We start from the raw sequence: 458,519 nt of genomic DNA on the forward strand, positions 1-458,519 counted from the left end.
GACCACGGGCGGCAGGCCGACGGCCAGCAGGAGGGGGAAGGTCACCAGGGAGCCCGCCCCGATGGCGGTGACGACCAGGCCTCCCACGAGCCCGGCCGCCAGGATGGCGAGCGCCGTCAGCAGCTCCACCGGCGCCTCCCCTCCGGCCGCGTCAGCAGCCCAGTCGGTGGAATCGGGCGGCCCTCAAGCCGAGCCGGTCGGCGTCGGGAAGGCAGACCGCCCGTGACAGCTCGTACTCTATGGCCGAAGCCATGGCCGCGCAGAAGCCGCGCGGGTCGAGCTCGGCGGCCGGCTCCTCCGGCACCACGTGGTCCACGAGCCCGATCCGGTGCAACGCGGCGACGTTGACGTCCTGCGCCGCCGCCAGCTCGGGGGCGTGCAGGGTGTCCCGGTGCACGATCGCGCTGGCACCCTCCGGGGGCAGGGGTGAGAGCCACGCATGCTCGGCGGCGATGACCCGGTCGGCCGGCACCAGGGCCAGCGCTCCGCCGCCCGCGCCCTGCCCCCAGAGGACGGACACGCTGGGCACCGGCGTCCCGATCAGGTCGGCAAGGGTCCGGGCGATCTCGCCGGCCAGCCCGCCCTCCTCGGCCTCGCGGGACAGCTCCGCTCCGGACGTGTCGATGATGGTGAGCAGGGGCAGCCGCAGTTCCTGGGCCACCTGGACGCCCCGCCGGGCCTGCCGGAGGGAGGCCGGGCCCATCTCCCGTTCCCCGGGGCCCGGCCGCTGGTGCCCGACGACGACGCACGGCTGGGTGCCGAAGCGCGCCAAGGCGAGGGTCAGCCCGGGGTCGGCCTCGCCCTGCCCCGTGCCGTGCAGGACCACGGCGTCGTCCGCGCCCTCGGCCAGCAGCCGCTGCAGGTCGGGCCGTCTGCGGTCGCGGGACCGCTCGATGGAATGCCAGGCGGAGGCGGTGCCGGGGCCCGCCGCGGCACTGGCCGGGGCCGGCGTTGGGCAGGCCGGTCCGGACTGGCTGGACTGGCCGGATCGGGGTGCCGGTGCGGTGATGCGCAGCACCCGGTCGAGCAGGTCCGGGAGGTCCTCGGGGGCGGCGACGCCGTCGATGATCCCCCGGCGGTGGAGGTTCTCGGCCGTCTGCACCCCGCTGGGGAACGGCTCACCGTTGAGGGCCTCGAAGACCCGGGGCCCCAGGAATCCGAGCAGCGCGCCGGGCTCGGCGAGGGTCACGTGGCCCAGTGACCCCCAGGAGGCCATCACGCCGCCGGTGGTGGGGTGCCGGAGGTAGACCAGGTAGGGCAGGCCCCGGTCCTTGTGCCGGTGGATGGCCTGGGTGATGTCCACCATGGACAGGAAGGCGGGAGTCCCCTCCTGCATCCTGGTGCCGCCGGAGGCCGGGCAGGCGAGCAGGGGCAGACCCTCCTCAGTGGCGCGGCGGACGGCGTCGGTGATGCGGCGGGAGGCGGCGCGGCCGATGGAGCCCGCCAGGAAACCGAATTCGGAGACGATCACGGCCACCGGTCGGCCGCGGACCAGCCCCCGGCCGGTGGTGACGGACTCGTCGGCACCGGTGACGCGGCGGGCTTCCTCCAGCTCGGCGGTATACCGGAGGCCGGTGGGGGGGTGCTGGGCCGGGCGATCCCACGGTGTGAAGGTCCCCCCATCCAGCACCAGGTCCAGCAGCTGCGCCGCAGAGCGCCGCAGCCTCACCTCGGTGCCGCTCATGCCAGCCACGACCGGATGGCCTCGGCGTCCCCGTCCAGCAGGGGAGGGGCGGTGTGGGCCCGCTTCGTGGTCTCCTGTCCCGAGGCCGCGTCGAAGAACCGCAGCGGGGGGCCGGGGAGGTCGATGCCACCGAGGAGGGGGTGGTCCACCGTGAGGCGCAGGCCCTGGGACTCGACCTGGTCCCAGGCGTAGACCTCGTCCAGGGACCGCACTTTCCCGGCGGGGATGCCGGCGGCGTCCAGCCGGTCCAGCAGTTCGGCGGGCGGGTGGGTGCTGAAGGCCTGTTCGATCACCTGGATGAGCCGGTCCCGGTGCTCCACCCGCAGCGCGTTCGTGGCGAAGTCCGGTTCCTCGGGATCGAGACCGACGGTGGCGCAGAACGTCCTCCAGAGCCGCTCGTTGCCGACGCTGATCTGGACGCTGCCGCCCTGGCAGTGGAAGAGGCCGTACGGGGCGATCGAGGGATGGTGGTTGCCCTGGGCCTGCGGGGTCTGCCCGGCCACGGTCTGGCGGGTCCCCTGGAAGGCGTGGACGCCGACCACCGCGGCCAGCAGGGAGGTCCTCACGACCTGCCCCTTCCCGGTCCGCTCGCGGTCCAGGAGTGCCGCGAGCAGGCCGTAGGCCCCGTACATCCCCGAGAGCAGGTCGGCGATCGGGACGCCCACGCGCTGGGGGTCGTCCGGTCCGGAACCGGTGAGGGACATCAGCCCGGCCTCGCCCTGCACGATCTGGTCGTAGCCGCTGCGGGTGGCCTCGGGGCCGTCATGGCCGAACCCGGTGATGGAGAGGATGACCAGCCGCGGGTTGATCTCGTGCAGGGTCTCCACCGTGAATCCGAGCCGGTCCAGCACGCCGGTGCGAAAGTTCTCCAGCAGGGCGTCGGATCGCCGGACGAGTTCGACCAGGGTGGCCCGGCCTTCCTCGCTCTTGAGGTCCAGGGCGATGGACTCCTTGTTGCGGTTGCAGGAGAGGTAGTACGTGGCCTGGGGATCCTCCTCCGGGCCGACGAATGGCGGGCCCCAAGACCGGGTGTCGTCGCCGGTGCCAGGGGTCTCGACCTTGATCACCCGGGCACCGAGGTCGCCGAGCATCATCCCGGCGTGGGGGCCGGCCAGGGCCCGGGTGAGGTCGAGGACGGTGTACCCGCTGAGCGGTCCTGTGGTGGTGGTCATGGTGTCCTCTCGTGGTCGGTCTGCTGGTCGGTCCGCTGGCCGTTCTGCCGATCCGCGCGTCGCTCGGGCCGGTGCCGGATCACATCCATCCGGGGACCACCATGGTCAGCCAGGCCAGCGGCGGGGCGACGACCACCACGATCGCGCCGTAGGTGAGGATCTGCTTGTAGAAGCGGTCGGAGTCCGTCCCCTCCGGCGCATTCGCCAGGACCAGGGCGCCGTTCGTGGAGAACGGGGACACGTCCACCACCGTGGAGGCGACGGCCAGGGCGCAGACGACGCCGATGGCGCTGACCGACCCGGAGTCGAGGAAGGGGACGGCCAGGGGGATCAGGGCCGCGAGGATGGCGGTGGAGGAAGCAAAGGCGGACACCACGGCGCCGATGTAGCAGATCATCAGTGCGGCGAGCAGCGGCATGCCCATCTGGGCGACGGCGTCGGAGACGTACGTGATCGTCCCGGCTTCCTGGAGCGTGCCGACGAAGGTCAGCATGCCGCAGATCAGCAGGACCGTCGGCCAGCTGATCTTGTTGACCGCTCCCTTCTGAGCCTTCGGCGAGAGCAGCGCCAGGATCACCGCGATGGTGATGGACACGAAGCCGATGTCCACCTGGAAGCCGAGGGCCACCACGGCCAGGGCCACCAGGCCGAGCATGGTGGCAATCTGGGGGAACGAGACCGTCTGCGAGGGGGAGGCGGACGGGCCATCGCCGGCCGGGTCCCGGGGACCGTAGGTGCCGCTGCCCGAACCCTTGAAGTCGACGCCGGCCGCACGGGCGCCCACCGAGGCGTTGAGGCGGGCGTCCGAGACGGACTCGGCGAACTGTGTCACCCGGGTTCCCACGAGGGACCGGCCGCCGAGCACCAGGAACAGGATGACGGCGATGACCGCGTTGAAGATCAGGGAGCTGAGGAACAGGGCCGTCGGGCTGAACGCGAAGCCCGCGTCGTCGATCAGGCCGTTGACGATCACGCCGTAGACGGCGATGGGGGAGAAGCCCCCGGCCTGGGCGCCGTGGACGATCAGCATGCCCATCATCAGCGGGTTGATCTTGTACTTGGCGGCGAAGTTGAGGCCGATGGGGGCCATGATGGCCACCGCTGCCGGGCCGAGTGCGCCCACGGCTGTGATGATCGCAGTGAGGGTGAACATGACCCAGGGGATGAGGGCGACCCGGTTGTCCACGAGCCTCACAGCCCGTCTGACCAGGAGGTCGATCGTGCCGTTGTTCTGGGCGATGGCGAAGAGATAGGTGACGCCGACGAGGGTGAGGAAGAGGCCACCGGGGAAGTTGGCCAGGATGTCATCGGCCTCCATCCCCAGGAAGAGGGCCCCCAGGACGAAGGCGCCCACGAAAGCCAAGGCGCCCATGTTGATGGGCAGCACGGTGGCGAGGATGAACATGGCGGCCAGGATGACGATCGCGATGAGGGGTTCTGACATAGGAATGCCTTCCAGAGGCGTGTGAAGTGGATCACTCTGCTAGTGGCCTAGCCTCCTAGACTCATGAACGGGTTGTCAATATGCTGTGACGAACTCACGGACGAGGGCGCGGGAGGCCGCAGATGGTGGAACAGGACAGGAGCCATGGGGCGCGCCGGATCACGCGTGCCCGGCTGTACGAGCAGTTGATGGAGCGGATCCTCGAGTTCATCGGCGAGGAGGGCCTGGCGCCCGGCGACCGGCTCCCCTCGGAACGTGACCTCGCCGACCAGTTCGGCGTCTCCCGGGCGACCCTGGCGCAGGCCCTGGTGGCGCTGGAGGTGCTCGGCGTCATCGACGTCCGCCACGGCACCGGTGCCGTCCTGGTCTACCGCCCCAATGCGACGACGCTGCTGCGGCAGTTGAGTGACCATCGGAGTCTGCTGCCGGAGATCGTGGAGGCCAGGAGCACCATCGAGGTCAAGCTCGCGGCCCTGGCGGCCGAGCGCCGGACGGATCAGGATCTGGCGGCGATTGACGCGGCCATCGAGGTGATGGCCGGCGAGATCGAGCAGGGTGGCCGCGGCGTGGGGGGAGACGAGAGGTTTCACGGGGCCATCACCCAGGCTGCGCATTCCGGGGTCCTGGCGCAGATGATGGACTTCCTGAGTGAGAGGATCCGGGAGACCCGCATCGAGTCCTTGGGGCAGCCCGGGCGTCCGGAAGTCTCCCTCCAGGCCCACCGGGCCATCGCGGAGGGCATTCGCCGGGGCGATCCGGACGAGGCGGCCCGGGCGATGCAGCGGCATATCGACGTCGTCTCCGACGTCCTGCTGCTCCGTGATACCGAGGGCTGATCGCCACCGGATCAGTAACTCAGCGGATCAGCGGCTCAGCGCAGGAATCGCCGCACCGGTGGGGACCACAGCAGGGCGGCGCCCGCCAGGAGCACCAGGGCGAGGACCAGGAGCAGGGGGTGGCCGCGGACGATCAGGGGGATTCCGACGATCACGGCCACGCCGGTCAGCAGGCCGATCGCGCTGCGGCGGGACCGGAGTAGCTGGACGGCGCCGGTGCCGGTGGCGAGGGCCAGGACGCCGGCCAGCCCCGCCAGGACGAACTGGCCGGTGGTGGTGGCCTCCGGGGCGGCGAGGTCGAGTCCCCCGGCGGTGCCGGTCGGGGCGTTGAGCCCGGACAGGAGGAAGGCCGTGGCCACCAGGGCGAAGACCGCGGTGGCCACGGTCCACCACCAGCGGGCCACCTTCAGGGTGGTCGGTGTCGCGGCGCGGCGCTCGGCCGCGGCGTGCTCCTCGGCCGCTCGGCGGTCGTCCTGGTCCTGACGCTGTGCACGGGCGCGTTCGGCGTCGTCCCGGGAGGCGTCGAGGAAGGAACGCGTGGCCTTGCCGGCGGCACGGGCGAAACGATGGTGGGGCTGGGGGCCAGGGGATTGCTGTCCAGGGGTCTGCTCGGGCACGTGACGAGCCTAACGGTTCGGCCCGGTCTCTCCGCCGTCGGGATGCGTTAGACTGGGGGGACCATTCCGGTCAAATCCCCTGTGTATGCCCGCTGTTGAATACTGCAGCAAGGCATCAAGTTGTGTGGCTCGCTTTCGGCAACGTGTCGGCTGCGCGGGCGGCCGGTCCCGAACCCCCTTCCGTTCCTCCGCTGTTGATCTGTGCCGCCCCTGCGGCCCGGGACGCCAACGGAACCGGCAGGGCGGGGACCGCCAGGAGAAATGGAACGGGCGTGATGTTGGACCACGCCACGGGGAGCACCGGAGAGAACCAATCCGATGCGTTGCGGCACCCAACCGGCCGCAATCACCGATCCCCGTGAGGAAATACTGTGTCCGAACACGCCCAAAACGAAACCATCCAGAATGCCGAGAACTCGGAAAACACCGAGAACGCGGAAAGTGCCGCGAACACGGAGAGCACCGAGTCGGGAGTCCCCGCATTCGCTGATCTCGGCATCGACGGCCGAGTCCTCGCCGCCATCTCCGACCTCGGCTATGAGAACCCCTCGCCGATCCAGGCCCAGACCATCCCGCTGCTGCTCAGCGGCCGTGACGTGGTGGGCCTGGCCCAGACCGGCACGGGCAAGACCGCCGCGTTCGCCGTGCCGGCCCTGTCCCGCCTGGCCGAGACCGCTGACGTCAACGGCCCCGCCAACACCCCGCAGATCCTCGTGCTCGCCCCGACTCGCGAACTGGCCCTGCAGGTCGCCGAAGCCTTCACCACCTACGCCAAGCACATCAAGGGTGTGACCGTGCTTCCCGTGTACGGCGGCGCCCCCTACGGCCCCCAGCTCTCCGGCCTGCGCCGTGGCGCCCAGGTGGTCGTCGGCACCCCGGGTCGCGTGATCGACCACCTGTCCAAGGGTTCCCTGGACCTGTCCAACCTGCAGTACATGGTCCTGGACGAGGCCGACGAGATGCTGCGCATGGGCTTTGCCGAGGAAGTGGACCAGATCCTGTCCGCCACCCCGGACCAGAAGCAGACCGCGCTGTTCTCCGCCACCATGCCGCGCGCCATCCAGCGGATCTCCGGCAAGTACCTCAACAACCCCGTCGAGGTCTCGGTCGCCGCGAAGAACACCACGGCCGGCAACATCCGCCAGCGCTTCATGCAGGTCACCGGCTCCTGGAAGCTCGAGGCCATGACGCGCATCCTCGAGACCGAGGAGCATGACGGCGTCATCGCCTTCGTCCGCACCCGCAACGCCACCGAGGAGCTCACCACCAAGCTCAACGCCCGTGGCTTCCGCGCCGCGGCGATCTCCGGCGACGTCGCCCAGAACCAGCGCGAGAAGACCGTGGACAACCTGCGCTCCGGCCGCATCGACATCCTGGTGGCCACCGACGTGGCGGCCCGCGGCCTCGACGTCGAGCGGATCAGCCACGTCATCAACTACGACATCCCGCATGACACCGAGGGCTACGTCCACCGCATCGGCCGCACCGGCCGTGCCGGGCGCTCCGGCGATGCCGTCCTGTTCATGACCCCGCGCGAGAAGTACCTGCTGCGGGCCATCGAGAAGGCCACCCGCCAGACCGTGGAGCAGATGAACATGCCCTCCGTGGCGGACGTCAACAACTCCCGCCTGGGCCGTTTCAGCACCCAGATCACCGAGACCCTCTCGGCGGGCGACCTGGACGTGTTCCGCGGTCTCATCGACTCGTACGTGGCGGAGAACGACGTCAACGCCGAGGATGTCGCCGCCGCGCTCGCCAAGATGGCCCAGGGCGGCCGTCCGCTGCTGGCCGAGGAGCAGGACATGCCCCCGGCCAGGATGGAACGCGGTGGCCGGGAGGACCGTGGCGATCGTGACGGACGCGGCTCCCGCGGCCCGCAGCGTGGCCCGGCAGAGGGCAACGCCACGTACCGGATCGCGCTGGGCCGCCAGGACCGTGTGCAGCCGGGCAACATCGTGGGTGCCCTCGCCAACGAGGCCGGGCTGCGCTCCAACCAGATCGGTCACATCGACATCCGCTCCAACCACGCCCTCGTGGAGTTGCCGGCGGACCTGACCAGCCAGCAGTGGGATGCCCTCGGCAACACCACCATCAACGGCCGTCCGATCGAGATCCAGAAGGACACCGGCCGTCCGACGAACTCCGAGCGCGAGGCCAAGCCCTTCCGCTCCGGTGGCGGCGGCTACAAGGGTGGCGGCCACAAGGGCGGCTACGGCGGTCACAAGGGTGGCGGCAAGGGTGGATTCAAGGGCGGTCGGAAGTCCTTCGAGAAGCCCTCACGTGACCGGTACTGACGGATACTGACCGGTCAGCCGCCGGTGGAAACTGGCTGAACGAGCGTGGAACCGCCTCGATTTCATTCGTACGGAAATCGCTGGTAGAGTTTCACGTCGTTGCCCCGATAGCTCAGTGGTAGAGCGCAGTCTTGGTAAGACTGAGGTCCCGGGATCGATTCCCGGTCGGGGCTCTGAATGAGAGCCCGTGCGTTGCGAGATGTCGCGGCCACGGGCTGACTCATTCCATGGCGGCGTAGCTCAGCTGGTTAGAGCGCACGACTCATAATCGTGAGGTCGGGGGATCGAGTCCCCCCGCCGCTACGGAACAGGACCTGGACCCTCGGCGAGGATCCGGGTCCTCTTTCGTCTCACCCGTTTTCTCACCCCGTTCCCGGCACCGGGTGAGATACCTTTTCCCTCGCGGAAACCTCCCGGCGATGCTGACGGAAACACCCTCTTGGCAGGGTGGCGTCATGGCCACCACCAGCACAGCAGCCAGCACGGACACCACGACGAACAACACCACCACCAGCACCGCCGAGGCGCCGCCCACCGACCGGCTCGTCCTGGGGCCGGGCCGCTGGGTCAGCAACTGGCAGCCGGAGCACCCGGAGTTCTGGAATGGCCCCGGCCGGGCCGCCGCCCGGCGCAACCTGCACTGGTCTGTGTTCTGTGAGTTTCTCGGGTTCGCCGTCTGGCAACTCTGGTCCGTCACCGTCGTCTTCCTGCCGGCCGCCGGATTCGACCTGAGCACCTCCCAGCAGTTCTGGCTCGTCTCCCTGCCGCCGCTCGTCGGGGCGGTGCTGCGGGTGCCCTACAGCTTCACGGTGGCGCTGTTCGGCGGCCGCAACTGGACCGTCATCTCCGCACTGTTGCTCCTGATCCCGACGACGGCCCTCGCCCTCGCGCTCTCCACCCCCGAGACCCCGGTCTGGGTGCTGTACCTCGTGGCCGCCCTGGCCGGCTTCGGCGGCGGCAACTTCGCCAGCTCCATGGCCAACATCACCTTCTTCTTCCCGGCCCGCGAGAAGGGGGCCGCCCTCGGGCTCAACGCGGCCGGCGGCAACATCGGGGTGGCGGTGGCCCAGTTCCTCGTCCCCCTCGCCGTCACCCTGCTGGCCTTCGGGACCTTCGGCCCGAACCTGCCCCTGGCCGGGCTGATCTGGATCCCGTTCATCCTGCTCGCCGCCTGGGGCGCGCACCGCTACATGCACAACCTCTCCCACGCCCGCAACGATCTCAAAGGATCCCTGTCCACCCTGCGCGAGCCGCACCTGTGGCTGATCGCCGTGATCTACATCGGGACCTTCGGTTCGTTCATGGGTTTCGGCTCCGTGTTCCCCACCCTGATCTCCCTCATGTTCCCGGCGTTCACGAGCCTGGACCTGTGGGGCGCGGCCATCTCGATGGCGTTTCTGGGGCCGCTCGTCGGGTCCCTGGCCCGGCCCTTCGGCGGCCGGCTGGCCGACCGCCGCGGCGGGGCCCGCGTCACCCTGAGCTGTTTCATCGCGATGTCCGCCGTGACCGCCGCCGTGGTGCTCACCCTGCCGTGGCAGAACTTCTGGCTCTACCTGGGCCTGTTCCTGGCGCTGTTCACCCTCACCGGCATCGCCAACGGCTCCAGCTACCGGATGATCCCGCTGGTCTTCCGCCTGACCGTCCCCGCGGGGGATCCGGTCGGCCATGAACGCAAGGCCTCCGCCGCCCTGGGCCTGATCGGGGCCGTCGGGGGGTTCGGCGGCTTCCTGATCCCGCAGGTGCTCCGGGCCTCGCACAGCGCGAACGGCTCCTTCGACGCCGCCTTCTGGGTTCTCGCCGCCCTGTACCTGGGCCTGGCCGTCTTCACCTACCTCGTCTACCGCCGCCCCGGCACGGCACTGGCCCGCGCCAATGTCTGAATCGGCCACCCGCACCTCGCCCCCCACCACCCGCACCTCGTCCCCCGCCACCCGCACCCACTGCCCCTACTGCGCACTCCAGTGCTCGATGACCCTGACCGTCGAGCCCACCACCAGCCCCACCACCAGCCCCACCACCGTCACCGGCGCCGAGTTCCCGACCAACCGCGGCCGGCTCTGCCGGAAGGGCGCCACCTCCGCCGTGCTGCTGGGGGACCGGCCGGACCGGCTCACCACCCCACTGATCCGGGACGGCGCGGGTCGAGACGGCGCGGACCGGGACGCGGCACCCCTGCGCGAAGCCACCTGGGACGAGGCCCTGGACCTGGTGGCCTCCCGGATCACGGCCCTCCAGCAGAGGCACGGCCGGGACGCCATCGGGGTCTTCGGCTCCGGGTCCCTGACCAACGAGAAGGCCTACACGCTGGGCAAGTTCGCCCGGACTGCGCTGCGCACCTCCCGGATCGACTACAACGGGCGGTTCTGCATGGCCTCCGCCGCCAAGGCGGCCACCGAGGTCCTCGGCCTGGACCGGGGCCTGCCGTTCCCGCTGACCGACCTGGACGCGGCCTGCACCGTGCTGCTCCTGGGCTCCAACGTGGCGGACACCATGCCGCCCTTCGTCCAGCACCTGGAGAAGGCCCGCAGTCATGGCGGCCTGATCGTGGTGGATCCGCGCCGCTCGGCCACCGCGCAGCTCACCGGGGACGACGCCGGGCACCAACTGGCCCCGGCTCCCGGCGGGGATCTGCCACTGTTGCTGTCCGTCGCCCACGTCCTCCTCGCCGAGGGGCTCGCCGACGAGGACTATCTCTCCCGCCGGACCACGGGACTGTCCTCCTTCCGCCGGTCCGTCGCCGACTGGTGGCCGGAACGGGGCCAGACCCTCTCCGGGATCTCGGCCGCGCGCATTCGCTGGCTGGCGCGGTCCCTGGCGGCGGCTGCCCGCGCGTCGAAGTCCGGCGGGGACCCGGTCTTCATCCTCACCGGCCGCGGTGTGGAGCAGCACCGGGACGGGACGGACACCGCCAAGGCGGCCATCAGCCTGGCTCTGCTCCTGGGTCTGCCGGGAACCCGGCACGGCGGCTACGGGACCCTCACAGGTCAGGGCAATGGCCAGGGCGGGCGGGAGATGGGCCAGAAGGCGGACCAGCTGCCCGGCCTGCGCTCCATCACCGACCCGGCGGACCGCGAGGTCACGGCCCGGCACTGGGGCATCCCCGCGGACGACCTGCCCGGACCCGGCCTGCCCGCCACCCAACTGCTCCACACCCTGGGGACGGAGCAGGGCGTGAAGGCCCTGCTGGTGCACGGGGCCAACGTGGTGGTCTCGGCCCCGGACGTCCAGCGCGTCCAGGAGGGGATCCGGGCCCTGGACCTGCTGGTGGTCTGTGACTTCTTCCGGTCCGAGACGGCCGAGTTCGCGGACGTCGTCCTGCCGGTCCTGCAGTGGGCGGAGGAGGACGGCACCCTGACCAACCTCGAGGGCCGCCTGCTGCGCCGCACCCGGGCCGTGGACGGACCGGAGGGGGCCCGTTCGGAGCTCTGGATCCTCGCAGAACTCGCCCGCCGCCTGGGCAGTGCCGCGCCGCTGGCCTCGGAGCCCGCCGAGGTCTTCGACGAGATCCGCCGGGTCACGGCCGGCGCCCGGGCCGACTACTCCGGCGTGGCCTGGGACCGTCTCGACGAGGTCGCCGCCTACTGGCCCCTGCCCCTGGACGAACATGCCCCCGGCCCACAGGAGGTCACCGTCAGCGGCGAACCGGTGGTCGGCACCCCCCGGGTCTTCACCAAGGCCTTCGGGCACCCAGACGGCAGAGCCCACCTCGGGCCGATCCACGTCCGGGACCCCCAGCCTCCCTCGGCCCAGGGGCTCACCCTGACCACCGGACGGCTGATGGAACACTACCAATCCGGGACCCAGACCCGCCGTGTGCCCGAGCTGCTCGGCGTGCACCCCGTGGCCACCGTCAGCGTCCACCCCGCCACGGCCGGCGGGCTCCGGCTCATCGAGGGCGCCCACGCCGAGCTGCGCAGTACGTCGGGGAGCATGCAGGCCCGCGTGGTGTTCGATTCCGGCCTGCGCACCGACACGGTGTTCGTCCCGTTCCACTTCGCCGGCCGGGGCGCCGCCAACCGGCTGACGGCCGGCCTGCTGGATCCACAGAGCCAGATGCCGGAGTTCAAGAACACCCCCGTGACCCTGCACCCGGCACCATCCCTGGACGGAGGCCGGTCATGAGCCGCGGGCCCCTGCGGATCGTGGTCGTGGGTGGCGGCCCGGTGGCGGCCCGGCTCGTCCAGGAGTTGGGACCGGCCCTGGAGGCGGGCGCGGCCCACGTGACCATCCTGGGGGAGGAGCCCGTCCCGGCCTACCAGCGGATCCGCCTGGGGGATGTGGCCAGCGGCCGGATCGACGGCGCCGCCCTGTCCCTCCTCGACGCGCAGGGCGACGCGCAGGATCCGGCGCCGGCCGGCGTCGTGATCCGGTGCGGGGTCACGGTGGTGGCCCTCGATCGGGAGCGCAAGACGGTGATGTTCGATGGCGCCTCGGTTCCCTATGACCGGCTCGTGCTGGCGACCGGCGCCCAGGCCGTCATCCCGGACTTCCCGGTTTCCGGCACCGTGGGCCGGGGCATCTCGGTCCCAGCCCGCGGCGCCGGAGACCGCCCGGTCGGCGTGATGGCGCTGCGGGACCTGGCCGAGGCCCGGCGCCTGCACCAGGCGGTGCGGGACGCCGAGCCGGTGGTGGTGCTCGGCGGCGGCGTCCTCGGCGTGGAGGCGGCGCTGACGCTCGCCGAGGTCGGTGCCGCGGTCACCCTGTTGCACCGGGGCCACGTGCCCCTGGGGCGTCAGCTCGATCCCGATTCCGGCCGGCTGCTGCTGCGCCAGCTCCGCGCCACCGGCATCCAGGTCCGGCCGGACTGCGGCGTACAGGAACTCGTGGTCGCCGCCCGCGCCCAGGACCGGGCCACAGCGCACGACGGCGTCCCCCACCTCACCGCGATCCGCACCACCCAGGGGCGGCGGATCCCGGCCACCCTGCTCGTGGCCTGCACCGGGGTGCGCCCCCGTGACGAGCTCGCCGCGGCCGCGGGACTGGACACCCTGCCCCGCGGCGGAATCGTGGTGGACCGGGACGGACGCTGTCCGGACGATCCGTCCGTCTTCGCGGTGGGTGACTGCGCCGCCGTCCTGGGCTCCCGGCCGAGCGGGCTCATCGGGCCGGGCTGGGACCAGGCACGTGCCACCGCCGGCGCCCTGCTGATGGAGGCCGGCGTCCCGGTGGCGGTGGATCGCGATGCCGCCGGCCGTCCCGTGGCCACGCCCACTCCAACCCCCACCCCGACCGGCCGCCTGGACCCCATCGTGGTGAAGTCCCACACGCTGTCCGTGGCCTGCGCGGGTGATCTCACCGCAGACCCGTGGGACCCGAACGGCCCCAGCGTGACCACCTGGGCGGACCCGGGAGCCGGGCAGTACCTGCGCCTCGTCACGCAGGGGTCCCGGTTGCTGGGGTTCGTGGCCATCGGCCTGCCCCGCTCCGCGGCGGAACTGTCCCGGCACGCCCTGACCGGCACCCTGCCCGTGGCGGAACGCTCCGCGTTGCTGGCGATGGAGCATGCCGCCGCGGACCGGGAGCTGGGACCGGAGGACGTCCTGTGCCGGTGTTCGGGGGCCACCGCCGGACAGGTCCACGAGGCGGCCCAGGAGTGCACCACCGTGGACGAGGTCGGTGGCCGGTGTGGCGCGGGGACCGGCTGCGGGACGTGCCGGGACCGGATCGAGCAGCTGCTGGCGGGGCCGCCCGCTAGACAGCCAGCCGGTAGCCCCGCTTGACCACCGTGGCCACCAACTCGGGCACCGGGAGCAACTGACGCAGCCGCCACACCAGCATCTCCAGGGCGTGCTCGGATTCGCACTGGCGCAGGGTCTCCAGCAGGTGCCCGCGGGACAGCACGGCTCCCTGGGCGTCCACCAGTTCACGCAGCAGCGCCAGCGGCCCCGGGGGCAGCCGCACAGGATCGGCCGCGTGATCCACCAGCTGCACCTGCGCACCGCGGATCTCCACGGGCCCCCACCGGGTCCGGATGCGCAGGACCTGCTGCTGCTCGAGGTGTTCGCAGACCAACCGGATCATCGCGCCGAGGCGCCAACGCGAGGGAATGAGCGGTTGCAGCCCCGCCTCATGCAGCGGCCCGGCGGTGACCTTCCCGACGACGGCCGTCGCCACCTCCGTCCGCAGCGCCTCGAGGAGGGGGTCCAGCCGGCCGTATTGCTGGGCCACGGCGAGGAAGGCCTCCACCGCCGGGGCCGCCGTGAAGGTGAGCACGTCGAGCTGGCGGTCGATGGCGGCATCGATCATCCGCAGCAGCGCCGAGTCCTCCGCGGGCCGGGCCCACGTGTAGGGCATCACCGTCAGCACCCGGGCGCCGGCCCTCTCCAGCCGCCCGATCTGCCGGTGGTCCAGCATCCCGTGCAGCTGGAACGCCACCGTGCGCCCGGACAGGTTCCGGGCCAGAAGCAGGTCCACCACGGACGCCGTCCGCTCGTCCTCGGGTGAGCCGACGTCGTCCAGGCCGGCGGCCCGGACGGCGCCGCGGGCCTTGGACCCCCGGACGAGGATGGCAGCCGCTGCGAGGACCCCGTGCAGGTCCGGGCCGAGCCCGTAGGCGTCCGCGGCCTCCATCCATCGGCGCATCCCGTAGGCCGTGGTGATGACGGCGAAGTCCGGCAGGGCCCCGATGACACGGCGGGTGTCCCGGTGCAGGGTCACGGACTCGGTCAGCGGGGCGATCCGCAGGGCCGGGGCGTGCATCACCTCGGCGCCGCGGCGTTCGAAGGCGCTGATGAGTTCCTCGCTGCGCCGGTCCGAGGTGACGCCGATCCGGAAACCGGCGAGCGTCTGGGGCAGGACCTGCGCCACGGAGGTCACGGAGGTCACGGTGGCCGGCCCGCTCATGCGTTGTCCACGAGATCGGTGAGCTGATTTCCTGCCGGCCCCGTCAGCCCCGTCAGTCCCGTCAGCCCGGACCAAGGCAGTTCGGCGCCGGGGGCCAGGCGCACCACCTCGCCGATGACCAGCACGGCCGGTGAGGCGATGCCCTGCACCGCGGAGGCCAGCAGGATCGTCTCGAGCGGAGCCAGGCAGACCCGCTGCTCAGGGGTGCAGCCACGTTCCACCAGACCTGTCGGCGTCCGGGCGTCCAACCCGTGCCGCATCAGGCCGGCGGCGGTGTGGCCCAGGGTGCCGATGCCCATGAGCACCACCACCGTGCCGCCCTGCCCGCCCAGCTGGGCCAGCCCGGCCAGCTCCTCCTCGCTGAGGGGATCGTGGCCGGAGACGACCGTGAATGACTTGCTGATCCCGCGGGCGGTGACGGGGATCCCGGCCGCGGCCGGGACGGACACGGCCGAGGTGATGCCGGGGACCACGGTCACGGGCACGCCGGCGTCCTCGCAGGCGGCGGCCTCCTCACTGCCGCGGCCGAACACGAAGGGGTCCCCGCCCTTGAGGCGGACCACGCGCAGTCCGGCCAGCGCGGAGGCCACGAGCAGTCGGTTGATCTCGGATTGCGGCACCTTGTGGTGCCCGGGCCGCTTGCCGACGTCCTCCAGCCGGGCGCGGGGGGCCCACACGGCCAGGTCCTCGGTCGGGGCCAGCCGGTCGAAGTACACGACGTCGGCCTGCCGCAGCAGGCGCATCGCCCGCACCGTCAGCAGGTCGGCCGCACCCGGGCCGCCGCCGACGAGGGCCACGCTGCCGGGGGCGAACTCTGCGTCGGTCGTCCGGTCCGTGGCCGGGCTCATCGCTGGCCTCCCCGCACCGGGATCCGCGGGCCGGCGACCACGGGAAGACCGCCGTCCGGCGCGTTGACGAAGCCGCGGAACCGGCGCAGCCGCTCGGGGTCCTCGAGGGTCGCCGCCCACTCGTCCCGGTAGGTCTCCAGGTGCTCGGCCACGACCTGTTCCAGATCGGCCGCGATCCCGAGGGTGTCCTTGACCACCACGTCGTGGACATGGTCGAGGCCGCCCTCCAGCTCCTCCATCCACCGGGCGGTGCGCTGGAGCCGTTCGGCGGTGCGGATGTAGTAGACCACGTACCTGTCGATGTACCGCAGCAGCGTCTCGTCGTCGAGGTCCTTGGCCAGCAGCTGGGCGTGGGCCGGGGTGGCACCGCCGTTGCCGCCCACGTACATGTTCCAGCCCTCACTCGTGGCGATGACGCCGACGTCCTTGCCGCGGGCCTCGGCACACTCGCGGGCGCAGCCGGAGACCCCGAACTTCATCTTGTGCGGGGAGCGCAGGCCCCGGTACCGCTCCTCGAGGGTGATGGCCATGGCCACGGAATCCTGCACGCCGAAGCGGCACCACGTGGAGCCCACGCAGGACTTCACGTTGCGCAGCGCCTTGCCGTAGGCCTGGCCGGACTCGAAACCGGCCGCCACCAGTCGCTCCCAGATGCCCGGTAACTGATCCAGGCGAGCCCCGAACAGGTCGATCCGCTGTGCCCCGGTGATCTTGGTATAGAGCCCATAGGCCTCGGCGACCTCGGCGATCACGGCGAGCTTGGCGGGAGTGATCTCACCGGCCGGGATGCGGGGCACCACCGAATAGGTGCCGTCCTTCTGCATGTTCGCCAGCGCGCGGTCGTTGGTGTCCTGCAGGCCGCCGCGGTCCGCACCGAGGATGTACTCCCCGTGGAGCGTGGCCAGCACCGAGGCCGCCACGGGCTTGCAGAGATCGCAGCCGAGGTTCACGGACGGGTCCGCCGGGGTGCCGAAACGGGCCACGATCTCGCTGAACGTGGTCAGCCGCGTGGTGCGGACGGCCTCGAACATCTCGGACCGGGACAGGGCGAAGTGCTCACACAGCGCCGTGGAGACCTCCATCCCCAGCTCGGCCATCTGCTGCTCCATGACTTTCTGGGCCGCCGGCAGGCAGGAACCGCACTGGGTCCCGACGCCGGTGCACGCCTTGAGTGCGCCGAGGTCCGGGCATCCGCCACACACGGCGGCCCGCAGGTCACCGGCACTGACGTCCCGGCAGGAGCAGATCTGGGCATCGTCCGGCATCTGCAGGTCCACGGGTGCCCCGTGGCCGGCGGCGGACAGGAACGCCCCGGCCTCCCCGGGCAGCTCCCGGCCCAGCAGCGGCCGCAGGGACGCGTAGGGGGCGGCGTCGCCCACGAAGATCCCGCCGAGCAGTGTGCGGGCATCCTCGGACACCACGAGCTTCTGGTAGAGACCGCCGGTGGGGTCCGCGTAGACGACCTCGAGGGCGCCGGGGGCTGAGGCGAAGCCGTCGCCGAAGCTGGCCACGTCCAGCCCGGAGAGCTTGAGCTTGGCCGCGGTGTCGAAACCGGGGAACGTGCCGGTCCCGCCGCACAGCCGGTCGGCGACCACCTCGGCCATCGTGTTGGCCGGGGCCACCAGGCCCATGCACTCGCCCTCGAAGCTGGCGGCCTCGCCGATGGCCCACACGTGCGGTGCCGAGGTGGCGCACCGCTCGTCGATGGCGAACCCGCCCCGGGGGCCGAGCTCAAGGATCCCCGCCCCGAGCTCGTCCCGCGCCGTGATGCCGGTGGCCGCCACCACCAGGTCCACCTCGAGGTCCTCACCGGAGGGAAAACAGAGCCTCCCACCCCGCAGGGCGCTGGGCCGCTCCCCGAGCCTCAGGACGTATCCCTGACCGCGCAGCAGCCGGTTCAGCGTCCGTCCGCCGAACTCGTCCAGCTGGGCGTTCATGACCCAGGGCCGGGAGTGGACCACGGTGACGTCCGTGCCCAGCCCCCGCAGCCCGCCGGCGGCCTCCAGACCCAACAGGCCGCCGCCGATCACGGCCGCGCGCGGCGTGCGCCCGAGCCGTTGGGACAGGGCCGTCACGTGCTCCCGCAACCGGTCCACATCATCGATGGTCCGGTAGACGGTCATGTCCCCGGCACCGGGGATCGCCGGCCGGGCGGCGTCGCTGCCGGTGGCCAGGACCGCCTCATCCCAGGTGACGGTGGAACCGTTCCCGGTGCTGTCCTCCACGGTGAGGGACCGCGCGTCGGGATCCAGGACGGTGACCCGGCAGCCGGTGTGCAGGCGGACCCGGGAGTCCTCCCAGAGCGGGGGGACCGAGCCGCCGGAACCACCAGAAGTCAGCGGCAGGTCGTCGGCGGGGTCTGTGAACCGGCGGGACAGCGCCACCCGGTCGTAGGGGGCCCAGGGCTCCTCGGCGAAGACATCGATCCGGAGGTCGTCGCCGCTGCGGGCCAGCAGGGCCTCGACCAGCCGATGTGCGGCCGGGCCACCGCCGACGACGGCGATCGTCCTGACGTCCGGCCGGTCGGTGGTGCGCCCTGCGGGCTGCTGGTCGGGTTGCACGGTCATGAGTCCATCCCCTTGCGTCGTAGGCCACTCACGCTAGGAGGCGGCGGTTTCCCGGCCGTGTCCCTCGTGTAACGGCTGCATGACGTGGGCCTCACACGCACGACCGGAGGGCGGGAGAGCACAACGTTGCACGCTCGAAACATCCCGCGAGACTGACGGAAACAACGGGTTCCTACGGTGGGTGCATGACACTCACCGCTGTGCACCCCGCAACCCACCCCGCCACCCACCCCGCCACCCACCCCGCCACCGACTGGCAGCCGGTCTGCCCGCTCGAGGCCCTCGAGCCCCTGTGGGCGGAGGCGGCCCTCGTGGACCGCGAACAGGTCGCCGTGGTGCGGTTGCCCTCGGACGAGGTGGTCGCCGTCTCACATTGGGACCCGTACGCGAAGGCGCACGTGATGGCCCGCGGGATCGTCGGCTCCCGGGGCGGGCGCCCCACCCTGACCTCGCCCCTGCACAAGCAGGTCTATGACTTGGCCACGGGGAAGTGCCTCACCGATCCGGCGCTGAGCCTGGCCACCTTCCCGGTGCGGGTGCGGGACGGGATCGTCGCCGTCGGACGGCATGAGCGGGCCGCATGATGAAAAAACCCCGCACCCTCGTCGCCGTCTCGCACGGCACCGCGGACCCGGTGGGGCAGGCGCGGATCACCGCCCTCGCCCGGGTCGTGGAGCAGCGGGCCACACCCGAGGTCGAGGTCCTGCTGACGCACGTGGACGTCCAGACGCCGCAGGTGGGGCAGGTCCTGGCGGGCCTGCCGGCGGACCGGAGCGCCGTCGTCGTGCCCGTGCTGTTGTCCGGTGGCTACCACGTCAAGGTGGACCTCCGGGAGGCCGCCCAGGGCATCCCCGTGGCCCCCGCGCTGGGTCCGGACGAGCTCCTCGTCGACCTGCTCGCGCGCCGGGCCATGGCCGCCGGCTTCGTGCGCGGGCACCACCAGGTGGTCCTCGGCGCGGCGGGATCCACCGACGCCGGCGCCGTCGCCGACTGCCGCGCCGTCGCGTACCGCTTGGCCGAACGGCTCGGCACGCCCGTGGCCGAGGCCTACCTCTCGGCCGCACAGCCCCGGGTCGCGGCCGCCGTCGAGAACCTGTGTGCTCGGGATCCCCGACGGCCGGTCCTGGTGCTCAGCTATCTCCTGGCGCCCGGATACTTCCAGTCGCTGCTCGTCTCCGAGGCTACGGCGGCTGGGGCCGGGACCATCACGCTCCCACTGCTGGGGCAGGCCGGCCCGGTGCCCCGGGAGCTCGTCGATCTCGTGCTGCGGCGATTCCGGGATACGGTAGAGCGGTGTTCAACCCCTGGGACAACGGCTCGAAGGCCTATCGCATCACCCTGCTGACCGGCACGGGTCTCCTTCTGCTCGGCATCGTGGTCGCGCTGATCGGCGGCGGCGTGCAGATCCGGCCCCTCCAGTGGGCCGCGATCGGACTCATCGGCCTCGGACTCGTCACCTACCTCGTGGCGCAGGTGCTGCGGGCGCGGGACGCCCAGCGCCGTCACCGGCAGTCGCGGCAGGCCGGACGCTAGGCCCGGCACCGTCCGCTGGCCCAGCGTTCACCCGGTGGACTCCTGGTGGCCACGGAAGGAGGGGGTGCGGGGGCTTGGATGGTGAGGTCCCCTCCCGTCCCCCGAAAGGGTATCCCCGACATGAGTACTCACCCTCGCCTGTCCGGTGCCGTGGCACTCGGCCTCTCCGCCGTGCTGACCGGCGCCTTTGCCGCCCCGACCTTCGCCGCGCCTGCCGTGGCACCGGCTGCCCCCGCGGACGCCCCCGTTCCCGCCGAGACTGCTGCGGAAACCGCAGTGCCCGTGGGTGAAGCCGCCGAGGGCCAGTCCTTCCACCGCTTGGCCACCCTGCCGGCCTTCGAGAACCAGTTGGCCGCGGACCCCGAGGCGGACCCGTCCGCCCCTACGGTCGCCGAGATCTCCACCGTCACCGCGGATGGCAACACCGTGATCCACACCGACGCCGAGGCCGGGGGCATCGGCTTCGTGGATATCACCGACCCGGAGAACCCGCAGGCGGCCGGGTTCAAGGCCACCGATGGTTCCCCGACCTCCGTGTACGCCACCGAGGCCTTCATCATCGTGGTCACGGACACTTCCGAGGACTTCACCCACCCGACCGGCAAGGTCGAGTTCTGGGACCCGGAGACCCTCGAGCTGATCCACGGGGTGGACCTGAAGGGCCAGCCTGACTCGATCGACGTCTCGCCCGACGGCACCACCGCGATGATCGCCATGGAGAACCAGCGCGACGAGGACCGCGAGGACGTGGACGGAGGTCTGCCGCAGCTGCCCGCCGGCGAACTGGCCGTGATCGATCTGTCCGCCGAGGACATCACCGCGCTGACCGCCGAGTCGATCCGGTACACGGACCTGACCGGGTTGGCCGGCCTGGACACCCCCGAGGATCCGGAGCCGGAGTACATCAAGTTCTCCCCGGACGGCACCAAGGCCGCCCTGACGCTGCAGGAGAACAACGGCGTCGTCATCCTCGATGCGGCCACGGGCAAGGTCATCGACCACTTCAGTGCCGGCGCCGTCTCCGTGGAGGGCATCGACACCGCCGAGGACGGCAACCTGTCCCTGGACGGCTCGATCACCGACGCCGTGCGCGAGCCGGATGCCATCGGCTGGATCGGCAACGACCACGTGGCCACCGCCAACGAGGGCGACTGGAAGGGCGGCAGCCGTGGCTGGACCGTCTTCAACGCCGATCCGGAGTCCGCGGAGTTCGGCAACGTGGTCTGGGACGCCGGCAACTCCTTCGAGAACCTCGCCCACCGCTACGGCCAGTTCCCCGAGCATCGGTCTGAGAACAAGGGCGCGGAGCCCGAGGGCCTGACCGTGGAGACGTACGGCGACACCACCTACGCGTTCGTCGGCTCCGAGCGCGGCAACTTCGTGGCCGTGTACAACGTCGACGATCCGGCCAATCCGGTCTTCACCCAGCTGATGCCGTCCACCAACGGCCCCGAGGGCCTGCTGGCCATCCCGGAGCGCAACCTCATGGTGGTCTCCTCCGAGGAGGACGACGCCGAGGTGGGCGTCCGCGCCACCGTCCAGGTCTTCGAACTCGGAGACGGGCCCGCGGCGGTACCGACCCTGAAGTCCGCGGACGCGGCCGGACCGGCTTCAACGGAGGGCCAGCCCATCACCTGGTCCGCCCTGGGCGCCCTGTCCGCCGTGCCGGGCGAAGACGACAAGCTCTATGCGGCGCCGGACGACTTCCTGTCCCCGTCCCGGATCTACACGGTGGACACCACCACCGCTGACGACGGCGGCCCGGCCACCATCGAGTCCGAGCTCGCCCTGGAGCACGGGTACGACATCGAAGGCCTGTGGGCCGATGCGGACGGCACCTTCTGGCTGGCCGTCGAGGGCACCGCGATCACCGACGGTGAGATCGGCTCCGAGGGCAACCGGCTGGTCCACGTGGATGCCGAGGGCCAGGAGCTCGCCTCGGTCGACCTGCCCGCCGAAGTGGCCGCAGGATTGAAGGGCCAGGGCCTCGAGGGTGTCACCGGCGCGGGCTCCGGCCAGGATGCGGTGCTCTACACCGCTGTGCAACGCGAGGCCGCCGGCGAGGACTTCGCCCGTATCGGCCGCTTCACGGTGGCCACCGGTGAGTGGGAGTGGTTCGGCTACGCGCTGGAGTCCACCGACGTCGAGGGCGACTGGATCGGCCTGAGCGAGATCACCGCCGTGGACGCGGACACCCTCGCGGTCATCGAGCGGGACAAGCTCAACGGCCCGGACGCAGCCCTGAAGAAGGTCTTCACGGTCGAGGTTCCGGAGGCCGGAGCCACCACCGGCGCCGGTGGCGGAGCGGCGGCCGAGGAGGTTCCGGTGCTCGAGAAGACCGAGGCCATCGACGTGCTGCCCCAACTGCAGGACCTCAACGGCTGGACCCAGGAGAAGCTGGAAGGGCTGGCGATCGCCGGCAACGGGAACGTCTACGCCGTCACGGACAATGACGGGGTGGAAGACGCGACCGGCGAGACGGTGTTCCTGAACCTCGGCCCGGCCGCCGAGCACTTCCCGAGCGATCCGACTGATCCGGAGCCGGTGGAGGACTTCTCGGACAATCAGCCCGGTTCGGTGTACTACGCGCCGGTGCGGTGGATGCAGACCGCCGGGGTGACCACCGGCTACACCGATGGCACCTACCGCAAGGCGGCCGAGATCACCCGTGGCGAGTCCGTGGCGTTCCTGCAGCGCTATCTGGCCCCGGACTACACCACCGACCCGGCCGACCCGACGGACCCTGACGCCCCAGTGTTCCCGGACGTGCCAGCAGGGGCCCCGCACTTCACCCCGATCGCCTGGGCCGCCGAGGGTCCCGAGGGTCCCGAGGGCTCCGACGGCGCTACCCCCGTCTCCGAGGGCTACGCCGACGGCACGTTCCGGCCCGGCCAGGACGTGACCCGTGCGGAGTTCGTGACCTTCCTCTACCGGGCCGTGGATCCTGAAGGCTTCACCGCCCCCGAGGTCTCGGTGTTCCCGGACGTGCCGTCCTCCGGCTCGTACTACGAGGCGATCTCCTGGGCCGCCGCCGAGGGCCTGGTCAACGGCTACCACGGCGGCGAGTACCGCCCGTACGACCCGATCAGCCGCGGCGAGGTCGCCAAGGTCATGTACCAGTACGGCGTCGCGCAGGAGGGCTGAGGGGTCGGAGTGGGGGCCAGGGTGAGGGGCGCCGGGCGGTAGGCTGTAAGCCGATGTCACCGGACCTGAGGAGTACCGCAGTGGGCGTGAACCCGGACCTGCAGGGGCGAACCTATCCGCCCACCGAGCCCTACGTCGTCGGGCGGGAGAAGATCCGCGAGTTCGCCGCGGCCGTGCAGGCCACGCACCCCGCGCACACGGACCTCGCCGCCGCCCGGGGTCTCGGCTACGCCGACCTGGTGGCCCCGCCCACCTTCCTGGTGACCCTCGCGCAGCGGGCCGAGGCCGCCGTCGTCGCCGATCCGGACGCCGGCATCGACTTCTCGCGGGTGGTCCACGCGGACGAGCGCTTCACCCACCGGCGCCCGGCCGTGGCCGGCGACGAGCTCATCGGGGCCACCACGGTCGAATCCGTCAAGACGCTCGGCGGCCACACCATGGTCACCACCGCCACCGAGATCACCACCACCGGCGGCGAGGCCGTCTCCACCGTGCGGTCCACCCTGCTGGTCCGCGGAGAGGAAGCATGATGCAGAAGGGCGACTCGATCGGCTCCACCACCGTCACCCTCACCCGTGCCGACCTCGTGCGCTACGCGGGCGCCTCGGGCGACTTCAACCCGATCCACTGGTCCGAGTCCACGGCCCGCTCCGTGCAGCTGCCCGGGGTGATCGCCCACGGCATGCTGACCATGGGCGCCGCCGTCCAGCTCGTCACCGACTGGTGCGGGGACCCCGGGGCCGTCCTGGACTACCAGACCCGCTTCTCCGCCACGGTCCCCGTGGACGAGGTGGCGGGCGCCACCCTCGAGGTGTCCGGCAAGGTCGCGAAAATTGATGACGACGCCGGCACGGTCCGGATCGACCTGACCGTCACCGACCCGGGGCACGGGGACGCGAAGATCCTGACCAAGGCGCAGGCGGTCGTGCGCCTGGGCCACTGACGGCTGAGCCCCTGACATCCGCTGACACGCCACGTTCGAGGAGGTCCCATGCCGAAGAAGAAGAGAAAGTCCACGAAGCGTCACCTGCACGCCGTGGACTCACCACCCCGGCCGTCCTTGGCGGCGCTCCGGAACGGGAAGATGCTCGATTCCCTGACCCCGGACTTCGTGGAGTGGTTCGGGGAACCGGAGGGCGATCCCACGGAAGCCCTGGCCTGCCTCAACCTGGTCCGTAGCCAGCTGATCGCCTGTGCTGACGTGGATCCCGAGACGACCGCTACGAGTTTCCCACCGTGGGCAGTCGAGGACACGCTCCAGATCCTCGAGATCGCCGCCGCACAGGAGGGTGGGGACCCGACGTCCGTCATCGAGGCCTGGCACGAGTACCTGCACTACCTCGGCGAACGGGGCCGCTGGACGGGCACGGAGGCGGCCTTCGCCGAATGCCACGAGATCCTCTCCAGCCTCGATGGTCTCGATGAGGCGGTCCTGCCGGAGATCGAGGTCCCCGGACTCAGTGTGGCGGAACAGGCCCGCGGTTTCGCTGACATCGTTCTGGTCCGGCACGCGAGGAGCCTGCTGGAATGGATCGGTGACGGGAGACAGGCGACCGGGACAGGTGCCCTGCGCCTGAAGGACGTGCCGGCCGCGGCCGCGGTGGTGGGCGTGACGGTCCGTGTACCGGCGTCGCGGAAACGCGCCTCCGAGGCACTCCCAGGGCTCGCGGAACCGGACACCGCCGATGCGCAGGCCCCGCTCGTCAGGTCGATGCACGATGTCCCGCTGCTCAGCCCCCTGTGGAGGGTGCTCGAGGATGCGGAGTTGATCTCCGTGATGGCGGGCTCCGTGCGCAGGACAGAGCGCGCCGAGTTGCTGATCCAGGGCGTCACCGCCGAACAGGTCGGCGTCTCCAGGGACCTCGTTCTGGACTTCCTGCGCGCGCAGATGCAGCTGGAGCCCACGTTCATGGGCTTCGAGGAGGAGATCGCCACCGTGGTGCTGACCGTCCTGGTGGCCGGGACCACGCAACAGGCCGTTCAGAAGGCACAACTGGCCGAGGTGGCCACCGCCCCGCCGGCCGGTGAGCTATTCGGTGACCACTATCCGGATCTCTACCGGGCCGCGATCGGCCAGTCCGTGCAGACTACCCTGGACCGCCTTGTCGGGCTCGGGCTGCTGGTGCCGGGTCCGGACTATGTGGTGGCGCCGGTCGCCGTCCAGTGCGTCGCCGCTTTGGCGGAGGAGATCTTGGGCGCCGCCGACGACGACGAGGGACAGGACGGGGAGGGCGGACTGCTGGAGATCGCCCCACGGGGTGCGGCTGTGCCGACGAGGGCGCCGGAGGGCACCACGGACCGGCGCATCTACCAGCTGAAGATCGGTCTGCAGGGTGCCCAGCCGCCCATCTGGCGCCGTGTCCTGGTGCCGTCGACCCTCCGTCTGGACGAGCTCCACCAGGTGATCCAACAGTGTTTCGACTGGCGGGATGCGCACCTTCACGCCTTCGAGGTCGTGCGCGGCCGAAACTCCATGTTCTATGAGCCGGCCGGCCCGTTCGGTCCGGTGGAGGGCTTCGGGGAGGATCCAGAGGGGCCGGACGAGGCCGGTGCGGTGCTTGGAGAGGTTCTGAGGGGGTCCGGGACGAAGCTGAACTACACCTATGACTTCGGCGATTCCTGGGAACACCGGATCGAACTGGAGAAGATCCTGGACGACGACGGCCGGAACCTGCCGGTCTGCACCGGCGGCCGGCGTGCCGCCCCCGTGGAGGACTCCGGCGGGGTGTGGGGATGGGCGCAGCTCCTCCAGACCGTCGCAGACCCCGCGGACGAGGACTACGAACAGATGCGGGAGTGGCTGGCTCTGGAACCGGGGGAGGTCCTCGACGGGCAGACCTTCGACCAGGCATCGGTGAACCGGCGTCTGGCCGATCTGCGCCGGTAAGCTGGACGAGCCCATCCGCGACCACCCAGGAGGACTGTCCGTGAGTGAACCCGTGAGGCTGGCGGAGTACACCACCAGCCGCGTCGGCGGGCCGGCCGCCGACTGGATCGAGGCCACCTCGGCCACCGAGGCCGTCGAGGCCATCCGGGCGCTGGACTCCTCCGGGACCCCCCTGCTGGTCCTCGGCGGCGGGTCGAACACCCTGATGGCCGACGTCGGCTTCCCCGGCACCGTGGTCCGGCTCGCCTTCTCCGGGGCGCAGGTGGTCCAGGAGGAGGCCGGCGGGACCACGCTGGTGCGCCTGGCCGCCGGGCAGGACTGGGACGAGGCCGTGGCCTGGACGGTGCAGCAGGGCCTGACCGGCCTCGAGGCGCTCTCCGGCATCCCGGGCTCCGCGGGGGCGACCCCGGTGCAGAACGTCGGCGCCTACGGGGCGGACGTCTCCCAGTCGCTGGTCTCCGTGCAGGCCTGGGATCGGGTGGCGGGAGAGCTTGTGACCCTGACGAACGAGGACCTGCGGTTCGGCTACCGCGACTCCGTGATCAAGCGCAGCCTGCTGGCCTCCGATGACACCACCCCGCGCTGGGTGGTGTTGTCCGTGGACTTCCGCCTGCACCACACCGGCCGGACCGCGCCCGTGCGCTTCGCCCAGCTGGCCCGCGCCCTGGGCGTGGAGGAGGGGGAGTGGGCCCCTTTGGAGACGGTCCGCCACCACGTGCTGCACCTGCGCGCGGCAAAGGGCATGGTCCTGGACGCCCAGGACCAGGACACCTGGTCCACGGGCTCCTTCTTCACCAATCCCATCCTCCCCGCGTCCGTCCGGGCGCACCTGCCCGCGGATACCCCGGCTTATGGCGCCGGACAGGACGAGGACGGCGAGAAGCTGGTCAAGCTCTCCGCCGCGTGGCTCATCGACCGCGCCGGCTTCGGCAAGGGCTTCGGGCTGGGACCGGACGAGCAGGCCATCGCCGGCGCCCGCGCGTCGTTGTCCACGAAGCACACGCTCGCCGTGACCAACCGGGGCAATGCGAGCACGGCGGACCTGCTGGCGATCGCCCGCACGGTGCGGGACGGCGTCGAGGCTCAATGGGGTGTGCGCCTGCACCCCGAGCCGGTGCTCGTGGGGTGCTTGCTCTGACGGATTCCATTAGGCCAGGCTTTGCGTGGCCGTCACCGGCCGGACACCGTCCTGAACGGTGGCTCCTCTAGCGTCGTCCCCCATGGGCGGATTGTTTGTGGCCATCGGAGACTCCTTCACCGAGGGGGTGGGGGACTGGGACACCCGGCACCCCAACGGGGTACGCGGCTGGGCGGACCGGGTGGCCAAACAGCTCTCCAAGGCGGACCCGGACAGCCGCTACGCCAATCTGGCGATCCGCAGCCGGCGCCTCGCGGGGGTCGTGGCGGAGCAGATCGAGCCAGCCCTGGACCTGAAGCCGGACCTCATCAGCTTCTATGCGGGCGGCAACGACCTGCTCGAGCTGCGCAAGGACCTGGGTCCCGTCCTTCAGACGTACACCCAGGCTGTGGAACGCCTCGTGTCCTCCGGGGCGCGCGTGCTCCTCTTCACGGGGTTCGACATCCCGCTGCACCCCGTGCTGGAACCGTTCAAGCGCCGGAACTGGGCGTTCAACGACCACGTGCGCACCCTCGCCCGACGGCACCCGGACACCGTGACCCTGGTGGATTACTGGACGTGGGACGCCTACCGCGACCGCCGCATGTGGGACATCGACAAGCTCCACATGAACCGCGCCGGACACCGCTACATGGCCATCCAGATCCTCAACATCCTGGGGGTCCGGCACCAGCTGGAGTTCGAGCCTTTCGGGCCCACCGAGCGGGTCGGACCAGTCCAATCCGTCAGCCGGGACGTGGAATGGCTGCGCCAGTGGGTGCTGCCCATGTTCGGCCGCCGGTTCCGGGGGATCACGCTGGGCGATGAGCTGCAGCCCAAATGGCCCGAGCCCATCCTGCCCGCCGACGGCATGAAGAAGATGTACCGTAAGCGGCGCCGGCTGCTCGGCGCCGACTGACCGGCGTCCCGAGGACAATTTTGCTGTTCGGCAAGAAGGTTTGCCAATTGAAGGTCTTGCCTGCACGATGAGTGGCATGATCTCAACACACGACACCTCAGCAGCCCCTGAACTCGACGTCCTCGTGGCCGGCGGTGGCGCCGCCGGACTCGCCGCGGCGGTGACCCTCGCGCGGTCGCGGCGCACCGTCACCGTGGTGGATTCCGGCAGTCCCCGCAACGCCACGGCCGAGGGCGTCCACGCCCTGTTGGGCCGCGAGGGCATCAGCCCCGCCGAACTGCTCGCCGCCGGCCGCCGCGAGGTCGCCGGCTACGGGGGAGAGATCCTGGACGGCGAGATCACGGCGGTCCGCCGCCTGGAGGACGGACGTTTCGAGGCGACGCTGGCGGGTTCAGCGGGGGCGGTCCTCACGGCCAAGAACCTGCTCATCGCCACGGGCCTGACGGACGAGCTGCCGGAGATCCCCGGCCTGGCCGAGCACTGGGGCCGGGACGTGATCCACTGCCCCTACTGCCACGGCTGGGAGGTCCGGGACCGTTCGATTCTGGTGCTGGGGACCTCCCCGAACTCCGTGCACCAGGCCATGCTGTTCAGCCAGCTCAGTGACGACGTGACGTTCCTGGCCCACTCCGGCCCCGTGGACGCGGAGGGCGCTCGGACGCTGCAGACCCTGGGCATCGAGGTCGTGGAGGGACAGGCCGCCGGAGTCGAGGCCGGGTCCGGTGCCGACGTCGAAGCCCAGGAGGGACGGGTGGCCGGGATCCGGCTGACGGATGGCACTGTGGTCCCGGCCGAGGTGATCGTGGTGGCACCGCGGATGCTGGCCCGGGCCGAGGTCTTCGAGGACCTGGGGCTTCAGATGGAGGAGAACCCGATGGGCCGCTTCATCGCGGTGGACGCCGCTGGCGGGACGGGTGTTCCCGGCGTCTGGGCCGCCGGCAACGTCGCGGACCTCTCGGCCCAGGTCGGCGCCGCGGCGGCCGCCGGGACCATGGCCGCCGCCCGGCTCAACGCGGAACTGGTGATGGAACGGCTCTAGTGTCCCGCTTGACCCGCTTGACCCGCTTGACCCGCATGTCCCGTCAGGGTCCGGGCCGTCGACTCCGACGGTGACGTGCCGTTGAGCAGGTAGTCGCCGACCACACGCTGCCGGAGGATCGCCGGATTGTGGGAGCTGATGGTGCGGGCATTGCGCCAATGGCGGTCCAGGGCTCGCGAGGTGGAGGTGGCCGAGGCTCCGCCGACCTCGAAGACGCGGCTCACGGTGTGCAGGGCCAGCTCGATGACGGTACCCTGCACGGCGAACAGGTGGGCGTCACCCGCGGCATGGTCGGCCTGCTCACCGGAGGCCAGGGCGCGGTCCAGGGAGGCGGCCGCAGCGAGTACGGAGGCCTCGATGGTCTTCGCCGCGCCGTAGGTCTCCCCGACGACCTGCTGCACCATGGTGTCCTCGGTGAGGACGACCGTGGGGTTGAACAGGTTGCGGGTCCGCGAGGTGATGAAGGCCGTGATGTCCCGGTGCGCGGCCTGGACGATGCCGGCCAGCGCAGACAGGTGGGTGAGCTGGTAGACGGCGTGCTGGACGGAAGGCCCTGCGGATTCGTCCACTCGCGGGTTGATCAGCTGTGGGTCGGCCGGCACGGCGGTGAACGTGGCCGTCCCCGAACCGGTCAGGCGCTGGCCGAAGCCGTCCCAGTCGTCCTGGATGTCCACGCCGGGTGGTCGCGGCGGACCTGGGCGGAGACCAGCGGCGGCTGCGCGGCGTCGGTTCCCGGGCCGGTTCCGGAACCGCAGCCCCGCCGGTCGGCGGCGCTGACGAAGATCCAGTCCGCGTAGATGGACCCGGTGGAATAGTACTTGGTGCCGGTGAGCTCCGCCCCGTCCGGAACCTCCTGGGCATCGTGGATATGGGTGGCCGGCGTCGCGAAATGGCCGGTTCGCTCACTCTCGGCATTGCCGACCATGACTCCGGTGGCCAGCTCGGCGAGCCAGAACGTCCGGTAGTCCTCGTTGGCGTGGCTCAGCACGAACTCCACGAAGCCGATGTGGCCGCGCCAGGCCTGCACGAGGTTGGAGTCCGCGGCGCCCAGGTCGATCAGCAGCACGGCCAACTGCTCCAGGGAGGCACCGAAGCCGCCGTGTTCGCGGGGAATCCGCACTCGGCCGAAGCCGGCCTCCTTCAGCCAGCCGACCTGCTCGTACGGCAGCACTCGCTGCTCCTCACGCGCCAGCACCCCCTCGGAGATGCGGTCGAACACCCGTGCGAAGTGGCTGCGGAGTTCGGCGGTCGGGGGGTCGGTGTGGCCCAGGGTGGACAGGATGGTGGTGCTCATGCGGTGGCCTCTTCCCAGGTGCGTGGTCCGTTGCTGAAGGCCCCGCGGTACGCCGCGGCCGGGTGCCGATCGTTGAGGCGGTCCTCGCCGAACAGTTTCCTGCGGTAGGTCCCCTCCCCGTACGCGGTCTTGGCCAGGCCGCGCTCGCGGAGCACGGGGATGACCTTGTCGGCGAACTCAGCGTAGTCGCCTAGCACGTAGCTCATGACATTGATCCCGTCGACGCCGGCGTCGTGCCATTCCTCGAGGGCGTCGGCGATCTGCTCCGGCGTGCCGACCAGCGGATTGCTGCGCAATTCGTGGGCCAGGTCCTCGACGATGGGCTCGCGATCGGTGATCCGTGATCGGGCGCCTTCCACGGCGCCCTGCATGGCCTGGGTCCGTACCTGGGACAGCGGGGTGTCCAGGGGGTAGGCCTGGCCGTCGTCGTCGACCACGGCCATGTGGGCCAGCAGGCCGGCCACGCTGACATAGGAGTGCACGAGCTCGGCCTTGTCCTGCGCCTCCTCCTCGGTGTCCCCGACGATGAAGGACAGGCCGGGGAAGAACTTCAGGTCCTCGGGACGGCGGCCGGCCTCGACGGCCAGGGCCCGGGTCTGGGAGATCTGCTCCGCGGCGCTGGCCGGGGAGTCAGCCAGCAGGAAGACCCCCTCGGCATGTCGGGCCGCGAAGGCCCGCCCGGCCGCCGAGGATCCGGCCTGGTAGAGCAGGGGCGTGCGCTGGGGGCTGGGGGAGGGCAGGTGCGGGCCCTCGACCCGGTAGCGCGGCCCCTCGTGGAAGATCTTGTGGACCTTTGCCGGGTCCGAGAACCGGCTGTTCGCCTTGTCCTTGAGCAGTGCCCCCTCGTCCCAGGAACCCTCCCACAGCTTGTAGGCGACCTCCACATACTCCTCGGCCCACTGGTAGCGGCTGTCATGCTCGGGCAGGGATCTCAGCCCGAAGTTGCGGGCACCGTTATTCTGCCAGCCGGTGACGATGTTCCAGGAGGCCCGGCCGCCGGAGAGGTGGTCGAGCGTGGAGACTTGGCGCGCGAAGGTGAACGGGTGGGACTGCAGGATGTTCGAGGTGAAGGCCAGGCCGATGTGCTCGGTGTGGGTGGCCAGGGCCGCCAACAGCAGCAGCGGATCGTTGGAGGGCAGTTGGAGGCCTTCCTCCACGATCGTGTCGAAGGGGACGTCCACGGGGCCGTGGTGACCGGAGACGTCCGGGAAGAAGATCCCGTCGAAGGTGGCCTCCTCCAGCTTCTGCGCCAGCTCGATCCAGAGCCGCACGTCGTTGAACTCCGAGTCGATGGCGTCCGGTCGGCGCCACTGCCCGTGGTGGGCGTGGGAGGCCGTGAACATCGGGGCGGCGTTGAATAGCAGTGGCTTCGTCGGTGAGGTCATGGCGGCCAGTGAAGCAGCGCGGCTACCGTCGCCGGCCATCGGGCGTCATCCGCCGACCACTGATCGACATCCGGCGCAACAGTCTCCGGGTAGGACGGGCGACAGGGCCCGGCCCCGTCGCAGATGACGGAACCGGGCCCTGTGAGGGGTCTGTGTGATAGGCGGGCGGTCGGTGAGCCCTTAGAGGTTGCCGGTGGCGATGGCCAGCATGCGGCGCACCGGCTCGGCGGCGCCCCAGAGCAGCTGGTCGCCCACGGTGAAGGCGGAGAGGTACTCGGGGCCCATCTCCATCTTGCGCAAACGGCCCACCGGGATGGTCATGGCGCCGGAGGCGGCGATCGGGGTCAAACCCGCCATCGAGGCCTCCTTGGTGTTCGGCACCAGGGAGACCCACTCGTTGTCCGCGGCGATGATCTGCTCGATCTCGTCCAGCGGCACGTCCCGCGTCAGTTTCAGGGTCAGCGCCTGGGAGTGTGAGCGCAAGGTCCCGATCCGCACGCACAGGGAGTCGAACGGCACCCGCTGGGCTGCCGAGTGACCGAGGATCTTGTTCGTCTCGTCCCCGGCCTTCTTCTCCTCCTTGGACATGCCGTTGCCGAGGTCCGCGTCGATCCAGGGGATGAGCGATCCGGCCAGCGGCATGCCGAACTGGGAGGCGTCCAGGGAGCCATCGCGCTGGGCGGCGGTGACCCGGCGGTCGATCTCGAGGATGGCGGAGGCGGGGTCGGCCAGCTCGTTCGCCACCACGCCGTGGAGGTCGCCGAACTGGGTGAGCAGCTCGCGCATATGGCGGGCGCCGCCGCCGGAGGCCGCCTGGTAGGTCATGGCGGTGCCCCACTCCACAAGCCCCGCCTTGAACAGCCCGCCCAGGCCCATGAGCATGCAGGAGACGGTGCAGTTGCCGCCCACGAAGTCCTTGACGCCCGCGGCCAGGCCGGCGTCGATGACGTTCCGGTTCACCGGGTCGAGCACGATGATGGAGGAGTCGTCCATGCGCAGGGTGGAGGCGGCGTCGATCCAGATCCCGTTCCAGCCGGCGGCACGCAGCTTCGGGTAGACCTCCGAGGTGTAGCCACCGCCCTGGGTGGTGAGGATGACGGGTAGCTTGGCCAGCGTCTCGATGTCATAGGCGTCCTGCAGGGTGCCCGCGTCTCCCGTCAGCCCTTCGATGGCAGGCGCCGGCTGGCCCGCAGCGGAGGTGGAGAAGAACACCGGGTTCAGGCGGTCGAAGTCCCCCTCCTCGGCCATCCGCTGCAGGAGCACGGAACCAACCATGCCGCGCCAGCCGATGAGGCCGACCGTGGGGTGGGCGGCGGGGTCGGAAGCGGTCTGGAGTGCTGAATCTGGGGAAAGCATGCCCCCCAGTCTACTGGCCGGAGCTGTCCTCGGTCAGTGACTTGCGTTTCAGGGTGGCCCACAGCCCGCCGAAGATGAACACCTGGGTGAGCACCACGAGGAAGACGACGCCGGCCACCACGTTGTCCGTGAAGATCATGACCAGGCCCATCACGGCGGTCACCAGGCCGAGGATCGGGCACGCCACGAAGGCGATGAACGTCAGGGTGGTCTTGTTCAGCAGCTCGCTCATGCGTGGTCCTCATGGTCGTCGTGGGCGCGTTCCCAGCGTTCGAAGCGATACCCGGTGCCAGAGCCGGAACGGTGCGCCTCGAGAGAGGTCCGCGTCCATTGACCGTCCAGGGCGGGGGCGTGCGTGTCACCGGCTGCGTCGCTCTCGATCACGGTGATCTCGGCCAGGGTCGCCACATCGAGCGCCTGCTCGTACAGCGTGGCCCCGCCGATCACCCAGATCAGGTCCAGTCCGTCCGCCTCGCTCGCGGCCTCGAGGGCCTCCTGGAACCCGGGGACGACGACGGCGCCCGCGGCCCGCATGGCGTCCGCCGACTGCTGGCGCCGGGAGACGACGATGTTCGTCCGTCCCGGCAGGGGCCGGAATTTCTCGGGGAACGAGTCCCAGGTGCGCCGGCCCATGATGACCGGGTGGCCGTGGGTGAGGTCCTTGAAGTGGGCGAGGTCCTCGGGCAGGTGCCACGGCATGGAGCCGTCGGCGCCGATGACGCGATCCGGGGTCTGGGCCCAGATCATGCCGATGCGGGTGGGGGTACTGTCAGACGGCAATGGGGGCCTTGATCGTCGGGTGGTGCTGGTAGTCGACCAGCTCGAAGTCCTCGAGGGCGTAGCTGAAGATGTCCTCCGGGGTCCGGCGGAGCCTCAGCTGCGGGTAGGGGAACGGCTCCCGGGCGAGCTGCTCGGTGACCTGGTCCACGTGGTTGTCATAGATGTGGCAGTCGCCGCCGGTCCAGACGAACTCGCCCGGTTCCAGCCCGGTCTGCTGCGCCATCATGACGGTGAGCAGGGCGTAGGAGGCGATGTTGAACGGCACGCCGAGGAACAGGTCCGCCGAGCGCTGGTACAGCTGGCAGGAGAGCTTGCCCGGGCCGTTGTCCTGCGGGGCCACGTAGAACTGGAACATCGCGTGGCAGGGGGGCAGGGCCATCTGGTCCACCTCGGCCGGATTCCACGCGGTGACCAGGTGGCGGCGCGAGTCCGGGGTGGTCTTGAGGGAGTCCACGACCTTCGCGATCTGGTCGATCTGCCCGCCGTCCGGGGTGGGCCAGGAGCGCCACTGGACGCCGTAGACCGGGCCGAGCTCGCCGTCCTCGTCCGCCCACTCGTCCCAGATGCGGACTCCGCGCTCCTGCAGCCAGCGGACGTTGGAGTCGCCGCGGAGGAACCACAGCAGCTCCAGCGCCACGGACTTGAAGTGCACGCGCTTGGTGGTGATCAGCGGGAACGATGCGCCGAGGTCGTACCGCAGCTGCCGGCCGAACACGCTGCGCGTCCCCGTGCCGGTGCGGTCTGACTTGGCGGTGCCGGTGGCCATGACTTCGGCCAGCAGGTCCTCATACGGGGTGGAAATGCTCACCCGTGCATTCTACGGGCGACTGCCGTCAGCAGTTCCACGGTCTCCTCAGGGCTGAAACCCGCCGCCTCCGACCGGCGCGCGAGGTCCTCGGCGGCCTGCACGACGCCGGCCGGCCAGTCCCGCGCGGGTCCTGCCTCCCTGACGTCCCTTCGCGGCGTCGGCCCCGGGGGTGATGCCGCCACGGTCGTGCCGTGCCGGCGCCGGGACACCACGTACCCGGCCGCCTCCAGCTCCCGGTAGGCCCGGGCCACCGTTCCGACGGCGATCCCCAGGTCCGCGGCCAGTGCCCGGACGGAGGGAAGTCGGGAGCCGGGTGTCCGGGAGCCGTCGTCGACCAGGGTGGTGATGCGCGCCCGCAGCTGCTCGAACGGCGGCACCGGCGAGGACAGATCGAGAACGATCTCGGCGCTCATGAGACGGACGTCTCCCGTTGACGTTCGGCGTCCCGTTCTGCCTGGCGGGGACGGAGCCGGACCCCGGGCACGCCGGGGGCCGGGGCGATCACGCAGACCACGATGAGGCCGAACACGGCGAAGACCGTCAGGGTTCGGATCAGGAGCAGGCCGTCCGGCAGGTCATGGATGGCGAGGTTGACGATGCTGGTGCTGATGAAGCCGTGCCAGACCTGAACGCCGGCGAGAAGGGCGGCGCCGGTGACGGACAGGACGCCCGCGGCGCCGACAGCCAGGAGGCGGTTGGCCCCACCGGCACGGATCGCGGCATCCTGCTCGGCGGTGGCGTGGCCGAGGGGCGGGCGGTGCAGGGCCAGGCGGGCGAGGGCGAGGGCGGCCAGCGTGAAAACGGCGGTCGTCATGGCCAGGGCGATGGCCAGTTCGGTCTGCTGCCACGTGGTGGTCAGGCAGAGCACGCACCACACCGCGGCCAGCAGTACGGACACACTGAGGGCGTAGACCGGCCAGCGGGACGGCCGGCCGGCGGTGTTCGGCTCCCCGGCCGGGCTGTGCCCCCGGCGGACGCCGAACTCGGTGAAGCCCAGGATGACCAGGGCCGCGGCGCAGGGCAGCGCCGACCACAGCAGTGCAATCCATGGAGAGAAGACCGGGCCGCCTTCGCCCATGGCATTCGTGGTGGGAAGTGTCCATTGGAAGAACGCGACCAGTACTCCGATCGGCACCGCGACCATCCACGCCAGGGTCGCCCCATCCAGGCGCAGGCGCAGCACGGCGCGGGCGGTACCCGGAGGGGACGGTGCGCGAGCGGACCGAGGCGCCGGGCCGGCGTCGTACGCCTCCGGATGCTGCACCGTGTGGGAGCCGAGCTCGGCGAGGTGCGGGGACCGCCAGAAGAGCAGGACCAGCCACACGAGAATCCCGGTGATGCCGAGCCAGGGCATGAGGGGGGTCGAGTAGGGATCCGCAGAACGGAGGGCCAGCGCTGCATCGGCATTCGCCCAGGCATTGAACCCCGCGGCGCCGATGCCCAGCATCATGACCGCCACCGTGCGCAGGGCGCGGTTGACGGCGATGCGCCGCACGAGGTCATCATCCCGGGGGTGCAGGCCGGTCAGCGTGGGGCGCCGGGCGATGATCCGCAGCACGATCACGAAGCCGACGGCGGCCAGGACCAGTGCCAGCAGCAGCCAGGGCGCGATGTCCTCACCGCCGCGGGATCCCGGCTCGAACCAACTGCTCTCCGAGCCGCCGTTCTCATCACTCCACGACTCCGTGATCTCACGCGCCTGAATCGCCGGGGTCTGCCAGGCCAGCACGACCAGCCCAGCGGCGGCCAGCATGATGGCGCCGGTGGCGCCGGTCAGGTAGCGGGGGAGGAGTCCGGTGGCGCGGCGATCGCTCAGGCGGGCCATGCGCACGGCTCCGGTCTGCCGGGGCCACGTGTACTGTGCCACGGCGTACACCAGGACGAAGGCCATGACGGGGCCCAGGGCGATCCCGACCGCCTCGTACCACGGCAGGGGCGGGATCGGTGCGCTGCTGATGCTCCGGACAAGGTCCCCATCGGTCTCGGTGGTGACCGGGAAGAAGCCGGTGCTGAAGCCGGTGCTGAAGACATCGGCCTGTTCCGGAGTGGCCAGGGCAGCCAACCCGGAGGTGCCGGAGGCGAAGAGGGCGATCAATGCCGCGATCATCGCGTGGGTGCGCACGGCCCGCACGGGATCGCCGCGGCGGGGACTCCAGGCGGTGCCGCGCAGAACGAGGTACAACAGTCCCAGCCCGAGCGCCAGTCCGAGCGCGGCGGAACCGGCCCATCCGGCCAGGCTGACCCACTGGCCGTCGTCGCTCGTGTATCCCATGTGCCCCCCGGTCTTTGTGTCAATGTATCAAGTCATTGACACATTGACCAGAGGTGGCGCTGGGAGAGGTTGCTACTCCGGCAGCTCGCCCTCGAACACCAACGGCTCGTACTCGGGGTAACGCCGCAGGTAGTCCTGGACGTAGGAGCACTCCGGGACGATCAGGAACCCCTCGGCCTTCAGCCGCTCGAGCACGATCGTCACCAGCGCCCGGGCGTAGCCGCGGCGTCCGAAGGCCTCATCGATGATGGTGTGCTGGAGGACTACCACGGTCTCCTCGCCCACGGTCCGCTCCGTGTAGCCGAGGAAGCCGATGAACTGCTTCTTCTGCCACAGTTCGATCCGGCCGCGGTCCGGGTCGCGCTCCACATGCAGGTCGTCATGGACGATCTTGGGGGTCTCGGTGTTGCTGCCCTGGGTGCTCATGCGATGAGGCTACTTCAGTCGTCCCAGACGTCGTAGACCTCGATCGACACGATCTTCCCACCGGCGTCCAGGGCCTGGTGCGCCACGATGACCGCACCGGGCTTGAGGTAGGGATCCTTGCGTGGCAGGGCGGCCAGGACGGCGTCCCGGGTTTCCGGTGTCCCGTCCGCCAGCACCTCGTCCTTGAGCACCTCAAGGATCTCCGGCAACACCGGTCGATGGGTGCACAGCAGGGTCGAGCGCTGCTTGCCCAAGCGGGCTGCCATCTCCTTGCGCGACTTCTTGGGCTTGTTCTTCGCCGTCTTCTCGGTGAAGGCCCCGACCTCCTTGAACCCGCGCTTGGTGTCCTTCACGTAGGGCGTCACGGTCTCCACGCAGCGCAGGTACGGGGACGTGATGACCTTGTCCGGGTTCCAGGCCCCTAACAGGCGACGCACGGACATCGCCTGCCGCTGTCCCGTGGCCGCGAGCGGCCGCTGGTCCTCCGCGCGGGACCAGGAGGAGCGCGGCTTCGCCTTCGCATGACGCAGGATGATGAACGGGGCGGTGCGCAGGGTCTTGGTGCGGTGCGCTGCGACCAGGGCCTCCAGCGGTTCCCGGTCGGTGGCGTTGGTCAGGGCGGCGCGGGCCTTCTTGACACTCATCCACTCGGTGCGGTCCACCTCCCGGCCGTCCGGGACCGGGGCGGTCCGGGAGGCCTCGGCGGCCCAGTACCAGACCTCCTTGGGGGTCTTGGCGGCACCGATGGTGTACCGGGTCGTCGGCAGCGGCAGCCCCAGGTCGACCACCAGCCCGATCTCCTCGCGGACTTCCCGCACGGCGCACTCCGGCAGGGTCTCGCCGTCGTCCAGCTTGCCCTTGGGCCAGGACCAGTCGTCGTACTGGGGGCGGTGTATCACCAGCACCTCGAGCTCCTGGCCTGACGCGCGCCAGGGCACCACGCCGGCAGCGAGCACCGGGGCGGTGGGTGCGTCGTCGTGGAAGCCGGCGGTCGAGCGGGCTGCAGTCTGGGGCATGCGGGATCCACTTTCCGAAAAAGGGGCGTGACGCCCCATCGTATCGGGCGCTGAAGGGCCGGTGGCCTAGCGGTGGCCTAGCGGTGGACTACCCGCGCGGGGTGTACATCACATCGGTGTCCCAGCGGACGAAGCCGAGCTTGCGGTAGAGCTCCACGGCCGCGGTGTTGTCCGCATCCACGTAAAGCATCACCGCCTCCACGCCCTGCTGTTGCAGGTAACGGATGCCCGCCACCGTCAGCACCCGGCCCAGGCCGCGGCCCTGGGCCTGCGGGCCGACGCCGACCACGTACACCTCGCCGAGCGGGGGATGCCCGTCCGCACCGGGGTGGATCTTCGTCCAGTGGAAGCCCAGCAGCGTTCCATCGGCATCCTCGGCCAGGATGAACCCGGCCGGATCGAACCACGGCTCGGCCTTCCGGGCATCTAGGTCGGTCTGGTCCAGCGACCCCTGCTCGGGGTGGTCGGCGAAGGCCGCGGCGTTCGTCTCCAGGAACGCGGCGTCGTCCGCGCCGGGAACGTAGGAGCGCAGGGTGATGCCCTCGGGCGCCGTGCCGTCCCACACGCTGGTGCGGTGGGATCCGTTCTCCGCGTCGTCCTGGGCGACCTGGTGGGTCAGGCGCAACCGCAGCAGCTCGCGGACCGGCGTGTAGCCGAACTGCTCGGCCAGCCGGGCCGCCGCGGCATGGTTGCCGTGCGCCCACGCGTTGTACTTCTCGGTCAGGCCGGCATCCAGCTCCCGGGCCAGGGCGGTTGCCACACCCTGGGAGCGGCAGCTGGGGTGCACCACCAGTTCGAGGGTGCCGGGCCCGGCGCCCGGGCCCGCGGAGACGGCGACGGCGGCGCCCGCCAGCTCGCCGTCACGGCCGTCCTGGTGGTCCAGCCACGCCGTGACGGTCCGGACCCGGTCCGGGTCGTCCGTGGTGCGCAGCTCGACCCAGGTCTGGTCGGAGAACGGGGGGTTGCCGTCGGCGGACTCGGCCGCCTCGGCCAGGGCCGTCAGGTCGCGCAGCAGCCCGGAATCCAGGCGGCCGGCACTGGTGGACAAGGACGGGGATTCGTGCGGGTGGTCCATGAGGCAACCCTAGTCGTTGCGCGGGTTATTCTCCCGGGGCGTCGCGCGGGACAAAGCGGTACCCGACGTTCCGCACGGTGCCGATCAGCTGCTCCTGGTCCGGGCCCAGCTTGGCGCGCAGTCGGCGCACGTGGACGTCCACCGTGCGCGTGCCGCCGAAGTAGTCGTAGCCCCAGACCTCGTGGAGCAGCTGCTCGCGCGTGAAGACTCGGCCCGGGTGCTGCACGAGGTGCTTGAGCAGCTCGAACTCCTTGAAGGTGAGGTTCATCGGCACGCCGTTGACCTGGGCCGTGTACGTGGTGGCATCCACGAAGATCCCGGAGGCGCGGATCGGCTGGTCGGAACCCGGGCCCTCCCCGGGCGCGGGGAGCGTGGCCAACCGCAGCCGGGCCGTCACCTCGGCCGGTCCCGCCGTGTCCAACAGGAAATCACGGGCGCCCCACGCGGGGGAGAAACCGGCCAGGCCGCCCTCGGTCAGCACCGGGAGCAGCGGCAGCCCGGGGGAGGCGGTCGAGAGCGCCCGGCATAGGTTGCGGGCACCGGTCAGGTCGCGGCGGGCGTCGACCAGGACGACGTCGGCTTCGGGGTGGCGGAGCAACACCTCGGCCCGCGGTGGGCCAGCCACGGTGCGGTGGTCCAGGAAGGCGAGAGCCTCGAGAATCGATTCGGGTTCGGCGGACGCTCCGGAGAGCAACAGCAACAGGGCCAAGGTGGACTCCTCTCCGGGTCAGGACGATTATACGGACCTGGACAATGGCAGGATGGACGCGTGAAGCATCCACTGTTGGCCGCCGCGGCCGCGATCACCGCCGTGCTCGTGGGAGCAGCCTGCCTCGGCGGCCCGTGGTTCTCGGTCGCGATCGCCGCGGTTCTGGTCATCGCGGCCGCCCTGGGCTGGCCCCAACTGCTCGGGGCGCCGGCCCGGAAATCCCTCACGGCCGTCCTCGGCGTGTCCGGGTTGGCAGCCGTCGGGGCCGTGTCGCTGTGGCCCGGCCAGAGCTCCGGGGAGGGCCCCACCGCCTTCGGCGCGTCGTTGATCGAACCCATCGCCGTCTGTGTGGCGCTGGGCGTGGTGGCGGCCTTCATGGTCCAGCTCTTCCGCGGCTCCGGCAGCCCCCAACGGCTGGAGTCCACGGCCGGCACCATCACCGGTGTGGCCGTGGTCTGTGCCGGCGCCGGGTGGGTCGCCCTCGCCCGGTACGACGCCGGCCCGCTCGCCGTCTCCGTCGGTCTCTCGCTGGCGCTCGCGGCCCTCGCCGGACTGGTCCCGTTCCCCGGCCGTAGCGGCCGCGGCCTGGCCGCTGGGCTCTCCCTGGTGCTGGCCGGCGTCGTCCCCGTGGTGTTGGAGCCGCTGTGGCCGGCACCCTGGGGTGCGCTGCCCCTGCCCACTGCCGTGGTGGCCGGGCTGTTGGGCGGGCTGGTGCTCGTCCTGACCGGACGTACCGCCCCGGACCGCGGGCTCGGCCGGCCGCTGGGGCGCCGTGCCGCGGTGGCCCTGGGGGTGGCGCCCGTGGCGGTCGTGGGACTGCTGACTTATTTTGTGTTCAGGATCATGCCGGTCTGACCGGCGGGAGGAGAAATCATGTCTGAGGAAATGGCAGCCGCAAACTACACGGTGGCTCTGGAAGAGGGCGGTGACGACGCCTTCGAACGGGTCTTCCGCTTCGTCGGCGGCGTGCTGACCCAGGTCCTGGGAGGCTCCGGGGCCGACGTCGTCGGAGTCTCCGTGGTGGTGCGCCGGCGCAGCGACGAGGAGGAGGTCCTGCGGATCGACGCCGTGGACCAGCAGGACGGGGATCAGATTCTGCAGGCGATCCAGCGGGACCTGGACACCTATCCCTCGGACGAGTTCGTCACCTTCTGGCTCGAGCAGGTCCAGCACGGACGCCATGTGGCAGGCCGGGACGCGGACGGCACGCGGCTCGAGTAATCCCGCACGGGGGACCTGCGGTCTGGAGTAGGATCAGGGCATGTCCCTTCTTGCACTCGAGGTCTTCTTCACCGTTCTTCTCGTCATCGCCGGTCTGGCCATGGCCGCGTTTGCCGTGCTCGTGGTCTCCGGCCTGTACAAGGGCCAGCGCTGAGCCTTCGTGCCCACTGAACTGCCTTTTGACCTGACCCCGGAGCTCGCTCCGCTGTCCTGGCTCATCGGCGCGTGGGAGGGGCAGGGCCGTCTCGGTTCCGGCGAGGACGGGACCGAGATCTTCTACCAGCGGGTCGATTTCACCGACCACCGCCTGCCGTTCATCGAATACCGTGCCGAGTCCTGGCTGAGCGAGGCGGACGGCACCCTGATCCGCCCGCTGACCGTGGAGAACGGCTTCTGGTCCCTGGACCGAGACCGCCGCGACGGTGACGTCGGGCCCGGAATGAGCCCCGGGGACGTGGTTCCGGTCCTCCGGTCCGCAGAGGACGTGGAGACCTTCCGCCGTGAGGACGGGTCCTACCCGATCACCGCGCAGATCTCCCATCCGGGTTCCCTGACTGAGCTGTACTACGGCGTCATCAAGGGGCCGCAACTGCAGTTGAAGACCGACTCCGTGTTGCGTGGTTCGGCGGCCGGTCCCTACGAAGGTGGCTCCCGGATCATGGGCCTGGTCAACGGCCAGATGTTCTGGCGCTGGGACGCCACCCATCACGCTGGTGCCGGTGAAGAGCCGCACGCCTCGGCCATCCTGGACCGGATGCCCGATCCCACCCAGGGGCGCCTGGCCCCCGGTGCGCCCCGCACCTCGAACTGAGATTGAGGCACCGCATGTTGTCTGTTCCTGGAGCAGTGGCCGGCAACGGCCCTGACGCCCCCGTGGCCGCCCACTACGGCCAGCCCACCGCTGAGCAGCGGGCCCTGGAGGCCGGCACCGCCGTCGTCGATCTCTCCCACCGTGGCGTCGTGACCGTCTCCGGGCCGGACCGTCTGACCTGGTTGCACGTGCTGACCAGCCAGAAGCTCGACCGGCTGGCGCCCGGCGTCTCCACCGAGACCCTCTTCCTGGACGTCCAGGGCCGCATCGAGTTCGACTGCCACCTGGTGGATGACGGCGCGACCACCTGGCTCACCGTCGAGCCCGAGGAGAATGCCGGTCTGGCCGACTGGCTGCAGAAGATGAAGTTCGCCTCCCGCGTGGAGATCGCGGACCGCACCGGCGAGATCGCCGTGGTGGGGTCCACGGCCGCGGTCCCCGGGTGGGACGAGCGCGAGGACATCGCCCGCTGGGAGGATCCGTGGCCGCAGATCGGCGAGGGCGGCTTCCCCTATACCGATGACCCGGACCCTGCCCAGCATCCCGCCGCGGACTGGTCCTGGAACGAGTACCTGATGCCGATCGCGGTGCTGGAGCACCTGGCTGATCCATCGAGTCGTGCAACGCCGAGCGAGGACAGTGCACTGCCCGAGGATACTGCCCTGCCCGAGGGCTGGACTCTCGCCGGGACGATGGCCTCCGAGGCGTTGCGCATCGCCGCTCTGCGGCCGCGTCACGGCATGGACACCGATGAACGCACGATTCCCCATGAGATCGACCTGGTCCGTACCGCCGTGCACCTGGAGAAGGGGTGCTACAAGGGTCAGGAGACCATTGCCCGCGTCCACAACCTGGGGCGCCCTCCCCGTCGGCTGACCTTCCTGCAACTCGATGGGTCCGGTCATACGCTGCCCGTCCCCGGGGCCGACGTCATCGTGCGTCCCGAGTCCGAGGCGGAGGCGGCCACCGCCCGCTCGGTCGGCACCGTCACCTCGGTGGCCCAGCACCATGAGATGGGCCCTATCGCTTTGGCCATCCTCAAGCGCAACACCGACCCCGCCGCCGAGCTGCTGCTCCGCGACGGTAATGCCGAGGACGGATGGTCCTTCACCGCGGCGACCCAGGAGACCGTGGTCTCCCCGCAGGCCGGCCAGGTCGTCGGGCGGCAGTCCGGGTTCATCCGCAAGGGTGCCCGCTGAGCCGGTCCAGCCCCGGCATGTCCACTTAGGCAGGCCTGGCATACTCCACCCGTGTTCCGGTCCGGATCCGCGGCCTCATGTGGTCAACGGTTCTGGTTTGCTCATGGGTTCTGAGGCCGTCACCGGTTCTGACGAAGGCACGGGTTCTGACGAAGGCACGGGTTCTGAAGCCCTCGAGATCGCTGTGTCGGCCCCCTGCGAGGAGCGGCCTGAATGCCGTCAATCTCACCGTCACGGGGGAATCTGTGGCGCAAGCCGGATCCCTGGAGCGCCGCGGACGTTCAGCCATGCCGGCGCCAGTGCTCGCGCCAATGTCAAGGACGGGGCTGGGCGCCGGGTTGGGGGCTGGGTTGGGTTTTGGGATGGGTTCTGGGATGGGGACCGCGGTGGAGGCAGATGCGGATGCGTCGAGTGGTGCGGGCGAATCGCATGCCGACGCAGGGGGCAGTGCGGGCGAATCACGTTCGGCGGCATGGGACGGTGCGGAGAGCGGCCGGGACCGACTGGAATAGCGGTGTCCCGTCGGGGTCGTGACCTCCAGTTCGTCCGGTGTAGCCCGATGAGACCAGCCGGGGTGTTCCTTGGTGTAATTGCAGCGGGCACAGAGGCCAGAACCGTTGCTGAAGCTGGTGGGACCGCCCTGGCGATGAGGTGTCGCGTGGTCGATATGGCGGATGGGCGCCCCGCAGTACGGGGTGCGGCAGATATTGTCCCGCAGAACAATCATGCGACGTAGTTGTCCGGAGAACTCACGGCGCTGCGAGTCCATGGCCACGAGTTGTCCGGTCTCGGGAGACGTGTAGAGCCGGCGCAGGAACACCCGGGCCTCAGCGGCCTCAGCGGTCTCAGCGGTCTCGTGGATCTCAGCGGTCTCAGCGACCTCGGGATATCCGGATGACGGGGCGGCTTGACCGACCTCAGGCGAGCCCTCGGTCGCCGTCTCGACTGAAGCCCGGTCTGAAGCCCTGTCTGTGGCGCTGTCTGTAGCCCCGCCTGTAGCCCCGGGTGAAGGTATGTCTGAAGAACCGACCTGAGACCCGCTAGAAGCGGCAGTGCCGGCGAGGAGCTTCCGGGCGACGGCGGCCGGGAGAGGACCGTGGCCGGGGATCCAGGCGGGTTCGTTGTCACCGGCGAACAGCGCGGCGTCCGTCATGATGAGCTGGACTTCCACCGGGGAGGGCTCGTGCCTGCTGCGGCCGGTGAGCCGTTCGACCATGACGTCGGTGAGGACCTGTTGCGGACTGCGCCCCTGGGCTTCGCCAAAGGCCACCGCCGTCCCCGCCTCGTCGGTCAGGGCCTGGTAGCAGGCAGCAGCTTCCAGAGCGGGCAGCAAGGCCGTCAAGTACGCCATGCCGTTCTCAGCGGGCTTGAGGTTCACATGCCGGGTAGCTACGGCCTGGTCGTACTGCTCCGCTGCCGCCTCGGGATCCGCGCGATGGGCCACGGCCTGGGTCTCCAGAAGGAGGTCGCGGATCCCCAGCTCGGGGAGTCGGCCCGCCAGCGTGGAATCGACGCTCCGGCGGGCCTGTTCGGGGAGCCAATGGGTGTGCCGTTCCACCGTAGCGGCATGTTCCTCGCTGATCTGGCCGCGTTGGAGAGCGGAGAGGGTGTTCGGCAGGTCGTTGGTGAGGTGGAGGGCCTGTCGCAGCTGGACACTGCCGCGCTGTTGACTCACGCGGCGGGCCAGCGCAATCTCAGAACCCAGTCCCCGTCCGCGCTGGGACGCCGGGATACCGCGAGCCGCTTCATCACGGTGCCGGTGCTGGTGGAGGGCCGCCGTCTCGCGGGCTTGGGCCGCAGCGCAGGCGGCCTTGAGGTCCTCCAACGCGCGGATCCGGGTGATGGCCTCGGCCTCGCGTGCCACGGCAGCCAGGTCCTCCTCGCTCGGGCCGAAGCGAGGGACGAGAGTCCGTGCTGCATTCCGGGGCGCAGGGGCGGCGGGAATGGTGGCGTTGGATCCGTGCGCGAAGGAGCCAGGACTGCCGACGTCACGACTGCCGACCGCAGGGTTGGCGATGTTGGGGCTGGTGGATATCGTCGCGGCCGGAATCATGTCCGCGAGGGATGCTCGAAGGGTGATCAGTGCCCGGGCGTCCTCCAGGGTGGGAACCGCCGGCATCCCGGCTGACCGGAGGGCATCGGCGCGCCCGGAGGTGTCTCCTGGGATGGGTGCGCGCTTCGCCGATTCGAACATGTGTACTACTCTACGAGTGGGGGCGGACACGGTAAAGACCTGCTGGCCCGGCTGGGGAAAACTCGGCCCCTGGCCTCCTGGCCCCTGGCCTCCGGCCCCTGGCCCCCCGGCCCTCGGCACCCAGCCCCGGCACCTATGGACGGACGGGCTCTGCTCATCGCGGAGGGTCTGTTGCCGCGGGTCAGCTACTCCTCCCGGGCGGACAGCACGCAGAACTCATTGCCGTCCGGATCAGCGAGGACGGTCCAGGTGGCGTCCTCCGGTTCGCCGACGTCGATGAGGGTGGCCCCCAGCACCACCAGGCGGCGGATCTCCGCGTCCCGGTCGTCCGAGGTGTGGGGCGCAAAATCCCAGTGCAGGCGGTTCTTGCCGGACTTCCGGTGCTCCACCGGAACGAAGACCATGCCGGGCGGAACGCGGTGAAACGGCAACGAGTTCGAGAGCTCGGCCGACCAGCGGGGGATCACCACGGACTCGAGATCGGATTCATAGACGATCTCCCAGTCGAGTGCGGTCGTCCACCAGCGCGCCAGGGCCCGGTGATCCGTGGATTCCACCACTGTTGAATACCATCTCAGTGACATGCCAACAGGGTAGGGCGGACGTCGACTGAGTGGACAGCACCGGACGGCCGGCTAGCACCGGACGGCTGGCCAGTACCGACGGCTGGCCAGCACCGACGGCCCTGTGAGCCGCTACTGGTTGAACAGCACCGTGGTCTGTGAGCCCGCGAGTTCGAATCCCAGCGACGCCGCCACCCGCTGTGCGCCGGTGTTGCCCAGGGCGGCCCGCCACTGGGGGATGAGCCCCTCGGTGAAGGCCTCCTCCATGGCGATCGCCCCCGCGTAGGCGCCGAGGCCGTTGAGACGGACGTCGGGCCGGACCAACACGCCGAGGTGGCCGATGAGGCCCTGCCATTCCTCGTACCCGGCACCCGCCACCGGCTGACCGGTCGGGGTGCCCGCGCCGTCGTCGGGAATGAGGGTGAAGGTGGAGTCCAAGCCGGACAGGCCCACCTCGGTGACGTCGTCCGCGGGGCATTGGGCCTCGAGTTCCCGGGCATCGGAGGCCTCGTAGGACACGGAGACGGAGGAGGAGCGGGCGATGTCCGGGATGTCCTCCGCGTAGTAGAGCACCCACTCGCCGAGGGAACGGGCGGAGTGACCGGCACCCAAGCGGATCATGGTGGACTCGAGGGCGAGTTCCTCGTCGTGCAGGCCACGGGCGGCGTCCAAGAGCCAGGCCGGACCGTACAGCACGGAGGACCCGTACAGGCGGACGAAGGTGGCGATCTGGTCGTCCTCGCCCGACTGCGAGTCGGCATCGGTCGGCACCTCGATCCGGCGACCGCCGGAGGAAGAAGTAGCAGCGAAGGCACCGTCGTCCAGCCCCAGGATCCGGGACCAGGCCAACTCGATAATCTGGCGGGTGTGGGCGTTGACGGGCATGCCCTCCACGCTACCCCGGGCACGACGCCGGCCCACCGGCTACCGGCCGAACAGCACCTTGGCCTCGTCGTAGCGGTGCGCGGGGACCTCCTTGAGGCCGTCCAGGGCGGCGCCCAGGGACACCTGGACGATCTCGGTCCCGTTGAGGGCCACCATCTGGCCGAACCGGCCCTGGGCCACCAGGTCGATGGCCCCCATCCCGAAGCGGGTGGCCAGGACGCGGTCGAAGCCGGTGGGGGCCCCGCCGCGCTGGATGTGGCCGAGGACGGTGCTGCGGGTCTCGATGCCGGACATCTCCTCGATCTGCTGCGTCACCCACTCGCCGATCCCGCCCAGCCGGGCGCGCCCCGAGGCGTCCGCGCCGGCCTCGGCCAGGGGATCGTCGTGGCCCTCGGGGATGAAGCCCTCGGCCACCACCACGAGCGGCGACCGCCCCCGGTCGTGCACCTGCTTCACCCACTCGCACACCTGCTCCATGGAGGTGCGCTGCTCCGGGATGAGGATCGCGTGCGCGCCGGCGGACATGCCCGAGTGCAGGGCGATCCAGCCGACGTGGCGGCCCATGACCTCGGCGACCATGCAGCGGTGATGGGACTCGCCCGTGGTGCGCAACCGGTCCATGGCATCGGTGGCGATGGAGACCGCGGTGTCGAAACCGAAGGTGTAGTCCGTGGCCTTGAGGTCGTTGTCGATGGTCTTCGGCACGCCGACCAGGGGCACGCCGTCGTCGGACAACCGCTTCGCGCCGGCCAGCGTGCCCTCGCCGCCGATGGCGACCACGGCGTCCAGGCCCAGCTCTGCCATCCGCGCCTTGATGTTCTCCGGCCCGCCGCCCGGATGGTCGTACGGGTGGGTGCGGGAGGTTCCGAGGATGGTGCCGCCTGTCCGGGCCAGGCCGCGGACCCGCTGGCGGGGCAGGTCCTCCACATTCCCCTCGATCAGACCGCGCCAGCCGTCCCGGATGCCGATCAGTTCGTAGTCATAGGACTTGATCCCGTGCAGGACCGCGGAACGGATGACGGCGTTGAGACCGGGGCAGTCCCCGCCGCTGGTGAGGAGGCCGACGCGCATGTGGTGCCTTTCTGGAGAGGACGCTGGAGGGGACGAGAGCGAGCTACAGGGGGCGCTGCGTTCCGGGGAACACGCGCTCCAGCGGAATCGTGTTGTCCTGCCACGGCAGCAGCAGCCATGCCACCAGGTACGTGGCAACGCCGATGAACGGCAGGATGAAGCTGAGCAGAATAACAATCCTGACCAGCGTAGGGTCCCAGCCGAATTTTGCCGAGAGTCCGCCGGCAATGCCGCCGACCCACCGCTTCGGTCCGCGGCGGAACGGAATGCTCCTCAGGGAACGGTAGAAGGTGTCCATGATGCTCCTCGGTGTTGGTTCGGGTCAGTTCGGGTCAGGAGGACTTGCTGCGGGCGGCACCGGCGATGCCGCCGGCCACCAGGGCCACGCCGCCGACCACGGCCAGGCCGATCATCACCAGAACCGGGTCGAGGTTCCAGTCAAGCACGGTCACGGACAGGGACCACAGGGCCAGCAGCAGGGCCAGCACACCCCAGACCAGGGTTCCGGTGCGGAGGGCGGATTTCTCCGGTCCGACGTCGGCCGGCTGGGTCTCGCTGTCCGTGCGGTGGGCGGCGTGGTCCCGGTCGTAGACCGTGCCGCGCGTGATCTCGTCCTCGAGGGCCTGATCCTCGTCGTGGGTGGGATGGTGGGAGTAGTCGTGGGGTTGGGTGCTCATGTTCATTCACTCCTGGGCAGTCTTGGCTCATCGAGGTCAGTTCTGGGTGGTGCTCGTCGTGGTCGGGGCCTCGGCGCGCACGTTCAGGGTGGAGAAGGAGACGTCCGCCTCCACCACGATCTGCTCGTCACCGGGGGCGTCCACCACCTGGAGGCGGCCGGCGTCGTCGGTCCCGACGGAGGGGGAGTTGACGCTGCCGAAGGAACTGTCCGCCTCCAGGAAGACGTCCACATTGTTCGGGACCACGAGGTCGGCCGTGGAGAAGCTCAGGTTCAGTTCCACCGGGGTGGCCTCGGCGGCGCTGGATCCCGTGAGCTGCCGCAGGTCGATGGTGCCCTCGCCGAAGCTCAGCTCGTATCCCTCGGAGACGTTGCCGGTGACCACGCCGCCGTCCCAGTTGCCGGTGTCCGTCCAGTTCGAGCCCCAGGGGCCGTCCTGGACGTAGGCGCTGGCGGTCGCGCCCACCACGGGGATCGCGAGGATCGCGGTGGTGACGGTCAGGCCACCACCGCCGCGGCCGGCGATGGCCCCGGCGATGACGCCGATCGCCATGACGGCCAGCACCGTGGCCAGGCTGGCAGCCCAGATGACGGGCCAGGACGCCGTGAAGACGTCGAGATAGCGCAGCAGCGAGACCGCTGCGCCGGCCAGCACCGCCAGCCCGACGACGACCAGCTGGGTCGCGCCGGACAGTGAGGGCGGGGTGCGGTCGACCGGGGGCGTGCTGGGAGCACGCTCGGCACGTCGGTAGTCGGGCTGGTGGGGGTACGAGGCGGTGGCGCTCATGGGTTCGGGTCCTTCCGCGGACTGGTGGGTTGTGCTGGCAGGGGTTGAGTACCAACCGGTATCCGTGGGAGCCACGTAGAGGGGCTGGGTGGCCTGGGCACCGGGCTGGCTTTCGGGCTGGGCGGGGTCCGTGCCTGCGGCCGAGTCCGTGCCGGACGGAAGTTCCCGGGGCCGGCCGCGACCGCCGTTCTGGGACAGGACCAGCCAGACGAAGAAGCCGATGATGCCCAGGCCGATCACGCTGCCGAAGCTCCAGAAGCCGTCGCTGCCGCCGAGGAAGCCGGGCCAGTTGAAGAGGTTGCCAACCCCGAGCACGGTGAAGACGAGCGCGCCGCTCATGCCGGCGGTCCACCGTCCTCGGCCCGCCTCCCGGGAGTGGACCCGGCCGTCCGGCTCGGGCAGGAACATCCAGGCCAGCCCGTAAACCAACACAGTCAGTCCGGAGGTGAGCAGGGTCAGGACCACGAACAGGGCGCGGCCCAGGGTGCGGTCCATGCCGATACGGTCGGCCAGGCCGGCGACGACGCCACCCATCCAGCGGTGGGGGGAGCGCACGGTGTGCAGCGAGTCGATCCAGGTGTAGAAGCCGCTGGTGCTGCCGGGGGCGGGGTTCTCGTTCATGTCTCCATCGTCCCGTCTGCAGGTCCCGAGCGGTATCCGGGGAGCCCCTGATTGGACCCGGAGAACCCCCGGATCCGAGTCCGTAGCGACCCCCGGACGCCGCCGACTGAGGCAGGATGGAGCCATGACCACCGTCCTCACCCGCCCCCGGGAGCACCGGGCCATCGCCGGCGTCTGCGCCGGCCTGGCCCGTCATCTCGGCCTGCCCGTGGCCTGGGTGCGGTTCGGCGTCGTGGCCCTGGCGCTACTCAGCGGGGTCGGTGTGGTGTTCTACGCCTGGTTGTGGATCTTCGTCCCGGATGAGCAGGAGGCGGTCGTCGGGGCCGCAGAACCCGTGCGCGGGGCCGCAGAGCAGACCCGGACGTGGGCCATCGGAGATCGGCTGAGCAGTTCCGCCGGCCGCGGCTGGCAGGTCATCGTCGGCATCGTGCTCCTCGTGCTGGCCGCGGCCCTCGCCCTGCAGATGACCGGGATCCGGCTGAACTGGGGCCTGATCGGACCGGCCGCCGTCGTGCTCCTCGGGGTGGCGCTGGCCTGGCTGCAACTCGACTCCCTCCGGGGCGATGCCACCGACCGGGCCGGGAAGACCCACCGCGTCACCTCCCTCGTGCTCGGCCTGTTGCTGGTCATGGCCGGCATCCTGGCGCTCGCCGCCGGGGTCGTCGGTGCCCAGGACATGTGGCTGGGTCTCGTCGTCGCCATCGTCATCCTGGCCGGCGTCGTGCTCGTGGCCGCACCGTGGGTGATCAAGCTGTGGCGGGACGCCGCCGCGAAGTCGTCCGCGCTCGCCGTCCAGACCGAACGCGCGGAGATCGCCGCGCACCTGCACGATTCCGTGCTCCAGACCTTGGCGCTGATCCAGAAGAACGCGGACAACTCCGCCATGGTCGCCCGCCTGGCCCGTGCCCAGGAGCGCGACCTGCGCCAGTACCTCTACGCCGACCCGACCCGCCCCGACGGCAGCCTGACGGACCGGCTGCAGGACCTGGCGGCCGCCATCGAGGACAACCACGGCCAGCCGATCGAGGTCGTGACGGTCGGCGTGGCCACCGGGCCCTGGCTCGACCCGCTGCTGCAGGCCTCCCGTGAGGCCATGCTCAACGCCGTGCGCCATGCGGGGCCGGCGCGCGTCTACGCCGAAGCCGGCCCGGCCGCCGTCGAGGTCTTCGTCAAGGACCGGGGCGACGGCTTCGACCTGGACACCATCCCGCAGGACCGGCTCGGCATCCGCGAATCCGTGATCGGCCGCATGGAGCGTGCCGGCGGGACGGCCAGCATCTCCACCGGCACGGGCGGCACGGAGGTCCGACTGCACCTGCCGGTACCCGAGCACGCAGCAGAGGCCACAGAAGGGGCAACACCATGACCACACGCGTTGTCATCGTCGACGACCACGCCATCTTCCGCACCGGTCTGAAGGCCGATCTGGATCCGGCGGACATCGCGGTGGTGGGGGAGGCTGGTGACGTCGACTCGGCCATCCGGATCATCCACGAGCTCGAGCCGGAGGTGGTGCTGCTGGACGTGCACCTGCCCGGCGGCAAGGGCGGCGGCGGGGCCGAGGTCGCGGCGTCCTGCCAGGATCTGGCCCCCGAGGTCAGATTCCTGGCGATCTCCGTGTCCGATTCCGCCGAGGACGTGGTCTCCGTCATCCGTGCCGGCGCCCGCGGCTACGTCACCAAGACCATCTCCGGGGCCGAGGTCTCCGAGGCCGTGCAGCGGGTGGCCGGCGGCGACGCCGTGTTCTCGCCCCGGCTGGCCGGCTTCGTCCTGGACGCCTTCGGCACCGCGGACGTGGCCGTGCGGGACGAAGAGCTCGATTTGCTCTCCGCCCGCGAACTCGAGGTCATGCGGCTGATCGCCCGCGGCTACACCTACCGCGAGGCCGCGAAGGACCTGTTCATCTCCGTGCGCACCATCGAGACCCATGTGTCCAACGTGCTGCGCAAGCTCCAGCTCTCCAACCGCCACGAGCTCACGCGCTGGGCGGGGGAGCGGGGACTGCTTTAGATCCGGCTCTTGATCTGGAATTCCGCATCCGCCAGCGCCACCACATCCGCCTCGTGGTGCGTGACGAGCACCGTGGTGCGCCCGGTCAGGACCTCGGCCAGCAGCTCGCGGATCTGCGGGACCACCTGGGCGTCCAGGGCGGCGAGCGGTTCGTCGAGCAGCACCAGCTCCGGCCCGGAGGCCAGCACTCGCGCGATCGCGGTGCGCTGGGCCTGGCCGCCGGACATCTCCCCGGGCCGGCGAGAGGCCAGGTGCCCCACGCCCACCCGCCCGAGCCAGTCCCGGGCCGTCTCCCGCCGCTCCCTCCGGCCCACGACGCCGGCCCGGGCCAGTCCGAACGCGACGTTCGCCTCGGCCGTGAGGTGGGGGAAGAGCAGCGGGTCCTGCGTCAGGTAGCCGACGTTCCGGCGTCGTGCCGGAAGCCAGGTGTGCTCGTCGAAAAGGGTGCGGTCCCCGAGGCGGGCGTGCCCGGACTCCGGCCGGAGCCAGCCGGCCACGGCGGAGAGCGCCGTCGACTTGCCGGAACCGTTGGGCCCGGTCAGGGCCAGGGTCTGTCCCGGCGCCACGGTGAAGGACACGTCCACGCCGCGTTCGGGCACGACGACTCGGCAGTCCAGGCTCGTCATGCGTGGCTCCTGTCCCGGCGACCGTAGGCCACGGTGATGACCACGAGGGCCACCACCACGAGGACGAGGGAGAGCGCGACGGCGGCCTCGGGATCGGTCTCGCGCTCGAGGTAGACCTGCAGCGGCAGGGTGCGCGTGGTGCCCTGCAGGGAGCCGGCGAACGTGATCGTCGCGCCGAACTCGCCGAGAGCCCGGGCGAAGGTCAGCACCAGTCCGGCGACGAGTCCGGGCACCAGGAGCGGCAGCGTCACGGTCAGGAAGGTGCGCAGGGGGGAGGCTCCCAGGGACAGCGCGGTGCGCTCATGGGCCTCACCGCGGGTCAGCAGGGCACCCTCCAGGGCCACCACGAGGAACGGCAGGGACACGAAGGCCTGCGCCATGACCACGGCCGCTGACGTGAAGGCGACCTCGATCCCCAGCAGCTGCAGGTGCTCGCCGATCAGGCCGCGCCGCCCGAAGGCCTCCGTCAGCGCGATCCCGCCGACCACGGGCGGGACCACCAGCGGCAGCAGCACCAGGGACCGGGCCAGGCTGCGGCCCGGGAAGTCCAGGCGGGTCAGCACGAGCGCCAGCGGGGTGCCGATCACCAGGCAGATCGCGGTGGCCGTCAAGGCGGTCCGCAGGGAGAGCCCGAGGGCGTCCAGGGCGGAGGGAGTCGTGAGCAGTTCGGGCAGCCGGGTGAGGTCCACGCCGGCCACCAGGGCGACGAACGGCACCAAGAGCGCGGCGCCGCCCAGGATCCCGACGACGGCCAGCCCGGCCGGCGGACGGACCCGCACCTCTCTGCCCCGCACCTCTCTGCCCCGTGCCGCGCGCCTCGGGCGAGCCGTCACGGGGCGCCGAATCCGTCGTCCCTCAGGACGGATTGGCCGTCCTCGGAAAGCACGTAGTCGACGAAGCGCTGGGCCAGGTCCTGGTGCTGGGAGCTGTTCTCTGCGGCAGCGGCCAGCACGATGATGGGGTAGGTGTTCACGGCGGAGTCGGCGTTGCCGAGCTCGATGGCGTTCACGGAGTCACTCGCTGCAACACCGACTGCATCAGCGGTACCGGCACCGGCGCCCGCACCGATCGCATCCGTGACGTAGACCAAACCGGCGTCGGCCTCGCCCGAGGCCACCTTGCCGAGCACGTCGGTGACGCTGGCTTCCTCGCTGACGGGGGAGAGTTCCACGCCGGCGTCCTCTGCCAGCGCGAGGGCGGCGCGGCCGCACGGGACCTGGGGAGCGCAGACCACGAGCTTCACGCCCTCGGCCGCCGCGTCCTTGAGGGACCTGATGTCGGCTGAGTTGTCAGCTGAGTTGTCGGTGGGATCGTCGGCCGGGGTGACGAGGGTCAGGACGTTGGTGGCGAACGGCGCGGGCTCCCCGGAGTTCTCCCCTGCCGCCACGATCAGGTCCATGGTCGACTCGTCGGCTGAGGCGAACACGTCGGCGGGGGCGCCGGCCAGGATCTGCTCCGCGAGGGAGGACGAGCCGGCAATGTTATAGACGACCTCGACCCCCGGATTCTCCTGTTCGAAGCCGTCCGCCAGCTCCTCGAAGGAGTCACTCAGGGAGGCTGCCGCAAAGACGGTGAGGGTGGTGCCGGGGCCATCGCCACGGGAGGGCCCGCTGCAGCCGGTCAGGACAACACCGGAAACCAGGATCAGGCCGAGCGCGGCCCCCGCGACTGCCCGGTGGCGTCCGGCACGACGCCGCCTCAACCGACGCCCTGTTCAGTGCGTTCAGCTCGTTCAGTGCGTTCCACGATGACGGTCGTGGCCTTCACGACGGCCGTGGCGGGCATCCCGGGCTCCAAGCCGAGGTCCCGGGCCGCCTCTGCGCTCATGAGGGAGACCACCCGGAACGGGCCGCACTGCAGCTCTACCTGCGCCATGACGGTGTCCATGACCACATCCGTCACCAGCCCGCGGAAGCGGTTGCGCGCCGATGAGGGGACGCCGTCCTCCCCGGAGCCCTGGAGGGTGCTGGTGCCGTCCTTGACCAGTTGCGCCACCTCCACGCCGTCCACGGCCGCGCGCCCGGCGCCGTCCGTGTGGGCGTTCAGCCGGCCCGAGGCGACCCAGCGGCGGACGGAGTCGTCACTCACGCCGAGGAAGCGGGCGGCCTCAGAGATTCGCAGAAGCGTCATGAAGACCACCCTAGGCGACGCAACTGCGGATCAGTACCCCGAATCGGCCCGCATTTGCGCGGTCCGGTGGGGCTGGGGTGTCAGCGGGCGAGGAGCTGCTGGATCCGGCCGATGCCCTCGGCGAGGTCGTCGTCGCCCAGGGCGTAAGACAGGCGCAGGAAGCCAGAGGGGCCGAAGGCCTCACCGGGCACGACGGCGACCTCGGCCTTCTCGAGGATGTAGCCGGCCAGCTCGGCGGAGGTCTGGTGCTTCTCGCCCAGCGCGCCGCGGACGTCCACGTACGCGTAGAAGGCCCCGGCCGGCGTCGGGCAGGAGAATCCGGGTACCGCGTTGAGGCCTTCGACGATGGCCTTGCGGCGGCGGTTGAAGGCCGTCTTCATCTCCTCGACGGCGTCCAGCGGACCGGCGACGGCAGCGAGGGCCGCGCGCTGGGAGACGTTCGCGACGTTCGAGGTGGCATGCGACTGCAGGTTGGTGGCCGCCTTGATGATGTCCACCGGGCCGGCCATCCACCCCACGCGCCAGCCGGTCATGGCGTAGGTCTTGGCCACGCCGTTGAGGATGATGACCTGATCGGCCATCTCCGGCACGGCGGCGGCGATCGACGTGAAGGGGACGCCGTCATAGGTGAGATGTTCGTAGATCTCGTCCGTGACCACCCAGAGGCCCCGGGACACGGCCCACTGGCCGATCGAGGCGGTCTCCTCCGGGTCGTACACGGCCCCGGTGGGGTTGGAGGGCGAGTTGAACAACAGCACCTTGGTCCGCTCGGTGACCGCGGCCTCCAGCTGGTCCACGGTGACCTTGTAGCCGGTCTCCGGGCCGGCGAACACCTCGACCGGCACGCCGCCGGCCAGGCGGATGGACTCGGGGTAGGTGGTCCAGAACGGGGTGGGGACGATGACCTCGTCGCCCGGATCCAGCAGGGTCGCGAAGGTGTTGTAGACGGCCTGCTTGCCGCCGTTGGTCACCAGGACCTGCTGGGGCTCGATCTCGAAGCCGGAGTCACGCAGCGTCTTCTCCGCGATGGCCTGCTTCAGCTCGGGCAGGCCGCCGGCGGGGGAGTAGCGGTGGTTCTTGGGGTCCTGGGCTGCGTTCACGGCGGCCTCGACGATGTACCCCGGGGTGGGGAAATCGGGTTCACCGGCGCCGAAGCCGATCACCGGTCGCCCGGCGGCCTTGAGGGCCTTGGCCTTGGCATCGACGGCGAGGGTGGCGGATTCGGCGATCGAGCCGATGCGCTCGGAGACGCGGCTGCGGGGCGGGGTGGGCTGCGAGGTGGACAGCGAGCTAGACATGGGGTCCTTCCGGCGGGCGGTTTCCGGGGGTCGTCGCGATCCAGCCTAGTGGTACGCGGCACAGCTGTGGCTGTGTGTGCTCATGTGTGCCCATATGTGCCCGACCGAGCACCCTGGAGAAGCGGCCGGTTCGACTCACTGCCCCCGATGGCGTAAAGTTGATCCCCGGTGTTGAAAAGCACCAGGCTGGGCCGTGCCGTGGGAAACCACATCCGGCACCTAGGGTAGTGGCGCAATTGGTAGCGCAGCGGTCTCCAAAACCGCAGGTTGCAGGTTCGAGTCCTGTCTACCCTGCGCAGGGTGGTCTTTCGGTGATCCGAAAAGCCCCCGGCAGGACAGTTTCAGTGTCGACCTAGCAAGTGAGGCCACGTGACCGAGGCAGTTGCGAATAGCACCGGGGACCAGAACCCCGGCACGCCGCGGAAGCGAGGCCTCTTCGGCAGAATCGCCCTGTTCCTGCGGCAGGTGGTGGACGAGCTCAAGAAGGTCGTCACCCCCACCCGTGAGGAGCTGGTGAAGCTCACCGGAGTCGTGCTCGCCTTCGTGATCTTCATGATCTTGCTGGTGACCTTGTTGGACTTCTTGTTCGGCATGGGCGCCTCCTTCGTCTTCGGCGACGGCAGCGTCTGACGCTTCCCGCCGGTGGACGCATGCCCTGCCGGAAGTACGTTGAACGCGTGAAGAAAGCAGGAACCAGTGTCCGAGCAGGAACTCGAACCGCAGGCCGACGCCCTCGCTGAGGCTGACGCCCTCGAAGAGGAGCAGTCCCAGCCGTCTCAGGACCCCCAGACTGCTGAGGATGCCGCCGTCGCCGGTGAACCCGTCGTGCCGGCTGAGCCGGCCGAATCCGGGGAGCCGGAGGCCGACGTCGACCCGCAGGCCGCCGTGGACCCGGCGATCGAGGCCGACGGCATCGACGAGAGCTACGACGAGGCCGCCGAGCCGGAGGTCGATCCCCAGGCCGAGACCCGCGAGGTCGCCGCTGAGGAATCCGCTGAGGACCAGGGTCAGATGACCCTGCAGGAGGAAGACCTGGCACAGAGCGGCGCTGAGTCCGCCGACCGGCCCGACGCCGACCTGGTGGGCGAGGATTCCCTGGACGTGGAGCCGGTCGAAGCCCAGCCGGCAGCCGCCGTGGTCAACGAGGTGGATCCCTCCGAGGAGCTCCGCACCCGCCTGCGCCGCCAGCCGGGCGACTGGTACGTCATCCACACCTACGCGGGCTACGAGAAGCGTGTGAAGACCAACCTGGAGACGCGCGTCCAGACCCAGGAGATGGAGGACTACGTCTATGAGATCGAAGTCCCCATGGAAGAGGTCGTGGAGATCCGCAACACCACGCGCAAGCTCGTCAACCGGGTGCGCATCCCCGGTTACGTGCTGGTCCGCATGGACCTGACGGACGCCTCGTGGGGCGTGGTCCGCCACACTCCGGGCGTCACCGGATTCGTGGGCAACGCCCATGACCCGTTCCCGCTCTCCCTCGACGAGATCCACTCCATGCTGGCCCCCTCGGTCATGCAGGAGGCCACCAAGGCCGCTCAGGCCGAGGGCCGTCCCGCCCCGGCCGGCGCCGAGTCGTCCGCCCCGGCCATCGAGGTCGACTTCGAGGTCGGCGAGTCCGTCACCGTCAACGACGGCCCGTTCGAGACGCTCCCGGCCACGATCTCCGAGGTCAAGGTCGAGTCCCAGCAGCTCGTGGTCCTCGTGACCATCTTCGAGCGCGAGACGCCGGTCACCCTGTCCTTCAACCAGGTCACCAAGATCCGGTAGGAGGCACCACCAGACTTCGCCCCTCCGGTTGCTTCGGCTGCTTTGGCCGGACGGTGGCGGACCGGTCACCGCGCCACGGTGGCCACCAGCTCCGGAACACGCTCCTGTGCTTCGGGGAACACGCAAGAAGTTACAGAAGAAGGACCCGATTATGGCCCCCAAGAAGAAGGTCGCAGGCCTGATCAAGCTGCAGATCCAGGCAGGAGCCGCCAACCCGGCCCCTCCGATCGGCCCTGCGCTCGGTCAGCACGGCGTGAACATCATGGAGTTCTGCAAGGCGTACAACGCCGCGACGGAATCACAGCGTGGCAACGTCGTCCCCGTCGAGATCACCGTGTACGAAGACCGTTCGTTCACCTTCGTCACCAAGACCCCGCCGGCCGCCGAGCTGATCAAGAAGGCTGCCAAGGTCGCCAAGGGCTCCTCCACCCCGCACACGGACAAGGTCGGCAAGCTGACCCAGGCCCAGTGCGAGGAGATCGCCCAGACCAAGATGGAAGACCTCAACGCCAACGATGTCCAGGCCGCGGCCAAGATCATCGCCGGCACCGCCCGCTCCATGGGCATCACCGTCGAAGGCTGACGGAAGCAACACTTTTCAGCACTTCAGCAACACAGCTCATTCCAGTGGCAGGGTCGCGCGCGACCCGCAGACCACGACTGCATAAGGAGAACAAGCAGATGGCACAGCGCAGCAAAGCATACAAGGCGGCTCAGGAGAAGATCGGCGAGGACATCTACGGTCCCGTCGAGGCCATCGCCTTGGCCAAGGAGACCAACCCGTCCAAGTCGGACGCCACCGTGGAGGTCGCCTTCCGCCTGAGCGTCGATCCCCGCAAGGCCGATCAGATGGTGCGCGGCACCGTCAACCTGCCGAACGGCACCGGCAAGACCGCCCGCGTGGTCGTCTTCGCCACCGGTGACAAGGCCGCAGCGGCCGAGGCCGCCGGCGCCGACTTCGTGGGCTCTGACGATCTGATCGCCAAGGTCCAGGGCGGCTGGACCGACTTCGACGCCGCCGTGGCGTCCCCGGACATGATGGGCAAGGTCGGCCGTCTCGGCAAGGTCCTCGGCCCGCGCAACCTGATGCCGAACCCGAAGACCGGCACGGTGACGCCGGACGTGGCCAAGGCCGTGACCGACATCAAGGGCGGCAAGATCGACTTCCGCGTCGACAAGCACTCGAATCTGCACTTCATCATCGGCAAGACCAGCTTCGATGCTGACAAGCTGACCGAGAACTACGCCGCTGCCCTGGAGGAGGTGCTGCGCCTGAAGCCGTCCGCGTCCAAGGGCCGGTACATCTCCAAGGCCACCATCTCGACGACCTTCGGCCCCGGCATCCGGGTGGACCCGAACGTGGTCAAGATCGAGACTGCGGCGACCGCCCAGGCCTGATCACCAGCTTCACCATCAGGGCCGGAACCAGCGAGAGATCGCGGTTCCGGCCCTGATGCGTTAAGCACACGGTCACCCAGCCGGGTGCGGCATCATGAACACCATGAGGATCGAATGGCTGGACCTTCCCGACGCACTGGACCAGACGCGGTTGCCGATGCCGCCCACCACGGCGGACTTCTTGCAGGTGACCCAATTGGCCAACCTGGTGACGTCCCTGTTCTGGGGCAACAACGACTTCTACGTCTCCCCGGAGAACCACTTGGCCGACGCCACGGCCCGCGAGGACGTGCGCACCTCCTACGCCGTCGCCCGCGAGCCCCTGACCGGGGACCGGCCCGACCGCATCATCGGGTATGCCGCGTTGAGCCTGCCCTCGGAGCCGGGCGCCTCGGCGGATGATCAGCCCACCATCGCGGAAGCCTCCGTCTCCGTGCACCCCGACTTCCGGCGCCGTGGGGTGGGGTCCGCCCTGCTGCGGGAGGCCGAGGCCGAGGCAGCGCGGCGGGGACGCACCGTGCTGCAGTCCTGGACGGACAACGCCCTGGTGGAACCGGCCGCCGTCGGGTCCGGCCCGGTGTTCGTCTCCGGCACGTCGCTGGAGACCGGCCTGACCCCGGTGGTCCGGACGCCCTCGGCATCGGTGCCCGACGCCGGCCGGGACCGGATTCGCTGGCAGGCGCCGGATGCGGCGTTCGCCGCCGCCCACGGCTACGAACTGGCCCAAGTGGAGTGGACATCCGTGCTGGACCTGCGGGAGGCGGCCGGTGCCGCCCTGGTGGCTGAATCCGGCTCCGGGGCCGCCGAGGAGCACGGCTACGAGCTGCTCAGCTGGGAGGGGGACTGCCCGGAGCAGCACGCGGCATCGATGGCCGGGTTGCTCGGCCGGATGGCGGCCGAGGCGCCGGCCGGTGCCCTGGAGCGGGTGGCCGAGCACTGGGATGTGCCCCGGCTGCGGGCCGAGGAGCGGGCCCGCCGGGAGATCGGCCTGTCCATCGTCACGACGGCGGTACGGGACCGGTCGACCGGTCAGCTCGTCGGGCATTCGGACATCGAGACCTTCGCCGACCTGCCCCAGGCGGCCTACCAGGGCAACACCCTGGTCCGGCCGGAGCACCGGGGCCGGGGTCTCGCCGTGCTCCTGAAGGCCGTCAACGTCTCGCAATTGCTGCGGTTGAAGCCCGCGACCGAACGTCTCTACACCTGGAACGCCGCCGAGAACGGGGCGATCCTGCGCGCGAACAAGGAGTTGGGGTTCGTGCCGGTGGCCACGCACCCCGCCTGGCAGAAGAGGGTCTGACTGATCCTCCCAATTTTCCTATTGAATGGGAACCGGCCTCCCGGCCGCGGTGCACGTGAGTGACGATGGAGCGTGAGCCGGGTCACGGGCTGCGGTGCCCTGTCCCGGGGCGACGCAGCCCTCGCCGGGCCCAGCAGACTCCAGCAGACCCCAGCAGAACAAGGCAGGCCGATGACCGAGAACCCTCCCACATCGACGCTTCCGACGCTTCCGACACTCGCCCCGTGGGACCGCGAGGTGGACCTTCTGGTGCTGGGCACCGGTGCCGCCGGTCTCGCCGCCGCCCTGACGGGCGCCCAGGAGGGGCTGTCGGTGCTGGTTCTGGAGAAGACCGACTACATCGGAGGCACGACGGCCTACTCGGCCGGGACCTGCTGGATCCCCAACAACCACTTCCAGCGTGAGGACGGCATCACGGACGACGCCGAGAAGGCCGAGCGCTACCTCGACCGGTTGGTGGGGGACGCATCGGACAAGGCGCTGCGCCAGGCGTACCTGGACAACGGTCCCGCGATGCTGCGCTACATGGAGGACCTGGGGGTGACATTCCGGCGGTCGCCCGCCGTGGTGGACTACCACTCGGAGCTGCCGGAGACGGGCCAGACGGGACGCGCGCTGGAGCCGGAGCCCTTCGACGGCCGGACGCTGGGCCGGAACCGCTTCCGCCACATCCGGCCCCCGGTGCCCGAGTTCGCCCTCATGGGCGGGACCATGATGCTGCGCCGGGCCGAGGTCGGCACCCTGCTGGGCCTGTTCTCCCGGAAGGCCGGCACGATGGCGAAGGCCGGAGCCACGGCTCTGGGCCTGGGCGCACGCTGGGCCGTGGACATGGTCCGGAATCCGCGCGGCACCCGGTTGGTAATGGGCAATGCCCTCGTGGCCCGCATGTACGCCGAGGTGCTCGCGCGGGGAGGGGAAGTGTGGCGCAACGCCTCCACCACGGAGCTGCTGCGGGACCAGGATCGCGTGACGGGCGCCGTCGTCGGCTATCAGGGCCGCGAGCTGCGGATCCGGGCGCGGCGTGGCGTGGTGCTGGCCGCCGGCGGATTCGCCCAGAGCCCCGAACTGCGGAAGAAGTTCCTCCCGGAGCCCACGCCCCAGTTCTCCCGTGCCGGGGAGGGCTCCACGGGTGACACCCTGCGCCTGAGCGAGGCCGTCGGCGCCGCGGCCGGGACGGACAACGGTGAGAACGCCCTGTGGTTCCCGTCCTCGATCGGGACCCGGGCGGACGGCTCCACCGTGGTGTTCCCGCACATCTGGGACCGGGCGAAGCCGGGGCTGATCGCCGTCAACTCCGCCGGCCGGCGTTTCGTGGACGAATCGCACTCCTACCACCGCTTCGTCCGGGCCATGTATGCCTCGCACCAGACGGTGCCGACCATCCCCGCCTGGCTGGTGGTGGACGCGCGCACCCTGGCGAAGTATGGGCTGGGCATGATCACCATGCCGCACCTGCCCGCCGCGATGCTGCAGAAGTACATCGACGACGGCTACCTCCACCGCGGGTCCACCCTGCGGGAGCTGGCCGAGGGGATCGGCGTGGACCCTTCCGGCCTCGAGGAGACCGTCCGCCGGTACAACGGCTTCGCCGAGACCGGGGTGGACGAGGACTTCCGGAAGGGCGAGCTGATGTTCGGGCGGGTGGCCGGGGACCCGGACCACACACCGAACCCGAACATCGGGCCGATCCGGCAGGGGCCGTTCTACGCCGTGGCGGTGGTGCCGACCCCCCTGGCCACCGCCTATGGGATCCAGATCAATGCCCACGCCCAAGTGGTGGGCCGGGACGGCGAGGTGCTCGGCGGCCTGTACGCTGCCGGCAATGACGCCGCCTCCGTCATGGGCAGCGAGTATCCCGGGGCCGGCTCCCAGGTCGGTGCCGGGATGACCTTCGGCTGGGTGGCGGCTCGCCACGCGGCCGGAATCGCCTGAACTCCTGACGCACTGAACGACTGCTGGACCGACGCCGAAGGAGACACACGCATGGGAAGGACCCTGTCGCTGCTCCTGGCGTTGGCCGGCGGCGTGGCGATCGCGGTCCAGGCCCGGATCACCGGCGCCCTCAGGACCGAGCTCGGGGACGCGTCCCTGGCCGCCACGGTGACCTTCGGCTCCGGACTGGTGCTGATGCTGCTCGTCAACGGCCTGGTGCGCGCCAACCGTCGCGGCGTGGTCCGGCTGGTCCGGGGTGCGGTCACGGGACGATTTCCGTGGGTCTTCGCCTTCTCCGGGCTCCTCGGCGCCTTCGCCGTGTACGGGCAGGCCGTCACCGTGGACCTCGTGGGCGTCGCGCTGTTCTCCCTCGTCTTCATCTCCGGCCAGATGCTCTCCTCGACGGTGATGGACACCGTCGGGTGGGTGCCCTCGGGGCGCCATCGCCTCAGCCTGCGGAGGTCGGTGGGGGTGCTCGCGGGACTGGCCGGCGTCGGGCTGGCGCTCTCCCCGCGCCTGCTCGGGGGCGGGTTCGGGAGTGGGTTCGGGAGCGGGTTGGGTGGCGGGAGCGGAAGCGGGTCCGGCGGAGATGCCGCAGGTCCGGAGATGTTCCTGGCCCTGGGACTGCCCCTGTTGCTCGTTCTGGCCGGCGGGCTGCTCCAGCCGCCCCAGATGGCGATGAACGCGGTGATGGGTGCGGCCGTGAGCCGTGTGGAGCCGCTCGTGCTGTTCAACTACCTGGTCGGGACGCTGGCCCTGCTGGTGGTGGCCGCACCGCAGATCGCGGCCGGTGGCCTGGCGCGGCTGCCGTGGGGCCCGGGGGACTGGTGGTACTACACCGGTGGCCTGCTGGGTTCCGTGGTGGTGATCGGCGGGGCCCTGCTGACGCGGACCATCGGCTCGTTGCTGTTCACCCTCGGGCTCGTCGCCGGCCAGTTGGCCGGGTCGCTGGTGGTGGACGCGGTGTGGCCCACCCGCGGCGCGGAGGTGACCTGGCAGGTCATGACCGGGGCGATCGTCACGCTGCTGGCCCTCGTGCTCGCCTCGTCCAGCACACTGCGGTCGTCTCTCCAGAACACGCGGCAGGACCCGCCGCAGAACACGCGGCAGGACCCGGTGCAGCCCACCCGGAGCGAGACGACACCCTAATGGCCAATTCACGGTCCGGCGAATCACTGATCCAGCGCCTGGTGCGGGTCCTGCACGCCTTCGACGCCGACCACCCGGAACTCACGGCCTCCGAACTGGCCCTGCGCGCTGGCCTGTCCACCTCCACCGCCCACCGCCTGGCGGGGGACATGGCCGAGGAGGGCTTGCTGCGGCGCACCCCGGACGGCCGCTTCCGGATCGGCCTGGTGCTGTGGGAACTGGGCCAGCGCAGCTCCACCTATCAGGAGTTCGGCCAGGCAGCACTGCCGTTCATGGAGGCCGTGCACGTGACGCAACGGCAGAACACCTCGCTGGCCATCATGGACCACGACGACGGCACGATCATCTACCTGGAGCGGCTGATCAGCAAGGACGTGCCCACGGACCTGACCAAGGTCGCCGGTCGGCTGCCGGTGCTCTCCACGGCTCCGGGACTGGCCATCCTGGCGCACTCACCGCGCCGGCTCCAGGAGCGGTACCTCACCTCGACCTGGGATCCGGCCACGCGCGATTCCGGCATCACGGAGGTGGGACTGCGCCGCCGCCTCGCGCAGGCCCGCGCCGACGGCTATGCCCACCTGCGCGGGGTCACCGTGGCCGGTTCCTCGGGGACGGCCGCACCCGTCTTCGGACCGGGAGGCCGGGTGCTGGGCGCCATCTCGATCGTGGCCGAGGTGGACCAGATCAACCTCCAGATCCAGGCCCCGGTTCTGTTGGCCGCGGCGCGCGGACTGTCCCGGCAGATGGGGTCGCGGGGAAAATCCGGGGGATGGGAGCACACCTGAGGGCCGAGCTGGCGACCCCTTCTCGTGACCATTCAATGGGAACGTGGACGCGGAGTGCGGCCACCTCCCGGCACGATGGCTGTAACGCCGGTCACCAGGCCGGCGTGTGCCCATCTGAGGAGTTCTACCCATGACCGCCTATGCCGTCACCTACGCCTACGTCCCCGAGACCGAGGCGATGGTCGCCACCCGACCGTCCCACGTGGAGTTCCTCAAGGGCCTGAACGAGCAGGGCACCCTGCTGGTCTCCGGCCGCCTGACCGAGGCGGATCCGCTGGGCGCCCTGCTGATCATCAAGGGCGGGTCCGTGGACGAGGTCACCGAGATCATGAACGGGGACCCCTTCCACCAGGGCGGCTTCATCGCCGAACGCACGGTGCGCCGCTGGAACATCGCCTTCGGCTCGATCGAGGGCGCCGAGTAATCAGATGACCTCGACAACCTCCGCCCCGACCACCGCCGCCGGCTCGGACCGCACAGCCACCGCCGCCGTCACCTCGAGCCGGCGCACGATCGACTTCCGCAGCGTTCCCGCTCCGGTCCCGGCACCCGGCACTGCGGTGATCCGGATGGCCTCCGTGACCCTCTGCGGCACGGATGCCCACATCTGGGATGACGACTACGCCACCGAGCTGCCGATCATCCAGGGCCATGAGGCCGCCGGAACCATCCTCGCGCTGGACGCCGCTGACACGACGGGCGCCGCCGGTGGCTGGGCCGTGGGCGACCGGGTGGCGATCTCCCCGATGTTCTACTGCGGCACGTGCCACGCCTGCTCGATCGGGCGCGTCAACGCCTGTCGGCACATGAGCGTCTACGGCTGCTACGAGGATGGCTCGCTCGTCACTGAGCAGGCCGTCCCGCTGGAGAAGCTCTACCGCGTTCCGGAGTCGGTGTCCCTGGACCTGGCCCCGATGTCCGAGCCGATCTCCATCGCTATGCAGGCCGTGAACCGCGGCCGCGCCACGGCGGGGGAGAAGGTCCTGGTCTCCGGCGCCGGCCCGATCGGTCTGCTGGCCACGGTCTACCTCAAGGACCTGGGCTGCGATGTCACGGTCTCGGACATGAACCCGGACCGTCTCGAGCTGGCCCGGGCCATGGGCGCGGACCGCACCCTCACCGTGGGGCGCGAGGAGTTCCCGACGCCGGCCCAGAAGGCCGAGCTGGACGAGCTCACCGACGGCGACGGACCCTCGCTGGTCATCGACGCCACCGGCGCCCCGTCCTCCGTGGCCACCGGGGTGGACCTGGTGGCCACCGCCGGCCGAGTGGTGTGCGTGGGCATCTCCGACCAGGAGCTGCGACTGACCCTGCGCACCCTGCCGGTCAAGGAGATCGACCTGCTCGGTTCGCGCAATTCCCAGAATCTCAGCGGTGAGGCCCTGGACCTGCTGGACCGCCACCAGGACACCATCGGGCGGTTGCTGACCCACCGGTTCGCGTTCGAGGACCTGGACGCCGCCTTCGAGACCCTCGTGGACCCCTCGGCCGGCGTCGGCAAAATCGCGATCGATTTCACCGCGGAAGACCCCGCTGAAGGAGACACCAGGCCATGACCGAGACCCGCCCCGCCGCAGACCGCCTGCTCCAGACCCCCCTTCTGACCCCCCCTTCTGACCCCCGTCCCGGAACTCGCCGACCGCTACGACCTCTTGGTCATCGGCTCCGGCTGTGCCGGGCTGACCTCGGCCCTGGTGGCCCGCCAGGCCGGAGCGTCCGTCCTGGTGCTGGAGAAGGCGGACCGGTTGGGCGGGACCACGGCGGCCGGCGGCGGGGTGATGTGGGCGCCGAACAACCATCTGATGGGCGCCCGTGACTTCTCGGACAGCGATGAGGACGCCGCCTCCTACGTGCGGGCGGCCACGGCCGGGAAGCTCTCCGAGGAGGAGATCTCCTGGTACGTCTCCACCGCCGCCGAGGCCGTCCGCTTTCTGGACGAGAACACCAGGGTGGACTATTCGCCCCTGTCCCGTCCCGATTACCACATGGAGTGGCCGGGAGCCACGCCGGGTGGGCGAGGCCTGGACCACCGGGAGTTCGACCCCGCGGTGGTGCCCGGACTGGCCGAGGCCCTGCGCCCGCCCACGTACCTGCCGCTGATCACCATGGACGAGCGCGACCAACTGCACGGCGCCGCCCCTGACCCATCGCTGCTCGCCGAGCGAGCGGAGCGCGGGGTGCGCACCATGGGCGGGGCGCTGGCCGGTGCCCTGACCGCCTCGGCCTGGGAGGCCGGCGTCGTCATGGCGGCCTCCGCCCCGGCCACGGGGCTCCGTCGTGATGGTGCTGCTGATGTGGGCACTGACAGCGCGACTCGCACTGGCGACTGGCACGTCACCGTGGCTGGCGAGAAGGACATCACGGCCGCGTCCGTGGTCCTCGCCTCCGGCGGCTTCGAATGGTCGCCCGAGCTGACCGGCACCCTGCTGAAATTCCCCGTCACCCCGATCTCCGCACCGTCCAACGCCGGCGACGGGCTGAAGCTGGGGATGGCCGTGGGCGGCTCCTTCACAGAGACCACGGACATCTGGGGCGTGCCGGTGATCACCGCCCACGGTGCCAGCTACGACGGCAGGCCCTCCGGACGGATGGGCAACGTGGAGGCCACCCTGCCCGGCGGGATCGTGGTCAACTCCGCCGGCCGCCGCTTCGTCAACGAGGCCCTGAACTACCACGACTTCTCCCGGGTCTTCGCGAACATCGACCCCGCGACCTCCCAGTACGCCAACATCCCGGCCTACCTGGTGATGGACTCGCGGTTCGTGTCCCGGTACCCGGTCGCCGGCAGCCCGGTGTTCTCCGGGCCGGACGAGGCGCCGGACTGGATGGACCGGGCGGACTCGCTGGCTGAGCTGGCACGGATCATCGGCGTGGATGCGGCGGGCCTCGAGGAGACCGTGGCCCGCTTCAACCCGGCGGCGGAGCGCGGTGAGGATCCTGAGTTCGGCCGGGGAGCCTCCGCGCAGGACCGGCACCTGGGGGATCCGCAGAACCTGCCCAACCCCTGCCTGGCACCGCTCACGGCCCCACCGTTCTACGCCGTGCAGCTGCATCCCGGCGTGCTGGGGACCTCGGGCGGCCTGCGTGCCGACCTGGACGGACGGGTCCTGGACTGGGACGGGGTTCCCCTGCCCGGACTGTATGCCGCCGGCAACTGCTCGGCGACCGTCTTCAAGGACGCCTACCCCGGAGGTGGTGCCACGATCGGCTCCGCCATCACGCGCGCCTACGCCGCGGGCCGGCATCTCTCCCGGGTCCAGCCCCCACACACCGCCACGGAGGACGTCCACGCATGAGCACCACCGGACCTGAAGCCCCGGGCCACGCCCCGAACCGAACACTCCGCGTCGGCATCGCCGGAGGTGGGGCGATCTTCCGCAACCACCTGGAGGCCTACCGGGCCCTGCAGGACGTCGAGGTGGTGGCCCTGTGTGACATCGACGCCGAGCGGGCCGGTGCGGTCGCCGCGGCTCACGGGATCCAGCAAGCCTTCGGCTCCGTCACGGACCTGCTGGCCTGGCGGGGTGCCGATGGACGCGGGATCGATCTGATCTCGGTGTGCACCCCGCACCCCACGCACGAGGCCGTGGTGACGGAGGCCGCCGCCGCCGGCGTGCACGTGCTGTGCGAGAAGCCGATCGCGATCGACCTCGCGGCCGCCGAGCGGATGGTGGCCGTTTGCCGTGAGGCCGCCGTGACCTTCGGCGTGCTCTTCCAGCGCCGATTCTGGCCCGCGGCCCAACGGATCCGTGCCGCCATCGACGACGGGACGCTGGGCACCCCGATCCTCGGCCACTGCTCCGTGCTGCTGCACCGTGAACCCGAGTACTACTCCGCCACCGACTGGAGGGGCACCTGGTCCTCGGACGGCGGCGGGGTGCTGATGACCCAGGGCATCCACTACATCGACCTGCTCCAGTGGTTCATGGGTGAGGTGGTCGAGGTGCACGGACACATCGGAACCTTCGTGCATGGCGAGCACATCGAGGTCGAGGACTCGGCCGTGGCGACCCTGAGATTCGCCTCCGGGGCCATCGCGACGGTGCAGGCCTCGACCGCCGTCACCCCGTCACTCGGCGTCCAGGTCCGGGTCACCGGGTCCACGGGCGCCACCGCGCAGGTCACCGAGTTCCCGGAGGGGACCGACGGCCGGGTGGACATCTGGGCGGCGGGAAACAGCGTGGGTGCCGAGGAGACCTGGCCGTCTGCGCTGCAGCCCAACGTGGACCTGGCCACCATCAACGGCGCCCTGATCCCGTGGCATCGGGCCCAGGTGGCCGACTTCGTGGACGCCGTCCGCACCGGCGGAACCCCCGCCGTCACGGGTGAGGAGGCCACCCAGTCCCTGCGCATCCTACTGGCGGTATACGAGTCCTCCCGCACCGGCCAGCCGGTGGTGTTCTGAGCCGTTCGGCTCACTGAGCCGACGACAGGCAACGGCGCCCCCTTCCATCCGGAAGGGGGCGCCGTCGTCGTTGGTGGTGATGTTGGTGGGAAAGCCTGATCAGGGGATCAGGACGGACAGCCCCTCGTCCTTGCCCTTCAGGGCCTGCTTGCGGCGCAGCCGCATCTGGCGCAGCGGGGGCAGCAGGAGTGCTGCGGCCGAGATGGCGAAGAGCACCAGGGCGATGGGGCTGGTGAGGAATCCGGTCCAACCGTCACCGATCAGGGTGCGCCGCAGGTTGGATTCCGCGAGGGGACCGAGGATCAGACCGAGAACGGCGGGGCCGGCGGGGAAGCCGAAGCGGAGCATGAACAGCCCGATCACTCCCATGATCAGCATGACGAAGACGTCGAAGACCGAGTTGCTGATGGAGTAGGTGCCGACCATGCAGAACACCAGGATGATGATCCAGAGGTACTGGTTCTTCAGCTCCAGCAGTTTCACCATCGACTTCATGCGGACCAGGGAGAGGCCCAGGGAGAGCACGGTGGCCACCAGCAGGATCGTTGCCAGGGTGTAGACCAGCGACGGGTCGTTGGTGAACAGTGCCGGGCCCGGCTGGATGCCCCAGATCATCATGGAGCCGATCAGGACGGCCATCACGGAGTCGCCGGGCACACCCAGGGCCATGGTGGTGGTGACGGAGCCGCCGAGCGTGGCGGTGGACGAGGTGTCGGCGGAGGTGAGGCCCTCGATGGAGCCCTTGCCGAACTCCTCCTTGCGGCGGGAGAAGCGCTTGGCGTTGTCCCAGGCGATGATGCCGGCGATGTCCCCGCCGACGGCCGGGACCAGGCCGACCACGGATCCGGTGCCGGCGCCGATGCCCATGGGCTTGATCAGCCGACGAAACATCGCGCGGTCCGGCATCCACTGGCCCAGTTGGCTGATGGGCTTGTCCTGGATCGCAGTGCGCCGGTGGGTGACCATCTGGTTGAGGACCTCGGCCACACCGAACAGGCCGATGATCACGGGGATGAAGGGCACGCCGCCGTTGAGCTCCAGAATGCCCAGGGTGAAGCGCTGGTCACCGGTGATCGGATCACGGCCGACCGTGGCCAGCAGCAGGCCGAAGGCGCCGGCGACCAGACCCTTGAAGATGCGGCCGGAGGAGACTCCGATCATCATCGTCAGTCCGAAGACCACGAGGGCGAACAGCTCCGGTGGCCCGAACTGGCGGGCGAGGCCGGCCAGGGGGATGGCGAACAGCGAGAGCACGATGATGCCGATGACCATGCCGAACGCGGAGCCGAAGGCGGAGGCGGTCATCGCCAGGCCGGCCTTGCCCTGCTTGGCCAGGGGGTAGCCGTCGAAGGTGGTCGCGATGGAGGCCGGGGTGCCGGGGGTGTTGATGAGGATGGCCGGCACCCGGTCCCCGAACTGCGCTGCCACGTAGATCGTCAGCAGCACGGCCAGGCCCTGGATGGGGTCCATGGTCAGGGTGAAGCCGGAGGCCAGGGCCACGGCCATGGTGGCCGTGACGCCGGGGAACGCGCCGACCAGCATGCCCACGAGCATGCCCAGACCGATGTACAGCAGGGTGTCCCACTGCAGGACCACGCCGATGCCGTCGGTGACGGCATTCGCCGCGATGGGCAGGGGCAGCTGGAGAAGGAGTTCGGGGATCACAGGGGCACCTTCAAGAGGACGATGAACAACAGGTGCAGCAGGGCACCGATGATGATCGGGAGGAAGACGAGGACCTTCCAGTTCCGGATGCCGTAGAGCAAGAGCAGCACCACGGTGACGACCATGGTGATCAGCCAGAACTGCAGGACGTTGAACAGCAGCAGGTAGCCGATCAGCACGGCGAAGGTGGCGACCATCTGGCCGATCCCGGCCCAGTTCATGTCCTCGGGGATGTCTGAGGGGCGGACCCCGCGCAGGACGTTCGTGAACACCAGCAGTACACCGAGCCCGATCAGGGCCCAGGCGAGCATGGTCGGCCAGAACCGTGGGCCCAGGGCGTCCCCGCCCCGGTCGGTGATGCCACCGACCAGGACGAGGACCGTAATCCCCAGGCCCACCGACGCGGCAACGGGAATCAATTCCCGCAGTCGGTAGGGCAGGTTCGTCAGCAGGACCAGGTCCTCCGGATGGTCACCGGGACGCTCCGCGGTCCCGGCGGAAGTGCCGGTCGTGGAGCCGGTCGTCGAACCTGTCGTGGAACCAGACGTGTCAGGCGAGGACACGATTAGCCCTGCTTGGACTTCGCGAGCTCGATCCACGGGCCGTAGCGCTCTTCCTCGGCCTGGATGAACTCGGTGAACTCGCCGGCCGGAACGGAGACGGGAACCAAGTTGGACTGCTCGATGACGGACTGGTAGTCCTCGTCCTCCGTGGCCGCCACGATGGCGTCCGAGAGGGTCTGGACGACGTCGTCCGGGGTTCCGGCAGGAGCCATCAGGCCCGTGAAGGAGGCGTTCTGCAGGTCGACGCCCTGTTCGGCTGCGGTGGGCACGTCCGGGAAGTCCTCCACGCGATCCTCCGCCAAGACGGCCAGGTAGCGCAGCTCGCCGCCGTCCACCTGCGCCTTCTGGGATCCCATGGCGTCGATGGAGAAGTCCACGTCACCGGCCGCCGCGGCGGCGATCGAGGGGGCGGAGCCGTCATAGGGGACGTTGGTCAGCTCGATGCCGGCCATCTCCTGGAAGCCCTGGGCGGGGTTGTCCCACACGGATCCGACGCCGGGGGACGAGTAGGTGATCTCGCCCGGAGCCGCCTTCGCGGCATCGATCAGGTCCTGCAGGGTCTCGTAGGGGCTGTCCGCCTTGACGGCGATCGCGCCGGGGCCCTCGAGGATCTTGCCGAGGAAGGCGAAGTCAGCCGGCTTGATGTCGTAGTCCATGAACTGGAGGGTGGCCACCTCGGCGCCCAGCATGGAGAGGTTGTAGCCATCCGGCTCCTGCTCCTTGAGCCAGTTGTAGCCCACGGAGCCGTTGGCGCCGGGGCGGTTCTCCACGATGACGCTGACGCCGAGCTCGTCCTCGAGCAGCGGGGCCAGGGTGCGGGCGGAGAGGTCGCCGGAGCCGCCGGCGGCCCAGGGGACGACGAGGCGGACGTCCTCGGTCGGGAACTCCTCGCCGTCGCCTCCGCCTTCGGAGTTCGAGGCGCAACCGGACAGCAGCAGTCCGGCGGCGGCCAGGGTGGCCGCGGAAGTCATCAGGGTGCGTTGTTTCATGTCCGGCTCCTTGGGGGATAACTCGGGATCAGTCGAGATAAGACGGGTGCGGTGATGCGCCGTCGGCGTGGGCGGTGATGACGCTCACACCGGTGAAGGTGGACAGAACAATGGCATGAACCGAAAGTGATTGCCAGTCCATTGCCAAAAATTGCGGAAATGAGACGACAACGACGTGGCTAGGACGCCATGGCGCCCGTCATTTTGCGGATCGTCGAAAAACTCGTGCTGGACGAACCACGGCAAAGAGTGGAAAGATCCTGCATGTCCAGTCGGTGGCCTCCGCCCCGGGTGGGACGATGCCGGCACCCTCCACCTCACGCGAAAAGTTGACAACACCATGGATGTTGAACGGGACGACGCCGTTGCGGCGAGGGTTCGCCTGGAAGACGTGGCCCGGGCGGCCGGGGTGGCCGCGTCCACGGCGTCCCGCGCGTTCACACGGCCGGATCGGGTGAACTTCCAGACCGTGGAGCGGGTCATGGACGCGGCCGCCCGGCTGGGATACCGCCGTGAGCCACCGCGTGCGGCGGCCGTGGCCCCGACCCCTGCCTCGCGTGCGGTGAACCTCCTGGTGCAGGACCTGGCCAACCCCTTCTTCGCCGACCTGCTCAAGGGCGCCGTCAGTCAGGCGCGCTCGGCGGGTTTTCTGGTGACCCTGGGCGATGCCGAGGAGTCCGCCACCATGGAGCGGACGCACCTGGAGCGGTTGACCGGGGACGCGAACGGTGTGGTTGCCGCGGCCCGCTGGACCTCTGATGCCGAGCTGCGGGAGATGGCTCGGCGCCGGCCCCTGGTGCTGTTCAACCGGGAGGTGGCGGGCATCAGCTCCGTCGTGGCCGGGGATGCCGATTCCAGCCGGCATCTGATTGAACACCTGCATGCCCTGGGGCACCGGAAGATCGTGTACTGCGCGGGGCCGCACAATGCGTGGAGCAACGTCCTGCGCCAGACGGCCCAGGACGACGTGGCCCAGGCGCTGGGAATCGAGTTGATCACCACGGGCCCGTTCAAGCCGCTGATCGGCCAGGGCGCCGCCGCGGCCGCCCTGGCCTGGGCGCGGAGGCCGACCGCCATCATCGGCTACAACGACCAGCTGGCCGTCGGCATCCTCCGGCACCTGATCTCCAACGGCGTGGACGTCCCGGGGGATGTCTCCGTGGTCGGCTACGACAACACCTATGGTTCCGACTTCGTGCATTCTGGGCTGACGTGTGTGGACGCCCCGGTGGAGCAGGCCGGCCGCGCGGCCGTGGACCTGTTGCTCGCCCGCATGGCGGGCGAGCGGGCGGTGCACCAGCTTCGGCTGGCTTCGGGGCTGCAGGTCCGTGGTTCGACCGGCCCGGCGTCCACATCCTCCTCGGCCCCCGTCCTGTCGGCGGTGCCCCGGTGAGGGGCTGACCATCGGGGAACTGACCGCGCCCGATTTGGTGAATGGCCGGCGTCGGGTCTAGGATCTGTTGCACCAAAGACCGCCGGTCGGCAGGTACCCGGATGTTCCCTGAACCTCTGGATGCCCGTCCGTAAAGCTCTCCCGATGGAGGCGACCTGCGCAGGTGAACCGAGCAACGCTTGAAGGATGGTCGGACCCCGGTCCGCCGCGACGTCAACGCCACGCCCTGTGCACCTGCACGGGGCGTTTTTCATTGTCAGGGGGTACCGGCCCCACAGCAATGGAAGGAGTGCCATGGCGACGTCTGAAAAGAACGCTGTTGTGGCGGAGCTGGCGGAACTGTTCCGCTCCTCCACCGCAGCAGTATTGACGGAGTACCGTGGTCTCACCGTGGCCGAGCTCAAGCAGCTCCGCCGTGCACTCGGTGAGAATGCGACCTACGCCGTGGTGAAGAACACGCTGACCGAGATCGCGGCCGACCAGGCCGGCGTCGATGCCTTCAAGGGCAAGATGTCCGGCCCGTCCGCAATCGCCTTCGTCTCCGGTGATCCGGTGGACGCGGCCAAGGCCATGCGCGACTTCGCCAAGAATCATGAGGCCCTGGTTGTCAAGGGCGGCTACATGGAGGGCCAGTTCCTCGATGAGGCCGGCATGAAGAAGCTGGCGGACCTTGAGTCCCGCGAGGTTCTGCTGGCCAAGCTGGCAGGTGCCATGAAGGGCAACCTGCACAAGGCCGCTTACCTGTTCCAGGCCCCGCTCTCGCAGGCAGTCCGCACCGTGGATGCCCTGCGCGCGAAGGTCGAGGAGCAGGGTGGCGCTGCTGCGCCGGCCGCCGAGTAACACCACCCCGGTCGCTCTCGCGGCCACCCCACACCATCACATCCGTGAAAACTCATCCGTGATCACACGGAAGTAAAGGAGCCCACCATGGCTAAGCTGTCCACCGAAGAGCTGCTCGAGGCCTTCTCCGAGCTGTCCCTCATCGAGCTGTCCGAGTTCGTCAAGGCCTTCGAAGAGAAGTTCGAGGTGACCGCTGCCGCTCCGGTCGCCGCTGCCGGCGCCGCTCCGGCCGCCGCTGCCGCTGAGGCCGAGGAAGAGCAGACCGAGTTCGACGTGGTCCTCGAGGCCGCCGGCGACAAGAAGATCGGCGTCATCAAGGAGGTCCGCGCACTGACCTCGCTGGGTCTGAAGGAAGCCAAGGACCTCGTTGACTCCGCTCCGAAGGCCGTCCTGGAGGGCGTCAACAAGGAGACTGCCGACAAGGCCAAGGAGACCCTCGAGGGCGCCGGCGCCACCGTCACCCTCAAGTGATGACGGCGGCGTAGAGCCGCTGTTCGTCTCTTTCAGCCCGGCCCCATCCGACCCGCTTCTGCGGGGAGGATGGGGCCGTTCTGCTTTGACTCTGCTCAAACTCTGCTCTAACTCTGCTTTCACGGCGGTCTTCCGCCCGCTCTCATCGGATTCCCAGCGACCACCCAGACGGGCTTCGTAAGGTAACGAAATCATCAAGACGGGATGCAAGCACAGCCCGACGCGCGGGGGACGGGAACCAGAGCGCGGCGCGGCTCGGAACCTGAGGGAGGGCGCCGGCCCATGGTCGCGACGACGGAGCTGCCGCGGATCGAGGTAGATCAGCGGGTAGATCAGCAGGTAGATCAGCAGAGGGATCAGCAGGCAGATCAACTGGTTGGTCAGCCGACGGCAGATCGGCCACGGCCCCGCCTGGCCCTGCTCGACGGACTACGCCTGGTAGCCGCCCTGGCCGTGGTGCTCTTCCACTGGACCGCTTGGCACCACGGATACTGGGGCCGCCACGGGGAACCCGCCGCCGAGGCGTGGCCGTGGTTGAGCCAGTTCAGCTCCGTCGGGGCGCTCGGCGTCCAGCTCTTCTTCATCATCTCCGGCTTCGTGATCCTGCTCTCCTCCTACGGGAAGTCGCCGGCGCGATTCATCGGCTCCCGGGTGGGCCGGTTGTATCCGGCCTACTGGGTCGCCGTGCTGGCCGCCGCCACGCTGACCTTCGTCGTCTGGCCGGAGATGGGATCTCAGCGGTCGCCGATGGACATCCTGGCGAACTTGACGATGTTCCAGGGCGGCCTCGGCGTCGGGCATATCGACGGCGTCTACTGGACCTTGTGGGTGGAGATGAAGTTCTACCTCTGGATCCTCGCCTTCACCCTCATCGGCATGACGGTGGGCCGGGTGCTCGTGTTCGCCTTCGCGTGGCCGCTCGTCGGCAATGCGCTGTACTTCGGCCTGCATGCGGCCGGCCAGCCCATCGGCTGGGTGGAGCACGTGTTCTTCCCTCAGTACTCGGCCCTGTTCGCCGGTGGGATGGCCCTGTTCCTGCTGTTCAAGTTCGGCCACACGCCGCTGCGGTGGGCGGCCCTCGTGCTGAACGCGGGCGTCGGCAGCCTATGGTCCGCGCGTGTCCAGCAGGCCGAGACGGTCAAGCTCACCGGCTACGACTACCCCTTCTGGGTCTTCGCGGCCGTCGTCGCGGGGCTGTTCGTCCTGGTCGCCCTCATGGTGCTGACCCCCTTGGCCTCCCTCCGGGTGCCGGGCATGACCCTCGCCGGACAGCTGACCTATCCCGTCTACCTCCTGCACCAGCTGTGGGGGTGGTGGCTGATCTATCTGCTCTCGCCGTACCTGCCGCGTGAAGTGGTGCTGGTCCTCACCCTGGCGGCGATCCTGGGCGCCGCGTGGCTGCTGCACCGGTGGGTCGAACGCCCGCTGGGACCTGGCCTGCAGCGCGCGGTGACGGCCGGCGTCGGGACGTGGCCGGTGGTGGGAGCGCGGTTGGGGCGAGCCCGCGTGCCCGTTTCCTCAACTTCCTCAACGCCCGGTTCCTAGCATATTCACAGCCACGGGAACAGGACCGGCTGGACTTCGGGCGTGCCGAAAGTTAGTATGGTTCCTTACGTCTCCCCTGAAGTCCACTTTGTCATGCCACCGGTCGCGTCCGGGGGCATATCGGTGTGGCATTCGGTCTGGCCTTCAAATAGCGGTGGGCCCCGGTGCTGTGGACCTGCGGGGGAGTGCACGGAAGTAAAGACGGTCTGTGGAAGGATCCCTCTTGGTCGCCTCGAGCACCTCAAATACCGAAACCGCTAATTTCCCCGGGGGCGTCTCGCCCCGCTCCGGCGCCAGTGCCGGCCGAATCTCGTTCGCGAAGATTCATGAGCCGCTGGAGGTCCCGGACCTGCTGGCCCTGCAGACCGAGTCGTTCGATCGGCTCGTGGGCAACGAACGCTGGGCCGAACGGGTGGCCCACGCTCGCGAGATCAACGACGACTCCGTGGCGGTCACGTCCGGCTTCGCCGACATCTTCGAGGAGATCTCCCCGATCGAGGACTTCCAGGGCACCATGTCCCTGTCCTTCACCGATCCGGAGTTCTCGGACCCGAAGATGCCGGTCGACGAGTGCAAGGAGCGCGACACCACGTACGCCGCTCCGCTGTACGTCAAGGCCGAGTTCATGAACAACAACACCGGCGAGATCAAGCAGCAGACGGTGTTCATGGGCGACTTCCCGCTCATGACGGACAAGGGCACCTTCGTGATCAACGGCACCGAGCGTGTCGTCGTGTCCCAGCTCGTCCGCTCGCCCGGTGCGTACTTCGAGCGCACCCCGGACAAGACCAGTGACAAGGACATCTTCACCGCGAAGATCATCCCGTCCCGTGGTGCCTGGTTCGAGCTCGAGGTTGACAAGCGCGATCAGGTCGGCGTCCGCCTCGACCGCAAGCGCAAGCAGCCGGTCACCGTGCTGCTCAAGGCCATGGGCTGGTCCGAGTCCCGCATCCTCGAGGAGTTCGGCCAGTACGATTCCATCCGCGCCACCCTCGAGAAGGACCCCACCGAGGGCCAGAACGAGGCGTTGCTGGACATCTACCGCAAGCTCCGCCCGGGCGAGCCCGCCGCCGTGGACGCCGCGCAGAACCTGCTGAACAACCTGTACTTCACCCCGAAGCGCTATGACCTGGCGAAGGTGGGCCGTTACAAGCTCAACCGCAAGCTGGGCGTGGACATGCCGCTGTCCGATCCGCACGCCTCCGTGCTGACCCAGGACGACATCGTCCAGATGGTGCACTTCATCGTGGCCCTGCACGCCAACGAGAAGACGATCACCGGCAAGCGCGCCGGCGAGGACGTCGAGGTGCGCGTGGAGGTCGACGACATCGACCACTTCGGCAACCGTCGCATCCGCGCCGTGGGCGAGCTGATCGAGAACCAGATCCGCACCGGCCTGTCCCGCATGGAGCGCGTCGTGCGTGAGCGCATGACCACCCAGGACGTCGAGGCGATCACCCCGCAGACCCTGATCAACATCCGCCCCGTGGTGGCCTCGATCAAGGAGTTTTTCGGAACCTCCCAGCTGTCCCAGTTCATGGACCAGAACAACCCGCTGGCGGGCCTGACTCACAAGCGGCGCCTGTCCGCGCTGGGCCCGGGCGGCCTGTCCCGTGACCGTGCCGGCATGGAAGTCCGTGACGTGCACCCGTCCCACTACGGCCGCATGTGCCCCATCGAGACCCCCGAAGGCCCGAACATCGGCCTCATCGGCTCGCTGGCCACGTTCGGGCGCATCAACCCGTTCGGCTTCATCGAGACCCCGTACCGCAAGGTCGTGGACGGGATCGTCACCAAGCAGGTGGACTACCTCACCGCCGATGACGAGCTGGAAGCCCAGATCGCCCAGGCCAACGCCCCGCTGAACGACGACGGCTCCTTCGCCGAGGACCTCGTGCTCTGCCGCCAGCGCGGCGGCGGCGGCGAGCCGGTGCTGTCCACCGTGGACGACATCGACTACATGGACGTCTCCCCGCGCCAGATGGTCTCCGCCGCCACGGCGCTGATCCCGTTCCTCGAGCACGACGACGCCAACCGCGCCCTCATGGGTGCGAACATGCAGCGCCAGGCTGTGCCGCTGCTCCAGGCCGAGGCGCCCCTGGTGGGCACCGGCATGGAGAAGTACATCGCCGTCGACGCCGGCGACTCCATCACGGCCGACGCCCCCGGTGTCGTGACCGAGGTGGCTGCGGACATGGTGACCGTCATGAACGACGACGGCACGATGCGCCACTACCCGATCATGAAGTTCGCCCGCTCCAACCAGGGCAACGCGTACAACCAGCGTGTCCGGGTCACCGAGGGCGACCGCGTGGAGAAGCTGTCCATCATCGCCGACGGTCCCGCCACGGACCACGGCGAGCTGGCGCTCGGCAAGAACCTCCTCGTCGCGTTCATGCCCTGGGAGGGCCTGAACTACGAGGATGCCATCATCCTGTCCCAGCGCATGGTCTCCGACGACGTGCTGACCTCGATCCACATCGAGGAGCACGAGGTCGACGCCCGTGACACCAAGCTGGGCGCGGAAGAGGTCACCCGGGACATCCCGAACGTCTCCGACGAGGTCCTGGCGCAGCTCGACGAGCGCGGCATCATCCACATCGGTGCCGAGGTCGAGGCCGGGGACATCCTGGTCGGCCGCGTGACCCCGAAGGGCGAGACCGAGCTGACCCCGGAGGAGCGCCTGCTGCGCGCCATCTTCGGCGAGAAGTCCCGCGAAGTGCGTGACACCTCCCTGAAGGTGCCCCACGGCGAGTCCGGCACCGTCATCGGCGTGCGCATCTTCGACCGCGACGAGGACGACGATCTGCCCCCGGGCGTGAACCAGCTGGTCCGCGTGTACGTGGCCCAGAAGCGCAAGATCACCGACGGTGACAAGATGGCCGGCCGTCACGGCAACAAGGGCGTCATCTCCAAGATCCTGCCGATGGAGGACATGCCGTTCCTCGAGGACGGCACCCCGGTGGACATCATCCTGAACCCGCTGGGCGTTCCGGGCCGTATGAACCTGGGCCAGGTCATGGAGCTGCACCTGGGCTGGGCCGCCTCCCGCGGCTGGGACATCCAGGGCGAGCCGGAGTGGATCAAGGACCTGCCGAACTTCCCGCGGTCCTCCGGTCCGGTCAACGTCGCCACCCCGGTGTTCGACGGTGCCGAGGCCCACGAGATCGAGGGGCTGCTCGGCCACGTCAACGTCACCCGTGACGGCGACCGGCTGATGGGCACCAACGGCAAGGCCACCCTGTTCGACGGCCGCTCCGGCGAGCCGTTCCCGGACGCGGTCTCCGTGGGCTACATGTACATGCTGAAGCTGCACCACCTGGTGGACGACAAGATCCACGCACGCTCCACCGGTCCGTACTCCATGATCACGCAGCAGCCGCTGGGTGGTAAGGCGCAGTTCGGTGGCCAGCGCTTCGGTGAGATGGAGGTCTGGGCCCTGGAGGCGTACGGCGCCGCCTACACCCTGCAGGAACTGCTGACCATCAAGTCGGATGACATCCACGGTCGTGTGAAGGTCTACGAGGCCATCGTGAAGGGCGAGAACATCCCGGAGCCGGGCGTTCCCGAGTCCTTCAAGGTCCTCATCAAGGAAATGCAGTCGCTGTGCCTGAACGTGGAGGTTCTCTCCGCCGACGGCACCGCGATCGAAATGCGTGACTCGGAGGATGAAGTCTTCCGGGCCGCCGAGGAACTGGGCATCGACCTGTCCCACAACGAGCCCAGCTCGGTTGAAGAGGTCTGAGCAACACCCCGTTCCCCGTCCCACCCCAGACTTCATCCACGATTCGAAAACGCAAGGAATCAGGAGTTCAACGGACCATGTCCAACGACAACTCATCATTTGGCCTCATGCGCATTGGCCTCGCGACCGCGGACGAGATCCGCAATTGGTCTTACGGCGAGGTCAGGAAGCCCGAAACCATCAACTACCGCACCCTGAAGCCCGAGAAGGACGGACTCTTCTGCGAGAAGATCTTCGGCCCCACCCGGGACTGGGAGTGCTACTGCGGCAAGTACAAGCGCGTGCGCTTCAAGGGCATCATCTGTGAGCGCTGCGGCGTCGAGGTGACCCGTTCCAAGGTGCGCCGCGACCGGATGGGCCACATCGAGCTGGCCGCTCCGGTCACCCACATCTGGTACTTCAAGGGTGTGCCCTCCCGTCTGGGCTACCTGCTGGACCTGGCCCCGAAGGATCTCGAGAAGATCATCTACTTCGCGGCCTACATGATCACCTCGGTGGACGACGAGGCACGCCACGCCGACCTGCCGAACCTGCAGGCCGAGCATGACCAGGAGACTCGTCACCTGACTGACACCCGCGATGCCGATATCGCCGCCGTCGCCGGTGACCTGGAGAAGGACCTCGCCAAGCTCGAGTCCGAGGGGGCCAAGGCCGCCGAGAAGAAGAAGGCCCGTGACTCCGCGGACAAGACCATGGCGCAGATCCGCAAGCGGGCCGACGCCGAGCTGGACCGGATGGAGAAGATCTGGGACCGCTTCAAGAACCTCAAGGTCGCCGACCTCGAGGGCGACGAGGGCCTGTTCCGTGCGATGCGTGACAAGTACGGTCAGTACTTCGAGGGCTCCATGGGCGCCGAGTCCATCAAGAAGCGCCTGGAGACCTTCGACCTCGACGCCGAGGCCGAGTTCCTGCGCGAGGTCATCAAGACCGGCAAGGGCCAGCGCAAGACCCGTGCCCTGAAGCGGCTGAAGGTCGTCAACGCGTTCCTCACCACGGACAACTCCCCGCTGGGCATGGTCCTGGACGCCGTCCCGGTGATCCCGCCGGAGCTGCGCCCGATGGTGCAGCTGGACGGTGGCCGCTTCGCGACCTCCGACCTGAACGACCTGTACCGCCGCGTGATCAACCGCAACAACCGCCTGAAGCGCCTGCTGGACCTCGGTGCCCCCGAGATCATCGTGAACAACGAGAAGCGCATGCTCCAGGAAGCGGTGGACTCGCTGTTCGACAACGGCCGTCGCGGCCGTCCGGTCACCGGACCGGGCAACCGTCCGCTGAAGTCGCTCTCCGACATGCTCAAGGGCAAGCAGGGACGCTTCCGTCAGAACCTGCTCGGCAAGCGCGTGGACTACTCCGGCCGTTCCGTGATCGTGGTGGGCCCGCAGCTCAAGCTGCACCAGTGCGGCCTGCCGAAGCAGATGGCCCTGGAGCTCTTCAAGCCCTTCGTGATGAAGCGCCTGGTGGACCTCAACCACGCCCAGAACATCAAGTCGGCCAAGCGGATGGTGGAGCGTTTCCGCCCGCAGGTCTGGGACGTGCTGGAAGAGGTCATCACCGAGCACCCGGTGCTGCTGAACCGTGCACCCACCCTGCACCGCCTCGGCATCCAGGCTTTCGAGCCGATGCTGGTGGAGGGCAAGGCACTGCAGCTGCACCCGCTGGTCTGTGGCGCCTTCAACGCCGACTTCGACGGTGACCAGATGGCAGTGCACCTGCCGCTGAGCCCCGAGGCGCAGGCCGAGTCGCGACTGCTGATGCTGTCCTCCCACAACATCCTGAAGCCCTCCGACGGTCGCGCCGTGGCCGTTCCGGCCCAGGACATGATCATCGGCCTCAACCACCTCACCACCGTGCGTGAGGACGAGGTCGGCGCCGGGACGGAGTACTCGTCGGTCGCCGAGGCCATCATGGCCTTCGACGCCGGCCAGCTGCACCTGAACGCACCGGTCAAGATCACCGTGGACGGCTTCATCCCGTCCGCCCAGAGCCCGGCCCCCGAAGGCTGGGAAGAGGGCACCTCGGTCGTGCTGGACACGACCCTGGGCGTGGTGCTGTTCAACGAGCTGCTCCCGGCCGACTACCCGTGGCTGTCCACGCAGGCGACCAAGGGCACCCTCGGCGCGCTGGTCAACGACCTGGCCGAGCGGTACCCGATGGTGCAGACCGCCGCGACGCTGGACAACCTCAAGGATGCCGGCTTCCACTGGGGCACCTGGTCGGGCGTCACCGTGGCGATCTCGGACATCACCTCGGACTTCGACAAGGCGTCCATCATGACCGGGTACGAGGACCAGGCCCTCAAGGTCCAGGCCCAGTACGAGAAGGGTCTGATCGCTGACGAGGAGCGCCGTTCCGAGCTGATCGACATCTGGAACAAGGCCACCGACGAGGTTGCCGCCGCCATGCAGGCGGGTCTGCCGAAGCTCAACACCATCAACCGCATGGTGACCTCCGGTGCCCGTGGTAACTGGCTGCAGGTCCGGCAGATCGCCGGCATCCGTGGCCTCGTGGCCAACCCGCAGGGTGAGATCATCCCGCGTCCGATCAAGTCCTCCTACCGTGAGGGCCTGTCCGTGCTCGAGTACTTCATCGCCACCCACGGTGCCCGTAAGGGCCTCGCGGATACGGCGCTGAAGACCGCCAACTCGGGTTACCTGACCCGTCGATTGGTGGACGTGTCCCAGGACGTCATCGTCCGCGAGGAGGACTGCGGCACCGAGCGCGGCCTGACCGAGATCATCGGTGTGCCGAACGCCGACGGCGAGCTGGTGCGCCACGAGACCGTGGAGAACTCCTCGTTCGCCCGGACCCTCGCGGTCGACGTCACCTCCGAGGACGGCACGGTGCTGGGCCAGTCGGGCGAGGCCATCGGCGACGTGGCGATCGACGCCTACATCGCCGCCGGTGTCACCGAGATCAAGGTGCGCTCCGTGCTCACCTGCGAGTCCGCCGTCGGGACCTGCGCGAAGTGCTACGGCCGCTCCATGGCCACGGGTCAGCTCGTGGACATCGGCGAGGCCGTGGGCATCATCGCCGCACAGTCCATCGGTGAGCCGGGAACCCAGCTCACCATGCGTACCTTCCACACCGGTGGTGTCGCCTCCGCAGACGACATCACCCAGGGTCTGCCCCGTATTCAAGAGCTCTTCGAGGCCCGTACCCCGAAGGGTGTGGCCCCGATCTCCGAGGTCGCCGGCCGCGTGGTCATCGAGGATGGCGAGAAGCAGCTGCGGCTGGTGCTCACCCCGGACGACGGCTCCGAGGAGATCGCGTACCCGGTGCTGCGCCGTGCGCGTCTGCTGGTGTCCGATGGCGAGCATGTGGCCGTCGGTACCCAGTTGGTCGCCGGTGCCGTGGATCCGAAGCAGGTGCTGCGTGTGCTCGGTCCCCGGGCCGCCCAGAAGTTCTTGGTCCAGGAAGTCCAGGACGTGTACCAGTCCCAGGGTGTGGGCATCCACGACAAGCACGTGGAGGTCATCGTCCGCCAGATGCTGCGCCGCATCACCGTCATCGAGTCGGGCGAGACCGACCTGCTGCCGGGCGAGCTGACGGACCGCGCCCGCTTCACCGCCGCGAACCGCAAGGCCGTGGCGGAGGGTCGTCAGCCGGCCTCCGGTCGTGACGAGCTCATGGGCATCACCAAGGCCTCGCTCGCCACCGACTCGTGGCTGTCCGCCGCGTCCTTCCAGGAGACCACCCGCGTGCTGACGCAGGCGGCCATGGAGGGCAAGTCGGATCCGCTGCTGGGCCTGAAGGAGAACGTGATCATCGGCAAGCTGATCCCGGCCGGCACCGGCCTGGATCGCTACACCAAGGTCAATGTCGAGCCCACCGAGGAGGCCAAGGCCAACCTGTTCACCGGCCCGGCCGGCTTCGCGGACTTCGACTACCCGGGCCTGGATTCCTCGGCCACGCCGGAGTTCCACGCGATCTCGCTGGACGACTACGGCATGGGCGGCGACTTCCGCGGCTGATCGCTGAAACAGCGCATCGCTGATCCAGCACATTGCTGAGCTAGCGCATCGCTGAACCAGCACCACACAGAGTGGCCTGGCCCCGACTCATCAGTCGGGGCCAGGCCACTCTGTGCTTGAAGTGGGGTCTTCTGGAGTGCCCCCGGGGGCGCTTGACGAGACGGAGTGCTCACACTCGGTGGATCTTCCCGACGCCGGCGTGACAGGCTGGGTGCCATGGTCACCCAGAGATATGCTCCGCTGTCCGGCACCAATACCAACACCAACAGCAACACCAATACCGGCACCGGCACCGACTCGGCAGTCCAGATTCCCCTGATCGGGCTCGGCACCTGGCCGATGACCGGCGTCGAGTGCACCGAGGCCGTCACGAGGGCGCTCGAGGCAGGGTACCGGCACGTGGACACGGCGGAGAACTACCGGAACGAGGACGCGGTCGGGCGTGCCGTCGTCGGCTCCGGGACCAGCCGGGACGAGGTCTTCGTGACGTCCAAATTCAACCGGGAGTGGCATGGGCCCGTGGACACGGTGCGGGCCGGCCTCGAGGCGGGGCTGGAACGAGCCGGACTGGAGTACTTCGACTTGTACCTGGTGCATTGGCCGAACCCGCACCTGGACCGGTACGTGCAGGCGTGCGAGTCGCTGGCCGCGCTGACGGAGGCCGGACTCATCCGTTCCTGGGGGGTCTCCAACTTCAAGCCCGCACACCTGCAGCGCGTGCTGGAGGCGGGGCTGGTGCCGAGCGTCAACCAGATCCACTGCCAGCCGACCGATGCCCAGTGGGACGTGCAGGAGGCCAACACCGCGGCCGGCGTCCTGACGGCGGCCTACACGCCGATCGGGAGGGGCAGTGAGCTGCTCGACCGCCCGGAGATCACCTCAATCGCCGCGCGGCTGGGGCGGACGCCGGCCCAGGTGGTGCTGCGCTGGCACGTGCAGCAGGGGAGAATCGCCATCCCGAAGTCGGCGGACCCGCAGCGGCAGCGAGAGAACCTGGAGGTGTTCTCCTTCGAACTGACCCCGGAGGAGATGGCGGCGCTCGGCGGGCTCGACGCCGGCGTCCCGTCCGAGACCCGCCAGGACGCGGACGAGTTCGGGCACTGACCGGGGCGCGGCGAGGGTTCAGCCGTAGCGCCCGGCCGTGGCGACCGGCCGTTCCGTCGTGACCCTCAGCCCCGGCGGGACATGTACAGGTTGAAGCCCCGGGCCAGCCACCGATTCACGGGGTAATCCCACTCACCGAGGGTCTGGACCACATCGGCCCCCATGGTCGTCTTGAACCGGGTCAGCCCCGCCAGCTCGTACTCCGGATCCAGGGAGGGGCTCATCCCGCCGAGGTCGTACCAGGTGCACCCGGCGGCGAGAGAGTCCTGGATCTGGCGGAGCTGCAGGGCACGGGGGGCGTAGCGCTTCCGTTCCTCCGAGGACGAGGCTCCGTAGACGTACCACCCGAACTGGCCCTGGCGGACGTAGATGGCGGCGGCCAGCAGCTGGTCACCGAAGTGGGCCAGGTACAGGGTGCACTCGGTATCCACGGCCGCGTTCGCTGCTGTGGTGGGTGCGGTGTTGGGTGCGGTGTTGGGTGCTGGGTTGGGTGATGTGTTCGGTGCTGTGTCCCCGGCTGTGTTCGCTGCGGCGTCCCTGGAACCCGCCGAGTTCAACTCGGTGAACATGCGCTGGAAGTAGGCGAGGGGTCGCCCCGTGAATCCATCGCGCACCGCGGTCTCCTCGTAGAGGGCCTGCCACGCCGGCAGGTCCTCCACCGTGCCCACGGTCACCGTGAGCTCGGACCGTGTCGACTTGCGCGTCTGGCGGCGGGACGTCGAGTCCATCCGGTTCAGGGCCGCCTCCAAGGCGGGCGACTCACCGTTCTTGTTGGGCTCTGCGCGGGTGCCATCGGGGGCGGTGTCCAGTTCCGGGTGCAGCGGGATACGTGCCTGGAACTGGGGCTGCCCGGCTTCGAACTCCTCCGACGCGGACGGGGCCTGCCAGCCCAGGGTCCGGAGGCGGGCACGGACGTCCTCGGCGGCGGGGTCGGTGTGGAGGGGGGCGAGGTCGGTGACCGAGCGGTGCGTGCCGGCGGCCAGGGCCTTGCGGACCTCGGACCCGTCCCAGCGGTTCGCGACGCCCGGCAGGCCCACCCGGACGAGGAACGCGCCCCGGGACTTGAGGTACTGCACCAGCGGGACGAGGACGGATTCCAGCTGCACGGCCGAGGGGTCGAACACCGGTCCCTCGGCGATGTAGGCGAGGGAGCGTTTCTTCAGCACCGGCAGCGGGACGGGCAGCCGGCGGAACAGCACGAGGGCCGTGGCCTTGAGGGTCTGGCCGTCGAAAAAGCCCAGGGAATCCCCACGCCAGTCGATCTTCACTCCGGGCCACTGCGGGTTCTGGAGGAAGGAGGCCCCGGGGTGGTCCGCCAGGAACCGCCCATGGTCTGCGGGAGTGATCCGCCGGACGGTCAGGGGCCGAGAGTTCTGGCCGGAAGGAGAAGGGGAACCGAACGGGGAAGCTAGATCTGGCACGACCCCCACCCTAGCCGCCGGTAGCATCGAAGCCATGGAAGACCCCGCTGCCTCCTCCAGCTCCGCTGTGCCCACGCCCGCTGTGACTGGCTCCTCCGACACCGCTTCTGACACCGCTTCTGGCAAGCCTTCAGCCACCGCTGCTACCCACCCGTCAGCCATTCCCGCTGGGCAGGCCTTCGTGCCGGTGATCACCGGGGGCGACGTGGGTGCGTACTCCCTCGCCCGCGAGTTCCACGAGGCGTACGGCGTGATCTCCGCGGTGGTCCCGACGTCGCTGAACCGCAACCTGAAGCACTCCGGCATTCTGCAGGCATTCCCGGCCGGGCCCATGACGGAGGAGCAGCCCGTCATCGACGCCCTCGTGCGGGTCGCCGAACGCTTGCGCGGGGAGCCCCGCCGCCCGCTGTTGCTGCTGGCCAGCTATGACCACCTCGTGCGCTTCGCCGTCCGCCATCGCGAGGCCCTCGAGGCCGCCGGCTACACCGTTCCCTATCCGGATGAGGACGCCCTGGACGCAGCCGCCCTCAAGGAGAACTTCTACGCGCTGTGCGAGCGGCACGGGGTGCCGTACCCGAAGACCGCCACCTACGACGCCGGCTCCCACACCCCCGAAGCCGCGCGCCGGTTCGCTGCCGGGCTGGGCCTGACCTACCCCGTGATCCTCAAGGCCGGCGACGGCGGCGCGTGGGCGGACATCCGCTTCGAGGGCCGACGCAAGGTCCACATCATCGAGGAGGCCCTCAGCACCCACCCCGGGGCAGGGGGAGCCGCCGAGGTGGAGGCGCTTCTGGGCAAGGCCAGTGCCGCCGGCTATCGAGGAGCCCTGATCGTCCAGGAGATGGTGCCCGGGCCGGACTCTCAGCTGGGGATCGCCACGTTCTTCCGTGACCGCACCGGTTCCACCCGGCTCGTGTCCTACGGAGAGGTCATCGTCGAGGACCATGCCCCGGGACTGGAGGGCAATGCGCGAGCGGTGCTGGCCTCCGTGCACCCGGTGATCGCTGACCAGGGGATCACCCTGATGGAGGCGCTCGACTGGCACGGTTTCGCGATGTTCGACACCAAGATCGACCCCCGCACGGGCGTGGCCCAGTTCCTGGAGATGAACCCACGGCTGGGCCGGAACCACTACTACCTCACGGCCGCCGGGGCGAATCCGGCCCCGTACCTGGTGGAGGAGTACCTGAACCTGGACCTCAAGACGGACCTGCGGCCGGATGACGGACGGGTGTCCACCACCGGCCCCGCCCTCATCACCACCATCCCGCTCTCCTTGGTGGACCAGTACGCCACGGACACGCAACGGCAACGCATCCGTCAGGCGAAGCGGGCCGGCCGGGTCGTGCGCCCCTTCTCCTACCCCGCCGACCGTGACCTGCCGCGTGAGCTCTATCTTCGCGCCGTCGAGGTGAAGTCACGGCGGGTCTTCCGGAACCACCCGGCGCCCCGGGCCTAGCTGGCCCTCACCCTCGGTTTCACCGCCGCCCCCAGGGGGTGGTAGGCTGATCTCAATTGTTTTTGTGTGGCAATAGGGACACAGTCCGGGTTGCGGGGTTCTTGCGCAACGAATGCCACACTTTTGCACGCCTGCGGTCGTTCTCGCCGAACCCCCTCGGGTGCGAAGAAACGACCATCAGCAGTCCAGGTTGACGCGGGCCCGTCCTGTGCGCCCGCCGGGCTGGAAGCAGGACAGCTGTGAGAGCAGCCAACCTGGAACCGAACAACGGAGAGACCAAGAGTGCCTACGATTCAGCAGCTGGTCCGCAAGGGCCGCTCACCGAAGGTCGTCAAGACCAAGGCTCCTGCACTGCAGGGGAACCCCATGCGCCGTGGCGTGTGCACCCGTGTGTACACCACCACCCCGAAGAAGCCGAACTCCGCACTGCGCAAGGTGGCCCGTGTCCGCCTCAACGGCGGCATCGAAGTCACCGCGTACATTCCGGGCGAGGGCCACAACCTGCAGGAGCACTCGATCGTGCTCGTGCGCGGCGGTCGTGTGAAGGACCTCCCGGGCGTCCGCTACAAGATCGTCCGCGGCGCCTTGGACACCCAGGGTGTCAAGGGCCGCGGCCAGGCCCGCAGCCGCTACGGCGCGAAGAAGGAGAAGAAGTAATGCCACGTAAGGGTCCTGCGCCGAAGCGCCCCCTCGTCGTCGACCCGGTCTACGGGTCCCCGCTGGTCACCCAGCTGATCAACAAGGTGCTGGTGGACGGCAAGAAGTCCACCGCCGAGCACATCGTCTACGGGGCCCTCGAGGGTACTCGTGACAAGGGCGGCGACGATCCGGTGGCCACCCTCAAGAAGGCCATGGACAACGTCCGCCCGGCCCTCGAGGTCCGCTCCCGTCGCGTCGGCGGCGCCACCTACCAGGTGCCCGTCGAGGTCAAGCCGGGTCGTTCCACCGCGCTGGCCCTGCGCTGGCTCGTGGGCTACTCCAAGGCCCGCCGTGAGAAGACGATGACCGAGCGCCTCATGAACGAGATCCTCGACGCATCGAACGGTCTCGGTGCCGCGGTCAAGCGCCGCGAGGACACCCACAAGATGGCCGAGTCCAACAAGGCATTCGCCCACTACCGCTGGTGATTCTCGTGCGCCCGGAAACCGCTTCGGTGGTTTCCGGGCGCCGTGCCGCCTGCACTCGCTGCCGGCACCGGCTACCGGCATCACTACAGGACCCACCCACCAACCTTAGGGAGACACCGTGGCACAGGACGTGCTGACCGACCTCAAAAAGGTCCGCAACATCGGCATCATGGCGCATATCGATGCCGGCAAGACCACCACCACCGAGCGCATCCTCTTCTACACGGGCGTCAACCACAAGTTGGGCGAGACCCACGACGGCGCCTCCACCACGGACTGGATGGAGCAGGAAAAGGAACGCGGCATCACCATCACCTCCGCCGCGGTGACCTGCTTCTGGGACGACAACCAGATCAACATCATCGACACCCCGGGCCACGTCGACTTCACCGTCGAGGTGGAGCGCTCCCTGCGCGTGCTCGATGGCGCCGTTGCCGTGTTCGACGGCAAGGAAGGCGTGGAGCCGCAGTCCGAGACCGTGTGGCGCCAGGCTGACAAGTACAACGTGCCCCGTATCTGCTTCGTCAACAAGATGGACAAGCTGGGCGCTGACTTCTACTACACCGTCGACACCATCGTGTCCCGCCTCGGCGCCAAGCCGCTCGTGATGCAGCTGCCGATCGGCTCCGAGAACGACTTCGTCGGCGTGGTGGACCTGCTGACCATGAAGGCGCTCGTCTGGGAGGGCGACTCGAAGGGTGACGTCACCATGGGCGCCGCCTACGAGACCCGCGAGATCCCGGCCGACCTCCAGGAGAAGGCCGAGCAGTACCGCGCCCAGCTCATCGAGGCCGTCGCCGACACCTCCGAAGAGCTCATGATGAAGTACCTCGAGGGTGAGGAGATCTCCAATGAGGAGATCCAGGCCGGCGTGCGCCACCTGACCATCAACGCCGAGGCCTACCCGGTCTTCTGTGGTTCCGCCTTCAAGAACCGTGGTGTGCAGCCGATGCTGGACGCCGTGGTCTCCTACCTGCCGAACCCCATGGATGCCGGGGCCATCACCGGCCTCGACGTGAAGGACGAGGAGAAGGAGCTGACCCGCGAGCCCTCGAAGGACGGACCGTTCTCGGCGCTGGCCTTCAAGATCGCCGCGCACCCGTTCTTCGGTCAGCTGACCTTCATCCGCGTGTACTCCGGCCGTCTGAATCCCGGTGACCAGATCCTGAACTCCACCAAGGGGAAGAAGGAGCGCATCGGCAAGCTGTTCCAGATGCACGCGAACAAGGAGAACCCGGTCGAGGAGGTCGTGGCGGGCCACATCTACGCCGTGATCGGCCTCAAGGACACCACCACTGGTGACACCCTGTGCTCCATCAGCGACCCGATCATCCTCGAGTCCATGTCCTTCCCGGAGCCCGTGATCTCGGTGGCCATCGAGCCGAAGACCAAGGGCGACCAGGAGAAGCTCTCCACCGCCATCCAGAAGCTCGTCGCCGAGGACCCCACGTTCACCGTGAACCTCGACGATGAGACCGGCCAGACCGTCATCGGCGGCATGGGCGAGCTGCACCTGGACGTCTTCGTGGACCGCATGCGCCGCGAGTTCCGAGTCGAAGCCAACGTGGGCAAGCCCCAGGTGGCCTACCGCGAGACCATCAAGAAGAAGGTCGACAAGGTCGACTACACGCACAAGAAGCAGACCGGTGGTTCCGGCCAGTTCGCCAAGGTGCAGATGGCCTTCGAACCGATGGACACCTCCGAGGGCGAGTTCTACGAGTTCGTCAACGCCGTCACCGGTGGTCGCATCCCGCGCGAGTACATTCCCTCCGTGGACGCCGGCATCCAGGACGCCATGCAGTTCGGCATCCTGGCCGGCTACCCGATGGTCGGCGTGAAGGCCACCCTTCTCGACGGCGCCTACCACGATGTGGACTCCTCGGAAATGGCGTTCAAGCTCGCCGGCTCCATGGTCTACAAGGAGGGCATGCGCCGGGCGAACCCGGTCATCCTCGAGCCGCTGATGGCCGTGGAAGTCCGGACCCCCGAGGAGTACATGGGCGATGTCATCGGCGACTTGAACTCCCGCCGTGGCCAGATCCAGTCCATGGAGGACGCGCAGGGTGTCAAGGTCGTCAAGGCCAACGTCCCGCTGTCCGAGATGTTCGGCTACATCGGCGACCTGCGGTCCAAGACCCAGGGCCGTGCCGTGTACTCGATGACGTTCGACTCCTACGCCGAGGTCCCCAAGGCCGTGGCCGACGAGATCATCCAGAAGAACAGCGGCGAATAGTCAGCTGTCACAGAACGTGTTCGGAAGGGTGGCGGAACCCCTGGTACTCCCAGGGGATCCGCCACCGGACCGGACAGGTGGCCCGTCCGCACTCCGGAGGATGGAACCACCACAGGACGGAAGGTCGGTCCGCGGAAAAGGCGGTCCGAGTGGCCTGATCCAGGACCGGTCCTGACGCAATCCGGAGAATTATCACCAGCAGACAGATCGAAGTAGACTTTCCCAAGTTGTCAGCACGCCACCCGTGTCTGAGAAGTCTCTTCAGATGAACAGTTCTAGGAGGAACCTGTGTCGAAGGCAAAGTTCGAGCGGTCGAAGCCGCACGTTAACGTCGGTACCATCGGCCACGTTGACCACGGTAAGACCACGCTGACCGCCGCTATCTCGAAGGTCCTGTACGACAAGTACCCGGACCTCAACGAGGCACGCGACTTCGCGACGATTGACTCGGCGCCGGAAGAGCGTCAGCGCGGCATTACCATCAACATCTCCCACGTGGAGTACCAGACCGAGAAGCGCCACTACGCCCACGTGGACGCCCCGGGCCACGCGGACTACATCAAGAACATGATCACCGGCGCTGCCCAGATGGACGGTGCCATCCTCGTGGTCGCCGCCACTGACGGCCCGATGGCCCAGACCCGCGAGCACGTCCTCCTGGCCCGCCAGGTTGGCGTTCCCGCTCTGCTGGTCGCCTTGAACAAGTCCGACATGGTCGAGGACGAGGAGCTCCTGGAGCTCGTCGAGATGGAGGTCCGCGAACTGCTGTCCTCGCAGGAGTTCGACGGCGACGACGCCCCGGTCATCCGCACCTCTGGCCTGAAGGCTCTCGAGGGCGATGAGAAGTGGGTCAAGTCCATCGAGGAACTGATGGACGCCGTGGACAGCTTCATCCCGGATCCGGTCCGCGACAAGGACAAGCCGTTCCTGATGCCGATCGAGGACGTCTTCACCATCACCGGCCGCGGCACCGTCGTGACCGGCCGCGCCGAGCGTGGCACGCTGAAGATCAACTCCGAGGTCGAGATCGTGGGCATCCGCGACATGCAGAAGACCACGGTCACCGGCATCGAGATGTTCCACAAGCAGCTCGACGAGGCCTGGGCCGGCGAGAACTGTGGCCTGCTGCTTCGCGGTCTGAAGCGCGAGGACGTCGAGCGTGGCCAGGTTGTTGTGGCTCCGGGTTCCATCACCCCCCACACCAACTTCGAGGGCAACGTCTACATCCTGTCCAAGGACGAGGGCGGGCGTCACAACCCGTTCTACTCGAACTACCGCCCGCAGTTCTACTTCCGCACCACCGACGTCACCGGCGTCATCACCTTGCCGGAAGGCACCGAGATGGTCATGCCGGGCGACACCACCGAAATGTCGGTCGAGCTGATCCAGCCGATCGCCATGGAGGACGGCCTCGGCTTCGCCATCCGTGAGGGTGGCCGCACCGTGGGCTCCGGTCGCGTCACCAAGATCCTCAAGTGATCTAAGGCGTCAGCCCAGCAACAGTGAGAACCCCTTCGGCTTCGGCCGGAGGGGTTTTCACGTTTAACTCCGTGGCGATGTCACCCGGCGCATCAGACCAGCGTCCTGGGGATCGTCGCGGCTGTGGACAACTCCGGCCGACCTACGGGGGCACCGTACGCTGTCGGTGTGGGGATCTTCATAGGGTTGGTAGTCGGGCTGGTCATCGGTCTGCTCGCCGGCGCGGCCGTGGCCCGGTTCGTGGGCAGCCGTAGGCCCACCACGGCGCCGGGCGAGGTGATGGGCACGTACTCGCGTGCGGACCTCGCCCGCGCCTGGCAGCAGGGGTACGACGCCGGCTCGGCCACCTCGGCCACCTCGGTCACCTTCACCGCGTCTGGTTCTGCGGTGCGCCCTGCGGCGCAGTGGTCTGCGCCCACTCAGAGGCCACCGGCTGCTCACGTTCCGCTGCCCACTGGATTCTCTCCCGCCGAGCGCGCCGCCGCTTCTTCCCACGTCGCTCCTGGTTTCCTTCAGCTTGCTCCGCCCTGGGGATCATCACCCGTGGCATCCTCGGCCCCGGTGCAGACCCCCGAGGAGCAGGCCGCGGAGAAGGAGCGGCGAGACCGGCGCAACGTCAACATCACCCTGTACACCGCATGCCTCCTGCTGGTGGCCGCGGCCTCGCTGTTCATCGGGGCCGCACTGCCGGTGACGGCCAGGGTCGCGGGACTGGCCGTCCTCGTGGGCCTGTTCTATGGCGCGGGACTGGTGGTGCACACGATGAGCCGCACCCTGCAGCCGGCTGCCACCGCCTTCACCGGGACGGGACTGGCACTGGTGCCCGTGGCCGGAGTGGCCTTCGATGTGCTCGTCCTGCACGATCCGACCCTCTCCTGGCTGCTCACCTCGGCGGTGGGGACCGTCATGATGGTGTTCGCGGCACTGCGCCTGGACAGCCGGATCGTGGCCTACCTGTCCGTGCCGTTCCTGCTCAGCACCGTCATGGCCTCCGGCGCCGCAGTGCAGCAGGGCCTGGTGTGGGCCCTCATCGCCTCGATCGGTCTGGCCGTCCTGATGGCGTGGATCTCGGTGGAGGGGCCCGGCCGGAACCGCTGGTTGCCGGCCGCCTTCCGGGCGGCGGTCGCACAGACCCATCAGTGGATCGTGCCCGGCATGGTGGTCCTGGGGCTGGTCGTCGGCGTCTGGATCCAGCCGGTGCAGATGTTCCTGCTTCTGTTGTCCGCGTGTGCCTACTACGCCACCGTGGCGGTGATCGGCCCCGAGCGATACCGACTGGCGGCCACCTATGCCGTGCGGTGCGGAATCCTGGTGGCCCTCGTCCCATGGGCACTCATGCTGGACTGGTCGGCGGACCACATGCTGACCTCACTGGTCGTGTACCTCTGCCTGCAGGTCCCGCTGGTGTGGCGCGGGGACGGCGCCCAGGGCTACCTGCCAGTCGGGACGATGGCGCTGGTGGACCACGCGGTGTGCTGGCTGGTGGCCGTGGCCCTGGCGGCTTCGTCCCAGTTCGTCGCGCTGGCCGGCCCCGTGCTCGGCACGGAGGGTCTGTTGCGGTTGACGCCAGGCATCGGCGTGGCCGCGGCCGTCGTGGCGGTCACCACGGCGGTGTTCTCACTGGTGTTCCTCCACAAAAACCGCCTGGGCCAGGTGGGGGCACCGGGAGCCGCGAACCTGCTCTGGCAGGTGACGACGCCGGTGGCCCTGACACCGCTGCTGATCCACCCCCTGGTTCGCGCGGAGAACTACCCCGGAAACGGCGACGGCAGCGGCTGGAATCTCGAGATCATCCTCCTGGCCACCATGGCCGTCGAGGTGGCGGCCCTGTTCCTGCTCCGGCGCCACGGCCAGCGCCGCCGGATCGACACCCGCCTCATTCCCCACGTCATCGCCGCCTGCGGTGTCGCCCTCGTGTACCTGGCCGTCTCGCGTGGGGCGAATCCGGCCGAGGGCGCCGAGCTGACCCTGACCGCCCTCGCCGCGGTGCTCTGGGCCACGGTCACCGCCCTGCGCCAGGGGCCGCTGTCGATGCCCGGCGCCACAGGGCAACGAGACGCGAGGCTGGCGGTGGCGGTCTGGTCAGGGGCCAGCCTGCTGGCCGTGCTCCTCCTGTTCACGCCACCCCTGTCCCAGGGAGGTGTGCTGCTGGGCTGGTACGTCGTCGCCGGGATCACGGCTGCGGTGGCACTTCGGTGGCTGGGCACCGGTGCGCGGTGGACGGCGACGGCGGGGCCCCTCAGCGGCCAGTCCCATGACGTGCCAGGGGACCGGCTACTCGTCCTCCGCATCATCGTGCTGGTCGTGGGCGGCCTGACGCTGCTCACAGCAACCCTCCGGTTCGCCCTCGCAGCCGAGACGACGGGCCCCTCCCGCAGCGCGTCGGAGTCCATCACGGGGATCTCATCCTGGCACGTGGTGATCGGGCTGGCGCTGCTGACGGGATGGTTGGTGACGGTCGCCGTCGTCACCCAAGGCAGGTTGTCGCAGGTCACCCGCACGGTGGTCCTGCTGGCCGGCCAGGGCTCCGCCGCCGTGCTGGTCTCCACGGTGGTGGATCGGCTTGGTGGCAACGAGTCCGCGGCCCGCGCGGCCGCCGTCGTGGCCTTGGTGGTCGGCTTGGCCCTCCGCTCCCGTGCGGCGCGGCGCTTGCCTGACGCGGACCACGGCGGGGGATCGGCGGGGTTCCTCACGACTCCCGCCACCTCCTGGCTGGTGACGGGAGCGGTGATGGTCCTGGGGTTCGTGGAACTCGCAGCAGGCGAGGGCGACCGCGCCGTGCTCATGGTCATGGCGCTGGCCCTGATGGGGGCCGGGCTGGTGCTGCGGGTCTCCGCCGGCGGACAGTGGGCGGTGCTCGCCGGATCGGTGGGACTCGTGGTGGTGGCCAGCGCCTGGTTCGACTTGACGGGCGGCTGGCTGCCGGACGCCCTGTTCCCGACGTCGGCCGCCGCGGCCCTGATCCTGCTGCTCACCTTGTCCGTGACTGCTGGGGAGATCGCGGTCTCGACGGGACGGCTGGTGCCGAGAGCAGGCACCGAACCGGCCTCCGCGCCGTCCTCCTCTTCCCGGTCCGGGTTGCACTGGATGACCGACCTGGACCTTTTCCGTCCCGTGGCGGTGATGACCGGGTGGGCCGTGGCCCTCGTGTTGGCCCTGACCGGCGATGTGGATCGGGATCCGCACGTCGGCGTCCTGGGGATGACGGCGGCCGTCGGGGCCCTGGTGTTGTACGTCTTCGCCCGGACGCGGGGGAGGGTGGCGCTGCTCGCCGGGACGGTCATCGGTGTGCCCGCGTCCGGCTGGCTGCTCTCGCTGTGGTGGAGGGACCGCGGGTGGTGGTTCCCGGCCGAGGTATGGACCGCCATCATCGTCGGCGTGATGGCAATGGCGGTCCTGGGACTGTGGGCGCTGGTGGATGCACGCCAAGGCCAGCGGCCTCCGGTGGCTCCGGCGACTCCGGCGGCTCCGGCGGCTCCGGTGGCTCGGGAGGCTCCGGTGGCTCGGGAGGCGGGTTCCCGGGCGCGGTCGGCGATGCTCTGGCAGGGTGGTCTGGCCGTGGGGATCCTACTGGCGCTGGGCACCGTCGTGGGCCTGTCGCCGCGTGCCGGCCTGCCCGAGGACGCCGTGGTCTGGACCGCCTTGGCCACGGCCGTGGCAGGACTGTGGCTCACCGTCGATGCCTGGGGGCGGACGCTGCTGTGGTCCGAGGCCCTGGGCAGGCAGACTCAGTGGGTCCTCGTGGGCCGGGACGTGGGGGTCCTGCTGACGTTCGCGGCCGCGTCGCGTGCGTGGTGGCAGACCGCCGTCCCCGACGACCCGGGCCGCGCCGGCTGGTGGAACGTCCAGCTGTTGGTGCTCGTGCTGGTCGGGCTCGGATTCCGGCACGTGCTGCGCGACCGGTCCCGGCCGGAGCAAGGATCGGCGCAGGAGCCGGCGCAGGAGCCGGCGCAGGAGTCAGGACAGGAGCTGGCGCAGGAGTCGGGACAAGAGTCGGGGCAAGAGCTGGCGCACGAGTCGGGACAGGAGCCGGGACAGGAGCCGGCGCAGGTGGGAGGCGGATGGCTGGCAGGCGGTTCGAAGGCAGATCGCCGTCCCCTGGCCTACTTCGGTGCGGCCGCGGGCGTCTTCAGTCTCGCGGCCCTCTATGTCCTGGCGAATGGCACGGCCCTCATGCAGTTGACCGTGCTGGGTGGCTTCGCCCTGCTGGTGGTGCTCGGCCTGACCCGGCGCGAACAGCTCCTCACGTGGTGGGGCGCGGTCGGGGTCGCGGTGTCGGTGCTGTGGTACCTGCGCGGTTACACCTACGTCTACCTCGCGTTACTCGGGTTGGTCCTGATCGTGCTGGCCGTCCGGCAGTTGCGGCGGCATCAGGCGCGGCAGATTGCAGGGGACCAGAACCAGGACCGGGGCCAGGACCAGGACCGGGGCCAGGACTAGGACCGGGGGCAGGACTAGGACCAGGACCAGGACCAGGGCCAGGACTAGGACCAGGGCCAGGACTAGGACCAGGACCAGACTGAAGGCACGAGAGGCCGGTAGGCTGGACCCATGGAATTCCTCATTGCCCTGGTGATCATCGCCGCGGTGGTCTTCGCGATCGTCCGGTTGCGCAAGACCTTTGGCCGCGAGATCGACCGCGCGAAGCGCATCAAGCGAGCGAACGACCACTAGTGGAACCGAACGCAGACACCAGCACCGCCGGGGCTCTCTCCGGCCCAAGGCCCGGTTCACAGTCCGGATCGCAGTCCAGATCGCAGCCCGGTTCGCAGTCCGGGTCCAGTCAGGACGCGCCAGCGCCGAAGGGCACCCTCTTGCCGGGCCCCAGGGCGCTCTACCGGGTCTTCGCGACGGCGGAGATGTTCACCTGGGCCCTCCTGATCCTGGCCATGGTGCTGAAGTACTCGGGCGCCACCGAGGTCTTGATGTCCGCAGCCGGGGGAGCGCACGGTTTCGTGTTCCTCTGCTACTGCGTCGTGACCGTCGGCGTGTGGATCAACCAGCGGTGGAGCGCCGGCCGGGGAGCCGCAGCCGTCCTGTTGGCAGCGGTACCGTTCGCGACCCTGCCGTTCGAACGGTCGCTGGCCCGGCGCGGGGAACCCGATGCCACCTGGCGGCTGGTGGACGGGCGCACGGGGGACCTCGGGCCCCGGGGCTTCTGGGAATCGCTCGAGGCCTGGGTCCTGCGGAACGTGGTCCTGGCCGCGGTCGTGACGGCCGCCGTCGTGGTGGTGGTGTTCTCGCTGCTGCTGATGGCGGGCCCGCCGGGTGAGTGGTTCGACTAACGCCTGAGGCCGTTGCGAGCGTGAATTAGCGCCTCGGGCACTGATCTGTCATACTGGATCAGTTGCTCAAGTGCTGGGGCGTGTGTGGAGTCGTGACCATCAGGTTCGGATTCCGCCGCTCGAGACCAAATCAACACACAATCCCCATCAGGATCTGGCGGTCCTGTGATCAGCTGTGTCTCTGGCATGCTCACGCATGTCTGCGGAGCAGATCACGACACGCCCGACCGCGTGGGTCGAAGCCCCGGCAGGGCGAGGAACCCGGTTCTCCGGATTCGGTCTGCGCGGGTGGATAGAAGAAGCGCGGGACCGGTTCGCCGGGCCCGTTGCACACAGGGACAGGTACGTGTAACGCGTACGAAGCACAGGACGAAAGAGGCATGACGCCATGGCGGGACAGAAAATCCGCATCCGGCTGAAGTCGTATGACCACGAGGTCATCGACACTTCGGCTCGGAAGATCGTCGACACGGTCACGCGCGCAGGCGCAACGGTGGTGGGCCCGGTGCCGCTGCCGACGGAAAAGAACGTGTACGTCGTGATCCGCTCTCCCCACAAGTACAAGGACAGCCGCGAGCACTTCGAGATGCGCACGCACAAGCGGCTGATCGACATCATCGACCCGACGCCGAAGGCTGTCGACTCGCTCATGCGCCTCGACCTTCCGGCCGACGTCAACATCGAAATCAAGCTCTGAGAGGGAGGTGCTGAGAAACTATGACCATCACGCGAAACGTTAAGGGCCTGCTGGGCACGAAGCTCGGCATGACCCAGGTCTGGGATGCAGACAACAAGCTCATCCCCGTCACTGTCGTCCAAGCTGAACCCAACGTTGTGACCCAGCTGCGCAATGCGGAGGCCGACGGCTACGCCGCCGTCCAGATCGCCTACGGGCAGATCGACCCGCGCAAGGTCACCAAGCCGCTCGCCGGCCACTTCGAGAAGGCCGGGGTCACCCCGCGCCGTCACGTGGTCGAGCTGCGCACCGGTGACACCGCCGACTACACCCTGGGCCAGGACGTCACCGTCGAGGTCTTCGAGGCCGGCCAGAAGGTCGACGTCGTCGGTACCACCAAGGGCAAGGGCTTTGCCGGTGTCATGAAGCGTCACGGCTTCTCCGGCGTCGGCGCCTCCCACGGTGCCCACAAGAACCACCGCAAGCCCGGTTCCGTCGGTGGCGCGTCCACCCCGGGCCGTGTCTTCAAGGGCCAGCGCCTTCCGGGCCGCATGGGCGCCGTCCGCCAGACCACCCAGAACCTCACCCTCCACGGCATCGACGTGGAGAAGAACCTGCTGCTGATCAAGGGTGCCGTCCCGGGTCCCCGCGGCCGGGTCGTCCTGGTTCGCACTGCAGTGAAGGGAGCATGAGCAGATGGCTACCAACGCAACTAACGCAGAAGCCAAGACCGTCAAGGTCGACCTGCCCGCCGAGATCTTCGATGTCCAGGCCAACGTGCCGCTGATGCACCAGGTCGTGGTGGCCCAGCTGGCCGCCGCTCGCCAGGGCACCCACAAGGTCAAGCGTCGGGGCGAGGTCTCCGGTGCCGGCCGCAAGCCGTTCAAGCAGAAGGGCACCGGCCGCGCCCGTCAGGGTTCGATCCGCGCCCCGCAGATGGTGGGTGGCGGTGTGGTCCACGGCCCCGAGCCGCGTGACTACTCGCAGCGCACCCCCAAGAAGATGAAGGCCGCCGCCCTGCGTGGCGCCCTCTCTGACCGCGCTCGTAACGGTCGCATCCACGTGATCGAGGAACTGGTCTCCACCGGTGCCCCGACCACCAAGGGTGCCAAGGCTGCCCTGTCCTCGCTGACCACCGGACGCAAGAACGTCCTGCTGGTCATCGAGCGTGCTGACGACACTGCGGCGCTGAGTGCCCGCAACCTGCAGTCGGTGCACACCCTGTACTTCGATCAGCTGAACACGTATGACGTGCTGGTCAGCGATGACGTGGTCTTCACCCAGGCTGCCTACGAGGCGTTTGTGGCCAAGGCCAGCGCACAGAAGGAGGATGCCAAGTGAGCGGCTCCATCAACAAGAATCCCCGCGACGTGGTCATTGCCCCGGTCGTGTCGGAAAAGAGCTACGGCCTGATCGACGAGGGTAAGTACACCTTCCTGGTCGACCCGCGCTCCAACAAGACCGAGATCAAGCAGGCGGTTGAGGCAATCTTCTCCGTCAAGGTTGACTCGATCAATACCCTGAATCGTGCCGGCAAGCGTAAGCGCACCAAGTTCGGTTGGGGCTCCCGCAAGAGCACCAAGCGCGCGGTCGTGACGCTCAAAGAGGGCACGATTGACATCTTCGGAGGTCCGCTCGCCTGAGGCGTAGCGGAGACCACTTAATCGAGGAACTGACACATGGCTATCCGTAAATACAAGCCGACCACCCCGGGCCTTCGCGGCTCGTCCGTGGCCGACTTCGCAGAAATCACCCGGACCACCCCGGAGAAGTCGCTGCTTCGCCCGCTCACCAAGAGCGGCGGACGTAACAACTCCGGCAAGATCACCACCCGCCACAAGGGCGGCGGCCACAAGCGCCAGTACCGCGTCATCGACTTCCGTCGTCATGACAAGGACGGCGTGCCGGCGAAGGTCGCTCACATCGAGTACGACCCGAACCGCACCGCCCGCATCGCCCTGCTCCACTACGTGGACGGCACCAAGCGCTACATCCTGGCCCCGGCCAAGCTGAACCAGGGTGACACCATCGAGGCTGGCGCCACCGCGGATATCAAGCCCGGCAACAACCTGCCGCTGCGCAACATCCCGCTCGGCACCGTCATCCACGCGGTGGAACTGCGTCCGGGCGGCGGCGCCAAGCTGGCCCGCTCGGCCGGTTCGTCCATCCAGCTGGTCGCCCGTGAAGGCAAGTACGCCCAGTTGCGTCTGCCCTCCGGCGAGATCCGCAATGTGGACGTGCGCTGCCGCGCCAGCATCGGCGAGGTCGGCAACGCCGAGCAGTCGAACATCAACTGGGGCAAGGCCGGCCGCATGCGGTGGAAGGGCGTTCGCCCGACCGTCCGCGGTGTGGTCATGAACCCCGTCGACCACCCGCACGGCGGTGGCGAGGGCAAGACCTCCGGTGGTCGTCACCCGGTCAACCCCAATGGCAAGCCAGAGGGCCGCACCCGCCGCCCGAACAAGGAAAGCGACAAGCTCATCGTGCGCCGTCGCCGTACCGGCAAGAACAAGCGATAGGAGCCTGGAGACATGCCACGTAGCCTGAAGAAGGGCCCCTTCGTTGATCAGCACCTCTACCTCAAGGTGGACGCTGAGAACGAAAAGGGCACCAAGAACGTCATCAAGACCTGGTCCCGCCGGTCCATGATCATCCCCGACATGCTCGGGCACACGATCGCGGTGCACGACGGACGCAAGCACATCCCGGTGTTCATCACCGAGTCGATGGTCGGGCACAAGCTCGGCGAGTTTGCACTCACGCGGACTTTCCGCGGTCACGTGAAAGACGACCGGAAGGGCAAGCGCCGCTGACGCGGGGCTTGACCGTCCGAGACACTCGAAAGAAGGAAAGCAATGGAAGCCAAGGCAATTGCGCGCCACCTGCGTGTAACGCCGATGAAGGCCCGGCGCGTCGTCAACCTTGTCCGTGGCAAGCAGGCGAACGAAGCACTGGCCATTCTGCAGTTTGCCCAGCAGGGCGCTTCGGAGCCGGTGTACAAGCTGGTCGCCTCTGCGGTGGCCAACGCCCGGGTCAAGGCCGACCGCGAGGGCTTGGCGTTCAATGAGGACGCCCTGTTCATCACCGAGGCCTTTGTCGACGAAGGACCGACCATGAAGCGTTTCCAGCCGCGTGCCCAGGGCCGCGCCGGACGCATCAACAAGCGCACCAGCCACGTCACCGTGGTCGTTGCGACCGAGGAAGAGGAGGGGAAGTAACCCATGGGTCAGAAGATCAACCCGAACGGTTTCCGCCTCGGCATCACCACCGACCACGTCTCGCACTGGTTCGCTGACTCCAGCAAGGAAGGCCAGCGGTACAAGGACTTCCTGAAGGAAGACATCAAGATCCGCGAGCTGATGACCATCGGCATGGAGCGCGCCGGCATCTCGAAGGTGGAGATCGAGCGGACCCGTGACCGTGTGCGTGTGGACATCCACACCGCTCGTCCCGGCATCGTCATCGGTCGCCGCGGCGCCGAGGCCGATCGCATCCGCACCGAGCTCGAGAAGCTCACCGGCAAGCAGATCCAGCTGAACATCCTCGAGGTCAAGAACCCCGAGGTGGACGCCCAGCTGGTCGCCCAGGGTGTGGCCGAGCAGCTCGCTTCGCGCGTGGCATTCCGCCGTGCGATGAAGAAGGCCATCCAGTCCGCCACGCGTGCAGGTGCCAAGGGCATCCGCATCCAGTGTGCCGGCCGTCTGGGTGGCGCCGAGATGTCGCGCTCGGAGTTCTACCGCGAAGGCCGTGTGCCGCTGCACACCCTGCGCGCGAACATCGATTTCGGCAAGTTCGAAGCCAAGACCACCTTCGGCCGCATCGGCGTGAAGGTCTGGATCTACAAGGGCGACCTGACGGCCAAGGAACTGGCCGCCAAGGAAGCTGCTGCACCGTCCGGCCGTGGGGCCCGCGGCGGCGACCGTCGTGGACCCGGTGGTCCCGGTGGTGGCGATCGCCGCCGCCGCAACGACCGCGCCCCGCGTCAGGACTCGGCTGCTGCAGGCTCTTCGCCCGCTGAAGGAGGCAACGCCTGATGTTGATTCCGCGTCGAGTCAAGCACCGCAAGCAGCACCACCCGAAGCGCTCGGGCATGGCCAAGGGCGGCACCGCCGTCACGTTCGGCGAGTGGGGCATCCAGGCCCTGACCCCCGCCTACGTGACCAACCGCCAGATCGAGTCCGCTCGTATCGCCATGACGCGCTACATCAAGCGCGGCGGCACCGTGTGGATCAACATCTACCCGGACCGTCCGCTCACCAAGAAGCCGGCCGAAACCCGCATGGGTTCCGGCAAGGGTTCGCCCGAGTGGTGGGTCGCCAACGTCAAGCCGGGTCGCGTGCTCTTCGAGCTCTCCGGCGTCAGCGAGGATGTGGCCCGCGAGGCGCTGCGCCTGGCTATGCACAAGCTGCCTTTGAAGGCACGTATCGTCCGCCGAGAGGGTGGTGAGTGATCATGGCTACCGGTTCGAAGGAACTGAACGTCGAGGCCCTGGACGGCCTGGACAACGCCCGTTTGGCCGAGGAGCTCAAGCGCTCCAAGGAGGAACTGTTCAACCTGCGTTTCCAGTCGGCCACCGGCCAGCTGGACAACCACGGCCGTCTGAAGACCGTCAAGCGCGACATCGCCCGGATCTACACGATCCTGCGTGAGCGCGAGCTGGGCATCCGCGAGGACGTCCAGGCTCCGGCCGAGGACGTCGCGGACGCCAAGGCTGACAAGGCTTCCAAGAAGGCCGCCAAGAAGAGCACCAAGGCCACTCCGGCCGAGGAGACCGAGAAGACCGAGGAGGAGGCCAAGTGACCGAAAACGCGAACGCATCTGCAGCCAACGAGGCCTCGGAGCGTGGCAGCCGCAGGTCGCTCCGCGGCATCGTCGTGTCCGACAAGATGGACAAGACGATCGTCGTGCAGGTCCAGGACCTGAAGAAGCACGCCCTGTACGGCAAGGTGCTGCGCACCTCCAAGAAGCTGAAGGTCCACGACGAGGAGAACACCGCCGGCGTCGGCGACCGTGTCATCCTCACCGAGACCCGTCCGTACTCCGCCACCAAGCGGTGGCGCCTGGTCGAGGTCACCGAGCGCGCCAAGTAAGCGCGAGGTCACCACAACCTCAGGATCAGCCCAGCCCGACGCCGGCCGGCACCGCACGCTCGCGGTGACGGCCGGCGTCGTGCGTGGTGGTGTTGTGGTGTTGTGGTGTTAGTCCCGGGGGAGTGCACGGACTACCACAGCAGGTCAATTCGTCCGCTGGGTCCCCGGTGGGCTAAGATGGACCATCTGTGCGCCCTTGTTGGCGGGACTATCCACCCCGCGCGCCAAGGGTTTCGCAAAACTTCTCGATCAGCCGCCTCGGCCTTGCCCTGCGGATGGACGGTTGTTGCAGCGCTGGTACCCGTCTGACAGGGGTACCGGAAGGCTCTGCAGCCGGCCCATACGCCACTGGGGCAGGGGTAAGTGGCCCGAGAACATCAAAATATCCGTTCCGCAAGGCTCGCCCGGCTTCGGGGGAGAACCAGCGCGACGACAGGAGTAGCGAGTGATTCAGCAGGAGTCGCGGCTTAAGATCGCCGACAACACTGGTGCCAAGGAAATCTTGACCATCCGTGTTCTCGGTGGATCCGGACGCCGCTACGCAGGTATCGGCGACACCATTGTCGCCACCGTGAAGGACGCCATCCCGGGCGGCAACGTCAAGAAGGGCGACGTCGTCAAGGCCGTCATCGTTCGGACCAAGAAGGAACGCCGTCGTCCCGACGGCTCCTACATCAAGTTCGACGAGAACGCCGCCGTCATCCTCAAGACCGACGGCGAGCCCCGCGGCACGCGCATCTTCGGCCCCGTGGGCCGCGAGCTGCGTGACAAGAAGTTCATGAAGATCGTGTCGCTGGCACCGGAGGTGATCTGACACATGTCGAAGATCAAGAAGGACGATCTCGTCCAGATCATCGCCGGCAAGGACAAGGGCAAGCAGGGCAAGGTCCTGCGCGTCTTCCCGTCCCGTGACCGGGTGCTGGTGGAGGGCGTCAACCGCGTCACCAAGCACCTGCGTGCCGGCCAGAACAACAACGGTTCCACCGAGGGCGGCCTGCAGGTCGTTGAGGCCCCCGTTCACGTGTCGAACGTGGCCGTCGTGGATCCCGAGACCCAGAAGCCGACCCGCGTGGGTTACCGCTTCGAGACCGTGGAGAAGAACGGCGAGTCCAAGACCGTCAAGGTCCGCTTCGCCAAGGCCTCCGGAAAGGAGCTGTGATGACTGAGGTGCAGACTGCAGACACCACCGCCCCGAAGGTGGCCCCGCGCCTGAAGAACAAGTACCGCGAAGAGATCCGCGGCACCCTTCAGGAGGAGTTCTCCTACGCCAACCTCATGCAGATCCCCGGCCTCGTGAAGGTCGTTGTGAACATGGGTGTCGGCGAGGCCGCCAAGGACTCGAAGATCATCGACGGCGCCATCCGCGACCTGACCCAGATCACGGGCCAGAAGCCGCAGGTGACCAAGGCCCGCAAGTCCATCGCGCAGTTCAAGCTGCGTGAGGGCATGCCGATCGGCACCCACGCGACCCTGCGTGGCGACCGCATGTGGGAGTTCCTGGACCGCCTGGTTACCTTTGCGCTGCCGCGCATCCGTGACTTCCGCGGCCTGTCGCCGAAGCAGTTCGACGGCAACGGCAACTACACCTTCGGTCTGGCCGAGCAGTCGGTCTTCCACGAGATCGACCAGGACAAGATCGACCGCGTGCGCGGCATGGACATCACTGTGGTGACCACCGCCAAGACGGACGACGAGGGACGCGCGCTGCTCAAGGCGCTCGGCTTCCCGTTCCAGCCGTTTGATCAGCCCACGAAGTCCACTCAGAAGTAATTATCTACGTTGCAGGTCCCCACCGGTGTACCGGGAAGGGAAACCGCAACGAGGAAGGGCACGAAGCCCACATGACCATGACAGATCCTGTCGCAGACATGCTGACGCGTCTGCGCAACGCCAACTCGGCCTTCCACGATTCCGTGGAAATGCCGTCGTCCAAGCTGAAGATTCGCGTGGCCGACATCCTCAAGTCCGAGGGCTACATCGCTGATTACACGGAAGAGGACGCCCAGGTGGGCAAGAAGCTCGTCATCGAGCTGAAGTTCGGTCCTCAGCGCGAGCGGGCCATCGCCGGCCTGCGCCGCATCTCCAAGCCCGGTCTGCGCGTGTACGCCAAGTCCACCAACCTGCCGCACGTGCTGGGCGGCCTGGGTATCGCCATCCTGTCCACCTCCTCCGGTCTGCTCACCGACCGCCAGGCAGCCAAGAAGGGCGTAGGTGGGGAAATCCTCGCTTACGTCTGGTAACGGCTAAGACGGAAGAAAGGTAGAACAGACATGTCACGTATTGGACGTCTTCCGATTACCGTGCCGTCCGGCGTCGAGATCAAGATCGACGGATCGAACGTTGCCGTGAAGGGCCCCAAGGGCGAGCTGAGCCACGCTGTGGCCAGCCCGATCGAGGTCTCGTTCGAGGAGGGCACCATCACGGTGACCCGCCCGAACGACGAGCGCGAATCGCGTTCGCTGCACGGCCTGACCCGTACCCTCATCTCGAACATGATCGTCGGTGTCACCGACGGTTACGAGAAGCAGCTCGAGGTCATCGGCACCGGTTACCGCGTGCTCGCCAAGGGCTCGGACCTCGAATTCGCCCTCGGCTACTCGCACCCCGTTCCCGTCAAGGCCCCGGAGGGAATCTCCTTCAAGGTCGAGGGCAACAAGGTGACCGTGGTCGGCATCGACAAGCAGCGCGTCGGCGAGACCGCTGCGAACATCCGCAAGCTGCGCCGTCCTGACCCGTACAAGGGCAAGGGTGTGCGTTACGCAGGCGAGGTTATTCGCCGCAAGGCCGGAAAGGCAGGTAAGTAATGTCCACGCTGAAAGTGAAGGGCAAGGGGAAGTTCGTTTCCCGCACCCGCCGCCACTTGCGCGTCCGCAAGCGGATCTCCGGCACTGCCGTCCGTCCCCGTCTGGTGGTCAACCGCTCTGCACGTCACATCTTCGTGCAGGTCGTGGACGACACCCGCGGTGTCACCCTGGCCTCGGCCTCCACCATGGAAGCCGACCTGCGCGCCTTCGAGGGCGACAAGTCCGCCAAGGCGAAGAAGGTCGGCGAGCTGGTGGCCGAGCGTTCCAAGGCCGCCGGCATTGAGGCCGTGGTCTTCGACCGCGGCGGCAACAAGTACCACGGTCGCGTGGCCGCCGTCGCTGACGGTGCCCGGGAAGGTGGGCTGCAGCTGTGAGCGAGTCGAACACCGAGAGCAACAAGAAGGACACTCAGGTGACCGAAAACACCGAGAACACTGCCGTGGGCGGCGCGTCTGAGACCGCTGCCGGCTCGGCCAGCCAGTCCACTGAAGGCCAGGGCAACCGTGGCGGCCGTGGCGGCAACGACCGCGGCCGCGGCAACGCCGGTGGTAACGACCGTGGCAACGCGGGCGGCAACGACCGCGGTGGCCGTGGCGGACGCCGCGACGACCGTGGTGGCCGTGGCGGTCGCGATGACGACAAGGACAAGTTCCTGGAGCGCGTCGTGGCCATCAACCGTGTGTCCAAGGTCGTCAAGGGTGGTCGTCGGTTCTCCTTCACCGCCCTGGTGATCGTGGGCGACGGCGACGGCCTGGTGGGCGTCGGCTACGGCAAGGCCAAGGAAGTTCCGGCAGCCATCCAGAAGGGCGTTGAAGAGGCCAAGAAGTCCTTCTTCCGCGTCCCGCGCGTCGGCTCCACCATCCCGCACCTCGTGCAGGGTGAGGACGCCGCCGGTGTGGTGCTCCTGCGTCCGGCTTCCCCGGGTACCGGCGTGATCGCCGGTGGTCCGGTCCGCGCCGTGCTGGAGTGCGCAGGTATTCACGACGTGCTGTCGAAGTCGATGGGGTCCGCCAACGTGATCAACATCGTGCGCGGCACCGTGGATGCCCTCAAGCAGCTGGAGGAGCCCCAGTCCGTGGCTGCCCGTCGTGGCAAGACCCTGGACGAGGTCGCTCCTCACGCGATGCTCCGCACCATGGAGCAGGATCGCGCGAAGAAGAGCGAGAAGGCAGGTGCCGCCAATGGCTAATTTCAGCACGCGTAAGAACGTCGCCGTGAGTGACGCCACGCTGGAAATCACCCAGATCAAGTCCGCCATCGGCGGTAAGCAGAACCAGCGCGACACCCTGCGGTCCCTCGGGCTCAAGCGGATCGGCCACACGGTCAACCGCAAGGCCGATGAGGTCACCGTGGGCATGGTCAACACCGTGCCGCACCTGGTGAAGGTTGAGGAGGTCAACCATGGCTGATGAACGCTCAGTTGACAGCACTGTCGAAGGCGCCAACGCGATCAAGGTCCACGACCTGCGTCCGGCCCCCGGCGCCAAGAAGTCCAAGACCCGTGTGGGTCGCGGCGAGGCGTCCAAGGGCAAGACCGCTGGTCGCGGTACCAAGGGCACCAAGGCGCGCTACCAGGTGAAGGCCGGCTTCGAAGGCGGCCAGGTGCCGCTGCAGATGCGTCTGCCGAAGCTGCGTGGCTTCAAGAACCCGTTCAAGGTCGAGTTCCAGGTCGTGAACCTGGACAAGCTGTCGGAGCATTTCCCGGCCGGCGGCGACGTGACCGTGGACGATCTGATCGCCAAGGGCCTGGTCCGCAAGAACCAGCCGGTGAAGGTCCTCGGGACCGGCGAGATCACCGTGGCGGTGAACGTGAAGGCCAACGCCTTCTCGTCCTCCGCAGCGGAGAAGATCTCCGCAGCCGGCGGGTCCACCGAGACCCTCTGAACTGGTCATAGACCGGTTTTGAACCGGTTTTGATTCGGTTTTGAACCGGCTCTGAACCGGCTCTGAACCGGTTGGGTGCGGGCTCCGCGGAGCCTCGCGTTCACCGAAAGTTGGCCCCCGGGCCGCCGTCCATGTGCGATTCACGTGGATAGCGGCACGGGGGCCTTCTTCTTTCCGTTAGACTCGGTCAGTGGTTCCGGCAACGGTTCTGCCGAAGGCAACCCTTCGTCGGTTCCGCGTTCCGCGTCCCATCACAGCACCATCCACCTCCAGGAGGACGCTTGTTCAGCGCGATTGCCCGGGTTTTCCGGACGCCCGACCTGCGGCGAAAGATCTGGTTCACCCTAGGGATCGTCGTCATCTACCGGCTCGGGGCGTTCGTTCCCGCCCCCGGTGTTGACTACGGGACCGTGCAGGTCTGCCTGGACCAGGGCAACACCACGGGCGGCCTGTACTCGTTCGTGAACATGTTCTCCGGTGGCGCGATGCTGCAGGTCTCCGTCTTCGCCCTCGGCATCATGCCGTACATCACGGCGGCCATCATCGTGCAGCTGCTGCGGGTGGTCATTCCCCGCTTCGAGGAGCTGCAGAAGGAAGGCGCCCAGGGCCAGTCCAAGCTGACCCAGTACACGCGCTACCTCACCGTGGCCCTGGCCCTGCTGAACGCCACCACGATCGTCTCGCTGGCCCGCACCGGCGCCCTGCTCGGCTGCAACCTGCCGATCGTGCCCGATGACAGCCTTCCGGTGATCCTGCTGATGATCGCCACCCTGACCTCGGGCACCGTCCTGATCATGTGGCTCGGCGAACTCATCACCGAGCGGGGTGTCGGCAACGGCATGTCCCTGCTGATCTTCCTGTCCATCGCCGCCGGCTTCCCCGCGGGCCTGGGCCAGATCTGGTCCACCCAGGGCTGGCGCGTGTTCGGCATCGTGATGATCGTCGGCCTGCTGACCATCATGGCCGTGGTGTTCGTGGAGGAGTCCCAGCGCCGCATCCCCGTGCAGTACGCCAAGCGTCAGATCGGCCGCCGCACCGTGGGCGGGACATCCACGTACATCCCGATCAAGGTGAACATGGCCGGCGTGATCCCGGTGATCTTCGCGTCCTCGATCATGATGCTCCCGGGCATCCTCATCCAGTTCAACACCCCGCAGGACGGCACCACGCCGCCGCAGTGGGTCATCTTCCTCTCCGAGTACTTCGGCACCGGCTCGCACCCGGTCTACATGATCCTGTTCTTCTTGTTGACGATCGGCTTCACGTACTTCTACGTGACGATCACGTTCAACCCGGTCGAGATCAGCGACAACATGAAGAAATACGGCGGCTTCATCCCCGGTGTCCGTGCGGGCCGACCGACCGAGAAGTACCTCGAATACGTCATCAGCAGGATCACCTTCCCGGGAGCGTTGTACCTTGGTGTCCTGGCGATGATCCCGATGATCGCCTTCGTGCTGATCAACGCCGACCAGAATTTCCCGTTCGGCGGCATCTCGATCCTCATCATGGTGGGCGTTGCGTTGCAGACCATCAAGCAGATCAATGCGCAGATGGAGCAGCACAACTACGAGGGACTGCTGCGGTAGCGCACCTCCACCGCCGCGGTGACGCCGGGTCCAGCGTTGGGCCGGGCGCCTCCGTACAGCCGTCATCCGAGGGCCGGCACCACAGACGTAACCCCCAGACGTACTCCTGAAAACCGAATATTCACGCTGATCGACAGTAAGGAATACCTATGACCCGCATGCTGATGATGGGCCCTCCCGGGTCCGGCAAGGGCACCCAGGCTTCCCGTATTGCGGACAAGCTCGGCATCGTGGCCATTTCCACGGGCGACATCTTCCGGTACAACGTCAAGGAAATGACGGAGCTCGGCAAGGAAGCCAAGAAGTACATGGACAATGGCGACTTCGTCCCGGACGAGGTCACCAACCGCATGGTCGCCGACCGCATCCGCCAGTCCGACGCCGAGCACGGCTTCCTGCTGGACGGTTACCCGCGCACCGCCGGCCAGGTGGAGGCCCTTGACGGCTTCCTGACGGAGGACGGCCAGGCCCTGACCGTCGTCATCGAGCTGACGGTCCCGGATGAGGAGCTCGTCGCACGACTGCTCAACCGTGCGGAGACCGATGGGCGGGCCGACGACACCGCCGAGGTCATCCAGCACCGCCTGGATCTCTACCACGAGCAGACCGAAGCCGTGATCGAGTCCTACGTGTCCCGTGGCATCGTGGCCCGCGTGGACGGCACCGGTCAGATCGACGACATCACCGAGCGTCTGCTCCAGTCGGTGTACTCCGTCCGTACGCGCACCGGCAGCCTTCCCGTGGTCCAGCCGATCGGCCAGGGCGACGGCGAGAACCCCGAGTAGTCGCGGACCCGTCAGCAAGCACCCGCACCACGAAGGATCCGAGAAACCGCAGTGATGAACCGCCGCCAGATCGAACTGAAGTCCGTCCCGCAGATGCAGACCATGCATCGTGCCGGACTGGTCCTTCACCGCGCCCTGGACGCGGCCGTGGCGGCGGCAGTCCCGGGAACGACGACGGCCGCCGTCGACGCCGTGTTCGCTGCGGTTCTCGAGGAGGCCGGCGCCACGCCGAACTTCCTGCGCTACTACGGCTACCCGGCCACCATCTGCGCCTCGGTCAACGAGGAAGTGGTGCACGGGATCCCGGGGGAGCGGGTCCTCCAGTCCGGGGACGTGCTCAAGATCGACGGTGGCTGCATCATCGACGGGTGGCACTCCGACTCGGCCCGGACCGTGGTGCTGGGTTCCTCAGCCGCCGGAACGGCGGACCCCGAGGACGAGCGGCTGTCCGAGATCACCCGGCAGGCCCTGTGGCACGGCATCGCGGCGTTCGCCACGGCCAAGTACATCGGTGACATCGGTGACGCCATCGACGACTTCGTCACCTCGCAGCCGGGAGCTCCGCTGGGCATCCTGCAGGACTACGTGGGCCACGGCATCGGCACCGCCATGCACCAGGCACCGGATGTGCTGAACTACCGGTCCCGACACCGCGGCCCCAAGGTCAAGCCGGGGCTGTGCCTGGCGATCGAGCCGATGCTCGTGCGCGGCGGCCTGGCCACGGACGTCCTCGCCGACGACTGGACCGTGGTGACCCGTGACGGGGCCCGTGCCAGCCAGTGGGAGCACTCGGTCGCGCGGCATCGCGGCGGCATCTGGGTGCTGACCATGCCCGACGGCGGCGCGGCCGATCTCGCGCCGCTCGGCGTGGTGCCCGTCCCGATCGGCGAGTAAAGCACGGCTGTCGGGCGCAGCGGTTGAGCGCAACTGAAGCCGAGCCTGCTTGAGCTCAACGGCACCCACGGCCGCATCCCTTTCCCCATGGCTGCTGCCCCTTTCCCCACGGCTGTGACCCCTTCCCCCCATGGCTGCTACCCCTTTCTGGAGGACCGGTCAACTCCGACGCGGGTGAATTTCACTTCTGTGCCCGAAACCAGTAGTATTGCTTGCTGGTTGTCTCTGCGGTGCGCCGTGTCCTGGGGAGTCCTTTCGGAATTCACCAGGTACCTCTGGAATGCGCCCTGGTGGTCAGCCGGAAACATCCCCGCCTGGTTTCATCCGTCCAACGGACGTGGGGTATTCGAGTCGCCTGCGATCCGGATGCACCACCCGCGCCGACGCCTGGAGTCTGGCACAACGTAAGTGGAGGACATGGCTAAGAAGGAAGGTGTCATCGAGGTCGAGGGCACGGTCAGTGAAGCATTGCCGAACGCAATGTTCCGCGTCCGTCTCCAGAACGAGCATGTTGTTCTGGCCACGATCTCGGGAAAGATGCGTCAGCACTACATCCGAATCCTCCCCGAGGACCGGGTCGTCGTGGAACTTAGCCCGTACGACCTTAACCGGGGTCGTATCGTGTACCGCTACAAGTAAACCCATCCACCACTAAACAGCAAGCGCTGGAGGAGGAACCATGAAGGTTCAGCCGAGCGTGAAGCGGATCTGTGACAAGTGCCAGGTGGTGCGCCGTAAGGGCCGCGTCCTGGTGATCTGCGAGAACCCACGCCACAAGCAGCGCCAGGGCTGACCTCGTCTTTCGACGGGATCGTCCACGCGCAGCACCTTTAGGTCGGCCGGAGCACAACCGGATGACCAGGTCCAACCGGACCAAACAGCAGCACAGCCGGAATCCGCGGATTCCCCTCTGAGTCCCTCCGGGATCCAGCAGGGGCCGAGGTGAACGGCAACCCCTGGACGCAAGGGCCGGGGACCCGAACCGCGGCAACGCCGGTCGGCGGAATGAAACTCCGGAACTTCGCCGGAACCGTCACCAGGGCACCGCAGGGAAGAGATTCCCGGGGGAGGGGACGTGCTGGTGCAGACCTTTGCTTCTGAAGAACAAGGAGGACGGCCATATGGCACGTCTAGCAGGCGTCGACATCCCGCGCGAAAAGCGCGTCGTCATCGCTCTCACGTACATCTTCGGTGTGGGCCAGACCCGCTCCGAGCAGGCCATCGAGGCGACGGGTATCGACCCGAACACCCGCGTCAAGGACCTGGCAGACGAACAGCTGGTTGCACTGCGCGACTACATCGAGGCCAACTTCAAGGTGGAGGGTGACCTGCGCCGCGAGGTGGCAGCCGACATCCGCCGCAAGGTCGAGATCGGCTCCTACCAGGGCATCCGCCACCGCCGCGGCATGCCCGTCCACGGCCAGCGCACGAAGACCAACGCCCGTACCCGCAAGGGCCCGAAGAAGACTGTCGCCGGCAAGAAGAAGTAGTCACCCGGAACGGGACGGCCTCCGCGCCGCCTCCCCGCTTCACGGTTGCCTCCGGCTTCTCCCCAGCAAGACAGTCACTTCCGCACAACACCAGCTTTCGTAGGAGAGACACATGCCCCCCAAGACACGTGCTGCGGTCACCCGCAAGCCTCGTCGCAAGGACAAGAAGAACATCACCGTGGGCCAGGCCCACATCAAGAGCACCTTCAACAACACCATCGTGTCCATCACGGACACCACCGGTGCTGTCATCTCGTGGGCCTCGGCCGGCGATGTGGGATTCAAGGGCTCGCGCAAGTCCACCCCCTATGCTGCACAGATGGCTGCCGAGAAGGCTGCCAAGGCCGCTCAGGAGCACGGACTGCGCAAGGTTGACGTTTTCGTGAAGGGTCCCGGCTCCGGCCGCGAGACCGCGATCCGCTCGCTCCAGGCCGCTGGCCTCGAGGTCGGCTCCATCTCGGACGTCACCCCTTCTGCCCACAACGGTTGCCGCCCGGCCAAGCGCCGCCGCGTCTGACCTCGTACCGAGCGCACGCCCCTCGGCTGGTTCCCGGCTTGTCCGGGCAGCCGGGGCGTGCGCATCGGTGCACTCCCGCCCACCCCATTCGTTTCCACCCATCGTGTGCGTCATATGGCGGACGCTCGCCGAAAGGAAATGTCAGTGCTCATTGCACAGCGCCCCACGCTGACTGAAGAAGTCGTTGCCGACAATCGTTCCCGGTTCATCATCGAACCGCTGGAGCCCGGTTTCGGCTACACCCTCGGAAACTCCCTTCGCCGGACCCTGTTGTCCTCCATCCCGGGCGCTGCTGTCACCAGCATCCGCGTGGATGGGGTGCTGCACGAGTTCAGCACCGTCGCCGGTGTGAAGGAAGATGTCACCGAGGTCATCCTGAACATCAAGAAGCTCTCGGTCTCCTCCGAGCACGATGAGCCCGTGGTCGCCTACCTGCGCAAGCAGGGTCCCGGCGTCGTCACCGCTGCGGACATCACGTCCCCGGCCGGTGTCGAGGTCCACAACCCGGATCTGCACATCGCCACCCTGAACGGCAAGGGCAAGTTCGACATGGAGCTCATCGTCGAGCGTGGCCGCGGCTACGTCACGGCGGCTCAGAACAAGACCGGTGACGCGGAGATCGGCCGGATCCCGGTTGACTCCATCTACTCGCCGGTCCTGAAGGTCACCTTCAAGGTCGAGGCCACCCGCGTGGAGCAGCGCACCGACTTCGATCGCCTCATCCTCGACGTCGAGACCAAGGAGTCCATGCTTCCGCGTGACGCCGTGGCCTCTGCCGGCACCACCCTGGTGGAGCTCTTCGGCCTGGCCCGCGAGCTGAACCTGGAAGCCGAAGGCATCGAGATCGGCCCGAGCCCGACGGACACCACGGTGGCCGCCGATATGGCACTGCCGATCGAGGACCTGGAAATGACCGTGCGCTCCTACAACTGCCTGAAGCGCGAGGGCATCCACACCGTCGGCGAGCTCGTTGCTCGCTCCGAGGCCGATCTCATGGACATCCGGAACTTCGGTGCCAAGTCCATCGACGAGGTCAAGGAAAAGCTGACCGAACTGGGTCTGTCCCTGAAGGACTCCCCGGCTGGCTATGACCCCTCGCTGCACTCCCAGGAGTCCGAGGAGTCCTACGGCGAGTACTGAGCCGTGAACCAGGATCGGGCTTCGGCCAGGTCTTGAGTCACTCTCTTCTCTCGCTGTACCACCACCAATAGTGTCCTGATGGCCGGCAGCCGTCAGGGTCCATCTGAGGAGAAACACCAATGCCTACCCCCACTAAGGGACCGCGCCTGGGCGGCGGCCCTGCCCACGAGCGGATCATGCTGGCCAACCTGTCGGCCAACCTGTTCGAGCACAAGAAGATCACCACGACGGTCACCAAGGCCAAGCGCCTGCGTCCCTTCGCCGAGCGTTTGATCACCTTCGCCAAGAAGGGTGATCTGGCTTCGCGTCGCAAGGTCCAGGGCATCATCTCGGCCAAGAACCGCACCAACAAGACCATCGTGCACGAGCTGTTCACGGTGATCGGCCCGGCCATGGCCGAGCGCGAGGGTGGCTACACCCGGATCACCAAGATCGGCAACCGTCACGGTGACAACGCCCCGATGGCAGTCATTGAGCTCGTCATGGAGCCGGTGTCCCCGAAGCAGGCCGTGGTCAAGGAAGCCGAGAAGGCTGCGGAGACCGCTGCTCCGGCTGAGGCTCCCGTGGCCGAGGCTGAGGTTGCCGAGACCGAGTCTGCCGACGCTCCGGCTGCTGAGGCTCCGGCTGCTGAAGCCGAAGCCGCTGAGGCTCCGGCTGCTGAGGTTGAAGCCGCTGAGGCTCCTGCCGCAGAGGAGAAGACCGAAGAGAAGTGATTTTCTCGGTCTGATCCGGCTGTCTGCAGAGGATTCTTCAGACACCATCCGAACGACCCGTTCCGATGCACATCACGTGCGGAGGGACGGGTCGTTGGGTTTAACGGCCGCAACGGCAGTCTCCTCCGGTAGCGGCTCGCCGACGGTCCTTGTGGTGCTTCTGGTTGCGGCGGTCGTCGCGATTGTTCCGGTCCCGTCATGGGGCCCGGCTCGTTCGCGGCAGGCCAGTATGGGCCAGCGGGCCAGCGGGCCAGCGGGCCAGCGGGTCAGCGGGTCACCGCGTCGGTGGGGCCGGTGGGGCCGGGGGCCCAGTCCAGCGAGTCAGCGGGTCAGAGGATGTGAGCCGACGGTGGAGGACGTCAGAGGAATTAGACGAGCCCAGACGTGAGGAGGAAGATGGCGCCGCCGTGGGCCACGGTCGCCCCGAGGACGCCGTGACGCATTGCGATGACGGCACAGACGAGTCCTTCGAACAAGGTGAAAGCGAGCAGCGGCCAACCCAGGCCGGTCAGATTGTAGGCGAGGAATAGGTGCCCCGCGGCAAAGATGAGTGCCGAGAGCAGTGCTGCACGCCATCGGCCGGACCGTCCCGGCAAGTGGTCCTCCAGATGGGCCTGGAGGAATCCACGGAACAGGACCTCCTCCACCAGATTCCCGCAGAGGGCGAAGACGGCCAGGAGGACCACCACACCGGCGGCTACCGACCCGCCGCGCTGCTCAACGGGAATCACGGGACGGGCGAAGGGCGTCTCCTCCAGGAGGGGGAACCACTCGACCAGGGTGCCGTGAAGGTATAGGAAGGGCAGCGTGATCACCACGACGCCCACCAGGCCCACGAGTGCTGAGATCCACCATCGTCGCCCCGTCCACAGCACGATCCACCGGAGGTCCCGGCACGCGAAGACGATCGCCGCGGCGAGGGCCAGCGATGCCAGGGCCATCACCAGGAGGGCGATGGGATCGTCAGTGAAGCGCAACCACAAGACGGGTGGCTCGAACGCGTCGGCGGCCGTCGAGGCGCTGGACTGAGCTACCACGCCGAAGGTCCACAACCCGTGGGGACTCATCGCATCGCGGACGAAGATGAACCCGAGGACCAGCATCAGGATACGCACGCCGTGCGCCTGCCGCGGCAGCAGGGCCACGATGATGCCGACCAGCAGCACGCCGGGCAGCACGGTCAACAGATAGGCCACCCACGGCTCAAGGTTCTCCATTCTGTCCATTCTGGCCCGGGATTTAGAATGATCCCCATGCCCACGCCGTCTGATCCCGCCCTCGTCCGTGTCCGGATGGATTTGGCCTATGACGGCACCGACTACAAGGGCTGGGCCGCTCAACCGGGGCTGCGGACCGTTCAGGGCGCGCTCGAGGAGGGCCTGGCCACGATCATCCGCCGCCCCGTCCGCACCGTGGTCGCCGGCCGCACTGATGCAGGGGTGCACGCCCGTGGTCAGGTCGTGCACTTTGACCTGACCGAGGCTGAATGGAACGCGGTGACACGAAATCCGGACGCGGCCGGGCCGGCGTCGACCTTGGTGCGGCGTCTCAGCGGCGTTTTGAGCCGCGAACGGGGTGCGTTGGTGGTGATGGGAGCTTCCTTGGCGCCCGAGGGGTTTGATGCGCGGTTCTCGGCGTTGTGGCGCTCGTACCGATATGCCATCAGCGATTCCTCCGAGACGCGGGACCCGCTGAACCGTCGCTCCACGTATTGGCACAAGGAACCGTTGGATGCCGAGGTGATGGACGCCGAGGCGAAGGCCGTGCTCGGTCTCCACGACTTCTTGACGTTCTGCAAGCCGCGGGAGGGCGCCACGACCATCCGTGAACTGCAGGACTTCGGCTTCACCCGTGACCGGCAGTCGGGGTTGATCACCGCCCAACTCCAGGCGGACGCGTTCTGTCACAACATGGTTCGGGCCCTCGTAGCAGCCGTCGTGCAGGTGGGGGAGGGGCGCCATCCTGCTGGCTGGGTCAGCGAACGTTTGGAAGCCATGGTCCGTGACTCGCAGACCCGGCTCGCTCCGCCGCACGCCTTGGTCCTGGAGCACGTCGAATACCCGGACGCTGGATCCGATCCTCGTGCTTTGGCTTCCCGCGCAGCTGGCACACGGGCGCGGCGGACGGTCGGATAACGCCTGCCCGTCATCCACGGGCCTATCTCCGCCAGAACCGATTGCGCTGTGGTTGTCGCCGTGGATCCAGATAGGGGGCCGGTATGAACCAGGGCCGGCCGGAGTCCATGTCGATGTCCCACGCGCCGGCGTGGATAGCGTGATGGTGGTGATTGCAGAGCAGGACCCCGTTGTCGACTGAGGTGGGTCCGCCGTGTTCCCAGTGTTCGACATGGTGCACGTCGCACCACGGTGCCGGGATCCAGCAACCGGGTGCGGCGCACCCTCCATCGCGTGCGGCGACGGCCTGACGGAGACGGGCGGGGAAAAGGCGCTGCGCGCGGCCGAGGTCGAGCACCTCGCCGCTCGATCCGAGCACCACCGGCACGATATCCGCATCACAGGCCATGGTGCGGATCGTGGTGGGGTGGATCGGCCCGGTGAAGGTTGCCGAAGACTCGAACTGCAGGAGATCGTCAGCGGTGACCGCGCCGGTCTTCTCCAGGTCGCCCAGCAACGTGTGGAAGTCGATCAGGACTGAGACCTGGGGACGAGTGCCACCCGTCGAGGGAAGTTGGTCCGTTTCGATCATGGCCAGACCGCCGGCGATGCACGCCATCAGCCCATCGAGTTGCTTCTGCTGGGTTGAGCGTGGATCGATCGCCGTGACCGCCGTCAAGGAACCGTCCTGCTCGGAATGGACCTCCGCCGTCAACAGCGGATTCACACTGTCGCTCCCAGCGACGTCGCCGTCGCCACCCTCATAGCCGGATACATCTAGTGACTGGCCGCGGTAGGACGCACGTGGATTGGTCGCGGCGTTCGCCACTGTCAGCAGGTACTCGTTCTGTTCATCGTTGACGGCGAGCAGCCACTGATGCAGGCCATTGCGTTCACCCTTGCGGATCAGGCCCTGTAACTGGGGCAGCGTGGCGTCGTTCGGCTCGGAGCCATCGGGATCCACGGCCGCTTCGGCCCATTTCAGCCAGTGGGCCGCGACTTTGCGCAGTGTGCCCGGGTCCACGGATTCGGCTTGCGTCACCAGGCGATCCTCGCCGTCCTCGACGAGTTCGGAGACAGCCTGCGGGTCGGCCCCCACGCGACGAGCCATCTGCCGGACGTTGTCCAAGGCCGTGGTGATGATGTCCACGGCCGCACGGTCCACTTTCCCCTCATGGACGACGGCGGACAGCCGAGGGAGGGCGGGAGCCAACGACTCGCCAGACAGCGTGCGGGTCGGACGCAGGGTGGCCGCCCAGCGCGTCCGCCGCCGAGCTTCGGTGCCGTCGATGCGCAGGGCGAGCTTGAGGTAGTCGGTTGCATCGCGGAATGCGGTCTTCCCTTCAGGGAGTCCCAGGAGCCGGCGACGCTCTGGCGGATTGTCGAAGGCGTCCACCGTGTGACCTGTCAAGGTCATCTGGGCCGCCGCGACGGAGCGCCCGACCGTCTCCAGGACCTGGTGCAGCAGCGGAAGGGTGACGGTGACTGGTTGAGCGGGGGGCTGCCCGGTCTGGTCAGTGGCGGAGACAGTGGCTGGGACAGGGACAGGTACAGAGGAATGGGTGGCGACAGTGGCAGATGAGAAGTCCGGCTCCGCTGCGTCGTCTGAATCCTGCTCAGCTGGAGCGGGGGACAGCATGGCTCCCCAGTCTCTGCCGCCGGTGGCGTCGGGTGAGGCCATGGACGCCAGTTCACTGAAGGCCTCGGGGCCGGATAGCCGATGCACCATGGCTCGAGTGGTCTCTTGCAACAAGGCCGTCAGCTGGCCGAGAGGAAGTTCGTGCAGGGCAGCGGCAGGGTGGGGCGTAGAGCTTTGCTCATCGTCGGCCCTGAACGCGCCTCCGTCCTCGCCCCGATGTTCGAGTCCGTGGGTTCGCTCGTCTTCGTGTGAGTACTCGTGTTCCTCGGTCATGCCGCCTCCTTCCCCTTCCTCGTAGGCCAATGGTTGGACGCGGGCGGGTGCCTTCCGCTGTTTCGTGCCGGTTTTCCGTTGGCAGTATGGGAACATGTGTTCGAATACGTCCATTCGATCACATCCGACAGGCGCCGGAAAGGCTTTCTCAAAATCTGTGGATGACACGCCGTGATCAGTCATCTGTGGAGTAGTACGTCGAGGGTGAGGTCGAGGTCGAGGGTGAGGTCGAGGGCGAGGGCGAGGGCGAGGTCGACGTGGAGGTCGAGGTTAACGTGGAGGTCGACGCGGAGGGCGAGGTCGACGTGGAGGTGGAGATCGACGTCGACGTCGAGGTCGAGTCGAAGTTGAGCTCATCCCGTCCCGTCCCGTCCCGTCCCGCCGCCCGTCCGCCGGCCTCCCTTCGTGCGCCGTTTCCCCTGAATTCCAGCTGCTTTGCCCCTGCTGCGCGGACACGGTAGTATTGACCTTCGTTGTGCGTGTCCTTTCCCGGATTCGCTGTACCCTCGGGTGGCCTGGTTGCATGGTCGCGATAGCCCAGGGCGCCGCCGGGAAGCTTTCGGACCCGGCCTCACTCCAGTCCTCACCTGGCGTACCGGCTGCGCACCGATGAACTCAGTGACTGGCCCACGGACTCACCGCCGCGGGCCGGAAATCTGTAACCGACACCGAACACGAAGGCAAACAACGTGCGTACGTACACCCCGAAGCCCGGCGATGCCGACCGCCAGTGGCACGTCATTGACGCCACTGATGTCGTGCTGGGTCGTCTTGCCAGCCAGACCGCAACACTGCTGCGCGGAAAGCACAAGCCGACCTTCGCCCCCCACATGGACATGGGCGATTTCGTCATCATCATCAATGCCGAGAAGGTGGCCCTGACCGGCGCCAAGCTCGAGAAGAAGCGCGCCTACCGACACTCCGGTTTCCCGGGTGGTCTCTCCTCTGTCTCCTACGCGGAGCTGCTGGAGAAGAACCCGGTGCGCGCCGTGGAGAAGGCCGTCCGCGGCATGCTCCCGAAGAACTCCCTGGCCGCTGAGCAGCTGCACAAGCTCAAGGTGTACCGCGGTGCCGAGCACCCCCACACCGCCCAGCAGCCCAAGACATACGAAATCGGCCAGGTCGCCCAGTAACGGGTCAGCACCACCACAATCTTTCAAGGAGAACCATGACTCTCAACGAGAATGAGTCCACCGAGGAAGTGGAGCTGACCAGCTACACCTCCGAGTCCACCAATGCCCCCGAGGCTGTTGCTGTCGCTGAGCGCCCCGCGCTGACCGTCGGCGGCGGCGCCGTGGGTCGCCGCAAGCAGGCCATCGCTCGCGTGCGTCTGGTCCCGGGCTCCGGCGCCTGGACCATCAACGGCCGCAGCCTCGAGAACTACTTCCCGAACAAGCTGCACCAGCAGGAAGTCAACGACCCGTTCAAGCTCCTCGAGCTGGAGGGCGCCTATGACGTCATCGTCCGCATCACCGGCGGCGGCCCCTCGGGTCAGTCCGGTGCCGTGCGCCTCGGTGTCGCCCGTGCCCTGAACGAGATCGACCGCGAGAACAACCGCGCCGCTCTCAAGAAGGCCGGATTCCTGACCCGCGACGCCCGCGTCGTCGAGCGCAAGAAGGCCGGCCTCAAGAAGGCCCGCAAGGCCTCGCAGTTCTCGAAGCGCTGATCTTCACGCTGCCCCTGCTGGGCGGGACCACTTCGGCGGTCTCGCCCAGCACGCAGTAGCGCAGGAGCAATCCCGCGCACGACGCCGGCCGGTCACCCGGCGCGCGTCGACCCACGGAACCCCGTGGTCCCGTTCCCTTCGTGGAACCGGGACCACGGGGTTTTGTCTTGCCCCAGAGACGACCGCCGGGCTACTGCCCGTGCTTCAGGGCGGCCCACGTCTCGGCGCCGGCCACGCCGTCCACGGCCAGTCCGCGGGCCTTCTGGTAGGCGGAGACGGCGGCCTCGGTCTGGTCCCCGAAGTGGCCGTCGGTGGCCAGGTCAACGCCGCTGGAGGCCTTCAGGCCCCGCTGCAGGTACTCGACCTCGGTGCCGCTGTCCCCGGAGCTCACGGTCGAGCCCGCGGCGTGGTGCGTCGCGAGGGCGCCCCAGGTCCGCGGACCGGCGATGCCGTCCACACCGGTGCCGAGCGAAGACTGGTACTCGCGCAGGGCCTTCTCGGTGGCGGGACCGAACACGCCATCGGCGGCGCCGGGATCGTGACCGATGACGTCGAGGGTGACCTGAACCCGGCGCACGGCGTCGCCTTCGTCACCCAGACGCACGGTGGGGTAGTCGCCGGACGGTCCCGAGCCGCCGTCGACCCCGTTGGCCAGCGCCGAGGCCACCTCACCACGCAGGGCGGACAGCTTGCCGTAGAAGGCGTCACCGCAGCACAGCGTCTGGGCGCCGGGCACGTCCCGGTGCGCGATGATCCGGTCCACGTCCAACCCGTAGCGCTGGCAGATGAAGGCACTGAGATGCACGAGGGAGCTCCACTGCGCGTCCGTGGGGACGTCGTGCGTGTACATCCCGTCGACCTCGATGCCCACCGACTGGTCATTGAAACCGTAGGCGTGCGCGCCCTCGATGAAGCGGGTCCCGTCCACCACGGCGTCGAGCGAGCCGTGCCGGCCCTCGAGCATCTGGCCGCCGCGGGCGATGGTGAACTGCTGGCCCGTGTCCGCCCAGCCGTTGGTCATGTGGTTCCGCTGGATCAGCCGGGCCACCTCCATGGCGGCGGCATCGGAGAAGTCGTCCGAGTTCACGTGCGTGGTGTGGTGGATGACCAGGTGCGTCGGCCGACGCGTGAGGGTCGGGAGTGGCCCCTTGGCGGCTGAGGCACCCCAGTCGTTCGTGGAGAGGATGTCCGGCCGGCTCACCGTGGCGGCGAATGCCGGGGTGGTGGAGGCGGAGATCGCGGTCCCGAAGGCGATGACGCCGCCCAGGGCGGCGGTGCCCTGCAGCAGCCGTCGTCGGGACAGGCGGGCCGGTCGGGAGGCCACGGGCACAGATGCGACTGCCGCGGTGGGTGCGGGGGCGAACGCCGGTGCAGGGGAGGGGACTGGTGCGGTGATGTGGTCTGTCACGTCAGGCTCCATTCAGGACGGCTCGCCATCTCGCGGGGGACTGCCGGGGAAGCACGCGAGGGGACGGAGACCGCTGGTGGTGGTCGACTTGAGACGGTGTCCCCACCGTACGCACGTGACCTGCATCAATGCCGGTAGAAACGCCGACGCCGGCCCGGTCCTGCCGGTCGGTGCGATCCCCGGCCCGCACTGGCTGACGGCTGGCCCCTGCGATGTCACCGCCGGGCCCACTCCATACGACAATGGACAGATTGGCCATCACCCCGAGGAGTCCGAGCATGCCGACATCGCCTGATCCGCAGGCTCCGCAAGCTCTCCAGGGCGCAGAGACTCCGCGGGCTGCGCGGGCTCCGCGGGATTCCCGGTCTGGTCCGCAAGCTCCGCAGCCACCCAGCACCGCCGGCCGGTTGCTGTGGCGCGCGATCCGCCGTCGTCGGGGCCGCGTGGCGGGGAGCCTGGCCCTGATGACGCTGTGGCAGGTGTGCGAGGCCTTCGTGCCGATCGCCATCGGGATCATCGTGAACGTGGCCATCGTCCCCCTGGACGGGCGCGCCATGCTCCTGTCACTGCTCGGGATTGCGGCGCTGTTCACCGTGCTCTCCCTGGGTTACCGCTTCGGAGCCCGGCTTGCCAACACCGCCCTGCATCAGGAGGCCCACGCCCTGCGGGTGGAGGTCGCCGAGGTGCCGCTCGCCTCCGGCGCTGTCGCCGCCCGGTCCAATGCTGGAGAGATCCTGTCGCTGTCCTCGGCGGACGCGGACGTCACCTCCCAGGTGTTCCGGCAGATCGCCGGGGGCGGTTCCGCGATCATCGGGCTCGTGGCGGTCTCGGTATACCTGCTGGTCACGGACCTGAGGGTGGGCCTCGTGGTGCTGGTGGGCGTGCCGCTCAGCCTGCTGCTCGTGGCCCTGGCCTCCCGCTCCATCTCGCGGCACTCCACCGCTCAGCAGGAGGCGATCGGCCTGGCCAGTCGCAGGGCCGGTGACATACTCGCCGGCCTGCGGGTCCTCAGCGCCGGAGGCGGTGAGCGCTGGGCGAGCGCGCACTACCGGGAGGCGTCGCAGCGGGCCGGGCGGGCCGGCGTCGTGACGGCCGAGCGCAGCGGACGCTTGGAGTCGATCGGCGCCCTCGGCACCGCCCTGGTACTGGCGCTGGTCCTGGTGGTGGCCGGCCAGAGCGTGCTGTCCGGGGATCTGGCGATCGGCACGCTGGTCTCGGTGGTCGGGGTCGCGGTGTTCTTCCAGGAGCCGGTGCGCACCATCACGGACATGATCGGCGCGTTCGCCCGCTCCCATGGCGCGGCCCGGCGGATCGCGGACTTCCTCACCGCGGTCCCGGCCGAGGACACCGGTGACGAGGTCCCGGAGACGGCGGGACTGCGCATCACCGGTCTGGCGCTGGTCACGCCTCCCGAGCACGACGCCGGCGCCCCGGCCGAGCGCGACGGTCCGGTTCCGCTGGATGCAGGTGTCCGGCGCGGTGGTGCACCCCAACTGGACCCGGCACCTGGGCTGGACCTGGCACCCCGGCTGGACCGGTCAGCCCGGCTGGACCTGGAGGTGCCGCCAGGCCGGTTCCTGGGGCTGGTGGTGGATGATCCGACCCAGGCTGAGACCATCCTCCAAGCCGTGGACGGCCTGGGGGACCAGGCCGGAGTGGTGCTGATCGGTGGCCATCCGCGCAGCCGCCTGGTGCCACGGCTGGCGGACCACCTGGTGGTGGCGCCGCACCGGGTGGACCTGTTCGCCGGCACCGTGCGTTCGAACATCACCCTGCACCACGAGGGGCCGGGTCGCTCACACCCGGCCGCGCACCGTGCCCAGTCCATCCACGAGGCCCCGGCCCGCAGGGTCTTCGAGATCGATCCGGAGGTGCTGGCGGCGGCGGGCGTCACCGAGATCATCGGCCATTTCGCGGACGGACTGGAGCACCGGGTGGACGAGGGCGGCCGCAACCTCTCCGGCGGCCAGCGTCAGCGACTGGCCCTGGCCCGCGCCCTGCACGCCGATCCGGAGGTGCTCGTCCTGCACGAACCGACCAGTGCGGTGGATGCCGTCACCGAGTTCCAGATCGCCCAGGACGTGAAGTCGCTGCGCTCCGGGGGTGGCGCCGGGAGTCGCGCTGAGAACGGTTCCGGATCCGCCACCGCACGCACCGCCCCGCGCGCCGGCCCGCGCACCACCGTGGTGGTGACCTCATCGCCGGCCTTCCTGGCCGTCGCGGACACCGTGGTGCAGGTGCACGGGGACGGTACCACCTCCACTGGAACGCACCACTCCCTGCTGGAGACGTCGGATGCCTACCAGACGGCGGTGTCCCGATGAGCGATCAGCGAGTGGACACCGCCCTGCCGTTGGTCCTTCCTCTGGCCCGGCCGGCGGAGTCTTTCCGGCTGCTCTGGCGGCATACCGGGGGCCACCGCGCGTTCGTGTGGCTGGTGGGGATCGCGGGCCTGCTGGCCGCCGTCGCCGGCCTGGTGGCACCGTGGATGATCGGCTGGCTCGTGGACGTCCTGCTGGCCGCCGGAGTCGGCGGGGCCGGAGGAATGGACCAGGCACCGGCTGCTGCTGACGCTGCCACGGCTGCAGGTACTGCCGGAGCTGCCGGTGGCCCCAGTGCAAACGACCCTGCCGCGGCCGTGTGGTGGGCCGCGGCCGCCGTGGCTGGAGCGGGCCTTGTGGCCGCCGCCTGCGCCTGGGCGGGACAGGCCTGGCTGGCTCGTGCCGCCGAACCCACGGTGGCGGGGCTGCGCGAGGCCGTGATGGATCGGGCCCTGCGGATCGGTTCGGCGCGGCTGGACGGCACCGAGACCGGCGATCTGGTGTCCCGGGTGGCGGAGGATGCCCGCGAGGTCAGTCAGGCGGCCACCACGGTGGTGCCGCTGGTGGTGCAGTCGCTGTTCACGGTGGTGGTCTCGGCCGCGGGCCTGGTCGCGGTCGACTGGAGGCTGGGGCTCGTGGGACTGCTGGCCGTCCCGATGTACTGGACCACCCTGCGTTGGTATCTGCCCCGGTCCGGGCCGATCTACCGTGAGGAGCGGGCTGCCTTCGGCACCCGTGCCTCTCGGTTGCTGGGCGGGATCACCGGTGCCCGGACCCTGCGCGCCTACGGTGCCCAGGGCCCGGAACTCGAGCGCATCCACGCCGCCTCCGCCCAGGCCCGCGACCTCTCCATCGGGGTGTTCGGCTTCCTCACCCGCGCGTTCAGCCGGAACAACCGGGCTGAGGCCGTGGTGCTCGGGGCCATCCTGGGTGCCGGGTTCCTGCTCGTGTCCGCCGGATACATCACCGCCGGGGCCGTGACCACGGCGGCTCTGCTGTTCCACCGGCTGTTCAACCCGATCGGGGCGCTGGTCGGCATGTTCGACCAGGTTCAGTCCGCAGGCGCCTCGCTGGCCCGGATGGCCGGCGTCGTCTCCCTCCCGCTGCCCGAGCGCACCGCGCGGCTGCCCGGCGGCACGCTGGAACTGGCCGGCGTCACCCACATCTACGACGACGGCACCCCCGCCCTGCACGACGTCCACCTGAGGATCGGGCCGGGGGAGGTGGTGGCCGTCGTCGGGACCACCGGCGCGGGCAAGTCCACGCTGGCGCAGATCGCGGCGGGACTGGTGGCGCCGACGTCCGGGACGGCGCGACTGGGCGGGGTCGAGCTGGTCGAGGCCGATCCGGGCAGTCTGCGCGAACACATCACCATGGTCTCCCAGGAGGTGCACGGCTTCGCCACCACGGTGGCGGAGAACCTGCGTGTGGCCCGGCCGGAGGCCGACCGCGCGGCCCTGGAAGCGGCATTGGAGTCCGTGGGGGCCGGCTGGGTGGCGCACCTGCCGCAGGGCCTGGACACCGACGTCGGGGAGGGCGGCTACCGGCTGGATCCCATGCAGTTGCAGATGCTCGCCCTGGCCCGGGTGGCGCTCGCGGACCCGCAGCTGGTGGTGCTGGACGAGGCCACGGCGGAGGCGAGCTCGGCCGGAGCCCGCCGGTTGGACGTCGCGGCGGCCCGGGTGCTGCAGGGTCGCAGCGGGCTGGTGGTGGCGCATCGGCTCAGTCAGGCCGTGGCCGCGGACCGGATACTGGTGATGTCAGCCGGGCGGATCGTAGAATCCGGGACCCACGAGGAGTTGCGGGCGGCCGGCGGGCACTACGCCGAACTCTCCCGCGCCTGGTTCGGCGACTGAAAGCGAGGGGTGTCAGGAGCCCTCGGCGCGGCCGATCTTCCAGTACCCCATGAAGGAGACGCACTTCCGGTCGATGCCCAGGCCCTTGACCAGGTGGCGGCGCAGCCCGGTGATGGTGCCGGCCTCGCCCGCCAGCCAGGCGTACCAATGGCCATGCGGGGTTTCCGGGGGAACCTCCCACAGGGTCGCCTCCGCATCGGCTGCCTCTGCATCAGTCTCGCCCACGACGCCGGCTGCGCCAGTAGCACTGTCAGTTCCGGTCCCAGCGGCACCAGCACCGGCCACCTCCGCGCCAAACTCGCGGCCCCAGGCCTGCACGGCCTCGGTCAGGGCCTCGCCGTGCGGACGATCACCACGGGCCAGCCAGTTCAATTGCACCCCCGGGGGTGTGGCGACGGGCAGGATGTCCCCGGCGTCCGGCACCTCGATGAACACGTGCCCGCCGAAGCTCTCGTCGAGGGTTTCCAGGATGGCGCAGATCGCGGGGGCGGCGGTCTCGTCGCCCACCAACAGCACCGTGCGGGCCGAGCCTGGCTCCCACTCGATGCCCCCGCTGCGGCCACGGCCGCGCGTCTCGGAGCGCTCGTCCGGTCCGAGGATCACCATCTCGTCCCCGACGGCGGCCCCCAGCGCCCATGCGGACGCTGGCCCCGCGGTGCCGTGCAGCACGAAGTCCACGTCGATCTCGCGGACCTCCGGGCGGACCGCGCGCACGGTGTAGGTGCGCATCGCGTTGCGTTCGGCCTCCGGCAGCTCACGCCAGCGGGTGTACCACTCCATCATCGCGGGGGCGGGGTCGGCGAACAGTCCCACGTCCGGCAGGGTGCCGTCCGCGCGGGGCAGCATGAGCTTGATGCGCTGATCGAGGCCGCCGGTGCCGAAGTACTGCAGGTCGTCGTCGGCGAAGGTGAACCGGACGAAGCGCTCGCCGAGCCGGCTGATCCGCGCCACCCGGGTCTGGTAGGCACGGGTCGAGGGATACGTCTGCGTCGCGGTCGCGGTCATGGTCTGCTTTCCGTAGGGATCGAGGCGGGTGCCTCCGCGTGCCTGACGACAATAGGTAAGGCACACCTAATTAATCTACGGAATCATGCCGTATTGTGCAATGAGCGCCAGGGCTGCCGCCCGTTCCTTCACTGCCCGTTCAGGGTCAGGGCGGCCACCAGCAGGGCCAGATGGCTCAAGGCCTGCGGCATGTTGCCCAGGAACGAATCGTCCGCCGGGTCGATCATCTCGGTGTACAGGCCGACGTCGTTGGCCAGGGCCAGCATCGCGTCCATCTGCTCCCGGGCCTCGGCACGCCGGCCGACCAGGGCGAGGGCCGCCGCGCACCAGAAGCCGCACGCCGTGAAGGTCCCCTCCTCCGCGTCCATCCCGCTGTACCGGAACAGCAGCGGACCGCGGCCCAGCTCCTCGCGCAGGGCATCGATGGTGGAGGACATCCGGGGACCGGTGTCGAACCCGCTGATCGTGTGCAACAGCACGGAGGCATCCAGTTCCTCGCTCCCGCGGTACCAGACGTAGGCGCCGCGCTCCTCGGACCAGCCGTACTCCTCGATCCAGGCCCGGATCCGGTCGCGTTCGTCCCGCCACCGGTCGTCAGTCCCGGGCAGGTGGCCGCGCTCGGCGAGGGCGATGGCCCGGTCCAGCGCGACCCAGCAGCCCATCTTCGAGCTGGTGTAGTGCCGGTGCTCGGGCAGTTCCCACATGCCGGCATCGGGCCGGATCCAGAGATCGCACACGGCATCCGCCAGCCCGGACAGCATCCGGGCCGTATCGGCGTCCAGCACGTTGCCGCCGTCCACGTACAGGGTCGCCATGTCGAAGATGTCCCCGTAGACGCCGAGCTGCAACTGGTCGGCGGCGTCATTGCCGGACACCACGGGGCCGATGCCGCGCCAGCCGGGTACCTCCAGTTCCGTGGTGCCCGCCTCCGGGACGTGCCCGTTGAGCCGGTTCAGCACGTGCAGCCGGGGCTGCTGCTCCCGCGCCAGCCGCAGCAGCCAGGACACGGCGGCGTGCACGTCCTCCTGCTCGTCCAGCCGCAGGAGCGCGTGCAGCGTGTAGGTCGCATCACGGATCCAAGCGAAGCGGTAGTCGTAGTTCTTGGTGCCCTCGCGGTTCTCCGGCAGGGAGGTGGTGGCGGCCGCCGCGATCGACCCGGACGGGCTGTGCCCGAGCAGCTTCAGCACCAGCGCGCTGCGGCGCACCTCGTCCTCGTAGGGCCCGTCGTACTCCAGCAGGTCGGTCCAGCGCCGCCACAGGTCCACGCTCAGGTCCACGTTGCGCCGGATCGCGTGGGTCTGTGGCAGCCGCAGCGGCTCCGCCGCGGTCCCGACGACGGCCAGCAGGTGCTCGGTCCCCTCGCCGGAGGTGAACCGGCCGGAGATGGCCTGCGGGCCGGCGTCGTGCGCTCCGATGTCCTCGCCGCGCACGGCGAGGGAGACCTCGCCGACGCGGATCACCGGACCCTGGTCCGTCTGCTGCACCCACGGGGAGGCGGTGTTCAGCATGGTCCCCGGGACCACGCGCCACCGCATCGGCACCTGGCCGTCGAGGCCCTCCACGCAGCGTGCGAGCTCCGTCCAGGGCAGGGCGCCGGTGGAGCCCATGTTCACGGAATCGGTGACCCGCACGGCGCCCACCGGGGTGCGGTAGGTCGTGCTGAGCACGTTGGTACCCGGGACGTACTGTCGGTGGACTCCGAGATCCGTGGTGACGTCCACGCCTGCGGCGGAGAGGGCCTCACGGTCCGGGTGCAGCTCGATGCAGCCGCCATGGTCCGCGTCCAGCAGCCGGGCGAAGACCGGGGCGGAGTCCAGATCCGGCACGGGGAACCAGTCCACGGAACCGTCATGCGCCACCAGGGCCACGGTCCGGCCGTTGCCGATCGCGGCATAGGAGCGCAGGTCGACATAGCCGTCGCGGCGGTCCTCGAGATTCATGCGCCCGCTCACGGCATCCCCGCTCACGGCATCCCCACTCACAGCATCGGCGAGCCGCCCGTGACGGCCACCCGCGCCCCGGAGACGTAGCTGCCGTCGTCGCTGGCCAGCATCACGTAGACAGGGGCGAGCTCGGCCGGCTGGCCCGTGCGGCCGAGCGGCACCTGCTGGCCGAAGTCCTCCACCTGTTCCTCCGGCAGGGTGGACGGGATCAGCGGGGTCCAGATCGGGCCGGGCGCCACCGAGTTCACGCGGATGCCCTTCGGGCCGAGCAGCTGCGCCAGGGAGGCGGAGAAGTTGGCGATGGCCGACTTGGTCGCCGCGTAGGGCGCGAGGGTCGGGCTGGGGGAGTCCGCGTTCACCGAGGAGGTGCCGATGATGGAGGCCCCGGGCTTCAGGTGCGGAAGCGCGGCCTTGGCCAGGTAGAAGTAGTGGCCCACGTTGAGCCGGAACGTGTGGTCGAACTCCTCGTCCGAGATGTCCTCGAGGTTCTCGTGGCTCATCTGGAACGCGGCGTTGGCCACCAGCACGTCCAGCCGGCCGAACTCGTCGATGGCCCGCTGCACCACACTGCGGCAGTGGGCCGGATCCGAGAGGTCGCCGGGGACCAGCACGGCGCGGCGTCCGGCTTCCTCGACATACCGGGCGGTGTCCTGCGCATCCTCGTCCTCATTGAGGTAGGCGATTAACACGTCCGCCCCCTCCCGGGCGAAGGCGATGGCCACGGCGCGGCCGATCCCGCTGTCCCCGCCGGTGATGATGGCGGCCCTGCCCTCCAGCTTGCCGGAACCCCGGTAGCTGGTCTCCCCGCAGTCCGGCAGAGGAGTCATCTGCGACTGCACGCCCGGTGGCTGCTGTTGCTGGGCGGGAATGTGCTCCGGGAAGCGGTCGGTGTTCGTTTCGGGTGCTGGAGTCATGGTCGTCTCCTGTCGTCGATCACGTGCCGCCCACTGTAGCGAGCACTCCGGACGTGAACCACCGGTGGCGGTGACGGCCGTACTACCGACGTACTATCGTCACCGCCGAGTCCTGGGGGTCCGAGGGAGTGGACACGCCGGATGCCGATGCAACCGGGGAATACAACGAGGTTGACGTGGCCGGGGAGCGAGAGGCTCGGCGCAGCGAGCCCGGCAGCCGCCGCAGGAACGCCGGTGTCTCCAGCAGCCAGGTGCCCCGGGCAGCCCGGCCCAACAGCAGGCCCAGGCCGATCGCGGTGAGGGCCACGGCCACCACCGTCCACGCCGCCCACGGTGCCGCGAGCAGGGGTGACCCGGCCAGGTAGAGCAGGCAGGTCAGGGCCACCACGATCGTGGTGTGGGAGAGATACACCTCCAGTGTGTGCCGGCCCAGGAACGCCAGCGCGCGGGCCGCCGGGCGAATCCGCTGCAGGGACACCGCGAGGGCGATCCCGCCGAGTACGCCGCAGACCTGGCCCAGGAACACCACGCCCGGCTGGTCCCGCTGGTCCTCAAGCAGCCCGAGCCAGGCGAAGGCCACGAGCCAGCCGACCGCGACGGCAGCCCACACGGTCTGGGGGACCCGGGCGACGCCGTCGCGCACCCAGGAGCTGCCGCGCGCGGCGGCGATGAAGAAGAGGAAATAGGCCGGGGCCTGGAACAGGCCGGTGCCCACCAGGTGCCGCAGTTCGCCGCCCTCCAGCCCGGTGGAACCCGGCCAGACCAGGCCGGACCACACCACGGACAGGACCGCCGCCGAGCCGATCACCCACCCGGTGGGGACTCGCTGCAGCAGGCGTCCGGCGAGGAGGAACAGCACCAGGGCCCACAGGAACCACAGTTCGGCGTTGGCCCGCAGCGGTGACCACGCCCAGGTCTCCAGCTGCGTCCCGAGGTCCGTGTGCACCATGCCCGGCAGCAGGGATCCGCCGATGATCCGGTAGGCGATCACGGGGATCTGCCACAGCAGGAACACCCAGACCAGCAGTGAGGCCTTGGTGCGGAGGAAGTCGCCCCAGCCCGCGGCCAGCCATTTCGCGGCGAACAACCCGGACATGGCGAAGAAGAGCGGCATGCGCAGGTCCTCGAATGCGGTGTTGAGGGCGCTGAACGCGGGGATCCGGTCCATGTCCGCCTGGCGCAGCCAGAGGCTGGTGTGCAGCAGGACGACCAGCAGGATCGAGATCCCCTTGGCGGTGTCCACCCACTGGGCGCGGGGGCGGGAGGGCGGACGGGCACGGGGGTGCGCGTGGGGCCGGGGCAGGGACATGAGGACTTTTCGGCTGGGGACAGCAAGCTGGGGTAGCAAACTGGGGATAGCAACAGCTGCCGGACGGGCAACAGTCCACGGTACCCCGTGTCAGGTCCTTTGAGCCTGATCAGGCCCCGTCAGTCGACAGCAAGGTGGTGCCGGCCCACCGGGACCACCAGGGGGCCGCCGGACACCGGGTCGTCGATGATCCGGCTGCGCAGCCCGAACACATCCTGCACGCACTGCTCGGTGAGGACCGTGGAGGCCGGCCCGGCGGCGTAGACACTGCCGCCCGCCAGCGCCACGAGCCGGTCGGAGTAACGGGCGGCGAGGTTGAGGTCGTGCAGCACCATGACGATGGTGGTGCCGCGGTCCCGGTTGAGGTCCGCGAGCAGGTCCAGCACCTCGATCTGGTGGCTGACGTCGAGGAAGGTGGTGGGCTCGTCGAGCAGGAGCAGATCCGTCTGCTGCGCCAGCACCATGGCGATCCACACCCGCTGGCGCTGGCCGCCGGAGAGCTCGTCCACGGGTCGGTCGGCCAGGTCCGCGGTGGCGGTGGCGTCGAGGGCGTGGGCCACGGCGGCGTCGTCAGAGGCACTCCAGGCGCGGAACATCCGCTGGTGCGGGTGCCGGCCGCGGCCCACCAGGTCCGCCACGGTGATCCCGTCCGGGGAGACCGGGGACTGGGGCAGCAGGCCGAGCACCCGGGCCAGTTCCTTCGAGGGCATCGAGTGGACCGAGCGGCCGTCGAGCAGCACCCGGCCGCCGGCGGGGGAGAGCAGCCGGGACAGGGTCCGCAGCAGGGTGGACTTGCCGGAGGCGTTGGCCCCCACGATCGAGGTCACGGTGCCCGGCTCGATCTCCAGGTCGAGGCCGGAGAGCACGTGCTGCTCGCCGTAGCCGACGGCCAACCCCTCGGCCCGGAGTTCGTGCCGCCCTGCTTCCGGTTCGTGCCGCCCCGCACTCTCGCTTTGCGGGCGGAAATTAGTACCAATTTCTGCCCGCAAAACGCTGGGAGTGTAGGGGGTGCGAGGGCTCGCCGTGAGGTTCAGGTGGGACGTCATGAGGTGGCTCCGGTGCGGTGTTGGCGGACGATCAGGTACAGCAGGAAGGGCGCCCCGAGCACGCCGGTCACCACGCCCACGGGGTAGCGGGTGCCGATGGCGTACTGGCCCACCAGGTCGGCCACGAGCACCAGCAGGGCCCCCACCAGGGCGGAGGGCACCAGCAGGGAGCCATTCGGGCCGAGCAGCCGGGCCGCGATGGGACCGGACAGGAAGGCGACGAACGCGATGGGACCGCAGGCCGCCGTCGCGAAGGCCACGAGGCCCACGGCGGCGATCACCGCCACCAACCGCGTGCGGTTGACCCGGACGCCGAGCCCGGCCGCGGTGTCATCGCCCAGGGTGAGGGACTCCAGGTTCGCGGACTGGCCCAGCAGCACGGGGGCGAGGACCAGCAGGGCCACCAGCGTGGGCAGCACCTGCTCCCATCCCACCCCGTTGAGCGAGCCCGTCAGCCACCGCAGCGCCTCCTGCAAGTCCCAGGAACCGGCGCGGGAGAGCAGGTAGTTGGTGAGGGAGGTGAGGATCGCCGCGATCCCGATGCCCACCAGGATCAGCCGGGTACCGGCCACCCCGCCCTTCGAGGAGAGCAGGTAGATCAGCAGGGCCACGCCCAGGCCGGCCGCGATGGCGAACGCGGAGCGGGCCGGGCCGTCGATCCCGAGCACGATGATCGCGAACGCCGCCGCGGCGGAGGCGCCCGAGGAGATGCCGATGATGTCCGGGCTGGCCAGCGGGTTGCGCAGCATGGTCTGGAACGTCACGCCGCCGAGCCCGAAGCAGGCGCCGGCCACCACGGCGAGCACCGCGCGTGGCAGCCGCAGCGTGCCCACGGTGAACGTGGCCCCGTCCACGTCCTGCCCAAACACCACGCCGAGCACCTCGGCGGGGCCGTAGAAGGTCCGCCCGACCATCAGGGACGCGGCGAAGACCGCCACCACAAGCACGGTCAGGATGCCGATCACCAGCGCTCGACGCCGGCGCCGCCCCTGCCGTGCGCCCGTCACCTTCGCACGGGTGCCGGTGGGAGAACCGGAGGAAGAACCGGTGGGACGGGCGCCGGGAACGGTGCCGCGAGCGGCGGGCGAGCTGGCCCCGGGGGACGCGCGGACGGCGTCGTGGGCCGGAGCGGGAGCGGAGCGCGTGGAAGGGGCCATCACAGTTCGCGGACCTTCCGCTGGCGGACGATGTGGATGAAGAACGGGGCGCCGATCAGGGCGGTGAGGATGCCGACGTCGATCTCGGAGGGGCGGGCGATGATGCGGCCGAGGACGTCCGAGGCCAGCAGCAGCCCTGCGCCGGCCACGGCGGAGTACGGCAGGAGCCAGCGGTGGTCCGGCCCGGCCAGCAGGCGGCAGGCGTGCGGGACCACGAGGCCGACGAAGCCGATGGGTCCGGCCACGGCGGTGGCGGCGCCGGCCAGCAGCACGGAGGACAGGGCGGCCAGCCCGCGGGCGAGCATGACGCGTTCGCCCAGGCCGGCGGCGAGGTCGTCGCCCAGGGCCAGGGAGTTCAGGCTGCGGGCGCTCACCAGGGCCAGCACCAGTCCGACTCCCAGGAACGGGGCGACGAGCGCGATCGCGTCCCAGGCGGCCCCGCCGACCCCGCCGATCTGCCAGGAGCGGATGTTCGCGGAGATGTCCCCGCGGGGCAGGGCCACGGCGGTGATGAAGGAGGTCGCCACCGCGGTCAGGGCCGCCCCGGCGAGGGCCAGCTTGAGGGGGGAGGCCCCGCTGCGGCCCGCCGAGGCGATGGCGTAGACCAGCACGGCGGTCACCGCGGCGCCGAGGATGGCCATCCAGATCATCTGGTGCGCCGCGAACATCCCGAACCAGGCCATGCCGACCACCACGGCCAGCGAGGCGCCCATGTTGATCCCGAGGATGCCCGGATCGGCCAGCGGGTTCCGGGTCACGCCCTGCATCACGGCTCCGGCCACGCCCAGCGCGGCGCCCACCGCCAGGGCCAGCACGGTGCGCGGGATGCGCTTCACGACGGCGGCCTGGTCCAGTCCCTCGACCGGCTCGCCGAGCGAGCCCAGCGCCTCGACGATGGCGGGCAGGCCCACGGTGCGGGAGCCGATGGCGACGGAGGCCGCGCAGAGCAGGGCCAGCACCACGAGCCCGGCCCCGAGCCAGGCCAGGCGGTGCCGCTGCCCCCTGCGCAGGGCAGGGGCCAGGCCGGCGGGTGCGGCGGGTGCGGAGGTGGCGGAGGTGGCGGTGAGGGTCACTCGGGCACGATCACTCGGACGCGGCGGCGGCCTCGGCCAGCAGGTCTGCGTAGTCCTCGAGGACGTAGGGCAGGGCCAGCGGCGTCGGGTTGGCGGCGGTGCCGAGCGGGCCGGTGCCGTCCAGGGCCACGATGGCGCCGTTCTCGACGGCTGGCATCTGGGACAGCAGCGGATCCGCCTCGAGGGTGTCCACCAGGGACTGGTCGCCGTAGGTCACGATCACCTCGACGTCGTCGAACTGGTCCACCTGCTCGGCGGAGACGGTGCCGGAGAACTGGTCGGTCTCGTCGGTGACCTGCTGGACGGACTTGGCCACGGTCATGCCGAGGTCCTCGAAGAACATGGTCCGCGTGTCATGGCCGGTGTAGAAGTTCACCGTGGACAGATCGGCGGTGTCCACGTGGGTGAGGAACATGGCGGAGGTGCCCTCGAGTTCGGGGTGCTCGGCGGCGGTCTCGGCGATCTGACCCTCGAGGTCCTCGATCAGCGCGTCCCCCTCGGCCTCCATCCCCATGCCCTGCGAGTTCAGCCGGATCATGTCCCGCCAGTCGGTGCCCCAGGCGGTCTCCGGGAAGGCGACCACGGGGGCGATCTCGGACAGGGTGTCATAGTCCTGCTGCGTCAGGCCGGAGTAGGCCGCCAGGATGACATCCGGATCGGTGTCCGCCACGGCCTCGAAGTCGATGCTGTCCGTCTCGTCGAAGAGCACCGGGGTCTCGGCGCCGAGCTCGGCGAGCTCGTCCTCGACCCAGGGCAGCACGCCGTTGCCGTCGTCGTCACCGAAGTTGGCGGCGGCCATGCCGACGGGGACCACGCCGAGGGCCAGCGGCACCTCGTGGTTGGCCCAGTTGACGGTGGCGACCCGCTCGGGCTTGGACTCGATGGTGGTGGTGCCGAAGGCGTGCTCCACCTCGATCGGGAACTGCTGGCCGGAGTCGGCGGCCTCGGCGGAACCGGCCGGAGCCCCGGAGTCCGCAGCGGGGTCGGCGGTGCCGGACCCGCAGGCGGACAGGGCGAGGACGAGGCCGACGGCGGCGACCGAGAAGGCGAAGGGGCGGGAGGTGCGCACGATGATGACTCCACTCTAATGACACTGGGGATGCAGGATGGCCTGACTGACGTGGCTCCATGGTTGGGCTTCAATCAGGTAAGGCTTGCCTAAATAATGTAGACAGGTGTGCGCTAATGAGCAATCGCGATGAACCGCAGCGTCCTGTCGCATTTCGGACAGTGAAGATGTCCGTCGTGGACACCCGCGCGGCGGAACGACCTGCCATCACCGAGCACGTCGTCACTGAACGGACAATTCGTCGCTGAAACTGACGACGAGATGACCGATGAGTGACGAGTCTTCGTGGATCAGCGGAGCGAACTCGGCGTGGTCCCCGTCAGCTTGCGGAACGCCGCCCCGAACGCGCTGGCGCTGCGGTAGCCCATGGCCTCGGCGATGTCCTCGAGGGGTTCACCGTCGGCCAGCAGGGTGGTGGCCCGCTGGACCCGCACCGATCCGACCCAGCGGGCGAAACCCAACCCGGTCTCCGCCCGGAACGCCCGCGTGATGGTGCGCTCGCTGACCCCGAGCTGCCGCGACCAGTCGCCCAGGGTCCGGGCATCGGCCGGGTCGGCCAGGACGGCCGCCACGATCGGCTGCAGGAGTCCGGCGGTGGGCTCGTGGACGAGGAACTGGTGCGGGGCCGGGGTCAGCACGTCCAGCACCATGGTCTCGGTCAGGCGGCGTGAGTGCTCGTTCAGGCCCTCCTCGCCGAGCCGCAGCAGCAGTTCCCGCAGCAGCCCGGTGACGCGCAGGGAAACCGGCTCGGCGGGCAGGGGCCGGGCGGCCTCCCGGGCGACGTCGAGGGAGAAGTACGTGGCCCGGTACACCGTGCCCGCCGGGGCCTGCGCGGAGTGCACCGTCCCGGCCGGCATCCAGAGCCCGATCGCCGGGGTGACCGTCCAGGTCCGCGGGCCGGCGCGCAGGGTGGAGGGGCCGGCGTCGTTCCAGAGCAGTTCATGCACCGTGTGGGAGTGGTCCGGCCAGCGGGTGGCGGTGTCCAGGGACTCGGCGATGCCCACGCTGGTGAAGTCCACCGGCACGGAGCCGGCCGGCTGCAGGGGCATCCGCCGGTAGGGGCCGGTGGGCGTGCTGGATGCCGGGAGCGCGGGGCGGGCAGGGAGGGCGTCAGTGCTGGACACATCGACGAGCCTACGCCGGGCCGGCCTCCTCTCCTCACCCGCGCTTAACGCTTTGCGGGCAGAAATCAGTACTGATTTCTGCCCGCAAAGCGTGGTGTTCGGTCAGCCGTCAGAGGACCTTGGAGAGGAACTCCTGCAGTCGCGGCTGCTGGGGGTGGTCGAAGATCTCGGACGGGGTGCCGGCCTCCACGATCGTCCCGCCGTCCATGAACAGCACCCGGTCGGCGACCTCGCGGGCGAAGCCCATCTCGTGCGTCACGAGCACCATGGTCATGCCCTCATCGGCCAGGTCCCGGATGACCTGCAGCACCTCGCCCACCATCTCGGGGTCCAGGGCGGAGGTGGCCTCGTCGAACAGCATGATCTTCGGGCTCATCGCCAGCGCGCGGGCGATCGCCACGCGCTGCTTCTGACCGCCGGACAACGACGCCGGCCGGGCCTGAGCCTTGTCCGCCAGACCCACGCGGTTCAACAGTTCCTCGGCGCGCTTCCGGGCTTCCGCCTTGGACAGGTTCCCGAGCTCGACGGGGGCCAGCATGATGTTCTCGGCCACGGTCATGTGCGGGAACAGGTTGAACTGCTGGAACACCATGCCGATGTGCCGGCGGACCTGGTTGATGTCCACCTTCGGGTCCGTCAGGTCGTAGTCACCGACCTGCACGGTGCCGCTGGTCGCCTCCTCGAGCCGGTTCAGGCAGCGCAGGAAGGTGGACTTGCCGGAACCGGAGGGGCCGATCACGCACACCACCTGACGCTCACGGATCTGACCGGTGATGCCCGTGAGGACATGGTTGTCCCCGAAGGACTTGTGCAGGTCCGTCACGTCCACCATGACGCGCTCGCCGATGGTGCGGCCGCCCGCCACCGGCGTGGCAGCGGGCGTGCTGGCAGGCGTGACGTCAGCGGGCGCGGCGCCAGCCGGGGAATCCGGAGCGCCGGGGGTCGGGGACTCGGGTGCCGGGGTGCTCATTTGTTGACCTTCCTATCCACGAAGTTGGCCAGCTGCGTCAGCAGGGTGATGGCCACGAAGTAGATGATGCCGACGATCAGCAACACCTCGGTGACGCGGAAGTTCGCCGCGTAGATCTGCTGCGCCTGGTAGAGGAGCTCGCCGAAGCCGATGGCCAGCAGCAGGGAGGAGTCCTTGAGCATGATGACCAGCTGGTTGATCAGCGAGGGCGTCATGATCTTGAAGGCCTGCGGCAGCACCACACGCTGCATGGACTTGCCGTAGCCCAGGCCCAGGGAACGGGAGGCCTCCATCTGGCCGGGGTCCACGGACTGGACGGCGCCGCGGACGATCTCCGCGATGTAGGCCGCGCCGTTCAGCGTCAGGGTCAGCACGCCGGCCACCCAGATGTCCACCTCGGTGCCGATCAGCTGCGGCAGGCCGAAGTAGAAGAAGAACGCCCAGACGAGGATCGGGGTGCCACGGAAGACGCTGACGAAGACGGTGGCGATGCCCCGCAGCACGGGGTTGGTGGAGACCTTGAGGAAGCCGAACATCAGGCCCAGGGCCATGGCCAGGGCGAAGGAGATGCCGGTGACCAGCAGGGTGTTGCCGAGGCCGACCATCAGGGCGGGGAACGTGGTGGTGATCAGCCCCCAGAAGGAGGAGGCGTCCGGACCGGTCTCCGCGTCCTCGGCGAGGTAGGTGTCCAGGATCTCCTGGTACTCGCCGCTCTCCTTCAGCTCGGCCAGGCCGGTGTTGAACATCTGCAGCAGCTCAGCGTTCTGGCCCTTGTTCACGGCGAAGCCGTAGTCGCCCACGGGAACCGGATCGGTGACGGTCTTCAGCCCGGAGCCCTGCGTGATGCCGTAGGCCAGCACGGGGTAGTCGTCCATCAGGGCGGTGGCGGAGCCGGCCTTGACGGATTCGACCATGGTGGTGGTCTGGTCCAGGGCGGTGATCTCGAAGCCGTATTCGTCCTGGACGGACTTGGCGTACTCCTCGGACTGGGAGCCGGTCTTCACGGCCACGGTCTCGCCCTCGAGGTCCTCCCAGCCCTGCACCTCCTCGTTGGTGCCGTTGACGGCCAACTGCAGTTCGGCGGTGAAGTAGGGGTCGGAGAAGTCGTAGATCTCCTGGCGTTCCTCGGTGATGCCCATGCCGGCGATCACGCCGTCCACCTGGTCGGAGGAGAGGGCCTGCAGGGCGGCGTTGAAGCCGAGGGAGCGAAACTCCACCTCGAAGCCCTGATCCTCGGCGATGGCCTTGACCAGGTCGATGTCGATGCCGACGAGCTCGCCGCCGTCCCGGAACTCGAACGGTGCGAAGGTGGTGTCCGTGCCGATGACGTACGTCTCGCCGGTGCCGCCGGCTTCGGCCTCTGCGGCTACGGCGGTCCCGGCCACCGCGGCTCCGGCGGCCGTGGGCGGCGCCGCGGACGAACCTTCCGTCCCGGATGCGGTGGCTGCGGGAGCCAGGCCGAGCAGCAGCACCCCCAACGTGGCGAACGCCGCGAGGAGGGTCCTCACGGCGGCTCTGAATCGGGTCTCTCTCACGAGGATGTCCCTTCGAATGGTGGAGTGGTGACTGTGGGGTAGCCTACCCGCGCCGTGACGGCCCTCACTGGTCACGGGCGGCCGCTCAGGGACAACGCCGTGTTAGCTGTGCCATCCTTGGACCCTCTGTCCGCCCGCACCTGTCCGCAACGAGGCCCCCGCACTTATGGCCCTGCTGTCTTTGCCCGAACCCGATGCCCTGCCCCACCCTGCCCTGCCGCGCTTCCTCGCCTCTCCCGACGCCGGCGAGCGGCTCCTCGTGGTGCGCACCCCGGCCGGGACGGAGGCCCAGCGGTTCGCCCACGGCTGGGCGGGCGGGCCGGACCGGGTCCTGCCGTGGCCCGTCCTGAACGGTCAGGCGGTGGACACGGACGAGATCATCCGCCGGGTGGGCGCGCTCCTGTATGATCCCGACGCCGGCCGGGTCGCCGTCGTCGCCGATCAGGGGGCGCCCGTGGGGCGCCTCGCCGCCGCCTTTCCGGCGCGCATCGCCGGCCCGCGCGACCTGCTCCTGACGGAGGGGGAGATTCTCTCGCTCGCCTCGCGCCTCGCGGCACACCGCGCGCGGGAGGCTGCGCTCGCCGGTGATCACCCCGGCCGGCCACCGCTGCCGCTGACCCCGCGCCGGATCCACCTGAAGACCGGTGGCTGGTTCCTGCCGGCCGCCATCCTCATCGCGGACCCGCTGGGAGTGCAGACAGCCCGGCAGTCACTGTTCTCCGCCCTGATGCGGTGGCTGCACCCGCAGGATGTGGACGGCAGCATCTCCCAGGCCGGGTTCCTGCCGCAATTCACCGAGGAGGTCATCGACGCCTTCCGCCCGGAGGGTTTCGGGGCGATGCCGAGCGCACGCGGCCTGGAGTCCCTGGGCCTCTTGGTCCGGGACGGCACCGGTGGCTGGTTCATGCCGTGGCTGGTCCGGGACTGTCTGCGGGACGCGATCCAGGAGAGCCACCCCCATCGTGTCGACGAGCTGAACCGGGCCGTGGACCGGGCGCTCGCGGCAACGGGCCACATCGGGGCCGTCGTCGAGCGAACCGTGGATGCGCGGGACTGGAACCGCCTGGAGGACCTGCTGCTGGAGCATTGGGCCGACCTCTTCGTGTGGAACGAGCCGGCACTGGCCTCAGCGGTCAGCAGCCTTCCGCGTGCACGGGTGGGAGGGGTGGACGTCACCGGATTCATGCCCGGCCTCTTGAGTGTCACCGACCCGGATACCGTGCCGTTCACGTTGCCCGCCCACCGGCCGGACTATGACCGCGATGAGGGGTTGCAAGGCCTGCGCGCCGGGACCACACGCCTGTATCGCACACCGGACCGGCCGGCCCTGGCCCTCGGCACCATCGAGGTCGCCTACCTGCGCCGAGTGGGTCTGTTCACGGAGTCAGCCGATGCCGCCGTGCGACTGAACGTGGCCCTGTCCGCCGCCCTGTCCTCCGCGCCCGTGCGCCCGGTGATGGCCGGCTTCGTGGGACTGCAGGCCGGGATCTCCCTGCACCTGGCGGACCGGCTGGCCGAGGCGAAGACAACCTATGAGAAGGCCTTTCACTGGGCCATGCGGGGGTCTGCCGAGCCCCTCATCGCCGAGGTGGCCGGCAAGCTTGCCCTCCTGTCCATCCAGCAGGGGAACACGGACCGGGCACGCTTCTGGGTCGCCAAAGTCGATGAACCGCTGGCCAAGGTGCGGGTGGCGCGGAACGTCGCCGCATTCGCGGCTGACGTGGCCCGCGCACATCTGGCCTTGACTGATCTGGACATCGTGGCGGCCCATGCAGTCCTGGACCGGATGCCACCAGACCTGGACACGGATGAGTTCTGGGCCAGCCATGCGGCGCTGTTGGTGCGGACCGCGAGCTATGAAGGCCGTGGTGCGGACGGCGCTCGGTGGGTTCTCGGTTGGCGTCATGAACGGCCGGCCGCAGCCCAATCACCCCTGGGCAAGCGGATCCTCAGCGAGGCGTTTCACGCGGCGCGGATCAGCACCGGGGACCTCACCGTGGTGCCCGGCTGGGACCGTAGCCAGGAGCTGGCGGACCTGGAGGCACTGCGGTGCCTGTTGAAGGGTGACCCGGATGCTGCCCTACGGGCCTTGCGCGTGCCCGAGCGGACCGGTCAGCGGCACCGGAACCTGTCCGCGCTGATCGGGGTGCTGGCCCGGACCCGGAGCACCCCTGACACGGTGCCGGAGACAGTGGTGCGCCATTTGGTGTCCATCCACCACTATGGCGGTGAGCTGGCGGATCTCTCCGGCTTCCACACGTTGGGCTGGACGCCCGTCTTCCGGCGCGCCGGTCTGGTGGACGACGCCGGCGTGGCCCGGCTCCAGCAGCTGGCCCGCCCGTCGCTGGTGGAACGTGAGGCCCCGGCACTGACCGCTCGCGAGCGCGAGGTGCTCCAGTCCCTGCAGGCCGGGATGACGCGCCGGGAGATCGCCGCGTCCACCTACCGCTCCGAGAACACCATCAAGGGTCAGATCCGCAGCCTGTACGCCAAGCTCGGTGCCTCCAGCGCGGCGGAGGCCGTGGAACAGGCTCGCCACTTCGGACTCTGACGGTTGTCCCCACGGGTCCCGTCCCCACACAATGAGGCATGACCGCCCTGCTCAGATCGCTGCACACCGCCGTTCCCCCCACCGTGCTGCATCAGGAGGAGGTGCGTGACGTGCTGGCTGCGCAGCCCGGCCTGAGCCGGCTCGGCACCCGGCTGGTCACCGCGGCGTTCAATGCCTCGGGCATCGAGCGCCGGCACACGGTCGTGGAGGAATGGCAGGACGGCGGCCGCGGCACCGGCAACGGTGAGGGCATCTTCTTCGACCCGGAGACCGGCCACATCCTCAACCCCAGCACGGGGGTCCGCAACACGGTCTTCACCGACCACGCCAACGATCTCTATGAGCGGGCCGCCCGGGGCGCGCTCGACGGCTGCCCCGACCTCGGCCCCGAGGACGTCACCCACGTCATCACCGTCTCCTGCACGGGGTTCTTCTCCCCGGGCCCGGACTACCAGCTGGTCCGCCGCCTCGGCCTGGCCGCCACCACCAAGCGCATCCACCTGGGATTCATGGGCTGCTATGCCGCCATCCCGGCCCTCCGCGAGGCCGCGGCGTTGTGCGAGGCGGACCCGGCCGCCGTCGTGCTGGTGGTCAGCGCCGAGCTGTGCACCGTGCACGTGCGCGTGGCCAATGACCAGGACACCATCGTGGGGGCCTCGCTGTTCTCGGATGGGGCGGGCGCCGCGATCGTGACGGGGGAGACCGGGAAGGCCGGAAAGACCGGGAACGCCGGGGTTGCGACGACGGCGGGAGGCGGCGCCGGCACCGGCCGGGCGCCGGCCCTGCGGCTGGACGGCTTCGCCACGGTGCTGACCCCGGTGGGGGAGGAGGCCATGGCGTGGAACATCGGCGATCACGGCTTCGAGATGATCCTGGGCACCTACGTCCCGCACATCATCGACGAGCACATCACCGGCGCGCTGGAGCCCCTGCTGGCCGCCGAGCCGGAGCTGGCCGCCCGCCCCTATGCGGAGCTGGAGCACTGGGCTATCCACCCGGGCGGGCGCAGCATCCTGGACAAGGTGCAGGCCCGGCTGGAGCTGACCGACGCCCAGCTCGAGCCGGCCCGGGACACCCTGCGGGACTACGGCAACATGTCCAGCGCCACGGTCCTGTTCGTCCTGCAACGCATCCTGGAACGCGCGGGTGAGCCCGTTGGGGCCGGAACGGACGGCGAGCGGGTCTGCGCCATGGCGTTCGGGCCGGGCCTGACGGTGGAGTCGGCCCTGATGACGTTGGTGCGGTGAGGCTGCCGGTGACGGGCCGGCCCGCACTCGGCCTGAGCGAGCGCCGGCCGTCCACCGTGGAGCAGATGGACCGTCCCGATTGCGATCTGGACGCCCTGCACCGCACCTACCGTGGGTTCGGCGTGGTCAACCCGGTGGTCGCCGGCTGGCAGCTGACCTACCGGCGCTGGATCCGTCCGCTGCTGGCGACGGACCACACCGTCACGCTCCTGGACATCGGCTCCGGCGGCGGGGACCGGCCCCGTGCGCTGGCACGGCAGGCCCGGCGGGACGGCTTCCGCGTGAGCATCACCGCCATCGATCCCGACGCGCGGGCCCACGCGTGGGCGACCGCGCGCCCCTCCGTGCCCGGGCTGGCCTTCCGCCAGGCCACCAGCGGAGACCTGGTGGCCGCCGGCGAACGCTATGACGTGGTGGTGTCCAACCACCTGCTCCACCATCTGGAGCCGGCGGAGCTGGACGGGCTGCTGGCCGACTCCGAGCGGCTGTCCGCGCGCCGGGCCGTCCACAGTGACATCCGGCGCAGCCCCGCCGCCTACGCCCTGTTCTCGGCCGGCGCCGGGCTGGCGACCCCCCTGTTCCCGGGCTCGTTCATCCGCCCCGACGGGCTCGCCTCGATTCGCCGCAGCTACACCCCGGGGGAGCTCGCCGCCGTGCTGCGTCCCGGCTGGCGGGCGCACACGCAGCTGCCCTGGCGGAACCTCGCGGTGTGGGATGCACGCTGAGGTCCTCATCGTCGGCGCCGGTCCTGCCGGCCTGTTCCTGGCCGGGTTGTTGGCCGCCCGGGGCCAGGACGTGACCGTCCTGGAACGCCGCGAGCACCCGCGGGAGCACTCGCGTGCCATCGGCCTGCACCCACCGGCCCTGGAGGCGCTCGCCGTCCTGGGCCTGGAGCGGGCCGCCGTGACCGAGGGCCTGGCGGTGCGCCGCGGGATCGGTGAGGGGGACGGCCGCCTGCTCGGTGAGATGACCTTCGAGCGCGCCCACCCCCGGCACCCCTTCGTCCTGACCCTTCCGCAGTCCCGGACCGAGCGGCTGCTCGCCGAGCATCTGGAGCGGCTGGCCCCCGGTGCGCTGCACCGCGGGGTGGAGGTGGTGGGCCTGGACCAGCCCGGCCACGACGACGGCGGCCCGGTCCGGGTGTCCGTCCGGCCGGCGGGGGAGACTGACGCTGACGTTGACGTTGACGCTGACGCTGACGCTGACGCTGACGCTGACGCTGACGCTGACTCTGAGGTCTGGACGGCCGACGTGGTCGTGGCCGCCGATGGCGCCCACAGCACGGTGCGCCGCCTGGCGGGCATCGGCACGGACCGGAAGGACTGGGGGGACAGTTACCTGATGGGCGACTTCACCGACCGAGAGGACCCCGGCGGACGTGGGACCGAGCCGACCGCCGTCATCCAGCTGCACCGGGACGGCGTGGTCGAGTCCTTCCCGCTGCCCGGCGGTCAGCGCCGCTGGGTGGTGCACACCGGCCGGCAGCAATGGCCCGAGCGGGCGGAGGACCTGGTCGCGCTGCTCCGCGAACGCCAGGGAGAGCGCCAGACAGCGCACACGGTGACGACGGGAGAGGCGCCGCTGGACGCGCCGGAACGGTCAGCCCTACCGGGCCTGCCCGATCCCGCGACGGCCACCATGGTCCGGTCCTTCTCCGTGTACCGGCAACTGGCCCGGCGCATGGTGGCCGGACGGACGGTGCTGATCGGGGACGCGGCTCATGCCATCAGCCCGATCGGCGGCCAGGGGATGACCCTGGGCTGGCTGGACGCACTGGAGTTGGCACCGTTGCTGGCTGACATCCCCTCCCTGTGCGGGCCCACGGCCACCCCGTCACTTTGCGGGCAAGAAAAAGTACTCTTTTCTGCCCGCAAAGTTGAATCGGCCGGTGGCGACGGAGGGGACGGGGTGGCCGGGGGAGCTGGCCGTGGGGCGCCGGCGTCGGGACCGTTAGAGGACCGGCCGGAGTTCGCCGCCTGGGAACGGAGACGGCAACGCACCGCGGTCCGCGCCGCCCGCCAGGCCGAGGCCAACATGCTGCTGGGGCGCCCCCTTCCCTCGGGCGTCTGCCGCGCCAGGGACGGGCTGGCGCGCGGGGTCATGGCGACACCCCTGCGGCACCGGCTGGCGCGGCTGTACACCATGGGATGGGCGACGAACCGGGCGGGACTGCCGTGACCGTCGGCATCGTGATCGCCACGGTCGCCGCCATCCTGGTCGGCTCGGCCCTGCAACGGCTCTCCGGCACCGGGGTGGGACTGGTGGTGGCCCCCGTGCTGGCCCTGCTGATGGGCCCGGCGCTGGGGGTCTTCGTGACGAACTCGACCACGGTGGTCTCCGGCTTCCTCATCATGCTGGCCGTAATCCGGGACGTGGACTGGAAGCGCTACCTGCTGTTCTTGCCCATGGCCCTGCTGGGTGCGACCCCGGCGGCCTTCATGGTGCGGGAACTCGATGCCGCGTGGCTGAACATCGTCATCGGAGCGGTCGTGCTGGTGGCCCTGGCCCTGACCTTCGGGACACCAGCCGTGCCCCGGATCCGCTCGCCGTTCCTGACGGCCGCCGCCGGAACGGTGGGAGGGTTCCTCAACACCAGCGCCGGGGTGGCCGCACCGGCCATGGTGATGTACTCCCGGTTCGCGCGCTGGGACCAGCGCTCCTTCGCCGCCACCATGCAGCCCACGTTCATGACCATGGGGATCTTCTCCGTGGGGACGAAGCTGGCCGTCGGTGCCACCACGGTCAGTCAGCTGCCGCCGTGGTGGCTGTTCCCGATCATCGTGGTCACCGTGGTGGTCGGCATCCGGCTCGGCGCGTGGTTGGCAGCGAGGGTCTCCGTGGACGTCGCACGCACGGTCGCCATCGCCCTGGCCGGACTGGGCGGCGCCGCGGCGATCATCCGTGGTGTGCTGCTGCTGGGGTGAGCGGCGGCCACGAACAACATCCCCCTCCGGTCACGGGAAGCACGACGCCGGCGCGTCCCGTTGTTTGACCATGTCACGTCCCGGTCGCCGCGCCGCGGCGCGGAAACCCGGCCGTGGGGGCATAGAATCCACGATGATGAGCAGATTATTCGGAACCGACGGCGTCCGTGGCCTGGCCAATGGGATCCTGACCGTCGAACTGTCGATCCAGCTGGCCCAGTCCGCCGCCGTGGTGCTGGGGCACCAGGAGACCCACGGGCGCCGCCCGGTCGCCGTGGTGGCCCGTGACCCCCGCATCAGCGGTGAGTTCATCATCTCCGCGGTCTCGGCCGGCCTGGCCAGTGCGGGCGTGGACGTCTACGACGCCGGCGTGCTCCCCACCCCGGCCGCCGCCTTCCTGGTGGACGACCTGGACGCGGACTTCGGCGTGATGATCTCCGCCTCCCACAACCCGGCCCCGGACAACGGCATCAAGTTCCTGGCGCGCGGTGGCGAAAAGCTCACCGATGAGCAGGAGGACGCCATCCAGCGGCAGATGGACGAGGCACCGCACCGGCCGACCGGTGCCGACGTCGGGCGCATCCAGCGCTTCGCGGACGCCGAGGACCGCTACATCCTGCACCTGCTCAAGACCCTGCCGCACCGCCTCGACGGACTGAAGGTCGTGCTTGACTGCGCCCACGGCGCCGCCGCCGGGTGCTCGCCGGAGGTCTTCAAGGCAGCCGGCGCCGACGTCGTGGTGATCGGCGCGGACCCGGACGGCCTCAATATCAATGACGGCTACGGCTCCACCCACCTGGAGAAGCTCCAGGCCAAGGTGGTGGAGACCGGTGCGGACTTCGGGATCGCCCATGACGGCGACGCCGACCGGTGCCTGGCCGTGGACGCCACCGGCACGGTGGTGGACGGGGACCAGATCATGGGCATCCTCGCGGTGGCCCTCAAGGAGGGCGGCCGCCTCCAGGAGGACACCCTCGTGGTGACCGTGATGAGCAACCTCGGGCTGAAGCTGGCCATGCAGCGCGAGGGCGTCCGCCTGGTGGAGACCAAGGTGGGGGACCGGTACGTGCTGGCCGGCATGAAGCACGGCAACTACTCCCTGGGCGGCGAGCAGTCCGGCCACGTGATCTTCTCCGACTACGCCACCACCGGCGACGGTGTGCTGACCGGCCTGCAGCTGGGTGCCCGGATGGCCGCCAGCGGCCAGACCCTGGCCGAGCTGGCCGGGGTGATGGAACGCCTCCCGCAGGTGCTCATCAATGTCAAGGACGTGGACCGGGAGCGCGCAGCCGTGGATGCCGAGGTCCAGGCCGCCGTGGCTGACGCCGAGGCCCGCCTGGGTGAGACTGGCCGGGTGCTGCTGCGCCCCTCCGGGACCGAGCCCGTGGTCCGCGTGATGGTGGAGGCCTCCGACGAGGAGCAGGCCCGCCGCGAGGCCGAGGACTTGGCCACGGTGGTCGAGCGCGAGCTCGCGCTCTCCGCTGACCCGGTCTGAGCGTGACCGAGGAACGCCCGGCTGAGGAGGGTCCGGCGGAGCCAGATCCGGCCGAGCTTGACCTGGCCGAGATCGATCCGGCAGAGACGGACCCCGCCGAGGAAGTGTCCCCGATCGGCAAGTGGATGGTCTTCCTCGTGTGTGCGGCCGCCACCGTGGTGCTCGTGGCACTGGTCTGTTTCGCCATCAGCCTGCCGGACTGTGAGGATCCGCCGAACTCCTGGGCGCCGTGCATCGGGCCTTGACCTGAGGACGGGATGCGGGGATTGTGGCGGCGGTGCTAAAGGTGTCCTTGGCCCCTCGTAGTCTTGATCTTCCAGGAATATGCTGGCGTACAGGAGGAAATCACCGTGGCAACTGTTGAAATGGTCAGCCTTGAAGACGCGCGTCGACGCTACGCGCAGCTTCGTCATGAGATCGAAGTCGAGTACGGAAACATCGGAGAGTTTCGTCGTCGCGCTCATCGATTTGACGTCGAGGCTCCTGCTTTGATCAAGTACGACGAGTTGAAAGAGTGGGAGTACTTGCTCGGTGAGCAGTGACGAACCGTCGCTCGTGGAGCTTGCCCAGGTGTTCGCAGATGATCTGACGACGACGGTGCAAACTGTGGTTCCCGGGAGTGTTCCGTTCACTGCGAAGGTTGTGCCTGAAAGGTCCGTGGTCTCTGTCAAGCAGGAACCCGGCGACGGTATCGTCCTCACCGTGGATGGCAAGCCCCACCTGTTGCTCAAGGTGAGTTTCAGATGCAGTTTCGATGGACACAGTCGCTTTCTGGCAGTTGATTCCTCAAGGGTCCACGTCTTCGCATCGGTCTCACCGGGGGCAGCCCCTGTTTCGCTATGAATATGAACGTCGAGCCTCCCAGGTGCCAGCGGCGCATATCCAGATCCATGCGCATCGTGACGCCCTGACCTACGTCATGACGAAGTCGGGGGCAGGGACAAGGCGCGGCCGTCGCCGTTCGGACTCTGAGCAAGTACCGCTCATGCAGGACCTTCATTTTCCGGTGGGAGGACACCGATTTCGTCCGGCGCTCGAAGATGTCCTGGAAATGTTGATCGACGAGTTTGGCATTGACGACGCAAAGGACGCTCGGGAAGCTCTACACGTTGGACGGCAGGCTTGGCGTCAAACTCAAACGAAGAGCGCCGTCAGAGATGATCCGCAATCGGCGGTGGAAGTTCTCCGACAGCTGGGCTATGAGGTCGAGTGGCGGGGAGGCGGGGAGGAGCCACAATCGAGACTGGACCGACTTCAAGCGCTGTAGGCCACCCGAGGTTGACGTCGTCCCTCAGATCACGGCCGCGCTGGCTGTCGAGTCGCTCGGCGAGTCTCGACCTCTAGCGTGGCCGTGCTCCGAGGGGGCAGGGGTCAGGACTTCGGCATGCCTTCGCTGTTGACGTAGACCTGGTCCAGCGAGAGGTCCTCCTAGTTCCATTCCGCCATGACGTCCTCGTACACCCCGTCGTCCATGAGCGCCTGCACGGAGTCGCGCAGCAGGTCGACCTCCTCCTGCTCGCCCTTCTTCACGCCGAAGGCAATGGGAGCCAGCAGCTCCGGCTCGCCCACCATCCGGAACTGGTCGGCCTGGTGATTGGCGGCGTACAGCATGTAGGAGACGCTGTCATAGGCGATATCGATGCGGTCCGCCTCGAGCGGCACGGTGATCGGACCAGGCCTACGTCAACAGCCAAGACCTCTCTCCGGAGACCGCCGAGGTGATCCGCCCCCCGAAGTAACCCGCCCACAGCCCACAACGCACACGGTGCGGCTCCCCGGGAGGGGAACCGCACCGTGTGTTCGGTGGCGAAGGGCAAGGGCGGAGACGGGTGTGTCAGACTTCCGTGCGCGGCGGCACGGTGCCACCGCTGCGGTTCGAGGCCAGCAGGTCGCGGATCTCGGTGAGGAGGACGACGTCGTCGGAGATCTCCACGGCGTCCGGGTCGATGCCGAGCTTGCGGTTGCGACGCTCGATCATCTTGTTCATGGGCATCACGACGACGAAGTAGATGGCGGCGGCGATGAGCAGGAAGTTGACGACGGCGGTCAGCAGCACCCCGAACCGGATGTCATTGCCGTTGAGGGTGACCACGGCGAATGAGTCGAAGTTCGGTGATCCCACCAAGCCGGAGATGAATGGCATCAACACCGAATCGACCATGGCGGTGATGACGGCGCCGAAAGCGGAGCCGATGACGACGGCAACGGCGAGATCGACGACGTTGCCCTTCATGATGAAATCTTTGAATCCCTGGAGCATGGTTTCAAGGTAGACCGACCCGGCCCCGGCGGTCGCCAAATGGGGGATGACACGCCGGGGACGTCGGCCTTCTTGCTACAGAGGCGTGCAGGTCAGGGGCATCACCACCGGTGCGCCACGTCGACGACGAGGCGTGATCCGGTGCCCGGGCCGTCAAGAATCATCACCCGGTACGGCAACTGGGCGCGGTTGCCGATGCCGAAGACGGTGTGGCCCTCGAAGCTGCCGCCGTAGGCAACCTGCCGGAAGGTGGAGTACCCGGCCACGTTGGCCACGCTGTCCCAGTTGGACGGGTTGTAGGTGGGCCGGCCGGCGGAGGTGTAGGCGTTGGCGTAGACGGTGATGCTCAGATCCCGTCCGATCATCGGGATATGGGTTCCGGTGCCGACCTCCTGGATGGATCCGTAGCGCGTCGCATAGCCCTTGACCTTGTAGTTCAGGTCCACGACCAACCGGTCATAGCACTCGTGCCGACCGGTACGGACCCGGGTGACTTGGGCGCTGGACATGGTGGAGACGGACTTGGCGGTGGAGCCCCACGTGATGCCGCAGTACGGGGCCGCGGCGGCCGGTGGTGGGGCGGCCGCACTCATGCCCGTGGCGAGTCCCACGGCGAGGACGAAGGTCCCGAGGGTTGCAAGTGGTTTCTTCATGGCCGTGCCTTCTTCCCGGGGCACCGCAATTGCAGCGCCAAGTGGAAGAATTGTGCGCCGGGCGGCGGTGGAGGGACAGCCCGGCCGGGCTCCCAATGCATTGCGATTCGGCGCCCAAATCCGCCGACGTGCCGGCCGTTGGCTACGGTTCGGTCAAGGGGCGGAATCGGGTCCGTAGTCCGGCGCCGGATCGAATCCCCAGGCGGTCTCCAGCACCCCGCCGGATTGCACGACGCCGGCCGCGGCCTCGGTGCCCACGTACCGCAGGTGCCATGGCTCGGGGGAGTAGCCGGTCACGTCCTCGGCGCCGTCCGGGTAGCGGATGATCCACCCGTGCTCGGCCGCGTGCTCGGCCACCCAGGCGCCTTCCGGGGTGTCCCCGAAACACTGCTCGAGCGTGCAGGCGCCATCCGCAGCTCCGACGTCCATCGCCAGGCCGGTCTGGTGTTCCGAGAAGCCGGGGCGTGCGGAGATCCGGTCTGCCTCGGCCTGGCCGTACCGTTCCACCCAGCCCCCGTAGGTGCCCTGCTGGTAGCCGTAGGAGCGGTAGGCGCTGACCAGGGTCAGGTCCACGCCGTCGGCAGCTGCGGCGGCGAACAGGTCCTCGGCCGCCCCCGCCGCCTCCTCCCGGAGTTCCATGCCCGCCTTCGACGCCGGAACGTCCGGACCGCGCAGATCCTGCGGCGCATAGTCGGCTGGGTCCAGGGGATTCAACTTGTTGACCAGGACGTGGAGCGAGTCGGGGGAGTCGTGGTCCAGCTCCGGCTCGTCGGGCACCGCGCTGGCCGTGGGCGTCTCCGGCGAGGCGGACACCGTTGGGGGAGCTGTGGCGCTGTCCGTAGCGGCGACTGTGGCGCTGTTTGTGGCGGAGCCGCTCGGCTGCTCGTCCGCCGTTGAACACCCGGTCAGCAGCAGAGCCAGGACACCGAGAGTCAGGAGAGGGCGGGCGCCGCGCACGTTCAGACCTTCCGGAGGAGCACGCGGGTGACGGTGTGGCCCACGTCCTTGGTCATCACGAGCTTGGCGCGGCCGCGGGTGGGCAGCACGTTCTGGGTGAGGTTCGGCCCGTTGATGCGGTCCCAGATGTCCGAGGAGGTGGCGATCGCCTCGGCGTCGGACAGGGTGGAGTAGCGGTGGAAGTAGCTCATCGGGTCCGCGAAGGCCCCGGAGCGCAGGCGCATGAACCGTTCCGTGTACCACTGGCGGATGGCGGTGGTCTTGGCGTCCACGTAGATGGAGTAATCGAAGAAGTCGGAGACGCTCAGCCCCGCGGTGCCGTCGGAGCGCACCCGGGGCGGGGCGAGGACGTTGAGCCCCTCGATGATGAGCACGTCCGGGCGGTGCACCACCACTTCCTCGTGCGGAAGGATGTCATAGGTGAGGTGGGAGTACATGGGAGCCCGGACCTCCGGGGCACCCGACTTGATGTCCGCCACGAAGCGCATCAGCCGGCGTCGGTCATAGGACTCCGGGAATCCCTTGCGCTGCATGAGGCCGCGGCGTTCCAGCTCGGCGTTGGGGTAGAGGAAGCCGTCCGTGGTGAGCAGTTCCACGCGGGGGGTGTTGGGCCAGCGGCGCAGCATCTCCTGGAGCACGCGGGCCGTGGTGGATTTCCCGACGGCGACCGAACCGGCCACGCCGATCACGAAGGGCGTGCGCCGGGTGGATTCACCGAGGAACTCGTTGGAGGCCCGCCGCAGATGGGCGGCCGCATCCACCTGGATGCTCAGCAGCCGGGAGAGCGGCAGATACACCTCGGCGACCTCACGCAGGGAGAGGTGCTCGCCGATGCCCCGCAGCCGGTCGATGTCCGACTGGTCGAAGGGCTGTTCCATCTCATTGGCCAGCCGAGCCCACGTGTCCCGCTCCAGCTCAATGAAGGGGGAGTAGTGGTTCTCGGAGTCGGCGGGCTCCGGTGGGGAGCCTGCCCACGTGGCGGGGCCGGCGGGGGTGACAGGCGTGGCCTGCGGAAGTCCGGAGCCGGCGGCGTCGGGTGGATTCACCCACCCATTATCCATCCTGAGCGGGGCGGACCGTGTCCTGGGTCATGGCGCGCCCCTGCGGAGGCCTCGACGAGCGAGCCGGACAGAACCGAGCAGGAGCACTACCGGTCATTGGCCAATAGCGCCAAGTCGATGGCCCGGTCCAATTCCTCACGGCTGAGGAGACCGCTCTCCAGGGCCACGTCAAGGATGCTCCGGTGCTCCAGCAGGGCAGCTTGGGCCAATTCAGCCGCTCTCCCGTACCCCAGGTGAGGCGCCAGGCCGGTCACCAAGCTGACCGACTCGTGCATGCGTGCGGCCAAGGCCGGCCTGTTCGGTTCGATGCCCTCAACGCACCGCATCCGCAACTGGCGGCAGGCGCTGGTCAGGAGCCCGATGCATTCGAACAACTCGTGGACCATGAGCGGCTCGAAGGCGTTGAGTTGCAGTTGCCCCGCCTCCACGGCCATGGTCACGGCTGCGTCGGCGCCCACCACGCGGAAAGCGACTTGGTTGACCACCTCCGGAATCACCGGGTTGACTTTGCCGGGCATGATCGAGGACCCGGCCTGCACGGCTGGCAGCGTGATCTCACCGAAGCCGCTCTGGGGCCCGGAGGACAGTAGCCGAAGGTCGTTGCAGATCTTGGAGAGTTTGACCGCAGCGCGCTTGAGCATCCCGGAGATCAGGACGAAGACGCCCGCGTCGGACGTGGCTTCCATCAAATTCTCTGCGGAGACCAGAGGAAGTCCACTGACCCGGCGCAGCTCACTGACCACGAGCTGGCGGTAGTCCGCCGAGGCGGTGATGCCCGTGCCGATGGCGGTCGCCCCGAGGTTGGTCTCGAGCAGGTACTCCCGGAACTCCCCGAGCCAAGCGTGATCTTCCCGCAAAGTGGCCGCAAAGGCCCGGAACTCCTGGCCGAGCGTCATCGGCACGGCATCCTGCAGCTGGGTGCGCCCGACCTTGTAGATGCCCTTGAACTCACCGGCTTTGCGGTCGAAGGCCTCACTGAGGACCCGGTGCTCGGCGAGAAGCCCCTGGATTTCCACCGCCAAGGCCATCTTCGCCGCCGTCGGATACACATCGTTGGTGGACTGGCTGCGGTTGACGTGGTCGATCGGATGAACCACGGCGTAGTCGCCCTTGGTGCGGCCGAGAGTCTCCAACGCCCTGTTGGCAATGACCTCGTTCGCGTTCATGTTGGTGCTGGTGCCGGCACCGCCCTGGATGAGGTCGACGACGAACTGGTCATCATGCAGACCCTCCATCACCTCCCCTGCGGCCGCCCGGATCGCCCGTGCCACCGAGGCGGGGAGTAGACCCAGCTCCTCGTTTGCGGTGGCCGCCGCGTGCTTGATCGTTCCCAACGCCCAGACCATGGAGCGCAGTGTGCCGACGCCTCGCCCGGTCATGGGGAAGTTCTCCGCGGCCCGCAGGGTGGAGATCCCCCAGTAGGCGTCCTGGGGCACGTCCCGGACGCCGAGGCTGTCGCTTTCGGTCCGGGTGGTCCGCTCTGAGTCGTCGGTCATCGGATGCTCCATGCTCAGGACCGTCCCGACTCGGCGATGTAGTCGATCGCGGTGAGGGCCAAGGCGGTGGCACCATCGGTGATGGCGCGGTTGGCGGCCGCGCCCACGCAGTGCGCGGCGAACTCGGGCTGGTGGTTGGAGGCCGGGAAGCAGCCCAGGCCGATGTAGGGGTGGATGGCCGGCACCACCTGGGACACGTTGCCCATGTCCGTGGAGGCGCGGTTCATGGTCGCCTGCTCCGGCGGGGCGTCGAAGGTCCGGCCGAGGGCACGAGCGTGTTTCACGTACAGCTCGAGCGCGCGCTCGTCAGTACGGAACTCCGAATAAGGTTCGGATTCCGGCGAGATGTTCAGCTCGGCGCCCGTGGCCAGGGCCCCGGCCTCGAAGCAGCGCTCCACTCGCTCCTGCAGATCCTGCAGCTCGTCCAGAGTCTCCGCGCGGACATACCAGCGGCCCTCGGTGGTCTCGGGGATCGCGTTGGGGGCCTCTCCACCGCGCGTCTGCAGCCCGTGCACCCGGGTTCCGGCCGGCAATTGCTGCCGGAGCAGACCGATCGAGACCTGCGCGATCACGAAGGCGTCGTTGGCGTTGACGCCTCGGTGCGGGTAGGCCGCCGCATGGGCCGACTTCCCGTGATAGCTGACGTGGGAATGAGCCACCGCGTAGGGGCGGGCCTCGGCGGAGTCGACGGGGCTGGGGTGGGCCATCATGGCCAGATCCAGGCCGGCAAAGGCTCCCTTCTTGAGCAGCTCGATCTTGCCCCCGCCGCCCTCTTCGGCCGGAGTGCCATAGACCTCGATGGTCAGGTCGCGTTCCGCGGCCACCTCGGCCAGCGCGATGGCCGCGCCGACCGAGGTCGCGGTGATGATGTTGTGTCCGCAGGCATGCCCCAGACCGGGCAGTGCGTCATATTCGGCCATCAGACCGATGCGATGGCGCCCCGTCCCCACCACGGCGCGGATCGCCGTCGGGAAGCCGAGGTAATTCCGGGTGACCTCGAAGCCGTGTGCGGCCAGGATGTCCGCGGTCCACTCGGCCGCCTGATGCTCCTGCCATCCGAGCTCGGGATGGGCGTGCAGCCGCTCAGACAGGGCGATCAGCTGCGGCGCTACCTCGGAGACCCGGTCATGGACACGGGCGTCCGCAGGCTCGGTGGTCTCGGCAGTGTCAGCGGTCGTCACCGGGCACCCCGTATCCAATCGAGGCGGCCGGGTCCAGGCCGCGGACCACATAGTCTTCCCGTTGTGGCAGCCAGATCTGGAGCAGTCGACCGAGTTCGCCGATCGGAGCCTCGTGCCAGTCCACCCGCAGGTCAGTGTCCCGCCAGCCGTGGCCAGAGACCACAGAGAGGCCAGCCGAACGGACGGGGCCCTCTTCGCCGCCGGCTGCCGCTCCTGCCACGAGGCCGGCCATCAACCGCGTCTCCAGCTCCCCGCTGGTGCGTGCGAAGGCGTCGCAGGCGGCCTGCGGGATGTCCTCGTTCGCCAGCATGTTGCCGGCACTGACACAGCCAGCTCCGGAGGCGTCGGCATGGGTACCCAGGGTGTGGGAGCCGCTGTGCACGGCGGAGCGGCCAGCGGTATCCAGCACCACGATCTGGCGGTACTCCCGCGTGGATTCGCCGGCCACCAGCGCGTCCAGTGCCTCCTGGGCTTCTTCGCCCTTCTCGAGCAGGGTGAGCAGGGCGTCACCGAGCCGGGGATCGGTGATGTTCTGCGAGCTCACGGCACCCACCCCGTCACGCAGGTGCACGCACCGCGCTGCCACGGCGGGAGAGGACGAGGAGACGGCCATGCCGAACCGGCCGGACCCGTCAGTGCCGGCGATGGAGAAGGTCACTTGGAGCCCTCCTCGGACAGGACGGCGGTGGCGTCGATCTCCACGAGCCACTCGGGCCGGGCCAGCGCCTGAACCACGATCCCGGTGGACACGGGGAAGACGCCCTTGAGGTAGGTGCCCATGGTCCGGTAGACAGTCTCGCGGTAGCGGACATCCGTGAGGTACACGGTCACTTTGACGATGTCCTCCATCTCGCCACCGGCCTCCTCCAGGAGCATCTGGATGTTGTCCATGGCCTTGACCGTCTGGGCTTCGACATCGCCGATCCCCACGGACTCGCGGGTGTCCAGGTCCTGACCGATCTGGCCCCGCAGGTAGACCACGCCACCGGCCACCACGGCCTGACAGAGGTCATTGTCGAGGTTCTGCTCTGGGTAGGTGTCCTTGGTGTTGAACGGACGGATGCGCGTGTACTTCATGGGTGTGCTCTCCTGATGGGCTCAAACGGTGGTGGGGTGCGGACGGTAGGGTCAGGCGCCGACGCCGGCCGAGACCGGCCGCGCGTCAGCCTCACCCGCGGCGGGCGATACAGACGGGCGGTAGGCGCTGTAGTCACGCTGGATGGCGATGTGGTCCGCGAGGTACTTGGCGTCGTGCCAGACGCCCCAGATGAAGCTGGAGCCGCGGCGGGACTGCCAGGGCAACCCCAGGAAGTACACCCCGGGCTCTGCCGAGACGCCGCGCTGATGCACCGGCTTGCCGTGCTGATCGAAGGCGTCCGCGTGCAACCAGCCGTAGTCCACGGAGAACCCCGTGGCCCAGACGATCGAGGTGACGCCGGCGGCTTCGAGGTCCAGTTCTCGCAAGGGATGTTCGATGCAGTCAGGGCTGGACCCGAGGTGGTGAGCCTCCGGCTCCTCGGGCAGGTCCAGGCCGTTGCGTTCGATATATTCGTCGGCCTCGTCGAGCAGGGCCAGGTAGTTCGCATCGCCACGGGCGATGTTCTCCGCGAGGTCTGCACCGAAATGCATGACGCCGTCCTGGTACGAGGTGGCCCGGCCCACGAGGGTGATGCCGCTGTGGGCGAGGTCGCGGAAGTCGACGGTGTGCCCGCCGTTGGCGCCGCTGACGGCGATCGTGACGTGTTCGGCACCCTGCGGCGGGGCCGAGGCCTCCCACTTGTTCAGCACGCCCAGCCACCACACGAAGTCGCGGCCGCGGTAGCTCCGCGGGGGCCGGTCGTGGGGGCCCACGGCCAGGTAGGTCTGCCGTCCGGAGGATCGGAGTTCGGCCGCGATCTGCACGCCGGAGGAACCCGCGCCGACCACCAGCACGCCACCCTCCGGCAACTGCTCGGCGTTGCGGTAGGAACTCGAATGGATCTGCGTGAGTCCGGAACTCTCCGGGACCACGGCGGGGATGACGGGCTTCTGGAAGGGGCCGGTGGCCGCCACCACGTAGCGGGCCCGCACGGACCCCATGGACGTCTCTGCCGTGAACCCCGGCCGGCCCTCGTTCTTGCGAACCGCCGTGACCTCCACGCCGGTGCGGATCGGCGCGTCGAAGTGCTCCGCGTAGGCGGCCAGATAGTCAGCCACCTGGTCCTTGGTGGCGAAACCGTCCGGTCCGACCTCGGTGAACTCCAAACCTGGGAAACGATCGTGCCAGGCCGGCCCGTTCGCGACCAGGGAGTCCCACCGTTCCGTCCGCCACCGCTCGGCGATGCGATGGCGCTCCAGGACGAGGTGGGGGACTCCCTGCCGGCTGAGGTGTTCGCTCATGGCCACGCCGGCCTGGCCGGCCCCCACGATGAGTACCTCGGTGTCTTGGGTCGACATGCATACCTCCGGTTGACTGACCCCACCGAGTGATGAGGACCACGGTTTTCGCTCTTGAGTGGTATTCAGTCTCCGAAGGGCGCAGGTCGATAGCAAATACCCGTAAGTGAGGATCTGCATCGGTTAAACAGATTCGGTGGCGTGCACTGCATCGATCACGAGGATCTGGAGGGAAGTGTTAGCTGAGAACCGAGCGGCAGGCGTCGATGAAGACCTGGCCCTTACGGGACAGGGACTCGTCGGCGCGATGCGCCACCCCGATCTGCAAGTACGAGCGCACGCCGTCGATGGGCAGCCGGACGATGCGGCCGCCGTCGTTGGTGAGATCGTGAGCAGGGCGCTGGTTCAGGATGGTGTATCCGTGGCCGCGGGCCACCATGGACCGCACCACCTCGAAGCTCTCGAACCTCTCGTGGACACGGGGCTGCAGGTGCGCGTCCTGGAAGATCGACAGGAAGTAGTTGGCACTCTTGCCCATGTTCAGCAGGATGAGTGGTTCGTCGGCGAGCTCTTCGAGCGACACCGTGGAGCGGTTGGCGAGGTGACTGCCTTCCCCCACCGCCGCGTACACCGGCGCTTCGCTGAGCCGTTCGAAGTCGATGCTGTGGCCGTAGTCGAAGCTGTAGGTCAAGGCCACTTCCAGTTCCCGGCGGAGCAGGAGTTGCTCCACCTGGTCGCCCGTGACTTCACGGAGCCGAACGTCGAGTGCCGGGTGGGCTGAGGTCAGGTCCTCGTAGACCGTGGGCAGCCAGAAGGGCGCCAGGGTGGTGAAGCATCCGGCGGCCAGCTGTCCCGTGAGTCGCTCCGGGCTGAGGGAGTGGACCGCATCATCGACCGATCGAAGGATGGTCTGGGCGGCCGCATAGAACGTCGTGCCCTGCTCGGTCAAGACCACCCCGCGCGAACGCTGGCGCACGAACAGCTTGTGGCCGAGGGTGGCCTCCAGGTGCGCGATGGCGGTGGAGATCGCTGACTGAGCAACGAACAGCTCGGCGGCCGTTTCCGTCATGGAGCCGAGCTCCGCAACGCGCACGAAATACCTCACTTGGTTGAGTGTGAGGTCGGACGGTGCATTCGCCATGGCCACGAGCATAGCCACCCCAGCCTTCGGTTTTAGTGAGGTACCTCTCGAAAGATATCGATGGTAGTGACACCCTTCACAGACTTAGCCTGATTCCCAAGCTTCCGGGCAGTACCCACCCGATCAAGGGAGAACACCATGTCCCGCACTTCCGACGCAGACCGCCAGGTCGCCAAGACAGGACTCAAACGCAACGTGGTTGCCGGCGCCATCGGCGTCCTGGTCCACTGGTTCGACTGGGCGATCTACGCCTATCTGGCGACCACGATCGCCGTAATCTTCTTCCCCTCCCAGGACGGGGCGGCGGGTCTGCTGTCGGTCTTCGCGGTCTTCGCCGTCGCGTTCTTCGTGAGGCCCATCGGGTCCCTCATCTTCGGCCACCTCGGGGACCGGTACGGGCGCAAGAAGACCCTGTCGATCGTGATCGTCACCATGGCCGCCGGCACGCTGCTGCTGGGCCTGATCCCCTCGTATGACTCGATCGGCATTCTCGCCCCGATCCTGCTGGTGGTGGCCCGTATCATCCAGGGGATCGCGGCCGGTGGCGAGTTCGGCTCGGCGGCGGCCTTCCTGGCTGAGTACGCACCCACCAAACGGCGTGGGCTGGGCGTCTCCTGGCTGGAGTTCGGCTCCGTCCTCGGATTCCTGCTGGCTTCCCTGGTGGTCGCCGGCCTGCACTTCTGGTTGGACCCGGCCGAGGTTCTCGCCTGGGGCTGGCGCATTCCGTTCCTGCTGACGGTGCCGCTCGCCCTGGTGGGCCTGTACATCCGCCTGAAGATCGAGGACACCCCGGAGTACCAGGCCTTGCAGGAGTTGGACACCGTGTCCTCCGCTCCCATCCGGGAGGTCTTCACCCACAACAGCAAGCAGTTCTTCCAGACCATTGGCATCGAGATCTTCATGAACTGCACCTTCTACGTGGTGCTGGTCTACCTGATCACCTACCAGGAACAATTGGTGGGGATGCCAAACGATCAGGCGGCTGTCCTGTCCGCCGTCGCCTCGTTGACGGCCATCGCCATCATCCCGCTGTCCGGCATCGTCTCCGACCGCGTGGGCCGCAAGCCAGTCCTCGTGACCGCTGGCATCCTGCTCATCCTGGGCTCCTACCCGCTCTTCATGCTGATGAACCAGGGTTCGGTGCTGGCCGGATTCTTCTCCACCTTCGGACTGGCCGCCATCCTGGCGCTCATCCTGGGCACCCATGCGGTGACGGTCGCCGAGCTCTTCCCCACGCGAACGCGGCAGAGCGGTCTGTCCATGGCCTACAGCATCGCCGGAGCATTCTTCGCCGGCACGCTGCCCTACATCAACACCTGGCTGATCGACCTCACGGGGAACAACATGGTGCCGGCGTTCACCCTGATGGTCGTCGGGTTGATCGGCCTGGTGACTCTGTACACCATGCCCGAGACCCGCGGGGTGGACTTGCTGCACGATTCCGACCGGGCTCCGGCGGGCACCTTCTCGAAGAATTCGGAAGAGGTAGCGCAGAACACCGCCCGGGCCTAGCCGGCCGCCCTGCGGCCCTACGCTAGGGGCGTGACTGTGAACCCGGCCGTCGACGTCATCGTCGACGGCCGGGTCGGTCCGTGTCCAGCTGTCCATCTCCTGACCGAGGAGCCGGAATGACCATCACCTTCAGGCAACTGGAGCACTTCGCGGCGGTCGCTGAACTCGGTACGGTGACTGCCGCCGCCCAGTACCTGCACCTCTCTCAGTCAGCGGTGTCCACGGCCGTCTCTGATCTGGAGAAGGCGCTGAAGGTCCAACTGTTCATCCGGCAGGCGCGGGGGCTGGTGCTGACCCGGGACGGTCAGTCGGTCCTGGCGCACGCCAGGAGGCTGCTGCGAGACGTGGACAATCTGGAACGCAATGCCGAGCGCCTGGGCCACGAACTCACGGGGACCCTGCACATCGGCTGCTATGCCACCATCGCCCCCGTCCTCCTGCCCCGCCTCGTGGCCGAGTTTGCCGAATCCCACCCTGGAATCGAGATCCGGTTCTCCGAAGGGTCCCGCAGCGAGCTGCTACACCAGCTGATGAAGGGCGAATGCGACGTGGCGGTGATGTACGACTATCGGTTCGGGGACCAGCTAACCGAGGTGGGCGATGTGGTGCCCCTGGGGTCGGTTCGGCCCTATGCTCTCCTGCCGGCAGAACACCACAGGGCGCCGGCAGGGGTCGTCTCCCTGGCCGATCTCGCCCAGGAGCCGTTTATCCTCTTCGATCTGGAACCCGCCGGCGAGTATTTTCTGTCCTTGTTCTCGGCAGCAGGACTGACCCCCAACGTTCGTTTCCGCACCGCCAGCTTCGAGGTGCTGCGGGGACTGGTGGCTCAAGGCCTGGGCTGCTCGTTGCTCAGCCAGAGGGCCAGTCACATGGCCAGTCTCGAAGGACTCGACTATGCCGCCGTGGAATTGGACGGCAATCCCGAGGCGCTGGATATCGTGGCGGTCACTCCGGGAAATCGGAATCATACCCAACGGGTCCAACTTTTCCTGAGGCAGGCCGCTGAAGTCCTCTCGACCAGCCCGAAGTACTATCCTGCGGGCGAACGATAGCCACAGGCCCGAGCTGCCAGGCCCTCTGACTCGATCGAAGGTCGCGCTGAGGGCCGTTCCTGACGGTAGGATCGGCCCTTGTGAGACAAAAATTGGGCGAAACATCAAAGCTTCAATGGGCGGCACTGGTATTCCTGGTCATGGCCATTGTGGCCCTGCTGGTGGTCCTGTTCACCCAGCAGCAGGACTACCGCACCGACGCTGAGGCGGCGCGCGAGAGCAAGGTGTCCGCGCCCGCTCAGGAGTCTCCGGCGGAGGCAGCAGAGCCCTCGGCCAGCGCCTCTGCCAGCCCCTCCGCATCGGATGCGTCCGAGGAGGCCCCTGAGGATGGAGCCGACGCCGTCACCACAGCGGCCCAGGCCGTGGTCAACCGGGGTGACGACTCCGTCATCAACGTGCTCGGGGACTCCACGTCCAACACCAGCAGCGAATGGGTGTACCGCTGGGCGGAGGAGCTCGGCGGGGACGCCGCCGTGACGGTCCATACCTGGAACCCCGAGGCAGGCACCTGGTACCTGGAGCCCCGCACCTATGGCGGGGGCGACCGTGCCATCACCATCTGGAACGGCTCCGCTGCCGAGGGCACCCCCGGCTTCCCGCTGGAACTGGACGGCATGATCGAACCCGAGGCTGACCTGACGATCCTGAACTACGGGCACTGGGGTGACCCGGAGTTCGTGGCCTCCTCGCTGGAGGAGCTGCTCACCACCCTGGACGCCGGTGCCGAGGATGCCGCGCCGGTGGTCCTCACCGCCCAGAACCCGGCACAGCCCACCTGGGTGGGATACGCGGACACGAACCGGGACGCCATGCGCGCCGCTGCCGAGGAGCGTGGCCTGCCGGTGATCAACATCGAGGGTGCCTTCGAGGATTCCGGTGACTGGGAGTCCCTGCTGGCGGACGAGGTCAACCCGAACGAGGACGGCCACCAGCTGTGGGCGGAAACCGTCAGTACCTTCTTCGCCGACTGAGCCTCACGTCCGGCCACCCTTGCCAGCGCAGTGTCCGGGCGCGTAGGTAAGAAGTATGGAAACTCCCCACGGCACCCTCAACCGCGACGAACTGCAGGACTACCTCAACCACCACCTGCTCGGCTCCAAGAGCGGTGTCCGTCTCTTCCAGGCCGCCGCGAGCACCTGGAATGGCACCGAGTACGAGGAGGAGTTCCTGGACCTCTCCCGGCAGGTCAGTGAGGAACAGGACGAGCTCAGGGAACTGATCGACCGGCTGGACCTGCGTCAGTCGGTGGTGGAGAACGCGTTGGGCCTCGCCGCTGAGACGGCCGGCCGGCTCAACCCGGTGAACATCACCCGGTCGAAGTCGGAGGGCATGACCCAGGTGGAGATGGACATCCTCCAGAGCGCCTTGCAGGGTAAAGCCGGCATGTACGCCGTGCTGGCCAAGCTGGCGGAGCGCTTTCCCAGCGCCGGCCTGGATGGGAAGCGGATGCAGGAGCTCTACCAGCAGGCGCAGGACCAACAGGCCAGGGTGCGCCGCATCAGTGACGAGACGATGGACACCCGTTTCGTAGCCCACTGAGCGCGAAGCCATTTCCCGACGGGATACGGGCCAGCGGACGGGCAGGGAGGCCAGATGGTGAGCGACTACTTCAGCTCGACGAACAGCACGTGCGTATCCGTGGTCCCCACATTGTGGCCCACGTGGTCCTGGGCCGGCAGCCACTGCACCTGGTGCGCCGCGAGCTCCACTGGACGGGTGGTTCCGGCCACGGTGATCTCCCGCTGGAAGTCGCTCAGCGTGACCATGAGGCTGTCCCCGTGGTGGTGTTCGTGGGTCCGGGTTCCCGGGGTGTCCCGGTACTCGAGGACCCGCACTCGCTCGTTCTCAAAGATGGTGGCGTAGAGGTCACCGTCGGTCTCGGTCGGATCGTGGCTCATGGCTCTCCCCGTGGGGCTCTGATGTGGTGGGAGAACCGTACGCCCGGCACCAGGTGCAGGCAATGACTCCGTGGCGCTCAGTCCGGACGAATCGAGAGGTGTCGCGGCCGTGACGAGCGCTCAGGCACCCTTGTGCCCTCCGTGAGACGGGCGTAGCAATGGGTGGGTGACTACTACAGATCGCATCGCCGAGCCCTGGGGCACCCGCACCCCCTACGCCGCCGGGGAGGCCTGGCCGGTGCGGGTGGACACCCACCTGGAGGAGGGGCTGGACCCGGACGCCGTGGACCGGTGGGTCCAGACCGCCTCCATCCTGCACTCCAACGGGGACGCCCTGGACATCGCCGTCAAGGACGGGCGGATCGCCGGGGTCCGCGGCCGGGCCGAGGACCGGGTCAACCACGGCCGGCTGGGCGTGAAGGACCTCTACGGCTGGCAGGCCAATTCTTCCCCGGACCGGCTGACCCGGCCGCTGGTGCGGGTGGACGGTGAACTGGTGGAGACGGACTGGGACACCGCCATGGACCGGATCGTGGCCCGCACCCGGGAACTGCTGGCCGAACAGGGCGCCAGTGCCCTGGGTTTCTACACCACCGGGCAGTTGTTCGCCGAGGAGTACTACACCCTCGGACTGATCGCCCACGGCGGGCTGGGCACCAACCACGTGGACGGGAACACACGGCTGTGCACGGCCACGGCCGCCGCCGCCCTCAAGGAGTCCTTCGCCTGTGACGGGCAGCCGGGCAGCTACACGGACATCGACCACGCGGACGTCATCGCCCTCTACGGGCACAACATGGCCGAGACCCAGTCCGTGCTGTGGATGCGGATCCTGGACCGCCTCGCCGGCCCGAACCCGCCGCAGCTGATCTGCGTGGATCCGCGCCCCACGGAGGTCGCCCGCCACGCCGCCGTGCACCTGGCACCGAAGCCCGGCACCAACGTGGCCATGATGAACGGGCTACTGCACGAGCTCATCGCCCACGGCCACATCGACCAGCAGTACATCGACGCCCACACGGTCGGCTACGCCGAGCTCGAGCAACGCGTGCAGGAGTACACGCCCGAGCACGCCGGACAGATCTGTGACGTCCCGGCCGAGCAGATCCGCGAGGCCGCCCGCATCATCGGCGGTGCCGAGCGCCTGCTCTCCACCGTGCTGCAGGGCTTCTACCAGTCCCACCAGGCCACCGCGGCATCCGTGCAGGTCAACAACGTGCACCTCATCCGCGGCATGCTGGGCCGCCCCGGCTGCGGGATCCTGCAGATGAACGGCCAGCCCACTGCCCAGAACACCCGCGAGTGCGGCGGTGACGGTGACCTGCCGGGCTTCCGCAACTGGTCCAATGACGAGCACGTGGCGGACCTGGCCCGGGTGTGGAACGTGGAGCCGTCCCGCATCCCGCACTACGGGCCGCCCACCCACGTGATGCAGATGATGCGCTACGCCGAGGACGGCTCCATCCGCCTGATGTGGGTGAGCGGCACCAACCCGGCCGTGTCCTTGCCGGAGCTCGCGCGCATCCGCGCGATCTTCGAGCAGGACCGGCTGGTCCTGGTGGTGCAGGACCTGTACCTGACCGAGACGGCGCAGCTGGCCGACGTCGTGCTTCCGGCGGCTACGTGGGGTGAGAAGACCGGGACGTTCACGAATGTGGACCGCACGGTGCACCTGTCCGAGAAGGCCGTGGATCCGCCCGGCGATGCGAAGCCGGACCTGGACATCTTCCTGGACTACGCACGCCGCCTGGACCTGCGGGACAAGGATGGCGAGCCCCTGGTGACGTGGCACGATCCGGAGTCCGCGTTCGAGGCCTGGAAGGAGTGCACGCGGGGGCGTCCCTGCGACTACACGGGCCTGAGCTATGACAAGCTCCGCGGGGCGTCGGGCATCCAGTGGCCCTGCAACGAGGACCATCCCGAGGGCACGGAACGGCTCTACGAGGGCGGCGCCTTCTGGAGTGACGCCGCGTACTGCGAGAGCTACGGCAAGGACCTGGTCACCGGCGCCCCACTGGAGCCGAGTGAGTACAAGGCCCTGAATCCGGAGGCCAAGGCCGTCATCAAGGCCGCGGCGTACCTGCCCCCGCATGAGGTCACCAGTGAGGACTTTCCCTTCCAGCTCATCACCGGCAGGACGCTCTACCATTTCCACACCCGCACCAAGACGGCCCGCGCCCCGCAGCTGCAGCGGGCCGCCCCGGAGGTCTGGGTGGAACTTTGCGCGCGGGACGCCGCCGCGTGGGGGATCGGCGAGGGCGACCTCACCGAGGTCACCACGCCCCGGGGCAGCGTGAAGGCGCAGGCGAGGATCACTGGCATCCGTCCCGGTGTCCTCTTCCTGCCCTTCCACTACGGCTATTGGGACACGGGTGGCGGCTATGGCCCGGGCGACGGCGGCCGGGCCGCCAATGAGCTGACCATCACCGATTGGGACCCGGCGTCCAAGCAGCCCATCTTCAAGACGGCTGCCGCTCAGATCCGCCGCGTCTCGGCCGACAAGGGCCCGGCTCCCGCACCCACGACGACGGCGTCCGCCCCGGTGGGCGACGTCGGGTTCCGCACGGCGGGGGACCACACCGCACTGGCCGACGAAAAGGTGTCCGTGGGCGGCGGAACCGTTACTGACGGGGGACCACGATGAAGCTCGGACTTGTCCTGCACGAATTGCACCATTCTGAGAACGATCTGGCCCAGGAGTTGCTGCATGCCTCCGAACGCCACAAGGTCGACCACTCGATCTACCACCTGGGCCGGGACCTGGCCGAATGGTCCCGGCAGCACGTGCGGGAGATCGCCGAGATCGCAGGCGACTACGGCCAGAAGCTGGACCGAGAACCGAAGTCCGAGCTGGCGACTGCCCGGCGGCTGCGGGAGCGTGGCAGCGAACTGCTGGGCCGCAAGGGTTTCCCGGAACTAGCCCTGCTGCACGACCTGCGGGAGATCTACACCAAGGCCTGCGGCGTCTCCGCTGACTGGGAGATGTTGGCGCAGGCGGCCCAGGGCATCCAGCACCTGGACCTCCTGGCCGTGGTCCAGCGCTGCCACCCGGACACCCTGCGGCAGATGAAGTGGGCCAACGCGGCCATCAAGGAGAACTCCACCCAGATCTTGGTGAGCTGACCGGGTGGCTACATCAGGGCCGGCCTTAGAGTGCGTCGGCGAAGTCTTTCAGCCAGGGCCGTAGTCCCGGACCCAGGTCATCCCGGTCGCACGCCAGTTCAATGACGGCCTGAAGATAACTGAGCTTGTCACCGGTGTCGTACCGCTTACCGTTGAACACCACGGCATGGACGCCGAAGCCTTCACCCTCGCTCTCAGCCAGGACCTGGAGGGCATCCGTCAACTGGATCTCGTTCCCGCGCCCCGGCTCGGTGCGTTCGAGGACGTCGAACACGGCTGGATGAAGGACATATCGACCGATCACGGCGAGGTTCGACGGTGCCAGATCAACGTCTGGCTTCTCGACCAGACCCGTCACGCGGACCACATCCTCTTGGCTACCATCCAGAGCCGACACCTCCGCTACTCCATAGGCAGAAATGTTCTCCCTGGGGACCTCCATGAGGGCGATGACGGAGCCGCCTTTCTCCTGCTGGACATCGATCATGCGCTCGAGGAGGTCGTCCCTTTCGTCGATCAGGTCGTCGCCCAGCAACACGGCGAAGGGGTCGCCACCGACGTGCTGCTGGGCGCACAGAACCGCATGGCCCAGCCCCAGGGCATCGTTCTGGCGCACGAAGTGGATGTTACCCAGGTTGGTGGCCTCCTGAATCTTGTCCAACTTGCCGAAATCGCCCTTGAGCTCGAGGGTGCGCTCCAGCGCAGGCACCCGGTCGAAATGATCCTCGAGTGACCGCTTATTGCGGCCGGTGATCATGAGCACGTCGTCCAGCCCCGCCGCTTTCGCTTCGGCCACCACATACTGGATGGCCGGCATGTCCACCACCGGAAGCATCTCCTTGGGCATGGCCTTGGTGGCGGGCAAGAAGCGCGTCCCCAGTCCGGCGGCGGGGACGACGGCTTTCTTGGCGCGAGGGTTCTGCGAGCTTAGGGTCATAAAGGAAGCCTAGCTTTCGCAGTTTCCTTGAGACCGAAAAAGCAATAATGCGACATCGAAACAGGCGCGTCCAACTATTCCAACGGCGAGCTCGACCGGTGGCCGGCGTTGCCAAGGCCCTCAGCGCCCTCGAAGCCATCCAGCAGAGCTCGGAGGGCTTGCTGTGAACTGACGCTCTCGCTCCAGCCGGTCGTCTCCCGCAGCTTCGTGGTGTCCATGATCGGGACGGTTTCGGCCATATCCACCCAACCGGGGTCCGTCGGCTGCAGCCGGGCCGCGTAGGTGGCGGCGGCCAGCGCCTTGAACACCGGCACCGGTAACTCCAGGTAACGGCGAGAACCGAGCAGCTGGCCCATCGACTGGGCGTCCAGCACCGGTTCGGCGGCCACGTTGAAGGCGCCGCCGGCCTGTTGCCGGACCACCTGCCAGTACGCCTCCGCGATGTCCACGGCCGCCACGGCCTGGAAGCGGATGCCGGCCGGGAACGGCAGCACCGGCAGCCGTCCCACAGCCAGTAGCCACGTCAGCAGGCGCGCCGGGACCAGGTCGCCGATGAAGTAGTCCTTGATCTCCGGTGCCGGCACCGCCCCGAAGATCAGCCCCGGCCGCAGCCGCGTGACCAGCACTCCGGGGTTCTCCGCCTCGAAGGCATCCAGCAGGTCCTCCACCTCGGCCTTCTGAGCGCCGTAATGCGAAGTCGGGGTGCCGGTGGTGGGGTGGGATTCGTCCACGGGGTCGGTCTTGGAGCCCTTGCCGTAGGCGCCGATCGATGAGGCGTACACGAGGTGCGGGACGCCGGCGTGGGCCACCGCCTGGAACACCGTCCGGTTGCCCTCCACGTTTACCGCCTGCAGGAAGTCGCGGTCGCGGTTGGGCCGAATCACCCACACCAGGTCGACTACCGCGTCTGCGCCGCGCATTGCCGTCTCCAGCCGCGGGCCGGCGTCAGGATCCGTGACGTCGATCTTCAGCCATTCGACATCCTCGAAGGGCGGGCCGGCACGGTCCGGGCCGCGCCGGGAGACCCCGACGATGGAGTCCACCTCGCCGGCGGTCTTCGCGGCCTGGAGTCGGTGCAGCAGAGCGGTGCCCACGTTGCCGGTGGCACCGAGGACGACGACGCGCATCAGCGATCTCCGTCCGCTTCGTGGGATCCGACGTCCGCGGGGAACCTGGTGGTCGCGCCCTCCGTGCCACCTGTTGCGTTGGTGCTGAGCTCCGGCTTGAGGACCACCTTGATGCAGCCGTCCTGCTTCTTCTGGAACGTCTCATACATCTCCGGAGCGCGATCCAGCGGCACCTGGTGAGTGGCCAAGTCCAGGACGCCGAGCGGGTCAGCGGGGTCGTCCACCAAGGGCATCAGGTCGTCGATCCAGTGCTTCACGTTGCACTGGCCCATGGTGAGGGCGATCTGCTTGTCGAACAGAGTCAGCATCGGCATGGGGTCGGCCATGCCGCCGTAGACACCGGACAGGGAGATGGTGCCGCCACGCCGCACGGCATCGATGGCGGTCTGGAGGGCGTTGAGTCGATCCGCACCGGCGGTCTTCATAGCCAGCCGGCCGATGGCGTCCGGCAGCATGCCGACGGCCTGGTGCGCGAAGCCGGCGACCGGGGAACCGTGCGCCTCCATCCCGACGGCGTCCACGACCGCGTCCGGACCGCGCCCGTCCGTGGCGAGCCGCAGGCGATCACCCACGTGCTTGTCCTGGTCGATGGTCTCGATCCCGTGGCGTTCGGCCATGCCCCGGCGTTCGGCCACCGGATCTACAGCGATGACCCGGTAGCCCAGGTGCTTGCCGATGCGGGCGGCGAACTGGCCGACCGGTCCCAGTCCCAGAACCGCCAGGGTGCCGCCCTCGGGGACATGGGCGTACTGCACGGCCTGCCAGGCGGTGGGAAGGATGTCCGAGAGGTAGAGCCACTGCTCGTCCTGGCCGGTGTGCGGGACCTTGATCGGGCCGTAGTCCGCGTTCGGGACGCGCAGGTACTCCGCTTGGCCGCCGGGCACGGAGCCGTAGAGCCGGGAGTATCCGAACAGGGTGGTGCCGGAGCCCTGCTCGCGGACCTGGTTGGTCTCGCACTGGGACTGCAGCCCGCGCTCGCACATCCAGCAGTGTCCGCAGGAGATGGTGAAGGGGATGACCACGCGGTCGCCGGGGGAGAGGTTGGTCACTCCCGAGCCGACCTCCTCGACGATGCCCATGGGCTCGTGGCCGATGACATCGTCCTTGTCCATGAACGGGCCGAGGACCTCATAGAGGTGCAGGTCCGAGCCGCAGATGGCCGTGGAGGTGATCTTGATGATCGCGTCCGTGGGCGCCTCGATGACCGGATCCGGGACGTTCTCGATGCTGACGTGTCGCTTACCTTGCCAAGTGAGTGCCTTCATGATCGTCACGCTATGGGTGGTGGGGAGGGTGTGTGAACCCCCTGGGCGTGGTCGACTTACCGACGGACACGGTGCCGCCCAAATTGATCACCAAGGGTGTGCCCGGGTGGATTCGCTGAGGAACTTGTTGGGGGACCGACCGGTGCAGGCAGCCAGCAACCCACGAATTTACCTCTGGAGCTGGAGGACATGATCGAGCCCGATCTTGATCTGACGATTTTGAACTATGGGAACTTCGGCGATCCGACTTCATGGCTTCTCCCTGGATGAGCTGCTTGGAGCCCTGGACGCTGGAGGCGAGGACGCACCCGGTGATGCTGACCGCCCAAAACCCGGCGCAGGCCACGTGGACCGGCTACGCGGACCTACCGCGATTCCATGCGCGCGGCGGCCGAGGAGTGCGAGTTGCCCGTGAGCGACGTGGTCGTTGATACCGAGGAGGCTGGCGACTGAGAGTCCCTGCTGGTGGACCATGTAAACCGGAACGACGACGGCCAGCAGCTCTGGACGGACACAGTCACCATCCTCTGAGCGGCCTCATCAGTTTGCCCCTACTGCACTTAGTACGTACGCGCTTAGAGTCACGTACCAATAGTTCCTGCGATTTAGACTTGGGCAGCGCGGAGATTGCCGCTGTACACGCGCGGATATTCGTTCACCTCCCGGTCGAGGCCAAGCGTGTTGACAGTCCGAAACTTCCCGAAATTGGCGCGTACAGTCCTAGTCGGTCGTCACTTCCCAGTGCCATCTGAGGGACTGGATGGTCATTTCAATGTTGATCCGCCTCCATGAGAGGATGACCGTGTGTCCACGGGAGACTGAGGACTTTCTTGGAGACCATACAAAGGTGCTTTAGAAGGCATGGTAAAACTTGACTGCCAGGTGATAACCCGGCATTGACCCATGACCCTTCCGTTGTAACAAGCGCGCGGGTTAAGCGACTGTAATTTCATGCGAAGGTGCCGATCGGTGATCAACGTACTTATCTTAAGCGCGGGACGTCGCGTCGAATTGGTTCAGGCATTCCAGAAGGCGCTGCTGCAACATGCCCCTGGTTCTAAGGTCGTCGCTGGAGACGCCCAGGGCTTGGCCCCGGCTCTTTACCACGCAGATGACGCCGTTCTATTGCCGAGGGTGAGCGATCCTTCTTACCTCGATTCCCTCTGTTCGGTAATCAAAGATCACCAAATCTCCCTAGTCGTCCCGACGATTGACCCTGAACTACCGGTGCTCGCGGACCTTCGTACCGAGATCGAGTCACGGACCGGCACCCGCGTTATGGTCGCCGAGCCGTGGGTGACGCGCATCTGCAATGACAAGATCCTTACTCAGGACCACATCAGCGAGAACGGGCTGATGGCTCCCATGCTGTACGCAATGCCTGAGAACATTAGCGACAAGGACTTCCCGGTCATCATCAAGCCGAAAGCCGGAAGTTCGAGTATTGGTGTCCACGTTGTCACTACCCGGGACGAACTGGACTACCTCCTTCCTCGCACTACAGAGCCGATGATTCAAAGGCTGATTGTTGGTGACGAGCACACCGTTGATTGTTTTAGCGACTTCGAAGGCAATGTCGTGACTGTAGTACCGCGGTTGAGGATCGCTACTCGGGGTGGAGAGATCCTAAAGGGTCGAATTGTCAAAGACCCGGAGATCATCACCGCGGTGAAAAGTCTCCTTGCTACTTTGCCCATGCCGGGGCACAGCACGGTCCAGTGCTTCAAAACTGACCGGGGAGTCGAGTTCATCGAGGTGAATCCACGCTTCGGGGGTGGTGCACCGATGAGCATCGCGGCCGGCGCCGACAGCTGTTCCCATTTGGTCAGGATCCTCCAGGGGGAACGACTGTCTTACAACGAGGACTACGAAGATGGGCTGACTTTCATGCGTTTCGACCAAGCGGTCATGGTGCGGGACAGCGAAGTGGTAGGCCTGTGACCGCATCCCCGATTCGCGCCGCCGTCTTTGATTTAGACGACACTCTGATCTCGGAGATTGAATACCAGCGAAGCGCCCGCGAGGCTGTATTGCAGTATCTGAGTGTGAAGACAGGCATCGGTATTGACGAGGTGGTTGAACACTCGGATGTTGCGTCGCGCAAGCCGAGGACGGAATACTTCCAGACTCTCCTGCCTCGCCTCGGGCTACCCGCCGATGATCGGTTTGTGGCAGAACTCATCGCCGTGCACCGCGAACACCTTCCGGATGTTTCCTGGTACCCGGACGTGTTGGCCTCCCTGGAGGCACTGAGCGCTGCGGGAGTGAAACTCGGAATCATCACGGACGGCTATGCGGTGGCTCAGCGGCAAAAATTGATGGCAGTCAAAGCCGACCAGTTCTTCGAAGCTATCGTCGTCAGCGATGAGTTGGGTCGGCAGTATTGGAAACCGCACGAACGACCCTTCCGTCTGGTCGCCCAGATGCTGGATGTGCCGCTAAACGAGATGGCATATGTGGGAGATAATCCCCAGAAGGATTTTTATGTCTCGACCTCCCTTCCTATCACCACTGTGAAGATGACCAGGCCTGATTCACTTAAGGGACAGTTGGACTACCTGGACGGCGTGGTGGAACACCATGCCGTGTCGACGATGGGCGAGATCGAGACGCTAATCGGCCAACGGAATGGAGCTGTCAAGCATGCAGGGACATAAGCGGATCGGGTTTACCGGGCCCTTCGCAGACGCCAACCTTGGCGATTACGGGATGATCGTCAACAACGTCCTCGACCTGTCCCCGGACCTAGCGTCCATAGAGCTGTTCACTTACGACCACGGCTTCGTTGAACAGATCGCTCGTGAATACTTCCCCGGGATCAAATACGGCCTGAAGTTAGTGGAACTGAACGACCAGCTGGAGGAAGCCGCGAAGAACGGTGCGAACCTCACCCCTCTCGAAATCCTGGGGGGAATCACGAACCGCCGGGAAATCGAAGAAGCCGTGAGCAGCCTCGACGTCTTGGTGGTCAACGGGGGTGGCTACTTCAACGAACTTTGGTGCCAACCGCATCGGGTCACCAAGTTGGTCAAGCTGATCGCACCGGTCTTGATTGCGGAAGACTTGGGCGTCAGGGTGGTCTTCACCGGAAACAGCTATGGTCCGTTCGGGCCGAGGTCCGCCTTTCTCGCGAACATCTTGGCCGCATTGCGCGAAGCAACCTTCTATGCCAGAGACCGCGTCGGCTCTATGGCTGAGCTGCGAAGCATCGGTATCGCCGATTCACGCGTGAACTTTGTTCCGGACGACCTGTTTATTCTGAATGAGAGCCTGATTAGGACGAAGCCTATCTTGGAGCTCCCGCAGTCTTACATGGCGTTCGAGACATACCAACCAGTCGGAGTTCTCGAAGAGCACCGGAAAGAACTTGAACTTTTCAGCTCCCGGATGCAGGAACGGGGCCACCAGGTCGTCACGGTGCCCATGTATGCCGGCCGAGGAGGTCAGGACCAGGCGGAGTGGCTGCTCCAAGAGCTCGGGTGGACTTCTGCAAACTTGGACAACGGATACCTGTCCCTTGAAGACGCCCGAGAAGTGATCGAAGGAGCACACATCCTGGTTTCTGAGAGATATCACGGTTTAGTGCTTGCACTGGCTAGTGGGACGCCTGCAGTCCATGCTCTGCGAAGCGTGATGGGTGACAAATGGTACTACTACCGTAAGAGCCTCGGGATCGTCGATACTGCATTGCGCGGAGTGTCTTTCCGGCAGCAGGACTTCATGGCGACCGATCCCTTCCAAGCGCTCGACCGGGTAGGAACGGATCTCGAAGAGATCCAGCGAGTGCAACGAGAATGGTTTGACATGGGTTTGCAAGGCAATCTGGACGTGGCCCGAGGCGCGCGGCGGCGAATGCTCGACAACATCATCGGAGGGGAGAGTCCACTTGGCTGAATTTTCGAACTACCGCCTTTTCATCAAGCGGGTCCTGGACGTTGCTGGGGCAGGGGCAGGACTGCTTGTCTCCACGCCATTGTCTGTTGCTGCGGCAGCGGCCATCAGGGTGGAGAGTAAGGGGCCTGTCTTCTATCGCCAGGAACGAGTTGGCCGAGATGGGGAGTCTTTCGAGATGCTGAAGTTTCGGAGCATGCTTCGGCTGGAAGACAGTTTCGACGCTGATGGCCGACCGCTGGAAAACTATGACAGGGTTACCAAAGTCGGGCGGATCCTCAGGGCGACCAGCCTCGATGAATTGCCGCAACTAGTGAATGTCATTAAGGGCGACATGTCGCTCGTCGGACCACGGCCGACGTTGCGTTACCAAGTCGAACGGTACGACGACCGGCAACGAGGACGCCTCGGGGTCCGTCCTGGACTAACCGGGCTGGCCCAGGTCAATGGACGGAACTCCCTGTCTTGGGATGAGAAGATTGATTTCGACCTTGAGTATGTGACAAAACTCTCGTGGAAGCTCGACCTCTCTATCATCGTAAAGACATTCGGCGTGATTCTCCGTCAGGAGTCTGTGGCCTTTCAGAGCCACGACGCGCTGAGCCAGCACCAGGGCGACTACCGGGCCAACATCTAGCCTGCCTCAGCCACTCGATGTCGGTGGCCGCAATGGTAACCAACGCCTTCTTGGCGAGACGGTCGCCGCGACCTGACCGACACAGTCCCAGAATGGATATACCGTAGAACTTATGTGTGGAATCGTCGGCTACATTGGCCTGCCCAGTCAGTTGGACCAGCACTCCGCGTTGGATGTGCTCATGGAAGGCCTCAGGCGCCTGGAATACCGCGGTTACGACTCGGCCGGTGTGGCCGTTGTCAGTAACGGCGTGGTGAACCACCGCAAGAAGGCCGGCAAGCTCGGGAACCTTACCGCGGAGCTCGTGGAACACCCGATTCCGGTCTCCTCGGTGGGCATTGGCCACACCCGTTGGGCCACCCACGGTGGTCCGACGGACCTGAACGCACACCCCCACCTGGCGGACAACGACCAACTTTCCGTGATCCACAACGGCATCATCGAGAACTTCGCCGAGCTGAAGAAGGAACTGCTGGCCAACGGCATCTCCTTCCGTTCGGACACCGACACCGAAGTGGCCGCAGCACTGTTGGGACACATCTACCGCCACGAAGGCAAACAGGATCTGACCAAGTCCATGCAGTTGGTCAGTCAGCGCCTCGAAGGTGCGTTCACGCTGTTGGCCGTTCACGCCGATCATCCCGACCGCGTTGTTGCCTCCCGCAAGAACTCACCGCTGGTCGTCGGCCTGGGGGAGGGAGAGAACTTCCTCGGTTCGGACGTCTCCGGCTTCATCGACTTCACCCGCCGCGCGGTGGAACTGGAGCAGGACCAGGTGGTCACGATCACCGCCGACTCCGTCGAGATCACCGACTTCCTGGGCAATCCGGCCCGGGGTAAGGAATTCACCGTCGATTGGGACGCCTCCGCTGCCGAGAAGGGTGGCTTCGCCTCCTTCATGGAGAAGGAAATCCACGATCAGCCGGCCGCCGTGGCAGACACGCTGCTGGGCCGCAGCGACGTTAACGGAAACTTGATCCTCGACGAATTGCGGATTGAAGAGGACGAGCTCAAGAACATTCGGAAGATCATCGTCCTGGCCTGCGGCACGTCCTCGTACGCAGGCATGGTCGCCAAGTACGCCATCGAACGGTGGTGCCGTATTCCCGTGGAGGTGGAACTCTCCCATGAGTTCCGCTACCGCGATCCTATTATCGACGCGAACACCCTGATCGTCTCCATCTCCCAGTCCGGCGAGACCATGGACACCCTGATGGCCGTGCGCTACGCCAAGGAGCAAGGCGCCCGCACGGTGTCCATCTGCAACACCAACGGCTCCACGATCCCTCGTGAATCCGATGCCGTGCTGTACACCCACGCTGGCCCCGAGATCGCGGTGGCTTCCACCAAGGCCTTCCTGGCCCAGATCACCGCGGCCTATCTGCTGGGCCTCTACCTGGCCCAGCTGACCAAGAAGCTCTACCGCGAAGAGATCAAGGACATCCTGTCCGACCTCGCGGATATCCCCGCCAAGGTCCAGCAGATCCTGGACAACGCGGACGGCATCAAGGAACTCGCCCGGTCCATGGCCGAGGCTTCCTCCGTCCTGTTCCTCGGCCGCAACGTCGGTTACCCGGTGGCCCTTGAGGGAGCCCTGAAGCTCAAGGAGTTGGCCTACATCCATGCTGAGGGCTTCGCTGCTGGCGAGCTCAAGCACGGCCCGATTGCACTCATCGATGAGGGCCAGCCGGTATTCGTGGTGGTGCCCTCGCCGATGGACCGTCACTCCCTCCACGCCAAGGTGGTCTCCAACATCCAGGAAGTCCGCGCCCGCGGCGCTAAGACCATCGTGGTGGCCGAAGCTGGCGATGAGACTGTCAGGGACTACGCGGAGCAAGTCTTCTACGTCCCGGAGACTCAGCCCATGCTCATGCCGCTGTTGACTACTGTTCCCTTGCAGATCTTTGCCTGCGAATTGGCTACGGCCAAAGGCTACGACGTGGACCAGCCGCGTAACCTGGCTAAGTCTGTGACGGTGGAGTGAGACAAAACACAAAGCGGTTCTGACAAGGAGTTTTTACCTGGTGTTTAGGAAAGTGTAACTTCCACATCGGTGAACCTGCCGTTGAATCACTTCCAGCAAGCGCCGTAGCCCGATTTTGATGTTTCAGGTTGTAGCCCGTGACGTAGTATTTATCTGTCACGCTGTCACCCGCCTGAGGGGGCTGGGTAGAGCACGGCACAGCTGGAACGCGCATGGCGTGCCAGGACTCGCACACCTTGGAGGACCATGAACCGGCGGACTCGAACGCGCGTGGCTAGAACGACTTTCTTCGCGGTTGATGTGGTGAGCTGGATCGCCATGATCATGGTTTCCGCCTGGCTGAGGTATGAGTTCGATTTCACCCAGATGGAGTGGGGCCGGTTGCTCCTCTTCGGTTTGGTCGCCGCATTCCTTCAGGCGGTTCTCGGCTTCGTCAGTGGCATCTACCGCGGTCGGCATGTCTACGGCACCTTTGACGAGGTCAAGACACTGACCTACATCGTCGTCCTCGTGGGACTGATCACCACGGTGCTCATGCTGGCAGTGGGCAATGTGTTCGACACGCCTCGGAGCACCGGCATCATCGCCACTCCCATGGCCCTGATCTGTATGTTGGGCGTCCGGTACATCTACAGGCTTTCCGCGGAACGCCGGCGTCAGCCCGGGAGCAAGGCCAAGGCGACCATCGTCTACGGCGCCGGCTATCTAGGCGAGACAGTTGTCCGACGCATGCAGACGGACGCGGACTCCGAGTACCGTCCCGTGGCGCTTCTCGACGATGATCCGCAGCTGTCCAACCTGGAGATCCGGGGCGTTAAGGTCATGGGCGGCTTCAACGAGTTGAACGACGTGGCAGAGAAAACCGGTGCGAAAGAACTCGTTCTGGCCATCGGGCGAGCTGACTCCGAGTTAGTTAGAGAGATCTCCGACGCCGCGGGGGAAGCTGGATTGCACGTTCGGGTGCTGCCGCTCATGGACCAGATCATGGCTGGCCGCACCAAACTCTCGGACCTCCGTGATATTTCGATCGAGGACTTGATCGGCCGAAATCCAGTTGATACTCAAGTTGAGTCCATCGTCGATTACATCGCCGGAAAGCGGGTTCTGGTTACCGGGGCTGGTGGATCTATCGGCTCAGAGCTTTGTCGGCAGATCTCTAAATGGGCTCCTTCGGAGCTCATTATGGTGGACCGTGACGAAACCGGTCTGCAAGAAGCGCAACTTGGTGTCGTGGGGCACGGTCTTCTACATACCCGAGACGTGGTGTTGGCAGACATTCGAGAATCGGATGCCCTGGAACGAATATTCCAAGACCGGAAGCCTCAGGTCGTCTATCACGCAGCCGCGCTCAAGCACTTGCCGATGTTGGAGCAGTACCCGGAGGAAGCGTGGAAAACCAATGTTCTCGGAACTCTCAACGTCCTCGAAGCGGCCCGGAACGCGGATGTCGAAACTTTTATTAACATCAGCACCGACAAGGCTGCGAACCCAACGAGCGTATTGGGACATTCGAAGCGTGTCGCTGAGAAGCTGACTGCCTGGATGGCCCAAGAAACGAGTCGACCGTACTTGTCGGTCCGGTTTGGCAACGTCATCGGTAGCAGGGGCTCCATGTTGCCGACTTTCCGCTCACTCATTGAAAGAGGCGGGCCAGTGACCGTCACTCATCCAGATGTCACTCGCTACTTCATGACTATCCCCGAGGCTTGCCAGTTGGTGGTTCAGGCCGGGGCCATCGGCGCTCCGGCCGAGGTACTCATTCTCGACATGGGTGAGCCGGTCAGGATCCTCGACATCGCAGAGCGCATGATCGAGATGTCCGGCAAGGACATCGAGATCACGTTTACCGGACTCCGAGAGGGGGAGAAGCTACATGAGGAATTGGTCGGTCTGGGGGAGGGCAATGAACGCCCATTCCATCCCAAGATCTCGCACGCCAGGGTGCACACGCTGTCTCCGACGGACATGGACAGGGATATCTGGCTCAAACGTTGCGGAAAGCTCGACGAGGAAGTAGGACCCCATCGTGTCAGCTGAACGAATTCTCATGTCAAAGCCTGATGTTGGAGCACTCGAGGAAGAGTATGTGGTCCGGGCCATTCGATCCGGGTGGATCGCCCCGCTGGGTCCGGACGTGGATGCCTTTGAGGCGGAAATAAAGGACAAGTCCGGCGTCGAATACGCTGTCGCTCTCGCCTCCGGGACCGCAGCCCTTCATTTGGGGTTATTGAGCCTGAAAGTCGGCCACGGGGATATTGTACTGACCTCGTCTATGACTTTCGCCGCTACCGCGAACGCCATAGCGTATACCGGTGCTACACCGTACTTTGTCGACTCTGATCCGTTGACAGGAAATATGGACCCGAACCTCCTCGACCAGGCGCTGACCAACCTAGAGCGAGCCGGCACCCGCGCGGCGGCAGTCGTTCCTGTCGACCTTCTGGGCAAATCCGCCGACTACGAACGCATCGAACCCATTTGTGACGCACATGGTGTAGCGCTTTTCTGCGATGCCGCTGAATCTCTCGGAGCCACACTCAATGGGCGATCAGCTGGAGCCTTTGGGAGAGCAGGCGTATTCTCCTTCAACGGCAACAAGATCATGACCACCTCCGGCGGCGGGATGTTTGTCACCGATGACGGAGAGCTGGCGCAGCGCGTGCGCTACTTGTCGACACAGGCCCGGCAGCCCGTTGTCCACTATGAACACACCGAAATCGGATACAACTACCGAATGAGCAACCTCCTAGCGGCTCTCGGGCGTGCCCAACTGACCCGGTTGGAAGAGATGATCGCACGCCGCCGTCACTGGCGCACCACATACCGCGACTTTTTCTCTACGGTGCCAGGAATCGAGATCTTCGGTGGAGCCGATGATGGTGAGGACAATTGCTGGCTGTCTTCCATCGTGGTGGATCCGGAGACGTCTCCGGTCACAGCTTCGCAACTGCAGGAACTGCTCAATAGCGAGGACATTGAATCGCGGCCACTGTGGAAGCCCATGCACCTGCAGCCCGTATTCGCGGGTGCCCCGCGCCTAGAGAACGGCACGTCCCAGTTGTTGTTCGAGAACGGCTTGACCCTCCCCAGCGGATCGGCAATGACGCCGGAGCAGTTCGAGCGGGTGCTGGGTGCGCTCGAGCGCAGCCTGACGCGTGTCCGCCCGTCATGAGCCGTCAGCCGAGTAAGAAGAGAGGCCATGTGGTGGTCCTCTCACAGTTCTATCGTCCAGAACCCTTCCTTTTCGCCCCTGCAATCGCGGAGGACCTTGCAGCTCAAGGGTTCCAGGTCAGCGTTGTGACTGGATATCCCAACCGCCCCGGGGGAACCATCTACTCCGGGTACCGGCAACGCCTGGGATTCAACGAAGAGATCGAGGGGATCGAGGTCCACCGAGCTCCGCTAGTCATCAACCATTCGCAGAAGGCCGTCGAGCGGATCGCCAACTTCCTGACATTCAGCATTGGCGCACTCACGGTCTCTCACAAGATCCGTGATGCTGACGCCGTGTACGTATACGCGACTCCCGCAACGGCCGGGATCCCTGCACAGGTATGGAAGCTGCTGTTCGGCATTCCCTATGTCCTGCATGTCCAAGATCTTTGGCCGGAGTCCGTGACGGACTCCGGGATGATGGGTGGCGGCAGGATCAGCCGTGCAGCATCAGCTGTCATGAAGCCGTGGCTCGAACGCTTGTACGGTGGGGCCGCCACACTGATCGCCATCTCACCTGGAATGCGTCAGCTACTGATTGACCGTGGAAATTCTCCGGATGCCTGTGACGTTGTGTTTAACTGGGCAGACGAGTCCACCATCGCCCCCAAGAAAAGCAGTTCTTTCTCCGAGGATGACGTTCACTTGATATATGCGGGGAATCTAGGGCCCATGCAGGATCTGGAGACGGTGATCCAGGCCGCGGGGTATCTGGATGATGAGGAGGGCTTTAATCTGATCATGGCAGGGGGCGGCATTCTTGAAGATCGGCTTAGAGACCAAGCCGCGTCCCTCACGAAGACGAGCCTGGTCGGTCGGCTTCCACGGTCAAAAGTTGGCGAGCTCTACCTGAAATCGGACTTCCAGCTGGTTACGCTAAAAGACCTGCCCATCTTCCGCACCACGGTGCCGTCGAAGCTGCAAGCCAGCCTCGCTTCAGGAGTCCCGGTAATAACCACCGTTAAGGGTGACGTGGCACAGCTAATTCGCGAGCATGACGCCGGCCTCGTGGCGGAGCCCGGCGACGCGAGGTCCCTAGCGGAGGCCTTCCGCCGCGCGTTGTCCATGACAGCAGAAGAGCGCGCCAGGATGGGACGCAACGCCAGGATGCTATACGAGGAACACATGTCCAAGAGGACGGGTCTGGATGCGATTGTGTCCATCTTAGACACCGCGGTCCGGAGTCGTTCCGAAGGGTCTCTCCGGGATCGATCGGTCGCTCATACCGAGATGAAGAACTACTAGGAAAGGTGGCGTCGGTTCGTGCTGGAAGACTCCATAGATAACGGCAAGACAGTTCTGATCACGGGCGGTACCGGGTCATTCGGGCATACGGTCACCCGGCAGCTTCTCGAACGGCATGACATCAGTGAGATCCGCATCCTTAGTCGGGATGAGGCCAAGCAGGACCAGATGCGTCATGATGTAGGTGATGATCGACTCCGCTTCTACGTCGGTGACATTAGAGAATTCAACAGCGTAGAGCGTGCAATGAGAGATGTGGACTACGTCTTCCACGCGGCAGCGCTTAAACAGGTGCCGTCTTGTGAGTTCTTCCCCATGGAGGCCGTCCGCACCAATGTCGTTGGCTCGGAAAACGTTGTCAGGGCCGCGGACCAGGCTGGCGTTTCTTCAGTGGTATGTCTATCCACGGACAAGGCCGTATATCCGGTGAACGCGATGGGAATGAGCAAGGCCATGATGGAGAAGGTAGCCATGTCCTACGGCCTGAACAATCGGACGGCGGAGACCATTGTGTCCTGCGTCCGCTACGGCAACGTAATGTACTCCCGGGGATCGGTGATCCCATTGTTCGTTCGTCAACTGAAGGCCGGTAAGAACCTCACGGTAACAAACCCGGAAATGACCCGGTTCATGATGTCCTTAGCAAATTCTGTCTCCCTCGTGGAGTTCGCGTTTGAGAATGCCAATCAAGGTGACCTGTTCATACGCAAGGCCGAGTCGTGCACCATTGGAGACTTAGCCCAGGCGGTGGTGAACCTGTTCCAGGTGGATGCACAGGTGGACGTCATCGGCACCCGGCATGCGGAGAAGGTCTCTGAGGCGCTGGCCAGCCGCGAGGAACTGGCCCGGGCCGAGGACATGGGGGAGTACTTCCGTATCCCCGCAGACAACAGGGACCTGAACTACAAGATCTACGTGGACGAGGGTGACCGGACTCAGCAGTTCTTTGAGGATTACGACTCTCACACTGTGGACCGGATGACTATCCCGCAGATCGAGAACTTACTCCTGACCTTGCCGGAAGTCCGCGCGGAACTCGCGCTGGCCGGCCTCGCCGTCGGAAGTCGGTGACCTGATGACGAAGATCGCTGTGACCGGTGCGAGAGGTTTCCTCGGCCAGCACCTGCGGGCGGCGGCACTGGAGCTCGGCATTGATGTGGTCGGTGTCCCAGTGGGGGACGAGTTTGATCTGGACCAGGCTAAAGCGGCCGTCTCCGGCGCCACGCGGGTCGTCCACCTAGCTGGGGTGAACCGTGGAACGAAGGAGGAGATCACGGTGGAGAACGCCCTTTTCGCGTCCCAGGTTGCCTCGGCGATGGTTGCCGCCGAAGAGCGCCCGGCCACCGTGGTCTACGCCAACACCATCCAGGCTGGGAACGGGACAATCTACGGGACTGCCAAGGAGAGGGCGTCGGGAACTCTCGCTGCCGCGGCAGAACGTATTAGTGCGAGCTTCGAGGATGTATTGCTTCCCAACCTCTTCGGGGAGTATGGCCGGCCCTTCTATAACTCAGTCGTGGCTACCTTCTCCCATCTTATTGCCCGCTCAGAGACGCCTGAGGTTCAACAGGACAAGGAACTCAATTTGCTGCATGCGCAGAACGCGGCCGATGTACTGCTCGGAGCGGTTCCGGTGAATGCTATGGGCGCGCTCTGTCAGAAGGAGACGGTCCAGGGCCTCAAGTCGTTGCTAGAAGAGTTCGCCACGGACTACTCCGCCGGCGAGTTCCCTGATCTTTCGACGCCGTTTCGCCGGGACCTCTTCAATACCTACCGCGCATCCACGTTCCCGGGCAGCGCGCCGACGAGGATCACCCGTCACGCGGACCAGCGTGGATCGTTCTTTGAGATCGTCCGATCCCGTGGGGGTACCGGCCAGACGTCCTTCTCGACCACGGAACCCGGCATAACACGCGGTGATCACTTCCACCGCAGGAAGGTGGAGCGTTTCACGGTTCTTGCCGGGGAGGCCGAGATCAATTTGCGCCACGTCTTTGACGAAGCGGTGCACAGTTTCCGCGTCACAGGGGCCGAACCGTTGAGCGTGGACATGCCCACGCTCTACGCCCACAACATCCGCAACGTCGGCAAATCCACGCTCTATACGGCGTTCTGGACCAACGACATCTTCGACCCGACCAACCCCGACACGATTCCGGAGACCGTATAAGTGAGCAAGCGATTGAAAGTGATGACGGTCGTGGGGACCCGGCCGGAGATCATCCGCCTGGCCTGCGTGATCCGCCGTCTCGAAGAGTCTATGGATCACGTGCTCGTGCACACGGGGCAGAACTACGATTACACGCTCAACGGGGTCTTCTTCGATGACCTCGGCCTCCGGGCTCCCGACCACTTCTTGAACGCAGACACCTCCTCGCTCGGCGCCGTCCTGGGGGACGTACTACGGGGCACCGAGCGGGTCCTACTCGAGGAGAAGCCGGACGCCATGGTCGTCCTGGGAGACACTAATAGTTGCGTCTCAGCGATCATGGGCAAGCGTCTGAAGGTCCCCGTCTTCCATCTAGAGGCTGGCAATCGGTCGTTCGATCCCAACGTACCTGAGGAGATCAATCGTCACCTGGTGGACCACGTCAGCGACTACAACCTAGTTTACACCGAGCACTCGCGCCGGAACCTGCTTGCGGAGGGCATCAAGCCGCAGGACATCATGGTCATGGGGTCCCCAATGCGTGAGGTGCTGGACTCCTACCGGTCCCGCATCGAAGCCTCGGATGTCCTCTCCCGCCTTGACCTGGACGAGGGGGGGTTCCTTCTCGCCAGTGTGCACCGTGAAGAGAACGTGGATCGCAAGGACCGGCTGGAACAGGTGGTGGCTTCGTTGCAGGCCGTTGCCGAAGACCAGGGCATTCCGCTCCTGGTCTCCACTCACCCACGGACGCGCAAGCGACTGGAGCAGTTCGACCTGGTCAGCGATTCGTCCATCCGCCTGCATGAGCCGCTGGGATTCCACGACTACAATCGTTTGCAGTTGAGCGCGCGCTGTGTGATCTCCGATTCGGGCACGATCGCAGAGGAATCGTCCATGCTGGATTTCCCGGCTGTCACCCTGCGGGACGCCATCGAACGTCCCGAGGCGCTCGACACCGGGGCGGTCATCACCACGGGCCTCGGCCCAGAAGACGTGGTCGACGCCGTGAGGATAACGATCCAGCAGCACCAAACCGACGGACCAACGACAGTGCCGAATGATTACCAGATCGTCGATTCGTCTCGTAGGGTGGTCAACTTCATTCGTTCCATGGCGGCGACTCATGATCGCCGAAAGGGGATCCGGCGCTAGCAATGCGTGGCAACGGAGAGCGGGGAATGGTCCTCGAAGTCGTCGGCGGGGTGACATTGGCCGTTTTGGCTTTTTCTGGTGGGCTCAAAGGGAATGCCTTCATGTCTTGGCTTCCCCTGGACCTCACCATTGCCTCCGTGTTAATCGTGGTATTGTGCGTGTTCTTCCGGGCCGTCCGTGACGTCATGAACAGTGACATCTCGCTGAATTCGATCCTTCCGTTGAGTCTGTGGATCGTCTTCCTTTTTCCGGTCATGGGAATGATGGATACCGACTTCTCCAACGAGAAGGTCAGAATTCTCTTCTCCGTGACACTGCTGTGTGCTGTGGCGCCCACAGGCATCTTCAGATCGAGGGTCGCTCAGATCGCTTTCCTGGCAGGGTTGTTTTTAATCTCTCTACTTTCTGCTGGGGGAACGGCGTTCGGGTCGGATAACTACGCTGACGACTACTCGAACCGACTCACGTTGGAAGGGTCGACCACCATCATGACGGCTCAGATGGTCAGCGCCGGGGGATTGTTGGCGTTCCTGGGGGCCTTTTCACCCCTGCCGAAAAAGTGGCGTATTGCGTCGCTGCTCCTGGCCCCCGTCCTGTTGTACGTCAGCATCCTGACAGGAAGTCGCGGTCCGGTGGTGTCAGTCGTGATCTCCATCGTCGCCATTGTTTTGGTGGCCAAGAGCCTACGCAAATACCGGGTCCAGGGAATTCTCGGGGCCGTCGCCGTCATTGGATTAGGCGTGTACCAAGCCATGCAAAGTGGCAGTGATGGTGTGGGGCGCATCCTGACTTTCGTCTCGGGAGATGATGCGGCAGGAGGATCGGGTCGAAGCTACATCTACTCGCTGGCATTGGAGACGAGCCTTGAGAACCCCTTCGGTATTGGTTGGGGGAGCTTCCTGAAATTCGGTCACGGATATCCGCACAACATTCTCTTGGAGATTCTGGTTGAAGGCGGTGTTCTAGTCTTCATCATCGTGGTAATCCTACTGATGACGGCCGTGTTGCGCTTGTACCGGAGGTCTGAGGGAATGCTCGCCACAGCTTTCCTGAGTATCCTGTTCGTTGCCTTCATCAACGCCATGTTTTCCAGCGACATCAATGGGAATAAACTCCTATGGATCGCTCTCTTCGCCGCATTCGTGATTGCCAGGGATGAAGACAGTTCAATATCCGGGCCCGACCGGGACACAAGCGGGGACATGAGAGCGCCCGTGGGGATGACCTCTACAAGCCCAACACCGCACTGGAGCCCCGGACCAGCGCACTGAGTGAATACAAGTACAGGTCATGACGGCGCAATTTGCGCGGAGCAAGAACGAAGAGAGGTGACTCGGATGTCCATGATGTCGAGATCAGGTCCTGTATATAGGCGATTAAGAGAGATCCGCAATCGGGTAAATCGCTTAATGCTGGGGTTGCCGCAGGTGCACCCCACTTCGTACGTCCACCGTTCGGCAACCACGAACAAGGATCTGACTGCCGAACCATACGTCTTCGTCGGGCGAAATTGTGAGATCGGTCCCATGGTGTCCATTGGGCGTTACAGCATGCTTGCCGTTGGTTGCTCCGTGGTCGGTGGTGACCACGTCACAGATGACCCCGGCGTTCCGGTTCAATTCTCCGGTCGACCAGAACAGCGGACAACCACCATTGGTCGAGATGTCTGGGTCGGTGCGCACTCGATCATCATGCGAGGTGTGGATATCGGTGAAGGTGCGATCATCGGAGCCGGTGCGGTTGTCACCCGGGATGTCCAACCCTATGAGATCGTAGGGGGCGTTCCGGCCCGGAAACTCGGCGAACGCTTTCCCAATCCTAAGGACCGCGACGACCACAGCCAGCGTGTGAACGGCGACTTGATGAGCCCGACCTTCGTGGAGCGCCGCATCTGATCATGCTCTTGTCCACGCGGGTGCTACTTCACCGCCATATCTGCCCGAGGTGGGTAGCTCCTTCGGCCACTGCATGCCCATAGACCACCACGCTGTCCAAGGACTTAGGAATGGAAATGACGAGTATTACGGAGCTGAATCCCCCTGAATCACAGGACGGGGCTAGCCGCTGTCTGAAACCGACTCAGGAGGAACGGCTACGGATCGGCGTCGTCATCCCCAAAGGTGTAGGCAAGGGATATAGCGGTCCCACGGTATTCCTCAAGCGGTTGGTGCGCCCGCTCCTGGACCGCAGCGATGTCACGATCTACGCCGGGGTGCAGGAAGGCCACCAGCCAGACCCAAACTTCATCCCACCGGCGCGGTCTATGGATATAGGTGGCACCAGGGGAGCGGACCAGCTCCTATGGGCGCTGCGAAGCGCGGTTTGGATCGTCCGCGACTCGGCGGAACTGGACATCGTGCACTTCCACGGCGCGTCCTTCTTCAACCTCCTTCCGGCTCTTGCCTGCTTGGGCCAGGGAATCCCTTATGTCCTGGTTCCCCTCGCCTCGCGTTCAGAGGTCGTCGAGACGGGCAAGCTCTCGAAACTGCCGTTCGTTAGGCCACTACGACGTTTAATTGTCAGGCGTGCCGCAGGCGCATTTGCCCTCGGGCGGGAGATCGAGGAGGAGTTGACAACGCTGGGCCTTGCCACTGAACGCATCCACCAGATCGCCAATCCCGTGACGGCCGGTTTCTTCAAGTCGGACACACATCAGTCTGATGAGGATCGAGCCCTGAGAGTCGTCTTCGTCGGTGCCATGATCGAACGGAAACGCCCTGAGCTGATTCTCGAGGCACTTGCCATTCTCCGGAAGGAACACGGTGTGACCCTGTATGCGGATTTCATCGGTCCGTTCCCGAGTGAGACACACTGCGACCGCTTTCTGGAATTGGCGCGAACGTTCGGGCTCTCGGACCACGTGACCCTCGTCGACTACGTGGAGGACGTCGCCCCACTGCTGACCTCCAGGCGTGGAATCTTCGTCCTCCCCTCGAAAGGGGAAGGACTGCCGGGTGCTCTGACCGAGTCGATGGCGGCAGGATTCCCCAGCGTCGTGACCGATGTCGGCGCCATGGGGGATACGGTACGGGCCGCAGGTAGTGGAGAGGTGGTTGCGGCTTCGGCAACAGCGATCGCGGATTCCGTTTGGAGCATGGTGGCCGATGCAGAAGTCTGGGAGTCCTACGCGCAGAATGCCCGTAGCTATGCCCGTGAAAACTTTCACGAGGATGCCGTGGCGACAAAATACCTACACCGACTCGAGGAATTCATGGCCGGTCGATCTGGGAAGGGCATCAAGAAATGACAGGTCAGGACGATCCGTTCCCGGACGATAGCAGTCTCCGAGCGCTGTTGGAGGACTACCAGGACGAGAAGGTCTTCGTCATAGATATCACCGATGCGGGTGGCCGTTCATTGGGCAACAATGGAGACCAGCTCATGTACGCCGTCTTCCGGAAGTTGTTAGGGGCGTTCGGCATGTCGCCGGTGGAGTCGGCCGATGAGGCGACGCTCTTGATCGTTCCGCCTAATGGCGCGCTTCTGGAACAATACCGGTTTCCGACGTTGTTGGCGGAGCGGTTGGCAAACCTTCCGGATCTTCCGCTGGTCATCTTCCCATCGTCGGCCTTCTTCCGACAGGTGGATCCGAGCTTCATCTTCGGAAAGCGTGATGCACGGACATTGTGGATCCTTCGCGAGAAGCCGTCATACGAGCAGTTGTCTGGACGATGGGGCGAGCAACTGGCGCATGCAGGTGTGGAACTCGCGCTCGATCACGACGTCGTCGTCAGCGGGCACCGCTTTGTGCCCGAGGTAATCGGAGAACATGCAACACAGGACACGGCACTGGTGGCGGCACGCGTGGACCTGGAACGTCGCGGAAACTTCGGCGTGTCGGGCGTGCACGCCCCACAATCGCTCACCGCGCTGGGCAGCCTCGCCTCAGCGATCCGCAAGGTCAGGTCCCGCGCGTTCGACATTCTGCCCGAGTCGGGTCTGAAGACCAGGGCGGCGCGCAGTCTTCACCAGTCGACGATTCGGTCCGCAAGCGCAGAGATGGTCGAGTCCCTGTCCCGAGAACATCAGGGACAGATCGAGGCTGCCGCGTCGCGTGTGTTCACCGACCTAAGCTCGACCAGATATGCGACCTTCGACGAGTACCGCCGAAGCATCGGCCGCTCATCACTGGTCGTGACGAATCGACTGCACGTCGGTCTGCCTGCTGCGATCTTGGGCAAGCACGTGGTCCTGGTCGAGGCGGGGTACCACAAGCTCGGCGGTGTCTATGATCGTTCGCTCAGCGCCGCGCTGAACGTTGAGCTCGTGCGGGCCTCATGACGCAAGACGTCCCGAGCAAGGCCGGCTCCGCCGTAAAGTCCATCCTGAGCTTGGCAACGGGGACGGCCATGGTACGCGTCGTGTCGTCCCTGAGTTCTCTGGTCCTCGTTGCCTGGCTCAGTCCCGAGGAGTTCGGCCTGTGGGCCTCGGCAGTCTCTGCATGCGCGGTGCTCGTGAGCCTCAAGAATTTTGGGGCGTCCCAGGCGTACCTGGCGGGTGTCACGGGAAGCTTGCGACGGACCCGGAAGAGGGCAGCCCTCCACAACCTCTGCCTGGCATTGATCGCGCTCGTCATCGCTGGGGTGTACTTCTCCTTCGGGCGAGCGGACATAGCCCTTCTTGTTGCCCTCGTGGGGTTGACCATCCCCTTGCAGGGTGATGCCGATCTTCTCTACAGCGAGACGGTACGACAGCGGAAGAACGCTACGGCCGTTCGAGCTCAGGGGATCGCGGCCCTATTGAAGGGGGGGGTCGGCATCGCAATTGCGATCCTTACGGGCTCTGTTGCAGCTTTGGCGGTGTCGACCATTGCTTACCACTTCATTGTCGAAGTGCTCCTGCTGTCGGTGGCCAAGAAGGAACGCAACTCTGTGGAGAAGACAGCCACGGATTCTGTGATTCGTTCGTCGGCTCGTGTGAGTTGGGCGATCAATGCCATGCTGCTGTCCTTGCCACTTCAGATTCCCTTTCTAGTCGCACAGTTCGTTGCCTCCGCTGAGCAGGTGGGAATCCTGTACATCGCGTTCCAGGTCTCTTTGGGAATCAGCGGCATGGTTGCCGTACCGCTGAACCGGGTCGCGTTATCGACGCTCGCCTCTGTCAAGGATCACCTTCGTGCGCGTTTGGCAGTCGACCTGGGCGGAGTATTCGTCGCAGGAACGACCTTGCTGTGCGCCGTCATCTCCATCACCGGGATCCTGTTACAAGACGTGCTTCCGGATCAGTGGCAGACTGCCGTGCTTCCTTCGGTGATGCTCTTGGCAAGCCTTCCGGTACGCATCCTTACCCCCATCGTGGATGGACTGCAGCAAGCTCAGGGCAAGTGGTGGCAGGGAAGTACCTATAGTGGGATCGATCTGCTGGGCACGGGACTGGCGACACTTGTCGCCGCCACCGGCGACCTGGTCTTGACAGCCCTGGCACTCAGCGTCTGGAAGATCCTGCTCGGCCTGACCCGGAGTTCACTGTTGTTGCGGAATGCGGGGGGAGTCAGGCTGGCAGCGCTTCAGACAGTGACCGTAATCGGTGGGGTGCTGCTCATACTCTCCCCGAGTGGCGTCGCTTGGTCGGTCGCTACAGTGGTCTTCGGCGCGGTGGCTTTCGGAACTTCGCTGCGACTCGTCTCGAAGGACGGCTGATTAACGTCGGATCTTCTGATTGCCAACAACACAGCGTACGACGGTATGTCGTCAGATATGGAGCACACAGATGAAAGTAGCGATCGTCACGCCCATCCTTGCGCATTACCGTCGCAACCTGTTCTTGAACCTTGATCAGAGCGATGGGATGTCTTTCGTCCATTTCTCTGCAGTGGAGAACTCCACCAAGATAGCCGCCATGAACCCACAGGATCTCCAGGAGTTCAATCGCCTGGACAACGTGGAAATCGGTCCGTTTCTGTGGCAGAAGGGACTGTTGGGAATGGCGTTTGATAAGAGCATCGATGCGTGTGTTTTCACGGGTGACGCCAAGTACCTGTCCACGTGGGTCACCTCGGCCACGGCGCGGTTGATGGGCAAGCGGGTCTACTTCTGGACTATTGGATGGCATCGTCCGGAGCGTGGGCTGAAGCGGCTGGCCCGTCTGGGGTTCTATCGAATGGCGCACAAGCTGATGGTCTACGGTGACCCGGAGAAGGCGAGTGCAGCGGCGCATGGATATCCGGAGGACCGGATTGACGTGGTGTACAACAGCGTCACGGGACTGGCTGACGTTGAGACGAGCTCGTTCGGCACGGACCAGAAGGAAATGGCGGTTGGGGCAGTGGTCCGGTTGAAGCCGGCCAAGAACCTTGGGCTGCTCATTGAGGCCGTCTCCGCCTTAGGTAAGAGGGGACGAAAGCTCAAGATCATCCTTGGCGGAGACGGACCGGAGCGCCCCGGCTTGGAAAGGAAGGCTCGCGATCTGGGTGTTGATTGCGAGTTCCTCGGTGCGATTCACGGTTCCGACGAGATCGAGGATTTCTACCACAGGGTCATGATCACCGTGGTGCCCTCGGCGGCAGGCCTCACGACGATCCAAAGCTTGGCGCATGGCGTCCCGGTCATTACCGACGACGACGACTCGACCCAGATGCCAGAGTCCAGCGCCGTCGTTGATGGAGTGACCGGTTCGCGATATGCCGCGGGAAGTGCTATTGACCTCGCCGACACCATCGCCGCCTGGATCGACACCCTCGTGGAGGACAGATCCACCGCCGCCCTTGCATGTCATCGCGAAGTCAAGACGCGTTGGAATCCGGAAGTCCAGGCGGAGCGAATGTTGGATTCGCTCGCTCACTGACGCGAAGGGAATGGACCAGGCTGTCCGAGCGTGCATTGCAGCACAACCGGACAGCCTGTGCCATTCCTCAGCGAGATCCTATGAGACCGACGCGTCGGGGGCGAAGCGGTGTCCGAGGGCGGCGTGGGTGAAGCCGGCCGCTTGCCAGGCGGTGGGGTCCAGGACGTTGCGGGCGTCGATGAGGGTGCGGCGGTCCATGAGCCGGCCGATGTCCTCGGGGTCCATCTGGCGGAACTCGTCCCATTCGGTGAGCAGGATGAGCAGGTCGGCACCGATGACGGCCTTGGCGAGGGTGTTGACGTAGCCCAGGCGGGGGAACCGTTGGGCGGCGTTGGCGTTGCCCTTCGGGTCGTAGACGGCCACGTCTGCCCCTGCGGTGTAGAGTCGGTTGGCCACATCCAGGGCGGGGGAGTCGCGCACATCGTCCGAGTTCGGTTTGAAGGTGACTCCGAGGATGGCGATCTTCGCTCCGTTCAGGATCTCGACGGCGGCCGGAGACGGGACGCTGCCTGCTCCGTCGGCGCCGGTGGTACGGATCGCGCCGTTGCGGCTGTGGGAGAGGACCTGGACGGCGAGGTCGACCACGCGGTCGCGGCGGCGCAGGTTGATGTCGTCCATCTCGGCGAGGAAGCGCATGGTGCGGTCCAGCCCGAGTTCGGAGACCCGGGCCTGCAGCGCCCGGATGTCCTTGGGCAGGCAGCCGCCGCCGAAGCCGACGCCGGCGTTGAGGAACTTCCGCCCGATCCGGGGGTCGTGGCCGATCGCGTCGGCCAGGGTGCCGATGTCCCCGCCGGCGGCCTCGGTGATCTCGGAGAAGGCGTTGATGAACGAGATCTTCGTGGCCAGGAACGCGTTGGCGGCGACCTTGACCAGTTCGGCGGTGGCGAAGTCCGTGGTGATCCACGGGGTGCCCTCGGCCAGGGACTTGGCATAGACCTGGCGCAGGATGTCCTCGGCGTGGGCCGATTGCACGCCGACGACCAGGCGGTCCGGGCTCAGGGTGTCCCTGACGGCATAGCCCTCGCGCAGGAACTCCGGATTCCAGGCCAGCTCGACCATGCCCGGCAGGCCGGCGTCGGCGCGGGCGTTCCCCAGCAGGGTGCCCAGGCGCTCGGCGGTGCCGACCGGGACGGTGGACTTGCCCACGATCAGGGCGTCCCGGGTGATGTGCTCGGCCAGGGAGGTCACGGCGGCGTCCACGAAGCGCAGGTCCGCAGCGGACTCACCGGGCTTCTGCGGGGTGCCGACCCCTATGAAGTGCACATCGGCCCAGGCGCCGACCTCCTCGTAGGAGGTGGTGAACCGCAGCCGGCCGGACTGGACGTGCTTGAGGAGCAGTTCCGGCAGGCCGGGCTCGTGGAAGGGCAGCTCCCCGCGGGTCAACGCGTCGATCTTCGCCTGGTCGATGTCCAGGCCCAGGACCTCGAAGCCCAGCTCCGCCATGCACGCCGCATGCGTCGCCCCCAAATAGCCCGTCCCGATCACCGAGATCCGTAAGCTCACTATCGATGCCCTTCCTAGTTGCTGCGTCATGACAGTCCGCACCATTGCGAATTGCACCATAGTCATTAATACCAGCTAACTATTCACCGACAGACTTCACGACTTTCCCAGATTCCGGGTGAATCGCACGTATCGATGGGGTGTCAATTACGGTGGCGCTACCGAGATTCCCATTTCTATGGTGTGGTTGTGAGCACCTTCCTCGTCACCGGTGGCGCCGGCTTCATCGGGTCCAACTTTGTCCACTATGTCCTGGAGTCCACGGAACACCGCGTCATGGTGCTGGACAAGCTGACGTATGCCGGCAACCGCGCCTCCCTGAAGGGCCTTCCTGCGAATCGGATGACGTTCATGCAGGGGGACATCGCGGACGTCGACCTCCTGGACGAGCTCATGCCCCAGGTGGACGCAGTAGTGCACTACGCGGCCGAGTCCCACAATGACAACTCGCTCAACGATCCGCGGCCCTTCGTGGACACCAACATCCTGGGGACCTACACGCTCATTGAGGCCGCCCGCCGCCATGACGTCCGCTTCCACCACATCTCCACGGACGAGGTCTACGGAGACCTGGAACTGGATTGTCCGGAACGGTTCACCGAGAGCACTCCGTACAACCCCTCCAGCCCGTACTCCTCCTCCAAGGCCGGCTCGGATCTGCTGGTGCGGGCCTGGGCGCGTTCCTTCGGCCTGCGGGCTACCATCTCCAACTGCTCCAACAACTATGGCCCCTACCAGCACGTGGAGAAGTTCGTCCCGCGGCAGATCACGAACGTGATGGACGGCGTGCGGCCCCGGCTCTACGGCGAGGGACGCAATGTCCGGGACTGGATCCACGCGAACGACCACTCCTCGGCCGTGCTGACCATCCTCGAGCGCGGCCGGCTGGGGGAGACCTACCTCATCGGTGCGGACGGGGAGCAGAACAACAAGGCCGTGATCGAGTCGATCCTCGAGATCATGGGCGAGCCCGCCGGCGCCTACGACCACGTGGTGGACCGCCCGGGGCACGACCTGCGCTACGCCATCGACTCCACCAAGCTGCGCACTGAGCTGGGCTGGTTCCCGCAATACTCCGACTTCCACGCGGGTCTGGAGGCCACCGTGCAGTGGTACCGGGATAATGAACCGTGGTGGCGGCCCCAGAAAGCCGCCGCGGAGGCAAAGTACCAGTTGACGGGACAGTAATGGACGCAGGTCAGACGGCGGGCTCGGCACGGGCGACGACGGCCGTGCAGTTCTCGAAGTCCCTCGCGGCCCAGCCCACCACCATCCCCGGCCTCACCCTCTTCGACCTGCCCGTCCACGGAGACAACCGCGGCTGGTTCAAGGAGAACTGGCAGCGGCAGAGGATGACCGAGCTCGGCCTGCCCGATTTCGGGCCGGTGCAGAATAACATCTCCTTCAACGCCAGCCGCGGCACCACCCGCGGCATCCACGCCGAACCCTGGGACAAGTACATTTCCGTGGCCACCGGCTCCGTGTTCGGCGCCTGGGTGGACCTGCGCCAGGGCAGCACCTTTGGCCGGGTGTTCACCGCCGTGATCGGCCCGTCCACGGCTATCTTCGTACCCCGCGGAGTCGGCAATGCCTTCCAGTCCCTCGAGGACAACACCGCCTACACCTACCTGGTCAACGACCACTGGTCTGCAGAGGCTCAGGCGCAGTACACCTTCCTCAACCTCGCCGACCCCATGGCGGCCATCGACTGGCCCATCCCCTTGGAGCGGGCCGAGCTCTCGGACAAAGACCGCGCCCACCCGCCACTGGCCGAGGTGGAGCCCATGGGCCCGGCGACCACGCTGGTGCTCGGGGCCACCGGCCAACTCGGCCGGGAACTGGTCCGCCAGCTGGCCGACCGTCCCGGCGTGGAGTTTTTGGGACGGGACCGGTTCGACCTGGCTGACCCGGCCGCAGTCGGGCGCATCGACTGGCGCCGCGTGGGCACGGTGGTGAACGCCGCCGCCTACACCGCGGTGGACGAGGGTGAGACCGAGGCCGGCGGCCGAGACGCCTGGGCGGCCAACGCCGAGGGCGTGGCGAGGCTGGCACAGGCGTGCGCGCAGTACCAGGTGACGCTCATCCACGTCTCCACGGACTACGTGTTCGACGGGACCAAGGACGGCGCCTACACCGAGTCCGACCCGCTTCGACCGGTGAGCGCCTACGGCACCTCCAAGGCCGCGGGGGACCTGGCCGTCGGTGTGGTGCCGCGGCATTACCTGCTGCGGACCTCGTGGGTGATCGGGGACGGGGAGAACTTCGTGCGCACCATGCAGCAACTGGCCGAGCGCGGCATCGCCCCGTCTGTGGTCTCTGACCAGGTCGGCCGGCTGACATTCACCCGGGACCTGGCCGAGGCCATCATTCACCTCCGCAACGGCAACGCTCCCTATGGGACGTACAACGTGACGAACGGCGGGGAGTCGGGGAGTTGGGCGGAGGTTGCCCGGCGCGTCTACACGCACGCAGATCGGCCTTCGCGGGACGTCACCGAGGTGACCACGGAACAGTACTTCGCAGGGAAGTCCGTGGCGCGGCGACCGCTGAACTCGGTGCTGGACCTGTCGAAGCTCGAGGCCTCCGGATTCACGCCGCGGGACCAGTGGGAGGCCCTCGAGGAGTACCTCGCGGCCTCACAGTCGTAGACCCGGATCACACCGGCATCAGGGCTCCATCACCATAGACTGTTCTTCGGAATCCGCTTCCATCCGAGGAGACACATGGTCGAGACCACTGCCGGCGTGCCCTACCCCCTGGGCGCCACACCGGACGAGGACGGGACGAACTTCGCGCTCTCCGTCGGCGAGGACGCCGAGAAGGTCGAGTTGTGCCTCGTGGACGCTGATGGCACCGAGACCTGCGTGGAGCTGATCGAGCGCTCTGGGAACACCTGGCATGCGCACGTGGCCGGCGTGGGGGACGGGCAGCTGTACGCGTACCGCGTGCACGGGCCCTGGGACCCGGCTTCCGGCTTGCGGTACAACGCAGCGAAGATTCTGCTGGACCCGTACGCCAAAGCGATTGCAGGTGACTTCAACTGGGGCCAGTACCAGTTCTCCTACGACTTCGAGGACCACGACGCGATCGACACCTCGGACTCTCTGGGTCACACCATGCTGGGCGTGGTGGTGGACGATTCCTTCGACTGGGGCGAGGACGAGCAGCCGGACATCCCCTTCAACGAGACCGTCATCTACGAGACCCACGTCAGGGGCATGACCAAGTTGCACCCGGAAGTCCCCGAGGAAGCGCGGGGGACCTACGCCGGATTGGCCCACAACGCGGTACTTGAGCATCTCACGAAGTTGGGCGTGACGGCCGTGGAGTTGATGCCGGTGCATCAGTTCACCAACGACTCCTCCCTGCAGGATAAGGGGCTCTCGAACTACTGGGGGTACAACACCCTGGGCTACTTCGCCCCGCAGAACACGTACTCCTCGGCTGGGGACACCGGTGGGCAGGTGCGCGAGTTCAAGCAGATGGTCAAGGATCTACACGCCGCCGGGCTCGAGGTGATCCTGGACGTGGTCTACAACCACACGGCCGAGGGCAACCACATGGGGCCGACGCTGTCCTTCCGCGGCATCGACAACGTGAACTACTACCACCTGGTGGAGGGCGATGAGCGCCACTACATGGACTACACCGGGACCGGTAACTCGCTGAACCTCTCCCACCCCATGGTGTTGCAGCTGGTCATGGACTCCCTGCGCTACTGGGTGCAGGAGATGCACGTAGACGGATTCCGGTTCGACCTGGCCACCACGCTGACCCGTTCGGAAGGCGAGCGGGGCCCGGACATGCTGGGTGGGTTCTTCGACGTGGTCCGCCAGGACCCCATCCTGCGCACCGTGAAGCTCATCGCCGAGCCCTGGGACGTGGGCTGGGCCGGCTACCAAGTGGGCAACTTCCCGGGGCTGTGGAGCGAATGGAACGGCAAGTACCGGGACTCCGTGCGGGACTTTTGGCGCGGCGAGCCAGGGACGCTAGCGGAGTTCGCCACCCGCATCACCGGTTCGGCCGACCTCTACGAGGACGACGGGCGGACCCCGCGGGCCTCGGTGAACTTCGTGACCGCCCACGACGGATTTACGCTGCGGGATCTGGTCTCTTACAACGAGAAGCACAACGAGGCCAACGGCGAGGACAACAACGACGGCGAATCCCACAACAGCTCGTGGAACTGCGGCGTGGAGGGGGACTCCGAGGACGCCGAGGTCCTCAAGCTCCGTGCCCAGCAACAGCGGAACTACCTGGCGACGCTGATGATCAGCCAGGGCGTGCCGATGATCAGCCACGGCGACGAGCTCGGGCGAACGCAGCAGGGCAACAACAACGTCTACGCCCAGGACAACGAACTGTCCTGGATCCACTGGGACGATGCGGACGAGGACCTCATCGAGTTCACCTCGCGGGTGGTGGCACTCCGGCAGGATCACCCGGTGTTCCGGCGCCGGCGGTACTTCGACGGCCGGCCCGCCGCGCGCGCGGATTCAATGGCCTTGCCGGATATCGTGTGGCTCGAGCCGGACGCCACGGCCAAGGACGAGTCCGACTGGGAGACCTACTACGCCAAGTCGATTGCCTTCTTCCTCAACGGGCACGACTTGGCCGAGTCCGAGCGGGGTGTTGATGCGGACGGCAACGGGGGCGACCACGACTTCTACGTGTTGCTCAACGCGTATTGGGAGCCGGTGGAGTACACCCTGCCTGGTGAGCCGTTCCCGGGTTACTGGGACCTGGTGGTGGACACCGCTGACGCCACCCCGGATACCACCGAGTTCTCCGCCGGGGACAAAATTTCCGTGCCCGGCCGGGGCATCGTGATCCTGCGCTCTGCCCAGCGGTGAAGTTGGATCATCTGATGGACGGCCGGGACGGTAACGGACAGGGACGCGATGCCCGAGTGCGGCGCCTGCGGAAGTCGACCAGGCGAGGGCGATTGCGCCGTTGGATCCTGCGCGGAGTGGGACTGGTGGTGATCGTGTTTCTGGGGGTCGGCGTCGTGCTTGCGTGGCTGACTGTGAACCCGCGGGTGAACCCGGCGCCGCAGGTGGACGCGTTGATCGTGCTGTCCACCCAGGCAGGTGCCCACGACGAGGCCCGGCGATTGGCCGAAGAGGGTGTGACCGACCTACTGCTGGTCTCGACCCCGGAGGATGCTCCGGCGAGCCTCTGCCAGGAGTCACCGGGTGGGGCCACCGTGGAGTGTTTTGCTCCGGATCCGGTGACGACGCAGGGGGAGGCAATTGTCGGGACCGAGCTGGCGCGTCAGCGCGGGGTGGAGAGCCTCGGGGTGTTGACGTTCGACCACCACATTGAGCGGTCCCGCATGCTGATGGACCGGTGCTGGGACGGCGAACTGCACATGTATGAGTTCGAACCAGTGCGCAGCCGGAGAGGGTACGTCTACGACTTCGTGTACGCCATGGCGGCCTACGCGAAGACGTTCATGACTCCGGGGTGTGCGGCTGAACCGCCGGAGTGGCTGCAGACGCCGATCGATCATTTCAAGCTGGACAGGTAGGAGACCGGTATTGGCAGCTTCCCGATCTCTTCGTTCTCCGGGCAAAGCTTGATAGTGCGCGAGCCGTTGTCCGTGGCGTCACCGCATGGAAAGGATAGGGGTTAGCGGGGAGCATCATTGGTGATGTGGTTTGGCGACTGTCCACGCTCCTGTCTCCGGCGACCAATGCTGGGCGTTCGGGGATCGGTCTAATGCGGGTGCCAGGAGGGCGGTGACGAGTTCCACCGCACCGGCGAACGTGAGAACGTCCCCACAGGCCGGCACTCGCCGAGCTTCCGCCGGGTAGAGACGTTTCCAATGTGCAGGCGGCTCGAAAAATGGTGAACCGTGGAGGCCTCGGTGCGTCCATTCCGCGGTGATGGCTTCAATCAGTTCGGCACCGTCAACGCGTTGTGTGCGAGCGAACACGACGAGGTCGACAAGGTCACGAACCCGACTCGATGGCTGGTCGCCGGCGGTGCCGTACGTGCTCTGCGTGGCACAGAGCTTGTCGGCGATGTGATCGACCACCGGGTAGAGCCGCACTTGCGCGGGCGGCACAGTGGGCACGAGTGTGGGTCGGGTCTGGATGTCTGGCTCTGTGGTCATCAGAGAGCCAGTAACCAGATCAACGCTGAAATGTTCACGGCGTTTGACGCCGCAATAAGCGTCGATAGAGACTTTGTATCCCTCCACGTCGGGTTGCGCCGTTCCACCGCCCGCTGCGCGTGTTCCGGTGATCACGAAACGGAAGTGATCATTCAAATCAATCTCTACTGCTCTGCGTAGTCTCCCGACCGCGGCGTCGAGGTCGCCCAGTTCGGCGAGGAGATCGATGTCTTTCGTAGTGCGCGCATCATGCACTCGGGTGAGCACGGCGTTGCCGCCTTTGAGTACCCATTCATTTCCGGGAAGCGCGAACACCCTTGCAAGGAACCGGTCAACGACGAACCGTCGGAGCAAGACACCTGCTGACACGTCGGTCGCCTGTGACTCCGTCGTGGCTCGTGCAGTGACGGCGGCCCAGAGGGCGTTGCCGTCTCGGTATGGCAGTTTGTCCGTCAAGCTGGTGTCGCCTCCTTGCCGATGTCCACCGTCGTCAGTGTGGACGGAGGCCATGAATCTGCCGGTATCGACCGGATGATCTCGGGGAGCCAAGCGGGCACGCTCGCGCCGAGCGCGTTTCGGAACTCTTCGGTGTCGAGAGGAACCGTGAACTTTGCCGCGTCGATGATCGCGGACACGTCGATCTTCGGCAGCACGCCGTCGGAGAACTGGGGGAGCGCAGCGTTTTTCGCGAGTGTTGCCATAGCGGCGGTACCCAGCGGATCAAGCACGTTCTTTGGAAGGTCGAGTTTCGCGACGGTTTCGAGGATGCTCTTGATCGCTTCGAGTTGTCCTGCAGAGACGAGCGCCTTCCCCAGGTCACTGGCAGCGAGGTTCGCCGCGAGCGCCGCGCCACTGAGCCCCACCAGATCGAGGAGATGCTCGAGAAGTGCAGCGCCGGTCGGTTGCCCGTTCCTGCGTGCGAGCGGTTCCAGCGCGATCGCCATGTCCTTACGTGAAGCGAGGCCGCGCCGGAGCATATCGCCTGCGATCTCCGCGACGTGAGAGGGGTCTTGCCCATCCTGCAGAAGGTCTGCGAGCGTGCGGGCAGGCGTCGTGACCGGCAGGCCCTCCACGATCGTCACGTCGTCAGTTCTGAGCGTGCCACGATGCAGGCGAATGCCGCGACGGCTCTGCTTCCTGTTAGGCAGCGTGATCTCGGGTTCGTCGTCCAGCAGATCTCCGACCTCATGCAGAGCCGCTGCTGAGGTATGCGAAATCACCCCCGACGCGACGGGATCGCCCAGTCGCTCCTCTGCCAGGATCTTGGGCTCTAGAGACAGCCAGGCGGCGCGCAGCGGCGTGTGCTCATCCACTGCCGCCGGTGTCGCGTAGATTCCTCGATCGACGCGTTCAATCACACCCGCATCGGCGAGCCGGGCAAGCTGAAGCCGTGTGACACCATCCGCTTCAGCTTGTGCGGTTGTGAGCAGACCCCATTGGCGAGCTGCCAGCTCTGATGTCCGCGCTGCAACCTTAGCTACTCCCATGACTCCGATTGTATCACCTGAGGGATACTGATGAAGTATCGACTGTGATTCAGTGTGCGGAAAGATCCGCCACGGCGTCCAATCGCCGATTAACGCCTCAGTGAGCTAGACGAGGCTCGCATAAGAAGTGGGCTGCCGAGGTAGTTTCTCCACATAAGGGGCGGGTATGCCGCCGTAGACTGCATACGATGGACCTATGATCATCGGCATTGGCGTGGACGTTGTCCTGGTAACCCGTTTCAAGCAGCAGCTGACCAAGGCGCCCGCCCTGCGGGAACGCCTCTTCACGCCGGCCGAACGCGAACTCAACACCCGGTCCCTCGCCGCCCGCTTCGCCGCCAAGGAAGCCGTGGCCAAGGCCCTCGGTGCTCCGGCCGGCATGAATTGGCAGCATTGCCAGATCGACATCGACGCCGCCGGTGCCCCTCACGTCGTGGCCATCGGCACCGTGGCCGACGTGGCCGATGCCAAGGGTGTCAAGAAGTGGCATCTCTCCCTCAGCCATGACGGGGACGTGGCCACCGCGATGGTCGTTGCCGAGGGCTGAGCTGCCGAGCGGAGGGAAGCTTGCTGTGATCCACGCGTACACCGGTGATGCGGTGCGGGCGGCCGAAAGCCCAGTCTTGCGTGCCGGCCAGGGCGAAGCGCTCATGCGCCGCGCCGCGTGGAAGCTGGCTATAGGGGTGGTGCGCGAACTGCGTTCCCACGGGCCCGTGGCTGGCTCGACAGTGGCGGCACTGGTCGGTACTGGGAACAACGGCGGAGACGCCCTGTGGGCTCTCTCCTTCCTGCGCCGCCGCGGCGTGAATGCCGTGGCCGTACCGACCGGAGATCGGATGCACGAGGTCGGGCTGGACGCCTTGCGCCGCGCTGGTGGACGGGTGGCGGATCGGATTCCCGACGATGCTGTACTGCTGATCGACGGCGTCCTGGGCACCGGTGCACGCGGTGGCTGGGAACCGCCGCCGGTGCCGGCGGGGATCACCGTGGTGGCCTGCGACCTGCCTTCGGGGGTGGATGCGAACACCGGTGAGGTGGCCGGGGGAGTGATCCTGGCTGACCTGACCGTGACCTTCGGGGCTCTCAAAACCGGGCTGGTGGTCGGCGCCGGCGCCCATGCCGCCGGCCGGGTGGAACTGGTGGACATCGGCATCGAACCGTACCTGGGAGAACCAGACGTCTCCTCACTGGAGCGCGACGATGCGCTCGCGGTCTTCGCGCCGCCCGCCTGGGACGACCACAAGTACCGCCGCGGGGTACTCGGCGTGTGTGCGGGCTCGGAGCAGTACCCGGGAGCGGCGGTGCTGGTGTGCTCGTCCGCTCTGGCCTCCGGACTCGGCATGGTGCAGTACGCCGGACCACAGCGAGCGGCCAATCTGGTTTTGACGGCCCACCCCGAGGTGGTGGCCGGTTCGGGCGTGGAGGGGAAGGCCCAGGCCTGGGTCGCCGGACCGGGACTGGGGTCCGACGAGGATGCCCAGTCTCGGCTCGCCGAGGTCGTGGAAACCTGCGTGGACGGTGCTCTGCCGCTGGTCCTGGACGCTTCGGCGCTGGGGCTAGTGACCCTGGATCAGCTGTCTCGGCTGCGGAACGCCGGATGCGAGGTGGTGCTGACGCCCCACCAGGGGGAGTTGGTGAAACTCGTGGACCGGCTGGTGCCGGACATCGCCGACGGCTTCGCGGACCTGGCGAAAGCCGACCCGGTAGCCGCCGCGCGCCGCGCGGCCGAGGCACTGGCCGTCGTCGTGCTCCTCAAGGGATCCACAACCGTGAGTGCGGCGCCCGGCGGCAGGACGCTGGTGCAGAACGAGGGCGGGGCGGAGCTGGCGACCGCCGGCACCGGCGACTGCCTGGCCGGGCTGGTGGCGTCGGCCCTGGCCCGAAGCAGTCAGGGCGGATCGGTCGCCACGCCAGAGAAGGCAGCTGCGGCCGCATGGCTGCACGGCACGGCTGGATCGAAGGCGGCCAGCGACGGGCCCTTCGGCGCTTCCGCGTTGGCGAATGCCGTGCGTCACGTCCTCACCGCTCGGTAGCTGGCAGTTCACCGGGCATGTACCCGTCCTCGCCGATTCGGCTTGAATGAGGTGCACAGTGCGGTGATAGGTTGCGACGTCACCTTAGATCATCTCGAGAGTGAGGGGTGCACATGTCAGAAGAACAGAAACGCATCAAGTACCGAACCGAGTACGTCAAGCGGAAGCGGTTCTCCACTCTTCAGCTGCAGATCGCGGCCATCATCCTCATCGTGGTCGTCATCGCCGTCCTGCTCGGCGTGATCCTGACCGTCCAGTGATGCCCGTGCACAGGCGATGATGACGACAAGACGGGGCGGTGATCACCTCACCGCCCCGTTGTGTTGCCTTCGGTGGTCAGCGGCTGAGGAAGCCGAGCAGGGCGGCGTTGAACTCGTCCGCATGGGAGACGTTCAGGCCGTGCGGGGCCCCGGGAATCACCACGAGCTCACTGTGGCTGATGGCCTGGTGGGTGCGCTGGCCGGAGCCCTCGAAGAGCACCACGCCGTCAGCGTCGCCGTGGATGACCAACGTCGGGACGGTGACGTGGCCGAGATCGTCACGGAAGTCCGTGGCGCCGAAGGACGCCATGCATTCGAGGGCAGCGAGCTTGTTCGCCTGCAGGCACAGGTCGATCGCCTCTCGGCGCTGTTCTTCGGTCACGCAGAGGGTGTCCCCAGCGCTGAAGAACTTCGTGGTGAAGTCGTCGAAGAACTTCTCCCGGTTGGCGGTCAGCTGGGCCGCCATGGCCGCCGCCTCGGTCTTCTTCAGCGGCCCGTCCGGGTTTGCTGAGGTGTGCAGCATGTAGGGCGTCACTGCCGCGGCGAAGACGACAGAGCCGATGCGGTCGGTGCCGTGCTGCGCGAGGTAGCGGGCGACCTCACCGCCGCCCATGGAGAAGCCGACCAGGACAGCGTCGCGCAGGTCCAGGGCGTTGATCAGAGCGGCCAGGTCTCCAGCCAGCGCGTCATAGGTGTAGGGGTGCTGCGGCTCGGACTGCCCGAAGCCGCGGCGGTCATAAGTGATGACTCGGTGACCGCCGGCGGTCAGCGCGCCGATCTGGTCCTTCCAGGACTGTCCGTGCAGCGGCCAGCCGTGGACCAGGACCACCGGCCGTCCGGTTCCTCCGGTGTCCTCGTAGTGCAGCTGGTTCTCGTTGGCGCCGGTGATGGTTCCCATGTGACGTGGCCCTTCCCGTAGTCGGTGCCGCGGAGTACCCGCGACGGGGCCACCGTAGGCAGACGCACCTCGGCCTGCATAGCCCCCGAAGTGGGCGCCCGCCCGTTCCGCTGCCGGCCAAACCGCCACCCCCCGTTAACCTCCCGTCGTCCCGCCAAACACTTTCCTGACCAGCGTGAATGTCCACAATGGGCGCATCTCACTCTTGCACCCATAACTGAAGGACATTCATGCGCACCGCTCATGACGGTCCTGGCGCGCCTCCGCGCCGGGTCCTGACGCGGCTCCTCACCGGAGCCCTGGCCGCCTCCCTCCCGGCGGCCTTTCTCGTTTCCACCGCTCCGGGCGCCCTCGCGGCCCCCGAAGAAGCGGACACCACCGCGCCGTTCGAGCTGGTGGACCAGTTCATCGGCACCGAGCTGGACACCACCCAGAACAAGAGCAATGACGCCTACGGCAACGCCTACCCGGGCGCGGCCCTGCCGTTCGGCATGGTGCAGTCCAGCCCCACCACCTTCAAGACCGATGAAGAGAACCATCTGGTCCAGGAGAAGGGCGGCTACGAGTACACGGCGGACAAGATCCGCGGCTTCGGCATGACCCGCTACCAGGGCTCCGGCTGCCATGACCGCTTCGGCGGCTACGAGTTCCCCACCATCCCCTACACGGGCGAGCTGTCCGAGGACGGCGCCCTGCCGGTCATCCCGCAGGACAACATCGAGGACTACTACCTGCCGTTCTCCCACGAGAACGAGACCGCGGAGCCCGGCTACTACTCCGTCACCACGGACAACGGCGTCACCACCGAGCTGACCGCCACCGAGCGCACCGCCGTGAGCCGGTACGACTTCGCGGAGGCGGACGGCTCCACCCTGATCCTCAATGCCTCCGGCCAGAACAACCGCTCCCAGGCGCAGTCCATCACCGTGGACCCGGAGACCAACACCGTGTCCGGCTGGATGCGCGGGGCGGACCTGTGTGACAACGGGAACTACTACCGCGCCTACTTCTCCACCACCTTCGATCAGGACATCGAGGCCTACGGCGTGTGGAATGACGGGGAGATGACCCCGGGCCAGGCCTCCGCAGAGAAGACCTCCGAGGATGACAACGCGGACTTCCGGGACCAGACCGGTGCCTGGATCACCTTCGAGGACGACTCCACCGTCACCTCCCGCACCGGCCTGAGCTACGTCAGCGCTGAGAACGCCGCCGAGAACCGCGCGGCTGAGGCGGACGGACTCTCCTTCGACGAGGCCCGGACCGAGGCCCGCTCCACGTGGGAGGAGCAGCTGGACACCGTGCAGGTGACCGGCGGGACGAAGGAGGAGCGCACCAAGTTCTACTCCGCCATGTACCGCTCGTTCCTGCACCCGAACGTCCGCAACGACGTCAACGGTCAGTACCGCGGCTACGACGGCGAGGTCCACACCGTGGAGGAGGGCCAGGACTTCTACATGAACTTCGCCGGCTCCGGTTGGGACATGTACCGCAGCCAGGCCCAGCTCATCGGCCTGACCAACCCGGCCGTGGCCTCGGACATCAACCAGTCCATCGTCGCGCTCACCGAGCAGACCGGCGGCTGGGCCCCGGGCGCCGCCCGCATGCAGGGGGACAGCCTGCAGACCATTGTGGCCACCCTGGATGACATGGGCGCCACGGACTATGACCGCCAGGCCGCCCTGGACTCCATGATCGCCACGCAGACCCTGCCGGCCGATCAGTCCACGCGCTCGGACGCCTACCAGTACTTCACCACGCAGATGATCGAGAACCGCAAGGGCGATTTCGCCACCTCGCGGGTGCTCGAGTACTCGGTCAACGACTTCTCGATCGCCCAGCTCGCCGAGTCCCTGGGGGAGGAGGAGGCCAACGACTTCTTCATGGGCCGCGCCCAGAGCTGGCTGAACGTCTTCGACCCCGAGGCCCAGCACATCATGCCCCGGGACCGCGGCGGGTTCGATTCCGGCTTCGACCTGCGCAACCGGGACGGCAACGGCGGCGGCCAGTTCAACCAGGCCACCGGCTACCAGTACGGCTGGATGGTCCCGCACAACCTCGCCACCCTGATCGAGCGCCGCGGCGGCGTGGAGAAGTCCACCGCCGAGCTGGACGTGCTGATGGAGGACCTGGACGCCGGCGCCTACACCCAGACCGGCAACTACCTCTCCAACCAGCCCGCCCTGAACACCCCGTGGGTCTACAACTGGCTGCAGGCCCCGGAGAAGTCCACGGACGTGCTGTACCGCGCGGTGGAGGAGATGTATGACACCACCCCGTCCGGCCTGCCGGGCAACGACGACCAGGGCTCGCTGAGCGCCTGGTACGTCTTCGCGAACATCGGCCTCTACCCGGCCGTCTACGGCACCGGTGACCTGGTGGTCACCGCCCCGATGTTCGAGGACATCGTCATCGACGCCGCGGACTCCGAGCGCCAGATCACCATCAGCGCCCCCGGTGCGGGGGACACCGCCAAGTACACGACCGGGCTCGCCGTCAACGGCGAGGCGCAGAGCGCCTCCTGGCTGGACGCGTCCTTCGTGCGCGACGGCGGCTCCCTCGAATTCTCGATGGCCGAGGAACCCGGGACATGGGGTACCGGTGAAGGCGACGTGCCGCCGTCGTACACCGAAGGGGTTGACGCCCGGAACAACGTGGGCACCTCCCCGGACGGGAAGGGCAGCATGGGGTCCATGGACCTGTCCGACTGGTCCTTCTCCCGTGAGTCGCTGGCCGCGGCCGGCGCCGAGCAGGGCGCCGCACTGCCGCTGGGGGAGACCGGGCTGGAGTTCACCTGGCCCGAGACCGAGCCGGGCGAGCCGGACAACTGGATCCCGCACGGCCAGCGGATCGACCTGGACGACCAGCAGGCCGGCAGCCTGTCCTTCCTGGGCCTGGCCACCAACGGCCCGGCCCAGGGAACCGCCGTGGTCGAGTACACCGACGGCTCCACTCAGGAGGTCCCCGTCTATATGACCGACTGGGCCTCGAACCCGGGTGGCGGCAACCAGACCGTGCTGGAGGTCAACGGCCGCAACAACGGCAACAACTCCTCCGGCGGCGGCACGTTCCGCCTCTTCGGCACCCGCCCGGCCCTGCTGGACGCGGAGAAGACCGTGGACGCCGTGCGCCTGCCGCAGGGTACGGACCAGGGCATCATGCACATCTTCGACGTGGCCGTGCAGGCCGAGGGCTGGGTGGATCCGGATGCCCCTCAGGGCGAACCGCACCGGATCGTGCTCAACCCGTCCGAGGATCCGACCTCCTCGCAGTACGTGACCTGGCGCTCGACGGCGCAGCGCGCCCTGACCGGTCAGGCCGAGTTCCGCGTGGCGGGCGGCGAGGGCGGCGAGCCGGGTGAAGCCGTGGCCGTGCAGGCCGAGGACAAGAGCCAGCGCACCGTGGACGGCTACCCGTCCCGCAGCCACTCCGCCCTGCTGGAGGGGCTGGAGCCGGACACCACCTATGAGTACCGCGTGGCCTCGGGGGAGAGCTGGAGCGAGTGGCTCTCCTTCACCACCCCGTCTGGCGAGTCCGAGCCGTTCGACTTCGTGTACTTCGGTGATGCCCAGAACGGCATCGACACCGTGTGGCACGAGTCCGTGGACCTGGCCCAGGAGCGGTACCCCGACGCCGAGCTCGGACTCTTCGCCGGTGACCTCGTGGACCACGCCACCAGCGAGCAGCAGTGGACCGACTGGTTCGCCGGGCTGGACGGGTTCAAGGAGAACCTCAACGTGCTGACCTCGCTGGGCAACCACGAGATCGGCGGCCAGCCGTTCATCGAGAACTTCCGGGACAGCTTTGAGTACGCCTCCAATGGCCCGATGGCCGCGGACGCCCAGGAGTACGAGGACACTCTCGGGGCGCACTACGAGGAGATCCTGCAGGACACCGTGTACTTCACGGACTACCAGGGCGTGCGGTTCGTGAACCTCAACGCCAACCGTGATGACATCTGCCCGATCACCGAGGTGGCCGGCGGACCGGAGGACTGCAACGAGCGCAAGAAGGCCTGGATCCTGATGCAGGCCACCTGGCTGGACCGCGTGCTGGCGGAGAACCCGAACGACTGGACCGTTGTCATGGCCCACCAGCCCGTGTTCTCCACCGGGGTCAGCGGCAACGGCCTACGGGACGAGACCGACTGGCGCCAGCAGATGCTGCCCGTGCTCGAGCGGCACAACGTGGACCTGGTGCTCCAGGGCCACGACCACACCTACGGCCGCGGTTACCACTCCTCCACGGCCACGGACACCCCCGGCGTCTCCGCCGGACCGGTCTACGTGGTGTCCAACGCCGGGGAGAAGATGTACACCCTGCCCAGCGCCACGGACAACATCTGGACCCGCAACGGGGCCGAGGCCGTCACCCGCGAGCAGGACACCGCCACCGTGCAGGGCATCTCCGTGGACGGGGACACCCTCACCTACGAGTCGGTGGCCAGCTACACCCGGGACGGCGGAGCCTCCACCGTGGCCGAGGGCGAGGTGCTGGACTCCTTCACCATCACCAAGCGTGAGGACGGGGCCAAGTGGGTCACCGAGGACGGCACCGAGGTGCCCGGTGAGGACGTGGAGCCGGTGAACGCCGAGCGTCCGTTCTCCGGGGACTTCGATCCGGAGGCCTTCGGCGAGGTGGTCTGGGATGACGACTTCTCCACCGACCGGCTGGGGGAGTACGACGTGTTCCGTGACGGCTCCGAGCCCGCGGCGGACCTCGCCGTGGACACCGAGGCCGGGCTGCTGACGGCCACCAGCGAGGACCGGCGCTTCACGCACCTGGGCCTGCCGGCCGAGGCCGGTGAGGAGTTTGCGCTGATCGTGGAGCCGGAGCGCTTCGCCGGGATCGGGGCGGGCGAGGACAGCCTGTTCCTGGGCCTGACGGACAGCTTCCGGGACCGCGCCCACAGCTGGTACAACCACAGCGCTAGGGCCACCGGCTTCGACGTGATCGAGGGCGGCCAGTCCCAGAACCTCTCCACCGGCGCCGGCTCCCGGCCGGTTACGTGGGAGGACGGTGACCGCCTGGCGGCCGTCTACTCCCACGGCGAGCTGACCTCGCTGATCGAGAAGGACGGTGAGTGGCTGCCGCTGCGCAGCTCCGCGCTCCAGCTCACGATCGAGCGTGAGGACCTGGCCGACTGGAATCCGACCCTCAGCCTGCGCATGGACGCCGGTGAGATGGCCGTGGACCGGGTGACGCTGATCCAGCCGGGCGGAGAGCCCGCGCCGGATCCCGAGCCGACGCCTGACCCGGAACCGACGCCGGATCCCGAGCCGACGCCCGACCCGGAGCCGACCCCGGATCCGGAACCGGCCGTCGTCGTGCCCGAACCGGTGACGGCGGACCTGGAGGCCGGCACCTACACCATCCCCGCAGTCGAGGGGCTGGAGTACCTGGTGGCGGACATGGTGATGGAACCGGGTGTCCATGAGGGCACCGGGATCGTGACCGTCACCGCCCGCGCCCTGGACGGATTCGAGATCCCGGAGGAGGCGACCGCCACGTGGGAGTTCACCTTCCCGACGGCGGAGCCGCAGCCGGAGGTGCCGGAGTTCTCAGACAACATCCCGGGCACGCCGTTCTACGCCCAGGTGCTGTGGATGGCCAGCAATGGCATCTCTACCGGCTACACCGACGGGACGTTCCGCAAGTACGACGACGTGACGCGAGGGGAGACCGCGGCCTTCCTGCACCGGTACATCAAGCCGGAGTTCACCGCACCCGAGGAGAGCCCCTTCACGGACGTGGCGGCCGGGACGTTCTTCGCGCCGATCACGTGGGCTGCGGCCGAGGGGCTGACCATCGGCTACACCGACGGCACGTTCCGGCCTCACCGTTCAGTGACACGTGGTGAGTTCGCCACGTTCCTGTACCGGCTGGCGGACCCGGAGCACAGTGCACCGGCCACCAGCCCGTTCAAGGATCTGAAGGCCGGGTCCTCCTCCTATGAGGCGATCACCTGGTTGGCCTCCCAGGGCATCTCCATCGGGGACGCCCACGGCAACTTCAACGCGTACGACCCGGTGACCCGCGGGGAGACCGCTGCCTTCCTGCAGCGGTACGACCTCGTGGTCCCGTAGGCGCGCACGAAGGGATGCTCGAAGGGGCTGTGAGCCCTGCCTGGTCCCCGACACCCTGAAGGGGTGCCACCTCCGCAGTGGAGGTGGCACCCCTTCTTCGTGTTCTTCGTGGTTCAGCGCCGGACGGACCCGCGGGGCGGCCCGGCCTGATCAGAGGCGGGGGTGTCCCCGCGGGGACTACTTCTGGTCGTCCTGCTGATCCTTGTCCTTCTTGCTGTCGACGAAGTCCTGGGCCTTGTCCTTGGCCTGGTCGACCTTCTCGGGGTTGTCCTGTCCGTACTGCTTGGCCTTGTCAGCCGCGTCTCCGATTCCCGACATGGCACTTCCTTCCCTCGTTCCGCACCGCGGCACCCGTTCTGATCGCCACGGCCTGACGCGTCCATGATGTGGGCTGGCATGCCCCGAGTCCACCCCTGAGGCGAAGCCGGTCCGCACCCGCTCGCGAATGATTGCCTCCCGCAGGGTAGATGAGCAACCCTGAGCCCACGTTGGCGATTCGACCCCCACCACGAGGGGCCCCAACCATGAGGAGCGCATCATGAGCACCGAGAATCCATCCGGATCCACCACACCCCGGGGACGGCGAGATGAGCTCGTCACCGCGGAGAGACAGAAGTTCGGCGGCATGAAGATCGGCGCGGCCTTCTTCGGCTGGCTGGCCGCCACCGGCATGGCCGTGCTGCTCGCCGCAGTGCTCTCGGCCATCGGCGTCGGTGTGGGCCTGGCGACGGGCACCGATGCCGGGCAGGCCACCGAGCAGGCCACCCAGTCACCCACCGCCGTAGGCGTCACAGGTGCGATCATCCTGGCCGTCATCCTGCTGATCTCCTACCTCAGCGGTGGCTACGTGGCCGGGCGGATGGCCCGCTTCGACGGCGCCAAGCAGGGCATCGCCGTCTGGTTGTGGGCGATCGTCATCACCATCATCCTGGCGGTCGTGGGCCTGGTGGCCGGCAGCCAGTTCGACCTCGTGGGCCAATTGGGCAGCCTGACCGGCATGCCCATCGAGGCAGAGGCCTTGACCACCGGCGGCATCATCGCCCTGGTCGTCGCCGTGCTGCTGGCGCTGGCCGGAGCAGTGCTGGGCGGCATCCTGGGCATGCGTTACCACCGGAAGGTGGACCAGTACGGGGCCGACCACCACCGCGGCGGAGACCGCTGACCGCTACCGCTCGGAACCGATGGCAACTGACCGTGGCGCAACCCTCGCCGGGGAACTGGCCACTCATTAGTCTCCCGCACTACAGGCCGTTTGGACTTCAGCGGCCATGGCCGTCTATCGGAAGGACACCCCATGACGCTGAACCCGGATCACCCCACAGAGCAGGGCGGCGGACCGCGGGACGCCGCACAACAGGAGGCCGGACGCCTGGGCTCGGAAGCCCAGAGCGCGGCCCGTGACGTGGCGGGCACCGCCCAGGAGGAGGCTGTCCACCTCAAGGACGAGACGATGACCCAGGTCAAGGACCTGGCGGATTCGGCCAAGCAGGAGGCCTCGTCCCAGTTGTCCACGCAGAAGGACCGTCTGGCCGCCCAGTCCCGCACCGTCTCGGACGACCTCGAGCGCATCTCCCGCGGGGAGAAGCCCGAATCGGACCTGGTGAACCAAGCGGTCTCGAAGCTGTCGGAACGGGCCCGCCATCTTACGGAGCAGCTGGAGTCCAAGGAGCCCATGGACCTGCTGGATGACGTCCGACGGTTCGCGGCCCGCCGCCCCGGGACGTTCCTGGCGATCGCGGCCGGCGTCGGGCTCGTGGCTGGCCGTCTCTCCCGTGGAGTGAAGGACGCCCACGACGACGGCCAGCACCAGGACCAGCACCATGACCAGTACCGCGGTCCGTACGGTGACCGGACGAATCGGCCGCCGCTGCCCGCCCAGTCGGCCACCGGCCCCGCCCGGGACATCCCGCTCCCGCCGGCCGAACCACCGGCCGTGGCCGGACCTGTTCTGGGCACGGGCGCCCCGGCCACAGAGGTCCTGGGCACACCCGCGGTGAACGATCCCTACGGAACCGGCCGTCCCCCTGCGGGAGGCCGCCCGTGACCACCGATCCCCGCTATGAGGGCGTGCCGACCGGTAGCCCCGCTGCCGGTGCCGCTGGGACGGGCCCGGCGGCACCGGGTTCCGGATCCACCCGGGCACCAGAACCCGAAGCTGAAACCCGGGCCCGGAATGAGTCCCTGGGCGAGATGTTCGGGAGCTTCTCGGAGAACCTGAGCACGCTGGTGCGGCAAGAGATCCAGCTGGCCAAGGCCGAGGCGACCGTTGAGGTCAAGAAGGCTGGGACGGGTGCCGGGATGTTCGCCGGGGCCGCGTGGGCTGCCTTCTTCGTGCTGTTGTTCCTGTCCACGGCCCTGATGTGGGCCCTGGGCTCGGTGATGCACCTGGGCTGGGCTGCGTTGATCGTCGCCGTGCTCTGGGGCGTGGCGGCCGCCGTGCTCGCACTGATGGGCAAGAAGAACTTCGAACGCATCAAGGGCCTGCCGCAGACCCAACAGACGGTCCAGGAGATCCCCGCGACCCTGAACCCGGACAAGGAGACCCCATGAGCAACAATCCCGATGAGATCCGCGCCGACATCGAGCGCACCCGCCATGAGCTCAGCAATGACGTGGACGCACTGGCCGAGAAGACCAACCCGACCAAGGCCGTCCACCGGCAGGGTGACCGTGTCCGTGAACGCCTGGGCACCATGAAGGAATCCGTGATGGGCAGCTCCGCCGACCCCTCCTCCCACCAGCCGGGCTCCACCGGGCTCGCTGACCGTGCCCAGGCCGTGGCGGACGGCACGCAACACCGGGCGGAGGACGCCATGCATGCCGTGCAGGAAGCCCCGACGGCGGTCCGCCGCAGCACCCGCGGCAACCCGCTGGCGGCTGGACTGATCGCCCTGGGCGCCGGCTGGCTGATCGGCTCCCTGATCCCGGCCTCCCGCCCGGAGCAAGAGGCGGCAACCAAGGTCAAGGAGCAGACCGGACCTCTGGTGGAGGAGGCCAAGTCCATGGCCCAGGACATGGGTGAGCACCTGAAGCCGCAGGCCCAGGAGGCCATGGATTCCGTCAAGGAGACAGCGGCCAGCGGAGCTGAGTACGTCAAGGCCGAGGGGCAGGACAAGGCGGGCCAGCTCAAGGACGAGTCCGCCCAGTCGGCGCAGAACGTCAAGGGGGCCGCCCGGGATTCCTGACCAACATCCACGACCAGCGCCGCCCGGGACCTGACCGTTCATGGCGGCGCTGGTCGGTTGCCCCGGGAAGCGTCGGGTAGGTTCGGTATTCTGCCCGTTGCCGTGTTCTCGACGTTCTCGACGCCGCGGGCAGCAGATGACAACTTCTTGGGAAAGGATCCAGAATGATCGGCTTCATTGTGGCAGGACTCGTCATCGGCGCCTTGGCGCGCCTGATCAAACCCGGCAAGCAGAACCTCGGCCTCATTGCGACCCTCCTCTTGGGCTTGGTCGGTTCGGTCATCGGGGGCCTGGTGGCGAATCTGTTGGGCACGGGGGACATCTTCGAACTCAACATCCTGGGCTTCATCGTGGCCGTGGTTGCCGCAGTGGCCTTGATCGGTATTGCCGAGGGTCTGGCCGGGCGCAACCGCTCCCGCAGCCGCTCCCACTGAGCACAACGGCACGAGGGGCTGCCTGCCGCCGGCAATAGCTGATCCCTCTCGGGACCAGGCCGGCGGCAGGCGACCATAGTGTCCCGCCGGCGGCGGGCATAAGCTGACGCGCATGGTGGTGCGCAGCGGTTTCCCCCTCTTGATGACCGACGATCTGCCACGGTTGGCCCGGTTCTACCGGGAGGCCTTCGACGCCGTCCGCACGTACGGCTTCCCTGATCCGGACGACGAGACGCGGGACGTGTACGTCACCTTGCGGCTGGGCAGGAGCGTGCTGGCGATCGGCCGGAAACTGGACATCGGCGGGGAAGGCTCGCGCGCCGCCCTGTGGCTCTACGTTGACGACATCGATGAGGCAGCCCGCCGAGCACATGCCGCCGGCGCCGCCATCGTGGCACCCCCGCAAGAGATGCCCTGGGTGGAACGGGTGGCCCAGATTCGTGACCCGGACGGGTTCTTGGTGTACTTGGGCACCGGTCCCGCTGACGGGGATGTCGACGCGTCCTAAACCCCGGAGCACCCGCGTCAAACAGGCGAAATTCCGCCCAGATTTCCGTATAGGTTAAGCACTGGGGGCGCTCCAACGCCCTCCGGACCGACTTCCCGCCACCCTACGTAGAGGACCAGGATGCACCACCCCAGCTGCCGGCCTGTGGCTGTCCCGCCGATGTCGACCGGGTTGGAGGGGGGATCATGCTGATGCCCGAGAGTCGAGGCTCGCTGAGCGAGGCTGTCTTCCGGGCCATGCGCACCGGTGAGACGTCAGGATTGGCCGAGGCGCCGCCGTCGGACACCGCCGAGGATGCGCAGGTGACGCTGTGGGCGCTTTACGAGCAGCACTACCGCGGCTTCGAGGACGTGGCCGGAGAACTGGAATGGGACCCGCAGCTGATCGGCGTGCGGCGCGGCCTGGAGCAGGAGTTCGAGCGGACCCTGCGGGACCGGATGCCCGAGGTGCCGGAGCCGGACGGGTTCGCGGAGAAGTTCTTCGACTTCGTGGCCGACCATGACGGCCCCTCCCTGGCCGCCCATGTCCACCGAAAGGCCACCGAGGATCAGGTGCACGAGTTGTTGCGGCACCGCACCATCTACCACCTGAAGGAAGCGGACCACACCACGTGGGTGATTCCCCGCTTGTCTGACCGGGTCAAGGCCGCCGTGATGGAGCTGCAGTTCGACGAGTACGGGGGAGGGGACCCGAATCTCCTGCACGCCCACCTGTTCGTCCGAGGCCTGCAGGACAGCGGCCTGAACCCCGAGTACGGCGCCTACATCAACGAGGCGCCGCTGGAGGTCCTCGAGGAGAACAACGCGATGTCACTCTTCGGCCTGAACCGCCGGCTCCGGGCGGCCTCACTGGGGTTCCTGGCGGCGTTCGAGGCCACCAGTTCCGCGCCCTCCCGCCTCATGGCCCAGGGCTTGAAACGGCTCGGGTTCCCGGAGTCCATGATCGAGTACTACACCGAACACGTGGAGGCCGATGCGGTGCACGAGCAGCTGGCGGTGCGCACCATCTGCGGCGCCCTGCTGGAGGAGGAGCCGGAGCTGCATGATGACGTCTACTTCGGTGCCTTCTCGGCGCTCGACCTGGCGGACCGCTACGCCGAACGGATGCTGACACGGTGGGCGGCATGAGCGGGGCGGGGGATCCCTCCCTGGACCACCCGGACGTGGTCCTGTGTCCGGGCGGTCCCATGCTGCTGCGCGGAGATCACGTGGTGGAGGACGAGGACGGCAACGAACACCGCACATGGCGCCCGGTCAGCGCCGTCTGCCGGTGCGGGGCCTCCGCGGTGAAACCGTGGTGCGACGGCACGCACAAGGTGCTGCGCAAGCGCACCACCTGATCAGCGGGCGCTTCGACGATGGGCCGCGCTGATACCGGGGCGGAGACGCCACGGATGTGTTCCGTGGGCGGGCTGTATAGAGTGTCAGGCATCCGGCCTCCACTGCCGAAGACCGCAGGCACCGAGCCGGCAGAGTGCATCCACAGGAGTCGCCATGTCAGGAACAGTCATCGTCGGCGTTGACGGCAGTGAAACGTCGTTCAGGGCCGCGTCGCGCGCCGTCACCATAGCCGCCGGCCTCGCGGCGGACCTGTCCGTTGTCACCGCATATGCGAAGGACAACACCGAGGTGATCCGCAGCGGGGGAGACACCTTCATCCTCGACGACGCAGATCGGGCCCAGAAGCTCGCCGAGAACATCGCAACCAGGCTCCGCGAGGTGACGCCCGGAGCGACAGTCCACGCGATGGCGGTCAAAGGCAAACCGCAAGAGGTGCTGGTGGCCGAGGCGGCCCGCTCCGGAGCCCAGCTGATAGTCGTCGGCAACGTGGGCATGAAGGGCCTCGGCCGGGTCCTCGGCAGCGTTGCGAGCAGCGTCGCCCACTCCGCCTCCTGTGACGTCTACATCGTCAAGACCGCCTAAGGAACGTCCGCTCAGAATTCCGGAAGCACCCGCAGAGATTTCACGTGGGCCAGCAGGACGGACAGTACGCACGGTTCTACGGCACCACTGAACTGCCGAATACCGTGGAGAAGGCCGCCGGCACCGTCCAGGACAAACTCCATAAGGAGTAGGCCTGCGTCCACTCGGTGACGCCCTCGTGGTCGGTGGCGGACCGGCAGAACTGCTCCCTTTTCCGACGTTGCCGCCAACGACCCGGCCGTCCAGTGGGGAAGCCAACTCGACCATGAGGAGCGCACTTTAAATCACCGTTCCGCGTTCATTGCACCCGCACTGAGCCCTCGTTAGCTTGAACGCATGCCATCATTTGCGGCCGGTCCCAGAGGATGCGGCAGCGGGGTGGCCAATGCAGGGCCTTCGCGGTCACCACGCGGGAAGCGCCCCGACTCCACCGGTGTGTGGACGCACGCCGGACGCTACAAGTCAGGAGAGCATGCCATGCAGGACTACAACACTGTCGAGCAACTTCAGGATGCGACCGTCTACGGCACGGATGGCGAGAAGATCGGATCAGTCGGCCAGGTGTATCTCGATGACCGCACGAACCAGCCCACCTTCGTCACGGTGAAGACGGGACTCTTCGGAGCCAAAGAGACCTTCGTTCCGGTCGCGGAGGCCAGCCCCTCCCGGGACGGACTGCAGGTTCCCTTCGACAAGGCGTTCGTCAAGGATGCACCGAACGTCGATGCCGATGGGTCTCTGACTCCGCAGGAGGAACAGCGGATCTACGAGTACTACTCCATCGACTCTTCGGGCACCGGCCGGGACACCACCGGCAGCGGCCGGGACACGGCGGGCACCGTCCCGGGCGTCGAACACGATGCCGGGCGTGACACCAGGGGCGATGCACGCCGCGATGTCGGCACGGACACCGAGTCCGTCACCGCCCGGAACGAGCAGCTCAACGTCGGCACCGAGGTTCACGAGACCGGCCGCGTGCGGTTGCGCAAGCACTCCTACACCGACACGGAGACGGTGGAGGTGCCGGTGACTCGGGAGGAGATCGTGGTGGACCGGGAGCCCATCGACCCGAACTCGGCCGAAGCGCGCCGCGAGACCGGAGACGAGGAGGTTGAGGTGACCACCCGCGAAGAGGTCCCCGTGGTGAACAAGACGGCCACCGCGGAAAAGGTCACCGTGGACAAGACCCAGGTCCAGGACACGGAGCGGGTCGCCGGAACCGTGCAGCACGAGGACATCGAGGTGGATGAAGACGGCCCGGACGCCGGCCGTCGCGATCGACGCCACTGACCCCAACGATCCCTGGTGTTTCCTGACGCCCGGGCTCTCAGCGGACCCACCCGTCGGCTGAGAGCTCGGGCGGCCCATTGGACCAGGCCGGTAGTGACCACGTTTCCGAAACCGCTAGGCGGCCGACGAGATTTCGGTTAGCGTGGCAGATGGGTCTAGCAGTGGGCTCTTCCGAAGCGACTTTCAGGAGAATCGTGGAGCACTCACTGCGCGTTGATCATCAGGCCTCCGTATTGACCGGGCCGGTCCGGACTATCGTCCCCAGCCCTCCAGGTCCCGCTTCGCCGTCAGATCCTGATCCGGCGCGGCTGATTCTGAAGGTCGGCCCCATGGCCCATGGTGGTCACTGTGTGGCTCGCCACCAGGGTAGGCCGGTGTTCGTCCGCCACGCGATCCCCGGTGAAACCGTCATGGCGGAACTCACCGCGGCGGGTTCCTCGGATCAGTTCTGGCGGGCCGACACCGTCAAGGTGATTCGCCCCTCGGAGTTCCGGCGCTTGAACCAGTGGAAGCTGGCCGACTCACTCCGGTCCTATCCGGCGGGCCGTCAGCCCGTGGTGGGCGCGGAGTTCGGCCACATCGTGCTGGAGTACCAGCGTCGGCTCAAAGCCCAGGTCTTCCGGGACACCATGGTCCGGCTGGGCCGGCAGACCATGGAGGACGTGGAGGTCCTCGTCCACGGCATGACGGCCGACGAACCCGCCGGGTTGCATTGGCGCACCCGCACCACCTTCGCCGTGTCTGCGGGCGGCCGGTTGTCCATGCCCGTCCACAGTGGCGCGGGCACCATTCCCGTGAGCAACATCCCTCTGGCCGTCCACGAGCTCAATGAGCTGCACCTGTGGGAGATTGACTTCTCCGGCGCCAGCACCGTGTTGGTCGCCACGCCGACCCACGGCCGTGAAGCCCTCGTCACGATCACTCCGCTTCCGCAGATCGCCGACTCACCGGAGACCTTGAAGAGCTATTCGACGGTCTGGCGGCGCCAGCTGTCCAGGCTTCCGAAGAAGGTCTCTGCCGTGGTGGCCGTGAGCAAGGCCAGGAAGATCGGGACCCAGACGGCACGGAGAGGAAGGGCGGAGGACGTTCTGCTGTGCGGCCGTGCCTGGGTCCAGGAAGAGGTGTCTTCGGAGCGGTTCGGTGCCCAGACCTTCCGAGTCACCGGAGACGGGTACTGGCCGGTTCATCGCGACGCCCCGGTCACCCTCGTCGAGGCCGTCATGGACGCCGCTGGCGTCCAGGCCGGACACGTGGTGGCAGATCTCTATGCCGGGGCGGGCCTGTACTCCCGTTTCCTGGCTGAGGCGGCCGGTCGGAACGGGGCAGTCCTCTCCGTCGAGGCGGATGCCCGTGCGAGCGGCGATGCCCGGCAGAACCTGCAGGGTGTTCGCCAGGCGGTCACGCTCACTGGGACGGTCGAAGAGGTGCTGAGCGGTTGGCTGCATGCCCCGGACGCCGGGTTCTCTCACGGAGGACTCGCCGGCCGCCGTGTGGACACCGTGGTGATGCACCCACCACGGCCGGGTGCCGGGCGCGCGGTGCTCAGCCGGGTGCACGAGCTGCAACCCGGCAAGATCGTGTACGTCGCCGGGGATCTGGCGGCGTTCGCCCAGGACACCCGCTGCCTCAACGAGCTCGGGTGGAGGCTGGAGGCCGTGCAGGTCTACGACCTCGCGCCGGATACCCACCACATGACCACGGTTGGCGTGTTCGCCAGGTCGCGTGCCTGACCTGGCGGACCAGTCCGCCTAGCGATCGAAGTGTGTCTCGGTCGCGGCCTGGCCTACCTTCTCCACCAGACTGGTGGCCAGGTCGCGGACCTTGATGTTGCGGTGACTGGAGACCTCGGTCAGGATCTTGAAGGCCTCCTCTTGCGAGCACCGGTTCTGACCCATGATGATGCCCACCGCCAGGTCAATGGAGGTGCGGGACCGCAGGGCCGCGTCCAAATCCGCCTGCGTCTCCCGGTGACGCGCCAAGCGCACCGCCAGGCGCAGACCCTTGGACGTGATGCCCAAGATGCTCTCCAACTCATGGCGTGAGACCGCGTCATAACTCTGGTGATCGGCAAAGTAGATGTTGAAGCACGCGGAGGCCTCACCGGCCAGGTCGAAGGGGAAGGCCAGGATGGAACTGACTCCGGCCTCCGCCGCCTGCGAGGTGAAAGCGGGCCAGCGTTCATCGGACGCGCAGTCCGGCACAAACTGCGTCGCCAGCTCGGCCGCCGCCGTGAGACACGGCCCGTCGCCCAACTCGTACTGCTGGATGTCCAGATCGTTGACCCAGTCCTCGCTCGAGGCCATGGTGGCCGCGCGCTTCTGGCGCAAGACGGTCACCGAACACCACAGAACACCGGGGTTCGTGGACATGCCCTCGTGCAACGCTGTGGTGAAGTCCTCCACGAACGCCTGCAGGTCGGGGCTGTCGAGCAACAAGTCATAGAGGCCTTCGCTCGTGGTGCCCTGCTCGGTCTCAGTCATGCCTCCATGCTAGCCCCGCCAGGGGTCACAGACCGGCGCCAGGTCAGCGCCAGATCAGGATCTGGTCAGCGCCAAATCAGTGGCAGATCAACGGTGGATCAGCGCGCGAGGCGCACCAGTACGCCGCGGTCGAAGGCGCGGGTCTCGACGACTCTGACGCAACCCTCCGGGCGCTGGGCGGCCTCGGCCGCGATCGTCTCCGCTTGCGCCGTGGTGCCGAGCTGGAGCAGGCCGGAGCCGCCGTTGGCCAGGTGCCGGTCCATGAGTCCCACGCAGGTCCGCGCGAGGTCGAGGCCGTCGTCGCCGCCGTCGATGGCGAGCACCGGATCCTCGGGGAACCGTGAGGTGTCCGCCGAGCGCACCCACGGCGGGTCCGCCACCACCAAGGCGAAGCGCTCGCCCTCCGCCAGGGCGTCTTCCAGCCGGGCCAGGCGGAAGTCGATGCGCTCCTCCAGGCCGTTCGCCGCCGCGTTCTGCCGGGCGAACTCCTCGGCCACGGGGTTCACGTCCACCATGACCAGGCGGCGGTCCGTGTCCCGCACGGCGCCCAAACCGATATGCCCGACGCCGGCGCAGAGTTCCAGCACCGGGCCCGGTGCCGCCTCGGCCAGCAGTTCGGCCGCCCACGCGGACTGCGCCTCGGTCCAGGGCCGTGGCTCGAGCACGCGGTCGTCGAACGAGATGGCCAGTCCGCAGAAGGTCAGGTGTCGCATGACTTTCATTGTGCCGGACCAGCGCGGGCCGTGACGGCCATGGTGTCTCAGGACGTGGAGGACGTTGAGGACGCTGAGGACGCTGAGGAAGTTGAGGACGGTCAGGACGCCGCGCGCAGGCTCAGTTCGGGGATGCTGCGTTCGTTCTCGAGCAGTCCGAGGAGGTACTTGCCGTAGCCGGATTTGAGCAGGGGCTCGGCGACGCGGCGGAGTTGGTCGTCGGTGAGGAAGCCGCGGCGCCAGGCGACTTCTTCGGGAGCGGAGACCTTGAGGCCTTGGCGTTTCTCCACGGTGCGGATGAAGTCGGAGGCGTCGTTGAGGTCGTCGAAGGTGCCGGTGTCCAGCCAGGCGGTGCCGCGGGGCAGGATCGAGACCTGGAGCCGTCCCGCTTCCAGGTAGTGGCGGTTGACGTCGGTGATCTCGAGTTCGCCGCGGGGTGAGGGGGTGAGGTGCCGGGCGATTTCGATGACGTCGTTGTCATAGAAGTACAGGCCGGGCACGGCGTAGTTGGATTTGGGTTCGGCGGGTTTCTCCTCGAGGGAGATGGCGCGGCCGGTCTCATCGAATTCCACGACGCCGTAGGCGGAGGGGTTCTGGACGCGGTAGCCGAAGACGGCGCCGCCCTCGAGGTCCTGGAAGCGTTCGAGTTGTTCGCCCATACCGGAGCCGTAGAAGAGGTTGTCTCCGAGGACCAGGGCTACCGTGTCGTTGCCGATGTGGTGTTCGCCGAGCAGGAAGGCCTGGGCCAGGCCGTCGGGGGAGGGCTGGACGGTGTAGGTGAGGTTGATGCCGAAGCGCGAACCGTCACCGAGCAGGCGGTGGAAGGCGCCGGCGTCGTGCGGGGTGGTGATGATCAGGATGTCCTGGATGCCGGCCAGGATGAGGGTGGACAGCGGGTAGTAGATCATCGGTTTGTCATAGACCGGGACCAGTTGTTTGCTGACGCCGAGCGTGATCGGGTGGAGTCGGGAGCCGGTGCCCCCGGCCAGAATGATGCCCTTCATGGTCTCGAACCTAGGGGCCGATCCCGCCGGGGGTAAGGCGGGTCCGTACTCGTCCCCTACGTGACCGGGCCGCCCGTGCTGGGCGGCTTACTCTCGAGGTCGCCGGTCAGGTGAGTTTCTCCGACTTCTTCTCCGACATCCAGGAAATTGCGCGGTGTGCGGCCCGCCTGCCGGTACCGCGTCCCCGGCGGGTGGAAGAATGGCAGGCACTATGTCGACTGACTACCTGCCCGAGCACCGTCATCCCTTCCGGGACCGCCCCCACCCCGGATCCGGTCCCACCGGCACCTCCAGCACCACGGGGCCACTGAAGCGCAACGGACCGGCCGAGCGCGCCGCCGTCGTGGACCTGGCCGCCATCCGGCACAACGTGGCCACGCTGCGTTCCTGGGTGCAGCCGGCCGCGCTGATGGCCGTGGTCAAGGCGGACGCCTACGGCCACGGCGCCCTGCCCGTGGCCCGTGCGGCGCTGGATGCCGGGGCCACCTGGCTCGGGCTGGCCCATGTCTCCGAGGCCCTCGAGCTGCGGGAGGCCGGCGTCTCCGCGCCCATGCTCGCCTGGCTGCACACCACCGGCACCCCGTTCGGCCGGGCGGTGGAGGAGAACATCGACCTCGGGGCCTCCGGCTGGGAACTCGAGCCGATCGCCGAGGCCGCCCAGCGCCTGGAGCGGCCGGCCCGCGTGCACCTGAAGATCGATACGGGGCTGGGCCGCAACGGGGCCACCGTAGAGGACTGGCCGGCCGTGGTGGCGCGGGCAGCCGAGTTGCAGGACTCGGGACTGATCCGCGTGGTCGGCATCTTCTCCCATCTGGCCGTGGCCGATGAGGAGGACCGCGAGTCCGAGACCGATGAGCAGCTGGAGCTGTTCCACCAGGCCGTCGAGACCGCGCGGGAGGCCGGCGTGGACCCGGACGTGCGGCACATCGCCAACACCCCCGGCATCCTGCACCGCCCCGACTCCCACCTGGACCTCGTCCGCGCGGGCCTCGGGATCTACGGGCTCACCCCCTTCTCCGACCGCCCCGCCGCGGACTTCGACCTGCTTCCCGCCATGACCGTGACCACCACGGTGGCGCAGAACAAGGCAGTGCCCGCCGGCCAGGGGATCTCCTACGGCTACCGCTACCGCACCGCGGCGGCCACGCGCCTGGCGCTCATCCCCCTCGGATACGCGGACGGCATCCCGCGCCCGACGATCGCGGCGCCCGTGGCGATCGGCGGTCAGCGGTATGAGGTGGCCGGGCGGATCGCCATGGACCAGTTCGTGGTGGACCTGAAGACCGACGACCCGGCCGTGGCCCCCGTGGGTGCGTCCGTGGAGCTGTTCGGGCCGGCCTCCGGGATCGCGGCCGACGAGTGGGCCGCCGCCGCCGGCACCATCAACTACGAGCTCGTGACCCGGATCGGGGCCCGGGTGCCGCGGATCCACGTGGACAGCCGGCCCGGCGAAGATGTGGGTGCCCCGACGGGGGAGAGCCGGTGAGGATGCTCACCGCACCCCACACTTTGCGGGCAGAAATTGTGGGTGTGACGGCGCCCCAGCGGCGTCGCGCCGCCGCCTCCTGCACTGTGCGGGCAGAAATCGTGGGTGCGTCGGCAGGGTTGCGGCGACGATCAGGGGAACGGCGATGAAGGATCTGACCGGGGCGGCCTCGCGATGGCCCGAGCCGGTACTGCGGATCGAGGTGGAACTGGACGGGGCCGAGGCGACGCAGACGTGGGCCGCGCGCCTCGCGTCGGCGCTGCGGGCCGGGGATGTGCTGATCCTGACCGGCGAGCTCGGCGCGGGCAAGACGACGTTCACCCAGGGCCTCGGCGCCGGGCTCGGCGTACGCGAGGGCATCATCTCGCCGACCTTCGTGATCTCCCGCATTCACCCCTCGGTGGTGGGGCGTTCTGAGGGCGCTGACGGTTCCGGCGGTGTTGACGGTTCTCGCGGTACCGGCGGCGAGGGGCCGGACCTGGTGCACGTGGACGCCTACCGGTTGGGCTCGGCCGGAGAGCTGTCCGACCTGGACCTGGACGCCACCGTGGACCGCTCGGTCACCGTGGTGGAGTGGGGGCGCGGGGTGGCCGAGTCATTGGCCGGTTGGCCCGACGACCCGGACGCCTCCTGGCTGGACATCGAGCTGATCCGCGCCACCGGCAGCGGCGAGCCGGGCGACGCCGGCAAGCGGGCCGACGCTGAGGCCGGAACCATCATCACCGACTTCTCCGACGAGGACGGCACCGGCGCGGATGAGACGCGCACCGCCGTCGTGCTGGGATATGGGCCCCGCTGGGCGGGGGCAGAGCTGCCGGGCAGCGCTTAATCACTTTGCGGGCAGAAATTCAATTGGGGACTGTAGGGACATCGAAATCATGGCGTCACCCGATCAACGGTCCCCTTGGGGATTGATCGATATGCGCCGCATCTCCTCACCTAGCCAACCTTCAGTGCCGACGCCCTCCGGTACCTTCACGATCTTGTCGAACATTCGACGCAACGGTCCGAGATCTTGTTGATCAGACCCTGCGCGGGCCGCTACATGGTTTTCTTCACCATGGACGGGTCGCCAGTCCAATTGCCAACCTGCTCGCAACGAAACTCGATTCCAGAAAATGCGCTGGGTGCGGCCGTTTCCCTCCCTGAATGGGTGGATGTAGTTGATCTTCTCGTAGTGATAGGCGAGATGCTCCACGAACTTATTTCGGGAAAGTCCAACCAAGTGATCTTGCTCAGCTAGCTCTTCGAAGCAGATTGCGGCGGCTCTCTCCATGAATCGCCAGGGCATGAAAGGGTCAGCGCCAGGAACGTTCGGTCGCAGTCGTTGCTCCGATGCGATTCCGGAGAACCTCGGTCCCCGGAATCAGATACGGGTCGATGAAATCAGGAGAGGCCATACCTTGCACGAACCCGGTCTACAAGCTCGTCCGAGTTGATCTGCCCAGCTACGTATGAGTCCGCGTCGGCGAGAGTGCCCTCAGACACCCTCAATCCTTCGAGTTCAGCGCTGTGAACGGCTTCTTCTACGTGCGTCGCACGTGCGTCAACGAGCGTCATGGCGGCCTCCATTCATTCTCCTCGATTCTACCTGACCAGCCTATGCTCCCTGCGATTCGCAGAACACCTCAGAGCGGATACGGGCGAGCTCACCACCTAAGCGTGCACTACGGGCGCCGACCCGTGCGACAGTTAGCCTGGAGCCGGAGGGGGTGCCACGTTGTCTGAACGAATCGATGTCGCCGGCAGGCCTGACGCGAGCGACGTGTGGCCGCGCAGACGGCTGTACCCCCTGGCGCGTGTCCTGACCGAGGTGCTCAGTCCCTTCACGGTCGTTGCCGCTCTGCTCACCGTGGTCGCCCTGCTGACTGACCCGTGCTGGGTCCGCAGCGCCGTGATCACGGCGGTGCCCATCGCCGTCGTCCCGCAAGGGATCTCCCTGTACCTGACCCACCGCGGCATGGTCAGTGACAAGTTCATCCGCCACCGCCGTCAACGGCATCTGTACTACGCCCTGACCCTGGGGTCCGTGCTCATCGGCACCGTCCTGGTGTTCGTGATCCCCACCAGTATGGAACTCCGTGTGGTCTCGGCCCTCTCGGTCGGGACACTGCTCGCGGTCATGGCCATCAATACCCGGATCAAGATCAGCATCCATGCCCTCATAGCCGCCGTGGCCGCTGTCGTGCTTCCGGCGATGCTCTCGTCCTGGGTGGTGCTGCTCCTGGCCGTCCTGGGCTGGGCCGGCGTCGCCTGGTCACGGGTCTACCTCGACCGCCACCAGATCAGCGATGTGGTGCTCGGTTCTCTCCTCGGCGGACTCGTCGGGGTGCTCTTCCTCGTACTGGTGTGAGGGCGGGTCTGTAGAGGAAACAGCTCCGCCCCCGAGCCGAGTGGCTCGGGGGCGGTGCTGGACCGCGTCAGCGGGTGTGCTGCGTCAGCGGCTTACTTCATCAGCGCATTTCCTCGTTAGTTCTGGGTGTTGTCATAGCGTTCGAGGAAGGCGGAGATCTCGCCGCGGGTGACGGGGTCTGCTGCGTTGAAGTGGCCCTGGGTGTCACCGATGGTGATGCCCTGGGAGGCCAGCCAGGTGATGGCCTCGTAGTGGATGTTGCCGGTGTTCAGGTCCTCGAAGGGGGTGTCCTCCGGGACCGTGTGCTCGGGTGCGTCGAGGCGGTAGAGGAAGGTGGCGAACTCTCCGCGGGTCACCGACTGGTAGGGCTGGAAGGTGTTGTCGGCGTAGCCGAGGGTGATCTCCTCGGCGGCGGCCCAGGTGATCGGATCGTAGAACGAGTTGGCGTCCGTGACGTCCTCGAACGGGCTCTGCTCCGGGGCCTCGAACTCGGGCTTGACGTAGCGGTGGAGGAAGGCCGTGGTCTCGGCACGGGTGACGTCCCGGTACTTGCGGAAGGTGCCGTCCGTGTAGCCGGTGGAGATGCTGTTGCTGGCCATCCACTGCACGGGGGCGTAGAACGCCGAGCCCTCTGGGTTGTCCGAGAAGGTGATCGGCTCCTCCGGCTCCGTGGAGCCCTCGGTGACCTCGAACGTCAGGGACTCGGTGGAGACGTTGCCGTGCACGTCCGTGGCGGTCACCTCTGCGGTGTGCTCGCCGGCCTCCAGGCCCTCGGACAGGGGCAGACGCCACAGGTGGGAAGTGCGGTCCGCCACCGAGCCGCCGTGGACCAGCTGCTCCTGAACGGCCGTCGGGTCCGAGTACTCGGCACCGACGAGCTGCTCTTCACCCTGCATCTGCTGGGTGCGCTCTGCGGCCACGGCCTCGCCGCCATCCACCGAGACCTCCACGGTGGAACCGGTGGCCCCCATGAAGAAGTTGGTGGTCAGCCAGGTGTCCGCCAGGTCGTCCTGGCCCACGGTGAGCGGGTTCTCAAACTCCGGAGCGGCGTCCTCGGAGTCGATGTGCTCCTCGAACCAGCCGCGGTAGGCCGGGGTGTTCAGGCCCACGGACATCTGGTCGGAGCCGTCGTCACCGGTGCGGGTGAAGGACTCGGAGACCTGGTTGCCCTCGATATCCATGGTGAGCACGCCCGGGTAGGCGCCGTCCCGCTGCAGGGCGGTGGGGTAGCCGCCGTCGAGCATCTCGCCCGAGTACCAGTCGCCGGAGATGGCGCCCACCGTCAGGTGCGGGAAGGGCAGCTCGTCCACGTCGAACAGCTCCTTCCAAGAGGCCAGGCTGTCGCCCTCGCGCATGTTCTCGATCGCGTGCACGTGGCCGGCCAACGAGATGGCCTCGCGGCCCTCCAGCAGCTCGTAAATCTCCTTGACCTGGTCAGTCTGGTGCTGCGTGCCGCCCTGGTCCGCGAATCCCAGCAGCGGGATGTGGGCGGCGATCACCACAAGCTTGTCCTCGGGAGTGTTGGCGATGTCCTGGCGCAGCCACTCCATCTGCTCCTCGTCAATGGCCCCGTTGTACTGGGTGTCACCGGAGAAGGGGTACTCCACATTGTTCAGTGCCACGAAGTGGGCATCGCCCACGTCGTAGGAGTAGTACTCGGGGCCGAGGCCCGCACGGTAGGAGTCGAAGGCGTGCTCCTGCTCCGTGGCATCGAAGTCGATGTCATGGTTGCCGGGCAGGAAGCGGGCCGGGCCGTTCATCATCTCGGTCAAGGTGCGGATGCCCGGGTAGAGGGACAGGTCGTCACCGGCCACGTCCCCCACGAACAGGGCGCCGCAGTTCTCGTAGCCCGAACGGGCCGCCAGGTCGGCGAAGGCCCCGGCGCGAGCGTACTCGATCTCCTCCTCGGTGTAGGTCTGCACGTCCCCGCCCACCAGGCACTCCTGGGTGGAGGCGGCGGCGTCCTCGTCCTGCGACAGCGGGAAGTTGACGGCGTCCGGCAGGGGGCCGGTGGGCTCCAGGCCGCCGTACTTGAGCTCGGGGGAGCCCTCGGGCAGGTGGTTGTAGTGGAACTGGGCCACGTTGTCCTCGTCCACGGGCACCTGGTAGCCGGCCGGCTGGGTGACGAACGCGGTCATGTTGTCGAAGGCCGGCAGCTCGTAGGCGCCGTCCTCATCGGTGGTGACCACGTCGCGGCCGTTGGAGACGGTGACGTCGGCGATGCCGGGTTCGTCCTGGTCCTGGGTGGAGTTCTGATTCTGGTCGTCGAAGACCACGCCCTCGAGGATCTCGGGGGTCTCGTTCGTGCCTTCGATGACCTCGACGGCGCCGCGGAAGGCGCTCTCATCCCAGGCGGCGCCGGCCTGCTCGGTCGTCTCCGCGGTTTCCGCAGTAGGGGCCGTCTGCGCGGTCTGGGCGGTCTCGGTCTTCTGGGTAGTGACGGGGCTGGCCGTGACGGGAGTGGCCGCGGCGGCGGTGACGGCCGGGCTCAGCGGGAAGGGCGCTGGGTGCTGCGTGGAGCACAGGCGCGCGGGCCGAGCTCGGCGGGTCGGCGTGTGGCACGATGGGCGTGAAGATCGCCGGCTGACGAGGAGGGCTATGACGCTGGTCCGCACGCTGGTCACGGCAGCCGCCGGCGCCTATGCGGCGAACTGCGCGCTCGGTGCCTCGGTGGCCCTCCGGTGGATCGATACGTCGAGCATCCGCTGGGTCCATCACGGTCTCTACACCGTGACCGTCACGACGACGGCCGTGGCCGCCGTCGTCTGCACAGCGCGGCGGTCTCCGGCCGCCGTCGCCCTGCTTCCCGCCGCACTTCCGTTGGTCCTCTTGCAGCGGCACGGAGCACGGCCCCTGAACCGGCACACCCACGACGCCCTGGCGGCGGCCCCCTGCTACGCCGCCGCGCTCCTACTGGCCTGGAGGTAACCCATGGAACTGCTCGATGCCGTGTTCAACCGGCGCACCACGAACGGGCCGTTCCGGCCGGATCCCGTCAGCCCCGAGCATCAGCAGCTGCTGGTCCGGGCCGCGGCGGCCGCGCCCTCGCAGTTCAACAGCCAGCCGTGGCGGTTCGTGCTCATCGAGGACCGGACCACGATCGAGACGGTGGGCGCCATCAGCGGCCAGAGCATGACCGAGGTGATGGGCGCGGGCACGTTCTTCGACCGGTACAAGAAGTACTTCCGGTTCAGTCAGAAGGAGATGGACGCGGCCCGCAGCGGCATGCTCTTCGACAAGCTGCCCGCCCTGCTGCGTCCCTTCACCTCCCGCGCGTTCACGCCCTCGGGCCAGTCCCTGATGAACCGGCTGCGCGTCCCGCAGACCCTCGGCGAGGAGAACCGCAAGCTGGTCGCCGGGTCTCCCTTGCTAATCGGCGTCATGCTCGAACGCGGTGAGTACCGGCCCGGGGAGCTGTCCGGCTTCTACTCGGTCTTCAGCATGGGGGCCGCGATGGAGAACCTCTGGTTGACCACGGTGGAACTGGGTATGGGCATCCAATTCGTCTCCTTCCCCATGGAGGCACCGCAGCAGTGGGACCGGATCGTGCGGATGCTGCAGGTGCCGGACGAGCTGGAGCTGATGGCGGTCTACCGGCTGGGCTACCTGCCCGAGCGGACCCACCGGCCCGCCATCGACTGGTCCAGCCGGGAGCGCCGGCGCCCGTCCCAGTTCGTCTTCCGCGAGACCTGCGCGGCCCCACAGCAGGGCTGGGACGACGACGTCCGGCCCGGTTCGGCCTGACCCGTCCCGTCCCCGCCCACCTGAGTCTCACGAGTCCCGGCCCAACTGAGTCTCACGAATTGACGGGGGATCCCGTGGATCCGGGGTCATTCGTGCGACTCAGTTGGTGCGGGGCTGCCGCTGATGCAAGAGGCCTGGCGACCGCGATGGGGAGTTCTCCCCATCGCGGTCTGGACGCCCGGTCCGTAACGTGGTTCACGAGGAATTCACCTTCCGGTTCGGCCGCACTCGGCGCTCACGTCATCGGAGGGGAACGGGAGGAGAACGCATGCGGACGCTGACCATGGACCTGCCGGAGGACTGGGTCCGGTACCCGGTAGACGGCTTCCACCTGGTGGCGACCGCCCCCGTGACGGAGTCCGCGGAGCGCATGCTCACGGATGGACTGCAGCCCGGTGGGCCCTTGCCCGAACCCGAACTCGCCCCGAACATCGTGGCCACCACCTATGCCGGTGAGCCGGCCGGCCTCTGCGGCCTGGACCGCCTCTACGTGGTCGAGGACGCCACCTGCACTGTGGGTGGCTATCCCGCACGCCGGATGGACCTGACCCGCTGGACCGGCCGCAACAACATCTTCACCCGACGCTGGCTGGTCCAGGAGGCCCTCGCCGAGGGCCGGGCCACCCTGGAGATCAGCGCCAGCTGCCTCATCAGCGACTACGAGCACTTCACCGCCGTCTTCGACGCGGCCATCGCCAGCGCCCGGTTCGCCCCGGACGAGGTCCCGGCAGAAAGCGCCCCGCTCCGGGCCGTGACCTGATGACGTCCAGTGACCGGCAGGGCCGGTCCGGGCACCCCATCGCGGACATCGAGGCCTTGCAGCGCCACGTCAACGGGGACGAGCGCCGCCAGTCCACCAGCCCGGAGGATCCGGGCCTGCTGCGCAGCAACGACCTCGAGGTCCTGCAGTCCATCCACCACCTCGGCTCGCTCGGCCGCTTCGCCACCCTGCGCAACCGCAGCGCCATCGGACGCCTGGTCCGCGAGGGGTTCCTCACCCTGGACGGCGTGCTGGACACCGCCGGGGAGGACTTCATGGACCCCGTCGCCGCCGCCGAGGACGTCCTGGCCCTGCGCGGCCAGTGCGGGGCCGAACGCACCCTGATGCAGTCCTGGCTCGCCGGTGCCCGGGTCTCCACCGTGTCCGGTGCGCCGGGCGCGGACGTGATGGCCGGCGTCGTGAGCCAGAGCCGTTCCCGGTATGCCGTGGCGCTCGCCGAGCGGGACGCCCTGGCCTCCCAGGTCTGCACGTGGGCCGGGGTGCGCACCGGGCCCGCGCTGCTGGCCGGGGAGCTGCTGGTGGACGAGGACGAGTTCACCGCCCGCGTGGCCGACCCGCTGTACCCCGCGCCGGACGGCTCGCCCGCCGCGCTGGCGGAGCTGTGGGCCGAGCCGTGGTTCGTGTGGGAGTCCACGTCCTCCGCGCTGGGCGTGAACCTGGCCTTCATCAGCACCCAGGGCAACGGCAACTACGTGTTCGGTGCGGATGCGGACGCCTCGCGCGAGGCCGGCCGGCTCGTACTGCGCATCGCTCCCGTCACGGCGCGGGCCGTCTGGGAGACCCTGTGGGTGCTGTCCCACGGCGGCGGTGCAGCCCGGGCCGGGGGAGAGGTGCTGGGCGTGGCCCAGACCGGAACCCACCAGCTGCCGACGCCGGAGATGCCCGCGACCCGCTGACACCGCTTTGCGGGCAGAAATCAGTACTGATTTCTGCCCACAAAGTGTGAGGTGTGAGTGGTGATCAGTGATCAGTGATCAGTGCTCCGGGGCCTCGGGGTGACCGGTGACCACGGCCATCTCCACCGGGGTGACGTCCAGGTCGAACTCGTGGGCGATCTCGCCGGACTCCAAGTCGATCACCACGAGCTGCTGGTTCTCGGCGTCCGTCACGTAGGCCATGGAGTCAGCGACCTTCACGATGGGACCGGGCTGCTGCCACTCCTCCTTCTCCTCCCACGGTTCGATGGCCGGGATCTCGGCGGTGATCTCCCCGGTCTCCTCGTCGATGACGTTGAGCTCGCCGTCGTACGTCAGCACCAGGGCCTCGCCCTCCGGGCCGCGGGCCAGGGAGCGGAACCAGTAGGAGGAGCCCAGGTCCACGGCCTGCAGTGAATCGGCCAGGGTGTCGATCAGCGCGACCTGCGTGGGGCGTTCGAACTCTGCCTCGGCATCGGTCTTCAGGTCACCGAGCATCACCGAGGAGTCCTCGGACCCGGCCAGATTGCCGGTGCGCTGATACTCGGTCTCGGCCGCAACCTTGTGGAACTCGCCGTCGCGGTAGATGACCGGGCCGTCCTCGCAGCCCAGCACCACCACGTCGCCGTTCTCGTTCGGGGCGGCCGCCGCCTCACCGTGCACCCCGGTGCAGTCGGTGGTCTCGGCCAGAACTTCACCGTTCTCACCGTTGTCCGCGGGGCTCTTCACCTGCACGGTGTTCCGCCCCTCCTCAGTGCCCTGCATGGTCAGCAAAGTGCCGTCGATCAGCTGCAGGGCGACACCGTGGTGGGGGTCGTCCGTGGAGGTCGTCTCGGTCCGCGGCTGACCGTCCTTGAGATGCTCGGACGTGAAGGTCTGGATGGATCCGTCGCCGTCCCCGAACAGGGTAGTCAGACCGTGGTGGACCACCACGTGGCCGGCGTAGGGGGCGGCGAACTCGATACCGCTGAGTCCGGGGTCCGATTCGTAGTAATGGAAGTGGTCGCCGTGGCCCTGGGCATCGATGCCCGAGTTGTAGACCTCGAACTGGTCCCCGTTGGAGACCATGACGTGCTGGCCGTCCCCGGCGTTGTTGAGGCGCAGGAAACCGTCCAGCTCCGCCTCGTGAACCACCTCGCCAGTCTCACCATCCAGCGTCACCAGCCCGCCGTCGTGGCTGAGGACCACACGCGGGCTCAGGGTGGGGACCTCGGCGCGGGAGTCCCGCTGCGCGGCGTTGACCGGTTCGTCGGGCTCGCTGACGCTCGTGCCGGAGGAGCCCCCGGCCGTGCCCGACGGCGGCGCCTCACCTCCGCCGGATCCCGCGCCGGGGGCGCAGGCGGACAGTAGCAGGGCGGTGGCCGAGAAGGAGGCGATGGAGCCGAGTCGACGGGTGGTGCGGGTGGCCGCCGGTGCCGAGTCAATAATGGCAGGGGCGGGGTAGGGCGGTAGTGATGAGTTCATGGGAAAGACAGTAAACGCAATTGCGAAGCAATCGCAATAATGTGCGGGAGCATGTGCTGAGTTGATGTGAGCCGATTGCCGCGACAGTGCTCATCTACTGGCCCCCTTGCATATTCTGAATACATTCAGAACAATGAAGGCATGACAGCCGTCCCTCACACTTTCAAGTCCTCGGAGCTTTCCCGCAACAGCGCCGAGGTCTTCCGGGCTGCGGATCTGGAAGGGCGGGTCGAGATCACTCGCCGTGACGGAGAATCGCTCATTCTCTCTCGCAAGTCCTCCTACGCTGGCAATGCTCGGGGCATCGAAGTCGCTTCGGACCTCATCGCCGCATCCCTGGATGAACCGGGGCGGCCGTTCGTAGATCGGCTCCAGGAGCGATTCCCGTGGATGTCCTTCTTGAGTAGCTCGGGCCGGGAACAGTTTGCCGCTGAGATGGTGGCGTCGGCCCGCGCCGGTGCTTCCGTCAGGGACTTCACCTCGTTCTTGCGTGACCTCTACGAATGGCGGGAAACCGCCGCCGGAAGGGCGGCTGGATATACTCCCAATGTCGATTTGGAATGGCTGGATGAGTCAGTCGAGGTCATGGATCCAAGGACCGCCTGAATGGTCAAGGGTAGGGACTCAGTCAGCCGCCCCAACAAGAAATCCGAACACATCATTCGCTTCGGAACGCGGGAAGCGGAGAAAGGCTGGCAGGACTTATTGGCCACCCAACGGAACGCGTTGGTCGATGCATGGGACTTTCTCACGCGGACGCCGCTTGAGCGTTCGCCGACCAACTATCCGCTGCGTGATGATCTGGGAATCGTGGTCCGGCACGGAACCACCTTCGAGCAATGGCAGCACAAGATGTCCGGAGGAGCGCGCCTTTGGTTCTACGTAGACGACCGCACCGTCGTGCTCGTCCAGTGCCATACTCGGCACCCCAACGAGACTAAGACCTGAATCGCCAGCAGTGGTGTCATCACGGCATCACTGTCTGCGGTCCGGCGTGGCTGGTCCCGACCTAGCGCGGCCGCGGTCAGTGGGTGGATTCCGTAAGCTGGCGGTATGACTTGGATGGTGACCGGCGGGGCCGGCTATATCGGCGCGCACGTGGTGGAGGCCTTTCGGGCCGTCGGGATGGACGCCGTGGTGGTGGACAACCTCTCCAGCGGACACCGCGGATTCGTGCCGGAGGACGTCCCGTTCGTCCAGGCCGATCTGAATGACCGAGCCGCGCTGGAAGGCGCGTTCGCCGAGCACGGGGTGGCCGGCGTCGTGCATATTGCCGGGTACAAGTACGCCGGGGAATCTGTGCGGAAGCCGCTGCGCACGTACCGGGACAACGTCACCGGAATGGTGGCCCTGCTGGAGGCGATGGAGGGCGCCGGCGTGGCGAACATGGTGTTCTCCTCCTCCGCCGCGACGTTCGGCACGCCGGACAGTGAGCTGGTGACGGAGGCCAGTGCGACCGTGCCGGAATCGCCCTATGGGGAGACCAAGCTGATCGGCGAGTGGCTGCTGGCTGATCAGGCCCGGGCGGCCGGGCTGCGGCACACCTCGCTGCGGTACTTCAACGTGGTCGGCTCGGGCACCGACCGCATTAGCGACACCAGTCCGCACAACCTGTTCCCGCTTGTCTTCGACGCGCTGGTGGCCGGGAGGACGCCGCGGATCAACGGCGCCGACTACCCGACGCCGGACGGCACCTGCGTGCGCGACTACATCCACGTGGCCGACCTGGCCGAGGCGCACGTGGCGGCGGCGCGACGCCTGGAGGCGGGGGAGCCCGTGGAACCGGTCTACAACCTGGGCTCCGGGGCGGGCACCTCCGTCCGCGAGATCATGGACGCGATGGCGTCGGTGACCGGGATCGACTTCGAGCCCGAGGTGCAGGACCGCCGGCCGGGTGACCCGGCGCGGATCGTGGCCGAGGGGACACTGGCCGCCCGGGACCTGGGCTGGACCACGCGGCATTCCGTGCAGGACATGGTGGCCTCGGCGTGGAGTGCGCGGCAGGCGTGGGAGACACAGCAGACACGGTAAGCGCAGCAGGCGCGGTAAGCACGGCAGGCACGCTCGATCGAATGAAGCAGCCGCTGGCGTTCTAGCGGACGTCTGCCGAGGTCAAGGCCCGGTCTGCGGGTCCGTGGCCGTCGGCTCGGCGTCCCGTGGATCGATGGCCGGCGCCGAGGGAAGGTGCCGGGCAAACCACTCCGACGCCAGTCGGGCAACCTGCTCCAAGGTTCCGGGCTCCTCGAAGAGGTGCGTGGCGCCGCCGACGATCTCCAGGGCGTTCTCGCACTGCAGCTCGGACTGGGCCTTGCGGTTGAACTCGAGTACTTCCTGATCCTCACTGCCGACGATCAGCAGGGTGGGAGCCTCCACCGTGCCCAACCGCCGTTCGGCCAGGTCCGGCCGGCCGCCTCGAGAGACCACGGCACCGACACGGGCACCGGGTTCGGCAGCGGCCCACAGTGCGGCACTGGCCCCGGTGCTCGCTCCGAAGAACCCGACCGGTGAGGACATGCTCTGCGGTTGCCGGTGCACCCACGCCTCGGCCGCCGTGAGGCGTTGGGCGAGCCGGGGTATGTCGAAGGCGTTTCCCCGGTCGGTTTCCTCCTGCGGAGTAAGCAGGTCCAGCAACAAGGTGCCCAGCCCTGCCTCATGCAGGACAGAGGCCACGTATTGATTGCGCTCGCTGTTCCGGCCGCTGCCACTGCCATGGGCGAAGACCACCACAGGAACGTTGACCTGCGGCAGGAAGAAATGGCCCTCGAGCGTCACGTGCGCGGCCGGGATGTGTGCCTCCGTTGAGAGCGAAGGCTGTTCGGATTGCCCCGGAACGCCAGGGGTGGACTGGACCATGATGTGCACCTCTCCCGGGCGCCGCCTGTCCGTGTAGGCCATGACAGGCTCGGGCGTCCATTGTGGTCAATCGCTGTCCCGGCCAGCGTAGGTGCGGCCGAGGCAGCGCGGAAGGTGGGCAGCGCGGACGGCCGGTAATGCGGACCTCCAAAGTCCGCGCGGCCGCCCAGTTGCTGGAGGGGGAAGCGGCCCATGCTGGCACGTCGGCCGCCGATCTGACATGGTTTCCGCATCCGCGACGGTGACCGAGGAAGGACGAGCCCATGAGCATGCCACGCGACGAACAGGGACAACCCGAGGTGAACCCGGACGACGAGAACGCCGACCTGGGATCCGATGGCAGCGGCGAGGTTGACCTCGATCCCGACAATGACAGCGAGGCCGACTACGAGCCGCAGCCAGCCGCCGATATTGAACCGGATCCTGAGAATCTGACGGATGCCGAGAACCGGGTCAAAGCCGGCAACACCGGTGCCGAGTCCACCGGGCCGAACGAGCCGGCCTCGGCTGCGGACGCGGATTCCGAGCACTAAAGTCCGGGGGCGGTTCCCGTAGGCCACCGGCCGCGCCAGGAACACACAGCCTGGTCCTCAGATCTGACCGGTGGAGGAAACCAGGCCGTTGCGGAAGGCATAGGCGGCAGCGGCCGTCCGCGAGGCGACGCCGATCTTGGTGAAGAGGTTGTTCAGGTGGCGGGCGACGGTCTTCTCGCTGATCACCAGTTCTACCGCGATCTGCCGGTTGCTGCTGCCGGCGGCCACGAGGCGCAGGACCTCGACTTCCCGTGGGGTGAGGCCGTCGGGTGTGCCGCGATCGTGGCCTTCCGGGGACTCGCCGACGGGGATGCCGCGGGCGGAATCATCGCGCACGTCCAGCGTTGGGTGGGCCCAGTGCTCGAGGAGGGAGTCGACGCCGGCCACCGCCGGTTCCGCGCCGAGCGACACGAACGCATTCCGGGCGGCCGCGCTCTCATCCAACGCAGAAGCCATATCGCCGACGCCAGCCAAAGCACGGGCCAGGACCACCCGGGACCGAGCGACCTCGAAGGGGCAGGCGACGCCGCCCCAGGCCTGCACGGCCTTACGGGCATAGGGCAGGGCACCGCCCGGATCCCGGCGGGCCAGTTCCACCCCGGCGTGGGCGTCCGCGGCCGCCGCCACGACCGAGGCACACCCGGTCAGCTCGGCGAGGTCATCCAACTCATCGGCGAGGGCGGCTGCCTCGCTGATCAGGGGACCCTCGGGGGCATCCGTGCCGCCCGCGGCCAGCAGGACGTCGAGGGCGGCCGGGATGAGGGAGACCCGTTGCGCCGGCAAAACGGTCTCTGCCATGCACCGGTGGACGGCGCCGAGGGCATCCTCGCCCCGGCCCAGGCTCCACCACAGCAGTGCGAGGCCGGGGTGCGGATCGCAGCCCAGGTCTGCGGCCGTGCGGTAGGCAGCGGCGGCCTCCTCATGCCGGCCCTGCAGGCGCAGCACATCACCCCGATGGCGCTCGGCCCAGCCGGCCGCGATCACGTCCCCGCGCTTCTGGTGGCGCTGCCGCGAATCGGCGAACACCGCCACCGCCTCGTCCCACCTCCCGTGCACGGCCAACACCTGGCCTCGGTGAACCGAGCAGTGGCCGTTGAACAGCTCCAGGCTGGGCGGGGACTGGCACCAGGCGGCCAACGCGGAGGTCCACTCGCACAGCCGGTCCACGGCCCCGATCTCCTGACAGCCCTCGATGGCGGCGCACCACGCCAGCCCGGCGGCCAGCGGTCCTGGTTGACCGGACAGGATCCCGGCCATCACCTCATCCAGTTGTGCCAGTCCGCCCCGGATGTCTCCGGCATAGATCGCTGATCGACCGAGTGCGACCGTGCCCAGCGCGAACAGGTCGGGGTCATGGTGCAAGCGCCCCGCGGCCGTCACGCCGGGGGCGAGCCGAGCCACGGTGGTGAAGTCGCCGGTCATGATGCCGCCGTGCAGTTCGAGGAGGTCGAGGTAGCCGCTGGCCGTGGAGGTGACCTCAGCCTCGGGAGCAAGCTCGTCATACAACCGTCGCGCCTGCCCGGCCCATCCGCTGAAGAGGGCTGGCCGGCAGGTGGTGCCGAAGACCATGGCGAGCGAGAAGGCGACGGAGAACGCCCGGGCGGCATCGCCGTCGTCGTGATAGATCTGGAAGGCGCGCTGCAGGTCCTGGACTGCGCGTTCATAGTCTCCGGCCAGGTGGGCTGCGGTGCCGTGGGCCACCAGGTCGGAAACGGCTGGTTCAGCGGCCATGGGCGGTGCCTCCTGCTCGGGAGGATACCGCCCAGGGTTGCGCGGAGGCACGGGGTGCGGCGCGGCCCGCCGGACCGTTATCGCGCGGCGCGCTGGGGGACGTCGCCGCGGGGCAATCGACGGCGGGCGAGTGGAGTGCCGTGGCGACGGCGGCCGGCGGGTCGGTCCGTCAGCCGCTCGGCGATCCGGTCCGCGATGTACGCTGCGTCCGCACCGACGCCGTGGAAGTTCATGGAGGACATCGACGACTGGAACGCCAACCCGCAGAAGAACACCCCCGGAACGTCCTCGGCGACGCCGCGGTATTCACGCGGCCAGCCGTCCGCGCCCAACACGGGCAGTTCGAGCCACGAGTAGTCGTGGTGGAAACCGGTGGCCCAGATGACAGTCCGGGCGTCCATGGTGCGGCCGTCGGTCAGCAGTGGAGCGCCGTCCGGTGCCCCGCACACCCGGGCCTCGGTGCGCACGACGCCGGCCCCGTCCAGATCCTGCGCCTGGACCCTCAGCCGTGGCGCGCCGTGGTGCAGGACCTCCTCCCGCATGCGCTGCCCGGCGCGGGTGCCGCGGCGGTAGATGCGGGAGTGCTGGAACATGACCGCGGGCATGATCAGGTGGAGCAGCGGACTGTCCCAACTGACGGGGATCTGGCCCAGGTCACGGCCCGCCAGGGTGGTCAGGTGCCCGGACTGGGCGACCTCTAGGGCGATGTCACAGCCCGAGTGGCCGCCGCCGACCACGAGCACCGGGCCCTCGCGCAACTGGCCGGGCCGGCGGTATTGGCTCGAGTGCAACTGCAGGATGGCGGGATCCAGGTCCTGGGCGAACTCCGGAATCCTCGGCAGCTGGCCGAAGGGCCCGGTGGCCAGGACGACCGTGCGGGAGGAGTAGGTGGCCGTGGCGGTCTCGGTGCGGAATCCCTCCGGCGTGCGGGAGAGGCGGCGGACGGGAGAGTCGAGCCGGACCGGGAGGTCGAAGTCCCGGGCGTAGGCCTCCAGCGCGGCGGCCACCTCGTCCTTGGTGGCGAAGCCCCACGGCTGGCCGGGGAAGCCGAGGCCGGGCAGGCGGTTGAACTTGTTGGCGGTGAATAGGGCCAGCGAGTCGTATTGGTGGCGCCAGTGGTCGCCGACCCGGTGGGCGGCGTCGACGACGAGGCAGTCCAGGCCGCGGCGCCGCAGGTGGTAGGCCGTGGACAGTCCGGCCTGGCCGGCGCCGATGATCAGGGCGTCGAACACCTGACTGAGGTCTACTGGGCCGGGTACGGCGGGGAGGGTGGGTTCGGTGGTGGCCATGACGGCCTCCTGGGATGAAGGGTGATCCGGTGGGTGGCGGTCCCGGGGCCGGCATTGGTGCTTGTGCTGTTGCTGGTGCTCGAGGGGCCTTGCTCCACCGGCTGATGACCCCACGGTACGGATCTGGCCGGCCCCCGCGCGTCGGGAGAATGGCCCATTTGCTGGTGACGGGGGCGGTGGTGGGAGATGGGTAGAACTGCCCATCAAGCCGGGAGTGTGTGCTGCGCGGCGGGTTGGCATGTGCACCACGGCGGCCGGTATCCGCGGCCGCTGACTCCGGTAGCCATCCGTAAACTGGACCCCATGCCCGTCCACTCCTCCCGCCCCCTCCTCGCCATCGACGCCTCCGCCACCGCCAGCGTGGCCGTGGTACAGGACGGCGAGGTCCTCGCCCGTTATGCCTCCACCGAGACCAACACGCATGCCGAGGTGCTCACGCCGGCGGTGCGCCGGGTTCTTGCGGAGGCGAACGTGGAGCCGGGCGATCTGCGGGCGGTGGTGGCCGGCGTCGGGCCCGGGCCGTTCACCGGGCTGCGCGCCGGGCTGGTGACGGCGCGCTCGCTCGCGTTCGCGTGGGGGTTGCAGGTGCACGGGGTGATGAGCCTGGACGCGATCGCGCTACCCGCGGCTGAGGAGGCCTTCCGGGCGGGCATTGAAGAGTTCGTGGTGGCCACCGACGCCCGCCGGCGTGAGGTCTACTGGGCCCACTACGCCTCCGTGGGCGGGCAGTTCCAGCGCCTCCACGGGCCCTTCGTCACGGCCCCCGCCGAGGTCACCCCGCTGCCGGCCTACGGTGCCGGGGCCGGGCTGTACCCGGATGCCCTCGCCGCGGTCGCGGGGTTCTCCACCGCCGTGCCCGACGCTGGCTCGCTCGGCCTGGTCGGCGAGCTCGCCCTGCGCCGTGGCCGGGGGATCCTGCCGGTGCAGCCGCTGTACTTGCGCGAATCCGATGCGAAGGTACCGGGCCCCCGCAAGAAGGCCGGCACCGGCGAACGGTAGGCCGCGCCGGTTAGGACTCCTTGGAGGCGGATGAGTCGGACGAGCCGTCTGGACCGGAGGCGTCCGTGGGAGCGGAGGCGTCCGAGTGGCCTGACGCGTCCTGCGAGCCCGGCTCCACCTTCTGCGCAGCGCCGAGTTTCTGGCTGGACGGGCGCTGGCGGCTGATGCGCCAATAGCGCAGCCGTTGCGCCGTGGTGGCCTTTGCGTCTGCGCGGTCTTTCGCATCCAGGGGGTCCTGCCCGAGGACAGGGTCGTCGCCGGCCTGGTAGCGGTTCGACCAGACCTGGATCAGTGTCCACGCCACGGCGGTGTAGGGCACGGCCAGGATGGCGCCGAAGATGCCGCCCACCAGGGTGCCGATGGTCAGGGCCAGCAACACGATCATGGCGTGCAGGCTCAGCGTCCGGCCCATGACCACCGGTTGGAGGAAGTTGCCCTCGATCTGGTTGACCAGGATGACAACGGCCGTCACGATCAGTGCCGTGGTGAGTCCGTTGGTGACCAGGGCAACCAGCGCGGCCATGATGCCGGTGGCGGTGGCCCCGACGATGGGGATGAACGCGCCGATGAAAATGATCACGGCCAACGGCAGGGCCAGCGGCACACCGAGGATCGCCAGGGCGATGCCGATCAGCACGGCGTCCACGAGGGCCACGGTGGCGGTGCCGCGCACGTAGCCGCCGAGCACCTCGGATGAGCGGTCGATGGACTCCGCCAGCTTGGCCCGAGTGCCGCCCTGGAACCAGCGGAGGGAGAAGTTGGTGAACTTCCAGCCGTCCTTGAGCAGGAAGAACAGCACGACGATCATCAGTACCAGGCCGGTGAGGAACTGGCCGGCCGCGGAGATCCCGGTCAGTGTGCTGCTGGCCAGGCCGCTGGCGAAGTTGCCACTGGTGACGAAGTCGGTGACCTGCTGCATGGCGTCGTCGACGACGGAGGCGTCCACCGGCAGGGGTCCGGACGTGACCCAGTCCTGCAGTGCCTGCCAACCTTGCAGGGCCGAGGAGACCAGGGAATCCCACTCGTTGATGACCGCCAGGACAACCCCGGTAATCACCCCTCCGACCACCACCACGATGCCCAGGAAGGCCGTCAGGGTGGCCAGAAGATGGGACCAGCCCTTGCCGACCAGCCACCGCACCAGAGGAGCGACCGCGGAGGCCAGGATCAGGGCCACCAGCGCGGCCAGGACCACGACGCTCACGCGCAGCAGCACCCAGATGATGCCGACGGCCACGGCGGCAATCAGCAACGTCTGACCCGCACGCGCCCCGATCCGCCCCATCGGATCTGACCACGGGCCCGCGCCCGCGCCCGCGCCCTCGGGCCGACGTGGCGCAGATTGCTCCTGTGTGCTCATGCGGACGCTCCTGGTTCAGCGGTTTGGTGTGTGGTCCACCGCCCACTGTAAGTCCGCAGGGCGGCGACTGCAGCGTTGACCTGCCGTTAGCATGTGCACCAAACCGACGACACCACGTCCCGAAGGAGCCACTGATGACGACCACACCAGCCCAGTTTCCCGATCCGGAGGAAGAGGCAGAGGTCCTCGGACAGGGGAGCGCCGCGGAATCGGCCCCTGGCGCGGAGACCGAGACTATTGGTGCCACCGGTGATGCCGAGGCCTCCGAGCACATCGACCGGCTCCGGGAACAGCAGTCCTGACCGGGATCCCGGGCGGCGGCGCCCCTCCCGGTGGAGACCTTCCCCTGGGCGGTGGCTTGCCCCCACCGCTGCCGCACCCGCTGACGGGCCAGTCGTTCGCCTCGCCCGTGCCACCCGGTACCGGGTGGCCGGAGGACCCCGCGGGGCCTACGACGCCGGCCGCCACCTCGGCTGCACAGGTCCGGAGGCTGGCGGGCACGGCTCAGTCCCTGGCCGACGTCGACGCCCGGGTCTCCGTGTGCCGCGCCTGCCCGCGGTTGGTGGACTGGCGGGAATCGGTGGCGGTGGGCAAGCGGAAGGCGTTTCTCGGTGAGCCCTATTGGGGACGGCCCGTGCCGTCCCTGGGGGACTCGGAGCCGCGCGTGCTCGTCGTCGGGCTCGCCCCGGCTGCTCACGGAGGGAACCGCACCGGCCGGATGTTCACGGGCGACCGCTCGGGGGACTGGATCCACGCCGCCCTGTACCGGGCCGGCTATGCCGTACGGCCGACTTCGGTGTCCGCCGGGGACGGGCAGCGGCTCAGGGGCGTCCGCATGGTGGCCCCGGTGCACTGCGCGCCGCCGGACAACAAGCCGACGCCGGCCGAGCGAGCTGCCTGCGGTCCCTGGCTGGACCGTGAACTGCAGTTGGTGGACTCGGTCGAATCGATCCTGGTGCTGGGCGGGATCGGCTGGCAGTCGCTGCATGCCGCGGCGCTGCGCGTGGGCTGGAGCGTGCCGCGGCCCCGGGCGAAGTTCGGCCACGGGGCGCAGACGGTGTTCACGGTGCCGAGCGGTCGCGCTGGCGATGGCACCGGCGCCGTCAGCGCCGGCCGTCCGAGGGAGGTGCGCGTGGTCGGCTGCTACCACGTCTCCCAGCAGAACACCTTCACCGGGCGGTTGACGGAGCAGATGCTGGACGAGGTCATCGATCTGCTCTGACGCCTGCGTGCAACCGCCCCGATGCCCACTGCCCCTTGGGGGGTAACGGTCCCGATGCCCACTGCCCGCTGGAGTTATGAGCACGATCGCCGAAGGGTTCATCGGCGATTCTCGACGTCGGGCGTGCTCGTGACGTGGCTCTTGACTGGGTTCATGACCCGGCTAGTCACTCGGCCTGTGGATAACTTCTGCAGGGGCGGGCAGAATGCCCAACGCTGGTGTCCATGGACTGGAGGAACGAAGCCGACTCGACCGCGGTCGGCGAAGGTGCAGCCAAGCAGGACTCGGCTCGAGGCGCCGTGCCCAAGACGGTGTTCACCGCCGAGGAAGCTCGTGCATCTGGGATGACCGAGTACCAGCTGCGGCACCGGTGGTTGGTGGTGCCTACGCCGGGTATCAGGCTCTGGAACCTCGGAGACCCTCCGTGGCGCGAGGTGGTCGAAGCGGTGTCGTCATTGACCGGGGACCATTATCTGAGCCACTCGACAGCGGCGCGACTGTGGGGCCTGTGGTTGCCGCACCACCTGGAGGAGGATTGGCCGATTCACGTCACGGGCCGCAAAGGGGAATCCGGGGCCAGGCGTCGACCTGGAATCCAGGGGCATAAGGCCGAGTTGGATGACGAGGACGTGGTGGAGTTTGACGGACTGCGGCTCACGACACCGGAACGGACCTGGTTGGATCTCGCCACGCAGATCAAGGATCCGGTGTGGCTGGTCGCCGCCGGGGATGCGCTGCTGCAGAGAAGCAATGGTCCCGCCCGGCCGGCCGGGGTCTTGGGGGAGAACCCGCTGTGCACCCTGGCCGAGGTGGATGCAGTGCTGGTGCGCCGCCGTCGCACCAAGGGCATCAATGCCGCCCGCCAAGCGAGGGCATTGATCCGTGAAGGCGTGGACTCGCCTGCCGAGACCCTGCTTCGGCTGATCATCGTTGATGCCGGGCTGCCCGAGCCCGTGGTGAACCAGGAGGTCTGGCTTTCACCGACCCTGAAGAGACGGCCAGATCTGCACTATCCCCAGTGGCGGATCGCTATCCAGTACGACGGACGCGGTCACGGGGAGTCCGCCCAGTTGAATAGCGACATCAAGCGAGACAGCGACTTCACAGACCACGGCTGGGAATCGGTCAAGGCTGCTGATGACGTCTATCGCAGCGACGGTGCACGGCAGTTCCTGGAACGCCTACGCCGGGCCATCCACCGTCAGACACGAGTTGCGAGCACGGTCACCGTCGTCTGAATCGGCGATTCTCGACGTCGGGCGTGATCATAACGTGGGGGGCGATCAGCCGGCTGCCTCGACCACGCCGCAGGCCCAGCGGAAGCCCGCGTCGCCGGTCCCGGTGGTGTCCTCGTCCGGGCCATCGGGGGCATAGCGCTCGGGGATGTTGGCGAAGTTGTCCGGGCCGGAGTGCAGCATCATCGCGGCACCGTCCTCATCCTGCAGGTGCTCGGCGGTGAGCCGGTCGGTCTGGAAGGTCAGGTGCCCCTCCCCGGACTCCTGCACCAGGATGGGAGGCAGGTCCCCGGCGTGGTCGGGGTGGTCGGACTCGTCAGCACCGATGTGGCTGCCGGCCGAGAGGAACGCCCCCAGTTCGGAGGGGTCGTCCGGCGCGGCACTGTCCGGGTTGCACTCGCCGATCTCGTGGACATGCAGGCCGTAGAAGCCGGGCTCCATGCCGGAGACCTCAACGGTGAACTCCATCGCCCCGTCCATCTCCCGGATCTGCGCGGTGCCGACCTCACTCTCGATGTCCTGCATGCTCGCCGTGTAGTCCGCGGGTGCACCGGAGTCCTCCTCGCCCGAACCACCCGTGCTCGTGGAGTCGGATGCCGCGGTGTCCGTAGTCTCCGCGCCCTCAGTGGCTCCGGGGCTCAGGGACTGGACGCCGCCGTCGGGCGCGGACGCGCCGCCCTCCGGCGTAGCCTCGGATGCGCCATCGGGTGCGCAGGCACCCAGGACGAGAATGCCACCCAGGCCCAGCAGGGCCGCCGTCGTGCGGAGCGGGGTGTTCCTCGGGGAAAAACGCGCGGTCATGATGTGTCCTCTCCTCGTGCCGTGGCCGCCGGAAGAGCGTGAGAGAAGCCGACCGCGCACGGCGTGGCACCTTCCACGCTACCGACGCCCACCCGTCCCGTCAGGGGGCCAAAAGTACCGTCTTCACGGTCCGATGTCGCGGCCGGTGGCCATGCCCCTGGAGTGTCGACTCGACCAGGTGCACCTCATCCACGGTCCAGATCCGCGAGCTGAACGTCTCCAGCACGCGGATCCACCGTGTGGCATTCGTGCGGCCCGGGCGCGCCAGTGTCAGGTGCGGATGAAAGGCCTTGCCATCAGGCACGACGCCGGCCCGGTTGCCCGCCCCGCGCGCCTTCCGCGCCAGCCGGGTCAGGTCCTCGGCACCGTCCTCGACGCCCAGCCACAACACCGCGGCACTGTCCGGATGGGGGAATGCCCCGGCACCGTGCAGGCCGCAGGGAAAGGATTCGACGCTCCGGACGGCGTCGTCCAGGTTCTCCTCGAGTGGCTCGAGGGAACGGTCCGGGACGGATCCGAAGAACGCGAGCGTCAGGTGCATCTGCTCCGGGCCGGCCCAGGTCAGGCCCGGGCGGACGGAGAGGAACTCGGCCAGTTCCTCCCGGACGTCGTCGGGCGGGTAGACAGCCACGAACATGCGGGTACCCATGGTCGATTCCTATGTCACGCAGGGTCCAGATGGCAAGACCCAGAGGGCAAGATCCAGAGGGTAAGAAATCGCAGCCGTTCGTCAGGCGTCGGGTTCCCGGGCCTCACGCGAGGACGCCACGTCGTCCACGATGACGGCGAGGTGCCGCACGCTGGTGATCAGCGAGCCGTAGATCGGCCATGCGGACTGCGGGAGATCGTGGTCATCGGAGAGTTCATGGGACAGCGTGGTCAACCGGTCGTTGATCGGCTCCACCTCGGCGTCGGGGTCCGCGATGGCCTGCCCGCAGTCGCGCACGATGGCCACCCACTCGGTGCGGAACCGATCGTTCCACGCGCTCTCCACATAGGTCGCCTGGCGCAGGGTGCGGGCCAGGTGCCGCAGGTGGGAGATCCCCTCGTCCACCCGGGTCAGGATGTCCGCATAACCGGCTCCCTCCTCGGTGGCCGACGGGGGGTGGTGGTTCTTCGAGGGGCGCACGCGGTGCAGGTACGTCCGGGGATTGGCCCGGTGACTCTCCTGGGCGAACTGCACGAGTCTCCACGCCGTTCTGGTGTCCTCCTCCATGGACCGGGTCTCCTCGATCCACTCCTCGGCGTTGTCCGTGTCCCAGGACTGGGACATCTGGTCAGCCATGTCCACCAGCAGCTCGCCCATGCGGCGGTTGATGGAATCGACGTGCTGGGCGGCCTGCCAGTCCCGCAGCGGCGGGACAACGAGGAAGTTGACGGCGATCCCGATGGCGACGCCGACGCCGACTTCCAGCATGCGGTCCAGCAGTAGGGGCTCTTGGTCATTGAACCCGCTGCTGAGGAGGAAGATGCCCGTGGTGGCGATAGCCACGCCCTCGTCCCGGATCCAGCGGATGCGGGCCAGGATGAGCCCGACCATCAGCGCCAGGGCATACGTCCACACGTTGACGCCGAGATAATTGCCCACCACGAAGGACAGGCCGACGCCGATGACGGAGGCCACCGAGGTTTGCAGGCCGCGGGAGATCGACTGGTACACCGTGGTGTGCACGGTCAACAGGGCGGTCCACGGTGCCAAGAACGGCATTTCGGTCGTCAGGACGAACATCGAGAACCACCAGGCCGCGGTGGCCGCGATCACGCTCTTGATGGTTTGGGACACGGCCGTGAAGACGCCCGGCCGGTTCAGCCGCTCGACCAATCGGTCTCGGAGGGAAAGCTCCGGCTGCGATCGGTCCACCGTGTGAGAATCGCCCATGGTCAACCCGCCTCGCTCCTGGTCACTCCGTCACCCTAATGCCGATGCCGGGCCAGCCGTGAGAGCCGTGGTCCGGGCAGGAACGGCGGTTCGTAGAATAGCCCGCATGCCTACTCCTTCCGAGCCCGTGGACGAGTTCGATGCCACCTCCTCGACCGCCGCTGACCCCGTGCTGCCCGCCGGCTATTCGCTGCGACTCCTGGACTGGGCCGACCTGCCCGCCGTGCACACCCTGGAGAATCGGCTGTTCCCGCTCGACGCCTGGCCGCTGTCCTTCTTCGAAGAGGAACTCGCCCAGGCCGTCCCGGAGCCCGACGGCGGCACGCGTGACTACCGCGTGATCACCGGCCCGGTGCCCGGATCGGCATCCGGCACGACGGCGACCGGCACAGCGGTGACCGGCACAGCGGTCATCGATGCGGACCGCGACGCTGGTACGGGGGAGGCCGCCGACGTCGTGCTCGGGTACTGCGGGCTGATGTGCGTGCCGCCGCTGGCTGATGTGCAGACCATTGCCGTGGCTCCCGAGGCCGAGGGGCACGGACTGGGCACGGCGATGCTGCTGTGGATGGTGGCCGAGGCCGCGCGCCGCCGGGCGACCGACCTGCTGCTCGAGGTGCGCGCGGACAACCCGCGGGCCCAGCGGCTGTACGAACGCCACGGCTTCGAGCACATCCACACGCGGGCGGGGTACTACCCAGGTGATCCGGGCGTTGGAGGTGGCCGGGTGGACGCGCTGATCATGCGCCGTCACCTGGGGGTCCGGCGGAACCTTGCCGGCGCATAGGACCGTCCTTCCCCGGGGCCCTCTCCGCCGCTCTGGTCTCCCAAGAGTTAAGGGGAATCAGACTGGAAATGTATGAATGTCGTCATTGTCAAAGACCGACTAGAGAATTCCATCGCTTTCGACGATGGTTGAAGTGGACCGTGTGCAGCGCTCGCGCCGGCCGTTCCGGATCATTGGATGATGAGGGGAAATCATGCAGAAGAAAACGCAGAAAGTTTGGGCTGTCGGAGCCGTAGCCGCTGTGGTGGGGGTCGGCGGACTGGCAACCCTGGCCGCCTGGAACGACTCCGAATGAATCTTCGCCGGCGATGGTGCCGGCGGCCCGGGTTTGGGGGCATCCAGCTTCAACGTGCAGCAGAACCGTGACGCAGACGTTCCGCCGACGGCGGCCTCCACCTGGGATGACCATGAGACGAATCCCGGTGGCGAGGTCGTATTCACCCCGGGCGCGCTGAACCTGACCCCGGGCGACAGCGTGTACGCACCGGTGGCCCTGAAGACCGGAGAGGGCTCCATTGCGGGATCCCTCGCACTGCAGCCGCCGGTCGAAGCAACTGGCGTGGCCACGGACGCCGGGCTCTGGGGAGCGCTCACCTACTCCGTCAAGGCCACCGAGACCCCGACCGCCTGCAACGCAGCCACCTGGGATGCCTTCGGGACCGAGGTGATCCCGGCCGGTACGGGATTCGAGACCGGCGTGACCCCGGCCCAGCAGCAGCTGGCGGCGGATGAAGCCAACATCCAGTACTACTGCTTCGAGGTCACCCTGCCGGCAGACGCCCCGGGCGTGGACGGCCTTCAGGGTCAGACCGCCGCTCCGGCCTGGCAGTTCATCGCCACGTCGGTGGACGCCGAGACCGCGACTCCCTGAACCGGGGCACCGTGAGGACGCCCTCCACGGGACGGCAGATACGACGGGGGCTGACCAGCACCGGGCTGGTGGTGCTGGGATTGGCCGGCCTCCTGGTGGTCACCTGGTACGTGGTCAGCTTCCTGACCGGGGCTCGGATCGTGGTCTTCATGACCGGTTCGATGTCACCGGAGCTGCCCACGGGATCCGCCGCCATCAGCGTGCCCGTGGCCGCCACCGAGCTGGAGATCGGGGACGTGGTGACCCTGCAGCGGGACGATGCCACGCTCCCCGTCACCCACCGCATCACCCGGATCGACCCGGGACCTGCGGGAGCTGGCGACGGGGTCCGGTCCTTGACCCTCCAAGGCGATGACAACCCGGTGCCGGACCAATTCCCCTACGTGGTGGACGCCGTCCACCGGATGGTCGTGGGCGCCCCACACGTGGGGGCCGTGCTGGAGGACCTGCGCTCGCCGTGGGTGATCCTGGGCCTCACCGCCGTCGTCGCCGCCTTGGTCTTCTCCGTGTTCTGGCCCGACCCCGAGGAGGACACCGCCGATTCACCGTCCGGATCCACCGAACCACTGTCCGAACCGACCGCCTAACCCATCGCCGAAGGGAGCGTCCATGCCGATGAGCAACCGCAGGCCCCGCCGGGCGCGGCGGTGCCTTGCCGTGCTCGGGGCGGGCGCCGGCGTCGGGATACTGGCGGTCACAGCTGGCGGCCTGCCGCCGGCCAGCGGCGCGCTGCAGGATGTCCCGGAGACCGGGCAGGACGGCTACCTGGTGTTGCGGGCGGATCCGTACCCGGCGTATTTCACCGGGCTGACCCCGGGAGACCGGGTGGCCTGGACCATCGAGACGCGGCTGGAGAACGAGCCCGCCGGCAACCTGAGCCTGCGGCTGATGGGTAGTGGGGATCTGGTGGACCACACTCACGGCATCCGCATCTCGGTCCGGTCCTGCACGGAGCCCTTCGCCACCACCAAGCCGGAGGCACTATGCCCGGGGGAGGAGGCCCGACTGGTGGAGGCCACGCGGTTGGCTGACGTCGGTGATCCGGTAGGCCGGGGGCCCGACGGCGGCGCGCAGGGAATCGGCGCGGACGCCAGTGATCACGGCGCGGCGTCGGGCACATGGACCCTGGCGGACCTGGAATCCGGCAGCCCGCGGTACGTCATGGTGACGATGGGGCTGCCGTCCGAGGCGTCCTGGGACGACAGCCTGCAGGGCCTCACCGGGGACGTGGGCGTGGGCCTGTACGCCTCGGGCGCAGCCGCCGGCCCTGACTCCGGCCCGGACGCGGCTCCTGATCCGGCCCCCGGTACTGATCCCGACGCGGATTCCGACACTGACGGGATTCTCGGAACCCAGACGCCGATGCCGAGGACCGGCACCGTCGGGATACTGTTCCTGGCCGTCGCCGCGGGGCTGGTCCTGGTGGGAGTGGCGCTGGCGGCGTGGGCCCGCCGCCGGAGCGGGGGGCGGGCATGAGCCGGCGTCGCTGGTGGATGGTTGGACTCCTGGCCGGAGTCCTGGCCATGGTGATGGCGGCCTCTTCCGTCACGGGAGGGATCGTCCCGACGCTGGCCTCTTGGAATGACCGCGAGGTCGCTCATGGTCGGTTGGGCGTCCTTGACTGCACCGATCCCCAGGGGGCGTTCGCGACTCGCGGTGCGGGAACCATGGTCAGCGGTTCCGCGCTGGGGGTCAATCTGGACAGTGCGGCCGAAGTGCAGGATGCGGAGGTCCTCCAGGATGGTGATCGTTCCTGGACAGAACAGGGGGCGCCTACCGATTCCTTCGATGCGTACTTCGCCCCGCTCGGTGTGACGGCCCTTGAGTTCCTCAGCGTGGGCCTGGGGCTCATCCAGCTGCCTTTGGACACTGATACCGGCGTGATCGGACAGTACGGCCAGGCGCAGTCCACTGGGGAGGCCGTCGGGGCATCCGGGCTGGTCAATGACGAAGGGGTCATCGCTCTGGAGCCGGGCACCGGCGAACCACAGCTGGCCACGCTGCAGTTGTTCGAGCTGTTGGGCTCCCTCGACCACGACGTGGCTTCACTGGTGGGCGAGAACGTGGCTGATGTGGACCTGGAGGTCGGGGCCGTGGCCGGGCGCGCCGAGCTGGACGGTTGTGCGGCGGAGTTCGGGGCCCTGAATGAGGCCGTGACCCGGGAGTACCTCGTCTCCTCCGTGGACACCGCGGTGGAATCGCCGGCCGTGGGGGACCTGGTCACCGGCGTCAATGGCGTGCTGACCGGGCTGGAGAACGCCGTCAACGGGCTGGCCTCCAACCGCGGCGTTCTGGACCAGCTCACCTCCGGCGTCTCCAGTCTCGTCGGCGGCCTGCTGGGAACGCTTCGCCTGGGCAATGTCGGCGTCTCACTGACTGCGACCATCGACCTGAGCAGTGTCCGGAGTTTCCTGGCCGCTGACTTCGGCGACGAGTCGGGCGTGCTGACGATCAACCCTGGAACCGGGGTGGTCACGGTGGACACGGCGGCCCTGCTGGCCGCCACCTACCCGGGTGAGTACTCCCAGGGCCTGAACGGACTTCCGCCCAACACGGACCTGCTCGCCGACCCGGCCGTGGTGAACGCCCTGACCACCGCACTGACCCAGAGCCTCGATGACTGGCTGGCCGAGATTCAGACACTGCTCTCCGGGGCCCTGGATGCGGTGCAGGTGAGCGTGGACGTGACCCTGTCGCTGCGCCTCCTGGGACTCCCGATCGCCAATGTGGACGCCCATGTGGAGGGAGGCTTGGCTGACCTGCTCGCAGGGAGCCTCGCCGCCACCACAGACGTCAGGCTGCTCGGATTGCTCGACCTGGGACTTCTCGATCCCTTGGTCAACGGGTTGGTCAATGGGCTCGGCGGCACGGTGGGGACCATTCTGGACGGAGTACTGCGCCCCCTGTCCGCCCTCGGGTCTGCGGTCAACGCCCTCACCACCCCCATCGTCACCGCCGTCTCGAACCTCTACAACGTGCTGTATCTCGACGCTCTGGTGTCCCTGAGCCTGAACAACCAGAACGTCCCGGTCAACGGCAGCACGCCACCGCCGGAATGGGAGGGAATCCCCTCAGGCCAGTTCGAGGTCTCTGCACTGCGGCTCGGAATCCTCGACGCGGCGGGTGACGCGCGCGTCAGGCTCCACCTGGGGCGAGGCTCAGTGGGGCCTGTCTGCTTGCTGGACGCTGCCGCCCAGCCAGCAGGGTGCCCCGAGACGTGAGCACCACTCGCGAATCGACGTGCCACCCGGTTGAGAACACCCAGCAGCTCAGTGGCGACTACGGGCAACTGCCCCATTGGAACGGTTTACCGCCGGGGTTGTACCGGGCGAAGACGAAGTCCTGAGAATGACCGTTGCCGACGAGCCGGTATGCGCCGGTGCCGCTGAGACGGTACCGGGTCCCGCTGATGCGGACGAGCTCAGCGTTCTCTGCGGTGATCTTGTTGGGAAGGGTCGAGGCACAGACGTGATCGGCCAGATCCACGTCAACCTCCCACGGCAATTGGAACCTTGAGCCGGACGTGACCTGTACCCGCAAGGCAACGCCGTAGGAGTGGCTGCTGGGATCCACCCGGATCTTCGGGGCGGCATAAGCGGTCGGGTCGACTGCGGGCATGGCCGGGTTGGCGCAGTAGCCAACATCTGCGGAAGCACCAGGGGCCAGCGTGCGCTGGTAGTTGACCCCACCGATAGTCCAGAGCCCGGTGGCGGAGTCGTAGCCGGTGGTCTTCCCTCCCCAGAAGCCCCGTAGCGTTCCCGTTCCGTTCGACTTCACCGTGGTCGGATCCAGCCCCCAGTAGGGACCCTTGCTGGTGTCAAAGGTGACCGACCAGATGAGGGGTTCATCGGAAGTGTTGGAGATCCGGAAGTCGTGGCAGAACCCGAGGCCCGTTGGCCCGTCGTAACGGAAGGAACCTGACGGCTCGGAATAGGCCAGCCTGGGGTCCAGTCCGATGGGCCTGGTGCCGTCTGTGGCGTCTCCGCTACCGTCCTCGTCTGCGCCCCACGTGCCCGTGGTGACCTGAGACGACACGGTTCCGGACAGCGACCACAGGGCCGCCGCCCCGGCGACGCCGAGCCCACCGAGGAACACCGTCAGGAACACCGCGACGGCGACGCGCCACATCCTGCGGGTCATCGGTTCTCCCGGCGGTCTTTGAGGGCCCCGCGGATCATCGTGACGGCGCCCCAGGCTATGAGTCCGATGGCCAAGACCGTGATGACGGAGCATCGGTCCGAATTGCCGAGGGCGTTGGCGAGAAAGCCGACGTAGGGCACGGCGTAGGACAGCTTGCCGCGAACCTGGACTTCCATGACCGGGTTCTCATCGGCCACGTCATTGTTGTCCCCCTGGGTGATCAGCATGCGCTCACCGTCCTGGCTGGCCGTGAGCGAGGTGATGCGGTGAGTGATGACCTCTGGACGCGCGGACTCCACCTGGTAGGTGATGACATCGCCGGTCTGCAGGGAGTCGAAATCGGTCGGCTTGACGACCAGGAAGGTGCCCGGAGGATAGCTGGGTGCCATCGAACTGGTCAGCACGGAGTAGGTCTGGGAACCGGTGACGAGCGGGACGATGATCAGGACGATTGCCGCCAGCGCGGAGACACACAGTGCGATGAAGGAGAGGGCCTGACCAGCCCCGCCCATCCAGGAGGGGAGACGTCGGCGCTGCTGGCGGTGCATGCTCATGTCCTGTTCCTACTTCCTTACTGGATCTGGGTGGCGGTCACCGGTACGGCCACGGTGGCGGTGGTCTGCGTCAGGGTGCCGGGTGCATTCTGCGGAAGGCTCATCCGGAGGCACAGGCTCGCGGTGGCGCCCTTGGTGATGGTGGTGGCCGTTGGAGTCGAGGTGTAGCTGGCGTCGGCGCACTTGTTGGAGGCCGGCATGGATGCCGTCTGGATGGTCAGATTCGAGGCCAGGGCAGCTGGAGTGTTGGACGTCGTCGGTTGCCCCAGGACCGTTCGCAGGGAGAACGGTCCGCTGGCATTGGTGGCGTTGGTGATCGCGATGATCGAGTAGACCGGAGTCTTCGGCGTCAGGGCCGCGCCCGAGGTCTCGGGTCTCGCGGTGGCCGTCACACCCTGGGATGCCAACGGTGATCCGTTGACCGTGACGCTGAAGTCCGCGGCCTGGACGGTGCCCATCTGCGCCGGAGCGGAGGCGTTCCACAGGGCCCAGGTGCCTCCGACCCCCAGCAGGCCCGCCACCACCGCCAGGGAGATGACTGCAGCAGTCTGCACCATGGTCTTGATGCGCATGTCATTTCCTCAGGTGTCAAAGAGCGGCGGTAGCGGACCACGGGTGGACCGGGGATGGTCACCCGCTGCGTGGGGTCGGGACGGTACGGACCGGAGCGGATCAGCTGGCGGGAGTCGGGGCCTTCTGATCCAGGACGTAGGCGAGCCGGGTGAGGTCCAGCTCCTGGTTCATGTCCTCCTGATTGTCGGCGTCGAAGGCCAGGGTGGCGGAGGCGGTGAATGTGCCGGACTCCACATCGGTCGAGCCGTTGTAGGCCGTGATGGCAGCGTCGGCGGCCCCGGCCTTCGTCACAGTGAAGTCCTCCAGGGTCAGGTTGTTGGAGAAGCCGTTGGTGACTCCGGAGGTGTCGACGGACAGGGTGGCCTCCAGTTGGTCACCCTCCAGCCCGACCTCAAGTTGCTGCGTGTAGGTGAGTTCCTCGCCCGGGACGATGCGGTACTCGGTGATGTCCGAGATTGGATTGTTGGAGAGGTTGGAGGTCCAGACGCCCGTGCTCGAGGTCAGCTCCATGCTGCCGGCGGCCATGGTCCCGGCATTGGCGGTCTGCTCGACGTTCCACACGGCGAGGGTGCCGCCGCCGCCGAGGAGGAGGGCCACGCCCAGGCCGGTCACGATGGCGCCCTTGGTCATCTTCTTCATGTCAAAACCCCTTGCTGAGAACGATCTTGGCCGGGGCTGGCGGGGATGCCAGCGCCGGCGTCGATACTGAGACGGTGCAGGAGCTCTCGGAGACTCGTCGACGGGGATGTCGATGCCGCTCCCGGCTTCCTGCTGAGATCTATTTCAGGCCTCGGGCCTCAAGCCAGGCCTGCGGGTTGACGACGGATCCCCACAAGGTTTCCCATAGATTCGCCGCGCCGACCTTGAGGCTCCCTTTGGGAAGCGGGGCCGGCGTGGGTCTTGAGCAAAGCTTTGGGGAAAGCCCGGCGTGGTCCTGCGCAAAGGGGAGCATCATGAGTTCATGACCATTGCACCAGTACTTGATACTGATGCGCTGGGCCGGTTGGGGGAACAACTAGGCGATACAGACATGCTGTGCGGATTCATCCGCCGCTATGAGGCCATGCTGGACCAGCGCGTCGAACGGCTCCAGCATGCCCTCTCCACCCAAGACCACGAGGACTGGATGGACGCCGTTCTCAGCCTGAAGACCGCCTCGGCCATGGCCGGTGCCAAGGCGCTGTCCGCATTGGCGGCCCGCCTCCAGGAGGACTTCGCCAAACGTCCGCCGGCCCCCGTCCACTGGCCCCCTATGGAGCGGCTGGCCGAGATCATGGAAACGCTACGCCGTCTGGCCGCCGAGACTGCCCGGCAGCTGCAGTTATTCGTACAGCAGCTCGCGGGAGTTATCTGACATCCCGTGGGCTGCTCGCCATGCGGTAGCCCACCCCACGCACGGTCTGCACCCACCGCGAAGTCTTCGGATCGTCCCTCAGCTTGCGCCGCAGGTTCCCCAGATGCACCTCCACGGTGCGCTCGTCCGCCAGGGAGACGAAGGTCCCGTTGTCTGGTGCGTCCCCGCGGATGACGCGGGACAGCTCCGACTTCGACCGCACCACGCGGCCGCTGAGCATCAGCGTTTCCAACAACAGGAACTCCGTCGGGGTCACGGAGACCTCGCGGCCCTCTGCCACCACCTGGTGCACGGTCGGGTACAGCTCCAGTCCGTCCAGGGACAGGTGCCGATCGATCTGGACTGGTTTCTCGGTGGAGGCGGTCGGCACCGCGCCACTGGAGGTCTCCAGGACGGGCGCATGTGCCGGCGGGGCCGCCGTGGGGCACGGCCCGGGGCTGGAAGGCGAGGACGCGGCACCGTCGTCCGTGGGTTCGAGGGACGACGCCGGCCCGCGGGACTGCTCGCTGCCTCCCGGCAGCGCGGGGACGGCCGGAGCTGCGACGCTGCCGCCGCGGGGACGGCGTAACATGGCCTCGATCCGGGCCCGCAGCACGCGGGGGCGGAACGGCTTGGTGAGGTAATCGTCAGCACCGGCGTCCAGGCCCAGGAGGGTGTCGATCTCCTCGCCGCGGGCGGTGAGCATCACGACGTAGGCGTCGGTGAACTGGCGCACTTGACGGGTGACCTCGTAACCGTCAAAGTCCGGCAGACCCAAGTCAACAGTCACGAGGACGGGGTCGTAGTCTCGCACGGCACGCACGCCGTCGGTCCCATTGGTCGCCTCATGCACCTTGAAGCCGGACTGGCTCAGGAGGGCAACCATGAGTCCTCGGATGTCATCGTCATCCTCGACAACGACCGCGACACGGCGATCCTCCACGTGAAACACCCCCAAGATAGTCTGAGGTCCAAGGCTACCGTGGAGTGGGGCGTCTCATGCCTCGCAACGAACGGAGTCAAACCGTGTCATCCGCTACCCCCACGACGACGCTTCCCCCCAGGGAGGCTCGTGGTCGCCGCTACTTCGGCCAGTTCTCGCTGAGGCGCCGCGTCCTGTTCTCACAATTGCCGCTGGCGATCTCCACCGTCCTCGTGGTCATCGCGGTCTTGGTGATCGATCCGGGCGTGGCCATGGAATCCCCCTTCCTGGCCATCGGCTTCGGCGGCATCATGTTCCTGACGTTGTTGGCGGGGGCCGTTCCGTGGCACCGGCTGCCTGCCGTGCTCTACTGGGTCATCCCGCTGCTCGATTTCGTCGCGATCGCTCCTCTCTGGACTGCCGCACGTTACGTGCTTGACGGCATGGTCCTCCTGACGGCCTTCCCCGTCTTCTGGCTGGCATGGTCAGGTCTCTACCCCATGCTTGCCCTGAGCCTCGGCTTCCTCGGAACGGCCGCCGTCAGCTGGTGGCCGTATGTTTCCGAAACGACTCCGTTCTCGGACGCCCTCATGGAATCGAGCGTGACCCGGCCGGTCATGGTGCCGTTCATGATGCTGTCCCTGGGAGCCGCGGCCAGCATCCTGACGCGCAGCATGGACAAGCAGCGCATGGAACTGAGGGCCTCCCTGGAGACCTCCAAATCGCAGAATCGGATGCTGCAGACGGTGGTGGAGACCTCCGACGTGGGAATTCTGGTGGTGGACCGTGACGGTCACGACATCCTGATGAACCAGGCGCAGCGGCGCATGCACTTCATCGGCATGCCGCCCGGGGCAGAGGACGCTGCGGAACACGAGCTGCTGGTCTTTGAAGCGGACGGCACCACTCCCATCTCCGCCCCGGACCGGCCCGTGGTCCGTGCCCTGCAGGAGGAGGACTTCCGCGGCCGGATCATAGCCCTGGGCACGGACGGGAGCCAGCAGCACCTCTCCGTCTCGGCGTCGCCGATGTACGACGAGGACAACCGATTCGATGGCACCGTGGTGGTGTTCCAGAACGTCACGGACTTGATGGACGCCATCCAGGCCCGCGAGCAGTTCGTGGCCGAGGTCTCCCATGAGTTCCGCACCCCGCTGACCTCGATCATCGGCTACCTCGACCTGGCACTGGAGGAAGACCTGGACCCGGCCCTCCGCCAGTTCCTCAATACGTCCATGCGCAATGCGGAGCGGTTGCTCAGTCTGGTGACGAGCCTGCTCGACTCCGCCGCAAACACCTCCAAGGTCTCCGTGCAGGACGTGGACCTGGCCCGGCTCACCCGGTACAGCCTCGAGTCAGCCACGGTGCGTGCGCAGCACAGCGACCTCACCTTGGAGTCTGACCTTCCGGACCGGTTCGAGGCCGTGGCTGACCCTGTCAAGATGGGCCAGGTGGTGGACAACCTGCTCTCCAACGCCATCAAATACACTCCCGACGGCGGCTCGGTCACCGTCTCACTCCGCCGTCTGCCCGGTGTGGACGGGGGCGGGGACTGGGCCGAACTGGTCATCAAGGACACCGGATTCGGCATGACCGACGCGGAGCGAGGCAAGCTCTTCACGAACTTCTACCGCACCGAGCACGTGCGAAAGGCTGCTATCCCCGGCACCGGCCTGGGCCTGGCCATCACCCAGGGCTTCGTCCGAGCCCACGGCGGGGAAATCCTCGTGGCCTCCGAGAAAGGCGTGGGCTCCACGTTTACGGTCCGCATCCCGGTCGACGGCCCCGCCACGGAAGGATCACGAGAGCAGTAATTGTGGGGCGGTTCGGCGAGTCGCTACATCAACCGCGGCCGTGATCCTTCCGGACGATGGTTCCGGCGGGGCTCAGCGGTCCGGTCCTAGAATGAGGGGCATGCCTGACACCGTTCCATCCGCCGCTCGAGCCGCAGCCCCGCTCGTCCTCGGTATCGAGACCTCCTGTGATGAGACCGGATTCGGCATCGTGCGTGGGACCGAGTTGCTGGCAAATGCGGTGGCCTCATCCATGGAGGAGCATGTCCGCTTCGGCGGGGTCATCCCCGAGATCGCGGCCCGGGCCCACCTCGAGGAGTTCATCCCCACCCTGCAGCAGGCCCTGGACACCGCCGGCGTCACGCTGGAGGAGATCGACGCCATCGCCGTCACCTCCGGCCCCGGCTTGGCCGGCGCCCTCATGGTCGGGGTGGCCGGAGCGAAGGCCCTCGCGCTCGCCGCGGACAAGCCGCTCTATGGCATCAACCACCTGGTGGCCCACGTCGGGGTCGGCGTGCTGGAAGGGGTGGCCGAGAGCGGAACCGGGCCGGCCGCTGTCGTGCTCGGGGAAGGGAACACGGACGGCGAGCAGTCCGTGGAGCGCACGTCGGCACCGCTGCCTGAGAACCTCGGTGCCCTGCTGGTCTCCGGCGGGCACACCGAGATCCTGCAGGTCAACCGCCTCACCACGGATGTCGCTCTGCTCGGCTCCACCATCGACGACGCCGCGGGCGAGGCCTATGACAAGGTCGCCCGGCTCCTGGGCGCCGGCTACCCGGGTGGACCCGTGATCGACCGGCTGGCCCAGCAGGGCGATCCGAAGGCCTTCCGCTTCCCGCGGGGCCTCAGCGCGCCGAAGTTCGTGGGCAGTGCGGAAGAGCCCGGCAAGCACCGCCACAGCTGGTCCTTCTCCGGGCTGAAGACCGCCGTGGCCCGGTGCGTCGAGCAGTTCGAGGCCGCCGGTGTGCCGGAGGACCAGATCCCGACGGCGGACATCGCCGCGTCCTTCCAGGAGGCGGTCGCGGACGTGATCACCGCCAAAGCGGTCCGCGCCTGCACGGAGCACGGCATCACGCACCTGCTGCTCGGTGGGGGAGTGGCCGCCAACTCCCGGCTGCGCTCGCTGCTGGCCGAGCGGTGCGAAACCGCCGGGATCGGGCTGACGGTGCCGCCCGTGAGGCTGTGCACGGACAACGGGGCCATGGTCGCCGCACTCGGGGCACAACTGGTGGCCGACGGGGTGGCACCGTCCGGCCTGGACTTCGCCGCAGATCCCGGCCAGCCGGTGGAGAGCATCTCGCTGGTGGCCTGAGCGGCGCGGATGGGGAGTTCTCCCCATTGTTGCCTCTTACCGGGTCCTCCTAGTCTGGAGGAGACGAGGAAGGGTGGCGCTCGCACATGAGTTCCTACTGGATTGATCTGGACGGATGCCAGCAGGTCATCAATGACCTTGAGGGGATCCTCTCCAACGACAACAAGCATTTCACTGGCCTGGACGTGGACAAGGACTCGGTGGACACCGGGACCTACGGGACGGACGAGACTGACCAGATTCAAGACAGCGCCGAACGGACTAATGCAGCTTACAAGCAGTTCTACGATGAGCAGTTGATTCCCCACTACAAATCGATCGAGAGTGACATTCGCAGCCTCATCGATGCAATGCGGGACGTGGTCGTCTACTACGCATCAGGGGATGCTGCGATGGCTGCTGATGCCGCCGGCGCGGAGAACGTATATCCGGAGTTCCGCACCGGGGGAGAACACGGTGAGCCGGACAACTCACGGCCAACGCCCGACGATCCAGAGAACGGAGCATGGGAGTACACGCCGCCGTCCGATGCTGAGACGCCCGGTTCCTACAATCCTCAACCCTTCAACACCGCCCACGACGCCCCGTAGGGCAGCGACGGATAGAGCACCATGAGATTCGAGACCATACGTTGGCAAGAGGCGTCGGTCCCTGACAACATCCTTCCTGAAGAGCATGACAACTTCGTGTCATGGGCCGTGCCCCTACCTCCCTCATCGCGAGTTGCCGTGGGGGCGGAAAACACCATGGAAGCTGTCCGCAAGACCCATGATGTCCTCATGGACGTTGTACGTCAGTGGTCCCGGTTCAAAGACGTCTATGGGGGCGCTGACAAGGAGACGGTCTTCGCTGCGATGACCCCGGTGGCCGAGAAACTCGGTGGACTACTGCACGGTGCCGAGATCTTCGCCTCTGCGGCGACCACCTTCGATTCGACCATCCAGACGCAACAGGGCAAGAAGGAACCGTATGACTACTGGGCTCGGGGTTGGCTGACCCGCTTCTACGAGTATGACCGGGACAAGAACAAGGTCTATACCGGGGAATGGGAAGAGGAGGACTACGTCCAGAAGCACGGCAGGACGCCGACGGACCACCTCTCTGCCCTGGAGCAAGAACGGCATGAACACCAGCAGACGGCCATTGACATCTACCTGACGATTGAAGAGGCCCGCATCGCCATGGCAGATGCGGTGTCCGCCATCGATATGGATGAGCTGTCCCAACTCGCCTACGTCAGCCGGACCTCGGCACTGGAGATCATGGAGTCGCCCGAGGAACTGGCAACACTGCTCCAAGGGAGCCACTTCTTCGGTGGGATCGACGGCCTCTCGGAAGCCGATTACCTCAAGATCGCCGAATCCGTTCCGCTCGAAGACCTGCCCTACGACTACATGGACGCCGACGGCGTGAAGTGGTCCTACAACGAGGCAGGCGAGCTGGTCCGATCCGGCTCCGCGGAGGATCCCTACCTGACCTATGCGGTCCAGCTGGCGATCGCCCAGGACGAGGACTACAACGACATCGAACTCACCAATGTCACCGCCCCGGACGGTTCGTCGTTCGCGGATCCCCCGAACATGGTGGAGTACCTGGCTGCACAGGGCATCAACGTTGCCAGCGGGAAGATCGAGGGAGTGCCTAAGAGTGCGATCTTCGACGCCGCGTACAAGAGCATCGGCCTGGATACTGCTGGCAAGAAGTTCTTCGACGTCAACGTCACCGTCATTACGGGACTGGTGTCCAGTGGATGGAACACCAAGGAGTTCGAGAAGGAGTTCTCGGAACAGAATCCGCTCCTCAGTGATGAACAGGTCACCACCCAGACTCGCCGGGTTCTCGCCCAGGAGATCTTGACGTTCATGGCCTCGGGCGCCGTCGATGCCGGTGCGGGGGCCGGGGTGACTGCCTTGGGAGTCGGCGGTGTGCCCGGTTGGCTCCTCGTCGCCTTGATCTCCTGGGGTGGTGGCCAGTTGGCCACGGTGGTCATCGACGAGTCCTTCGACGAGACCTGGACCGAGGAAGAACGCCAGAAGGCGTACGCCGAAGGGGACATCGTCTGATGGCCCTGTCCCTCCCACCGCGTTGGACTACGATCGCCCTCCCGGGAATGGACCTGGGGATGCTCCCGCGTGTTGAGGGGCGGCCCTTGCGGCCGACCCTCATGGTGTTCCGATGGGGCGAAGGACAGGGAACAGGATCCGGCCTCGATCTCCGCCGTACTCAAGACCACGGTGCGTGGCCAGTGGGCATGGACCACTGGCGCGAGGGCGCCTGGTTCGGGTTCCGCTTCCTGCGCGCCGCCACCGTCAACGGGTCATCGGCTGCGGCCGAGATCCGCTGGATGCTCTGGCCGGACCCGGACGGTACCGGCTCGGCCACCGTGGATGTCTGGAATGACGACCCGGTCCTGTGCGTCATCGCCACCCTGGGCCTGGAGGACCTTCCCCTGATGGACTCGATCCTGGACACTCTCGTCGGGCGCCTTCCTGGAGACTGGGAGCCTGCCTTGGGACGTGGCGGCCCCGAGGACGAGTTCCTGCGCATGGATGACAGGCCAGTAGCCGCCACCACCGGCGATCCCTCGGATGGCTTCGCCGAGTCGGACGGATGGGATGCGGTGCCGTTGGCCGTGATCCAGGGTCCTCTGCTGGAGTTGCTTCGCCATCACCCCGAAGGTAAGTCCTGGGGACGTCTGCACTCCGAGGCCACCTACCAAGCCACGGAGCTCGGCTTGAGCGACGGGGACGGGTTGCGTTGGGGACGATGGGCATCACGGGTGGCCAGTATCCTTCAGGGGCCCGAAGACACCGCTAGTCTCACAGCGTTCAGCGGCGAGGGCCGGCAGGTTCGGCTCGAACTCTCACGCCAGTCGGATGCCACGGTCGTGGTGGTTCCGAAGGGGTGCTCATCGGCTCGGATCGGAACGGTCTCGGCCACTCGAGGTGGTGAGATGATGTTCCGCGCCATGGGTGTCGTACCAGCCTTCTCCGGCCGACTCGAGCAGGAACTGGTCTCCCTCAGTGACCTGGTCCGGCGCTCCATGGACTCGGGGTATCCGCTGCCAACACGCCTGGCCGGTCATCAGCGCTGGCAAGACCTGTGGGCCCACGAGGGGTTCGGCCTATGGCTCGTGGAGTCAGACCGTTCTCGTACTCCTGCGTCCATCCTGCCACTGATGATCCTGAACGCCGGTTCCCTGGGTACCTACCTGGTGACGCCCGCCGGTGCTGACGATGTGACGGTGCGCCCGATCCAAGGAGCCCAGCTCTTCACCTTGCTGATGCCCGATCTGGCGGGCTTCGTCCCGGGCCCCTATCAGCGTCAGTTGTTGCAGGGCACAGGACCCGAGACGGCATCCTAGCCCCCGATCGACACCCGCGTCCGGGCCACTGCATCGGCGACGACCGCGCGCAGGGGAGCGCCGGCGTCGTGCACCACGTCCGTGCCCGACGCGGGCCCGGCACCTTCCGCACTACCGACACCGCTGGCAGTCTCCACCGCCGCGGCCACCCGCCGCTGGTGCGCGGCCGCGCCGCCGCCGGCGAGGATGTCCTCCACGCCGGCCAGCTCGGCCGAGCAGCCGAGGCGCTCGGCCACCGGAGCCAGCCGGGTCAGCTCGGCGCGCAGGTGCTCGGACACCAGGGTCTCCTCGCCGGCCGCGTCCAGGATGATGATGGCGTCCTGGCCGTAGCGGGCGGCCCTCCACTTGTTCTCCTGCACGTGCCACGGCGGCATGGTGGGGATGGTGCCGCCGGCCTCCAGGATGTCGGAGAAGTCCTGCACCAGGCACTGGGTCAGGGCCGCGATCGAACCCATCTCCTCGAGGGTCGCCACGCCGTCGCACACGCGCATCTCCACGGTGCCCAGCCGTGGCACGGCGCGCACGTCCCAGCGGCACTCGGTGACGTCGTCGATCACGCCGGTCTTGGTCAGGTCCGCCACGCACTGCTCGAACCCGGACCACTCACGGAACTGGAACGGCAGCCCGGCGGTGGGCAGCTGCTGGAACATCAGGGTCCGCTGGGACTGGTAGCCGGTGTCCACGCCCGCCCAGAAGGGGCTGGAGGCGGACAGCGCCAGGAAGTGCGGCACGTAGTTCACGAGCCCGTCCACCACGGGCATCGCCTTGCGCACGTCATCGAGGCCCACGTGCACGTGCACCCCGTAGATCAGCATCTGCCGGCCCCACCACTGCGTCCGGTCGATCATCTTGCCGTAGCGGTCCGCCGGGGTGACCTGCTCCAGGGTCGGCTCTGCGAACGGGTGCGAGCCCTGGCAGTACAACTCCACGCCCATGGGATCGGTGACCTGCCGGACGGCGCGAGCCGAATCGCGCAGCTGGCCGATCCCCTCGGACACCGAGTGGCACACGTCCGTGACGAGCTCCACCGTGTTCAGCAGCAGCTCGGGCTTGACGTGCGGGTGCTCCTGCCCGAGGTGCAGCTCCGCCTGGTCCGCGACTCCGGCCAGCACCTGGTCCGCGACCGGCTTCAGCGTGCCGTCGGTGGCGCCCACCAGCGCCAGCTCCCATTCGAGGCCCAGGGTGGACTGTTCGGACCGTGCGAAGGGAAGGTTCATGGACTCATCCTAGAACTCCAGACCGGGCTCTCTCGGCCAGACAGGCAGGTGAGGAACAAGTGAGGGATGAGCGGGGGGGGCGAAGGGCCGGGCAGGGATCCCTACGATGGTCAGGTGAAGACCTCATCCCGCCCGCGCCCGTCCGCCGCTGCTCCCACGGCTGTCCTGACCGCTGTCCTGACCGCTGTCCTGGCTGCGGCACTGACGCTCACCTCCTGCACCACGCCCGCCGGCCCGGACGGCAGCAGCGGGGGCACGACGCCGGCCCCCGGCTCCGGCACGGACGGCACCGGGGGTGCCGGGGGAGCGGGTCAACCAGAACCCAGCGCCCTGGAGCTGGCCCTGGATGGTCCCTCGGCGGACCTGGAGGCGGCCGCGGCTGAAGCCGTGGCCGGAATGGAGACCGCCGAGATGGCCGGGCAGGTCCTGGTCGGCCAGCTTGGGGCGGCGGGGACCGATCCGGCCTCGATCGAGGAGCTGAACCTGGGCGGGATCATCGTCATGGGAGACGCCGTCCCGGTGGCCGCGGACGGCACCCATGGTGTGGAAGCCCTCAAGACGCGACTGGCCGAGACCCAGGAGGCGCTGAGCGCGAACCGGGACTGGACCGGGATCATCAGCGTGGACCAGGAGGGCGGGCTCGTGGCCCGGATCAAGGAGCCGCTGGTGGAGTGGCCCACGCCGATGAGCTACGGAGCCGCAGCCGCCGGGATGGCGGGTGCGGAGGGCGCCGACGGTGAGGACGGTGGCGAGGGCGAGAGCGAGGGCGAGGACACCGCAGCCCAGCTCGCCACCGACGGCCACGCCCTGATGGGCGCCCAGCTGGCGGAGCTGGGTTTCACGCTGGACTTCGCACCGAGCGTGGACGTGACGATCGGCGCGGGCGATCCGGCCATCGGCGCACGGTCGTTCTCCTCCGACCCGGAGACCGTGTCCACGCTCGGCACCGCGGCCACCGCCGGGTTGCTGCACGCCGGGGTGCTGCCCGCGCCGAAGCACTTCCCGGGCCACGGCTCCGTCACGGATGACTCCCACGTGACCGCCCCCGTGCAGGACGCCTCCGTGGCGGACCTGGAGGCCCGTGACTGGCTGCCGTTCCGGGAGCTGCTGGGCGGGGACCAGTACACCCCGATGGTGATGATGGGGCACGTCATCGTTCCCGAGTTGGAGCCGGACGTTCCGTCCTCGGTGTCCGCACCCGCCTATGAGGCCCTGCGTGGCGTGGCGGGCTCGGACGCGGAGCCGTATGCCGGCGTCGTGGTGACCGACGCACTGAACATGGGCGCCCTCGTGGAGCGGTACGGCGCGAACGAGGCCCCGGTCCGGGCGCTGGAGGCCGGCGCCGACCTGTTGCTGATGCCCTCCGATCTGCCGGGGGCCCGGGACGCCCTGGTCGAGGCGGTGGACGCCGGCGAGGTCCCGGCCGAGCGCCTGGAGAAGGCCGCCGAGCGGGTGGTGACCATGCTGATGTGGCGGGATCATCTGGCCCAGGAACTCGAGGAGGCGACGGACGAGGAGAAGCAGCAGGCCGGCGTCGGGACCATGAACGGGACAGAGAACGGGACAGAGAGCGGGACAGGGGCCGGCCCGGAGCAGGTCTCCCGGGACCTGTCCGCGGCGGCCATCACCGTGGTGGACGGCGCCTGCGGCGCACCGCTGGTGGAGGACTCCCTGCAGGTCACCGGCGGCAACGAGATCGACCGTGCCCGGCTGGCCGAGGCCGCTGAGGCCGCCGGGCTCACGGTGGGCGCCGGCCCCGTGGTGGCCCTCGTCGGCAGCGCTCGCGGGTCCGGGCAGGGGGACGTGGTGGTCGCCCTGGACGCGCCGTTCGGGCTGGCCCGGTCCTCGGTGTCCGACGGTGGCGCGAAGGTCGCGCTGTACGGCCGCACTCCCGGGGCATTCGAGGCACTGGTGGCCGTCCTGACCGGCGAGGCCGAGGCGCCCGGGGCGTTGCCCGTCGAGGTGGGGGACTGGCCCGCGGGGACGGGGTGCTGAGTGAGATCTGCATCACTTCCCGACATGTAGCCGCAATAAGCGACGAAGTGCATGACCTAATCACCTAAGGTTAGGCTTACCAAATGCAGGGCGCCGGGGACGAGGATGTCCCCGCCACGCCTGCGCTCGCAGCACTGCACTTCCCAAGGAGTTCCACTCGCATGCAGATCACGAATCGACGCCTCGGCCTGGCCGCCCTGGTGACCACTGCCGCCCTCGCCCTCACCGCCTGTGGTGGCGGTTCTGAGGCCGAGACCACTGACAGCTCGGCCTCCGCCTCCACGAGCGCCTCCAGCTCGGCCGGCACCAGCGCTGAAGCGCAGTCCTTCCCGCTGGAGATCGAGGACATGGCCGGCAACCAGGTGACCATCGAGTCCGCCGATTCGATCATCGCCACGGACAACCGCATCTTCCGCACCCTCGAGGACTGGGGCGTGGAACTGTCCGCCGCCCCGCTGGGCCTGATGAACGAGGGCACCGTGGACTACCCGTCCGACGACTCGATCATCGACCTGGGCAGCCACCGCGAGCCCAACATGGAGGGCTTCGTCGAGGCCGAGCCGGACCTGGTCCTGAACGGGCAGCGCTTCTCCGGCCAGACCGAGGCGATCAAGCCGTTGATCGGTGACGCCGCCTTCCTCGACACCAACGTGGTGGAGGGTGAGCCGTTGGAGAGCGAGCTGCGCCGCCAGACCACCCTGCTGGGTGACATCTTCGCCAAGCAGGCTGAGGCCGAGGCCCTGGTCGCCGACTTCGACGCGGCCATCGAAGAGGCCAAGGGTGCCTACGATGCCGAGCAGACCGTCGTCGGGCTCATCGCCACCGGCGGCGACCTCTCCTACGCCGCCCCGTCCACCGGCCGCGCCATCGGCCCGGTGTTCGACATGCTCGGGCTGACCCCCGCGCTGGAGCGTGAGGGCTCCACCAACCACCAGGGTGATGACATCTCCGTGGAGGCCATCGCCGAGGCCAACCCGGACTGGCTCCTGGTCATGGACCGCGACGCCGCCACCTCCTCCTCCGAGGAGGAGGGCTACCAGCCGGCCGCCGAGCTGATCGAGGGCTCCGAGGCGCTGCAGAACGTCACCGCGGTGAAGGAAGGCAACATCGTCTACCTGCCGGAGGACTTCTACGTGCACGAGGACATCCAGAACTACACCACCTTCCTCACCGAGCTCGCCGAGGCCTTCGGCGCCTGATCCTTCTGGGCGTGGCATGGAAACGGCCACGTCATCCAGGGAATCAACACCATTCGGCCCGGATGTGACGGGCGGGCTCAACCGCCCGCCCGGCGCATCCGGGCTGAGCCGTGAAACGCCGAGGGGTCATCCGACCACCGAGGCACGACGAGGGAACGCCACCTCCGGCTGACCCCGACAGGGACACCAGTGACAGCACCATACGAACACCGGAACCCGGAGGCCCAGACGGCCCCGCTGGGCGCCGACTATCAGACCGTCCATCCCGGGGGCCATGACGGCCTGCCCCCGGAGGCAAGCGGAACCGGACGGCACCCGGAGGCCGGCGGAACCGGCCGCCGGCCGTGGCGCACCGCGGGTCCGCTGCTCATCGGGGTGGTCCTGACACTGGGCCTGATCGTCGCCTCGCTGTTCGTCGGCGTCTATGACATCGCCACTGCCGAGGGCGGCTGGGAGATGTTCTTCATCACGCGCGTCCCGCGGACCATCGCCCTGGTGCTCGCCGGCGCGGCCATGGCCATGGCCGGGCTCGTCATGCAGCTGATGACCCAGAACCGCTTCGTGGAACCGACCACCACGGGCACCACCGAGTGGGCCGGCCTTGGGCTGCTCGTCACCATGCTGGTGGTCCCCAGCGCCACGATCTTCGACCGCATGTTCGGCTCGATCCTCTTCGCCTTCGTCGGCACCATGGTGTTCTTCCTCTTCCTGCAGCGGGTGACGCTGAAGTCCTCGCTGATCGTGCCCATCATCGGCATCATGCTCGGCGCCGTGGTCGGGGCGGTCTCCACCTACCTCGCCCTGCAGACGGACATGCTCCAGCAGCTGGGCATCTGGTTCGCCGGCTCCTTCACCGGGGTGGTGCGTGGCCGGTATGAGCTGCTCTTCATCGTGCTGGCCGTCGGCATCCTCATCTTCCTCCTGGCCGACCGGTTCACCGTGGCCGGCCTCGGCAAGGACATCGCCACCAACGTCGGCCTGAACTACAACATGGTGCTGCTGACCGGCGTCTCCATGATCGCGATCGTCACCGGCGTGGTCACCGTGGTGATCGGCGCCCTGCCCTTCCTCGGGCTGATCGTGCCCAACGTGGTCTCCATGTTCCGCGGTGACAACCTGCGCACCAACCTGCCCTGGGTCTGCCTCGTGGGCATCTGGGTGGTCACGGTGTGCGACATCATCGGCCGCGTGGTCATCATGCCTTTCGAGGTCCCCGTCTCCCTGATCCTCGGGGTGGTGGGCGCCGTCGTCTTCATCGGTCTGCTCGTCAGGAGGCGCCAGCATGTCTGAGACCACCTCTTCCGACGGTCGGATCCTGACCGCACCGGATACCGGCTCGTCCACCGCACCGGCCACTGGGCCGAGGGCTGACCCGGCCGACGCGCAGGGTGCCGTGCCGTCTGAGGCGACGGCCGGCGTCGGGCCCCAGAAATCAGCGCAGCGAAGCCGGCCCCTGCGCCAGTCCGGGCCGTTCGGGGAGCCCAAGCACCGCCGGCGCTATCTCTGGCTCGTGGGCGGGCTGCTGGTGCTCGCGGCGCTGGCGACCTACGGGAACCTCGCGTGGGACAACCCCATGCCGCTCGGATCCGAAGGATTCTGGATCATCGCGAAGCTGCGCGTGGAGTCGATCGTGGTGATGCTGGTGGTCGCCGTGTGCCAGGCCGTGGCGACGGTGAGCTTCCAGACCGCCACGAGCAACCGCATCATCACCCCCTCGATCATGGGCTTCGAGTCCCTGTACACGCTGGTGCAGACTGCTGCCGTGTTCCTCTTCGGGGTCGCCGGTGTGACCATGGTGGTCGGACTGCCGCAGTTCTTCCTGCAGGCCGGGCTCATGGTGGTCTTCGCGGTGCTGCTGTACTCGTGGCTGCTGTCCGGGCGCTTCGGCAACATGCACATCATGCTGCTCGTGGGTGTGGTGCTCGGCGGTGGGCTGGGCGCGCTGTCCACGTTCATGCAGCGCGTGCTGGACCCCAATGAGTTCGACGTGCTGACGGCTCGGCTGTTCGGCAACATCTCCAACGCCCAGACCGAGTACTTGCCGTACGCCATCCCGATCGTGGTGGTGTGTGCCTCCGTGCTGTTCATTCGGGCGCGGCGGCTGAACGTGATGTCGCTGGGCCAGGACGCCACCAACAATCTGGGGTTGAACCACAAGCGCGAGACCATGATCGTGCTGACCCTGGTGGCCATCCTCATGGCCATGACCACCTCCCTCGTGGGGCCGATGACGTTCCTCGGCTTCCTCGTGGCGACGCTGGCCTACCAGTTCACGGACACCTACGATCACCGGCTCATCCTGCCCGTGGCCGTGCTGATCGGCTACACGATCCTGTCCGTGGCCTATTTTGTCCTCCGGAACATCTTCTACGCGGAAGGTGCCGTGACCATCATCATCGAGCTGGTCGGCGGCCTCGTGTTCCTCATTGTCATCATGCGAAAGGGCCGATTGTGATCACACTCGACGGGGTTCAGAAGAGCTACGGGGACGAGACCCAGATCGGGCCCGTCACCGTGGATTTGCCCCAGGGCGGCATCACCGCCCTGGTCGGCCCCAACGGTGCCGGAAAGTCCACCATCCTCACCATGATCGGGCGCCTGCTCAAGGTGGATGCCGGGCAGATCCAGGTGGCCGGGCAGGACATCGTCAACGCCCCGTCCAAGGCCGTGGCCAAGATCCTGTCCATCCTGCGCCAGGAGAATCACTTCGTGACCCGGCTGACCGTGCGGCAGCTGGTGGGCTTCGGGCGGTTCCCCTATTCCAAGGGCCGGCTGACAGCGGAGGACGAGAAGTACATCTCCGAGGCCATCGACTTCCTCAACCTGGACCAGCTGGAGAACCGCTACCTGGACCAGCTCTCCGGCGGCCAGCGCCAGCGGGCCTACGTGGCCATGGTGCTGGCCCAGAACACCGACTACGTGCTGCTGGACGAGCCGCTGAACAATCTGGACATGCAGCACTCCGTCCAGATGATGAAGCAGTTGCGCCGTGCTGCTGACGAGCTCGGGCGCACCGTGGTGATCGTGCTGCATGACATCAACTTCGCCTCCCGCTACGCCGATTGGATCCTCGCCATGAACGACGGCAAGGTCACCGAGTTCGGCACGCCCGAGCAGATCGTCACCGACGAGGTCTTGACGCGCGTGTTCTCCACTCCCGTGCAGGTGATCCAGGGGCCGGAGAGCCGCCTGGCCGTCTACTACTGATCCCCCCCTGATGTTGAGTCTGGAGGGATTCACCGGAATTGGGCGTTTTCCGTGAATCCCTCCAGACTCAACGCGGGGTGGTGGCGGGCCCGGTGTCGCCGGATCACTCCACAGGTCCCTGATCGGACGGTTCTGTCCACACACGGCGGTGGGAGAGCGGCCTGAGCACCGCCAGATGTTCGACCCTTGGGGCATGCCCGAACCACAGAACCCACTCCACGCGGCGTTGACCGGACCGTATTTCTCGTCCCGGATCCTCCAGGAGCAGTCTTTACCCTGGCGTGCCCTCCACACTCCTGGGGTTCTCCCCGTCAGCCAGTCGATCTGGCGCCACGTCGGCTCCCCGGCCGATTCGCCGCATTACCTGAAACTGCTCCAGGGTATCCACCCGGAGGGGGTGTTCTCCCACGAGACGGCGGCCGCACTATGGGGGATGTGGATGCCCTGGGGCAACACGGGATTCTCGCCGGTCCATCTGTCGAAGCGGCGTACGGACGGCGGGCCGCCCTGGCGTCAGGGGATCAAGGGGCACCAGCTTCCACCCCATGCGAGGATCCTCGACCGTGTAGGGGTGCGGGTGACCTCGCCGGCGTGGACATGGGTCGACCTTGCCGGCACCAGGATGTCCTTCGAGGATCTTGTGGCAGCCGGGGACAGCCTGTTGCGGCGGGGCAACGGCCCCGCCGGTCAACGTGAGCCCGGTCTTCATCCGCTGAGCGGCGTGGAGGACATCAAGGCGACCATCGCGGTCCGGCCCAAGGTCAAGGGGATCGTGCGGTGCCGTGAGGCCGTAGAGCTCCTGCGCGCCGATCATGATTCACGGCCGGAGAGCCTCGTCAGGACGCGGCTGCTGGAGGCGGGCTTGCCGGAACCGACCATCAATCCCGTCCTGCGGATGTCCAAGGGAAAGACGATCCAGCCCGACCTGGCCTGGATCGATCTCAAGGTTTGCATCCAGTACGAGGGCGACCACCACCGCGCCGACAAGGACCAATGGCACCGGGACATCGGAAGGGACCGGACCATGCATCAGGATGGGTGGGTCGTGCTGAGGCTGACCAGCCGTGACCTGGAGTCCCACCAGTGGCAGGCCTTCCTCGGCGAGGTCCGTCAGGCGCTCGGCATCGTCTGAGATTCGGTCCGCGGGGGCGGTGGCCCGGCCTGGCGGCCCGTAATCGTCCGCTTGAGCCCGGAGGGAATCACCTCCAGGTCGCGATTTCGGTGAATCCCTCCAGACTCAACGGTCGGGGGCAGTGGTGCGCGGGGTGGGGAGGGGATCAATGGTGGGGTTCAGCGGTGGGGTTCAACGGGGCAGGGGATCGACGACCACGGCCACCCGCTCCTCGCCGATGCGCGTCAGCACCAGCGTGGCGTGGCGGCCAGCGCCCTTGCCGACCTTGCCCTGGCCGGACATGAGCAGACGGCGGAGCTCCTCGGGGGTCACATCCACGCCGCGCTTCTTGATGTCCAGCCGCCCCACGCCGGTCTCCTTGACCCAGCGCCGCAGGCCCTTGACCTTGTACGGCATGACCTCCAGGACCCGGTACCCCGTCGCGAAGGGAGTGTCCACGGCATCATCGGCGCAGAAGTACGCGATGTGCTCGTCCAGCAACCGTCCGCCGACGCCAGCGAAATCGCGCTCGATGAGGTCTGCGACGAGACCGGCGCGGATCACGGCCGGATCGGGCTCGAAGAGGTAGTCCGTCAGTCCCTCGAGCCCCGCCACGGGCACCGCGGGGGAGTCGCCGAAGTCCGCCGCGGAGGTCAGTTCAGCCGGAGACTTGCCACCCTCAGTACCCGACGACGGCTGCCCACCCTCTGCGGCCGGCGCACCACCACCGCTGGTCGCCATGGAGCCGCCACCCAGGACCAACGCCGAGCGGCGGACTCCCGGGCGGGCCAGCGCGTTGAACCACAGCACCGCCTCGGTCAGGGACCCGTCCACGGACACCCACTGGGCCTCGCAGCCATCCGGCACGGAGTCGTGCGGCAACGCCGGCCCGAGCTTCACGCCCACGGGCGCCCCGGTGTCCGCCAGCCGCTCCACGAAGGACAGCGGAGGGGAGAAGGCCTCGGGGTCGAAGACGCGGGATGACCCGGACGAGGACACCACACGCCGGGCCGGATCGAGCCAGAACCCGTCGGGTCGGCCGCTGGTGCCGGTGGTCGTCCCACCGGCACCGCCCCGCGCCCCCAGCCACTCCTCGGCGTCGGCGCAGACCACGGACGCGTTCGGGAAGGGCATGAGGTTGATCGTCGCGGCGGCGGCCACGGTCTCGTCCCGTTCCACGGCGGTGACCTCCAGGTCCAGGGCCGCCAAGGCCATGGAATCGGCGCCGATCCCGCAGCCCAGGTCGGCCACGGAGGTCACACCGGCGGCGGCGAAACGCCCGGCGTGCAACGCGGCCACGTTCATCCGCGTCGCCTGCTCCAGGCCGGCCCGGGTGAAGACCATGTGCCCGGCGAACGGCCCGAACTTGGCCGCGGCCTTCGACCGGAACTTCAGTTGGGTCAGCACGGCGGACACCAGCTCCGGCGCGTGCCCCTCACCCCGCAGGCGAGTCGACAGCGCCAACGCCTCGGATTCCCGGTACCCCTCCAGCGAGTTCAGCAACGACCATCCCTCCGGCGTCAGCACGGGCATCAGCACCGTGTCGTCCTGCGTGGAGTCTGTTGCGGAGGCGCGAGCCGGACCGCCCGGGGCGGCATGGGTGGAGGGAGAGGAATGCGAGGAGGAGGCCACGGTTCCACGGTACCGGCAGGCCCCGTTTCGCGGCGCCACTAGCGCCCCTGCGCCCACTCCGTGGCCCCGCGTGCCAGAGTCTCCCAGTGCCCCGCCCGGCGGTCCACATGTCGCCCCGCCGCCGCGAGCCCACCGGTAGGCTGGAAGCATGCCTGACCGTCCAGCTCCGCGCCTGCCGCTGCCCGAATTCACGCGCCGCCACCGGGACCACCTGGATCCGGATCAGGGCTGGGACGGCGAGCCCGGCTTCGACTTCTTCGGCCGCTTCGAGGAGGAGCAATCGGGGCCCGGCACCACCGAAGAGCACGACGCCGGCGCCTTCGACTCCTCGCCCGTCGCCTCGGGTGCCGACCGGCGAGACGTGGGCCGTACCTCGCGTGCCTCGCAGCAGGCGGCCTCGGCTCCGCTCTGGTGCAAGGTGCTGCTCTACGCCTCGATGGGTGTCGGGGTGGTGGCGGCGCTCCTGCTCATCGTCACGGTTATCGCCCAGGTGTTCGTGGCCGGGACCTTCACTCTCGGCGGCGGGGACATGCTCTCCGACTCCGAAGCGGCAGGCTCCATCCGCAGGGATGTCGTGTGGGTCCCCCTCACCGGGCCGCTCATCGCGCTCGGTGCCGCGTTCGCGGGACTGTGTGTGGCCGCCGTCGGAATCTTCCGGGCCCGCCGGAACGGATAGACCCTCGAGGGCATCGACGTCCCCTCGGTGATCGACGATGGGTGGCTGCCGCAGCCCAGGGCCCACGATGGCGTCACTCCCAGGACACGTTCTGGCACTCACCTTGACCGAGTGCTAAACCCGGCCTAGAGTCATTTCTGGCACTCCGGGGCACCGGGTGCTAAGCCTGAAGGACCTGCCATCCGGCACCCGCGACGACGGTTGGCCAGCCTCCGGCGCACAACACCATCCATAGACGCTGGCTGCCCGCACGCTCGGGTGGCCCACCCAAAAGAAGGAGAGTACAGACGTGTCTGTCTCTATCAAGCCCCTTGAGGATCGTATTGTTGTCCGTCCGCTGGAAGCCGAGCAGACCACCGCTTCCGGCCTGGTGATCCCGGACACCGCCAAGGAGAAGCCGCAGGAGGGCCAGGTCGTGGCCGTCGGCGCCGGCCGCATCGATGACAAGGGCAACCGCATCCCGGTCGACGTGGCCGAGGGCGACGTGGTCCTGTACTCCAAGTACGGCGGCACCGAGGTCAAGGTCGGCGGCGAGGAGTACCTCGTGCTCTCCGCCCGCGACGTGCTGGCCATCGTCACCAAGTGACTCGCCGCCGGACCCGAGCGTCCGGCTGACGCGCCCAGGCCCGGCCAGGCACCTGAGCCGGCCGGGCCTGCGCGCGTTCCGCGCCGCCGTCGTCGGTGTGGTTCTGAACCGAACTCACGCACGACGCCGGCCGCGCACCTTGAGCTTTTCCCCGCAGTTTCATTGGAATTCGCAGATTTCCTTTACGAAAGGAGCTTCGTTCATGGCGAAGCAGCTTGCCTTCAACGATGAGGCCCGCCGCGCACTGCAGGCCGGTATCGACAAGTTGGCCAATACCGTCAAGGTCACGCTCGGCCCCAAGGGCCGCAACGTGGTCCTCGACAAGTCCTGGGGTGCCCCGACCATCACCAACGATGGCGTGACCATTGCCCGTGAGATCGAGCTGGACGACCCGTACGAGAACATGGGTGCCCAGCTGGCCAAGGAAGTGGCCACCAAGACCAACGACGTGGCCGGCGACGGCACCACCACCGCCACCGTGCTGGCCCAGGCCCTCGTGAACGAGGGCATGCGCCAGGTGGCCGCCGGTGCCGCCCCGAACGAGATCAAGCGCGGGATCGAGGCGGCTGTGGCCGCCATCGACAAGCGTCTGGGCGAGAACGCCGTGGATGTCTCCGGCAACCAGGTGGCCGCCGTGGCCGCCATCTCCGCCCAGTCGGATGAGATCGGCGAGCTGCTGGCCCGTGCCTTCGACACCGTCGGCACGGACGGCGTCATCACCATCGAGGAGTCCTCGACCACCTCCACCGAGCTGGTCATCACCGAGGGCATGCAGTTCGACAAGGGCTACCTGTCCCCGTACATGGTGACCGACGCCGAGCGCCAGGAAGCCGTCCTGGAGAACCCCTACATCCTGCTGAACTCCGGCAAGATCTCCAACGTGCAGGAGTTCCTGCCGCTGCTGGAGAAGGTCCTGCAGGCCAACAAGCCGCTGTTCATCATCGCCGAGGACGTCGAGGGCGAGGCCCTGTCCACGCTGGTGGTCAACAAGATCCGCGGCACCCTGAACGTCGTGGCCGTCAAGGCCCCGGGCTTCGGTGACCGCCGCAAGGCCATGATGCAGGACATCGCCACCCTCACCGGTGCGCAGGTCGTCTCCCCGGATCTCGGCATGAAGCTGGACCAGGTCGGCCTCGAGGTGCTCGGCTCCGCCCGTCGCGTGACCGTCACCAAGGACAACACCACCATCGTCGAGGGCGCAGGCTCTGCCGACGAGGTGGCCGGCCGCGTCTCGCAGATCCGCTCCGAGATCGAGAACACCGATTCGGACTGGGACCGCGAGAAGCTGCAGGAGCGCCTGGCCAAGCTGGCCGGCGGTGTGGGCGTCATCAAGGTCGGCGCCGCCACCGAGGTCGAGCTGAAGGAGGCCAAGCACCGCATCGAGGACGCCGTGTCCTCCACGCGTGCGGCTCTGGAAGAGGGCATCGTGGCCGGCGGCGGTACCGCGCTGATCAACGCCCTGACCGCCCTGGACGAGGACGAGGCCATCAAGGCCTTGTCCGGCGACGCCGTCTCCGGTGTCGGCATCGTCCGCCGTGCCCTGGTCGAGCCGCTGCGCTGGATCGCCCAGAACGCCGGCGAGGACGGCTACGTCGTCACCTCGCGCGTCGCGGAGCTGGAGCCGAACTTCGGCTTCAACGCCAAGACCGGCGAGTACGGCGACCTGCTGGCCGCCGGTGTCATCGACCCGGTCAAGGTCACCCGTTCCGCCCTGCTCAACGCCGCGTCCATCGCCGCGCTGGTGCTGACCACCGAGACCCTGGTGGCGGACAAGGTGGCTGACGAGGACGAGAAGTAACCTCGAGCCTCCCTGAGGTTCACTACACAGGGGCCCCGGCATGCATCGCGCATGCCGGGGCCCCTGTGCGTTGTCCAGCGCAAGTTCCGGCCAGTGCCGTTGTGGTTCAGCGCCCGAGGGCCGGAACGGGACCGGGGACGGGGCGCGAAGAGGGCCGGAACGGGGCCGAAGACGGGGCGCGAGGTGGCGTCAGCGAACGGGGTGGTCCTGCGGAGCGGTCGCCCGGAAGATCTGACCATTGGCCGGGAAGTCCGGCAGCGCACTGGGCCTGGCGTAGCCGGTGGCCCAGCGGTGGCTCAGCCGTTCCGCATCGATGTCCACTCCCGTCCACCGCATCGGCAGACCCGCCGCGGATTCGGGGCGGGGCCGGTCCATGAGCTGGATGTGGAGGTGCGGTTCGGAGGTGTTGCCGGTGTTGCCGACCTGCCCGAGCTGTTGACCGGTATGCACGCGGTCGCCGGGCCGGGCCACAGCAGAGCCCCGCCGCAGATGCGCGTACGCCGCGCAGGTGCCGTCGTCGTGCTGGATGACCACCCGGTTGCCCATGATGCTCCGGGCCCCACCGAGGACGCGGAAGAACCCCTCCAGGGTCAGCATCCAGATCAGGGTGGGCCAGGAATCCCGGGCCCGGTGGTCACGTACCCGGTCGGTCACGTGGACCACCGTTCCGGAGGCCATGGCGAAGACCGGCGCCCCGTAGCTCGGGTAGTCCTCCGGACTGCTTCCCCGGAGAGACCACCCCAGGGAGGGGGCTTGGTCCCTGGTCTCCTCCGAGGCCTCCGGGACGAGGTCCACGGCATACATCTGACCGTGGGCGCGCACCCCGTGGCTCGGAACTTTCGAACCCGGGCTGTTGCACGCGACCCACCGGCCGCGCACGGGAACATGCATGGTGACAGGCTCCGGCCGCTGGGCCGGCGGGCGCACGAGGTGCAGCGCCAGGGGAACCACCATGCACACCACGGCCCACAGGCGGGGGACCGGCGCCACGGACATCACCAGCACCATCACGACGAAGAGCCGGACCCACCAGGTCTGCCATCGGGCGATAGCCCGTCGGATCGTACCGCCGCCCCGCGATGTCCTGGGCGGCATCAGCACTGGTCAGCCGTTGTTCTCTGCGGACTCATGCGATCCACACTAGCGACCGCAGGCGTCTGGCTGACGACGCCGTCGGGCCGGAGATGCCTGGCTGACGGCGCCGGCTGCCCGTGCCGAGTGGCCGGCTCAGGCGCGGGACGACTCGCTCTCGCGCTCCGCACCGGTGCCGGCGCCGCCGTCGTCATTGGTCTCGAGCGGCGCCTCGTCATCGGCGAGCAGGTTACCGCCGGTACGGGAGGCGTTGTACTTGTCCTCGTCCAGGATGCCCTCCTGCTTGGACACCAGTGCCGGCACGAGGGCCTGGCCCACCACGTTGACGCCGGTGCGGCCCATGTCCACGATCGGGTCCACGGCAAGCAGGAGGCCGACGCCGGCCAGCGGCAGCCCCAGCGTGGAGAGGGTGAGGGTGAGCATCACGATGCCGCCCGTGGTGCCCGCGGTGGCCGCGGAGCCCAAAACGGACACGAGGATGATCAACAGGTAGTCACTCCAGGCCAGGTCGATACCGAAGAACTGGGCCACGAACATCGCGGCGATGGCCGGGTAGATCGCGGCGCAGCCGTCCATCTTGGTGGTGGCGCCGAGGGGGACGGCGAAGGAGGCGTAACCACGGGGGACGCCGAAGTTGCGCTCGGCCACGCGCTGGGTCACCGGCAGGGTGCCGATGGAGGATCGGGAGACGAAGCCCATCTGGAAGGCAGGCCACATGCCGGTGAAGTACTGGCGGATGGACAGGCCGTGGAACTTGGCGAGCAGCGGGTAGACCACGAGGAGCACGATCGCCAGGCCTACGTAGATGGCGGCCACGAACTTGGCCAGGGTGCCCATGGTGTCCCAGCCGTAGGAGGCTACGGCGTTGCCGATCAGGCCGACGGTGCCGATCGGGGCGATGCGGATGATCCACCACAGCACCTTCTGGATGACTTCCAGCATCGAGGCGGAGAAGTCCAGGAACGGCTTGGCCTTATCGCCGAGCTTGAGCGCGGCCACGCCCACGGCGATCGAGATGACCAGCACCTGCAGCACGTTGAAGCTGACCGAGGTGGTCATCGAGCCGTCCTCGGCGGCGGTGGTGCTGGCGGAGAGGCCCAAAAAGTTGGACGGGATCAGCCCCTGCAGGAAGGCCCACCAGCTGCCGGTCTTACCCTCATAGTCCGGCGGCGCGGTCTGGCCGGTGCCGACGCCCGGCTGCATGACGGCGCCGAGGATGATGCCGATGACCACGGCGATCAGCGACGTGATGGCGAACCAGAGCAGTGTCTTGGCGGCCAGCCGGGCCGCGTTGGTCACCTTGGCCAGGTTGGCGATCGAGGCGACCACGGCGAAGAACACCAGCGGAACGACGGCGGCGCGCAGCAGGGAGATGTAGCTGGAGCCGAGCACCTCCAGCGTGGTGCCGAGGCCGTTCGGGGTGTCCGCCGTGTGGCCGGCGGAACGGGCAATGAGGCCCAGGACCAGGCCGAGGACCAGGGCGGCGAGGATCTGCACGCCGAAGTTGGTCATCCAGCCGGGCAGGCGCCGAACAGGGGTGGGGGTGGGTGCGGTGGAGGAGGAAGTCACCGATGTAGAGTAGTCCTCCTTTACCACAACCGTGTACCGGTGTTGCGTCAGATGACGTCACTGTGACCCGTGACTCGGGGGTGGGGCCCTGCTGCGGCGGGCGCTTCGTCTGGATGCCCCCTCGGCGGGGCGAGGGTACCCTCGAGGCATGACCGGCACCCTTGACCGGCCGCCCTCAGGCGGGGGTGGCGCCGAGCGTGACGCTCGGTCCGCGCGCCGGGCCTCACGGCGGGAGAAGCCGCGGCGCGGTGTGCTCTCCATGCTGGGCAAGCTGTTCATCACCCTCGGCGTCCTGGTGGGCCTCTACGGCGTCTACGAGCTGTTCATCACGGACGTCATCGCCGAGTCGGACCGCACCGAGGTCGCCGCGCAGTGGCGCTCCGAGCAGGCCCCGGCGGCTGACGGCGTCGGGGCGGAGTACCGGGACAATTTCCCGGTGGTCGAGGGCGAGGGCACCCTGGGCCTGCTGCACGTGCCCAGCTGGGGGGAGGACTTCGCGGTCCCGATCGGCTCCGGCGATGGCGCGGACGTGCTGGACTCCGGTCAGGTGGGCCACTATGACTCCACCCAGCCGATCGGTGCCATGGGCAACGCCGGACTCGCCGGGCACCGGACCACGCACGGCAAGCCCCTGCGCGAGGTCCACCAGCTGGAAGAAGGCCACGAGATCGTGGTCGAGTCGGCGGAGCATTGGCTCGTGTACACGGTGGTGGCCCATGACATCGTCAAGCCGCACCAGTCCGAGGTGCTGGATCCCATCCCGCCGTTCGAAGGCGCCACTCAGGGCCGCTACCTCACGCTGACCACGTGCGACCCCATCTTCGGAATCACCGACCGCTACATCGTCTGGGCCGAGGCCGACTACTGGACGCCGAAGAGCGAAGGCCTGCCGCCAGCGCTGGCCTCCTGAGGGGGTTCGTGAGCGGGCTCCTGTGGCATGACTCACCGGCGGAATAGGCAGGACGGTCCCGGACGTTGCACGAGCCACTACTTCGAACAGCCCGTTCCCTGCTGGCGGGCCTAGACTGGGCCCAACCCCGCTGACTGAAAGGCCCCTCGCCCGTGAGTGCACAGATTTCCGGTCCCTCGGTAGACCCGGTGGCCACCGCCGCCGATCCCTTCGGATTCGTCGGCCTGACCTATGACGACGTCCTCCTGCTCCCGAACATGACCGATGTCATTCCGGCCGAGGCGGACACCTCCACCCGCCTGACCAAGCGCATCACCCTGACGACCCCCATCGTCTCGGCGGCCATGGACACCGTCACGGAGGCCCCGCTGGCGATCTCCCTGGCCCGGCAGGGCGGGATGGGCATCATCCACCGCAACCTGTCGATCGAGGACCAGGCCGCTCACGTGGACCGCGTCAAGCGCTCCGAGTCCGGCATGATCTCCGACCCGGTCACCGTGGGCCCGGAGGCCACCCTGGCCGAGTGGGACGACCTCTGCGCCCGATACCGCGTCTCCGGGCTGCCCGTGGTCGACTCGTCGAACACCCTGCTGGGCATCATCACCAACCGGGACACCCGGTTCATCTCCGGCGCCGAGTTCGAGCACCGCACGGTGGCCTCCGCCATGACACCGATGCCGCTCATCACCGCCGAGGTCGGGGTCTCCCGCGAGGACACCGTCCGTCTGCTCTCCGAGCACCGGATCGAGAAGCTTCCCCTCGTGGACGGCAACAACAAACTCCAGGGCCTGATCACGGTCAAGGACTTCGACAAGGCCGAGCAGTACCCGGAGGCCACCAAGGACGAGGAGGGGCGGCTGCGGGTCGGCGGCGCCGTCGGCTTCTTCGGTGACGGCTATGAGCGGGCCATGGCGCTCGTGGAAGCCGGCGCTGACGTGCTCGTGGTGGACACCGCCAACGGCCACACGCAGGGCGTGCTGGACATGATCGCCCGCCTGAAGAAGGATCCGGCCTCCGCCCACGTGGACGTCATCGGCGGCCAGGCCGCCACCTACGCCGGCGCCAAGGCGATCGTCGACGCCGGCGCGGACGCCGTCAAGGTGGGTGTGGGTCCGGGCTCGATCTGCACCACCCGTGTGGTGGCCGGCGTCGGGGTCCCGCAGATCACCGCCATCTACGAGGCGGCCAAGGCCACTATCCCCGCCGGTGTCCCGTTGATCGCCGACGGCGGCCTGCAGCATTCCGGTGACATCGGCAAGGCGCTGGTCGCCGGGGCCGACTCCGTGATGCTCGGCTCCCTGCTGGCCGGTACCGCCGAATCCCCGGGTGACCTGGTGTTCTACAACGGCAAGCAGTTCAAGGCCTACCGCGGCATGGGCTCCCTGGGTGCCATGCAGACCCGCAACGGCCAGCGCTCCTTCTCCAAGGACCGCTACTTCCAGGCAGATGTGCCCAGCGAGGACAAGCTGATCCCCGAGGGGATCGAGGGTCAGGTGCCCTACCGCGGCCCGCTGTCCGCCGTGGTGCATCAGCTCGCCGGTGGCCTGCGCCAGACCATGTTCTACACGGGTGCGGCCACCATCGGGGAGCTCAAGCAGAACGGCCGCTTCGTGCGCATCACCCCGGCCGGGCTGAAGGAGTCACACCCGCACGACATCATGATGACGGTAGAGGCGCCCAACTACCGGACGCGCTGAGGCCGCACTAGGCTGGGGTGACGGCGCCGCCCAGCGCCGAACCCCGCCGCCGGCGCCCACGCCACCGGAACCACGGGGCAAAGGAGGTCACGCCTCCGGGCGATGACGACCACCGGAATCCTCCTGTCCTGGTGCGGGCGTCGCCAGGGTGCGTGGGGCCGGGCGAGGATCCGCGCAGAAGGAACCGTCATGGTCCAGCACAAGCACTTCAAGTCCCGCGTCCGCGCCCGGATGGCCAAGACCAGGGAGAGCTACACGGCCGCCCGCCGGCAACTCCTCGCGGCCCGGCCCGCGGACACTGGCACCGGCGATACCAGCCCTGAGCGCCTCGTCTCCGCCGGCACCCAGTACGACGCCGCCCTGTGGCACCACGTCCTGGCCGGGTCCGGGGTGCGCAACCCCGCCACCGGGGCCCCTTTCAGCGAGGCCATGCTGGCGGGGCTGGCCGGCGGCATCGGCTTCATGGTGGCCACCTTCTCCTACGAGTCCGTCACCACCGCCACCGTGGTGCTCCGGGCCCATCCCGAGCCCTACACGGACCGGCTCTTGGACCGGTGCGGCGCCCCGATCGAACGCCTGCAGACCGGCAGCGCGAAGACCGCCCGGACCTCCCTGGACGCCGCCCTGGACGCCGGCCGGCCCGTCGTCGTGCGCGCCACCCACGGCGCCCTGCCGTGGATCGCCTCCGAGGCCGCCGAGTACCTGGACTCGATCGACGTCGCGATCACCGGCCGCGAGGCCGGGCAGTACCTCGTCGACGGCGGAGGCCCGCACCCGGGCGAGGAGACGGTGGACGACGCCGGCCCGCACCGCGCGCTGCCCGCCGAGCTGGCCGCGGCGAGGGCCGCGCGGAGATCCGACAAACACTGGGCGGCCTGGGTGGCCGCGTCAAAAGAGCCGAACGGACCGAAGGAGGCGGACAGCCCGGGTCCCACGGTGGAGGACCTCGTCGGGTCCGTGCGGGCCGCCGTCGCCGAGACCACCGGACGGCTGCTCGGCACCCTGCCCCTGGCGGGCATCCCGGCCAGCTGGCTGCCGAAGTTCGGCGTGGCCGGGATGCGCACCTGGGCTGCCCTGCTGCGGGACGAGCGCACGAAGAAGGGCTGGCCGGCCCTGTTCGAGGACCCGGAGCGCCTGCGCTACGGCCTGGAGATGGTCCAGGGATTCCTGGCTGGCTCGCGCTGGGGCGGCTCCGGCGGGCTGCGCGGGCTCTACGCCGAGTTCCTTACCGAGGCCGCCGGTCTGCCCGGACTGGCGGACCTCGCCGGCGCCGCCGGTGCCTATCGGGACCTGGCGCCGCGCTGGGAGGCACTGGCCGACGTCGTGCACCCGGGGGTCAGCCCGGAGGACCGGATCCCGCACTTCGCCGAGCTCGCCCAGCGGCTGGAGGAACTCGCGGGGCGCGAGGAGGCCGCGGCCCGGGCCCTGGCCGCGGTCCTCAGCGCCAGGTACTGAGGGTGTCCGCCAGCGGGGTGGTAGGGCGGCCGAGCAGGCGGGAGAGGTCTCCGGTCTGGAACGCCTGGGTATTGTCACGCATGCCCGCGTTCATGGCGCCGATGAAGCCGACGGTGCCGTCGTCGAGACCGGCGCCGATCAGCATCTCCTGCTCCTGTTCCGGGGTGAGCGCCTCGTACCGGACGGGCGTGCCGAGGATCTGCTGGGCGGTCTCGGCGAACTCGGGGTAGGACCACGCGGTGTCGCCGGACAGCTCGTAGGCAGTGCCTTCATGCCCGGGGGTGGTCAGCACGATGGCGGCGGCCTCACCCATGTCCTGGCGTGAGGCGGTGGCGAGTCGTCCCTCCCCGACGCTGTTGGCGATCACGCCGCGTTCCCGGGCGGACTCGAAGTCCTGCTGCATGTTCTCGTTCCACCAGCCGTTGCGCAGGAGCGTCGCTGGGATTCCGGACGCGGTGATGACCTCCTCGGTGGCCTGGTGTTCCGCCGCCAGGACGAAGGTGGTCTCCTGGGCGTTGAGCGCGGAGGTGTAGACCAGGTGCTTCACGCTGGCCGCGGCGGCGGCGTTGATCGCGGTGGTGCGTGGGGCCAGCGCCTCCCCGGGGGTGCCGACCGAGATCAGCAGCAGCTTGTCGACACCCTGGAGGGTGGCGCTGGTGGCCGCTTCATCGGTGAGGTCGATGGCCGCGGTGCGCAGGCCCCGGTCGGCGAGGGCGCGGAGGCGGTCGCCGTCGCGTCCGAGGGCCAGGATGTCCGAGGCCTCGACTCCGCGTTGCAGGAGTGCGTCGATGGTGTGGCCGCCGAGCTGTCCGGTGGCGCCGATGATGGCAATGGTCATGGTGAATGTCCTTCTTGTTGGTGTTGGTGTTGAGTCAGAGGGCAGCGAAGCGGAAGACCGCGACGAAGAGGGCGGCCAGGAGCAGCACGGCATTGATCGGCAACGCCTTGGGCTCGCCGCGGCGTAGGTGCACGATCGCTGCGAGCAGCTGCACGAGGACCAGGCCACTGGCCGCGGTGGGGGTAAGCACGGGTGCGATCCCGGTCAGCCAGGGCAGGATCAGGCCGAGACCGCCGAGGAACTCGACGATCCCGATGAACTTCACGGTGCCGGGGCGGAAGTCCTCGGCCCACGGCAGCGACCTGACCAGCTTGGAATGGGGTAAGAGTGCCTTGTTGAGGCCGGCAAAGATGTAGGCGGCGGCGAGCAGTGCCGAGACGATCCAGAGGGCGATGTCCACAGGGTTTCCTTCGTGCCGCGGTCTAGTTGCTGATGGCGGGTGCGCGGCGGACGTAGGTTGCGTCGTCCACCTGGGCGGCGGTGAAGGCGGCGATGTCGGCTCGGGAGGCGGCGAAGCCGATCTTGTCGGTGCCGAAGAACCCGGTCCGGACGCGCTCCTGCTTGGGGGTGTCCTTGGGGGCGATGAACCGGACGATGGTCCAGTCCAGCTCGGATTCGATGACGGGGCCGGTCATACCGCGGATCTCGTCGTAGGCGCGAGGCATGAAGGTGCGCGGGATGAAGCTGGTGAAGCGGGTGATCAGGGTGGGTTTCTCCTGCGGGTCCAGCACCGCCGGGGTGGCCTGGCCGATGTACCGGGTGACGCCGTGGCGGCCCATCGCCGCGAGGATGTGGCCGGTGCCCTCCACCAGGGGCAGGCCGGTGGCCTTGCGGTCCATGGCCGGGCCCAGGGCGCTGATGACGGCGTCGGCACCGGCCACGGCCGTATCGATGGCCGCGGCGTCGGACATCTCGCCGATGACCACGCGCACCTTCTCACCCCAGGATGTGGGGACCTTGGCGGGGTTGCGGGCGTAGGCGGTGACGGTGTGCCCGTGGGCGAGGAGTTCGTTGACGGTGAGGGAGCCGATGGCTCCGGTGGCGCCGAAGACGGTGACGTTCATGCTGAGGGGTGTCCTTCGAGTGAGCGGGAGGTGACGTGGTGGATGGCGGGGGCGACGGTGTCGCCGAACCGTTGAATGGAGTCGCGGACCATCTGGGCGGGCATTCCACCGAGGTCGACTTGGCCGAGGAACCGGTCGACGCCGAGCTCGGCGCGCAGATCGAGGATCTTCTCGGCGATCTCCCGGGGGCCGCCGACCATCAGGGCGCCGCGGCGGGCCGCGAGTAGCTCCATCTGGGCGCGGTCGACGTGGAAGCCGCGGCCTCCGTTCGTCTCCGGGGAGAGGTAGCGGTGGTAGTAGGGGTAGAAGTCCTCCAGCGCCTGTTCCTGGGTCTGGCCGACGTAGAAGTGACTGGTGATGCCGACTTTGAGCTTCTCCTCCGGGTGCCCGGCGTCGGCTCCGGTGGAGCGGTAGAGGTCGATCAGTCGCTTGGCGTGGTCGATGGTGCCCCCGATCAGTCCGAGCACCATGGGCAGCCCGAGCCGCCCGGCCCGCATCGCGGAGGCCGGGGTGCCGCCGACGGCGACCCAGATGGGGAGGTCGCCGGCGTGCCTCGGGTTGACCTCGGCGCCGTGGAGCGCCGGGCGGTACGTGCCGTTCCAGGTGACGGTGTCCTCGTCGCGCAGGCGGAGCAGGAGCTCGAGTTTCTCGGCGAAGAGCTCGTCGTACTCGGCCATGTTCTCGCCGAAGAGGGCGAACGGCTCCGTGAACGCGCTGCGGCCGGCGCCGATCTCCGCCCGGCCGTGGCTGAGCAGGTCGAGGGTAGCGAAGTCCTGGTAGAGGCGAACCGGGTCCAGGACGGTCAGGATCGTCGAGGTCGTGGTCAGGGTGATCCGGCTGGTGGACCGGGCGATGGCGGCATGGATGACCGCGGGGGAGGAGACGGCGAAGGCGCGGGTGTGGTGCTCACCGACACCGTAGACGTCCAGGCCGTGCTGTTCGGCCAGGATGCCGTAGCTGATGATGTCGTCGATGCGAGAAGCCGCCGTGTCGGGGCTGTCGGGGTAGATGTCGGAGAGCGAGAAGACGCCGAGTTCCATGGCGATGGTCCTTCGTGGTGCGCCTGCCGCGGGCCGGGGGGACGGCCCGCGGCAGGCTGGTTGGGAGGTGGGGAGACGGTGTCAGCGGACGGTGGTGTTGGTGTCAGTCGAGGGTGATGACGAGCTTGCCGAGGGTGCCGGCGCCGAAGTCATCGATCGCCTGCGGGACGTCGGCCAGGGGGTAGACATGCTGCACCGTGACGGCGGTGGCGCCATCCGCCTGGTTCTGGGCCAGCCGGGCCAACGTGGCCGGGGCGGGATTCGCGTAGACCGGGAGCACCTCGATGCCCTCGGCCGGCACGGCGTCCGCGCTCATGATCAGCGTGGAGGCCAGCTTGCCGCCCGGCTTGACCGCCGGGACCAATGCGGCCGGGTCGCCGGCGAAGTTCAGCACCACGTCCACCCCGTCCGGGTGGCCGGCCAGCACCTGGGCGACAACGTCGCCCTGGTAGTCGACCGTCTGTGCGGCACCGAGCCGCTTCACCAGCTCGATCTCCTCGGCGGAGGAGGCGGTGGCGATCACCTCGGCGCCAGCGCGCACGGCCAGCTGCAGGGCCTGTTGGCCCACGCCTCCGGTCGCCCCGGCGATCAGCACCGTGGCGCCCTGGCCGATCTGGGCGGCGTCGAAGGCGTCGACTGCGGCCGTGCCGGCCAGCCCCAGCGCCGCACCCTCGGTGAAGTCCACCTGGTCGGGCAGAGACGAGAGGCCGACGGCGGCGGGAACGGTGACGTACTCGCCGAAGGAACCGTCGCCCAGGTAGTCCTTGGTGACCACGCCGAAGACGCGGTCACCGATCTGATATCCGGTGACGCCGGACCCGACGGCATCCACGGTGCCGGCGAAGTCCTTGCCCAGCACCACCGGGAACCGGTGCTCCATCATGCCCTTCAGGCGGCCGGCCGCCACTGACAGGTCGAAGCCGTTCAGTGCGGCGGCCTGGACCCGCACCCGTACCTCGCCCTCCTGAGGCTCCGGAAGGGCGACCTCGGTCATCGAGGGGGCCTGGCCGTCGTCGTGCAGTGCGAAAACCTTCATGAGTACTGCCTTCGTTCGTGAGACGTCTGGGTTGAATGTATGTGGAGCGCGTGCTCCACATACATCTAACCATGAAGCGGAGGATTTATTCCATATGACTAGAATGGAGCCATGACTGACACCGCAAAGCCCCTCCGGGCGGACGCCGAACGCAACCGGCAGGCGATCATCTGCGCCGCCGGATCCGTGTTCGCGGACGAGGGGACCGCGGTGACGCTGGAGCGCATCGCGGCCGCCGCCGGTGTCGGGGTCGGGACGATCTACCGGCGCTTCGCCTCCGTGGAGGAGCTCGTCGCGGTGGTGCTCGAGGAGAAGATGCGCCGCTATGCCGACCGGACGGAGGAAGCCGCTGAACAGGCGATCGACCACCCCTGGGAGGCGTTCCGCGACTGGGTGCTGTTCATCCTGGAGCAGCAGGCCACTGACCTCGCGTTCAGTGACGTGGTCCTGTCCTCAAACGACGGGAGTGAGCTCTTCCGGGCAGAAAGCCGCCGCGCCCTCCGCGCCTCCATCCGCCTCGTCGGCCGGACGCGGGACGCCGGAGCGATCCGCTCCGACTTCGACCACAGTGACCTGCTGATGCTGCAACACGCCAACGCCGGGTTGGTGCGCGGAACGCACCGCCACGCCTCCGGGGCATGGCGCCGCTTCGCGGACTACATGCTCCAGAGTTTCCGTGTGGCCCAGGGGCCGTTGGCCGATCCACCCGCGGTCTGGGTGCGCGAGCAGGCGGCGGGCGCTGGCGCGCTGGACTAACTCGTCCGGCGCCTGCACTAGGCTGGAAAGCGTGAGCAACGAGATCGAAATTGGCCGCGGCAAGCGGGGACGTCGGGCCTACGCCCTGGATGACATCGCGGTGGTGCCCGTGCGCAGGACCCGGGATCCCGAGGATGTGTCCATCAACTGGCAGATCGATGCCTTCAAGTTCGACATGCCGGTGATCGGCGCCCCGATGGACTCGGTCATGAGCCCGGACACCGCCATCGCCCTGGGCCAGCTCGGCGGCATGGGCGTGCTCAACCTCGAGGGTCTGTGGACGCGCTACGAGGATCCGGCCTCCGTGCTCGAGGAGATCGCCTCCTTCGAATCCAGCAACTATTCGCCGGCGAATACGCGGCGCCTGCAAGAGATCTACTCGCAGCCGATTCAGGCCGACCTGATCACCGAGCGCCTGGCTCAGATCCGTGAGGCCGGTGTGGTGGTGGCCGGGTCCCTGACCCCGCAGCACACGCAGGAGTACTACGAGACCGTGCTGGCCGCCGGTGTGGACATGTTCGTCATCCGCGGCACCACGGTGTCCGCCGAGCACGTGTCCCAGAACCGCGAGCCGTTGGATCTGAAGAAGTTCATCTATGAGCTGGACGTCCCCGTGATCGTCGGCGGTGCAGCCGGCTACACCCCGGCCCTGCACCTGATGCGCACCGGTGCAGCCGGTGTGCTCGTCGGCTTCGGCGGCGGGGCGTCCTCCACCACGCGCCGCGCCCTGGGCATCCGCGTGCCGATGGCCACGGCCATCTCGGATATCGCCGAGGCCCGCCGGGACTACATGGACGAGTCCGGCGGACGCTACGTCCATGTGATCGCCGACGGCGGCGTGGGCAACTCCGGGGACATCGTCAAGGCCCTGGCCATGGGCGCCGACGCCGTGATGCTCGGTGCCGCGCTGGCCCGTGCCCAGGAGGCCCCGGGCCGTGGCTGGCACTGGGGTGGGGAGGCCGCTCACGGGGACATGCCACGGGGGGACCGCACCCACGTCGGCACCGTCGGCAGCCTCAACGACGTGCTGTGGGGACCCAGCCACCACACCAACGGCACCTCCAACCTGATGGGCGCCCTCAAGCGGGCGATGGCCACCTCGGGATACTCGGACATCAAGGAGTTCCAGAAGGTCGAGGTCCTCGTGGCCCCGACCGGGGACCGCTGAGGCGGACCTGACGGAACCGGAGACGGCCTGATGACGACCGCCGGCGCACTGGGACCCGCACACCGAGCGGACACGCTCGCCACTCTGCGGGCCACCACGCCGGAGCATTCATTGGATGTGCTGGTCGTCGGCGGGGGCGTCGTCGGAGCCGGAACCGCCCTGGACGCGGCCACGCGGGGATTGTCTACCGCTCTGGTCGAGGCCACCGACTTCGCCTGGGGCACCTCCTCCCGGTCGTCCAAGCTGGTTCATGGCGGACTGCGCTACCTCGAGATGCTGGACTTCCCCCTCGTCCATGAGGCGCTGCGGGAACGCGGCCGGCTCGTGGAGGACATCGCGCCGCACCTGGTGCGGCCCGTGCCGTTCCTGTACCCCCTGTCCAAGCCGTGGGAGCGGCCGTACGTGGGGGCCGGCGTCGCACTCTATGACGGTATGGCCGCCGGCCGCACCGGGCACCTGCCCGTCCACAAGCACCTCGGCCGGGCCGCCGTCTCCCGCTTGGCGCCGGGGCTGAAGCCCGAGGCGTACATCGGGGCGATCCGTTACTACGACGCCCAGGTGGATGATGCCCGACTGGTGATCGAGCTCGTCCGCACGGCCGCCGTCCACGGGGCCCACTGCGCCTCCCGCCTTGAGGTCACCGCGTACCTCGGATCCGAGACCGGCGGCATCGTCGGCGCGGAGGTCCTCGACCGGGAGACGGGCGAGCGGATCGCCGTCCATGCCCGCCGCGTCATCAACGCCACCGGAGTCTGGACCGGGGCCATCCCCGTCCGCCACCCGGACGGACGTGAGGAGCTGGTGGTGCAGGGCATGCCGCGGGTCACCGCCGCCAAGGGAATCCACCTCGTGGTCCCGCGTGACCGGTTCACCTCGACCTCGGGCCTGATCCTGCGCACGGAGAAGTCAGTGCTGTTCGTCATCCCCTGGGACCGGCACTGGATCATCGGCACCACGGACACGCCCTGGCGCGAAAATGTTGATCAACCCGCCGCCACGAGCGAGGACATCGACTACGTGCTCGAGCGCGCCAACGCGGTCCTCGCTGCACCGCTGGACCGCTCCGACGTGGTCGGGGTGTTCGCCGGGCTGCGGCCACTGGTCACGCCGGCGGGGGAGGATGAGCCGTTGGGGGACACCGCGGCGGCCGCGGGCACGGCCAAGGTCTCCCGCGAGCACGTGGTGGCGACCCCGTTGCCGGGGTTGACCGTGGTGACCGGCGGCAAGCTCACCACCTACCGGACTATGGCCGCTGACGCCGTGGATGCCGCCGTCGGAGCAGCCGGCGCCCAGGACACCGGACCACTGACCGGCCAAGACGTGACCGGTTCGGGGGAGGGCGTGCCCGCCTCCTGCACCGCCCACCTGCCCTTGCTCGGAGCGCAGGGCTGGGCCCCCGCCTGGAACCGTCGCCTGCTGCTCACGGCGGACTCGGGACTGCCGGCCGCCGTCGTCGAATCCCTGCTGCACCGTTACGGTTCCGGCGCCCCGGAGGTCATCGGCCTGGCCGTGGACACCCCGGAACTGACCGAGGAATTGCCCGGATTGCCCGGACACCTCGCCGCCGAGGCCGTGCACGCCGTCACGCATGAGGGCGCCCGATCGATCCAGGACGTCCTGGCCCGGCGGATCCGCGCGGTGTTCGAGGCGGACGACGCCGGCGCTGCCGCCGCCGGAGCGGTCGCCCACCTGATGGCCCCCCTGCTCGGCTGGGACGCCGAGCGTGCGTCCGCCGAGGCCGAGCGCTACCGGCAGTGGACGATGGCTCAGCGGGCCACTCAGGAGGCTGGCACCGACGGCGAAGCCCATGCCCTGCTGGTCGAGGCGGCCCGGGGTTCGGTCCGGGACATGGCCCGCGGCGGCCTGCCCGAGATAGCGAGTTCTACGTCTGGTAGAGAAACCGCGTAGTCTGGTGGGGTGCTGAAAACCGCCCTGAAACCCCAGTGGATCGCCGGACTCGTCCTGGCGCTCGTGGTCTCCGCGGCGTTCGTGCTCCTCGGGAAGTGGCAGATGGACAACTCCGCATCCGCCCCGCCGCCGCTGACCCAGACCGAGACGCCCGTCGAGCTGACGGAGCACTACGTCCCGGAGAAGGCCATGTACGCCACCGAGGCGGACCAGGTGGTCACGATGACCGGCTCGTTCGTCCCGGACACGGACGTGTTCATCCATCCGCGCCTGCACGGCGGCCAGGACGGAACCGTGGGCTACTGGGTGGTCAGCGCCTTCCAGGTGGACGGTGCCCCGAACGGGGAGGTCATGCCCGTGGTCCGCGGCTGGACCGAGTCCACCGCCGAGACCGACCCGGCGCCGCAGGGGGACCTGCACATCACCGGGCGTCTGTTGCCCGCCGAGGGACCGGCCCCGGAAGGCATCCAGCACACGGCGGACGGCACCGTGCTGGCCAACCTGGCCTCGTCCGAGCTGATCAACCTGTGGGATATGCGCTCCTATGCCGGCTATGTGGCTGCCTTTGATGTGGTGGCCACCGGCGGCCCAGGCACTGCGGCCAACGGCCAGGAGGTCGGCGCGAAGGCCGAGGGCGGCGAGCTGGAGCCCGTGATCGTGGGCCCCCAGCCGCAGGAGACCACCTACAACTGGATGAACATCTTCTACGCCATCGAGTGGGTCGTGTTCGCCGGCTTCGCCATCTTCCTCTGGTGGAGGTTCCTGCGGGACGACTACCTGCGCAGCCAGGACGAGGACGAACTCGACCGCCAGTGGGCCGAGGAGTGGAAGGCCGCCGAACTCGAGCGCCGCCGCACCGAGGCCCTCGAGGCCAAGCGGAAGGCCATCGAGGAGTATGAACGCTTCTACGGGGTCTCCGCAGCTGCCCCCGCGTCCCGCCAGCAGTACCCGCCATCGTCGTCAGCTCAGCAAACCCAGCCAACGCAGGAGAACCAGTGACCACCCCGGACCAGCGGCCCCCGGTCGACCCGAACACCCTTCCCGACCCCGAGGACATCACCGAGGCGGATCTGCCCGCACCGCCGCCGCGGCCGGAGAAGAGTGCTCCGCGGCGGTTCGCGGGGACGGATCAGCAGATCAAGTCGGCCCTGACGATGTACAAGGTCTGTGCGTGGATCACCGGCATCATGCTGCTGCTGCTCGTTTTCGAGATGATCTTCAAGTACGGCTACGGCACCGAGCTCTACGCCGGCGGCACCCTGGCCGACGGTGCCGCGAACACCTTGTCCCTCCAGCCTGAGGACTCGGTGACGGGTGGGCTGAATCTCTCTATCGCCGTGCTCATCGCCCACGGCTGGCTCTACGTGGTCTACCTCGTCGCCGCCTTCCGCCTGTGGTCGCTGATGCGCTGGAACGGCATGCGCCTGCTGGCCATCGCCGGCGGCGGTGTGGTGCCCTTCCTGTCCTTCATCGTGGAGAAGCGGGTCCACCGTGAGACCCTGCAGGAGCTCGCCGATCACCCCGAGGCCCTGCGCCGGTACTGAGGATCGGCCCAGTCTGACGCGTCCAGCGGCTAGTGCCTGATGAGATCTTCGTTCATGAGGTCATCGGCCGAGAGCGGACGGGTCCGCCGTCCGTGGTGGTGACGCAGCTGCTGGTCATCGCCCCCTTCCACCTCACGGTCTTCGGCTGGTGCTCCCGCCGGCGGGGATCCGCGTAGCCCATGCTGGTGCGGGACATCGTGTTCGCCTCCGCCGTGCTCTCCCTGCCCGTCATCCTCGGGGTCGCGCTGCTGCTGGGACCCTGACAACGGGCCGTTCCAGGGCCTGATCTGTGGGGTGATGCGGGCCGATCCGCGGAGCTACGCTGGGGCCGAGAGCATCCGCTGATCAAGGAGTGAGACCGTGACCGAGGACGCAACCCCCTGGATGGATGCCGAGCTGGAGCCGCGGGAGCGGGCCCGGCTGCTGGTCGCGGCCATGAGCCGGGAGCAGAAGATCGCCCAGCTGCACGGGGCCATGGAGACGATCGACATCTACGCGGTGTCCGCCGAGGCGGCCCAGGGCGAGGGCGGACTGGACGCGGTGGCTGACCAGTTCCGTGTCGAGCGGCACGTGGACGGCATCGAGGAGCTCGGGATCCCCCGCTTCCGGATCACCAACGGGCCGGTCGGCGTCGGCATGGGGGACGGCACGCCGAGCCCGCCGGCCACCGCGCTGCCCATGGCGATCGCGCTCGCCGCCGGCTTCGACCCGGATCTGGCCCGCGATTACGGCGGCATCATCGGCGCGGAGGCCGCCACCCTGGGCCAGCACGTGCTCGAGGGCCCCGGGGTCTGCCTGCACCGGACCACGATCGCCGGCCGCAACTTCGAGTACTTCTCCGAGGACCCGTACCTGTCCGGCGTGATGGGTGTGGAGGTGACCCGGGCCATCCAGGCCCAGGACGTGATCGCCATCGGCAAGCACTACGTCCTCAACGACCAGGAGGTCGAGCGGTTCCGGACCAGCGTGGAGATCGACGAGGACGTGCTGCGCGAGCTGTACCTGTTGCCGTTCGAGATGCTCGTCAAGGACGCAGGGATCGCCGGCATCATGAGCGCCTACAACCGCATCCGGGGCGTCTACGCCACCGAGAACCGGCCGGTCCTCACGGAGATCTTGCGTCACGAGTGGGGCTTCGAGGGCTACGTCCAGTCCGACTTCTGGTCCACCCGCTCGGCGGCCCCCTCGCTCAACGCGGGGCTGGACCACGAGATGCCGGACGCGAAATGGCTCAACGAGCAGAACATCACCGCCGCGCTGCAGGACACCAGCCTGGAGATCGAGACGGTGGACCGCGCCCTCGTGCGCCGCTTCACGCAGATGTTCCGCTTCGGCGTGTTCGAGAGGCCCTACGCCCCGGGCGAGATCGACGCTGCGGCCCACGGCGCGGTCTCCCGCCGGATCGGCGCCCAGACCGCCGTCCTGCTGAAGAACGACGGCGGCCTGTTGCCCCTCGATCCCGCGGTCGCCTCGGTCGCGGTGATCGGACAGTCCACGTTCGTGGACGAGGCGTGCCTGGGCGGCGGCGGATCCTCCAAGGTCATCCCGCTGTACACGGTGCCACCGGTCGAGGGGCTCCGGGACGTGCTGGAGGGCCTCGGGTCCCCGGCCGAGATCACCCGGGTGACGGTCGAGAAGGACCTGTCCAACCTCGGTGAGGCGAGGCAGGCGGCGGAGGGGGCCGACGTCGTGGTCCTGATGGCCGGACACGTGGCCACCGAGGGCGCAGACCAGCCCCACGCCAGCCTGCCGGACGGCCAGGACCGGATGCTGACCGAGCTGCTGGCGGTCAACGGGCGGAGCGTTGTGGTGCTCAAGGACAGCAACCCGGTGCTGATGCCGTGGATCGGGGCCGCCCCAGCGGTCCTCGAGGTGTGGAACCAGGGCGCCGAGGACGGCCACGTGGTGGCGGACCTGCTGTTCGGCGTGGTGAACCCCTCCGGCAAGGTGCCCACCACCTATCCGCGCTCGGAGGACGACACGCTGTACGCCGACCGGTCGGAGCGCTACCCCGGCACCGATGAGGGGGACGGCTACCCCGTCATCCGCTACTCCGAGGGACGGCGGATGGGCTACCGCTGGTTCCAGTCCGAGGGGATCGAGCCGCTCTTCGGCTTCGGCCACGGGTTGTCCTACACGAGCTTCGAGCTCTCCGACCTCGTGGTGGACGCCCCGGACGGCGTGGCCGCGCCGGTGGCGGTGGAGGTCTCCGTAACCAACACGGGGCAGCGCGCCGGGGGCGAGGTGGTCCAGGTCTACGCCGGCATCCCTGCTGAGGGGCAGCCGCCGAAGCGGCTGGTCGCCTTCGCGAAGGTGCACGTGGAGCCGGGGGCCACCGAGCGGGTCCGGCTGACGATCGACCCGGGCGCCACCCACCACCCCTTCTCCGTGTGGGACCACACGGCGCGGGCCTTCCGGACCGTGACCGGGGACTACACCCTGTACGTCGGGACCGCGGCGGACTCCACCCCGCTCACCGCGACCCTGAGGGGCGCCGCCTCCGACGGTTAGGCGCCGGCCCGACTCACCGGCCGGCGCAGTAGTCCGGCCATGCCGAGGCCGCTGAGCGCCACGAGGACGGCCAGTGCGGCCGAGAGTCCGGTGAAGCCGAGGCCGCCCATGATCGGGCCCGCCGCCAGCGAACTGAGCGCCGCCGCCAGGGACATCACCGCGTCCGAGAAGCCCTGGGCGGGGACCCGGTCGGCGGGCCTCAGCGCGGCCACGAGGAGCGTGGACCCGGCCACGGTGGCCGCGGACCAGCCGAGCCCCAGCACCACCAGGCCGAGCACCACGGCGGCATGCACGTGCGGGAACAGCCCCGTGAGCCCGGCCGCGGCCAGCAGCATCGCGAGTCCGGCCCCGGCCACCCGGGCCGGGCCCAGGCGGTCCGCGAGCAGGCCCATGACGGGGGAAAGCGCATACATCCCGGCCACATGCAGGGACAGGGTGAAGCCGATCAGCACCACCGTGTCCGGATGCTGTCCCAGTTCGCTGCTCGTCAGCCCCGCCTCGTGTTGCAGGTGCAGCGGCGTCATGGACATCAGGCCGACCATCGCGGCGTGGGCGCCGGCCACCGCGAGCACGGCGGCCAGGGCGGTGGGCTGGGCCCGGACGATCCGCCACCCGGCGGCCCACCCGCCGGAGCGGGGGGATCTCCGGGCTCGCCCGGAGGAACGAGAGGCAGGGACGACGTCGGCGGACCCGGGCACCGCAGGGATTCTCGGCTCGCCTGCCCCGGCGCCAGACCCGGGCACCGCGGTCTCGGTGCCGTGCCCGGCCGCCGTCGGACTCCCCGCGGCCTCCTCCAGCCGCCGGCGCAACAGGAGGGGATCCGGGCGCAGGCCGGTCAGGATGATGGCGGCGCCCACGGCCATGCCGGCGCCGGAGATCAAAAAGGGGCCGGCATGGACGGGCAGCCCGAGCCAGGCGGACACCACGGCGCCCGGCCCCACCATGTTGGGCCCCACCACGGCGCCCACGGTGACGGCCCAGACCACCACGGACAGGTCCCGTCCACGGTGCTGCGGCTCGGACAGGTCCGTGACGGCGAACCGGGCCTGCAGGTTCACGGCGGCGGCGAATCCCACCAGGAAGGCGCCGAGCAACAGGACGGGGAAGAACCGGGTGACGACTGCGGCCACCATGAGCGCCTGCCCCAACAGCCCGGCGGCCAGGCCGATCCCCAGGGCGACCCGCCGTCCGCGCCGTACCGCCAAGGTGGACAGGGGGATGGACACCGCCGCCGAGCCGAGCGTCATGGCGGTGTTGACGAAGCCGGCGTTGGACTCGGCGCCCGAGAGTTCCACCGCCAGGATCGAGCCCAGGGACAGCGTGGCGCCGTTGCCCAACCCCGAGAAGACCTGGGCGGTGCCCAGGACGCGGACCGCACGGCGCTGGGCCGCCCGGGCCTCTGGAAGCAGCGCTGGATCATCGGATAACGAGGAGTCGGCCACAGTGGACATTCTGCCCGAACAGCGCCCGGACAGCGCCCGAACAGCGCTCGGACGGTGGCCCCCGGCCGCCACGGCGCAACGCCGCGGACCGTGCCGTGCCTGCACTATCCTTGACGGGTGACTTCCTCCCAGGCTGACGACCAGACCACAGCTCCGGACCACCGGCCGGACACCCCGGACAACCCGCAGATCGCCGCTGACTTCCCGACCGTGCTCGTGGTGGACAACGGCGCCCAGTACGCCCAGCTGATCGCCCGCCGTGTGCGCGAGGCCAACGTGTACTCCGAGGTCGTCCCGCACACGCTCTCGGCCGAGGACATCCTGGCCCGCAAGCCCGCCGCCCTGATCCTCTCCGGCGGCCCCTCCTCGGTCTATGCCGAGGGTGCGCCCGGGCTCGATCCGGAACTCCTCGAGGCCGGCGTCCCCGTGCTGGGCCTGTGCTACGGCTTCCAGTCGATCGCCCAGGCGCTCGGCGGCACCGTGTCCAAGACCGACACCCGGGAGTACGGCTCCACCCGGCTGGAGGCCATCGGCTCCACCTCGGTGCTCTTCGCCGGGCAGGACGTGGACCAGGTCGTGTGGATGAGCCACGCCGATTCCGTGACCGAGGCCCCGGCCGGCTTCTCCGTCACCGCCCGCACCCCGGGTGCCCCCGTGGCGGCATTCGAGAGCCCGGAGAAGAAGATCTACGGTGTGCAGTGGCACCCGGAGGTCGGCCACTCCGAGCGCGGCCAGGAGGTGCTGCGCAACTTCCTGCACCACGGCGCCGGCCTGAAGGACACCTGGACCACCACCTCCGTGATCGAGGAACAGGTCGAGCTGATCCGCGAGCAGATCGGCGAGCACCGCGCGATCTGCGGCCTGTCCGGCGGCGTGGACTCAGCGGTTGCCGCGGCCCTGGTCCAGCGGGCCGTGGGGGATCAGCTGACCTGCGTCTACGTCAACCACGGCCTGATGCGCCAGGACGAGTCCGAGGAGATCGAGAAGGCGTTCGGTGCCGCCACCGGCGGCGCCAAGCTGATCATGGTGGATGCCGAGGACGTGTTCCTGGAGGCGTTGGCGGGCGTGACGGACCCGGAGGCCAAGCGCAAGATCATCGGCGAGAAGTTCATCCGCACCTTCGAGAAGGCGCAGGCGGACATCATCGCCGAGTCCCGCCATGACCCGGAGGCCAAGGATGTGAAGTTCCTGGTCCAGGGCACCCTCTACCCGGACGTCGTCGAGTCCGGCGGGGGTGAGGGCACCGCGAACATCAAGAGCCACCACAATGTGGGCGGGCTGCCGGAGGACATCGAGTTCGAGCTCGTCGAGCCGCTGCGCGCCCTGTTCAAGGACGAGGTCCGCGCCGTGGGCTCCGAGCTCGGCCTGCCGGATGAGATCGTCTGGCGCCAGCCCTTCCCGGGCCCCGGCCTGGGCATCCGCATCATCGGCGAGGTGACGCGGGAACGCCTGGACCTGCTCCGCCAGGCCGACGCGATCGTCCGCGCGGAACTGACCGCCGCCGGCCTGGACCGCCACATCTGGCAGTGCCCCGTGGTGCTGCTGGCCGATGTCCGCTCCGTGGGCGTCCAGGGTGACGGCCGCACCTACGGACATCCCGTGGTGCTGCGTCCGGTCACGTCCGAGGACGCGATGACCGCTGACTGGGCCCAGTTGCCGTACGACCTGCTCTCGCGGATCTCCAACCGCATCACCAACGAGGTGGACGGCATCAACCGGGTGGTCCTGGACGTGACCAGCAAGCCCCCGGGAACCATCGAATGGGAGTAAGCCCCGTCTCGGGAGGCGGACGCCGGGGAACCGGCCCGTTTCCCTCGGGGGAATCCGCGGTGCGCCTGTGTACCGTGGAACCAAGCATTGGTGCCTCGCGGCCCCACCGTACCGGCCGTCGTCGTGGGCAGGGCGGGGAAGCGGCCGGCGGCAGGAAGGACAACTGTGACTGAGCAGGACCCCCAGCAGAGCCCCGCGGCGCCTCGCCTCCACGGGGGCAGGGACACGGGCCTGCCCGACGACGGCCCCGTCGAGTCCGACTCCCGCCTCACCTTCCCGGCGTGGCTGGCCTCGCTGGGCTCGGGCACCGAGAACGACACGATGCTGCGCTTCGCCCCATCCGGCGCGAACAGCATCGACATCTCACACTCCCACCCCTCCGGGCTGAGCCAGTTCATGTCCGGGCGCCGCACGCGCCTGTCCACCCTGCTGCGGGACGGCGACGCGTTCGTGCACGCCCGCGGTGCGGCCCGGCAGCTGCGCGGCAAGATCCAGGAGCTGGCCGAGGACCGTGGCGTCGATGTCGGGTACCTGGCCACCGGCCTGGCGACGTGGCGGGTCATCGAGGACGGCCGCTCCACGCAGATGTCCGCACCCGTGATGCTGGCCCGGCTGAGTCTGACGCTGCGGGGCGAGCAGGACGACTACGAGCTGCAGATCTCGGACCGAGCCCGGCTCAACCCCGCCCTCGCCCGCTACTTCCGGGACCACCACGGAATCGTGCTGGACGCGGACGACTACCTGCGTGCCGCCTACGCCACCGCCAAGCTCGAGCCCATGCCGGCCATGGAGTTGCTGCGCTCGCAGGGCCGCGAGGTCCGGGGGCTGGTGGTGGAGCACCGGCTGCTCGTGTCGACTTTCGCCGACCTGGCGGACACCGCATCCGTGGACGTGGTGGACTCCACCCACCCGGTGGTCTCCGCACTGTATGACGCCGGTTCGGGCATGGTCCCGCGCCGCGCGGAACTGCCGGAGACGGGACTTCCGCCGGTCGACGAGCGGGACCCGACCGCCGAAAGCCTGATCCTCGACGCGGACCCGTCCCAGCAGCGGGCCCTCGACCACATCGCCGCCGGCCACGACCTGGTGGTCGTCACCCCTCCCGGCACAGGCCAGACGCAGACGGCGGCCAACGCCGTGGCGCAGCTCGCCGGGGACGGCAAGCGCGTGCTCGTGGTGGCCGAGCGCACCGCCACCCTGGACGACTTCCGGCGCCGCCTGGGCTCCGTGGAACTGGACTCGCTGGCGCTGGACATACCGGCGGCGGCCACCCCCGAGCTGATGCGTCGTCAGCTCATCCAGGCCCTGCTGCGGGTGGAGCGGGCCCAGGAACCGGGAACCAACCGGCTCAACGCCACCCTCGTGGAGCGCCGCCACCAGCTGCGAGACCACCTGCGCAGTCTGCACAATGTGCGGGAACGCTGGGGCTGCTCACCCTTCCAGGCCATGCAGTCGCTGGCCTCACTCACCGCGATGGATCCGGCCCCCTCCACCACCGTTCGCCTCAAGCGCTCCGTGCTGGACGCCACCGTCAACCGTGACGAGACCGCCGCGACGTTCATCCGCGCCGGGGAACTCGGGGCCTTCTCGCGCTCCTCCACGGAGAGCCCCTGGTACGGGGCTCGGTTGCGCAACGTGCAGGAGACCGAGGACGCCTACGGACTGGCCGAGGACCTGGCCGCCGCGCTGCCCGTGCTGCGCGAGCAGCTGGACCAGGCCACCGAGCAGGCCCAGTTGTCCACCGGCGGGACCTTCGCGGACTGGGTGCGCCAGATCCACCTGCTCTCCGCCGTCCGCGGTTCGCTGGACCAGTTCACCCCGGACATCTTCGACCGCCCGGTCACGGACCTGATCTCCGCCACGGCCTCCGGGCAGTGGCGCAAGCAGCACGGCGTCGAGATGTCCTCCATGACCCGCTCCCGGCTCCGCCGTGTGGCCAAGGAGTACATCCGCCCGGGTGTGCACGTCTCCGACCTGCATGAGGCCCTCGTGGACGTGCAGGATCAGCGCGCCGAGTGGACCCGATGGGCCACCACCAAGCGTCACCCCTCCGTGCCGGCCGGCCTGGAGGCCCTCTCAGCCAAGGGCGCTGAGGTGTCCGACCAGATGGCCCGGTTGCAGCGGGCCCTCGCCGAGCCGCGGCGGGAGTCGGGCCGGTTGGAGAACCTGCCCGTGGACGAGCTCAGCCAGGTCCTGGACCAGCTCGTGGCGGACCAGGACACGCTCAAGACGCTGCCCGAACGCACGCTCGTCGGCGACCAGCTGCGGGAGCAGGGCCTGCAGGAACTCATGGCGGACCTGCAGCAGCGGGAAGTACCGACGGACCAGCTGCGGGCCGAGCTCGAGCTGGCCTGGTGGCAGTCCGCCCTCGAGGCGATGATCTCCGGTGACGACTACCTGGCCATGATGGACGCCGAGTCGCTGCGGAAGATCGAGGCGGAGTACCGTCTGGCGGACACCGCCCACCTGGAGGGCGGCAGTCAGCGCCTGAACTGGAAGATGGCCCAGCGGTGGACCAAGACCTCCGGCATCCACCGGGCCTCGGCCCGGGTGCTGCGCTCCCTGCTCAAGGACGGCAACCCGGACCCGGAGTCGCTGTCCGGCCTCGAACCGGAGCTGCTCCAGTCCCTCGTGCCGGCCTGGACCACCTCCCCGCTGGCCCTGGCCGAGTTCCCGGCGGACATGGGCTTCGACGCCGTCCTGCTGCTGGACGCTGAATCCCTTGCCCTCAGCACGGCGCTGGGCGCGATCAGCCGCGGCCAGCAGGTGGTGGCTTTCGGCGACGGCACCTCCGGTTCACCGAAGACCTTCAACGTCTCCGTGGACCCGACGGCTTCCGTGCTGCTGCCGCGCGAAGTGGACTCGGCCTTCACCGCCCTGATGCGGGTGCTGCCGAGTGTCAGACTGACCACCATGCACCGCGGGCTGGAGCGCAAACTCACCCGTCTGCTGGGCGAGCAGCTCTACGACTCGACGCTGGACATGCTGCCCGGCGCCTCCGAGCTGACCGGTGCGGACCATCCGGTGCGCGTGGAGTTCCTGCCCGGCGGGACCGGCATGCCCGGTGCCGGCGACGAGGGCGTGGAATCCACCGTGGCCGAGGTCAACCGGACCATGGACCTGGTGTTCGAGCACATCCGCCACCGTCCGGACGCCTCACTGGCCGTCATCACCGCGAGCCAGCTGCATGCCCGCCGCGTGGCCGAGGCGATCCGGTTGAACCTGCCCAACAACCCCTGGGCCGCCGCCTTCTTCAACCGGGACCGCGAGCCGTTCGTGGTGGCCCCCATGGCCCGGGCCCACGGCGTGGTCCGGGACCACATCATCTTCAGCCTCGGCTACGGCCGGACGCCGCACGGACGCGTGGTGCACCACTTCGGGCCGTTCTCCGAGGCCGGCGGCCGGGAGCTCTACGCCACCGCCCTGACCCGCGCACGCCAGCACCTGCACGTGCTGACCTGTGTGCACCCGGACGACCTGGATCCGCAGCGGCTGGGCAACGGTGCCTCGGACTTCTACGGGTTGCTCGAGGCCTATCTCAAGGACACCGGGCACACCACCTCTCCGCGACCGCGGGACCCGCTGGTGGCGGACCTCTCCGACCGCCTGGCTCATCGCCATGCCACCGTGCTGCCGAACTTCGCCGGGAGCATCGACCTGGCCGTCTGGAACCCCCTGGGCCTGCCCGCCTGGGAGGCGCAGACTTCCCCGGAGCAAGCCGTTCCGATCGCCATGTTCTCCGACGGTTCCGAGGCGTATCGACGGATGACCGTGCGCGAGCGGTCGCGCCAGGTGCCGCAGCAGCTTGAGCGCAGCGGCTGGCGCTACCACGCCCTGTGGACGATCGACGTCTTCGCCGACCCTGCCGGATGTGCCCGGACCATCGCCGACTTCCTCGGTCTGCCCTCGGCCGAGGGCGGCCCCGTGGAACCGAGCGGCCCCGGCACCGTGGAATCCCTGGGCCTGCCCGATGCCGCGATGGCGGTTCCCTCGTCGGTGGATTCACCGGAGGACTCGGAAGCTGTGGAAGTCGTGGAAGCCTCGGATGGCACGGGGTCGTCCGACGCGGTGTTCGACGGTGCGGTGTTCGACGGTGCTGCCGCCGAGCATCACCGTGAGGACGCGCAGGCTGACGCGCACCAGGACGATGGCACCCGCTGATCCCGAGCACCCGTCGGCTCGCCGCCGCGGTCCCCGACGGGCCGACGCCCCCGGCACCGGTCCGGCGTCCGCCGACGGGCCCGAACCGACCCTGGGCGAACCGGCGGTTGGTGAGTCCTCAGCAACCTCGGTGCCATCGGGCTCCGGCCAGCGCGACGCCCGGTCCTCAGACCAGCGCAACCTGTCCGAACGTGAGCGCTGGCTGCTTGAACAGCGTCCGCCCCACTGGGACTGACGCACGGGGACTGACGCACTACGGCCGATGCGCTGCGACCGACGCCGGCTACGGTTCCGGTGTCACCAACAGCGTGAGGTCCTGATTCACCGAGGCCGCCGCCAGTTCCGGGGCGCGTTCCTCGGTCACAGCCAGGACCAGTACGGTGGCCCGTTCCGTGGAGCGGTCCTGCAGCACCTCGACGTTCGCCTCCAGCACGCTGCCGTCCGTTCCCACGATGTCGATGCGGTCCCCGGAGGCCACCAGGTCCACGGCGTCGGGGCTCGCGAACCTCACGGCCACGGCCCGGTGCCCGTCCGGCACCTCGGGCCTGCTGTGGGACTCTCCGGCCCCGCCAGAGGATATGGCGCCCCCATCGGGAGAGGCTCGGCGGTGCCCTTCCTGGACCGCCGCCACGGCGACGTCACCGGCCGCTACTGCCTCCGCCCCGGCGTGCTGGGATTCTGACCCGACCGAACCGACCGAACCGCCTGAACCGCGCGGACCGTCCGCGGCGCCCTGGCCACCCGAGTCGGCCGGGCCACCGAAGGCATTGACCAAGAGCAGCACGGCAGCGAGGACGAGCGGGAGGGAGGCCAGGGCCAGCTTCAGCCGGTGGCGCCGCCGGGAGGAGGCGGTTGCTGCGGCAACCTCGGCGTCGGTGGATCCGTCGTCCGTCCAGTCGATCCAGCCACCGGTCGCAGGAGGGGCGGGCCCATCGGTCGGCCATCGGTCTGATCCGCGCACCGCACGGGTGGCGCCGGCAGGAGGACGGGACCGACCGGCGTCGTGCTCCAGGAGGTGTGGGGGCGGGGGAGTGGCCATCCGGCGGCGCACGGCGCGGCGATACTGCCGCAGCTCACGGCGAGGAGAGGTCCGTCTACGGGGTCGGGGCGGACGTGGCGGAGAGTCCCGAGAACGCCGGGACCGGGCGATAAGTGATGACATGCCACGATCCCATCAGGAGCGCAGCCAGCCCGGCCACCATGATCACCTCGGCGGTGGAGGCACAGCCGTCATCGGTCGGCTGTGGAGGAGCGCGGAACTAGCGGACACACCGCGGCCCCGGACCGAGTGGACGATAGCGATCCTCAGTCACCGTGGCCATGAATCCACCCTGACCCGGAAATCACCCACCTCGAGGGAGACACGCCCTATGCGGCGTTATCCGAGCTGGAGCTGCCCGATGAGCCGGAAGACGCCGCAGTGGAGCCGGACTTCGATGGCGCGGCGGCCCCGGAGGTGGACGGTGACGAGGTGGCGGCCCCGGACTCCGAAGAGGTGGACGCCCCTGTCGACGCGGCGCTGTCGGAAGAGCCACCCGAGGAGCTGTCCGAGGCAAGCGTCGAGGAGGCCTGGGAGCCGGAGCCCTCGGAACGGGAGTCGTTGCGGTAGAAACCGGATCCCTTGAACACCACGCCCACGGAGTTGAACTTCTTCCGCAGGGTGCCCTCGCATTCGGGGCAGGTGGTCAGCGAGTCATCCGTGAACGACTGGACGATGTCGAACGCATGACCGCAGTCCTTGCAGGCGTAGGCATAGGTAGGCACCGAACGGTCCTCTCAATTTGGCACTCTCACGTTTCGAGTGCCAAGTCTACACCTGACCGAACCACGTGAAGCCGTCGGCGGTGACGGCTCCGTCGACCGGTTCGTCGAACTCCGAGGTGGGCACCTGGCCCCGCGTCATCAGCTCGTGCCGGAACACCACGGCCACCGTGACGGGGACCGCCAAGGGTGCCGGGCCGGCGTCGGGCGCGGTGGTGACATCCGTGCGGGAAGCGCCGGACGTGCTGGACGCGGAACGCTGACGGTAGAGGGCGGCCAGGAAGCGGTCGTAGTAGCCACCGCCCTGGCCCAGGCGGAAACCGCGGGTGTCGACCGCCTGAGCGGGGACCAGTACGAGGTCCACCGTCTCCATGGTCTCCACGCCGAGGCGTTCGCCCACCGGTTCGTCGATCGGCGCGACCGAGCTGCGGGCCACCTCCACGCCGGGATGCCAGGCGGTCCAGGAGAGCTGCCGTTCGGGTTCCGTGATGGGGACCAGGACCTCGACGCCGGCCCCGTGCAGTGCCTCGAGCAGCGGTCCGGTGTCCGGCTCGGCACCATAGGACAGCACCGCGGCGACGCGGCGGTGCTGCGCCCGCGGGAGATACCAGTCGAGGATGGTGGAGGTCAGCTCGGCAGACTGGCCGGCCCGATCAGCCGGGTCCAGCTCTCGCCGACGGGCCCGCCACAGGGTGCGGAAATCCTGCTTGCGGTGCTGCAGCACCTCCTCCGGGCTCTCGCCCCGGTTCCCGGTCAGGGACGCGGAGTACTGGGCCTCTCCTCCCTGTTGGGACGAGGAGGAGGCTGACGGATTGAACGACTCGTTGAACGACACGCTCCCATTCTGCCTCCCTCCCGCAACCACTCGACTTTGGGGGCGAAGATCAGTACTTTTTTCTGCCCGCAAAGTCGGCTGGGGGACGGGTATCGCCTCGCGGACCTAGGATCAGGCACATGCCGCCTGCCGCCACCCTCCGGATGACCCATCGCTGGCCCGTGTCCCTGGAACACGGGGACCTGGTGCTGCGACCGTTCCGCCGCTGGGATCAGGAGGAGTGGACCTCACTGCGGGCCCGCAACCGGGAGTGGCTTCGCCGCTGGGACGCCACCAATCCCGAGCCGGCCACCGCTCTGAAGAGTTATGCCGAGATGGTCAAGGTCCTCAACCGCTCCGGCAAGGACGGGACCGCCCTGCCCTGGCTGATCTGCGTGCGGACCTCTGCCGCCGGAGCGCCGGTGGTCGCCGGACAGCTGAGCGTGTCCTCGATCGTGCGCGGTTCGGCGCTCTCGGCCTCGCTGGGCTATTGGATCGATCAGGCGCGAGCGGGGCAGGGGCTGGTGCCGACCGCCGTGGCGCTGGCCACCGACTACTGCTTCACCACGCTCGGGTTGCACCGGATGGAGATCAACATCCGGCCGGAGAACCTCCCCAGCCGGCGCGTGGTGGAGAAGCTCGGCTTCCGGCACGAGGGGATGCGCCGGGACTTTCTGCACATCGACGGGGCGTGGCGGGACCATGACGCCTATGCCCTGACCGCTCCAGAGGTCCCGGAGGGACTGCTCGCCCGATGGGAAGGGCGATGACAAGCACGAATCTGCGGCGACACGGCAGTCATATCGTGGCGAATCACACCGGTGTAGTTCGCGGCCGGTACCGTTTGAGGGGTGGATGCAGGCACAGGTAGTCTTGAGGAGTCGCTCAGCCTTGCACTGGGCTACCTTCCGGACGTTCACCTGCACGGATCACTGGTGCTGTGTGCACTGGTGGTGGCGTGGTTGATAGCCATCTACCGGAGGGCGAACAAGGAGCCCCAGCCCAGGAGCCACCGGAGGAAGACCATGAAGCGCACCGCCCCGTCCATGCCTCGGAACAACGCCCGTCCCGTGGACGCGGCGAAGGACTCCGCCGCCGGCTTCCGCGTCAAGTGGGACCGGACGATCATCGCCGCCGTTGCCGTGCTGGCGACCCTCACCTTCCTCGGAACCGGCATCGCCGCCGCATTCGGCGCGGGGACCCTGCTGGTGTCCGGCATCGCCGCAGCCGTCGCCGTGGCCGGTCTGGCCACCCTGCGTGCCCTGGCCCTCCAGGACCGCAAGCGGCGCAAGGACCGTCGGATCGAGAGCGCCTTCGATGACGCCATGAACCCCGTCCTGCCGGCCGTCGAGCCGGCCGCGCCCGCCGCCGGCCCGGCCCGCGTGTTCGATGCGGCCGCCGGTTCCACCTCGGCCCGTGGTGCGGCCCCGGACGAGAAGCCGGCCACCGCGCCGACCACCGAGCAGGACGCCCCCGAACAGGCGTCCCGTGACGCGGGGGCCCACGAGGGGGCCCCGGCTCTGCCGTCCGTCCCGCGGCCCACCTACCTGGACGCCGCAGAGGCCCACCGGGTGGTGCCGGCTCCTATGGCCAAGCCAGAGACCCCGCAGGCCAGCCCCGGCGTCAAGCTGAAGGCCGGCGTCTCCGCGGAGTACCGCGCCAAGGTTGAGGCCACGGCCAACCGCACCCTGGACCTGGACAAGGTCCTGGAACGCCGCCGGGCCGTCTGAGACCCGGGTTGGCACCGATGCGCAAGGGCGCGCACCGGGACGAAGCGGAGCATCGGCAGGTACAGTACCTGTCCTCAGCAGCCGTCCGAGGCCGCCTCGGAGAGGTCCTCGACGGGCAGGGCTATCACCTCGATCACGCCGAACTCGTCGATCTCCAGCACCGTCCCGGTGCCGGGGCCACTGGCGTCTTCCGCGTCCACGTCACCGAGGACGAGTCGGAAGAACTCTTCGTCGCGCTGACCGCAGAAGCCGTGCCGGAGGACTCCGTCCTAGCGGCAGGCGAGGACGGGGACGCCACCTGGTCGGCCTGGTTCCATCCGCATGACCCGTTGCTCACCGGCCTGGCGCTGGCGTCCGACCCGGCGACGGTGGCTGCTCTCTGGGGCCGCGGCGGGACGCTGGTGGACCTGCAGACCATCAGCTACCGACCGCTGCGTCGAGCCGTCCTGCGCGCGGTGGTGACGGGCGTCCCGGGGAGCTCCGATGCCTCCGGCGATCATGACGCCTCCGGCACCTTAGATATTTCCAGCGCTTCTGGGCGGCGCACCGTCTTCCTCAAGGTCATGCGCGCCGGGCTGGCCACCCGACTTCACCATCGTCACACGTTGCTGGCGGCGGCCGGCGTACCGGTGCCCGTGGTGCTCGGCCCGCCGGTCGCCGATGTGCTGGCCCTCGAACAGGGCGAGGGCGAGGTCCTGGCCAACGCGATCATGGCGAACGGGGCACGGCAGGTGGAACCGGCCGACGTCGTGGGGATCCTGGACCGGATGCCCGCCGATCTGCTCGAACTGCCGCGGCGCGATGCCTGGTCTGACCGCACGCCCGACTACGGGCACGCCGCCGCCACCGCCCTGCCGGACCAGGCCCGGCGGATCCGGTCCCTCGTGGACCACCTGCAGCGGCAACTGACCGTCACGGACCGTGGGCCGGTGGTGCCCACTCACGGCGACTTCTACGAGGCCAACCTGCTGGTGAAGCAGAACCGCATCAGCTGCGTGCTGGACATCGACGGCGCGGGGCCGGGCCACCGGGTGGACGACCTGGCGTGTTTCCTCGGACACCTGGCCGTGCTGCCGGCCGTCGACCGCCGATACGTCCACGTGGACGAGGCCCTGCGGCGCTTCCACGGGTACTTCAAGACCGGAGTCGATCCAGCGGCGCTGGCATGCCGCTCCGCCGCGGTGGCGCTGTCCCTGGTGGCCGGGGCTCGCGACTCGGGGCGGGGGGACTGGCAGCGATCAGCCCGGCAGCGGCTGGACATCGCCGAATCGCTCCTGGACCTTTAGCCCTTCAGATCTCCAGCCCTTCAGATCTCCCAGCTCTCCAGGCCCGAGACCCGCCTCAGTCGTCAGCGGGCTGGTAGTCCTTCTCGTCCACCAGGCGGTAGCCGACGCCGCGGACGGTGGTGAACCGTGTGACGCCGAGTTTGTTACGCAGGTAGCGCACGTAGACGTCGACCACGTTGGAGCCCGGATCGAAATCGTAGCCCCACACCCGGGACAGTAGCTGCTCGCGGCTCAGGGCCTGGCCGGGGTGGCGCAGGAAGGTCTCGGCCAGGGAGAACTCGCGGGCGGACAGGTCCACCTCGACGCCGCCGATGGCCGCCACGTGCCGGATCGGGTCCAGCTCGAGGTCGGCATGGCGCAGCACCGGGTCTGCCGGGGCCGAGGACGAGTTGCCCTCGGAGCGCAGCCTCAACCGCACGCGGGCCACCAGCTCGGCGAAGCGGAACGGTTTGGGCATGTAGTCATCGGCCCCGGAAGTCAGCCCCGTGACGGTGTCCTCACCGGAGGCCCGCGCCGTGAGGATGATGACCGGCAGACCCGGGTCCTGGGCCCGGATCTTCTCCAACACCGTGAAGCCGTCCATGTCCGGCAGGCCAAGGTCGAGGATGACGAGCTCGAAGCCGCCGGTCAGGGCCAGGATGAGGCCCTCGCGCCCGGTGCCGGCCACGGTGGTGGCCAGCCCCTCGGCCTTGAGGCCCTTGGCCACGAACGAACTGATCCGCGGCTCGTCTTCGATCATCAGGATTTGGCTCACGCCGCACCGTCCTTGGGATGGGAGGTCTTGCTCACTGGAGAACCTACCTGCCGGATGTGGCCGCCGTCCGCTCCATCAACCTCCGTGACGTCTAGAAGGCCGTCCAGAGAGCCGTCCGCAGGGCCGTCCAGCGGCAGGTCGATGTAGAAGGTGGATCCGATGCCCGGCGCGGACTGGACATCCACACTGCCGCCGTGGGCCTGGACTATCGCGGTGACGATGTTCAGCCCCAGTCCGGAGCCCTCGGCGCGGGTGCTGTTGGAGCCCCGTCCGAAGCGCTCGAAGATGCCCTCCCGATCCTCGGGACGGATGCCGATGCCCTGATCCCGCACCCACAGGCGCAGGGTGCCGGACAGCGCCTGCGAGCCGAGGGAGACCTTGGAGCCCTCCTCCGAGTATTTCACCGCGTTGGACGCCAGCTGCAGCCACGCCTGAGTGATGCGCTGGGCATCCAGGGACACAGTCACGTCGGCCGCATGGTCCAGGGTCCAGATCCGGGGTCCCAGCGGGGACGCCTTGCCCAGCACATCGCGGGTGAGGGTCCCGACGTCGGTCGGTTCGGTATCGACGAAGTCCGGCCGGCCGGACTTCGCCAGGGTGACGAGATCGTTCACGAGCAGCCGCATCCGGTCCAGTTCGTCGAGGGCGATCTCCCGGACCTCGCGGACATCGGCCGCGTCCTCGGCATCCTGCAACTCCAGGTGCCCCTGGACGATGGTGATCGGGGTGCGCAACTCGTGCCCGACGTCATCCAACAATTGCCGCTGGGACGAGAAGGCGCCCTGGAGGCGGTCCAGCATCTCGTTGAAGGTCTCGGCCAGCTCGGCCACGTCGTCCTGGCCGGAGACCGGGACGCGGCGCCGCAGGTCCGTGCCGGAGATCTCCGCTGCCGTGGACTGCAGGATGCGCAGGGGGTGGAGCAGCCGGCCCACCAGGAGCCACCCGGCCACGCCGACCACGATCATGACGCCGAAGCCGACGAGTCCGTAGGTCAGGAAGGTGCCGTCCAGGTCGCCGAGCTCGGCCGAGAAATCGTAGGCGAGGAGCATCAGGGACGGTGCCGTGTCATTGTCGAAGTGGATGGGCACGGCGACGGCCCGGTAGGTGGTCTGGGCGGTGGTGATCGTCTGGATGGCCACCCCGTCCGAACCGAGCTGGTCCGCGGCCCACCGCACCAGTTCCGGATCGTCCTCGAGTCGCAGCTCCACTGCGGAGGACGCCGTCCAGCTGATCTCGCCGTCCTGGAATCCCAGCATGCCCTCGTGCTCGGCCGGCAGGGTGCGCTGCATGGCCGTGAACACCAACTGGTCCGAGGCCGAGAACGGATCACCGGTGGCCGGATCGATGCCCTCCTGCGCCAGGATGCGGAATTCCTGGACCGACCGCGTCAGGGAGTCGTCGACCTGCCGGGCCATGCCGCTGCGCTGCAGCGCGTAGGCCGTCGCCCCGGAGAGCAGTAGGGCCACGGCGGTGAGGAAGACGAGGAGTGCGACCACCCGGGTGCGCACGGGCAGCGCACTCCAGTTGGTGACCAGGGCCCGAAGGGTCCGCAAACGGCCGCCGGCCCGGGATTGCTCCCGGGCCGGCGACTCTGGGTGCGTTCCCGGGGGAGCGGTCATCTCCACGCTCCGGGAATGCGGTGGCGATCAGTCGTCGTCATCATCGTCGTCTTCCCAGTCGTCATCGTCGTCGTCATCATCATCCCAGTCGTCGTCATCGTCATCATCGTCGTCGTCGTACGTGGGTTGCTGGGGCGCTGGGTTCGGCACCGGCTGGGGAGCCGGCACGGCGGGACGTGAGTCCGAGCCGGAACCACCCGAACCAGAACCACCGGATCCGGATCCACTGGACCCGGCACCAGAGGACCCGGAACCGGATCCGTCCTGGGCGGGGGCGGTGGTCGTCGGACCGGGCTTGGATGAGATCTTGACACGAGAGGACGGCGGTTCGGCGGCAGCACCGGACACGGGCGCGGACGAGCCGCCGGACGAAGACGCAGACGGCGAAGAGGAGGGGGAGGCGGAGGGAGAGGCGGTGCTGGGCGCAGTGGAGGCGACGCCGGCCGAGGACGGCGCGTTGCGCTCGCTCGCGGACGGGGCATCACTCACGGCGATCATCGCGCCGAGGTCGACCGGCCTCGGCTGAGCGGAGACCACGGCGATGCCCAGGGCTGCCATGACCGCGACCACCATCATGATGACGGTGGCCTTGAGTCCCTTCCCGGCGTTCTTCATGCACTCCATGATCGCGCGTGATCATGAGTCCAAGATGAGAAACTGTCCCGTCCGCATGAGAAACGTGTGAAAGTCATCGGGAAGTCGGGCCAGCCCAGCCCTGCCCAGTCCACCGGCGTGGGTCAGTCGGTGTCCGGTTCGGTCTCCGGGCCGCTGTCCGCCGCGCCCGCCTGGCCAACTTCGTCGTCGCCGTCGGGACTCTCCGTGCTGGCGGCGGCATCGGCCTCGAGGCGTGCCTTCGTGGCGCCCTCCTCGTCCCCGGACAGGTCCAGGGACTGGGCCAGCCCGAGCCAGGCGGCCATCCTCAGGTACCGGGCAGTGTCCTCCTGCTCGGTGATCATCCGGAAGAGGGAGGCGGCCTCCTCGGCACGCTCCTGCTCCAGCAGGACATAGGCGGCGAACAGCTCGGCGTTGGACGAGGCCATGGAATCCTCCGAGGCGGCGAACAGGTCCGCCGCAGTGAGGGCGGAGGACACAGCGGCCGCGCCCTTGCGCAGGGCCCACAGGCCGCGGGCACGCGTGTCCGTGAAATCGGCCTCGTACCAGGAGGCGGAGGAGTCCTGGGCCAGGGCGATGGCCTCGTCCAGCAGGGCCACCCCGCGCTCCTCGCCCAACTCGCACAGGACGTGCCCCAGGGCGTGCAGGGCCTGGGGGAGGACCGCGGGATCATTGTCCTCGGAACCTTCGTCCTCGCGGGCCAGCTCCACAGCCCGGGAGAACCGCTCGGCAGCCTCCTCCGGTTTCTCCTGCCGGTTCAGCAGGGCGCCGGAGGCGAGGTACATGCGGGCGGCCTCATCGGTGGCACCGGCCTCCTCGAAGAGGGTGGCGGCCCGGCCCCAGTGCTCCAGGGCCTCTGCCGGCCGGTTCTGGTGACGGGCCGCGTGGCCCAGGTCCACCAACGCGCGGGCGAGGCCGGGCAGCCGCCGGGCGGCCTCCTCGCGGCGCACCAACCCGGCCAGCACGCGTTCGGCGAGGGCATGCTCCTCGGCCTCCAGCAACTGGTGCCCCAAGGCGAGCGTCAGGTCCGAGGCCTCCGGGACCTCCCCCTGCTCAGCCTGGGCCACGGCCACCTTCCAGGCGAGGATGGAGGCCTGCTGATCGTCGGCGTCGTCCGCCAGGCCGGCCAGCAGGGCCGCAGCCGAGGCGGCACCCTTGCGCACTCCGGCGGCGGCGTGCAGTTCCACCGAGCGCAGGGCATCGAGGATGGCCGTGGCGGAGTCCCCCCGCTCCTGGGCGACGACGGCCTTGAGCATCCACATGGCGGCCCGTACGGCGCGGTTGGCCTGACCGGCGAGAACCTCGTCGGCTACCTCGGCGGAGCTCTCCGGCTCGTGGCCCATCAGGTGGACGTGGGCCAGGAACATCCGCGTGGACGCCAAGGACTCCGGGGGCACCGGTATGCCGGCGGCCGCCCGGGCGTCGAGGATCTCGAGGCACTCCTCCAGCAAGTCGACGGCGGGATCGAACCGGCCGTCCTCGACGTGCCGGACCGCCAGGGCCACCAGCACGTCCGGCAGCACGGTGTCGACGGAGTGGGCGGACCGGGTCCTCTCTTCCTCGAGGACACCCTCCAGCACGGTGGCCTCGAACGATTCGGGCTCACGGAGCAACATGGTGCCGAGCTCGGTCTCCATCCGCGCCTGGTGCGGGTAGCCGGCCTCCGCCAGGACCCGGGCGCGGTCGGCGATGTGACGGGTGGCGGCAGCGTGGTCGCCGGTCAGCGCGGCCACCGAGGCCAGGGCCCGGTACAGGCTGGCGCGGTTGACCGGGTCATGGCCGCCGGGGGCTGTCAGCCCCGTCTCCGCAGCACGGGAGGCACGGGCCAGGTCCTCGGCGTAGGCGGCCTCGTAGGAGACGTCCAGCCAGCCGCGGGCCGTGTCCGGCTCGCCCTGGGGTCCTCCCGTCAGCGAACGGCGGGCCAGGACCGCGTTCAGGCGAACCGTGAGGTCCTCCGGCAGCTCCGGCGTCGGCTCAGCGCCGTCGTGCTCGGTCATCCCAGCCCTTCGTGATCCCAGTCGTTCCATGTGTTCTGCAACCCATCCAGTATTCCAGACGCGCCCGTCCCCAACATCTAGACTGGTGAGCATGGATTTCGACAGCCGGGTCGGCGCCTACGGCGTCGTCATCCGTGACCGTGCACTGCTGCTGAGTCTGTGGGCGGGGCCCACCGAGAACATCTGGACGCTGCCCGGGGGCCAGGTGGAGCTGGGGGAGCAGCCCCACGAGGCCTGCGTGCGAGAGATCCTGGAGGAGACCGGCTACCGGGCTGAACTGGGTGATCTCTTGGGCGTCACCAGCCGCACCATCGAGGCCGGCCGGCGGATCTCCCACCCCGGGCGCCCCCTGCTGACCGTCCAGGTCCTGTACCGGGCCGCTGTCGTCTCCGGCGAACTGCGCCCGGAGGTGGACGGGTCCTCCATCGACGCCGCCTGGATCCCCCTCGGGGACTTGCACCGTCACCGCACCTCGCCGACCGTCCACCGGGCCCTTGAGCTCGCCGGGGTCGGCCGGTGAGGGCACAGAAGGCCGGCGGCCTGATCGCGGCCACCGCGCTGGCGGCCGGCCTCCTGGCCGGCTGCACGCCCACCCCCGGCCATGACGACCCGACGGCTGAGGGCAGCCCCGCGGCCACAGCGTCCCCGACCCAGACGCCCGTCTCCGTCATCACGGGCTCCCGTCCGGAGGAACAGCTGCTGGCAGTGGTGCTGGCGCGCCACCTCGCGAACAAGGGCATCCCCGCCACCGTGGGGGAGCCGTCCGCTGAACCGTGGGGCGCCGCCGGGGAACAGCAGGTCGCCGTGGTGGACTCCCTCGCCATGGCCTCGCACCTCGTCCCGGACCTCCTCGCCGGGGAGGTCCCGACGCCGTCCCCCTCACCCACGGCGTCCGTCTCCGGTGCCCCGTCCGCGGCCGACCCCAGCGCCGCCGCGAGCGCGACGGCGACACCCGGCGCGTCGCCGTCGGACCCGGCGCCAGCCTCGCCGACCGGCCATCCGACCGCCACGGGCTCACCCACACCCCTGCCCGAGGGGCGTCCCGCAGCAGACGCTCAGGGCACCACCGCCATGGTCGCCGAGTACTTCCCGGAGGACACCGAAGTGATCGGGGCGTCCTCGGGCACCATGCGCTTGCAGGCCGTCACCACCTCAGCGCTGTCCGGACTGTACGAGATGGAGGACCTCACCGACCTCAACGGCCTCTGTGACCGGATGGCGTTCGTCCCGGCGCCCGCGGCGGCCGTCCACGGCGAACGGCTGGAGGTGCTGGCCGGCTGCGAACCCGCCGAATGGATCGAGGAGGGTGACGCCGGCGCCGCCGCCGACCTGGTGACCGGACGGGCCGACGTCGCGCTGCTGTACGGCACCAACCCGGCGATCCCCGATCACGCGCTCGAACCCCTGGCAGATGCGGGCCGGGTGCTTCCGGAAGGACGCGTGCTCATGGTGGCCGAGCCGGAGGTCCTGCCCGAGGGGACATCGGACGCGGTGAACGAGGTCGCCGGGAAACTTGGCGGGGAGATGCTGACCGAACTCCAGCGGCTTTCCACCGGACCGGACCGTCTGCCGGGCGAGGAGGCCGCCCAGTACTGGCTCGTCGCCGCCGGACTCGAGGAGACCCCCGAGAACTGGTTCTGACCGGCGCTCCGCCGGGAGCCGCGGGAGCACCGCGCGCCAGCGCCGGCCGTATCCCGCGGTCACTCCCGCGATCCGGCGGCCCACGGTTCTAGGATGGAGCCCATGGCAAAGACACGGACCGGTCAGATCAAACAGTCTTCGAAGCTCCTCAACGTGCGCTATGACGTGCGCGGACCGATCCTGGAAGAGGCCCAGCGCATGGAGGCGGCCGGCCACCGCATCATGAAGCTGAACATCGGCAATCCGGCGCCGTTCGGCTTCGAGGCCCCGGACGCCATCCTCAAGGACATGGTCTCCCACCTGCCGCACGCCCAGGGGTATTCCGACTCCCGTGGCATCTACTCGGCCCGGACCGCGGTCAGCCAGTATTACCAGTCGCGCGGGATCATGGGCATCGATGTGGAGGACGTCTTCATCGGCAACGGCGTCTCTGAGCTGATCTCGATGGTGCTGCAGGCGCTCGTGGACGACGGCGACGAGGTGCTCATCCCGGCCCCGGACTACCCGCTGTGGACCGGTGCCACCACCCTCTCGGGCGGCAGCGCGGTGCACTACCGCTGCGTCGAGGAGGAGGGCTGGTCCCCGGACCTCGAGGACATCGAGTCCAAGGTGACGGACCGGACCAAGGCCATCGTCATCATCAACCCGAACAACCCCACCGGGGCGGTCTACTCCCGCCAGGTGCTCAACGGGATCGTGGACATCGCCCGTCGACACAACCTGGTGCTGATGAGTGATGAGATCTACGAGAAGATCCTGTACGACGGTGCCCGTCACATCAACGCGGCCGGACTGTCCGACGACGTGGTGACGCTGACCTTCTCGGGGCTGTCCAAGGCCTACCGGGTGGCCGGATTCCGCTCCGGCTGGGTGGCCATCTCCGGTCCCAAACACCGGGCCACGGACTTCATCGAGGGCCTGACCCTGCTGGCCAACATGCGCATGTGCGCCAATGTCCCGGCCCAGCACGCCATCCAGACCGCCCTGGGCGGCTACCAGTCCGTCAACGACCTCATCTTGCCGGGCGGACGGCTGCTGGAACAGCGCAACCTGGCGCAGAAGCTGCTCTCCGAGATCCCCGGGGTGAGCGTGCAGCCGGCCCAGGGTGCCCTGTACCTGTTCCCGCGGCTGGACCCGGAGGTCTACCGGATCGAGGATGACGAGAAGTTCGTCATCGAGCTGTTGCGGGCCCAGAAGATCCTCGTCTCCCACGGCCGTGCCTTCAACTGGCCGGACACCGACCACTTCCGCCTCGTCACCCTGCCGAACGTGCGGGACCTGGAGGAGGGCATCGGCCGCATCGCCGATTTCCTGGAGGACTACCGTGAGCGCTAAACGGCACGTGATGGAATTCCACGCGGACCCGTGGCCTGCACTGCGGGCCCGCTCCACAGTGGGGACACCCGGGGAGCCCCGGGGCCCGCTGGACGTGGATCCGGACACCAAACCGGGCTACCTCGGCGGCAAGGCCGAGGGCGAGGCCACCCTCGAGGCCCGCGCCGAACGGCTGGCGGAACTCCAGGAGCTGCTCTACGCCAACGGCGTGGCCGGCACGCTGGACGAGCACGGTCGGGGCCGCTCCCTGCTGCTGGTGGTCCAGGCGATGGACACCGCCGGCAAGGGGGGGATCATGCGGCACGTGATCGGTGCCATGGACCCCCAAGGCGTGGAGGACGCGGCCTTCAAGGCGCCCACCGAGGAGGAGCGGCAGCACCACTTCCTCTGGCGCATCCGCCCGCATGTCCCGCAGGACGGCTATGTGGGCGTCTGGGACCGGTCCCACTACGAAGATGTGCTGATCCACCGGGTCCGGGGGCTGGTTTCGATGGAGGAGATCGAGCAGCGCTACGCGGACATCCGTGCGTTCGAGCAGGAACTGGTGGCGGGTGGCACCCGCATCATCAAGGTGATGCTGCATCTGTCCAAGGACGAGCAGAAGGAGCGCCTGGCCGAACGCCTGGAGCGCCCGGACAAGTTCTGGAAGTACAGCCCCTCGGACGTGGACGAACGCGCGTATTGGGGCGAGTACATGGAGGCGTACCGGGCCGCCATCGCCGAGACGGACACCGAGGACGCCCCCTGGTTCATCGTCCCGGCCAACCGCAAGTGGTACTCGCGGATCGCCGTGCAGGAGCTGATGATCACGGTGCTGGAGAGCATGGGCCTCGACTGGCCGCCGGCCGATTTCGACGTGACCGCCGAGCAGGAGCGTCTCGCTGCCAGCTGAGGCCTAGCTGAGTCGCCGCCGGCTGACACGGTTGCCGGCAGACGGAGCGCCCGTTGAGACGGCGGCCGGTCGACGGATCGGGGGCCGGGCACTGGTGTCAGTGCCCGGCCCCCGATCCTTCTTCTGAGGTGCGCTGTGGTGTGCGCTGGCGTTCGGTGGTGTTCAGCCTCAGCCGGTGAAGAGAGCGGAGGCCTTGATCGCCGTCTGGACCAGGCCGTAGGCCAGTGCGGCAACGACGATCAGGGCGAGGACGATGGCCACGGCGCGGTAGACGCCTCCGGTGTCCATGGCAGGGGAGTGGCCGCCGGCCGCCACCTCGGTACGGGAGGCGCTGTTAGGGGTGTTCTCGTTGCTGGTACTCACTTGGCTTGCTCCTTCTCGCGGATCTGGTCCTCGGAAACGTGGTGCTTCTCGGCCACGGGCCGGACCAGCAGGTTGGCGATGAAACCGACGGCCAGGAGGCCGACCATGATGTACAGCGAGACCGTGTACAGGTCAGCGCCGGTCTTGTCGGCGGCGGCCTCGGACTCCAGCACGCTGTTGACGATCAACGGCCCGGCGATCCCCGCCGCGGACCAGGCGGTCAGCAGGCGACCATGGATGGCCCCGACCTGGAAGACACCGAACATGTCCTTCAGGTACGCGGGGACCGTGGAGAACCCGCCGCCGTAGAAGGAGATGATCACCATGGTGGCGACGATGAAGACCACCAGGTTGGCCCCGCCCATCAGGGCGATGATCAGGTACATGGCCAGCCCGATGCCGAGGTACATCATGTAGTTGTTCTTGCGGCCCCAATAGTCCGAGGTGGTGGACCACACGAAGCGGCCGGCCATGTTGGCGATGGACAGCAGGCCCACGAAGCCGGCGGCAGCGGCCGGGGTGATCCAGTCGAAGTACCCCTGGATCATGGGGGCGGCGTTCTCCAGGATGCCGATGCCGGCGGTCACGTTGCAGAACAGCACGATCCACAGCAACCAGAACTGCGGGGTCTTGATGGATGAGCTGGCGGACACGTTCGCCGTGGTCTGCATCGGCTTGGCGGCGGCCGTCGACGGGTCCCAGCCCGCCGGCTTCCACTCGGGGTGGGGGACGCGGATCACGATCGCACCCAGGGCGATGACCACGGCATAGATGATCGCCAGGGTGAGGAAGGTCTGCACCAAACCGCTCTGGAGCTGCTCCGGCTCGGCGCCCCCGCCGTAGAAGACCATGAGGCTGTTGGACATGGGGCTGGCGATCAGCGCGCCGCCGCCGAAGCCCATGATCGCCAGGCCGGTGGCCAGGCCGGGACGATCCGGGAACCACTTCATCAGCGTGGACACGGGGGAGATGTACCCGATGCCGAGGCCGATGCCGCCGATCACGCCGTAGCCGAGGTAGACGAGCCAGAGCTGACCCGTGGCGATGCCCACGGTGGCGACAAAGAAGCCGACCACCCAGAAGCTGCCGGCCACGACCATCGACTTGCGCGGCCCGGACCGTTCGACCCACGTGCCGCCGAAGGCGGCGGCCAGGCCGAGCATGGCGATGGCCACGGAGAAGATCCAACCGACCGCCACATCACCAGCCTCGAAATGCCCCATCATCGGGATCTTGAAGACACTGAAGGCATAGACCTGGCCGATGCACAGGTGAATCGCCAGTGCGGCGGCCGGGATGAGCCAGCGATTGAATTCTCGAGGGGCGACGATCGCCTCTCGACTGAGGATGTTGGGCATGACGGTGGGGTCCCTCTCCTGGTCGCCATCGACCAGGGGTGCTTGGTCAACTGGAAACTCTGGTGCATGAGTGATGCTGGTTATATTTTTCCCATCCAGCTTTGCCGAGATTATCTCTGGGATATCCGCTGGTCAATCGTGGCCCCGTCGGCGATTCGCCTCGCTTTCGGCGAACACGAGCGTCACAGACCTTGCCTCGGCCCGGGGGGAACGTGCTTAGGGTGGAGCATGACTACTCAGCAACTCCAGGGAAAGTCCATCGCCTTCCTCGCCACCCGGGGTGTGGAACAGGTCGAGCTCACCTCGCCGTGGGACGCCGTCATCGCCGCCGGGGGACAGCCCCGGCTGGTCTCGGTCGAGTCCGGCACCATCACCGCCATGAACGGTGACTGGGAGCACGGGGACTCGTTCACCGTCGATCACGCGGCCGGTTCCGTCTCGGCCTCGGATTTCGACGGCCTGGTCATGCCCGGCGGCACCCTGAACGCGGATGTACTCCGCGTGGACGCCAGCGTCCAGGGCTTCGTCCGCGGCTTCTTCGACCAGCACAAGCCGGTGGCGGCCATCTGCCACGCACCGTGGACCCTCATCAATGCCGGTGTGGTCCAGGGCCGCAAACTCACCAGCTACCACTCGCTGGCCGAGGACCTGAAGAATGCCGGCGCCACCTGGGTGGACGAGCAGGTGGTGGTGGACCAGGGACTGACCACCAGCCGCAACCCGGGTGATCTGGACGCCTTCAACGCCAAGATGGTGGAAGAGTTCGCCGAAGGAAAGCACTCCGGCCAGACCGTCTGATCGGGTCTGCACCGGCCTGGACTGCACCGGCTGCGGCCGGTGCGGATCAGGCCGGTGCGGATCAAGCGGTGCGGTCGGCCGTCTTGGCCCGCACCTCATCGAGCTTCGCCCGGGCCCCGTTCAACCACTCCTCGCAGCGGTCGGCGAGGGCTTCGCCGCGCTCCCAAAGAGCCAGGGACTCCTCCAGGCCGGCCCCGCCGGTCTCCAGCCGGGTCACCGTCTCGACGAGTTCGGTGCGGGCCTGCTCGTAGCTCAGGGTGGCGATGTCCGAGGTGTCCGCCGCGGAGAACCCATCCACAGCGGCACCCTCTGGGCCCGGGGTGGTGGGGTCGGTGTTCTCGATCGGGCTGCTCATGCGGTCTCCTCGGTGGTCGTGGTGTTTTCGGCGTGCTCGGCAGGATCGGTGGTGTCCGTGACGGTGGCGCCGATCCTGCCGGCGGCCACCAGGATGTCCAGCCGGTCCCCGAGGGCGACCCGCCCAGCGTGGCGGACCACCCCGCCCTCGTGCTGGACGACCGCATAGCCGCGGTCCAGGGTCTTCTGGGGGGACAGGGACCGCACCCTCGCACGCAGGTGCCCGACGGCGTCGTGCTCCCGGTCCAGCCGGCCGGAGAGTGACGTGCGGGCCCGTCCCCGCCACCGCTCCAGGTCCTGGGCGCGTTCGTCCACCAGGCGTTCCGGTTGGGCCATCACGGGCCGGGTGCGCAGCGCCTGCAGGGACTGGGCCTCCTGCAGCACCAGGCGTTCCACCCCCGAGGCCAGGCGCAGCCGGGCAGCGGAGATCGCCTCGCGCTCGAGCGCGGCATCCGGGACCACCCGCTTGGCGGCGTCCGTGGGGGTGGAGGCCCGCACATCGGCCACGTCGTCCAGCACGGGGCGGTCTGCCTCGTGCCCGATGGCGGAGACCACCGGGGTGTGCGTGGCGGCCACGGCGCGGACGAGAGCCTCGTCCGAGAAGGGCAGCACAACCTCCTCGAGTGCGCCCCCACCGCGCGCGATGATGATCACGTCCACCTCCGGATGGGCGTCCAGGTCGGCGACGGCGGCCATCACCTCCCGCGGCGCGTTCGCCCCCTGCACGGCCACCTCACGGACCTCGAAGCGTGCCTGGGGCCAGCGCAGGTGGGCGTTGCGCATGACATCCTTCAGGGCGTCCGAGTTCTTGCCCGTGACCAGGCCGATCAGGTGCGGCAGCACGGGCAGCGGCCGTTTGCGGGCCGCCGAGGTCAGGCCCTCGGCCTCCAGGGTGCGGCGGAGCTTCTCCACCCGGGCCAGCAGGTCTCCGATGCCGACCGGCCTCATGGCGGAGGCGATCATGTTCAGCCGGCCGGTCTTCGTGTAGAAACTGGGCTTGACGCAGGCCACCACGCGGGAGCCCCGCTCGACCGCGCCCTCCAAGGTGGAGGCCACGTTCCGCCAGGCAGTCACCGGCAGCGAGTAGTCCTCGTCCAGGTCACGCAGGGTCATCCAGGCATTGCCGCGGATCACCTTGAACTCGATCAGCTGCCCCTCGATCCAGGCTTCCGGGGCGCGCTCGAAGTACTTCTTGAGGTTCTCCGAGAGGACCCGCAGTGGCCACGGGGCATCCGGCGCGGTCCCGGAAGCGGCGGCCGGCAGGGGTGCCGGTGACGGCTGGTCGTCCATGCGTAGTGTGTCTCCTCGGTGGCAGGGTCTTCATGCCATTCTCTCTCTAGGCTAGGACGGGATACACCCGACCTGCGCCACCGAAGGTCACGTCCACCCACGCTGCCCGCGCGAACGGAGCCACTATGCGCACGGTACTGTCCATCCTGCTGGCCGCGCTCGCCGGCCTGCTCGCCGCGATGTCCCTGGTGGGCGCCCGGGCAGAGGCCCTCGTCTACACGCCGGAGCCCCTGCAGCAGATCGCCGCCCCGATGTCCGAGGACCCACAGCTGCGGCAGGCGCTGCCCGGGGAGGTCAGTTCGCTCGTCGAGGACCAGTTGCCGGAGCAGCTGCCCGGATTCGTCCAATCCGCCGCCTCCGGGCTCGTGGAGGGCGCCGCCAGCGGACTGGTCGAGGACGACCGTTTCCCGGCGGCCTGGTCCGCGGTGCTGGAGGAGACCCGTCAGGACTGGGTCGGCCGCATCGACCGCCTCGCCGGAGGGGACACGACGACGTCCGGTACCGTGCACCTGCAGGCCGCACCGCTCGTGGAACTCGGGGCGGAACGGCTGGCCGAGGCCTTCTCCGGGGTGCCGGGTGGCGAGGCGGTGGCGGAGATGCTGCGCGAGGGAGTGACCGCCGGGCGTGAGGCCGGCACCGAGGAGACGGGGGAGTCGTTGCTGTCCGTGGACCTCGCCGTCCCGGACCCGGAGGTGGTGCCCACGGAGGCCGTCGTGCTGATCGTGGACAACCTGTACCGCTGGCCCTGGCTGGCGGGAACAGCCGCCGTGGTGGCCCTGCTGGCGCTGTGGGCGGCACCGCGCCGCCGGAAGGGCACCCCGTTGTTCATCGCCGGCCTCACGGTCCTGGCTGTGGGAGGAGTCAGCCGGTGGGCACTGGGGCGGATGGAGCCGACCGCAGACCTGGAGGGCATCGCCCGGGTCGGCGCCGCGTCGCTGCTGGACGGCATCCGCGACTACGCAATGCCGGACACCTTGATCCTCGTCGTGGGAGGCGGGGTGGTCGCCGCCCTCGGTCTCCTCGTGGGCCTGGTCTCCGGATTCCGGTCCCGGGGCCGCGCCGGGTATTGAGGCGTGCCTCACCCGCAGGTGGTCCGTGCCGAGGACGCCGGTAGACTGGAACATATGTCCGCCGTTCTCTCAGCAGCCGCTCCCTCAGCAGCCGCTGCCGCCCCCGCCCCTACCTCCGCCGCCGGTTCGCCGGTCGCCATCGGGATGCCCCAGGTGCCCCGTGCCCGCCGCACCCGCGAAGAGGTGGAGGCCGCCGCCGTCGTGAGCGGGGACAAGAAGGTCATGCTGGCCGCGCCGCGTGGCTACTGCGCGGGCGTGGACCGCGCCGTCATCGCCGTGGAGAAGGCCCTTGAGCACCACGGGGCGCCCGTCTACGTGCGCAAGGAGATCGTCCACAACCGGCACGTGGTGGACACCCTCGAGGAGCAGGGCGTGGTCTTCGTGGAGGAGTTGGACGAGGTGCCGGAGGGCGCGCTGACCGTGTTCTCCGCCCACGGGGTGTCCCCGGCCGTCGTCAACGAGGCCGCCGAGCGCAACCTCCAGACCATCGACGCCACCTGCCCGCTGGTCACCAAGGTGCACCGTGAGGCGGTCCGGTTCGCCAAGCAGAACCGCAGCATCCTGCTGATCGGCCACGAGGGCCATGAGGAGGTCGAGGGCACCTACGGCGAGGCCCCCGAGCACACCACCATCATCAACAACCCGGACGAGGCCCGCACCGTCCAGGTGGAGGACCCGGACAACCTCATCTGGCTGTCCCAGACGACCCTGAGCGTGGACGAGACGCTGGAGATCGTCTCCATCCTGCGCGAGCGGTTCCCGAACCTGCAGGACCCGCCCTCGGACGACATCTGCTATGCAACCTCCAACCGCCAAGCGGCCATCAAGAAGATCTCGCCCTCCTGTGATCTCGTGATCGTGGTCGGCTCCGCGAACTCCTCGAACTCCGTGCGCCTCAAGGAGGTCGCCGTGGAATACGGGGCACAGCGAGCGGAACGCGTGGACTTCGCCAACCAGGTGGATGAGTCCTGGTTCGAGGGCGTGGCCACCGTCGGCCTGTCCTCCGGTGCCTCCGTCCCGGAGGTCCTGGTGCAGGAGGTGCTGACACTGCTCGCCGAGTACGGCTATGGCTCCGTGGAGGAGGTCGTCACGGCCGAGGAGGACATCATCTTCTCGCTGCCCAAGGAGCTCCGCGCCGAGATGAAGAAGGTCGGGGACAACGACCGCTCACTCGGCGGCCGCCGTACCACCACCGAGAACTGATGGCGTCCGGTACACCCACGGTGGTGCAGGAGCCTGTCCACCTGGTCCTGATGGGCATCTCCGGCTCCGGCAAGACCACGCTGGCCGAGCGCCTCGCCGAGGAGTTGAACCGCCCCTACGCGGAGGCCGACGAGTTCCACTCCGCGGCCAACATCGAGAAGATGCGGTCCGGGGCCCCGCTGACCGACGAGGACCGTGGTCCCTGGCTGGCGGCGATCCGTGACTGGATGGGCACGGCGGACACTACCCGCGGGACGATCGTCACCTGCTCGGCGCTCAAGCGCACCTACCGCGACCTGTTGCGCCAGGCCTCCGGTCGGGTGTTCTTCCTGCATGTCATCTGCGATCCGGCGGTCATCACGGAGCGCATGGAGCACCGCCTGGGCCACTTCATGCCGGCCTCACTGGTGCCCAGCCAGCTCGCGACACTCGAGGAGCTCGGGACGGACGAGGACGGAGCAGTGCTGGTCAACTCCGGTAGTGTGGACGAGCTTGTCGAACAGGCGCTGACCATCGTCGCCGACCTCTGAGGCCGTCGGCCGGTGGCCATCGGGTGCCGGGGCGGCAAGCGCCACCCCATCCTGCGTTGATGCCCCCGTCCTGACCGGGTCGCCGGGCTGCGCTCCGACCCGAAGGCCCACCCATGACCATCGAAGAATGGACCCCGACCCTGGGGGCCGGACCGCTGCTCGGCATCGCCGCCGCGGCGATCGCGCTGTTGCTGTTCCTCATCATGTACCTGCGGATGCACGCGTTTCCCGCGCTCGTCCTCGTCAGCGTCCTGACCGCCTTCGCCGCGGGCATCCCGGCGAACCTCGTGGTCTCCACGGCGACGGAGGGCTTCGGCAGCACCCTGGCCACCGTCGCCCTGCTGGTGGGCCTGGGAGCCATGCTCGGCCGCCTCGTGGAGATGTCCGGCGGCGCCAAGGTCCTGGCGGACACCCTCATCGGCTGGTTCGGTGAGAAGCGGGCCCCGTTCGCGCTCGGTGTCGCGTCCCTGCTCTTCGGCTTCCCCATCTTCTTCGACGCCGGCCTGGTCGTCATGCTGCCCGTCGTCTTCGCCGTGGCGCGCCGCCTCGGCGGGTCCGTGCTCTCCTACGGGCTGCCGGTGGCCGGTGCCTTCTCCGTCATGCACATCTACCTGCCCCCGCACCCGGGTCCGGTGTCCGCCGCCACGTTCTTCGAGGCCAACGTCGGCCTGGTGATGCTCCTGGGTCTGCTCGTGGCCCTGCCCACCTGGTACGTGACCAGCTACCTCTTCGGGCGCTGGGCCGGCCGGCGCTGGCAGCTGCCGGTGCCCTCCCTGCTGGGGCGGGCAGACGAGGAACAGGAGGAGAACCCACCGCGGTTCGTGACCGTGGTCCTGGTGCTGCTGCTACCGATGGTGCTGATCTTCCTCAACACCGGACTGGACACCCTGAACCGCGGCGGCATGCTGCCCGAGGGCACCGGGGAGACCACCTGGTTCCAGGTCCTCCGCGTCCTGGGGGAGACCCCCGTGGCGCTGCTCATCACGCTGATCGTGGCCACGATCGTCCTGGGCCGGGCCCGCGGCACCGACAAGTCCGTCCTGGAGAAGACCCTCGAGGGCGCCCTCGGCCCGGTGTGCTCCGTCATCCTCGTCACCGGCGCCGGCGGCATGTTCGGCTCCGTGCTGCGCGCCTCCGGTATCGGCGACGCCCTGGAGGACTCCCTGTCCGACCTGGGTGTGCCGCTGATCCTCGCCGGCTTCCTCATCGCGGCTGTGCTGCGGATCGCGCAGGGCTCGGCCACCGTGGCCCTCACCACCGCTGCGGGCCTGGTGAGCGCCGGGGTGGCGGCCGCGGACTACAACGCCGTCCAGCTGGCCGCCATGGTGCTCGCTGTGGGCGCCGGTTCCGTGGTGGCCTCCCACGTCAACGACTCCGGCTTCTGGCTGGTCGGCCGGTTCTTCGGGATGGACGTCAAGACCACCCTGAAGACGTGGACGGTGCTGGAGACCCTCATCGGCATCATGGGCTTCGTGATCGCCTGGGCGATTTTCGCCTTCGCCGGCACCATGGGCTGATCCCACCCCTGCATGACAGACACCGTGAAGCCCCCGCATCCAGCTGGATGCGGGGGCTTCACGGTGACAGGGCGGCTGGCGCCCGGTCGGATCTCAGCCGGGATCAGCTGCGGGGCGAGCCCTGCGCGCTGGAGGAGCGACGGCTGCGGCCACCGCGGGAGCGGCCGGCGCCACCACGGCCTTCGCGGCCGCCCTCGTGGTCCCGGTTCTCCCGGAAGTCGGTGTTGCGTCCGCCGGTCTCCGAGGAGTACACCCGGCCGCCCGACGTCGGCGCCCCGGCCGAGGAGCCCGCGCGGCGGTTGCCAGGCCGGCCGCTTCCGCGACCGCCCTGGCCGCCACCGTTGCCGGTGCGGTCCTGGGAGGGACGATCGTTGCGGGACCGTTCCGAGCGCTCACCGGACGCGGCGGCGCCGCGGGACCGGCCGGCGTCGTGCTGACCCCCGCGCTGACCGTCCTGACCGCCCTGACCACCAGCGCGGCCACCTTGGCGGCCTCCGCGTGAGCCCTGGCGACCACCGGAACGGCCACCGGCGCCGGAGGCTCCGCCGCTGCTGCGACCGCCGCCGCCGTTCTGACCGGACTGCTGGGTGCTGGGCGTGGAGACGGCGAGGAGCCTCTCGAGCTCAGCGGCTTCCAGGAACGAGCGCTCTCCGGGGGCCAGCGTCTCCAGCAGGGAGTCGTCGGCGCCGTCGGCATGGACCGTCGGGGTGATCTTCGCGGCGCGCATCAGGGTGCGGACCTCATTGCGCTGCTCGCGTCCGGCCAGGGTGACCACGGTGCCGGCCTGGCCCGCACGGGCGGTGCGGCCGGAGCGGTGCAGGTACGCCTTGTGCTCGGTGGGCGGATCGGAGTGGATCACCAGGGAGACGTCGTCCACGTGGATGCCGCGGGCGGCGATGTCCGTGGCCACCAGGGTGCCGGCGATGCCGTTGTGGAAGGCGTCCAGGTTCCGGGTGCGGGCGTTCTGGGACAGGTTGCCGTGCAGCTCCAGGGCCGAGACCCCGCGCTGGCGCAACTGCTTGGCGGCCTTCTTGGCACCGTACTTGGTGCGGGTGAACACGATGGTCCGGCCCGGTGCGGCGCACAGGTGGGCCAAGGCAGACAGCTTGTCATCCCCGTCCACGGACACCACGTGGTGGTCCATCTTCGCCACCGGGGAGACGGCCGAATCGGCCTCGTGCACCACCGGGTTCTTGAGGTACTTCTTGACGAGCACGCCGACGCCCTCGTCCAGGGTGGCGGAGAAGAGCATCTTCTGGGCCGGGGTGGGCACCTTGTCCAGGATGCGGCGGACCATCGGCAGGAAGCCCATGTCCGCCATGTGGTCGGCCTCGTCGATGACGAGGATCTCCACGCCGGACAGGTCCACGTGGCCCTGGCCCATGAGGTCCAACAGGCGGCCGGGGCAGGCGACGAGGACATCCACGCCGCGCGCCAGCGCCTTGACCTGCGGGTTCTGCCCGACGCCGCCGAAGATCGTCAGCGAGGACAGCCCGCTCGCCGCGGAGAGGGGCTTGAAGGAGTCCTCGAGCTGGAGGGCCAACTCGCGGGTGGGGGCCAGCACGAGCGAACGCGGCCGACGGGCGGCAGCGGGACGGCCACCGCTCAGGCGGGAGGCCAGCGGCAGCAGGAAGGCATAGGACTTGCCGGAACCGGTGCGGCCGCGGCCGAGCACGTCACGGCCGGTCAGCGAGTCCGGAAGGGTGGCCTTCTGGATCGGGGTGGGGGAGATGATGCCCTGCGGAGCCAGCGCGGCGGCCAGGCCGGCGGGCACCCCGAGCTCGGTGAATTCCGAGTCAGATGACGTGGGCAGGGTGGAAGAACCGCCGGAAACGGCGGCAGGCTGAAGAGAAGACACGAAAAAGGAATCCGTCCGGGTGGAAGAAAGACCCGGCCCTGGCACTGGCGGCTGCGGCATCACAAGAGCCACTCAACGCGGTGCTGGCCGGCACCGGCAAGGAAGGATCCTGACCGGCTGGCTAGCGGACAGTCTACGGCATGGCGGGTGCGATCCTGGCATCGGCCGTGGTGGGCGGGAGGTCTGCTGCCGCAACAGCCCACGAACCCCTCGGCCCTGGTGCACGGGTCGAGGGGCTCGTGGGCGAGACGTCACGTGCGGCGGATGATGCTGCGCGCGACGCCTCGGGGAGGTGCCGGGTCAGACGGTGACGCGGGCGTTGGCCTCCACATGTGCGACGAGCGCGTCCATGAAGCCCTGCAGCACCGGCAGCAGCGTGGCATCCTGGACCTCGCCGGTCTCGGCGATAGCGCCTTCGCGGGCCTGGACGAAGGACTCCGGCTGTCCCATGGTCTTCATGTCCACGTGCGCCAGGATGTTGCGCAGGTGCTGCTGGGCCATGGCGGTCCCGGTGCCGCCGGGGGAGGTGCCGATGACGGCGGCGGGGACGCCGCCCCAGACTGCCTGGCCCCAGGGGCGGGATCCCCACTCGATGGCGTTCTTCAGCGCGGCGGGAATGGAGCGGGAGTACTCAGGGGTGACGAACAGCAGGCCGTCAGCGGAAGACACGGACTCCTTGAAGTCCAGGGCGGCGGCCGGGTAGTCGGCGTCGAAGTCCGAGTTGTACAGGGGTAGGTCGCTGATGGAGACCTCGAAGAACTCCACGCCCTCGGGGGCCAGCGCCGAGAGGGCCTTGGCCAGGCGGCGGTTGATGGAGTTCTGGGCGAGGGAGCCGACGATGTAGCCGATGCGCATGGGTGTCCTTTCAGACAGGATCAGGGCGTAGACGTGAAGAAGTTGAAATTTCAACTAGTCATGAGTGTCCAACCCGGAGGGGCCCAGGCCTATTCCGCCGGACGTTGTTTTTCCAGTGTGACCTCCGTCATGCCTCGCGCCGCAGATCCACGGGCAAGTCCGCCGGCAGGTCCGGTTCCTCCAGCAGTTCCGCCGAGGACAGGACCCGGGGCGTGGACTCCAGGGGTGGGGCGGAGGGCATGCCCTCCACGCTGGACGGGTTCAGCTCGCCGATGCGCCGGGCCGAGGGCAGTACGCGGGTCTCGAGGGTGCCGACCAGGGAGTTGTACTTCTCCACCGCCGACTTCAGGGAACTCCCGAGTTTGGTGACATGCCCGCCGAGGGTTCCGAGCCGCTGGTAGAGCTGCCGGGAGACCGCGAAGAGTTCCCGGGCGTTCTCCGTCAACGTCTCCTGGCGCCAGGAGTAGGCGACCGACTTCAGGGCGGTCAACAAAGACACCGGGGCGACGAGGGCCACGTTCTTCGAGAAGGCGTGGTCCAGCAGGCCGGGATCGGCCTCGAGCGCCGCGGCCAGGAAGGACTCGGCGGGCAGGAAGCAGACCACCAGCTCAGGCGAGTCCTCCAATCCCTGCCAGTACCCCTTGGCGGAGAGCGCGTCCACGTGGGCGCGGACGGCCTTGGCGTGGGCCTGGCACAGCTCATGGCGCCGGTTGGCAGCGTCGGTGGTCGAGTCGCCGGCCAGTTCCTCGGCCTCGAGGACGGCCGCCAGTGGAGCCTTCGCATCCACGGCGAGCGACTTCCCGCCCGGGAGCCGCACTACGAGGTCCGGCCGGAGGATCTGGTCCTCGTCCCCGCGCAGCACCTCCTGTTCCGAGAAGTCGGTGTGGGGCAGCATTCCGGCGGCCTCCACCACTCGGCGCAACTGCACCTCGCCCCAGTGCCCCCGCGCCGAGGTGGACTTCAGAGTGGCGACCAGGGTCCTGGTGTTGACCAGCAGGGCCGAGTCCGTGGCGGCCGCGGTCTTGAGCTGCTCGGAGAGCTGCCCGTACTGCTCCACCCGGTCCCGCTCCAGCATGCCGACCTGCCGCTGCAGGGTCTCCAACCGTTGCCCCACGGGGGCGAGGGCGGTTAACACCTTGGACTCGGCGGCGGAACGGTCCCGGTCCGCTGTCCGCTCGGCGGCGAGGACCCTGCTCTCGGCCTCCGCCGCGGCCAGTGCGGCCTGGACCTCGGACAACTCGTTCCGTGCCGCCTGGGCCTCGTTCCTGGCTCCCCGCGCGGACTCCTCCCACGTTCCGCGCAGTCGCGTCCAGACCAGCCATCCGCCCGCCACCGCGCCCACGACCAGGCCCGCCACCACGCACACCACGGCCACCAACACCACTGCTGAAGTCTCCATGCCCCCAGACTGCCAAAGGTCACGGACACGTTAGGGGCGCACCGCCGCGGAGCCGGAACGGAGGCGGTGATCGTCCGGATGGAAGGGTTGCGCACGGAGATCACCAGGTGAGCATCAGGAGAGCACCAGAGGAGTCCGAGAAGGTCACCGTTGCGGCGCAGGTCAACCATCGATTTCCCGATAAGGCCGCCCGTACTGTGGTGCTGATCACCGATAGTCTGACCAGGCCATGAAAGGACGGTCCACCATGTCCGACACCACGGGACCGGCACGCTCGGGGACCACAGACCCGGCCCCGAGAGAACCGGCAGCATCGACAGAACCGGCCGGCCGAGGACCCTCCGCCCAGCACATCGACGCCGCCGATCACAGGTCGCCCGGGGAGAGGGCTCCGGCGGACGAGCGGAACCTGCACCTGCGGCGGTGGATCGGCTTCGGCGCGGGGCTGGTCCTGGCCGCCGTCGTGTTCCTGGCGATGCCCGCCGACGTGGAGCACAACGCGCGGCTGACGGCCGCCGTCGCGGTGCTGATGGCGGTGTGGTGGATGACCGAGGCCATCCCGATCCCGGCGACCGCCCTGCTGCCGCTCATCCTCTTCCCGGTGTTCGGGGAGGACATCGGTGTGGACGACGTGGGTGCCTCCTATGGGAACAACATCATCTTCCTGTTCATGGGTGGCTTCATGCTGGCGCTGGCCATGCAGCGGTGGGACCTGCACCGGCGGATCGCCTTGGTGACAGTGCGGGCCATGGGCACCCGGCCCGGCGGCGTGGTGGCCGGCTTCATGATCGCCACGGGTTTCCTCTCGATGTGGGTGTCCAACACCGCCACTGCCGTGATGATGATCCCGATCGGCGTGTCCGTGCTGACCCTCGTGGTGGCGGCGGACAAGTCCAACCCCGTGGAGGAGTCCTCGGATCCGACCTCCGGGGAGGTCAAGGACGCCGTCATCAAGTCCAACTTCGGCACGGCCCTGATGCTCGGCATCGCCTACGCCGCCTCCGTCGGCTCGCTCGGCACCCTGATCGGCACGCCGCCGAATGCCCTGCTGGCCGGCTACATGGCCGAGTCCCACGGGGTGACCATCGGCTTCGGCCAGTGGATGCTCGTCGGTGTTCCCCTGTCCATCGTGATGATGTTCATCGTCTGGTTCCTGCTGACGCGCGTGCTGTTCAAGGCCGAGATCAAGGAGATCCCGGGAGGCCGCGAGCTCATCACCAACGAATTATCCAAGCTGGGGCGGATGTCCTCCGGCGAGATCCGGGTCCTGGCGATCTTCGTGCTGGCCGCCGCCTCCTGGATCACCATCCCCCTGCTCTTCGAGGATCTCATCAGTGATGCGGGCATCGCCATGGTCGCCGGACTGCTGCTGTTCCTGCTGCCGGCCGGGGCCGCCCGGGGCGTCCGTCTCCTGGACTGGGAGTCCGCGGTCAAGCTGCCGTGGGGCGTCCTGCTGCTCTTCGGCGGCGGGCTGGCACTGTCCGCCCAGTTCAGCGGCTCAGGGCTCGCGGACTGGATCGGTGAGCAGGTCGCCGGCCTGTCCGGCATCCCCGTCTGGCTGCTCGTGGCCATCATGGCCACGGCGATCCTCTTCCTGACGGAGCTGACCTCGAACACCGCCACGGCGGCGACCTTCCTGCCCGTGGCGGGCGGCGTGGCCATGGGCGTCGGGGTCGACCCGATGCTGCTGTGCATCCCGGTGGCCCTGGCCGCCACCTGCGCCTTCATGCTGCCCGTGGCCACGCCGCCGAACGCCATCGCCTTCGGCTCCGGCTACGTGACCATCGGCCAGATGGTCAAGGGCGGGCTGTACCTGAACCTGATCGGCATCGTGCTCATCACCCTGGTGACCATGACCCTCGGCGTGTGGGCGTTCGGCCTGGTGTTCTGACGTCCGTCGTTCTGACCCCGGACGTTCACACTCGTCTATAGCCAGCCGTTGTCCCGTGCCGCGAGGCCCGCCTCGGTCCGATTGGTGGTGTGGGTCTTGCCAATGGCCGAGGACAGGTGGTTGCGCACCGTGCCGGGGGAGAGGAACAGGGCGGCGGCGATCTGGCGCACGCTGGAGCCGTTCAGCGCGGCGCGCAGCACGTCCCGCTCACGTTCGGTCAGCGGATTCGACCCGAACACGAGGGTCTCGTCCGCCAGTGATGGGTCCACGACCCGGCGTCCTGCGTGCACGGAGCGCACCGCCTGGGCCAGCTGCTCGGCCGGGGTGTCCTTCACCACGAAGCCGCTGGCCCCGGCCTCCAGGGCGCGCCGCAGGTAACCGGGCCGGCCGAACGTGGTGACGATCAGTGAGCGGCATCCCGTCCCGCCGGAAGCGATGGCCCGGGCGGCCTCGATCCCGTCGAGTCCCGGCATGTCGATGTCCAGCAGGGCCACGTCCACGCGCAGCTCGGCCACGGTGGCCGCCACGGTGGTCCCGTCGCCCACCTGCGCCACCACCTCGAGGTCGGGCTCCATGGCCAGCAGTGCCGCCAGGGCCCCGCGGACCAGCGCCTGGTCATCGGCCAGCAGCAAGCGGATGGGCTCGACGCCGGCCGCGTTCGGAGTCGTCACAGTTGCACCTCCAGCGTCGTACCCGGTTGGTCCGAACCCGGATGGACCTGACCCAGTGAGAGGGTTCCACCGGCCTCCGTGACCCGATGGCGCATGCCGCTGAGCCCGTTGCCGGGCGAGGCCGACGCGCTGAGCCCGGTACCGTCGTCGGCCACGGTGAGCCGGTCCGCGGTGATGGTGACCGAGCAGAGCGAAGCACCGGAGTGGCGGATGACATTGGTGACGGCCTCCCGGAGGCACCACGCGAAGAGCTCGCGACGTTCGGGACGGAAACCGATGACGGAGGAGGCCTCCGGCAGGTGGAACGCGATGCCGGCGGCCTGCAGGGCGGTGCGGGCGGAGGCGAGCTGGGCGCCGAGGTCCGGGACGTGCAGACCGCCGACCGTGGTGCGGACCTCGGCCAGGGACTGCCGGGACAGCTCGAGGACCTCGTCGAGCTCCGCCTTGGCCTGCTCCGGGTGGGCGTCCACCAGCCGGCGGGCCAGTTCCGTCTTCAGGGTGATGACGGTGAGGGAATGGCCCAGGACATCGTGCACGTCCCGGCCGACCCGTTCGCGCTGGCGGGAGAGGGCCAGCTCCTCCCCGAGGACACGGGAGCGTTCCTCGCGTTCCATGGCCAGGCGGAGCGCGAGCATGATCACCAGTGCCATGACGGTGGGCACGACCAGCCAGAAGCGGCTGCCCCCGGCGTCCACGCTGAGGGCCACCGCGACCCAGGCCACGGACAGGGCCACGGAGACCGGGAGCCCGATCCGAAGCCGGTGCGGGAAGATCCAGATGGCCAGCGTGAACGGCAGGAAATTGAAGGAGTTGAGGCCACCCGACGGGATGGTGGCCAGGACACAGAGGAGCAGGACGGCGGTGATCGCAGCGGTGTTCACCCACTGCGGCAGGGTGCGCCATGGCCAGGGCCAGATGAAATGCCCCATGTAGACGGCGACGAAGGCCGCCAGGCCGGCGCAGCCGAGCACCTTCGTCCCGAGCGGCGCGTCTCCGGTGACCATGGCCACCAGCGGCACCACCAGGAAGACCAACCAGACCCCGGCCGTGATGAGCACGGGAGCCCGTTCGTTGGCCTTCAGGGGGACCTCAGGCCATTCGCCGGCACCGAAAGGGCCCGCCGGCTGGACGGCGATCCGGCCGGCGGACTCCTCGGGAAGGTCCTGAGCCCCGCGGGGCATCAGTTCAACCCCGCCGGGTGGAACGGCGGGAGGCGACCAGGCAGATCGCGGCGAAGAGGATGGTCCATGCCACTACGTTTAGCACGATGGCCCACCACGGGTCGCTGATAGGGGCACCACCGGCTTCCATGCTGACGACCGCCCCCTCCAGCTGGGGCCACCGCGCCAGGGCGGCGATGCCATAGACGGGCGTGAAGCGGGCGATCTCCAGCAGAGTGCCGGACAGCGGCATGAACAGGTTGCCGAAGAACGCCAGGACCACGAGGATGCCGGACGCCGCCGAGACGGCCGCCTCCGAGCGGAACAGCAGGGCAGCCGCGAGCCCGTAGAGCGCGAACGGGACGGCCCCGAGCAGGGCCAGGGCGCCGGAGGCCGGCCACATCCACGCCTCGTCGAAGGCCGCACCCGTCAGGGAGCCGACGGTGAAGACCACCACGATGGGCATCAGGGCGATGCCCAGGGCCACCAGGACCTTGCCGAGCATGTAACCCGTGCTGGTCAACCCCGTCAGGCCGAGCTGCCGGCCCCACCCCTGCTGGCGTTCCAGGGCGGCTGATCCGGCGATCGCACTCGTCGCCATCGTGGCGCCGTAGACCGTCATGGCCGTCATGTTGTAGGTGGCGATGGTGCCGTTGCCGACCGGGTCCTCTCCGAAGGCGGACAGGGCACCGAACATCAGGTAGAGCACGGTGGGCAGGACCACGATGAAGAAGGTGGACTCCACCATCCGGGCGTTGCGGAGGAACTCCCAGCCGGCGAAGGCGGTGATGATCCGCAGCCTCGACTTTCTCCGGCCGTGCTGACGCTGCTGACGCTGCTGACTCTGGTGAATCTGGGGTGAAGCGGTGGTGCTCATGTCAGTCTCCTTCTGTGGCGTCGTCGGACGTGAGATCGAGGAAGACCTCGTCCAGTGAGGCCGCCGCGATGGTGAGGTCATGGGCCAGCCCCGCGGAGAGCAGGAAGCCGGCGAGCCGGTCCGTGTCCTGTGCGGTGAACCGCACCCGGCCGTTCTGGTGCGCGACGGCGTCGGGAAGTCCCAGCTTCACCGCGGCCTCCTCGGGGGTGCCGGGGCCGTTCCACACGCAGGAGACCGTGCGGTGGCCCGTGCCGATCACCTCGTCCACCGGACCGTCCACCACCTTGCGGCCGGCGCGCATCAGCACGATCCGGTCGGCGAAGTCTGAGGCCTCCTGGAGGAAGTGGGTGGCGAAGACGACCGTGCGGCCGCGTTCGGCCTCGGCCTGCATGGTCTCCCAGAACTCCTTGCGGGCCCGGACGTCCATGCCGGCGGTGGGCTCGTCCAGGAGCAGCAGGTCAGGTTCGGTCAGCAGGGCGAGGGCGAAGCGCAGCCGCTGCTGCTCTCCGCCGGAGCACTTGCGGACCTTGCGGCCGGTGATCTGTGCCGCGCCGGCCCGCTCGAGGGCGGCCCCGACGGGGATGTGACGAGGCTGGCAGGCGGCGACCATGGACATGGTCTCCTTGACGGTCAGGTCGCTCAACAGGCCTCCGGTCTGGAGCACGGCGCCGACCCGGCCCTCGAGCACGGCCTGCTTCGGAGGCACCCCCAGGACCGTGAGGGCACCGGAGGTCGGGGCGGTGAAACCGAGGACCAGGTCGAGGAACGTGGTCTTGCCGGCACCGTTGGGACCGAGCAGGGCCACGATCTCGCCGCGCTGGATCTCCAGGTCGACACCGTTGACGGCCCGGACGGCGCCGGCCCCGACGCCGAACTGGCGGTGGACGCCGGTGGCGTGGAGGGCGGTGCCGGAGCCGGCGAGGTCGGCACCGCCAGCGGGGGATTGCTGGGGGGATCGCTGGGGAGAACGCCGGGTGAGCCGCGGGATGCGTCCCGGGACGGTGCTGGGGGCTGTGGTGTTCATGTCTCCAGTCTGTGGATCCGGACTCCGCAGCGGATCTGCCGGGCGTCACCGATGCCCCATGACATCCGTCATGGGTGGGCGCGGGGGAGGAGCGGGTCCGGGATCCCTCGCGGCGTACCGACTGGGCGTGCCACCATCGGGGTCATGGAACTGAGCATCGAACCCGGGGACATCACGGAGCAGTCCGTGGACGCGATCGTCAATGCCGCGAACTCCACCCTGCTCGGCGGCGGGGGCGTGGACGGGGCCATCCACCGCCGCGGCGGTCCGGAGATCCTCGCCGAGTGCAGGCGGCTGCGCGAGACAGAGCTGCCGGACGGTCTGCCGGCCGGCCAAGCCGTCGCGACCACGGCGGGGCGGCTGAGTGCCGGCTGGGTCATCCACACGGTGGGGCCGGTGTACGCGAAGACGATCGACAAGTCTGAGACGCTGGCCTCCTGCTACCGGGAATCCCTGCGCGTGGCCGCCCGGCTCGGGGCTCACAGCGTGGCCTTCCCGGCGATTTCCGCCGGCGTCTACGGCTGGCCGATGGATGACGCCGCGCGCATCGCCGTGCAGACGTGCCGCGAGGTGGCCGCGGAGGTCGGTCCCGACGCCGGCCCGGTCACCTCGGTCGTCTTCGTCCCGTTCTCCGACACGGCAGAACGGGCCTTCCGCGAGGCCCTGGACGGTTAGAGACCGCTTATAGGATTCCGCCATGGACCCTTTGAGCCTGTCAGCCCGCGATCTGTCCGCCGCCCTGCGTCACCGCCAGGTGTCCGCCCGGGAGGTGCTGCAGGCCCACTTCGCCCGGATCGACGAGGTCAATCCGAGCGTCAACGCTGTGGTGACCCAGGTCCGTGAACGTGCCTTCGATCAGGCGCTCGCGGCCGACGACCACGCTGCTGCCACGGCCCCGGAGGACCTGCCGGCGCTGCACGGGATCCCGATGACGCACAAGGACACCCATGCCACCGCGGGTATCCGCACGACCTCCGGCTCTCCGATCTTCGCCGACCTGGTGCCCCGGGAGAGCGACCTGGTGGTCGAGCGGTTCCAGCGCGCCGGCGTGATCTCCACCGGCAAGAACAACGTCCCGGAGTTCGCCGCCGGGTCCCACACCTACAACACGGTGTTCGGGACCACGCTCAATCCCTACGATCCGAGTCGCAGCGCCGGCGGCTCCTCGGGTGGGGCCGCTGTCACCCTGGCCACGCGCATCCAGCCCCTGGCCGATGGCTCGGACATGGGCGGTTCCCTGCGAAATCCGGCCGCCTTCAACAACGTCGTCGGCTTCCGAGCCTCGCATGGGGTGGTGCCCAACGCCCCCGCGCGGGATCCTCGCGCCTGGCTCGGTCAGAAGGGTGCCATGGCACGCTCGGTGGAGGACGTCATCCTGGCACTGTCCGTCCTCGCCGGCCCGGATGCCCGGGTCCCGGTGCATTGCCCGACGCCGGCCGGAGACTTCGCCGAACTCCTCGCCGAATCCGTGGGTCAGGTCGGAGCAGGTCGAGGCGGAACTGGCCGGGGCGGAATGGATCGGGACAGAACAGACCGGTACGGGAACGTGCGGACGGGAGGCGACCGCTCGCGGCGTGCGGCCACCCCGGACCGTCCGCTGGCCGGGGTCCGGGTGGCGGTGACCACCGACTTCGGGCTGGACGTGCCCGTGGAAGGCGAGGTGGCCGGCGTCGTGCGGGAAGAGGCGGAAGTGCTGGCCGATCTCGGCGCGATAGTGGAGGAGGCGTGCCCGAGGCTGCGTGAGGCGGACCTGGTCTTCGACGCCACTCGGGCCTTCGACATGGCGCTCGCCCTGCGGGACGTGGTGGCTGGATTCCCCGGTCAGGTCAAGGAGGAGGTCACCTGGAACGTTGAGCGCGGGCTGGCGCTGACCGCGGCGGACCTGATGGATGTGGCCATCGCGCGGGGCCGGCTGGACCGTGAGATCGCACGCTTCTTCGGAGCCGCCGGAATCACCGGAACCGCCAGAAACGCTGTCGGTGGTGCCGGACGGGACGGTGCGGCCGGGTCCACCGGCGCCGGTGCGTTCGACGTGCTCCTGGCGCCCACGGCGCAACTGGTCCCGTTCCCGGCCGAGTGGGCCTGGCCGCGAGAGGTGGCCGGGATGGCGATGGGGTCCTACGTCGACTGGATGCGCTCGGCGACCCTGATCTCGGCGACCGGATGCCCGGCCATATCGGTTCCCGGCGGATTCACCGCGGCGGGGTTGCCGGTGGGCCTGCAGCTGGTGGGTGCGCCCGGCCGTGACGTGGACCTGCTGCGCGTGGCCCGGGCCTACGACGAGGCCACGCGATACGCAGACCGGGCCCCGGCGATCTGAGGATCTGAGGGTCCTCAGTCACCGGGGCCGGGCCGTGAGTCGTCAGATCATGTGCCGATGGGGCGTCTATTCGGCACGCTAACTGACGACTCAAGCCCTGACTACTCACGCCCTGACGACGATCAGGAGGGATCAGGCGCGCAGGATGTTCTCTCCATTGGAGAACAGCTGCGGGGCGCCGACGGCCTCGGCCCCACCGGTGGCATCAGCGGGGGAGTACAGCTGGATGACGGTGGCCGAGACGGCCTCGGCGTTGTCGAAGGCCTCGAGCACGAAGGCGTCGTGCGGCTGGCCCTCGACCTCGAGGCGGGCGTCGAACACGGAGACGGCCATCTCCGGGCGGGGCTCCAGTTGGGCGACCTGCGCCCGCATCTGGTCCTCGTCGGCACCGGGCAGCTTCCACATGCCCTTCTGCTCCTCATCGATGTAGCCCAGCAGGAACGGCGCCACGGCGTCGGATCCCTCGGAGGCGAACTCGAGCGCCTGCTCGATGGCCAGGAAGACGAGGGGGGAGATGCGCTCAGAAGGCGGCTGGGGCTGCCCCTCGGGCAGCGGGGTTCCGGCGGCGACCAGGTTCGGGTCCGTCGTCGAGTCGGCGGTGTTTCCGCCTTCCCCATTTTCTCCATTCACCACGGGGCCGGGGACGCCCGCGGGGTCGGTGGTTGGGTTGGTGGTCTGTTCTGGTTGGTCAGTCACGCGCTCGACGCTATCGGTCACCGGTACCATGGACAACCGTGGCTCTCTCTATCGGAATCGTCGGCCTGCCCAACGTTGGCAAGTCCACCCTCTTCAATGCACTCACCCGCCAGACCGTTCTCGCGGCGAACTACCCGTTCGCCACGATTGAACCCAACGTCGGGGTGGTGAATCTCCCGGACGAACGGCTGGACACCCTCGCGGGGATCTTCGGCTCGCAGAAGATCCTGCCGGCCACCGTCTCCTTCGTGGACATCGCCGGCATCGTCAAGGGCGCCTCCGAGGGGGAGGGACTGGGCAACCAGTTCCTGGCCAACATCCGGGAGTCGGACGCGATCGCCCAGGTGGTCCGCGCCTTCGACGATCCGGATGTCATCCACGTGGACGGGAAGATCAACCCCGCCTCGGATATGGAGACCATCAACACCGAGCTGATCCTCGCGGACCTGCAGACCCTCGAGAAGGCGATCCCGCGCGTCGAGAAGGAAGTCAAGGGCAAGAAGCGCGAGGCCGCCGAACTCGAGGCCCTGCAGGCCGCCCAGACCGTGCTCGAACGCGGGGACACCATCTACTCGGCGATCGACTCCGAGAAGCTGGACATGGATCGCCTCCGGGAGGTCAGTCTGCTGACCGCGAAGCCGTTCATCTACGTCTTCAATGCCGACGACGGCGTGCTGGGTGACGAGGCCAAGAAGCAGGAGCTGCGCGACCTGGTGGCGCCTGCCGATGCCGTGTTCCTCGATGCCAAGCTGGAGTCCGACCTCGTGGAGCTGGACGAGGAGGAGGCCCGCGAGATGCTGGAGATGAACGGTCAGGATGAGTCCGGCCTGGACCAGCTCGCCCGCACCGGTTTCCACACCCTCGGCCTGCAGACCTATCTCACCGCCGGACCCAAAGAGGCCCGCGCCTGGACCATCCGGAAGGGCGACACCGCCCCGAAGGCCGCTGGCGTCATCCACACCGACTTCGAGCGCGGGTTCATCAAGGCCGAGATCGTCTCCTTTGGCGACCTGGTGGCCACCGGGTCCATGTCCGACGCCAAGGCCGCCGGCAAGGTGCGCATGGAGGGCAAGGAGTACGTCATGCAGGACGGCGACGTGGTTGAATTTCGATTTAATGTATAAAGAAATACGCCTCTGACCAGCAATTTCACACTATTCCGCGTCTCAAAAGCAAATCTGGTTCTTCCGCTTCAACCCCTTTCCGGCTCGCTGCGCTGGGTTGGTGACTTCCGGTTTAACCTTCGGAATTTGAGGCGGATAGGCCTGGGGCGTGGCTCAGAGGGTTGCGCTCGGCGTAAGCGGCGTCGTTTGGACGTCTCAAAGTCGTTTGACGCGTGACTCAGAATCTCCCGTCTCAAAAGCACGTCGCCGCGAGGGCTCGTTCACTCAGAGGGGGTGTCTTTGCTGGGGCTGTTGTTCCCTCGGGTGGTGAGTGTGTGCAGTGCTGCATCCCAGCTTCCGTCTGTGACCATCTGCCGTGGTGGCGGCCGTCTGCCAGGAGCCGAACTCGGCGGGTAGCTCACGCCAGGGGATGCCGGTGTGTGCTCGATAGAGCGCGGCGTCGATCAGGGTTCGGCCGTCGGTTCGCGGTCGTCCGCGTCGGGTTGGCTCATCGGGCTGCACGATGGATCGGATCCGATTCCATTGTGAATCGGTGAGACGTCGGTAGTCGGATACTCGAGGTTCGGGATCCTGGACAGCTTGAGCAATGGGCGCGGTGATGTAGGTGGCGACAACGATGCCGCGAATGAGCCTGCATTCTGCGCAGAGAGTCGTTGGGCGGACGTTGTCGGGCGACCCGGAGGTCACCAGGGTGCGGTGACCACAGGTCCTGTCGCTCTCTTCCCGACCATTGGAATCGACCGGCCCGGTACCGAGCGCTGGCCGGTGTCAATGAAGGAGCTTGACGAGCTCGCGACGTGGGTGCGGACTCAGGCGGTGCCGCGGCTGATCACGGGAATGAGCCGCCGGCACCGGCCTTGCCAGCTCAGTACGAGATCTCGGTCGGTCATGGAGATGAGCGCAACGCATTGTCAGGCGGGTCGGCGACTTCTGCAGCGCAGCTGCACAGCGACCGCCTCGGCGCTGCAGCCGTACGGATCGACACGGCCGAGACCATCGCCCAGATGGATGACGCCCCAAGTCACAGGCAGATCTCGGCATGGCTGGAGAGCTTGTCGGACCAGGAGATGCTAGACCGGATGAGGGATCTACGACCTACGGCCACCTATGAACCGGCGATCGTGCTGAGCAACTTCGCCGTACTCGAACGGATGCGCGACGATGCTCGCAGATTCGCAGGCCTGGCGGTTGAGCAGTAGGAAGTGCACCGGCATCGGGCGCGGTGCTCAGCCGCCAGAGTTCGTGCCATCGATGAGCGCGGTGAACTCGGAGTTGCTGAGCACCGTGAGCCCAAACTCCTGAGCCATGTTCCGAACAGCCTCGTCGGCGGTGACGACGACCCACTCGGGGCTGAGCAGCATTTGGTTATCGTGCTCATGCCCTTCGAGCGCGCACGCCACGACCAAAGGATCGGCGTTGCCTCTGTTGGCGTAGAGGTCGACGAGACTGGTGTCTGCGGAGGGGACAGTTGCCATGATTTGTGAGAGCCAATGGAGCACCCGCGGTGTGGTCGGATGCACGTTGTCACGCAGCGCCGCGATGTCCGGAAACCCGGATGCCTCGTGCATGACCTCTTCCGGGATTACCGCGTTCTCCAGGAAGAACTTGTCCGCACGGCGTTGCCTGCCGAGTTGGCTGAGAGTGTTGGTATCTATCACGAACCGCTGCCCGAAGTCGCTCATTGAACAGCTCTCCGAAGGTCCTCGATCCGCGATGGCTTGAGGTGGTTCAAGCAGATCGATCGGCAGAACTCGCCTGCGGAGATTCCGCCGCTGTCAAGCGTGTGTAGCATTCGAACGGTGAGCTCCCTGCCGTTGTACTTGCGTACGGCATTCTCGGGATGGATCGGGCTGCGTGGCCCACCCTTCGGGCGACTCCTGAACTCACCGCGCAGTTGATCCAAATGTTCGCCTGCGGTTCTCTGATCTATCAGGCCCAGCCGCATCGCGCGCACCGCGACAGCACTCGCCGTCACCTTGAACTCGTTCGAGGCCGCTTTCACCTCGTCGAGCGACGCAAACGCCAGCCTGCGCATCCGCTCGGCAGGCATGAGCATCGCGCCCGCGATGTCGTACTCGCGGCCGGGGCCTGTCTCAGTGCTGCCTCCGTCCCACGTCATCGGAGCGAAGATGCGTCGCGCCACAAGCACTGTCATGAGCGCCAGGGTGAAGATCGTGCGGCCCACCGGCTCCTGGTCGTCACCGTGGTCGCCACCTGCCAGGAAGATGTACGGAACTTTGTTGTCTCGGACTGTCATCCCGCTGAACTGCACATGCGTCAGGCGCTGGGGCATGTAGTTCTGGACGCTGCGCGACACCAGCACCTGGTTGGCCTCGAGGCGCTCGATCATGAGGTCGAGAGCTTTCTCCTTCGACCTGCACGCACGCAAACGTTCATATGAGAGGCCGAGCGCCGACGAGAGGGTGGACGCGTCGGCGTCGGCGGAGGTTGTGTCATGGTGGAGCAGGCCGATGATCTTGTTCGGCCGCAGCGACGCGTCGTGCTTGCGAAGGAGCTGCTGCTTGCGGATGAGGTCCTTAACGATCAGCTCGACGTCGCGAAGCTCTACCTTGGCGCGCGCGCCGAGGGAGAAGGTGTCCCTGCTGACTCCGGCGAGGAGCTTGGCTGTCTTCTTACCAACCTGCTCCCGCACCAGCGCGATTGGGGCGAAGAACAGCGTGTAGGGGATGTCTCCCTTCCGGGCGAGGTTCACCAGGTCAGAGAACTTGATACTCCCCGTTTGGAGCGCGCGCTCGTAGCCTTTGTACGTTCCGGCTACCGAATTGTCTAGAAGCGTAGTGAACACGGCGTCATCGATGGACACCGCTGAGCCGACGATGAGTACGTGAATAGTGATGTCAGTTCACCCCCGCCGGGTCGTGATGATGCCATTGAGGGCTTCTTGATTCGTAGCCTAGTGTGCATCGTCCCGATTGAAGTGCCGAGTAGTAGCCTCTACGGGTCGCTGGGGAGGTAACAGTCCTCTTGCATCGCGAAAAAGACGCGGCAGTCCACGATGACGGAATCGAGAATCCGGGGATCGAGAGCCGGTAGCTCGAACTTCGACAGGTAGTACTCACGGTCCGGTGAATCACGAGTCCACTCGATTTTGATGCCCCGGTCTGTGCCGTTGTCGCTGGTCTCACGATTGCCCCGTCGTTTCCCATGGACCAAGTCCAGAAGTGGGGTTCAAACGCAGCCCGACGCGGGCGCTGGACTCACCGCGATGTCGCTGGCTCATCGTATTCTTGGAGCATGACCGACTCTGAGGCCGATCCCCGTAGCGTTTTCGTGATCCACGGACGCAATGAGCCAGCGCGTGAAGCTCTGTTCGCCTTCCTGCGCTCCATCGACCTTGCGCCCATCGAGTGGTCGGAAGCCATCTCCATGACAGGTAGCGGCTCGCCATACATCGGTGACGTTCTGGACGCTGCCTTCCGGCGCGCTCAGGCCGTGGTGGTTCTCCAAACGCCCGACGACATCGCCCATCTGCATGAGTCACTGACTTATCCCGGTGATCCAGAGACACAGCCTCAGATGCAGCCAAGGCCGAACGTGCTCTACGAAGCGGGAATGGCGATGGGTCGCAACCCAGAACGGACCGTCATGGTCGAACTCGGCCAGGTGAAGGTCTTCAGCGACATCCACGGTCGTCATGCCGTGCGGCTCGACAATTCAGTCGCGAAGCGCCAGGACTTGGCTATGCGACTCCGCAACGCCGGTTGCGCCGTGAACCTCGACGGGACTAGTTGGCATTCGGCGGGAGACCTCACTCCTCCTAGTGCGCCTGGGGGAGGGTTGCCGCTTGGGCGGAAGCTCCCTTCGTCTCAGAGCGCGGGGCTTCCACGTCTGACTGCTCGACTGCACGAACGAGGCGGTAACAAGCTCTCCGATGTCATCGTCACAAACCACGGGCCGGGCACTGTGTACGAGTTGTCGGCTGAGCCGGTTGGAGAGGACCACAATCTAGAGCGTCGGCACGACGAAGGCCCCGTACCTCAGCTTCCGACGGGCAAGTCAGTCAAGGTCTTGCAGCGGATGCCAGCGAGCTTTACTCGCTCCAATCGGTCGTATTTCACCATCCGGCTGCTCGGTAGGACGGCGGATGGCGTGGAAATCAACCAAGAAGAATTTGTGAGCGCAGATTGAGATGAACATTCCTGTGTCCTTGCCTCTCGACAACGACGGTTTTCTTCGCCGTGAGTGCCCGAACTGTGTTCGACAGTACAAGTGGCACGACGGACCCGCCAGTGAGGAAGCTGAGAACCAGCCGCCCGCCGACGCCTACTACTGTCCATTTTGTGGCGTCGCCGCCGCGACCGATCAGTGGTGGACGACCGAGCAAGTGGAATACACGCAGGGGGTGGCGATGCCGGCCGCCATTCAGGTACTCGATGATGAGTTGGGGTCCGCATTCAAGGGCATGAGCAGCAAGAATTTCAAGATCAAGCAGACGGGTCATCTCGATGTCCCGGATGAGCCGGACCCGCTCACCGAGCCGGACGACATGATGATCGTGGCTTCACCCTGCCACGGCTGGGAACCGATCAAAGTTCCAGAAGACACGACTAGCCCTATTCACTGCCTCGTCTGCGGTCAGGCTTTCGCACTCTAATTCTCGCGCTTCGCTATGCCCAGGGAGTAAGCCCTTCAGCTTCCGCTTCTGTGGTCCCGATCCGAGAAGCCAGACGCAGCGGGCGTTCCTCTGACACCTGAATTCTGTCCAGCCGCGTCTACGGGCTTCCAGTCACCTCTCTGGCCATGTTCCGGGCAGTGACTGCGTGACCAGAAGGTTCCCGCTCCCGTCTACGAGATGGAGATTCCTCTTGCCGACGACACCGGTAGTCACAGCGTTAGTAGATTGTTAAACGATTCCGTTGTGAGGGTTTGCTGTAGGAATAGGTGACGTCGAACATGGCTAGCCGGGAAGGCTGGCCTGGAAGGATGTCACCATGTCGAGGCCGTGTCCGACAGAGTTTCGTGACGACGTAGTCCGGGTCGCGTTGAACCGTGAAGCGGGGGTTTCGATTGCGCAGATCGCGAAAGATTTCGGCCTTCACGTCGGATCCCTCGCCGGGCCTTCAGAGGTTGGTCCGTGACGAAACGCAGTGGAGTTTAGGTTTAACATCTAGCGGTATTGACACGCATCGTCATACACTCGTCTCGTGATCAGGTCGTTCGGAGACAAGGACACCGAGCGGCTGTGGCGTCGTGAGCGTGTGCGGTCGATCGATCCGAGGATCCATCGAGTCGCCTTGCGCGAGCTTCGTCAGGTGGGGGCTGCGGAGTCGCTCGACGATCTTCGTATCCCGCCCGGCAACCGGCTCGAAGCGCTCAAAGGCGATCGGGCCGGCCAGCACAGCATCAGGATCAACGACCAGTGGCGGATCTGCAACGCGCGAGACCGATGCCGGACCGGAGGAGGTGGAGATCGTTGACTACCACTGACAAGATCGCGCCGATTCACTCGGGTGAGGTGCTCATGGAGGACTTCATCGAGGGCTTCGGCATCACCCAGAACAAGCTGGCCGTCTCGATCGGGGTTCCGCCCCGGCGCATCAACGAGATCGTCCACGGCAAGCGCGCGATCACGGCGGACACCGCTTTGCGGCTCGCGAAGTACTTCGGCACGACGGCGCAGTTCTGGCTCAACCTCCAGGCGTGCTACGACCTTGATCTCGCCGAGGACCGTGTGGCTGAGCAGATCGAGGCGATCAAACCCCTGCAGGTGGCCTGAGTGGCCGGCACGGCGGCCACGTGTGGCTACGCGACGCCCGGCAGCCGGCGCCTCGTCGTGTCGCCGGTGAGCCGCATCGGACGGCAGTGGGCGCGCTTCGTGGGGCCGGAGGCGACGCGTTTCAATAATGCGCTTGCGATCGGCTCGGCCATCGCCGGAGCCGTGGCTGCCGGCCTCTGGGCGCGACGCCGTGGGGGCGGGCTCGGCACCGTGGGGCTGGTGGCCGTCATGGCTGCCGATCTGGTCGGCGGGGCCTATGTCAACAACACCCGCGCCTGCGTCCGCTGGTATGAGCGGGCGGGCCAGGGCGATCGCGAGCACCTGGCCTTCGCCGCTTTACATGCGCACCCCGTCCTGGTGGCGTGGGTCGACCGCCGCCTCGGTGCTCGCGAGCACGCACTCGCCTGGGCGGTGGCCCAGTACGGCTACATGATGGTGGCAACGGTCATTATCCGTTCTTGCCCTGTGCGGCGGCGGATACTCGGCGTCGCGCTGACCGCTGGAGGTGTAGCCCTCGACCGCACCCTGGGCCCCTCGACGTCGGTCCCGTGGTTCTCATGGACCTACTACCCGAAGCTCCTGATGGGCCATGCTGCCGGATCCTTTCGGCCGGACGAGGACTTCGGCGCGGACTTCGCCCATCTCGAAGGGGTGCGGAAGCCGTGGCCCACGAGATCTGCTGTAAGTCAGTAGTTCGGCTGCGGATTCGCCGCAGCCCGAACGTAGCACGGGTGCTACCATGTTCTCATGAGCGTTGAGTCGCAGAGCGAGAGTCTCTCGCAGCGTGAGCTGCGCAATGAGTCCGGTCGTGTGCTCCGTGCCGTGAGTGAAGGGCGCTCCTTCGTGTTGACCAACAGCGGGGTACCCGTGGGGCGGATTGTTCCGCTGGACGCCCCGGCACCTCCGTTGCCGATCGCTCGTCCGGCACGGCGGCAAGGTGGATGGGCGGCACTGGCTGCCGATCGTCGCCCCCCCGCCGGGCGGAGCCTTGCGGAGGCCCTCGACGACCTTCGTGGAGACCGTTGGTGACCTCGACTCCTGTCGTCTACGTTGACACTTCGGCTCTGGGCGCGTTGCTGGTCGATCAGCCTGAGAGCTCGGCTCTCGTGGACTGGCTGGATCAGGAACCGGCCGTGTTGGTCTCCAGTGATCTTCTCGAGACTGAGCTGCGCCGTGTCGCGGTTCGCGAGGGGATCGACCAGGCGGACGTCAGTCGTCTCCTCGACGGCGTTGCGATGGCGGCTCTCGACCGGGCCGTCTACCGCAGCGCCGGCTTCCTGCCCATGCCCTACCTGCGCACCCTCGACGCTCTGCACCTGGAGGCGGCTATCCGGCTCGATGTCTCAGCGATCCTCACCTACGACCGCAGGCTCGCCGAGGCAGCCCTCTCCGTGGGCCTCGAGGTGATCGCTCCGGGCACCGAGAGTGTGACCTGAGTCAGATGGTCCTATGTGCCGGAACGCGGTGGAGTTCCGGTTTAACGTCTAGCGTTAATGACGGTGTCCGTTATAAACTGGTGTCGTGATCAGATCGTTCGGCAGCAAGGACACCGAGCGCGTCTGGCATGAGCAGTACGTCAAGCGCGTTGACCGGACGGTGCAGCGGGCGACCTTGCGGAAGCTCGAGTTGATCCATGCGGCGAAGGATGTCGAGGACCTCCGGGTCCCGCCTGGCAACCGCCTGGAGCTGCTGGTCGGCGACCGACGCGGGCAGTACAGCATCCGCGTCAACGCGCAATGGCGTCTCTGCTTCGTCTGGAGAGAGGGAGGTGCGGATAATGTCGAACTCGTCGACTACCACTGAGCGCGACCTGATCGAGCCGATCCACCCGGGAGAGATCCTGATGGAGGATTTCATCGAGGGCTTCGGGATCACGCAGAACAAGCTTGCCGTGTCCATCGGGGTGCCGCCGCGCCGGATCAACGAGATCGTGCACGGCAAGCGGGGAATCACCGCTGACACGGCGATCCGTCTGGCGCGATACTTCGGGACGTCCGAGGAGCTCTGGATGAATCTGCAGTCGAACTACGAGCTGCGCCTGGAGCGCCGGGCGCTGCGCGACAAGGTCGCTGCGATCACGCCGCTGGCAGTCGCGTGACCGGACGCCTCGTCGTGGTCTCCGGTCTGCCCGGGGTCGGCAAGACGAGCGTCGCCGTGATCGTCGCTGCGAACACGGGAGCGGTCCACCTTTCCATCGACGCAGTCGAGGAGTCGATTCTCGCCTGCGGATTGCCGACAGGGCGGCAAGTCGGCGTGCGGTGATCTGGCGTGCTGCTTTGCCCGAGCGCCAGGTGAGCGGTCACCTTGAAGTTGACTCTCGTGGTCAACTTTCTGGTGATCCATCCTGCACTAACTTGACTGATAAGATCAAGTTAGTCGTCGATCCGGAAGGAGCCAGCGTCGTGTCCGATTCCCTAGGTGCGCCCGCTCTCCGTGCGGATGCTCGCCGAAACGTCGATCGGATCCTGCATGCGGCGGTTCAGGTGTTCCGGGAGCGGGGGTTCTCCGCGCCGCTCGAGGAGATCGCCGCGGCAGCCAACGTGAGCAAGGCGACCATCTTCAACCGTCTCGGCGGGAGAGTCGGGCTGATCGATGCCGTCATCGACGACGTCGTCGCGGCGGAGCTGCGGGCTGTCATCGATGATGCGCAATCCGTCGTCGAGGTCCGAGAGCGGATCCGCATCTACATCGGCGCGCTCCGGGATCTGCAGTATCGACTTCCAGCAGTCAATGATGTTCTGCTGCAGGAGTACCGTGACTCCGAGCCTTTACTCGCCCTGTGTGATGCCGGGACGACTTTCCATGACGACCTTGTCGCGCAAGGGCATTCCGCAGGCGTCCTGGTTCACGACTTCACGTCCGCAGACTTCCAGGCGCTCGCCCGGGATAATGCCCTGGCGCTCAAGTACGGTGGCCGTCCGCCTCGAGCTGACTACGATCGCAGAACCGCGTTCGTCCTCGGCGGGATCTGCTCATCGAGATGGCTGATGTGATCGCGTCGTGGCAGGAGGTTGCCGCGTCCGGCGATGTGGTGGAGTTCCGGTTCAGTGCGTGAATCAGGTGACCGTGCGGATGCCAGAATGATTCCGTGATCAGTACCGAGACACCGCCGAGGACGTCGTGATTCTCACATGACAAAAGAGGTCAACCATCGAGAGTTCTGACGAAATGGACGTGGCTCGCTGGCAGTCGCGACTCGATGACGTGCGTCGCGCCGTCGAGCAGTTGCGTGACGCGTGCGCGACGGACGGAGATGCGCGGCGCGCTTCCACCGCGGCATGGCTCGAGGGGCTATTCGCAGAAGTCACGAGTGCCAATGAACTCCGGCAGAGTGCCCAGCAGGCGTTGGCGCTCTACGCCGGCGGCATGGGCTCCTTCCAGGACGTCGGGTCCGCGACGATGGCCGCGGCGGTGGACACGTTGCGCTCAACGCTGCGCGTTGCCTTGAGCGCACATCCGTGGGATGCATCGTGACCGGGCGGTAGCGGTAGCGGTGGCGAGTGGAGAACAGAGCGGTGACTCGTGGCACGTCCCGGAATACATCCGCGGCTCCGGGCTGTTGCACCGGGCATGAAAGCAATGTCCTATGCGAAGTACGGCGACGAGAATGTCCTCGAACTGACCGAGCGCCCCAAGCCCACAGTCGGCCCTAGTCAGCTCATGGTGCGCGTGACGCGCTCCTCGGTGAACCCAGTGGACTGGAAGGTCGTGTCCGGCGGTCTGGACGCGATGCTGGAGACGAAGTTCCCCGCCATCCCCGGGTGGGACGTGGCAGGGACCGTGGAGCAGGTCGGTCCGGACACCCCGGAGTTTGCCGTCGGGGACCGCGTGGCCGCGTATGCCCGCAAGATGGTCAACGAGGGCGGGACCAGTGCGGAGTACGTGACAATCCCGGTGGAGTTCGCGGCCCGGATCCCGGAGGGTGTCTCGGACGACGTGGCCGCCGCGCTGCCCCTCACCGGCCTGACGGCCCGGCGTACCGTCAACGCCCTGGATCTCACGGACCAGGACATCGTCCTGCTGCACGCGGCATCCGGTGGCGTCGGCTACCTCGCCTCCCAGCTGGCCGTCCGCACCGGCGCGACGGTGCTGGGCACCTGCTCACCCGAGAACTTCGAGAAGCTGCGCCGCATCGGGGTCATCCCGCTGGAATACGGTGATGGGCTGGTCGATCGCGTGCGGGACGCCGCGCCGAAGGGCGTGGACGCCGTGGCTGACTTCGTCGGTGGAGTGCTGGAGAGCACCCTGTCGGTCTTGAACGACGGCGGCCGGCACGTCTCGATCGCCGATCCGGCCGTCCTGGAGCACGGCGGGCGGTGGCTGTGGGTCCGGCCCGACGGGGCCGGACTGGCCGAGCTGTTGAGCCTGGTGCAGTCCGGGGATCTCACGGTGGACATCGACCGGACCCTGCCCCTGGAGCAGCTGCCCGAGGCCTACCGCCTCAGCCGCGCGGGTGAGAGTCAGGGCAAGATCGTCATTCGCGTCCAGGACTGAACTTCTTCCACCGCACGTGGTGGACACTGGAGGTGGCGTTGCCTTCCCGGGCCGCTCGGCAGCCGCCCGCACAGAGGAGTCACGAATGACCGCAACACTGGTGGCCACGGGTCTGGCCGGCGGCTATGGCCACCGCACGCTCTTCGACTCGCTGGACCTGACCGTCGCCCCCGGTGACGTGCTCGGGGTGGTGGGCGCGAACGGGGCCGGAAAGTCGACGTTGCTGAAGATGCTCTCCGGCGTCCATCAGCCGCATGCGGGCACGGTGTCACTGGCACCCACAGACGCTTTCGTTGGGTGGCTGCCCCAGGAACATGAGCGGGTGATCGGAGAGACCGTTGCCGATTACATCGCCCGCCGCACCGGTTGCGCCGAGGCGACTCGGGAGATGGACGCGGCGGCCGAGGCCCTCGCAGACCCGGCGGACGCCGAGACGGCCGCGGACACGTACTCATCGGCGCTGGATCGCTGGCTGGCCAGCGGCGCGGCCGACCTTGATGAGCGGCTTCCCCTGGTGCTGGCGGACCTCGGACTCGACGCCGGCGATGCCACTGAGCAGGCATTGATGACCGCCCTGTCCGGAGGGCAGGCGGCCCGCGTCGGCCTGGCCGCCCTGTTGCTGTCCCGTTTCGACATCGTGCTGCTGGACGAGCCCACCAACGACCTGGATCTGGATGGACTGGAACGGCTCGAGGCCTTCGTGCGCGGTCTCCGCGGCGGCGTGGTCCTGGTCAGTCACGACCGCGAGTTCCTGGCGCGCAGCGTGACCAGGGTGCTCGAACTCGATCTGGTACAGAACTCGAATCGCGTGTACGGCGGCGGGTACGACTCCTACCTGGAGGAGCGCGCGACAATCCGCCGGCATCTGCGAGAGCAGTACGAGGAGTTCGCCGGCCAGAAGGCAGACCTCGTCGCACGGGCCAGGACCCAGCGGGAGTGGTCGAGCCAAGGCGTGCGCAATGCCATGCGGAAGGCGCCGGACAATGACAAGATCCGGCGCAAGGCCTCCACGGAGTCCAGTGAGAAGCAGGCGCAGAAGGTGCGGCAGATGGAGAGCCGGATCGCGCGGCTCGAGGAGGTCGCGGAACCGCGCAAGGAGTGGAGGCTCGAGTTCACCATCGGTGCGGCGCCCCGATCGAGCTCCGTGGTCTCGACGCTCAGTGCGGCGGTCTTCAGGCAGGGGACCTTCACGCTCGGGCCGGTCTCGCTCCAAGTGAATGCGGGGGAGCGCATCGGCATCACCGGGCCGAACGGCGCCGGGAAGTCGACGCTGTTGCGAGGACTGCTCGGCCACCAGTTACCGGAGGAAGGCTCCGCGAGCTTGGGGGCGAGTGTGCGGATCGGGGAGGTCGACCAGGCCCGGTCCCTGCTGGCGGGTCCACAGCCGCTCGCCACCACCGTCGAGGCGCTCGTCCCGGACCAGTCTGCCGCGGAGGTGCGAACGCTCCTGGCCAAGTTCGGACTGCGGGCCGAGCATGTGAACCGTCCGGTCGACGAACTCTCACCGGGGGAGCGCACGCGTGCCGGTTTGGCCCTGCTCCAGGCCCGCGGGGTCAACCTGCTGGTCCTGGACGAGCCGACGAACCATCTGGACCTGGAAGCCATCGAGCAGCTCGAACAGGCCCTCGAGTCCTACGACGGCGCGCTGCTGCTGGTCACGCACGACCGGAGGATGCTCTCCGCGGTCCGGACCGACCGACGGTGGAACGTGGACGTAGGCCGGGTCACGGAACGCTGACCGCCACGCTATAACCCCTACCTGAGGCTCACTGGCCAGCGTCCACGATCTCACCATTGCGGGGGAGGCTGCCGTGGAACGAGATCGGCACGGCCCTGGCCCGGCTGATGTCCCGCCCGTCCACGGCGTGGACATGCACGTGCGGTTCGGTGCTGTTCCCGGAGTTCCCGCACCGTCCGAGAGCCTCTCCCCGCCTGACGGACTGTCCCAGCCTGACCACAGGACTGCCCTGCTGGAGATGGCAGAGCACGACGACGGCCACCTCGCCGTCGGCTCCACGCGTCTCGATGAGCACGTGGTTGCCGCTCAACCCCAGCCACCCGGCACCCAGGCGCCTCCGCTGGGTCACGGCGTATCCGATCGACGGGAGGCCCCGGTGTGATCGGTGGTCCGGCTCGTCGCCGTGCACACCGACCACCACGCCGTCGACCGGGGCCGTCAGCGGGCGGCCGAACCCCGGGAAGATCGCGGCCGGTTCCGGCCGCAGGAACGAGGTGAGCCTGTACGGGGCTGATCGGCCGGCGTCGTCCACCGGGACGAAATCGATCGCGTGGGAGAGGCCGAACTGCGCGGTGCCGTGACTTGGCACCCGATTCGCCGGGCTGTTCTGCACCAGCCACCGGCCGGCAAAGGGATAGTCGAGATCAAGTGGCACGGACATCGGACCTCATCTCCAGGGGCGGATTCTTGGTCGGGGGTGGATGATCAATCGCGGTCGGGGCGCCTGCGGTGGCGCTTGGTCTCAGCGCGCTGGCGTTTGGCCTCGATCCGGCGCCGTTGCGAGCCTCGAGTGGGCCGGGTCGGCTTCCGTGCGATCGCTGGGATCAGGGCCTCGCGCAGCAGCGCCGCGAGGCGTTGCCGTGCTGCTGTGCGGTTGCGCCGCTGGGAACGGTGTTCCGCCGCGCTGATGGTGAGGACGGTGCCCGTGAGCCTCCCGGCGAGCCGGTCGAGCGCACGTTCGCGCTGGAGATCGCTCAGGGCCGTGGTCGTGGCGAGGTCCAGGCTGAGCTGCACGCGGGAGTCGGTGGTGTTGACCCCCTGGCCGCCGGGGCCGGAGGCATGGGAGAACTGCTCGAGCAGCTCTCCCGCCGGCACGGTGAGGCCGCGGGGCGCGCCGGGGCCCGGAGGTATATGCAGATCGTCCACACCACGAGTGTGCCGGACCGGGGCCGTTGGCGCTGCAACGTAGGAGAGACGGAACCCGAACATCGGGGAGATGGAATCCGGCGGGACGTGCCCTGGTGGTCAGGCGGTTTCGTCTTCCTCACGCAGCCGCGGTTCCACGCGCAGTGCGGGATGGAATCCGGCCTTGTCCGCGTAGAACGCGCGGATGCGGTCCATATCGGTGCCGATGTGCCCGGTCAGCTCGAAGGTCGGACCCAGGCCGGTGGTCCTCGTCGTGCGATCCACGAAGCCGAGGGTCACCGGCATTCCCGTCTCGAGGGCGATGCGATGGAAACCTGACTTCCAGTGCGCATGCGCCCCGCGGGTGCCGTCCGGAGTGACCACCAGGCCGAAGACCTCCCCGGACCGCACCCGTTCGACCACCTCGGAGACGACACGGCCGGGATCCGTGCGGTCCACGGGGATGCCGCCGAGGCGGCGCATGATCGGTCCGCGCCAGCCGTGGAACAGACTCTTCTTCCCGAGCCAGCGCACCTCGATGCCCAGTTGCCAGGTGATGGCGAGCATGAACGCGAAGTCCCAGTTGGAGGTGTGTGGCGCACCGATGAGTACGGTGGGTCGGTCCGGCGCGGGCTCGGAGACCAGCTTCCAGCGGCTGAACCTCCAGAATGCACGGGCGGTGAGGCGTTGGAGCATGCCACCACGGTAGGGCACTTTCCTGGTGCCGCGGCTCAGGAGAGGCCCGGGCTGGCGCTGCCGCTGGCTCTGGCTCTGGCTCTGGCTCCAGTGTTCCGCCGCTGACCGGCCAGAGGTGGATCTCAGCCCGGGCCGGCGGCAGGATGGGTCCATGAGTGATCCGAAGCAGAAACTGACCCCGTCCGAGATCGCCGAGGCCGGCCTCACCGGCTGGAACCTGGTGGAGGAGACCCTGATGGCGCGGTTCGCCACCAAGAGATTCACCACCGGCCTGGAATTCGTGAACCGCATCGGTGCCTCCGCGGAAGAGGCCGACCACCATCCGGACCTGACCCTCACCTATCCCGAGGTGGCCGTGACGCTGTCCAGCCACGACGTCGGCGGCATCACCAGCCGGGACATCGACCTCGCGCGCACTATCAGCGACCATGCCGCAGAGCTGGGCGTCAGCCCTCGTGACGGAAACCGATCTTGAGGGTGACCTGCCAGTCGGCGACCTTGCCGTCCGAGAGGTGACCGCGCACCGACTGGACCTCGAACCAGTCGAGGTTCCGCAGGGTCCTGCCGGCCTCGGTGACGGCATTGGCGACAGCGGCGTCGATGCCGTCGGGGGAGGTGCCGACGAGTTCGGTCACGTTGTAGACGTTGTTGGCCATGGTGTTCTCCATTCATCGCTCCCGAGCCGGGGCGGCCCGTGGTGCGCGACACGCTACGGGAGGCTCATCCCGGCCGGAAAGGGCTGACAGATCGCTGACCAGAGGTGCTCCTGGACGCCTGCTGGAGAGTGCTGGCGGAGCCTCAGCTCGTGAGCCGGTGCGAGAGTCCGCGGATGGCCGCCACGGACTCGACCACCGCGCGGGCGGCCCCCTCGGCTTCGGCCTCCGTGCTCTCGGGCCCGAAGGTGAACCGCACGGCGGTCCGGGCCAGATCGTCCGGTAATCCCAGCGCTGTCAGGACGTGGGAGGGTTCGTCCGAACCGGCCGCACAGGCCGATCCCGAGGAGCAGAGGATGCCCCGGCGTTCCAGTTCCAGCAGGACGGCTTCGCCCCCGGTCCCATCGAAAACGAAGGACGCCGACGCCGGCAGGCGCAGTTCCGCAGAGCCGGTCAGCTGGGCGCCCGGCACCTGGTCCAGCACGGTGGAGGCGAACCGGGCGCGGAGCTCGGTCAACCGTGTGGAGACCGCCTCGCGTTCGGCCTCGGCAGCGGTGAGGGCGGCGGCCAGGGCCACAGCTCCGGGCACGTTCTGGGTGCCACTGCGCCGGCCCCGTTCCTGGCCACCACCGTGCAGCACCGGCTCCAGTGGGAATCGCCCGCGGACCCAGAGCAGGCCGATGCCCTTGGGAGCGCCGAGCTTGTGCCCTGACAGGCTCAGGGCATCGACACCGAGCGCAGCCACGTTCAGGGGCAGCCACCCGGCGGCTTGGACGGCGTCGGTGTGGAAGGGCACCCCGGCGGCCCGTGTCACCTGCGCCAGGTCGGCCAGGGGCTGGATGGTGCCGATCTCGTTGTTGGCGTACTGCACGGACACCAGGGTGGTGTCGGACCGGATCAGCCCGGCCAGCTCGTCGGCGGACACGAGACCGTCCCGATGGGGCGTGAGGTACTCGACCTCGAAGCCGTGGAGGCGGGCGAGGTGGTCGGCGGAGGCCAGGACGGCCTCGTGCTCGAGCGGACTGGTGATGAGGTGACGCCCGCGGGGACGTCCGAGGGCGATTCCTTTGACGGCCAGGTTGTCCGCCTCCGTCCCGCTGCCGGTGAAGACCAGATCACCGGCGCGGACCCCCAGGGCCTGGGCGATGGAGGCCCGGGCCGCCTCCAGCCCTGCAGCTGCCGCCTCACCCACCGTGTGATGGCTGGAGGGGTTGCCGAACTGCCCCGTCAGATACGGCCACATGGCCTCCAACGCCTCCCGACGCACCGGCGTGGTGGCGGCATGGTCCGCGTAGATCATGGCGCGGTGGCCCGCTCGCGCGCGGCATCGCCCGGAGCGACGTCCAGTCCCAGGTCCAGGGATCGGACCGAGTGTGTCAGTGCGCCGACCGAGATGACGTCCACCCCGGTGGCCGCGATCCCGGCCACGGAAGCCAGGTCCACCCCGCCGCTGGCCTCCACGAGGGCAGCGCCACCGATCAGGGCCACACCCTGGCGCAACCCGTCGAGGGTGAAGTTGTCTAGCATCACGGTGTCCACCCCGGCCGCCAGGACGGCCGGGATCTGGTCCAGGCGATCCACCTCGACTTCCACATGGGCGGTGTGCGGAAGACGGGCACGCATCTGCACCAGCGCCTCGGTGACGGACAGCCCGGCCCCGGCTACCGCCGCCAGGTGATTGTCCTTGACCATGACCGCGTCCGAGAGCGTCGAGCGGTGGTTGCGCCCACCGCCGTCGCGCACGGCTTGACGTTCCAGCAGACGCAACCCGGGGGTGGTCTTGCGGGTGTCCACGATCCGCGCCCCGGTGCCGGCTACGGTGGCCACGAAGCGGGCGGTCTGCGTGGCGATGCCGGACATGCGCTGGACGAAATTCAGTCCGATCCGTTCTGCCCGGAGGATGCCGCGGGCCGGACCGGCGATCTCGGCCAGTACGTCGCCGGACTCGAAGCGCTCGCCGTCGGAGGCCAGCAGTTGGACGCGGATCCGCGGATCGACGAGCCGGAAGGCCGCCGCGAACACCTCGGATCCGCTGAACACCCCCGGCTCGCGGGCCACCAGCCGAGCTTCGAGCGTGGCATCCACCGGGATGAGGGCCTCGGACGTCAGGTCACCCCAGGGGGCATCCTCGTCGAGGGCTGCGGTGACGAGGGCATCGATGTGCCGGAGGTCCGTCATCGCCCCGCCCCGGCCGGAACCACGGACAGCATCCGTTCCAGGGCCAGGCGGGCCGGCTCGGCCACGTCCTCGGACACGGTGATCTGGTTGACGATCTCGCCGTCCAGGAGTGATTCCAGTGCCCAGGCCAGATAGCCGGGATGGATGCGGTACATGGTGGAGCACGGGCAGATCACCGGGTCCAGGCAGAAGATCGTGTGCTGCGGGTATTGCGCGGCGATCCGCTGGACCAGGTTGATCTCCGTGCCGATGGCGAAGGTGGACCCGGCCGGAGCCGCCTCGATGGCTTTGACGATGAAGTCCGTGGACCCCGAGGAATCGGCGGCGTCCACCACGGGCATGGGACATTCCGGGTGCACCATCACGTGCACGTCGGGGAAATCGGCACGGGCCTTCTCGATCTGGGCGACCGTGAAGCGCTTGTGGACCGAGCAGAAGCCGTGCCACAGCAGCACAGTGGCCTGCATCAACTCTTCCTCGGTGCTGCCGCCCAGTGGTTTGCGCGGATTCCACAGGGGCATCTGCTCCAGGGGGATGCCCATCGCCTTCGCGGTGTTGCGGCCGAGGTGCTGGTCCGGGAAGAACAACACGCGCTGGCCACGCTCGAAGGCCCACTCCAGCACCTGTGCCGCGTTCGAGGACGTGCAGACGATCCCGCCGTGACGGCCCACGAAGCCCTTGAGCGCCGCGGAGGAGTTCATGTAGGTCACCGGGATGACCGGCGCCCTGCCCGCAGCGTCCGGTGCGGTCCCGTAGATCTCCTCCAACTGCTCCCAGCAGTCCGTGACGGAATCGAGGTCGGCCATGTCCGCCATGGAACAGCCCGCGGCGAGGTTGGGCAGGATCACGGACTGTTCGTGCGTGGAGAGCAGATCGGCGGTTTCGGCCATGAAGTGCACGCCGCAGAAGACGATCGCCTCGGCCCGGGGACGGGTGCGCGCGGCCTTGGCCAACTGGAAGGAATCGCCCACGAAATCGGCATGGGCCACCACTTCATCACGCTGGTAGAAGTGGCCCAACACCACCACGCGGTCACCGAGCTCTGTCTTGGCCGAGCGGATGCGCTCGTGTAGTTCCTCCTCGGTGGCCTCCCGGTAGGAGGCCGGCAATTCGCCCTGGCGGGGTGCCGCCCCCGGCAGGGGATCGTCTTGCGAGGCCCCGGGGCCATAGCCGGGCTCGGGCAGCGAACCGGCGGGGCCGGCGTCGAGCATCCAGGGTGCGGAGTCCAAGGCGGGTGCGCAGGAAGACCCGCTGGCGGAACCGGCGGCGATGAGCTTCAGGGTCCGGTCCACGGAGGCGTCGATCGGAGGCCCGACTGAGGGGGGCGCCTCTGCGGGGGAGGGCTGGCGGACGGTGATGGAATGGGCCGTCATGGTCGGACCCTTTCTGCGGTGGGATTCTCGGGTTGGATGTCACGGTGCCGGGTGGCGTGTGTCTGGTAGCGGTAGAGCTTGGGTGGCCGGTGCGGTGTGCCGGCCATCAGCTCACCGGTGGCCACGATGTCGGTGGAGGCGGCCACCGAGCGGCGGAAGTTCGCGGCGTCGAGCTCTTGCCCGAGCACCGCCTCGTGCACGGACCGGAGCTGGGCGAGGGTGAAGGTCTCGCCGAGGAAGGAGTGGGCGATGTGCGCATACTCGACCTTGGTGCGCAGGCGCTCCAGGGCGTAGTCGACGATCGTGTTGTGGTCGAAGGCGAGCCGGGGCAGCCGGTCGGCGCGGAACCACCGGACATTCTCCCCGGGGGCGGCCTGTTCCACCTCGTCCGTGCGGACCAGCGCGGAGTAGACCACGGACACCACGCGGCCGGTGGGGGAGCGGTCCACCCCACCGAAGGTGTAGAGCTGCTCGAGATAGCTGGGATGCAGCCCGGTCGTCTCGCCCAGGGTGCGGGCGGCGGCCGACTCCAGTTCCTCGCCTGCCGGAAGCCATCCCCCGGGCAGGGCCCAGCGGTCCAGATGCGGTTCACGCGTGCGCAGCACGAACGGAGTCCACAGTGACGGCCTGGAACCAGCGGCATCACCTTCCGGCCGCAGCGCGAAGATGACGGTGGACACGGCGATCGCCGGGGCTGCGCCCTGCGGCCCCGCTCCATGGGACGCCAGCGATCTCGACGGCTCCGGCTCCTGGCCCATCGCGACACCCCTTGTGGTCAATCGGACTTGAAGCTCCTTCATATCTTAGGGTCGAAACGACCGGAAGGGAAGAGCGGTGGTGCCTGACATGGGGGCTGACATCGACTAGGGTGGGCGCATGTCACGGAAGACTCCAATGGGATGGCCGGTACTCCGGCAATTCCTGGGCGGCGACCCCCTGGGCCGCAGTTCTTCCGTGGTGTCCAGGAAGACCACAGAGATCACTCCGCGCACCACCACGGCGGACCGTGCCGTCCAGAGCGTGTGCCCCTACTGCGCCGTCGGTTGCGGACAGAAGGTCTTCGTCTCGGACGAGAAGGTCGTCCAGATCGAGGGGGACCCGGAATCGCCGATCTCCCGTGGCCGGTTGTGCCCCAAGGGCTCCGCCAGTGAGCAGCTCGTCAACTCGGATACCCGCCAGACGTCGGTCCTGTACCGCGCCCCGCGCGCCAAGGATTGGCAGGAGATGGACTTGGAGACGGCCACGGAGATGGTCGTCGATCGGTTCCTGGAATCACGCCGCAACAAGTGGCAGGACGTGGACGAACACGGCCGCCATCTCGGACGCACCATGGGCATCGCCTCGCTCGGCGGGGCCACCCTGGACAACGAAGAGAACTACCTGATCAAGAAGCTCTTCACCGCGGCTGGAGCGATCCAGATCGAGAACCAGGCCCGTATTTGACACTCCGCCACGGTTCCCGGTCTGGGGACCTCCTTCGGGCGCGGCGGCGCCACTCAAACGCTGCAGGACATGGCCAACGCTGACTGCATCATCATCCAGGGTTCGAACATGGCCGAGGCCCACCCTGTGGGTTTCCAATGGGTGACCGAGGCGAAGGCCCGCGGCGCCAAGGTCATCCACGTCGATCCCCGGTTCTCCCGCACCTCGGCCGTGGCGGACAAGCACGTCCCGATCCGGGCCGGCTCGGACATCGTCCTGCTGGGCGCGCTGATCAACTACGTGATCCAGCACGAGAAGTGGTTCAAGGACTACGTGGTCGCGTACACGAACGCCGCTTCCGTCATCAATGAGGACTTCCGGGACACCGAGGACCTGGACGGCCTGTTCTCCGGTTTCGACCCGGAGACCGGCGGCTATGACATGTCCAGCTGGTCCTATGAGCCGGATCGCGCCGCGCACTCGGGAAACCCCGGAGCACCGGGCGACTCCGGAGGCAACGACGGCGACGCCCCGGCCGAGGAGGACGGCGCCGAGGAGACCGCACAAGCGGCCGGAGACCAGTACGGCATGGGCGGGCCCGAGTTGGACGTGAGCAAGCCGCGGCGGGACGAGACGCTGCAGCACCCGCGTTCGGTGTTCCAGATCCTCAAGCGGCACTACTCCCGGTACACCCCGGAGATGGTGCGGGACGTCTGCGGCATCTCCATCGAGGACTTCGACCTGCTGGCCCGGACCGTCACGGAGAACTCCGGGCGCGAGAGGACCACGTGCTTCGCCTACGCCGTCGGCTGGACCCAGCACACGGTCGGCGCACAGTACATTCGCACCGCCACGATCCTGCAGTTGCTGCTGGGCAACATGGGCCGCCCCGGCGGCGGCATCATGGCCCTGCGCGGTCACGCTTCGATCCAGGGTTCCACGGACATCCCCACCCTCTTCAACCTGCTGCCCGGCTACCTCCCGATGCCGACCGTGGAGAAGGAGGACCTGTCCACCTACCTGGACGGGATCGCCTCGAAGAAGCAGAAGGGCTACTGGGCCAATGCGGACGCCTACACCATCAGCCTCCTCAAGGCCTGGTGGGGGGATGCCGCCACCGAAGAGAACGACTGGGGCTACGGCTACCTGCCGCGACTGACCGGACCGCACGGGACCTACCAGTCGGTCGAGGGCATGATTGCGGGGGAGGTCGAGGGCTACTTCATCCTCGGCCAGAACCCCGCCGTGGGTTCCGCCAACGGCCGCATGCAGCGGATGGGAATGGCGAACCTGAAGTGGCTCGTGGTCCGCGACTTCCAGCTGATCGAGTCCGCCACCTGGTGGAAGGACGGGCCGGAGATCGAGACCGGCGAGCTGCGCACCGAGGACATCGAGACCGAGGTGTTTTTCTTCCCCGCGGCGAACCATGTGGAGAAGGCCGGCACCTTCACCCAGACCCAGCGCCTGGTGCAGTGGCGTCACCAAGCAGTACAGCCGCCGGGGGACGCGCAGAGCGAGCTGCAGTTCTTCCACGAGGTCGGCAAGCGCATCCGTGCCCGGCTGAAGGACTCAACCGATCCCCGCGATCGCCCCCTGTTGGACCTGACCTGGGACTATCCCGAGGACGAGCACGGGGATCCGGACGCCGAATCGGTGTTGGCTGAGATCAACGGACGGCACCTGACCGGTCCCGACGCCGGTAGGCACCTGTCCACGTTCAATGAGATGAAGGCGGACGGCTCCACCGAAGGCGGCTGCTGGATCTACACGGGCGTCTACGCGGACGGCATCAACCACGCCGCGGACCGGGAGACCGGTGTGGCGGACGGCCCGGCCGGCAAGGAGTGGGGCTGGGCCTGGCCGGCCAACCGCCGCATCCTCTACAACCGCGCCTCCGCGGACCCCGAGGGCAAGCCCTGGAGCGAGCGCAAGAAGCTCGTCTGGTGGGATGAGGAGCAGGGCCGCTGGGTCGGCAACGATGTGCCCGACTTCCCGGTCACCCTGGCTCCCGGCACCACACCGGACCCGGAGGCCGGCGGTCCTGCGGCGCTGGCCGGGGACGATGCGTTCATCATGCAGGCCGACGGCAAGGGCTGGCTGTTCGCCCCGAAGGGCATGGTGGATGGGCCGTTGCCCACGCACTACGAGGCCCAGGAGTCCCCGGTCCCGAACGTGATGTATGCGCAGCAGCACAACCCCACCCGGGTGACCGTGCCGCGTCCAGACAACTACAGCAAGCCCAGCGCGGGGATGCCCGGCGCGGACGTGTACCCGCTCCTCTTCACCACCTACCGGCTGACCGAGCACCATACGGCCGGCGGCATGAGCCGCTGGCTGCCCTACCTGTCCGAGCTGCAGCCCGAGATGTTCTGCGAGGTCTCACCGGAGCTGGCGGCGGAGCGCGGGCTGGAGCCCTACGGCTGGGCGACCATCGTCTCGCCGCGGGCCGCCATCGAGGCGAAGGTGCTCGTCACCGAACGCATGCGGCCGCTGAGGATCGGCGGGGCGGATGGGCACGGGCAGACCGTCCACCAGATCGGCCTGCCCTACCACTGGGGTGTCGGCGGCAACGCGGTGGTCAGCGGGGATTCCGCCAACGACCTCGTCGGCGTGACACTGGATCCGAACGTGCTCATCCAGGGATCCAAGGTGGGTGCCTGTGACATCATCCCGGGCCGCCGGCCCCGCGGTACCGACCTGTTGGACTTCGTCGCCGGCTACCAGCGGTGGGCGGGCCTGACGGTCGACAGCGGCAACGAGGGCGTCACGGGATCCGGTGAGGACGCCGGGCCGGAGGCGGACCCGATGGCACCGCCGGAGATGACGAGCGCACGGCCGCACCCGCCCGCGGACGGGCCGGTGGTCCCGCACGATCCACCGGGTCCGCTCGGACAGCAACCCAGCCAGCGACCCAGCCACCAACCCCCGGCCACAGAACCACGCACAGGAAGGGAGGAGTAGATGGTGCAGATGACACAGGGCCCGGATGCGACTGTAGAGGGCAACCCCACGGCGGACGCCCACTACGAGCACCCACACCCGCGCAAGGGCTTCTTCACGGACACCTCCATCTGCATCGGCTGTAAGGCCTGCGAGGTGGCCTGCAAGGAGTGGAACCGCAACCCGGTCGACTCGGACTACACGCTCTCCAACTCCTCCTTCGACAATTCCGAGGGCCTCGGAGCGGACACCTGGCGCCACGTGGCGTTCGTCGAGCAGGATCGGCAGCGCGTGGAAGAGGCCCGTGAGTCCGGACGCGCGCTGGTCAGCCTGGGCATGCCCACCCTTCGGCGGGCGCCCGGAAGCGGAGCCGGGGGAGCGGACGACGCCGGCGCCATCCGTCCCAGCACCCGCACCGGTACCCGCTCGGGTCCGTTGGACGGCCCGATCGACGCCAGCCTGGTCGGCGGCTTGCAGGCCGGACCCGACATGGGTGGACTGGACGTGCTGTCCTCCCTCGGCTCGGCGGTTGATTCCTCGGCCGTGGACATCACCCCGCCGGACACCCCCGAATTCCGTTGGTTGATGTCCTCGGATGTCTGCAAGCACTGCACCAACGCCGGTTGCCTGGACGTGTGCCCCACCGGTGCGCTGTTCCGCACCGAGCACGGCACCGTGGTGGTCCAGGACGATGTCTGCAACGGCTGCGGAACCTGCGTGGCCGGTTGCCCGTTCGGTGTGATCGAGCGCCGCAAGGACGGCATCGCCCAGCCCAAGACGGATCGGTCGCCGGCGCCGGGCGTGCACGCCGAGAAGCCATCGAAGGCAGAGAAGGCCGCCCAGCCGAAGAAGAACAAGAACGCCGGCGTCGCGCAGAAGTGCACGCTCTGCTACGACCGCATGACGGACGGGCAGACCCCCGCGTGTGCGCAGGCCTGCCCCACCACCTCCATCCGGTATGGGGAGCGCGAGGACATGGTTGCCTCCGCGCAGGAGCGCGTGGCCCAGCTCCACGCGCAGGGCCGCACCGAGGCCCGCCTCTACGGCGCGAACCCGAAGGACGGGGTCGGCGGCACCGGTTCCGTGTTCCTCCTGCTGGACGAGCCCGAGGTGTACGGTCTGCCGCCGGACCCCCGGGTCCCCACCCGGGACCTGCCCCGGATGTACGCCCGCGCCGGGATCGCCATGGCCGGCATGGTCGCCGCCGCGGGACTGGCATTCCTCGGTGGGGGCCGCCGGTGACGACCTCCGAGTTCGACAGCTACCGCCCGCCCGAGGAGCCCCGCAGGCGCCGGCGCCGGGACCGTCCGGAACAGGGTAACCGCCGGCACCGTAGTGGCCTGGCCCCCTCCACCTCGGACGGCGGCCGCGAGATGGCCATGGTGCCCGAACCGCAGTTCACCAACACCGCCTCCAACTCCTACTACGGCCGTCCCATCGTCAAGGCCCCGCCGTGGGACGAGCGCGTGGCCGCCTATCTCGTGTGCGGCGGCATCGCCGGGGGATCCTCCCTGTTGGCCTTCGGTGCCCAGCTGACCGGCCGCGAGATCCTGCGCCGGAACACGCGCATCACCGCGCTGGCAGCAGCCGGCGTCGGCGCCGTGGCCCTGGTGGCGGACCTCGGCCGCCCCGAGCGGTTCTACAACATGATGCGCACCGTGAAGGTGTCGTCACCGATGAGCCTGGGCTCCTGGGTGCTGGCCGGCTTCAGCACCGGTGCCGGCGTGGCTGCGGCGGCGGACGTGGACCGGATGCTGGGGGAGAAGCTGCCCCTGGGACCGCTGCGCGGGATACTGCGGGCCGTCGAGGGGCCGGCCGGCGGGCTGGCCGCGCTGCTCGGGGCCCCGCTTGCCGGGTACACGGCGGTGCTGCTCTCGGACACGGCCATGCCCACCTGGAACGATGCGAAGGAGGACCTGCCGTTCGTGTTCGTCAGTTCCGCCTCCATCGCTGCCTCCGGGATGGCCATGATCACGACGCCGGTGCGCCAGACCGCGCCCGCCCGGGCACTCGCGGTGCTCGGCGTGGTGGCCGATGTGGTCGCGACCCGCTACATGGAGGCCCGGATGGACCCGGTAGCGGTGGAGCCGCTGGAGACCGGCCGTCCCGGGATGCTGATGAAGTGGAGTGAACGGCTGGCGATCGCTGGCGGCATCGGCACCCTACTGGGCGGCCGCAACCGCGTGGTGGCTGCCGTCTCCGGCGCCGCCCTGGTCACGGCCTCCGCATTCACCCGCTTCGGGGTGTTCTACGCCGGCAAGGACTCCGCCCAAGACCCGAGGTACACGGTCGAGCCGCAGAAGCGGCGCCTCGCTGCCCGCCGTCGGGCCGGCATCACGGACGATTCGATCACGACCGTCCGCTAGCGGCCGTTCCTTCGAATCACCGGTGGCGAGGCGTACGGTGTTGCACATCACGCCATCTGTCCTCGTCACCGCAAGGAATCCCATGGTCACCAAAGACCCCACCAGCCGGCTCAACGCCCGCGTCATCGGCATCTGCATCGCCGCCGCGCTCGGCGGTTTCCTGTTCGGCTTCGACACCTCGGTCATCAACGGCGCCGTCGATGCCCTGTCCGAACAGTTCTCGCTCGGGGCGGGGCTGACCGGTTTCGCCGTGTCCTCGGCCCTGATCGGATGCGCCGTGGGTGCCTGGTTCGCCGGGCCCGTGGCCAACCGGCTCGGCCGCGTGCCGGTGATGCTGCTGGCCTCGGTCCTGTTCCTGGTGTCCGCGATCGGATCCGGTCTGGCCTTCGGGGTCTGGGACCTGATCGTCTGGCGTGTGATTGGCGGTCTGGGCGTGGGAGCGGCGTCGGTGATCGCCCCGGCCTACATCGCCGAGGTCAGCCCCGCCGGGGTCCGCGGCCGCTTGGGCTCCCTCCAACAGCTGGCCATCGTCACCGGCATCTTCGTGGCCTTGCTCTCCGATGCGATGTTCGCCAACCTGGCCGGGGGCGCCGCCGAACCGTTCTGGTGGGGGCTGGAGGCCTGGCGGTGGATGTTCATGGCCGAGGCCGTCCCCGCCGCCCTCTACGGGATCTTCGCCTTCCGGCTGCCCGAGTCGCCGCGGTTCCTGGTGGGCCGGGGAAAGCTGGACCAGGCCGCCCAGGTGCTCTACGACTTCACCGGGGTGGAACAGGTCAACCTGAAGATCCAGGAGATCAAGGGCACCCTGGACTCCGAGAAGCGGGAGTCCCTGCGTGACCTGGCCGGATCGTTGATGGGGCTGAAGCCGATCGTGTGGGTCGGCATCGCCCTCTCGGTGTTCCAGCAGTTCGTCGGCATCAACGTCATCTTCTACTACTCCACCACGCTCTGGCGCTCCGTCGGGTTCGAGGAATCCGATGCCCTGACCGTCTCGGTGATCACCTCGGTGACGAACATCGTGGTGACGATCATCGCCATCCTGTTGGTGGACCGGGTCGGCCGGCGGCCCATGCTGCTCGTGGGCTCCCTGGGCATGGCAGTCTCCCTCGCCCTGATGGCCGTGGCCTTCTCCTTCGCCACCACCACCACCGCCCCGGACGGCACCACCAGCGCCGAGCTCGGCGGAGCCTGGGCGACAGTGGCCCTGGTGGCGGCCAACGCGTTCGTCGTGTTCTTCGGTGCCACCTGGGGACCTCTCGTCTGGGTCCTGCTGGGGGAGATGTTCCCCAACCGGATCCGCGCCGGTGCCCTGGCGGTGGCGGCCGCAGCCCAGTGGGCGGCCAACTTCGCGGTGTCCACCACGTTCCCGATGCTGGCCGACACCGGCCTGAGTCTGGCCTACGGCCTCTATGCGGCGATGGCCGCGCTGTCCTTCATCTTCGTGTGGTGGTTCGTGACGGAGACCAAGGGCCGGGAACTGGAGGAGATGACCGACTCGGTCAGCGCACGGCGATCCCGGACCCGCTCACCGTCTCCCCGATGACCGGGTAGCCCGGCACTTCACCGACCACGAGCAGGCCGCCCGAGGTCTGCGCATCGGCCAACAACAGCAGGTCGTCCTCGGTGATGCCGGCCCCAGTGGTGAGGTGCGGCCGCACCCAGTCCAGGTTGCGGCGCGTGCCGCCGGAGACGTATCCGTCCCGCAGCGCCTCGGCGGCCCCCTCGATCAGGGGCACGGCGGCGCGGTCGATCACGGCGCCGACGCCGGAGGCCCGAGCCATCTTGTGCAGGTGTCCGAGCAGTCCGAAGCCGGTGACGTCCGTGGCGGCCGTGCGGCCCGCGGCCAGGGCGGCCGCGGCGGCCTCCTGGTTCAGGGAGGTCATCGACTCGATGGCGGCCGGAGAGGGCTCGCCGGTCTGCTTCACCCGGTTGTTCAACAGCCCGACGCCGATCGGCTTGGTGAGGGTGATCGGCAGGCCGGGCTGTGCGGCGTCGTTGCGCAGCAGCCGGTCCGGATGGGCGGTGCCGGTCACGGCCATGCCGTAGATCGGTTCGGGGTTGTCGATGGTGTGGCCGCCGATCACGGGGGTTCCGGCGAGCCGGGCCACGTCCAGGCCACCCCTGAGCACCTCGGTCAGGACCTCCATCGGCAGCACGCCCCGAGGCCAGCCCACGAGGTTGATCGCGACCACGGGGGTGCCGCCCATCGCGTAGATGTCGGACAGCGCGTTGGCGGCGGCGATCCGGCCCCAGTCGTAGGCGTCGTCCACCATGGGGGTGAAGAAGTCCGCGGTGGACAGGACGGCGAGCCCGTCCCGGATCAGTACGGCGGCGGCATCGTCACCGTCGTCCAGGCCCACGATGACGCCGGGATTCGTCTGACCGCCGAGCCCACGGACGGCCTCCTCCAACTCACCCGGCGGGATCTTGCACGCGCAGCCGCCGCCATGGCCGTACTGGGTGAGCCGGATCTGGGTGATGTCGTCACGGGTGGTCACGTTGGGCTCCATGGCCACACCCTAGCCCGCTGCCCGGCCCGCTGTGGATCTGCTGGTAGTTTCAGGGACGGAAGCGTCTGTGTCCTGGTGGTCACCCCGGTCTTCAAAACCGGTGAGACCGAGCATCTCGGTCTGGCGGGTTCGATTCCCGTCCGCTTCCGCCAACGTCACCCCACGCCCGCCGGCACGGGCGATTCGATCACCCTCACCGCCTGGCGGTACCGGAAGGAGAACCCGTGACCGCTGCGCCACCGGACCGCGGGGAGGATCCCCGGCGCCGGATCCCGCGCACGGACGACCTGCTCGCCCTGCCCGAGGTCGTCGACGCGCGAACCCGCCTCAGCGAGACGGTCCTCCGATCGCTCGTCACCCATGCCCAGTCCCGTGCCCGGAGCGGGGAGATCAACCCTGAGGACGTGACGCCAGCCGTTCGTGCCGCCGTCGCCTCCCGGAACGCCACCATCCTGCGGCCGGTCCTCAACGCGACCGGCGTGGTGGTCCACACGAACCTGGGCCGGGCCCCGCTGCCGCCGGCCGCAGTGGAGGCCGTCGTCGCCTCCAGCGGCTACGTGGACGTGGAGCTGGATCTCGTGAGCGGTCAGCGCGCGAAACGCGGCACCGGCACCCGGCAGGCGCTGCTCGCCGCCGTCCCCGCTGCCGTGCACGCCGCCGTCCCTGAAGGCATGGACGCCCTCGTCGTCAACAACGGGGCCGCGGCCCTCGTCTTGGCCACCACGGCGCTCGCCGGAACCGGGGAGCTCATCGTCAGCCGTGGCGAACTCGTGGAGATCGGTGCCGGCTTCCGCCTGCCGGACCTCATCACCTCCACCGGGACCCGGCTGCGCGAGGTCGGCACCACCAACCGGACTCATCAGGCCGACTACGCCGATGCCATCGGCCCGCAGACCACCGGCCTGCTCAAGGTCCATCCCAGCAACTTCCGCGTCGACGGCTTCACCTCCTCCGTCTCGATCGCGGAGCTGCGCACGCTGGCTGACGAGGAGGCGGCCGGTCGAGGCGACGGCCGGCCGTTGCCGCTCATCGTGGACATCGGCAGCGGCCTCCTCACACCGGACCCCCTGCTGCCGGACGAGCCGGACCTGGCCGGTGCGCTGACCGCAGGGGCCGACGTCGTGATTGCCAGCGGGGACAAGCTCCTCGGCGGGCCACAGGCCGGGATCCTCCTGGGCCGCCGCCGCACCATCCAGCGGCTGGCCACGCACCCGCTCGCTCGCGCCGTGCGGGCGGACAAGTTGACCCTGGCCGCTTTGGAAGCGACCCTCACAGGCGGGCCCAGCCCGGTCGCCCGATCCCTGCACGCGGACCCCGCGCGCCTGCGCGAGCGCGCGGACCGGCTCGCTGCCGCCGTCGGCGCACCGGTGGTGGCGCACGAGGGCCGCGTCGGGGGAGGGGGCGCCCCGGGCGTCCCCCTGGCCGGGTGGGCGGTCCGTCTCCCCGAGGAACTGGCGCCGCTGTTGCGCACCGGGGAGCCCGCCGTGCTGCCCCGTGTCCATGATGGTGCGTGTCTGGTGGACCTGCGCTGCATCCCCGAGCCCGACGACGGCCGGCTGGCCGACGCGGTCCGCGCCGCCCAGGCACGACTCGCCAGCAAAAACAGCTCTCGCAGTCCCGGCAGCACTGGCGATCATCCAGACCAGTCGCACGGATCCGGGCGCTGACATGTACGTCGTCGCCACCGCCGGCCACGTGGACCACGGCAAGTCCACCCTCGTCCGCGCCCTGACCGGCATGGAACCGGACCGCTGGGCGGAGGAGAAACGCCGGGGGCTGACCATCGACCTCGGATTCGCCTGGACCCCCCTGCCCTCGGGGGAGGACGTCGCGTTCGTGGACGTCCCCGGTCACGAGCGGTTCCTCGGCAACATGCTCGCCGGCCTCGGCCCGGCCCCGGCCGTCTGCTTCATCGTCGCGGCGGACGAGGGCTGGCAGGCCCAGTCCGCTGACCATCGGGACGCCATCGCCGCCCTCGGGATCGAGCACGGGCTCATCGTGGTCACCAAGGCGGACCGCGCCCCGGAGCGGGTGGACGCCGTGCTGGCGCAGACCCGCGCCGAGCTCGCCGGAACCGCGCTGGCCGGGGTGCCGGCCGTCGTCGTGTCCGCCGTGACCGGTGCGGGACTGGAGGACCTGCGGCACCAGCTGGGGCGCGTGCTGGCGGACCTTCCCGCGCCCGCGGTGGCCGGACGTGTCCGGTTCTGGGTGGACCGCTCGTTCACCGTCAAGGGGTCCGGCGCAGTGGTGACCGGCACCCTGACGTCCGGGACCCTGGCCGAGAATGACCGGCTCGAGGTGCTCGGCGCCGACTCCCCGCGTGCCGTCTCGGTGCGTACCCTGCACAGCCGCAATCGCCCGCACCCGTCGATCGGTCCGACCCAGCGCGTGGCCGTGAACCTGCGCGGCACCACCGCGGACGAAGTTCACCGGGGCGATGCCCTGGTGACGCCCGGGGCCTGGCCGGTGGCCGGCGTCGTGGACATCCGGCGCACCACCGGCGCCGATCTCGACCAGGCGCCCGGGCAACTGCTGGTGCATGTCGGCACGGCGACGGTGCCCGCTCACGTGCGGCCCTTCAACGCCGGGCACGCCCGGCTGGTGTTCGAACGGAATCTGCCGCTGGTGCCGGGAGACCGGCTGGTGCTGCGCGACCCCGGCAGCCGGGCGGTGTTCGGTGGCGCCCAGGTGCTGGACGTGGACCCGCCGGAACTCACCCGGCGCGGCGCCGGCACCCGGCACGCGGCCTACCTGGAGACGGTGCCCGACGGCGGCGACGCCCGACTCGAGGTCGTGCGGCGGGGCGCGGTGCGGGTGGGGTTCCTCCAACGACTCGGACTGGCGGGTCCGAAGGCGGGGGCGACAGGTGAGGAAGCGTCTGGTGAAGAGAACGGGATTCCGGCGGACGTCCGGGCGTTCGGCGACTGGTGGGTCCATGCCCCCGTCATGGACCGGTGGGCCGCACGACTGCGGGATGCCGTGGAGACGCTGGCCGGCAGCGACCCCCTGGCCGCCGGGTTGAGCCGGGGCGCGGCGGCCGCTTTGCTCGAGGTGGACTGGGACGACACCCTCCTGAACGCCGTCGTCGCTGAGGCACGTATGGAACAGCGGGGTGGCTACATCCGCCTGCCCGGCCAAGGCACAGGGCTGGGGCCGGCGGAACAGGCCATCGCCACCCTCGAGCACCGCCTCGCGGCACACCCCTTCGACGCCCCCGAGGGCGACGACCTCACCGCCCTGAACCTCGGTGCCAAAGAGCTGGCGGCCGCCGAACGAGCCGGCCGGATCCTGCGGCTGGACGGGACAGTGGTGCTGCTGCCCACCGCCCCGGCCCTGGCCATGCGCGAGCTGGCCCGGCTCGAGCAGCCCTTCACCACCAGCCAGGCCCGTCAGGCGCTGGGGACCTCCCGCCGGGTGGCGATCCCGCTGCTCGAGCACCTGGACGCCCGCGGCTGGACTCGCCGCGTGGACGGCAGCCTCCGTGAGATCGTGACGTAGTCCCATCAAGCCCACGGATGTCTGCCACCGGCCGCCACGTAGGGCGGTTCGTCGTACCCGAAGGGCGGCAGGTCACCGGACTCGTCTTGCCACCGGATCTGCGGCTCCTGCCGCAGTATTCGCGCCAAGATGCCGTCCAGGCGTTCCCGGGCGTGATCGGCCAGTGCTGCGGTCAGGCCACGTTCCGACAGTTCCTTCGCCATGACCTCCGCGAGATCTGAGGGAAGCGGATCCCGGCAGTCCAGAGTGGCCTTGGCCAGTGCCATCAGATGGTCGTCCGGCAGGGCGCCGACCCCGACGACCCGGGCATTCTCCAGTAGGGCGGCCCGGGAACGCTGATCCGCCTCCCACCGGAGCTGCCATTCGGGTGTCGGCTGTTCGGCCATGGCGGCCAGCCAGTCGTAGTCGCCGTTCCGGTTCAACTGACGGATGCGCATCAGCACCACGTCGGCAGGCAGGTGTCTTTCGTCGGCAGGCAGCATGCGTCGCAGCTGGTTGCGCAATCCGTTGACGCTGCGGCCGACTGCCTCAGCGACCTCTTCAAGGGTGCAGTCCTGCCGCACGGCCTGCATGACGTCCGCGAAGTCCTGCTCGGTCCAGGTCTGTCCGTGGCGGATGGGGGAAGTTCTTCTGTCGTCTACGTCGGTCATGTCCTTACCCTGAGGCTGGACTCCCCAGTGTGGAACCGGAAGGTGACCGGGTGGGGATGGAATGTTCCGGATGGACACCTGTGGAGTGGTGGCCGGGCCCGACCGGTACACTCTTCGGGGCGCACATCGCGCCCCCACGAAACCGAGGTCCCACCACCGTGCTCCTGAATCCCGTCGTCGTCTCCGTCGTGGTCCTCGCGGCCCTGAGCCTGGCCCGGGTGAACGTGATCGTCGCCCTGCTCATCGCCGCAATTGTGGCAGGACTGATGTCCGGCCTGAGCGTGGAGGACACCATGTCCACGCTTGTTGGCGGGCTGGGCGGCCAGGGGGAGACGGCCCTGAGCTACATCCTGCTCGGCATCCTCTCGGTCATGGTGGCCCGCTCCGGCATCACGGAGAAGCTCATCCGCTGGATTCTGCCGCGGATTCAGGGCAAGCGGGCCATGACCCTGTTCGGGATCGCCGGACTGGCCTGCTTCTCCCAGAACCTCGTTCCGGTCCACATCGCCTTCATCCCCATCCTCATCCCGCCGCTGCTGACAGTGTTCAACCGGATGAAGATCGACCGCCGGGCCGTGGCCACCGCCCTGACCTTCGGACTCAAGGCGCCCTACATGCTGATCCCGCTCGGGTTCGGGCTGATCTTTCAGAACATCATCGTGGGGGAGATGGCCGCCTACGGCATGGAGGTCGAACTCTCCGAGATTTCGCTGGCCATGGCCATCCCGGTGGCCAGCATGCTGGTGGGCCTGGTGGTCGCGATCCTGGTGACCTACCGGCGTCCGCGCGAGTACCGGGACGCCGCTCCGGACCTCGGGGTCGCGGCCTTCGGCACGAACGGCGCCTCTGGATCGGACACGGGGTGGACCCGCCAGCACATCGTGGTGCTGATCGCCCTCGCGGTCACCCTGGTGCTCCAGGTCGTGTTCGGCTCACTCGTCATCGCCGCACTCGGTGGAGTGCTGGTCATCTTCGTGTTCCGCGGCGAACACTGGCGGACCTCGGACGAGCTCGCCCACGGCGGCGTCACCATGATGGGCACCATCGCCTTCATCATGCTGGTGGCCTCCGGCTACGCCTCCGTGCTCACCGAGACCGGGGCCGTGGACGACCTGGTCACCGCCGCGTCCGGCTGGATTGGGGACAGCCAGCTGCTGGCCGCCGTCGTGATGATGATCGTCGGCCTGCTCGTGACCATCGGCATCGGCTCGTCCTTCGGCACCATCCCGATCCTGGCGGCGATCTTCGTGCCGCTGTGCGCTGCCGTCGGCTTCAGCCCGCTGGCCACCGCGGCGCTGGTGGGCGCGGCCGGGGCCATCGGCGACGCCGGCTCACCCGCCTCGGACTCAACGCTCGGCCCGACGTCCGGTCTGAACGTGGACGGTCAGCACCACCACATCTGGGACACCTGCGTGCCCACGTTCATGCACTTCAACATCCCGCTGTTCTTCGGCGGCATCATCGCCGCGATGGTGCTGTAGCCGTCTCGTGGGCGGCGGCTCGTCAGGCCAGATCCCGGCGCATCACCAGCCGGGGAAGCCTGCTGGCCTCGCCTGGCCTGCACCCCTGGTGCCATCATGAGGCCATGGAGATCCGGCTACCCGACGACTGCGGCAATGCCCCGCGCATCGGCATCGTGAACGACGGAAAGGTCGCTGAGGTTCGCGCCTACTTCGTCGAGATGGCGAGCGAGATCGCGGTCGAGATGGCTGTCGAGTCGGCGGAAGGAACGGCATGAACAACGACGCCGGCCGCGGCCGAATCGAGGTCATCACCGGTCCGATGTTCGCCGGCAAGACCGAGGAGCTCATGCGCCGGGTCCGGCGGGCCACGACCGCCGGACTCCGGGTGCTGGTCGTCAACCACGCCCTGGACGACCGGAGGGGTGCCAGCCTCGTGTCCTCGCACGCCGGCGGGGCGATCCCGGCGACGTCCGTCAGCGGAGCGGCTGAGCTGCATGCTGTGGTGGACGAACCCGGCCGTACGGGCAGAACCGATGCGGGTCCTTCCAGCGCGGATGCAGAGTCTTCCGGTCCAGTTGCCAGCACGGTGCGCTCCCTCGATCTCCTGGCCATCGACGAGGCGCAATTCTTCGGGGCGGATCTGGTGCCGGTGGTGGTCGACTTGGCGGATCGAGGCGTCACGGTCGTGGTGTCCGGGCTGTGCCTGACCTTCGATGACCAGCCTTTCGAGCCTCTGCCCGCACTCATGGCCACCGCCGAGTCGGTCACCAAGCTACTGGCCGTCTGTGCCGTGTGTGGGGCCGATGCGGCCTTCCACCGGCGCGTCGACGGCACCGAGACCGCGGTACCGGTCGCTGGGGAAGGTGCGGGCGCCGGCGTCGGGAATTCCCTGGTGGCCACGGCTGAGCACGTGGGCGGGGCGGAGCAGTACCAGGCGCGGTGCCGCCGGCATCGCTGAGAACGACCCGGGCACGCGGACTGCAGCGGCCTGACGCGGCGCGCGATCGGACACACGCTCCGCCAGCCGAACGCCAAGGTTGCGTTCAGAAAACCCTGACAACGTGACTCGAATGAGTTTTGTCCGCAGAGCCACGTCCACCACGGCCGGCAAGATCCTCTCGTTCCTCGGGGTGAGCGCACTCGCCGGACTCCTGGTGGCGGGGCTGTTCCTCCCGCTGGCCGTCACCGGCGGGGCCACGGCATCCACGGGGTCGGACATGATCGATCAGTTCCCCGCGGAGCTGCGGGAGGAGCCCGTCAGCGTGCCCTCCCGCATCCTCGCGGAGGACGGCACGGAGCTGGCCACGTTCTATGCGGAGAACCGCCAGCCGGTCGAGCTGGACCGGATCAGCCAGGACATGCAGGACGCGATCATCGCGATCGAGGACGAGCGGTTCTACGAGCACGGCGGGGTGGACCCGCAGGGCATCGGCCGCGCGCTGGTCACCAATGCCTCCTCGGGCTCCCAGCAGGGTGCCTCCACCATCACGCAGCAGTACGTGAACAACATGCTCATCAATGCGGACATGCTCCGGGGCGAGGAGCGGCTGACCATCTCCGGCACGAAGACCTATGCGGACAAGCTCAAGGAGATGAAGCTGGCGGTCTCGGTGGAGCAGGAGATGTCCAAGGAGGACATCCTCGAGGGATATCTCAACATCGTGCTGTTCGGCGGCCGCACGTACGGCGTGGAGGCGGCCGCGCAGTACTACTGGGGCATTCCCGCCGCAGAGTTGGACATCGCCCAGGCGGCCACCCTCGCCGGGGTGGTGAAGTCCCCGAACGGCTACAACCCGGAGACGAACCCCGAGGCGTCGGTGGAGCGGCGCAACATCGTGCTGAACTCCATGCTGTCCCAGGGGAAGATCACCGAGCAGGAGCACGAGGACGCCACCAACGCGGACCTCGGTCTGGACATCCACCAGGAGGCCACCGGCTGCATCTCCGCCTCCCAGGCCCCCTATTTCTGCGACTACGTGCACCGCGAGATCCTCGCGAGCGAGGCCTTCGGACCGGACGTCGAGTCCCGCGAGCAACTGCTGAACCGCGGCGGACTGGAGATCACCACCACGCTGGACTCCGGGCTGCAGGACCAGGCTCAGCAGTCCGTGGAGAAGACCGTCCCCGCAGGGGACGCCTCGGGTGCGGGTGCCTCCCTCGTGACGGTGGAGCCGGGGACCGGCAACATCAAGGCGATGGCACAGAACACCAACTACTCACCGGAGGAGAACGAGGGCGCCGGCAACACCGTGCTGAACTTCAACGTGGACGCGGCCCAGGGTGGTGGCAACGGCTTCCAGGGTGGCTCCTCGCTCAAACCCTATGTGGCGGCATCCTGGCTCGAGAGCGGCCGGTCCATGTATGACATCGTGGACGCCTCCCAGGACCACTGGCCCCAGGGTTCCGAGTTCCAGGCCTCCTGCCAGGAGGGTGGCTCGATCTCCATTCCCGACGAAGGCGGCTGGAAGGTCAACAACGTTATCGACAACATGAAGCGGGAGATGACCGCCGACTTCGGCCTCTACTGGTCCACGAACACCGTCATGGTCAACATGGCCGAGGAGCTGGACCTGTGTGACATCACGGACCTGACCACGCGCCTCGGCGTGCACCGCGCGGACGACGGCCAGCCCCTGAACCCCGCCAACCCGTCCTTCATCCTCGGCGCCGAGGAGTTCGCGCCCATGACCCAGGCGGCCGCCTACGCCGCCTTCGCGAATGACGGTCAGTACTGCGCCCCGCGCTCGCTGGTCTCCGTCAAGGACACCAACGGCAAGGAGTACGACGTCGGCGCACCGGAATGCGACCAGGCGCTCGATCCCGAGGTGGTCGCCCAGTTGAACGAGACGCTCACCAACATCGCCCAGCGCACCGCGGACGAGACCGGCCAGACCGAGACCGTCGAGCAGGCGCCGATGGGCGGCAAGACCGGTACCAACAACGCGCAGTCCTCCACCTGGTACATCGGGTACACCTCCGGGTTGTCCACGGCCAGCTGGGTGGGGCGCTACCAGGACCTGAAGTCCCTGGCCGGCGTTCCCGTCAACGGGCAGCGCCACGAGGACTTCTGGGGCAGCACCCTCGCGGCACCCCAGTGGTTCGACTACATGGGCCAGACGGCGGCGCAGTTCCCGGCCGAGGAGTTCCGGGCGGCCCAGGACTCACCGATCCAGAACCCGGGCTCCCGTGACCGCTACCAGATGGGCGGAGACGGCACCGAGCCGGGCAACGAACCCCAGCGGCCCGGAGACGCCGCCGATGGGACTCCGGACAATCCGGATGCGGACTCACCCTCGGGGCCCGCGCCCAGCGGGACGGCCCCGACGCCCTCGGAGTCCGGATCGCCGACTCCGGCGCCCTCGGGTTCCGGTTCGCCCGCGGCGCCGTAGTCCAATGGTGGACCAGGTCTCGAAACCTAAGCTACTCATGAGTAGTATCTTGGTGTCACACCCAGTCACCACCGCTCCGGGAGGATCACCGTGCGCCGCCGCATATTCGAGACCGAACATGAAGACTTCCGCGATGCCGTAGCCGAGTTCGTCAGCCGCAAGGTCACTCCGAACATCGAGGCGTGGGCCGAGGCCAAGGGCCTGCCGCGGGAGTTCTGGCTGCAGGCCGGCCAGCAGGGCCTGCTCGGACTGGAAGTCCCGGAGGAGTTCGGCGGCGGCTATCCGCAGGACTACCGCTTCAACGCCGTGGTCTTCGAGGAACTGGCCAAGGTCAGCTTCGCCATCTCCTCCTGCGTGGGCATCGATGCGGACATCGTGCCGCCCTACATCGTGGACCTCGGGACCTCTGAGCAGCACGCCCGCTGGCTGCCCGGGGTGGCGGAGGGCTCCATCGTCACCGCCATCGCCATGACCGAACCGTCCGGCGGCTCCGACCTGGCCAACCTCAAGACCACCGCGGTGCGCGACGGCGACGCGTGGGTCGTCAACGGTTCCAAGACCTTCATCACCAACGGCTACTCCGCCGACCTGGTGGTGGTCGCCGCCCGCACCAGTCCGGAGAAGAAGGCCAAGGGCATCACCCTGTTCGGCGTCGAGACCGGAATGGCGGGCTTCGAGCGGGGCCGCAAGCTGGACAAGGTCGGCCAGCCTGAATCGGACACCGCCGAACTGTTCTTCACTGATGTCCGCGTCCCGGCCGAGAACATCATCGGCCAGGTGGACACCGGATTCATCCAGATGATGAAGAACCTCCCACAGGAACGTCTGGGCGCCGCCGTCTACGGGCTCGCCCACGCCCGTCAGATCCTGGACGAGACGATCGGCTACGCGAAGGAGCGCAAGGCCTTCGGGCAGTCGATCGGTGCCTTCCAGCACAACAAGTTCCTGCTGGCCGAGCTCGTGACCAAGGTCGAGGTCACCCAGGCCTTCCTCGACGACGCCATCATGGCCCACACCGCCGGCGAGCTCTCCGCCGTGGACGCGGCCAAGGCCAAGTACTGGGCCTCGGACGTGCAGAACGAGGTCATCGACCACTGCGTCCAGTTGTACGGCGGTTACGGCTACATGAACGAGTACCGGGTGGCCCGCGCCTGGAAGGACGCCCGCGTGAACAAGATCTGGGCCGGCTCCAACGAGATCATGAAGGAGCTCATCGGGCGCGATCTCGGGCTCTGAACCGAGTGAGTCGTCCGGGGGCTCCGGTGCGGGGCTCATTTGCAGGGGTTCGGATGCAGGGGCTCGCCGGCTGCGGCTATATCGGGAGCACCGGTCGCACCGGGCGCACTGGGCGCGTCAGTGGGCCGCGGCGTAGGACTCGGCAGCGGAGATCGAGAGTGGGAACCCCACTGGGGCCGCCCCGAACAGCAGCCGGCCGGCGGCTTGAGCCGCTTCCGTGACGATCTGATGCACGGCCGGCGCCTCCTCGGCGGGGCCATGCAGGACCACCTCGTCGTGGACGAAGAACACCAGGCGGGTCTTCATCGGGCGGAGGCTCCCGTTGGCTGTGGTGGTGCCTACGCGCAACCGCCGGCGGATCTCTCCCATCCAGCACAGGGCCCACTCTGCCGCGGTGCCCTGGATGACGAAGTTGCGGGTGAACCGGCCGGCCGACCGGCGTACGGTCCGGGCCCGCGACTCCGCCTCGGCCGTGGACACGTTTCCGGTGACCTCCAGCCACTCCGGCGCGGCCGGCGGGGAGGTTCGCCCCAGCCAGGTGGAGACCTGTCCGCCCTCCTCGCCGCGCCGCGCCGCGCGCTCGAGCAGGCCGATGGCCTCGGGGTACAACCGGCGCAGGTGGGGCATCAGCGCCGCTGAATCACCCGTCGTCGCGCCATACATGGCACCCAGTAGCGCCACCTTCGCCCGGGAGCGCTCGCCGAGTTCGGAACCGGCGCGCCGGCCCTGCTCGGCGACGGCCAGGTAGAGGTCGTGTCCGGAGCCGGCCTCGGCCAGGGCGCGGTCCCCGGACATCGCTGCGAGGATGCGCGGCTCCACCTGGGAGGCGTCGGCCACCGTGAGCAGATGCCCCGGATCGGCTCGGACGGCGTCCCGGACCACCGCCGGAATCTGCATGGCGCCCCCGCCGTGGGCGGCCCACCGGCCTGTCACCACGCCGCCGACCGAGTAGGCCGGATGGAAGCGCCCGTCCCGGACCCATTCGTCCAGCCAATGCCAGCCGTTGGCGGTCCACAACCGGTACAGGCGTTTGTACTCGAGTACTCCGGAGATCAACTCGGACCGTCGTCGTGAGTCGGTACCGCCCTCGGAGGCCCAGCCCTTCAGGTCCCAGGCCCGGGTGGAGGACACCCGTACGCCGGCGAAGTGGAGACCGCGCAACAGGTCCTGGGGTGAATCCGGGTTGAGGCCGGGCACTCCGAGGGTGTCGGCGATGTTCTCCGAGAGTTCCTGCAGGAGCCGCGGGCGCTGTCCCTCCGCCGGACGGGGGCCCAGCACCTCGGCGAGCATCTGCTCGTGCAGATCTCGGCGCCAGGGCAGACCCTCGTGCAGAATCTCCGCCGCGATGAGGGCACCCTGGGACTCGGCGGCCAAGAGAAGCTTGAGCCGGTGACGGTGCGGAGATCCCGCCACCGCGGTCAGCTGGGCCACCAGTTCGCGCGCCAGTTCGGGTGCCGTGGGGGAGCCGTGCCCCCGGCGGCTGGTGGAGGGCAGATCGAAGAACGTGCCTTGATCCGCCCGCGCCGCTGGTGGCTCTGCTGCCCACGGCTCGGGTTCCAGCACCGGGACGGAGACGACGGGGGAGTAGGGCGAGCCGGTGGACGTGGACGTGGAGGCGGAGGTGGAGGTGGAATTGGGGGTGGAGGCGTTAGAGGGTGAAGCGTTGGGGGAATCGGTGGCGGTGGTCAGGATGCGCTGGCACAGACTCAGGTCCCAGCATCGGCCGATCTCCACACCGGCCTCGAGCAACGGCCGGTAGTCCCGCGCCACGGACGTGAACACCCAGCGCACGGTCTCGGGGTTCAGCCCGAGCCGAGCGGGCAGCGTACGCACCAGGTCGGGGAGCGCGGCGGCGGTGACCGGGGGGAGGGGTTCGATCCGGCCGTCGTCGACCACCACCGGCATCCACTGCCCGGGGCGCCCGGAGTGCCCGGACCGCTCGGACGACTCGGACGACTCGGACGACTCGGTTCGACTGTCCTGCCCCGACGGGCCGGATGGTCCGGCGATCGAGCCGCGTGCCGGATCAGGGGCCGGGCCCAGGACGATGTGCATCCACCCATTCAACCCGACCCGGGCCCCTCGAAGCTCCTCGACGCCCCTGGAGTCGGACGGTGGCGCGGCGGCACGCTGCCCGTCGGCTCGTCGGCTCGTTGGCTCGTCGGCCCGTCGGTCAGTTAGTCGGCCACTCGGTTAGTCCGCCAGTCGGTCCGCCGGTCCGTCGGTTAGGCAGTCGGTTAGGCAGTCGATCGGTCAGTCGATCAGTCGATCAGTCGGTCCAGTCCGAACCAGGTCGGTCCGAAGGGTGCGAGCGCGAGCGGAGGAATTCGCCCACCACGGCGGCACCCAGGTCGTCCGCCTCCGGTGCCACCACGCGGCCGTCCACCCGCCGGGCCATGGCGGCGAGGAAGTCCACCAATCCCGGGTCGGATCCCAGCCGGAAGAAGGTGGTCTCCGCACCGAGCCGGCCGACGCGGTCGAGTTCGGCAATGGTGGCGCGCAACGTTTCGCGGTCGGGTGGGTAGGAGAACCACGCCTCGGGGCCGGCGCCGGGGTGGTGCAGGAGATGCGCGGTCGGTTCGCCGTCGGTGACGATCAGCAGCACCGGCTGCAAGGTGGGGTGCTGGCGGAAGAAACGGGTGGCGAGCATCAGCCCGTGGTGCAGGTTGGTGCCTTGTTCGCGCATGGGCGGCAGGGCGGTGAGCTCGTCGATGTCCACTCGCTGCGCGTAGCGGCCGAACTGCACGAGTTGCAGCTGGTCGCCGCGGAACCGGGTCGCGACGAGGTGGTGCAGGGCCAACGCGGTGCGCTTCATGGGCACCCAACGCCCCTCGGCCGCCATCGAGAAGGAGGTGTCCACCAGCAACGCCACGGCCGCCTGGGTGCGGGCCTCGGTCTCCTGGACCTCGACGTCGGCCACCTCGATCCGTAAGCCGGCCCGGGGATTCCTGCCCTCGGCGACCGTGCGGGCGATCGCGTTCGTGATGGTCTGGGTGACGTCCCACGGCTCGACATCGCCGTACTGCCAGGCCCGACTCGAACCGGTGAGCTCGCCGGCAGTCCCTGCCCGTCGGGTATCTCGCTGGCCCTGGCGTCCCGAGAGGCGGCCGGCGGCGTCCTTGAGCAGGGCAGTGCCGAGCTTGCGAACGGCTTTCGGGGAGAGCGTGATATCCCCGTCGGCGCCGCGGCGCAGGAGGCCGCTGTCCCGGAGCGCCTTCTCGAGTCGTTCGAGGGTTCTGGCGTCGGCGGCGGCCTCGTTCCCGAGCTGACGGGCCAGCCGGTCCACATCCAGGTCTGACAAGGTGGAACCGGGACCGGACTGGGAAAGCTGGTCGCTGAGCTGGTCGAGTTCGGCCAGGTCTTGGAAGACTCCGGTGCCGTCTCCGAGGCCAAGCCCTTGGCCGCCGTCGAACTGTTCTGACCCGGTCCAGTCCTCGCCGGGACGTAGGCCTTGGAGGTTGGCGTCGAGACGGTTCAATTGGTCCAGGAGGTCCGGGGATCCGAAGGCCTGCGCAGACAAGGCCATCAGTTCTTCCCGCTGTTCTGGGGACATGGATCGAAGCATCCGCTGAACCGCAGCCGAGCGCTGGGCGAGGGCGTCGATCAGCTCGTCAATATCTGTCGGGCCTTCGGGGAACTGGTCACCGTGTTGGGCCATGAAGTCCTGGAAGTCCTCGGGGGTGTCGTCACCGCGGGCGTGCTTGTCCAGCAGATCGTTGAGGTCCCGGAGCATGGCGGCGATGGCCGCCCGATCCTGCTCCGTGGCGGCTTCCAGTGCGTTCTTCATGCCGGCGAATCGCTGGTCGAGTAGCTCGCGCCCGAGCAGGTCCTTGATCTCCTCGAAGGCACGGCGCGCAGTGTCCGACTGCCAGTCATAATCGGCCAATTCCGTGACGGCGGCGGCAGTGGAGGCGGGGAGGTTCTGCAACTGCATCTCCCGGAAGGCCCGATCGGTGTCGCCCATCCGGATATCGCGGGCCAGCTGTTTGCGCTCCTCGAGGACGGCCTCGTCCAGGAGCTTCTTCGCCTCCTGGAGGGTGCCGTCCAGGCGGTGTCGGCCGAGCAGGTCGCGGCGCTTCTGCTGGACCCGGCCGGCGAGCTCATCCAGACCGGCCATCGTCCGTCCGCCGCGGCGCAGGAACTCCCGCAGGGCCTGCGCAGGGGAGTATCCGGCCATGACATCATCGGCCACGGCGTCGAGTGCCTCGGAGAGGTCGATCGGCGGTGCGAGTGGATCGGGGCCGCCGTCGTAGCGGCCGTAACGTGAGGACTGGTGGTGTCTCACGGTGACTCCTTCCCCTGATGCGGGGTCTCGGCGTTCCACCGTCACTCTACGTCTTCCCGACGCCGGCGCCACCAGGTTTTCCGGACTCGTTGCGGTGGTCTTGGGGTCGCCGACGGCTTGCCGGAAGCCGGCCGCTTGCTGGTGTCGCTGTGCGGCGGCCGCCTCCTGCACAGGCCTCCCATGCTCGGAGTGTTGTCCGCAAGGGAAGGGCGAAGCCTCCTACCACGTCCGTGCACTGTGTTCGAATAGGTGTACTAGTCAATCCGATGGGCATCGATCGACGGTCTCTCACCTGTCGAACAGCCGGCGAATCGTCATCGGGTATGACATGGATGAGCAGGACCGGCATGGGGACAAACGGGGGTGGCAAGGACGGTGTTGATCGATCAGGACGGCGTGTCCTCTCTGGACCTGCCCGAACTCTTGGCGGCCGCCCGCGTGCTGGTGGAGGAGGTGGCGGCACGGGCCACTGACCATGGCCTGCTGGGGTACCTCGACCGCTTCGCTGACGAGCCGGAGGTGGATCGGTCGGCGCAGTGGGGCCTCTATGCCCATGTTGCCGATGAGGCACCCGGCGAGGATGTCCACGGCGCCGACAAGACATCCGGCGAGACGGCGACCGATTCCGGTACTGACATCCATCAGGGCCAGGCAACGGCGGCGTCCTTGCCGATCGTTCTGGCTCAGGTGGAGGGACTGTCCCGGCGGCTCGATTCAGCTCGGATCGGATTGGCGGGGCATACGAATCGGATCTTCGACCTCCACGCCACCCGGCGTGAGGTGTTGGGGATACCAGAGGGCAAGACCGCGTACCGCAATGGCGCGGACTATCTCCGGCAGATCTTGCGGATCCACCGAGTCGAGGCGAAGAAGAGAGTGGCGCGGGCGCAGTGTGTGCTGGCCAGCCACGACCCGACCAGCTTGCAACCCGATGCCGTGGTCCCTCCAAAAATGCCGGAACTGGCTCGGGCCGTGGCTGAGGCAACCATGGATTCGGCCTCGGTGGACACCGTGGCGGCAACCCTGGCTGAGGCCGTCCGGGATGCTGGGCTGGCCGGTGCCGATCCAGACCTCGTCCACGGCCTGGTCACGGAAGGTGAGCGGATCCTCGTCGGACATGCCTGCCAGTCAGATCCTGAAACCGTGAAAAAGGTCTGCTCGCACTGGCGCCAGCGCTTCGATGCGTTGGTTAACCCGGATGGTCTGGAACCGACGGACGCCCAGGCCAACGCAGCTCAAGGATTGTTCTACCACGGCAGGGGCCAGGCCAACCTGCATCGGTGGCTGCTGATGGCTACGGATCTCCAGCATGAGGTCCTGCAGACCATCACCGCCGATGCCACCAATCCTCGCAAAGACAAGGACAAAGACCCGAGCAAGGACGAGGGCACCGGTACAGAAATCGAATCCGGTGCGTTGACAGGGTATGAGGATGGTACGGCGGCTCACAGTGAGGCCAGCCCGGGAATCGACACCGCTGCGGAGCCCTGGACCGGCCAGGTCCTGGAGATGGAGGCTCTGGACCCACGCAGTCTGGCGCAGAAACGGCTCGATGGTGTGGTGAGTGCCCTGAGCGGCGCCTTGGCCCTCACCTCGACGCATGCACAGGGGTCGAGGGATGGTGCAGAGGGCACCGTGGGCACCGACTGGCCGGACGCTGGCGGTGGGTCACGGCCCCAGGTGCTGGTGATGATCGACTACCAGACCCTGGCCGGACAATACCGGTGGCATCAAGCCACCGTTCCGCCGGAAACCAGCGGCCACCTGCTCTCCCAGGCTGCCTATACCGGGCCGGTGAGTCCGGCCATGATCCGGCAGCTGGCCTGTGACAGTGACCTGATCCCGATCGTGCTCGGCGGCAAGGGAGAGGTGCTGGACGTGGGACGGTCCCAACGGCTCTTCACGCGCAAGCTCAGACGGGCGATCACGGCCCGGGACGGCGGCTGCGCGGCACCGGACTGTTCCATCTATGCCCCGTGGTGCGAAGCGCACCACATCCAGCACTGGGAACACGGCGGTCCCACCAGTGTGGACAACGGAGTCCTGCTCTGCTCGCATCACCACCATGCCGTGCATGCCGGAGCCTGGGAGATCGAGGTCGTCGACGGGATTCCGTGGTTCATTCCGGCTCCCTATCACGACCCCGCCCAGACGCCGCGTCGCAATCACTATTGGCGGACGGGCTCCAATAACTCCACCACCACGAATGGTCAGAGACTTCCGGAAAAAGGCGAAGACGAAGGCGGCGAAGGCGAAAGCGATGGCGAAGCAGACCAGCAGGGTGCGGCGTGATCCGGCTCGATGCGGTGGGGTGGCCAGCGGCCCCCTTATCCGTAGATGGTCTGGCCGTCGTCGGACTCCTTGGATAGTTCACGGGCCAGGTACAGGCCTTCGAGGGCCAACTCGATGGCGCCGGCCCGATGCCCGAGGGCTTGCCCGGCAGCAGCATCCGGTCTCTGATCTTCGGCGGGGTGTCCTGCTGTGAGGTCTCCTGCTGCGAGGACGCCTGCGGTGAGGCCTCCTCCGGCGTCCGTCTGCGGGGTGGAATCTCGGGTAGCCAGGGCGCTCAGCCGTTGGACGATCTCGTCATACAAGGTCGGGTCCTCAAGTTCGGGCAGATCCGCCAGGAACTCGGCCGCGGTCACGCGTTCGCCGGTGGTGGTGCGGTGCCCGTCGAAGGCGTCGACCAGCGGTGCGAAGTCGAGGCCGGCAAAATGCTCCCGCACGGTCTGGGCGGTCGCGGTCCGCAACAGGTGTTCGAGGATCTCGTCTTCCCGGCCCTCCTCACCCGACTCGAATTCGATCTTGCCACCAAGCACTTCCGCAGCGGATTCCAGGTCCACGAGGCGCGCCACCGGTTCGTCGCCTCGAACGGTCGCCCGATGGCGGGCTGCGGCGGCGACGGTCTCAGCACCGGCAATGGCGAAACGAGCAGAGACTCCCGAGGACTGATTGACAGCGCTCGAGGAACGCAAGGCACGGGTGAACCTGGCCAAGATCTCCAGGACCACGTCCGGGACCTCCGCGGTCAGTCGTGCCTCCTGCCGGATCACCGCGATCTCGTGGGCCAGCTCAAGGGGATAGTGAGTGCGGATCTCCGCTCCGAAACGGTCCTTGAGCGGAGTGATGATGCGGCCACGGTTGGTGTAGTCCTCCGGGTTGGCGGAGGCGACCACCAGTACATCCAGGGGCAGGCGCAGCACGTAACCCCGGATCTGGATGTCCCGTTCCTCCATGACGTTCAAGAGAGCCACCTGAATCCGTTCGGCCAGGTCCGGCAACTCGTTGAGGGCGACGATCCCACGATTGGACCGGGGGACCAACCCATAGTGGATCGTCTCCGGGTCGCCCAGACGGCGGCCTTCGGCCACTCGCATCGGATCCACGTCGCCGATCAGATCGGCCACGGAGGTGTCCGGCGTCGAGAGTTTCTCCACATACCGCTCCGAACGGTGCCTCCACGCCACGGGCAACCGGCCGCCGTCGCGCGCGGCCCGTGCCCGGCTCTCAGAGGTGAGGGGCTCATAGGGATGCTCGTTGAGTTCAGACCCGCCGATCACCGGCGACCATTCGTCCAGCAATCCGCTCAGGGTTCGCAGCAGCCGGGTCTTGCCCTGGCCTCGTTCACCCAGCAGGACGACGTCGTGCCCGGCGATCAGGGCCCTCTCCAGCTGGGGAATGACCGTACGGTCGAAGCCGTGCAGTCCGGGCCACGGGTTCCGACCGGCGGCCAAGGCTGCCAGGAGGTTGGCGCGGATCTCCTCCCGCAAGGACCGCTGTTCGTGGCCGGCGGCGCGCAATTCGGCGAGGGTGCTGATGGAGGGCGGGGCCGCCTCAGGAGAGGTCGCCGAAGGCGAAAAGTCCGTGGGTGGCGTGGGATCAGGAACAGTGGCCATGATGCTCACGCTATCGGCGGCGGCCCAGCGCGTACAGAGACCCACCTCGTCCACATACCCACATCAAGGCCCACATCATGGGAGGGCCTGAATCGCGCCAGGACCCACTGGGGACCAAGAACCATGGTGAGCACGTGGACGGATGATGTCCACGCCGTGACTGTTCCCGGTCGCCCGCCTAGGCTGGCCGTGATGCCACGAGACGAGACGCCGTCACCCCCACCAACGCCGTCACCCCCACCAGAGGCCCCGACCACCCTGATCCTGTTGGTTCGGCACGGTCAGACACCGACCACTGGGACGGTGCTGCCAGGCCGTGCGCCCGGCTTGCATCTCTCAGAAGCCGGGGTGGAGCAGGCCGGCCGGGTCGCCGAGCGGCTCGCGGTGCTGCCGTTTGACGCCATCTACGCGTCACCCCTGGAGCGAACCCTCGAAACGGCGCACCCGACGTCGGCTCGGACCGGGGTGCCCGTTCTTGAGGACGGCGGGTTGTTGGAAGGGGACTTCGGCGACTGGACAGGGGCCCGGCTCGCCGACCTGTACCGCAAGCCCGAGTGGAAGACCGTTCAGCAACGCCCCTCGGTGTTCAGGTTCCCGGAGGGGGAGAGCTTCGTGGAGATCAGGGACCGGATGACGGCCACCCTGGAGCGGCTACGGCACTCCCATGAAGGTGGGACAGTCGTGTGCTTCTCCCACGCGGACCCCATTCGAGTGGCCGTTTCCGACGCCATGGGCACGCCGCTGGACCGATTCCAGCGGTTGAGCATCGGCCCGTGCTCAGTCTCCGCGCTGTCCTACCAGGACGGACGTGATCCCGTGGTGCTCACCGTCAACTCGACGCAGGACACCCTGGCTCAGCTCAGGGCGTCGTAGGCGCCCTGGGAGGGGAGGGAACGAGTCATGGGCGAGATTGACGGAGGGGCTGGACAGCGTGACGCACGATGCACTGAACGAGGCATCGATCTGCTCGAACGGGGCTCGATCCGGCTCCTGGGCCAATTGGCCCACAGCAGTAACGAGACGTTTCTCGTCGAGGTGGTCAACGATGCTGACCAGACTGGTTCCTCACCCGTAACGCAGGGGTGTTGGGCGATCTACAAGCCAGAGTGGGGCGAGAGGCCCCTGAGGGACTTTCCGCCCGGGTTGTACCGCCGTGAGCGCGCCGCCTTCCTGCTCAGCGAGTCGCTGGGGTGGGGTGTGGTCCCGCCGACCGTCATCCGGGAGGAAGGTCCCTTCGGCGTCGGCTCCTTGCAGCTGTTCATCGACCATGACCCGGCCGAGCACTACTTCACACTGGTCGACGGCGATCCCGCCCACCTCGACGAGCTGCGGCGCTTGGCCGTCTTCGACCTCGTGGCCAACAACACTGACCGGAAGGCCGGGCATGTCCTGCGCGGCACTGATGGTCGTCTGCGGGGGATCGACCACGGGCTCTGTTTCGCCGCACCGTTCAAGTTGCGCACCGTGATCTGGGATTTCGCCGGGGAACGGATCGACGCCGGCCTCTTGGCCGACGTCGCCCCGCTCGCCGATGAGGTGCCCGCGGCACTGGCCGAACACCTCACGTGGTTTGAGGCTGCGGCACTCCAGAAACGGGTGGAGCACCTGCTTCAGGAGCAGGTGCTCCCGGCGGATCCCACCGGCATGAGGTTCCCGTGGCCGCTGGTGTGAACCGAGCCCCGTGGCGAGGTGAAGCGGACTAGAGCTTCACCTCGACGTCGGCTCCCTCGCGGAGTTCCTCCATCTTCTGGGTCAGGGCCTCATTCTCCTTCTGGGACTTGACCTGCTCTTGCAGCTGAGGCTTGAGCTCCTCGAAGGACGGGGTCTCAGGCTGGGCGCTCTCGCCGCCCTCGGCAGGGGCGCTCGCGCCCCCCTGGGCCTCGGATTGGGCTGCGATCGAGGAGTCGTAGAGCTCCTTGAGTTCCTCGTCAGAGGGTTCCGGGATGCCCATCTCCGCGATGGACTTGTCCAGCATCAGCTGCTTTTGGGCGTCAGCGCGGACCTGGTCCTCGGGATAGCCCTGTTCCTCGAAGGTAGCCATCAGCTCGTCCACAGAGGCCACACCACTGGACTTCGCGGTCTCCTCGAGGAAGGCGTTGACGTCCTCCTCGTTGGCCGTGTGGCCCTGCTCCGCTGCGTCCTGGACCAACAGCTCCGTGCCCACCAGGGACTCGGCCAGCTGCTTCTTCATCTCGTCCTGGTTCATCTCCTGGCCGGACATCTGCGACTGCATGGCCATCTGCTGGAACTGTGCCTGATAGGCCGCAGTGAATTCCTCCCCTGTGATCTCCTCGCCGTTGACCGTGGCCACGACGTCCGGGACATTCTCGACGTCCGGTTCCGGCATGGACGGCTGGGCATCCTCGGGAGCCGCCTGGGCACCTTCTGAAGCCGGCTGGGAGGCCCCAGCGCTGGCACCCTGGCTGCCGTCAGCCTCGGCGGAGCCCCCGGCGTCGCCGCCGCCGCACGCGGCGAGTCCGAACAGGGAGCCGACCAGGGCGACGCTGGTCAGGAGCTTCTTGCTCGTGCTGAATCGTGCACTGGATCGCGTGGTGAGTGGCACTGCGAATACCGTCCTTTCGATGGTGGCTTGGGCAACGTAGCAAGCGAGCCTGTATGACGCGGTCAGGCAATGGCCAGCCCATGTTCAGGTGAGCTGGCTGCAGGACTGGCTAAGGACTGCCTGCAGGACAGTGAGGCCCTCGCCCCGACGCCGCGATCAGCGGCACAGAAGCACTTGACGAGTGCATCGGAGCTCACTAATGTACAACCACATGGTTGTACATAGAGCAGCCGACGTCACGTCTGGCACTGAGGCTTCCTGGCGGCAACTGGACGACGACGAGGTGGACCGAATCTTCCAAGCCCTCGCCGACTCCACCCGCAGGGACATCATGAGCCGGACCCTCACGGAGCCGCTGTCCGTCTCCGTGCTGGCCGATGACTACGACATGTCGTTCGCGGCCGTCCAGAAGCACGTTTCCGTCCTCGAATCGGCGGGTCTCGTGAAGAAGAACAAGAAGGGCCGCGAGCGGCTCGTCAGCGGGGACCCGGACACCGTCCGCAAGGCCCAGCAGCTGCTGGATCGCTATGAACAGCTGTGGCGCCAACGGATCGGACGCCTCGACACCCTGCTGTCGGACGAGCCGGGCCCGGAGCCCGAAAGCCCCATCGGAAAGGCATGACCATGCCCGTCACCAACGTTTCCAAAGACCCCCAGGCCATGACGATGACCATCGTGGCCGACTTTCCCGTCCCCGTGCGCCGGCTCTGGGACGCCTACGCCGATCCCCGCCAGCTCGAGAAGTTCTGGGGACCCGTGGGCTGGCCGGCCACCTTCACCCGGCACGACATGTATCCGGGTGGCGAATCGCAGTACTACATGACCGGTCCGGACGGCGAGAGCTCAGCCGCCTGGTTCGAGTTCATCGCCGTCACCGAAGGACAGTCCTTCGAGGTCCTGGACGGCTTCAACAAGGGCGACGGAAGCCGGGACCTCGAATCACCGGTCATGCGCATGGTGTTCGCCTTCGAGGAGACCACGGAGGGCTCCCGGTTGGTGCACACCACCCACTTCAACTCCGTCGCCGACCTGGAGCAGATCCTCGAGATGGGCATGGAGGAGGGCACGCTCTCGGCCATGAGCCAGATCGATGCCGTGGTGGCGGACCTGCAGTCCTTCGCTGCCGGCCAAGCCGTGAAGACCCAGCTCATCGGGGATCATCAGGCCCGGCTGAGCCGTGTTATCCGCGGCTCCCTTGATGAGGTGTGGAAAGCCCACCATGACCCTGAGTTGCTCCGCAGGTGGCAACTCGGACCGGAGGGCTGGACCATGCCGGTGTGTGAGGTCGGCACAGCGGTCGGGGAGACCTACCGCTACGAATGGGAGCGTGAGGGCGGTCAGGACCGCTTCGGATTCACCGGCACGGTCCTCGAGATCGAGGCACCGCACCGGTCGGTCACCACCGAGGCCATGATCGGCCAGGAGGAGACCGCCACGACCAACGAGCTGACGCTCACACCGGTCGACGGCGGCACCCTCCTGTCCCTCCTCGTCACCTATCCGGACGAGGCGCTACGGGAAACCATCCTTGCCACCGGCATGGCCGACGGGATGGAGACCAGCTATGCGCGGCTGGAGTCGGAGGTGTTGTCCGGCTGAGACGTGTTGTCCGGCTGAGCGGTGTCGTCCTGGCTGGGTTCTCCCGCCGTGCCGGCCGCCCGGCGGACACGCCGCCCGGTGTGCGGACCGACGCGTTGGTGGATCTCCCGCTGCCGTTCGCGGCTGAGGGAGGACCACCACGTGTTGGCCGAGACGGGGCCGGAGTCCACGGCGTCGTCGTCGCTCTCCAAACCGAATCGGTCGGAGATGTCCGCCAGGAATGCCATCCGGCGGATGGCCTCGGTCCGCTGGACGTTGACGTGCAGCGCCTTGAAGACGGCGACGCACATCAGGACCATGAGGATCGTGAACGGCAGGCCGATGGTGATGGCCAGTGTCTGGATGGCGGACAGTCCGCCGGCCAGCAGCAGGGCTGCGGCCATCACGGCGGTGGCCACAGCGAACATCACGCGGATGCGGTTCGGGGGTTCGGGGTTGCCGCCCGTGGCGATCATGGCCATCACGAGTGAGCCGGAGTCGGAGGACGTGATGAAGAAGATGGCCGAGAGCAGGATCGCACCGACCACCAGGACGGCGCCGCCCGGCAGCTGTTCCAGGACCTGGAAGAGCGCCGAGTTGACGTCCACGGAGCCGTCGGAACCGACCACCGAGGTGTACCAGTCGGGCCTGGTGTTCTCGTAGAAGATGGCCGTGCCGCCCAGGACGCCGAACCAGACCACGGAGATCAGGGTGGGCACCAGGATGACACCCAGCAGGTACTCACGAACCGTGCGGCCGCGGGAGATGCGGGCAATGAACACACCGACGAAGGGCGTCCAGGACATCCACCAGGCCCAGTAGAACGTGGACCAGCTGGCCTGCCACGCATCGCCCTCTGCTCCGTAGAAGGCGGAGGAGTTGAGGGAGTTGCCGATGAAGTTCTGCAGGTAGTGGCCGAAGGTCTGGACCATCTCCTTGGCCAGGTACTGGGTCGGCCCCACGATGAGCAGGAACAGCACCAGGCCGGCGGCGATGATCATATTGGTGTTGGACAGCCACTTCATCCCGCGGTTCACGCCGGACACCACGGACCAGATGACGAAGCCGGTGACGACGGCGATCATGGCGTACTCGACCCAGAGGTCGCCTTCGCCGACGAGTCCCATGGACCGTAGGCCCGCGGCCATCTGGGTGACACCCAGTCCGAGTGAGGTGGCCACGCCGAACACGGTGCCGATGAGGGCGAAGCTGTCGATGGCATGGCCCCACCCGCCCCGGGTCGCCTTCTCACCGATGAGCGGCTCGAGGGCCCAGCGCATGGACAGGGGCCGTCCGCGCCGGTGGATGGCATGTGCGATGGCGAGCCCGACGACGGCGTAGATGGCCCAGGGCTGCAGGCCCCAGTGCAGGTAGGTCAGTGCGAGGGCGTCCTCGGCCATGGCGCCCGTGGAGGGGTCGGTGGCCTCCAGGCCAGGCCGGGGCGTGGCGAAGTGGATGAGGGGCTCGGTCATGCCGTAGAAGACCAAGCCGATGCCCATGCCGGCCGCGAAGAGCAGAGCCAGCCAGGACATGGTCGAGAACTCGGGTTCGTGCTCGGGCCGGCCGAGCTTGATGTTGCCCTTGCGGGAGAATCCGAGATAGATGCAGAACACCACGAATCCGAAGGCCAGGATCAGGTACCACCAGCTGAAGTTGCTGATGACGGTCTGCTGGACGGCCGAGATCCCGGATTCCATGGCCTCGGGGAAGGCAATTGTCACACCGACGAACAGCACGATGATGATCAGCGTGGGCCACAGGACCCACGGGATGAGCCGGGAGCTGTACTGATTCTCGGTGCCGGTGCCGGTGCCGGTGCCGGTGTCGGTGTCCTTTGGCGGTTTCTCGGTCGTGTTCTCGCTCGTGCCCGGCGGATTTCCGCCGGTGGGTTCCAGTGATGACATGGTCTCCACCCTAAACCGGCCGGTAATGCGGAACCTATTGAAGGGCCCACGGGGCTAGGCTCGGACCGTGTCTGACCTTCCTGCAAGCACCCTGCACACCAGCCGCATCGGCGATTCCGAGACCGCCGGGAACAGCATCGTCTTCCTGCACGGGCTGTTCGGCCGCGGCAAGAATTTCACCCGGATCGCCAAAGAGCTGGCACCGGAATACCTCAGCCTGCTGGTGGACCTGCCCAACCACGGCGAGTCCGAGTGGACCGATGTGGTCGACTACCGGCAGATGGCCGATTCAGTGGCCGAAACCCTGCGGGCCGGCGTCGCCGCGGACGGGCCCGTGGCCGTCGTCGGGCATTCCTTGGGCGGCAAGGTGGCCATGGTGCTGGCACTGCGACACCCGGACCTGGTCTCCCGGCTCATCGTGGTGGACATCGCCCCCACGCAGGCCGGGGGAGCGGAGGGCGAGTTCGCGCACCTGCTGGACAGCCTGGCCGCCGTGGACCTGAGCGCCATCGAACGCCGGTCTGACGCCGACGAGGCGCTGAAGGATCCCATCCCCTGGGACACCACCCGGTTGTTCCTGCTGCAGAACCTGCGCAGCGGGCCGGACGGCTACACGTGGGAGCCGAACCTGGAGCTGCTGCGGACCAGCCTGGACGCCATCGGCGGGTTCCCGGACACTGGCGGGGTTACCTTTGAGCGCCCCGTGCTGTGGGTGGCCGGCGGCCGCTCGGACTATGTGCGCGATGAGTACACCGCCACCATGCGGGCCCTGTTCCCCAAGACCCACAAGGTCACGATCCGCGAGGCGGGCCACTGGGTACATTCCCAGGCGCCGGAGAAGTTCGTCGAGGTCCTTCGCGGCTTCCTGGAACACAGCTGAGAATCATATTGAGCACTCGACGCCGGCACCTGGCCGCCGTCCGCGCGTCCACCTGCACCGCCGTGTCCACCTGCACCGTCACGTGAATCTCAGCCTGCGGCGGCCTCCGGGTTGAGCTGGGCCTGCGCCGCCTGCCGGTGTTCGGCCACTCCGGACTGCAGGGCGAACAATCCATAGGCCACCGGGCCGGCGGCCATGATCTCCGCGCCGTGATCACCCAGCCGGGGCCAAGTGCGCCCACCGCGGCGGACATACTCATCCAGCGTGGCGGCGAACACCTCCGGGGGCACCACGGCGTGGTGGATCGCGAAGTCCTTGGCCGGATCGCCCACGGACGCCGTCGTCCAATCCAGCACCGCGGTGATCTCCTCGTCCACCACGAGGGTGTAGGCCGGGTACACCTCCCCGTGGGTCACGACCGAGAATGCCGGCCAGAAACTGTCCTCGGCCAGCCACGCAGACCAGCGGTCCTGGAGTGCGGGGGACACCTCGAACTCGGCACCCACCCGCGCGATGTCCCGCGCCCACTTCGTCCTCACCTCATCCGGATTGAGGACCTCGACGCCGGCCGCGGCGGCTTCGGCGGGATCGATCGCATGCAGTTCGGCCAGGAACGCCCCGAGGGACCGGGCATACCGCTCGGAGGAGACGTCGAGGTGCCAGACGGGGGCGCCGTCACGGTCCAGGGTGAGCCCGGGTTCTCCGGGCAGGGCCGGATAGGCGATGAGGTCGGTGGCCTGGACGCGCCACTGGGGTACGGCCACGGACAGCTGCGGTCCGATCAGGTCCAGGACCCGGGATTCGACCGCGGCTCGCTTCAGGGCATCTGGGCGGCGCGGGATTCGGAGGACCCAGCGTTCCCCGGCGGCCTCGTTCGGACTGGTGGCGCTGGAGGACGCTGTGGTGGCCAGGGCCACGCGGAAGTCGAGGCCCATCTCGTTGATGGACAGCGTGGACGGGTCGAGATCGAAGCCGTGGGTCGCCGCGAGGTCCAACACTGATGTGGTCAGGTCAGGACTGCGCATCCCTCCACCGTGGCATCCCCGGCCCGTCCTGTCACGGCCCGAGGCGAGTGGGGCGGAAGCGGAAAGGAAGAGAGGGGAGAAAGGGGAGAGAGGGGAGAGAGGAAGACGAGATGTCTACGCCGGGTGCATGCCGGCGATCCGGTCGAGCTCCACGGAGGTCGCCTGGTAGGCCAGTTCGGCCCGCTCCGCGGTGTGCTCGAGTGACATCAGCGCCTTGAGGCCGTGGACCTTGGGCTTGCCACCGGTGGGCAGCACGTAGACGGTGACCCCCTCGGGGACGTGCTCCAGGGCGTGGGTGAAGCTGTGCCGGCGGGTGATGTCCACGTAGACGTTGAGCGTCTCCACCATGGAGGTGGGGACCGTCATCTGCTTGTCGAGCTGGCCGGCCTGGAGTACATAGATCGTCGTGGCCCCGCGACGGACGGCCTGACCCAGGGGCACTGAGGCGACCAGTCCGCCGTCGAAGTAGTGCTCATGATCGATCACGGCGGGCGGCAGGAGGCCCGGTACCGTGGACGAGGCGACGACGGCGGGCACCAGCGGTCCAGTGTCGAAGGAGCGCTCCGCCGCCCGCTCGATCGAGGTGGCCACCGTGACGAAGGGCAGGTCGAGGTCCTCGATCTGGGTGCGGGGCGGGAAGTGCATGGAGATCAGGTCGACGAGGGGCTTGGCGGACAGCGTGTAGGTGCGGCCGCGGATCACCCGGCCGGCCTGGCGGCTCCACGACTGGCCGAAGACGGCCCGGGCCTCGTCCGTCTGCCACATCTGGAGCATCTCGTGTGCCACGTCCGGGTGCGGGTCGCGGGCCACAACGGCGCCGTTGATGGCACCGACGGAGGTGCCGACGATCAGATCCGGGGTGATGCCACGCTCGAACAGGGCCCTCAACTGACCCACGTGCACGGCACCGCGGACGCCTCCGCCCGCGAAGACGAATGCGGTTCCTGAGGATGTCGCTCTCACACCTCGACTGTATTCCGGTCATCTGGACGGTCCAAGGCCCCGGTTTCGTGCCCTGGGTCTCGTTGACCTGTCCGCCTGGATGCGCAGGATCGGAGGCGCGGCCCTCGCCACGAGAGAACATGCTGGTGTCATAGCCTGAACAACCTGTCACAGCCTGAACCACCCTGAATGGGGCGCGACACCGCCCGAGAACGACACCGCCCTGAGAACTAGGAGCACCCCATGAGTACCTCCCTTGCGACGTATATCTCCCTGCCCGGGCAGACCGCCGAGGCGTTCGAGCACTGGCATGAGGTGTTCGGCGGCACGCTGGACCTGTTGCGCTATGGCGATGTGCCCATGGAGGGCATGCCCTTCGAGCCAGACCCGCAGGCGGTCGCCCATGTGACCCTGTCCCTGCCGGGCGGCGAGCTCGCCGGCGGGGATGCCATGGACAGCAAGGACTACCCGATCAGGGACACCGCGTACTCACTGCTCTACACGGTGGAGAGCCCGGAAGGCGCCCGGGAGCTGATCGCCAAGCTGATCTCCGGCGGAGGGTCCGAGAACATGCCGTTCGAGAAGGCCCCCTGGGGGGACTGGTACGGCCAGGTCTTCGACCGCTTCGGCGTGATGTGGGCTTTCTCCGTCGAGTCCGTCGAGTCCGTCGAGTCCGTCGAGTCCAGCCCAGCGGCCCACTAGGCCGGCGGTTCGGCCTTCGAGTCCTGTGCCGGCGCAGGGCCGTGCGCCGTAGACTGCCGGCCCGGACGGTGACCGGCGACGGCCGCGCGGAGGGAACCCTCCTCGTGGCCGGAAGCCTCCACGGCATCGGGCGACTTGCCGATCGGCAGCAACCGGAGCAGGGGATGCAAGACGGTCATGACGGCCAGGCCCCAGATCAACCCGATCACGGCCGAGCACAGCGTGTTCACCAGCCAGCCGAGGAACCCGCCCACAGCGGGCAGCGCGGCAGCGGGGGCCTCGAGGGCATGGACCAGGTCGTAGGGGGCATGCAGCCCCAGCTCCGCCGACTGCTGAAGCAGGATATGCCCGCCGACCCACAGCATCGCGATGGTGCCGATGAACGTGATGGCGGCCAGGACCTGCGGCATGGCCTTGACCAGCATCTCGCCGACCCGCCGGGTTCCGGTGCCCTCCTTCTGCGCGAGGTGCAGGCCGACGTCGTCCATCTTGACGATCAGCGCGACGGCGCCGTACACGAGCACGGTGATCGCCACGGCCACCACGACCAGGATGAGGGCGCGGAACCAGATGTTCTCTTCGGCGACCTCGTTCATGGAGATGACCATGATCTCGCAGGACAGGATGAAATCGGTGGTGATGGCCCCCTTGATCACCTTGTCCTCGGCCTCGGGCCCCTTCTCGGTGGCCGGGGTCTGCTTCTCGGCGTGGTGACCGCGGAGCTTGTGCCAGACCTTCTCAGCGCCCTCGTAGCAGAGGTAGGTGCCGCCCAGGATCAGGATCCACGGGATGATCCAGGGAATGAACGCGCTGACCAGCAGGAGCGCCGGCAGGATGATCAGGAGCTTGTTCCGCAGCGAGCCCCAGAAGATCCTCTTGATCATCGGCAGCTCGCGGGACGGGTCTGCCCCGGACATGTATTGCGGGGTGACGGCCGCGTCGTCGATCACCACGCCCACGGCCTTGGCGCCGGCCTTCGTGGCTCCGGCGGCGATGTCATCCACCGAGGCCGCCGCGATGCGGGCGAGCGCGGCGACGTCGTCCAGGAGGGCGACCAGGCCGCCGCTCACCGGTTGCTCCGTGACTGGCTGCTCCGTGACTGGCTGCTTTCTGACTGACCCGGCCGTGCGAATCGCACAGCGGCGAGGTCGGCAGACGTGGGGTGCACCGGGGAAACCGGGGTTGGCGAGGCGGGCAGGGTCTCGCGGTCATCTCGCGTGATCGGCATGCTCAGAGCATACGACGACGGCGGCGCGCCGGCCCATGACAGGGCCGGCGGCTCTTCGGTCGACAGTCTCCGTCACACATCCCGGCGGATGAGTTCGTCCAGGGCGACGGGGGAGAGCAGGTACGGGGCGACCTCCAGCACGGTGAACGCTCCGGTCTTCCCCTCGGCCTGGAGTCGGGCGGCGGCCCGGCCGTAGGCGACCTGGGACGCGGCGGTGAAGTCGGGATTGGAGCCCAGCTCGAGGGCGAACTCGACCGAGCTGCGCGAACCGCCCAGATCACCGGAGGTGACCACGTGGCCGCCGTGCGGCATGCCCTGGTGGTCACGCTCGAAGACCTCATCGGAGATGAAATGCACGGTGGTGTCATAGGGGGAGAAGTAGCCCGGCATCGTGGTGATCGCCTCGCGGATGGCGGCGTGGTCGGCCTCGTCGGCCACCACATAGCACTCGCGGACGTGCGCAGAGGTGGCACTGATCTCGGCGCCACGCCCAGCCTTGGCCTCCGCGATGGCCTGCTCGCTGGGGATCGTGTACTGGACACCCCGCCGCACCCCGGTGACCCGGCGGACAGCATCGGAGTGGCCTTGGGAAAGCCCCTTGCCCCAGAACGTGTTCTGCTGGGCGTCCGGGAAGAGAGCCGCGGCCAGGGTGCGGTTCAGGGAGAACAGGCCCGGATCCCATCCGGTGGAGATCATCGCGACGTGTCCACCTTCACGGGCAGCAGCATCCATGGTGGCGTAGTGGTCCGGGACGAGCTGGTGGTTGTCATAGGTGTCCACCGTGGTGAAGTGCCGGGCGTAACCGGCGGCCTGCTCCGGGATGTCAGTGGCACTGCCCAGACACAGGAACAGCACGTCGATGTCCTGCGCGTGATCGGCTGCCGAGGCGGCCGGAAACACCGGGGTGTCGGTGTCCAGCTCGGCACGCCGGGAGAAGATCCCCACCAGGTCCATGTCCGGCTGGGCGCGGAGGAGCTTCTCCACACTCTTGCCGAGGTTTCCGTATCCGACGATGGCGGCCCGGATGGTCTGTGGGGAGCTCGACATGGGTGGAAACCTCTTTCCGTTCAGGGGGTGCAGGTGTGCAGGCGCGTGCAGGCGCGTGGCGTGTGCAGCTGCGCTCAGGTACGCGGTCCTCCTCATCGTAGGTGTTGAATCGTCGGTGTTGAATCCTCGGTGCTGGCCCGGGCCGCCAGGGAATAGCCGCGTCGGCCCGGGAGTTCAACCTTGGTAGAGTCACCACTCGGCGTCACGGGACCACCGGTCCCCATCGATCCGTCTCCGGTCGGCCTGGATCTCTCTGGGGCCTGCCGGTCGATCGGTCCACGACGTCGAGCATCTGCTTCCATGGACGCGAAACCGGTCGAGGACTTCCCATGGACACATCTTGGAGGTCTTTTCGTCATGCCCGGCACTGCGCCCCACCCCTCGAGCGAGCCCACCACCGGGCCCGGGACCGACCCCGCGCCCGTTACTGACACCGCGTCAGACACCGACCACCGTGAGGTGCCTATGGCCCCCGGCGGCCGCCGGGCCCTGGTCGGTCGCCGCGTCTTCCCGACGCCGGCCGTGCGCCGCGTCGTCTACGCCGTCGTCTTCGAGGCGCTCGCCATCGGCTTCACCACGGTCATCCTCGCGCTGATGGGCAACCCGGCCGGCGCCAGCGCCGCCGTCGGGGTGCTGTCCTCCGTGGTGGCGCTGATCTGGAACATGGTGTTCAACACGCTGTTCGAGCGCTGGGAGCGGCGCTCGGGCCACACCGGCCGGCCCCTGCGGATCCGCCTGCTGCACACGCTGCTGTTCGAGCTCGGCCTCGTCATCGTCCTGGTGCCCGCAGTGGCCGTGCTGCTGCAGGTCAGCCTGTGGGAGGCCTTCCTTTACGAGGCGGCCCTGATCGTCTTCTTCCTCATCTACAACGCGGTCTACGCCTGGCTCTTCGACCGCGTGTTCGGGTTGCCTGACTCCGCCCAGTGACGGCCGGCCCGCCACAGTCAACCGGTCGTCATCACGCCGCCGGCAGGCCGAGGAACTCCCGGATGGCGGGCAGCTCCCGGCGAGCCTGCGCCAGCCCGGCCTCGTGCGCGGCGGCGAGCTTGAGCACGTCCCTCTCGCCGTTGGACACCGGCATGGTCTCCGGCACGAAGAGGTAGGCCCGGCCCTCCCTCTCGAGCTCGAACAACCGCTCCCGCGTCGCGTTGTACCGCTGCCACCGGGTGAGCAGCGCCTCGGCGATCGCCGGGTGCTTGCGGAAGTACCGCAGATAGAACCGGGGAAACCGTTCGGGGGCCTTGACGTAACCGCGTTCTCGGGTGAGCACCGCCAGGAACCGGTCGTGGCCGGCGTCGACGGCGGGGGACAGGGGGATCCCGCCGTCCGGGCCCAGGGCCCCATCCACGTAGGTCCGCCCGTTCAGCCGGACCGGCGGCATGAGCACCGGCATCGTGGAGGAGGCACGGACCCGCACCATCAGGTCGGGCAGCTCCTCGATGTCCTCGCGGCCCCACCACACGGGCTGGCCCGACTCGGCGTCGAAGGCACCCAGCCGCAGGGTGGCAGGGTTGGCCAGGAAGGTCTCCCACGGGTAGGGAAGGGCCTGGTCCGGCAGACCGGTCTCCTCATAGATGTACTTGGCGTTGAACAAGCCGTCCCCGCGCAGGAACGTCTTCCAGTTGCCGAACTTCGGATCGGCGGCGAAATCCACGAACGAATGCCGTGCCCGCCACGGGTCCCGCGCCAGGTAGTTGGCCGTATTGGACGACCCGGCCGAGATGCCGGCGACGAAGTCCAGGTGGATGCCCGCCTCGAGCAGAGCGACCGCCACGGCGGACGTATAGGACGCCCGCATCCCACCGCCCTCGAAGAGCAGTGCGGTATCGGTGACATTGCTGCGCAGTTCCACCTCGCCAGCCTAAACCGCTAGGTTGGAGCGCATGGCAACCACCGCATTCAAGTCCAGCCCCGTCAACACCGTCGGGGAGCTGCCCGCCGAGGGCACCCCCGCCCCCGCCTTCACCCTCACCGGGTCCGACCTGGCACCGGTCACCCTGGAGTCCCTGGCCGGACGCACGATCGTGCTGAACATCTTCCCCTCCATGGACACCGGCGTCTGCGCCCAGTCCGTCCGCACGTTCAACAAGGCGGCCGCGGACCTGGAGAACACCACCGTGGTGGCCGTCTCCGCCGATCTGCCCTTCGCCGCCGGCCGCTTCTGCACCGCCGAGGGCATTGACCACGTCACCACCGGCTCGGTGTTCCGGTCCACCTTCGGCGAGGACTATGGGGTCACCCTGGCCGACGGGCCCATGGTTGGCCTCCTGGCGCGGGCCGTCATCGTGATTGACCCGCAGGGCACGGTGACCTACACCGAGGTGGTCCCGGAGATCACCACCGAACCGGACTACGACTCCGCCCTGGCCGCCGTCCGCGGCTGATCTGGTTCCGCCCGGTCCACCACGTCCCGTCCTGATCACCGGAGTACCGTGAACGACCCTGAGAACATGGGGGATCCCGACCGTCCGCCGGTCGGGGTCCCGCCCTTTCCGGACCGGCCCCCCGCCGTCGGCCCGATCTATGGCGTGCCCGCGCAGCAGCACCAGCCCGTGCAGTACCAGCGCGCCCAGCAGCACCAGCCTCCGCACCTCCAGCCGCACCGCCGACGCCGGAGCCCCGCCTACCGCCTGATCGTCGCCTCGGGATTCCTGGCCGCAACCGTCCTGGCCGGTGGCGTCGGTCTGTTGATCTTCGAGGAGATCCAGGACATCGTGGCGGCGCAGGACCACGGACCGGCGCTACCGGCCACCGGAGGCGTCCCCCTCGGCGAGGCCCTGCAGCGCAGCCACGACGGGATCCAGGTGGACTGGGACGCCGGCCCGAACCTGGATGACGCCGGCCTGGATCAGGGCACCCGGGTCACGGATGCCCCGGGGGTGCTCATGGTGGACACCCAGTTGATGAACGGTATGGGCACCGGCACGGGGGTCGTCCTCACCGGGGACGGGTTGGCCATCACCAACTACCACGTCGTCGAGGACGCGTCCGAGGTCTCGGTGACCGTCGCGGATTCCGGTGAGGTCTACACGGCTACGGTGCTGGGACGCGATTCCCTGCACGATGTCGCCGTGCTGCAGATCGAGGACGCGCCCTCCCTGGCCACGGCCTCCATCAACACCGAGCCCCCGGACCGGGGCGAGCCCACGGCCGCCGTCGGCAACGGTGGTGGCCAGGGCTACCTCACGGCCGTGATCGGTGAGCTGACGGGACTGGACGAGTCGATCGTGGCCTCCTCCGGTGCCCCCGATGACATGTCCCGGCTGTCGGGTCTCATCGAGACCAGCGCGGACGTGATCCCGGGCTACTCGGGCGGTCCGTTGGTGGACGGGGACGGTCAAGTCGTCGGCATCACCACGGCGGCATCCCAAGGCGAGACGGCCGAGGAAGTCGACGGGTATGCCATCCCGGTGGCCGTGGCCCTGGATGTGGTGGAGCAGGTCCTGTCCGGTGAGGAGACGGACTCCGTCAGCATCGGGATGGACGGCGCCCTGGGCATCGTGGTGGGCACCGAGCAGGAGCAGGCGGTCGTGATCGAGGTGACGCCGGGTTCCTCGGCCGAACAGCTCGGGCTCCGGGAGCGGGATATCGTCCGCACCGTGGACGGCCAGCCCGTGACGTCGGCCGCCGAGCTCTCGAAAATCGTCAACGACCACAACGTGGGGGACGTCATCACCGTCGAGTGGACCACCGAGGCGGGCGAAGACCGTTCGGGTGAGGCCACCCTCCAGGAGGCCGTCGTCTACTGATCGGCGACCAGCGACCAGCGACGAGCGACGAGCGACCGGCGGCCGGTCAGCCCCGCTGCACCGTGATCTCGTCATCCACATAGACGCGGGCGGAGACGCGGAGCCCGGCCAGGGCCATGACGAGTCCGGAGCAGGCCAGCAGGATGAGGACCAGGGTCCAGTTCTCCGTGGCCGCGTGGATCAACCCAACGGCCATCGGGCCAACGGCGGCCACGATATAGCCATAGGGCTGGACGAATCCGGACAGTCGCGCGGTGACATGCGGCTGCCGGCTGCGGGCGGGGATCAGCGCGATCGCCGTGGGGAACGCGAAGCCGCCCAGACCCAGCAGGATGGCCCACCACAGGCCGCCCTCGGCCGGTGCCAGCAGCATCCCGGCCCATCCACCAGCGGTGGCGATGCCGAAGCCGATCATCCACGGCGCCAGAGTCCGGGACCGGTCGATCACGGTGGGCATCACGAGCCCGCCGACCACTCCCAGCGCCGCGACCACGGACAGTAGGGCCCCGGCCAGGGTGGCGTCCAGCCCGGCGTCCCGGTACATCTGTGGCAGCCAGCCGAACTGCACATAGGCGTTCATGGACTGGACTCCGAACAGCACCATGAGGAACACGGCGGTGGGGGAGGACCGCAGCGGCCGGTCCGGTTCATCCTGAGGCGGGGTCCCCGGGAAGTCGTGCCCTGTGCGGCGGGCCACCAGCAGCCACAACACCAGGGGGACGACGGCGGCCAGCCCCCAAAACCCGAGCGACCACCTCCAGCCCTCGGCCGGGTCACCGGCGGACAGGGTGGTCCCGGCCGCTTCGGCCAGGGGTGCGGCGAGGCCGGAACCGGCGGATCCGCCCACCGTGAGGAACATGCTGTACAGGGTCATCAGGGCTACCGTGCGGCCGCCGCCGTGCCGCTTGATCCACGCGGGGACCAGGACGTTGCCCACGGCCATGCCGGCCAACGCGAGGGCGGTGAACGGGATGAAGACCCAGATCGACGGGGCGAAGGGGCGCAACAGCAGGCCGAGGACCATCACGATCAGGCTGAGGGCGATGGTCAGGGACAGCCCCGCCCGGCGACCCAGGCTCACGGCCACGAATCCCACGAGCCCGAACATCAGCCCCGGCAGTGCCGTGATGACCCCGGCCACGGTGCCGTCGATCTCCAGGGACGCGGACACCTCGGCCAGGACCGGTCCCAGGGCGGTGGCCCCCGGGCGCAGGTTGACGGCGATGAACACCACGGCCAGCACCGCCAGCGTGACGCCGATCGTTCCGCGCACGGCCCGCCCGGCCGGAGGGACGGAGGGTACGCCGGAAGTGGGCGCGGCGGTGGTGTTGGGGGTGGTGCCGGGCGTGGCGCCAGGGTCGGTGGTCATGGGTCAGTTCTACAGCGTCGCGAACAGCAACAGCGAAACGGCCATGACGGCCATGCCGGCCACCAGCCCGTACATGGCCAGATGGTGCTTCCCGTACTCACGCGCGGTGGGCAACAGCTCGTCGAGCGAGATGAACACCATGATGCCGGCCACCAGGGCGAAGGTGAGCCCCAGGGTGAAGTCGTTCATGAAGGGCATCAGCAGGGCGAAGCCGATCAGCGCCCCGGCCGGTTCAGCCAGTCCGGAGAGGAAGGACCACCGCACGGCCTTGCGGCGGGATCCGGTTGCCTCGCGGATCGGCACGGCCACGGCCACGCCCTCCGGGATGTTGTGCAGGGCGATCGCCAGGGCCACCGGCAGTGCCACCTGCAGGTCGGTCAGTCCGGCGATGAACGTGGCGAAGCCCTCGGGGAAGTTGTGCACGCCGATGGCCAGGGCCGTCACGGTGCCGGTCTTCATCATCCGGCGGCGCTTCACAGCCGCAGCCGGATCGTGGACCAATCCGGGCTCGTGCGGGTTGATCTGCTCGGGCACCAGTCGGTCGATGACCCCGATCAGCAGGATTCCGGCGAAGAACGCGGCTCCGGCGGCCCATGGTCCGGCAGCCGGCCCGTTGGCCGCGGTCAGGGAGTCCAGGGCCTTGGGCATGATCTCCATGAAGGAGACATAGAGCATGACGCCGGCCGAGAAGCCCAGCGAGACGGACAGGAATGCTCCGGACGCACGTCGCGGGACCACCGAGATCAGCCCGCCGATACCGGTGCAGAGGCCGGCGAGCAGTGTCAGCCCGAAGGCCAGCCAGAAGTTCTCCACCAGCCGAGTGTAGGGTGGCCGGGCTTCGACGCCGGCACGGGACATGGCGCGCGGAGCTTCATTACGCTGGGACCGTGCATGCCTCCGATCTCCTCGAGCTGGCGGCCTCCCGTGGGGCCTCGGTGCAGCTGGCGGTGATCCACCGCGGACAGACCGTGGTGGACGGCGCCGTCCGTTGCCGGCCCGATGCCCTGGGTTGGTTGTTCTCCGCCTCCAAGCCCTTCACCTCCCTGCTGGTGCACCGGCTCGCCGGTCACGGCCTGCTCGACCTGGACGCACCCGTGGCCACGTACTGGCCCGACTACGGAGTGGGCCGCCGGTGGCCGCGGAGCGAGAAGACCTCGAAGGCCGGGACCACCCTCCGCGAGGTCTTGACCCACCGCTCCGCCGCCCCCTCGGCCGGGCCCTACCCGGCCGCCGTGGTGGCCATGCACCGCACCGAGGCGTCCCTGCAGCGGGTGGCGGCAGGCCGGCGTCGGGACCGGAGATACGGGGCCGGGCCCGCCTACCAGCCGCTTGACTTCGGGTTCATCCTCGCGGAGGTGGCACGGCGGGCTGCCGGGCGGGCCACCGGAGCGGACGGAAACCTGGGTTGGGCCGGGCTGCTGCGGGAGCTGGTCCTGGAGCCGGCCGGGCTCCAGGATGTCCATCCCGGCGTGCCGGACGCTGAGTTGCCCCGCTGCCTGCCCTTCGACGGCTCCCTCCGCGCTGCTCCGGGCGGACCCGTGATCGCGGCCCTGCTGAACCGCCGGGTCGTCCGGCAGGCTCAGATCCCGGCGGCCGGGATCTCCACGACCGCGCTGGAACTCGCCCGGTTCTACCGGTCTCTGCTCCAGGCTCCGGAGCGGGAGGCGCTGTGCACGCCGAGCTCGGACGGGGGCCCGGACGGCTGGACCCGGCTGCCCACCCGCTGGGGCACCGGGGTACAACTCGGTGGCACGGGGGCGGGGTGTCCCTTGGGGGAGACCAGCACGGAACGGACCTTCGGGCACAACGGATCGGATGTCTGTCTGGGATGGGCGGACCCGGACCTGGACCTGGCCGTCGGCCTGGTGACGGACCGGGCCAGTGGCCACCCGGCCGATCGGCGGCTGCTGGTGGAGTTGTCCGACGCCATTCGTTCGCTCGCAGCGAACGGGGTCGAGCACAGTTCTCGAATCGTGACTGCTTAAAGGGGCGTGCACCCACCACCTCTGAACTCAGCAATTCCAGGTTGACCGGTTCCACGCGGGCCGCCGGGCTTCGGTAGGGTGAGTCGCATGTCCATCGCCCTCACGCTTGCCCTGCTGGCGGTCGGACTCATCCTCACCCCGCTGTTCTGCCGCTGGTTGGGACGCAACGCCGGCTGGCCGTTGGCCGCCGTCTACCTGGGCGCCGCGGTGCTCTACGTCCCGGCCCTGCAGGCGGGCGGCTCCGCCGGAACGGGGATCGATGCCGGGTCGGCCGCGAACACGTGGTCCATCCCCTGGATCCCAGCGTGGGGGATCGACCTGTCCTTCACCGCCGACCCCATCTCGAGCGTCTTCACGCTGATCTCCCTGCTCATCGGTGCCGTCGTGCTGGTGTACTCGACCCGGTACCTCGACGCCGGGATGCCACCCTCGGCCTACCTGAGCTTCTATCTGGGCATGGCCCTGTTCACGGTGTCCATGGTCGGCCTGGTCACCGCCGATGACCTGATGGTGCTGTTCCTGTGCTGGGAGCTCACCTCGCTGGCCTCGTTCCTGCTCATCGCCCGCTCCGGACGCGCCGCCTTCGCCCCGTCCATGCGTACCCTGCTGGTGACGTTCCTCGGCGGGCTGGCCCTGCTGGTGGCCGTTGTCCTGGTGGCCGTCCGCGCCGGCACCACGGACCTCTCGGAGATCCTGGACCCCGCGACCGCCGGCAGCCTGTGGACGTCCGATCCGGCGTTCACCACCACCATCGGGCTGCTCATCGCGCTCGCCGCCATGACCAAGTCCGCCCAGTTCCCGTTCCACTCCTGGTTGCCGGATGCCATGGCCGCCATCACGCCGGTGTCCGCCTACCTGCACGCCGCCGCGGTGGTCAAGGCGGGTATCTTCCTGCTCCTGCGGTTCTCCCCGGCGTTCCATGACAATGTGCTGTGGTCCGTGCTGCTCGTCACCGCCGGCCTCGTCACCGCCCTCGTCGGCGGCTGGCGCGCCCTGCAACAGCACGACCTCAAGAAACTGATGGCCTACTCGACGGTGAGCCAGCTCGGACTCATCGTCGCGGCGATCGGCACCGGCACCGAGGCCGGCATCGCCGCCGCCCTGATCCACACCATCGCGCACGCGCTGTTCAAGTCCGGGCTGTTCATGATGATCGGAGTGGTGGACCACGCCACCGGCACCCGTGACCTGCGTCAGATGCCCGCGCTGCGCCGCGCCCTGCCCGGCACCTTCGCGGTGACGGTGCTCGGCGCCGGGGCCATGGCCGGCATCCCGCCGCTGCTCGGCTTCGTCTCCAAGGAGTCCATCTTCACCGCGCTCAACGCCTGGTCCACGGACTGGGTGGCGGCCGGAGGTGCCGCCGGAACCCTGCCCGGCTGGGCCGGCCCCGCGGCCCTGGCCGGTGCCGCTCTCGGCTCCGTCCTGACGGTGGCCTACTGCGCCAAGATCGTGGTCGGTGGCTTCTGGGATCCGGAGCGTGCACCGGCGCCGGAGCCCGCACCAGCGGTGAGTCAGTCCCACGACTCGCACGACTCCCACGACTCGCACGACGACAACGCCGGCCACGCACCCGGCGCCATCCTCGTCGGCTCCACCGCGCTGCCGATCCTGGCCTCTGTCGCCGCGTTGTTCGCCCTGCCCCTGCTGGACACCGCCGTTGGCGCGGCGGCCACGGCGGCCCTGTCGGGAACGGAGGTGCACCCGCACTTCGTCCTGTGGCACGGCGTCACCCCGGAACTGCTGACCACCGTGGCGGTACTGGTGGTGGGCCTGGGCACCCTGGCGTTCCGTCACCGTCTCTGGCCCGCTCTGGAACGGGCCCGGCTGCCGTTCAGCGGGTCCGGCCTGATCGATGCCGCCACGTCGGCCCTGACGGCGCTCGGCTCGGGAGTGAACCGTCTCACCGCCCGGGACGCCGCCGCCTCCCACGCGGCCATGATGGTGCTCTCCCTGGCCGCGATCGTGGTGCCCGGCGTGCTCCTGCTGAACGCCGGCGGCTCCCTGCCGCCGCTGCAGCCGAACCTCAACCGGGCTTCCGACGTCGTGCTGCTGATCCTGCTGGCCGTTTCGGCGCTGGGCGTGGCCATGGCCCGCTCCCGCCTCGGCGCCACCGTGGCGCTGTCTGCCGTCGGGATCCTGGTGACCGTGCAGATCGTCTCCCTCGGTGCCCCGGACGTGGCACTCACCCAGCTGCTGGTGGAGTCCCTGACCGTCATCGTCATCATGCTGGTCCTGCAGAAACTGCCGCGGACCTTCCGTCGCGTCCGCGCCCGGCGAGCGGTGCCGGCCGCCCTCATCGCGGTGAGCGCCGGACTGGCGACCGGCCTGGCCGTCTGGGGGCTCACCAGCCGCCGGGACAAGTCGGAGGTCGGCACCTACCTGCTGGAGAACGGCCAGGACATCACCGGCGGGGCCAACATCGTCAACGTCATCCTGGTGGAGTTCCGCGCCCTGGACACCCTCGGGGAACTGTCCGTGCTGGGCATGACCGGGGTGGCCATCGCCGCCATCCTTTCCACGATCCGCAACCGCCACCTGGACCCGCACCTGATCCCGGCGACGCCCGGCGAGGACGACGGTTCCGATGACCCGGAGGGTCCCGCCCTGGGCAGCCCGACCGCCCGGCGCGCCATCCTGGACTCGTGGGGCAACACCAGCCAGCTGCAGCTGATGCTCAAGGTCATCCTGCCGGTCCTGGCGGTCGTCTCCGCCGTCCTCTTCCTGCGCGGCCACAACGAGCCCGGAGGCGGGTTCATCGCGGCACTGGTCGGCTCGGCCGTGGTCGGGCTGCTCTACCTGTCGACCTCCAAGGACCGTCAAATCGGCCCCCCGCGCGCCCCGCTGTACCTCATCGGCGGCGGCGTGGTGATGGCCGTGGCCATCGGCCTGGTGAACATGGCGTTCACGGGGACCTACATGGAGCCGCAGCACGGTTATCTCCTGGGGCAGCACGTGACCACGTCCATGATCTTCGACGCCGGCGTCTACCTCGCCGTGATCGGCCTGGTCATGCTGGCTTTCAATGTCCTCGGCACGGCACCGGCGTCCGCCGAGCAGGAGGGCGGCGAAAGCACCCGGGAGCGCGTGGACGAGGCCTTCCTGGGCGAGATCGACACCCCGGCACCGGACACCCTGGAGGATCCCGAGCCCGTGACCAGCTCCCTCCCCGTCCGGCCGCGGACGCAGCACATCTCCTCCGGTGTCCGGCCCGAAGAATGGGGGCGGTGACATGCTCGACTCCACCTTCGTGCTCGCCATCACCGTGGGCGTGCTGACCACCGCCGGGGTCTGGCTGCTGCAGCAGCGCGACATGGTGCGCGCCATCTTCGGACTCACCCTGATCTCCCACTCCGCGAACCTGCTGCTGCTGGCCAGCGGTGTGCCCGGCTGGCGCCACGAGCCGCTCATGGACGGCACCACCGTGGCCGAGGCCGCCGACCCGCTGCCGCAGGCCTTCGTCCTGACGGCGATCGTCATCTCGATGGCCACCACCATCCTCATGCTCGCCCTGGCGGTCATCGGCCGGAACGACGACCAGGAGAGGGCGCCCACCGTCAGCGACCACGACGAGCCAGATGAGCCAGACGACCGGCCCTCCCACCCGCCGGCCGGACAGAACGACAGCCAGCCAGACATCCAGCCTGGCGGTCGGACCGCCAGCCGGCCAGAGATCGAGCCAGAGATCCAGCGAGAGGACCAGCAGGGGGTGGACCGCGCATGACCGACCAGTTCATCGGCTCCCTGCTGCCGCTCTTCGTGGCCGTCCCCCTGCTGTTCGCCGGCGTCTCGGTGATTTTGCGGCGCCGGATGCTGGACCGTGTCCTCATCGTCGCCATCCCGGTGCTGGTGTTGGCCTCCGCCATCGCGCTGATGATCCACCACGGCGAGACCCCGGTCCTGGCCAGCGCGATCGGCAGCTACGAGGGCGGGATCGCCATCCCGTTCGTCTCGGACACCCTGACGGCGGTGATGCTGGCGACCACCGGTCTGGCCACCGCAGCCTCGTGCTGGTTCCTGACCGCCTCCGGCGAGGACCGCGTGCGGTTCGTTCCCGCGCTGGCCTTGATGCTGATGTCCGGGGTCAACGGCGCGTTACTGACCGGGGACCTGTTCAATCTCTTCGTGTTCGTCGAGGTCATGCTGCTGCCCTCCTATGCGCTGATCGCCGTGACGGGCACGTGGCGGCGGCTGGGGATCAGCCGCATGTTCGTGATCGTCAACCTCGTCACCAGCGCGATCCTGGTGATGGGCGTGGGCCTCGTCTACGGCTCGGCCGGCACCGTCAACCTGGCCGCCTTGGCCGGACGAGCCGGCGAGGACCCGCAGGTGGCCCTGGCCGTCACGGTCGTGCTGCTGGCCTTGGCCATCAAGGCCGGTGTGGTCCCCGTCCACGGCTGGATGCCGCGCGCCTACCCGGGCACGTCGGCCGGCATCATGGCGCTGTTCTCCGCGCTCCACACCAAAGTCGCGCTGTACGCGATCTTCCGGATCTACTTCACCGCCTTCGCGCCGGGAGGCCCTGCCGGCGCGGCCGGGGGCACTCTCACGACGCCGGCCCACCACGGCACCGCGACCACGGTCGCGGTGGTGATCGCCGTCGTCGTCCTCGCCACCATGGTGCTGGGGGCGCTCGGTTCTCTCGGCGAGAGCCGCTTCCGCGGGGTCATGGCCTTCCAGATGATCGCCGGCGTGGGCCACATCCTCATCGGCGTGGCCATCGCCTCACCGGCCGCCGTGGCGGCTGGCCTGTTCTACCTCATCCACCACGTGGTGACCATGGCATCCCTGCTGACCACGGCCGGTGCGGTCGAGCAGACCTATGGCACCGGGATCCTCGGCAAGCTCTCCGGACTGCTGCACCGGGACCGCCTGGCCGCCGTCGTGGTCGCCCTCGGACTGCTGTCCCTGGCCGGCCTCCCGCCGACCTCGGGCCTGTGGGCCAAGCTCGGGCTGGCGCTCTCGGTGGTCGAACCCGCCGGCGCTGGCGGCAACCCCGCGTGGTACGCCCCGGTGTTCCTGACCGCGATCGTGCTGGCCTCCGTGGCGACGCTCGTGGCCCTGCAGCGCTTGTGGGGCCGGTCCTTCGCCGGCGAGCCGCTGCGACTGTACCGGCCGGTCCTGGCCGACGGCAGCCGGGACCGGGGCCCGGAGGAAGCGGTGCCGGACTCGGTGCGGATCCCGGGCCGGCTGCTGGCCCCGGGCGTCATGATGATCGGGGTCTCCGTGCTGCTCTTCATCTTCGCCGGTACGCTGATGCCGTTCATCGAGACGGCGGCGGCCGGCCTGTTCGAGACCGGCCCCTACGTGGAGGCCGTCCTGGGAGGTGGCATCGGATGAGTGACCATTGGCGCTTCAGCCCCTGGAACATGGTCCGCTATCTGATCTGGCTGATCGGTCAGGTCATCTCCGGTTCGCTGCAGGTCGCGCGGCGGGCCCTTACCCCCGGAACGTTCGCGGACCCGTCGATCGTGGGCTTCCCCCTGCGCTGCGCCACAGATCTCGAGGTGACGTGGATGGCCTCGTCCATCACCATCACCCCGGGCACCCTGGTGGTCGGCACGGCGCACGGCACGGACACCGAACCGGCCACGGTCTTCGTGCACTCCGTGTTCGACGCGGATCGGGACTCGGTGCACGAAGGACTGCGGGAGATGGAGGACCGGTTGCTGAGAATGACGCGGGGGAGCGGCTGGGACGACAAGCCCGGAGCCGGATCTGATGCGCGAGCCGGAGCCGGACGAGGGCGACGCCCATGAGCATCGACTCCGTCCCCGATCTCCTGCTGGTCCTGGCCATGGGTATCCTCGCCGCCGCGGTGGTGCTGGGCCTGTTCCGGATCTACTCCGCCACCTCGGCCGCCGAACGGGCGGTGGTCGGTGACCTCGTCTACTTCGCGGCCATCGGCATCCTGATGATCATCGGCATCCAGACCGGCTCGGCCATCATCCAGGACGCCGCCATGCTGGCGGCCTTCCTGGGCATCCTGGCGACCGTGGCCCTGGCCCGCATCCTGACGAGGGGAGAACGCTGATGACCGGATTCGACATCGCTGAGGCGATAGCCGCCGTGCTCATCTTGGGCGGATCCCTGTTGGTGCTGCTCTCCGCCGTGTCCATGCTCCGAGCGAAGGACGCGCTGCAGATGATGAACGTCTTCTCCCCGGCCACCGGCATGGGACTGCCTCTGGTGGTCATCGGAATCTTCGTCCACCTGACCGGTCGGGACGGTTTCGAGTGGTGGACGTTGCTGGTGGCGGTCGTGACCATCTGTGCCCTGGTGATCGTGTCCTCGCTGGCCTCGAACACCCTGGCGCGGGCCGTCTACCAGTCCGGTGCGCCCCTGGACCCGGCCACCCATCCGCAGGACCTGGCCGACGCCGGCCCAGTCCGGGAGGCTGACGGGAGGGCCGATCGGGCGGCATCCGACGACTGAGCGCGGCGTTCATCGTTATCTCATCCACGGCTCATCCACGTCTCATTCCGGCCCTGCAGGATATTCACAGGATCTTCAAAGGACGGAAGCAGACTCCATGGCACAGCAGACACCGCAGGACAGGGCAGGCGCGCAGGCGGCGCGTACCAACGGCAGCCGGCGGGCCGTCGTCGTCGGTTCCGGGCCCAACGGGCTCACCGCGGCCGCCGTGCTGGCCCGGGCCGGCTGGGAGGTGGACGTCCACGAGCGCCACTCGGCCTACGGCGGTGCCTCCGCCTCCACCGATCTCCTCGGCCCGGGGACCATCGTGGACCTGGGCGCCGCCGGGCACTCCTTCGGTGTGGCCAGTCCCGTCTTCCATGACCTCGGACTGACCGATCACGGCCTGGAATGGCTCCACCCGGAATACCCGATGGCGCACCCCCTCGACGGGCAGCCGGCGGCCCTCCTACAGGACTCGATGGAGGCCACGGTCAGGGGGCTGGGCCGTGACGGAGCGGCCTGGCAGCGACTGCACGCACCACTGGTCGGCAACATCGACGCCCATCTGGAGAACATCCTCGGCCCCTCCCTGGTCCGCCTGCCCCCGCACCTGATCAGCATGGCCCGTTTCGGGGCGCGGGCGCTCTGGCCGTCCGGGGCCCTCGGCCGCGCGATCTTCCGCGACGAGGCGGCCCGGGCCCTGTTCGCCGGATCCTCCATCCACGCCGTCCTGCCGCCCTCACATGTGCTGACCTCAGCCTTCGGCCTGATCTTCGGAGCACTCGGCATGACCCGCGGCTGGCCCGTCGCCCGGGGCGGATCCCAGGGAATCGTGGACGCGCTGGCCTCCGTCCTGCACGCCCATGGCGGCCGCATCCATCTGAACCACGAGGTCACCGACCTCGGCGAGTTCGCCGGTGCCGATGCGATCCTGCTCGACCTGACGCCGCGCCAGTTGCTGCAGCTCCAGGGCGCCGACCTCACCGATCGCTACGCCGGCCATCTTCAGCGGTGGAAGTACGGCACCGGGGTGTCCAAGATCGACTACCTGCTCGACGGGCCGGTCCCGTGGACGGATCCGCGGGTCGGTGGCGCCGGCACCGTCCACGTGGGCGGGACGCTCGCCGAGATGGAATACGCGGAGCGTGAGGCCAAAGCCGGACGGATCCCGGAGAAGCCCTTCGTCATGGTGTGCCAGCAGCAGGGCGCGGATCCGTCCCGGGCCACCGGCGAGGCCGCCGGCAAGACCGTGCTGTGGACCTATGCCCACGTGCCCGGCGGCTACGATGCCCCGGTCGGTGACCTGATCGAAGCACAGATCGAGCGCTTCGCCCCCGGATTCCGGGACCGCATCGTCCACCAGGTGGCCACCCCGCCGTCGGCCCTCGAATCCTGGAACCCCAACCTCATCGGAGGGGACGTGGCCGGCGGGTCCATGGGCGGGTTGCAGCAGATCCTGCGCCCCGCCCCGGTCCTCAGCCCTCACCGGACTTCCACGCCCGGCCTGTACCTGGCCTCCTCGTCCACGCCACCCGGCGGAGGAGTCCACGGCATGGCCGGACTCCACGCTGCCCGAGCCGCCCTGGCCGACGCCGCCGCCCACCGCTGACGCGGTCCGGGCCGCGCGGTGCCAAACCTCGCTTTCCGAGCCCCGCCGCACCGTTCGGGCCCCGTGGCTCGCCGCTCCCACACACTCTCAGCCGTACTCTTCCGTACCCACCCGTATCCGTGTTGACCCGCATTCACCCACACCCACACCGGAAGGATCGATCGTGACCATCGACCTCTCGCACCACCCCTCGCACCCCCTGTGGCGCCGTCTCTCCCACGGCCTCGCCGCGGCCGACCTGACCGCCGCCGTGAGCCGGTCCGCCGCCTCGTCGGCACACGACCCGGCCGCGCTGCCGGCCGGGGTGAGGACCATCGTTCCGGCGCCGCGCGCGACGGAACGCGACCTCTGGGCGCTGGCGGCCGGCGTCGCCTTCGCGGCTGTGCTGCTCTCTCCCGTCCGTCACTACTTCAACGGCAAGGACAAGAACGAGGAGGACTCCTTCCCGCTGTCCACCTATCCGATGTTCTCGGACGACCGCAAGGACCGGACCCGAATCCCGCATGTGGCTGGATTCACCGCTGACGGCGAGCGGATCGTCCCGCACTACAGCCACTTCGGTGCCGGAGGGCTGAACCAGGTCCGCAAGCAGATCACCCGCATGGTCCGTCAGGGCCGCGCGATGGAGGTCGCCCAGCGGTATGCCGACGCCCTGGCCGAGCAGCAGCGCCGAACCACAGGCCAGGGCACGGGCCCCGCAGCCCGGCGGCGGCGCAAGGAGGCCGGCATCGTCCGGGTGGAGGTCGTGCGGTCGCGGTATTTCTTCGACACCTACTATGCCGGCAACACCACACCGCAGATGGAGACGGTCCATGCGCGGGCCGACGTCGGCGGGACCGCAATGGCGGTGTCCGAGACCCGCCATGACACCGCGCAGGATGCCCAGGGGCCGCCCACCGGACCCATGGCCCGCTCCGAGCTGGGCCATGTCCCGCCGCGTCCGGTCGGCACGGGCAACACCGCCGGCGACTACGTCACCGAGAACACCGTCCAGCCCGCGTCCGGAATCGAACCCCGCGCGACCCTCCAGAACCCATCTCAGACCTCAACCGAGCAGGAGACCGCACCGTGAACGGCGCCGACCACCCCTTCCCGTCCTTCGATTCACCGGCGTTCCAGAAGGCGGTCGACCTGTTGCGTCCCGCGGCGCAGCCGATCCGCCCCGCGGTGCTGAGGGTGGCCACCGGAATCTTCTCGGCCGCCCACAACATCAGGCGGCGGGCCATGTTCCGCAGACTCCACGCGCAGGACGCCTCCCAGTTCACCCCGGTGGGAGTGGTCAGGATCCTCCGGAAGCCCCTGCCGCCACGGGTGGCGGACGGGATCTTCGACGCCGCCCAGGCCGTGAACATCGCCGCCACCCTGGGGGTGGGCCACCGGATCACCGGACCGCTCAATGCGGCGCTGCAGCTGTGGACCATCAGTTACCGCAACTCCTGGACCATGCTGCTGCACAGCGACAACATGCTGACGATGCACCAGATGGTCCTGGGCACCATGCGGTCCGCGGACGCCCTCAGCATCGACTCCTTGCTGCGGGAGCGCACCCTCTTCCCCCAGCGCTACGACCGTGCGTATGGGGCGGTGCCGACAGCCATGAACGTGGCCACCGTGGCCGTGTACTTCATCTCCGGCATGGCGAAGGTCCGCGGTCCGCTCGGCCTGAAGTGGGCCGGGGGTGACGTGCTGCGTGGCCAGATCGCCGTGGACGGGATGCGCAAGGACCTCTTCGGTTCCGCGAAGCCGGAGGCCGGGGCGGCGCTGTACCAGCAGAAGGAGTTGTTCACCGTGATGGCGGTCGTGTCCCTGGCCGTGGAGCTCGGAGCACCCCTGTCCCTGATCAACCGCCGACTGGGACAGTGGTTCGCCGCCGGCGCGTGGGGGATGCACGTGGGCATCCGCATCATCATGGGGATCAAGTTCAAATACAACGTCTCCGGGGTGTCCTATCTGCCCTACTTCCCGATGGGTCCTCAGCTACCTCGCTGAGGGTCCGTGGTCGCGAAAAAGTCCAGAGTGATGTGAAACACCCGTTTCGGGGACAATGTCTATCAAGATAGTCATTCGCTGTAACACCCCGGAAACACGCGGGAGTACGGGGCTGGACGGTAAGTTACGGGATGGTAACGATTGAGCCCAGAGTGGACTATTCAATGTTGCTTTCGCATGTTGCGACGCTATTCTCGTGCACACCTTGTGGTGTTGCTCACCCTCCGGTGCTGAAGCGGAAAGCTGGTTTCAGTCTCGGAATCGGACCGGCCCTCCCACCCCAACCGGGTCGGATCGGGAGCACTCCACGTCTCGCACCTGTTTGAATGGAGACGCTTTGATGAAATACACAAAGCTTTCTGCCGCTGCTGCTCTTCTGGCCAGCTCGGCGCTCGTCCTGTCCGCCTGCGCGCCGGGTGGCCCGGCCGAGAACGAAGAATCCGGCACCGCCGCACCCGAGGGTGGTAGTGGCGAGGTGATGACCGGCGAGGCCGGCAACAAGCTCACCGCCGAACCCGAAGGCTCCGGACTGGCCGATCTCGGCGACGTCGAGACCCAGGAGGGCTCGATCTCCTACTCCGTGGGTGAGGACGAGTTCATCTCCTACAACGGCATGACGCCGGAGACGTACTCCACGTACAACTCCGCCATCACCGAGCGAATGACTCAGAGCTTCTACTACTACGGCACGGACGGGGAGATCTTCCCCAACGAGGAACTCGGCTCCTACGAGAAGATCTCGGACGATCCGCTCCAGGTCAAGTACACGATCAACGAGGACGCCGTCTGGTCCGACGGCACCCCGGTGACGGCCGCCGACTACATCTTCAAGTGGGGGTGGCAGAACCCGCGCATCGCCACCGGGGAGGGTGACGAGGCCGCACCGCTGTTCAACGCCATCTCCCATACCCTCGGCGAGTACGTCCCCGAGGTGCCGGAGGGGGACCCGGCTGGCAAGGAATTCACCCTCACCTACGCGGAGCCGTACGCCGACTGGGAGATCATCATGGATACGGCATTGCCGGCCCATGTGGTGGCCGAGCAGTCCGGCATGGGCATGGATGCCATGATCGAGGCCATTCAGAACGAGGACGCCGAGGCGCTGGCTCCCGCCGCCGAGTTCTTCAACACCGGCTGGAACACCTCCCCGGGCACCTTGCCCGCCGAGGAGATCGCCCCGTCCATGGGCCCCTACAAGTTCAGCAGCTGGGAGCCGGGACAGTCCATCACCCTGGTGGCCAATGAGGAGTACTGGGGCACCCCGCCGGCCACCGAAGAGCTGGTCATCCGCTTCGCCGCGGCCGACACGCACGTGCAGGCGCTGCAGAACGGCGACCTGAACGTCATCGAGCCGCAGGCCACCGTGGACACCCTCGAGCAGCTGGAGGGCCTGGGCGACCAAATCGTCATCCAGCAGGACGCCTCCCTGACCTGGGAGCACGCGGACTTCAACTTCATGGAGGGCTCGCTGTTCGCGGACAACCGGGAGTTGCGTGAGGCCTTCGCCCTGTGCCTCCCGCGTCAGCAGATCGTGGACAATCTGATCAAACCGCTGGACCCCGAGACGATCGTCATGAATGCCCGCGAGGTGTTCCCGTTCCAGGAGAGCTACCAGGAGGTCGTGGACGCCTCCTATGAGGGCCAGTATGACGAGGTCGACATGGAACGGGCGACGCAGCTCGTCGAGGAATCCGGTGAGACCAACCTGGACGTCCGGATCGGTTACAGCTCACCGAACCCGCGTCGTTCCGAGACCGTGGCCATGATCAAGTCCTCGTGCGACGAGGCGGGCTTCAACATCATCGATGCCGGCCACCCCGACTTCTTCGGTGTGGTCCAGCCGCAGGGCGACTACGAAGTGGCCCTGTTCGCCTGGGCCGGCTCCGGCCAGATCGCGTCCGGCCAGAACATCTACTCGACCAGCGCTCCGCAGAACTACGGCCAGTACTCCAACCCCGAAGTGGACGAGGCCTGGAACACGCTGGCCGGCTCGGTGGACCCGGCGGTCCACGCCGAGCAGGTGAAGGTCATCGAGAAGCTGTTGTGGGACGACCTGTTCGGCATCCCGCTGTACGCCCACCCGGGGATCGTGGCCCACTCGGCCGACATCGCCAACGTCCGCAACACCGCCACTCAGACCGGCGCCGTGTGGAACGCAGAGCAGTGGGTCCGCGTCGAATGATCGCCTGAGTTGATCAGTTCACTGATCAACCGGCGCTGAATCGCATCGATGGTGCACCACAGTTGGGGCCCGACCACATCCGGCCGGGCCCCAACTGTTCCATTGACCCGCTGGGGATCCCCTTCGGTGACATCGTGTGCTCCGTGACGATTCAGGCAGACCTCCTCGACCCCCTGGTACGGAAGGCAACGTTCTGTTGTGCTGAAATTCATCCTCCGCCGTTTCGGCAGCTCGTTCCTGGTGTTGCTCGGGGCGTCGCTGCTGCTGTACGTGCTCACCATCAACTCCGGCGACCCCTTGGCCGATCTGCGGGAATCCAACGCGGACAACCGTGAATACCTCATCGAACAGCGCATCATGTTCATGGACCTGGACCAGCCCTGGTATGCGCGCTACTGGGACTGGCTGACCGGCGTCGGCCAGTGCTTCATCGGCCAATGCGACCTCGGCACCAACCGATCCGGCCAGGAGGTCATCGACCTGCTGGGCCTGGCAGCCTCATCGACCCTCCGACTCGTGGTGCTGGCCACCGTCATCGCCATGGTCTTCGGTGTCCTCATCGGCATCCTGACCGCCATCCGGCAGTACTCCGGGATGGACTACGCGGTGACCTTCCTGACCTTCCTGTTCTTCTCCCTCCCGGTCTTCTGGGCCGCCGTGCTCCTGAAGGAATACCTGGCCATCGGCTTCAATGACTGGCTGGCCAGTCCTGATCCCGGTTTCACGTGGCCCACGATCATCGCCGTGGGCCTCATCCTGGGACTCGCCCTGCAGGCCATCCTCGCCGGCGGTCCCCGTCGTCGGCTCTTCACCTTCCTGGGCGCCTTCGCCTTCACCTGTGTCGCACTTCCTTACCTGGACTGGCTGAATTTCGCCCGATATCCGCAGATGCCTCCCGTGGTCCTCCTGCTGGTCGGTGTTGCCGCCGCCGTCGGCGCCACGGTCCTGGGAGCGGGCCTGAAGAATCGCCGCGTGCTCTACGCGGGACTGGTCACCGCCGGCCTCGGGATGGTGGCCTACTACGCCACCTATAACCTGTTGTGGGATCCGAACTGGCTGATCATCTTCATCCTCTCGGTCGTGGCCATTGGCCTCGCCGTGCTCGTCGGCCGCCTGATGGGCGGGTATTCCAAGGGGGCAGCCACCCTCGTCTCGGTGTTCACCGCCGTCGTCATGGGCGGATTGACGATCGTGGGACACCTCTTCCGATCCTGGCCGGGCTACCTGGACATCGTGGGACGCCCCATCGCGACGATCGGCTCGCAGACGCCGAACTTCACCGGCACCTTCTGGGAGGACTTCCTGGACAAGGGCACCCAGCTCCTGCTGCCGACCATCGTGCTGACCCTGATCTCCCTGGCCAGCTATTCGCGCTACACACGGGCCTCGATGCTCGAGGTCAGCCAGCAGGACTATATCCGCACGGCCCGCGCCAAGGGCCTGAACGAGCGGCAGGTCATCCTCAAGCACGCCTTCCGCAACTCATTGATCCCGATCACGACGATCATGGCCTTCGACTTCGCCGGCCTCATCGGAGGTGCGGTGATCACCGAGCAGGTCTTCGGCTGGCAGGGCATGGGCAACCTCTTCCGCGTGGGCCTGCAACAGGTGGACCCCGCCCCCGTCATGGCCTTCTTCCTGGTCACCGGCACCGCCGCGGTGCTCTTCAACCTGCTGGCCGACATCCTGTACGCCGTCCTCGACCCCCGGATTCGAGTGTGAGTCGCATGAGCAACGAGAACGGGACCCCCCGCCCTGAGAACGGACCCTCCCAGCAGGCCGTGGACCTGGCCAACCTGGCCGAGGTAGAAGACGCCAAGCTGCGCCAGCAGACCGGGAAGTCCTTCAGCCAGGGCCAGCTGGTCAGGCGGCGTTTCCGCCACCATAAGGCCGCCATGATCTCCGCCGTCTTCCTGGTGCTGATCTTCCTCCTGGCCTTCACCTCCATCGGCTATGCCGGCATCCCCGGCTGGTGGGACAAGGACTATGCGGCGACCGGCGCGACGGTGAACGGCGGCGTCCCCACCCTGTCCGTGGTGCCCGAGTGGCTGGGCGGCGAGGGCATCCGCTGGGGGGAACACCCCTTCGGCCAGGTCACCACCGGCAACGACTTCTTCGCACTGGTGATGCGCGGCACCCAGCAGTCGCTGATCATCGCCATCGTCGTGGGCATCGTCTCCACCGTCATCGGTTCCGTGGTCGGCGCGCTCGCCGGCTACTTCCGCGGCTGGATCGATGCCGTCCTGATGCGGGCGACCGACCTGGTCATCGTGATCCCGCTGCTCGTGCTGGCCGCCGTCCTCGGCCAGATGTCCTCGGGACTTGGCGGCGGGATCATCCCGCTGGCGCTGGTGCTGGGACTGGTCACGTGGACCTCGCTGGCCCGCCTCGTCCGCGGCGAGGTGCTGTCCCTGCGCGAGAAGGAGTTCGTGGCCGCTGCCGTGGCCATGGGCGCCAAGCCTGGACGGGTGATTCTGCGGCACCTGCTGCCCAACACCATCGGCGTGATCGTCGTCAACGCGACGTTCGCCATCGCGGCGGCCATCCTGCTGGAGACCTCACTGTCCTTCCTCGGCTTCGGCGTCCGGCCCCCGGACTCCTCGCTCGGCCTGCTGATCAGCCAGTACCAGAGCGCCTTCACCACGAGGCCCTGGCTGTTCTGGTGGCCGGGCATGTTCATCCTGGCGATCGCCCTGTCCGTGAACTTCATCGGTGACGGCCTGCGGGACGCCTTCGATCCCCGTCAGGGATCCCGTGGCCGGAAGCGGGGCTTCCTCGGCTTCTCCGGGCGTGACAAGGCTCTCAACAAGACGACAGGATCCACCGCGGGGCCGGGTGGCAAAGATGTCCCGGGCCAGCCCATCAACGGAACGGGCCTCGGCGGACTAATGGGCGGAAGCGGGATAGGAAACCCATGAGCATCTTCGGACGCAAGAAGAACCAGAATCCCGACGACGGCCGGTCCGGGACTGAGGTCCCGGGCACCGCGGGTGCCGCGGGCTCATCGACGGCCGGGCGGCCGGTGTCGGGCACGTCCCCGGCGACCGGCTCGCTGGGTCTGGTGCAACGCCACCCCGACCGCGACGGCAGGCCGATCCTGTCCTTCCAGGACGTCTCCGTCACCTTCAACACCGAGTTCGGTGACGTCAACGCCGTCAAGGGTGTCAGCTTCGACATCAAGCCCGGCGAGGTCGTGGCGCTGGTCGGCGAATCCGGCTCCGGCAAGTCCGTGACGTCGTCGACGGCCATGGGACTGCTCCCAGCCAACGCGAGCGTCACCGGCACCGTCATGCTGGGGGACCGTGAGGTCACCAAGCTGGACGCGAACGGTCTGCGCAAGATCCGTGGCCGGCACGCGGCCATGGTCTTCCAGGAGCCCATGACGGCGCTGAACCCGGTGCTCACGGTGGGGGACCAGCTCACCGAGTCGCTCAACGTGCACGGCATCGCCTACGGCACCGAGGCGGACCGGCGGGCGGTGGAACTGCTGGAGATGGTCGGGATCCCGGACGCCCAGCGCCGGCTCAAGCAGTACCCGCACCAGTTCTCCGGTGGTCAGCGCCAGCGCATCGTCATCGCGATGGCCATCAGCTGCTCGCCGGAGGTCATCATCGCGGACGAGCCGACCACGGCCCTCGACGTGACCGTGCAGGCGGAGATCCTCGAGCTGCTGCGCTCGCTGAAGGACCAGCTGAACACCGGGATCCTGCTCATCACCCACAACATGGGCGTGGTGGCGGACATGGCAGACCGGGTCTGCGTGATGCTGCGCGGGGAGCTCGTGGAGTCCGGTGAGGTCCACCAGGTCATGCAGAACCCGCAGCACCCGTACACGGAACGGCTGCTCGGGTCCGTGCCGCGACTGGGTGCTGAACTGGGCGTGGCGGAGCCCTCGCCGGTGACCTCCACCCAGACCACGGCGGTCTCCGCGATCGAGGCGCAGGGCCTGTGCATCGAGTACGACCACCGGGGCAAGAAGAACCGCGTGGTTCATGACATCGACTTCACGGTGGAACCGGGGGAGATCCTCGGGCTCGTGGGCGAGTCCGGTTCCGGCAAGTCCACGATCGCCAAGTCGGTCCTCGGGCTGCTGCCCGTGGCCTCGGGGTCTCTCAAGATCCACGGCAGCGATCTCACCCGGCTCGCCGGGAAGGATGCGCGCGCCCTGCGGAAGCGGATCGGCGTGGTCTTCCAGGACCCGGCGGCCTCGCTGGACCCGAGGTTCCCGATCGGTGACGTCATCACCGAACCGATGGTCATCCACAACGTCGGCAACCGTCAGACGCGACTGGACCGCGCCTACGAGTTGCTGGACGCGGTGAAGCTGCCGCGCTCAGTGGTCAACCGTTTCCCGCACGAACTCTCGGGTGGCCAGCGCCAGCGCATCTCCATCGCCCGGGCCCTGACCCTGGACCCGGAGGTGCTGATCGCGGATGAGCCGACGTCCGCCCTCGATGTCTCCGTGCAGGCCGCCGTCCTGGACATGTTCGCCGAGCTGCAGTCCCGCTACGAGTTCGCCTGCCTGTTCGTCTCACACGACCTGGCCGTGGTGGACATGCTGGCGCACCGGGTCCTCGTCCTCAAGGACGGCCGCCAGGTGGAGCAGGGGCCGACGCAGGAGGTCCTCCACCATCCGACCCAGGAGTACACCAAGCGACTGCTCTCGGCTGCCCCCGTGCCGGATCCCGATGAACAGCTGACCAAGCGCACTGAGCGCCGTCAGCTGCTCGAGTCACTGGGGGAACGCCCCTACTGAGCCGGGGCGCTCCGAGGCATGTGCGAGGGGATTGGCTCGGTCCCGTATAATCGGACGGGGCCCTTGACGGCTAACAACCTCTGGGCGCCCGCCAGCCCGCCGCCCTCGATGAACAGGCACCCCTATGACTGAAACCCTCACCCAGCGCACCGACCTCCGCAATGTCGCCATCGTGGCCCACGTGGACCACGGCAAGACCACCTTGGTGGATGCGATGCTGCGCCAGGCCGGCGCCTTCTCCAGCCACGGCGAGGTGGAGGACCGGGTGATGGATTCCGGCGAGCTGGAACGCGAGAAGGGCATCACCATCCTCGCCAAGAACACCACCGTGTTCTACTCCGGCCCCTCCGCTGCGGCCCACGGGGTCGAGTCCGTCACCTTCAACGTCATCGACACCCCCGGCCACGCCGACTTCGGTGGTGAGGTCGAGCGCGGACTGTCCATGGTGGACGGCGTCGTGCTGCTCGTGGACGCCTCCGAGGGCCCGCTGCCGCAGACTCGCTTCGTGCTCCGCAAGGCCCTGGCCGCCAAGCTTCCCGTGATCCTCGTGGTCAACAAGACCGACCGCCCCGATGCCCGCATCGACGGCGTGGTCTCCGACTCCATGGACCTGCTGCTGGGCCTGGCCTCGGACCTCTCCGACGAGGTCGAGGACCTGGACCTGGACTCCGTGCTTAACCTGCCGATCGTCTTCGCCTCCGGCAAGGCCGGCAAGGCCTCCCTGACCCAGCCAGGCGATGGCGAGATGCCGGACAGCGAAGACCTGGAGCCGCTGTTCGCCACCATCATGGAGCACATCCCGGCTCCGACCTACACCGCGGGCGAGGTCTTGCAGGCGCATGTCACCAACCTGGACGCCTCCCCGTTCCTGGGCCGACTGGCCCTGCTGCGCATCTTCAACGGCACCCTGAAGAAGGGCCAGCAGGTCGCCTGGGCCCGTCAGGACGGCCAGCTGAAGAACGTGAAGATCACCGAGCTGCTCGGCACCAAGGGCCTGTCTCGCGCGCCGATCGACTCGGCCGGCCCGGGCGAGATCGTGGCCGTCGCCGGCATCGAGGACATCATGATCGGCGAGACCCTCACGGACGCCGAGAACCCGAAGCCTTTGCCGCTGATCACCGTGGACGATCCGGCGATCTCCATGACCATCGGCATCAACACCTCCCCGATGGCCGGCCGCGTCAAGAACGCCAAGGTCACCGCGCGCCAGGTCAAGGACCGTCTGGACGCCGAGCTCATCGGCAACGTGTCCCTCAAGGTCCTGCCGACCGAGCGTCCCGACGCCTGGGAGGTCCAGGGCCGCGGCGAGCTGGCACTGGCCATCCTGGTGGAGCAGATGCGCCGTGAGGGCTTCGAACTGACCGTGGGCAAGCCGCAGGTGGTCACCAAGACCATCGACGGCAAGGTGCACGAGCCGATGGAGCTGATGACCATCGACACCCCTGAGGAGTTCATGGGGCCGATCACCCAGCTGATGGCCGCCCGCAAGGGCCGCATGACCGAGATGAAGAACCAGGGCACCGGCTGGATTCGCATGGAGTTCAACGTGCCGGCCCGAGGCCTGATCGGCTTCCGCACGCAGTTCCTCACGGACACCCGCGGCGCCGGCATCGCCTCCTCCTACGCCAACGGCTTCGAGCCCTGGGCCGGTCCGATCGAGTACCGGGACAAGGGCTCCCTCATGGCGGACCGTTCCGGCACCGCCACCCCCTTCGCCATGATCAACCTGCAGGAGCGAGGCACGTTCTTCGTCCAGCCGGGTGCCGAAGTGTACGAGGGCATGATCGTCGGCGAGAACTCCCGCGCCGATGACATGGACGTCAACATCACCAAGGAGAAGAAGCTCACCAACATGCGTGCGGCCTCCTCCGACTCCTTCGAGGGTCTGACCCCGCCGAAGAAGCTCACGCTGGAGGAATCCCTCGAGTTCGCCCGCGAGGACGAGTGCGTGGAGATCACCCCCGAGGAGATCCGCATCCGCAAGCTCATCCTGGACGCCGGGGAGCGCAGCAAGGCCGCCCGCGCCCGTGCCCGCTCCTGACCTGCGGGACCATCAGCAGGGTCCGACGCCGGCCGGGCAGCCCCCGGCGGGCGTCGGGCCGCGCTCGGGCCCGGAACGGAACACCCGGCCGGCCGGCCGACGCGGCTGGGTGCCGCTGCTGGTCGCGGTCCTGATCGGGGCCGGCGTCGGGATCCTCGGGACCGTGCTGCACCTGCACTTCAGCTGGATCGGCGGCACCACCACGGACGAGGGCGCCTGGGTCCTGCCCTGGGGCGCCGTGCTGGCCCTGCTGCTGGTGGCCTCCGCCCAGCTCTGGTGGACCTTGAGGTCCTCGCTGGCCTGGACCGGGGGAGTCGTCGCCATCGCGGCGTTCACCACGGCCATGGCCATGGGGAACTGGCCGGGCCTGGACACCTTCGCCGTGGCGGCCAACGACTACACCTTCGCGGTGGTCCCCGGCCCGGCCATCGCCGGGACCGTGTGGATCTGGGGCATCCCGGTCGTGGCCATCATCACGATGCTGTGGGCCCAACCCCTCCTGCGCCACCCGGCGGCACGGGACTAGACTGGATTCAGAATCCCAGGCCCGGTGATGTCCGGGCCCATTCAGACCCCCTGGAAGGTGGACGGTTCCACGTGACGTACGTCATTGCCCTGCCGTGTGTGGATGTCAAGGACAAGGCCTGCATCGAAGAGTGCCCGGTCGACTGCATCTACGAAGGTGAGCGGATGTTGTACATCCACCCCGACGAGTGCGTGGACTGCGGCGCCTGCGAGCCCGTGTGCCCGGTCGAGGCCATCTACTACGAGGACGACACCCCGGATGAGTGGGCCGACTACTACAAGGCCAATGTCGAGTTCTTCGACGACCTCGGCTCTCCGGGCGGCGCCGCGAAGATGGGCCTGATCCCCAAGGACCATGAGCTGATCACCGCCCTGCCCCCGCAGCCGATGCCCGAAGGCCTCTGACGGCCCTCGGCCTGACGAACCGATCCTGAGCCGACCCGTGCTGACGCTGCCCGAATACCCCTGGGAATCCCTGGCGCCCTACCGCGCCACCGCCGCCGCCCACCCCGGTGGGATCGCCGACCTGTCCATCGGCACGCCCGTGGACAGCACGCCCGCGCTCATCCAGGACGCCCTCGCGGCGGCCGCCAACGCGCACGGCTATCCGACCACGCAGGGCACGGCCGAGCTGCGGCAGGCCGTCGTCGCCTGGTTCGCCCGTCGTCGCGGGGTGCCCGGGCTGGACCCGCAGGCCGTCATCCCCACCGTCGGTTCGAAGGAGTTCATCGCCTGGCTGCCGCTCCTGCTGGGTCTGGGCCCCGGCGACGTGGTGGTCCGGCCCTCCGTGGCTTACCCCACGTATGACATCGGTGCCCTGCTCGTGGGCGCCACCGCCGTGGCCGCGGATTCGCTCGAGGAGCTGGATGCGGCCACCCGTGCCCGCGTCAGGCTGGTCTGGACCAACTCCCCGGCCAACCCCACCGGGAAGGTGGCCTCGGTCGAGGACCTGCGGGCCGTCGTCGCGCAGGCCCGTGAGGTGGGTGCCGTGGTGGCCGGCGATGAATGCTATGCCGAGCTCGGCTGGGGCCGCTGGGACAGCGCTGCCGGTGCGGAAAACGTGGACAGTGTGGATAGTACGGACCCGAAGGACGGGCCGACCGCCACGGTGCCCTGCATCCTCTCGCCCGAGGTGTCCGACGGTGACCACACGAACCTGCTCAGCGTGTACTCGCTGTCCAAGCAGTCCAACCTGGCCGGTTATCGTGCCGCGTTCGCTGCCGGGGACGTCGCCCTGGTGTCCACCCTGGTCAACAGCCGCAAGCACGCGGGGATGATCGTGCCGATGCCGGTCCAGGCCGCCATGACGGCAGCCCTCGGTGATGATGCCCACGTGCGGGAGCAGAAGGACCGGTACCGGGCCCGGCGCGCCCTGCTCAAGGACGCGCTCGAGGCCGCCGGCCTCGTGGTGGACCACTCCGAGGCCGGCCTGTACTTGTGGACCCGGGACGGCCGCCGGAGGAGCGGAGGCCTGCGGACCGCAACTGGGACTCCCACCGAGCAGGACAGCTGGGACCTGGTCGGCGAGCTGGCCGAGAGGGGCATCCTGGTGGGCCCCGGTACCTTCTACGGCTCGGCCGGCAACGGCTACGTACGAGTGGCGCTGACCGCCACCGACGACGCCGTGGCGCGGGCGGCTGACCGACTGCGTTCCTGGCGCTGAACTGTGGCCGCGGCGGCCGACCCCTCCAGGGCCGCTGCCAGAGCCACCGCCGGTGGCCATCAGCGTCACCGCCGGTGGCCATCAGCGTCACCGATTCCTTGTCTGGGTCCCCGTCTTGATAGCGTTGACCTGGATTGGACCACCCCCACCACACATGGTCGCCGTCCCAGGAGGATGGTTTCCGGTGGTTCGCACACTGAACAACTCATGAGGGAGCACCCATGACCGAAAACACTTCAGCTCAGCTGTCCGTTGACGGCACGATCGTCGAGCTGGGCCGCGAGAAGGCCACCATCGGCAACGACGGTCTGAACATCGGACCACTGCTGAAGAACACCGGTCAGGTCACGTACGACCCCGGCTTCATGAACACCGCCAACGCCAAGTCGGCCATCACCTACATCGACGGCGATGAGGGCGTGCTCCGCTACCGCGGCTACCCGATCGATCAGCTGGCCGAGCACTCGTCCTTCCTCGAGGTCGCCTACCTGTTGATCTACGGGGAGCTGCCGACCGACGACCAGCTGGGCGAGTGGGACCAGAACATCCGCCGCCACACCATGCTGCACGAGGACCTCAAGGGCTTCTTCAACGGCTTCCCGAGGGACGCGCACCCCATGCCGGTGCTGTCCTCGGCCGTCTCCGCCCTGTCCACCTTCTACGCGGACTCCCTGGACCCGTTCGATGAGGAACAGGTCCACATCTCCACCATCCGCCTGATGGCCAAGCTGCCGGTGATCGCGTCCTACGCCTTCAAGAAGTCCATCGGCCAGCCGATGCTCTATCCGGACAATTCCCTGAACCTGGTGGAGAACTTCCTGCGCCAGAGCTTCGGTGTCCCGGCCGAGCCGTACGAGCTGGACCCGGACATGGTCAAGGCCCTGGACCTGCTGCTCATCCTGCACGCCGATCACGAGCAGAACTGCTCGACCTCCACGGTCCGCCTGGTGGGCTCCTCGCACGCAAACATGTTCGCCTCCATCTCGGCCGGCATCAACGCGCTCTACGGTCCGCTGCACGGCGGCGCCAACGAGGCCGTGCTGAACATGCTGCGCTCCATCAAGTCGGACGGCGTCAAGCCCGAGGACTTCATGGAGAAGGTCAAGAACAAGGAGGACGGGGTGAAGCTCATGGGCTTCGGCCACCGTGTCTACAAGAACTACGATCCGCGCGCGAAGATCGTCAAGCAGACCGCGCATGACATCCTCGGCAAGCTCGGCGGCAACGACGAGCTGCTGGACATCGCCATGCGCCTGGAGGAGAAGGCCCTCGCGGACGACTACTTCATCGAGCGCCGTCTCTACCCGAACGTGGACTTCTACACCGGCCTGATCTACAAGGCCATGGGCTTCCCCGAGAAGATGTTCACCCCGCTGTTCGCGCTCGGCCGTCTGCCCGGCTGGATCGCCCAGTGGCGTGAGCTCATCGAGGACCCGGCCACCAAGATCGGCCGCCCGCGCCAGGTCTACACCGGCCACGAGCTGCGGGACTACCCCCAGCGCTGAGCCGGCGGCGTCCGCCCCGGTCTCAGCACGTCTCAGCCGTTCACCGGAGGCCCCAGCAGTTAACCCACCGATCGTGACGAGTCACCGTGATCATCACGGTGACTCGTCACGATCACCGGGTTAAAGCGGACGGTGAGGGCGACGGAGCAGTTCACCCCGCGAAGGTCACCATCACGGCGCCGTCGGTGCCCGTGGCCGGCGCCCAGCCGTGATCCGCCCGGACCCAGCCCTGTCCTCCGAACGAGGCAGACGTGATGCCGAACTGATCGGCGTTGGCCACGGCCCACTGCACGAGAGCCCAGCCACGCGTCCCGGAGGCCGGGATGGTGGCCGTGCGGCCGTCGTCGGACACCTGCGGCTGAGCCGAGGACAACTGGTCCTGCAGGGCGGCGGACATGGCCTCGGCGTCTCCGGGCTCGGCCGGCGACTTCAGGACACAGTTCAGGGCCGCAGGGGAGTGTCCGGTCAGCGCCGAGGCATAGGCCCGGCCCTCGGGCTCGTGGTCGGCGTAGGCGTCGGGGAACGCCGAGCGCTGGACCTTCTGGGCGGCGACCGTGATGTCGAGGTCCTCGAAGTCCGGCACCAGTTCCTCGAGTTCCTGGTAGAACCGGTTCGCCGCGTAGACCGGATCCATGACCTGCTCCTCGGAACCCCACCCCTGGGATGGCCGCTGCTGGAACAGGCCCCGCGAGTCCGGACCGGCGTCGTCACCGTAGTCGATGTTGCGCAGCTTCGACTCCTGGAAGCCCGTGGCGATGCCGATCGAGGCGGCCCGGGCCGGCAGGCCGCGGTCCAGGGACACCGCGGAGATCAGGGCGGCGTTGGCCGCCTGGTCTGGTGCGAGCTTGAAGGAGTCCGTCCCGACGATCGCCGTGCAATGCTCCCGGACCAGGATCTCCGAGGAATCGATGAACCGGGAGGCCACCCAGGCCCCGGCGGTCACCACGGCCAGGCAGACCAGGAGGACCACCAGCGCGCGCCACCGCCGCCGGGAACGCTTGCTCATCGGAGCAGCACCCCTGGCCGACGGCCCGGACGGGACGGGCTCAGTGGTCGTGACACGGCAGTATTCGGCATGGTCGGGCGACGCGGAGTCAGTTGGCGTGCAGGGCGTCGTTGAGTGCCACGGTCTGTCCGGCGCGGGGCAGGGCCTGGACCTGACCGGTGGAGGAGTCGCGGCGGAACAGCAGGTGGGGGACACCCGAGAGGTCGAGGGCCTTGACGGTGGTCTCATGGGTGCCCTCTCCGCCGGCCTGCCCGGCGGTGCCCCCGGTCGACCCGGTGGACTCGGCGGACCCGGCACGGGGGTCCATGCGCACGGCCACCCGGGTGCCTGCCGTGATGTAGAGCCCGGCCTCGATCACGGAGTCGTCGCCGACGGAGATGCCCACGCCGGAGTTGGCGCCCAGCAGCACCCGCTCGCCGATGGTGATCCGCTGTGACCCTCCGCCGGAGAGGGTGCCCATGATGGAGGCGCCGCCGCCCACGTCGGAGCCGTCACCCACCACAACCCCGGCCGAGATCCGGCCCTCGACCATGGAGGCGCCGAAGGTGCCGGCGTTGAAGTTGACGAAGCCCTCGTGCATCACGGTGGTGCCCTCGGCCAGGTGGGCCCCAAGTCGGACCCGGTCGGCATCGCCGATGCGCACACCCGTGGGCACCACATAGTCGGTCATGCGGGGGAACTTGTCCACGCCGTAGACCTGCACGGGACCGCGGGCGCGCAGCCGGAGCCGCGTGGTCTCGAATCCGGCAGGCAGGCAGGGGCCGAAATTCGTCCACACCACGTTGGCCAGGACGCCGAAGACGCCGTCCAGGTTGATGGTGTTCGGCCGCACCAGCCGGTGGGACAACAGGTGCAGGCGCAGCCAGGCGTCCAGGGCGTCAGCGGGGGCAGTGTCGAGATCGATCTGCACGGTGTGCACCTGCTGATGGGTACCCCGATCCGCGTCGGAGACCGCCACCGCAGCCAGCTCGGCCTCCAGCCCGCCACCCTCCGTGCCGAGCACCGGGGCCGGATACCAGACATCGAGCACGGTGCCGTCGTCCGCTACCGTGGCCAGCCCGACGCCGGAGGCCGTGCGCTCGCTGCCTGACAGAGCATCGTCAGCGTGGTCGGAACGGTCGGAACGGTCGGCGGACAGGCTGGAACCAGGCTGGGCGGGGGTGGAAGTCATGGGAAATATCCTACTGGCCCGGACTTAGACTGACGGGCATGAAAACCACCAGCCACGCCGCCGGGCCCGGCTCCGGCCATCCCGTCCCCGTCCTGCCGCCCCTCGACTCGGATGTGGCGACGCTGACGGCCGCGCTGCTGGACATTCCCTCGGTCTCCGACCACGAGACCCCGCTGGCCGATGCGGTCGAGGCCGCCCTGCGCGTCCTGCCGCGGTTGGAGATTCACCGCATCGGGGACAGCGTCGTGGCGCGCACCGACTTCGGGTTGCCAGCCCGCGTGGTGCTCGCCGGGCACCTGGACACGGTGCCGCTGCCGACCACCCCTGGCGCGCGCGGGACGGTGCCCTCCAGCTGGGAGTCTCGGGCCGGCGTCGGGCTCCTGACGCCTGCATCCGGGGCGTCCGACGCCGGGATGGCCGGACCGGCGGACACGGACGTGCTCTACGGCCGTGGTGCCACGGACATGAAGTCCGGGGTGGCTGTCCAGCTGGCGCTGGCCGGATGGATCGGGCACGACGCCGGCCCCCTCCCCGCGCACGACGTCACCTGGGTGTTCTACGACCATGAGGAGGTCGGCTCCGAGCACTCGGGGCTGGCCCGGGTGGCCCGCGAGGCACCGGAGCTGGTGGAGGCCGACTTCGCGGTATTGCTGGAGCCCACCGACGGCGTGGTGGAGGGCGGTTGCAACGGGACCAATCGCTACGTCGTCACGGTGCCCGGGGTGGCGGCCCACTCCGGACGGGCCTGGAAGGGGGAGAACGCCATCCACGCGGCCGGGCCCCTGCTGGCGGCGCTGGCCGCCTATCGGCCCGCCACCGTCACGGTCGAGGGACTCGACTACCGGGAGGGCCTGAACGCGGTCCGGATCCACGGGGGGACTGCCGGCAACGTCATCCCGGACACCTGCACCGTGGAGGTCAACTACCGGTTCGCCCCGGACAAGGACCTCGAGCAGGCCCATGCGCACGTGTACGCGGTGCTGGCCGAGGCCGGCATCGGGCGTGACCGGGTGGAGATCGTCGACGAGTCGCCCTCGGCCCGACCTGGACTGGACCGGCCGGCCGCTGCCGCCTTTGTCGAGGCCGTGGGAGGAACGCCGATGCCGAAGTACGGGTGGACGGACGTCGCCCGGTTCTCCGAGCTCGGGGTGCCGGCCGTGAACTTCGGCCCCGGGGACGCCCTGCTGGCCCACACGGACGACGAGCATGTCACGGTCGGTGCCGTGCGCGACTGCCTGGCCGCCCTGCGCCGGTGGCTCGTGTCGGCCGCCGGCCCCGGGTCCGCGTCGTCCTGATCTGCTGCGGCGCGGGTTCGGGGCCGGCGGTTGGCGTGCTGACGTGCTACTTGGCGACCTCGATGGTGGACACCATGGTGGTGGAGGTGGCCGGCGCCGTGTCCCCACCGGTGCGGGAGGACAGGGTGCCGGCCAGCTTCGTCGCCAACCACGTCAGGATGAAGTTGATGACGATGAAGATCAGCGCCGCCACCACCAGCGTCTGCAGGATGTTCGAGTAGCCGGAGCCCAGCTGGCGGGAATACTGCAGCAGCTCGTAGAAGCCGATCAGGTAGCCCAGGGCGGAGTCCTTGAGGATGACCACGAACTGGCTGAGCAGCGAGGGCAGCATGGCGGTCAGCGCCTGCGGCACCTCCACGAGCCGCAACGACTGATTGTTCGTCATGCCGACGGCTGCCGCCGCCTCGCGCTGGCCCTTGGGCAGGGACCGCACGCCCGATCGGACCAACTCGGCGATCACGGCCCCGTTGTACAGCGTCAGGCCCACGATGACGCCGTAGTAGGCCGCGTCCGCGGAGGCGATCAGCCCCGTGGGGGCGACCACGCGGGAGAAGAAGAAGTACAGGAAGAACATCATCACGAGCACCGGAACGGCGCGGAAGAACTCGACGATGACACCTGAGACCCCGCGGATGACGGCGAACGGCGCCAATCGCAGGAAGCCGAAGACCAGCCCGAAGATGAGCGCCGTGACCACGGCGATGCCGGAGGACTGCAGGGTGAACTGCAGGCCCGGCAGGTAGTAGTTGGTCCACGCGTTGGCGTTGAGGGCGTTGGTCCACTGGGTGGGGGCCAACTGACCCTGCCGGTCCAATTGCATCAGGACGAGGATGACCACGACCAGGACCGCGGCGAGGGCGATCGCGTTGGAGATCAGGATGTTGCGCCGGGCCCGGGGTCCCGGGGCGTCGAAGAGGACGGAGGCCTGTGCCTTCATCGGACCACCGCCCATTTGTCGGAGAGCCAGGTGGTCAGGATGCCCATGGGAATCACGATGATGCAGAATCCGATCGCGATGGTGAGGAAGATGTAGATCATCAGGTCCGGGTTGAACTCGATCATGGTCCTCATCAGCCCGGAGGCCTCGGCCACGGAGGCGGCCGCGGCCACCGTGGTGTTCTTGGTCAGGGCGATGAGGGTGTTGCCCAGCGGCGTGATCGCGCCGCGCAGGGCCTGGGGGAGCACCACCAGGCGGGCGGCCGGGAGGAAGCTGAGCCCGATCGCCCGCGCGGCCTCGGCCTGGCCGAGGGGAACCGTGTTGACGCCCGAGCGGATCGCCTCGCACACGAACGCCGCATGGTAGAGGGTCAACGAGATCACGGCGTAGACGAAGAAGTTCAGGTCGAAGTCCGAGGAGAACGTGATCTGCAGCTGGCCCCAGACGGCCAGTACGCCGAGCACCATGATGATGGTCAACGGGGTGTTGCGGACCGTGTTCACGTAGGCCGTGCCGATACTCCGGAGGGAGCCGACGGGAGAGATCCGGAAGATGGCCAGGAGGGTGCCGAGGATGAAGGAGCCGATGGCCGCCAGAAACGTCAACCGGACATTCATCCAGAAGGCGCCGAGGATGTCATAGTCGGCGAAGAGTTCGAGGAATCCGTTCATGAGCTTCCTGGGTCGGAGGCCGGCAGCTGGGGGGAGCTGCGGGTGCTGGCCTGAGGGAGACGACGGCGGTGGGCCGGGCGGGTGCCCGGCTCACCGCCGCGTCACGGTGCGGTGGTGGTGATCAGGCCTCGCAGGATTCCAGCTCCGCCTCGGGTCCGTTGTTCAACTCCTCGTCCGGTGTGTACCCGGTGCCCTCGGTGTTGGCGGTGAGGGCCTCTTCCCAGGCGCCCTCGTCCTTCATCTTGGTGATGGCATCGTTGATGGCCTGGCACTCCTCAGCACCCTTCGGGATGCCGACGCCGTAGCGCTCGACGGTGAAGGCGTTGCCCACGACCTTGAACTTGCCGGCGTTCTCCGGGGTCGCGGCGAGGCCGGCGAGGATGATGTCGTCGGTGGTGACAGCGTCCACCTGGCCGGACTCGAGGTAGGTCACGCACTCGGCGTAGCCGCCCTGCTCCACCAGTTCCACGCCCTCGGCGTACTCGTCCTGGATGGTCTGGGCGGAGGTGGAGCCGGTGACGGAGCACAGGTTCTTGCCCTCCAGGTCCTCCGGGCCGGTGATCTCGGTGTCGTCGGCGCGGACCAGCAGGTCCTGGCCGGCCACGAAATACGGTCCGGCGAAGCCCACGCGCTCGGCGCGCTCGTCGGTGATCGAGTACGTCGCGAAGATCATGTCGACCTCGCCGCCTTCCAGGGCGTTCTCCCGGTTGGCCGAGGGCGTCTGGACCCATTCGATCTGGTCCTCGGTGTAGCCCAGCTCGGTGGCCACGTACTTGGCCACGTCCACGTCGAATCCGGTCGGATCGCTGTTGCCCTCGCGGAAGCCGAGACCCGGCTGGTCAAACTTGATGCCGATGCGGACGGACTCGCCGCCACCTGCGGTCTCACTGCCGCCGGACTCGCCACCCTCCTCGGTGGAGGACGGTGAGCAGGCGGACAGGACGAGGGCGGCCGACGCGGCGATGGCGGCGGTGGAAAGGAGCTTCTTGCGCATTGTTCCTCCAGAGGCGGTACTGATGATGGGTGCGGTGATGCGGGTGAAGATGTGGTGACGGTGTTGGTCAGTGGGTGAGAATCTTCCCGAGGAAGTCCTTGGCGCGGGGGTGCTGCGGATTCATGAAGAACGATTCCGGGTCGGTGTCCTCGAGGACGGCACCCTGGTCCATGAAGATGACGCGGTCACCGGCTTTGCGGGCGAAGCCCATCTCGTGGGTGACCACGACCATGGTCATGCCCTCGTGCGCCAGCTGGACCATGACGTCCAGGACCTCCTGGACCATCTCGGGGTCCAGGGCGGACGTCGGCTCGTCGAAGAGCATCACCTTGGGCCTCATTGCCAGCGCGCGGGCGATGGCGACGCGCTGCTGCTGGCCGCCGGAGAGCTGGGCGGGCATCTTCTTGGCCTGCTGCGCGACTCCGACGCGTTCCAGCAGAGCCATGGCCTCGTCCTTGGCCTTGGCCTTCTTGACGCCCTTGACCTTGATCGGTCCCAGGGTCACGTTCTCCACGATCGACTTGTGGGCGAAGAGGTTGAAGGACTGGAACACCATCCCGACGTCGGCGCGCAACTGGGCGAGGCCCTTGCCCTCCGCGGGGAGCGGCTTCCCATCGATGCGGATGGTGCCGCCCTCATCGATGGTCTCGAGGCGGTTGATGGTGCGGCAGAGCGTGGACTTGCCGGAGCCGGAGGGACCGATGACAATCGCCACCTGTCCCTCGGGGATGGTCAGGTTGATGTCCTTCAGGGCCTGGAACGAACCGAAGTGCTTGTTGACGTTGTCGAGTTCAACGAGGGCTCGCTTCGCGGGGGAGTCGGCTGCGGGGGGATCCGTCGGGGCCGGTGTGCTCTGCGTCATAGGGGAGAGACTATAGGACAAGGTCAGGCCAGATCATCAGGAGGTGGTCGTCAGGGCCCTTTTAATCCAATCGTTGCCTTTCTGAAACACTTCTTGCGCGATTCGGTCCGGGACCGCGGGTCCCGGTGCGGCGATAGGCTGGGCCCATGTCACCTCACGGCGATGCGGGCGCCTCCGCCCCGCGCATCCGGCGCGGCCCCCAAACCCTGCGCGGTGCTGCCGCCGCCGGTCCGACCTTCGACCAATTGCTGCTCCGTTCCGACGACCCCCGGTCCTCGGAACGGCAGTCCACCACCACGGACGCGTGGCGGGTACTGCGGATCCAAGGCGAGTTCGTCGAGGGCTTCGGCGCCCTGGCGGACCTCGGGCCCGCCATCTCCGTGTTCGGGTCCGCGCGCACCGGACCGGGCGCGGCGGAGTACGAGCAGGCCCGCGAGGTGGGGCGCCGTCTGGCCGAGGCCGGTTTCAGTGTGGTCACCGGAGGCGGGCCTGGGGCCATGGAGGCGGCCAACCGCGGCGCCAAGGAGGCCGGCGGGCTGTCCGTCGGCCTGGGCATCGAGTTGCCCCATGAGCAGGGCATGAACGACTGGGTCGACCTCGGCGTCGACTTCCGCTACTTCTTCGTGCGCAAGGTGATGTTCCTGAAGTACTCCCAGGGATTCGTGGTGGTCCCCGGTGGGCTGGGCACCCTGGACGAGCTGTTCGAGGCCCTCACCCTGGTCCAGACCGGGAAGGTCACCGCCTTTCCGGTGGTGCTGCTGGGGCGGGACTTCTGGGGCCCGTTGGTGGGCTGGATCAGGGACAGCCTGGTCGAGCGCGGCATGGTCAATCCCGCCGACGTGAGTCTGCTCCAGCTGGCCGACACCCCGGAAGAGGCCGTGCACCTGGTGCTCAACACGGTGGCCGGCGGGCGTTGGCCGGACCGGGAGGACTGGGACCCGGACCACCAGCGGATCGCGGCGGACCACGGGTTTGCGACGGGTGATCCCCAGTGAACGTGTTCATGGTGCTGGTGCTGGTGGCCGCCGTCGTGGTGGTGGGGCTTCTTGCCCTGGCCGTCACGGGCACCACGGGGTTCGCAGCGCCGCTGTCCGAGCCCGTGCGTGCCCTGCCGCCGGTCCTGCTGCCTCCGGCTCCGGAGGCGGGCGACGTGGAGGCACTGCGCTTTTCTCCCGGGCTGCGCGGATACCGCATGGATCAGGTCGACGAGGTGCTCGAGACGCTGTCCGGCGCTCTGGCCGAGCGGGATGCGGAAATCGCGAGACTGCGTCAGCTGCCGGGGAGAATACCCGGCAAAAGTGCAGATGACGTCGTGTGATTAGCAGCACCGGGCCGAATCCGGAATAATAGGGGTGTCAAGCGCTCCGCGGGTCGCCAGGGGATGCCTTTAGCTCTGGCGACCGCACGTATAGTCTTGCGGCCTCGCTGTGATGAGGGGGACCGCATCGAGAAGGGAACACAGATGGCAGCCATGAAGCCTCGTACCGGGGATGGTCCCATGGAAGTGACCAAGGAGGGCCGGAGCCTGATCATGCGCGTGCCGATCGACGGCGGCGGCCGCCTGGTGCTTGAACTCAACAAGGATGAGGCGAACGCGCTCAAGGAGTGCCTCGTCGGCGTCACCGACGCCTGACTTTCCTGACCGGCGTTGCAGGCCCCGTACCAGAAAGCCCCCGGATCCACGGCTCGACGGCGGTGGATCCGGGGGCTTTCCCCTGCCCGGACGGGATCCGGGCGGTGATGGTCTCGGTGGTCAGCGGCGCACGGCCAACAGCACGCCGGACCCGGTGGGGACCAGCGCGGAGTGCCAGGTCTCATCATCCCGCAGCAGCTTGCCGGCCTCCCGGGCAGCCACGGTCGACGCCTCCCGGACGGCGGGCTTGGGGACACGGTCCTCGTCGAGGGCGTCGTTGACGATCAGCAGACCCCCGGGTCGCAGCAGCCGGGCGGCCTGCTCCACGTGGAAGACCAGCGAGGCCTTGTCCGCATCGAGGAGCACCAGGTCGTAGGCCTTGCTGTTGAGCCGCGGGACCACGGTGCGGGCCCGGCCCGTGATCATGCGGGTGCGGTTGGCGGGGAACCCGCCTTCGGCGAACCCCTCGCGGGCCGCACGCAGGGCTTCGGCATCGGGGTCGATGGTGGTCAGCATGGCGTCCCGGGTGAGACCGCGCATCAGGGCGATGCCGGAGACGCCGGCGCCGGTACCGATCTCCACCAGGGTCGCGGGGGAGCGGGTGGCGGCCAAGACGGTCAGCAGGGCGGCGGTGCCCTCGGTGACCGGCACGATTCCCAGGTCCGAGGACCGTTCCCGGGCCCGCAGGAGCACGTCGTCCTCGGCCGGACGGGACTCCGCGAATGCCCAGCTGGCATGCTTGTCCGTCTGGTGGGGGCTCAGGGCCTTCATGGGGCGTGCTCGATTCTCTCGTGCGGCGGGGGAGTCGGGGGTGCCGACCGGCAATCCAGTCTACGGCGATTCAAACGACACGCTCCCATGCTCAGGCTCCTCACAGCAAAAGGGGCCAGACTGGATGGGTACGGAAAGGAGTCGACTGCCGTGATCATTCCCCCCTGCATCACCCCCTTCGTGCCGCTCCCCGCACACATCTCCGGAGGGAAGGGCCCGCGCTGATGGCGGTCTTCCATCCCCGGGCACGATTCGACTCCTACGTGGAGGATGCCCTCTCCCCGGCCGCCCGCGAGCGGATCTCCCTCCATCTCGAGCAGTGTGCCGCATGCCGTCGCGAGGTGGAGCAGCGCGAACGCATCCTGCGGGCCGCCTCCTCCTTGTCGCCCCTCACCACGGCTGCCTCGACGCATTCCTCGCTCTCCTCATCCTCGTCGGCCCCCTCCTCGCCGTCGTCCGCGTCCGGCCCGACCTCGCCGGCATCGCCGTGGGCGGTGCCGCCGTCGCCCTCCACCTGGACGCCCCACGCGGGAGGTCCCGGGTCCGGGTCCCACACCGCCGTGCCTCCTGTGCTGGAGGAACGAGAAGGTGTGGCCGGCTGGAAGGTGGTCATGGGACTGGGAGCCGTCGGCCTGGCTGCCGCGGTGGTGCTGTCCACGGCTTGGATCGCCGGTGATCCGGAGGCCGTCGCCGGTCCCGAGACCGGTGAGAACCTGCTCCTGCCGTCCGCCTCCGTGAATTCCTCCACGGCAGAGCCCGACGCCGGCGCATCACCTGCGCCGTCCGGGTCGCCGGGCGCCGGGAGTGCCGGTGCTGCGGACGCCGAGGCCGGCGCCCCGAGCACGGGCGCCACCGACGATTCGACTGGTTCCGCGGTGCTGTCGCCGGCCGGCGTGGGGGGACCGGCACTGGCACCCTCCCTCCCGTCCCCGTCGGGGTCCGTCAATCCGGCTGAGGGCAAGGTCTTCGCCGGAGTCGCCTTGGCCGAGACGATCGCGTTGACCCCGGAGATGGTCACCGACCTGCGGCGACTGGGGTGGAACGTCCCCTCCTTGAATGGACTGGGGCTGCGCCATGAGTCCACGGGGTGGACTGTGGAGGAGGAGACCGCCGAGGTGGTGATGTCGCTCCAGGGCGAGGAAGCCTCACTCGTGCTGCACGAGTGCCGCTCGCTGGGCGCGGACGCGGGGATCCCCGGCTGCCCACTGGCGCAGGGGGAGGCCCGCGCCGCAGCCTGGGCCGCCACCGTGGCCGCGACCGGGGAGACCCGCAGCCTGCCCGTCGGCGTGGAGATGTCCGTCCTCGATCTGGGCGACGGCACGTGGACAGCCACCGCGCAGACCGCGAATGCCTCCTACACGGTGGATTCAGACCTCCCTGTGGACCGGGCCGAACGCGTGATGACGCTGGTGGTCATTTCGGAACGGTCCCGCGTCCAGGCGGGGGAGGCGCCCGAAGAACGGCCCGCGGAACGCCTGGCCCGAGGATTCGAGCGACTCCTGCCCTGGATGGAAGAGCCCGAGGATGACACCCGATGACCGCTGCCGAGTTCGGCACGGGCAGATGACGGACGAGCACAGGACGGGCCCTCTGACCGCCTCCGGTGACGTCCTGCCGCTCGGGTAGGCTGAGGAATTGTGACCTTCGGTATCAACGGCGCTGAGCTGATCATCCTGGCCCTGCTGGCCGTGCTCATCCTCGGACCGGAGAAGCTCCCCGAGTACGCGCGGAAGCTCACCGAATGGATCCGCAACCTGCGGCGCATGGCCGAAGGCGCCAAGACCCAGTTCAGGGAAGAGACGGGCACCGACTTCGACGAGATCGACTGGAAGAAGTACGACCCCCGGCAGTACGACCCCCGCCGCATCATCAAGGACGCCCTGGCCGACCCCGTGGACGGGGGCACTTCCGATTTGGGTGCGGCCGGCGCGGCCGGCGTGGTTGGTGCCCCCGGCGGGTCCGGCACGGTGGCCCGGAGCGGGCGGGGCGATTTCCGCGGTGGACTGGACTCCGTGCGCTCCCAGCGCGACGAACTGCGCGAGGATCTCAAGGACATGGATCCCCGAGCCCTGTTCTTCGGCAAGACCTCCAGCCGTTCGACGGCCCTGCCCGCCGCACGCTCGGGTGCCTTGGACGGCGAGACCTCTCAGACCGGCGACCGCGTCAACGAACGGGACCGTGCGGAAGCTCCGGGCGACTCCCGTGGCAGCACCGGTACGGGTGGCAGTGGCAGTGGCAGTGGCAGTGGCAGTGGCAGCGGCGACGAGACAGCGGCAGCCGGTCAGCCGACCGGGGCCGCCGTGGCGTCAGCCGCGTCGAGTGGGACAGGTGTTCTGCGAGACCCGGCGCCCTTCGACGTCGACGCCACGTAGCCGGGCCGCGCGGCAGACCCCATCAGTCCCGTGGTGTGACCGGCAGCTTCAGGCCGGAGAGCCCGCGTGGTCTCACGGCCAGGGCACCGGCGATGCGGCGCAGTTCCGTGCCCGACGCGGAGTCCGGATGTTCCAGGACCACCGGGGTGCCGCCGTCGCCGTCCTCGCGCAACAGGGGGTCCAACGGGACCGAGCCCAACAGCGGCACCGCATGACCGAGGGAGCCGGTGAGCCGGTCGGCGACGGTCTGGCCACCGCCGGAGCCGAAGAGGTCCAGGACAGTGCCGTCCGGCAGGGTCATGGCCGCCATATTCTCGATGACACCGGCGACCTGCTGGCCCGTCTGTTCCGCGAGCTCGCCCGCCCGGGCCGCGACCTGGGCCGCCGCCTGTTGCGGCGTGGTGACGATCAGCAGCTCGGAGGTCGGCAGCAGCTGGGCGGCCGAGATCGCGATGTCCCCGGTGCCCGGCGGCAGGTCGACCAGGAGGACATCGAGGTCGCCCCAGTAGACGTCCGTGACGAACTGCTCGAGGGCCCGGTGCAGCATGGGCCCACGCCAGGCGACCGGCCGGTCGGCGTCGAGGAACATGCCGATCGAGATGACCTTCACGCCCTGGGCCACCGGGGGCAGGATCATCTCGTCCACCCGGGTCGGCTTGGCCGTGGTGCCGAGCAGGCCGGGGATGGAGAAGCCATGGATGTCAGCGTCCACCAGTCCGACGGAGAGGCCCCGCTCAGCCAGGGCGGTGGCGAGGTTGGCCGTGACGGTGGACTTGCCGACGCCGCCCTTGCCGGAGGCGACCGCGTAGACCCGGGCCAGCGAGCCCTTCTCGAATTGGTTTTTCGGGCGGCCGGTGGTCAGCAGCTCCTTGAGCGAGGCACGCTGCTCGGCGGTCATGACCGCCATGACGACCTCGACCCCCGTACATCCGTCCAGTCCCTCGAGGGCCCGTTCCACGTCCTGCGTGATGGTGTCCCGGAGGGGGCAGCCGGCGATGGTCAGGCGGATGCCGATGGTGAGATGTCCGGTGCCGGACGCACTGGCGGCCGACTCGGTTGACGCTGTTCGCTCCGCTGGCTCTGCTGACTCGGCTGACTCGGCTGACTCGGCTGACTCGGCTGACTCGGCTGACTCGGTGGTCTCGGTGGTCTCGGTGATTGAGGCAACCATGCCCAGCTCGGTGACCGGGCGCCGGATCTCCGGGTCCAGGACTGAGCCGAGCCGGGCCCAGGCGGCCCGTTCCAGGTCCGTGGTCAGCGCGGGGGTGTCGAAGGTGTCGGTGGTGTCTGTGGTGCCGGGGGCGCCGGTGGTGTCAGTGGGGATGTCGGGGGTATCGGTCATGCGGAGGGGGTGTCCTTGGGGTTGTTCGGTGACTCAGCCGGATCAGCCGGATCAGCGAGGTCAGCCGGGCCGGTCTGCTCGGCCCTTGCGTCCCCGTCGGCTTCCTCTGCGGCCATGAGGGCCAAGGTGGTGGTCTGGGGGCCGTCCTCGTCGCCCTCGATGCGTTCGCGGGCCTCGCGGCTGGGTCGGTTCTTCTTCTTCTTGTGCTTCCGGGAGCCGGATCCGGCCGGCTTCGGCACCGGGCCGGCGTCGGGATGCTGATCCATCTCGGCCAGGATCTCGGCACGCATCTTCTCACGGACCTCGTCCTTGAGTTCCTCGGTGATCTCGGCGACGGCATCGCGCATCTCCGAGCGCACGAAGTCACGGGTGGCCACATCCTGCAGCGCGATGCGCAGGCCGGCCAGCTCGCGGGTCAGGTATTCGGTGTCCGCGAGGTTGCGTTCAGCGCGGTTGCGGTCCTCACGCAAGGAGACCTTGTCCCGGTCGTCCTGGCGATTCTGCGCCAGCAGCAGCAGGGGAGCGGCGTAGGAGGCCTGCAGGGACAACACCAGGGTCAGGGCGGTGAAACCGATGGCGGCGGAGTCGAAGCGCCACGTCTCCGGGGCGAAGGTGTTCCAGCAGAGCCAGACCGCGCAGAAGATGGTCATCCACAGCAGGAACTGGGGGGTCCCCATGAACCGGGCGAAGCCCTCCGTGGCCTCGCCGAAGGCGTCCGGATTGGGACTCAGCCGGGGCCAGCGGCGTCCTCGCGCGCCCAGCGGCGTGTCGAGGCCGGCACGGCGCGGGCCGGTCGTCTCGGGATTCTTGTCTGCCATCAGGACACCTCCTCAGGATCGTCCATACTGCGCCAGTCGTCGGGCAGCAGGTGGTCCAGCACGTCGTCCACGGTGACGGCACCGACCACCCGGTGGTGCTCGTTGACCACCGGGATGCAGGTCAGGTTGTAGGTGGCCAGTTCACGGGTCACGGCCGGCAGGGGCATGAGGTCGGAGACCGGCTCGAGGTCTTTGTCCAGGATGTTCCCCAGCGGCTCCGGCGGGGGATACCGCAGCAGGCGCTGGAAATGCACCACACCGAGGTAGCGGCCCGTGGGAGTCTCCAGGGGCGGCCGGGCCACGATCACCAGCGAGGCCATGGCCGGGGTGAACTCCTGCTGGCGGATATTCGCCAGGGCCTCGGCCACCGTGGCCTCGGGCGGCATGATGACCGGGACCGGCGTCATGACCGATCCGGCGGTGTTCTCCTCGTACTCCATCAGGCGGCGGACGTCGTCCGCGTCCTCGGGCTCCATCAGCTCCAGCAGCAACTCCTGCTGGGAGTCCGAGAGCTCGTGGAGGAGGTCGGCGGCGTCGTCCGGGTCCATCTCCTCCAGCACGTCGGCGGCGCGTTCGATGTCCAGGTTGGAGATGATCTCCACCTGGTCGTCGTCCGGCAGCTCCTGGAGCACGTCCGCCAGGCGCCCGTCCTGCAGCTCGGCGGCCACCTCAACCCGGCGCTTGGTGGTCATCTCGTGCAGGACATCGGCCAGGTCTGCGGCCTTGAGGTCCTCGTGGGCGGCCACGAAACTGGACGCCCCCTGAGGTTCCTCGCGGGCGGCCCAGCGGGCCTCGCCCCACCCCACCAGCAGATGCTCTCCCCGGACGCGGCCGAAGGCGCTGCGGCCGGCATGCCGCCGGACATACAGGTCACTGACCAGCCAGTCACCATTGCGCTGCTGTTCCAGGCCCAGGTCCTCCAGCACCGCCTGCCCGGAACCGTCGGCGAGGGTGACACGGCGGTCGAAGAGGTCGGCCGCCACCATCAGCTCGGCCCCGCGACGCTCGAAACGGCGCAGGTTGATCAGGCCGGTGGTGATGATCTGCCCGGCGCCCAGCGAGGTGACCCTGGTCATCGGCACGAAGACCCGCTTCTTGCCCGGCACCTCGATGACGATCCCGACCGCGACCGGAGGTTGGCCCGGTCCGCGCTCGGTGACGACGGCGTCACGCATGCGCCCCAGACGGTCACCCAGGGGGTCGAACACGTCCAGGCCCAGCAGGCGGGCGACGAAGATCTTCGGGGCATTCACCCGTCCAGCCTAGTCGGCCGGGCCGGGCCCTGGTCCCTGGCATCCCACCGCCGTTGCTCACGCCTCCTTACGCCGGTGGCGGAGAACCCGGGCGCCGTGATGACCCGCGCCGGCACGAGCGGCACAATGGAGCCCATGTCCATGCTCTTCGGTCCCACGTCCTCCGACCCCTCGGTCAGCGGCCTGCCCCGCGGTGAGGTGCTGGGGTCCTTCCCCACCTACGCCGAGGCCCGGAAGGTCGTGGACCGACTGGCCGAGCAGGAGTTCGACGTCCGCACGGTCTCGGTCGTCGGCACGGACCTGCGCACCGTCGAGCGGATCCGCAACCGCCTGACCTACCCGTCCGTGGCTCTGCGCTCGGCCCTGCAGGGCGCTTTCTTCGGTGCGATGCTCGGCATCCTGATGACCCTGATCGACCCCGCTGGATCCGGTCTCCAGATCCTGTACACGGTGGGTCTTGGCGTGGCCATCTGGGTGCTCTTCGGCGTGATCGGCCACGCGCTGCGCAAGGGCCGCGGCGTGAACTCGGTCCAACAGCTGGTCCCCTCCAACTTCGACGTGGTCTGCGAGTTCGAGACCTCGCACCAGGCCAAGCAACTGCTGGGCCGCCCGGGCCCGGCCCCGGCACCGGCACCGCAGACCCCCGCCCCGCCGGCCCACCAGGCTGCCCCGCCACAGCCCCCCGCCAGCCAGTCTTCCACCAGCCAGTCTCCGGCCAACCAGACGCCCGTTGCGGAGCCCGCCGCCCACCAGGGCCCGACGCCGGACACCCCCGCCGCTGACACCGCACCGGTGCCGTCGGTACCGGAGTCAGAGGCTCCCTCCCGCAACGGCACGTTCCCGGACCTGCCGGACGGTCGCCCCCAATACGGGGTGCGGCTGCCGGAGGACGAGGCTAAGGCCGTCCAGGAACGCATCCTCAGCGAGAATGCCGCCAAGAACGCTCCGGGCAGCCAGGCGGCGGCGTCCTTCGAGGCCCCGTCCTACGGCCAGCAGGACCAGCGGAATCGGCAGGGCCAGCAGGACCAGCAGGACCAGCGGAATCGGCAGGACCAGCAGACGTCGGGCCGGCGCGGCCGTGGTGGCCTCGGACGCCGCTCCGACCGCAGCCGTCCCGTCGACGGTGCGGCCGCGCCGACAGTCGAGGGCGACCGGCCGACGTCGGGCGCGGGATCCGTGCCCCAGGCCCAGAACCACGACCAGAACCAGGACCAGAACCAGGACCAGAACACCGCCGCGGCACCCGGCGCGACCGAGCCGGGGGAGCACGGCACGAGCGAGTCGGCGGGCGGCTTCGAGCGGCCGGCCTACGGACGTCGGGCGGCCGTGGACCAGCCCGAGGCGGATCAGCCGGACACCCCTCAGGACGAGCCCGAGCGGCGCGACTGAACGCCTGCCGGGCCGGTCAGCTGAGGAGCCGTGCCATCCAGGCCTCGACGTCGTCGGGGGTGCGCGGCAGGGCGGCGGAGAGGTTCTCGGCACCCTCGTCCGTGACGTAGATGTCGTCCTCGATGCGCACGCCGATGCCGCGGTACTCCTCCGGCACGGCCAGGTCCTCGCTCTTGAAGTACAGGCCGGGCTCGATCGTGAAGACCATGCCCGGGACGATCTCGGCATCCAGGTAGAGCTCACGCTTGGCCTGTGCGCAGTCGTGCACGTCCAGACCGAGGTGGTGGCTGGTGCCGTGCGGCATCCACCGGCGGTGCTGCTGGCCCTCGGGCGAGAGGGCCTCCTCCACGGAGACGGGCAGCAGGCCCCACTCGTGCAGCCGCTCGGCCAGCACCTGCATGGCGGTGGTGTGGATGTCCCGGAACCTCAAGCCGGGCCGCACGGCGGCGAAGGCGGCGTCGGCGGCCTCGAGGACGGCCTGGTAGATGGTGCGCTGGATGGGCGAGAACGTGCCGTCGACCGGCAGGGTGCGGGTGATGTCGGCCGTGTAGAGGGAGTCCGCCTCCACGCCGGCGTCCACGAGGATCAGGTCCCCGGAGCGCACCTCGCCGTTGTTACGGATCCAGTGCAGCACGGTGGCGTTGTTGCCGGAGGCCGCGATGGTGTCATAGCCCAGGTCATTGCCCTCGAGGCGGGCCCGGGAGAAGAACGCCCCCTCCACGATCCTCTCGCCGCGTTCGTGACCGCGGGCAGCGGGCAAGACCCGGACGATGTCCTCGAAGCCGGCGATGGTGGCCGCCACGGAGCCGCGCAGCTCCTCGATCTCCCAGCCGTCCTTGACCAGGCGCAGCTCGGAGAGGAATTCGGTGAGTTGGGCGTCCAGGCCGTCCGAGAACTCCAGGTCCACCCCGGTGTTGATGCGCGAGGTGTCCACCAGGGCCTCGACGTCCAGGTCGGAGCCGCGCAGCAGGCGGATGCGGACCCCGCCGATCTCCACGGCACCGGCATTCTTGGTGACGGCGACCTCCAGCTCGGACAGGTCGGCGGTGCGGATTCCGGTGCGGGCCTGCAACCCGCCGAGGGTGGGGCGGGTGCCGATCCAGAATTCACCGCTGCGGGCGTTGGAGTAGAACTCCTCGGAATCGCGTCCGGCCATGGGGCGGAAGTACAGGGCGGCCTCGTGGTGCCCGCCATGGTCACCGGCGCCGTGATCCACCGGTTCCAGGACGAGGGTGGCCTCCGGCTCGTGGTCCACGCCCAAACCGGTCAGGTGGGCGAAGGCGGAGTGGGCGCGGAAACGGTAGTCGGTGTCATTGGAACGGACCTTGAGCGCTCCGGCCGGGATGACGAGGCGTTCACCCTCGAACTGCTCGGACAGGGCCTTGCGGCGTCGGGCGGCGAATGGGGCCGAGGCATCCGGCAGGACCGGCGTGGTCTCGGCGGGGGCCCAGTTCGAGCCCATGAACCGCTTGAACGCGTCCGAGGTCGGCTTCTGGGACCGGTTGTTCACGCGGTCTTCTACGGGCTGGTCGGCTGCGGCGCTGGCCTGGTCGGCGGGCGCGGTCTGATCGGTGGGCCGGGGTGTTTCGTCGTTCATGGTTTCCATCATTCCACTCATCTCCGCATTCTTCCCCGCGAGCCCGGGGCCGTTGGCTAGTCTGGGGGTCATGCCGTTCGACCTGCACACGCACTCCCACATCTCGGATGGCACCGAACCGCCCGCGGACGTGGTGCGGGCCGCCGCCGGGGCCGGCCTCACCGGCCTGGCCCTGACCGACCACGACACCACCGCCGGCTGGGCCGAGGCAGCCCATGCGGCCGTGGAGACGGGCCTGACTTTCATCCCCGGCATGGAGGTCTCCTGCGTCTCGGACACCGGCATCAGCGTGCACCTGTTGTCCTACCTGCACGATCCACTGGCGTCCGGACTCAACGAGGAAATCGGCCGCGCCCGGACCTCCCGGCTCATGCGGGCGCAGCGCATGGTCAAGCGACTGGGGGAGGACTATCCCATCACGTGGGAGATGGTGCTGGCCCACGCCACCCCGGACGCCACGATCGGCCGACCGCACATCGCCGACGCCCTGGTCACCGCGGGCGTGATCCGGGACCGCTCGGCCGCGTTCACCTCGATCCTCACCCCGCGCTCGCCCTACTACGTGGGCCACTACGCCCCGGACCCGGTGGACGCCGTCCGCCTGGTGCTTGAGGCCGGGGGCGTGCCGGTCTTCGCCCACCCGATGGCGTCCATGCGGGGCCGCGTCATCGGCATGGAGCTGTTCCGCGAGATGATCGACGCCGGACTGGCCGGTGTCGAGGTCTTCCATCGGGACAACCCGGACGAGGCCCGGCGCACCCTGCGGCTCCTCGCCCTGGAACACGACCTCTTCATCACCGGCTCCTCCGATTACCACGGCACCGGCAAGCCCAACCGGATCGGCGAGAACACGACTCCCGACGAGGTGGTCGCCCGACTGGAGGAGCAGGCCACGGGGACCGAGGTCATCCGGCCGTGACGTGGCCCGTGATCCTGGCTGTGGCTTAGCCGATCCTGGCCGCGAGGGCCGCCGTCTGCTGCGGGTCCAGCACCGCCGCCGGATGCGGTCCGGCCGCCAGCAGCCCGGTGCGGAGGTCCGCCTGGTCCTGTCCATCGAGAGCGCTGCCGGCGGCCAGGACCGCGTTGCCGGCCTGCCGGCGGTCCAGCATGGTTGCGTCGGCCAGGGTCCAGGTGCCGGTCAGTCCAGCCGTCGCGGCGGCGCTCTCCAGGGCCTGGGCCTGCCGGGCCAGGAACCGCAGGCCCGTGTCGTCCCCGATGTTCACCAGCAGGACGCCGGGATCGGCGAGGCGTTCCAGCAGCTCACCATAGAACTGGCGGCCTGTGAGGTGCCCGGCGGCGTCCGCCGCGGTGTCGATGTCCAGGATGACGGCGTCGAACGTCTGATGTTCCAGGCGCAGAAGCGCGTCACGCGCGTCGCCGATCACCACGGTGAGGTCCGTGCCCTCGGGCAGGGGCAGTGCTGAGCAGACCAACGTCGGCAGCTCGCGGTCGAGGTCCACCACCGTCTGGACGGACCCGGGGCGAGTGTGCTGGACGTACCGGGGCAGGGTGAGCGCACCGGCGCCCAGATGGAGGATGCGGAAGGGCCGGGAACGGGGCCAGCCGGCATCGAGGACGTTGGCCACCCGGCGCAGGTACTCATAGCGGATCCGGGTGGGGTCGTGCAGGTCGACATGGGACTGGACCGCCCCGCCGATCTCCAGCACCCAGCCGTCGTCGTGCTCGTCCGGGAGGATCCGGGCCTGCTCGCCACTCACACTCAGCTGGAGGCTCCGGCGGGTGGGGTGGAACGCGTCAGGGTCGGCCATCACGCCATTCTGACAGGTGCACGGTGATCAGAGGTGGTCGGCCAGCCGGCGGCGCATGACCTCGAGGGCCTCGGGGTTCTGGTCCACGAGCACGAAGCGCCGCTGGAGTGCGGCCGCGGCGGCCCCGAGCGTGCCGGAGCCGGCGAAGAAGTCGAGCACCCAGTCGTCCCGGCGGGTCGACGCGGCCACCATCCGCTTGAGCAGGCCCACCGGCTTCTGGGTCGGATAGCCGGTCTTCTCCTTGCCGGTGGGGGAGACGATGGTGTGCCACCAGACATCGGTGGGCAGCTTGCCGCGGGCGACTTTCTCCGGGGTCACGAGCCCGGGCGCCATGTACGGCTCCCGATCGACCTCCTCGGAGTCGAACCAATAGCCGTCGGGGTCCTTGACGTAGACCAGGATCGTGTCGTGCTTGCTCGGCCACCTCCGTTTGGACCGGCCGCCGAAGTCGTAGGCCCAGATGATCTCGTTGAGGAAGCACTCCCGGCCGAAGATCGCGTCCAGCATGACCTTGGCGTAGTGCACCTCCCGGTAGTCCAGGTGCAGGTAGAGGGTGCCGTCATCGGCCAGAAGCCGCCAGGCCTCGCGCAACCGGGGCTCGAGGAACTCCCAGTAGTCGGCGAAGGCATCGTCGTAGGAGGCCAGGGCGCCCTTGATGGTCTTGTAGTTCTGCCCGCCGAAGCCGACCCGGTCCGATTCCCCGGCGGCCGCACGGACCATGGACATCTGCTGACGTCGTTGGGTCCGCCCCGTGTTGAACGGCGGATCCAGGTAGACCAGGGTGAACGCGCCGTCCGGCAGTGAGGGCAGGAACTCGAGGTTCTCCGCCCCCACCACCAGATTGGGGCCGTCCGGCCGGAACTCATGCACAGCGGTCACGGTCCCGGGGCCGGTCACAGTGCCGAGGTGTCGGCGCTCGGTGAGGCGTGCACGGTTGAGCGGTCACTCGGCGGAGGGTGCCTGACCGCCGGTGGCCTCGCCACCCTGCACCACGTTGCCGTTCTTGCGGCGCGTGCGGGATCGGCTCCGCGAGCGGCTGCGCGTGGCGCCACCCTCGGCGGTCGTCCCGGAGGCGTCGGCGATACCACGACGCCGGCCCGCACCCGCGGAGCGCGTCTCAGCCGAGTCGCCCTCGTGCGGGACACGCTCCCGGCGGTCCTCGCCCGAACGCTCACGGCCCTCTCCGGAGCGTCCGCGGCCCCGGCCGCCCTCATGACCAGCGCTGCGCCCGCCGCGTCCACCGCGTCCCGACCGGCCGCCGTCGCGCCCGCCCTCACGGCCGTCCCCACGACCTGCGCTGCGGCCGCCGCGGTCACCGCGGCCGTCCGGCTTCGCACCCGGGCCGCCGAGGTCCTCGAGCGTCTCGCCCTCCAGGCCCAGCTTGGTGCGCTGGTCCCGGGGCAGGCGGCCCTTGGAACCCTTCGGGATGTTCAGGTCCTCGAAGAAGTGCTTCGAGGAGGAATAGGTCTCCGGCGGCTCGGGGACGTCCAGTCCGAGGGCCTTGTTGATCAGACCCCAGCGTGGCATGTCCTCCCAGTCGACCAGGGTCACGGCGGTGCCTTTGTTGCCGGCGCGGCCGGTGCGGCCCACGCGGTGCAGGTAGGTCTTCTCGTCCTCTGGGCACTGGAAATTGATCACGTGGGTGACATCGTCCACGTCGATGCCGCGGGCGGCCACGTCGGTGGCGACCAGCACATCGACCTTGTCTCCGCGGAAGGCACGCAGGGCCTGCTCGCGGGCACCCTGGCCGAGGTCGCCGTGAATGGCACCGGCGGCGAAGCCGCGCTTGGCCAGTTCGTCCGAGACGCGCGCTGCGGTGCGCTTGGTGCGGGTGAAGATGATCGTCTTGCCGCGGCCCTCGGCGCGCAGGACGCGGGCGACGAGCTCATCCTTGTCCATGTGGTGTGCGCGGTAGACGAGCTGGCGGATGTCCTTCTTGGTGATGCCCTCGTCGTCGGGGTCAGCGGCGCGGATGTGGGTCGGCTGCGTCATGTACCGGCGGGCCATGGCGACCACGGGGCCGGGCATGGTGGCGGAGAAGAGCATGGTCTGGCGGACCTCCGGGACGGCGGAGAGCAGCGTCTCCACATCCGGCAGGAAGCCGAGGTCCAGCATCTCGTCGGCCTCGTCCAGCACCACGATCTTCACGAGCTTGAGGTTCAGGTGACGCTGGCGCATCAGGTCGATGAGGCGGCCGGGGGTGCCGACCACGACTTCGACGCCGCGCTGCAGCTCCTCGATTTGGGGCTCGTAGGCCCGGCCGCCGTAGATGGTGGCGATGCGCACGGAACGCTTGGAGGCGGCGGTCGTGATGTCCTGGGCGACCTGGTTGGCCAGTTCGCGGGTCGGGGCCACGATCAACGCCTGCGGCGCACCGGGGGAGTCGAGCTGGTCGAAACCGGGCTCGCCCGGGCCCACCACCCGCTGCAGGGCCGGCAGGCCGAAGCCGAGGGTCTTGCCCGTGCCGGTCTTGGCCTGGCCGATGATGTCGTGCCCGCCCAGGGCGACCGGCAGGGTCATGGCCTGGATGGGGAAGGGGTGGGTGATGCCCTTCTCGGCGAGGGCCTCGACCATGTCCGGGCGGACCTTGAAGTCGGCGAAGGTCTTCTCCGCCACGGGCTCGTTGGCCTCGGCGATGTCGATGGAGTCCTCCACCTCGATCGTCTCGATCTGGGAGGTGGCCAGGTCCTCGGTGTCGATGTCGTTGTCCGCGGAGATCTTCTGTTCAGGAGTCATGGGGAAAATTCGGTCCCGTCATTCAGGCAAGGCGGCTCGGCGCGATGGCACTGGTTCCAGTGCACTCCGGTGCCTGGCTCCGGCTAGCTCGGCTAGCTGCGGGGCGGCGCGGATCGGCCGGACGCCGTGCGTCCATGGTGGAGCCGATCGCGGGAAGTGCAAGGCCGGCATCGAGGGGATGGGCCCTGGATTCGGTCTGGCCCGTCAGGGCGCGTGCCGGATCCGGAGAGTCAAATCACGAAGGTGAACGCAGATGAACAATGCGATCGGTCATCCTTGATGGGGTCAGTCTACCGGGTCCGCCTGATCTTCCGGTGCGAGTGCGCCTCCCAGGACCTCCGAGGGCTGTGGCCGGGGTGTCTGGCCGGCCACCCGGAACAGCACGGTGCGGGTGGCCATGTTGGCGGTGATGAGCACCGCCCGGATGCGCTGCCCGGCCTCGGCCTGGCCCTCGTAGCGGGCCAGGACCGGGGGCTGTTCCACCTGGATCTCGCCCCAGGGCTGACGCCGCTCGCGACGAGCCTTCTCGGCCTGTTCGGAACTCGGCGCGGAGATGACCACGGCATTGAACTCCTGGCCCTCCATCCCGTGCAGGGACGCCGCCTCGACCAGGTCCAGTGCGGCATTGGTGGCCCGGGACGTCACGAGGGAGGAGTCTTTCATGGCCGCGGGCAGGCTCGGGAGCAGGCCGCGGATGCTCTGGGGCACCTCCTCGCCGTTCTCCAGGGCCAGGCAGGTCGCGAGGACGAACCGGTCCACCAACCGTCGCAAGGGCGCGGTGGCGTGGGCGTAGGGGGACGCGATCGCGGACTGGTCGGTCACGTCGGGCGTGTCGCCGTCGAAGGCGGTGTATCCGGCGCCGCGGAACAGGGAGGTTGCCGCGTGCATGATGGCCAGCTCCTGTGGTTGCGTGATGTCCAGGGTCCGCAGGTATTCACCGTATGGCTGGTCCTGTGGCCACGGATGTCCGAGGGCCCGCGTCCGGGCCCGGAACCTCGACTCCGCCGCCGGGTCTGCCGGCGGCATGGTGCGGAGGAGGCCCACGCCGCCGTCGAGCATGAGGTGCGCCGCGGCGATGCCGGTCATCAACGAGACCTGCGCATTCCAGTCCTCCACGTCCAGCGGAGGGGCGGTCAGGACCTCATAGCCGTGATCCGTGGCCGTGATCTCCTGCTCCGGCAGGCGCAGGCTTGCTCCGCCGCGGTCGGTCTCCAGCCGGGCCCGCAGAAGTCCGACCTCCTTGAGCAGGGCGAGCGTGGACTCGGGAGCGCCACCGGAGTCGATCCGACGCTGTGCTTGCTGGTAGGTGAGCTGTTCCCGGCTCCGCACCAGGGCACGTTTCACGGAGGTGGAGGTCACCGCACCGGTCCGGTCCAGGGCGAACGTCCACAGGTACGCGCCGCGGTCCACACCGGGCAGCAACGATCCGGTGTTCTCGCTGATGACCTCCGGGTGCAGCGGGATTCGCCCGTCCGGCAGATAGACCGTCTGTCCTCGGCGCAGGGTCTCGGCGTCCAGCGCACCCCCAGGTGCGATGAACGCCGGGACATCGGCAATCGCGTAATGGACCGTGAATCCGTCCCTCTGGCCGCGGGAACCACGCTGCACGTGGACGGCCTGGTCCAGGTCGGTGGAGCCCGGCGGGTCGATGGTGAGCAAGGGCAGATCCGTCCGGTCATGGACCGGAAGGCGGTTCACGGCGTTCGCCGAGGCCTGGTCCGCCTCCGCCAGCACCTCGGGTGGGAATCCGGCCGGCAGCGAGAACTCCTCCCGCAGGGCGGCCAAGCGGCGGGCCAGCTCGGTCTGGGCGGCGGAACGGGCGAGATCCAGATGGTAGTGGGCCACGGCCTCACCCTATCCGGCGGCGGTGGTGTTGCCGAGTGTGCCCACCACGAGAAGACGCCCCGCCGTGAAGGCGGACGTCACGGGTGGCGTCCGCCCCACTGCGGGGCGCTCAGGCCCGGGCGCGTGGCGCCGGGGCCAGGAAGGGGTCAGGAAGGGGTCAGGAAGAGGTGAGAAGGGGGTCAGAAAGAGGTCAGGAACCCGGCGTCGGGACGAAGCCGACCGGACGTGGAGTCTCGGTGCCGATCTCGACGTAGCCGATGATGGCCGCGGGCACCAGGACCAGGCGGCCCTTGGTGTCCTTCAGACGCAGGGTGCCGCCATCGGAGAGGGCGTCGGACACCAGGCGGGCGGCGTCCTCGTTGGTGGCGTCCGACTCGATGACGACTTCGCGGGCCACGTTCTGAACACCAATGCGGATTTCCATGCCTGTCTCCTTCTGGTCACGGGGGCCGGCGCCCACGGGGTTCCGTGGTCCGGCGATTACTGGTCCGACAGCAGACTAGAGGATCACCGATCGCTGCGCGGTGGGGCGGAGCCGACTTCGGCCACGGGCGTAACGGTCCGCGACCTATCCGTCCGTGACCGTCCGCCAGCAGACCGTCAGCGTTCCTTGGGGAAGCGGCTGATGCCGCGCCATGCCAGCCGGAAGGCCAGGTCGGCCGCCGTTTCCAGGTCTGGCCGCGCATCGTCGCCGGCCTGTCCCGCCCAGTGCCGTGCGGAGGACTTCACGAGTCCGGCCAGGCCGTGGCCCAACAGCAGCGCCTCCTCGCCGGAGAGCGTGGTGTCGGCGGCGATGACCTCGGCGATGTCGGCGGCGAACCGGTGGTCCAGGCCCTCCATCCGCAGGGCGACGTCCGGGTCGTTGTTCAATCCGGAGTCGAACAGCAGGCGGTAGGCCCGGTCCGGGCTGTCCACGAACTGGAAGTAGGCATGGACCGTGGCCTGGACGCGGGCCTTGTTGTCCGTCGTGGACTCCAGCGCGGCGGTGATGGCGGACCCCAGCAGGTCGACCTGGGTGTCCATGAGGTCGAGGAAGAGTTCGTGCTTCCCGGGGAAGTGCTGGTACAGCACCGGCTTGGAGACGGCGGCGGCCACGGCGATGTCGTCCATCGAGGTGGCGTGGAACCCGTGGTCGACGAAGACCTGCCGGGCGGCATCGAGCAACTGCTTGCGGCGCTCCTCGCGGGGCAACCTCGACTGGCGCACGGGGGAGGTGCTCACGGTGATGCCTTTCTGGAATGACTCGTCAGGTGCAGACGGTGCAGGCCAGTCTACCGGCCGGTAGCCCTGTCAGGCGATGCGGGCTGCTCCGGCGGCCGGCTCCACGGCTCCGGTGGCGGCGTCCGGCGCGACGTCGGCCGGGCAGGACTCGAGGCCGGCGGGGGCCGCGGGTGCGGAGACCTCCAGGCCGAACAGGACGTTCAGGGCGTTCTCGTACTCCTCGAGACGGCCCTCGGCCGCCATCTCCTTGGCCCGGACGGTGGGCTCGTGGAGCATCTGGCGGACCATGCGGCGCAGGGCGAACTCCACCTCTTCGGCAGCGGCGGTGCAGCCGTGCTTGCCGCGGACCCGCTCCATCTCGGACTCCAGCACCTGCTGGGTGTGCTTGCGCAGGGCCACGATGGCCTCGTTGGCGCTGCGGGACTTGCGTTCCTGCACGTATCCGGCCACTGCCCCATCCACCAGCCGGGAGGCCTCGACGAGGGACTCCTGCTGGCCTTCGGGGGCGGCCATCTTCACCGATTCCAGGGTGATCAGGTCCACGCCGGGCAGGTCGGCGATGGCCGGGTCGAAGTCGTGGCTGAGGGCCAGGTCCAGCACGGTCAACCGGGTCTCCACGCCCTCGCGGAGCCGGCGCAGGGTTTCTGCCTCCAGCCGTCGATCCCCACCGGAGCAGCCGATCAGGACATCCGCCTCGGCGATCGCCCCGTGGATCTTCTCCCCGCCGAGGGCCATGGCCCATCCGCCGCGGTCCGCCACGAACGCCTCCGCACGGCCGGAGGCGGAGTGCACGCCCACATGGGCGGCGCCGCGGTCGGCCAGCTGGGCCAGGGTGGTGCCGGCGTAGGACCCGGTGCCGATGACCAGGATGTTGGCCTGCTCCCAGAAGGCGCGGGCCTCGGCGTCGGAGACCCCCGCATGCAGGTCTGCCGTGAGGTCGAGTGCCACGGAGACGATGGAGCGGCCTGCCGAGCCCAGCGCGGTCCGCGTGCCGACGTCCTTGGCCGTGCGGGTGGCCGATTCGAAGAGCTTGACCAGGGTGCCGGTGGCGGTCCCCGTCTCCTGAGCGGTGCCCAGGGCGCGGCGCACCTGTCCGGCGATCTCGCGTTCACCCACCACGGCCGACTTCAGGCCGGAACCCACCTCGAACAGGTGGCGCACGGCGGAGTCGCCGGTCAGGACCTTGAAGGAGGACTCCACCGTGGACGCAGCCAGGCCGGAACCACGGGTCACCGCCTGGAGCAGCTCCGCCCGGGCCTGCTCGACCGACCGGTCATCCGGGGCCTCGGCGTAGATCTCCACCCGGTTGCAGGTGGCCAGCACGACCGCACCGCTGACGGAGGATTCGGGGATGACAGAGGCGACCTCGCCGGTGCCGTTGCTCAGCTGCGCCACCGTGTCGAGGTCAAGGTCGGTGTGCGAGGCAACCAGGGAAAACAAAGCCACAATGCACCGATTCTAATCCTTTCGGGCAGGCGGGTCTAAGAAGGGCACCCTGTGTTCATCACCACGGTCATCACCACGGTCATCACCACGGCGCCGACGCGATTCACCCCGGAGGAAGGAAAATGGGACAATGTCGGTCATGTCCGAACCCCTGACCGGCACCCCCTTGCCCGCCGACCACCCGCTGGCCACCGCCGACCCGGCCCGATCCACCGTCGGATCCCCCCTGGTCGCCGCCTTCCGCGGCGGGACCCCGTCCCGCACCCCGGTGTGGTTCATGCGGCAGGCCGGCCGATCACTGCCGGAATACCGGGAGGTGCGCCAGGGCATCGGCATGCTCGAATCCTGCCTGAAGCCGGAACTGGCCTCCGAGATCACCCTGCAGCCAGTACGCCGGCACGATGTCGACGCCGCCATCTTCTTCTCCGACATCGTCGTCCCGCTGCGCCTGGCCGGCGTGGACGTGGACATCGTCCCCGGCACCGGTCCCGTGCTCGGCCACGCGGTGCGCACCGCCGCCGATGTGGCGGCCCTGCCTGAACTGACGGACGAGTCCCTCGAGCCGATCCGGGAGGCCGTGCGCCTCACCGTGGCCGAGCTGGGCAGCACCCCGCTGATCGGTTTCGCCGGCGCGCCGTTCACCGTCGCCGCCTACATGGTGGAGGGGGGCCCCTCCCGTGACCACCTCGGGCCGCGCACCATGATGCACGCGGATCCGGAGACGTGGAACGCCCTGGCCACGTGGGCCGCCAACACGGCCGGCGCCTTCCTCCGCGCGCAGATCGAGGCCGGAGCCTCCGCCGGCCAGCTCTTCGACTCCTGGGCGGGATCCCTGTCCCTGGCGGACTACCAGCGGTACGTCCAGCCGCACTCGGCGCGGGCCTTCTCCCATGTCCGCGACCTGGTGGACGGTGGTGGCGTGCCGGTGCCGCTCGTGCACTTCGGCACCGGCACCTCCGAGATCCTTCCGGCCATGCGCGACGCCGGCGCCTCCGTGATGGGCGTCGACTACCGGTTGCCGCTCGGCGAGGCCCACCGCCGCCTGGGTGCCACGCCGGGCCCGGACGGGCGCGGCACCGTCCCGCTGCAGGGCAACATCGACCCGGCCCTGTTGCCCGCGCCGTGGGAGGTGCTCGAAGCCCACGTCCGTGACGTCGTCGAGGCCGGTCGTGTGGCCCCGGGGCATGTGGTCAACCTCGGCCACGGCGTCCCGCCCAACACCGATCCGGAGGTCCTGACCCGGGTCGTCGACCTGATCCACTCGATCCAGCCGTGACCTCCCGGCCGGCAGTCACCCCCACCGCCCTCGTGGTCGGTGGGGGAGTGTCCGGGCTGCTCTCCGCCTGGGAACTGGTGCGCGCGGGATACGAGATCACCCTGGTGGAGTCCGGCGATTCCCTCGGCGGATGCGTGGCCCCGCGGACCGTGACGTTGCCCGAAGGCCACGAGCTCACCCTCGACGCCGGTGCGGAGTCCTTCGCCGTCCGCACCCCGGCCGTGCGCGGCCTGGTGGAGGAGCTGGGACTGGGGACCGCCGTCGTCGCACCCCACCCCGGCGGATCGTGGCTGTACCTGCCGCTGTCCGGGCCGGGGCAAGGCCACCGGGCCGTGCCCGCACCGCGCCTGGGGATCCTGGGGATCCCGGGTGATCTGGACGCCCCTGAGGTCGCCGAGGCACTCGGCGCCGACGCCCTGGAGCGGGCTCGCCGAGACCTCGAGGGTTCGCCGGGTGGCTCACTGGACGCGACGTCGCCCACCCACGCGAGGCCCGGGCCGTCGTCACTGGAGACCTGGCGCCAGGCCGTCGAGGAGGGGAGTCCGGTCACGGTCGGCGCCGTGGTCCGGGACCGCCTGGGGGAAGCCGTGCTGCAGACCCTGGTCGCGCCCGTCGTCGCCGGGGTGCACTCCGCGGACCCCGACACCCTGGACCTGCGCACTGTCGCCCCGGGTCTGCTGGAGGGCCTCGTGAGGGAGGGGTCACTGGTCCGCGCCGTCGCCGCCCGGCGCGCCGCCGCCCCGCCAGGGGCCGTCGTCGCCTCCCTGCGCGGCGGCCTGCACACGCTGACCGAGGCGCTCGCCGAGGACGTGCTCCGGGCTGGCGCCCGCGTGCTGACCGGCACCCGCGCGGTCACGCTGGCGCGCGCCGCGGCCGACCACCGCTGGACGGTGGACGTGACCGCCGGTGTGGGCGGCACCGAGGCCATCACGGTGGATCGCGTGGTCGTGGCCACGGACGGCCCCCGGGCCTGGGATCTGCTGGCCCCCGTCTCCGGCGGGGCACTGTCCGCCGCGGACCGGCCGCAGGAGGGGGCCGGCGTCGCGCTCGTGACCCTGGTGGTGGACGCTCCCGGGCTGGACGCGAACCCTCGGGGGACCGGCCTGCTGGTCTCACCGGCCGTCTCCCCGGACGTGGTGGGAGCCAAGGCTCTGACCCACGTCAGCGCCAAGTGGGACTGGGCTCGGCAGGAGCTCGGCGGCCACCGCCACGTGCTGCGCCTGTCCTACGGCCGGGTGACCGATGCCCCTGATTCGGCCAACCCGGGGTACCGCACACCGGAGGAGGACCTGCGGGCCAGGGCCCTGGCGGATGCCACCGCCCTCACCGGGGTGGATGTGGCCGGGGGACTGGTCGACTCCTTCGTGGTGCGGTGGAAGTCCGCCCTGCCCGCGGCCACCACGGACCATCGGGCCAGGGTGGAGTCGGTGCGCACCTGGCTGGGGGACCAGCCCGGGCTGGACGCGGTCGGGGCCTGGCTGTCCGGAACCGGACTGGCCGCCATCGTGGCCGACGTCCGCCGGCGGATCGTGCCATGATCCCTCCGCCGGTCCCGCGGGCCGCGCTCAACCCAGCCGAGGCATCCCGCCGCCGGGAGGGGTAGGCTGGGACCGCTCGTTCTACCGCTTGTAGAAACCAGCGGTGGGCACGGAACCCAGAACTTTTCAGGTGACACCACAGGAGTTGTGACGATGACCGAGAACCAGCCTCAGGGCGACGCAGACGCCGGCACCCAGGCAGTAGAGAGCCCGGGCGATGCCGCGAAGGTCGAGTGGTTCACCACCTACACCGTCTTCGCGCGGAACGCGGCCGGCAACGGTGGCGGCCACACGGAGACCGAGCGGAAGCGGGCCGTGGAGCAGTTCGACGCGGTCGTCGCCGGTCTGGCCGAGAAGGGCGTGACCGTCCGCGGCACCTATGACGTCTCCGGCATGCGCGCTGACGCCGACCTGATGGTCTGGATGTACGGTCACGTGGCCGAGGACCTGCAGGCCGCCATCCGCACCCTGCGCCGCACCGAGCTGCTGGCCGGCACCACCATCGTGCTGTCCGCCATGGGCTCGGACCGGATGGCCGAATTCGCCAAGGACCACATCCCGGCCTTCGCCATGGGACGCAAGCCGCTGAAGTGGCTGTGCTTCTACCCCTTCGTCCGCTCCTACGACTGGTACCTGCTGGAGCCGGCCGAGCGTGGCCGGATGCTCAAGGACCACGGCATGCTGGGCCGCGAGTTCCCCATGGTGTGGGCCAACACCACCAGTGCCTTCGCCCTCAACGACTGGGAGTGGCTGCTGGGCCTCGAGGCCCCGGAGCTGAACAACCTCGTGGACATGATGCGCCACCTGCGCAACAACGAGACCCGCCTGCATGTGCGCGAAGAGGTGCCCTTCTACACGGGCCGCCACATCACCACCAGCGAGATCGCGGAGGTCCTGGCCTGATGACGGACATGGCCCAGAATCCCGGTTTTGATCCCCTGGCCGGGGTGGACGAGCGCGGCACCATGGCCGCGAAGGACTACGACTCCATCCTGCTGGCCTCCTTCGGCGGACCCGAGGGACAGGATGATGTGATCCCGTTCCTGCGCAACGTCACTGCGGGCCGCGGCATCCCCGATGAGCGCCTCGAGGAGGTGGCCACCCACTACCGGGCCAACGGGGGCATCAGCCCGATCAACGAGCAGAACCGTGCCCTGCTGGAGGCCCTGCAGACCGAGCTGGCCGCCCGCGGGATCGACCTGCCGGTCTACTGGGGCAACCGCAACTGGGAGCCCTACATCCCCCAGACCCTCGAGCGGATCTACGCCGACGGGCACCGGAAGATGCTGACCGTGGCGACCTCGGCCTACTCCTGCTATTCCTCCTGCCGTCAGTACCGCGAGGACCTGGGCATGGCCCTGCGGTCCACCGGCCTGGAGGGCAAGCTCGAGGCCGACAAGATCCGCCAGTACTTCAACCACCCCGGATTCGTGGCCCCCTTCGCCGAGGGACTGAGTGCCGGGCTGGCCGAGATCCGCGCCGAGCTGGCGGCCGCTGGCCGGCCGGACGGCCGGCTGCACATCTTCTTCGCCACGCACTCCATCCCGACCTCGGATGCCGAGGCCGCAGGGCCCCGTCCGGTGGCTGCGGAGCTGCGGGAGAAGACCGGGCTGGCACCGGGCGAGGGCAACGGGGCCGACGTCTACTCGGCCCAGCACCTGGACGTGGCCGAGGAGATCCTGCGGCGCGTCCCCGAGGCCGCCGGGATCGAGTGGTCGCTGGTCTATCAGTCCCGCTCCGGTGCCCCGCACGTGCCGTGGCTCGAGCCGGACATCAACGATGCGATCGAGCAGGTGGCGGCCGCGCCCGCCGGTGATGGCGAAGCCGAGGGCGGACGCGAGAACCACAGCGAGGCCGAGAACCACGGCGAAGGGACCGACGCCGGCCCGCTCGCCGGGGTGCTCGTGGTGCCGCTGGGCTTCGTGTCCGACCACATGGAAGTGGTGTGGGACCTGGACACCGAGGCCAAGGAGACCGCCGAGAACCTCGGCCTGGCCTTCCGCCGCACCCCGACCCCGGGGACGCACCCGGCGTTCGTCTCGGGCCTCGTCGACATCGTCGAGGAGCGCCTGGGCCGGCGGGAGGGCCGTGCCGCCGTGGGCTGCTTCGGCGCCTGGCGAGACGTCTGCGCGCCGAACTGCTGCGTCAAGGTCATGCGGGACGGCACGGTCCGCCCCACCGTGGCGGCCTTCGATGCCGAGGTGGGTGTTCCGACCCCATGACCGGCACGTTCACGATCGGCACGCGCGGATCCCGACTGGCCCGGACCCAGACGACCACGGTGGCGGAGGCCCTGGCCGGCCTCTCCGGGCTGGACGCCGAACTGGAGATCATCCGGACCGAGGGGGACGTGACCACGGGGTCCCTGGCCTCGCTCGGTGGCACCGGGGTCTTCGCCTCGGCCCTGCGCGCGGCCGTGCTGGACGCGAAGGTGGACCTGGCGGTGCACTCCCTCAAGGACCTGCCCTCCGTCCAGCCGGAGGGCCTGGTGATCGCCTCCATCCCGAAGCGGGTGGACGTCCGGGACGCCCTGTGTGCCCGGGACGGCATGCGGCTGTCCGAGCTGCCGCAGGGCGCGAAGGTCGGCACCGGTTCGCCCCGGCGGGTCGCCCAGCTCAAGGCCGTGCGCCCGGACCTGGACGTCGTGGACATCCGCGGCAATGTGCAGACCCGCCTCGCACGGGTTCCGGGGCTGGAGCAGCACGATGATCACGCCCCCGCCGCCGCAGGCTCCCCGCGCGGCGACCTGGACGCCGTGGTCCTGGCCTGCGCCGGACTCGACCGGATCGGCTTCGACTGGGCCATCACCGAACGCCTCGCGCCGACCGTCATGATGCCGGCCCCGGGGCAGGGCGCCCTGGCCGTGGAGTGCCGCCCGGAGACGGCGGTGACCGGCGCCGGGTCCACCCATCCAGTGGCGCAGGCCCTGGCCGGGTACGACGACGCCGTGACCCGATTGCAGGTCACCGCCGAGCGGGCCCTGCTGGAGCGGCTCGAGGCCGGCTGTGCGGCACCGATCGGCGCCCTGGCCCGGGTGGAGAAGGACCCGGCCCGGCTGGTGATGGATGCCGTGGTGGCCGCGACCGACGGCAGCCGCCTGCTGCGTGAGCACGCCTCCGTGGACCTGCCGGCCGTCCGAGTCCGCCGGGAGGACGGCTCCGCCGACTCCGAGACGCTCGGCCTGGCGCGCCAGCTCGGCATGGACGTGGCGGAGGCCATGCTGGCCGGCGGCGCCGACCTGCTGCCCACCTCGCAGTGATCTCCTGATGCCCGTGACTGCCGACCGTCCTGTGGTGATCCTGACCCGCCAACCGACTCAGGCCGGGGCGGTCGAGGCCGGGTTGACCGAAGCCGGCTATCGGGTCGCCTTC

At 68.4% G+C, this 458,519-nt stretch carries 427 protein-coding genes, 4 tRNA genes and 3 pseudogenes (2 of these 434 cut by a window edge); 272 read left to right on the plus strand and 162 right to left on the minus strand.

What is annotated here, in order from left to right; genetic code table 11:
* From AB0333_RS00250 to AB0333_RS00265, 4 genes are all read right to left on the minus strand, one after another.
* Positions 1–129, minus strand: partial view of a sulfite exporter TauE/SafE family protein gene (locus AB0333_RS00250; protein WP_366216782.1) — the 5' end (the start) only. 654 nt of this gene lie to the left of the window's left edge; only the first 129 of its 783 coding nucleotides appear in the window; the start codon lies at positions 127–129; the stop codon falls past the left edge of the window.
* 22 nt (positions 130–151) lie between these two features.
* On the minus strand, positions 152–1,684 hold the full coding sequence (locus AB0333_RS00255) for a carboxyl transferase domain-containing protein (RefSeq protein WP_366216783.1): 1,533 nt from the start codon (positions 1,682–1,684) through the stop codon (positions 152–154).
* Complete coding sequence (locus tag AB0333_RS00260; protein ID WP_366216784.1) at positions 1,681–2,856, minus strand: CoA transferase; 1,176 nt, start codon at positions 2,854–2,856, stop codon at positions 1,681–1,683. Before AB0333_RS00260 ends, AB0333_RS00255 begins: the two co-directional genes overlap by 4 nt.
* A 79-nt stretch (positions 2,857–2,935) precedes the next feature.
* A complete protein-coding gene (locus AB0333_RS00265; protein WP_366216785.1) occupies positions 2,936–4,300 on the minus strand; it encodes an SLC13 family permease in 1,365 nt (454 codons plus the stop codon).
* Between the two features lie 122 nt (positions 4,301–4,422).
* Here AB0333_RS00265 and AB0333_RS00270 point away from each other — a divergent pair, with 122 nt between their 5' ends.
* The gene (locus AB0333_RS00270; protein WP_366216786.1) at positions 4,423–5,136 is read left to right on the plus strand and encodes a FadR/GntR family transcriptional regulator; all 714 of its coding nucleotides are present in this window, start codon (positions 4,423–4,425) and stop codon (positions 5,134–5,136) included.
* Positions 5,137–5,171: 35 nt separating this feature from the next.
* Here AB0333_RS00270 and AB0333_RS00275 read toward each other — a convergent pair whose 3' ends face one another.
* Complete coding sequence (locus AB0333_RS00275; RefSeq protein WP_366216787.1) at positions 5,172–5,753, minus strand: hypothetical protein; 582 nt, start codon at positions 5,751–5,753, stop codon at positions 5,172–5,174.
* A gap of 371 nt (positions 5,754–6,124) precedes the next feature.
* Here AB0333_RS00275 and AB0333_RS00280 point away from each other — a divergent pair, with 371 nt between their 5' ends.
* The 6 genes from AB0333_RS00280 (at position 6,125) to AB0333_RS00305 (ending at position 13,767) form a co-directional block, all read left to right on the plus strand.
* Positions 6,125–8,047 carry a DEAD/DEAH box helicase gene (locus AB0333_RS00280; RefSeq protein ID WP_366216788.1) on the plus strand — a complete coding sequence of 641 codons (1,923 nt, stop codon included), beginning with the start codon at positions 6,125–6,127 and terminating at the stop codon, positions 8,045–8,047.
* Between the two features lie 101 nt (positions 8,048–8,148).
* Positions 8,149–8,220: transfer RNA gene (locus AB0333_RS00285), tRNA-Thr, on the plus strand.
* 56 nt (positions 8,221–8,276) lie between these two features.
* Positions 8,277–8,350: transfer RNA gene (locus AB0333_RS00290), tRNA-Met, on the plus strand.
* A gap of 152 nt (positions 8,351–8,502) precedes the next feature.
* Positions 8,503–9,927 (plus strand): MFS transporter, encoded by a 1,425-nt coding sequence (locus AB0333_RS00295; RefSeq protein WP_366216789.1) that lies wholly within the window; start codon positions 8,503–8,505, stop codon positions 9,925–9,927.
* Positions 9,920–12,169, plus strand: coding sequence for a molybdopterin oxidoreductase family protein (locus AB0333_RS00300; protein WP_366216790.1), 2,250 nt, complete (start codon positions 9,920–9,922; stop codon positions 12,167–12,169). Before AB0333_RS00295 ends, AB0333_RS00300 begins: the two co-directional genes overlap by 8 nt.
* Positions 12,166–13,767, plus strand: coding sequence for an FAD-dependent oxidoreductase (locus AB0333_RS00305; RefSeq protein ID WP_366216791.1), 1,602 nt, complete (start codon positions 12,166–12,168; stop codon positions 13,765–13,767). The genes AB0333_RS00300 and AB0333_RS00305 overlap by 4 nt, the downstream gene beginning before the upstream one ends.
* Here AB0333_RS00305 and AB0333_RS00310 read toward each other — a convergent pair.
* From AB0333_RS00310 to nirB, 3 genes are read right to left on the minus strand one after another with little or no spacing between them, the layout of a single operon-like run.
* A complete protein-coding gene (locus AB0333_RS00310) occupies positions 13,739–14,890 on the minus strand; it encodes a uroporphyrinogen-III synthase (protein ID WP_366216792.1) in 1,152 nt (383 codons plus the stop codon). The two genes, AB0333_RS00305 and AB0333_RS00310, sit on opposite strands and share 29 nt — an antisense overlap.
* The gene (cobA, locus tag AB0333_RS00315) at positions 14,887–15,738 is read right to left on the minus strand and encodes a uroporphyrinogen-III C-methyltransferase (RefSeq protein ID WP_366216793.1); all 852 of its coding nucleotides are present in this window, start codon (positions 15,736–15,738) and stop codon (positions 14,887–14,889) included. The genes AB0333_RS00310 and cobA overlap by 4 nt, the downstream gene beginning before the upstream one ends.
* On the minus strand, positions 15,735–18,305 hold the full coding sequence (nirB, locus tag AB0333_RS00320) for a nitrite reductase large subunit NirB (RefSeq protein ID WP_366216794.1): 2,571 nt from the start codon (positions 18,303–18,305) through the stop codon (positions 15,735–15,737). Before nirB ends, cobA begins: the two co-directional genes overlap by 4 nt.
* A 185-nt stretch (positions 18,306–18,490) precedes the next feature.
* On the opposite strand from nirB, the gene nirD reads away from it, so the two are divergent.
* From nirD to AB0333_RS00370, 10 genes are all read left to right on the plus strand, one after another.
* Complete coding sequence (gene nirD, locus AB0333_RS00325; RefSeq protein WP_366216795.1) at positions 18,491–18,889, plus strand: nitrite reductase small subunit NirD; 399 nt, start codon at positions 18,491–18,493, stop codon at positions 18,887–18,889.
* Positions 18,886–19,650 (plus strand): CbiX/SirB N-terminal domain-containing protein, encoded by a 765-nt coding sequence (locus tag AB0333_RS00330; protein WP_366216796.1) that lies wholly within the window; start codon positions 18,886–18,888, stop codon positions 19,648–19,650. Before nirD ends, AB0333_RS00330 begins: the two co-directional genes overlap by 4 nt.
* Complete coding sequence (locus AB0333_RS00335; RefSeq protein WP_366216797.1) at positions 19,599–19,838, plus strand: hypothetical protein; 240 nt, start codon at positions 19,599–19,601, stop codon at positions 19,836–19,838. Before AB0333_RS00330 ends, AB0333_RS00335 begins: the two co-directional genes overlap by 52 nt.
* A gap of 120 nt (positions 19,839–19,958) precedes the next feature.
* Positions 19,959–22,982, plus strand: a complete 3,024-nt coding sequence (locus tag AB0333_RS00340; RefSeq protein WP_366216798.1) for an esterase-like activity of phytase family protein — start codon at positions 19,959–19,961, stop codon at positions 22,980–22,982.
* A gap of 80 nt (positions 22,983–23,062) precedes the next feature.
* On the plus strand, positions 23,063–23,512 hold the full coding sequence (locus AB0333_RS00345; protein ID WP_366217177.1) for a MaoC family dehydratase N-terminal domain-containing protein: 450 nt from the start codon (positions 23,063–23,065) through the stop codon (positions 23,510–23,512).
* On the plus strand, positions 23,512–23,925 hold the full coding sequence (locus AB0333_RS00350; RefSeq protein ID WP_366217178.1) for a MaoC family dehydratase: 414 nt from the start codon (positions 23,512–23,514) through the stop codon (positions 23,923–23,925). The genes AB0333_RS00345 and AB0333_RS00350 overlap by 1 nt, the downstream gene beginning before the upstream one ends.
* 48 nt (positions 23,926–23,973) lie before the next feature.
* A complete protein-coding gene (locus AB0333_RS00355; RefSeq protein ID WP_366216799.1) occupies positions 23,974–25,869 on the plus strand; it encodes a plasmid pRiA4b ORF-3 family protein in 1,896 nt (631 codons plus the stop codon).
* A gap of 40 nt (positions 25,870–25,909) precedes the next feature.
* Complete coding sequence (locus tag AB0333_RS00360; protein ID WP_366216800.1) at positions 25,910–27,007, plus strand: UDP-N-acetylmuramate dehydrogenase; 1,098 nt, start codon at positions 25,910–25,912, stop codon at positions 27,005–27,007.
* Between the two features lie 82 nt (positions 27,008–27,089).
* Positions 27,090–27,905, plus strand: a complete 816-nt coding sequence (locus tag AB0333_RS00365) for an SGNH/GDSL hydrolase family protein (RefSeq protein ID WP_366216801.1) — start codon at positions 27,090–27,092, stop codon at positions 27,903–27,905.
* Between the two features lie 76 nt (positions 27,906–27,981).
* Positions 27,982–28,944, plus strand: a complete 963-nt coding sequence (locus AB0333_RS00370; protein WP_366216802.1) for an NAD(P)/FAD-dependent oxidoreductase — start codon at positions 27,982–27,984, stop codon at positions 28,942–28,944.
* On the opposite strand, the gene AB0333_RS00375 is transcribed toward AB0333_RS00370, so the two are convergent.
* The 13 genes from AB0333_RS00375 to AB0333_RS00435 all read right to left on the minus strand — a co-directional run bounded on the left by AB0333_RS00375 (position 28,941) and on the right by AB0333_RS00435 (position 40,065).
* Positions 28,941–29,618, minus strand: coding sequence for a hypothetical protein (locus tag AB0333_RS00375; RefSeq protein WP_366216803.1), 678 nt, complete (start codon positions 29,616–29,618; stop codon positions 28,941–28,943). The genes AB0333_RS00370 and AB0333_RS00375 overlap by 4 nt on opposite strands.
* Positions 29,576–30,238 carry an acyl-CoA dehydrogenase family protein gene (locus AB0333_RS00380; RefSeq protein WP_366216804.1) on the minus strand — a complete coding sequence of 221 codons (663 nt, stop codon included), beginning with the start codon at positions 30,236–30,238 and terminating at the stop codon, positions 29,576–29,578. The genes AB0333_RS00375 and AB0333_RS00380 overlap by 43 nt, the downstream gene beginning before the upstream one ends.
* On the minus strand, positions 30,235–31,623 hold the full coding sequence (locus tag AB0333_RS00385; protein WP_366216805.1) for an NtaA/DmoA family FMN-dependent monooxygenase: 1,389 nt from the start codon (positions 31,621–31,623) through the stop codon (positions 30,235–30,237). Before AB0333_RS00385 ends, AB0333_RS00380 begins: the two co-directional genes overlap by 4 nt.
* Before the next feature lie 180 nt (positions 31,624–31,803).
* The gene (asd, locus tag AB0333_RS00390; protein WP_366216806.1) at positions 31,804–32,979 is read right to left on the minus strand and encodes an aspartate-semialdehyde dehydrogenase; all 1,176 of its coding nucleotides are present in this window, start codon (positions 32,977–32,979) and stop codon (positions 31,804–31,806) included.
* Positions 32,980–32,989: 10 nt separating this feature from the next.
* Entirely contained in the window at positions 32,990–33,211 is a 222-nt protein-coding gene (locus AB0333_RS00395; RefSeq protein WP_366216807.1) for an NF038396 family protein, read from the minus strand.
* Entirely contained in the window at positions 33,208–33,726 is a 519-nt protein-coding gene (locus AB0333_RS00400; RefSeq protein WP_366217179.1) for a dihydrofolate reductase, read from the minus strand. Before AB0333_RS00400 ends, AB0333_RS00395 begins: the two co-directional genes overlap by 4 nt.
* Positions 33,727–33,748: 22 nt before the next feature.
* Positions 33,749–34,525: a thymidylate synthase gene (locus AB0333_RS00405; RefSeq protein WP_366217180.1), complete on the minus strand. Its 777-nt coding sequence runs from the start codon at positions 34,523–34,525 to the stop codon at positions 33,749–33,751.
* A 38-nt stretch (positions 34,526–34,563) separates the two neighbouring features.
* The gene (locus AB0333_RS00410; protein WP_366216809.1) at positions 34,564–34,980 is read right to left on the minus strand and encodes a GntR family transcriptional regulator; all 417 of its coding nucleotides are present in this window, start codon (positions 34,978–34,980) and stop codon (positions 34,564–34,566) included.
* Positions 34,977–36,839, minus strand: a complete 1,863-nt coding sequence (locus AB0333_RS00415; protein WP_366216810.1) for a hypothetical protein — start codon at positions 36,837–36,839, stop codon at positions 34,977–34,979. Before AB0333_RS00415 ends, AB0333_RS00410 begins: the two co-directional genes overlap by 4 nt.
* Positions 36,840–36,911: 72 nt before the next feature.
* Positions 36,912–37,265, minus strand: a complete 354-nt coding sequence (locus tag AB0333_RS00420; protein WP_366216811.1) for a GNAT family N-acetyltransferase — start codon at positions 37,263–37,265, stop codon at positions 36,912–36,914.
* Positions 37,266–37,279: 14 nt separating this feature from the next.
* Positions 37,280–38,281, minus strand: coding sequence for an NUDIX hydrolase (locus tag AB0333_RS00425; protein WP_366216812.1), 1,002 nt, complete (start codon positions 38,279–38,281; stop codon positions 37,280–37,282).
* Between the two features lie 88 nt (positions 38,282–38,369).
* Positions 38,370–39,356 (minus strand): mycothiol synthase, encoded by a 987-nt coding sequence (gene mshD, locus AB0333_RS00430; RefSeq protein ID WP_366216813.1) that lies wholly within the window; start codon positions 39,354–39,356, stop codon positions 38,370–38,372.
* Between the two features lie 25 nt (positions 39,357–39,381).
* Positions 39,382–40,065 carry a response regulator transcription factor gene (locus tag AB0333_RS00435; protein ID WP_366216814.1) on the minus strand — a complete coding sequence of 228 codons (684 nt, stop codon included), beginning with the start codon at positions 40,063–40,065 and terminating at the stop codon, positions 39,382–39,384.
* Between the two features lie 60 nt (positions 40,066–40,125).
* Here AB0333_RS00435 and AB0333_RS00440 point away from each other — a divergent pair, with 60 nt between their 5' ends.
* The 4 genes from AB0333_RS00440 (at position 40,126) to AB0333_RS00455 (ending at position 43,296) form a co-directional block, all read left to right on the plus strand.
* Complete coding sequence (locus tag AB0333_RS00440) at positions 40,126–40,920, plus strand: hypothetical protein (protein WP_366216815.1); 795 nt, start codon at positions 40,126–40,128, stop codon at positions 40,918–40,920.
* A gap of 18 nt (positions 40,921–40,938) precedes the next feature.
* Positions 40,939–41,286, plus strand: coding sequence for a hypothetical protein (locus AB0333_RS00445; protein WP_366216816.1), 348 nt, complete (start codon positions 40,939–40,941; stop codon positions 41,284–41,286).
* A gap of 160 nt (positions 41,287–41,446) precedes the next feature.
* Complete coding sequence (locus tag AB0333_RS00450) at positions 41,447–42,097, plus strand: FABP family protein (protein ID WP_366216818.1); 651 nt, start codon at positions 41,447–41,449, stop codon at positions 42,095–42,097.
* A gap of 14 nt (positions 42,098–42,111) precedes the next feature.
* Positions 42,112–43,296 (plus strand): folate-binding protein, encoded by a 1,185-nt coding sequence (locus tag AB0333_RS00455; protein WP_366216820.1) that lies wholly within the window; start codon positions 42,112–42,114, stop codon positions 43,294–43,296.
* A 25-nt stretch (positions 43,297–43,321) separates the two neighbouring features.
* On the opposite strand, the gene AB0333_RS00460 is transcribed toward AB0333_RS00455, so the two are convergent.
* From AB0333_RS00460 to AB0333_RS00490, 7 genes are all read right to left on the minus strand, one after another.
* The gene (locus AB0333_RS00460; protein WP_366216821.1) at positions 43,322–45,490 is read right to left on the minus strand and encodes a DUF222 domain-containing protein; all 2,169 of its coding nucleotides are present in this window, start codon (positions 45,488–45,490) and stop codon (positions 43,322–43,324) included.
* A 185-nt stretch (positions 45,491–45,675) separates the two neighbouring features.
* The gene (locus tag AB0333_RS00465) at positions 45,676–46,074 is read right to left on the minus strand and encodes a VOC family protein (RefSeq protein WP_366216822.1); all 399 of its coding nucleotides are present in this window, start codon (positions 46,072–46,074) and stop codon (positions 45,676–45,678) included.
* Between the two features lie 111 nt (positions 46,075–46,185).
* A complete protein-coding gene (locus AB0333_RS00470) occupies positions 46,186–46,938 on the minus strand; it encodes a GNAT family protein (RefSeq protein WP_366216823.1) in 753 nt (250 codons plus the stop codon).
* Positions 46,939–46,977: 39 nt separating this feature from the next.
* Positions 46,978–48,009, minus strand: coding sequence for a 6-phosphofructokinase (locus tag AB0333_RS00475; protein ID WP_366216824.1), 1,032 nt, complete (start codon positions 48,007–48,009; stop codon positions 46,978–46,980).
* Positions 48,010–48,052: 43 nt separating this feature from the next.
* On the minus strand, positions 48,053–48,307 hold the full coding sequence (locus AB0333_RS00480; RefSeq protein ID WP_366216825.1) for a PspC domain-containing protein: 255 nt from the start codon (positions 48,305–48,307) through the stop codon (positions 48,053–48,055).
* Positions 48,308–48,341: 34 nt separating this feature from the next.
* Complete coding sequence (locus AB0333_RS00485; protein WP_366216826.1) at positions 48,342–48,686, minus strand: hypothetical protein; 345 nt, start codon at positions 48,684–48,686, stop codon at positions 48,342–48,344.
* Between the two features lie 36 nt (positions 48,687–48,722).
* On the minus strand, positions 48,723–50,093 hold the full coding sequence (locus tag AB0333_RS00490) for a PspC domain-containing protein (protein WP_366216827.1): 1,371 nt from the start codon (positions 50,091–50,093) through the stop codon (positions 48,723–48,725).
* Positions 50,094–50,217: 124 nt separating this feature from the next.
* Between AB0333_RS00490 and AB0333_RS00495 the strand changes: the two genes are divergently transcribed.
* Positions 50,218–51,459, plus strand: coding sequence for a PspC domain-containing protein (locus AB0333_RS00495; protein ID WP_366216828.1), 1,242 nt, complete (start codon positions 50,218–50,220; stop codon positions 51,457–51,459).
* Entirely contained in the window at positions 51,456–52,103 is a 648-nt protein-coding gene (locus AB0333_RS00500) for a response regulator transcription factor (protein WP_366216829.1), read from the plus strand. Before AB0333_RS00495 ends, AB0333_RS00500 begins: the two co-directional genes overlap by 4 nt.
* On the opposite strand, the gene AB0333_RS00505 is transcribed toward AB0333_RS00500, so the two are convergent.
* The 5 genes from AB0333_RS00505 to AB0333_RS00525 all read right to left on the minus strand — a co-directional run bounded on the left by AB0333_RS00505 (position 52,100) and on the right by AB0333_RS00525 (position 56,157).
* Positions 52,100–52,729, minus strand: a complete 630-nt coding sequence (locus AB0333_RS00505; RefSeq protein ID WP_366216830.1) for an ATP-binding cassette domain-containing protein — start codon at positions 52,727–52,729, stop codon at positions 52,100–52,102. The genes AB0333_RS00500 and AB0333_RS00505 overlap by 4 nt on opposite strands.
* Positions 52,726–53,508: an ABC transporter permease gene (locus AB0333_RS00510; RefSeq protein WP_366216831.1), complete on the minus strand. Its 783-nt coding sequence runs from the start codon at positions 53,506–53,508 to the stop codon at positions 52,726–52,728. The genes AB0333_RS00505 and AB0333_RS00510 overlap by 4 nt, the downstream gene beginning before the upstream one ends.
* A 50-nt stretch (positions 53,509–53,558) precedes the next feature.
* Positions 53,559–54,431, minus strand: a complete 873-nt coding sequence (gene modA, locus AB0333_RS00515; RefSeq protein WP_366216832.1) for a molybdate ABC transporter substrate-binding protein — start codon at positions 54,429–54,431, stop codon at positions 53,559–53,561.
* Positions 54,428–54,859: a TOBE domain-containing protein gene (locus AB0333_RS00520; protein ID WP_366216834.1), complete on the minus strand. Its 432-nt coding sequence runs from the start codon at positions 54,857–54,859 to the stop codon at positions 54,428–54,430. Before AB0333_RS00520 ends, modA begins: the two co-directional genes overlap by 4 nt.
* A gap of 80 nt (positions 54,860–54,939) precedes the next feature.
* Positions 54,940–56,157, minus strand: coding sequence for a pyridoxal phosphate-dependent aminotransferase (locus AB0333_RS00525; RefSeq protein ID WP_366216836.1), 1,218 nt, complete (start codon positions 56,155–56,157; stop codon positions 54,940–54,942).
* Between the two features lie 221 nt (positions 56,158–56,378).
* Between AB0333_RS00525 and AB0333_RS00530 the strand changes: the two genes are divergently transcribed.
* From AB0333_RS00530 to AB0333_RS00590, 13 genes are all read left to right on the plus strand, one after another.
* A tRNA-Trp gene (locus tag AB0333_RS00530) sits at positions 56,379–56,451 on the plus strand.
* A gap of 75 nt (positions 56,452–56,526) precedes the next feature.
* Positions 56,527–56,787 carry a preprotein translocase subunit SecE gene (secE, locus tag AB0333_RS00535; RefSeq protein ID WP_366216837.1) on the plus strand — a complete coding sequence of 87 codons (261 nt, stop codon included), beginning with the start codon at positions 56,527–56,529 and terminating at the stop codon, positions 56,785–56,787.
* A 381-nt stretch (positions 56,788–57,168) separates the two neighbouring features.
* Positions 57,169–57,930, plus strand: coding sequence for a transcription termination/antitermination protein NusG (gene nusG, locus AB0333_RS00540; protein ID WP_366217181.1), 762 nt, complete (start codon positions 57,169–57,171; stop codon positions 57,928–57,930).
* A 151-nt stretch (positions 57,931–58,081) separates the two neighbouring features.
* On the plus strand, positions 58,082–58,513 hold the full coding sequence (gene rplK, locus AB0333_RS00545; RefSeq protein WP_115931918.1) for a 50S ribosomal protein L11: 432 nt from the start codon (positions 58,082–58,084) through the stop codon (positions 58,511–58,513).
* Positions 58,514–58,611: 98 nt separating this feature from the next.
* Positions 58,612–59,328 carry a 50S ribosomal protein L1 gene (gene rplA, locus AB0333_RS00550; RefSeq protein ID WP_313822221.1) on the plus strand — a complete coding sequence of 239 codons (717 nt, stop codon included), beginning with the start codon at positions 58,612–58,614 and terminating at the stop codon, positions 59,326–59,328.
* A 103-nt stretch (positions 59,329–59,431) separates the two neighbouring features.
* Positions 59,432–60,628, plus strand: a complete 1,197-nt coding sequence (locus AB0333_RS00555; RefSeq protein WP_366216839.1) for a GNAT family N-acetyltransferase — start codon at positions 59,432–59,434, stop codon at positions 60,626–60,628.
* Between the two features lie 171 nt (positions 60,629–60,799).
* Positions 60,800–62,560 carry an FAD-dependent oxidoreductase gene (locus tag AB0333_RS00560; protein WP_366216840.1) on the plus strand — a complete coding sequence of 587 codons (1,761 nt, stop codon included), beginning with the start codon at positions 60,800–60,802 and terminating at the stop codon, positions 62,558–62,560.
* Between the two features lie 51 nt (positions 62,561–62,611).
* Positions 62,612–63,709 carry a DMT family transporter gene (locus tag AB0333_RS00565; protein WP_366216841.1) on the plus strand — a complete coding sequence of 366 codons (1,098 nt, stop codon included), beginning with the start codon at positions 62,612–62,614 and terminating at the stop codon, positions 63,707–63,709.
* Entirely contained in the window at positions 63,709–64,494 is a 786-nt protein-coding gene (locus tag AB0333_RS00570) for an IclR family transcriptional regulator (protein ID WP_366216842.1), read from the plus strand. The genes AB0333_RS00565 and AB0333_RS00570 overlap by 1 nt, the downstream gene beginning before the upstream one ends.
* A 130-nt stretch (positions 64,495–64,624) precedes the next feature.
* Positions 64,625–64,918, plus strand: coding sequence for a YciI family protein (locus AB0333_RS00575; protein WP_366216843.1), 294 nt, complete (start codon positions 64,625–64,627; stop codon positions 64,916–64,918).
* 4 nt (positions 64,919–64,922) lie between these two features.
* Positions 64,923–66,050: an alcohol dehydrogenase catalytic domain-containing protein gene (locus AB0333_RS00580; RefSeq protein WP_366216844.1), complete on the plus strand. Its 1,128-nt coding sequence runs from the start codon at positions 64,923–64,925 to the stop codon at positions 66,048–66,050.
* Positions 66,051–66,146: 96 nt separating this feature from the next.
* A complete protein-coding gene (locus AB0333_RS00585; protein WP_366216845.1) occupies positions 66,147–67,790 on the plus strand; it encodes an FAD-dependent oxidoreductase in 1,644 nt (547 codons plus the stop codon).
* A complete protein-coding gene (locus tag AB0333_RS00590; protein WP_366216846.1) occupies positions 67,787–68,899 on the plus strand; it encodes a Gfo/Idh/MocA family oxidoreductase in 1,113 nt (370 codons plus the stop codon). Before AB0333_RS00585 ends, AB0333_RS00590 begins: the two co-directional genes overlap by 4 nt.
* A gap of 99 nt (positions 68,900–68,998) precedes the next feature.
* Here the strand turns inward: AB0333_RS00590 and AB0333_RS00595 are convergent, their stop codons facing one another.
* From AB0333_RS00595 to AB0333_RS00605, 3 genes are read right to left on the minus strand one after another with little or no spacing between them, the layout of a single operon-like run.
* Positions 68,999–70,564, minus strand: a complete 1,566-nt coding sequence (locus AB0333_RS00595) for a tripartite tricarboxylate transporter permease (protein WP_366216847.1) — start codon at positions 70,562–70,564, stop codon at positions 68,999–69,001.
* A complete protein-coding gene (locus AB0333_RS00600; protein WP_366216848.1) occupies positions 70,561–71,127 on the minus strand; it encodes a tripartite tricarboxylate transporter TctB family protein in 567 nt (188 codons plus the stop codon). The genes AB0333_RS00595 and AB0333_RS00600 overlap by 4 nt, the downstream gene beginning before the upstream one ends.
* A gap of 2 nt (positions 71,128–71,129) precedes the next feature.
* Positions 71,130–72,116, minus strand: coding sequence for a tripartite tricarboxylate transporter substrate binding protein (locus AB0333_RS00605; RefSeq protein WP_366216849.1), 987 nt, complete (start codon positions 72,114–72,116; stop codon positions 71,130–71,132).
* Positions 72,117–72,456: 340 nt separating this feature from the next.
* On the opposite strand from AB0333_RS00605, the gene AB0333_RS00610 reads away from it, so the two are divergent.
* From AB0333_RS00610 to AB0333_RS00640, 7 genes are all read left to right on the plus strand, one after another.
* Positions 72,457–73,509, plus strand: a complete 1,053-nt coding sequence (locus tag AB0333_RS00610) for a LacI family DNA-binding transcriptional regulator (RefSeq protein WP_366216850.1) — start codon at positions 72,457–72,459, stop codon at positions 73,507–73,509.
* Between the two features lie 294 nt (positions 73,510–73,803).
* Positions 73,804–74,349, plus strand: coding sequence for a 50S ribosomal protein L10 (gene rplJ / locus AB0333_RS00615; RefSeq protein ID WP_366216851.1), 546 nt, complete (start codon positions 73,804–73,806; stop codon positions 74,347–74,349).
* A gap of 87 nt (positions 74,350–74,436) precedes the next feature.
* On the plus strand, positions 74,437–74,820 hold the full coding sequence (gene rplL, locus AB0333_RS00620; protein WP_115931904.1) for a 50S ribosomal protein L7/L12: 384 nt from the start codon (positions 74,437–74,439) through the stop codon (positions 74,818–74,820).
* A gap of 282 nt (positions 74,821–75,102) precedes the next feature.
* Complete coding sequence (locus tag AB0333_RS00625; protein WP_366216852.1) at positions 75,103–76,365, plus strand: acyltransferase; 1,263 nt, start codon at positions 75,103–75,105, stop codon at positions 76,363–76,365.
* Between the two features lie 223 nt (positions 76,366–76,588).
* On the plus strand, positions 76,589–80,110 hold the full coding sequence (rpoB, locus tag AB0333_RS00630) for a DNA-directed RNA polymerase subunit beta (protein WP_344229902.1): 3,522 nt from the start codon (positions 76,589–76,591) through the stop codon (positions 80,108–80,110).
* Between the two features lie 77 nt (positions 80,111–80,187).
* A complete protein-coding gene (locus AB0333_RS00635) occupies positions 80,188–84,084 on the plus strand; it encodes a DNA-directed RNA polymerase subunit beta' (protein WP_366216854.1) in 3,897 nt (1,298 codons plus the stop codon).
* A gap of 216 nt (positions 84,085–84,300) precedes the next feature.
* Entirely contained in the window at positions 84,301–85,188 is an 888-nt protein-coding gene (locus AB0333_RS00640) for an aldo/keto reductase (RefSeq protein WP_366216855.1), read from the plus strand.
* 65 nt (positions 85,189–85,253) lie between these two features.
* On the opposite strand, the gene AB0333_RS00645 is transcribed toward AB0333_RS00640, so the two are convergent.
* The gene (locus tag AB0333_RS00645) at positions 85,254–86,609 is read right to left on the minus strand and encodes a peptidoglycan bridge formation glycyltransferase FemA/FemB family protein (protein ID WP_366216856.1); all 1,356 of its coding nucleotides are present in this window, start codon (positions 86,607–86,609) and stop codon (positions 85,254–85,256) included.
* Between the two features lie 34 nt (positions 86,610–86,643).
* Here AB0333_RS00645 and AB0333_RS00650 point away from each other — a divergent pair, with 34 nt between their 5' ends.
* From AB0333_RS00650 to rplQ, 37 genes are all read left to right on the plus strand, one after another.
* On the plus strand, positions 86,644–88,068 hold the full coding sequence (locus AB0333_RS00650) for a carbamoyl-phosphate synthase (protein ID WP_366216857.1): 1,425 nt from the start codon (positions 86,644–86,646) through the stop codon (positions 88,066–88,068).
* Positions 88,069–88,350: 282 nt separating this feature from the next.
* Positions 88,351–88,725 (plus strand): 30S ribosomal protein S12, encoded by a 375-nt coding sequence (gene rpsL / locus AB0333_RS00655; RefSeq protein WP_091692838.1) that lies wholly within the window; start codon positions 88,351–88,353, stop codon positions 88,723–88,725.
* A complete protein-coding gene (gene rpsG / locus AB0333_RS00660; RefSeq protein ID WP_313816850.1) occupies positions 88,725–89,195 on the plus strand; it encodes a 30S ribosomal protein S7 in 471 nt (156 codons plus the stop codon). The genes rpsL and rpsG overlap by 1 nt, the downstream gene beginning before the upstream one ends.
* Before the next feature lie 118 nt (positions 89,196–89,313).
* Positions 89,314–91,428: an elongation factor G gene (gene fusA / locus AB0333_RS00665; RefSeq protein ID WP_366216858.1), complete on the plus strand. Its 2,115-nt coding sequence runs from the start codon at positions 89,314–89,316 to the stop codon at positions 91,426–91,428.
* Positions 91,429–91,716: 288 nt separating this feature from the next.
* Positions 91,717–92,907 (plus strand): elongation factor Tu, encoded by a 1,191-nt coding sequence (gene tuf / locus AB0333_RS00670; protein WP_366216859.1) that lies wholly within the window; start codon positions 91,717–91,719, stop codon positions 92,905–92,907.
* A 168-nt stretch (positions 92,908–93,075) separates the two neighbouring features.
* Positions 93,076–97,347 (plus strand): hypothetical protein, encoded by a 4,272-nt coding sequence (locus AB0333_RS00675; RefSeq protein WP_366216860.1) that lies wholly within the window; start codon positions 93,076–93,078, stop codon positions 97,345–97,347.
* Between the two features lie 111 nt (positions 97,348–97,458).
* On the plus strand, positions 97,459–97,581 hold the full coding sequence (locus tag AB0333_RS00680; RefSeq protein ID WP_366216861.1) for a hypothetical protein: 123 nt from the start codon (positions 97,459–97,461) through the stop codon (positions 97,579–97,581).
* A gap of 140 nt (positions 97,582–97,721) precedes the next feature.
* Complete coding sequence (locus AB0333_RS00685) at positions 97,722–98,192, plus strand: DUF3817 domain-containing protein (RefSeq protein WP_366216863.1); 471 nt, start codon at positions 97,722–97,724, stop codon at positions 98,190–98,192.
* A gap of 388 nt (positions 98,193–98,580) precedes the next feature.
* Positions 98,581–98,889: a 30S ribosomal protein S10 gene (gene rpsJ, locus AB0333_RS00690; protein WP_010145320.1), complete on the plus strand. Its 309-nt coding sequence runs from the start codon at positions 98,581–98,583 to the stop codon at positions 98,887–98,889.
* Between the two features lie 20 nt (positions 98,890–98,909).
* Positions 98,910–99,560 (plus strand): 50S ribosomal protein L3, encoded by a 651-nt coding sequence (rplC, locus tag AB0333_RS00695; protein WP_366216865.1) that lies wholly within the window; start codon positions 98,910–98,912, stop codon positions 99,558–99,560.
* Between the two features lie 4 nt (positions 99,561–99,564).
* Complete coding sequence (gene rplD / locus AB0333_RS00700) at positions 99,565–100,209, plus strand: 50S ribosomal protein L4 (RefSeq protein ID WP_115931894.1); 645 nt, start codon at positions 99,565–99,567, stop codon at positions 100,207–100,209.
* Entirely contained in the window at positions 100,206–100,511 is a 306-nt protein-coding gene (gene rplW, locus AB0333_RS00705; protein ID WP_115931893.1) for a 50S ribosomal protein L23, read from the plus strand. The genes rplD and rplW overlap by 4 nt, the downstream gene beginning before the upstream one ends.
* Positions 100,512–100,547: 36 nt before the next feature.
* Positions 100,548–101,387, plus strand: coding sequence for a 50S ribosomal protein L2 (gene rplB, locus AB0333_RS00710; protein ID WP_115931892.1), 840 nt, complete (start codon positions 100,548–100,550; stop codon positions 101,385–101,387).
* 12 nt (positions 101,388–101,399) lie between these two features.
* Positions 101,400–101,681 (plus strand): 30S ribosomal protein S19, encoded by a 282-nt coding sequence (gene rpsS, locus AB0333_RS00715; protein WP_115931891.1) that lies wholly within the window; start codon positions 101,400–101,402, stop codon positions 101,679–101,681.
* A 42-nt stretch (positions 101,682–101,723) separates the two neighbouring features.
* On the plus strand, positions 101,724–102,086 hold the full coding sequence (gene rplV, locus AB0333_RS00720; RefSeq protein WP_115931890.1) for a 50S ribosomal protein L22: 363 nt from the start codon (positions 101,724–101,726) through the stop codon (positions 102,084–102,086).
* A 3-nt stretch (positions 102,087–102,089) separates the two neighbouring features.
* The gene (gene rpsC, locus AB0333_RS00725) at positions 102,090–102,902 is read left to right on the plus strand and encodes a 30S ribosomal protein S3 (RefSeq protein WP_366216866.1); all 813 of its coding nucleotides are present in this window, start codon (positions 102,090–102,092) and stop codon (positions 102,900–102,902) included.
* A complete protein-coding gene (gene rplP / locus AB0333_RS00730; protein ID WP_366216867.1) occupies positions 102,902–103,318 on the plus strand; it encodes a 50S ribosomal protein L16 in 417 nt (138 codons plus the stop codon). The genes rpsC and rplP overlap by 1 nt, the downstream gene beginning before the upstream one ends.
* Before the next feature lie 2 nt (positions 103,319–103,320).
* The gene (gene rpmC, locus AB0333_RS00735) at positions 103,321–103,668 is read left to right on the plus strand and encodes a 50S ribosomal protein L29 (protein WP_366216868.1); all 348 of its coding nucleotides are present in this window, start codon (positions 103,321–103,323) and stop codon (positions 103,666–103,668) included.
* Positions 103,665–103,958, plus strand: a complete 294-nt coding sequence (rpsQ, locus tag AB0333_RS00740) for a 30S ribosomal protein S17 (protein ID WP_313822115.1) — start codon at positions 103,665–103,667, stop codon at positions 103,956–103,958. Before rpmC ends, rpsQ begins: the two co-directional genes overlap by 4 nt.
* Before the next feature lie 445 nt (positions 103,959–104,403).
* Positions 104,404–104,772 carry a 50S ribosomal protein L14 gene (rplN, locus tag AB0333_RS00745; RefSeq protein WP_115931886.1) on the plus strand — a complete coding sequence of 123 codons (369 nt, stop codon included), beginning with the start codon at positions 104,404–104,406 and terminating at the stop codon, positions 104,770–104,772.
* Between the two features lie 3 nt (positions 104,773–104,775).
* Positions 104,776–105,117, plus strand: coding sequence for a 50S ribosomal protein L24 (gene rplX, locus AB0333_RS00750; protein ID WP_115931885.1), 342 nt, complete (start codon positions 104,776–104,778; stop codon positions 105,115–105,117).
* Positions 105,117–105,728 carry a 50S ribosomal protein L5 gene (gene rplE, locus AB0333_RS00755; protein ID WP_366216869.1) on the plus strand — a complete coding sequence of 204 codons (612 nt, stop codon included), beginning with the start codon at positions 105,117–105,119 and terminating at the stop codon, positions 105,726–105,728. Before rplX ends, rplE begins: the two co-directional genes overlap by 1 nt.
* 71 nt (positions 105,729–105,799) lie before the next feature.
* The gene (gene rpsH, locus AB0333_RS00760) at positions 105,800–106,198 is read left to right on the plus strand and encodes a 30S ribosomal protein S8 (RefSeq protein WP_366216870.1); all 399 of its coding nucleotides are present in this window, start codon (positions 105,800–105,802) and stop codon (positions 106,196–106,198) included.
* A 30-nt stretch (positions 106,199–106,228) separates the two neighbouring features.
* On the plus strand, positions 106,229–106,762 hold the full coding sequence (gene rplF, locus AB0333_RS00765) for a 50S ribosomal protein L6 (RefSeq protein ID WP_188806053.1): 534 nt from the start codon (positions 106,229–106,231) through the stop codon (positions 106,760–106,762).
* Positions 106,762–107,136 (plus strand): 50S ribosomal protein L18, encoded by a 375-nt coding sequence (gene rplR, locus AB0333_RS00770; RefSeq protein ID WP_188806054.1) that lies wholly within the window; start codon positions 106,762–106,764, stop codon positions 107,134–107,136. Before rplF ends, rplR begins: the two co-directional genes overlap by 1 nt.
* A complete protein-coding gene (gene rpsE / locus AB0333_RS00775; protein ID WP_366216872.1) occupies positions 107,133–107,951 on the plus strand; it encodes a 30S ribosomal protein S5 in 819 nt (272 codons plus the stop codon). The genes rplR and rpsE overlap by 4 nt, the downstream gene beginning before the upstream one ends.
* Positions 107,944–108,171, plus strand: a complete 228-nt coding sequence (gene rpmD / locus AB0333_RS00780) for a 50S ribosomal protein L30 (RefSeq protein WP_344229949.1) — start codon at positions 107,944–107,946, stop codon at positions 108,169–108,171. The genes rpsE and rpmD overlap by 8 nt, the downstream gene beginning before the upstream one ends.
* The gene (rplO, locus tag AB0333_RS00785) at positions 108,164–108,646 is read left to right on the plus strand and encodes a 50S ribosomal protein L15 (RefSeq protein WP_366216873.1); all 483 of its coding nucleotides are present in this window, start codon (positions 108,164–108,166) and stop codon (positions 108,644–108,646) included. The genes rpmD and rplO overlap by 8 nt, the downstream gene beginning before the upstream one ends.
* A gap of 281 nt (positions 108,647–108,927) precedes the next feature.
* On the plus strand, positions 108,928–110,235 hold the full coding sequence (gene secY, locus AB0333_RS00790) for a preprotein translocase subunit SecY (protein ID WP_366216874.1): 1,308 nt from the start codon (positions 108,928–108,930) through the stop codon (positions 110,233–110,235).
* Positions 110,236–110,384: 149 nt separating this feature from the next.
* Positions 110,385–111,020 carry an adenylate kinase gene (locus AB0333_RS00795; RefSeq protein WP_366216875.1) on the plus strand — a complete coding sequence of 212 codons (636 nt, stop codon included), beginning with the start codon at positions 110,385–110,387 and terminating at the stop codon, positions 111,018–111,020.
* A 54-nt stretch (positions 111,021–111,074) separates the two neighbouring features.
* On the plus strand, positions 111,075–111,914 hold the full coding sequence (map, locus tag AB0333_RS00800) for a type I methionyl aminopeptidase (protein ID WP_366216876.1): 840 nt from the start codon (positions 111,075–111,077) through the stop codon (positions 111,912–111,914).
* Between the two features lie 417 nt (positions 111,915–112,331).
* On the plus strand, positions 112,332–112,553 hold the full coding sequence (infA, locus tag AB0333_RS00805; protein WP_010080397.1) for a translation initiation factor IF-1: 222 nt from the start codon (positions 112,332–112,334) through the stop codon (positions 112,551–112,553).
* A gap of 40 nt (positions 112,554–112,593) precedes the next feature.
* Entirely contained in the window at positions 112,594–112,707 is a 114-nt protein-coding gene (gene rpmJ, locus AB0333_RS00810; RefSeq protein WP_010145295.1) for a 50S ribosomal protein L36, read from the plus strand.
* Between the two features lie 328 nt (positions 112,708–113,035).
* Complete coding sequence (gene rpsM / locus AB0333_RS00815; RefSeq protein WP_115931873.1) at positions 113,036–113,404, plus strand: 30S ribosomal protein S13; 369 nt, start codon at positions 113,036–113,038, stop codon at positions 113,402–113,404.
* Positions 113,405–113,516: 112 nt separating this feature from the next.
* The gene (rpsK, locus tag AB0333_RS00820) at positions 113,517–113,921 is read left to right on the plus strand and encodes a 30S ribosomal protein S11 (protein WP_115931872.1); all 405 of its coding nucleotides are present in this window, start codon (positions 113,517–113,519) and stop codon (positions 113,919–113,921) included.
* A gap of 144 nt (positions 113,922–114,065) precedes the next feature.
* Positions 114,066–115,061: a DNA-directed RNA polymerase subunit alpha gene (locus AB0333_RS00825; protein ID WP_159552306.1), complete on the plus strand. Its 996-nt coding sequence runs from the start codon at positions 114,066–114,068 to the stop codon at positions 115,059–115,061.
* Positions 115,062–115,180: 119 nt separating this feature from the next.
* Positions 115,181–115,774 carry a 50S ribosomal protein L17 gene (gene rplQ, locus AB0333_RS00830; protein WP_366216877.1) on the plus strand — a complete coding sequence of 198 codons (594 nt, stop codon included), beginning with the start codon at positions 115,181–115,183 and terminating at the stop codon, positions 115,772–115,774.
* Positions 115,775–116,142: 368 nt separating this feature from the next.
* On the opposite strand, the gene AB0333_RS00835 is transcribed toward rplQ, so the two are convergent.
* Positions 116,143–116,991 carry a CPBP family intramembrane glutamic endopeptidase gene (locus AB0333_RS00835; protein WP_366216878.1) on the minus strand — a complete coding sequence of 283 codons (849 nt, stop codon included), beginning with the start codon at positions 116,989–116,991 and terminating at the stop codon, positions 116,143–116,145.
* A 36-nt stretch (positions 116,992–117,027) separates the two neighbouring features.
* On the opposite strand from AB0333_RS00835, the gene truA reads away from it, so the two are divergent.
* Positions 117,028–117,909 carry a tRNA pseudouridine(38-40) synthase TruA gene (truA, locus tag AB0333_RS00840; RefSeq protein WP_366216879.1) on the plus strand — a complete coding sequence of 294 codons (882 nt, stop codon included), beginning with the start codon at positions 117,028–117,030 and terminating at the stop codon, positions 117,907–117,909.
* 22 nt (positions 117,910–117,931) lie between these two features.
* Here the strand turns inward: truA and AB0333_RS00845 are convergent, their stop codons facing one another.
* Positions 117,932–119,983: a DUF222 domain-containing protein gene (locus AB0333_RS00845; RefSeq protein ID WP_366216880.1), complete on the minus strand. Its 2,052-nt coding sequence runs from the start codon at positions 119,981–119,983 to the stop codon at positions 117,932–117,934.
* A gap of 74 nt (positions 119,984–120,057) precedes the next feature.
* On the opposite strand from AB0333_RS00845, the gene AB0333_RS00850 reads away from it, so the two are divergent.
* From AB0333_RS00850 to rpsI, 3 genes are all read left to right on the plus strand, one after another.
* Complete coding sequence (locus AB0333_RS00850; RefSeq protein WP_366216881.1) at positions 120,058–120,261, plus strand: hypothetical protein; 204 nt, start codon at positions 120,058–120,060, stop codon at positions 120,259–120,261.
* Between the two features lie 228 nt (positions 120,262–120,489).
* Positions 120,490–120,933 (plus strand): 50S ribosomal protein L13, encoded by a 444-nt coding sequence (gene rplM / locus AB0333_RS00855; protein ID WP_115931866.1) that lies wholly within the window; start codon positions 120,490–120,492, stop codon positions 120,931–120,933.
* A gap of 35 nt (positions 120,934–120,968) precedes the next feature.
* On the plus strand, positions 120,969–121,466 hold the full coding sequence (rpsI, locus tag AB0333_RS00860) for a 30S ribosomal protein S9 (protein WP_313817047.1): 498 nt from the start codon (positions 120,969–120,971) through the stop codon (positions 121,464–121,466).
* A gap of 190 nt (positions 121,467–121,656) precedes the next feature.
* Here rpsI and AB0333_RS00865 read toward each other — a convergent pair whose 3' ends face one another.
* The gene (locus AB0333_RS00865) at positions 121,657–122,874 is read right to left on the minus strand and encodes an N-acetylmuramoyl-L-alanine amidase (protein ID WP_366216882.1); all 1,218 of its coding nucleotides are present in this window, start codon (positions 122,872–122,874) and stop codon (positions 121,657–121,659) included.
* Positions 122,875–123,338: 464 nt separating this feature from the next.
* On the opposite strand from AB0333_RS00865, the gene AB0333_RS00870 reads away from it, so the two are divergent.
* Positions 123,339–125,198: an ABC transporter ATP-binding protein gene (locus tag AB0333_RS00870; RefSeq protein ID WP_366216883.1), complete on the plus strand. Its 1,860-nt coding sequence runs from the start codon at positions 123,339–123,341 to the stop codon at positions 125,196–125,198.
* Positions 125,195–127,051 carry an ABC transporter ATP-binding protein gene (locus AB0333_RS00875; protein WP_366216884.1) on the plus strand — a complete coding sequence of 619 codons (1,857 nt, stop codon included), beginning with the start codon at positions 125,195–125,197 and terminating at the stop codon, positions 127,049–127,051. The genes AB0333_RS00870 and AB0333_RS00875 overlap by 4 nt, the downstream gene beginning before the upstream one ends.
* 12 nt (positions 127,052–127,063) lie before the next feature.
* Here AB0333_RS00875 and AB0333_RS00880 read toward each other — a convergent pair whose 3' ends face one another.
* From AB0333_RS00880 to AB0333_RS00930, 11 genes are all read right to left on the minus strand, one after another.
* Positions 127,064–128,056: a siderophore-interacting protein gene (locus AB0333_RS00880; RefSeq protein WP_366216885.1), complete on the minus strand. Its 993-nt coding sequence runs from the start codon at positions 128,054–128,056 to the stop codon at positions 127,064–127,066.
* Between the two features lie 128 nt (positions 128,057–128,184).
* On the minus strand, positions 128,185–129,996 hold the full coding sequence (locus AB0333_RS00885) for a glycoside hydrolase family 15 protein (protein WP_366216886.1): 1,812 nt from the start codon (positions 129,994–129,996) through the stop codon (positions 128,185–128,187).
* Between the two features lie 38 nt (positions 129,997–130,034).
* A complete protein-coding gene (locus AB0333_RS00890; protein WP_366216887.1) occupies positions 130,035–130,913 on the minus strand; it encodes an SDR family oxidoreductase in 879 nt (292 codons plus the stop codon).
* Positions 130,914–130,995: 82 nt separating this feature from the next.
* Positions 130,996–132,222, minus strand: coding sequence for an acyltransferase (locus AB0333_RS00895; RefSeq protein WP_366216888.1), 1,227 nt, complete (start codon positions 132,220–132,222; stop codon positions 130,996–130,998).
* Positions 132,223–132,341: 119 nt separating this feature from the next.
* Positions 132,342–133,268 carry an ABC transporter ATP-binding protein gene (locus tag AB0333_RS00900; protein WP_366216889.1) on the minus strand — a complete coding sequence of 309 codons (927 nt, stop codon included), beginning with the start codon at positions 133,266–133,268 and terminating at the stop codon, positions 132,342–132,344.
* Entirely contained in the window at positions 133,265–134,425 is a 1,161-nt protein-coding gene (locus AB0333_RS00905) for an iron chelate uptake ABC transporter family permease subunit (RefSeq protein WP_366216890.1), read from the minus strand. Before AB0333_RS00905 ends, AB0333_RS00900 begins: the two co-directional genes overlap by 4 nt.
* Positions 134,425–135,498, minus strand: a complete 1,074-nt coding sequence (locus AB0333_RS00910; RefSeq protein WP_366216891.1) for an iron ABC transporter permease — start codon at positions 135,496–135,498, stop codon at positions 134,425–134,427. The genes AB0333_RS00905 and AB0333_RS00910 overlap by 1 nt, the downstream gene beginning before the upstream one ends.
* 10 nt (positions 135,499–135,508) lie before the next feature.
* Entirely contained in the window at positions 135,509–136,567 is a 1,059-nt protein-coding gene (locus AB0333_RS00915) for an iron-siderophore ABC transporter substrate-binding protein (protein WP_366216892.1), read from the minus strand.
* Between the two features lie 290 nt (positions 136,568–136,857).
* A complete protein-coding gene (locus tag AB0333_RS00920) occupies positions 136,858–137,691 on the minus strand; it encodes an AraC family transcriptional regulator (RefSeq protein ID WP_366216893.1) in 834 nt (277 codons plus the stop codon).
* Positions 137,692–137,800: 109 nt separating this feature from the next.
* Entirely contained in the window at positions 137,801–138,523 is a 723-nt protein-coding gene (locus tag AB0333_RS00925; RefSeq protein WP_366217182.1) for an amino acid ABC transporter ATP-binding protein, read from the minus strand.
* 134 nt (positions 138,524–138,657) lie between these two features.
* Positions 138,658–140,046 (minus strand): amino acid ABC transporter substrate-binding protein/permease, encoded by a 1,389-nt coding sequence (locus tag AB0333_RS00930; RefSeq protein ID WP_366217183.1) that lies wholly within the window; start codon positions 140,044–140,046, stop codon positions 138,658–138,660.
* A 316-nt stretch (positions 140,047–140,362) separates the two neighbouring features.
* On the opposite strand from AB0333_RS00930, the gene AB0333_RS00935 reads away from it, so the two are divergent.
* The 9 genes from AB0333_RS00935 (at position 140,363) to AB0333_RS00975 (ending at position 149,256) form a co-directional block, all read left to right on the plus strand.
* A complete protein-coding gene (locus tag AB0333_RS00935) occupies positions 140,363–142,747 on the plus strand; it encodes a helix-turn-helix transcriptional regulator (RefSeq protein ID WP_366216894.1) in 2,385 nt (794 codons plus the stop codon).
* A 38-nt stretch (positions 142,748–142,785) separates the two neighbouring features.
* Positions 142,786–143,994, plus strand: a complete 1,209-nt coding sequence (locus AB0333_RS00940) for a type III polyketide synthase (protein WP_366216895.1) — start codon at positions 142,786–142,788, stop codon at positions 143,992–143,994.
* The gene (locus AB0333_RS00945; protein WP_366216896.1) at positions 143,991–144,719 is read left to right on the plus strand and encodes a class I SAM-dependent methyltransferase; all 729 of its coding nucleotides are present in this window, start codon (positions 143,991–143,993) and stop codon (positions 144,717–144,719) included. Before AB0333_RS00940 ends, AB0333_RS00945 begins: the two co-directional genes overlap by 4 nt.
* On the plus strand, positions 144,709–146,172 hold the full coding sequence (locus AB0333_RS00950; protein WP_366216897.1) for an NAD(P)/FAD-dependent oxidoreductase: 1,464 nt from the start codon (positions 144,709–144,711) through the stop codon (positions 146,170–146,172). The genes AB0333_RS00945 and AB0333_RS00950 overlap by 11 nt, the downstream gene beginning before the upstream one ends.
* Positions 146,169–146,918 (plus strand): sulfite exporter TauE/SafE family protein, encoded by a 750-nt coding sequence (locus tag AB0333_RS00955; protein ID WP_366216898.1) that lies wholly within the window; start codon positions 146,169–146,171, stop codon positions 146,916–146,918. The genes AB0333_RS00950 and AB0333_RS00955 overlap by 4 nt, the downstream gene beginning before the upstream one ends.
* A 136-nt stretch (positions 146,919–147,054) precedes the next feature.
* The gene (gene glmM, locus AB0333_RS00960; protein WP_366216900.1) at positions 147,055–148,413 is read left to right on the plus strand and encodes a phosphoglucosamine mutase; all 1,359 of its coding nucleotides are present in this window, start codon (positions 147,055–147,057) and stop codon (positions 148,411–148,413) included.
* A gap of 2 nt (positions 148,414–148,415) precedes the next feature.
* Positions 148,416–148,658 carry a hypothetical protein gene (locus AB0333_RS00965; RefSeq protein ID WP_115931851.1) on the plus strand — a complete coding sequence of 81 codons (243 nt, stop codon included), beginning with the start codon at positions 148,416–148,418 and terminating at the stop codon, positions 148,656–148,658.
* Between the two features lie 105 nt (positions 148,659–148,763).
* Positions 148,764–148,955, plus strand: a complete 192-nt coding sequence (locus AB0333_RS00970) for a hypothetical protein (RefSeq protein ID WP_147301209.1) — start codon at positions 148,764–148,766, stop codon at positions 148,953–148,955.
* Positions 148,945–149,256: a hypothetical protein gene (locus tag AB0333_RS00975; protein WP_366216901.1), complete on the plus strand. Its 312-nt coding sequence runs from the start codon at positions 148,945–148,947 to the stop codon at positions 149,254–149,256. The genes AB0333_RS00970 and AB0333_RS00975 overlap by 11 nt, the downstream gene beginning before the upstream one ends.
* 585 nt (positions 149,257–149,841) lie before the next feature.
* Here AB0333_RS00975 and AB0333_RS00980 read toward each other — a convergent pair.
* The 11 genes from AB0333_RS00980 to AB0333_RS01030 form a co-directional block, all read right to left on the minus strand.
* Positions 149,842–150,075, minus strand: a complete 234-nt coding sequence (locus AB0333_RS00980) for a transporter substrate-binding domain-containing protein (protein ID WP_366216902.1) — start codon at positions 150,073–150,075, stop codon at positions 149,842–149,844.
* 172 nt (positions 150,076–150,247) lie between these two features.
* Complete coding sequence (mscL, locus tag AB0333_RS00985; protein WP_366216903.1) at positions 150,248–150,673, minus strand: large conductance mechanosensitive channel protein MscL; 426 nt, start codon at positions 150,671–150,673, stop codon at positions 150,248–150,250.
* Positions 150,674–150,774: 101 nt separating this feature from the next.
* Positions 150,775–151,326: a hypothetical protein gene (locus tag AB0333_RS00990; protein WP_115931847.1), complete on the minus strand. Its 552-nt coding sequence runs from the start codon at positions 151,324–151,326 to the stop codon at positions 150,775–150,777.
* 153 nt (positions 151,327–151,479) lie between these two features.
* Positions 151,480–152,283 carry a M15 family metallopeptidase gene (locus AB0333_RS00995; protein ID WP_366216904.1) on the minus strand — a complete coding sequence of 268 codons (804 nt, stop codon included), beginning with the start codon at positions 152,281–152,283 and terminating at the stop codon, positions 151,480–151,482.
* 2 nt (positions 152,284–152,285) lie between these two features.
* Positions 152,286–153,203 (minus strand): type I pantothenate kinase, encoded by a 918-nt coding sequence (gene coaA / locus AB0333_RS01000; protein ID WP_366217184.1) that lies wholly within the window; start codon positions 153,201–153,203, stop codon positions 152,286–152,288.
* A gap of 227 nt (positions 153,204–153,430) precedes the next feature.
* On the minus strand, positions 153,431–154,840 hold the full coding sequence (locus tag AB0333_RS01005) for an aspartate ammonia-lyase (RefSeq protein ID WP_366216905.1): 1,410 nt from the start codon (positions 154,838–154,840) through the stop codon (positions 153,431–153,433).
* A 14-nt stretch (positions 154,841–154,854) separates the two neighbouring features.
* Positions 154,855–155,940 carry a M20 family metallopeptidase gene (locus AB0333_RS01010; RefSeq protein ID WP_366217185.1) on the minus strand — a complete coding sequence of 362 codons (1,086 nt, stop codon included), beginning with the start codon at positions 155,938–155,940 and terminating at the stop codon, positions 154,855–154,857.
* Positions 155,941–156,007: 67 nt separating this feature from the next.
* Positions 156,008–156,679 carry a DUF1028 domain-containing protein gene (locus AB0333_RS01015; protein ID WP_366216906.1) on the minus strand — a complete coding sequence of 224 codons (672 nt, stop codon included), beginning with the start codon at positions 156,677–156,679 and terminating at the stop codon, positions 156,008–156,010.
* On the minus strand, positions 156,676–157,098 hold the full coding sequence (locus AB0333_RS01020; RefSeq protein ID WP_366216907.1) for a RidA family protein: 423 nt from the start codon (positions 157,096–157,098) through the stop codon (positions 156,676–156,678). The genes AB0333_RS01015 and AB0333_RS01020 overlap by 4 nt, the downstream gene beginning before the upstream one ends.
* Positions 157,099–157,149: 51 nt before the next feature.
* A complete protein-coding gene (locus tag AB0333_RS01025; RefSeq protein ID WP_366216908.1) occupies positions 157,150–158,457 on the minus strand; it encodes an NAD(P)/FAD-dependent oxidoreductase in 1,308 nt (435 codons plus the stop codon).
* 178 nt (positions 158,458–158,635) lie between these two features.
* On the minus strand, positions 158,636–159,538 hold the full coding sequence (locus tag AB0333_RS01030) for a LysR family transcriptional regulator (protein ID WP_366216909.1): 903 nt from the start codon (positions 159,536–159,538) through the stop codon (positions 158,636–158,638).
* 138 nt (positions 159,539–159,676) lie between these two features.
* Between AB0333_RS01030 and AB0333_RS01035 the strand changes: the two genes are divergently transcribed.
* The 4 genes from AB0333_RS01035 (at position 159,677) to AB0333_RS01050 (ending at position 163,641) form a co-directional block, all read left to right on the plus strand.
* Entirely contained in the window at positions 159,677–161,050 is a 1,374-nt protein-coding gene (locus tag AB0333_RS01035; protein ID WP_366216910.1) for an MFS transporter, read from the plus strand.
* 116 nt (positions 161,051–161,166) lie between these two features.
* Complete coding sequence (locus AB0333_RS01040; protein ID WP_366216911.1) at positions 161,167–162,102, plus strand: LysR substrate-binding domain-containing protein; 936 nt, start codon at positions 161,167–161,169, stop codon at positions 162,100–162,102.
* 140 nt (positions 162,103–162,242) lie between these two features.
* Positions 162,243–163,073, plus strand: a complete 831-nt coding sequence (locus AB0333_RS01045) for an SGNH/GDSL hydrolase family protein (protein ID WP_366216912.1) — start codon at positions 162,243–162,245, stop codon at positions 163,071–163,073.
* A gap of 55 nt (positions 163,074–163,128) precedes the next feature.
* A complete protein-coding gene (locus tag AB0333_RS01050) occupies positions 163,129–163,641 on the plus strand; it encodes a hypothetical protein (protein ID WP_366216913.1) in 513 nt (170 codons plus the stop codon).
* A 65-nt stretch (positions 163,642–163,706) separates the two neighbouring features.
* Here the strand turns inward: AB0333_RS01050 and AB0333_RS01055 are convergent, their stop codons facing one another.
* Positions 163,707–164,000 (minus strand): cytoplasmic protein, encoded by a 294-nt coding sequence (locus AB0333_RS01055; RefSeq protein ID WP_366216914.1) that lies wholly within the window; start codon positions 163,998–164,000, stop codon positions 163,707–163,709.
* A gap of 166 nt (positions 164,001–164,166) precedes the next feature.
* Here AB0333_RS01055 and AB0333_RS01060 point away from each other — a divergent pair, with 166 nt between their 5' ends.
* Together AB0333_RS01060 and AB0333_RS01065 are read left to right on the plus strand one after the other, a co-directional pair.
* Positions 164,167–166,644, plus strand: a complete 2,478-nt coding sequence (locus AB0333_RS01060) for a nitrate reductase (RefSeq protein ID WP_366216915.1) — start codon at positions 164,167–164,169, stop codon at positions 166,642–166,644.
* Positions 166,641–167,123: a hypothetical protein gene (locus AB0333_RS01065; RefSeq protein ID WP_366216916.1), complete on the plus strand. Its 483-nt coding sequence runs from the start codon at positions 166,641–166,643 to the stop codon at positions 167,121–167,123. The genes AB0333_RS01060 and AB0333_RS01065 overlap by 4 nt, the downstream gene beginning before the upstream one ends.
* A gap of 25 nt (positions 167,124–167,148) precedes the next feature.
* On the opposite strand, the gene galU is transcribed toward AB0333_RS01065, so the two are convergent.
* The 3 genes from galU to AB0333_RS01080 all read right to left on the minus strand — a co-directional run bounded on the left by galU (position 167,149) and on the right by AB0333_RS01080 (position 170,452).
* Positions 167,149–168,060, minus strand: a complete 912-nt coding sequence (gene galU / locus AB0333_RS01070) for a UTP--glucose-1-phosphate uridylyltransferase GalU (RefSeq protein ID WP_366216917.1) — start codon at positions 168,058–168,060, stop codon at positions 167,149–167,151.
* Between the two features lie 74 nt (positions 168,061–168,134).
* Complete coding sequence (locus tag AB0333_RS01075; protein ID WP_366216918.1) at positions 168,135–169,187, minus strand: NAD-dependent epimerase/dehydratase family protein; 1,053 nt, start codon at positions 169,185–169,187, stop codon at positions 168,135–168,137.
* The gene (locus AB0333_RS01080; RefSeq protein ID WP_366216919.1) at positions 169,187–170,452 is read right to left on the minus strand and encodes a zinc-dependent alcohol dehydrogenase; all 1,266 of its coding nucleotides are present in this window, start codon (positions 170,450–170,452) and stop codon (positions 169,187–169,189) included. Before AB0333_RS01080 ends, AB0333_RS01075 begins: the two co-directional genes overlap by 1 nt.
* Before the next feature lie 969 nt (positions 170,453–171,421).
* Here AB0333_RS01080 and AB0333_RS01085 point away from each other — a divergent pair.
* From AB0333_RS01085 to AB0333_RS01165, 17 genes and pseudogenes are all read left to right on the plus strand, one after another.
* Positions 171,422–172,393, plus strand: coding sequence for an ATP-grasp domain-containing protein (locus tag AB0333_RS01085; RefSeq protein ID WP_366216920.1), 972 nt, complete (start codon positions 171,422–171,424; stop codon positions 172,391–172,393).
* Positions 172,390–173,109 (plus strand): HAD-IA family hydrolase, encoded by a 720-nt coding sequence (locus AB0333_RS01090; RefSeq protein ID WP_366216921.1) that lies wholly within the window; start codon positions 172,390–172,392, stop codon positions 173,107–173,109. The genes AB0333_RS01085 and AB0333_RS01090 overlap by 4 nt, the downstream gene beginning before the upstream one ends.
* Positions 173,096–174,346, plus strand: a complete 1,251-nt coding sequence (locus AB0333_RS01095; protein WP_366216922.1) for a polysaccharide pyruvyl transferase family protein — start codon at positions 173,096–173,098, stop codon at positions 174,344–174,346. Before AB0333_RS01090 ends, AB0333_RS01095 begins: the two co-directional genes overlap by 14 nt.
* Complete coding sequence (locus AB0333_RS01100) at positions 174,339–174,980, plus strand: sugar transferase (protein WP_366216923.1); 642 nt, start codon at positions 174,339–174,341, stop codon at positions 174,978–174,980. Before AB0333_RS01095 ends, AB0333_RS01100 begins: the two co-directional genes overlap by 8 nt.
* A gap of 112 nt (positions 174,981–175,092) precedes the next feature.
* Complete coding sequence (gene glmS, locus AB0333_RS01105; protein ID WP_366216924.1) at positions 175,093–176,964, plus strand: glutamine--fructose-6-phosphate transaminase (isomerizing); 1,872 nt, start codon at positions 175,093–175,095, stop codon at positions 176,962–176,964.
* A gap of 246 nt (positions 176,965–177,210) precedes the next feature.
* Entirely contained in the window at positions 177,211–179,001 is a 1,791-nt protein-coding gene (locus tag AB0333_RS01110) for a nucleoside-diphosphate sugar epimerase/dehydratase (RefSeq protein ID WP_366216925.1), read from the plus strand.
* The gene (locus AB0333_RS01115; protein WP_366216926.1) at positions 178,991–180,136 is read left to right on the plus strand and encodes an aminotransferase class I/II-fold pyridoxal phosphate-dependent enzyme; all 1,146 of its coding nucleotides are present in this window, start codon (positions 178,991–178,993) and stop codon (positions 180,134–180,136) included. The genes AB0333_RS01110 and AB0333_RS01115 overlap by 11 nt, the downstream gene beginning before the upstream one ends.
* A 32-nt stretch (positions 180,137–180,168) precedes the next feature.
* Complete coding sequence (locus tag AB0333_RS01120; protein ID WP_366216927.1) at positions 180,169–181,422, plus strand: glycosyltransferase family 4 protein; 1,254 nt, start codon at positions 180,169–180,171, stop codon at positions 181,420–181,422.
* Positions 181,423–181,440: 18 nt separating this feature from the next.
* Positions 181,441–182,493 carry a polysaccharide biosynthesis protein gene (locus AB0333_RS01125; RefSeq protein ID WP_366216928.1) on the plus strand — a complete coding sequence of 351 codons (1,053 nt, stop codon included), beginning with the start codon at positions 181,441–181,443 and terminating at the stop codon, positions 182,491–182,493.
* Positions 182,494–182,497: 4 nt separating this feature from the next.
* Entirely contained in the window at positions 182,498–183,592 is a 1,095-nt protein-coding gene (locus AB0333_RS01130; protein WP_366216929.1) for an NAD-dependent epimerase/dehydratase family protein, read from the plus strand.
* Between the two features lie 21 nt (positions 183,593–183,613).
* Positions 183,614–184,723: a UDP-N-acetylglucosamine 2-epimerase (non-hydrolyzing) gene (gene wecB / locus AB0333_RS01135; protein WP_366217186.1), complete on the plus strand. Its 1,110-nt coding sequence runs from the start codon at positions 183,614–183,616 to the stop codon at positions 184,721–184,723.
* A gap of 26 nt (positions 184,724–184,749) precedes the next feature.
* Positions 184,750–185,994: an O-antigen ligase family protein gene (locus tag AB0333_RS01140; protein ID WP_366216930.1), complete on the plus strand. Its 1,245-nt coding sequence runs from the start codon at positions 184,750–184,752 to the stop codon at positions 185,992–185,994.
* Between the two features lie 375 nt (positions 185,995–186,369).
* A pseudogene (locus AB0333_RS01145) lies at positions 186,370–186,618 on the plus strand (DapH/DapD/GlmU-related protein); the annotation flags it as partial.
* 110 nt (positions 186,619–186,728) lie between these two features.
* Positions 186,729–187,970, plus strand: a complete 1,242-nt coding sequence (locus tag AB0333_RS01150) for a glycosyltransferase (protein ID WP_366216931.1) — start codon at positions 186,729–186,731, stop codon at positions 187,968–187,970.
* On the plus strand, positions 187,967–189,004 hold the full coding sequence (locus tag AB0333_RS01155; RefSeq protein WP_366216932.1) for a hypothetical protein: 1,038 nt from the start codon (positions 187,967–187,969) through the stop codon (positions 189,002–189,004). The genes AB0333_RS01150 and AB0333_RS01155 overlap by 4 nt, the downstream gene beginning before the upstream one ends.
* A gap of 80 nt (positions 189,005–189,084) precedes the next feature.
* A complete protein-coding gene (locus tag AB0333_RS01160) occupies positions 189,085–190,362 on the plus strand; it encodes an oligosaccharide flippase family protein (RefSeq protein ID WP_366216933.1) in 1,278 nt (425 codons plus the stop codon).
* Positions 190,363–190,432: 70 nt separating this feature from the next.
* On the plus strand, positions 190,433–191,506 hold the full coding sequence (locus AB0333_RS01165) for a glycosyltransferase family 4 protein (protein WP_366216934.1): 1,074 nt from the start codon (positions 190,433–190,435) through the stop codon (positions 191,504–191,506).
* Between the two features lie 78 nt (positions 191,507–191,584).
* Here AB0333_RS01165 and AB0333_RS01170 read toward each other — a convergent pair whose 3' ends face one another.
* On the minus strand, positions 191,585–193,039 hold the full coding sequence (locus AB0333_RS01170) for a UDP-glucose/GDP-mannose dehydrogenase family protein (RefSeq protein ID WP_366216935.1): 1,455 nt from the start codon (positions 193,037–193,039) through the stop codon (positions 191,585–191,587).
* Positions 193,040–193,198: 159 nt separating this feature from the next.
* Here AB0333_RS01170 and rfbB point away from each other — a divergent pair, with 159 nt between their 5' ends.
* The 4 genes from rfbB (at position 193,199) to AB0333_RS01190 (ending at position 198,539) form a co-directional block, all read left to right on the plus strand.
* Positions 193,199–194,197, plus strand: coding sequence for a dTDP-glucose 4,6-dehydratase (rfbB, locus tag AB0333_RS01175; RefSeq protein WP_366216936.1), 999 nt, complete (start codon positions 193,199–193,201; stop codon positions 194,195–194,197).
* Positions 194,197–195,657, plus strand: coding sequence for a bifunctional dTDP-4-dehydrorhamnose 3,5-epimerase family protein/NAD(P)-dependent oxidoreductase (locus AB0333_RS01180; RefSeq protein WP_366216937.1), 1,461 nt, complete (start codon positions 194,197–194,199; stop codon positions 195,655–195,657). The genes rfbB and AB0333_RS01180 overlap by 1 nt, the downstream gene beginning before the upstream one ends.
* A gap of 75 nt (positions 195,658–195,732) precedes the next feature.
* Entirely contained in the window at positions 195,733–197,862 is a 2,130-nt protein-coding gene (gene glgX, locus AB0333_RS01185; protein WP_366216938.1) for a glycogen debranching protein GlgX, read from the plus strand.
* 92 nt (positions 197,863–197,954) lie between these two features.
* Entirely contained in the window at positions 197,955–198,539 is a 585-nt protein-coding gene (locus AB0333_RS01190) for a hypothetical protein (protein ID WP_366216939.1), read from the plus strand.
* Between the two features lie 114 nt (positions 198,540–198,653).
* On the opposite strand, the gene AB0333_RS01195 is transcribed toward AB0333_RS01190, so the two are convergent.
* Together AB0333_RS01195 and AB0333_RS01200 are read right to left on the minus strand one after the other, a co-directional pair.
* The gene (locus tag AB0333_RS01195) at positions 198,654–199,637 is read right to left on the minus strand and encodes a nucleotidyl transferase AbiEii/AbiGii toxin family protein (RefSeq protein ID WP_366216940.1); all 984 of its coding nucleotides are present in this window, start codon (positions 199,635–199,637) and stop codon (positions 198,654–198,656) included.
* Entirely contained in the window at positions 199,580–200,614 is a 1,035-nt protein-coding gene (locus AB0333_RS01200) for a type IV toxin-antitoxin system AbiEi family antitoxin domain-containing protein (RefSeq protein ID WP_366216942.1), read from the minus strand. Before AB0333_RS01200 ends, AB0333_RS01195 begins: the two co-directional genes overlap by 58 nt.
* Before the next feature lie 196 nt (positions 200,615–200,810).
* Here AB0333_RS01200 and AB0333_RS01205 point away from each other — a divergent pair, with 196 nt between their 5' ends.
* From AB0333_RS01205 to AB0333_RS01215, 3 genes are all read left to right on the plus strand, one after another.
* Positions 200,811–201,161 carry a holo-ACP synthase gene (locus AB0333_RS01205; RefSeq protein WP_366216943.1) on the plus strand — a complete coding sequence of 117 codons (351 nt, stop codon included), beginning with the start codon at positions 200,811–200,813 and terminating at the stop codon, positions 201,159–201,161.
* A 25-nt stretch (positions 201,162–201,186) separates the two neighbouring features.
* The gene (locus AB0333_RS01210) at positions 201,187–202,647 is read left to right on the plus strand and encodes an NAD(P)H-hydrate dehydratase (protein WP_366216944.1); all 1,461 of its coding nucleotides are present in this window, start codon (positions 201,187–201,189) and stop codon (positions 202,645–202,647) included.
* 113 nt (positions 202,648–202,760) lie between these two features.
* Positions 202,761–202,907, plus strand: a complete 147-nt coding sequence (locus tag AB0333_RS01215; RefSeq protein ID WP_366216945.1) for a hypothetical protein — start codon at positions 202,761–202,763, stop codon at positions 202,905–202,907.
* Positions 202,908–202,983: 76 nt separating this feature from the next.
* On the opposite strand, the gene AB0333_RS01220 is transcribed toward AB0333_RS01215, so the two are convergent.
* Complete coding sequence (locus tag AB0333_RS01220; RefSeq protein WP_366216946.1) at positions 202,984–203,805, minus strand: alpha/beta hydrolase; 822 nt, start codon at positions 203,803–203,805, stop codon at positions 202,984–202,986.
* Positions 203,806–204,035: 230 nt separating this feature from the next.
* Between AB0333_RS01220 and AB0333_RS01225 the strand changes: the two genes are divergently transcribed.
* A complete protein-coding gene (locus AB0333_RS01225; RefSeq protein ID WP_366216947.1) occupies positions 204,036–209,891 on the plus strand; it encodes a GH92 family glycosyl hydrolase in 5,856 nt (1,951 codons plus the stop codon).
* 177 nt (positions 209,892–210,068) lie between these two features.
* Here AB0333_RS01225 and AB0333_RS01230 read toward each other — a convergent pair whose 3' ends face one another.
* A complete protein-coding gene (locus AB0333_RS01230) occupies positions 210,069–210,209 on the minus strand; it encodes a hypothetical protein (protein ID WP_366216948.1) in 141 nt (46 codons plus the stop codon).
* Between the two features lie 220 nt (positions 210,210–210,429).
* Between AB0333_RS01230 and AB0333_RS01235 the strand changes: the two genes are divergently transcribed.
* The 11 genes from AB0333_RS01235 to AB0333_RS01285 all read left to right on the plus strand — a co-directional run bounded on the left by AB0333_RS01235 (position 210,430) and on the right by AB0333_RS01285 (position 218,960).
* Entirely contained in the window at positions 210,430–211,053 is a 624-nt protein-coding gene (locus AB0333_RS01235) for a hypothetical protein (RefSeq protein ID WP_159555524.1), read from the plus strand.
* Positions 211,054–211,185: 132 nt separating this feature from the next.
* Complete coding sequence (locus AB0333_RS01240) at positions 211,186–211,935, plus strand: hypothetical protein (protein WP_366216949.1); 750 nt, start codon at positions 211,186–211,188, stop codon at positions 211,933–211,935.
* A 146-nt stretch (positions 211,936–212,081) separates the two neighbouring features.
* Complete coding sequence (locus AB0333_RS01245) at positions 212,082–212,441, plus strand: phage holin family protein (protein WP_366217187.1); 360 nt, start codon at positions 212,082–212,084, stop codon at positions 212,439–212,441.
* Positions 212,438–213,076 (plus strand): DUF3618 domain-containing protein, encoded by a 639-nt coding sequence (locus tag AB0333_RS01250; protein ID WP_366216950.1) that lies wholly within the window; start codon positions 212,438–212,440, stop codon positions 213,074–213,076. The genes AB0333_RS01245 and AB0333_RS01250 overlap by 4 nt, the downstream gene beginning before the upstream one ends.
* A 164-nt stretch (positions 213,077–213,240) precedes the next feature.
* A complete protein-coding gene (locus AB0333_RS01255) occupies positions 213,241–213,510 on the plus strand; it encodes a hypothetical protein (RefSeq protein ID WP_366216951.1) in 270 nt (89 codons plus the stop codon).
* Positions 213,511–213,622: 112 nt separating this feature from the next.
* Positions 213,623–214,018, plus strand: a complete 396-nt coding sequence (locus tag AB0333_RS01260) for a VOC family protein (RefSeq protein WP_366216952.1) — start codon at positions 213,623–213,625, stop codon at positions 214,016–214,018.
* 185 nt (positions 214,019–214,203) lie between these two features.
* Positions 214,204–215,145 (plus strand): iron-containing redox enzyme family protein, encoded by a 942-nt coding sequence (locus AB0333_RS01265; RefSeq protein ID WP_366216953.1) that lies wholly within the window; start codon positions 214,204–214,206, stop codon positions 215,143–215,145.
* Entirely contained in the window at positions 215,142–215,357 is a 216-nt protein-coding gene (locus AB0333_RS01270; RefSeq protein WP_366216954.1) for a CDGSH iron-sulfur domain-containing protein, read from the plus strand. The genes AB0333_RS01265 and AB0333_RS01270 overlap by 4 nt, the downstream gene beginning before the upstream one ends.
* Positions 215,358–215,511: 154 nt before the next feature.
* Positions 215,512–215,940, plus strand: a complete 429-nt coding sequence (locus AB0333_RS01275) for a universal stress protein (protein ID WP_366216955.1) — start codon at positions 215,512–215,514, stop codon at positions 215,938–215,940.
* Positions 215,941–216,417: 477 nt separating this feature from the next.
* Positions 216,418–217,230: a PRC and DUF2382 domain-containing protein gene (locus tag AB0333_RS01280; RefSeq protein WP_366216957.1), complete on the plus strand. Its 813-nt coding sequence runs from the start codon at positions 216,418–216,420 to the stop codon at positions 217,228–217,230.
* A gap of 410 nt (positions 217,231–217,640) precedes the next feature.
* Positions 217,641–218,960 (plus strand): class I SAM-dependent RNA methyltransferase, encoded by a 1,320-nt coding sequence (locus tag AB0333_RS01285; RefSeq protein WP_366216958.1) that lies wholly within the window; start codon positions 217,641–217,643, stop codon positions 218,958–218,960.
* 18 nt (positions 218,961–218,978) lie between these two features.
* Here AB0333_RS01285 and AB0333_RS01290 read toward each other — a convergent pair whose 3' ends face one another.
* The 3 genes from AB0333_RS01290 to rfbA form a co-directional block, all read right to left on the minus strand.
* A complete protein-coding gene (locus tag AB0333_RS01290; protein ID WP_366216960.1) occupies positions 218,979–219,710 on the minus strand; it encodes a GAF and ANTAR domain-containing protein in 732 nt (243 codons plus the stop codon).
* Between the two features lie 98 nt (positions 219,711–219,808).
* On the minus strand, positions 219,809–220,423 hold the full coding sequence (locus AB0333_RS01295) for a methyltransferase (RefSeq protein WP_366216961.1): 615 nt from the start codon (positions 220,421–220,423) through the stop codon (positions 219,809–219,811).
* A gap of 101 nt (positions 220,424–220,524) precedes the next feature.
* Positions 220,525–221,427, minus strand: a complete 903-nt coding sequence (gene rfbA, locus AB0333_RS01300) for a glucose-1-phosphate thymidylyltransferase RfbA (protein ID WP_366216962.1) — start codon at positions 221,425–221,427, stop codon at positions 220,525–220,527.
* Positions 221,428–221,638: 211 nt separating this feature from the next.
* Here rfbA and alr point away from each other — a divergent pair, with 211 nt between their 5' ends.
* Both alr and AB0333_RS01310 read left to right on the plus strand, forming a co-directional pair.
* Positions 221,639–222,913 carry an alanine racemase gene (gene alr, locus AB0333_RS01305; RefSeq protein ID WP_366216963.1) on the plus strand — a complete coding sequence of 425 codons (1,275 nt, stop codon included), beginning with the start codon at positions 221,639–221,641 and terminating at the stop codon, positions 222,911–222,913.
* A 145-nt stretch (positions 222,914–223,058) separates the two neighbouring features.
* On the plus strand, positions 223,059–223,742 hold the full coding sequence (locus AB0333_RS01310; protein WP_366216964.1) for a tRNA (adenosine(37)-N6)-threonylcarbamoyltransferase complex ATPase subunit type 1 TsaE: 684 nt from the start codon (positions 223,059–223,061) through the stop codon (positions 223,740–223,742).
* A 63-nt stretch (positions 223,743–223,805) separates the two neighbouring features.
* Here AB0333_RS01310 and AB0333_RS01315 read toward each other — a convergent pair whose 3' ends face one another.
* Together AB0333_RS01315 and AB0333_RS01320 are read right to left on the minus strand one after the other, a co-directional pair.
* Complete coding sequence (locus AB0333_RS01315; protein ID WP_366216966.1) at positions 223,806–224,189, minus strand: Fic family protein; 384 nt, start codon at positions 224,187–224,189, stop codon at positions 223,806–223,808.
* A gap of 110 nt (positions 224,190–224,299) precedes the next feature.
* Positions 224,300–224,473 carry a hypothetical protein gene (locus AB0333_RS01320; RefSeq protein WP_366216967.1) on the minus strand — a complete coding sequence of 58 codons (174 nt, stop codon included), beginning with the start codon at positions 224,471–224,473 and terminating at the stop codon, positions 224,300–224,302.
* Between the two features lie 160 nt (positions 224,474–224,633).
* Between AB0333_RS01320 and AB0333_RS01325 the strand changes: the two genes are divergently transcribed.
* Positions 224,634–225,266: a phosphatase PAP2 family protein gene (locus tag AB0333_RS01325; RefSeq protein ID WP_366216968.1), complete on the plus strand. Its 633-nt coding sequence runs from the start codon at positions 224,634–224,636 to the stop codon at positions 225,264–225,266.
* A 116-nt stretch (positions 225,267–225,382) separates the two neighbouring features.
* Here the strand turns inward: AB0333_RS01325 and AB0333_RS01330 are convergent, their stop codons facing one another.
* Positions 225,383–227,881, minus strand: a complete 2,499-nt coding sequence (locus AB0333_RS01330) for a calcineurin-like phosphoesterase C-terminal domain-containing protein (RefSeq protein ID WP_366216969.1) — start codon at positions 227,879–227,881, stop codon at positions 225,383–225,385.
* Here AB0333_RS01330 and AB0333_RS01335 point away from each other — a divergent pair.
* From AB0333_RS01335 to AB0333_RS01350, 4 genes are all read left to right on the plus strand, one after another.
* The gene (locus tag AB0333_RS01335) at positions 227,865–228,194 is read left to right on the plus strand and encodes a hypothetical protein (protein WP_366216970.1); all 330 of its coding nucleotides are present in this window, start codon (positions 227,865–227,867) and stop codon (positions 228,192–228,194) included. The two genes, AB0333_RS01330 and AB0333_RS01335, sit on opposite strands and share 17 nt — an antisense overlap.
* Before the next feature lie 3 nt (positions 228,195–228,197).
* A complete protein-coding gene (locus AB0333_RS01340) occupies positions 228,198–229,010 on the plus strand; it encodes a nitroreductase family protein (RefSeq protein WP_366216971.1) in 813 nt (270 codons plus the stop codon).
* Between the two features lie 268 nt (positions 229,011–229,278).
* Positions 229,279–229,770 carry a hypothetical protein gene (locus tag AB0333_RS01345; RefSeq protein ID WP_366216972.1) on the plus strand — a complete coding sequence of 164 codons (492 nt, stop codon included), beginning with the start codon at positions 229,279–229,281 and terminating at the stop codon, positions 229,768–229,770.
* On the plus strand, positions 229,770–230,687 hold the full coding sequence (locus AB0333_RS01350; RefSeq protein ID WP_366216973.1) for a hypothetical protein: 918 nt from the start codon (positions 229,770–229,772) through the stop codon (positions 230,685–230,687). The genes AB0333_RS01345 and AB0333_RS01350 overlap by 1 nt, the downstream gene beginning before the upstream one ends.
* 78 nt (positions 230,688–230,765) lie before the next feature.
* Here the strand turns inward: AB0333_RS01350 and AB0333_RS01355 are convergent, their stop codons facing one another.
* Positions 230,766–232,169, minus strand: coding sequence for a hypothetical protein (locus tag AB0333_RS01355; protein WP_366216975.1), 1,404 nt, complete (start codon positions 232,167–232,169; stop codon positions 230,766–230,768).
* Between the two features lie 141 nt (positions 232,170–232,310).
* On the opposite strand from AB0333_RS01355, the gene AB0333_RS01360 reads away from it, so the two are divergent.
* The 3 genes from AB0333_RS01360 (at position 232,311) to galE (ending at position 234,200) form a co-directional block, all read left to right on the plus strand.
* Positions 232,311–232,775: a type II toxin-antitoxin system Phd/YefM family antitoxin gene (locus tag AB0333_RS01360; RefSeq protein WP_366216976.1), complete on the plus strand. Its 465-nt coding sequence runs from the start codon at positions 232,311–232,313 to the stop codon at positions 232,773–232,775.
* Positions 232,776–233,117 (plus strand): hypothetical protein, encoded by a 342-nt coding sequence (locus AB0333_RS01365; RefSeq protein ID WP_366216977.1) that lies wholly within the window; start codon positions 232,776–232,778, stop codon positions 233,115–233,117.
* A gap of 105 nt (positions 233,118–233,222) precedes the next feature.
* Entirely contained in the window at positions 233,223–234,200 is a 978-nt protein-coding gene (gene galE, locus AB0333_RS01370; RefSeq protein WP_366216978.1) for a UDP-glucose 4-epimerase GalE, read from the plus strand.
* Positions 234,201–234,281: 81 nt separating this feature from the next.
* Here galE and AB0333_RS01375 read toward each other — a convergent pair whose 3' ends face one another.
* Positions 234,282–235,022 carry an alpha/beta family hydrolase gene (locus tag AB0333_RS01375; RefSeq protein ID WP_366216979.1) on the minus strand — a complete coding sequence of 247 codons (741 nt, stop codon included), beginning with the start codon at positions 235,020–235,022 and terminating at the stop codon, positions 234,282–234,284.
* A gap of 263 nt (positions 235,023–235,285) precedes the next feature.
* On the opposite strand from AB0333_RS01375, the gene AB0333_RS01380 reads away from it, so the two are divergent.
* Positions 235,286–235,555, plus strand: a complete 270-nt coding sequence (locus tag AB0333_RS01380; protein WP_366216980.1) for a hypothetical protein — start codon at positions 235,286–235,288, stop codon at positions 235,553–235,555.
* Positions 235,556–235,612: 57 nt separating this feature from the next.
* On the opposite strand, the gene AB0333_RS01385 is transcribed toward AB0333_RS01380, so the two are convergent.
* Positions 235,613–237,286, minus strand: coding sequence for a helix-turn-helix transcriptional regulator (locus tag AB0333_RS01385; protein ID WP_366216982.1), 1,674 nt, complete (start codon positions 237,284–237,286; stop codon positions 235,613–235,615).
* 77 nt (positions 237,287–237,363) lie between these two features.
* Positions 237,364–238,575 carry an NAD(P)/FAD-dependent oxidoreductase gene (locus AB0333_RS01390; RefSeq protein WP_366216983.1) on the minus strand — a complete coding sequence of 404 codons (1,212 nt, stop codon included), beginning with the start codon at positions 238,573–238,575 and terminating at the stop codon, positions 237,364–237,366.
* Positions 238,576–238,878: 303 nt separating this feature from the next.
* Here AB0333_RS01390 and tsaB point away from each other — a divergent pair, with 303 nt between their 5' ends.
* Positions 238,879–239,574: a tRNA (adenosine(37)-N6)-threonylcarbamoyltransferase complex dimerization subunit type 1 TsaB gene (gene tsaB, locus AB0333_RS01395; protein ID WP_366216984.1), complete on the plus strand. Its 696-nt coding sequence runs from the start codon at positions 238,879–238,881 to the stop codon at positions 239,572–239,574.
* A gap of 10 nt (positions 239,575–239,584) precedes the next feature.
* Here the strand turns inward: tsaB and AB0333_RS01400 are convergent, their stop codons facing one another.
* Complete coding sequence (locus AB0333_RS01400) at positions 239,585–240,934, minus strand: AI-2E family transporter (protein WP_115931789.1); 1,350 nt, start codon at positions 240,932–240,934, stop codon at positions 239,585–239,587.
* A 134-nt stretch (positions 240,935–241,068) separates the two neighbouring features.
* Here AB0333_RS01400 and AB0333_RS01405 point away from each other — a divergent pair, with 134 nt between their 5' ends.
* From AB0333_RS01405 to AB0333_RS01415, 3 genes are all read left to right on the plus strand, one after another.
* Positions 241,069–241,236, plus strand: a complete 168-nt coding sequence (locus AB0333_RS01405) for a hypothetical protein (protein WP_366216985.1) — start codon at positions 241,069–241,071, stop codon at positions 241,234–241,236.
* Positions 241,237–241,343: 107 nt separating this feature from the next.
* Positions 241,344–242,156 (plus strand): uracil-DNA glycosylase, encoded by an 813-nt coding sequence (locus AB0333_RS01410; protein ID WP_366216986.1) that lies wholly within the window; start codon positions 241,344–241,346, stop codon positions 242,154–242,156.
* A 224-nt stretch (positions 242,157–242,380) separates the two neighbouring features.
* Positions 242,381–243,394, plus strand: coding sequence for a hypothetical protein (locus AB0333_RS01415; RefSeq protein ID WP_366216987.1), 1,014 nt, complete (start codon positions 242,381–242,383; stop codon positions 243,392–243,394).
* Positions 243,395–243,439: 45 nt separating this feature from the next.
* Here AB0333_RS01415 and AB0333_RS01420 read toward each other — a convergent pair whose 3' ends face one another.
* The 3 genes from AB0333_RS01420 to AB0333_RS01430 all read right to left on the minus strand — a co-directional run bounded on the left by AB0333_RS01420 (position 243,440) and on the right by AB0333_RS01430 (position 246,053).
* The gene (locus tag AB0333_RS01420) at positions 243,440–244,192 is read right to left on the minus strand and encodes a superoxide dismutase family protein (RefSeq protein WP_366216988.1); all 753 of its coding nucleotides are present in this window, start codon (positions 244,190–244,192) and stop codon (positions 243,440–243,442) included.
* 100 nt (positions 244,193–244,292) lie between these two features.
* Positions 244,293–244,841, minus strand: coding sequence for an RNA 2',3'-cyclic phosphodiesterase (gene thpR / locus AB0333_RS01425; protein ID WP_366216989.1), 549 nt, complete (start codon positions 244,839–244,841; stop codon positions 244,293–244,295).
* An 81-nt stretch (positions 244,842–244,922) separates the two neighbouring features.
* Complete coding sequence (locus AB0333_RS01430) at positions 244,923–246,053, minus strand: aromatic acid exporter family protein (protein WP_366216990.1); 1,131 nt, start codon at positions 246,051–246,053, stop codon at positions 244,923–244,925.
* Between the two features lie 124 nt (positions 246,054–246,177).
* Between AB0333_RS01430 and AB0333_RS01435 the strand changes: the two genes are divergently transcribed.
* From AB0333_RS01435 to AB0333_RS01460, 6 genes are all read left to right on the plus strand, one after another.
* On the plus strand, positions 246,178–246,858 hold the full coding sequence (locus AB0333_RS01435; RefSeq protein WP_366216992.1) for a GNAT family N-acetyltransferase: 681 nt from the start codon (positions 246,178–246,180) through the stop codon (positions 246,856–246,858).
* Positions 246,859–247,051: 193 nt separating this feature from the next.
* Positions 247,052–247,153, plus strand: a complete 102-nt coding sequence (locus AB0333_RS01440) for a SipW-dependent-type signal peptide-containing protein (protein ID WP_366216993.1) — start codon at positions 247,052–247,054, stop codon at positions 247,151–247,153.
* A 54-nt stretch (positions 247,154–247,207) separates the two neighbouring features.
* On the plus strand, positions 247,208–247,729 hold the full coding sequence (locus AB0333_RS01445; RefSeq protein WP_366216994.1) for an acyl-CoA dehydrogenase: 522 nt from the start codon (positions 247,208–247,210) through the stop codon (positions 247,727–247,729).
* 11 nt (positions 247,730–247,740) lie between these two features.
* On the plus strand, positions 247,741–248,316 hold the full coding sequence (locus AB0333_RS01450) for a signal peptidase I (RefSeq protein ID WP_366216995.1): 576 nt from the start codon (positions 247,741–247,743) through the stop codon (positions 248,314–248,316).
* Between the two features lie 22 nt (positions 248,317–248,338).
* A complete protein-coding gene (locus tag AB0333_RS01455) occupies positions 248,339–249,205 on the plus strand; it encodes a hypothetical protein (protein WP_366216997.1) in 867 nt (288 codons plus the stop codon).
* Positions 249,206–249,258: 53 nt separating this feature from the next.
* Positions 249,259–250,950 (plus strand): choice-of-anchor G family protein, encoded by a 1,692-nt coding sequence (locus tag AB0333_RS01460; protein WP_366217188.1) that lies wholly within the window; start codon positions 249,259–249,261, stop codon positions 250,948–250,950.
* Between the two features lie 58 nt (positions 250,951–251,008).
* Here AB0333_RS01460 and AB0333_RS01465 read toward each other — a convergent pair whose 3' ends face one another.
* From AB0333_RS01465 to AB0333_RS01480, 4 genes are all read right to left on the minus strand, one after another.
* The gene (locus tag AB0333_RS01465; protein ID WP_366216998.1) at positions 251,009–251,869 is read right to left on the minus strand and encodes a hypothetical protein; all 861 of its coding nucleotides are present in this window, start codon (positions 251,867–251,869) and stop codon (positions 251,009–251,011) included.
* Positions 251,866–252,423 (minus strand): signal peptidase I, encoded by a 558-nt coding sequence (locus AB0333_RS01470; RefSeq protein WP_366216999.1) that lies wholly within the window; start codon positions 252,421–252,423, stop codon positions 251,866–251,868. The genes AB0333_RS01465 and AB0333_RS01470 overlap by 4 nt, the downstream gene beginning before the upstream one ends.
* A 17-nt stretch (positions 252,424–252,440) precedes the next feature.
* Positions 252,441–252,995 carry a SipW-dependent-type signal peptide-containing protein gene (locus tag AB0333_RS01475; RefSeq protein WP_366217000.1) on the minus strand — a complete coding sequence of 185 codons (555 nt, stop codon included), beginning with the start codon at positions 252,993–252,995 and terminating at the stop codon, positions 252,441–252,443.
* A 100-nt stretch (positions 252,996–253,095) separates the two neighbouring features.
* Positions 253,096–253,635 (minus strand): alternate-type signal peptide domain-containing protein, encoded by a 540-nt coding sequence (locus AB0333_RS01480; protein ID WP_366217001.1) that lies wholly within the window; start codon positions 253,633–253,635, stop codon positions 253,096–253,098.
* Positions 253,636–253,957: 322 nt separating this feature from the next.
* Here AB0333_RS01480 and AB0333_RS01485 point away from each other — a divergent pair, with 322 nt between their 5' ends.
* Positions 253,958–254,350 carry an Hpt domain-containing protein gene (locus tag AB0333_RS01485; protein ID WP_366217002.1) on the plus strand — a complete coding sequence of 131 codons (393 nt, stop codon included), beginning with the start codon at positions 253,958–253,960 and terminating at the stop codon, positions 254,348–254,350.
* Here the strand turns inward: AB0333_RS01485 and AB0333_RS01490 are convergent.
* Entirely contained in the window at positions 254,343–255,272 is a 930-nt protein-coding gene (locus AB0333_RS01490) for a response regulator transcription factor (RefSeq protein WP_366217003.1), read from the minus strand. The genes AB0333_RS01485 and AB0333_RS01490 overlap by 8 nt on opposite strands.
* A gap of 83 nt (positions 255,273–255,355) precedes the next feature.
* Between AB0333_RS01490 and AB0333_RS01495 the strand changes: the two genes are divergently transcribed.
* The 5 genes from AB0333_RS01495 (at position 255,356) to AB0333_RS01515 (ending at position 261,720) form a co-directional block, all read left to right on the plus strand.
* A complete protein-coding gene (locus AB0333_RS01495; RefSeq protein WP_366217004.1) occupies positions 255,356–257,065 on the plus strand; it encodes an ATP-binding protein in 1,710 nt (569 codons plus the stop codon).
* 100 nt (positions 257,066–257,165) lie between these two features.
* Positions 257,166–258,356, plus strand: coding sequence for a tRNA (adenosine(37)-N6)-threonylcarbamoyltransferase complex transferase subunit TsaD (gene tsaD / locus AB0333_RS01500; RefSeq protein WP_366217005.1), 1,191 nt, complete (start codon positions 257,166–257,168; stop codon positions 258,354–258,356).
* Positions 258,357–258,442: 86 nt separating this feature from the next.
* The gene (locus AB0333_RS01505; protein ID WP_366217006.1) at positions 258,443–258,946 is read left to right on the plus strand and encodes a hypothetical protein; all 504 of its coding nucleotides are present in this window, start codon (positions 258,443–258,445) and stop codon (positions 258,944–258,946) included.
* 156 nt (positions 258,947–259,102) lie between these two features.
* The gene (locus tag AB0333_RS01510; protein WP_366217007.1) at positions 259,103–260,419 is read left to right on the plus strand and encodes a hypothetical protein; all 1,317 of its coding nucleotides are present in this window, start codon (positions 259,103–259,105) and stop codon (positions 260,417–260,419) included.
* Positions 260,420–260,607: 188 nt separating this feature from the next.
* The gene (locus AB0333_RS01515) at positions 260,608–261,720 is read left to right on the plus strand and encodes a hypothetical protein (protein ID WP_159551999.1); all 1,113 of its coding nucleotides are present in this window, start codon (positions 260,608–260,610) and stop codon (positions 261,718–261,720) included.
* Here the strand turns inward: AB0333_RS01515 and AB0333_RS01520 are convergent.
* Complete coding sequence (locus tag AB0333_RS01520; protein WP_366217008.1) at positions 261,717–262,937, minus strand: glutamate--cysteine ligase; 1,221 nt, start codon at positions 262,935–262,937, stop codon at positions 261,717–261,719. The genes AB0333_RS01515 and AB0333_RS01520 overlap by 4 nt on opposite strands.
* 114 nt (positions 262,938–263,051) lie before the next feature.
* On the opposite strand from AB0333_RS01520, the gene AB0333_RS01525 reads away from it, so the two are divergent.
* The 6 genes from AB0333_RS01525 to AB0333_RS01550 all read left to right on the plus strand — a co-directional run bounded on the left by AB0333_RS01525 (position 263,052) and on the right by AB0333_RS01550 (position 270,470).
* A complete protein-coding gene (locus AB0333_RS01525) occupies positions 263,052–264,932 on the plus strand; it encodes a glycoside hydrolase family 3 N-terminal domain-containing protein (protein WP_366217009.1) in 1,881 nt (626 codons plus the stop codon).
* A 161-nt stretch (positions 264,933–265,093) separates the two neighbouring features.
* Complete coding sequence (locus AB0333_RS01530; RefSeq protein WP_366217010.1) at positions 265,094–266,131, plus strand: ABC transporter substrate-binding protein; 1,038 nt, start codon at positions 265,094–265,096, stop codon at positions 266,129–266,131.
* A gap of 363 nt (positions 266,132–266,494) precedes the next feature.
* Complete coding sequence (locus AB0333_RS01535; protein WP_366217189.1) at positions 266,495–267,421, plus strand: iron chelate uptake ABC transporter family permease subunit; 927 nt, start codon at positions 266,495–266,497, stop codon at positions 267,419–267,421.
* Positions 267,414–268,586, plus strand: coding sequence for an iron chelate uptake ABC transporter family permease subunit (locus AB0333_RS01540; protein ID WP_366217011.1), 1,173 nt, complete (start codon positions 267,414–267,416; stop codon positions 268,584–268,586). The genes AB0333_RS01535 and AB0333_RS01540 overlap by 8 nt, the downstream gene beginning before the upstream one ends.
* On the plus strand, positions 268,583–269,338 hold the full coding sequence (locus AB0333_RS01545; RefSeq protein WP_366217012.1) for an ATP-binding cassette domain-containing protein: 756 nt from the start codon (positions 268,583–268,585) through the stop codon (positions 269,336–269,338). The genes AB0333_RS01540 and AB0333_RS01545 overlap by 4 nt, the downstream gene beginning before the upstream one ends.
* Positions 269,339–269,531: 193 nt before the next feature.
* On the plus strand, positions 269,532–270,470 hold the full coding sequence (locus AB0333_RS01550) for a hypothetical protein (RefSeq protein ID WP_366217013.1): 939 nt from the start codon (positions 269,532–269,534) through the stop codon (positions 270,468–270,470).
* Positions 270,471–270,641: 171 nt separating this feature from the next.
* Here the strand turns inward: AB0333_RS01550 and AB0333_RS01555 are convergent, their stop codons facing one another.
* Positions 270,642–271,982 (minus strand): SAM-dependent methyltransferase, encoded by a 1,341-nt coding sequence (locus tag AB0333_RS01555; RefSeq protein ID WP_366217190.1) that lies wholly within the window; start codon positions 271,980–271,982, stop codon positions 270,642–270,644.
* A gap of 247 nt (positions 271,983–272,229) precedes the next feature.
* Here AB0333_RS01555 and AB0333_RS01560 point away from each other — a divergent pair, with 247 nt between their 5' ends.
* The 3 genes from AB0333_RS01560 (at position 272,230) to groL (ending at position 275,141) form a co-directional block, all read left to right on the plus strand.
* Positions 272,230–272,757 carry a hypothetical protein gene (locus AB0333_RS01560; protein ID WP_366217014.1) on the plus strand — a complete coding sequence of 176 codons (528 nt, stop codon included), beginning with the start codon at positions 272,230–272,232 and terminating at the stop codon, positions 272,755–272,757.
* Positions 272,758–273,046: 289 nt separating this feature from the next.
* Entirely contained in the window at positions 273,047–273,343 is a 297-nt protein-coding gene (gene groES, locus AB0333_RS01565; RefSeq protein WP_115931766.1) for a co-chaperone GroES, read from the plus strand.
* Positions 273,344–273,545: 202 nt separating this feature from the next.
* Positions 273,546–275,141: a chaperonin GroEL gene (gene groL, locus AB0333_RS01570; RefSeq protein ID WP_366217015.1), complete on the plus strand. Its 1,596-nt coding sequence runs from the start codon at positions 273,546–273,548 to the stop codon at positions 275,139–275,141.
* A gap of 189 nt (positions 275,142–275,330) precedes the next feature.
* Here the strand turns inward: groL and AB0333_RS01575 are convergent, their stop codons facing one another.
* Both AB0333_RS01575 and AB0333_RS01580 read right to left on the minus strand, forming a co-directional pair.
* Positions 275,331–276,137, minus strand: a complete 807-nt coding sequence (locus AB0333_RS01575; protein ID WP_366217016.1) for a M23 family metallopeptidase — start codon at positions 276,135–276,137, stop codon at positions 275,331–275,333.
* Between the two features lie 231 nt (positions 276,138–276,368).
* Positions 276,369–277,745, minus strand: coding sequence for a dicarboxylate/amino acid:cation symporter (locus AB0333_RS01580; RefSeq protein WP_366217191.1), 1,377 nt, complete (start codon positions 277,743–277,745; stop codon positions 276,369–276,371).
* Between the two features lie 205 nt (positions 277,746–277,950).
* Between AB0333_RS01580 and AB0333_RS01585 the strand changes: the two genes are divergently transcribed.
* The 3 genes from AB0333_RS01585 (at position 277,951) to AB0333_RS01595 (ending at position 281,864) form a co-directional block, all read left to right on the plus strand.
* Entirely contained in the window at positions 277,951–278,712 is a 762-nt protein-coding gene (locus AB0333_RS01585; RefSeq protein ID WP_366217017.1) for a class E sortase, read from the plus strand.
* 152 nt (positions 278,713–278,864) lie between these two features.
* Complete coding sequence (gene guaB, locus AB0333_RS01590) at positions 278,865–280,409, plus strand: IMP dehydrogenase (RefSeq protein WP_366217018.1); 1,545 nt, start codon at positions 278,865–278,867, stop codon at positions 280,407–280,409.
* 189 nt (positions 280,410–280,598) lie between these two features.
* A complete protein-coding gene (locus AB0333_RS01595) occupies positions 280,599–281,864 on the plus strand; it encodes a DUF4872 domain-containing protein (protein ID WP_366217019.1) in 1,266 nt (421 codons plus the stop codon).
* Here AB0333_RS01595 and AB0333_RS01600 read toward each other — a convergent pair.
* The 5 genes from AB0333_RS01600 to AB0333_RS01620 all read right to left on the minus strand — a co-directional run bounded on the left by AB0333_RS01600 (position 281,848) and on the right by AB0333_RS01620 (position 285,842).
* A complete protein-coding gene (locus AB0333_RS01600) occupies positions 281,848–282,702 on the minus strand; it encodes an NmrA family NAD(P)-binding protein (RefSeq protein ID WP_366217021.1) in 855 nt (284 codons plus the stop codon). The two genes, AB0333_RS01595 and AB0333_RS01600, sit on opposite strands and share 17 nt — an antisense overlap.
* A 34-nt stretch (positions 282,703–282,736) precedes the next feature.
* Positions 282,737–283,102 (minus strand): DoxX family protein, encoded by a 366-nt coding sequence (locus AB0333_RS01605; RefSeq protein ID WP_366217022.1) that lies wholly within the window; start codon positions 283,100–283,102, stop codon positions 282,737–282,739.
* 22 nt (positions 283,103–283,124) lie between these two features.
* Positions 283,125–283,766 carry an NAD(P)H-binding protein gene (locus AB0333_RS01610; RefSeq protein WP_366217023.1) on the minus strand — a complete coding sequence of 214 codons (642 nt, stop codon included), beginning with the start codon at positions 283,764–283,766 and terminating at the stop codon, positions 283,125–283,127.
* Positions 283,763–284,806: an LLM class flavin-dependent oxidoreductase gene (locus AB0333_RS01615; protein ID WP_366217024.1), complete on the minus strand. Its 1,044-nt coding sequence runs from the start codon at positions 284,804–284,806 to the stop codon at positions 283,763–283,765. The genes AB0333_RS01610 and AB0333_RS01615 overlap by 4 nt, the downstream gene beginning before the upstream one ends.
* A gap of 103 nt (positions 284,807–284,909) precedes the next feature.
* On the minus strand, positions 284,910–285,842 hold the full coding sequence (locus tag AB0333_RS01620; RefSeq protein ID WP_366217026.1) for an NADP-dependent oxidoreductase: 933 nt from the start codon (positions 285,840–285,842) through the stop codon (positions 284,910–284,912).
* A gap of 111 nt (positions 285,843–285,953) precedes the next feature.
* Between AB0333_RS01620 and AB0333_RS01625 the strand changes: the two genes are divergently transcribed.
* From AB0333_RS01625 to AB0333_RS01655, 7 genes are all read left to right on the plus strand, one after another.
* The gene (locus AB0333_RS01625) at positions 285,954–286,598 is read left to right on the plus strand and encodes a TetR/AcrR family transcriptional regulator (RefSeq protein WP_366217027.1); all 645 of its coding nucleotides are present in this window, start codon (positions 285,954–285,956) and stop codon (positions 286,596–286,598) included.
* 31 nt (positions 286,599–286,629) lie between these two features.
* Positions 286,630–287,766 carry a GuaB3 family IMP dehydrogenase-related protein gene (locus tag AB0333_RS01630; protein ID WP_366217029.1) on the plus strand — a complete coding sequence of 379 codons (1,137 nt, stop codon included), beginning with the start codon at positions 286,630–286,632 and terminating at the stop codon, positions 287,764–287,766.
* 30 nt (positions 287,767–287,796) lie between these two features.
* Positions 287,797–289,674 (plus strand): glycerol-3-phosphate dehydrogenase/oxidase, encoded by a 1,878-nt coding sequence (locus AB0333_RS01635; RefSeq protein WP_366217031.1) that lies wholly within the window; start codon positions 287,797–287,799, stop codon positions 289,672–289,674.
* Positions 289,675–289,683: 9 nt separating this feature from the next.
* Positions 289,684–290,673 carry an SURF1 family protein gene (locus tag AB0333_RS01640; RefSeq protein WP_366217032.1) on the plus strand — a complete coding sequence of 330 codons (990 nt, stop codon included), beginning with the start codon at positions 289,684–289,686 and terminating at the stop codon, positions 290,671–290,673.
* Positions 290,670–291,218 (plus strand): DUF3817 domain-containing protein, encoded by a 549-nt coding sequence (locus AB0333_RS01645; RefSeq protein ID WP_366217034.1) that lies wholly within the window; start codon positions 290,670–290,672, stop codon positions 291,216–291,218. Before AB0333_RS01640 ends, AB0333_RS01645 begins: the two co-directional genes overlap by 4 nt.
* 32 nt (positions 291,219–291,250) lie before the next feature.
* Positions 291,251–291,394 carry a hypothetical protein gene (locus tag AB0333_RS01650; RefSeq protein ID WP_366217035.1) on the plus strand — a complete coding sequence of 48 codons (144 nt, stop codon included), beginning with the start codon at positions 291,251–291,253 and terminating at the stop codon, positions 291,392–291,394.
* A 184-nt stretch (positions 291,395–291,578) separates the two neighbouring features.
* Positions 291,579–293,729, plus strand: a complete 2,151-nt coding sequence (locus AB0333_RS01655; protein WP_366217037.1) for a glycoside hydrolase family 3 C-terminal domain-containing protein — start codon at positions 291,579–291,581, stop codon at positions 293,727–293,729.
* On the opposite strand, the gene AB0333_RS01660 is transcribed toward AB0333_RS01655, so the two are convergent.
* Complete coding sequence (locus tag AB0333_RS01660) at positions 293,726–295,180, minus strand: MFS transporter (RefSeq protein ID WP_366217039.1); 1,455 nt, start codon at positions 295,178–295,180, stop codon at positions 293,726–293,728. The two genes, AB0333_RS01655 and AB0333_RS01660, sit on opposite strands and share 4 nt — an antisense overlap.
* 180 nt (positions 295,181–295,360) lie before the next feature.
* Between AB0333_RS01660 and guaA the strand changes: the two genes are divergently transcribed.
* From guaA to AB0333_RS01675, 3 genes are all read left to right on the plus strand, one after another.
* Entirely contained in the window at positions 295,361–296,941 is a 1,581-nt protein-coding gene (guaA, locus tag AB0333_RS01665; protein WP_366217192.1) for a glutamine-hydrolyzing GMP synthase, read from the plus strand.
* A gap of 165 nt (positions 296,942–297,106) precedes the next feature.
* Positions 297,107–301,102 (plus strand): DUF4011 domain-containing protein, encoded by a 3,996-nt coding sequence (locus tag AB0333_RS01670; protein WP_366217041.1) that lies wholly within the window; start codon positions 297,107–297,109, stop codon positions 301,100–301,102.
* The gene (locus AB0333_RS01675; RefSeq protein ID WP_366217042.1) at positions 301,089–301,337 is read left to right on the plus strand and encodes a hypothetical protein; all 249 of its coding nucleotides are present in this window, start codon (positions 301,089–301,091) and stop codon (positions 301,335–301,337) included. The genes AB0333_RS01670 and AB0333_RS01675 overlap by 14 nt, the downstream gene beginning before the upstream one ends.
* Before the next feature lie 48 nt (positions 301,338–301,385).
* On the opposite strand, the gene AB0333_RS01680 is transcribed toward AB0333_RS01675, so the two are convergent.
* The 3 genes from AB0333_RS01680 to AB0333_RS01690 form a co-directional block, all read right to left on the minus strand.
* A complete protein-coding gene (locus tag AB0333_RS01680) occupies positions 301,386–302,141 on the minus strand; it encodes a hypothetical protein (RefSeq protein ID WP_366217043.1) in 756 nt (251 codons plus the stop codon).
* A 329-nt stretch (positions 302,142–302,470) separates the two neighbouring features.
* Complete coding sequence (locus AB0333_RS01685) at positions 302,471–302,866, minus strand: FmdB family zinc ribbon protein (RefSeq protein WP_366217044.1); 396 nt, start codon at positions 302,864–302,866, stop codon at positions 302,471–302,473.
* Between the two features lie 46 nt (positions 302,867–302,912).
* The gene (locus AB0333_RS01690) at positions 302,913–303,698 is read right to left on the minus strand and encodes a 5-formyltetrahydrofolate cyclo-ligase (RefSeq protein WP_366217045.1); all 786 of its coding nucleotides are present in this window, start codon (positions 303,696–303,698) and stop codon (positions 302,913–302,915) included.
* A gap of 119 nt (positions 303,699–303,817) precedes the next feature.
* On the opposite strand from AB0333_RS01690, the gene AB0333_RS01695 reads away from it, so the two are divergent.
* The 3 genes from AB0333_RS01695 (at position 303,818) to AB0333_RS01705 (ending at position 306,693) form a co-directional block, all read left to right on the plus strand.
* On the plus strand, positions 303,818–304,447 hold the full coding sequence (locus tag AB0333_RS01695) for a GNAT family protein (protein WP_366217046.1): 630 nt from the start codon (positions 303,818–303,820) through the stop codon (positions 304,445–304,447).
* Between the two features lie 255 nt (positions 304,448–304,702).
* The gene (locus tag AB0333_RS01700; protein WP_366217047.1) at positions 304,703–305,407 is read left to right on the plus strand and encodes a hypothetical protein; all 705 of its coding nucleotides are present in this window, start codon (positions 304,703–304,705) and stop codon (positions 305,405–305,407) included.
* Positions 305,408–305,424: 17 nt separating this feature from the next.
* Positions 305,425–306,693: a phosphotransferase gene (locus tag AB0333_RS01705; protein WP_366217048.1), complete on the plus strand. Its 1,269-nt coding sequence runs from the start codon at positions 305,425–305,427 to the stop codon at positions 306,691–306,693.
* 55 nt (positions 306,694–306,748) lie between these two features.
* On the opposite strand, the gene AB0333_RS01710 is transcribed toward AB0333_RS01705, so the two are convergent.
* The 4 genes from AB0333_RS01710 to AB0333_RS01725 form a co-directional block, all read right to left on the minus strand.
* Entirely contained in the window at positions 306,749–307,447 is a 699-nt protein-coding gene (locus tag AB0333_RS01710) for a response regulator transcription factor (protein ID WP_115931735.1), read from the minus strand.
* Complete coding sequence (locus tag AB0333_RS01715; protein ID WP_366217049.1) at positions 307,444–309,066, minus strand: HAMP domain-containing sensor histidine kinase; 1,623 nt, start codon at positions 309,064–309,066, stop codon at positions 307,444–307,446. Before AB0333_RS01715 ends, AB0333_RS01710 begins: the two co-directional genes overlap by 4 nt.
* A gap of 27 nt (positions 309,067–309,093) precedes the next feature.
* Entirely contained in the window at positions 309,094–309,681 is a 588-nt protein-coding gene (locus AB0333_RS01720; RefSeq protein WP_366217050.1) for a hypothetical protein, read from the minus strand.
* A gap of 122 nt (positions 309,682–309,803) precedes the next feature.
* Complete coding sequence (locus tag AB0333_RS01725) at positions 309,804–311,675, minus strand: tetratricopeptide repeat protein (protein WP_366217051.1); 1,872 nt, start codon at positions 311,673–311,675, stop codon at positions 309,804–309,806.
* Between the two features lie 91 nt (positions 311,676–311,766).
* Here AB0333_RS01725 and AB0333_RS01730 point away from each other — a divergent pair, with 91 nt between their 5' ends.
* From AB0333_RS01730 to AB0333_RS01745, 4 genes are all read left to right on the plus strand, one after another.
* On the plus strand, positions 311,767–312,195 hold the full coding sequence (locus AB0333_RS01730) for an NUDIX domain-containing protein (RefSeq protein ID WP_366217052.1): 429 nt from the start codon (positions 311,767–311,769) through the stop codon (positions 312,193–312,195).
* Positions 312,192–313,316 carry a hypothetical protein gene (locus AB0333_RS01735; RefSeq protein ID WP_366217053.1) on the plus strand — a complete coding sequence of 375 codons (1,125 nt, stop codon included), beginning with the start codon at positions 312,192–312,194 and terminating at the stop codon, positions 313,314–313,316. The genes AB0333_RS01730 and AB0333_RS01735 overlap by 4 nt, the downstream gene beginning before the upstream one ends.
* A 102-nt stretch (positions 313,317–313,418) precedes the next feature.
* Positions 313,419–314,651 (plus strand): pyridoxal phosphate-dependent aminotransferase, encoded by a 1,233-nt coding sequence (locus tag AB0333_RS01740; protein ID WP_366217054.1) that lies wholly within the window; start codon positions 313,419–313,421, stop codon positions 314,649–314,651.
* Entirely contained in the window at positions 314,641–315,543 is a 903-nt protein-coding gene (locus tag AB0333_RS01745; protein ID WP_366217055.1) for a PPK2 family polyphosphate kinase, read from the plus strand. Before AB0333_RS01740 ends, AB0333_RS01745 begins: the two co-directional genes overlap by 11 nt.
* Positions 315,544–315,711: 168 nt before the next feature.
* On the opposite strand, the gene AB0333_RS01750 is transcribed toward AB0333_RS01745, so the two are convergent.
* Together AB0333_RS01750 and AB0333_RS01755 are read right to left on the minus strand one after the other, a co-directional pair.
* Positions 315,712–315,906 carry a hypothetical protein gene (locus AB0333_RS01750; protein WP_366217056.1) on the minus strand — a complete coding sequence of 65 codons (195 nt, stop codon included), beginning with the start codon at positions 315,904–315,906 and terminating at the stop codon, positions 315,712–315,714.
* On the minus strand, positions 315,903–317,264 hold the full coding sequence (locus AB0333_RS01755; RefSeq protein ID WP_366217057.1) for an OFA family MFS transporter: 1,362 nt from the start codon (positions 317,262–317,264) through the stop codon (positions 315,903–315,905). Before AB0333_RS01755 ends, AB0333_RS01750 begins: the two co-directional genes overlap by 4 nt.
* A gap of 228 nt (positions 317,265–317,492) precedes the next feature.
* Between AB0333_RS01755 and AB0333_RS01760 the strand changes: the two genes are divergently transcribed.
* Positions 317,493–318,062 (plus strand): type 1 glutamine amidotransferase domain-containing protein, encoded by a 570-nt coding sequence (locus AB0333_RS01760; protein WP_366217058.1) that lies wholly within the window; start codon positions 317,493–317,495, stop codon positions 318,060–318,062.
* Between the two features lie 61 nt (positions 318,063–318,123).
* Here the strand turns inward: AB0333_RS01760 and AB0333_RS01765 are convergent, their stop codons facing one another.
* Positions 318,124–318,417 carry an exodeoxyribonuclease VII small subunit gene (locus tag AB0333_RS01765; protein ID WP_366217059.1) on the minus strand — a complete coding sequence of 98 codons (294 nt, stop codon included), beginning with the start codon at positions 318,415–318,417 and terminating at the stop codon, positions 318,124–318,126.
* A complete protein-coding gene (gene xseA, locus AB0333_RS01770) occupies positions 318,414–319,706 on the minus strand; it encodes an exodeoxyribonuclease VII large subunit (protein ID WP_366217060.1) in 1,293 nt (430 codons plus the stop codon). The genes AB0333_RS01765 and xseA overlap by 4 nt, the downstream gene beginning before the upstream one ends.
* Before the next feature lie 125 nt (positions 319,707–319,831).
* On the opposite strand from xseA, the gene AB0333_RS01775 reads away from it, so the two are divergent.
* From AB0333_RS01775 to AB0333_RS01790, 4 genes are all read left to right on the plus strand, one after another.
* Entirely contained in the window at positions 319,832–320,776 is a 945-nt protein-coding gene (locus AB0333_RS01775) for a hypothetical protein (RefSeq protein WP_366217061.1), read from the plus strand.
* A gap of 144 nt (positions 320,777–320,920) precedes the next feature.
* Complete coding sequence (locus tag AB0333_RS01780) at positions 320,921–321,979, plus strand: 4-hydroxy-3-methylbut-2-enyl diphosphate reductase (RefSeq protein ID WP_366217193.1); 1,059 nt, start codon at positions 320,921–320,923, stop codon at positions 321,977–321,979.
* Positions 321,979–322,509, plus strand: coding sequence for a gluconokinase (locus AB0333_RS01785; protein WP_366217062.1), 531 nt, complete (start codon positions 321,979–321,981; stop codon positions 322,507–322,509). The genes AB0333_RS01780 and AB0333_RS01785 overlap by 1 nt, the downstream gene beginning before the upstream one ends.
* Positions 322,510–322,622: 113 nt before the next feature.
* The gene (locus tag AB0333_RS01790; RefSeq protein ID WP_366217063.1) at positions 322,623–324,026 is read left to right on the plus strand and encodes a GntP family permease; all 1,404 of its coding nucleotides are present in this window, start codon (positions 322,623–322,625) and stop codon (positions 324,024–324,026) included.
* A gap of 103 nt (positions 324,027–324,129) precedes the next feature.
* Here AB0333_RS01790 and AB0333_RS01795 read toward each other — a convergent pair whose 3' ends face one another.
* The 3 genes from AB0333_RS01795 to AB0333_RS01805 form a co-directional block, all read right to left on the minus strand.
* On the minus strand, positions 324,130–325,839 hold the full coding sequence (locus AB0333_RS01795; protein WP_366217194.1) for a DEAD/DEAH box helicase: 1,710 nt from the start codon (positions 325,837–325,839) through the stop codon (positions 324,130–324,132).
* Positions 325,840–326,184: 345 nt separating this feature from the next.
* Positions 326,185–326,739 (minus strand): NADPH-dependent FMN reductase, encoded by a 555-nt coding sequence (locus AB0333_RS01800; RefSeq protein ID WP_366217064.1) that lies wholly within the window; start codon positions 326,737–326,739, stop codon positions 326,185–326,187.
* Between the two features lie 127 nt (positions 326,740–326,866).
* Entirely contained in the window at positions 326,867–328,138 is a 1,272-nt protein-coding gene (locus AB0333_RS01805; RefSeq protein ID WP_366217065.1) for a DNA recombination protein RmuC, read from the minus strand.
* A gap of 247 nt (positions 328,139–328,385) precedes the next feature.
* Between AB0333_RS01805 and AB0333_RS01810 the strand changes: the two genes are divergently transcribed.
* Complete coding sequence (locus AB0333_RS01810; protein WP_366217066.1) at positions 328,386–330,029, plus strand: DASS family sodium-coupled anion symporter; 1,644 nt, start codon at positions 328,386–328,388, stop codon at positions 330,027–330,029.
* 35 nt (positions 330,030–330,064) lie between these two features.
* On the opposite strand, the gene AB0333_RS01815 is transcribed toward AB0333_RS01810, so the two are convergent.
* The 4 genes from AB0333_RS01815 to AB0333_RS01830 are packed head-to-tail and all read right to left on the minus strand — an operon-like array spanning position 330,065 to position 333,761.
* Positions 330,065–330,700, minus strand: coding sequence for a response regulator transcription factor (locus AB0333_RS01815; RefSeq protein WP_366217067.1), 636 nt, complete (start codon positions 330,698–330,700; stop codon positions 330,065–330,067).
* The gene (locus AB0333_RS01820) at positions 330,697–331,881 is read right to left on the minus strand and encodes a sensor histidine kinase (RefSeq protein WP_366217068.1); all 1,185 of its coding nucleotides are present in this window, start codon (positions 331,879–331,881) and stop codon (positions 330,697–330,699) included. Before AB0333_RS01820 ends, AB0333_RS01815 begins: the two co-directional genes overlap by 4 nt.
* A gap of 4 nt (positions 331,882–331,885) precedes the next feature.
* Positions 331,886–332,737 carry an ABC transporter permease gene (locus tag AB0333_RS01825; RefSeq protein WP_366217069.1) on the minus strand — a complete coding sequence of 284 codons (852 nt, stop codon included), beginning with the start codon at positions 332,735–332,737 and terminating at the stop codon, positions 331,886–331,888.
* Between the two features lies 1 nt (position 332,738).
* The gene (locus AB0333_RS01830) at positions 332,739–333,761 is read right to left on the minus strand and encodes an ABC transporter ATP-binding protein (protein ID WP_366217070.1); all 1,023 of its coding nucleotides are present in this window, start codon (positions 333,759–333,761) and stop codon (positions 332,739–332,741) included.
* Positions 333,762–333,905: 144 nt separating this feature from the next.
* Here AB0333_RS01830 and AB0333_RS01835 point away from each other — a divergent pair, with 144 nt between their 5' ends.
* Together AB0333_RS01835 and AB0333_RS01840 are read left to right on the plus strand one after the other, a co-directional pair.
* A complete protein-coding gene (locus AB0333_RS01835; RefSeq protein ID WP_366217071.1) occupies positions 333,906–334,436 on the plus strand; it encodes an O-acetyl-ADP-ribose deacetylase in 531 nt (176 codons plus the stop codon).
* 22 nt (positions 334,437–334,458) lie between these two features.
* The gene (locus tag AB0333_RS01840; RefSeq protein ID WP_366217072.1) at positions 334,459–336,081 is read left to right on the plus strand and encodes an amidase family protein; all 1,623 of its coding nucleotides are present in this window, start codon (positions 334,459–334,461) and stop codon (positions 336,079–336,081) included.
* A gap of 132 nt (positions 336,082–336,213) precedes the next feature.
* On the opposite strand, the gene AB0333_RS01845 is transcribed toward AB0333_RS01840, so the two are convergent.
* Positions 336,214–336,777 carry a hypothetical protein gene (locus AB0333_RS01845; RefSeq protein WP_147301193.1) on the minus strand — a complete coding sequence of 188 codons (564 nt, stop codon included), beginning with the start codon at positions 336,775–336,777 and terminating at the stop codon, positions 336,214–336,216.
* 38 nt (positions 336,778–336,815) lie between these two features.
* On the opposite strand from AB0333_RS01845, the gene ychF reads away from it, so the two are divergent.
* The gene (gene ychF, locus AB0333_RS01850) at positions 336,816–337,901 is read left to right on the plus strand and encodes a redox-regulated ATPase YchF (RefSeq protein WP_115931712.1); all 1,086 of its coding nucleotides are present in this window, start codon (positions 336,816–336,818) and stop codon (positions 337,899–337,901) included.
* A 264-nt stretch (positions 337,902–338,165) separates the two neighbouring features.
* On the opposite strand, the gene AB0333_RS01855 is transcribed toward ychF, so the two are convergent.
* The 3 genes from AB0333_RS01855 to AB0333_RS01865 all read right to left on the minus strand — a co-directional run bounded on the left by AB0333_RS01855 (position 338,166) and on the right by AB0333_RS01865 (position 340,725).
* Complete coding sequence (locus AB0333_RS01855) at positions 338,166–338,588, minus strand: transposase (protein WP_366217073.1); 423 nt, start codon at positions 338,586–338,588, stop codon at positions 338,166–338,168.
* Positions 338,589–339,127: 539 nt separating this feature from the next.
* Positions 339,128–339,583 (minus strand): hypothetical protein, encoded by a 456-nt coding sequence (locus AB0333_RS01860; protein ID WP_366217074.1) that lies wholly within the window; start codon positions 339,581–339,583, stop codon positions 339,128–339,130.
* Positions 339,580–340,725: a hypothetical protein gene (locus AB0333_RS01865; RefSeq protein ID WP_366217075.1), complete on the minus strand. Its 1,146-nt coding sequence runs from the start codon at positions 340,723–340,725 to the stop codon at positions 339,580–339,582. The genes AB0333_RS01860 and AB0333_RS01865 overlap by 4 nt, the downstream gene beginning before the upstream one ends.
* A 431-nt stretch (positions 340,726–341,156) precedes the next feature.
* On the opposite strand from AB0333_RS01865, the gene AB0333_RS01870 reads away from it, so the two are divergent.
* The 14 genes and pseudogenes from AB0333_RS01870 to AB0333_RS01935 all read left to right on the plus strand — a co-directional run bounded on the left by AB0333_RS01870 (position 341,157) and on the right by AB0333_RS01935 (position 349,870).
* Complete coding sequence (locus AB0333_RS01870) at positions 341,157–342,050, plus strand: nucleotide-binding protein (protein ID WP_366217076.1); 894 nt, start codon at positions 341,157–341,159, stop codon at positions 342,048–342,050.
* 1 nt (position 342,051) lies between these two features.
* Positions 342,052–342,516, plus strand: a complete 465-nt coding sequence (locus AB0333_RS01875; RefSeq protein WP_366217077.1) for a hypothetical protein — start codon at positions 342,052–342,054, stop codon at positions 342,514–342,516.
* 550 nt (positions 342,517–343,066) lie between these two features.
* A pseudogene (locus AB0333_RS01880) lies at positions 343,067–343,349 on the plus strand (type II toxin-antitoxin system RelE/ParE family toxin).
* Positions 343,336–343,638 carry a HigA family addiction module antitoxin gene (locus AB0333_RS01885; protein WP_068480755.1) on the plus strand — a complete coding sequence of 101 codons (303 nt, stop codon included), beginning with the start codon at positions 343,336–343,338 and terminating at the stop codon, positions 343,636–343,638. The pseudogene AB0333_RS01880 and the gene AB0333_RS01885 overlap by 14 nt, the downstream one beginning before the upstream one ends.
* A complete protein-coding gene (locus tag AB0333_RS01890) occupies positions 343,639–344,331 on the plus strand; it encodes a hypothetical protein (RefSeq protein WP_366217078.1) in 693 nt (230 codons plus the stop codon). It begins immediately after the preceding gene.
* Positions 344,332–344,385: 54 nt separating this feature from the next.
* Positions 344,386–344,667, plus strand: a complete 282-nt coding sequence (locus AB0333_RS01895; RefSeq protein WP_082805748.1) for a type II toxin-antitoxin system prevent-host-death family antitoxin — start codon at positions 344,386–344,388, stop codon at positions 344,665–344,667.
* Positions 344,664–345,074 carry a type II toxin-antitoxin system VapC family toxin gene (locus AB0333_RS01900; protein WP_068494595.1) on the plus strand — a complete coding sequence of 137 codons (411 nt, stop codon included), beginning with the start codon at positions 344,664–344,666 and terminating at the stop codon, positions 345,072–345,074. The genes AB0333_RS01895 and AB0333_RS01900 overlap by 4 nt, the downstream gene beginning before the upstream one ends.
* 85 nt (positions 345,075–345,159) lie before the next feature.
* A complete protein-coding gene (locus AB0333_RS01905; RefSeq protein WP_115931711.1) occupies positions 345,160–345,441 on the plus strand; it encodes a type II toxin-antitoxin system RelE/ParE family toxin in 282 nt (93 codons plus the stop codon).
* The gene (locus AB0333_RS01910) at positions 345,416–345,736 is read left to right on the plus strand and encodes a HigA family addiction module antitoxin (RefSeq protein ID WP_115931710.1); all 321 of its coding nucleotides are present in this window, start codon (positions 345,416–345,418) and stop codon (positions 345,734–345,736) included. The genes AB0333_RS01905 and AB0333_RS01910 overlap by 26 nt, the downstream gene beginning before the upstream one ends.
* Entirely contained in the window at positions 345,733–345,900 is a 168-nt protein-coding gene (locus AB0333_RS01915) for an AAA family ATPase (protein ID WP_147301192.1), read from the plus strand. The genes AB0333_RS01910 and AB0333_RS01915 overlap by 4 nt, the downstream gene beginning before the upstream one ends.
* Before the next feature lie 92 nt (positions 345,901–345,992).
* On the plus strand, positions 345,993–346,631 hold the full coding sequence (locus AB0333_RS01920; protein WP_366217079.1) for a helix-turn-helix domain-containing protein: 639 nt from the start codon (positions 345,993–345,995) through the stop codon (positions 346,629–346,631).
* Positions 346,632–346,806: 175 nt separating this feature from the next.
* Entirely contained in the window at positions 346,807–347,112 is a 306-nt protein-coding gene (locus AB0333_RS01925; protein ID WP_115931708.1) for a hypothetical protein, read from the plus strand.
* 96 nt (positions 347,113–347,208) lie between these two features.
* On the plus strand, positions 347,209–348,132 hold the full coding sequence (locus tag AB0333_RS01930) for an NADP-dependent oxidoreductase (protein WP_211308996.1): 924 nt from the start codon (positions 347,209–347,211) through the stop codon (positions 348,130–348,132).
* A gap of 85 nt (positions 348,133–348,217) precedes the next feature.
* Positions 348,218–349,870 (plus strand): ABC-F family ATP-binding cassette domain-containing protein, encoded by a 1,653-nt coding sequence (locus AB0333_RS01935; RefSeq protein WP_366217080.1) that lies wholly within the window; start codon positions 348,218–348,220, stop codon positions 349,868–349,870.
* Between the two features lie 28 nt (positions 349,871–349,898).
* Here AB0333_RS01935 and AB0333_RS01940 read toward each other — a convergent pair whose 3' ends face one another.
* The 3 genes from AB0333_RS01940 to AB0333_RS01950 form a co-directional block, all read right to left on the minus strand.
* Complete coding sequence (locus AB0333_RS01940) at positions 349,899–350,531, minus strand: M23 family metallopeptidase (RefSeq protein ID WP_366217081.1); 633 nt, start codon at positions 350,529–350,531, stop codon at positions 349,899–349,901.
* A 44-nt stretch (positions 350,532–350,575) separates the two neighbouring features.
* Positions 350,576–351,016 (minus strand): alternative ribosome rescue aminoacyl-tRNA hydrolase ArfB, encoded by a 441-nt coding sequence (arfB, locus tag AB0333_RS01945; protein ID WP_366217082.1) that lies wholly within the window; start codon positions 351,014–351,016, stop codon positions 350,576–350,578.
* 99 nt (positions 351,017–351,115) lie between these two features.
* Complete coding sequence (locus tag AB0333_RS01950) at positions 351,116–351,691, minus strand: 1-acyl-sn-glycerol-3-phosphate acyltransferase (RefSeq protein WP_366217083.1); 576 nt, start codon at positions 351,689–351,691, stop codon at positions 351,116–351,118.
* A gap of 151 nt (positions 351,692–351,842) precedes the next feature.
* Between AB0333_RS01950 and AB0333_RS01955 the strand changes: the two genes are divergently transcribed.
* Positions 351,843–352,166, plus strand: a complete 324-nt coding sequence (locus tag AB0333_RS01955) for a 4a-hydroxytetrahydrobiopterin dehydratase (protein WP_366217084.1) — start codon at positions 351,843–351,845, stop codon at positions 352,164–352,166.
* Here AB0333_RS01955 and AB0333_RS01960 read toward each other — a convergent pair.
* The 5 genes from AB0333_RS01960 to AB0333_RS01980 all read right to left on the minus strand — a co-directional run bounded on the left by AB0333_RS01960 (position 352,138) and on the right by AB0333_RS01980 (position 356,653).
* Complete coding sequence (locus AB0333_RS01960; protein ID WP_366217085.1) at positions 352,138–352,347, minus strand: dodecin; 210 nt, start codon at positions 352,345–352,347, stop codon at positions 352,138–352,140. The two genes, AB0333_RS01955 and AB0333_RS01960, sit on opposite strands and share 29 nt — an antisense overlap.
* Positions 352,348–352,489: 142 nt before the next feature.
* Entirely contained in the window at positions 352,490–353,644 is a 1,155-nt protein-coding gene (locus AB0333_RS01965; RefSeq protein ID WP_366217086.1) for a cysteine desulfurase family protein, read from the minus strand.
* Complete coding sequence (gene nadC, locus AB0333_RS01970) at positions 353,641–354,522, minus strand: carboxylating nicotinate-nucleotide diphosphorylase (protein ID WP_366217087.1); 882 nt, start codon at positions 354,520–354,522, stop codon at positions 353,641–353,643. Before nadC ends, AB0333_RS01965 begins: the two co-directional genes overlap by 4 nt.
* Positions 354,519–355,895 (minus strand): quinolinate synthase NadA, encoded by a 1,377-nt coding sequence (nadA, locus tag AB0333_RS01975; protein WP_366217088.1) that lies wholly within the window; start codon positions 355,893–355,895, stop codon positions 354,519–354,521. The genes nadC and nadA overlap by 4 nt, the downstream gene beginning before the upstream one ends.
* The gene (locus tag AB0333_RS01980; protein WP_115931698.1) at positions 355,892–356,653 is read right to left on the minus strand and encodes an NUDIX domain-containing protein; all 762 of its coding nucleotides are present in this window, start codon (positions 356,651–356,653) and stop codon (positions 355,892–355,894) included. The genes nadA and AB0333_RS01980 overlap by 4 nt, the downstream gene beginning before the upstream one ends.
* 118 nt (positions 356,654–356,771) lie before the next feature.
* Between AB0333_RS01980 and fdh the strand changes: the two are divergent.
* From fdh to AB0333_RS02000, 4 genes and pseudogenes are all read left to right on the plus strand, one after another.
* Positions 356,772–360,086, plus strand: a pseudogene (fdh, locus tag AB0333_RS01985) (formate dehydrogenase); the annotation flags it as partial.
* Between the two features lie 192 nt (positions 360,087–360,278).
* Positions 360,279–361,499, plus strand: a complete 1,221-nt coding sequence (locus AB0333_RS01990; protein WP_115931695.1) for a 4Fe-4S dicluster domain-containing protein — start codon at positions 360,279–360,281, stop codon at positions 361,497–361,499.
* Positions 361,496–362,623 carry an NrfD/PsrC family molybdoenzyme membrane anchor subunit gene (gene nrfD / locus AB0333_RS01995; RefSeq protein ID WP_366217089.1) on the plus strand — a complete coding sequence of 376 codons (1,128 nt, stop codon included), beginning with the start codon at positions 361,496–361,498 and terminating at the stop codon, positions 362,621–362,623. The genes AB0333_RS01990 and nrfD overlap by 4 nt, the downstream gene beginning before the upstream one ends.
* 82 nt (positions 362,624–362,705) lie before the next feature.
* Entirely contained in the window at positions 362,706–364,166 is a 1,461-nt protein-coding gene (locus AB0333_RS02000) for a sugar porter family MFS transporter (protein ID WP_366217090.1), read from the plus strand.
* Here AB0333_RS02000 and selD read toward each other — a convergent pair.
* Positions 364,123–365,133 (minus strand): selenide, water dikinase SelD, encoded by a 1,011-nt coding sequence (gene selD, locus AB0333_RS02005; protein WP_115931692.1) that lies wholly within the window; start codon positions 365,131–365,133, stop codon positions 364,123–364,125. The two genes, AB0333_RS02000 and selD, sit on opposite strands and share 44 nt — an antisense overlap.
* Before the next feature lie 57 nt (positions 365,134–365,190).
* On the opposite strand from selD, the gene AB0333_RS02010 reads away from it, so the two are divergent.
* The 3 genes from AB0333_RS02010 (at position 365,191) to selB (ending at position 368,631) form a co-directional block, all read left to right on the plus strand.
* Positions 365,191–365,285: transfer RNA gene (locus AB0333_RS02010), tRNA-Sec, on the plus strand.
* Positions 365,286–365,357: 72 nt separating this feature from the next.
* Positions 365,358–366,800, plus strand: a complete 1,443-nt coding sequence (selA, locus tag AB0333_RS02015) for an L-seryl-tRNA(Sec) selenium transferase (protein ID WP_366217091.1) — start codon at positions 365,358–365,360, stop codon at positions 366,798–366,800.
* 1 nt (position 366,801) lies between these two features.
* Positions 366,802–368,631, plus strand: a complete 1,830-nt coding sequence (selB, locus tag AB0333_RS02020; RefSeq protein WP_366217092.1) for a selenocysteine-specific translation elongation factor — start codon at positions 366,802–366,804, stop codon at positions 368,629–368,631.
* A gap of 5 nt (positions 368,632–368,636) precedes the next feature.
* Here the strand turns inward: selB and AB0333_RS02025 are convergent, their stop codons facing one another.
* The gene (locus AB0333_RS02025; RefSeq protein WP_115931689.1) at positions 368,637–369,281 is read right to left on the minus strand and encodes a hypothetical protein; all 645 of its coding nucleotides are present in this window, start codon (positions 369,279–369,281) and stop codon (positions 368,637–368,639) included.
* 158 nt (positions 369,282–369,439) lie between these two features.
* On the opposite strand from AB0333_RS02025, the gene AB0333_RS02030 reads away from it, so the two are divergent.
* The 5 genes from AB0333_RS02030 to AB0333_RS02050 all read left to right on the plus strand — a co-directional run bounded on the left by AB0333_RS02030 (position 369,440) and on the right by AB0333_RS02050 (position 375,369).
* On the plus strand, positions 369,440–370,762 hold the full coding sequence (locus tag AB0333_RS02030; protein ID WP_245952146.1) for an SLC13 family permease: 1,323 nt from the start codon (positions 369,440–369,442) through the stop codon (positions 370,760–370,762).
* Positions 370,763–370,866: 104 nt separating this feature from the next.
* The gene (locus AB0333_RS02035; protein WP_170144547.1) at positions 370,867–371,019 is read left to right on the plus strand and encodes a hypothetical protein; all 153 of its coding nucleotides are present in this window, start codon (positions 370,867–370,869) and stop codon (positions 371,017–371,019) included.
* Positions 371,016–371,702, plus strand: a complete 687-nt coding sequence (locus AB0333_RS02040; protein ID WP_366217093.1) for a thymidine kinase — start codon at positions 371,016–371,018, stop codon at positions 371,700–371,702. Before AB0333_RS02035 ends, AB0333_RS02040 begins: the two co-directional genes overlap by 4 nt.
* A 112-nt stretch (positions 371,703–371,814) precedes the next feature.
* Positions 371,815–374,133 carry a transglycosylase domain-containing protein gene (locus tag AB0333_RS02045; protein ID WP_366217094.1) on the plus strand — a complete coding sequence of 773 codons (2,319 nt, stop codon included), beginning with the start codon at positions 371,815–371,817 and terminating at the stop codon, positions 374,131–374,133.
* A 90-nt stretch (positions 374,134–374,223) separates the two neighbouring features.
* Entirely contained in the window at positions 374,224–375,369 is a 1,146-nt protein-coding gene (locus AB0333_RS02050; protein WP_366217095.1) for an acyl-CoA dehydrogenase family protein, read from the plus strand.
* A 117-nt stretch (positions 375,370–375,486) separates the two neighbouring features.
* Here AB0333_RS02050 and AB0333_RS02055 read toward each other — a convergent pair whose 3' ends face one another.
* Positions 375,487–377,424, minus strand: a complete 1,938-nt coding sequence (locus AB0333_RS02055) for a bifunctional 3'-5' exonuclease/DNA polymerase (protein WP_366217096.1) — start codon at positions 377,422–377,424, stop codon at positions 375,487–375,489.
* A 214-nt stretch (positions 377,425–377,638) separates the two neighbouring features.
* On the minus strand, positions 377,639–379,654 hold the full coding sequence (locus AB0333_RS02060; protein ID WP_366217097.1) for a VWA domain-containing protein: 2,016 nt from the start codon (positions 379,652–379,654) through the stop codon (positions 377,639–377,641).
* Positions 379,655–380,032: 378 nt separating this feature from the next.
* Between AB0333_RS02060 and AB0333_RS02065 the strand changes: the two genes are divergently transcribed.
* Positions 380,033–381,946 carry a DUF222 domain-containing protein gene (locus tag AB0333_RS02065; protein WP_366217098.1) on the plus strand — a complete coding sequence of 638 codons (1,914 nt, stop codon included), beginning with the start codon at positions 380,033–380,035 and terminating at the stop codon, positions 381,944–381,946.
* A gap of 35 nt (positions 381,947–381,981) precedes the next feature.
* Here the strand turns inward: AB0333_RS02065 and AB0333_RS02070 are convergent, their stop codons facing one another.
* Positions 381,982–383,550 (minus strand): sigma 54-interacting transcriptional regulator, encoded by a 1,569-nt coding sequence (locus AB0333_RS02070; RefSeq protein ID WP_366217099.1) that lies wholly within the window; start codon positions 383,548–383,550, stop codon positions 381,982–381,984.
* A gap of 192 nt (positions 383,551–383,742) precedes the next feature.
* Between AB0333_RS02070 and AB0333_RS02075 the strand changes: the two genes are divergently transcribed.
* Together AB0333_RS02075 and AB0333_RS02080 are read left to right on the plus strand one after the other, a co-directional pair.
* Positions 383,743–384,423 carry a histidine phosphatase family protein gene (locus tag AB0333_RS02075; protein WP_366217100.1) on the plus strand — a complete coding sequence of 227 codons (681 nt, stop codon included), beginning with the start codon at positions 383,743–383,745 and terminating at the stop codon, positions 384,421–384,423.
* A 27-nt stretch (positions 384,424–384,450) separates the two neighbouring features.
* The gene (locus AB0333_RS02080; RefSeq protein ID WP_366217101.1) at positions 384,451–385,221 is read left to right on the plus strand and encodes an SCO1664 family protein; all 771 of its coding nucleotides are present in this window, start codon (positions 384,451–384,453) and stop codon (positions 385,219–385,221) included.
* 28 nt (positions 385,222–385,249) lie between these two features.
* Here the strand turns inward: AB0333_RS02080 and AB0333_RS02085 are convergent, their stop codons facing one another.
* Positions 385,250–386,113 carry a SurA N-terminal domain-containing protein gene (locus AB0333_RS02085; RefSeq protein ID WP_366217102.1) on the minus strand — a complete coding sequence of 288 codons (864 nt, stop codon included), beginning with the start codon at positions 386,111–386,113 and terminating at the stop codon, positions 385,250–385,252.
* Between the two features lie 211 nt (positions 386,114–386,324).
* On the opposite strand from AB0333_RS02085, the gene AB0333_RS02090 reads away from it, so the two are divergent.
* Positions 386,325–386,735, plus strand: a complete 411-nt coding sequence (locus tag AB0333_RS02090; protein ID WP_366217103.1) for a metalloregulator ArsR/SmtB family transcription factor — start codon at positions 386,325–386,327, stop codon at positions 386,733–386,735.
* Positions 386,736–386,737: 2 nt separating this feature from the next.
* A complete protein-coding gene (locus AB0333_RS02095) occupies positions 386,738–387,712 on the plus strand; it encodes an SRPBCC family protein (protein WP_366217104.1) in 975 nt (324 codons plus the stop codon).
* On the opposite strand, the gene AB0333_RS02100 is transcribed toward AB0333_RS02095, so the two are convergent.
* The gene (locus tag AB0333_RS02100) at positions 387,676–389,595 is read right to left on the minus strand and encodes a BCCT family transporter (protein ID WP_366217105.1); all 1,920 of its coding nucleotides are present in this window, start codon (positions 389,593–389,595) and stop codon (positions 387,676–387,678) included. The two genes, AB0333_RS02095 and AB0333_RS02100, sit on opposite strands and share 37 nt — an antisense overlap.
* Positions 389,596–389,662: 67 nt before the next feature.
* On the opposite strand from AB0333_RS02100, the gene AB0333_RS02105 reads away from it, so the two are divergent.
* On the plus strand, positions 389,663–390,475 hold the full coding sequence (locus AB0333_RS02105) for an alpha/beta fold hydrolase (RefSeq protein ID WP_366217106.1): 813 nt from the start codon (positions 389,663–389,665) through the stop codon (positions 390,473–390,475).
* 89 nt (positions 390,476–390,564) lie between these two features.
* Here the strand turns inward: AB0333_RS02105 and AB0333_RS02110 are convergent, their stop codons facing one another.
* On the minus strand, positions 390,565–391,500 hold the full coding sequence (locus AB0333_RS02110) for a macrolide 2'-phosphotransferase (RefSeq protein WP_366217107.1): 936 nt from the start codon (positions 391,498–391,500) through the stop codon (positions 390,565–390,567).
* Between the two features lie 114 nt (positions 391,501–391,614).
* Positions 391,615–392,463 carry a patatin-like phospholipase family protein gene (locus tag AB0333_RS02115; RefSeq protein WP_366217108.1) on the minus strand — a complete coding sequence of 283 codons (849 nt, stop codon included), beginning with the start codon at positions 392,461–392,463 and terminating at the stop codon, positions 391,615–391,617.
* A 222-nt stretch (positions 392,464–392,685) separates the two neighbouring features.
* On the opposite strand from AB0333_RS02115, the gene AB0333_RS02120 reads away from it, so the two are divergent.
* Positions 392,686–393,144 carry a VOC family protein gene (locus tag AB0333_RS02120; RefSeq protein WP_366217109.1) on the plus strand — a complete coding sequence of 153 codons (459 nt, stop codon included), beginning with the start codon at positions 392,686–392,688 and terminating at the stop codon, positions 393,142–393,144.
* Here the strand turns inward: AB0333_RS02120 and AB0333_RS02125 are convergent.
* On the minus strand, positions 393,141–394,214 hold the full coding sequence (locus tag AB0333_RS02125; protein ID WP_366217110.1) for a DUF808 domain-containing protein: 1,074 nt from the start codon (positions 394,212–394,214) through the stop codon (positions 393,141–393,143). The two genes, AB0333_RS02120 and AB0333_RS02125, sit on opposite strands and share 4 nt — an antisense overlap.
* A 230-nt stretch (positions 394,215–394,444) precedes the next feature.
* Positions 394,445–395,419 (minus strand): diaminopimelate dehydrogenase, encoded by a 975-nt coding sequence (locus AB0333_RS02130; protein WP_366217111.1) that lies wholly within the window; start codon positions 395,417–395,419, stop codon positions 394,445–394,447.
* 357 nt (positions 395,420–395,776) lie between these two features.
* Here AB0333_RS02130 and AB0333_RS02135 point away from each other — a divergent pair, with 357 nt between their 5' ends.
* Positions 395,777–396,346: a PACE efflux transporter gene (locus AB0333_RS02135; protein WP_366217112.1), complete on the plus strand. Its 570-nt coding sequence runs from the start codon at positions 395,777–395,779 to the stop codon at positions 396,344–396,346.
* Between the two features lie 31 nt (positions 396,347–396,377).
* Here the strand turns inward: AB0333_RS02135 and AB0333_RS02140 are convergent, their stop codons facing one another.
* A complete protein-coding gene (locus tag AB0333_RS02140; protein WP_366217113.1) occupies positions 396,378–397,271 on the minus strand; it encodes a patatin family protein in 894 nt (297 codons plus the stop codon).
* A gap of 31 nt (positions 397,272–397,302) precedes the next feature.
* Here AB0333_RS02140 and tpx point away from each other — a divergent pair, with 31 nt between their 5' ends.
* Together tpx and AB0333_RS02150 are read left to right on the plus strand one after the other, a co-directional pair.
* Complete coding sequence (tpx, locus tag AB0333_RS02145) at positions 397,303–397,803, plus strand: thiol peroxidase (RefSeq protein WP_115931671.1); 501 nt, start codon at positions 397,303–397,305, stop codon at positions 397,801–397,803.
* 48 nt (positions 397,804–397,851) lie between these two features.
* Complete coding sequence (locus tag AB0333_RS02150) at positions 397,852–399,168, plus strand: S1C family serine protease (RefSeq protein ID WP_366217114.1); 1,317 nt, start codon at positions 397,852–397,854, stop codon at positions 399,166–399,168.
* A 46-nt stretch (positions 399,169–399,214) separates the two neighbouring features.
* On the opposite strand, the gene AB0333_RS02155 is transcribed toward AB0333_RS02150, so the two are convergent.
* Both AB0333_RS02155 and zupT read right to left on the minus strand, forming a co-directional pair.
* Positions 399,215–400,537 carry an MFS transporter gene (locus tag AB0333_RS02155; RefSeq protein ID WP_366217115.1) on the minus strand — a complete coding sequence of 441 codons (1,323 nt, stop codon included), beginning with the start codon at positions 400,535–400,537 and terminating at the stop codon, positions 399,215–399,217.
* A 9-nt stretch (positions 400,538–400,546) separates the two neighbouring features.
* Positions 400,547–401,350 carry a zinc transporter ZupT gene (gene zupT / locus AB0333_RS02160; RefSeq protein WP_188805677.1) on the minus strand — a complete coding sequence of 268 codons (804 nt, stop codon included), beginning with the start codon at positions 401,348–401,350 and terminating at the stop codon, positions 400,547–400,549.
* A gap of 74 nt (positions 401,351–401,424) precedes the next feature.
* Between zupT and AB0333_RS02165 the strand changes: the two genes are divergently transcribed.
* The 19 genes from AB0333_RS02165 (at position 401,425) to AB0333_RS02255 (ending at position 425,206) form a co-directional block, all read left to right on the plus strand.
* The gene (locus AB0333_RS02165) at positions 401,425–402,522 is read left to right on the plus strand and encodes a serine hydrolase domain-containing protein (RefSeq protein ID WP_366217116.1); all 1,098 of its coding nucleotides are present in this window, start codon (positions 401,425–401,427) and stop codon (positions 402,520–402,522) included.
* Positions 402,523–402,609: 87 nt separating this feature from the next.
* Positions 402,610–405,750, plus strand: a complete 3,141-nt coding sequence (locus AB0333_RS02170; RefSeq protein WP_366217117.1) for a DUF4040 family protein — start codon at positions 402,610–402,612, stop codon at positions 405,748–405,750.
* 1 nt (position 405,751) lies between these two features.
* Positions 405,752–406,243 carry a cation:proton antiporter subunit C gene (locus tag AB0333_RS02175; protein WP_366217118.1) on the plus strand — a complete coding sequence of 164 codons (492 nt, stop codon included), beginning with the start codon at positions 405,752–405,754 and terminating at the stop codon, positions 406,241–406,243.
* Positions 406,240–407,859, plus strand: coding sequence for a proton-conducting transporter membrane subunit (locus AB0333_RS02180; protein ID WP_366217119.1), 1,620 nt, complete (start codon positions 406,240–406,242; stop codon positions 407,857–407,859). The genes AB0333_RS02175 and AB0333_RS02180 overlap by 4 nt, the downstream gene beginning before the upstream one ends.
* The gene (locus AB0333_RS02185; RefSeq protein ID WP_366217120.1) at positions 407,856–408,278 is read left to right on the plus strand and encodes a Na+/H+ antiporter subunit E; all 423 of its coding nucleotides are present in this window, start codon (positions 407,856–407,858) and stop codon (positions 408,276–408,278) included. Before AB0333_RS02180 ends, AB0333_RS02185 begins: the two co-directional genes overlap by 4 nt.
* Complete coding sequence (locus AB0333_RS02190; RefSeq protein ID WP_366217121.1) at positions 408,275–408,553, plus strand: monovalent cation/H+ antiporter complex subunit F; 279 nt, start codon at positions 408,275–408,277, stop codon at positions 408,551–408,553. Before AB0333_RS02185 ends, AB0333_RS02190 begins: the two co-directional genes overlap by 4 nt.
* Complete coding sequence (locus AB0333_RS02195; RefSeq protein WP_366217122.1) at positions 408,553–408,954, plus strand: monovalent cation/H(+) antiporter subunit G; 402 nt, start codon at positions 408,553–408,555, stop codon at positions 408,952–408,954. Before AB0333_RS02190 ends, AB0333_RS02195 begins: the two co-directional genes overlap by 1 nt.
* 97 nt (positions 408,955–409,051) lie before the next feature.
* The gene (locus AB0333_RS02200; RefSeq protein ID WP_366217123.1) at positions 409,052–410,545 is read left to right on the plus strand and encodes an NAD(P)/FAD-dependent oxidoreductase; all 1,494 of its coding nucleotides are present in this window, start codon (positions 409,052–409,054) and stop codon (positions 410,543–410,545) included.
* 163 nt (positions 410,546–410,708) lie between these two features.
* The gene (locus AB0333_RS02205) at positions 410,709–411,617 is read left to right on the plus strand and encodes a hypothetical protein (protein WP_366217124.1); all 909 of its coding nucleotides are present in this window, start codon (positions 410,709–410,711) and stop codon (positions 411,615–411,617) included.
* Positions 411,614–412,534 (plus strand): hypothetical protein, encoded by a 921-nt coding sequence (locus tag AB0333_RS02210; protein WP_366217125.1) that lies wholly within the window; start codon positions 411,614–411,616, stop codon positions 412,532–412,534. Before AB0333_RS02205 ends, AB0333_RS02210 begins: the two co-directional genes overlap by 4 nt.
* Before the next feature lie 340 nt (positions 412,535–412,874).
* A complete protein-coding gene (locus tag AB0333_RS02215) occupies positions 412,875–414,716 on the plus strand; it encodes an ABC transporter family substrate-binding protein (protein WP_366217126.1) in 1,842 nt (613 codons plus the stop codon).
* A 198-nt stretch (positions 414,717–414,914) separates the two neighbouring features.
* Positions 414,915–416,438 carry an ABC transporter permease gene (locus AB0333_RS02220; RefSeq protein WP_366217127.1) on the plus strand — a complete coding sequence of 508 codons (1,524 nt, stop codon included), beginning with the start codon at positions 414,915–414,917 and terminating at the stop codon, positions 416,436–416,438.
* 5 nt (positions 416,439–416,443) lie between these two features.
* Positions 416,444–417,634 (plus strand): ABC transporter permease, encoded by a 1,191-nt coding sequence (locus AB0333_RS02225; RefSeq protein WP_366217128.1) that lies wholly within the window; start codon positions 416,444–416,446, stop codon positions 417,632–417,634.
* On the plus strand, positions 417,631–419,472 hold the full coding sequence (locus AB0333_RS02230) for an ABC transporter ATP-binding protein (protein ID WP_366217129.1): 1,842 nt from the start codon (positions 417,631–417,633) through the stop codon (positions 419,470–419,472). The genes AB0333_RS02225 and AB0333_RS02230 overlap by 4 nt, the downstream gene beginning before the upstream one ends.
* 124 nt (positions 419,473–419,596) lie before the next feature.
* On the plus strand, positions 419,597–421,513 hold the full coding sequence (gene typA / locus AB0333_RS02235) for a translational GTPase TypA (protein WP_366217130.1): 1,917 nt from the start codon (positions 419,597–419,599) through the stop codon (positions 421,511–421,513).
* Complete coding sequence (locus AB0333_RS02240; RefSeq protein ID WP_366217131.1) at positions 421,500–422,039, plus strand: hypothetical protein; 540 nt, start codon at positions 421,500–421,502, stop codon at positions 422,037–422,039. The genes typA and AB0333_RS02240 overlap by 14 nt, the downstream gene beginning before the upstream one ends.
* 71 nt (positions 422,040–422,110) lie before the next feature.
* Positions 422,111–422,443 (plus strand): ferredoxin, encoded by a 333-nt coding sequence (fdxA, locus tag AB0333_RS02245; RefSeq protein ID WP_159551716.1) that lies wholly within the window; start codon positions 422,111–422,113, stop codon positions 422,441–422,443.
* Between the two features lie 37 nt (positions 422,444–422,480).
* Positions 422,481–423,701 (plus strand): succinyldiaminopimelate transaminase, encoded by a 1,221-nt coding sequence (gene dapC, locus AB0333_RS02250; protein ID WP_366217132.1) that lies wholly within the window; start codon positions 422,481–422,483, stop codon positions 423,699–423,701.
* A 221-nt stretch (positions 423,702–423,922) separates the two neighbouring features.
* Entirely contained in the window at positions 423,923–425,206 is a 1,284-nt protein-coding gene (locus AB0333_RS02255; protein ID WP_366217133.1) for a citrate synthase, read from the plus strand.
* A 151-nt stretch (positions 425,207–425,357) separates the two neighbouring features.
* Here the strand turns inward: AB0333_RS02255 and AB0333_RS02260 are convergent, their stop codons facing one another.
* Positions 425,358–426,212 (minus strand): hypothetical protein, encoded by an 855-nt coding sequence (locus AB0333_RS02260; RefSeq protein WP_366217134.1) that lies wholly within the window; start codon positions 426,210–426,212, stop codon positions 425,358–425,360.
* 88 nt (positions 426,213–426,300) lie between these two features.
* The gene (gene dapD / locus AB0333_RS02265; protein WP_366217135.1) at positions 426,301–427,383 is read right to left on the minus strand and encodes a 2,3,4,5-tetrahydropyridine-2,6-dicarboxylate N-succinyltransferase; all 1,083 of its coding nucleotides are present in this window, start codon (positions 427,381–427,383) and stop codon (positions 426,301–426,303) included.
* Positions 427,384–427,421: 38 nt separating this feature from the next.
* On the opposite strand from dapD, the gene dapE reads away from it, so the two are divergent.
* The gene (dapE, locus tag AB0333_RS02270; RefSeq protein ID WP_366217136.1) at positions 427,422–428,678 is read left to right on the plus strand and encodes a succinyl-diaminopimelate desuccinylase; all 1,257 of its coding nucleotides are present in this window, start codon (positions 427,422–427,424) and stop codon (positions 428,676–428,678) included.
* Between the two features lie 46 nt (positions 428,679–428,724).
* Here the strand turns inward: dapE and AB0333_RS02275 are convergent, their stop codons facing one another.
* The 4 genes from AB0333_RS02275 to AB0333_RS02290 all read right to left on the minus strand — a co-directional run bounded on the left by AB0333_RS02275 (position 428,725) and on the right by AB0333_RS02290 (position 432,142).
* Positions 428,725–429,615: an amino acid ABC transporter permease gene (locus AB0333_RS02275; protein WP_366217137.1), complete on the minus strand. Its 891-nt coding sequence runs from the start codon at positions 429,613–429,615 to the stop codon at positions 428,725–428,727.
* Positions 429,612–430,286, minus strand: coding sequence for an ABC transporter permease subunit (locus tag AB0333_RS02280; protein WP_366217138.1), 675 nt, complete (start codon positions 430,284–430,286; stop codon positions 429,612–429,614). The genes AB0333_RS02275 and AB0333_RS02280 overlap by 4 nt, the downstream gene beginning before the upstream one ends.
* A gap of 121 nt (positions 430,287–430,407) precedes the next feature.
* A complete protein-coding gene (locus AB0333_RS02285) occupies positions 430,408–431,280 on the minus strand; it encodes a glutamate ABC transporter substrate-binding protein (protein WP_366217139.1) in 873 nt (290 codons plus the stop codon).
* Between the two features lie 67 nt (positions 431,281–431,347).
* Positions 431,348–432,142: an amino acid ABC transporter ATP-binding protein gene (locus AB0333_RS02290; protein ID WP_366217140.1), complete on the minus strand. Its 795-nt coding sequence runs from the start codon at positions 432,140–432,142 to the stop codon at positions 431,348–431,350.
* Between the two features lie 146 nt (positions 432,143–432,288).
* On the opposite strand from AB0333_RS02290, the gene AB0333_RS02295 reads away from it, so the two are divergent.
* The 3 genes from AB0333_RS02295 to AB0333_RS02305 all read left to right on the plus strand — a co-directional run bounded on the left by AB0333_RS02295 (position 432,289) and on the right by AB0333_RS02305 (position 433,775).
* Positions 432,289–433,137 (plus strand): TIGR00730 family Rossman fold protein, encoded by an 849-nt coding sequence (locus AB0333_RS02295; RefSeq protein ID WP_366217141.1) that lies wholly within the window; start codon positions 432,289–432,291, stop codon positions 433,135–433,137.
* Positions 433,134–433,460, plus strand: coding sequence for a DivIVA domain-containing protein (locus tag AB0333_RS02300; RefSeq protein ID WP_366217142.1), 327 nt, complete (start codon positions 433,134–433,136; stop codon positions 433,458–433,460). Before AB0333_RS02295 ends, AB0333_RS02300 begins: the two co-directional genes overlap by 4 nt.
* Before the next feature lie 144 nt (positions 433,461–433,604).
* Positions 433,605–433,775, plus strand: coding sequence for a DUF3117 domain-containing protein (locus AB0333_RS02305; protein WP_159551692.1), 171 nt, complete (start codon positions 433,605–433,607; stop codon positions 433,773–433,775).
* A 120-nt stretch (positions 433,776–433,895) separates the two neighbouring features.
* Here AB0333_RS02305 and AB0333_RS02310 read toward each other — a convergent pair whose 3' ends face one another.
* Complete coding sequence (locus tag AB0333_RS02310; RefSeq protein WP_366217143.1) at positions 433,896–434,546, minus strand: class I SAM-dependent methyltransferase; 651 nt, start codon at positions 434,544–434,546, stop codon at positions 433,896–433,898.
* 224 nt (positions 434,547–434,770) lie between these two features.
* On the opposite strand from AB0333_RS02310, the gene AB0333_RS02315 reads away from it, so the two are divergent.
* Both AB0333_RS02315 and AB0333_RS02320 read left to right on the plus strand, forming a co-directional pair.
* Positions 434,771–436,084 carry a zf-HC2 domain-containing protein gene (locus AB0333_RS02315; RefSeq protein ID WP_366217144.1) on the plus strand — a complete coding sequence of 438 codons (1,314 nt, stop codon included), beginning with the start codon at positions 434,771–434,773 and terminating at the stop codon, positions 436,082–436,084.
* Between the two features lie 99 nt (positions 436,085–436,183).
* Positions 436,184–436,918, plus strand: coding sequence for a twin-arginine translocase TatA/TatE family subunit (locus tag AB0333_RS02320; protein WP_366217145.1), 735 nt, complete (start codon positions 436,184–436,186; stop codon positions 436,916–436,918).
* Positions 436,919–436,940: 22 nt separating this feature from the next.
* On the opposite strand, the gene AB0333_RS02325 is transcribed toward AB0333_RS02320, so the two are convergent.
* The 3 genes from AB0333_RS02325 to AB0333_RS02335 form a co-directional block, all read right to left on the minus strand.
* A complete protein-coding gene (locus AB0333_RS02325) occupies positions 436,941–438,089 on the minus strand; it encodes a P-loop NTPase (RefSeq protein WP_366217195.1) in 1,149 nt (382 codons plus the stop codon).
* 167 nt (positions 438,090–438,256) lie between these two features.
* Positions 438,257–439,078 carry a DUF1003 domain-containing protein gene (locus tag AB0333_RS02330; protein WP_366217146.1) on the minus strand — a complete coding sequence of 274 codons (822 nt, stop codon included), beginning with the start codon at positions 439,076–439,078 and terminating at the stop codon, positions 438,257–438,259.
* Positions 439,078–440,331, minus strand: a complete 1,254-nt coding sequence (locus AB0333_RS02335) for a CBS domain-containing protein (protein ID WP_366217147.1) — start codon at positions 440,329–440,331, stop codon at positions 439,078–439,080. Before AB0333_RS02335 ends, AB0333_RS02330 begins: the two co-directional genes overlap by 1 nt.
* A 135-nt stretch (positions 440,332–440,466) precedes the next feature.
* On the opposite strand from AB0333_RS02335, the gene AB0333_RS02340 reads away from it, so the two are divergent.
* Positions 440,467–441,720, plus strand: a complete 1,254-nt coding sequence (locus AB0333_RS02340) for a general stress protein (RefSeq protein ID WP_366217148.1) — start codon at positions 440,467–440,469, stop codon at positions 441,718–441,720.
* A 16-nt stretch (positions 441,721–441,736) separates the two neighbouring features.
* Here AB0333_RS02340 and AB0333_RS02345 read toward each other — a convergent pair whose 3' ends face one another.
* Positions 441,737–443,317, minus strand: a complete 1,581-nt coding sequence (locus AB0333_RS02345; RefSeq protein ID WP_366217149.1) for an aminopeptidase P family protein — start codon at positions 443,315–443,317, stop codon at positions 441,737–441,739.
* Positions 443,318–443,387: 70 nt separating this feature from the next.
* Here AB0333_RS02345 and AB0333_RS02350 point away from each other — a divergent pair, with 70 nt between their 5' ends.
* Positions 443,388–444,236 (plus strand): PHP domain-containing protein, encoded by an 849-nt coding sequence (locus AB0333_RS02350; RefSeq protein WP_366217150.1) that lies wholly within the window; start codon positions 443,388–443,390, stop codon positions 444,234–444,236.
* A 25-nt stretch (positions 444,237–444,261) separates the two neighbouring features.
* On the opposite strand, the gene AB0333_RS02355 is transcribed toward AB0333_RS02350, so the two are convergent.
* The 7 genes from AB0333_RS02355 to AB0333_RS02385 form a co-directional block, all read right to left on the minus strand.
* Positions 444,262–445,086, minus strand: coding sequence for a fused MFS/spermidine synthase (locus AB0333_RS02355; protein ID WP_366217151.1), 825 nt, complete (start codon positions 445,084–445,086; stop codon positions 444,262–444,264).
* Between the two features lie 27 nt (positions 445,087–445,113).
* Positions 445,114–445,956 (minus strand): site-specific DNA-methyltransferase, encoded by an 843-nt coding sequence (locus AB0333_RS02360; RefSeq protein ID WP_366217196.1) that lies wholly within the window; start codon positions 445,954–445,956, stop codon positions 445,114–445,116.
* Between the two features lie 72 nt (positions 445,957–446,028).
* Positions 446,029–447,822 carry a DEAD/DEAH box helicase gene (locus AB0333_RS02365; protein ID WP_366217152.1) on the minus strand — a complete coding sequence of 598 codons (1,794 nt, stop codon included), beginning with the start codon at positions 447,820–447,822 and terminating at the stop codon, positions 446,029–446,031.
* A 285-nt stretch (positions 447,823–448,107) separates the two neighbouring features.
* Positions 448,108–449,667, minus strand: a complete 1,560-nt coding sequence (locus tag AB0333_RS02370) for an RNB domain-containing ribonuclease (RefSeq protein ID WP_366217153.1) — start codon at positions 449,665–449,667, stop codon at positions 448,108–448,110.
* A gap of 190 nt (positions 449,668–449,857) precedes the next feature.
* Positions 449,858–450,091: a DUF3107 domain-containing protein gene (locus tag AB0333_RS02375; protein WP_313817108.1), complete on the minus strand. Its 234-nt coding sequence runs from the start codon at positions 450,089–450,091 to the stop codon at positions 449,858–449,860.
* A gap of 176 nt (positions 450,092–450,267) precedes the next feature.
* Positions 450,268–450,888 carry a helix-turn-helix domain-containing protein gene (locus AB0333_RS02380; protein WP_366217154.1) on the minus strand — a complete coding sequence of 207 codons (621 nt, stop codon included), beginning with the start codon at positions 450,886–450,888 and terminating at the stop codon, positions 450,268–450,270.
* A 69-nt stretch (positions 450,889–450,957) separates the two neighbouring features.
* The gene (locus AB0333_RS02385) at positions 450,958–452,334 is read right to left on the minus strand and encodes a glutamyl-tRNA reductase (RefSeq protein WP_366217155.1); all 1,377 of its coding nucleotides are present in this window, start codon (positions 452,332–452,334) and stop codon (positions 450,958–450,960) included.
* A 139-nt stretch (positions 452,335–452,473) separates the two neighbouring features.
* Between AB0333_RS02385 and hemE the strand changes: the two genes are divergently transcribed.
* From hemE to AB0333_RS02415, 6 genes are all read left to right on the plus strand, one after another.
* A complete protein-coding gene (gene hemE / locus AB0333_RS02390; RefSeq protein ID WP_366217156.1) occupies positions 452,474–453,610 on the plus strand; it encodes a uroporphyrinogen decarboxylase in 1,137 nt (378 codons plus the stop codon).
* On the plus strand, positions 453,607–455,148 hold the full coding sequence (locus AB0333_RS02395) for an FAD-dependent oxidoreductase (protein WP_366217157.1): 1,542 nt from the start codon (positions 453,607–453,609) through the stop codon (positions 455,146–455,148). Before hemE ends, AB0333_RS02395 begins: the two co-directional genes overlap by 4 nt.
* 153 nt (positions 455,149–455,301) lie before the next feature.
* The gene (hemQ, locus tag AB0333_RS02400) at positions 455,302–456,051 is read left to right on the plus strand and encodes a hydrogen peroxide-dependent heme synthase (RefSeq protein WP_366217158.1); all 750 of its coding nucleotides are present in this window, start codon (positions 455,302–455,304) and stop codon (positions 456,049–456,051) included.
* An 8-nt stretch (positions 456,052–456,059) separates the two neighbouring features.
* Positions 456,060–457,370 (plus strand): ferrochelatase, encoded by a 1,311-nt coding sequence (locus AB0333_RS02405; protein ID WP_366217197.1) that lies wholly within the window; start codon positions 456,060–456,062, stop codon positions 457,368–457,370.
* Positions 457,367–458,407 (plus strand): hydroxymethylbilane synthase, encoded by a 1,041-nt coding sequence (gene hemC, locus AB0333_RS02410; protein WP_366217159.1) that lies wholly within the window; start codon positions 457,367–457,369, stop codon positions 458,405–458,407. The genes AB0333_RS02405 and hemC overlap by 4 nt, the downstream gene beginning before the upstream one ends.
* A 7-nt stretch (positions 458,408–458,414) precedes the next feature.
* Positions 458,415–458,519, plus strand: partial view of a uroporphyrinogen-III synthase gene (locus AB0333_RS02415; RefSeq protein WP_366217160.1) — the beginning only. 756 nt of this gene lie beyond the right edge of the window; the window shows 105 of its 861 coding nt (coding positions 1–105); it begins with the start codon at positions 458,415–458,417; its stop codon lies off the right edge, out of view.

Source organism: Citricoccus sp. NPDC079358 (assembly GCF_040702545.1).
Lineage (GTDB): Bacteria > Actinomycetota > Actinomycetes > Actinomycetales > Micrococcaceae > Citricoccus.

Excerpts from the sequence above, each read along its gene's own strand:
- AB0333_RS02190 (WP_366217121.1), top strand. The coding sequence starts at position 408,275 with ATGAGCATCGACTCCGTCCCCGATCTCCTGCTGGTCCTGGCCATGGGT.
- rplL (WP_115931904.1), top strand. The coding sequence starts at position 74,437 with ATGGCTAAGCTGTCCACCGAAGAGCTGCTCGAGGCCTTCTCCGAGCTG.
- AB0333_RS00565 (WP_366216841.1), top strand. The coding sequence starts at position 62,612 with ATGGGAAGGACCCTGTCGCTGCTCCTGGCGTTGGCCGGCGGCGTGGCG.
- AB0333_RS00475 (WP_366216824.1), bottom strand. The coding sequence starts at position 48,009 with ATGCGCGTCGGCCTCCTCACCAGCGGCGGGGACTGCCCCGGTCTCAAC.
- AB0333_RS01480 (WP_366217001.1), bottom strand. The coding sequence starts at position 253,635 with ATGAAGAAGATGACCAAGGGCGCCATCGTGACCGGCCTGGGCGTGGCC.
- AB0333_RS01390 (WP_366216983.1), bottom strand. The coding sequence starts at position 238,575 with ATGGCCACCACCGAACCCACCCTCCCCGCCGTACCCGGCCCAGTAGAC.
- AB0333_RS01575 (WP_366217016.1), bottom strand. The coding sequence starts at position 276,137 with ATGTCCGTGGCGCCGGTCCCCCGCCTGTGGGCCGTGGTGTGCATGGTG.
- AB0333_RS00400 (WP_366217179.1), bottom strand. The coding sequence starts at position 33,726 with ATGATCTGGGCCCAGACCCCGGATCGCGTCATCGGCGCCGACGGCTCC.
- AB0333_RS01755 (WP_366217057.1), bottom strand. The coding sequence starts at position 317,264 with ATGCCCAACATCCTCAGTCGAGAGGCGATCGTCGCCCCTCGAGAATTC.
- AB0333_RS01280 (WP_366216957.1), top strand. The coding sequence starts at position 216,418 with ATGCAGGACTACAACACTGTCGAGCAACTTCAGGATGCGACCGTCTAC.
- AB0333_RS01520 (WP_366217008.1), bottom strand. The coding sequence starts at position 262,937 with ATGAACCTTCCCTTCGCACGGTCCGAACAGTCCACCCTGGGCCTCGAA.
- AB0333_RS01435 (WP_366216992.1), top strand. The coding sequence starts at position 246,178 with ATGCCTACTCCTTCCGAGCCCGTGGACGAGTTCGATGCCACCTCCTCG.
- AB0333_RS02340 (WP_366217148.1), top strand. The coding sequence starts at position 440,467 with ATGTCCATGCTCTTCGGTCCCACGTCCTCCGACCCCTCGGTCAGCGGC.
- AB0333_RS00885 (WP_366216886.1), bottom strand. The coding sequence starts at position 129,996 with ATGAATCTCGAGGACCGCCGCGACGGCTATGTCGACCTGCGCTCCTAT.
- AB0333_RS02090 (WP_366217103.1), top strand. The coding sequence starts at position 386,325 with ATGGTTGTACATAGAGCAGCCGACGTCACGTCTGGCACTGAGGCTTCC.
- AB0333_RS01140 (WP_366216930.1), top strand. The coding sequence starts at position 184,750 with ATGGTCCTCGAAGTCGTCGGCGGGGTGACATTGGCCGTTTTGGCTTTT.
- AB0333_RS01875 (WP_366217077.1), top strand. The coding sequence starts at position 342,052 with ATGAACATTCCTGTGTCCTTGCCTCTCGACAACGACGGTTTTCTTCGC.
- AB0333_RS01375 (WP_366216979.1), bottom strand. The coding sequence starts at position 235,022 with ATGGTCCAGTCCACCCCTGGCGTTCCGGGGCAATCCGAACAGCCTTCG.
- AB0333_RS01040 (WP_366216911.1), top strand. The coding sequence starts at position 161,167 with ATGACCATCACCTTCAGGCAACTGGAGCACTTCGCGGCGGTCGCTGAA.
- asd (WP_366216806.1), bottom strand. The coding sequence starts at position 32,979 with ATGCTTTCCCCAGATTCAGCACTCCAGACCGCTTCCGACCCCGCCGCC.
- AB0333_RS01465 (WP_366216998.1), bottom strand. The coding sequence starts at position 251,869 with ATGACCCGCAGGATGTGGCGCGTCGCCGTCGCGGTGTTCCTGACGGTG.
- AB0333_RS01065 (WP_366216916.1), top strand. The coding sequence starts at position 166,641 with ATGAAGCTCGGACTTGTCCTGCACGAATTGCACCATTCTGAGAACGAT.
- AB0333_RS01580 (WP_366217191.1), bottom strand. The coding sequence starts at position 277,745 with ATGACCAACTTCGGCGTGCAGATCCTCGCCGCCCTGGTCCTCGGCCTG.
- AB0333_RS01840 (WP_366217072.1), top strand. The coding sequence starts at position 334,459 with ATGGACCCTTTGAGCCTGTCAGCCCGCGATCTGTCCGCCGCCCTGCGT.
- glgX (WP_366216938.1), top strand. The coding sequence starts at position 195,733 with ATGGTCGAGACCACTGCCGGCGTGCCCTACCCCCTGGGCGCCACACCG.
- rpsS (WP_115931891.1), top strand. The coding sequence starts at position 101,400 with ATGCCACGTAGCCTGAAGAAGGGCCCCTTCGTTGATCAGCACCTCTAC.
- AB0333_RS00445 (WP_366216816.1), top strand. The coding sequence starts at position 40,939 with ATGTCTGAGGAAATGGCAGCCGCAAACTACACGGTGGCTCTGGAAGAG.
- AB0333_RS00590 (WP_366216846.1), top strand. The coding sequence starts at position 67,787 with ATGAGCACCACCGGACCTGAAGCCCCGGGCCACGCCCCGAACCGAACA.
- AB0333_RS00795 (WP_366216875.1), top strand. The coding sequence starts at position 110,385 with ATGACCCGCATGCTGATGATGGGCCCTCCCGGGTCCGGCAAGGGCACC.
- AB0333_RS02330 (WP_366217146.1), bottom strand. The coding sequence starts at position 439,078 with ATGGCAGACAAGAATCCCGAGACGACCGGCCCGCGCCGTGCCGGCCTC.
- AB0333_RS01825 (WP_366217069.1), bottom strand. The coding sequence starts at position 332,737 with ATGAGCACCACCGCTTCACCCCAGATTCACCAGAGTCAGCAGCGTCAG.
- AB0333_RS01200 (WP_366216942.1), bottom strand. The coding sequence starts at position 200,614 with ATGGGAGTAGCTAAGGTTGCAGCGCGGACATCAGAGCTGGCAGCTCGC.
- rplA (WP_313822221.1), top strand. The coding sequence starts at position 58,612 with ATGGCACAGCGCAGCAAAGCATACAAGGCGGCTCAGGAGAAGATCGGC.
- wecB (WP_366217186.1), top strand. The coding sequence starts at position 183,614 with ATGACGGTCGTGGGGACCCGGCCGGAGATCATCCGCCTGGCCTGCGTG.
- AB0333_RS01170 (WP_366216935.1), bottom strand. The coding sequence starts at position 193,039 with ATGACGCAGCAACTAGGAAGGGCATCGATAGTGAGCTTACGGATCTCG.
- tpx (WP_115931671.1), top strand. The coding sequence starts at position 397,303 with ATGGCAACCACCGCATTCAAGTCCAGCCCCGTCAACACCGTCGGGGAG.
- AB0333_RS01255 (WP_366216951.1), top strand. The coding sequence starts at position 213,241 with ATGATCGGCTTCATTGTGGCAGGACTCGTCATCGGCGCCTTGGCGCGC.
- AB0333_RS02035 (WP_170144547.1), top strand. The coding sequence starts at position 370,867 with ATGGAGATCCGGCTACCCGACGACTGCGGCAATGCCCCGCGCATCGGC.
- AB0333_RS02350 (WP_366217150.1), top strand. The coding sequence starts at position 443,388 with ATGCCGTTCGACCTGCACACGCACTCCCACATCTCGGATGGCACCGAA.
- AB0333_RS02285 (WP_366217139.1), bottom strand. The coding sequence starts at position 431,280 with ATGCGCAAGAAGCTCCTTTCCACCGCCGCCATCGCCGCGTCGGCCGCC.
- rplK (WP_115931918.1), top strand. The coding sequence starts at position 58,082 with ATGGCCCCCAAGAAGAAGGTCGCAGGCCTGATCAAGCTGCAGATCCAG.
- AB0333_RS01610 (WP_366217023.1), bottom strand. The coding sequence starts at position 283,766 with ATGAACGTCACCGTCTTCGGCGCCACCGGAGCCATCGGCTCCCTCACC.
- map (WP_366216876.1), top strand. The coding sequence starts at position 111,075 with ATGAACCGCCGCCAGATCGAACTGAAGTCCGTCCCGCAGATGCAGACC.
- AB0333_RS01420 (WP_366216988.1), bottom strand. The coding sequence starts at position 244,192 with ATGACCGCGCGTTTTTCCCCGAGGAACACCCCGCTCCGCACGACGGCG.
- AB0333_RS01810 (WP_366217066.1), top strand. The coding sequence starts at position 328,386 with ATGTCCGACACCACGGGACCGGCACGCTCGGGGACCACAGACCCGGCC.
- cobA (WP_366216793.1), bottom strand. The coding sequence starts at position 15,738 with ATGAGCCCGGCCACGGACCGGACGACCGACGCAGAGTTCGCCCCCGGC.
- AB0333_RS02255 (WP_366217133.1), top strand. The coding sequence starts at position 423,923 with ATGACCGAAAACACTTCAGCTCAGCTGTCCGTTGACGGCACGATCGTC.
- AB0333_RS02280 (WP_366217138.1), bottom strand. The coding sequence starts at position 430,286 with ATGAACGGATTCCTCGAACTCTTCGCCGACTATGACATCCTCGGCGCC.
- AB0333_RS00385 (WP_366216805.1), bottom strand. The coding sequence starts at position 31,623 with ATGACCTCACCGACGAAGCCACTGCTATTCAACGCCGCCCCGATGTTC.
- AB0333_RS01320 (WP_366216967.1), bottom strand. The coding sequence starts at position 224,473 with ATGACGCTCGTTGACGCACGTGCGACGCACGTAGAAGAAGCCGTTCAC.
- AB0333_RS01340 (WP_366216971.1), top strand. The coding sequence starts at position 228,198 with ATGGAACTGCTCGATGCCGTGTTCAACCGGCGCACCACGAACGGGCCG.
- AB0333_RS01930 (WP_211308996.1), top strand. The coding sequence starts at position 347,209 with ATGAAAGCAATGTCCTATGCGAAGTACGGCGACGAGAATGTCCTCGAA.
- AB0333_RS00495 (WP_366216828.1), top strand. The coding sequence starts at position 50,218 with ATGACCACCGTCCTCACCCGCCCCCGGGAGCACCGGGCCATCGCCGGC.
- groL (WP_366217015.1), top strand. The coding sequence starts at position 273,546 with ATGGCGAAGCAGCTTGCCTTCAACGATGAGGCCCGCCGCGCACTGCAG.
- AB0333_RS00575 (WP_366216843.1), top strand. The coding sequence starts at position 64,625 with ATGACCGCCTATGCCGTCACCTACGCCTACGTCCCCGAGACCGAGGCG.
- AB0333_RS00880 (WP_366216885.1), bottom strand. The coding sequence starts at position 128,056 with ATGACCGCGACCGCGACGCAGACGTATCCCTCGACCCGTGCCTACCAG.
- AB0333_RS01555 (WP_366217190.1), bottom strand. The coding sequence starts at position 271,982 with ATGCCCGTGCTGACGCCGGAGGGATGGTCGTTGCTGAACTCGCTGGAG.
- AB0333_RS00635 (WP_366216854.1), top strand. The coding sequence starts at position 80,188 with ATGTCCAACGACAACTCATCATTTGGCCTCATGCGCATTGGCCTCGCG.
- AB0333_RS01990 (WP_115931695.1), top strand. The coding sequence starts at position 360,279 with ATGGTGCAGATGACACAGGGCCCGGATGCGACTGTAGAGGGCAACCCC.
- rpsM (WP_115931873.1), top strand. The coding sequence starts at position 113,036 with ATGGCACGTCTAGCAGGCGTCGACATCCCGCGCGAAAAGCGCGTCGTC.
- AB0333_RS01835 (WP_366217071.1), top strand. The coding sequence starts at position 333,906 with ATGGAACTGAGCATCGAACCCGGGGACATCACGGAGCAGTCCGTGGAC.
- rplO (WP_366216873.1), top strand. The coding sequence starts at position 108,164 with ATGGCTGATGAACGCTCAGTTGACAGCACTGTCGAAGGCGCCAACGCG.
- AB0333_RS01275 (WP_366216955.1), top strand. The coding sequence starts at position 215,512 with ATGTCAGGAACAGTCATCGTCGGCGTTGACGGCAGTGAAACGTCGTTC.
- AB0333_RS02260 (WP_366217134.1), bottom strand. The coding sequence starts at position 426,212 with ATGAGCAAGCGTTCCCGGCGGCGGTGGCGCGCGCTGGTGGTCCTCCTG.
- AB0333_RS01780 (WP_366217193.1), top strand. The coding sequence starts at position 320,921 with ATGCCCCAGGTGCCCCGTGCCCGCCGCACCCGCGAAGAGGTGGAGGCC.
- AB0333_RS00295 (WP_366216789.1), top strand. The coding sequence starts at position 8,503 with ATGGCCACCACCAGCACAGCAGCCAGCACGGACACCACGACGAACAAC.
- rpsC (WP_366216866.1), top strand. The coding sequence starts at position 102,090 with ATGGGTCAGAAGATCAACCCGAACGGTTTCCGCCTCGGCATCACCACC.
- hemE (WP_366217156.1), top strand. The coding sequence starts at position 452,474 with ATGTCCGAACCCCTGACCGGCACCCCCTTGCCCGCCGACCACCCGCTG.
- galU (WP_366216917.1), bottom strand. The coding sequence starts at position 168,060 with ATGACCCTAAGCTCGCAGAACCCTCGCGCCAAGAAAGCCGTCGTCCCC.
- AB0333_RS00925 (WP_366217182.1), bottom strand. The coding sequence starts at position 138,523 with ATGGTGGACGTGACGGACCTGCACAAGTCCTTCGGGGACAACCATGTC.
- hemQ (WP_366217158.1), top strand. The coding sequence starts at position 455,302 with ATGACCGAGAACCAGCCTCAGGGCGACGCAGACGCCGGCACCCAGGCA.
- AB0333_RS00380 (WP_366216804.1), bottom strand. The coding sequence starts at position 30,238 with ATGAGCACCACCATCCTGTCCACCCTGGGCCACACCGACCCCCCGACC.
- rplC (WP_366216865.1), top strand. The coding sequence starts at position 98,910 with ATGACCATCACGCGAAACGTTAAGGGCCTGCTGGGCACGAAGCTCGGC.
- AB0333_RS01385 (WP_366216982.1), bottom strand. The coding sequence starts at position 237,286 with ATGGCCGCTGAACCAGCCGTTTCCGACCTGGTGGCCCACGGCACCGCA.
- AB0333_RS01540 (WP_366217011.1), top strand. The coding sequence starts at position 267,414 with ATGTCTGAGACCACCTCTTCCGACGGTCGGATCCTGACCGCACCGGAT.
- AB0333_RS01760 (WP_366217058.1), top strand. The coding sequence starts at position 317,493 with ATGACTACTCAGCAACTCCAGGGAAAGTCCATCGCCTTCCTCGCCACC.
- AB0333_RS01035 (WP_366216910.1), top strand. The coding sequence starts at position 159,677 with ATGTCCCGCACTTCCGACGCAGACCGCCAGGTCGCCAAGACAGGACTC.
- AB0333_RS01440 (WP_366216993.1), top strand. The coding sequence starts at position 247,052 with ATGCAGAAGAAAACGCAGAAAGTTTGGGCTGTCGGAGCCGTAGCCGCT.
- AB0333_RS00485 (WP_366216826.1), bottom strand. The coding sequence starts at position 48,686 with ATGAGCACCCAACCCCACGACTACTCCCACCATCCCACCCACGACGAG.
- truA (WP_366216879.1), top strand. The coding sequence starts at position 117,028 with ATGCCCACGCCGTCTGATCCCGCCCTCGTCCGTGTCCGGATGGATTTG.
- AB0333_RS00255 (WP_366216783.1), bottom strand. The coding sequence starts at position 1,684 with ATGAGCGGCACCGAGGTGAGGCTGCGGCGCTCTGCGGCGCAGCTGCTG.
- AB0333_RS01705 (WP_366217048.1), top strand. The coding sequence starts at position 305,425 with ATGCGCAAGGGCGCGCACCGGGACGAAGCGGAGCATCGGCAGGTACAG.
- AB0333_RS01530 (WP_366217010.1), top strand. The coding sequence starts at position 265,094 with ATGCAGATCACGAATCGACGCCTCGGCCTGGCCGCCCTGGTGACCACT.
- AB0333_RS00640 (WP_366216855.1), top strand. The coding sequence starts at position 84,301 with ATGGTCACCCAGAGATATGCTCCGCTGTCCGGCACCAATACCAACACC.
- AB0333_RS01095 (WP_366216922.1), top strand. The coding sequence starts at position 173,096 with ATGCAGGGACATAAGCGGATCGGGTTTACCGGGCCCTTCGCAGACGCC.
- AB0333_RS01625 (WP_366217027.1), top strand. The coding sequence starts at position 285,954 with ATGACTGACACCGCAAAGCCCCTCCGGGCGGACGCCGAACGCAACCGG.
- AB0333_RS02275 (WP_366217137.1), bottom strand. The coding sequence starts at position 429,615 with ATGAAGGCACAGGCCTCCGTCCTCTTCGACGCCCCGGGACCCCGGGCC.
- tsaB (WP_366216984.1), top strand. The coding sequence starts at position 238,879 with ATGCCCGTCCACTCCTCCCGCCCCCTCCTCGCCATCGACGCCTCCGCC.
- AB0333_RS02155 (WP_366217115.1), bottom strand. The coding sequence starts at position 400,537 with ATGACCACCGACCCTGGCGCCACGCCCGGCACCACCCCCAACACCACC.
- AB0333_RS01230 (WP_366216948.1), bottom strand. The coding sequence starts at position 210,209 with ATGTCGGGAATCGGAGACGCGGCTGACAAGGCCAAGCAGTACGGACAG.
- AB0333_RS01335 (WP_366216970.1), top strand. The coding sequence starts at position 227,865 with ATGACGCTGGTCCGCACGCTGGTCACGGCAGCCGCCGGCGCCTATGCG.
- AB0333_RS00605 (WP_366216849.1), bottom strand. The coding sequence starts at position 72,116 with ATGAAACAACGCACCCTGATGACTTCCGCGGCCACCCTGGCCGCCGCC.
- AB0333_RS01360 (WP_366216976.1), top strand. The coding sequence starts at position 232,311 with ATGACAGCCGTCCCTCACACTTTCAAGTCCTCGGAGCTTTCCCGCAAC.
- AB0333_RS01030 (WP_366216909.1), bottom strand. The coding sequence starts at position 159,538 with ATGGCGAATGCACCGTCCGACCTCACACTCAACCAAGTGAGGTATTTC.
- AB0333_RS00900 (WP_366216889.1), bottom strand. The coding sequence starts at position 133,268 with ATGACGTCCCACCTGAACCTCACGGCGAGCCCTCGCACCCCCTACACT.
- AB0333_RS02295 (WP_366217141.1), top strand. The coding sequence starts at position 432,289 with ATGTCACCTCACGGCGATGCGGGCGCCTCCGCCCCGCGCATCCGGCGC.
- AB0333_RS01510 (WP_366217007.1), top strand. The coding sequence starts at position 259,103 with ATGGAAGCTGTCCGCAAGACCCATGATGTCCTCATGGACGTTGTACGT.
- AB0333_RS02310 (WP_366217143.1), bottom strand. The coding sequence starts at position 434,546 with ATGAAGGCCCTGAGCCCCCACCAGACGGACAAGCATGCCAGCTGGGCA.
- AB0333_RS01150 (WP_366216931.1), top strand. The coding sequence starts at position 186,729 with ATGGAAATGACGAGTATTACGGAGCTGAATCCCCCTGAATCACAGGAC.
- AB0333_RS01290 (WP_366216960.1), bottom strand. The coding sequence starts at position 219,710 with ATGACTGAGACCGAGCAGGGCACCACGAGCGAAGGCCTCTATGACTTG.
- AB0333_RS01680 (WP_366217043.1), bottom strand. The coding sequence starts at position 302,141 with ATGGCCACTCCCCCGCCCCCACACCTCCTGGAGCACGACGCCGGTCGG.
- AB0333_RS02025 (WP_115931689.1), bottom strand. The coding sequence starts at position 369,281 with ATGACCGACGTAGACGACAGAAGAACTTCCCCCATCCGCCACGGACAG.
- AB0333_RS01380 (WP_366216980.1), top strand. The coding sequence starts at position 235,286 with ATGAGCATGCCACGCGACGAACAGGGACAACCCGAGGTGAACCCGGAC.
- AB0333_RS00330 (WP_366216796.1), top strand. The coding sequence starts at position 18,886 with ATGATGAAAAAACCCCGCACCCTCGTCGCCGTCTCGCACGGCACCGCG.
- AB0333_RS01785 (WP_366217062.1), top strand. The coding sequence starts at position 321,979 with ATGGCGTCCGGTACACCCACGGTGGTGCAGGAGCCTGTCCACCTGGTC.
- thpR (WP_366216989.1), bottom strand. The coding sequence starts at position 244,841 with ATGGGTACCCGCATGTTCGTGGCTGTCTACCCGCCCGACGACGTCCGG.
- AB0333_RS01720 (WP_366217050.1), bottom strand. The coding sequence starts at position 309,681 with ATGAAGAACGCCGGGAAGGGACTCAAGGCCACCGTCATCATGATGGTG.
- AB0333_RS02305 (WP_159551692.1), top strand. The coding sequence starts at position 433,605 with ATGGCAGCCATGAAGCCTCGTACCGGGGATGGTCCCATGGAAGTGACC.
- AB0333_RS00480 (WP_366216825.1), bottom strand. The coding sequence starts at position 48,307 with ATGGACACCTTCTACCGTTCCCTGAGGAGCATTCCGTTCCGCCGCGGA.
- AB0333_RS01700 (WP_366217047.1), top strand. The coding sequence starts at position 304,703 with ATGAAGCGCACCGCCCCGTCCATGCCTCGGAACAACGCCCGTCCCGTG.
- rpsI (WP_313817047.1), top strand. The coding sequence starts at position 120,969 with ATGACTCTCAACGAGAATGAGTCCACCGAGGAAGTGGAGCTGACCAGC.
- AB0333_RS01075 (WP_366216918.1), bottom strand. The coding sequence starts at position 169,187 with ATGCGCGTCGTCGTCCTCGGTGCCACCGGCAACGTGGGCACCGCTCTG.
- AB0333_RS01180 (WP_366216937.1), top strand. The coding sequence starts at position 194,197 with ATGGACGCAGGTCAGACGGCGGGCTCGGCACGGGCGACGACGGCCGTG.
- AB0333_RS00310 (WP_366216792.1), bottom strand. The coding sequence starts at position 14,890 with ATGAGCGGGCCGGCCACCGTGACCTCCGTGACCTCCGTGGCGCAGGTC.
- AB0333_RS02290 (WP_366217140.1), bottom strand. The coding sequence starts at position 432,142 with ATGACGCAGAGCACACCGGCCCCGACGGATCCCCCCGCAGCCGACTCC.
- AB0333_RS00405 (WP_366217180.1), bottom strand. The coding sequence starts at position 34,525 with ATGGCCACCGGCACCGCCAAGTCAGACCGCACCGGCACGGGGACGCGC.
- AB0333_RS01800 (WP_366217064.1), bottom strand. The coding sequence starts at position 326,739 with ATGCGCATCGGCTACATCGTCGGCTCCCTCGCCCAGAACTCCATCAAC.
- AB0333_RS00940 (WP_366216895.1), top strand. The coding sequence starts at position 142,786 with ATGACCGCCCTGCTCAGATCGCTGCACACCGCCGTTCCCCCCACCGTG.
- AB0333_RS00355 (WP_366216799.1), top strand. The coding sequence starts at position 23,974 with ATGCCGAAGAAGAAGAGAAAGTCCACGAAGCGTCACCTGCACGCCGTG.
- AB0333_RS00340 (WP_366216798.1), top strand. The coding sequence starts at position 19,959 with ATGAGTACTCACCCTCGCCTGTCCGGTGCCGTGGCACTCGGCCTCTCC.
- AB0333_RS02200 (WP_366217123.1), top strand. The coding sequence starts at position 409,052 with ATGGCACAGCAGACACCGCAGGACAGGGCAGGCGCGCAGGCGGCGCGT.
- AB0333_RS02070 (WP_366217099.1), bottom strand. The coding sequence starts at position 383,550 with ATGGCCACTGTTCCTGATCCCACGCCACCCACGGACTTTTCGCCTTCG.
- AB0333_RS00950 (WP_366216897.1), top strand. The coding sequence starts at position 144,709 with ATGCACGCTGAGGTCCTCATCGTCGGCGCCGGTCCTGCCGGCCTGTTC.
- AB0333_RS00570 (WP_366216842.1), top strand. The coding sequence starts at position 63,709 with ATGGCCAATTCACGGTCCGGCGAATCACTGATCCAGCGCCTGGTGCGG.
- AB0333_RS01955 (WP_366217084.1), top strand. The coding sequence starts at position 351,843 with ATGAGTGATCCGAAGCAGAAACTGACCCCGTCCGAGATCGCCGAGGCC.
- AB0333_RS00560 (WP_366216840.1), top strand. The coding sequence starts at position 60,800 with ATGACCGAGAACCCTCCCACATCGACGCTTCCGACGCTTCCGACACTC.
- AB0333_RS00500 (WP_366216829.1), top strand. The coding sequence starts at position 51,456 with ATGACCACACGCGTTGTCATCGTCGACGACCACGCCATCTTCCGCACC.
- rfbA (WP_366216962.1), bottom strand. The coding sequence starts at position 221,427 with ATGAAGGGCATCATTCTGGCCGGGGGCACCGGCTCCCGACTCCACCCG.
- AB0333_RS00525 (WP_366216836.1), bottom strand. The coding sequence starts at position 56,157 with ATGTCTAGCTCGCTGTCCACCTCGCAGCCCACCCCGCCCCGCAGCCGC.
- alr (WP_366216963.1), top strand. The coding sequence starts at position 221,639 with ATGTCGACTGACTACCTGCCCGAGCACCGTCATCCCTTCCGGGACCGC.
- AB0333_RS01215 (WP_366216945.1), top strand. The coding sequence starts at position 202,761 with ATGTCAGAAGAACAGAAACGCATCAAGTACCGAACCGAGTACGTCAAG.
- AB0333_RS02315 (WP_366217144.1), top strand. The coding sequence starts at position 434,771 with ATGGCGGTCTTCCATCCCCGGGCACGATTCGACTCCTACGTGGAGGAT.
- AB0333_RS00305 (WP_366216791.1), top strand. The coding sequence starts at position 12,166 with ATGAGCCGCGGGCCCCTGCGGATCGTGGTCGTGGGTGGCGGCCCGGTG.
- dapE (WP_366217136.1), top strand. The coding sequence starts at position 427,422 with ATGAAAACCACCAGCCACGCCGCCGGGCCCGGCTCCGGCCATCCCGTC.
- AB0333_RS00895 (WP_366216888.1), bottom strand. The coding sequence starts at position 132,222 with ATGTCCCTGCCCCGGCCCCACGCGCACCCCCGTGCCCGTCCGCCCTCC.
- AB0333_RS01910 (WP_115931710.1), top strand. The coding sequence starts at position 345,416 with ATGTCGAACTCGTCGACTACCACTGAGCGCGACCTGATCGAGCCGATC.
- rplR (WP_188806054.1), top strand. The coding sequence starts at position 106,762 with ATGTCCACGCTGAAAGTGAAGGGCAAGGGGAAGTTCGTTTCCCGCACC.
- AB0333_RS01165 (WP_366216934.1), top strand. The coding sequence starts at position 190,433 with ATGAAAGTAGCGATCGTCACGCCCATCCTTGCGCATTACCGTCGCAAC.
- AB0333_RS01455 (WP_366216997.1), top strand. The coding sequence starts at position 248,339 with ATGCCGATGAGCAACCGCAGGCCCCGCCGGGCGCGGCGGTGCCTTGCC.
- AB0333_RS01775 (WP_366217061.1), top strand. The coding sequence starts at position 319,832 with ATGCGCACGGTACTGTCCATCCTGCTGGCCGCGCTCGCCGGCCTGCTC.
- mscL (WP_366216903.1), bottom strand. The coding sequence starts at position 150,673 with ATGCTCCAGGGATTCAAAGATTTCATCATGAAGGGCAACGTCGTCGAT.
- AB0333_RS02110 (WP_366217107.1), bottom strand. The coding sequence starts at position 391,500 with ATGCGCAGTCCTGACCTGACCACATCAGTGTTGGACCTCGCGGCGACC.
- AB0333_RS01355 (WP_366216975.1), bottom strand. The coding sequence starts at position 232,169 with ATGAACTCATCACTACCGCCCTACCCCGCCCCTGCCATTATTGACTCG.
- AB0333_RS01740 (WP_366217054.1), top strand. The coding sequence starts at position 313,419 with ATGGCAAAGACACGGACCGGTCAGATCAAACAGTCTTCGAAGCTCCTC.
- AB0333_RS01485 (WP_366217002.1), top strand. The coding sequence starts at position 253,958 with ATGACCATTGCACCAGTACTTGATACTGATGCGCTGGGCCGGTTGGGG.
- AB0333_RS02045 (WP_366217094.1), top strand. The coding sequence starts at position 371,815 with ATGAGTTTTGTCCGCAGAGCCACGTCCACCACGGCCGGCAAGATCCTC.
- rplQ (WP_366216877.1), top strand. The coding sequence starts at position 115,181 with ATGCCTACCCCCACTAAGGGACCGCGCCTGGGCGGCGGCCCTGCCCAC.
- rpmJ (WP_010145295.1), top strand. The coding sequence starts at position 112,594 with ATGAAGGTTCAGCCGAGCGTGAAGCGGATCTGTGACAAGTGCCAGGTG.
- rplV (WP_115931890.1), top strand. The coding sequence starts at position 101,724 with ATGGAAGCCAAGGCAATTGCGCGCCACCTGCGTGTAACGCCGATGAAG.
- AB0333_RS01130 (WP_366216929.1), top strand. The coding sequence starts at position 182,498 with ATGACGAAGATCGCTGTGACCGGTGCGAGAGGTTTCCTCGGCCAGCAC.
- AB0333_RS01600 (WP_366217021.1), bottom strand. The coding sequence starts at position 282,702 with ATGACCATTGCCATCATCGGCGCCACCGGACAGCTCGGCGGCCACACC.
- selB (WP_366217092.1), top strand. The coding sequence starts at position 366,802 with ATGTACGTCGTCGCCACCGCCGGCCACGTGGACCACGGCAAGTCCACC.
- AB0333_RS02185 (WP_366217120.1), top strand. The coding sequence starts at position 407,856 with ATGAGTGACCATTGGCGCTTCAGCCCCTGGAACATGGTCCGCTATCTG.
- AB0333_RS00460 (WP_366216821.1), bottom strand. The coding sequence starts at position 45,490 with ATGTTCGAATCGGCGAAGCGCGCACCCATCCCAGGAGACACCTCCGGG.
- AB0333_RS02000 (WP_366217090.1), top strand. The coding sequence starts at position 362,706 with ATGGTCACCAAAGACCCCACCAGCCGGCTCAACGCCCGCGTCATCGGC.
- AB0333_RS01960 (WP_366217085.1), bottom strand. The coding sequence starts at position 352,347 with ATGGCCAACAACGTCTACAACGTGACCGAACTCGTCGGCACCTCCCCC.
- AB0333_RS01350 (WP_366216973.1), top strand. The coding sequence starts at position 229,770 with ATGACGTCCAGTGACCGGCAGGGCCGGTCCGGGCACCCCATCGCGGAC.
- AB0333_RS01055 (WP_366216914.1), bottom strand. The coding sequence starts at position 164,000 with ATGAGCCACGATCCGACCGAGACCGACGGTGACCTCTACGCCACCATC.
- rplP (WP_366216867.1), top strand. The coding sequence starts at position 102,902 with ATGTTGATTCCGCGTCGAGTCAAGCACCGCAAGCAGCACCACCCGAAG.
- AB0333_RS01050 (WP_366216913.1), top strand. The coding sequence starts at position 163,129 with ATGGAAACTCCCCACGGCACCCTCAACCGCGACGAACTGCAGGACTAC.
- AB0333_RS00420 (WP_366216811.1), bottom strand. The coding sequence starts at position 37,265 with ATGAGCACCCAGGGCAGCAACACCGAGACCCCCAAGATCGTCCATGAC.
- selD (WP_115931692.1), bottom strand. The coding sequence starts at position 365,133 with ATGGAGCCCAACGTGACCACCCGTGACGACATCACCCAGATCCGGCTC.
- AB0333_RS00845 (WP_366216880.1), bottom strand. The coding sequence starts at position 119,983 with ATGACTGATCACGGCGTGTCATCCACAGATTTTGAGAAAGCCTTTCCG.
- glmM (WP_366216900.1), top strand. The coding sequence starts at position 147,055 with ATGAGCAGATTATTCGGAACCGACGGCGTCCGTGGCCTGGCCAATGGG.
- AB0333_RS01265 (WP_366216953.1), top strand. The coding sequence starts at position 214,204 with ATGCTGATGCCCGAGAGTCGAGGCTCGCTGAGCGAGGCTGTCTTCCGG.
- AB0333_RS02180 (WP_366217119.1), top strand. The coding sequence starts at position 406,240 with ATGACCGACCAGTTCATCGGCTCCCTGCTGCCGCTCTTCGTGGCCGTC.
- AB0333_RS01110 (WP_366216925.1), top strand. The coding sequence starts at position 177,211 with ATGAACCGGCGGACTCGAACGCGCGTGGCTAGAACGACTTTCTTCGCG.
- AB0333_RS01245 (WP_366217187.1), top strand. The coding sequence starts at position 212,082 with ATGTTCGGGAGCTTCTCGGAGAACCTGAGCACGCTGGTGCGGCAAGAG.
- glmS (WP_366216924.1), top strand. The coding sequence starts at position 175,093 with ATGTGTGGAATCGTCGGCTACATTGGCCTGCCCAGTCAGTTGGACCAG.
- AB0333_RS01270 (WP_366216954.1), top strand. The coding sequence starts at position 215,142 with ATGAGCGGGGCGGGGGATCCCTCCCTGGACCACCCGGACGTGGTCCTG.
- nusG (WP_366217181.1), top strand. The coding sequence starts at position 57,169 with ATGACCCTGCAGGAGGAAGACCTGGCACAGAGCGGCGCTGAGTCCGCC.
- AB0333_RS01790 (WP_366217063.1), top strand. The coding sequence starts at position 322,623 with ATGACCATCGAAGAATGGACCCCGACCCTGGGGGCCGGACCGCTGCTC.
- AB0333_RS02215 (WP_366217126.1), top strand. The coding sequence starts at position 412,875 with ATGAAATACACAAAGCTTTCTGCCGCTGCTGCTCTTCTGGCCAGCTCG.
- AB0333_RS00610 (WP_366216850.1), top strand. The coding sequence starts at position 72,457 with ATGGATGTTGAACGGGACGACGCCGTTGCGGCGAGGGTTCGCCTGGAA.
- AB0333_RS01155 (WP_366216932.1), top strand. The coding sequence starts at position 187,967 with ATGACAGGTCAGGACGATCCGTTCCCGGACGATAGCAGTCTCCGAGCG.
- AB0333_RS01260 (WP_366216952.1), top strand. The coding sequence starts at position 213,623 with ATGGTGGTGCGCAGCGGTTTCCCCCTCTTGATGACCGACGATCTGCCA.
- AB0333_RS02175 (WP_366217118.1), top strand. The coding sequence starts at position 405,752 with ATGCTCGACTCCACCTTCGTGCTCGCCATCACCGTGGGCGTGCTGACC.
- AB0333_RS01830 (WP_366217070.1), bottom strand. The coding sequence starts at position 333,761 with ATGAACACCACAGCCCCCAGCACCGTCCCGGGACGCATCCCGCGGCTC.
- AB0333_RS01045 (WP_366216912.1), top strand. The coding sequence starts at position 162,243 with ATGGCCATTGTGGCCCTGCTGGTGGTCCTGTTCACCCAGCAGCAGGAC.
- AB0333_RS01285 (WP_366216958.1), top strand. The coding sequence starts at position 217,641 with ATGGCGGAACTCACCGCGGCGGGTTCCTCGGATCAGTTCTGGCGGGCC.
- AB0333_RS00455 (WP_366216820.1), top strand. The coding sequence starts at position 42,112 with ATGTTGTCTGTTCCTGGAGCAGTGGCCGGCAACGGCCCTGACGCCCCC.
- AB0333_RS01250 (WP_366216950.1), top strand. The coding sequence starts at position 212,438 with ATGAGCAACAATCCCGATGAGATCCGCGCCGACATCGAGCGCACCCGC.
- AB0333_RS01585 (WP_366217017.1), top strand. The coding sequence starts at position 277,951 with ATGACCGGCACCCTTGACCGGCCGCCCTCAGGCGGGGGTGGCGCCGAG.
- AB0333_RS02405 (WP_366217197.1), top strand. The coding sequence starts at position 456,060 with ATGGCCCAGAATCCCGGTTTTGATCCCCTGGCCGGGGTGGACGAGCGC.
- AB0333_RS00370 (WP_366216802.1), top strand. The coding sequence starts at position 27,982 with ATGATCTCAACACACGACACCTCAGCAGCCCCTGAACTCGACGTCCTC.
- AB0333_RS01235 (WP_159555524.1), top strand. The coding sequence starts at position 210,430 with ATGAGCACCGAGAATCCATCCGGATCCACCACACCCCGGGGACGGCGA.
- nirD (WP_366216795.1), top strand. The coding sequence starts at position 18,491 with ATGACACTCACCGCTGTGCACCCCGCAACCCACCCCGCCACCCACCCC.
- rpsG (WP_313816850.1), top strand. The coding sequence starts at position 88,725 with ATGCCACGTAAGGGTCCTGCGCCGAAGCGCCCCCTCGTCGTCGACCCG.
- AB0333_RS00350 (WP_366217178.1), top strand. The coding sequence starts at position 23,512 with ATGCAGAAGGGCGACTCGATCGGCTCCACCACCGTCACCCTCACCCGT.
- AB0333_RS01925 (WP_115931708.1), top strand. The coding sequence starts at position 346,807 with ATGGACGTGGCTCGCTGGCAGTCGCGACTCGATGACGTGCGTCGCGCC.
- tsaD (WP_366217005.1), top strand. The coding sequence starts at position 257,166 with ATGCCTGACACCGTTCCATCCGCCGCTCGAGCCGCAGCCCCGCTCGTC.
- AB0333_RS01715 (WP_366217049.1), bottom strand. The coding sequence starts at position 309,066 with ATGACCGCTCCCCCGGGAACGCACCCAGAGTCGCCGGCCCGGGAGCAA.
- AB0333_RS00555 (WP_366216839.1), top strand. The coding sequence starts at position 59,432 with ATGAGGATCGAATGGCTGGACCTTCCCGACGCACTGGACCAGACGCGG.
- AB0333_RS01415 (WP_366216987.1), top strand. The coding sequence starts at position 242,381 with ATGGACTGGAGGAACGAAGCCGACTCGACCGCGGTCGGCGAAGGTGCA.
- AB0333_RS01615 (WP_366217024.1), bottom strand. The coding sequence starts at position 284,806 with ATGGAACTCGGCGTCTTCTCGCTCTCCGACATCTACCCCGACAGCCCC.
- AB0333_RS01505 (WP_366217006.1), top strand. The coding sequence starts at position 258,443 with ATGAGTTCCTACTGGATTGATCTGGACGGATGCCAGCAGGTCATCAAT.
- AB0333_RS02365 (WP_366217152.1), bottom strand. The coding sequence starts at position 447,822 with ATGACTCCTGAACAGAAGATCTCCGCGGACAACGACATCGACACCGAG.
- AB0333_RS01460 (WP_366217188.1), top strand. The coding sequence starts at position 249,259 with ATGGCGGCCTCTTCCGTCACGGGAGGGATCGTCCCGACGCTGGCCTCT.
- rpmD (WP_344229949.1), top strand. The coding sequence starts at position 107,944 with ATGGCTAATTTCAGCACGCGTAAGAACGTCGCCGTGAGTGACGCCACG.
- galE (WP_366216978.1), top strand. The coding sequence starts at position 233,223 with ATGACTTGGATGGTGACCGGCGGGGCCGGCTATATCGGCGCGCACGTG.
- AB0333_RS01560 (WP_366217014.1), top strand. The coding sequence starts at position 272,230 with ATGCCTGACCGTCCAGCTCCGCGCCTGCCGCTGCCCGAATTCACGCGC.
- xseA (WP_366217060.1), bottom strand. The coding sequence starts at position 319,706 with ATGGACGACCAGCCGTCACCGGCACCCCTGCCGGCCGCCGCTTCCGGG.
- AB0333_RS01950 (WP_366217083.1), bottom strand. The coding sequence starts at position 351,691 with ATGCTCCAACGCCTCACCGCCCGTGCATTCTGGAGGTTCAGCCGCTGG.
- AB0333_RS01025 (WP_366216908.1), bottom strand. The coding sequence starts at position 158,457 with ATGTCGACCCAAGACACCGAGGTACTCATCGTGGGGGCCGGCCAGGCC.
- AB0333_RS01805 (WP_366217065.1), bottom strand. The coding sequence starts at position 328,138 with ATGGAGACTTCAGCAGTGGTGTTGGTGGCCGTGGTGTGCGTGGTGGCG.
- AB0333_RS01860 (WP_366217074.1), bottom strand. The coding sequence starts at position 339,583 with ATGAGCGACTTCGGGCAGCGGTTCGTGATAGATACCAACACTCTCAGC.
- infA (WP_010080397.1), top strand. The coding sequence starts at position 112,332 with ATGGCTAAGAAGGAAGGTGTCATCGAGGTCGAGGGCACGGTCAGTGAA.
- AB0333_RS00870 (WP_366216883.1), top strand. The coding sequence starts at position 123,339 with ATGACGCTGTGGCAGGTGTGCGAGGCCTTCGTGCCGATCGCCATCGGG.
- rplJ (WP_366216851.1), top strand. The coding sequence starts at position 73,804 with ATGGCGACGTCTGAAAAGAACGCTGTTGTGGCGGAGCTGGCGGAACTG.
- AB0333_RS01400 (WP_115931789.1), bottom strand. The coding sequence starts at position 240,934 with ATGAGCACACAGGAGCAATCTGCGCCACGTCGGCCCGAGGGCGCGGGC.
- AB0333_RS00470 (WP_366216823.1), bottom strand. The coding sequence starts at position 46,938 with ATGCCCGTCAACGCCCACACCCGCCAGATTATCGAGTTGGCCTGGTCC.
- nadA (WP_366217088.1), bottom strand. The coding sequence starts at position 355,895 with ATGACGGCCCATTCCATCACCGTCCGCCAGCCCTCCCCCGCAGAGGCG.
- AB0333_RS00425 (WP_366216812.1), bottom strand. The coding sequence starts at position 38,281 with ATGCCCCAGACTGCAGCCCGCTCGACCGCCGGCTTCCACGACGACGCA.
- AB0333_RS01365 (WP_366216977.1), top strand. The coding sequence starts at position 232,776 with ATGGTCAAGGGTAGGGACTCAGTCAGCCGCCCCAACAAGAAATCCGAA.
- rpmC (WP_366216868.1), top strand. The coding sequence starts at position 103,321 with ATGGCTACCGGTTCGAAGGAACTGAACGTCGAGGCCCTGGACGGCCTG.
- AB0333_RS01965 (WP_366217086.1), bottom strand. The coding sequence starts at position 353,644 with ATGATCTACGCGGACCATGCCGCCACCACGCCGGTGCGTCGGGAGGCG.
- AB0333_RS01695 (WP_366217046.1), top strand. The coding sequence starts at position 303,818 with ATGCCGCCTGCCGCCACCCTCCGGATGACCCATCGCTGGCCCGTGTCC.
- AB0333_RS02225 (WP_366217128.1), top strand. The coding sequence starts at position 416,444 with ATGAGCAACGAGAACGGGACCCCCCGCCCTGAGAACGGACCCTCCCAG.
- AB0333_RS02100 (WP_366217105.1), bottom strand. The coding sequence starts at position 389,595 with ATGTCATCACTGGAACCCACCGGCGGAAATCCGCCGGGCACGAGCGAG.
- AB0333_RS00465 (WP_366216822.1), bottom strand. The coding sequence starts at position 46,074 with ATGTCACTGAGATGGTATTCAACAGTGGTGGAATCCACGGATCACCGG.
- typA (WP_366217130.1), top strand. The coding sequence starts at position 419,597 with ATGACTGAAACCCTCACCCAGCGCACCGACCTCCGCAATGTCGCCATC.
- AB0333_RS01310 (WP_366216964.1), top strand. The coding sequence starts at position 223,059 with ATGAAGGATCTGACCGGGGCGGCCTCGCGATGGCCCGAGCCGGTACTG.
- rpsJ (WP_010145320.1), top strand. The coding sequence starts at position 98,581 with ATGGCGGGACAGAAAATCCGCATCCGGCTGAAGTCGTATGACCACGAG.
- AB0333_RS02120 (WP_366217109.1), top strand. The coding sequence starts at position 392,686 with ATGAGTACCTCCCTTGCGACGTATATCTCCCTGCCCGGGCAGACCGCC.
- AB0333_RS02345 (WP_366217149.1), bottom strand. The coding sequence starts at position 443,317 with ATGAACGACGAAACACCCCGGCCCACCGATCAGACCGCGCCCGCCGAC.
- hemC (WP_366217159.1), top strand. The coding sequence starts at position 457,367 with ATGACCGGCACGTTCACGATCGGCACGCGCGGATCCCGACTGGCCCGG.
- AB0333_RS01940 (WP_366217081.1), bottom strand. The coding sequence starts at position 350,531 with ATGTCCGTGCCACTTGATCTCGACTATCCCTTTGCCGGCCGGTGGCTG.
- nirB (WP_366216794.1), bottom strand. The coding sequence starts at position 18,305 with ATGACCGTGCAACCCGACCAGCAGCCCGCAGGGCGCACCACCGACCGG.
- AB0333_RS00415 (WP_366216810.1), bottom strand. The coding sequence starts at position 36,839 with ATGGGATACACGAGCGACGACGGCCAGTGGGTCAGCCTGGCCGGATGG.
- AB0333_RS01515 (WP_159551999.1), top strand. The coding sequence starts at position 260,608 with ATGGACCACTGGCGCGAGGGCGCCTGGTTCGGGTTCCGCTTCCTGCGC.
- AB0333_RS01405 (WP_366216985.1), top strand. The coding sequence starts at position 241,069 with ATGACGACCACACCAGCCCAGTTTCCCGATCCGGAGGAAGAGGCAGAG.
- AB0333_RS01345 (WP_366216972.1), top strand. The coding sequence starts at position 229,279 with ATGCGGACGCTGACCATGGACCTGCCGGAGGACTGGGTCCGGTACCCG.
- AB0333_RS01315 (WP_366216966.1), bottom strand. The coding sequence starts at position 224,189 with ATGGAGAGAGCCGCCGCAATCTGCTTCGAAGAGCTAGCTGAGCAAGAT.
- rplB (WP_115931892.1), top strand. The coding sequence starts at position 100,548 with ATGGCTATCCGTAAATACAAGCCGACCACCCCGGGCCTTCGCGGCTCG.
- rpsH (WP_366216870.1), top strand. The coding sequence starts at position 105,800 with ATGACCATGACAGATCCTGTCGCAGACATGCTGACGCGTCTGCGCAAC.
- AB0333_RS02135 (WP_366217112.1), top strand. The coding sequence starts at position 395,777 with ATGCCCGGCACTGCGCCCCACCCCTCGAGCGAGCCCACCACCGGGCCC.
- AB0333_RS01475 (WP_366217000.1), bottom strand. The coding sequence starts at position 252,995 with ATGCGCATCAAGACCATGGTGCAGACTGCTGCAGTCATCTCCCTGGCG.
- AB0333_RS01675 (WP_366217042.1), top strand. The coding sequence starts at position 301,089 with ATGGCACCCGCTGATCCCGAGCACCCGTCGGCTCGCCGCCGCGGTCCC.
- AB0333_RS00625 (WP_366216852.1), top strand. The coding sequence starts at position 75,103 with ATGGTCGCGACGACGGAGCTGCCGCGGATCGAGGTAGATCAGCGGGTA.
- AB0333_RS01225 (WP_366216947.1), top strand. The coding sequence starts at position 204,036 with ATGCGCACCGCTCATGACGGTCCTGGCGCGCCTCCGCGCCGGGTCCTG.
- AB0333_RS01205 (WP_366216943.1), top strand. The coding sequence starts at position 200,811 with ATGATCATCGGCATTGGCGTGGACGTTGTCCTGGTAACCCGTTTCAAG.
- AB0333_RS00835 (WP_366216878.1), bottom strand. The coding sequence starts at position 116,991 with ATGGAGAACCTTGAGCCGTGGGTGGCCTATCTGTTGACCGTGCTGCCC.
- AB0333_RS00265 (WP_366216785.1), bottom strand. The coding sequence starts at position 4,300 with ATGTCAGAACCCCTCATCGCGATCGTCATCCTGGCCGCCATGTTCATC.
- AB0333_RS01080 (WP_366216919.1), bottom strand. The coding sequence starts at position 170,452 with ATGAAGGCACTCACTTGGCAAGGTAAGCGACACGTCAGCATCGAGAAC.
- AB0333_RS02095 (WP_366217104.1), top strand. The coding sequence starts at position 386,738 with ATGCCCGTCACCAACGTTTCCAAAGACCCCCAGGCCATGACGATGACC.
- AB0333_RS01730 (WP_366217052.1), top strand. The coding sequence starts at position 311,767 with ATGGATTTCGACAGCCGGGTCGGCGCCTACGGCGTCGTCATCCGTGAC.
- AB0333_RS01550 (WP_366217013.1), top strand. The coding sequence starts at position 269,532 with ATGCCCGAACCACAGAACCCACTCCACGCGGCGTTGACCGGACCGTAT.
- AB0333_RS01635 (WP_366217031.1), top strand. The coding sequence starts at position 287,797 with ATGACGACCGCCGGCGCACTGGGACCCGCACACCGAGCGGACACGCTC.
- AB0333_RS01765 (WP_366217059.1), bottom strand. The coding sequence starts at position 318,417 with ATGAGCAGCCCGATCGAGAACACCGACCCCACCACCCCGGGCCCAGAG.
- AB0333_RS01595 (WP_366217019.1), top strand. The coding sequence starts at position 280,599 with ATGGTCCAGCACAAGCACTTCAAGTCCCGCGTCCGCGCCCGGATGGCC.
- AB0333_RS01895 (WP_082805748.1), top strand. The coding sequence starts at position 344,386 with ATGAGCGTTGAGTCGCAGAGCGAGAGTCTCTCGCAGCGTGAGCTGCGC.
- AB0333_RS01820 (WP_366217068.1), bottom strand. The coding sequence starts at position 331,881 with ATGCCCCGCGGGGCTCAGGACCTTCCCGAGGAGTCCGCCGGCCGGATC.
- AB0333_RS00395 (WP_366216807.1), bottom strand. The coding sequence starts at position 33,211 with ATGAGCGAGCTGCTGAACAAGACCACCCTGACGTTCATCGCCTTCGTG.
- AB0333_RS01660 (WP_366217039.1), bottom strand. The coding sequence starts at position 295,180 with ATGTCCACTGTGGCCGACTCCTCGTTATCCGATGATCCAGCGCTGCTT.
- AB0333_RS01005 (WP_366216905.1), bottom strand. The coding sequence starts at position 154,840 with ATGACCGACGACTCAGAGCGGACCACCCGGACCGAAAGCGACAGCCTC.
- AB0333_RS01470 (WP_366216999.1), bottom strand. The coding sequence starts at position 252,423 with ATGAGCATGCACCGCCAGCAGCGCCGACGTCTCCCCTCCTGGATGGGC.
- AB0333_RS01220 (WP_366216946.1), bottom strand. The coding sequence starts at position 203,805 with ATGGGAACCATCACCGGCGCCAACGAGAACCAGCTGCACTACGAGGAC.
- AB0333_RS00875 (WP_366216884.1), top strand. The coding sequence starts at position 125,195 with ATGAGCGATCAGCGAGTGGACACCGCCCTGCCGTTGGTCCTTCCTCTG.
- AB0333_RS00520 (WP_366216834.1), bottom strand. The coding sequence starts at position 54,859 with ATGACGCTTCTGCGAATCTCTGAGGCCGCCCGCTTCCTCGGCGTGAGT.
- AB0333_RS01195 (WP_366216940.1), bottom strand. The coding sequence starts at position 199,637 with ATGGCCTCCGTCCACACTGACGACGGTGGACATCGGCAAGGAGGCGAC.
- AB0333_RS00650 (WP_366216857.1), top strand. The coding sequence starts at position 86,644 with ATGGAAGACCCCGCTGCCTCCTCCAGCTCCGCTGTGCCCACGCCCGCT.
- AB0333_RS01240 (WP_366216949.1), top strand. The coding sequence starts at position 211,186 with ATGACGCTGAACCCGGATCACCCCACAGAGCAGGGCGGCGGACCGCGG.
- AB0333_RS02130 (WP_366217111.1), bottom strand. The coding sequence starts at position 395,419 with ATGTCGAGCTCCCCACAGACCATCCGGGCCGCCATCGTCGGATACGGA.
- AB0333_RS02195 (WP_366217122.1), top strand. The coding sequence starts at position 408,553 with ATGACCGGATTCGACATCGCTGAGGCGATAGCCGCCGTGCTCATCTTG.
- AB0333_RS01935 (WP_366217080.1), top strand. The coding sequence starts at position 348,218 with ATGACCGCAACACTGGTGGCCACGGGTCTGGCCGGCGGCTATGGCCAC.
- AB0333_RS02080 (WP_366217101.1), top strand. The coding sequence starts at position 384,451 with ATGGGCGAGATTGACGGAGGGGCTGGACAGCGTGACGCACGATGCACT.
- rplX (WP_115931885.1), top strand. The coding sequence starts at position 104,776 with ATGTCGAAGATCAAGAAGGACGATCTCGTCCAGATCATCGCCGGCAAG.
- AB0333_RS00890 (WP_366216887.1), bottom strand. The coding sequence starts at position 130,913 with ATGACTCCAGCACCCGAAACGAACACCGACCGCTTCCCGGAGCACATT.
- AB0333_RS01620 (WP_366217026.1), bottom strand. The coding sequence starts at position 285,842 with ATGAAGGTTTTCGCACTGCACGACGACGGCCAGGCCCCCTCGATGACC.
- rplD (WP_115931894.1), top strand. The coding sequence starts at position 99,565 with ATGGCTACCAACGCAACTAACGCAGAAGCCAAGACCGTCAAGGTCGAC.
- AB0333_RS02325 (WP_366217195.1), bottom strand. The coding sequence starts at position 438,089 with ATGGTTGCCTCAATCACCGAGACCACCGAGACCACCGAGTCAGCCGAG.
- dapD (WP_366217135.1), bottom strand. The coding sequence starts at position 427,383 with ATGACTTCCACCCCCGCCCAGCCTGGTTCCAGCCTGTCCGCCGACCGT.
- AB0333_RS00300 (WP_366216790.1), top strand. The coding sequence starts at position 9,920 with ATGTCTGAATCGGCCACCCGCACCTCGCCCCCCACCACCCGCACCTCG.
- mshD (WP_366216813.1), bottom strand. The coding sequence starts at position 39,356 with ATGGACCACCCGCACGAATCCCCGTCCTTGTCCACCAGTGCCGGCCGC.
- AB0333_RS02230 (WP_366217129.1), top strand. The coding sequence starts at position 417,631 with ATGAGCATCTTCGGACGCAAGAAGAACCAGAATCCCGACGACGGCCGG.
- AB0333_RS00935 (WP_366216894.1), top strand. The coding sequence starts at position 140,363 with ATGGCCCTGCTGTCTTTGCCCGAACCCGATGCCCTGCCCCACCCTGCC.
- AB0333_RS01295 (WP_366216961.1), bottom strand. The coding sequence starts at position 220,423 with ATGCGACACCTGACCTTCTGCGGACTGGCCATCTCGTTCGACGACCGC.
- AB0333_RS00580 (WP_366216844.1), top strand. The coding sequence starts at position 64,923 with ATGACCTCGACAACCTCCGCCCCGACCACCGCCGCCGGCTCGGACCGC.
- AB0333_RS00680 (WP_366216861.1), top strand. The coding sequence starts at position 97,459 with ATGGAATTCCTCATTGCCCTGGTGATCATCGCCGCGGTGGTCTTCGCG.
- AB0333_RS00905 (WP_366216890.1), bottom strand. The coding sequence starts at position 134,425 with ATGGCCCCTTCCACGCGCTCCGCTCCCGCTCCGGCCCACGACGCCGTC.
- AB0333_RS02040 (WP_366217093.1), top strand. The coding sequence starts at position 371,016 with ATGAACAACGACGCCGGCCGCGGCCGAATCGAGGTCATCACCGGTCCG.
- AB0333_RS02355 (WP_366217151.1), bottom strand. The coding sequence starts at position 445,086 with ATGGCCGACCCTGACGCGTTCCACCCCACCCGCCGGAGCCTCCAGCTG.
- AB0333_RS00505 (WP_366216830.1), bottom strand. The coding sequence starts at position 52,729 with ATGACGAGCCTGGACTGCCGAGTCGTCGTGCCCGAACGCGGCGTGGAC.
- rplF (WP_188806053.1), top strand. The coding sequence starts at position 106,229 with ATGTCACGTATTGGACGTCTTCCGATTACCGTGCCGTCCGGCGTCGAG.
- AB0333_RS00365 (WP_366216801.1), top strand. The coding sequence starts at position 27,090 with ATGGGCGGATTGTTTGTGGCCATCGGAGACTCCTTCACCGAGGGGGTG.
- AB0333_RS00490 (WP_366216827.1), bottom strand. The coding sequence starts at position 50,093 with ATGAACGAGAACCCCGCCCCCGGCAGCACCAGCGGCTTCTACACCTGG.
- AB0333_RS01870 (WP_366217076.1), top strand. The coding sequence starts at position 341,157 with ATGACCGACTCTGAGGCCGATCCCCGTAGCGTTTTCGTGATCCACGGA.
- AB0333_RS00270 (WP_366216786.1), top strand. The coding sequence starts at position 4,423 with ATGGTGGAACAGGACAGGAGCCATGGGGCGCGCCGGATCACGCGTGCC.
- nadC (WP_366217087.1), bottom strand. The coding sequence starts at position 354,522 with ATGACGGACCTCCGGCACATCGATGCCCTCGTCACCGCAGCCCTCGAC.
- AB0333_RS00990 (WP_115931847.1), bottom strand. The coding sequence starts at position 151,326 with ATGAAGAAACCACTTGCAACCCTCGGGACCTTCGTCCTCGCCGTGGGA.
- AB0333_RS01980 (WP_115931698.1), bottom strand. The coding sequence starts at position 356,653 with ATGGGCCAGGAGCCGGAGCCGTCGAGATCGCTGGCGTCCCATGGAGCG.
- AB0333_RS02075 (WP_366217100.1), top strand. The coding sequence starts at position 383,743 with ATGCCACGAGACGAGACGCCGTCACCCCCACCAACGCCGTCACCCCCA.
- AB0333_RS00260 (WP_366216784.1), bottom strand. The coding sequence starts at position 2,856 with ATGACCACCACCACAGGACCGCTCAGCGGGTACACCGTCCTCGACCTC.
- rpsK (WP_115931872.1), top strand. The coding sequence starts at position 113,517 with ATGCCCCCCAAGACACGTGCTGCGGTCACCCGCAAGCCTCGTCGCAAG.
- AB0333_RS00410 (WP_366216809.1), bottom strand. The coding sequence starts at position 34,980 with ATGAGCGCCGAGATCGTTCTCGATCTGTCCTCGCCGGTGCCGCCGTTC.
- rplE (WP_366216869.1), top strand. The coding sequence starts at position 105,117 with ATGACTGAGGTGCAGACTGCAGACACCACCGCCCCGAAGGTGGCCCCG.
- AB0333_RS02055 (WP_366217096.1), bottom strand. The coding sequence starts at position 377,424 with ATGCACATCGTCCTGGGCCCGGCCCCTGATCCGGCACGCGGCTCGATC.
- AB0333_RS02170 (WP_366217117.1), top strand. The coding sequence starts at position 402,610 with ATGTCCATCGCCCTCACGCTTGCCCTGCTGGCGGTCGGACTCATCCTC.
- AB0333_RS01725 (WP_366217051.1), bottom strand. The coding sequence starts at position 311,675 with ATGACCGAGCACGACGGCGCTGAGCCGACGCCGGAGCTGCCGGAGGAC.
- AB0333_RS01020 (WP_366216907.1), bottom strand. The coding sequence starts at position 157,098 with ATGAAGTACACGCGCATCCGTCCGTTCAACACCAAGGACACCTACCCA.
- AB0333_RS02375 (WP_313817108.1), bottom strand. The coding sequence starts at position 450,091 with ATGGAAATCCGCATTGGTGTTCAGAACGTGGCCCGCGAAGTCGTCATC.